This window comes from Pseudomonas sp. P105 (genome assembly GCF_032614175.1).
Taxonomy (GTDB): Bacteria; Pseudomonadota; Gammaproteobacteria; order Pseudomonadales; family Pseudomonadaceae; genus Aquipseudomonas; species Aquipseudomonas rhizophila.
On sequence record NZ_CP126693.1, the window covers coordinates 4,377,765 to 4,831,157 of the forward strand.

The 453,393-nt window shown below is 60.0% G+C and carries 429 protein-coding genes, 15 tRNA genes, 3 rRNA genes, 2 pseudogenes and 2 riboswitches (2 of these 451 running past the window's edge); of the genes and pseudogenes, 171 read left to right on the forward strand and 278 right to left on the reverse strand.

Annotation, left to right across the window (positions count from 1 at the left end; genetic code table 11):
• On the reverse strand, positions 1 to 335 hold the 5' portion of the coding sequence (locus tag QOM08_RS19490; RefSeq protein WP_316912022.1) for an SRPBCC family protein. It extends 124 nt beyond the left edge of the window; 335 of the gene's 459 nt are visible here — the first part of the coding sequence; it begins with the start codon at positions 333 to 335; the stop codon falls past the left edge of the window.
• 123 nt (positions 336 to 458) lie between these two features.
• Between QOM08_RS19490 and QOM08_RS19495 the strand changes: the two genes are divergently transcribed.
• Positions 459 to 860, forward strand: coding sequence for a lysozyme inhibitor LprI family protein (locus tag QOM08_RS19495; RefSeq protein ID WP_316912023.1), 402 nt, complete (start codon positions 459 to 461; stop codon positions 858 to 860).
• A gap of 102 nt (positions 861 to 962) precedes the next feature.
• Here the strand turns inward: QOM08_RS19495 and rrf are convergent.
• The 5 genes from rrf to QOM08_RS19520 all read right to left on the reverse strand — a co-directional run bounded on the left by rrf (position 963) and on the right by QOM08_RS19520 (position 6,150).
• A 5S ribosomal RNA gene (gene rrf / locus QOM08_RS19500) occupies positions 963 to 1,078 on the reverse strand.
• A gap of 150 nt (positions 1,079 to 1,228) precedes the next feature.
• Positions 1,229 to 4,120 (reverse strand): 23S ribosomal RNA (locus tag QOM08_RS19505).
• A gap of 248 nt (positions 4,121 to 4,368) precedes the next feature.
• Positions 4,369 to 4,444 (reverse strand) — tRNA-Ala (locus QOM08_RS19510).
• Between the two features lie 27 nt (positions 4,445 to 4,471).
• Positions 4,472 to 4,548 (reverse strand) — tRNA-Ile (locus QOM08_RS19515).
• A 65-nt stretch (positions 4,549 to 4,613) separates the two neighbouring features.
• Positions 4,614 to 6,150: ribosomal RNA gene (locus QOM08_RS19520) — 16S ribosomal RNA — on the reverse strand.
• The 16S, 23S and 5S rRNA genes sit together here with 2 tRNA genes alongside, the layout of an rRNA operon.
• 672 nt (positions 6,151 to 6,822) lie before the next feature.
• On the opposite strand from QOM08_RS19520, the gene rhtA reads away from it, so the two are divergent.
• Positions 6,823 to 7,710: a threonine/homoserine exporter RhtA gene (gene rhtA, locus QOM08_RS19525; protein WP_139049510.1), complete on the forward strand. Its 888-nt coding sequence runs from the start codon at positions 6,823 to 6,825 to the stop codon at positions 7,708 to 7,710.
• 166 nt (positions 7,711 to 7,876) lie between these two features.
• Positions 7,877 to 8,158, forward strand: a complete 282-nt coding sequence (locus QOM08_RS19530; RefSeq protein WP_047228298.1) for a hypothetical protein — start codon at positions 7,877 to 7,879, stop codon at positions 8,156 to 8,158.
• Between the two features lie 8 nt (positions 8,159 to 8,166).
• On the opposite strand, the gene QOM08_RS19535 is transcribed toward QOM08_RS19530, so the two are convergent.
• The gene (locus QOM08_RS19535; RefSeq protein ID WP_188252071.1) at positions 8,167 to 8,736 is read right to left on the reverse strand and encodes a TetR/AcrR family transcriptional regulator; all 570 of its coding nucleotides are present in this window, start codon (positions 8,734 to 8,736) and stop codon (positions 8,167 to 8,169) included.
• Positions 8,737 to 8,826: 90 nt separating this feature from the next.
• On the opposite strand from QOM08_RS19535, the gene QOM08_RS19540 reads away from it, so the two are divergent.
• Together QOM08_RS19540 and QOM08_RS19545 are read left to right on the forward strand one after the other, a co-directional pair.
• Positions 8,827 to 9,555, forward strand: coding sequence for an SDR family oxidoreductase (locus QOM08_RS19540; RefSeq protein WP_047228296.1), 729 nt, complete (start codon positions 8,827 to 8,829; stop codon positions 9,553 to 9,555).
• A 36-nt stretch (positions 9,556 to 9,591) separates the two neighbouring features.
• On the forward strand, positions 9,592 to 10,182 hold the full coding sequence (locus QOM08_RS19545; protein ID WP_076383870.1) for a 2-hydroxychromene-2-carboxylate isomerase: 591 nt from the start codon (positions 9,592 to 9,594) through the stop codon (positions 10,180 to 10,182).
• A 9-nt stretch (positions 10,183 to 10,191) separates the two neighbouring features.
• On the opposite strand, the gene QOM08_RS19550 is transcribed toward QOM08_RS19545, so the two are convergent.
• The 4 genes from QOM08_RS19550 to QOM08_RS19565 all read right to left on the reverse strand — a co-directional run bounded on the left by QOM08_RS19550 (position 10,192) and on the right by QOM08_RS19565 (position 13,574).
• Positions 10,192 to 12,000 (reverse strand): aminopeptidase P family protein, encoded by a 1,809-nt coding sequence (locus QOM08_RS19550; protein ID WP_139049506.1) that lies wholly within the window; start codon positions 11,998 to 12,000, stop codon positions 10,192 to 10,194.
• 109 nt (positions 12,001 to 12,109) lie between these two features.
• Positions 12,110 to 12,724, reverse strand: a complete 615-nt coding sequence (locus QOM08_RS19555; protein ID WP_047228293.1) for a LysE family translocator — start codon at positions 12,722 to 12,724, stop codon at positions 12,110 to 12,112.
• A gap of 101 nt (positions 12,725 to 12,825) precedes the next feature.
• Complete coding sequence (locus tag QOM08_RS19560; RefSeq protein WP_047228292.1) at positions 12,826 to 13,092, reverse strand: hypothetical protein; 267 nt, start codon at positions 13,090 to 13,092, stop codon at positions 12,826 to 12,828.
• A 116-nt stretch (positions 13,093 to 13,208) separates the two neighbouring features.
• Positions 13,209 to 13,574, reverse strand: coding sequence for an antibiotic biosynthesis monooxygenase (locus QOM08_RS19565; RefSeq protein WP_316912024.1), 366 nt, complete (start codon positions 13,572 to 13,574; stop codon positions 13,209 to 13,211).
• Between the two features lie 96 nt (positions 13,575 to 13,670).
• On the opposite strand from QOM08_RS19565, the gene soxR reads away from it, so the two are divergent.
• The 10 genes from soxR (at position 13,671) to QOM08_RS19615 (ending at position 21,125) form a co-directional block, all read left to right on the forward strand.
• Positions 13,671 to 14,123, forward strand: coding sequence for a redox-sensitive transcriptional activator SoxR (gene soxR / locus QOM08_RS19570; protein WP_139049505.1), 453 nt, complete (start codon positions 13,671 to 13,673; stop codon positions 14,121 to 14,123).
• Between the two features lie 105 nt (positions 14,124 to 14,228).
• On the forward strand, positions 14,229 to 14,690 hold the full coding sequence (locus QOM08_RS19575) for a VOC family protein (protein WP_047228290.1): 462 nt from the start codon (positions 14,229 to 14,231) through the stop codon (positions 14,688 to 14,690).
• Between the two features lie 276 nt (positions 14,691 to 14,966).
• The gene (locus QOM08_RS19580) at positions 14,967 to 16,181 is read left to right on the forward strand and encodes a PepSY-associated TM helix domain-containing protein (protein ID WP_047228289.1); all 1,215 of its coding nucleotides are present in this window, start codon (positions 14,967 to 14,969) and stop codon (positions 16,179 to 16,181) included.
• Complete coding sequence (locus QOM08_RS19585) at positions 16,178 to 16,720, forward strand: thiamine pyrophosphate-binding protein (RefSeq protein ID WP_076383866.1); 543 nt, start codon at positions 16,178 to 16,180, stop codon at positions 16,718 to 16,720. Before QOM08_RS19580 ends, QOM08_RS19585 begins: the two co-directional genes overlap by 4 nt.
• Positions 16,717 to 17,043, forward strand: coding sequence for a hypothetical protein (locus QOM08_RS19590; RefSeq protein WP_139049504.1), 327 nt, complete (start codon positions 16,717 to 16,719; stop codon positions 17,041 to 17,043). Before QOM08_RS19585 ends, QOM08_RS19590 begins: the two co-directional genes overlap by 4 nt.
• Complete coding sequence (locus QOM08_RS19595) at positions 17,040 to 17,615, forward strand: DUF6162 family protein (RefSeq protein WP_139049503.1); 576 nt, start codon at positions 17,040 to 17,042, stop codon at positions 17,613 to 17,615. The genes QOM08_RS19590 and QOM08_RS19595 overlap by 4 nt, the downstream gene beginning before the upstream one ends.
• A 35-nt stretch (positions 17,616 to 17,650) precedes the next feature.
• Complete coding sequence (locus QOM08_RS19600) at positions 17,651 to 18,577, forward strand: metal ABC transporter substrate-binding protein (RefSeq protein WP_047228285.1); 927 nt, start codon at positions 17,651 to 17,653, stop codon at positions 18,575 to 18,577.
• Positions 18,574 to 19,326: a metal ABC transporter ATP-binding protein gene (locus tag QOM08_RS19605; protein WP_316912025.1), complete on the forward strand. Its 753-nt coding sequence runs from the start codon at positions 18,574 to 18,576 to the stop codon at positions 19,324 to 19,326. The genes QOM08_RS19600 and QOM08_RS19605 overlap by 4 nt, the downstream gene beginning before the upstream one ends.
• Positions 19,326 to 20,225 carry a metal ABC transporter permease gene (locus QOM08_RS19610; RefSeq protein WP_047228283.1) on the forward strand — a complete coding sequence of 300 codons (900 nt, stop codon included), beginning with the start codon at positions 19,326 to 19,328 and terminating at the stop codon, positions 20,223 to 20,225. Before QOM08_RS19605 ends, QOM08_RS19610 begins: the two co-directional genes overlap by 1 nt.
• Positions 20,226 to 21,125: a metal ABC transporter solute-binding protein, Zn/Mn family gene (locus tag QOM08_RS19615; RefSeq protein ID WP_173406719.1), complete on the forward strand. Its 900-nt coding sequence runs from the start codon at positions 20,226 to 20,228 to the stop codon at positions 21,123 to 21,125.
• Between the two features lie 305 nt (positions 21,126 to 21,430).
• On the opposite strand, the gene prpF is transcribed toward QOM08_RS19615, so the two are convergent.
• The 5 genes from prpF to QOM08_RS19640 all read right to left on the reverse strand — a co-directional run bounded on the left by prpF (position 21,431) and on the right by QOM08_RS19640 (position 28,221).
• Positions 21,431 to 22,624 (reverse strand): 2-methylaconitate cis-trans isomerase PrpF, encoded by a 1,194-nt coding sequence (gene prpF / locus QOM08_RS19620; protein WP_076383863.1) that lies wholly within the window; start codon positions 22,622 to 22,624, stop codon positions 21,431 to 21,433.
• A 43-nt stretch (positions 22,625 to 22,667) separates the two neighbouring features.
• Positions 22,668 to 25,259, reverse strand: a complete 2,592-nt coding sequence (gene acnD, locus QOM08_RS19625) for a Fe/S-dependent 2-methylisocitrate dehydratase AcnD (protein WP_107322048.1) — start codon at positions 25,257 to 25,259, stop codon at positions 22,668 to 22,670.
• A gap of 196 nt (positions 25,260 to 25,455) precedes the next feature.
• Positions 25,456 to 26,583, reverse strand: coding sequence for a 2-methylcitrate synthase (gene prpC, locus QOM08_RS19630; protein WP_274090943.1), 1,128 nt, complete (start codon positions 26,581 to 26,583; stop codon positions 25,456 to 25,458).
• Between the two features lie 43 nt (positions 26,584 to 26,626).
• Entirely contained in the window at positions 26,627 to 27,511 is an 885-nt protein-coding gene (gene prpB / locus QOM08_RS19635) for a methylisocitrate lyase (RefSeq protein WP_047228278.1), read from the reverse strand.
• Positions 27,508 to 28,221, reverse strand: a complete 714-nt coding sequence (locus QOM08_RS19640) for a GntR family transcriptional regulator (RefSeq protein WP_139049499.1) — start codon at positions 28,219 to 28,221, stop codon at positions 27,508 to 27,510. The genes prpB and QOM08_RS19640 overlap by 4 nt, the downstream gene beginning before the upstream one ends.
• 284 nt (positions 28,222 to 28,505) lie before the next feature.
• On the opposite strand from QOM08_RS19640, the gene QOM08_RS19645 reads away from it, so the two are divergent.
• From QOM08_RS19645 to pabB, 4 genes are all read left to right on the forward strand, one after another.
• Complete coding sequence (locus QOM08_RS19645) at positions 28,506 to 29,042, forward strand: ATP-dependent zinc protease (RefSeq protein ID WP_047228276.1); 537 nt, start codon at positions 28,506 to 28,508, stop codon at positions 29,040 to 29,042.
• 5 nt (positions 29,043 to 29,047) lie between these two features.
• Positions 29,048 to 30,580, forward strand: coding sequence for an inactive transglutaminase family protein (locus QOM08_RS19650; RefSeq protein ID WP_047228275.1), 1,533 nt, complete (start codon positions 29,048 to 29,050; stop codon positions 30,578 to 30,580).
• Positions 30,580 to 31,566, forward strand: a complete 987-nt coding sequence (locus QOM08_RS19655; RefSeq protein ID WP_047228274.1) for an alpha-L-glutamate ligase-like protein — start codon at positions 30,580 to 30,582, stop codon at positions 31,564 to 31,566. The genes QOM08_RS19650 and QOM08_RS19655 overlap by 1 nt, the downstream gene beginning before the upstream one ends.
• A gap of 270 nt (positions 31,567 to 31,836) precedes the next feature.
• Positions 31,837 to 33,180 carry an aminodeoxychorismate synthase component I gene (gene pabB, locus QOM08_RS19660; RefSeq protein WP_047228273.1) on the forward strand — a complete coding sequence of 448 codons (1,344 nt, stop codon included), beginning with the start codon at positions 31,837 to 31,839 and terminating at the stop codon, positions 33,178 to 33,180.
• 138 nt (positions 33,181 to 33,318) lie between these two features.
• Here the strand turns inward: pabB and thrH are convergent, their stop codons facing one another.
• Positions 33,319 to 33,936 carry a bifunctional phosphoserine phosphatase/homoserine phosphotransferase ThrH gene (thrH, locus tag QOM08_RS19665; RefSeq protein WP_047228272.1) on the reverse strand — a complete coding sequence of 206 codons (618 nt, stop codon included), beginning with the start codon at positions 33,934 to 33,936 and terminating at the stop codon, positions 33,319 to 33,321.
• 173 nt (positions 33,937 to 34,109) lie between these two features.
• On the opposite strand from thrH, the gene QOM08_RS19670 reads away from it, so the two are divergent.
• Positions 34,110 to 34,850, forward strand: a complete 741-nt coding sequence (locus tag QOM08_RS19670; RefSeq protein WP_047228271.1) for a phosphoadenylyl-sulfate reductase — start codon at positions 34,110 to 34,112, stop codon at positions 34,848 to 34,850.
• A 142-nt stretch (positions 34,851 to 34,992) separates the two neighbouring features.
• On the forward strand, positions 34,993 to 35,721 hold the full coding sequence (locus QOM08_RS19675; RefSeq protein ID WP_076383859.1) for an aspartate/glutamate racemase family protein: 729 nt from the start codon (positions 34,993 to 34,995) through the stop codon (positions 35,719 to 35,721).
• A 208-nt stretch (positions 35,722 to 35,929) separates the two neighbouring features.
• On the opposite strand, the gene QOM08_RS19680 is transcribed toward QOM08_RS19675, so the two are convergent.
• The 6 genes from QOM08_RS19680 to QOM08_RS19710 form a co-directional block, all read right to left on the reverse strand.
• Complete coding sequence (locus QOM08_RS19680) at positions 35,930 to 36,625, reverse strand: HAD-IA family hydrolase (protein WP_316912026.1); 696 nt, start codon at positions 36,623 to 36,625, stop codon at positions 35,930 to 35,932.
• A 196-nt stretch (positions 36,626 to 36,821) separates the two neighbouring features.
• On the reverse strand, positions 36,822 to 37,181 hold the full coding sequence (locus QOM08_RS19685) for a hypothetical protein (RefSeq protein WP_316912027.1): 360 nt from the start codon (positions 37,179 to 37,181) through the stop codon (positions 36,822 to 36,824).
• Positions 37,182 to 37,271: 90 nt separating this feature from the next.
• On the reverse strand, positions 37,272 to 37,475 hold the full coding sequence (locus QOM08_RS19690) for a hypothetical protein (RefSeq protein WP_076383858.1): 204 nt from the start codon (positions 37,473 to 37,475) through the stop codon (positions 37,272 to 37,274).
• A 69-nt stretch (positions 37,476 to 37,544) separates the two neighbouring features.
• Complete coding sequence (locus QOM08_RS19695; protein ID WP_171061338.1) at positions 37,545 to 37,712, reverse strand: hypothetical protein; 168 nt, start codon at positions 37,710 to 37,712, stop codon at positions 37,545 to 37,547.
• A 193-nt stretch (positions 37,713 to 37,905) separates the two neighbouring features.
• A complete protein-coding gene (locus QOM08_RS19700) occupies positions 37,906 to 38,322 on the reverse strand; it encodes a glycine zipper domain-containing protein (RefSeq protein WP_047228264.1) in 417 nt (138 codons plus the stop codon).
• 681 nt (positions 38,323 to 39,003) lie between these two features.
• Complete coding sequence (locus QOM08_RS19710; protein WP_274090945.1) at positions 39,004 to 41,196, reverse strand: response regulator; 2,193 nt, start codon at positions 41,194 to 41,196, stop codon at positions 39,004 to 39,006.
• A gap of 251 nt (positions 41,197 to 41,447) precedes the next feature.
• On the opposite strand from QOM08_RS19710, the gene QOM08_RS29185 reads away from it, so the two are divergent.
• From QOM08_RS29185 to QOM08_RS19720, 3 genes are all read left to right on the forward strand, one after another.
• Complete coding sequence (locus QOM08_RS29185; protein ID WP_196304608.1) at positions 41,448 to 41,750, forward strand: hypothetical protein; 303 nt, start codon at positions 41,448 to 41,450, stop codon at positions 41,748 to 41,750.
• A 455-nt stretch (positions 41,751 to 42,205) separates the two neighbouring features.
• Positions 42,206 to 42,484, forward strand: a complete 279-nt coding sequence (locus QOM08_RS19715; protein WP_047228260.1) for a hypothetical protein — start codon at positions 42,206 to 42,208, stop codon at positions 42,482 to 42,484.
• Between the two features lie 104 nt (positions 42,485 to 42,588).
• On the forward strand, positions 42,589 to 42,855 hold the full coding sequence (locus tag QOM08_RS19720; protein WP_047228259.1) for a hypothetical protein: 267 nt from the start codon (positions 42,589 to 42,591) through the stop codon (positions 42,853 to 42,855).
• A 128-nt stretch (positions 42,856 to 42,983) separates the two neighbouring features.
• Here QOM08_RS19720 and QOM08_RS19725 read toward each other — a convergent pair whose 3' ends face one another.
• The 9 genes from QOM08_RS19725 to glcD all read right to left on the reverse strand — a co-directional run bounded on the left by QOM08_RS19725 (position 42,984) and on the right by glcD (position 53,421).
• Positions 42,984 to 43,427 carry a DUF4124 domain-containing protein gene (locus tag QOM08_RS19725; protein ID WP_047228258.1) on the reverse strand — a complete coding sequence of 148 codons (444 nt, stop codon included), beginning with the start codon at positions 43,425 to 43,427 and terminating at the stop codon, positions 42,984 to 42,986.
• A gap of 165 nt (positions 43,428 to 43,592) precedes the next feature.
• Positions 43,593 to 44,009 carry a hypothetical protein gene (locus tag QOM08_RS19730; RefSeq protein WP_047228257.1) on the reverse strand — a complete coding sequence of 139 codons (417 nt, stop codon included), beginning with the start codon at positions 44,007 to 44,009 and terminating at the stop codon, positions 43,593 to 43,595.
• A gap of 429 nt (positions 44,010 to 44,438) precedes the next feature.
• Positions 44,439 to 44,927 carry a GNAT family N-acetyltransferase gene (locus tag QOM08_RS19735; RefSeq protein ID WP_047228256.1) on the reverse strand — a complete coding sequence of 163 codons (489 nt, stop codon included), beginning with the start codon at positions 44,925 to 44,927 and terminating at the stop codon, positions 44,439 to 44,441.
• Between the two features lie 92 nt (positions 44,928 to 45,019).
• Entirely contained in the window at positions 45,020 to 46,717 is a 1,698-nt protein-coding gene (locus tag QOM08_RS19740) for an L-lactate permease (RefSeq protein WP_047228255.1), read from the reverse strand.
• A 250-nt stretch (positions 46,718 to 46,967) separates the two neighbouring features.
• Complete coding sequence (locus QOM08_RS19745; RefSeq protein ID WP_316912028.1) at positions 46,968 to 49,145, reverse strand: malate synthase G; 2,178 nt, start codon at positions 49,143 to 49,145, stop codon at positions 46,968 to 46,970.
• A gap of 78 nt (positions 49,146 to 49,223) precedes the next feature.
• Positions 49,224 to 49,625: a heme-binding protein gene (locus tag QOM08_RS19750; RefSeq protein ID WP_047228253.1), complete on the reverse strand. Its 402-nt coding sequence runs from the start codon at positions 49,623 to 49,625 to the stop codon at positions 49,224 to 49,226.
• A gap of 12 nt (positions 49,626 to 49,637) precedes the next feature.
• Positions 49,638 to 50,855: a glycolate oxidase subunit GlcF gene (glcF, locus tag QOM08_RS19755; protein WP_316912029.1), complete on the reverse strand. Its 1,218-nt coding sequence runs from the start codon at positions 50,853 to 50,855 to the stop codon at positions 49,638 to 49,640.
• Between the two features lie 2 nt (positions 50,856 to 50,857).
• Entirely contained in the window at positions 50,858 to 51,916 is a 1,059-nt protein-coding gene (glcE, locus tag QOM08_RS19760) for a glycolate oxidase subunit GlcE (protein ID WP_171061339.1), read from the reverse strand.
• 5 nt (positions 51,917 to 51,921) lie between these two features.
• Positions 51,922 to 53,421, reverse strand: a complete 1,500-nt coding sequence (glcD, locus tag QOM08_RS19765; protein WP_047228251.1) for a glycolate oxidase subunit GlcD — start codon at positions 53,419 to 53,421, stop codon at positions 51,922 to 51,924.
• A 251-nt stretch (positions 53,422 to 53,672) separates the two neighbouring features.
• Between glcD and glcC the strand changes: the two genes are divergently transcribed.
• Both glcC and QOM08_RS19775 read left to right on the forward strand, forming a co-directional pair.
• The gene (gene glcC / locus QOM08_RS19770) at positions 53,673 to 54,446 is read left to right on the forward strand and encodes a transcriptional regulator GlcC (RefSeq protein WP_047228250.1); all 774 of its coding nucleotides are present in this window, start codon (positions 53,673 to 53,675) and stop codon (positions 54,444 to 54,446) included.
• 101 nt (positions 54,447 to 54,547) lie between these two features.
• On the forward strand, positions 54,548 to 54,709 hold the full coding sequence (locus QOM08_RS19775; RefSeq protein WP_076383854.1) for a DUF2986 domain-containing protein: 162 nt from the start codon (positions 54,548 to 54,550) through the stop codon (positions 54,707 to 54,709).
• A gap of 266 nt (positions 54,710 to 54,975) precedes the next feature.
• Here the strand turns inward: QOM08_RS19775 and QOM08_RS19780 are convergent, their stop codons facing one another.
• Both QOM08_RS19780 and QOM08_RS19785 read right to left on the reverse strand, forming a co-directional pair.
• Positions 54,976 to 56,274 carry an SLC13 family permease gene (locus QOM08_RS19780; protein WP_139049486.1) on the reverse strand — a complete coding sequence of 433 codons (1,299 nt, stop codon included), beginning with the start codon at positions 56,272 to 56,274 and terminating at the stop codon, positions 54,976 to 54,978.
• Between the two features lie 34 nt (positions 56,275 to 56,308).
• Positions 56,309 to 57,133, reverse strand: coding sequence for an amidohydrolase family protein (locus QOM08_RS19785; protein WP_316912030.1), 825 nt, complete (start codon positions 57,131 to 57,133; stop codon positions 56,309 to 56,311).
• Positions 57,134 to 57,299: 166 nt separating this feature from the next.
• Between QOM08_RS19785 and QOM08_RS19790 the strand changes: the two genes are divergently transcribed.
• Positions 57,300 to 58,037, forward strand: a complete 738-nt coding sequence (locus QOM08_RS19790) for a GntR family transcriptional regulator (protein WP_316912031.1) — start codon at positions 57,300 to 57,302, stop codon at positions 58,035 to 58,037.
• Here QOM08_RS19790 and dapF read toward each other — a convergent pair.
• Genes dapF through QOM08_RS19805 form a run of 3 tightly spaced genes read right to left on the reverse strand, consistent with a single transcriptional unit; the run spans position 58,019 to position 60,010 of the window.
• Positions 58,019 to 58,840, reverse strand: a complete 822-nt coding sequence (dapF, locus tag QOM08_RS19795) for a diaminopimelate epimerase (protein WP_316912032.1) — start codon at positions 58,838 to 58,840, stop codon at positions 58,019 to 58,021. The genes QOM08_RS19790 and dapF overlap by 19 nt on opposite strands.
• The gene (locus QOM08_RS19800) at positions 58,831 to 59,196 is read right to left on the reverse strand and encodes a VOC family protein (RefSeq protein ID WP_316912033.1); all 366 of its coding nucleotides are present in this window, start codon (positions 59,194 to 59,196) and stop codon (positions 58,831 to 58,833) included. Before QOM08_RS19800 ends, dapF begins: the two co-directional genes overlap by 10 nt.
• Complete coding sequence (locus QOM08_RS19805; RefSeq protein ID WP_316913240.1) at positions 59,180 to 60,010, reverse strand: helix-turn-helix domain-containing protein; 831 nt, start codon at positions 60,008 to 60,010, stop codon at positions 59,180 to 59,182. The genes QOM08_RS19800 and QOM08_RS19805 overlap by 17 nt, the downstream gene beginning before the upstream one ends.
• A 118-nt stretch (positions 60,011 to 60,128) precedes the next feature.
• Here QOM08_RS19805 and QOM08_RS19810 point away from each other — a divergent pair, with 118 nt between their 5' ends.
• Entirely contained in the window at positions 60,129 to 60,455 is a 327-nt protein-coding gene (locus tag QOM08_RS19810) for a DUF2834 domain-containing protein (protein ID WP_316912034.1), read from the forward strand.
• 60 nt (positions 60,456 to 60,515) lie between these two features.
• On the opposite strand, the gene QOM08_RS19815 is transcribed toward QOM08_RS19810, so the two are convergent.
• From QOM08_RS19815 to QOM08_RS19825, 3 genes and pseudogenes are all read right to left on the reverse strand, one after another.
• On the reverse strand, positions 60,516 to 60,917 hold the full coding sequence (locus tag QOM08_RS19815) for a PaaI family thioesterase (RefSeq protein WP_316912035.1): 402 nt from the start codon (positions 60,915 to 60,917) through the stop codon (positions 60,516 to 60,518).
• A 73-nt stretch (positions 60,918 to 60,990) separates the two neighbouring features.
• Positions 60,991 to 61,566 carry a GNAT family N-acetyltransferase gene (locus tag QOM08_RS19820; protein ID WP_316913241.1) on the reverse strand — a complete coding sequence of 192 codons (576 nt, stop codon included), beginning with the start codon at positions 61,564 to 61,566 and terminating at the stop codon, positions 60,991 to 60,993.
• A 48-nt stretch (positions 61,567 to 61,614) separates the two neighbouring features.
• Positions 61,615 to 62,046 (reverse strand): annotated as a pseudogene (locus QOM08_RS19825) (GNAT family N-acetyltransferase); the annotation flags it as partial.
• A 137-nt stretch (positions 62,047 to 62,183) separates the two neighbouring features.
• On the opposite strand from QOM08_RS19825, the gene QOM08_RS19830 reads away from it, so the two are divergent.
• The 3 genes from QOM08_RS19830 (at position 62,184) to QOM08_RS19840 (ending at position 64,362) form a co-directional block, all read left to right on the forward strand.
• Positions 62,184 to 62,534, forward strand: coding sequence for a hypothetical protein (locus QOM08_RS19830; protein ID WP_047228245.1), 351 nt, complete (start codon positions 62,184 to 62,186; stop codon positions 62,532 to 62,534).
• Between the two features lie 104 nt (positions 62,535 to 62,638).
• Entirely contained in the window at positions 62,639 to 63,115 is a 477-nt protein-coding gene (locus QOM08_RS19835) for a GNAT family N-acetyltransferase (protein ID WP_076383851.1), read from the forward strand.
• A 179-nt stretch (positions 63,116 to 63,294) separates the two neighbouring features.
• Entirely contained in the window at positions 63,295 to 64,362 is a 1,068-nt protein-coding gene (locus tag QOM08_RS19840) for an alpha/beta hydrolase (protein ID WP_316912036.1), read from the forward strand.
• A 77-nt stretch (positions 64,363 to 64,439) separates the two neighbouring features.
• Here QOM08_RS19840 and QOM08_RS19845 read toward each other — a convergent pair whose 3' ends face one another.
• Positions 64,440 to 64,940, reverse strand: a complete 501-nt coding sequence (locus QOM08_RS19845; protein WP_274090953.1) for a nuclear transport factor 2 family protein — start codon at positions 64,938 to 64,940, stop codon at positions 64,440 to 64,442.
• Between the two features lie 269 nt (positions 64,941 to 65,209).
• A tRNA-Ser gene (locus QOM08_RS19850) sits at positions 65,210 to 65,299 on the reverse strand.
• 307 nt (positions 65,300 to 65,606) lie between these two features.
• Here QOM08_RS19850 and QOM08_RS19855 point away from each other — a divergent pair.
• The 3 genes from QOM08_RS19855 to QOM08_RS19865 all read left to right on the forward strand — a co-directional run bounded on the left by QOM08_RS19855 (position 65,607) and on the right by QOM08_RS19865 (position 68,419).
• Entirely contained in the window at positions 65,607 to 66,296 is a 690-nt protein-coding gene (locus QOM08_RS19855; RefSeq protein WP_047228241.1) for a crotonase/enoyl-CoA hydratase family protein, read from the forward strand.
• Positions 66,297 to 66,510: 214 nt separating this feature from the next.
• Positions 66,511 to 67,233 carry a lysophospholipid acyltransferase family protein gene (locus tag QOM08_RS19860; protein WP_281459956.1) on the forward strand — a complete coding sequence of 241 codons (723 nt, stop codon included), beginning with the start codon at positions 66,511 to 66,513 and terminating at the stop codon, positions 67,231 to 67,233.
• A 214-nt stretch (positions 67,234 to 67,447) separates the two neighbouring features.
• Complete coding sequence (locus QOM08_RS19865) at positions 67,448 to 68,419, forward strand: magnesium and cobalt transport protein CorA (protein ID WP_047228239.1); 972 nt, start codon at positions 67,448 to 67,450, stop codon at positions 68,417 to 68,419.
• A gap of 99 nt (positions 68,420 to 68,518) precedes the next feature.
• On the opposite strand, the gene QOM08_RS19870 is transcribed toward QOM08_RS19865, so the two are convergent.
• The 3 genes from QOM08_RS19870 to QOM08_RS19880 all read right to left on the reverse strand — a co-directional run bounded on the left by QOM08_RS19870 (position 68,519) and on the right by QOM08_RS19880 (position 72,719).
• A complete protein-coding gene (locus QOM08_RS19870) occupies positions 68,519 to 69,253 on the reverse strand; it encodes an amidotransferase (protein WP_316912037.1) in 735 nt (244 codons plus the stop codon).
• Positions 69,254 to 69,343: 90 nt separating this feature from the next.
• On the reverse strand, positions 69,344 to 71,488 hold the full coding sequence (locus QOM08_RS19875; RefSeq protein WP_316912038.1) for a 3-hydroxyacyl-CoA dehydrogenase NAD-binding domain-containing protein: 2,145 nt from the start codon (positions 71,486 to 71,488) through the stop codon (positions 69,344 to 69,346).
• 25 nt (positions 71,489 to 71,513) lie between these two features.
• A complete protein-coding gene (locus QOM08_RS19880; RefSeq protein ID WP_316912039.1) occupies positions 71,514 to 72,719 on the reverse strand; it encodes an acetyl-CoA C-acetyltransferase in 1,206 nt (401 codons plus the stop codon).
• Between the two features lie 617 nt (positions 72,720 to 73,336).
• Here QOM08_RS19880 and QOM08_RS19885 point away from each other — a divergent pair.
• Positions 73,337 to 74,149, forward strand: coding sequence for a c-type cytochrome (locus QOM08_RS19885; protein ID WP_274090955.1), 813 nt, complete (start codon positions 73,337 to 73,339; stop codon positions 74,147 to 74,149).
• Positions 74,150 to 74,244: 95 nt separating this feature from the next.
• On the opposite strand, the gene QOM08_RS19890 is transcribed toward QOM08_RS19885, so the two are convergent.
• From QOM08_RS19890 to QOM08_RS19940, 11 genes are all read right to left on the reverse strand, one after another.
• Entirely contained in the window at positions 74,245 to 74,586 is a 342-nt protein-coding gene (locus QOM08_RS19890; protein WP_047228234.1) for a ribonuclease E inhibitor RraB, read from the reverse strand.
• Positions 74,587 to 74,787: 201 nt separating this feature from the next.
• Positions 74,788 to 75,024 carry a hypothetical protein gene (locus tag QOM08_RS19895; protein WP_047228233.1) on the reverse strand — a complete coding sequence of 79 codons (237 nt, stop codon included), beginning with the start codon at positions 75,022 to 75,024 and terminating at the stop codon, positions 74,788 to 74,790.
• 138 nt (positions 75,025 to 75,162) lie between these two features.
• Positions 75,163 to 75,771 carry an START domain-containing protein gene (locus QOM08_RS19900; RefSeq protein WP_047228232.1) on the reverse strand — a complete coding sequence of 203 codons (609 nt, stop codon included), beginning with the start codon at positions 75,769 to 75,771 and terminating at the stop codon, positions 75,163 to 75,165.
• A gap of 37 nt (positions 75,772 to 75,808) precedes the next feature.
• Entirely contained in the window at positions 75,809 to 76,063 is a 255-nt protein-coding gene (locus tag QOM08_RS19905) for a YkgJ family cysteine cluster protein (RefSeq protein ID WP_107322029.1), read from the reverse strand.
• Positions 76,064 to 76,200: 137 nt separating this feature from the next.
• Positions 76,201 to 76,677 carry a translation initiation factor 2 gene (locus QOM08_RS19910; RefSeq protein ID WP_076383845.1) on the reverse strand — a complete coding sequence of 159 codons (477 nt, stop codon included), beginning with the start codon at positions 76,675 to 76,677 and terminating at the stop codon, positions 76,201 to 76,203.
• An 89-nt stretch (positions 76,678 to 76,766) separates the two neighbouring features.
• Entirely contained in the window at positions 76,767 to 78,206 is a 1,440-nt protein-coding gene (locus tag QOM08_RS19915; RefSeq protein WP_047228229.1) for a PLP-dependent aminotransferase family protein, read from the reverse strand.
• A 201-nt stretch (positions 78,207 to 78,407) separates the two neighbouring features.
• Positions 78,408 to 79,217 (reverse strand): OmpA family protein, encoded by an 810-nt coding sequence (locus QOM08_RS19920; protein ID WP_076383844.1) that lies wholly within the window; start codon positions 79,215 to 79,217, stop codon positions 78,408 to 78,410.
• A complete protein-coding gene (locus QOM08_RS19925; RefSeq protein ID WP_047228227.1) occupies positions 79,214 to 79,573 on the reverse strand; it encodes a DUF4398 domain-containing protein in 360 nt (119 codons plus the stop codon). The genes QOM08_RS19920 and QOM08_RS19925 overlap by 4 nt, the downstream gene beginning before the upstream one ends.
• Before the next feature lie 9 nt (positions 79,574 to 79,582).
• Entirely contained in the window at positions 79,583 to 80,407 is an 825-nt protein-coding gene (locus QOM08_RS19930; protein WP_076386580.1) for a substrate-binding periplasmic protein, read from the reverse strand.
• A gap of 90 nt (positions 80,408 to 80,497) precedes the next feature.
• On the reverse strand, positions 80,498 to 81,427 hold the full coding sequence (locus QOM08_RS19935) for an electron transfer flavoprotein subunit alpha/FixB family protein (RefSeq protein ID WP_107322026.1): 930 nt from the start codon (positions 81,425 to 81,427) through the stop codon (positions 80,498 to 80,500).
• 1 nt (position 81,428) lies between these two features.
• The gene (locus QOM08_RS19940) at positions 81,429 to 82,178 is read right to left on the reverse strand and encodes an electron transfer flavoprotein subunit beta/FixA family protein (RefSeq protein WP_007908338.1); all 750 of its coding nucleotides are present in this window, start codon (positions 82,176 to 82,178) and stop codon (positions 81,429 to 81,431) included.
• 546 nt (positions 82,179 to 82,724) lie between these two features.
• Between QOM08_RS19940 and QOM08_RS19945 the strand changes: the two genes are divergently transcribed.
• Complete coding sequence (locus tag QOM08_RS19945; RefSeq protein WP_316912040.1) at positions 82,725 to 84,389, forward strand: electron transfer flavoprotein-ubiquinone oxidoreductase; 1,665 nt, start codon at positions 82,725 to 82,727, stop codon at positions 84,387 to 84,389.
• A 183-nt stretch (positions 84,390 to 84,572) separates the two neighbouring features.
• Here QOM08_RS19945 and QOM08_RS19950 read toward each other — a convergent pair whose 3' ends face one another.
• The gene (locus QOM08_RS19950; protein ID WP_047228224.1) at positions 84,573 to 85,463 is read right to left on the reverse strand and encodes an AraC family transcriptional regulator; all 891 of its coding nucleotides are present in this window, start codon (positions 85,461 to 85,463) and stop codon (positions 84,573 to 84,575) included.
• A 179-nt stretch (positions 85,464 to 85,642) separates the two neighbouring features.
• Between QOM08_RS19950 and QOM08_RS19955 the strand changes: the two genes are divergently transcribed.
• Positions 85,643 to 86,695, forward strand: coding sequence for an NAD(P)-dependent alcohol dehydrogenase (locus QOM08_RS19955; protein WP_139049471.1), 1,053 nt, complete (start codon positions 85,643 to 85,645; stop codon positions 86,693 to 86,695).
• A 6-nt stretch (positions 86,696 to 86,701) separates the two neighbouring features.
• On the opposite strand, the gene QOM08_RS19960 is transcribed toward QOM08_RS19955, so the two are convergent.
• The 5 genes from QOM08_RS19960 to QOM08_RS19980 form a co-directional block, all read right to left on the reverse strand.
• Entirely contained in the window at positions 86,702 to 87,505 is an 804-nt protein-coding gene (locus tag QOM08_RS19960) for an IclR family transcriptional regulator (protein ID WP_013693986.1), read from the reverse strand.
• 59 nt (positions 87,506 to 87,564) lie between these two features.
• A complete protein-coding gene (locus QOM08_RS19965) occupies positions 87,565 to 88,875 on the reverse strand; it encodes an MFS transporter (protein ID WP_047228222.1) in 1,311 nt (436 codons plus the stop codon).
• 190 nt (positions 88,876 to 89,065) lie between these two features.
• Entirely contained in the window at positions 89,066 to 90,214 is a 1,149-nt protein-coding gene (dgoD, locus tag QOM08_RS19970) for a galactonate dehydratase (RefSeq protein WP_047228221.1), read from the reverse strand.
• A 49-nt stretch (positions 90,215 to 90,263) separates the two neighbouring features.
• Positions 90,264 to 90,884, reverse strand: a complete 621-nt coding sequence (locus QOM08_RS19975) for a 2-dehydro-3-deoxy-6-phosphogalactonate aldolase (RefSeq protein WP_316912041.1) — start codon at positions 90,882 to 90,884, stop codon at positions 90,264 to 90,266.
• A gap of 17 nt (positions 90,885 to 90,901) precedes the next feature.
• Positions 90,902 to 91,885 (reverse strand): 2-dehydro-3-deoxygalactonokinase, encoded by a 984-nt coding sequence (locus tag QOM08_RS19980; RefSeq protein ID WP_188252050.1) that lies wholly within the window; start codon positions 91,883 to 91,885, stop codon positions 90,902 to 90,904.
• Between the two features lie 187 nt (positions 91,886 to 92,072).
• Between QOM08_RS19980 and QOM08_RS19985 the strand changes: the two genes are divergently transcribed.
• A complete protein-coding gene (locus QOM08_RS19985) occupies positions 92,073 to 92,705 on the forward strand; it encodes a glutathione S-transferase family protein (RefSeq protein WP_076383838.1) in 633 nt (210 codons plus the stop codon).
• Positions 92,706 to 92,710: 5 nt separating this feature from the next.
• On the opposite strand, the gene QOM08_RS19990 is transcribed toward QOM08_RS19985, so the two are convergent.
• Positions 92,711 to 93,193: a GNAT family N-acetyltransferase gene (locus QOM08_RS19990; RefSeq protein ID WP_047228217.1), complete on the reverse strand. Its 483-nt coding sequence runs from the start codon at positions 93,191 to 93,193 to the stop codon at positions 92,711 to 92,713.
• A 179-nt stretch (positions 93,194 to 93,372) separates the two neighbouring features.
• On the opposite strand from QOM08_RS19990, the gene QOM08_RS19995 reads away from it, so the two are divergent.
• Together QOM08_RS19995 and QOM08_RS20000 are read left to right on the forward strand one after the other, a co-directional pair.
• Positions 93,373 to 93,714 carry a hypothetical protein gene (locus QOM08_RS19995; protein ID WP_047228216.1) on the forward strand — a complete coding sequence of 114 codons (342 nt, stop codon included), beginning with the start codon at positions 93,373 to 93,375 and terminating at the stop codon, positions 93,712 to 93,714.
• Positions 93,715 to 93,781: 67 nt separating this feature from the next.
• Positions 93,782 to 94,162, forward strand: a complete 381-nt coding sequence (locus QOM08_RS20000; RefSeq protein WP_107322024.1) for a Rho termination factor N-terminal domain-containing protein — start codon at positions 93,782 to 93,784, stop codon at positions 94,160 to 94,162.
• A 178-nt stretch (positions 94,163 to 94,340) separates the two neighbouring features.
• On the opposite strand, the gene araH is transcribed toward QOM08_RS20000, so the two are convergent.
• The 23 genes from araH to QOM08_RS20115 form a co-directional block, all read right to left on the reverse strand.
• Complete coding sequence (gene araH, locus QOM08_RS20005) at positions 94,341 to 95,309, reverse strand: L-arabinose ABC transporter permease AraH (protein ID WP_076383836.1); 969 nt, start codon at positions 95,307 to 95,309, stop codon at positions 94,341 to 94,343.
• A gap of 9 nt (positions 95,310 to 95,318) precedes the next feature.
• Positions 95,319 to 96,863 carry an L-arabinose ABC transporter ATP-binding protein AraG gene (gene araG / locus QOM08_RS20010; RefSeq protein ID WP_047228213.1) on the reverse strand — a complete coding sequence of 515 codons (1,545 nt, stop codon included), beginning with the start codon at positions 96,861 to 96,863 and terminating at the stop codon, positions 95,319 to 95,321.
• Positions 96,864 to 96,938: 75 nt separating this feature from the next.
• The gene (locus QOM08_RS20015) at positions 96,939 to 97,943 is read right to left on the reverse strand and encodes a substrate-binding domain-containing protein (RefSeq protein ID WP_047228212.1); all 1,005 of its coding nucleotides are present in this window, start codon (positions 97,941 to 97,943) and stop codon (positions 96,939 to 96,941) included.
• Between the two features lie 175 nt (positions 97,944 to 98,118).
• Positions 98,119 to 98,937: an SDR family oxidoreductase gene (locus QOM08_RS20020; RefSeq protein ID WP_047228211.1), complete on the reverse strand. Its 819-nt coding sequence runs from the start codon at positions 98,935 to 98,937 to the stop codon at positions 98,119 to 98,121.
• 226 nt (positions 98,938 to 99,163) lie between these two features.
• On the reverse strand, positions 99,164 to 100,039 hold the full coding sequence (locus QOM08_RS20025; protein WP_316912042.1) for an SMP-30/gluconolactonase/LRE family protein: 876 nt from the start codon (positions 100,037 to 100,039) through the stop codon (positions 99,164 to 99,166).
• Complete coding sequence (locus tag QOM08_RS20030) at positions 100,036 to 100,782, reverse strand: FadR/GntR family transcriptional regulator (protein WP_047228209.1); 747 nt, start codon at positions 100,780 to 100,782, stop codon at positions 100,036 to 100,038. Before QOM08_RS20030 ends, QOM08_RS20025 begins: the two co-directional genes overlap by 4 nt.
• Positions 100,783 to 100,959: 177 nt before the next feature.
• Complete coding sequence (locus QOM08_RS20035; RefSeq protein WP_047228208.1) at positions 100,960 to 101,520, reverse strand: DUF1285 domain-containing protein; 561 nt, start codon at positions 101,518 to 101,520, stop codon at positions 100,960 to 100,962.
• Positions 101,521 to 101,536: 16 nt separating this feature from the next.
• Positions 101,537 to 102,142, reverse strand: coding sequence for a DUF4823 domain-containing protein (locus QOM08_RS20040; RefSeq protein WP_047228207.1), 606 nt, complete (start codon positions 102,140 to 102,142; stop codon positions 101,537 to 101,539).
• Between the two features lie 185 nt (positions 102,143 to 102,327).
• Complete coding sequence (locus QOM08_RS20045) at positions 102,328 to 103,296, reverse strand: GTP 3',8-cyclase MoaA (protein ID WP_047228206.1); 969 nt, start codon at positions 103,294 to 103,296, stop codon at positions 102,328 to 102,330.
• A gap of 138 nt (positions 103,297 to 103,434) precedes the next feature.
• Positions 103,435 to 104,073, reverse strand: coding sequence for a TetR/AcrR family transcriptional regulator (locus QOM08_RS20050; RefSeq protein WP_003204240.1), 639 nt, complete (start codon positions 104,071 to 104,073; stop codon positions 103,435 to 103,437).
• Positions 104,074 to 104,457: 384 nt separating this feature from the next.
• The gene (locus QOM08_RS20055) at positions 104,458 to 105,252 is read right to left on the reverse strand and encodes a TatD family hydrolase (protein WP_281459948.1); all 795 of its coding nucleotides are present in this window, start codon (positions 105,250 to 105,252) and stop codon (positions 104,458 to 104,460) included.
• 11 nt (positions 105,253 to 105,263) lie between these two features.
• Positions 105,264 to 105,620 (reverse strand): PilZ domain-containing protein, encoded by a 357-nt coding sequence (locus QOM08_RS20060; protein ID WP_047228204.1) that lies wholly within the window; start codon positions 105,618 to 105,620, stop codon positions 105,264 to 105,266.
• A gap of 42 nt (positions 105,621 to 105,662) precedes the next feature.
• Complete coding sequence (locus tag QOM08_RS20065; protein WP_092458737.1) at positions 105,663 to 106,649, reverse strand: DNA polymerase III subunit delta'; 987 nt, start codon at positions 106,647 to 106,649, stop codon at positions 105,663 to 105,665.
• The gene (gene tmk / locus QOM08_RS20070) at positions 106,642 to 107,274 is read right to left on the reverse strand and encodes a dTMP kinase (protein WP_047228202.1); all 633 of its coding nucleotides are present in this window, start codon (positions 107,272 to 107,274) and stop codon (positions 106,642 to 106,644) included. Before tmk ends, QOM08_RS20065 begins: the two co-directional genes overlap by 8 nt.
• A gap of 19 nt (positions 107,275 to 107,293) precedes the next feature.
• Complete coding sequence (gene mltG, locus QOM08_RS20075; protein WP_274090959.1) at positions 107,294 to 108,388, reverse strand: endolytic transglycosylase MltG; 1,095 nt, start codon at positions 108,386 to 108,388, stop codon at positions 107,294 to 107,296.
• A gap of 3 nt (positions 108,389 to 108,391) precedes the next feature.
• Entirely contained in the window at positions 108,392 to 109,207 is an 816-nt protein-coding gene (gene pabC / locus QOM08_RS20080; protein ID WP_316912043.1) for an aminodeoxychorismate lyase, read from the reverse strand.
• Positions 109,207 to 110,451 (reverse strand): beta-ketoacyl-ACP synthase II, encoded by a 1,245-nt coding sequence (fabF, locus tag QOM08_RS20085; RefSeq protein WP_047228200.1) that lies wholly within the window; start codon positions 110,449 to 110,451, stop codon positions 109,207 to 109,209. The genes pabC and fabF overlap by 1 nt, the downstream gene beginning before the upstream one ends.
• 109 nt (positions 110,452 to 110,560) lie before the next feature.
• Positions 110,561 to 110,797 carry an acyl carrier protein gene (gene acpP / locus QOM08_RS20090; RefSeq protein ID WP_047228199.1) on the reverse strand — a complete coding sequence of 79 codons (237 nt, stop codon included), beginning with the start codon at positions 110,795 to 110,797 and terminating at the stop codon, positions 110,561 to 110,563.
• A 191-nt stretch (positions 110,798 to 110,988) separates the two neighbouring features.
• Complete coding sequence (gene fabG, locus QOM08_RS20095; protein WP_047228198.1) at positions 110,989 to 111,732, reverse strand: 3-oxoacyl-ACP reductase FabG; 744 nt, start codon at positions 111,730 to 111,732, stop codon at positions 110,989 to 110,991.
• Positions 111,733 to 111,747: 15 nt separating this feature from the next.
• Positions 111,748 to 112,686, reverse strand: a complete 939-nt coding sequence (gene fabD, locus QOM08_RS20100) for an ACP S-malonyltransferase (RefSeq protein WP_107322018.1) — start codon at positions 112,684 to 112,686, stop codon at positions 111,748 to 111,750.
• A gap of 123 nt (positions 112,687 to 112,809) precedes the next feature.
• On the reverse strand, positions 112,810 to 113,820 hold the full coding sequence (gene plsX, locus QOM08_RS20105) for a phosphate acyltransferase PlsX (RefSeq protein WP_316912044.1): 1,011 nt from the start codon (positions 113,818 to 113,820) through the stop codon (positions 112,810 to 112,812).
• Between the two features lie 3 nt (positions 113,821 to 113,823).
• Positions 113,824 to 114,006 carry a 50S ribosomal protein L32 gene (gene rpmF, locus QOM08_RS20110; RefSeq protein ID WP_003179396.1) on the reverse strand — a complete coding sequence of 61 codons (183 nt, stop codon included), beginning with the start codon at positions 114,004 to 114,006 and terminating at the stop codon, positions 113,824 to 113,826.
• 13 nt (positions 114,007 to 114,019) lie between these two features.
• Positions 114,020 to 114,547 (reverse strand): YceD family protein, encoded by a 528-nt coding sequence (locus QOM08_RS20115; RefSeq protein ID WP_003204262.1) that lies wholly within the window; start codon positions 114,545 to 114,547, stop codon positions 114,020 to 114,022.
• 105 nt (positions 114,548 to 114,652) lie between these two features.
• Between QOM08_RS20115 and QOM08_RS20120 the strand changes: the two genes are divergently transcribed.
• Complete coding sequence (locus QOM08_RS20120) at positions 114,653 to 115,231, forward strand: nucleoside triphosphate pyrophosphatase (protein ID WP_316912045.1); 579 nt, start codon at positions 114,653 to 114,655, stop codon at positions 115,229 to 115,231.
• A 157-nt stretch (positions 115,232 to 115,388) separates the two neighbouring features.
• On the opposite strand, the gene QOM08_RS20125 is transcribed toward QOM08_RS20120, so the two are convergent.
• From QOM08_RS20125 to rluC, 3 genes are read right to left on the reverse strand one after another with little or no spacing between them, the layout of a single operon-like run.
• Positions 115,389 to 116,378 carry a S49 family peptidase gene (locus QOM08_RS20125; protein ID WP_316912046.1) on the reverse strand — a complete coding sequence of 330 codons (990 nt, stop codon included), beginning with the start codon at positions 116,376 to 116,378 and terminating at the stop codon, positions 115,389 to 115,391.
• A 21-nt stretch (positions 116,379 to 116,399) separates the two neighbouring features.
• The gene (locus QOM08_RS20130; RefSeq protein ID WP_316912047.1) at positions 116,400 to 117,062 is read right to left on the reverse strand and encodes an HAD-IA family hydrolase; all 663 of its coding nucleotides are present in this window, start codon (positions 117,060 to 117,062) and stop codon (positions 116,400 to 116,402) included.
• Positions 117,052 to 118,008 (reverse strand): 23S rRNA pseudouridine(955/2504/2580) synthase RluC, encoded by a 957-nt coding sequence (gene rluC, locus QOM08_RS20135; protein ID WP_047228192.1) that lies wholly within the window; start codon positions 118,006 to 118,008, stop codon positions 117,052 to 117,054. The genes QOM08_RS20130 and rluC overlap by 11 nt, the downstream gene beginning before the upstream one ends.
• A 699-nt stretch (positions 118,009 to 118,707) precedes the next feature.
• Here rluC and rne point away from each other — a divergent pair.
• Entirely contained in the window at positions 118,708 to 121,902 is a 3,195-nt protein-coding gene (gene rne, locus QOM08_RS20140; RefSeq protein ID WP_316912048.1) for a ribonuclease E, read from the forward strand.
• Positions 121,903 to 122,210: 308 nt separating this feature from the next.
• On the opposite strand, the gene QOM08_RS20145 is transcribed toward rne, so the two are convergent.
• From QOM08_RS20145 to QOM08_RS20200, 12 genes are all read right to left on the reverse strand, one after another.
• Positions 122,211 to 122,801, reverse strand: coding sequence for an NTP transferase domain-containing protein (locus tag QOM08_RS20145; protein WP_047228190.1), 591 nt, complete (start codon positions 122,799 to 122,801; stop codon positions 122,211 to 122,213).
• A gap of 20 nt (positions 122,802 to 122,821) precedes the next feature.
• Complete coding sequence (locus QOM08_RS20150) at positions 122,822 to 123,793, reverse strand: XdhC family protein (RefSeq protein WP_047228189.1); 972 nt, start codon at positions 123,791 to 123,793, stop codon at positions 122,822 to 122,824.
• Complete coding sequence (locus tag QOM08_RS20155) at positions 123,793 to 126,108, reverse strand: xanthine dehydrogenase family protein molybdopterin-binding subunit (RefSeq protein WP_139049460.1); 2,316 nt, start codon at positions 126,106 to 126,108, stop codon at positions 123,793 to 123,795. Before QOM08_RS20155 ends, QOM08_RS20150 begins: the two co-directional genes overlap by 1 nt.
• Positions 126,105 to 126,575: a (2Fe-2S)-binding protein gene (locus QOM08_RS20160; RefSeq protein WP_047228187.1), complete on the reverse strand. Its 471-nt coding sequence runs from the start codon at positions 126,573 to 126,575 to the stop codon at positions 126,105 to 126,107. The genes QOM08_RS20155 and QOM08_RS20160 overlap by 4 nt, the downstream gene beginning before the upstream one ends.
• A 256-nt stretch (positions 126,576 to 126,831) precedes the next feature.
• Entirely contained in the window at positions 126,832 to 127,851 is a 1,020-nt protein-coding gene (gene murB, locus QOM08_RS20165) for a UDP-N-acetylmuramate dehydrogenase (RefSeq protein ID WP_047228186.1), read from the reverse strand.
• Positions 127,848 to 128,312, reverse strand: a complete 465-nt coding sequence (locus tag QOM08_RS20170; protein ID WP_092400061.1) for a low molecular weight protein-tyrosine-phosphatase — start codon at positions 128,310 to 128,312, stop codon at positions 127,848 to 127,850. Before QOM08_RS20170 ends, murB begins: the two co-directional genes overlap by 4 nt.
• Positions 128,312 to 129,076, reverse strand: coding sequence for a 3-deoxy-manno-octulosonate cytidylyltransferase (gene kdsB, locus QOM08_RS20175; RefSeq protein WP_076383826.1), 765 nt, complete (start codon positions 129,074 to 129,076; stop codon positions 128,312 to 128,314). Before kdsB ends, QOM08_RS20170 begins: the two co-directional genes overlap by 1 nt.
• Entirely contained in the window at positions 129,073 to 129,258 is a 186-nt protein-coding gene (locus QOM08_RS20180; protein ID WP_003179363.1) for a Trm112 family protein, read from the reverse strand. Before QOM08_RS20180 ends, kdsB begins: the two co-directional genes overlap by 4 nt.
• 23 nt (positions 129,259 to 129,281) lie before the next feature.
• Positions 129,282 to 130,292, reverse strand: a complete 1,011-nt coding sequence (gene lpxK, locus QOM08_RS20185) for a tetraacyldisaccharide 4'-kinase (protein ID WP_076383825.1) — start codon at positions 130,290 to 130,292, stop codon at positions 129,282 to 129,284.
• Positions 130,292 to 130,720 carry an ExbD/TolR family protein gene (locus QOM08_RS20190; RefSeq protein WP_047228182.1) on the reverse strand — a complete coding sequence of 143 codons (429 nt, stop codon included), beginning with the start codon at positions 130,718 to 130,720 and terminating at the stop codon, positions 130,292 to 130,294. The genes lpxK and QOM08_RS20190 overlap by 1 nt, the downstream gene beginning before the upstream one ends.
• Positions 130,717 to 131,352, reverse strand: coding sequence for a MotA/TolQ/ExbB proton channel family protein (locus tag QOM08_RS20195; protein ID WP_177513903.1), 636 nt, complete (start codon positions 131,350 to 131,352; stop codon positions 130,717 to 130,719). The genes QOM08_RS20190 and QOM08_RS20195 overlap by 4 nt, the downstream gene beginning before the upstream one ends.
• A gap of 102 nt (positions 131,353 to 131,454) precedes the next feature.
• Complete coding sequence (locus QOM08_RS20200; protein ID WP_188252039.1) at positions 131,455 to 133,695, reverse strand: DNA internalization-related competence protein ComEC/Rec2; 2,241 nt, start codon at positions 133,693 to 133,695, stop codon at positions 131,455 to 131,457.
• Positions 133,696 to 133,840: 145 nt separating this feature from the next.
• Between QOM08_RS20200 and QOM08_RS20205 the strand changes: the two genes are divergently transcribed.
• Complete coding sequence (locus tag QOM08_RS20205; protein WP_047228179.1) at positions 133,841 to 134,356, forward strand: DUF2062 domain-containing protein; 516 nt, start codon at positions 133,841 to 133,843, stop codon at positions 134,354 to 134,356.
• A 100-nt stretch (positions 134,357 to 134,456) separates the two neighbouring features.
• Here QOM08_RS20205 and QOM08_RS20210 read toward each other — a convergent pair whose 3' ends face one another.
• The 4 genes from QOM08_RS20210 to QOM08_RS20225 form a co-directional block, all read right to left on the reverse strand.
• Positions 134,457 to 135,236: an ABC transporter permease gene (locus QOM08_RS20210; RefSeq protein WP_047228178.1), complete on the reverse strand. Its 780-nt coding sequence runs from the start codon at positions 135,234 to 135,236 to the stop codon at positions 134,457 to 134,459.
• Positions 135,233 to 136,165, reverse strand: a complete 933-nt coding sequence (locus QOM08_RS20215) for an ABC transporter ATP-binding protein (RefSeq protein ID WP_047228177.1) — start codon at positions 136,163 to 136,165, stop codon at positions 135,233 to 135,235. The genes QOM08_RS20210 and QOM08_RS20215 overlap by 4 nt, the downstream gene beginning before the upstream one ends.
• A gap of 133 nt (positions 136,166 to 136,298) precedes the next feature.
• Positions 136,299 to 136,922 (reverse strand): glutathione S-transferase family protein, encoded by a 624-nt coding sequence (locus tag QOM08_RS20220; protein ID WP_047228176.1) that lies wholly within the window; start codon positions 136,920 to 136,922, stop codon positions 136,299 to 136,301.
• A gap of 45 nt (positions 136,923 to 136,967) precedes the next feature.
• Complete coding sequence (locus tag QOM08_RS20225) at positions 136,968 to 137,627, reverse strand: transglutaminase family protein (RefSeq protein ID WP_316912049.1); 660 nt, start codon at positions 137,625 to 137,627, stop codon at positions 136,968 to 136,970.
• Positions 137,628 to 138,008: 381 nt separating this feature from the next.
• Between QOM08_RS20225 and QOM08_RS20230 the strand changes: the two genes are divergently transcribed.
• Together QOM08_RS20230 and QOM08_RS20235 are read left to right on the forward strand one after the other, a co-directional pair.
• Positions 138,009 to 140,456, forward strand: a complete 2,448-nt coding sequence (locus tag QOM08_RS20230; protein ID WP_160893085.1) for an acyl-CoA dehydrogenase — start codon at positions 138,009 to 138,011, stop codon at positions 140,454 to 140,456.
• Positions 140,457 to 140,544: 88 nt separating this feature from the next.
• On the forward strand, positions 140,545 to 140,952 hold the full coding sequence (locus QOM08_RS20235; RefSeq protein ID WP_047228173.1) for a PA2817 family protein: 408 nt from the start codon (positions 140,545 to 140,547) through the stop codon (positions 140,950 to 140,952).
• A 30-nt stretch (positions 140,953 to 140,982) separates the two neighbouring features.
• Here the strand turns inward: QOM08_RS20235 and QOM08_RS20240 are convergent, their stop codons facing one another.
• Positions 140,983 to 141,939 (reverse strand): LysR family transcriptional regulator, encoded by a 957-nt coding sequence (locus tag QOM08_RS20240; RefSeq protein ID WP_139049453.1) that lies wholly within the window; start codon positions 141,937 to 141,939, stop codon positions 140,983 to 140,985.
• Between the two features lie 163 nt (positions 141,940 to 142,102).
• Between QOM08_RS20240 and QOM08_RS20245 the strand changes: the two genes are divergently transcribed.
• The 4 genes from QOM08_RS20245 (at position 142,103) to QOM08_RS20260 (ending at position 145,432) form a co-directional block, all read left to right on the forward strand.
• A complete protein-coding gene (locus tag QOM08_RS20245) occupies positions 142,103 to 142,741 on the forward strand; it encodes a LysE family translocator (protein WP_047228171.1) in 639 nt (212 codons plus the stop codon).
• 408 nt (positions 142,742 to 143,149) lie between these two features.
• Positions 143,150 to 144,373: a type II and III secretion system protein family protein gene (locus QOM08_RS20250; protein ID WP_047228170.1), complete on the forward strand. Its 1,224-nt coding sequence runs from the start codon at positions 143,150 to 143,152 to the stop codon at positions 144,371 to 144,373.
• Positions 144,374 to 144,429: 56 nt separating this feature from the next.
• A complete protein-coding gene (locus QOM08_RS20255; protein WP_139049451.1) occupies positions 144,430 to 145,140 on the forward strand; it encodes a tetratricopeptide repeat protein in 711 nt (236 codons plus the stop codon).
• Between the two features lie 22 nt (positions 145,141 to 145,162).
• The gene (locus QOM08_RS20260; RefSeq protein ID WP_316912051.1) at positions 145,163 to 145,432 is read left to right on the forward strand and encodes a DUF3613 domain-containing protein; all 270 of its coding nucleotides are present in this window, start codon (positions 145,163 to 145,165) and stop codon (positions 145,430 to 145,432) included.
• A 591-nt stretch (positions 145,433 to 146,023) separates the two neighbouring features.
• Here QOM08_RS20260 and QOM08_RS20265 read toward each other — a convergent pair.
• The 12 genes from QOM08_RS20265 to QOM08_RS20320 all read right to left on the reverse strand — a co-directional run bounded on the left by QOM08_RS20265 (position 146,024) and on the right by QOM08_RS20320 (position 156,308).
• Entirely contained in the window at positions 146,024 to 146,989 is a 966-nt protein-coding gene (locus QOM08_RS20265; RefSeq protein WP_047228167.1) for a type II secretion system F family protein, read from the reverse strand.
• Positions 146,990 to 147,016: 27 nt separating this feature from the next.
• Positions 147,017 to 148,003: a type II secretion system F family protein gene (locus QOM08_RS20270; RefSeq protein ID WP_047228166.1), complete on the reverse strand. Its 987-nt coding sequence runs from the start codon at positions 148,001 to 148,003 to the stop codon at positions 147,017 to 147,019.
• The gene (locus QOM08_RS20275; RefSeq protein ID WP_047228165.1) at positions 148,000 to 149,433 is read right to left on the reverse strand and encodes a CpaF family protein; all 1,434 of its coding nucleotides are present in this window, start codon (positions 149,431 to 149,433) and stop codon (positions 148,000 to 148,002) included. Before QOM08_RS20275 ends, QOM08_RS20270 begins: the two co-directional genes overlap by 4 nt.
• Positions 149,434 to 149,436: 3 nt before the next feature.
• Positions 149,437 to 150,657, reverse strand: a complete 1,221-nt coding sequence (locus QOM08_RS20280) for an AAA family ATPase (RefSeq protein WP_047228164.1) — start codon at positions 150,655 to 150,657, stop codon at positions 149,437 to 149,439.
• A complete protein-coding gene (locus QOM08_RS20285; RefSeq protein ID WP_160893091.1) occupies positions 150,651 to 151,145 on the reverse strand; it encodes a TadE family protein in 495 nt (164 codons plus the stop codon). The genes QOM08_RS20280 and QOM08_RS20285 overlap by 7 nt, the downstream gene beginning before the upstream one ends.
• Positions 151,145 to 151,624 (reverse strand): TadE/TadG family type IV pilus assembly protein, encoded by a 480-nt coding sequence (locus tag QOM08_RS20290; protein WP_047228162.1) that lies wholly within the window; start codon positions 151,622 to 151,624, stop codon positions 151,145 to 151,147. The genes QOM08_RS20285 and QOM08_RS20290 overlap by 1 nt, the downstream gene beginning before the upstream one ends.
• An 8-nt stretch (positions 151,625 to 151,632) precedes the next feature.
• Positions 151,633 to 152,970 carry a TadE/TadG family type IV pilus assembly protein gene (locus tag QOM08_RS20295; RefSeq protein ID WP_370695166.1) on the reverse strand — a complete coding sequence of 446 codons (1,338 nt, stop codon included), beginning with the start codon at positions 152,968 to 152,970 and terminating at the stop codon, positions 151,633 to 151,635.
• A 76-nt stretch (positions 152,971 to 153,046) separates the two neighbouring features.
• A complete protein-coding gene (gene cpaB, locus QOM08_RS20300) occupies positions 153,047 to 153,859 on the reverse strand; it encodes a Flp pilus assembly protein CpaB (protein ID WP_047228161.1) in 813 nt (270 codons plus the stop codon).
• A gap of 15 nt (positions 153,860 to 153,874) precedes the next feature.
• A complete protein-coding gene (locus tag QOM08_RS20305) occupies positions 153,875 to 155,203 on the reverse strand; it encodes an ATPase AAA (protein ID WP_047228160.1) in 1,329 nt (442 codons plus the stop codon).
• A 2-nt stretch (positions 155,204 to 155,205) separates the two neighbouring features.
• Positions 155,206 to 155,736 (reverse strand): prepilin peptidase, encoded by a 531-nt coding sequence (locus QOM08_RS20310; RefSeq protein ID WP_047228159.1) that lies wholly within the window; start codon positions 155,734 to 155,736, stop codon positions 155,206 to 155,208.
• Between the two features lie 26 nt (positions 155,737 to 155,762).
• On the reverse strand, positions 155,763 to 155,957 hold the full coding sequence (locus tag QOM08_RS20315; RefSeq protein WP_256231535.1) for a Flp family type IVb pilin: 195 nt from the start codon (positions 155,955 to 155,957) through the stop codon (positions 155,763 to 155,765).
• Positions 155,958 to 156,113: 156 nt separating this feature from the next.
• Positions 156,114 to 156,308: a Flp family type IVb pilin gene (locus QOM08_RS20320; protein WP_008070254.1), complete on the reverse strand. Its 195-nt coding sequence runs from the start codon at positions 156,306 to 156,308 to the stop codon at positions 156,114 to 156,116.
• A gap of 292 nt (positions 156,309 to 156,600) precedes the next feature.
• On the opposite strand from QOM08_RS20320, the gene QOM08_RS20325 reads away from it, so the two are divergent.
• The gene (locus QOM08_RS20325) at positions 156,601 to 157,470 is read left to right on the forward strand and encodes a DNA-binding response regulator (protein ID WP_139049447.1); all 870 of its coding nucleotides are present in this window, start codon (positions 156,601 to 156,603) and stop codon (positions 157,468 to 157,470) included.
• Positions 157,471 to 157,530: 60 nt separating this feature from the next.
• Here QOM08_RS20325 and QOM08_RS20330 read toward each other — a convergent pair.
• From QOM08_RS20330 to QOM08_RS20345, 4 genes are all read right to left on the reverse strand, one after another.
• A tRNA-Gly gene (locus tag QOM08_RS20330) sits at positions 157,531 to 157,606 on the reverse strand.
• Between the two features lie 3 nt (positions 157,607 to 157,609).
• Positions 157,610 to 157,685 (reverse strand) — tRNA-Glu (locus QOM08_RS20335).
• Positions 157,686 to 157,790: 105 nt separating this feature from the next.
• A tRNA-Gly gene (locus QOM08_RS20340) sits at positions 157,791 to 157,866 on the reverse strand.
• Positions 157,867 to 157,868: 2 nt separating this feature from the next.
• Positions 157,869 to 157,944: transfer RNA gene (locus QOM08_RS20345), tRNA-Glu, on the reverse strand.
• Between the two features lie 371 nt (positions 157,945 to 158,315).
• Between QOM08_RS20345 and QOM08_RS20350 the strand changes: the two genes are divergently transcribed.
• The gene (locus tag QOM08_RS20350) at positions 158,316 to 159,074 is read left to right on the forward strand and encodes a hypothetical protein (protein WP_076383820.1); all 759 of its coding nucleotides are present in this window, start codon (positions 158,316 to 158,318) and stop codon (positions 159,072 to 159,074) included.
• Positions 159,075 to 159,153: 79 nt separating this feature from the next.
• Here QOM08_RS20350 and QOM08_RS29190 read toward each other — a convergent pair whose 3' ends face one another.
• The 4 genes and pseudogenes from QOM08_RS29190 to QOM08_RS20365 form a co-directional block, all read right to left on the reverse strand.
• Complete coding sequence (locus QOM08_RS29190; RefSeq protein WP_370695205.1) at positions 159,154 to 160,035, reverse strand: methyl-accepting chemotaxis protein; 882 nt, start codon at positions 160,033 to 160,035, stop codon at positions 159,154 to 159,156.
• Positions 160,015 to 161,118: pseudogene (locus tag QOM08_RS29195) on the reverse strand (HAMP domain-containing protein); the annotation flags it as partial. The pseudogene QOM08_RS29195 and the gene QOM08_RS29190, both read right to left, overlap by 21 nt.
• Before the next feature lie 110 nt (positions 161,119 to 161,228).
• A complete protein-coding gene (locus tag QOM08_RS20360) occupies positions 161,229 to 162,626 on the reverse strand; it encodes a PLP-dependent aminotransferase family protein (RefSeq protein WP_188252033.1) in 1,398 nt (465 codons plus the stop codon).
• Between the two features lie 206 nt (positions 162,627 to 162,832).
• Complete coding sequence (locus QOM08_RS20365) at positions 162,833 to 163,594, reverse strand: SDR family oxidoreductase (RefSeq protein WP_047230352.1); 762 nt, start codon at positions 163,592 to 163,594, stop codon at positions 162,833 to 162,835.
• Between the two features lie 226 nt (positions 163,595 to 163,820).
• Between QOM08_RS20365 and QOM08_RS20370 the strand changes: the two genes are divergently transcribed.
• Positions 163,821 to 164,825, forward strand: a complete 1,005-nt coding sequence (locus tag QOM08_RS20370) for an NADP-dependent oxidoreductase (protein WP_047230351.1) — start codon at positions 163,821 to 163,823, stop codon at positions 164,823 to 164,825.
• A gap of 121 nt (positions 164,826 to 164,946) precedes the next feature.
• Here the strand turns inward: QOM08_RS20370 and pyrF are convergent, their stop codons facing one another.
• Entirely contained in the window at positions 164,947 to 165,645 is a 699-nt protein-coding gene (gene pyrF / locus QOM08_RS20375; RefSeq protein ID WP_160893102.1) for an orotidine-5'-phosphate decarboxylase, read from the reverse strand.
• A 291-nt stretch (positions 165,646 to 165,936) separates the two neighbouring features.
• Here pyrF and QOM08_RS20380 point away from each other — a divergent pair, with 291 nt between their 5' ends.
• The 3 genes from QOM08_RS20380 to xopAW all read left to right on the forward strand — a co-directional run bounded on the left by QOM08_RS20380 (position 165,937) and on the right by xopAW (position 168,609).
• Positions 165,937 to 166,695: a response regulator gene (locus tag QOM08_RS20380; protein ID WP_047230350.1), complete on the forward strand. Its 759-nt coding sequence runs from the start codon at positions 165,937 to 165,939 to the stop codon at positions 166,693 to 166,695.
• Positions 166,695 to 167,738, forward strand: a complete 1,044-nt coding sequence (locus QOM08_RS20385; protein ID WP_047230349.1) for a sensor histidine kinase — start codon at positions 166,695 to 166,697, stop codon at positions 167,736 to 167,738. Before QOM08_RS20380 ends, QOM08_RS20385 begins: the two co-directional genes overlap by 1 nt.
• Positions 167,739 to 167,883: 145 nt before the next feature.
• Positions 167,884 to 168,609 carry an EF-hand domain-containing protein gene (xopAW, locus tag QOM08_RS20390; RefSeq protein ID WP_076383817.1) on the forward strand — a complete coding sequence of 242 codons (726 nt, stop codon included), beginning with the start codon at positions 167,884 to 167,886 and terminating at the stop codon, positions 168,607 to 168,609.
• A gap of 117 nt (positions 168,610 to 168,726) precedes the next feature.
• On the opposite strand, the gene QOM08_RS20395 is transcribed toward xopAW, so the two are convergent.
• From QOM08_RS20395 to QOM08_RS20430, 8 genes are all read right to left on the reverse strand, one after another.
• The gene (locus QOM08_RS20395; RefSeq protein WP_316912052.1) at positions 168,727 to 169,764 is read right to left on the reverse strand and encodes an AI-2E family transporter; all 1,038 of its coding nucleotides are present in this window, start codon (positions 169,762 to 169,764) and stop codon (positions 168,727 to 168,729) included.
• A 62-nt stretch (positions 169,765 to 169,826) separates the two neighbouring features.
• Positions 169,827 to 170,633: a DUF4892 domain-containing protein gene (locus tag QOM08_RS20400; RefSeq protein WP_047230358.1), complete on the reverse strand. Its 807-nt coding sequence runs from the start codon at positions 170,631 to 170,633 to the stop codon at positions 169,827 to 169,829.
• 143 nt (positions 170,634 to 170,776) lie between these two features.
• Positions 170,777 to 171,628 carry an alpha/beta hydrolase gene (locus tag QOM08_RS20405; protein WP_047230346.1) on the reverse strand — a complete coding sequence of 284 codons (852 nt, stop codon included), beginning with the start codon at positions 171,626 to 171,628 and terminating at the stop codon, positions 170,777 to 170,779.
• Positions 171,625 to 172,419 carry an alpha/beta fold hydrolase gene (locus QOM08_RS20410; protein WP_188252030.1) on the reverse strand — a complete coding sequence of 265 codons (795 nt, stop codon included), beginning with the start codon at positions 172,417 to 172,419 and terminating at the stop codon, positions 171,625 to 171,627. The genes QOM08_RS20405 and QOM08_RS20410 overlap by 4 nt, the downstream gene beginning before the upstream one ends.
• Before the next feature lie 192 nt (positions 172,420 to 172,611).
• The gene (locus QOM08_RS20415) at positions 172,612 to 173,055 is read right to left on the reverse strand and encodes a hotdog fold thioesterase (protein WP_047230344.1); all 444 of its coding nucleotides are present in this window, start codon (positions 173,053 to 173,055) and stop codon (positions 172,612 to 172,614) included.
• A gap of 54 nt (positions 173,056 to 173,109) precedes the next feature.
• On the reverse strand, positions 173,110 to 173,562 hold the full coding sequence (sixA, locus tag QOM08_RS20420) for a phosphohistidine phosphatase SixA (protein ID WP_047230343.1): 453 nt from the start codon (positions 173,560 to 173,562) through the stop codon (positions 173,110 to 173,112).
• Positions 173,559 to 173,906, reverse strand: coding sequence for a DUF4389 domain-containing protein (locus tag QOM08_RS20425; RefSeq protein ID WP_047230342.1), 348 nt, complete (start codon positions 173,904 to 173,906; stop codon positions 173,559 to 173,561). Before QOM08_RS20425 ends, sixA begins: the two co-directional genes overlap by 4 nt.
• Before the next feature lie 30 nt (positions 173,907 to 173,936).
• Positions 173,937 to 174,962, reverse strand: a complete 1,026-nt coding sequence (locus QOM08_RS20430; RefSeq protein ID WP_047230341.1) for an NAD(P)H-dependent glycerol-3-phosphate dehydrogenase — start codon at positions 174,960 to 174,962, stop codon at positions 173,937 to 173,939.
• A gap of 164 nt (positions 174,963 to 175,126) precedes the next feature.
• Between QOM08_RS20430 and QOM08_RS20435 the strand changes: the two genes are divergently transcribed.
• The 5 genes from QOM08_RS20435 (at position 175,127) to fabB (ending at position 182,119) form a co-directional block, all read left to right on the forward strand.
• The gene (locus QOM08_RS20435) at positions 175,127 to 177,286 is read left to right on the forward strand and encodes a TonB-dependent receptor plug domain-containing protein (protein WP_223194528.1); all 2,160 of its coding nucleotides are present in this window, start codon (positions 175,127 to 175,129) and stop codon (positions 177,284 to 177,286) included.
• The gene (locus QOM08_RS20440) at positions 177,287 to 178,219 is read left to right on the forward strand and encodes an ABC transporter substrate-binding protein (protein ID WP_139049440.1); all 933 of its coding nucleotides are present in this window, start codon (positions 177,287 to 177,289) and stop codon (positions 178,217 to 178,219) included. It begins immediately after the preceding gene.
• Complete coding sequence (locus QOM08_RS20445) at positions 178,216 to 180,123, forward strand: ATP-binding protein (protein ID WP_316912053.1); 1,908 nt, start codon at positions 178,216 to 178,218, stop codon at positions 180,121 to 180,123. The genes QOM08_RS20440 and QOM08_RS20445 overlap by 4 nt, the downstream gene beginning before the upstream one ends.
• Before the next feature lie 248 nt (positions 180,124 to 180,371).
• Positions 180,372 to 180,887: a 3-hydroxyacyl-[acyl-carrier-protein] dehydratase FabA gene (fabA, locus tag QOM08_RS20450; protein ID WP_047230338.1), complete on the forward strand. Its 516-nt coding sequence runs from the start codon at positions 180,372 to 180,374 to the stop codon at positions 180,885 to 180,887.
• An 11-nt stretch (positions 180,888 to 180,898) separates the two neighbouring features.
• Positions 180,899 to 182,119, forward strand: coding sequence for a beta-ketoacyl-ACP synthase I (fabB, locus tag QOM08_RS20455; protein WP_047230337.1), 1,221 nt, complete (start codon positions 180,899 to 180,901; stop codon positions 182,117 to 182,119).
• A gap of 188 nt (positions 182,120 to 182,307) precedes the next feature.
• On the opposite strand, the gene QOM08_RS20460 is transcribed toward fabB, so the two are convergent.
• Both QOM08_RS20460 and QOM08_RS20465 read right to left on the reverse strand, forming a co-directional pair.
• The gene (locus QOM08_RS20460; protein WP_047230336.1) at positions 182,308 to 182,772 is read right to left on the reverse strand and encodes a DUF3859 domain-containing protein; all 465 of its coding nucleotides are present in this window, start codon (positions 182,770 to 182,772) and stop codon (positions 182,308 to 182,310) included.
• Positions 182,773 to 182,923: 151 nt separating this feature from the next.
• Complete coding sequence (locus QOM08_RS20465) at positions 182,924 to 183,934, reverse strand: amidohydrolase family protein (protein WP_410479151.1); 1,011 nt, start codon at positions 183,932 to 183,934, stop codon at positions 182,924 to 182,926.
• Between the two features lie 133 nt (positions 183,935 to 184,067).
• On the opposite strand from QOM08_RS20465, the gene QOM08_RS20470 reads away from it, so the two are divergent.
• The gene (locus QOM08_RS20470) at positions 184,068 to 184,928 is read left to right on the forward strand and encodes a pirin family protein (RefSeq protein ID WP_316913242.1); all 861 of its coding nucleotides are present in this window, start codon (positions 184,068 to 184,070) and stop codon (positions 184,926 to 184,928) included.
• A 160-nt stretch (positions 184,929 to 185,088) separates the two neighbouring features.
• Here QOM08_RS20470 and QOM08_RS20475 read toward each other — a convergent pair whose 3' ends face one another.
• The 4 genes from QOM08_RS20475 to QOM08_RS20490 form a co-directional block, all read right to left on the reverse strand.
• On the reverse strand, positions 185,089 to 185,817 hold the full coding sequence (locus QOM08_RS20475) for a dienelactone hydrolase family protein (protein ID WP_047230333.1): 729 nt from the start codon (positions 185,815 to 185,817) through the stop codon (positions 185,089 to 185,091).
• A gap of 70 nt (positions 185,818 to 185,887) precedes the next feature.
• Positions 185,888 to 187,792: a molecular chaperone HtpG gene (gene htpG / locus QOM08_RS20480; RefSeq protein ID WP_316912055.1), complete on the reverse strand. Its 1,905-nt coding sequence runs from the start codon at positions 187,790 to 187,792 to the stop codon at positions 185,888 to 185,890.
• Positions 187,793 to 187,879: 87 nt separating this feature from the next.
• A complete protein-coding gene (locus QOM08_RS20485; RefSeq protein WP_188252025.1) occupies positions 187,880 to 188,341 on the reverse strand; it encodes a PaaI family thioesterase in 462 nt (153 codons plus the stop codon).
• Positions 188,338 to 188,814 carry a PaaI family thioesterase gene (locus QOM08_RS20490; protein ID WP_188252024.1) on the reverse strand — a complete coding sequence of 159 codons (477 nt, stop codon included), beginning with the start codon at positions 188,812 to 188,814 and terminating at the stop codon, positions 188,338 to 188,340. The genes QOM08_RS20485 and QOM08_RS20490 overlap by 4 nt, the downstream gene beginning before the upstream one ends.
• Positions 188,815 to 188,972: 158 nt before the next feature.
• Between QOM08_RS20490 and QOM08_RS20495 the strand changes: the two genes are divergently transcribed.
• Entirely contained in the window at positions 188,973 to 189,236 is a 264-nt protein-coding gene (locus tag QOM08_RS20495; RefSeq protein WP_139049437.1) for a hypothetical protein, read from the forward strand.
• Positions 189,237 to 189,309: 73 nt separating this feature from the next.
• Here QOM08_RS20495 and QOM08_RS20500 read toward each other — a convergent pair whose 3' ends face one another.
• The 12 genes from QOM08_RS20500 to sdhC form a co-directional block, all read right to left on the reverse strand.
• Positions 189,310 to 190,047, reverse strand: a complete 738-nt coding sequence (locus QOM08_RS20500; RefSeq protein ID WP_139049436.1) for a DUF599 domain-containing protein — start codon at positions 190,045 to 190,047, stop codon at positions 189,310 to 189,312.
• Between the two features lie 392 nt (positions 190,048 to 190,439).
• The gene (locus QOM08_RS20505; protein ID WP_047230568.1) at positions 190,440 to 191,465 is read right to left on the reverse strand and encodes an IS110 family transposase; all 1,026 of its coding nucleotides are present in this window, start codon (positions 191,463 to 191,465) and stop codon (positions 190,440 to 190,442) included.
• Positions 191,466 to 191,610: 145 nt separating this feature from the next.
• Positions 191,611 to 192,924, reverse strand: coding sequence for a branched-chain amino acid transport system II carrier protein (brnQ, locus tag QOM08_RS20510; protein ID WP_047230485.1), 1,314 nt, complete (start codon positions 192,922 to 192,924; stop codon positions 191,611 to 191,613).
• A 316-nt stretch (positions 192,925 to 193,240) separates the two neighbouring features.
• A complete protein-coding gene (sucD, locus tag QOM08_RS20515) occupies positions 193,241 to 194,125 on the reverse strand; it encodes a succinate--CoA ligase subunit alpha (RefSeq protein WP_014339581.1) in 885 nt (294 codons plus the stop codon).
• Positions 194,125 to 195,291: an ADP-forming succinate--CoA ligase subunit beta gene (sucC, locus tag QOM08_RS20520; protein WP_003179235.1), complete on the reverse strand. Its 1,167-nt coding sequence runs from the start codon at positions 195,289 to 195,291 to the stop codon at positions 194,125 to 194,127. Before sucC ends, sucD begins: the two co-directional genes overlap by 1 nt.
• Before the next feature lie 196 nt (positions 195,292 to 195,487).
• Positions 195,488 to 196,924, reverse strand: a complete 1,437-nt coding sequence (lpdA, locus tag QOM08_RS20525; protein ID WP_316912056.1) for a dihydrolipoyl dehydrogenase — start codon at positions 196,922 to 196,924, stop codon at positions 195,488 to 195,490.
• Between the two features lie 109 nt (positions 196,925 to 197,033).
• The gene (gene odhB, locus QOM08_RS20530; RefSeq protein ID WP_316912057.1) at positions 197,034 to 198,260 is read right to left on the reverse strand and encodes a 2-oxoglutarate dehydrogenase complex dihydrolipoyllysine-residue succinyltransferase; all 1,227 of its coding nucleotides are present in this window, start codon (positions 198,258 to 198,260) and stop codon (positions 197,034 to 197,036) included.
• 42 nt (positions 198,261 to 198,302) lie between these two features.
• A complete protein-coding gene (locus tag QOM08_RS20535) occupies positions 198,303 to 201,134 on the reverse strand; it encodes a 2-oxoglutarate dehydrogenase E1 component (protein WP_047230488.1) in 2,832 nt (943 codons plus the stop codon).
• A 262-nt stretch (positions 201,135 to 201,396) separates the two neighbouring features.
• Entirely contained in the window at positions 201,397 to 202,101 is a 705-nt protein-coding gene (locus tag QOM08_RS20540) for a succinate dehydrogenase iron-sulfur subunit (protein ID WP_047230491.1), read from the reverse strand.
• Between the two features lie 11 nt (positions 202,102 to 202,112).
• Positions 202,113 to 203,885, reverse strand: coding sequence for a succinate dehydrogenase flavoprotein subunit (gene sdhA, locus QOM08_RS20545; protein WP_047230489.1), 1,773 nt, complete (start codon positions 203,883 to 203,885; stop codon positions 202,113 to 202,115).
• 3 nt (positions 203,886 to 203,888) lie between these two features.
• Positions 203,889 to 204,257 carry a succinate dehydrogenase, hydrophobic membrane anchor protein gene (sdhD, locus tag QOM08_RS20550; RefSeq protein WP_003204438.1) on the reverse strand — a complete coding sequence of 123 codons (369 nt, stop codon included), beginning with the start codon at positions 204,255 to 204,257 and terminating at the stop codon, positions 203,889 to 203,891.
• Positions 204,251 to 204,625, reverse strand: a complete 375-nt coding sequence (gene sdhC / locus QOM08_RS20555; protein ID WP_024780620.1) for a succinate dehydrogenase, cytochrome b556 subunit — start codon at positions 204,623 to 204,625, stop codon at positions 204,251 to 204,253. Before sdhC ends, sdhD begins: the two co-directional genes overlap by 7 nt.
• Before the next feature lie 364 nt (positions 204,626 to 204,989).
• On the opposite strand from sdhC, the gene gltA reads away from it, so the two are divergent.
• A complete protein-coding gene (gltA, locus tag QOM08_RS20560) occupies positions 204,990 to 206,279 on the forward strand; it encodes a citrate synthase (protein WP_003204440.1) in 1,290 nt (429 codons plus the stop codon).
• A 306-nt stretch (positions 206,280 to 206,585) separates the two neighbouring features.
• Here gltA and QOM08_RS20565 read toward each other — a convergent pair whose 3' ends face one another.
• From QOM08_RS20565 to QOM08_RS20575, 3 genes are all read right to left on the reverse strand, one after another.
• On the reverse strand, positions 206,586 to 208,244 hold the full coding sequence (locus QOM08_RS20565) for a cation acetate symporter (RefSeq protein ID WP_047229598.1): 1,659 nt from the start codon (positions 208,242 to 208,244) through the stop codon (positions 206,586 to 206,588).
• Positions 208,241 to 208,552 carry a DUF485 domain-containing protein gene (locus tag QOM08_RS20570; RefSeq protein ID WP_047229599.1) on the reverse strand — a complete coding sequence of 104 codons (312 nt, stop codon included), beginning with the start codon at positions 208,550 to 208,552 and terminating at the stop codon, positions 208,241 to 208,243. Before QOM08_RS20570 ends, QOM08_RS20565 begins: the two co-directional genes overlap by 4 nt.
• 317 nt (positions 208,553 to 208,869) lie before the next feature.
• On the reverse strand, positions 208,870 to 209,721 hold the full coding sequence (locus QOM08_RS20575; protein WP_047229600.1) for a glycine betaine ABC transporter substrate-binding protein: 852 nt from the start codon (positions 209,719 to 209,721) through the stop codon (positions 208,870 to 208,872).
• Between the two features lie 429 nt (positions 209,722 to 210,150).
• Between QOM08_RS20575 and QOM08_RS20580 the strand changes: the two genes are divergently transcribed.
• Complete coding sequence (locus tag QOM08_RS20580; protein WP_160893106.1) at positions 210,151 to 211,449, forward strand: serine/threonine protein kinase; 1,299 nt, start codon at positions 210,151 to 210,153, stop codon at positions 211,447 to 211,449.
• Positions 211,442 to 212,230 carry a VacJ family lipoprotein gene (locus QOM08_RS20585; protein WP_076383809.1) on the forward strand — a complete coding sequence of 263 codons (789 nt, stop codon included), beginning with the start codon at positions 211,442 to 211,444 and terminating at the stop codon, positions 212,228 to 212,230. The genes QOM08_RS20580 and QOM08_RS20585 overlap by 8 nt, the downstream gene beginning before the upstream one ends.
• Before the next feature lie 133 nt (positions 212,231 to 212,363).
• Here QOM08_RS20585 and QOM08_RS20590 read toward each other — a convergent pair whose 3' ends face one another.
• On the reverse strand, positions 212,364 to 213,278 hold the full coding sequence (locus tag QOM08_RS20590; protein ID WP_076383808.1) for a DUF808 domain-containing protein: 915 nt from the start codon (positions 213,276 to 213,278) through the stop codon (positions 212,364 to 212,366).
• A 131-nt stretch (positions 213,279 to 213,409) separates the two neighbouring features.
• Between QOM08_RS20590 and QOM08_RS20595 the strand changes: the two genes are divergently transcribed.
• Entirely contained in the window at positions 213,410 to 214,015 is a 606-nt protein-coding gene (locus QOM08_RS20595; RefSeq protein WP_188252411.1) for a TetR/AcrR family transcriptional regulator, read from the forward strand.
• 130 nt (positions 214,016 to 214,145) lie between these two features.
• Here the strand turns inward: QOM08_RS20595 and QOM08_RS20600 are convergent, their stop codons facing one another.
• Positions 214,146 to 214,604, reverse strand: coding sequence for an REP-associated tyrosine transposase (locus QOM08_RS20600; RefSeq protein ID WP_139049430.1), 459 nt, complete (start codon positions 214,602 to 214,604; stop codon positions 214,146 to 214,148).
• Between the two features lie 211 nt (positions 214,605 to 214,815).
• Positions 214,816 to 215,256: a GlcG/HbpS family heme-binding protein gene (locus tag QOM08_RS20605; RefSeq protein WP_139049429.1), complete on the reverse strand. Its 441-nt coding sequence runs from the start codon at positions 215,254 to 215,256 to the stop codon at positions 214,816 to 214,818.
• Positions 215,257 to 215,522: 266 nt separating this feature from the next.
• Between QOM08_RS20605 and gcl the strand changes: the two genes are divergently transcribed.
• The 9 genes from gcl (at position 215,523) to QOM08_RS20650 (ending at position 226,437) form a co-directional block, all read left to right on the forward strand.
• Positions 215,523 to 217,298: a glyoxylate carboligase gene (gcl, locus tag QOM08_RS20610; protein ID WP_047229606.1), complete on the forward strand. Its 1,776-nt coding sequence runs from the start codon at positions 215,523 to 215,525 to the stop codon at positions 217,296 to 217,298.
• Between the two features lie 137 nt (positions 217,299 to 217,435).
• Positions 217,436 to 218,218 (forward strand): hydroxypyruvate isomerase, encoded by a 783-nt coding sequence (gene hyi, locus QOM08_RS20615; protein WP_316912058.1) that lies wholly within the window; start codon positions 217,436 to 217,438, stop codon positions 218,216 to 218,218.
• Between the two features lie 163 nt (positions 218,219 to 218,381).
• Positions 218,382 to 219,272, forward strand: a complete 891-nt coding sequence (locus tag QOM08_RS20620) for a 2-hydroxy-3-oxopropionate reductase (protein WP_316912059.1) — start codon at positions 218,382 to 218,384, stop codon at positions 219,270 to 219,272.
• A gap of 150 nt (positions 219,273 to 219,422) precedes the next feature.
• Positions 219,423 to 220,703 carry a glycerate kinase gene (locus QOM08_RS20625; RefSeq protein ID WP_316912060.1) on the forward strand — a complete coding sequence of 427 codons (1,281 nt, stop codon included), beginning with the start codon at positions 219,423 to 219,425 and terminating at the stop codon, positions 220,701 to 220,703.
• The gene (gene pyk / locus QOM08_RS20630; protein WP_316912061.1) at positions 220,693 to 222,108 is read left to right on the forward strand and encodes a pyruvate kinase; all 1,416 of its coding nucleotides are present in this window, start codon (positions 220,693 to 220,695) and stop codon (positions 222,106 to 222,108) included. The genes QOM08_RS20625 and pyk overlap by 11 nt, the downstream gene beginning before the upstream one ends.
• A 123-nt stretch (positions 222,109 to 222,231) precedes the next feature.
• Positions 222,232 to 223,134 (forward strand): urea transporter, encoded by a 903-nt coding sequence (locus QOM08_RS20635; RefSeq protein WP_107321772.1) that lies wholly within the window; start codon positions 222,232 to 222,234, stop codon positions 223,132 to 223,134.
• 21 nt (positions 223,135 to 223,155) lie between these two features.
• Positions 223,156 to 223,977 carry an ion transporter gene (locus tag QOM08_RS20640; RefSeq protein WP_047229612.1) on the forward strand — a complete coding sequence of 274 codons (822 nt, stop codon included), beginning with the start codon at positions 223,156 to 223,158 and terminating at the stop codon, positions 223,975 to 223,977.
• A gap of 94 nt (positions 223,978 to 224,071) precedes the next feature.
• Complete coding sequence (locus QOM08_RS20645; protein ID WP_316912062.1) at positions 224,072 to 225,070, forward strand: sulfate ABC transporter substrate-binding protein; 999 nt, start codon at positions 224,072 to 224,074, stop codon at positions 225,068 to 225,070.
• A 161-nt stretch (positions 225,071 to 225,231) separates the two neighbouring features.
• Entirely contained in the window at positions 225,232 to 226,437 is a 1,206-nt protein-coding gene (locus tag QOM08_RS20650; RefSeq protein WP_316912063.1) for an MFS transporter, read from the forward strand.
• 63 nt (positions 226,438 to 226,500) lie between these two features.
• On the opposite strand, the gene QOM08_RS20655 is transcribed toward QOM08_RS20650, so the two are convergent.
• The 4 genes from QOM08_RS20655 to QOM08_RS20670 all read right to left on the reverse strand — a co-directional run bounded on the left by QOM08_RS20655 (position 226,501) and on the right by QOM08_RS20670 (position 229,878).
• Positions 226,501 to 226,692: a PLDc N-terminal domain-containing protein gene (locus QOM08_RS20655; protein ID WP_047229615.1), complete on the reverse strand. Its 192-nt coding sequence runs from the start codon at positions 226,690 to 226,692 to the stop codon at positions 226,501 to 226,503.
• Between the two features lie 71 nt (positions 226,693 to 226,763).
• Positions 226,764 to 227,294, reverse strand: coding sequence for a hypothetical protein (locus QOM08_RS20660; protein ID WP_076383801.1), 531 nt, complete (start codon positions 227,292 to 227,294; stop codon positions 226,764 to 226,766).
• Between the two features lie 144 nt (positions 227,295 to 227,438).
• Positions 227,439 to 227,957, reverse strand: a complete 519-nt coding sequence (locus QOM08_RS20665; RefSeq protein ID WP_047229617.1) for an ankyrin repeat domain-containing protein — start codon at positions 227,955 to 227,957, stop codon at positions 227,439 to 227,441.
• Between the two features lie 94 nt (positions 227,958 to 228,051).
• Entirely contained in the window at positions 228,052 to 229,878 is a 1,827-nt protein-coding gene (locus tag QOM08_RS20670) for a long-chain-acyl-CoA synthetase (RefSeq protein ID WP_316912064.1), read from the reverse strand.
• Between the two features lie 353 nt (positions 229,879 to 230,231).
• On the opposite strand from QOM08_RS20670, the gene QOM08_RS20675 reads away from it, so the two are divergent.
• Positions 230,232 to 230,510 carry a DUF3509 domain-containing protein gene (locus QOM08_RS20675; protein ID WP_042732342.1) on the forward strand — a complete coding sequence of 93 codons (279 nt, stop codon included), beginning with the start codon at positions 230,232 to 230,234 and terminating at the stop codon, positions 230,508 to 230,510.
• A gap of 42 nt (positions 230,511 to 230,552) precedes the next feature.
• On the opposite strand, the gene mtnC is transcribed toward QOM08_RS20675, so the two are convergent.
• From mtnC to aroC, 5 genes are read right to left on the reverse strand one after another with little or no spacing between them, the layout of a single operon-like run.
• Positions 230,553 to 231,236, reverse strand: a complete 684-nt coding sequence (gene mtnC, locus QOM08_RS20680; protein ID WP_316912065.1) for an acireductone synthase — start codon at positions 231,234 to 231,236, stop codon at positions 230,553 to 230,555.
• Positions 231,237 to 231,240: 4 nt separating this feature from the next.
• Positions 231,241 to 231,786, reverse strand: coding sequence for a 1,2-dihydroxy-3-keto-5-methylthiopentene dioxygenase (locus QOM08_RS20685; protein WP_139049419.1), 546 nt, complete (start codon positions 231,784 to 231,786; stop codon positions 231,241 to 231,243).
• A gap of 18 nt (positions 231,787 to 231,804) precedes the next feature.
• Entirely contained in the window at positions 231,805 to 232,425 is a 621-nt protein-coding gene (locus QOM08_RS20690; protein WP_107321768.1) for a methylthioribulose 1-phosphate dehydratase, read from the reverse strand.
• On the reverse strand, positions 232,422 to 233,567 hold the full coding sequence (locus QOM08_RS20695; RefSeq protein WP_047229622.1) for an MFS transporter: 1,146 nt from the start codon (positions 233,565 to 233,567) through the stop codon (positions 232,422 to 232,424). Before QOM08_RS20695 ends, QOM08_RS20690 begins: the two co-directional genes overlap by 4 nt.
• Positions 233,568 to 233,601: 34 nt before the next feature.
• A complete protein-coding gene (gene aroC, locus QOM08_RS20700) occupies positions 233,602 to 234,693 on the reverse strand; it encodes a chorismate synthase (protein ID WP_288913108.1) in 1,092 nt (363 codons plus the stop codon).
• 143 nt (positions 234,694 to 234,836) lie between these two features.
• On the opposite strand from aroC, the gene QOM08_RS20705 reads away from it, so the two are divergent.
• Positions 234,837 to 235,802 carry an alpha/beta hydrolase gene (locus QOM08_RS20705; RefSeq protein WP_047229659.1) on the forward strand — a complete coding sequence of 322 codons (966 nt, stop codon included), beginning with the start codon at positions 234,837 to 234,839 and terminating at the stop codon, positions 235,800 to 235,802.
• A 99-nt stretch (positions 235,803 to 235,901) separates the two neighbouring features.
• Positions 235,902 to 236,690: a hypothetical protein gene (locus QOM08_RS20710; protein ID WP_047229624.1), complete on the forward strand. Its 789-nt coding sequence runs from the start codon at positions 235,902 to 235,904 to the stop codon at positions 236,688 to 236,690.
• A 161-nt stretch (positions 236,691 to 236,851) separates the two neighbouring features.
• Here the strand turns inward: QOM08_RS20710 and prmB are convergent, their stop codons facing one another.
• Positions 236,852 to 237,760, reverse strand: coding sequence for a 50S ribosomal protein L3 N(5)-glutamine methyltransferase (gene prmB / locus QOM08_RS20715; RefSeq protein ID WP_047229625.1), 909 nt, complete (start codon positions 237,758 to 237,760; stop codon positions 236,852 to 236,854).
• A 266-nt stretch (positions 237,761 to 238,026) separates the two neighbouring features.
• Here prmB and QOM08_RS20720 point away from each other — a divergent pair, with 266 nt between their 5' ends.
• From QOM08_RS20720 to QOM08_RS20740, 5 genes are all read left to right on the forward strand, one after another.
• A complete protein-coding gene (locus QOM08_RS20720; RefSeq protein WP_047229626.1) occupies positions 238,027 to 238,617 on the forward strand; it encodes a cysteine hydrolase family protein in 591 nt (196 codons plus the stop codon).
• A gap of 131 nt (positions 238,618 to 238,748) precedes the next feature.
• A complete protein-coding gene (locus QOM08_RS20725) occupies positions 238,749 to 239,069 on the forward strand; it encodes a hypothetical protein (RefSeq protein WP_047229627.1) in 321 nt (106 codons plus the stop codon).
• A gap of 74 nt (positions 239,070 to 239,143) precedes the next feature.
• Complete coding sequence (locus QOM08_RS20730) at positions 239,144 to 239,701, forward strand: Smr/MutS family protein (RefSeq protein WP_025214971.1); 558 nt, start codon at positions 239,144 to 239,146, stop codon at positions 239,699 to 239,701.
• A 77-nt stretch (positions 239,702 to 239,778) separates the two neighbouring features.
• On the forward strand, positions 239,779 to 240,324 hold the full coding sequence (gene folE, locus QOM08_RS20735) for a GTP cyclohydrolase I FolE (protein WP_003204506.1): 546 nt from the start codon (positions 239,779 to 239,781) through the stop codon (positions 240,322 to 240,324).
• Between the two features lie 104 nt (positions 240,325 to 240,428).
• The gene (locus tag QOM08_RS20740; RefSeq protein WP_047229660.1) at positions 240,429 to 240,800 is read left to right on the forward strand and encodes a glutathione S-transferase N-terminal domain-containing protein; all 372 of its coding nucleotides are present in this window, start codon (positions 240,429 to 240,431) and stop codon (positions 240,798 to 240,800) included.
• A 143-nt stretch (positions 240,801 to 240,943) separates the two neighbouring features.
• On the opposite strand, the gene QOM08_RS20745 is transcribed toward QOM08_RS20740, so the two are convergent.
• A complete protein-coding gene (locus QOM08_RS20745) occupies positions 240,944 to 242,110 on the reverse strand; it encodes a PLP-dependent aminotransferase family protein (protein ID WP_316912066.1) in 1,167 nt (388 codons plus the stop codon).
• An 82-nt stretch (positions 242,111 to 242,192) separates the two neighbouring features.
• Here QOM08_RS20745 and QOM08_RS20750 point away from each other — a divergent pair, with 82 nt between their 5' ends.
• The 5 genes from QOM08_RS20750 (at position 242,193) to QOM08_RS20770 (ending at position 250,535) form a co-directional block, all read left to right on the forward strand.
• Positions 242,193 to 242,624, forward strand: coding sequence for a MarR family winged helix-turn-helix transcriptional regulator (locus QOM08_RS20750; RefSeq protein ID WP_274091337.1), 432 nt, complete (start codon positions 242,193 to 242,195; stop codon positions 242,622 to 242,624).
• Positions 242,625 to 242,969: 345 nt separating this feature from the next.
• Complete coding sequence (locus QOM08_RS20755; RefSeq protein WP_076383799.1) at positions 242,970 to 244,319, forward strand: NCS2 family permease; 1,350 nt, start codon at positions 242,970 to 242,972, stop codon at positions 244,317 to 244,319.
• A 61-nt stretch (positions 244,320 to 244,380) separates the two neighbouring features.
• A complete protein-coding gene (locus tag QOM08_RS20760; RefSeq protein ID WP_047229631.1) occupies positions 244,381 to 245,010 on the forward strand; it encodes a LysE family translocator in 630 nt (209 codons plus the stop codon).
• Between the two features lie 138 nt (positions 245,011 to 245,148).
• Positions 245,149 to 248,865, forward strand: coding sequence for a calcium-binding protein (locus QOM08_RS20765; RefSeq protein WP_316912067.1), 3,717 nt, complete (start codon positions 245,149 to 245,151; stop codon positions 248,863 to 248,865).
• 266 nt (positions 248,866 to 249,131) lie between these two features.
• The gene (locus QOM08_RS20770; RefSeq protein ID WP_281459928.1) at positions 249,132 to 250,535 is read left to right on the forward strand and encodes a hypothetical protein; all 1,404 of its coding nucleotides are present in this window, start codon (positions 249,132 to 249,134) and stop codon (positions 250,533 to 250,535) included.
• Between the two features lie 97 nt (positions 250,536 to 250,632).
• Here the strand turns inward: QOM08_RS20770 and uraH are convergent, their stop codons facing one another.
• A complete protein-coding gene (uraH, locus tag QOM08_RS20775) occupies positions 250,633 to 250,986 on the reverse strand; it encodes a hydroxyisourate hydrolase (RefSeq protein WP_256231618.1) in 354 nt (117 codons plus the stop codon).
• Between the two features lie 412 nt (positions 250,987 to 251,398).
• Here uraH and puuE point away from each other — a divergent pair, with 412 nt between their 5' ends.
• The 7 genes from puuE to QOM08_RS20810 all read left to right on the forward strand — a co-directional run bounded on the left by puuE (position 251,399) and on the right by QOM08_RS20810 (position 257,186).
• On the forward strand, positions 251,399 to 252,340 hold the full coding sequence (gene puuE / locus QOM08_RS20780) for an allantoinase PuuE (RefSeq protein ID WP_076383794.1): 942 nt from the start codon (positions 251,399 to 251,401) through the stop codon (positions 252,338 to 252,340).
• Positions 252,337 to 252,852 carry a 2-oxo-4-hydroxy-4-carboxy-5-ureidoimidazoline decarboxylase gene (gene uraD, locus QOM08_RS20785; RefSeq protein ID WP_047229635.1) on the forward strand — a complete coding sequence of 172 codons (516 nt, stop codon included), beginning with the start codon at positions 252,337 to 252,339 and terminating at the stop codon, positions 252,850 to 252,852. The genes puuE and uraD overlap by 4 nt, the downstream gene beginning before the upstream one ends.
• A gap of 67 nt (positions 252,853 to 252,919) precedes the next feature.
• Positions 252,920 to 253,915, forward strand: a complete 996-nt coding sequence (gene alc / locus QOM08_RS20790; protein ID WP_139049413.1) for an allantoicase — start codon at positions 252,920 to 252,922, stop codon at positions 253,913 to 253,915.
• A 121-nt stretch (positions 253,916 to 254,036) separates the two neighbouring features.
• A complete protein-coding gene (locus QOM08_RS20795) occupies positions 254,037 to 254,540 on the forward strand; it encodes an ureidoglycolate lyase (RefSeq protein ID WP_047229637.1) in 504 nt (167 codons plus the stop codon).
• 52 nt (positions 254,541 to 254,592) lie between these two features.
• Positions 254,593 to 255,894: a urate hydroxylase PuuD gene (locus QOM08_RS20800; protein ID WP_107321761.1), complete on the forward strand. Its 1,302-nt coding sequence runs from the start codon at positions 254,593 to 254,595 to the stop codon at positions 255,892 to 255,894.
• 198 nt (positions 255,895 to 256,092) lie between these two features.
• On the forward strand, positions 256,093 to 256,404 hold the full coding sequence (locus tag QOM08_RS20805; RefSeq protein WP_316912068.1) for a hypothetical protein: 312 nt from the start codon (positions 256,093 to 256,095) through the stop codon (positions 256,402 to 256,404).
• On the forward strand, positions 256,401 to 257,186 hold the full coding sequence (locus QOM08_RS20810; RefSeq protein ID WP_316912069.1) for an outer membrane protein OmpK: 786 nt from the start codon (positions 256,401 to 256,403) through the stop codon (positions 257,184 to 257,186). The genes QOM08_RS20805 and QOM08_RS20810 overlap by 4 nt, the downstream gene beginning before the upstream one ends.
• A gap of 74 nt (positions 257,187 to 257,260) precedes the next feature.
• Here the strand turns inward: QOM08_RS20810 and QOM08_RS20815 are convergent, their stop codons facing one another.
• Complete coding sequence (locus QOM08_RS20815; protein ID WP_047229640.1) at positions 257,261 to 258,421, reverse strand: patatin-like phospholipase family protein; 1,161 nt, start codon at positions 258,419 to 258,421, stop codon at positions 257,261 to 257,263.
• A 35-nt stretch (positions 258,422 to 258,456) separates the two neighbouring features.
• Entirely contained in the window at positions 258,457 to 259,389 is a 933-nt protein-coding gene (locus tag QOM08_RS20820; RefSeq protein ID WP_316912070.1) for a lipid A biosynthesis lauroyl acyltransferase, read from the reverse strand.
• A 118-nt stretch (positions 259,390 to 259,507) separates the two neighbouring features.
• Between QOM08_RS20820 and minC the strand changes: the two genes are divergently transcribed.
• The 6 genes from minC to QOM08_RS20850 all read left to right on the forward strand — a co-directional run bounded on the left by minC (position 259,508) and on the right by QOM08_RS20850 (position 264,203).
• A complete protein-coding gene (minC, locus tag QOM08_RS20825) occupies positions 259,508 to 260,245 on the forward strand; it encodes a septum site-determining protein MinC (RefSeq protein WP_139049407.1) in 738 nt (245 codons plus the stop codon).
• Between the two features lie 200 nt (positions 260,246 to 260,445).
• On the forward strand, positions 260,446 to 261,258 hold the full coding sequence (minD, locus tag QOM08_RS20830; RefSeq protein ID WP_042728954.1) for a septum site-determining protein MinD: 813 nt from the start codon (positions 260,446 to 260,448) through the stop codon (positions 261,256 to 261,258).
• Positions 261,258 to 261,512, forward strand: a complete 255-nt coding sequence (gene minE / locus QOM08_RS20835; protein ID WP_003179111.1) for a cell division topological specificity factor MinE — start codon at positions 261,258 to 261,260, stop codon at positions 261,510 to 261,512. Before minD ends, minE begins: the two co-directional genes overlap by 1 nt.
• 105 nt (positions 261,513 to 261,617) lie before the next feature.
• A complete protein-coding gene (locus QOM08_RS20840) occupies positions 261,618 to 262,253 on the forward strand; it encodes an RluA family pseudouridine synthase (protein ID WP_018612476.1) in 636 nt (211 codons plus the stop codon).
• A 245-nt stretch (positions 262,254 to 262,498) separates the two neighbouring features.
• Positions 262,499 to 263,788 carry a M18 family aminopeptidase gene (locus QOM08_RS20845; protein ID WP_047229643.1) on the forward strand — a complete coding sequence of 430 codons (1,290 nt, stop codon included), beginning with the start codon at positions 262,499 to 262,501 and terminating at the stop codon, positions 263,786 to 263,788.
• Between the two features lie 232 nt (positions 263,789 to 264,020).
• Complete coding sequence (locus QOM08_RS20850; protein ID WP_047229644.1) at positions 264,021 to 264,203, forward strand: hypothetical protein; 183 nt, start codon at positions 264,021 to 264,023, stop codon at positions 264,201 to 264,203.
• 7 nt (positions 264,204 to 264,210) lie between these two features.
• Here the strand turns inward: QOM08_RS20850 and QOM08_RS20855 are convergent, their stop codons facing one another.
• Positions 264,211 to 264,942 (reverse strand): UTRA domain-containing protein, encoded by a 732-nt coding sequence (locus tag QOM08_RS20855; RefSeq protein ID WP_316912071.1) that lies wholly within the window; start codon positions 264,940 to 264,942, stop codon positions 264,211 to 264,213.
• 349 nt (positions 264,943 to 265,291) lie between these two features.
• On the opposite strand from QOM08_RS20855, the gene QOM08_RS20860 reads away from it, so the two are divergent.
• From QOM08_RS20860 to QOM08_RS20885, 6 genes are all read left to right on the forward strand, one after another.
• Positions 265,292 to 266,359 carry an ABC transporter substrate-binding protein gene (locus tag QOM08_RS20860; RefSeq protein ID WP_047229646.1) on the forward strand — a complete coding sequence of 356 codons (1,068 nt, stop codon included), beginning with the start codon at positions 265,292 to 265,294 and terminating at the stop codon, positions 266,357 to 266,359.
• A 214-nt stretch (positions 266,360 to 266,573) separates the two neighbouring features.
• Positions 266,574 to 267,380 carry an alkaline phosphatase family protein gene (locus QOM08_RS20865; RefSeq protein WP_316912072.1) on the forward strand — a complete coding sequence of 269 codons (807 nt, stop codon included), beginning with the start codon at positions 266,574 to 266,576 and terminating at the stop codon, positions 267,378 to 267,380.
• A gap of 5 nt (positions 267,381 to 267,385) precedes the next feature.
• Positions 267,386 to 268,222 (forward strand): ABC transporter permease, encoded by an 837-nt coding sequence (locus QOM08_RS20870; RefSeq protein ID WP_160893164.1) that lies wholly within the window; start codon positions 267,386 to 267,388, stop codon positions 268,220 to 268,222.
• Positions 268,209 to 269,009: an ABC transporter permease gene (locus tag QOM08_RS20875; RefSeq protein ID WP_139049405.1), complete on the forward strand. Its 801-nt coding sequence runs from the start codon at positions 268,209 to 268,211 to the stop codon at positions 269,007 to 269,009. The genes QOM08_RS20870 and QOM08_RS20875 overlap by 14 nt, the downstream gene beginning before the upstream one ends.
• Positions 269,006 to 269,995, forward strand: coding sequence for an ABC transporter ATP-binding protein (locus QOM08_RS20880; RefSeq protein ID WP_047229650.1), 990 nt, complete (start codon positions 269,006 to 269,008; stop codon positions 269,993 to 269,995). The genes QOM08_RS20875 and QOM08_RS20880 overlap by 4 nt, the downstream gene beginning before the upstream one ends.
• A 46-nt stretch (positions 269,996 to 270,041) precedes the next feature.
• The gene (locus QOM08_RS20885; RefSeq protein ID WP_107321754.1) at positions 270,042 to 270,695 is read left to right on the forward strand and encodes an HAD family hydrolase; all 654 of its coding nucleotides are present in this window, start codon (positions 270,042 to 270,044) and stop codon (positions 270,693 to 270,695) included.
• 106 nt (positions 270,696 to 270,801) lie between these two features.
• Here QOM08_RS20885 and QOM08_RS20890 read toward each other — a convergent pair whose 3' ends face one another.
• From QOM08_RS20890 to QOM08_RS20905, 4 genes are all read right to left on the reverse strand, one after another.
• Positions 270,802 to 271,590, reverse strand: coding sequence for a DUF2182 domain-containing protein (locus tag QOM08_RS20890; protein ID WP_316912073.1), 789 nt, complete (start codon positions 271,588 to 271,590; stop codon positions 270,802 to 270,804).
• Positions 271,591 to 271,592: 2 nt separating this feature from the next.
• Positions 271,593 to 272,228 carry a DUF1326 domain-containing protein gene (locus QOM08_RS20895; RefSeq protein ID WP_047229653.1) on the reverse strand — a complete coding sequence of 212 codons (636 nt, stop codon included), beginning with the start codon at positions 272,226 to 272,228 and terminating at the stop codon, positions 271,593 to 271,595.
• A 241-nt stretch (positions 272,229 to 272,469) separates the two neighbouring features.
• Positions 272,470 to 273,072, reverse strand: a complete 603-nt coding sequence (locus QOM08_RS20900) for a hypothetical protein (RefSeq protein ID WP_139049402.1) — start codon at positions 273,070 to 273,072, stop codon at positions 272,470 to 272,472.
• Between the two features lie 9 nt (positions 273,073 to 273,081).
• The gene (locus QOM08_RS20905; RefSeq protein WP_171061334.1) at positions 273,082 to 273,222 is read right to left on the reverse strand and encodes a hypothetical protein; all 141 of its coding nucleotides are present in this window, start codon (positions 273,220 to 273,222) and stop codon (positions 273,082 to 273,084) included.
• 233 nt (positions 273,223 to 273,455) lie between these two features.
• On the opposite strand from QOM08_RS20905, the gene QOM08_RS20910 reads away from it, so the two are divergent.
• Positions 273,456 to 275,039 (forward strand): hypothetical protein, encoded by a 1,584-nt coding sequence (locus tag QOM08_RS20910; RefSeq protein WP_316912074.1) that lies wholly within the window; start codon positions 273,456 to 273,458, stop codon positions 275,037 to 275,039.
• Between the two features lie 35 nt (positions 275,040 to 275,074).
• On the forward strand, positions 275,075 to 276,646 hold the full coding sequence (locus QOM08_RS20915) for a hypothetical protein (protein ID WP_316912075.1): 1,572 nt from the start codon (positions 275,075 to 275,077) through the stop codon (positions 276,644 to 276,646).
• A 109-nt stretch (positions 276,647 to 276,755) separates the two neighbouring features.
• On the opposite strand, the gene QOM08_RS20920 is transcribed toward QOM08_RS20915, so the two are convergent.
• The 4 genes from QOM08_RS20920 to QOM08_RS20935 form a co-directional block, all read right to left on the reverse strand.
• Positions 276,756 to 280,670 (reverse strand): hypothetical protein, encoded by a 3,915-nt coding sequence (locus QOM08_RS20920; RefSeq protein ID WP_316912076.1) that lies wholly within the window; start codon positions 280,668 to 280,670, stop codon positions 276,756 to 276,758.
• 328 nt (positions 280,671 to 280,998) lie between these two features.
• Complete coding sequence (locus tag QOM08_RS20925) at positions 280,999 to 281,358, reverse strand: DUF6124 family protein (RefSeq protein WP_316912077.1); 360 nt, start codon at positions 281,356 to 281,358, stop codon at positions 280,999 to 281,001.
• A 432-nt stretch (positions 281,359 to 281,790) separates the two neighbouring features.
• Positions 281,791 to 284,664 (reverse strand): hypothetical protein, encoded by a 2,874-nt coding sequence (locus QOM08_RS20930; RefSeq protein WP_316912078.1) that lies wholly within the window; start codon positions 284,662 to 284,664, stop codon positions 281,791 to 281,793.
• A gap of 258 nt (positions 284,665 to 284,922) precedes the next feature.
• Positions 284,923 to 285,885, reverse strand: a complete 963-nt coding sequence (locus tag QOM08_RS20935; RefSeq protein ID WP_316912079.1) for a zinc-binding dehydrogenase — start codon at positions 285,883 to 285,885, stop codon at positions 284,923 to 284,925.
• Positions 285,886 to 286,024: 139 nt separating this feature from the next.
• On the opposite strand from QOM08_RS20935, the gene QOM08_RS20940 reads away from it, so the two are divergent.
• Together QOM08_RS20940 and QOM08_RS20945 are read left to right on the forward strand one after the other, a co-directional pair.
• The gene (locus tag QOM08_RS20940) at positions 286,025 to 288,103 is read left to right on the forward strand and encodes a carboxy terminal-processing peptidase (RefSeq protein WP_316913244.1); all 2,079 of its coding nucleotides are present in this window, start codon (positions 286,025 to 286,027) and stop codon (positions 288,101 to 288,103) included.
• Between the two features lie 130 nt (positions 288,104 to 288,233).
• A complete protein-coding gene (locus QOM08_RS20945) occupies positions 288,234 to 290,021 on the forward strand; it encodes a bifunctional diguanylate cyclase/phosphodiesterase (RefSeq protein WP_316912080.1) in 1,788 nt (595 codons plus the stop codon).
• 112 nt (positions 290,022 to 290,133) lie between these two features.
• Here the strand turns inward: QOM08_RS20945 and QOM08_RS20950 are convergent, their stop codons facing one another.
• The 7 genes from QOM08_RS20950 to QOM08_RS20980 form a co-directional block, all read right to left on the reverse strand.
• Positions 290,134 to 290,442, reverse strand: coding sequence for a contact-dependent growth inhibition system immunity protein (locus QOM08_RS20950; protein ID WP_316912081.1), 309 nt, complete (start codon positions 290,440 to 290,442; stop codon positions 290,134 to 290,136).
• Entirely contained in the window at positions 290,439 to 295,100 is a 4,662-nt protein-coding gene (locus QOM08_RS20955; protein ID WP_316912082.1) for an RHS repeat protein, read from the reverse strand. The genes QOM08_RS20950 and QOM08_RS20955 overlap by 4 nt, the downstream gene beginning before the upstream one ends.
• Positions 295,101 to 295,312: 212 nt before the next feature.
• Complete coding sequence (locus QOM08_RS20960; RefSeq protein ID WP_047230478.1) at positions 295,313 to 295,714, reverse strand: hypothetical protein; 402 nt, start codon at positions 295,712 to 295,714, stop codon at positions 295,313 to 295,315.
• Complete coding sequence (locus tag QOM08_RS20965; protein WP_003179080.1) at positions 295,715 to 296,086, reverse strand: hypothetical protein; 372 nt, start codon at positions 296,084 to 296,086, stop codon at positions 295,715 to 295,717.
• Positions 296,083 to 296,424, reverse strand: coding sequence for a helix-turn-helix domain-containing protein (locus QOM08_RS20970; protein WP_076386572.1), 342 nt, complete (start codon positions 296,422 to 296,424; stop codon positions 296,083 to 296,085). Before QOM08_RS20970 ends, QOM08_RS20965 begins: the two co-directional genes overlap by 4 nt.
• A gap of 113 nt (positions 296,425 to 296,537) precedes the next feature.
• A complete protein-coding gene (locus tag QOM08_RS20975) occupies positions 296,538 to 296,993 on the reverse strand; it encodes a YkvA family protein (protein WP_076383782.1) in 456 nt (151 codons plus the stop codon).
• Positions 296,994 to 297,285: 292 nt separating this feature from the next.
• Entirely contained in the window at positions 297,286 to 297,999 is a 714-nt protein-coding gene (locus QOM08_RS20980) for an FKBP-type peptidyl-prolyl cis-trans isomerase (protein ID WP_076383781.1), read from the reverse strand.
• Positions 298,000 to 298,270: 271 nt separating this feature from the next.
• On the opposite strand from QOM08_RS20980, the gene QOM08_RS20985 reads away from it, so the two are divergent.
• Positions 298,271 to 300,076, forward strand: a complete 1,806-nt coding sequence (locus QOM08_RS20985) for a di-heme-cytochrome C peroxidase (protein WP_316912083.1) — start codon at positions 298,271 to 298,273, stop codon at positions 300,074 to 300,076.
• Positions 300,077 to 300,107: 31 nt separating this feature from the next.
• Positions 300,108 to 301,244, forward strand: coding sequence for a catalase family protein (locus tag QOM08_RS20990; protein ID WP_047230473.1), 1,137 nt, complete (start codon positions 300,108 to 300,110; stop codon positions 301,242 to 301,244).
• A gap of 91 nt (positions 301,245 to 301,335) precedes the next feature.
• On the opposite strand, the gene QOM08_RS20995 is transcribed toward QOM08_RS20990, so the two are convergent.
• Positions 301,336 to 302,253: a LysR substrate-binding domain-containing protein gene (locus QOM08_RS20995; RefSeq protein ID WP_076383779.1), complete on the reverse strand. Its 918-nt coding sequence runs from the start codon at positions 302,251 to 302,253 to the stop codon at positions 301,336 to 301,338.
• 187 nt (positions 302,254 to 302,440) lie between these two features.
• On the opposite strand from QOM08_RS20995, the gene QOM08_RS21000 reads away from it, so the two are divergent.
• From QOM08_RS21000 to QOM08_RS21035, 8 genes are all read left to right on the forward strand, one after another.
• Entirely contained in the window at positions 302,441 to 303,961 is a 1,521-nt protein-coding gene (locus QOM08_RS21000; RefSeq protein WP_047230471.1) for an ABC transporter substrate-binding protein, read from the forward strand.
• 102 nt (positions 303,962 to 304,063) lie between these two features.
• Positions 304,064 to 304,981: an ABC transporter permease gene (locus tag QOM08_RS21005; protein WP_047230470.1), complete on the forward strand. Its 918-nt coding sequence runs from the start codon at positions 304,064 to 304,066 to the stop codon at positions 304,979 to 304,981.
• Positions 304,982 to 304,990: 9 nt separating this feature from the next.
• Positions 304,991 to 305,893, forward strand: coding sequence for an ABC transporter permease (locus QOM08_RS21010; RefSeq protein WP_316912084.1), 903 nt, complete (start codon positions 304,991 to 304,993; stop codon positions 305,891 to 305,893).
• Positions 305,894 to 305,915: 22 nt separating this feature from the next.
• Entirely contained in the window at positions 305,916 to 306,932 is a 1,017-nt protein-coding gene (locus tag QOM08_RS21015) for an ABC transporter ATP-binding protein (RefSeq protein ID WP_316912085.1), read from the forward strand.
• Positions 306,929 to 307,918 carry an ABC transporter ATP-binding protein gene (locus QOM08_RS21020; protein WP_076383777.1) on the forward strand — a complete coding sequence of 330 codons (990 nt, stop codon included), beginning with the start codon at positions 306,929 to 306,931 and terminating at the stop codon, positions 307,916 to 307,918. The genes QOM08_RS21015 and QOM08_RS21020 overlap by 4 nt, the downstream gene beginning before the upstream one ends.
• A complete protein-coding gene (locus QOM08_RS21025; RefSeq protein WP_139049384.1) occupies positions 307,915 to 309,339 on the forward strand; it encodes a M20 family metallopeptidase in 1,425 nt (474 codons plus the stop codon). Before QOM08_RS21020 ends, QOM08_RS21025 begins: the two co-directional genes overlap by 4 nt.
• A complete protein-coding gene (locus QOM08_RS21030; RefSeq protein ID WP_274091110.1) occupies positions 309,336 to 310,490 on the forward strand; it encodes a M20 family metallopeptidase in 1,155 nt (384 codons plus the stop codon). The genes QOM08_RS21025 and QOM08_RS21030 overlap by 4 nt, the downstream gene beginning before the upstream one ends.
• Positions 310,491 to 310,526: 36 nt before the next feature.
• Positions 310,527 to 310,991: a transketolase gene (locus QOM08_RS21035; protein ID WP_316912086.1), complete on the forward strand. Its 465-nt coding sequence runs from the start codon at positions 310,527 to 310,529 to the stop codon at positions 310,989 to 310,991.
• Positions 310,992 to 311,108: 117 nt separating this feature from the next.
• Here QOM08_RS21035 and QOM08_RS21040 read toward each other — a convergent pair whose 3' ends face one another.
• Complete coding sequence (locus QOM08_RS21040; protein ID WP_047230463.1) at positions 311,109 to 312,125, reverse strand: 1-aminocyclopropane-1-carboxylate deaminase; 1,017 nt, start codon at positions 312,123 to 312,125, stop codon at positions 311,109 to 311,111.
• Positions 312,126 to 312,323: 198 nt separating this feature from the next.
• Between QOM08_RS21040 and QOM08_RS21045 the strand changes: the two genes are divergently transcribed.
• Entirely contained in the window at positions 312,324 to 312,833 is a 510-nt protein-coding gene (locus QOM08_RS21045; protein ID WP_047230462.1) for an Lrp/AsnC family transcriptional regulator, read from the forward strand.
• 159 nt (positions 312,834 to 312,992) lie between these two features.
• Here QOM08_RS21045 and QOM08_RS21050 read toward each other — a convergent pair.
• The 4 genes from QOM08_RS21050 to QOM08_RS21065 all read right to left on the reverse strand — a co-directional run bounded on the left by QOM08_RS21050 (position 312,993) and on the right by QOM08_RS21065 (position 313,509).
• Positions 312,993 to 313,069, reverse strand: a tRNA-Asp gene (locus QOM08_RS21050).
• A 17-nt stretch (positions 313,070 to 313,086) separates the two neighbouring features.
• A tRNA-Val gene (locus tag QOM08_RS21055) sits at positions 313,087 to 313,162 on the reverse strand.
• 174 nt (positions 313,163 to 313,336) lie between these two features.
• Positions 313,337 to 313,413 (reverse strand) — tRNA-Asp (locus tag QOM08_RS21060).
• 20 nt (positions 313,414 to 313,433) lie between these two features.
• Positions 313,434 to 313,509: transfer RNA gene (locus QOM08_RS21065), tRNA-Val, on the reverse strand.
• Between the two features lie 160 nt (positions 313,510 to 313,669).
• Between QOM08_RS21065 and rdgC the strand changes: the two genes are divergently transcribed.
• From rdgC to sugE, 3 genes are all read left to right on the forward strand, one after another.
• Positions 313,670 to 314,590, forward strand: coding sequence for a recombination-associated protein RdgC (gene rdgC / locus QOM08_RS21070; RefSeq protein ID WP_047228694.1), 921 nt, complete (start codon positions 313,670 to 313,672; stop codon positions 314,588 to 314,590).
• A 145-nt stretch (positions 314,591 to 314,735) separates the two neighbouring features.
• Positions 314,736 to 315,701, forward strand: coding sequence for a bile acid:sodium symporter family protein (locus QOM08_RS21075; protein WP_107321747.1), 966 nt, complete (start codon positions 314,736 to 314,738; stop codon positions 315,699 to 315,701).
• 118 nt (positions 315,702 to 315,819) lie between these two features.
• On the forward strand, positions 315,820 to 316,134 hold the full coding sequence (gene sugE / locus QOM08_RS21080; protein ID WP_047228696.1) for a quaternary ammonium compound efflux SMR transporter SugE: 315 nt from the start codon (positions 315,820 to 315,822) through the stop codon (positions 316,132 to 316,134).
• A 145-nt stretch (positions 316,135 to 316,279) separates the two neighbouring features.
• On the opposite strand, the gene QOM08_RS21085 is transcribed toward sugE, so the two are convergent.
• The 4 genes from QOM08_RS21085 to QOM08_RS21100 all read right to left on the reverse strand — a co-directional run bounded on the left by QOM08_RS21085 (position 316,280) and on the right by QOM08_RS21100 (position 321,020).
• On the reverse strand, positions 316,280 to 318,154 hold the full coding sequence (locus QOM08_RS21085; RefSeq protein ID WP_139049381.1) for an MFS transporter: 1,875 nt from the start codon (positions 318,152 to 318,154) through the stop codon (positions 316,280 to 316,282).
• Between the two features lie 80 nt (positions 318,155 to 318,234).
• Entirely contained in the window at positions 318,235 to 319,383 is a 1,149-nt protein-coding gene (locus QOM08_RS21090) for a TDT family transporter (protein ID WP_139049380.1), read from the reverse strand.
• 103 nt (positions 319,384 to 319,486) lie between these two features.
• Entirely contained in the window at positions 319,487 to 319,798 is a 312-nt protein-coding gene (locus QOM08_RS21095; RefSeq protein ID WP_171061328.1) for a cupin domain-containing protein, read from the reverse strand.
• A gap of 37 nt (positions 319,799 to 319,835) precedes the next feature.
• Positions 319,836 to 321,020, reverse strand: a complete 1,185-nt coding sequence (locus QOM08_RS21100; RefSeq protein ID WP_139049379.1) for an MFS transporter — start codon at positions 321,018 to 321,020, stop codon at positions 319,836 to 319,838.
• Between the two features lie 103 nt (positions 321,021 to 321,123).
• Here QOM08_RS21100 and QOM08_RS21105 point away from each other — a divergent pair, with 103 nt between their 5' ends.
• Positions 321,124 to 321,663, forward strand: coding sequence for a TetR/AcrR family transcriptional regulator (locus QOM08_RS21105; protein WP_076383769.1), 540 nt, complete (start codon positions 321,124 to 321,126; stop codon positions 321,661 to 321,663).
• A gap of 252 nt (positions 321,664 to 321,915) precedes the next feature.
• Positions 321,916 to 325,386, forward strand: coding sequence for a PAS domain-containing hybrid sensor histidine kinase/response regulator (locus tag QOM08_RS21110; RefSeq protein WP_047228702.1), 3,471 nt, complete (start codon positions 321,916 to 321,918; stop codon positions 325,384 to 325,386).
• 58 nt (positions 325,387 to 325,444) lie between these two features.
• On the opposite strand, the gene rmuC is transcribed toward QOM08_RS21110, so the two are convergent.
• Both rmuC and QOM08_RS21120 read right to left on the reverse strand, forming a co-directional pair.
• Complete coding sequence (gene rmuC / locus QOM08_RS21115) at positions 325,445 to 326,827, reverse strand: DNA recombination protein RmuC (protein WP_171061333.1); 1,383 nt, start codon at positions 326,825 to 326,827, stop codon at positions 325,445 to 325,447.
• 178 nt (positions 326,828 to 327,005) lie between these two features.
• Entirely contained in the window at positions 327,006 to 327,329 is a 324-nt protein-coding gene (locus tag QOM08_RS21120) for a hypothetical protein (RefSeq protein WP_076383767.1), read from the reverse strand.
• A gap of 966 nt (positions 327,330 to 328,295) precedes the next feature.
• On the opposite strand from QOM08_RS21120, the gene QOM08_RS21125 reads away from it, so the two are divergent.
• From QOM08_RS21125 to QOM08_RS21135, 3 genes are all read left to right on the forward strand, one after another.
• Positions 328,296 to 328,520 (forward strand): hypothetical protein, encoded by a 225-nt coding sequence (locus QOM08_RS21125; protein WP_007898912.1) that lies wholly within the window; start codon positions 328,296 to 328,298, stop codon positions 328,518 to 328,520.
• A gap of 277 nt (positions 328,521 to 328,797) precedes the next feature.
• Positions 328,798 to 329,280, forward strand: coding sequence for a hypothetical protein (locus QOM08_RS21130; protein WP_047228705.1), 483 nt, complete (start codon positions 328,798 to 328,800; stop codon positions 329,278 to 329,280).
• Between the two features lie 144 nt (positions 329,281 to 329,424).
• A complete protein-coding gene (locus tag QOM08_RS21135; RefSeq protein ID WP_047228706.1) occupies positions 329,425 to 330,708 on the forward strand; it encodes an OmpP1/FadL family transporter in 1,284 nt (427 codons plus the stop codon).
• Between the two features lie 89 nt (positions 330,709 to 330,797).
• On the opposite strand, the gene QOM08_RS21140 is transcribed toward QOM08_RS21135, so the two are convergent.
• The 13 genes from QOM08_RS21140 to cobO form a co-directional block, all read right to left on the reverse strand.
• Positions 330,798 to 331,349 (reverse strand): glutathione peroxidase, encoded by a 552-nt coding sequence (locus tag QOM08_RS21140; protein ID WP_076383766.1) that lies wholly within the window; start codon positions 331,347 to 331,349, stop codon positions 330,798 to 330,800.
• Positions 331,350 to 331,532: 183 nt separating this feature from the next.
• On the reverse strand, positions 331,533 to 332,741 hold the full coding sequence (locus QOM08_RS21145; RefSeq protein WP_076383765.1) for an MFS transporter: 1,209 nt from the start codon (positions 332,739 to 332,741) through the stop codon (positions 331,533 to 331,535).
• Between the two features lie 52 nt (positions 332,742 to 332,793).
• Complete coding sequence (locus QOM08_RS21150; RefSeq protein ID WP_047228709.1) at positions 332,794 to 333,198, reverse strand: MarR family winged helix-turn-helix transcriptional regulator; 405 nt, start codon at positions 333,196 to 333,198, stop codon at positions 332,794 to 332,796.
• 85 nt (positions 333,199 to 333,283) lie between these two features.
• Entirely contained in the window at positions 333,284 to 334,021 is a 738-nt protein-coding gene (locus tag QOM08_RS21155; protein WP_139049377.1) for an adenosylcobinamide-GDP ribazoletransferase, read from the reverse strand.
• 2 nt (positions 334,022 to 334,023) lie between these two features.
• Positions 334,024 to 334,599 (reverse strand): alpha-ribazole phosphatase family protein, encoded by a 576-nt coding sequence (gene cobC, locus QOM08_RS21160; protein WP_316912088.1) that lies wholly within the window; start codon positions 334,597 to 334,599, stop codon positions 334,024 to 334,026.
• Positions 334,596 to 335,651, reverse strand: a complete 1,056-nt coding sequence (cobT, locus tag QOM08_RS21165) for a nicotinate-nucleotide--dimethylbenzimidazole phosphoribosyltransferase (RefSeq protein WP_316912089.1) — start codon at positions 335,649 to 335,651, stop codon at positions 334,596 to 334,598. The genes cobC and cobT overlap by 4 nt, the downstream gene beginning before the upstream one ends.
• Entirely contained in the window at positions 335,648 to 336,169 is a 522-nt protein-coding gene (gene cobU / locus QOM08_RS21170; protein ID WP_188252294.1) for a bifunctional adenosylcobinamide kinase/adenosylcobinamide-phosphate guanylyltransferase, read from the reverse strand. Before cobU ends, cobT begins: the two co-directional genes overlap by 4 nt.
• Before the next feature lie 133 nt (positions 336,170 to 336,302).
• Entirely contained in the window at positions 336,303 to 337,754 is a 1,452-nt protein-coding gene (locus QOM08_RS21175; protein ID WP_160894109.1) for a cobyric acid synthase, read from the reverse strand.
• Positions 337,751 to 338,743, reverse strand: coding sequence for a threonine-phosphate decarboxylase CobD (gene cobD, locus QOM08_RS21180; protein ID WP_316912090.1), 993 nt, complete (start codon positions 338,741 to 338,743; stop codon positions 337,751 to 337,753). The genes QOM08_RS21175 and cobD overlap by 4 nt, the downstream gene beginning before the upstream one ends.
• Positions 338,736 to 339,644, reverse strand: coding sequence for an adenosylcobinamide-phosphate synthase CbiB (gene cbiB / locus QOM08_RS21185; RefSeq protein WP_076383759.1), 909 nt, complete (start codon positions 339,642 to 339,644; stop codon positions 338,736 to 338,738). The genes cobD and cbiB overlap by 8 nt, the downstream gene beginning before the upstream one ends.
• Positions 339,641 to 340,291, reverse strand: a complete 651-nt coding sequence (gene bluB, locus QOM08_RS21190; RefSeq protein WP_274091115.1) for a 5,6-dimethylbenzimidazole synthase — start codon at positions 340,289 to 340,291, stop codon at positions 339,641 to 339,643. The genes cbiB and bluB overlap by 4 nt, the downstream gene beginning before the upstream one ends.
• Entirely contained in the window at positions 340,288 to 341,682 is a 1,395-nt protein-coding gene (locus QOM08_RS21195; RefSeq protein WP_188252296.1) for a cobyrinate a,c-diamide synthase, read from the reverse strand. Before QOM08_RS21195 ends, bluB begins: the two co-directional genes overlap by 4 nt.
• On the reverse strand, positions 341,679 to 342,290 hold the full coding sequence (cobO, locus tag QOM08_RS21200) for a cob(I)yrinic acid a,c-diamide adenosyltransferase (protein ID WP_047228719.1): 612 nt from the start codon (positions 342,288 to 342,290) through the stop codon (positions 341,679 to 341,681). Before cobO ends, QOM08_RS21195 begins: the two co-directional genes overlap by 4 nt.
• Before the next feature lie 77 nt (positions 342,291 to 342,367).
• Positions 342,368 to 342,605: riboswitch (cobalamin riboswitch) on the reverse strand.
• A gap of 159 nt (positions 342,606 to 342,764) precedes the next feature.
• On the opposite strand from cobO, the gene QOM08_RS21205 reads away from it, so the two are divergent.
• A complete protein-coding gene (locus QOM08_RS21205) occupies positions 342,765 to 343,349 on the forward strand; it encodes a hypothetical protein (RefSeq protein WP_047228720.1) in 585 nt (194 codons plus the stop codon).
• A gap of 67 nt (positions 343,350 to 343,416) precedes the next feature.
• A complete protein-coding gene (locus QOM08_RS21210) occupies positions 343,417 to 344,727 on the forward strand; it encodes a PQQ-dependent sugar dehydrogenase (protein WP_047228721.1) in 1,311 nt (436 codons plus the stop codon).
• Between the two features lie 100 nt (positions 344,728 to 344,827).
• On the opposite strand, the gene QOM08_RS21215 is transcribed toward QOM08_RS21210, so the two are convergent.
• The 5 genes from QOM08_RS21215 to QOM08_RS21235 form a co-directional block, all read right to left on the reverse strand.
• Positions 344,828 to 345,361 (reverse strand): C40 family peptidase, encoded by a 534-nt coding sequence (locus QOM08_RS21215; RefSeq protein WP_160894105.1) that lies wholly within the window; start codon positions 345,359 to 345,361, stop codon positions 344,828 to 344,830.
• A gap of 165 nt (positions 345,362 to 345,526) precedes the next feature.
• Entirely contained in the window at positions 345,527 to 346,153 is a 627-nt protein-coding gene (locus QOM08_RS21220) for a C40 family peptidase (protein ID WP_047228723.1), read from the reverse strand.
• Between the two features lie 211 nt (positions 346,154 to 346,364).
• On the reverse strand, positions 346,365 to 347,069 hold the full coding sequence (hda, locus tag QOM08_RS21225; protein WP_003178999.1) for a DnaA regulatory inactivator Hda: 705 nt from the start codon (positions 347,067 to 347,069) through the stop codon (positions 346,365 to 346,367).
• Between the two features lie 181 nt (positions 347,070 to 347,250).
• The gene (locus QOM08_RS21230) at positions 347,251 to 348,324 is read right to left on the reverse strand and encodes an AI-2E family transporter (protein WP_047228724.1); all 1,074 of its coding nucleotides are present in this window, start codon (positions 348,322 to 348,324) and stop codon (positions 347,251 to 347,253) included.
• Between the two features lie 31 nt (positions 348,325 to 348,355).
• Positions 348,356 to 349,414 carry a DUF2066 domain-containing protein gene (locus QOM08_RS21235; protein ID WP_316912091.1) on the reverse strand — a complete coding sequence of 353 codons (1,059 nt, stop codon included), beginning with the start codon at positions 349,412 to 349,414 and terminating at the stop codon, positions 348,356 to 348,358.
• Positions 349,415 to 349,779: 365 nt separating this feature from the next.
• Here QOM08_RS21235 and purM point away from each other — a divergent pair, with 365 nt between their 5' ends.
• From purM to QOM08_RS21255, 4 genes are all read left to right on the forward strand, one after another.
• The gene (gene purM, locus QOM08_RS21240) at positions 349,780 to 350,838 is read left to right on the forward strand and encodes a phosphoribosylformylglycinamidine cyclo-ligase (protein WP_092457205.1); all 1,059 of its coding nucleotides are present in this window, start codon (positions 349,780 to 349,782) and stop codon (positions 350,836 to 350,838) included.
• Positions 350,838 to 351,500 carry a phosphoribosylglycinamide formyltransferase gene (purN, locus tag QOM08_RS21245; RefSeq protein ID WP_047228727.1) on the forward strand — a complete coding sequence of 221 codons (663 nt, stop codon included), beginning with the start codon at positions 350,838 to 350,840 and terminating at the stop codon, positions 351,498 to 351,500. The genes purM and purN overlap by 1 nt, the downstream gene beginning before the upstream one ends.
• A gap of 8 nt (positions 351,501 to 351,508) precedes the next feature.
• Positions 351,509 to 352,222, forward strand: coding sequence for a DUF3108 domain-containing protein (locus tag QOM08_RS21250; RefSeq protein WP_047228728.1), 714 nt, complete (start codon positions 351,509 to 351,511; stop codon positions 352,220 to 352,222).
• 413 nt (positions 352,223 to 352,635) lie between these two features.
• Positions 352,636 to 352,830, forward strand: a complete 195-nt coding sequence (locus tag QOM08_RS21255; RefSeq protein ID WP_047228729.1) for a hypothetical protein — start codon at positions 352,636 to 352,638, stop codon at positions 352,828 to 352,830.
• 123 nt (positions 352,831 to 352,953) lie between these two features.
• Here QOM08_RS21255 and QOM08_RS21260 read toward each other — a convergent pair whose 3' ends face one another.
• The 5 genes from QOM08_RS21260 to cysM all read right to left on the reverse strand — a co-directional run bounded on the left by QOM08_RS21260 (position 352,954) and on the right by cysM (position 359,143).
• A complete protein-coding gene (locus QOM08_RS21260) occupies positions 352,954 to 353,493 on the reverse strand; it encodes a DUF2058 domain-containing protein (RefSeq protein ID WP_316912092.1) in 540 nt (179 codons plus the stop codon).
• A gap of 26 nt (positions 353,494 to 353,519) precedes the next feature.
• Complete coding sequence (gene mazG / locus QOM08_RS21265) at positions 353,520 to 354,353, reverse strand: nucleoside triphosphate pyrophosphohydrolase (protein ID WP_316912093.1); 834 nt, start codon at positions 354,351 to 354,353, stop codon at positions 353,520 to 353,522.
• 170 nt (positions 354,354 to 354,523) lie between these two features.
• On the reverse strand, positions 354,524 to 356,770 hold the full coding sequence (relA, locus tag QOM08_RS21270) for a GTP diphosphokinase (protein WP_047228731.1): 2,247 nt from the start codon (positions 356,768 to 356,770) through the stop codon (positions 354,524 to 354,526).
• A 100-nt stretch (positions 356,771 to 356,870) separates the two neighbouring features.
• Positions 356,871 to 358,241, reverse strand: a complete 1,371-nt coding sequence (rlmD, locus tag QOM08_RS21275; RefSeq protein ID WP_316912094.1) for a 23S rRNA (uracil(1939)-C(5))-methyltransferase RlmD — start codon at positions 358,239 to 358,241, stop codon at positions 356,871 to 356,873.
• Entirely contained in the window at positions 358,241 to 359,143 is a 903-nt protein-coding gene (gene cysM / locus QOM08_RS21280; RefSeq protein ID WP_047228733.1) for a cysteine synthase CysM, read from the reverse strand. Before cysM ends, rlmD begins: the two co-directional genes overlap by 1 nt.
• Positions 359,144 to 359,438: 295 nt before the next feature.
• On the opposite strand from cysM, the gene QOM08_RS21285 reads away from it, so the two are divergent.
• From QOM08_RS21285 to QOM08_RS21300, 4 genes are all read left to right on the forward strand, one after another.
• Positions 359,439 to 362,189, forward strand: a complete 2,751-nt coding sequence (locus QOM08_RS21285) for a response regulator (RefSeq protein ID WP_076386570.1) — start codon at positions 359,439 to 359,441, stop codon at positions 362,187 to 362,189.
• Positions 362,190 to 362,268: 79 nt separating this feature from the next.
• Positions 362,269 to 363,258: a 2-hydroxyacid dehydrogenase gene (locus tag QOM08_RS21290; protein ID WP_076383757.1), complete on the forward strand. Its 990-nt coding sequence runs from the start codon at positions 362,269 to 362,271 to the stop codon at positions 363,256 to 363,258.
• Between the two features lie 169 nt (positions 363,259 to 363,427).
• Positions 363,428 to 363,862 (forward strand): hypothetical protein, encoded by a 435-nt coding sequence (locus tag QOM08_RS21295; RefSeq protein ID WP_047228735.1) that lies wholly within the window; start codon positions 363,428 to 363,430, stop codon positions 363,860 to 363,862.
• On the forward strand, positions 363,862 to 364,266 hold the full coding sequence (locus tag QOM08_RS21300; RefSeq protein WP_047228736.1) for an META domain-containing protein: 405 nt from the start codon (positions 363,862 to 363,864) through the stop codon (positions 364,264 to 364,266). The genes QOM08_RS21295 and QOM08_RS21300 overlap by 1 nt, the downstream gene beginning before the upstream one ends.
• Positions 364,267 to 364,464: 198 nt before the next feature.
• On the opposite strand, the gene QOM08_RS21305 is transcribed toward QOM08_RS21300, so the two are convergent.
• Positions 364,465 to 364,932 (reverse strand): TlpA family protein disulfide reductase, encoded by a 468-nt coding sequence (locus tag QOM08_RS21305; RefSeq protein WP_047228737.1) that lies wholly within the window; start codon positions 364,930 to 364,932, stop codon positions 364,465 to 364,467.
• A gap of 127 nt (positions 364,933 to 365,059) precedes the next feature.
• Between QOM08_RS21305 and arsC the strand changes: the two genes are divergently transcribed.
• The 3 genes from arsC to QOM08_RS21320 are packed head-to-tail and all read left to right on the forward strand — an operon-like array spanning position 365,060 to position 366,433.
• The gene (gene arsC / locus QOM08_RS21310; RefSeq protein ID WP_047228738.1) at positions 365,060 to 365,413 is read left to right on the forward strand and encodes an arsenate reductase (glutaredoxin); all 354 of its coding nucleotides are present in this window, start codon (positions 365,060 to 365,062) and stop codon (positions 365,411 to 365,413) included.
• Positions 365,410 to 366,015, forward strand: a complete 606-nt coding sequence (gene wrbA, locus QOM08_RS21315) for an NAD(P)H:quinone oxidoreductase (protein ID WP_316912095.1) — start codon at positions 365,410 to 365,412, stop codon at positions 366,013 to 366,015. Before arsC ends, wrbA begins: the two co-directional genes overlap by 4 nt.
• Positions 366,008 to 366,433 carry a DUF2069 domain-containing protein gene (locus QOM08_RS21320; RefSeq protein ID WP_316912096.1) on the forward strand — a complete coding sequence of 142 codons (426 nt, stop codon included), beginning with the start codon at positions 366,008 to 366,010 and terminating at the stop codon, positions 366,431 to 366,433. The genes wrbA and QOM08_RS21320 overlap by 8 nt, the downstream gene beginning before the upstream one ends.
• A 90-nt stretch (positions 366,434 to 366,523) precedes the next feature.
• Here the strand turns inward: QOM08_RS21320 and QOM08_RS21325 are convergent, their stop codons facing one another.
• Together QOM08_RS21325 and ttcA are read right to left on the reverse strand one after the other, a co-directional pair.
• Entirely contained in the window at positions 366,524 to 367,198 is a 675-nt protein-coding gene (locus QOM08_RS21325; RefSeq protein ID WP_076383753.1) for a DNA-3-methyladenine glycosylase I, read from the reverse strand.
• An 81-nt stretch (positions 367,199 to 367,279) separates the two neighbouring features.
• A complete protein-coding gene (gene ttcA / locus QOM08_RS21330; protein ID WP_047228742.1) occupies positions 367,280 to 368,104 on the reverse strand; it encodes a tRNA 2-thiocytidine(32) synthetase TtcA in 825 nt (274 codons plus the stop codon).
• Between the two features lie 391 nt (positions 368,105 to 368,495).
• On the opposite strand from ttcA, the gene QOM08_RS21335 reads away from it, so the two are divergent.
• Positions 368,496 to 369,098, forward strand: a complete 603-nt coding sequence (locus tag QOM08_RS21335) for a Yip1 family protein (RefSeq protein WP_047228743.1) — start codon at positions 368,496 to 368,498, stop codon at positions 369,096 to 369,098.
• Between the two features lie 174 nt (positions 369,099 to 369,272).
• Positions 369,273 to 369,767 (forward strand): SprT family zinc-dependent metalloprotease, encoded by a 495-nt coding sequence (locus tag QOM08_RS21340; RefSeq protein WP_047228744.1) that lies wholly within the window; start codon positions 369,273 to 369,275, stop codon positions 369,765 to 369,767.
• Positions 369,768 to 369,887: 120 nt separating this feature from the next.
• Here the strand turns inward: QOM08_RS21340 and QOM08_RS21345 are convergent, their stop codons facing one another.
• Positions 369,888 to 371,069 carry a CaiB/BaiF CoA-transferase family protein gene (locus tag QOM08_RS21345; protein ID WP_316912097.1) on the reverse strand — a complete coding sequence of 394 codons (1,182 nt, stop codon included), beginning with the start codon at positions 371,067 to 371,069 and terminating at the stop codon, positions 369,888 to 369,890.
• 169 nt (positions 371,070 to 371,238) lie between these two features.
• Positions 371,239 to 372,573: a dicarboxylate/amino acid:cation symporter gene (locus QOM08_RS21350; protein ID WP_047228746.1), complete on the reverse strand. Its 1,335-nt coding sequence runs from the start codon at positions 372,571 to 372,573 to the stop codon at positions 371,239 to 371,241.
• A 333-nt stretch (positions 372,574 to 372,906) separates the two neighbouring features.
• Here QOM08_RS21350 and QOM08_RS21355 point away from each other — a divergent pair, with 333 nt between their 5' ends.
• Positions 372,907 to 373,905, forward strand: coding sequence for an AraC family transcriptional regulator (locus QOM08_RS21355; protein WP_316912098.1), 999 nt, complete (start codon positions 372,907 to 372,909; stop codon positions 373,903 to 373,905).
• A gap of 154 nt (positions 373,906 to 374,059) precedes the next feature.
• On the opposite strand, the gene QOM08_RS21360 is transcribed toward QOM08_RS21355, so the two are convergent.
• The 3 genes from QOM08_RS21360 to QOM08_RS21370 all read right to left on the reverse strand — a co-directional run bounded on the left by QOM08_RS21360 (position 374,060) and on the right by QOM08_RS21370 (position 376,787).
• Positions 374,060 to 375,406: an ATP-binding protein gene (locus QOM08_RS21360; protein WP_047228748.1), complete on the reverse strand. Its 1,347-nt coding sequence runs from the start codon at positions 375,404 to 375,406 to the stop codon at positions 374,060 to 374,062.
• Complete coding sequence (locus QOM08_RS21365; RefSeq protein WP_047228749.1) at positions 375,403 to 376,080, reverse strand: response regulator; 678 nt, start codon at positions 376,078 to 376,080, stop codon at positions 375,403 to 375,405. Before QOM08_RS21365 ends, QOM08_RS21360 begins: the two co-directional genes overlap by 4 nt.
• 107 nt (positions 376,081 to 376,187) lie before the next feature.
• Positions 376,188 to 376,787 carry a hypothetical protein gene (locus QOM08_RS21370; RefSeq protein ID WP_107321731.1) on the reverse strand — a complete coding sequence of 200 codons (600 nt, stop codon included), beginning with the start codon at positions 376,785 to 376,787 and terminating at the stop codon, positions 376,188 to 376,190.
• Between the two features lie 153 nt (positions 376,788 to 376,940).
• On the opposite strand from QOM08_RS21370, the gene QOM08_RS21375 reads away from it, so the two are divergent.
• Positions 376,941 to 377,732, forward strand: coding sequence for a dienelactone hydrolase family protein (locus tag QOM08_RS21375; protein WP_047228751.1), 792 nt, complete (start codon positions 376,941 to 376,943; stop codon positions 377,730 to 377,732).
• Between the two features lie 128 nt (positions 377,733 to 377,860).
• Positions 377,861 to 378,586 carry a 4'-phosphopantetheinyl transferase gene (locus QOM08_RS21380; RefSeq protein WP_218277734.1) on the forward strand — a complete coding sequence of 242 codons (726 nt, stop codon included), beginning with the start codon at positions 377,861 to 377,863 and terminating at the stop codon, positions 378,584 to 378,586.
• A gap of 113 nt (positions 378,587 to 378,699) precedes the next feature.
• On the opposite strand, the gene QOM08_RS21385 is transcribed toward QOM08_RS21380, so the two are convergent.
• Complete coding sequence (locus QOM08_RS21385) at positions 378,700 to 380,310, reverse strand: ATP-binding protein (RefSeq protein ID WP_047228753.1); 1,611 nt, start codon at positions 380,308 to 380,310, stop codon at positions 378,700 to 378,702.
• Complete coding sequence (locus tag QOM08_RS21390; protein ID WP_047228754.1) at positions 380,307 to 381,029, reverse strand: response regulator; 723 nt, start codon at positions 381,027 to 381,029, stop codon at positions 380,307 to 380,309. The genes QOM08_RS21385 and QOM08_RS21390 overlap by 4 nt, the downstream gene beginning before the upstream one ends.
• A gap of 795 nt (positions 381,030 to 381,824) precedes the next feature.
• Here QOM08_RS21390 and QOM08_RS21395 point away from each other — a divergent pair.
• A complete protein-coding gene (locus tag QOM08_RS21395) occupies positions 381,825 to 384,716 on the forward strand; it encodes a ribonucleoside-diphosphate reductase subunit alpha (protein WP_139049360.1) in 2,892 nt (963 codons plus the stop codon).
• 344 nt (positions 384,717 to 385,060) lie between these two features.
• Here QOM08_RS21395 and flgE read toward each other — a convergent pair whose 3' ends face one another.
• The 6 genes from flgE to QOM08_RS21425 form a co-directional block, all read right to left on the reverse strand.
• Positions 385,061 to 386,386 carry a flagellar hook protein FlgE gene (flgE, locus tag QOM08_RS21400; RefSeq protein WP_139049359.1) on the reverse strand — a complete coding sequence of 442 codons (1,326 nt, stop codon included), beginning with the start codon at positions 386,384 to 386,386 and terminating at the stop codon, positions 385,061 to 385,063.
• A 30-nt stretch (positions 386,387 to 386,416) separates the two neighbouring features.
• Positions 386,417 to 387,139 (reverse strand): flagellar hook assembly protein FlgD, encoded by a 723-nt coding sequence (flgD, locus tag QOM08_RS21405; protein WP_316912099.1) that lies wholly within the window; start codon positions 387,137 to 387,139, stop codon positions 386,417 to 386,419.
• 15 nt (positions 387,140 to 387,154) lie between these two features.
• Entirely contained in the window at positions 387,155 to 387,598 is a 444-nt protein-coding gene (gene flgC / locus QOM08_RS21410) for a flagellar basal body rod protein FlgC (protein WP_014339780.1), read from the reverse strand.
• Positions 387,599 to 387,601: 3 nt separating this feature from the next.
• Positions 387,602 to 388,009 carry a flagellar basal body rod protein FlgB gene (gene flgB, locus QOM08_RS21415; protein ID WP_047228758.1) on the reverse strand — a complete coding sequence of 136 codons (408 nt, stop codon included), beginning with the start codon at positions 388,007 to 388,009 and terminating at the stop codon, positions 387,602 to 387,604.
• 360 nt (positions 388,010 to 388,369) lie between these two features.
• On the reverse strand, positions 388,370 to 389,197 hold the full coding sequence (gene cheR, locus QOM08_RS21420) for a protein-glutamate O-methyltransferase CheR (protein ID WP_139049357.1): 828 nt from the start codon (positions 389,195 to 389,197) through the stop codon (positions 388,370 to 388,372).
• Between the two features lie 53 nt (positions 389,198 to 389,250).
• Positions 389,251 to 390,177: a chemotaxis protein CheV gene (locus QOM08_RS21425; protein WP_047228760.1), complete on the reverse strand. Its 927-nt coding sequence runs from the start codon at positions 390,175 to 390,177 to the stop codon at positions 389,251 to 389,253.
• 78 nt (positions 390,178 to 390,255) lie between these two features.
• Here QOM08_RS21425 and flgA point away from each other — a divergent pair, with 78 nt between their 5' ends.
• The 4 genes from flgA to QOM08_RS21445 all read left to right on the forward strand — a co-directional run bounded on the left by flgA (position 390,256) and on the right by QOM08_RS21445 (position 392,860).
• Positions 390,256 to 391,020, forward strand: a complete 765-nt coding sequence (flgA, locus tag QOM08_RS21430) for a flagellar basal body P-ring formation chaperone FlgA (protein WP_188252301.1) — start codon at positions 390,256 to 390,258, stop codon at positions 391,018 to 391,020.
• 173 nt (positions 391,021 to 391,193) lie between these two features.
• Complete coding sequence (gene flgM, locus QOM08_RS21435; RefSeq protein WP_047228762.1) at positions 391,194 to 391,508, forward strand: flagellar biosynthesis anti-sigma factor FlgM; 315 nt, start codon at positions 391,194 to 391,196, stop codon at positions 391,506 to 391,508.
• A gap of 48 nt (positions 391,509 to 391,556) precedes the next feature.
• Positions 391,557 to 392,024, forward strand: coding sequence for a flagella synthesis protein FlgN (locus QOM08_RS21440; protein WP_047228763.1), 468 nt, complete (start codon positions 391,557 to 391,559; stop codon positions 392,022 to 392,024).
• Positions 392,025 to 392,113: 89 nt separating this feature from the next.
• Complete coding sequence (locus tag QOM08_RS21445) at positions 392,114 to 392,860, forward strand: flagellar brake protein (protein ID WP_316912100.1); 747 nt, start codon at positions 392,114 to 392,116, stop codon at positions 392,858 to 392,860.
• A 61-nt stretch (positions 392,861 to 392,921) separates the two neighbouring features.
• Here the strand turns inward: QOM08_RS21445 and QOM08_RS21450 are convergent, their stop codons facing one another.
• The 5 genes from QOM08_RS21450 to QOM08_RS21470 form a co-directional block, all read right to left on the reverse strand.
• On the reverse strand, positions 392,922 to 394,295 hold the full coding sequence (locus QOM08_RS21450) for an MFS transporter (RefSeq protein ID WP_316912101.1): 1,374 nt from the start codon (positions 394,293 to 394,295) through the stop codon (positions 392,922 to 392,924).
• Positions 394,296 to 394,363: 68 nt separating this feature from the next.
• Entirely contained in the window at positions 394,364 to 395,605 is a 1,242-nt protein-coding gene (locus QOM08_RS21455) for a glutamine synthetase family protein (RefSeq protein WP_188252305.1), read from the reverse strand.
• Positions 395,606 to 395,859: 254 nt separating this feature from the next.
• A complete protein-coding gene (locus tag QOM08_RS21460) occupies positions 395,860 to 396,552 on the reverse strand; it encodes a HAMP domain-containing sensor histidine kinase (protein WP_316912102.1) in 693 nt (230 codons plus the stop codon).
• Positions 396,545 to 398,152: a tetratricopeptide repeat-containing response regulator gene (locus QOM08_RS21465; RefSeq protein ID WP_139049353.1), complete on the reverse strand. Its 1,608-nt coding sequence runs from the start codon at positions 398,150 to 398,152 to the stop codon at positions 396,545 to 396,547. Before QOM08_RS21465 ends, QOM08_RS21460 begins: the two co-directional genes overlap by 8 nt.
• Positions 398,153 to 398,436: 284 nt before the next feature.
• Entirely contained in the window at positions 398,437 to 398,646 is a 210-nt protein-coding gene (locus QOM08_RS21470; protein WP_223194580.1) for a hypothetical protein, read from the reverse strand.
• Positions 398,647 to 399,081: 435 nt separating this feature from the next.
• Here QOM08_RS21470 and QOM08_RS21475 point away from each other — a divergent pair, with 435 nt between their 5' ends.
• Positions 399,082 to 399,519, forward strand: a complete 438-nt coding sequence (locus tag QOM08_RS21475) for a hypothetical protein (RefSeq protein ID WP_047228769.1) — start codon at positions 399,082 to 399,084, stop codon at positions 399,517 to 399,519.
• Between the two features lie 155 nt (positions 399,520 to 399,674).
• On the opposite strand, the gene QOM08_RS21480 is transcribed toward QOM08_RS21475, so the two are convergent.
• The 5 genes from QOM08_RS21480 to QOM08_RS21500 form a co-directional block, all read right to left on the reverse strand.
• Positions 399,675 to 400,313 carry a hypothetical protein gene (locus QOM08_RS21480; RefSeq protein WP_047228770.1) on the reverse strand — a complete coding sequence of 213 codons (639 nt, stop codon included), beginning with the start codon at positions 400,311 to 400,313 and terminating at the stop codon, positions 399,675 to 399,677.
• 8 nt (positions 400,314 to 400,321) lie between these two features.
• Positions 400,322 to 403,498 (reverse strand): DUF637 domain-containing protein, encoded by a 3,177-nt coding sequence (locus QOM08_RS21485; RefSeq protein ID WP_316913245.1) that lies wholly within the window; start codon positions 403,496 to 403,498, stop codon positions 400,322 to 400,324.
• A 37-nt stretch (positions 403,499 to 403,535) separates the two neighbouring features.
• Positions 403,536 to 408,086, reverse strand: a complete 4,551-nt coding sequence (locus tag QOM08_RS21490; RefSeq protein ID WP_316912103.1) for a filamentous hemagglutinin N-terminal domain-containing protein — start codon at positions 408,084 to 408,086, stop codon at positions 403,536 to 403,538.
• A gap of 39 nt (positions 408,087 to 408,125) precedes the next feature.
• Positions 408,126 to 409,832, reverse strand: coding sequence for a ShlB/FhaC/HecB family hemolysin secretion/activation protein (locus tag QOM08_RS21495; protein WP_316912104.1), 1,707 nt, complete (start codon positions 409,830 to 409,832; stop codon positions 408,126 to 408,128).
• Positions 409,833 to 410,188: 356 nt separating this feature from the next.
• A tRNA-Arg gene (locus QOM08_RS21500) sits at positions 410,189 to 410,265 on the reverse strand.
• Between the two features lie 524 nt (positions 410,266 to 410,789).
• Here QOM08_RS21500 and QOM08_RS21505 point away from each other — a divergent pair.
• A complete protein-coding gene (locus QOM08_RS21505) occupies positions 410,790 to 411,116 on the forward strand; it encodes an Arc family DNA-binding protein (RefSeq protein ID WP_047228772.1) in 327 nt (108 codons plus the stop codon).
• A 121-nt stretch (positions 411,117 to 411,237) separates the two neighbouring features.
• On the opposite strand, the gene mgtE is transcribed toward QOM08_RS21505, so the two are convergent.
• Entirely contained in the window at positions 411,238 to 412,680 is a 1,443-nt protein-coding gene (gene mgtE / locus QOM08_RS21510; protein ID WP_047228773.1) for a magnesium transporter, read from the reverse strand.
• 322 nt (positions 412,681 to 413,002) lie between these two features.
• Between mgtE and QOM08_RS21515 the strand changes: the two genes are divergently transcribed.
• Positions 413,003 to 413,527, forward strand: a complete 525-nt coding sequence (locus QOM08_RS21515) for a SmpA/OmlA family outer membrane lipoprotein (RefSeq protein WP_047228774.1) — start codon at positions 413,003 to 413,005, stop codon at positions 413,525 to 413,527.
• A 19-nt stretch (positions 413,528 to 413,546) separates the two neighbouring features.
• Here QOM08_RS21515 and QOM08_RS21520 read toward each other — a convergent pair.
• The 7 genes from QOM08_RS21520 to ltaE form a co-directional block, all read right to left on the reverse strand.
• Positions 413,547 to 413,623 (reverse strand) — tRNA-Arg (locus QOM08_RS21520).
• 72 nt (positions 413,624 to 413,695) lie between these two features.
• A tRNA-Arg gene (locus QOM08_RS21525) sits at positions 413,696 to 413,772 on the reverse strand.
• A gap of 107 nt (positions 413,773 to 413,879) precedes the next feature.
• Positions 413,880 to 413,970, reverse strand: a tRNA-Ser gene (locus tag QOM08_RS21530).
• A gap of 62 nt (positions 413,971 to 414,032) precedes the next feature.
• Positions 414,033 to 414,221: a carbon storage regulator CsrA gene (gene csrA / locus QOM08_RS21535; RefSeq protein ID WP_003178872.1), complete on the reverse strand. Its 189-nt coding sequence runs from the start codon at positions 414,219 to 414,221 to the stop codon at positions 414,033 to 414,035.
• A gap of 182 nt (positions 414,222 to 414,403) precedes the next feature.
• Positions 414,404 to 415,645, reverse strand: a complete 1,242-nt coding sequence (locus tag QOM08_RS21540) for an aspartate kinase (protein WP_047228775.1) — start codon at positions 415,643 to 415,645, stop codon at positions 414,404 to 414,406.
• A gap of 89 nt (positions 415,646 to 415,734) precedes the next feature.
• Positions 415,735 to 418,359, reverse strand: a complete 2,625-nt coding sequence (gene alaS, locus QOM08_RS21545) for an alanine--tRNA ligase (RefSeq protein ID WP_316912106.1) — start codon at positions 418,357 to 418,359, stop codon at positions 415,735 to 415,737.
• Positions 418,360 to 418,505: 146 nt separating this feature from the next.
• Complete coding sequence (gene ltaE, locus QOM08_RS21550) at positions 418,506 to 419,510, reverse strand: low-specificity L-threonine aldolase (protein ID WP_316912107.1); 1,005 nt, start codon at positions 419,508 to 419,510, stop codon at positions 418,506 to 418,508.
• Between the two features lie 263 nt (positions 419,511 to 419,773).
• Positions 419,774 to 419,941: riboswitch (FMN riboswitch) on the forward strand.
• A 100-nt stretch (positions 419,942 to 420,041) separates the two neighbouring features.
• On the opposite strand from ltaE, the gene QOM08_RS21555 reads away from it, so the two are divergent.
• The gene (locus QOM08_RS21555) at positions 420,042 to 420,551 is read left to right on the forward strand and encodes a 6,7-dimethyl-8-ribityllumazine synthase (protein WP_047228778.1); all 510 of its coding nucleotides are present in this window, start codon (positions 420,042 to 420,044) and stop codon (positions 420,549 to 420,551) included.
• Between the two features lie 122 nt (positions 420,552 to 420,673).
• On the opposite strand, the gene astE is transcribed toward QOM08_RS21555, so the two are convergent.
• The 13 genes from astE to acs all read right to left on the reverse strand — a co-directional run bounded on the left by astE (position 420,674) and on the right by acs (position 435,678).
• Positions 420,674 to 421,681, reverse strand: a complete 1,008-nt coding sequence (gene astE, locus QOM08_RS21560) for a succinylglutamate desuccinylase (RefSeq protein ID WP_316912108.1) — start codon at positions 421,679 to 421,681, stop codon at positions 420,674 to 420,676.
• A gap of 11 nt (positions 421,682 to 421,692) precedes the next feature.
• Entirely contained in the window at positions 421,693 to 421,980 is a 288-nt protein-coding gene (locus QOM08_RS21565; RefSeq protein ID WP_047228780.1) for a hypothetical protein, read from the reverse strand.
• Positions 421,981 to 422,050: 70 nt separating this feature from the next.
• Entirely contained in the window at positions 422,051 to 423,397 is a 1,347-nt protein-coding gene (gene astB, locus QOM08_RS21570) for an N-succinylarginine dihydrolase (RefSeq protein ID WP_076383739.1), read from the reverse strand.
• A gap of 132 nt (positions 423,398 to 423,529) precedes the next feature.
• The gene (gene astD / locus QOM08_RS21575; RefSeq protein ID WP_316913246.1) at positions 423,530 to 424,999 is read right to left on the reverse strand and encodes a succinylglutamate-semialdehyde dehydrogenase; all 1,470 of its coding nucleotides are present in this window, start codon (positions 424,997 to 424,999) and stop codon (positions 423,530 to 423,532) included.
• Complete coding sequence (gene astA, locus QOM08_RS21580) at positions 424,996 to 426,021, reverse strand: arginine N-succinyltransferase (RefSeq protein ID WP_076383737.1); 1,026 nt, start codon at positions 426,019 to 426,021, stop codon at positions 424,996 to 424,998. The genes astD and astA overlap by 4 nt, the downstream gene beginning before the upstream one ends.
• A 54-nt stretch (positions 426,022 to 426,075) precedes the next feature.
• Positions 426,076 to 427,095 carry an arginine/ornithine succinyltransferase subunit alpha gene (aruF, locus tag QOM08_RS21585; RefSeq protein WP_047228784.1) on the reverse strand — a complete coding sequence of 340 codons (1,020 nt, stop codon included), beginning with the start codon at positions 427,093 to 427,095 and terminating at the stop codon, positions 426,076 to 426,078.
• Between the two features lie 235 nt (positions 427,096 to 427,330).
• Positions 427,331 to 428,551 carry an aspartate aminotransferase family protein gene (locus QOM08_RS21590; RefSeq protein ID WP_092392986.1) on the reverse strand — a complete coding sequence of 407 codons (1,221 nt, stop codon included), beginning with the start codon at positions 428,549 to 428,551 and terminating at the stop codon, positions 427,331 to 427,333.
• A 297-nt stretch (positions 428,552 to 428,848) separates the two neighbouring features.
• Complete coding sequence (argR, locus tag QOM08_RS21595; RefSeq protein ID WP_047228786.1) at positions 428,849 to 429,829, reverse strand: transcriptional regulator ArgR; 981 nt, start codon at positions 429,827 to 429,829, stop codon at positions 428,849 to 428,851.
• Positions 429,830 to 429,942: 113 nt separating this feature from the next.
• Positions 429,943 to 430,707 carry an ABC transporter ATP-binding protein gene (locus QOM08_RS21600; protein ID WP_047228787.1) on the reverse strand — a complete coding sequence of 255 codons (765 nt, stop codon included), beginning with the start codon at positions 430,705 to 430,707 and terminating at the stop codon, positions 429,943 to 429,945.
• 56 nt (positions 430,708 to 430,763) lie between these two features.
• The gene (locus tag QOM08_RS21605; protein ID WP_047228788.1) at positions 430,764 to 431,462 is read right to left on the reverse strand and encodes an ABC transporter permease; all 699 of its coding nucleotides are present in this window, start codon (positions 431,460 to 431,462) and stop codon (positions 430,764 to 430,766) included.
• Complete coding sequence (locus tag QOM08_RS21610) at positions 431,459 to 432,148, reverse strand: ABC transporter permease (protein ID WP_047228789.1); 690 nt, start codon at positions 432,146 to 432,148, stop codon at positions 431,459 to 431,461. Before QOM08_RS21610 ends, QOM08_RS21605 begins: the two co-directional genes overlap by 4 nt.
• A 90-nt stretch (positions 432,149 to 432,238) precedes the next feature.
• The gene (locus tag QOM08_RS21615; protein ID WP_188251976.1) at positions 432,239 to 433,012 is read right to left on the reverse strand and encodes an ABC transporter substrate-binding protein; all 774 of its coding nucleotides are present in this window, start codon (positions 433,010 to 433,012) and stop codon (positions 432,239 to 432,241) included.
• A 710-nt stretch (positions 433,013 to 433,722) separates the two neighbouring features.
• On the reverse strand, positions 433,723 to 435,678 hold the full coding sequence (gene acs, locus QOM08_RS21620; protein ID WP_047228791.1) for an acetate--CoA ligase: 1,956 nt from the start codon (positions 435,676 to 435,678) through the stop codon (positions 433,723 to 433,725).
• A gap of 562 nt (positions 435,679 to 436,240) precedes the next feature.
• On the opposite strand from acs, the gene QOM08_RS21625 reads away from it, so the two are divergent.
• The 4 genes from QOM08_RS21625 to QOM08_RS21640 all read left to right on the forward strand — a co-directional run bounded on the left by QOM08_RS21625 (position 436,241) and on the right by QOM08_RS21640 (position 439,933).
• Positions 436,241 to 436,504 (forward strand): DUF2790 domain-containing protein, encoded by a 264-nt coding sequence (locus QOM08_RS21625; RefSeq protein ID WP_047228792.1) that lies wholly within the window; start codon positions 436,241 to 436,243, stop codon positions 436,502 to 436,504.
• A 29-nt stretch (positions 436,505 to 436,533) separates the two neighbouring features.
• Positions 436,534 to 436,749 carry a hypothetical protein gene (locus tag QOM08_RS21630; RefSeq protein ID WP_047228793.1) on the forward strand — a complete coding sequence of 72 codons (216 nt, stop codon included), beginning with the start codon at positions 436,534 to 436,536 and terminating at the stop codon, positions 436,747 to 436,749.
• 489 nt (positions 436,750 to 437,238) lie between these two features.
• Positions 437,239 to 438,486, forward strand: coding sequence for a ribonucleotide-diphosphate reductase subunit beta (locus QOM08_RS21635; RefSeq protein ID WP_025215114.1), 1,248 nt, complete (start codon positions 437,239 to 437,241; stop codon positions 438,484 to 438,486).
• Between the two features lie 460 nt (positions 438,487 to 438,946).
• Positions 438,947 to 439,933 carry a hypothetical protein gene (locus QOM08_RS21640; RefSeq protein ID WP_316912109.1) on the forward strand — a complete coding sequence of 329 codons (987 nt, stop codon included), beginning with the start codon at positions 438,947 to 438,949 and terminating at the stop codon, positions 439,931 to 439,933.
• Between the two features lie 5 nt (positions 439,934 to 439,938).
• Here the strand turns inward: QOM08_RS21640 and QOM08_RS21645 are convergent, their stop codons facing one another.
• Positions 439,939 to 440,751, reverse strand: a complete 813-nt coding sequence (locus QOM08_RS21645) for a sulfite exporter TauE/SafE family protein (protein WP_107321998.1) — start codon at positions 440,749 to 440,751, stop codon at positions 439,939 to 439,941.
• Positions 440,752 to 440,864: 113 nt separating this feature from the next.
• Here QOM08_RS21645 and QOM08_RS21650 point away from each other — a divergent pair, with 113 nt between their 5' ends.
• Both QOM08_RS21650 and QOM08_RS21655 read left to right on the forward strand, forming a co-directional pair.
• Positions 440,865 to 441,641, forward strand: coding sequence for a helix-turn-helix transcriptional regulator (locus QOM08_RS21650; protein WP_316912110.1), 777 nt, complete (start codon positions 440,865 to 440,867; stop codon positions 441,639 to 441,641).
• A gap of 83 nt (positions 441,642 to 441,724) precedes the next feature.
• Positions 441,725 to 442,042 (forward strand): helix-turn-helix domain-containing protein, encoded by a 318-nt coding sequence (locus QOM08_RS21655; protein ID WP_047228797.1) that lies wholly within the window; start codon positions 441,725 to 441,727, stop codon positions 442,040 to 442,042.
• Positions 442,043 to 442,065: 23 nt separating this feature from the next.
• Here the strand turns inward: QOM08_RS21655 and QOM08_RS21660 are convergent, their stop codons facing one another.
• Entirely contained in the window at positions 442,066 to 443,121 is a 1,056-nt protein-coding gene (locus QOM08_RS21660) for an MBL fold metallo-hydrolase (protein ID WP_047228798.1), read from the reverse strand.
• A 186-nt stretch (positions 443,122 to 443,307) separates the two neighbouring features.
• Between QOM08_RS21660 and QOM08_RS21665 the strand changes: the two genes are divergently transcribed.
• Complete coding sequence (locus QOM08_RS21665) at positions 443,308 to 443,919, forward strand: TetR/AcrR family transcriptional regulator (RefSeq protein ID WP_047228799.1); 612 nt, start codon at positions 443,308 to 443,310, stop codon at positions 443,917 to 443,919.
• A 25-nt stretch (positions 443,920 to 443,944) separates the two neighbouring features.
• Here QOM08_RS21665 and QOM08_RS21670 read toward each other — a convergent pair whose 3' ends face one another.
• Both QOM08_RS21670 and QOM08_RS21675 read right to left on the reverse strand, forming a co-directional pair.
• Positions 443,945 to 444,478: a DUF1003 domain-containing protein gene (locus QOM08_RS21670; protein WP_047228806.1), complete on the reverse strand. Its 534-nt coding sequence runs from the start codon at positions 444,476 to 444,478 to the stop codon at positions 443,945 to 443,947.
• A gap of 92 nt (positions 444,479 to 444,570) precedes the next feature.
• Complete coding sequence (locus QOM08_RS21675) at positions 444,571 to 445,518, reverse strand: LysR family transcriptional regulator (protein WP_316912111.1); 948 nt, start codon at positions 445,516 to 445,518, stop codon at positions 444,571 to 444,573.
• A 14-nt stretch (positions 445,519 to 445,532) separates the two neighbouring features.
• On the opposite strand from QOM08_RS21675, the gene QOM08_RS21680 reads away from it, so the two are divergent.
• Both QOM08_RS21680 and QOM08_RS21685 read left to right on the forward strand, forming a co-directional pair.
• A complete protein-coding gene (locus tag QOM08_RS21680; protein WP_316912112.1) occupies positions 445,533 to 446,243 on the forward strand; it encodes a CTP synthase in 711 nt (236 codons plus the stop codon).
• On the forward strand, positions 446,240 to 446,554 hold the full coding sequence (locus tag QOM08_RS21685) for an antibiotic biosynthesis monooxygenase (protein WP_316912113.1): 315 nt from the start codon (positions 446,240 to 446,242) through the stop codon (positions 446,552 to 446,554). The genes QOM08_RS21680 and QOM08_RS21685 overlap by 4 nt, the downstream gene beginning before the upstream one ends.
• Before the next feature lie 671 nt (positions 446,555 to 447,225).
• On the opposite strand, the gene QOM08_RS21690 is transcribed toward QOM08_RS21685, so the two are convergent.
• A complete protein-coding gene (locus QOM08_RS21690) occupies positions 447,226 to 447,552 on the reverse strand; it encodes a DUF2025 family protein (protein WP_188251984.1) in 327 nt (108 codons plus the stop codon).
• 244 nt (positions 447,553 to 447,796) lie between these two features.
• Between QOM08_RS21690 and QOM08_RS21695 the strand changes: the two genes are divergently transcribed.
• Complete coding sequence (locus tag QOM08_RS21695; protein WP_316912114.1) at positions 447,797 to 448,924, forward strand: glycerophosphodiester phosphodiesterase; 1,128 nt, start codon at positions 447,797 to 447,799, stop codon at positions 448,922 to 448,924.
• A gap of 81 nt (positions 448,925 to 449,005) precedes the next feature.
• Positions 449,006 to 449,311, forward strand: a complete 306-nt coding sequence (locus QOM08_RS21700) for a PepSY domain-containing protein (RefSeq protein WP_188251986.1) — start codon at positions 449,006 to 449,008, stop codon at positions 449,309 to 449,311.
• A gap of 77 nt (positions 449,312 to 449,388) precedes the next feature.
• On the opposite strand, the gene QOM08_RS21705 is transcribed toward QOM08_RS21700, so the two are convergent.
• Positions 449,389 to 451,014 (reverse strand): methyl-accepting chemotaxis protein, encoded by a 1,626-nt coding sequence (locus tag QOM08_RS21705; protein ID WP_173406640.1) that lies wholly within the window; start codon positions 451,012 to 451,014, stop codon positions 449,389 to 449,391.
• Positions 451,015 to 451,329: 315 nt separating this feature from the next.
• Here QOM08_RS21705 and QOM08_RS21710 point away from each other — a divergent pair, with 315 nt between their 5' ends.
• The 3 genes from QOM08_RS21710 to QOM08_RS21720 all read left to right on the forward strand — a co-directional run bounded on the left by QOM08_RS21710 (position 451,330) and on the right by QOM08_RS21720 (position 453,039).
• Entirely contained in the window at positions 451,330 to 451,473 is a 144-nt protein-coding gene (locus QOM08_RS21710; protein ID WP_171061326.1) for a hypothetical protein, read from the forward strand.
• Between the two features lie 37 nt (positions 451,474 to 451,510).
• Entirely contained in the window at positions 451,511 to 451,756 is a 246-nt protein-coding gene (locus QOM08_RS21715; RefSeq protein ID WP_188251987.1) for a hypothetical protein, read from the forward strand.
• Between the two features lie 83 nt (positions 451,757 to 451,839).
• The gene (locus QOM08_RS21720; protein WP_139049336.1) at positions 451,840 to 453,039 is read left to right on the forward strand and encodes an MFS transporter; all 1,200 of its coding nucleotides are present in this window, start codon (positions 451,840 to 451,842) and stop codon (positions 453,037 to 453,039) included.
• Here the strand turns inward: QOM08_RS21720 and arfB are convergent.
• Positions 453,036 to 453,393, reverse strand: partial view of an alternative ribosome rescue aminoacyl-tRNA hydrolase ArfB gene (gene arfB / locus QOM08_RS21725; protein WP_047226974.1) — the 3' portion only. It continues 56 nt past the right edge of the window; the window shows 358 of its 414 coding nt (coding positions 57–414); its start codon lies beyond the right edge, outside the window; the stop codon is at positions 453,036 to 453,038. The genes QOM08_RS21720 and arfB overlap by 4 nt on opposite strands.

Genomic DNA, 453,393 nt, shown 5'->3' on the forward strand with positions numbered 1-453,393 from the left:
AGCAAGGTGCCGCCATCCATGTCTTCAAGTTCGAACTGAACCCTCGTTTCGGGTTCCTGAGAGTAGTCCACCTGCGGTTCAATGGCGTACGGATGCCAGCGAAACGAAAAAACCCGCTCCGGCTCGACCCGCTCTACCGCAACGTCCCAAATAAGGTGTTCATAACCAGGATAGGTGATCTGCCCCTGGGTACGCTCGCCCGCGACAAATCGTCTGCCCTCAAGCGCGACGCCGAACCATTGACCGAAGGCTTCGGCATTGGCCAAGGCCCGCCAGACCTGAGAGCGCGGCGCCTTGAGCAGAATTTTTCTTTCGATGCGATCAGATGAATGCATGAGTCACCTCCTGTGTTCAACACTAGGCCTGTAAGACCACGAGGCCAACCAGAAAGTTGTATCGACCCAGCGTTTGGGTACACTCCTTCGGCATTTAGAAATCCCATCAAGGAGAGATCGACCATGTTCCCACGCTTGTTTCTGGGCCTGACGCCGCTGCTTTTTATCAGTATTGTCCAAGCCGATGACTGCGCCAATGCTAGCACCCAGGGAGCAATGAACCAGTGCGCAGCCCAAGAGAACAAAGCCGCTGACGACGAGCTGAACAGTCTGTACAAGCAGATCACTGCACGCCTTAAAGATGACCCGCAGGCCAAGCAGCTACTGGTCAAGGCACAGCGGGCCTGGATCAGCTTCCGTGACGCCGAATGCAATTTTTCTGCCTCCGGAGTCGAAGGGGGTAGCGTCTATCCGCTGGTCCACAGCAATTGCACCACAGCCGTAACCAAGGCCCGGGTCGAGACGCTCAAGACCTACCTCAAGTGCGAAGAAGGTGATCTGAGCTGCCCGGTCCCAGGGGCTTAATCATTGATGCAAAAAAAGGATGACCTCTTCAAGTCATCCTTTTTTTTCGGCACAAAAACAAAACCCCTACCTGCATCAGCAGATAGGGGTTTCGGAATTTAATCTTGACGATGACCTACTCTCACATGGGGAAACCCCACACTACCATCGGCGATGCATCGTTTCACTACTGAGTTCGGGATGGGATCAGGTGGTTCCAATGCTCTATGGTCGTCAAGAAATTCGGTAGCCAGCGCGTGCCTTGCGGTCACGTTCCAGCAAATGGGTATGCGATAGATTTGTGTGTTGTGCGAACTTTCGGTTCATAGCGTCTTCACACACCGCAATCTGGTGCCCTGTATCGGGTCAGCAAATTGCTTGGGTGTTATATGGTCAAGCCTCACGGGCAATTAGTATGGGTTAGCTCAACGCCTCACAGCGCTTACACACCCCACCTATCAACGTCGTAGTCTTCGACGGCCCTTCAGGGGACTCAAGGTCCCAGTGAGATCTCATCTTGAGGCAAGTTTCCCGCTTAGATGCTTTCAGCGGTTATCTTTTCCGAACATAGCTACCCGGCAATGCCACTGGCGTGACAACCGGAACACCAGAGGTTCGTCCACTCCGGTCCTCTCGTACTAGGAGCAGCCCCTCTCAAATCTCAAACGTCCACGGCAGATAGGGACCGAACTGTCTCACGACGTTCTAAACCCAGCTCGCGTACCACTTTAAATGGCGAACAGCCATACCCTTGGGACCGGCTTCAGCCCCAGGATGTGATGAGCCGACATCGAGGTGCCAAACACCGCCGTCGATATGAACTCTTGGGCGGTATCAGCCTGTTATCCCCGGAGTACCTTTTATCCGTTGAGCGATGGCCCTTCCATACAGAACCACCGGATCACTAAGACCTACTTTCGTACCTGCTCGACGTGTCTGTCTCGCAGTCAAGCGCGCTTTTGCCTTTATACTCTACGACCGATTTCCGACCGGTCTGAGCGCACCTTCGTACTCCTCCGTTACTCTTTAGGAGGAGACCGCCCCAGTCAAACTACCCACCATACACTGTCCTCGATCCGGATAACGGACCTGAGTTAGAACCTCAAAGTTGCCAGGGTGGTATTTCAAGGATGGCTCCACGCGAACTGGCGTCCACGCTTCAAAGCCTCCCACCTATCCTACACAAGCAAATTCAAAGTCCAGTGCAAAGCTATAGTAAAGGTTCACGGGGTCTTTCCGTCTAGCCGCGGATACACTGCATCTTCACAGCGATTTCAATTTCACTGAGTCTCGGGTGGAGACAGCGCCGCCATCGTTACGCCATTCGTGCAGGTCGGAACTTACCCGACAAGGAATTTCGCTACCTTAGGACCGTTATAGTTACGGCCGCCGTTTACCGGGGCTTCGATCAAGAGCTTCGCGTTAGCTAACCCCATCAATTAACCTTCCGGCACCGGGCAGGCGTCACACCCTATACGTCCACTTTCGTGTTTGCAGAGTGCTGTGTTTTTAATAAACAGTCGCAGCGGCCTGGTATCTTCGACCGGCGTGGGCTTACGCAGCAAGTGCTTCACCCTCACCGGCGCACCTTCTCCCGAAGTTACGGTGCCATTTTGCCTAGTTCCTTCACCCGAGTTCTCTCAAGCGCCTTGGTATTCTCTACCCAACCACCTGTGTCGGTTTGGGGTACGGTTCCTGGTTACCTGAAGCTTAGAAGCTTTTCTTGGAAGCATGGCATCAACCACTTCGTCACCCAAAGGGTAACTCGTCATCAGCTCTCGGCCTTAAGATCCCGGATTTACCTAAGATCTCAGCCTACCACCTTAAACTTGGACAACCAACGCCAAGCTGGCCTAGCCTTCTCCGTCCCTCCATCGCAATAACCAGAAGTACAGGAATATTAACCTGTTTTCCATCGACTACGCTTTTCAGCCTCGCCTTAGGGACCGACTAACCCTGCGTCGATTAACGTTGCGCAGGAAACCTTGGTCTTTCGGCGTGGGTGTTTTTCACACCCATTGTCGTTACTCATGTCAGCATTCGCACTTCTGATACCTCCAGCAAGCTTCTCAACTCACCTTCACAGGCTTACAGAACGCTCCTCTACCGCATCACCTAAGTGATACCCGTAGCTTCGGTGTATGGTTTGAGCCCCGTTACATCTTCCGCGCAGGCCGACTCGACTAGTGAGCTATTACGCTTTCTTTAAAGGGTGGCTGCTTCTAAGCCAACCTCCTAGCTGTCTAAGCCTTCCCACATCGTTTCCCACTTAACCATAACTTTGGGACCTTAGCTGACGGTCTGGGTTGTTTCCCTTTTCACGACGGACGTTAGCACCCGCCGTGTGTCTCCCATGCTCGGCACTTGTAGGTATTCGGAGTTTGCATCGGTTTGGTAAGTCGGGATGACCCCCTAGCCGAAACAGTGCTCTACCCCCTACAGTGATACATGAGGCGCTACCTAAATAGCTTTCGAGGAGAACCAGCTATCTCCGAGCTTGATTAGCCTTTCACTCCGATCCACAGGTCATCCGCTAACTTTTCAACGGTAGTCGGTTCGGTCCTCCAGTCAGTGTTACCTAACCTTCAACCTGCCCATGGATAGATCGCCCGGTTTCGGGTCTATTCCCAGCGACTAGACGCCCTATTAAGACTCGCTTTCGCTACGCCTCCCCTATTCGGTTAAGCTCGCCACTGAAAATAAGTCGCTGACCCATTATACAAAAGGTACGCAGTCACCCAACAAAGTGGGCTCCCACTGCTTGTACGCATACGGTTTCAGGATCTATTTCACTCCCCTCTCCGGGGTTCTTTTCGCCTTTCCCTCACGGTACTAGTTCACTATCGGTCAGTCAGTAGTATTTAGCCTTGGAGGATGGTCCCCCCATATTCAGACAAAGTTTCTCGTGCTCCGTCCTACTCGATTTCATGACTAAGAGATTTTCGCGTACAGGGCTATCACCCACTATGGCCGCACTTTCCAGAGCGTTCCGCTAATCTCAAAGCCACTTAAGGGCTAGTCCCCGTTCGCTCGCCACTACTAAGGGAATCTCGGTTGATTTCTTTTCCTCAGGGTACTTAGATGTTTCAGTTCCCCTGGTTCGCCTCTTGCACCTATGTATTCAGTACAAGATAACCATCTTATGATGGCTGGGTTCCCCCATTCAGACATCTCCGGATCAAAGTCTGTTTGCCGACTCCCCGAAGCTTTTCGCAGGCTACCACGTCTTTCATCGCCTCTGACTGCCAAGGCATCCACCGTATGCGCTTCTTCACTTGACCATATAACCCCAAGCAATCTGGTTATACTGTGAAGACGACATTCGCCGAAAATTCGCATGCTCTAAGAGCAACTCACAAATTTTACCTTAGCCTGATCCGTTACCAGTGAAAGTAACGTTCAGTCTATCTTTCTATCACATACCCAAATTTTTAAAGAACGATCTAATCAAAAGACTAGAAATCAACATTCAGCACCGTCTTGGTGGAATGCTCATTTCTAAGCTTTAAACGTTGGTGCCAATCTGTAATGGTGGAGCCAAGCGGGATCGAACCGCTGACCTCCTGCGTGCAAGGCAGGCGCTCTCCCAGCTGAGCTATGGCCCCGTATTTCTACAGGGAACACCATGAAATTGGTGGGTCTGGGCAGATTCGAACTGCCGACCTCACCCTTATCAGGGGTGCGCTCTAACCAACTGAGCTACAGACCCAATCGTCTTCTTCAATGAATCAAGCAATTCGTGTGGGAGCTCATGAAGCAGCTGCGGTCGTCGATTAAGGAGGTGATCCAGCCGCAGGTTCCCCTACGGCTACCTTGTTACGACTTCACCCCAGTCATGAATCACACCGTGGTAACCGTCCCCCCGAAGGTTAGACTAGCTACTTCTGGTGCAACCCACTCCCATGGTGTGACGGGCGGTGTGTACAAGGCCCGGGAACGTATTCACCGCGACATTCTGATTCGCGATTACTAGCGATTCCGACTTCACGCAGTCGAGTTGCAGACTGCGATCCGGACTACGATCGGTTTTGTGGGATTAGCTCCACCTCGCGGCTTGGCAACCCTCTGTACCGACCATTGTAGCACGTGTGTAGCCCAGGCCGTAAGGGCCATGATGACTTGACGTCATCCCCACCTTCCTCCGGTTTGTCACCGGCAGTCTCCTTAGAGTGCCCACCATGACGTGCTGGTAACTAAGGACAAGGGTTGCGCTCGTTACGGGACTTAACCCAACATCTCACGACACGAGCTGACGACAGCCATGCAGCACCTGTCTCAATGTTCCCGAAGGCACCAATCCATCTCTGGAAAGTTCATTGGATGTCAAGGCCTGGTAAGGTTCTTCGCGTTGCTTCGAATTAAACCACATGCTCCACCGCTTGTGCGGGCCCCCGTCAATTCATTTGAGTTTTAACCTTGCGGCCGTACTCCCCAGGCGGTCAACTTAATGCGTTAGCTGCGCCACTAAGAGCTCAAGGCTCCCAACGGCTAGTTGACATCGTTTACGGCGTGGACTACCAGGGTATCTAATCCTGTTTGCTCCCCACGCTTTCGCACCTCAGTGTCAGTATCAGTCCAGGTGGTCGCCTTCGCCACTGGTGTTCCTTCCTATATCTACGCATTTCACCGCTACACAGGAAATTCCACCACCCTCTACCATACTCTAGCTCGACAGTTTTGAATGCAGTTCCCAGGTTGAGCCCGGGGATTTCACATCCAACTTAACGAACCACCTACGCGCGCTTTACGCCCAGTAATTCCGATTAACGCTTGCACCCTCTGTATTACCGCGGCTGCTGGCACAGAGTTAGCCGGTGCTTATTCTGTCGGTAACGTCAAAACACTAACGTATTAGGTTAATGCCCTTCCTCCCAACTTAAAGTGCTTTACAATCCGAAGACCTTCTTCACACACGCGGCATGGCTGGATCAGGCTTTCGCCCATTGTCCAATATTCCCCACTGCTGCCTCCCGTAGGAGTCTGGACCGTGTCTCAGTTCCAGTGTGACTGATCATCCTCTCAGACCAGTTACGGATCGTCGCCTTGGTGAGCCATTACCTCACCAACTAGCTAATCCGACCTAGGCTCATCTGATAGCGCAAGGCCCGAAGGTCCCCTGCTTTCTCCCGTAGGACGTATGCGGTATTAGCGTCCGTTTCCGAGCGTTATCCCCCACTACCAGGCAGATTCCTAGGCTTTACTCACCCGTCCGCCGCTCTCAAGAGGTGCAAGCACCTCTCTACCGCTCGACTTGCATGTGTTAGGCCTGCCGCCAGCGTTCAATCTGAGCCATGATCAAACTCTTCAGTTCAAACATCTTTGGGTTTTGAGAAAACCCTAAACTTGGCTCAGCAATCGTTGGTTACATCTTTGATTTCTCGCGGAGTAACTTGTGATGCTGATAATCTGTTGACTAGCAGTCTGACTCCACAAGCACCCACACGAATTGCTTGATTCAGTTGTTAAAGAGCGGTGGGTTGAGCCTTTCGTCTCAACCGAGGCGCGCATTCTACAGCGCCCCGTGTATCTGTCAAGCGGTTATTTTAAGAAGTTTTCAAAGTTTCCTCTGCAACTTCAACCACTTGCGCTTCCGATCTCTCGTTAGCGGGAGGCGAATTCTACAGCGTTACTCGCTGCTGTCAACACCTCTTTTTGACCGCTTTCGATCGAGAAGATCGAACCGTTAACGGAGCCAGAAAAACCGCCCCACTAACTGCTTCCCAAGCTTCGATGACCTGAAGCCCTGCGCTGCCGAAAATCGTTTAACTCATTGAAACTCAAGGAGTTTTCCGTTTCGACTGCGCCGGAAGTGGGGCGAATTATAGACTTCCAGAATTTGCCGTCAACCCTTAATTTGATTTTTCTATCCAGCCAGAAGCACCTCGCTGAAATCCTCCTTATATATAGACGGAATCGCTGCGATTGCGCAGTATATTGCGCAAACCAGCCTTCCCCCCGCTTTTATCTTGGACGACGCTTAGCAATGACTCTCCCACATCGCAGCCTGGCAACCACTCTTTACCCGGTCGCCCTTCTATTGATTGCCATGGCATCCATCCAGTCGGGAGCTTCACTTGCCAAAAGCATGTTCCCGGTTGTGGGCGCACAAGGCACCACGACGCTGCGGCTTATCTTTGCCAGCCTCATCATGCTGTTGTTGCTGCGGCCATGGCGCGCCAAACTCTCAGCTCAATCCCTGCGCACCGTGATCGTTTACGGAATGGCGTTGGGCGGCATGAACTTTCTTTTCTATATGTCGCTGCAAACGGTTCCGCTGGGAATTGCCGTGGCACTGGAATTTACCGGCCCTCTGGCGGTTGCCATTTACGCTTCGCGGCGAGCCATCGATTTTCTCTGGATTGCCCTGGCGATCACCGGCCTGCTTCTATTGATACCCACTGGAGCCACCAGCAGCGGTATCGATCTGGTCGGTGCCGGTTATGCCCTGGGTGCGGGATTCTGCTGGGCACTGTACATCCTGTTTGGCCAGAAGGCCGGCGCGGACAACGGCGTGCAAACCGCCGCACTGGGGGTCATGATCGCGGCCCTCTTCGTCGCGCCTATCGGTATCGTCCACGCAGGGACCGCATTACTGACGCCGAGCCTGATTCCGATCGCCATTGGCGTCGCCATTCTGTCCACTGCCCTGCCCTACACGCTGGAGATGATCTCCCTCACACGAATGCCAGCCCGTACTTTCGGCACACTCATGAGCATAGAACCTGCCTTCGGTGCACTGTCAGGACTGGTGTTTCTTCAGGAGTACTTATCCCTGGCTCAGTGGGCCGCCATTGGCTGCATCATCCTGGCGTCAGTCGGAGCAACGCTGACGATGGGTAGCGCCGCGAAGCCCGCCATCGCAGTTGATTGACGCCGGATTTAACGAAGCTCTGGTATTTACCGCACATTTAGGCCATGTTTAGCCCGTAACCTAATGTCAGACATGGAATTTTCATACAGGACGTCACGAACGCTTAAAGCAAAAGCGAACACAATCGCACGCAGACATAAGATCCGCGGCGGTGATAAGGACGGGAATGAAACGAATTTTGATATTGATCGTTGTGCTTGCAATTGCGGGCTGCGCAGCGACAACAAAGACTGAAGTCAAACGCGGTAAAAAGGGTTTGCACATCAACTGCTCCGGCTTGTCCTCGTCCTGGGAACAATGCGCCGCCAGCGCCGCCAATTCCTGCGCCCCCAAAGGTTACAGGGTGATCGCAAAGTCGGGCGACGCCGTCGAGGAGCCGGGGGATTATCCTTTCGGACTCAACCCCGCCGGCTATACCAGTCGCAGCATGATCGTCATCTGTAAATAGGCAGCGGATCAGTCGGGTCGCTGCTGGGCTATTCGACGACTGATCTCATCATGACTGGACTTGAGGACATCACGCTGGACCCCTGGCGTGGCCAGCATGCGGGCGACAACCAACGCGCCCACGCATTGCGACAGAATGGCCCAGGCCAGGCTTTCGCTTCCCAATATCCGCGCCCAGCTTTCATGCAAACGACAGATCCACGTTTGCGCCGCCTCTCTCACCTGCACGTCGGACCGCGCGATCTCAGCGCCCAGCACCGGCAGCGCACACCCCGCCTCCGGCTGTTCGACGTGGCTCATGCTCAGGTACTGCTTGAGACATCGCTCCAGTTTTTGTGAGTCCAGAACATTCTCACCGCTCAAGCGCTCCAGGCTTTGCGCCAACTCTCGCTCGACGATCGCCTTGAAAAGCTCATCCTTGGATGAGAAGTGACTGTAGAACGCCCCGCCGCTCAAACCGATCGCCTTCATCAGGCCATCGACACCGACAGTGGAAAACCCCGATTTCTTGGCGGACATGGCACTGCTGGCGAGCAGTTTCTCTCGGGTCTCCAATTTGTGATTGGCTGAATAACGCATATATCTGGCCTCTGATTGCCCACCTTGACGCTTGCCGGATCTTAGCATAACGTCCGTTTAGCTAACGATCGTTTACCAATGAGGCTAATCATGAATAACAAGAAGGTCGTACTGGTTGTTGGCGCAGGCGATGCCACCGGAGGCGCAATAGCCAAACGTTTTGCGCAGGAAGGTTTCGTGGCCTGTGTTACCCGCCGCAGCGCTGACAAACTCGCGCCATTGGTCGATTCAATTCGGGCTCAGGGCGGTGATGCGCATGGTTTTGCCTGTGACGCGCGCAAGGAAGACGAGGTGGTCGCGCTGATCGAGCAAATCGAAAGCCAGATCGGTCCGATTGAAGCCTTTGTATTCAACATCGGCGCCAACGTGCCCTGCAGCATCCTTGAAGAGACCGCGCGCAAATATTTCAAGATTTGGGAGATGGCCTGTTTTTCCGGTTTCCTCAATGCTCGGGAAGTGGCCAAACGCATGGCCTCGCGCCAGCGCGGGACGATTCTGTTCACCGGCGCCACAGCAGGACTGCGCGGGGCTTCAGGGTTCGCCGCCTTCGCAGGGGCCAAACATGGCATACGCGCATTGGCCCAAAGCATGGCCCGTGAACTGGGGCCGATGAATATTCATGTGGCCCATGTGGTGGTGGATGGCGCCATCGACACCGACTTCATCCGCGATAACTTTCCGGAAAAATATGCAACCAAGGATGCGGACGGCATTCTCAACCCCGAACACATCGCCGACAACTATTGGTATCTGCACGCCCAACCCCGCGACGCCTGGACCTTCGAGCTGGACCTGCGGCCCTGGAGCGAACGCTGGTAAACCGCCCCCCCTCACAATAACAAGAGCGCAGATACCATGAGCAAATCCGTGGAGTTTTTCTTCGACCTCGGCAGCCCGACCACCTACCTGGCCTATACCCAGCTACCGACCCTGTGCGCGCAAACCAACAGTCAGTTGATCTACCGTCCGATGCTGCTTGGTGGCGTCTTCAAAGCGACCGGCAATGCGTCACCGGTTACCGTGCCGGCCAAGGGGCCTTATCTATTCAAGGATTTGAATCGCTTCGCCAACCGCTACGGCGTTGACTTCAAGCTCAATCCGCACTTCCCGATCAATACGCTGTTACTGATGCGCGCCGTGACCGGCATGCAACTGCACCATCCCGAACGATTCGAGGCCTTCATCGATTGCCTGTTTCGCGCCCTGTGGGTGGACGGCCGCAACCTCAACGACCCGGCAACAGTCGCGGAGGTTTTGAACCAAGGCCATTTTGATCCCGATCATGTGCTGGCCCTGACGAGCAACGAGCAGGTCAAGGAAGCACTCAAGATCACCACCGAAGAAGCGATTAAACGGGGCGTGTTCGGCGCCCCGAGCATGTTCGTCGGCGACGAGCTGTTCTTCGGCCAGGATCGGCTGGACTTCGTCCGTGAAGCCCTGGGCTGATGCCTTACGTCAGATCGCCTGCGTCCGGGTGTTCAGCCATTGCAGCGCGTCGCCTTCCAGCAACGGGCTCAATCGACGCTGAACCTCGGCATGGTAGGCGTTGAACCAGTCTTTTTCGTCCTGGGTCAGCAAGGACGGCTCCAGGCAACGCGTGTCGATCGGGCACAGGGTCAGGGTTTCGAACTCGAGGAAGTCGCCGAACTCGCTGCTCCCCGCCTCGCGATTCAACACCAGGTTCTCGATGCGTACCCCCCAACGGCCCGGACGATAAGTGCCCGGTTCGATAGAGGTGATCATGCCCGCCTGCATCGCTGTTTGCGGCGCGGCGGCGGCCTGATAGGCAATCACCTGCGGGCCTTCATGAACGTTGAGAAAGTAACCGACGCCGTGGCCAGTGCCATGACCGTAGTCCACCTGCTCGGCCCAGATCGGCGCGCGAGCGATGGCGTCCAGCAAGGGCGACAGAATGCCCCGTGGAAATTTGGCGCGAGACAAGGCAATCACGCCCTTGAGCACGCGAGTGCAATCCCGCTTCTGCTCCACGGTAGGCGTTCCGACTGGCACCATACGGGTGATATCGGTGGTACCACCCAGGTATTGGCCGCCAGAATCGATCAGCAGCAAGCCATCGCCCTCGATGACCGCGTGGGCTTGCTCCGTGGCGTGGTAATGGGGCATCGCGCCGTTGGCGTTGAACGCGGCAATTGTATTGAAGCTCAGTGAGACAAATTCCGGCCGGCGTGTACGGGCGGCGGTCAGGTGCTCATCGATGGTCAGTTCGGTAATGCGCTCGCGACCCCAGGCGCTTTCCAGCCAGGCAAAGAACTCGCAAAGCGCCGCACCGTCCTGCTCCATGGCCCGACGAATGTGCTCGGCGTCGGCCAGGCTTTTGCGAGACTTGGCCAGCGTCGTAGGGTTGAGTCCCTCGACCAGCTTCACGCCACTGTCCAGATTATCCAGCAAACCGACCGTGACCCGCGCCGGATCGATCTGCAGGCTCGCGCCACTGGGCACTTCCCGCAATGCGGCCGCCGCTTCGCTGTAATCACGCAGGGTCACGCCGTCCTGTTCAAGAACGGCACGCAGCGACGCATCGACCTTATCCAGGGCCACGAACAGCGTTGCCTGTTGCTGGCTGATCAAGGCAAAGGAAACGAATACCGGGTTGAACGACACATCCGCACCGCGCAAGTTGAACAGCCAGGCGATGTCATCCAGCGTGGCGATGAAATGCCACTGGGCACCGCGCTCCTTGAGGGTTTCCCGCAGCTTGGCGAGTTTCTCGACCCGGCTGACGGTCGCCTGCGGCGGCAGATGGGCATAAACCGGTTGGCTCGGCAAGCTTGGGCGGTCGCTCCAGGCCTCCTTGAGCAGATCCATGTCGGTGCGCAACCGCGCCCCGCGGGCCTCAAGCTTGTCGCTCAGGGTCCGGGCCGAGGCCACAGCCATGACCGCGCCATCAACCGCCACCGCTGCGCCTTCAGGCGTCTGTTCGGCCAGCCAATCCAGCGGGCCAGCCTGACCGGGAATGAGCTTGACCAGTTCAATACCGCTGCCTTCAAGCTCCTTGGTGGCCTGCTCCCAATAACGGCTGTCCGCCCAGACGCCCGCGAAGTCCGCCGTGACGATCAGAGTCCCAACCGAGCCATGAAACCCCGACAGCCATTGCCGTCCTTGCCAATAGCCCGGCAGGTATTCCGACAGATGCGGGTCGGCCGATGGCACCAGCAATGCGTGAATGCCTTCGCGATTCATCAATTGGCGGATTCGGGCCAGGCGCTGGGGAACCAGTCCATGGGTCAAAGGCTCGGTACTCATCGTTTCTCCTGCTCGTAAAATAGTGTTGTTCGCTTGCACCAAGGGCTCTGGATATCAACCACAGCGACTGATCAGCGAGCTTAACAGGCATCCGCCTCAAGCTCAGCCCTTAGCCGATGCTTTCGAGCAGCAACGGATACAACGAGGCGACCAACAACAGCGCCATCCCCCAGTTGAACAGGCGCAGCCAGCGACGATCACGCAAAAGATTGCGTAACAGACTGCCGCACACCACCCACAGGCTTACGCTCGGCAGGTTGATCAGGGCAAACACCGCGGCGATAACCACCACATTGAAGAAATAACCTTGAAGCGGCGTGTAGGTGCTGATGGCGCCGATGGCCATGATCCAGGCCTTGGGATTGACCCACTGAAACGCCGCCGCGCCCCAATAGCTGATGGGCGTGCTGTCCCCTGGCCGGTTTTCAGAGACCGGCCCGGAGTGGGCGATTTTCCACGCCAGGTACAACAGGTAGGTCGCACCCACGTAGCGCAGTACGGTGTAGAGCAGAGGGTAGGTCTGGAACACCGCGCCCAGGCCAAGCCCCACCGCCAGCACCAGGGAAAAGAAGCCGCAGGTGATGCCCAGCATGTGAGGAATCGTGCGGTTGAAACCGAAATTGACGCCCGAGGCCAGCAACATGGTGTTGTTGGGACCGGGGGTGATCGAGGTCACCAGGGCAAACAGGGCGAAGCCCAGCAACAGGTCAAGCGAAAGGGTCATGGCAGGCATATCCAATGGGACGGTCAGTCAAGTCATGACCCTACCCCACGTCCTGAGCCAAACCCATGGACAGTTAGGCAAAACTTCGAGCAGTACAGTCCTCAGCTCGGCCGCCCAGACCGCTTCATGGCTCGCTCGGCGCTCATTTGCCCCTGGTCGTCGAATCCCACGTTTTTCTGCGAAGGACCGAGCAACTCGGCTTTTTTCGCGTGATATTCCTCAAACGACAGGCCCCGGCGATTCAAGGCTTCAAGAGCCAGTTCACGGGTTTCTTCGGCGGTGTAGGGGCGCAACTCCGGCGACGAAGAGGCGCAGCCGCTCAACACAGTGGCCGTTAACAGCAGCAAAACAGCAAAAGTCCGATTCATGGCAGGTATCCAATGTTCTGAAGTGGGGCGATGAACAAAGGCTACCCGCCGCCTTCACGCGGCAGAAATCAACCCGTTTGATAGTGGGTATTGCTGGCTCGGATCGTCCGCTGCGCTTAACCGACCAACTGGCAATGCAGGGCGTTGTCGGCACTGAGTTCGATGTTGCGCAACACCTGGAACGAGCCGAATGTCACGGCCTTGGCCCTGTGGGCCTGGATCAGCCGCCAGAAATCCTGCTCACCACGCTCGAAACTCTGAAACGCCGCTTCGCCCGCCTCGCGGTTTTGCCAATGCAAATAGTTGAGAACCCGTCGTCCGTCCTCGCTGACCTGGATACTGGCACTCAGAAATCCTGCATGCCCCCGGGCCAGCCGCTCGGTCTGCTCTGACAGGGCCGTCACCAGCGCCTGTTGCCATTGAGGTTCGATGTCGAACTCCATCAACTGGGTAAAACTCTGATTGTTCCTTGGTGATTGCATGAAAGGTCCTCGCTGTACGTAGGGCGGATCTTGCGGTCCGATGGCGTGCAGGGTAAAACCTCTAGTTAACTCAAGGTCAAGCAGAGAATGCAGGCGATGACACAGATAAACGTCCACAAGGAACTCACCGTCGGCCAAGTGGCCGCCCGCAGTGGCGTGGCCGTGACTGCCCTGCACTTCTATGAATCCAAGGGGCTGATCAAAAGTAATCGTAACCAGGGCAACCAACGCCGCTATCCACGGGAAGTGTTGCGACGTGTGGCGCTGATCAAGGTCGCCCAAGGCCTGGGCATTCCGTTGGCCGAAATCGGCAGCGCCTTGAAAACCTTGCCCGACGACCGCGCCCCAACGGCGAACGACTGGAAGATCCTTTCAGCCCAGTGGAGCCGCGAGCTGGATCAGCGCATCAACCACTTGATGGCGCTGCGCGATCGACTCAACGGCTGCATCGGTTGCGGCTGCCTGTCGATGGAAGGTTGCCCGCTGCGTAACCAGGGCGATGTGTTGGGCAAGCGCGGGCCGGGAGCGCATCTGCTGGACGCGCCGTGAAACGTTCGTCGGGTCATGCGCCGCCCCCAAGTCGCTGTCCTATAGTGGATGGGCGCAAATCGGCGAGGCTCTCTTCGCCTCCCCATAACAACAAGGAGAAACGTCATGGGTGTCAAAGCCATTCCTGAAGGTTTCCATAGCATCACGCCCTACCTGGGCATTCAAAAAGCCGCTGAAGCCATCGAGTTCTACAAAAAAGCCTTCAATGCCACCGAGGTCATGCGCCTGGACATGCCGGACGGGGGCGTCGGTCATGCCGAGCTGCGGATTGGCGATTGCCCGATCATGCTCGGCACGCCTTGTGATCAAGGGCCGTTGCGTAACCCCGAACAATCGGTGCCGGTAGGCCTGCACCTCTATGTCGAAGATGTGGACAAAGCATTCGCCCAAGCGATTGCCGCTGGTGGCACGGTGATTTCCGAGGTCAAGGATCAGTTCTATGGTGATCGCAGCGGCACCTTGAAAGACCCCTTTGGGCATGTGTGGTTTCTGGCTACGCACAAGGAGGATCTGACTCAGGAACAGATTGAACAGCGGGCCAGGGAGATGTTTCAACAGCAGGGCTGACGGCCAACCTGCTCTTGTGGCAAGGGGCCCCATCCCCTTGCCGCAGTTTTTTTACATTTCCGCCCCGCCGATTTGCTGGAGCCAGGATGGGAAATACATCCGGTTCGCAAACGCGAAACATTTTCTTTCATCTTTCGCTTCAGGATTTCCATTGCTCGTTCGTCTTAATTAGATGCAGCAGGTCGCGTCGGCAAAAGCCACGACCGGCTTTTCAGGGTTCAGGGGATTACGAAGCCCGTAATACCGAGCCTTTCATCGAATCAAGACGTTCAAACCATGTCGAAGAAATCCCGCTCCAAACTCTGGTTTCTGGTTCATAGCTGGCTGGCACTGCCCATCTGGTTTTTCGTCCTCATCGTTTGCGTCACCGGCACGCTGGCGGTGGTCAGCCAGGAGATCGTCTGGCTGGTCAATCCCGAGATGCGCGCCAGCAAACCCTCGGACGACGCAGCGCTGCTCAGCTACGACCAGGTCGTCGCCGCCATCAAGCAAGCCCAGCCGCAAACCCAGGTGCAGAGCATCGTACGCCCGGATGAGTCGCATTTTGCCCTGGAGGTCGGCGTGACCTACCCCGACGGGCGCCCCGACAAGATCTACGTCAACCCATACAGCGGCATCGTCCAGGGCTCGGCGCCGACGTTCAATTTCAGAGGCTTTACCCGTGCCCTGCATGGCTGGTGGCTGGTACCGTTCACCAATGGTTACAGCTGGGGATGGTACCTGGTGTCACTCCTCGGCCTGCCGCTGCTGGCATCCCTGGTGACCGGGCTGGTGGTCTACAAGCGTTTCTGGAAGGGGTTTTTCCGTCCGACCCTGCGGATCCGCCACGGCGCACGCATTTTCTGGGGCGATTTCCACAGGCTCAGCGGCATCTGGTCGATCTGGTTCATCGCGGTCATTTCCATTACCGGCACCTGGTTCCTGATCGAGGCGTTGCTGTCGGACAACCAGATTTCCATTTCCAGCGCACCGGTCATTCCGGTGGTATCACGTGAAAGTGTCCCACTGTCAGCCGACGGTACCGCGCCATCACAACTGAACCTGGACCGCGCGATTGAAATCGCCCGCCAGCAAATCCCTGGCCTGGAAACCAGCTTCGTCAGCCTGCCCGGCAACGCTTACAGCCACTTGGAAATCGGTGGACGCGGTTGGTATCCGCTGATGTTCCAGACCGCCACCATCAATCCCTATAACGGTGAGGTCGCCGCCTCGCGACTGCTGTCGGACCGCACAGCGCTGGAATTCGTCACCGAATCCATGCGTCCGTTGCACACCGGGGACTTCGGCGGCCTCTGGATCAAGCTCATCTGGTTCTTCTTCGGTTTGATCATGAGCATGATGGTCCTCAGCGGACTGCTGATCTGGACCAAACGCACCGCCCTGGCTACCGCGAATGCCTTCAAGCGCAGCCAAAAACCTTCCCGGCAAGCTCGAACTGCGCCGTTGTTGCAGCCGTCCATCCACCGTGAATCGCCGGAGGGCAACCTGTGACCCCGTCCACCACCACCGCGCCGCCATCGCGTCTAAGTGTGTTCTGGCAAAAATGGCGCTTTCACCTCAACGTGCTGCTATTGCTGATCCCACTGGGTTTCATGCCCAAGTACTTCTCCGAAGCCGCGTTGTTCCGCGGTGATGCCGGGCTGGGTGAGCGGGAGGTCGGTGAAGTCCAGGTCGGCCCCTGGAGCCTGCGCCTTGCAGAGTTTCGCGACGAAGCGCCACGTCTCGATGGACCGGCAGGCCATATGAAGCACTTCAACGCCGCGCTGTGCCAAAGCTGCATCAGCCAGGTCAAGGCTACTTATCTACGTATCGGCAAACCTCGCAGCCTGCGGGCCGCCGGGGTGATTTTCTTCGGCTCGCCCTATCGCATGGGCGCCTTGTTGCCGGTGCCGCAAAAGACCCGGCTCGACGCCGAACTGTGGATCACCCTTGAAGGCTGGGACGGCTCGATGCACCAGGCTTCCATACCCCTGAGCCAGGCCTCGCCGGCCACCATCGCCTGGCTGAAAACCCAAGGAGCCCAACCATGACTGCCCGCGGCTATCTCAACAGCCTGGCGCTGCTGCTCTGCGCAGGTGCCAGCAGCAACGCCCTGGCCCATAACCCGATGTGTGAATGCAAGGCCATCGACGCTGAGCAGATCCAGTGCACCGGCGGTTTTTCCGACGGCAGTGGCGCGCCCGGCGTGACCCTGGATGTGATCGGCTACGACGAAACCATCCTGGTGCCGGGCAAGCTCGGCGCCGATTCGACGCTGACATTCAAGAAGCCCAACGCCGAGTTCTACGTACTCTTCGACGCTGGCCCCGGCCACGTGGTGGAAATCGACCAAGCCGATATCGAGGCCCCATGAGCAATCCCACCACCCAAGTGATCCGTCCCGCCGGCGCCGGCCATGAAACCCTGTATGTGTTGCTGCTGTGCCTGATCATCATTCTGGTGGCCGGATCGGTGGTGGCCTGGCACGGCGAAACCCATGACGTCAGCGAGGTGCCTGCCCATCAAGTTGACGCCCGCCGCGATCTCAGCGCTGCCGAGCAAGGCATCTATGCCGACCTGCGGGTGACCCTGGATGAGATCCGTCTGCTACGCGAAGAGCAACAGTCCCTGCCCACCCCGCAAATCCTGGCCGAAGAGGGCTTTGCCCCGTTCGCTCAGGATGCCAGTTCCGTCAGCCGAGGCGGACATGTCTGGCAGCAGGTGGAGAACCGGGCCTACTTCGGCGCCAGTGCAAATCCATCCGTCGCCGGTTCATTTCTGATGCGCATCGGCGAAGCATCCGACGCCGTCCCGGACATCTGGCTCAATCGCGGCAACAGCGTCGCCGTCTCCAGCGATCTGGACGACACCGCTTTGTCCGCCGCCGGCTGGAAGCAGATCGTCGCGCAGTTCGACGCCGGCGTAACCCGCCAGCACCGGCACTGACCCCACGTCCTCATTCGAGAGAAGACCGTTTGCCCATGTCTATTGCATTTCAACGCCGCCCTTTGCTGGGCCTGCTGATCGGCCTGCTCGCCTGTCTGTTCACCCCACTGGCCAGCGCCGAAGCGGCCAAGCGCCTGCGTATTGGCATCACCCTGCATCCTTATTACAGCTACGTGGCCAACATCGTCGGCGACAAGGCCGAAGTGGTGCCGCTGATCCCGGCCGGCTTCAACCCCCACGCCTACGAACCTCGTGCCGAGGACATCAAGCGCATCAGTGGGCTCGATGTGATCGTGCTCAACGGTGTGGGTCATGACGATTTCGCCGACCGGATGATCGCCGCCAGCGAAACCCCGAACGTGAACGTGATCGAAGCCAACGAAAACGTACCGCTGCTGGCTGCCACCGGGATCGCCGCTCGGGGCGCCGGCAAGGTCGTGAACCCGCATACCTTCCTGTCCATCAGTGCCTCCATTGCCCAGGTCAATAACATCGCCCGGGAACTGGGCAAGCTTGATCCGGACAACGCCAAGGCATACACCCAGAACGCCCGCGCCTATGGCAAGCGCCTGCGACAAATGCGTGCCGCGGCCCTGGCAAAGCTGACCCAGGCCCCCAATGCCGAGTTGCGGGTCGCCACGGTCCACGCCGCCTACGATTACCTTCTGCGCGAATTCGGCCTGGAGGTCACCGCCGTGGTCGAGCCGGCCCATGGCATCGAGCCAAGCCCGAGCCAGTTGAAGAAGACCATCGACCAACTGCGCGAACTGGACGTGAAAGTGATCTTCTCGGAGATGGACTTTCCGTCCACCTACGTCGACACCATCCAGCGGGAGTCGGGGGTAAAACTGTACCCGCTCTCGCACATTTCCTACGGCGACTACAGCGCCGAGAAGTACGAAAAGGAAATGACCGGCAACCTCGACACCGTGGTCCGGGCCATTCAGGAGTCCGGCGCATGACGGTCCAGGAAACGCTCACCTTGCAACACGTCGGCCCCTTGATCGAGTTCGACGATGTCAGCCTGAACCTGGGCCGCACCGCGATTCTCGATGCGGTGGCCTTCCAGGTGCAGCCGGGCAGCATTCATGCGCTGGTGGGTCCGAACGGCGGAGGCAAGAGTTCGCTGATCAAGACCTTGCTCGGGCAGATGCCCCACCAGGGACGCTTGAGCCTGCAATGGCCGGGTGAGCCCGGTGTCATCGGCTATGTGCCCCAAGCCTTGGAATTCGACCGCGGCCTGCCTATGACCGTGGATGATTTCATGGCAGCGATGTGCCAACGCCGGCCGGCCTTTCTCGGCCTGAGCAAGCATTACGTCGGCGCTATCGGCCAGGCCCTGGAACGGGTCGGCATGCAGGACAAACGCAAGCGTCGCATGGGCGCGCTGTCCGGCGGTGAACGCCAGCGGGTGTTGTTGGCCCAGGGGCTGATTCCTGCGCCGCAACTGCTGGTGCTGGATGAACCGATGTCGGCGCTGGACGAGGCCGGCATCCAGGTGTTTGAACACCTGCTGCGAGACTGGCGCCAGGCCGGCATCACGGTGCTGTGGATCGAACATGACCTGGAAGCCGTCGGGCGCCTGGCTGACCGCGTCACCGGCCTGAACCGCCGCGTGCTGTTCGATGGCCCGCCGCGCCAGACCCTGACGCCGGAGCGCTTGCTGACGCTGTTTTCCACCCATCCACGCCCGAACGGGAGCGCCGCCTGATGAGTTACGAAGCCTTTCGTTTGATGGTCCAGGGTTGGGCGTCGTCCGGCTATCTGCCCGAAGCGCTGGCTTACGGGTTTGTGGTCAATGCGTTGCTGGCCGGGCTGCTGATCGGCCCGGTGCTGGGTGGCCTCGGCACCCTGGTGGTGGTCAAGCGCTTCGCGTTTTTCTCTGAAGCCGTGGGCCACGCGGCGCTGACCGGCGTGGCGGTCGGCATCCTGCTCGGCGAACCCTACACCGGGCCCTACGGCAGCCTGTTCGGCTATTGCCTGCTGTTCGGCATCCTGCTCAATTACCTGCGCAACCGCACCGGCCTGGCACCGGACACGCTGATCGGCGTTTTCCTCTCGGTGTCCCTGGCCCTGGGCGCCAGCCTGCTGCTGATCCTGGCGGGCAAGATCAACGTGCACATTCTGGAAAACGTGCTGTTCGGCTCGGTGCTGACGGTCAATGGCAATGACCTGCTGGTGCTGGCGGTGGTCGGTTCACTGGTGATGGCTTTGGCGTTGCCGCTGTACAACCGCATCATGCTCGCCAGTTTCAATCCGCAACTGGCGGCGGTGCGCGGGGTGGCGGTCAAGACGCTGGATTACCTGTTCGTGGTGTTGGTGACGCTGATCACCGTGGCGGCGGTAAAGGTCATCGGCGCAATTCTGGTGGGGGCCTTGCTGGTGATTCCGGCGGCTGCGGCGCGTCTGCTCAGCCAGTCGTTGAAAGGTTTTTTCTGGTGCTCCGTGCTGATCGCAACCGTCAGCACCCTGTGCGGGATTCTCGCACCGATTGTCTTCGACCTGCCGATCCCGTCCGGTGCCGCGATCATTCTGGTGGCCGGCATCGCATTTGCCCTGGCCGCCATTGCCCGGGGTGTTGTCCCCAGCCTCAAAGGGAATCTTGGATAAATGGTTTTTTCATTGCGACAACTGGCATTGGCCGTAGCCTTGTGCGGTCTGGTAAACAGCCCTTCTTTCGCCGCCGAAGGCACACCGGTGCGCCTGCTTGCTTCGTTGCCGGTCACCTACGGCTTGGGTGAAGCGTTGCTCAAGGGCACCGATGTCAGCCTGGAGCGCGCCGCGCCGGCCAATCTGCCCGGGACGCGCCAGAATGCCTACTTCAGCGGCCGTGGCGCGCCGGCCCTGAGCAAGCTGGCCAGCGATGCCGACGCGGTGATCGGGCTGCGTTCGTTGTGGCCGGATGATCCGCTGTACCCCATGGCCCGCCGCAGCAACATCCGCATCGTCGAAGTCGATGCCGCCCGCCCGGTGGACGGCGCCCTGCCCGGTATCGCCGTGCAATCGGGATCGGCCGATGGCCTGGCGAGCCAACCGTGGATGGCCAGCCATAATCTGGGACGGATGGCCGATGTCATCGCCGCCGACCTGGTGCGCCTGGCACCGACGGCCAAACCGAAGATCGACGCCAACCTGGCGGCGCTCAAGCAGCGCCTGCTCAAGCTCAGCGCCGAGAGTGAAAAGCGCCTGGCCAGTGCCGACAACCTGAGCGTTGTCAGCCTGAGCGAGCATTTCGGCTACTTGATCAGCGGTTTGAATCTGGACGGGATCAGCACCGATGCCCGGCCCGACGCCGAATGGACACCCGAAGCCCTCAAGCAATTGACCGCCACGTTGAAAGACAACGACGTGAAGCGGGTGCTGCATCATCGTCAGCCCGCGGATGCCGTGAAAGCGGCCATCACTGAGGGCGGCAGTCAGTTACTGGTCCTGAGCACCGACGCCGCCGACCCGGTGGCGGAGCTGGAGAGCAATGTGAACCTGGTCGTCACGGCGTTGACAGGGGGCTGACTGCAGGAATGCGCGCCCCTGTGGGAGCGGGCTTGCTCGCGATAGCGGTGTATCAGGCGACATCAATGCTGACTGTGCCGGCCTCATCGCGAGCAGGCTCGCTCCCACAGGTTCAATCGCGGATGTTCGCAGATTCTGTGCTCACCACAAATCCACTGTGGGAGCGAGCCTGCTCGCGATGAGGCCGGCACATCCAACCTCTTTGCGGGCTGTACCATCGCTATCGCGAGCAGGCTCGCTCCCACAGTTTTGATCGCGGATGCTCGCAGACGCCGCGTTCACCACGGGTTTGCCTGGGTCAAGTGTCAGTTCAGAACATCCCCCGGTACCCGCACAAACCCTTCCATCAATACCCGCGCGCTGCGGCTCATGATGGCTTTTTTCACGGTCCATTCGCCATTGACCTGGCTGGCCTCAGCGCCGACGCGCAGGGTGCCGGAGGGATGGCCGAAGCGCACAGCGGTGCGGTCGATGCCGCCGGCCGCCAGGTTCACCAGCGTGCCGCTGATCGCCGCCGCCGTGCCGATGGCGACCGCCGCGGTGCCCATCATCGCGTGGTGCAGTTTGCCCATGGACAGTGCTCGCACCAGCAAGTCGACGTCCCGCGTCGTCACGGCTTTACCGCTGGAGGAGAGGTAGTCCGCCGGCGGTGCGACAAACGCCACCTTCGGCGTGTGCTGGCGCTGGGCGGCTTCGTCCAGATGCTGAATCAGGCCCATGCGCAAGGCGCCGTGGGCACGGATGGTTTCGAACATGGCCAGGGCCTTGGGATCGCCATTGATGGCGCCCTGCAATTCGGTGCCGGTATAACCAACGTCCCGGGCATTGATGAAGATCGTCGGGATGCCGGCGTTGATCAGGGTTGCCTTGAAGGTACCAACACCAGGCACCTCAAGGTCGTCCACCAGGTTGCCGGTGGGAAACATCGAGCCGCCACCGCCCTCCTCCTCGGCCGCCGGGTCCATGAATTCCAGTTGCACTTCAGCCGCCGGAAAGGTCACGCCGTCGAGCTCGAAGTCACCGGTTTCCTGCACCGCGCCGTCGGTGATCGGCACATGGGCGATGATGGTCTTGCTGATATTGGCTTGCCAGATCCGCACCACGGCCACGCCGTTTTGTGGGATGCGACTGGCGTCCACCAAACCACTGCTGATGGCGAATGAACCGACCGCCGCCGACAGGTTGCCGCAGTTGCCGCTCCAGTCCACGAACGGCTTGTCGATGGACACTTGGCCGAACAGGTAATCGACATCGTGATCGGCTCGGGTGCTCTTGGACAGGATCACGGTCTTGCTGGTGCTCGACGTCGCGCCGCCCATCCCATCGATCTGCTTCTCGTATGGATCGGGGCTGCCGATCACCCGCAGCAGCAGAGCATCCCGGACCGAGCCGGGAACGCGGGCCGCTTCGGGCAGGTCCTGCAAGCTGAAGAACACGCCTTTGCTGGTGCCACCGCGCATGTAAGTGGCGGGGATTCTGATTTGCGGTGCGTGAGCCATGATGCTCCTCAAGCGGGCCCGCAAGGGTGCCCGCAGCTGTGATTTAGACGGCAACCGCCGATTCCAGGAAATCCTGGGCAAAGCGCTGCAATACGCCGCCGGCTTCGTAGATCGACACTTCTTCGGCGGTATCGAGACGGCAGGTCACCGGCACTTCGACGCGCTCGCCGTTCTTGCGGGTGATGACCAGGGTCAGCGTCGCACGCGGGGTGCGCTCGCCGATCACGTCATAGACCTCGCTGCCGTCGATGCCCAGGGTCTTGCGATCGGTGCCCGGCTGGAACTCCAGCGGCAACACCCCCATCCCCACCAGATTGGTGCGGTGGATACGCTCGAAACCTTCAGCGGCAATCGCCTCGACACCGGCCAGGCGCACGCCCTTGGCCGCCCAGTCCCGGGACGAACCCTGGCCGTAGTCGGCACCGGCGATGATGATCAGCGGCTGCTTGCGCTCCATGTAGGTTTCGATGGCTTCCCACATGCGCATGACCTGGCCTTCCGGCTCGACCCGGGCCAGCGAACCCTGCTTGACCTTGCCGTTTTCCTGGACCATCTCGTTGAACAGTTTCGGGTTGGCGAAGGTCGCACGCTGGGCGGTCAAATGGTCGCCCCGATGGGTTGCGTAAGAGTTGAAATCTTCTTCCGGCAGGCCCATTTTCGCCAGGTATTCGCCAGCGGCACTGTCGAGCATGATGGCGTTGGACGGCGACAGGTGATCGGTGGTGATGTTGTCCGGCAGCACCGCCAGCGGACGCATGCCCTTGAGCGGCCGCGCACCGGCCAGCGCTCCTTCCCAATACGGCGGGCGACGGATATAGGTGCTTTGCGGGCGCCAGTCATACAGCGGCGTCACTTTTGGCCCGGTGTCCTCCTGGATGGCGAACATCGGGATGTACACCTGACGGAACTGCTCCGGCTTCACCGAGGCCTTGACCACCGCATCGATTTCTTCGTCGCTCGGCCAGATGTCCTTGAGGCGGATCTCGCGACCGTCCACCACGCCCAGCACATCCTTCTCGATGTCGAAGCGGATGGTCCCGGCGATGGCATAAGCCACCACCAGCGGCGGCGAGGCAAGGAACGCCTGTTTGGCGTACGGATGGATGCGCCCATCGAAGTTGCGGTTGCCCGATAACACAGCGGTGGCGTACAAGTCGCGGTCGATGATTTCCTGCTGGATCAGTGGGTCCAGCGCACCGGACATGCCATTGCAGGTGGTGCAGGCGAAGGCCACGACACCAAAACCCAATTGTTCCAGCTCTTTGGTCAGACCGGCTTCATCCAGGTACAGCGCCACGGTTTTCGACCCCGGCGCCAGGGACGACTTGACCCATGGCTTGCGGGTCAGGCCAAGGCGGTTGGCGTTGCGCGCCAGCAGGCCGGCGGCGATCACGTTGCGCGGGTTGCTGGTGTTGGTGCAACTGGTGATAGCCGCGATGATCACTGCGCCGTCGGGCATTTGCCCGGGCACATCGTCCCACTGACCGGAGATACCTTTGGCGGCCAGATCCGACACCGCGACGCGGGCGTGGGGGTTGCTGGGACCAGCCATGTTGCGCACCACCGACGACAGATCAAAGGTCAAGCCACGCTCGTATTGCGCGCCCTTGAGCGTGTCGGCCCATAGGCCTGCCTGCTTGGCGTAGGTCTCGACCAGTTGAACTTGCTGGTCTTCGCGGCCGGTGAGCTTCAGGTAATCGATAGTCTGTTGGTCGATGTAGAACATCGCCGCCGTGGCGCCATATTCCGGGGCCATGTTGGAAATGGTCGCGCGGTCGCCCAAGGTCAGGGCACTGGCGCCTTCACCGAAAAACTCCAGCCAGGCACCGACGACTTTTTGCTTGCGCAGGAATTCGGTCAGCGCCAGCACCATGTCGGTGGCGGTGATGCCCGGTTGCAGCTTGCCGGTCAGCTCGACGCCAATGATTTCCGGCAGGCGCATCCATGAGGCACGTCCCAGCATCACGCTTTCGGCTTCCAGGCCGCCAACGCCGATGGCGATCACACCCAAGGCATCGACGTGGGGGGTGTGGCTGTCAGTGCCCACGCAGGTATCGGGGAACGCCACGCCGTCACGCTGCTGGATCACCGGTGACATTTTTTCCAGGTTGATCTGGTGCATGATCCCGTTGCCCGGCGGAATCACGTCGACGTTCTTGAAGGCTTTCTTGGTCCAGTTGATGAAGTGAAAGCGGTCTTCGTTGCGCCGGTCTTCGATGGCGCGGTTCTTGGCGAACGCCTGGGGATCGGACCCGCCGCTTTCCACCGCCAGGGAGTGGTCGACGATCAGTTGGGTCGGCACCACCGGATTGACCTGCGCCGGATCGCCGCCCTGCAGGGCAATGGCGTCGCGCAGGCCGGCCAGGTCTACCAGGGCGGTCTGGCCGAGGATGTCATGGCACACTACCCGGGCCGGAAACCATGGGAAGTCCAGATCGCGCTTGCGCTCGATCAGTTGCAGCAGCGACTCGCCCAGCGTCGCCGGATCGCAGCGACGCACCAGGTTTTCCGCCAGCACCCTGGAGGTATACGGCAGGCCATCGTAAGCGCCAGGCCGGATGGCATCCACGGCCCCGCGAACGTCGAAATAATCCAGCGAAGTGCCGGGCAGCGGTTTGCGAAATTCTGTGTTCATCGTCAGCACTCGGGTCACGGTGGTTTCAGAAGGTTGGCGCCAGCCTCAAAGCCCCCCCGGCCACTGTGGGAGCGAGCTTGCTCGCGATAGCGGTGTATCCGTCCACATTAATGTTGAATATCAGTACGCAATCGCGAGCAAGCTCGCTCCCACAGGGTTTCGGGGTAATCAGTTCCGGCGGCTAAAACCCTCCAGTTCAGCGTTGTTCGATTGGCACGAACTTGCGCTGTTCGACGCCGGTGTATTCGGCGCTCGGTCGGATGATGCGGTTGTTGGCACGTTGTTCGTAGACGTGGGCGGCCCAGCCCGTCAGGCGCGAGCAAACGAAGATCGGCGTGAACAGCTTGGTCGGGATGCCCATGAAGTGGTACGCCGAGGCATGGTAGAAATCGGCGTTGGGAAACAGTTTTTTCTGCTCCCACATGGTCTTGTCGATGGCCTCGGAAACCGGGAACAACACCGTGTCACCCACCTCGTCGGCGAGTTTTTTCGACCAGCCCTTGATCACCTCGTTGCGCGGGTCGTTGTCCTTATAGATCGCGTGGCCGAAGCCCATGATCTTGTCCTTGCGCTCGAGCATCCCGAGGGTGCCCTTGATCGCCTCCTCCGGCGACTGGAAGCGCTGGATCATTTCCATCGCCGCTTCGTTGGCGCCACCATGCAACGGGCCGCGTAGCGAACCGATGGCGGCGGTGATGCAGGAAAACAGGTCAGACAGGGTCGAGGCACACACCCGCGCCGTGAAGGTCGAGGCGTTGAACTCGTGCTCGGCATACAGAATCAGCGAGACGTTCATCACCTTGACGTGCAGCTCGCTCGGCTTCTTGCCATGCAACAGGTGCAGGAAATGGCCGCCGATGGAGGTCTCGTCGGTCACACACTCGATGCGCTGGCCTTCGTGGCTGAAGCGATACCAGTAGCACATGATCGCCGGGAACGCGGCCAACAGGCGGTCGGTCTTGTCATGTTGTTCGGAGAAATTCTGCTCCGGTTCCAGGTTGCCCAGGAACGAGCAGCCGGTGCGCATCACGTCCATTGGGTGGGCGTCGGCGGGAATGCGCTCCAACACCTCTTTCAAGGCTTGGGGCAAGTCCCGCAATTGGCTCAGTTTGCCTGTGTAGGCGTCCAGTTGCGCCTGGGTCGGCAGCTCGCCGTACAGCAGCAGGTAAGCCACTTCTTCAAATTGCGCGTCAGCCGCCAGCTCGCGGACGTCGTAGCCGCGATAGGTCAGGCCGGCACCTGACTGGCCTACGGTGGACAATGCGGTTTGCCCGGCCACCTGGCCACGGAGCCCGGCGCCACTGAGTACTTTTGCTTCGGCCATTTGCTGTCTCCATTTTTTTAGATTTGTAGAGGCTGCGCTCTGTTCATTTTTTCGCCGCGAACAACGCATCGAGCTTTTGCTCGAAGGTGTGGTAGTCAATGCGATCGTAAAGCTCCATGCGAGTCTGCATGGTGTCGATGACGTTCTGTTGCGTACCGTCGCGGCGGATTGCGGTATAGACGTTCTCGGCCGCTTTGTTCATGGCGCGGAAGGCCGACAGGGGGTACAGCACCAGGGACACGTCGGCGCCCGCCAGTTGTTCGGTGGTGTATAGCGGTGTCGCGCCGAATTCAGTGATGTTGGCCAGGATCGGGGCTTTCACCCGGCTGGCGAAAAGCTTGTACATCTCAAGTTCGGTAATGGCTTCCGGAAAGATCATGTCGGCACCGGCCTCGATGCACGCGGCGGCGCGGTCCAGGGCCGATTCCAAGCCCTCCACGGCCAGGGCGTCGGTACGGGCCATGATCACGAAGCTGTCATCGGTGCGCGCGTCGACGGCGGCTTTGATGCGGTCGACCATTTCCTGTTGCGAGACGATCTCTTTGTTCGGACGGTGGCCGCAACGCTTGGCGCCGACCTGGTCTTCAATATGAATGGCCGCCGCGCCGAACTTGATCATCGACTTGACCGTGCGGGCCACATTGAACGCCGAGGAGCCAAACCCGGTATCCACGTCCACCAGCAACGGCAGGTCGCAGACGTCGGTGATACGGCGCACATCGGTCAGCACGTCATCCAGGCCGGTGATGCCCAGGTCCGGCACGCCAAGGGAGCCGGCCGCCACGCCGCCGCCCGACAGGTAGATCGCCTTGAAACCGGCGCGTTTGGCCAGCAGCGCGTGGTTGGCGTTGATCGTGCCCACCACTTGCAGCGGATGCTCGTTGGCGACCGCATCGCGAAAACGCTGGCCTGGAGTGCTGTTGCTCATGACTCACCTCGTTCAGTGGCGGCGCTGTCCTGGAAATGACGCGCGATGTTGCGTTTGGAAGCGCCGATGTGCCGGCGCATCAATAATTCAGCCAGTTCACCGTCACGGTCGGCGATGGCATCGAGAATCCTGTGGTGCTCGGCAAAGGCCTGGCGCGGACGGTTGGGCGTGGTGGAAAACTGGATGCGGTACATGCGCACCAACTGATACAGCTCGCCGCAGAGCATTTGCGTCAGGGTGCGGTTGCCGCTGCCCTGGATGATCCGGTAATGGAAATCGAAGTCGCCTTCCTGCTGGTAATAGCCGACACCGGCCTGGAACGCCGCGTCGCGCTCATGGGTTTCCAGGACCCGGCGCAGCTCGTCGATTTCTTCCAGGGTCATGCGCTCGGCCGCCAGACGGCAGGCCATGCCTTCCAGGGACTCGCGGATTTCATAGAGTTCCAGCAACTCGGCGTGGCTCAGGGATACCACCCTGGCGCCCACGTGAGGCACCCGCACCAGCAAGCGCTGGCCTTCCAGGCGATGGATGGCCTCGCGCAGCGGGCCGCGGCTGATGCCGTAGGTGCGTGCCAGTTCGGGCTCGGAGATCTTGCTGCCAGGCGCGATATCGCCTCGCACGATTGCGGCCTGGATACGCCGGAAGACGTTCTCGGAAAGGGTTTCCGATTCCTCTTGGGCCAAGACCGGTGATTCGAGCTGATCGAGCATATTGTCGACACCTTATAAATCTATAAGGCAAAAACTAACCAATCACTGCGCTTTCGTCAAAGTAAAATTAGACATTGTCGACAATTGTCTAATAAGGGCCTCCTCCATAACCAAGTGCGTCGGATAAGCGGTTGCGTCCGGGCGGCGGTGGCGTCAGAAAACCACCGTGCTAGAATGCCGCCGCAATTTGCCGCTCTGCATCTATTAAGAGAAGGCAACCCAGGGAGCTTGTGCAGCAATGCCAGGGCCTGAACCGACGAACGGAACACTGTGCATCAGGATTTATGACACTCAAGCCCTTAACTGCTGTCCTTTGTTTCACGTGCCTGCCGGGGCTTGTCCTGGCGGGTGAAAAAACCGTGTACGGCCTCAATGAATACGCCGCCCTGCAGGGCATCGACCTGGAGGTTGCCGCCAAGTTGGACACCGGGGCCAAAACCGCTTCGCTCAGCGCCCGGGACATCAAGCGCTTCAAACGCGATGGCGAATCCTGGGTGCGTTTTTACCTGGCCATCGACGCGGCGCATTCGCACCCTATCGAACGTCCGCTGGCCCGTGTCAGCAAGATCAAACGCCGCGCCGGTGACTATGACCCCGAAGAAGGCAAGAACTACACGGCTCGGCCGGTCATCGAGCTGGACATCTGCATGGGCTCGGCCCTGCGCAGCATCGAAGTGAACCTCACCGACCGCAGCGCTTTCCAATACCCGCTACTGATCGGCTCCGAAGCCCTCAAACGCTTCGACGCGCTGGTCGACCCCAGTCTCAAATACGCTGCCGGCAAACCCGCCTGCGCCAATGCCGCTCAAACCGCAGAGTAATTCCAATGCGCTCTCTTACCCTCCATTTGAAAATGCTGATCGCCATCCTGGTGGTGCTGGGCCTGTCGGTGACGGCCTATCAGATTTTCGTGCTCGGCATTCCGGTGACCGAAGACGCCACCGACGACTTGTGGAACATCGACGCCAAGATCGAGTTCGTCCCCAATGCCAAGGATCCGGTGAAGATCCAGATGTTCGTGCCGCCGCTGAGCATGGACTACGTCAGCCTCAACGAGAGCTTCATCTCCAATAACTACGGTGTGGCGGTGAACCGGGTGGACGGTAACCGCAAGGTCACGTGGTCGGCCCGTCGGGCCAAGGGCAACCAGACCCTGTATTACCGCCTGGTGCTGACCAAGCGCTATACCTCGGAAAAATCCAAGATCAAGGGCCCGACCTTCCGCGACAGCATCGCCGTCGAGGGCCCCGAGAAGCTGGCCGCCGAAGCCCTGCTCGCGCCGATCCGCCAGCACTCGGCCGACGTCGAGACCTTCATCAGTGAAGCGATCAAACGGGTCAACAACCCCAACGACGACAACGTCAAGCTGCTGCTGGCTGGCGATCCGTCCATAGCCAGCAAGGCCAGAGTCGTCGAACTGGTGCTGTCTATCGCCCACGTGCCGGTGGAGAAGGTCCATACCATCCGCCTGGTTGCCGACCAACCGCAGTCGCCTGAACTGTGGCTGCGCAGTTTCAACGGCACCGACTGGCTGTATTTCAACCCGGATACCGCTGAGCGGGGCCTGCCCAGCGACCGTCTGCTGTGGTGGACCGGTGATGAAAACCTGATCACCGTCGATGGCGGCAAAAAAGCCACCGTCACCTTCACCATGAACAACAGCGAAATGAACGCCATTCGCCTGGCCAAGCTGACGGACGAAAACACCGACGCCAACTTCCTCGAATACTCGCTCTACGGCCTGCCGCTGCAAACCCAGCAAACGTTCATGATCATGGTGATGATCCCGATCGGCGTGCTGGTGATTCTGGTGCTGCGCAACCTGATCGGCCTGCAGACCCTGGGCACGTTCACACCGGTGTTGATCGCCCTGGCCTTCCGCGAAACCCAACTGGGCTTCGGCATCATCCTGTTTACAGTCATCACGACGCTGGGCCTGTCCCTGCGCTCCTATCTGGAACATCTCAAGCTGCAAATGCTGCCAAGGCTTTCGGTGGTGCTGACGTTCGTGGTGGTGCTGATCGCCGCCATCAGCCTGTTCAGCCACAAGCTGGGCCTGGAACGCGGGCTGTCGGTCGCGCTGTTCCCGATGGTGATTCTGACCATGACCATCGAACGCCTGTCCATTACCTGGGAAGAACGCGGCGCCAGCCACGCCATGAAGGTGGCCATCGGCACCCTGTTCGCCGCCGCCCTGGCGCACCTGATCATGAGCGTGCCGGAGCTGGTGTACTTCGTGTTCACCTTCCCGGCCATCCTGCTGATTCTGGTAGGTTTCATGCTGGCCATGGGTCGCTACCGCGGCTACCGCCTGACCGAGCTGGTACGGTTCAAGGCCTTCGTCAAGGCTGACTCATAATGTTCGGCCTGTGGAAGACCTGGAAGGCCCTGGAGGCCCGCGGCATCATGGGCATCAATCGGCGTAACGCCGACTATGTGCTCAAATACAACAAGCGCAGCCTGTACCCGATCGTCGATGACAAGATCATCACCAAGGAACGGGCCATCGCTGCCGGCATCCATGTGCCGGAGCTGTATGGGGTGATCTCCACCGAGAAGGAAATCGACAAGCTCGACGAGATCATCGGCGGGCGCACCGACTTCGTGATCAAGCCGGCCCAGGGCGCGGGTGGCGACGGCATCATCGTCATTGCCGACCGCTTCGAGGGCCGCTATCGCACGGTGTCCGGCAAGATCATCAGCCATGAAGAAATCGAACACCATGTGTCCAGCATCCTTACCGGTCTCTACTCCTTGGGTGGGCACCGGGACCGGGCGCTGATCGAATATCGCGTGACCCCGGACCAGATCTTCAAGAGCATCAGCTATGAAGGCGTGCCGGACATTCGCATCATCGTACTGATGGGCTATCCGGTGATGGCCATGCTGCGCTTGCCAACCCGCCAGTCCGGCGGCAAGGCCAACCTGCACCAGGGCGCCATCGGCGTGGGTGTCGACCTTGCCACCGGCCTGACCCTGCGCGGTACCTGGCTGAACAACATCATCACCAAACACCCTGACACCACCAACGCGGTGGACGGCGTGCAACTGCCCTACTGGGACGGCTTCATGAAACTGGCCGCCGGTTGCTATGAACTGTGCGGGCTGGGCTACATCGGCGTGGACATGGTGCTGGACCAGGAAAAAGGTCCGTTGATCCTGGAGCTCAACGCCCGACCGGGTCTGAACATCCAGATCGCCAACGACTGCGGCCTGACTCTGCGCACCCACGCGGTGGAAGCCCGCCTGGAAGAACTCAAGGCCCGTGGCGTGGTTGAAACCGTCGAGGAGCGCGTGGCGTTTGCCCAGGAGTTGTTTGGGCATATTCCGCCGGTTGAGGGTTGAGGGCTGAAACACCCCTGTGGCGAGGGGATTTATCCCCGCTGGGTTGCGAAGCAGCCCCAAACAGGCAGATGCAGTCAGCCTGATACACCGGGGTGGTAAGTTTTAGGGTTGCTGCGCAACCCAGCGGGGATAAATCCCCTCGCCACAAGGTGTTCACAGCCAAATGTTTCGATGGCCCCATACTTACTCATCTCCGACATCCCTCTAGGAGCAAATCCTACAGAGGGATTACAATCGCCACCCCGCCTGAACGGCTGACCCACCCCACCCATGTCAACCTGCTCTGTACACCCGCTGCCTTACCGCGCCAACCCCGCCGAGTATTTCGCGGTGATCCGCCATGCCCCGGGCAGTGTGCTGCTCGACAGCGGCCGGCCGAGTGCCGAACGCGGACGCTATGATTTGCTCAGTGCCTGGCCGCTGGAGCATCTGGCGGTACTGTCAGACGAGACCGGTGCCGATTTCCTGCAACGCTTGCGTATTCATCTGACGCAACTGGGGAGTGCTGTACTGCCGGCCTCGGTGCAATTGCCTTTCGCTGGCGGCCTGATCGGCTACCTGAGCTACGACTTCGGCCGACATCTCGAAACCCTGCCGTCCCACGCCAAAGACGATCTGCACCTGCCCGACGCGCGGTTCGGTGTGTACGACTGGGCGCTGGTCACCGACCATCAGGCCGGGACCAGCCAGTTAGTGTTTCACCCTCACTGCGCCGACAGCGAACGCCAACGCCTGATTGCGCTCTTCAGCCAGCCAACCTCAGCGCCTGTGACCGCCTTCAGCCTCGAAGCGCCCATGGCGCCCGACCTCAATAGCGATGCCTATCGACTGGCCTTCGAACGGATCCAAGCGTATATCCAGGCCGGCGACTGCTACCAGGTCAACTTTGCCCAGCGCTTCCGCGCCCCGTGCCAAGGCGATGCCTGGGCCGCCTATCAGGCGCTGCGGGCGGCTTGCCCGACGCCGTTTTCCGGCTTCCAGAGCTTGCCCGACGGCGGCGCGGTGCTGAGTCTGTCACCCGAGCGTTTCGTCAAAGTCAGCGAAGGTCATGTGGAGACCCGCCCGATCAAGGGCACCCGTCCACGCGGCGCAACCCCTGACGAAGACGCCGCACACGCCGCCGAGTTGCTGGCCAGCCCCAAGGACCGGGCGGAAAACCTGATGATTGTCGATCTGCTGCGCAACGACCTGGGCCGTACCTGCCGTATCGGCTCGGTGCGCGTGCCGGAGTTGTTCAGCCTGGAAAGCTACCCCAACGTCCACCATCTGGTCAGCAGCGTGACCGGCGAGCTGGCCGACGCCAAGGACGCCCTGGACTTGATCGCAGGCAGCTTCCCCGGCGGCTCGATCACCGGCGCACCGAAAATCCGCGCCATGCAGATCATCGACGAACTCGAACCGACCCGGCGCGGGCTGTATTGCGGCTCGTTGCTGTACCTGGACGTACGCGGAGAGATGGACAGTTCCATCGCCATCCGCAGCTTGCTGGTCAAGGATGGACAGGTGTGTTGCTGGGGCGGCGGCGGGATTGTCGCGGATTCGGATTGGCAGGCGGAGTATCAGGAGTCGATTACCAAGGTGCGGGTGTTGCTCGAAACTTTGCAGAACCTCTAAAAGCATCGAGGGCAAGCCCCTGACCAGGCCCAGAACCCTGTGGGAGCGAGCCTGCTCGCGATAGCGGTGTGCCAGTTGGCTCAAATGCTGCTGACCAACGCTATCGCGAGCAGGCTCGCTCCCACAGGGGGATTGGGTTTACAAGCTTAGATTTCGATTCGAAGCCTTGATGAACTCCTGCTTCAACTCAGCAAAACTGTGCACTGCCGGGAACTGCGGGAACTCTTGAATCACATTATCCGGCGCATGGAACAGAATCCCGGCATCGGCTTCACCCAGCATCGTGGTGTCATTGTAGGAATCCCCCGCCGCAATCACCCGGTAGTACAGGCTCTTGAAGGCCAATACCGACTGGCGCTTGGGATCTTTCTGACGCAGTTGGTATCCGGTTACCCGTCCGCTGTCATCGGTAATCAGACGATGGCAGAGCAACGTCGGGAAACCCAGCTGGCGCATCAGGGGTTGGGAGAATTCGTAAAAGGTGTCGGAAAGAATCACCACCTGGAAACGCTCGCGCAGCCAGTCGACGAACTCGATGGCGCCGTCCAGCGGCTTGAGGGTGGCGATGACTTCCTGAATATCGGAGAGCTTGAGGCCATGCTCATCAAGGATGCGCAACCGTTGCTTCATCAACACATCGTAGTCGGGAATGTCCCGCGTGGTCGCCCTGAGGGATTCAATACCGGTTTTTTCAGCGAAGGCGATCCAGATTTCCGGGACCAGCACACCTTCCAGGTCGAGACAGGCAATTTCCACAAGACACTCCCATTTTTTTGATGTTTACCGGTTGAGCGAACAAAAGGACTGCCGACTCTAGCCATTCGCCGATGCCTACGCAACGCACAGGAGCGCGCCAGCCCCGACAGCTTTTGTTACCATCAGCCCCATATAGAGCGCCCAGCGCCACCGACCTGTAGGAAGCCGCCCTGATGAGCCCATCGTTTGACGTCGTGGAACTCGCCACGACCTATGCCAACAAGTCCCCACAGGACATCCTCAAACTGGCCTTCGCCGAATTCGGCGATGACCTGTGGATATCTTTCAGCGGCGCCGAAGACGTGGTGCTGGTGGACATGGCCTGGAAGCTGAATAAGAACGTCAAGGTGTTCAGCCTCGACACCGGTCGCCTGCACCCGGAAACCTATCGGTTCATCGAACAGGTGCGCGAACACTACAAGATCGATATCGAACTGATCTCGCCGGACCCGGCGAAACTCGAGCCTTTCGTGAAGGAAAAAGGCCTGTTCAGCTTCTACAAGGACGGTCATGGTGAGTGCTGCGGCATTCGCAAGATCGAACCGCTGCGGCGCAAGCTGTCCGATGTCCGCGCCTGGGCCACCGGCCAGCGTCGCGATCAGAGCCCCGGCACCCGCAGCCAGGTGGCCGCACTGGAAATCGACACGGCGTTTTCCACTCCGGAACGCACCCTTTACAAATTCAACCCGCTGTCGCAGATGACCAGCGAAGAAGTCTGGGGCTACATCCGCATGCTGGAACTGCCCTACAACAGCCTGCATGAACGCGGCTTCATCAGCATCGGCTGCGAACCCTGCACCCGCCCGGTGCTGCCGAACCAGCACGAACGCGAAGGCCGCTGGTGGTGGGAAGAAGCCACGCAGAAAGAATGCGGGCTGCACGCCGGCAATATCATCAGCAAATCCAAGGCCTGAAAAAAACCACAGCGCCTATAAAAACCATGCGGACCGCAAGAACCTGCCATTTGTCCATTCCTATGGATAACATCTGCCGTTGATTGTAAAAACGGCCCGCCAGACCGGGCCGCCTGTTTGCGCTTATGGAAGAGGACAGCTCATGCGAATTCTTGTGGTCAACGTCAACACCACCGAATCCATCACCCGGGCCATCGCCCAACAAGCCCAGGCCGTGGCCGCGCCGGGCACCGAGATCGTCGGGCTCACGCCGTACTTCGGCGCCGACTCCATCGAAGGCAATTTCGAAAGCTACCTGGCCGCCATCGCGGTGATGGATCGGGTGATGGCCTACGATCAGCCGTTTGATGCGGTGATCCAGGCCGGTTACGGCGAACATGGGCGCGAAGGCTTGCAGGAACTGCTCAATGTACCGGTGGTGGACATCACCGACGCGGGCGCCAGCACCGCGATGTTCCTGGGCCACGCCTATTCGGTGGTCACCACCCTGGACCGCACCGTGCCACTGATCGAGGACCGCCTAAAGCTCTCCGGCCTGTTCGATCGCTGCGCCTCGGTACGTGCCAGTGGCCTGGCAGTGCTGGAGCTTGAGCAAGACCCGCAACGGGCGGTGGAAGCCATCGTGCAGCAGGCAGAACTGGCAGTCAGTCAGGACAAAGCCGAAGTGATCTGCCTGGGTTGCGGCGGCATGGCCGGGCTCGATGAGCAGATCCGCCAGCGCACCGGGGTGCCGGTGGTCGATGGCGTGACGGCGGCGGTGACCATTGCCGAAGCCCTGGTGCGGTTGGGCTTGTCCACCTCGAAAGTGCGCACCTATGCCACGCCTCGGCCCAAGACCATTATTGGCTGGCCGGGGCGGTTTGGGCGGTGAATTCACAGCTCTGAATCACATCGCCCCCATCGCGAGCAGGCTCGCTCCCACAGGGATTTTGGGTGGTCGCAACATGTGCGGTCGCCACAAAACCAATGTGGGAGCGAGCCTGCTCGCGATGGGGGGGGCGGCGCCTGATCCAGGCCATAAAAAAACGCCGTTCATGGGTAATACCATGAACGGCGTTCTGTTGTGCCGCGATGTGTCGTCAGGCCCACTCCAGCTCTGGCAAACCGCACAGGCCTGGCTGGAAGATCTTCAGGGAACGAATGATCGCGTCGGCATGGGCGTATTTTTCGTCGGCCATGGCCGAATCCGGAATGGCAATGGCAGTCATTCCCGCCGCTTTCGCCGCGGTCACCCCGAACGGTGAATCTTCGAATACCAGGCAATCGCGGGGTGCAACGCCCAGGCGTCGGGCGGCAGTGAGGAAGATATCCGGTGCCGGCTTCGCCGCGCCCACCTCTGGGTCATCCGCTGTGACGATGAAATCGAACAACGCGAACCAGTCCCGGTGCAGCGTGGTTTTCAGTGCAAACGACTGGCTCGACGAACTGGTGCCCACCGCAATCGGAACGTCATGGGCCTTCAAATGCCGCACCAGTTCTTCAGCACCGGGCATCGCCAGGGCGTGCGGAAAGCGTTCGCGCATCAAGGGCTCGCGGATCATCAGGAACTCTTCCGGGGTGATCGGCAACTCCAGCGCCTGAACGACATAGCGGGCCAGATCCCCGGCCCCACGTCCGATGATGTTCTGCTTGACGCTCCAATCAAACGTGCGCCCGTAACGCTCGGCGATGATGGAGGTCACCTCGGTGTAAATGCCCTCGGTGTCCAGCAACAGCCCATCCATGTCGAATATCACAGCTTTGATCGGGCCAAGCTCTTGCAGCGGTGCTTTCATCGCATCTGATCCGTTATCACAAGGTTCCAGAGATGGCTCAGGTTTGGCCAGAGCAACGTGTTCACCTTAAAGGATTCAGCAGGATAACGAGAGTGGCTTGGCACAGGCAACGGGAAATCTGTGTGGGCGACTGTTGCAGCGAGGGCACTTGCCCCCTCGCCGCAACAAGGATCAGGTTCAGATGATGAGCAATGCGTTATTGGCTGGAACCACTCGAACCGCCGTCATCGGAGCTACCACCGCTGTCGCTGGTTCCGGCCCCGGTTCCACTGCTGGAGGCATCGCCCCCCATGGAACTGCCGCCGCTCATTGAGCCGCTGCCCGTACCGGGACTGGTGCTGCTGCCACTGGCGTCGCTGCCATTATCGCCCTCCACGGAACCCGGCGGCAAAGCGCCTCCCGTGCCCGATGGCGTGCTGGCTTCCATCTCGGTGGAAGGTGGCATCCCGCCCTTATCTACGGGGGGATTGCCGCCCGAAGACTGGGCGAAAACCGCCATGGAATTGACCGACAGAATCCCGGCCAGGGTCAGCGCGGTCACATTTGATTTCATCATGGTGAGTCTCCCTTTTTAAGGTTACCTACCTGATGTGTGGCAATCGTGACTGGCCGATGGTGCCGATAAATCGACGGGCGGAACCGGCAATCAGCTCGGTTCGCCGGAGGCGTCGTTACCGGCAATGTCCGGATCGTCCGGGCTCGCCTCGATATCCTCATCCTCACTCGGCACCTGCTCTACCCCGGCGTCGTCGTCAGGCGGGCGCTGGTCCCGGCTCAGCGAGTCGGTTGGCGAGGGCAGCGGGTATTCCGGGGTTTCATCGTCGTCAGGGACAGGCGAATCGGCAGTCATGGCAACCTCCTGATGACGGGACAACACGTCATGCAGTTTTGAGAACACGGGCGGTCAGCTTGAGCGACTTCAATCGTAGGACTCGTCCTCGATCTCAGCGTCTTCCACCTCTTCACCCTCGATCAAGGGCACCTGGGCGTCGTCCATCAGCGAGCCGGGGTCTTCATTGCCCGGATCATTGACGAAAGGAACGCCCGACGGGCCTTTTTCTTCCGTACCTTCGGTTTCCGGCGTCATGACGCACCTCGCAATTGCTGATGGATGTATGAATTCGAGGTGCGCAGAGGGGAAACGTTCCGGGTAAATAACCCGGTAAAGAAAACGCCGGACAGCCCTGTGGCCAGACAACCCTGTGAGCAGATAAACCGCAAACCCATGGCGAACAAAAAACCCGGCTCACAGGCCGGGTCTTTCTCATCCAAACATGCGCTTAGCGATGTTTGTTCTTATGTTTGTGCTTGTGCTTCTTACCACCCGAATGACCATCGTTGTCATTGGACAGGTTGCTACCCAATGCACCACCCGCCGCGCCACCAATACCTGCGCCAATGGTGGAGCCCGTCGAGCCGCCCAGGCTGTTACCGACAATCGAACCGCCGGCCGACCCCAAACCACCGCCAATGGCCGCTTCCGTACGGCTGCCCTTACGCGCCCCCACCGCACTGCCGGCTGCACCACCGACACCGGCGCCAATGGCCGCGCCTGTGCTGCCGCCCATCTGTTGGCCGACTACGTTACCCAACGCACCGCCCAGACCACCGCCAACCGCAGCAGTACCGTCACCGGCAGCCATCGCGCCTTGAGCAACCACAAGCCCAAGCACCAAGGTGGATAAAGTCAAACGCATGATAGAAACCTCAAGAATGCCGCATCGGGGAAAGATGGCCGGTACGCGCGGGCGTCAGTCTACGCCAGATAGCGTCGGGCCATGTCACTTGGACAACAAACGGAGGGGTAGTTTTATGACAGGCAAAAAAAAGCCCGCTGGGGAAACGGGCAGGTACTGCGGTTACTGCTTTCTAACGGATGAGCCAAGATTACGCGCCCGCTTGTGAAAGAAACGTGAAAGAAACCGTCGTGAAAAAAAAGATGAAGAATATTTATGCCAGAGGCTGGAATGGTGTCGTGGCGGGGAGCTTGCTCCCTCGCCACGATGACAGGACTGAATTGTAGAGTTGCAACGTTACTTCCTGACCGGGACCCTGGGCAGGAACTTGGCCTTTTCCCCTCGCGGCACTTTGGACACCTTGGTCCTGATGGATTTGATCGGCTCGTCGCCAAAGTCCGCCCTATAGGCCGATTGCCCACACTGCAAACCTTCATTGATCGGATATGCGGCTCCGTTATCCTCGCTGTACGGTGCTCCCATCGCCTTTCCCCTTTTCGTCGAGGCCCACACCGGCAACAACCCGTTGCCTGAAAAATATAGGCCTTCACGACTTTCAGACTAGTCGGTCATCAAAGGACTGATTATTCAGGCAAGCGTCTGGCCGACGAATGGAGCTGCGTGACTTGCCCACGGACCGCTTTATTCAATCCGCCCCGCCATCGCGCGGCTCAAGATCCGGGAAACCTGATCGGCCGAATAGGGCTTGGATAGAAACTCGAAATCTTCATGGCCACGGTGGGCCAGCTCCTCGCTATAACCCGACGTCAGGACCACCGGCAGATCCGGGCGGCGCCGGCGCAGTGCCTTGGCCAGGGCAATGCCGCTGATGCCGGGCATGACGACGTCGGAAAATACCGCGTCGAACGCCATCGCATCCGGGCCAACCATATCCAGAGCCTCCTCGGCGTTGGTCGCCCAGGCCGTTTCGTAGCCCAGATCCTGCAGGATCTGATTGGCAAAACGCCCGACCTCCAGGTTGTCCTCCACGATCAACACCCGACGCTTGCCCTTTTCCAGCAGCAGGGGCGTGGTTTCCTCCCGGTTGGGCTCATCAATCTCTTCGGGCTCGACTTCCGGCAGGTACAAGGTAAACACCGTCCCCTCCCCGACCACGGTCGAAACATCCACGTTGCCGCCAGACTGTTTGGCAAAACCGAACACCTGGGACAACCCCAGCCCGGTGCCCTTGCCCACTTCCTTAGTGGTAAAGAACGGCTCGAAAATATGCTCCAGGACTTCTGCCGCAATGCCGGTGCCGGTGTCCGCCAGGGCAATGGCGGCAAAAGACTGCCCGGCTCCCGCGTGACCTCGGATCGGCGGCATGCCAGCACCGCCAATGAGCCGCAGCGACAACGTGCCTTGCCCATCCATGGCATCCCTGGCATTGAGGGCCATGTTGATCAGCGCCGTTTCAAACTGGCTCAAGTCAGCGCGGATGTAACAAGGCCGGTCGCTCAGCTCGACCTTGACCTGAATCCGCGCCCCCGTGACGGTCTGCAGCATGTCGCCGAGGCTTTGCACCTGCTTGCCCACATCGATGACTTGCGGTTTCAACGGCTGACGCCGGGCGAAGGCGAGCAACTGGCTGGTCAGCTTGGCGGCACGCTCCACCGTCTCGGAAACCGCCGTCATGTAGCGGTTGCGCCGCTCATCGGACAGATTGGGCATGCGCAGAAAGTCGACGGAGGAACGAATGATCGTCAGCAGGTTGTTGAAGTCGTGGGCCACCCCGCCGGTGAGCTGGCCGATGGCTTCAAGTTTCTGCGACTGGCGCAGGGCCGCTTCGGTCTGTTTCAGGCGCGTGGTGCGTTCCTCGACCCGCTCCTCCAGTGTCGCGTTCAGTTCCGCCAGGGCCGCGAGCCCCTCGCGCACGGCGGCGTCCGCGCGGGTCCGCTCGATGTGAGCCCAGGATCGTTCGGTCACTTCCATCAGCAGCGCCAGATCGTTGCTGGACCAGACCCGCGGCGTTTTGTCGTGGATGGCCATCAATGCGGTCAAACGTCCGTTCTTGATCAGCGGCACGCAAATGGTCGCTGCGATACCGATCGCCTGGAACGTCGCCGCTTCCTCGGGCGCCAGCTCCTTGAGGTTATCGTTGACCACCAGGGGTTTGCCAGCCCGCAGGTTGGCAACCGCCAGCCGACCGAAATCCGCCAGTCGGTAATGCCCGACAATACTGGGTGACCCCGCCCGAGCCCAATCACCGCGAATGGTGAAGCCATCCTCGTCCTCATCCATATCCGCATAGGCGCAATTGGACAGGTTCAGGTGCGCCGCCAGAATCCGCGTGGTGGTGGCCATGATGGCCTGTGGGTCGGTGGCATTCGCCACGGCATTGCCAATGGCATCCAGCACCGCCAGGCGCTGGGTCATGAACACCGTGGAAGTGGTCTCGGTGACGGTGTCCAGCATGCCCACGACCTTGCCGAACTGATCACGGATGGGGCTGTAGCAGAACGTGAAATACGCCTGTTCCAGGCCGCCGCCACGCTCGATGATCAGGGGGAAATTCTCGATATAAGTCGCCTGCCCCTCGAAGGCCGCCCGCACAATCGGGCCGATGTCGCTCCAGACTTCCTTCCACACCTCATCGAACCGCCGACCCAGCGCTTGGGGTTTATTGCCGAGGATGGGCACGAAGGCATCGTTGTACAACGTGATCAGTTCCGGCCCCCACACGATGGCCTGGGGGAAATGCGAGGCGAGGCTCAACGCTACGGTGGTCTTCAGCACATCGGGCCACTGTTTCGGCGGCCCGAGCGGGCTGGCGTCCCAATCGTGGCCGCGTACCCGTTCAGCCATCTCTCCATAGCTTTGCAGCCAGTCTGTCATTGCGATCGATCCTTCTCAGCCGCCAATACAATCAGGGGGAAGCGGTTGTGACCCCAAGCCGGGCCGTATTATCCCGCGCCGGAGGGGAATGCGCGATTGGATTGTGGGACGTGTAGGGCTGTAAATGGGGGTGGAATGGCGGAATTGGCTGATTGAGCTACGGAAATGTCCCACATGTCATTGGGAAACCTCCGCGCTATCAATCCCTTGCGTAGTTTTTGCGGGGGTCTCTATAGTCGTGCAGCGCCCAGATGCCGACTGCATCCTCAGCCTTCTCCGTGCCGGAGGTACGAAATGCTTGCTACGACTTCGAACGTAAAACCCTCCACGACGCTACTGGCGGACAGCTTCTGGATGAAGATTTGGCAGAGTGGAGCTTTGAGCATCCAGGAAGCCGAAAGGCGGGCGCTGGGCTCGCAACGTTTAAAAGAGGCCTACTCGTCGGTACCCTTCTACGCCAAGAAGGCCGCTCGAGACTCGCAGTTCTGGAGCAAATTTTACGCGAGCCGCGTGAATTCGTAGAGAACGGTCATCTCACAGGGATTTTCTATTAACAATAATGAAAATCTCGCCCCATTCCTTCCCTGGCTACGCCCGTGGCTACTGCTCCTCTCCTCCATGGCATTTACCCACCAGAAGACGTAAGTGATAGCTCTGGTGAGTTGTAGGACATACAGCTCGAGCGCTGACGACTAAGGCACCGTCCTACATATGATTGGGAATCCCCTTCCCTATCAATCCCTTGCGTATTTTTTGTGGTGGCGCCTATAGTCTGGGCGTCGCCCAAAATGGCGACCGGGTTTGGCGACTCGATTGACACAAGTGCAACGGTGCTTTCTGCTGTGGCAGGAGCACCCTTGTGCCCACAGAACTGCTTTATGGCAGCTGTGCACGGGAGACCTTCGGGTCTGCCGGCTGCTTGTGTCTCCGGTTCGCCAACCTGTGTACAGCTGTCACCCTTCGTTTGGCGACGAAGTGTGACAGTTCACTCATGACACAAGGAATTGATATGAACCAATACATGAGCCTTACCAGCAACGCCGACGACCAACCCCTCTACGTCGATACTTGCGCCCCGCTACACATCCTGCTCGATGCAGCCGCCTACCGAATCCGTGCCGCTACTCAGTTTCTTGAGAATATTGCGATGCGCGATGAGCAGAGCGCTGATCCCGCGACTCTTCAGGATTTGGCACAGCTTTGCTGCATTCCGCTGCGTGACGGTTGCGACGTGATGGATGTGATTGCCAGGCGGCTGGATGCGGCGCCGGCGGGATCCGTTCTATAGGCCACAAAGCCCCTGGTTCTAAACGAATCCGGGGCTTTCATTTACCACCACCTAACGCGATACCGGCACCGCTAGTAATGTAGTAGTAAGTAGAGGAATCTCCATTGACTCAAACAGCGGTTGATAGCGTCGAGGCTAAGGTCCGCAGGCTTGCTAAAGCCCATGATGTCACTGCTGAACTTGACGACATGAGTCGTATGGCCGTGACCATTACCCGTATGGCTGGCGATGTTGTCGAGTTGGACGACATCGAACGGTTGCTCGTCAACCTCAAGAGGAAAGGCGTTCTGAGCAAGTCAGAAATCCTGACGCTTCAGGGCGAGTTCCTTCAGGAGAAGAAGCGCGTCAAGAAACGTTTTGAGATCAAGTGAGTAGATGGTCGGGCCAGTCTGCTGCAGGTCCTATACATGAGAGCTGATCTACGACTATTCAGAAAATTTGAGCCGCGCGAAAGCCTGGTCACGCGAGACTATCAATTCAAACTCGTCATCCAAAAAAATTATTGTTGGTAGTAAAGCTCTCGAGCCTCCTCTCTCAGGCGCATAGCTTTTTCGTGATTGGTTTCGCTACCCTTATTCTTGATCACCGTCACGCCCGGGACTTTCGGTTTCAGGCTGTCAAGGTACTCCTCCTGAGCCCTTAAGCGTCGCTTGATACGACCATCCCTTGTATCTTCATCAGCGGAATCCCGGACTACAATCGGAGAGTTACGAGAGGAATCCCGATCCACGCTTAGTTTTTTTTGCTGCCCAGATGATGGTTTGATGGGCTCCCCCATGTTGTTGATTTTCAGCTCTTGTAGCTCTGCGCTCCCACTTGCGGTTCCGCACCCGAAGTTCGAGAAAATCACGTGGCCATCCGGGGTGATGCATTTGTAAACATCCGCAGCTTGGACGATAGAGCTAAAAAGTGCCGCCGATACCAAGAGCGAAGCCCATTTCATGATATCCCTCCAAGAAAGCTGAACGTCACAGCAAACTGCTGTGACGCGCCCAACATCCGAACCTAATCGTAAAAAGTGCAGTTGCATTGATGATAGCCGAATGATAAAAATTTCTGCCGTGCGCGCGGTAGATTGAGCAAGCAGGGTAATTTTTCGGCCGGCGGCTTAGTTGAACTTGCCGAGGTAAGTGATAGCTACTGTGCTTTCCGGCAAACGCACTACAGGTTCAACTTGAGTGGAACTTGAACGTCGATCGCCCCAGATGGCATCCAGACCGACCATGATGAAGTGGGTGAATTCGGCCGCTTTGGAACTTACCAGCGCTCTCTCTTCTGGGCAGCGAATTTTCGTGATGACATCTTCTAGGCTGCCGGGAAATTCAACGAAATCCGGGTCCATGTGGAACTCCAGTTCCTCGGCCAATCGCCAGGTCGGATTGCGGTCTTCCCATGCGGAATACTCGGCCTCGGTTGCGCTTTCGGGAGGCTCTGACTCCCACTGTTCGAATACATACTGTTGCGCCTCGGCGTCACTGACGAAGGTCGCGCCGAATAGATGAAAGGGCCAGTAACCATCTTGCATGGCAAGGTCTCGGATCTTGAGGGATTGGTAGGGATGATAGCCGGGAAGTGATAAGTGGTCAGTTGATCAGCCAAGATGCCCCATGACGAAAGCAGCACTCGCCCCCAAAGCAGTCTGCGAGATTCCCTCACACCGGGTATGTCTTGAGTTATGAAGCTGCTTTGTCAGAAACGCTCAATCCCTAACGATAAGACGCATTTGCTCCCCCTCTGGTAAACCGTCGTTTTCTCGACAAGGTAGCCTGAAATCCCCACTAGTTGCCGGTCAAGAGTCTCAGACCGGACGCGCCGTAGCGACAATGTCGCAGCTCAAGAACCCTTCGTTCACAAGCACAACAGCTTCATCACCTTGTGAAAGAATCACGAAATAGCAAGTTTCGAAGACGATCTCGACGCCTAACTCTCAGACAAGTCGAAGATCAGTTGAGTACTAGGACCGGCCCGCCCTACCGCAGGACATATGGATAAGCGCCGATCTACGATTATCCAGCGCAGTGCGTTCTTCAATGGCAAAGGGCAAAAAGCCCAGTTTCGGATAAAGCAGCAACCCCGCCGTATTTTCATTGAAACAGGAGATATGCACCTCTGAAGCGTCATAGCGGTCGAAAGCCAGCGCTGTCATTGTCTTCACAATGAAGCTCGCCACGCCTTTACCTCGTGCCTGTTGAGCGACGATGACATTGCCAATACAACAAACCCCACCCATTTCAGCTCGATAGAAGTTGGCAAAACCGACGACGTTATTTCCCCTTTCAAAAATCGTTGAGTCAGATCGTTGGTTAATCGCGTCAGACAGCTGAACCTCAGTCAGAGGGTATTGAGCTTTCGGGAACATATAAAACAGTTCCCGAGCGTCCTGGGGAAAACTGCAGATGGTTTTGATGTCATCAACCATCACTGGCCTGTATCGCAATGTCATCGCACGTCCTTGAGATTCATACGCTTGGTTTTAGCCCTGCTCGACTCGCCTGACCGAAGCTGCCCGCCCCATCAGCGGGCAGCCTGCAGGTTTCAGGACTTCGTCAGCGGATCGCTGATACCCAGCAGATAGAAGCCGATCATGCCGATGATACCGGCCAGGACGATGTAGTACAGCGTCGGCAGCATGGTTTTGCGCAGGGTGATGCCTTCGCGACCCAGCAGGCCGACTGTCGCCGACGCCGCCACCACGTTGTGGATGGCGATCATGTTACCGGCCGCCGCGCCTACCGATTGCAACGCCACCATCAGCGCGCCAGAGATGCCCAACAGTTGCGCGGTATTGAACTGGAACTGCGCCAGCATCAGGTTGGACACGGTGTTGGAGCCGGCGATGAATGCGCCCAGTGCGCCCACCGCCGGGGCGAAGAACGGGTACACGCTGCCGACACTGTCTGCGACCAGACGCGCCATTGCCACCGGCATCGACACCAGGTCCGATCCATTCACCCCTGAGTTGATCAGGATACGCACCATCGGGATGGTGAAGATCAACACGAAACCGGCGCCCAGCAAGGTTTTGCTCGATTCGCTCACGGCCGCTACCAATTCGCTGGCGCGCATGCGGTGCAAGAAGAATGTCATCAGCGCCACCACGCAGAGCAAACCACCTGGCAGGTAGAGCAATTCCAGGCTGGCGGACACGCCCGTCTCACCCAGAATGTCTTTGGCCCCGAAGCTCAGGGACAGCAGCCAGGCCTTGAGCGGTGGAATGTTGCGCGACAGCACCAACAACACGGCCAGCAGCACATAGGGTGCCCAGGCCATGGGGACGGAAATCGCTTTTTTGCCGGCCATGTCGTCGAGCTTCATCTCGATCCTGCCCATCCACTCCGCTGGCCACTCGCTGGCCGGGGCAAAATCCCAGGTGGTCTTGGGCAACAGGAAGCGCGCTTTGGCAGCCGGGATCACAATGCTCAGGCCCACCAGGGCACCAATCATCGAAGGGAATTCCGGACCGAGGAACACCCCAGCGGCGGCGTAAGGGATGACGAAGGCGAGGCCAGTGAAGATCGCAAACGGCGCCATGACCAGGCCTTCGCGCCAGGATTGGTTCTTGCCGAAGAAGCGGGTCATGATGCTGATCATGATCAGCGGCATGAGAATCCCGCAAAGGGCATGGATGATCGCCACCCGCGAGACGATCAAATGGAAGAACACGTCCCAGTTGCTGCCCACAGCAGCCAGTTGCGCGCCAAGACCGGTCTGGTCAAGGCCGCCTGTGACCCCGACCACCATGGGCGTGCCGACGGCACCAAAAGACACCGGCGTGGACTGCACCAGCATGCCGAGTACCACCGCGGCCATGGCCGGGAAGCCCAGCGCGACCATCAACGGCGCGACTACCGCCGCAGGTGTGCCAAAGCCCGAAGCGCCCTCGATGAAGCAGCCGAACAGCCAGGCCACGATCAGCGCCTGGACCCGACGGTCCGGGCTGATATTGGCAAAGCCACGGCGAATGGAGCTGATGCCGCCGGAATGCTTGAGGGTGTTGAGCAACAGAATGGCACCGAAAACAATCCACAGAATCGCCGCCGTCAGGACGAGGCCCTGCAGCGAGGACGCCAGGACCCGATTCAACGTCATGTCCCAGGCCCCGAGGCCGATCAGCGCCGTCAGTACGAAGACCACGGGCATGGCGTATTTGGCTGGCCAGCGAAAGCCGATCAGTAACACGCCCGCCAGTACCAGCGGCACGAAGGCCAGGATGGACAGCAGTGTTTGACTCATGGTTTTGGTTCCTTTTTATTGTTGTGAACCACAGTTTGCCGGGGGTATCCGGCGCCACGCATCCAGAGCACAGGTGCTCCGCGAACCGCGTCGACAGGGGATCACCCATCGCCGCGCTCATGCTCAAGGGCCCCGGCAGCCATGGGCTGTCGGGGCCTGTTGTATTACGCCCCCGCTAAAGCAGGGGCTTTCGGGGTTGCGGTCACGATGTACACCGCAGCACCCTCGACGATTGAAGAGCGTGCCTCCCTCAGGCCTGTTGCTTGAACCGCAGTCGCCAGGCGTGCAGCAGCGGTTCGGTGTAGCCACTGGGTTGCTCGCGGCCCTTGAACACCAGGTCGCAGGCGGCCTGGAACGCCATCGAGGCGGCATAGTCATCGGCCATCGGGCGATACAGCGGATCGCCAGCGTTCTGCTGATCGACCACCTTGGCCATGCGCTCAAGGCTTGCGCGCACCTGAGCTTGGCTAACGACGTTGTGGTGCAGCCAGTTAGCAATGTGTTGGCTGGAAATACGCAGGGTGGCGCGGTCCTCCATCAGGCCGACGTTGTGGATATCCGGCACTTTGGAGCAACCCACGCCCTGCTCGACCCAGCGCACCACATAACCGAGGATGCCCTGGCAGTTGTTGTCCAGCTCTTGCTGGATCTGGCTGGCGTTCCAGTCAGGCTCGGCCACCACCGGCACGCTGAGCAGGCCATTGAGCAGGTCGTCGCGCTGACTGTTGAGGTCGATGGCTTCCAGCTCGCGCTGCACCGCCTGCACATCCACTTGGTGGTAGTGCAAGGCATGCAAGGTGGCGGCGGTCGGCGACGGGACCCAGGCCGTATTGGCGCCGGCCTGGGGATGGGCGATCTTCTGCTCGAGCATGGCGGCCATCAGATCCGGCATGGCCCACATCCCCTTGCCAATCTGCGCCCGACCACGCAGACCGCAGCTCAAGCCAACCAGCACGTTGTTGCGCTCGTAGGCCTGGATCCAGGCGCTGCTCTTCATGTCGCCCTTGCGCAGCATCGCGCCGGCCTCCATGGCGGTGTGCATCTCATCACCGGTGCGGTCGAGGAAGCCGGTGTTGATGAAGGCCACCCGCGCCGCCGCGCTGGCGATACACGCCTTGAGGTTGATACTGGTGCGGCGCTCTTCGTCCATGATCCCCATCTTCAGGGTGTGCCGGGGCAAGTGCAGCAGGTCTTCGATGCGCGTGAACAACTGATCGGCAAAGGCCACTTCAGCCGGGCCGTGCATCTTCGGCTTGACGATATAGATACTGCCTGTACGCGAGTTACCGTGGCGCTGGAGGTCATGCAGGGCGATCAAGCTGGTCATCACGCCGTCGAGGATGCCTTCGGGGATCTCGTGGCCTTCGCCGTCGAGGATCGCCGGGTTGCTCATCAGGTGCCCGACGTTGCGCACAAACAGCAACGAACGGCCGTGCAGCTTCAACGCACCGCCAGCGGCAGCGGTGTACTCGCGGTCCGGGTTGAGACGGCGCACGATAGACTTGCCGCCCTTTTCCAGCGCTTCGCTGAGGTCGCCTTTCATCAGGCCGAGCCAGTTGCGGTAGATCAGCACTTTATCGGCCGCATCGACCGCCGCGACGGAGTCTTCGCAGTCGAGAATGGTCGACAGCGCGGACTCCACCAGCAGATCCTTGACCCCTGCGCCATCGCTGGCGCCGATCGGGCTGCCGGCATCGATCTGGATTTCCACGTGCAGGCCGTTGTTTTTCAGCAGCACCGCTGTCGGCGCTCTGGCCTGGCCCTGATAACCGACGAACTTGTCGGCCTGGGCCAAACCGGTCTGGGTGCCGTCAGCCAGGGTCACCTGCAGTTGCCCCTCACTGACTCGGTAATTGACCGAGTAGGCATGCGAGCCCATGCGTAAAGGCGCGGCCTGATCGAGAAACGCGCGGGCGAAGGCGATGACTTTGTCACCACGCACCTGGTTGTAGCCCGGGCCCTTTTGAGCACCACCGTCTTCAGCGATGGCATCGGTGCCGTACAACGCATCGTACAAAGAACCCCAGCGCGCATTGGCGGCGTTCAACGCGTAGCGGGCATTCATCATCGGCACCACCAGCTGTGGACCGGCCTGGTGGGTGATCTCGCTGTCAACGTTGGCGGTGCTGACCCGCACCGTGTCAGGCTGCGGCAACAGGTAGCCGATGGACTCGAGAAAATCGCGATACGCCGGCATGTCGCTGATCGGGCCTGGGTGCGCGCGGTGCCAGCTGTCCAGCTTCGCCTGCAGCGCATCGCGCTCGGCCAGCAGCGCACGATTGTGCGGCGCCAGGTCATGCACCAGGACGTCGAAGCCGGCCCAGAACGCCTCGCGTTCAATCCCGGTGCCGGGCAGCACTTGCTCGTCGACGAAACGTTGCAGGTTGACGGCCACTTGCAGGCGCTGGCAGTTCACGCGATCAGTCATTTTCACTCTCCAAAAAACAGTAGGTGGCCGGCGTCAGATGTCAGCGCGGCTCACTGAACAAGCGCCTAGCCCTTGTAATCAACCCAGTGCGGCGATACCGGCTTTGGCCACTTGGGCGTCCTGATCGGCCTTGACCCCGGAAACGCCCACCGCGCCAATCACCTGGCCGTCGACAATCACCGGCACGCCACCTTCCAGCGAAGTCAGCAGCGGCGCGGACAGGAACGCGCTACGCCCGCCATTGACCATGTCTTCATAACCTTTGGTTTCACGACGCCCGATGGCGGCGCTGCGGGCCTTCTCGGCGGCGATGTAGGCGGCGATCGGTGAGCAGCCATCCAGGCGTTCCAGGGCCAGCGGATGCCCGCCGTCGTCGACCACGCTGATGCTCACGGCCCAGTGATTTTTCTCCGCTTCACTGCGGGCAGCGGCGAGGATTTTGCTGACTTCGGTCTGGCTCAATACGGCTTTGCTAAGCATGCTGTTCTCCGGTTAATTCAGGGCTTCTTCGACCAGTTCGATCCAATGCCGCACAGGGGTGCGACCGGCGCCGTCGAGGTGGGTCTGGCAGCCGATGTTGGCGGTGACAATCGCCTGCGGCTTACCGCTTTCCAGGGCATTGAGTTTGTTGTCGCGCAACTGCCTGGACAGCTGCGGCTGGGTTAACGAATAGGTCCCGGCGGAGCCGCAACACAGGTGACTGTCGGGCACAGCCGTCAAACCGAACCCGAGGCGAGCGAGCACGCTTTCCACGGCGCCCCCCAGCTTCTGCGCATGCTGCAGAGTGCAGGGGCAATGGAAAGCCACGCGCTTGTCGGCATGCACACCCAGTTGCTCCAGAGGTTCGACGCTGAGCACTTCAACCAGGTCTTTGGCCAGCGTACTGACGCGCCTGGCTTTCTCGGCGTAGGCCGGATCCTGCGCAAACAGATGGCCGTAATCCTTGACGAAGGCGCCGCAGCCGCTGGCGGTCTGCACAATGGCCTCGGCACCCTGCTCAATGGCGGGCCACCAGGCATCGATGTTGCGCCGCGCACGCTGCAAGCCTTGCTCTTGGGCGTCGAGGTGGTAGTCCACTGCGCCGCAGCAACCGGCTTCATTGATCGGCGTGACGCTGATGCCGAGGCGATCGAGCACCCGCGCCGTGGCGGCATTGGTGTTAGGTGCCAGGCCAGGCTGCACACAGCCCTCAAGCATCAGCACACGGCGTGCATGGCGTGGCTCGGGGCGGGGTTTGGCGGCACTGGCAGTACGCGGCAATTTGGCCTTGAGGCTGGCCGGCAACAGCGGACGGAAAACCTGGCCAACCTCAATCAGCCCTTTGAACAGCCGCGCATGAGGCACCACGGCACGCAGGCTTTGACGCAATACGCGCTGAGCCAGCGGGCGCGGAACGGCGGCATCGACTACCGCGCGGCCGATATCCAGCAGATTGTGGTACTGCACGCCCGACGGGCAGGTGGTCTCACAGTTGCGACAGCTCAGACAGCGATCCAGGTGCAGTTGGGTCTTGGCCGTGACTTCGTTGCCTTCCAGCACTTGCTTGATCAGGTAAATGCGCCCGCGCGGGCCGTCCAGCTCATCACCGATAAGCTGGTAGGTCGGGCAGGTGGCGTTGCAAAAGCCGCAATGCACACAGCTGCGCAGGACGCGTTCGGCTTCCTCGGCGCGCGGCAGGTGCTTGGCCTGTTCACTCAGATGGGTCTGCACAACTACACCTCGCGATACATTCGGCCAGGGTTGAAAATGCCCTGGGGGTCAAGCTGGGTTTTGAGCTGTTGGTGGTAGCGCAGCAACGGGGTGGCCAGCGGATGGAATGGACTGTCGCAGTGGCCGGCGGTGAAACAGGTGGCGTGGCCACCGGCTTGGGCGGCGATCTGGCGGATCAGCGCGACATCGGCATCGGACTTGAGCCAGCGTTGGGCGCCTCCCCAGTCGATCAGTTGCTCACCGGGCAGCGCCAACACGTCGGTGTTGGTCGGCACCGACAATCGCCAGAGCGGGCGCGGGTCTGCGAAGAAATCCAGGCGTTGCTCGCGCAGGTCAACCCAGTACGAGCTCTCAAGCAGCTCACCGCCGAGACGCTCGCGGGCCGCTGCGACCGAGCCTTCACCACCTTCCAGGCGCAGGTGCAAAGCCTGACCATCATGGCTGGCGGCGCTCAGCGAAATGGGTTGCTGACCCCACTCGGCCAGTTTGCGCAAAGCCAGCGCGGCGTCCATCTCCAGCCGCAGACTCAGGCACTGGCGCGGCTTGGGCAGCACTTTGAGCGACACCTCGGTAATCACTCCCAGGCAGCCAAAGCTCCCGGCCAGCAGCCGCGACAGGTCGTAGCCGGCGACGTTCTTCATCACCTCGCCGCCAAAGCGCAGGTGCTTGCCCGTTCCGGTGATCAAGCGGGTGCCCAGGACCAGGTCACGAACCGCGCCGGACCAAGGCCGGCGCGGGCCCGAAAGACCTGCCGCAACCATCCCGCCGAGGGTCGCGGCGCCACCAAATTGCGCAGGCTCGCAGGTGAGCATCTGTCCGGCCGCGTCCAGCGCCGCCTCCAGCTCAACCAGCGGCGTGCCGGCGCGGGCGGTGATCACCAACTCGGTCGGGTCGTAGCTGACGATGCCGCGGTGGGCACGGGTATCGAGCACTTCGCCTTCGGCCTTGCGACCGAGAAACGCCTTGCTGTTACCCCCCTGAATGCGCAACGCCGTAGCACTGTTGAGGGCGTGATTGACTTGTTCCAGCAACGCCTCGCTGGCGTCGCAGTCGTGCTGCATCACCATCAGAAGCGCTCCAGTTCAGGAAAGGGCAGTTGGCCGTGGTGCACGTGCATGGCGCCGAATTCGGCGCAGCGGTGCAGAGTCGGAATGTTCTTGCCGGGGTTGAGCAGGCCGCGCGGGTCGAAGGCTGCTTTCACCGCGTGAAACAGGGTCAGTTCGTCACTGTTGAACTGAACGCACATCTGATTGATCTTCTCGCGCCCCACACCATGTTCGCCGGTAATGCTGCCGCCCACCTTGACGCAGAGTTCGAGAATCTTGCCGCCCAGGGACTCGGCCCGCTCCAGCTCGCCGGGTTGGTTGGCATCAAACAGAATCAATGGGTGCATATTGCCGTCACCGGCATGGAACACGTTGGCCACACGCAGGCCGAACGCCTCGGACAGCTCACTGATGCCCTTGAGCACCCCGGGCAGTTCGCGACGTGGAATGGTGCCGTCCATGCAGTAATAGTCCGGCGAGATACGCCCGACGGCCGGGAAGGCGTTCTTGCGCCCGGCCCAAAACTTGACCCGTTCAACCTCATCGCGAGCCATGCGCACTTCGGTGGCGCCGGCCTCGCCCAGCACCGCGCGGACACGCTCGCAGTCGTCGTGCACGTCGGCCTCCACACCGTCCAGTTCGCACAGCAGGATGGCCTCGGCGTCCACCGGATAACCGGCGTGAATAAAGTCCTCGGCGGCGCGAATGGCCAGGTTGTCCATCATCTCCAGGCCGCCGGGGATGATGCCGGCCGCAATGATTTCACCCACCGCGCGCCCGGCTTTCTCCACCGAATCAAAGCTGGCCAGCAACACCTTGGCCACCTGCGGCTTGGGCAGCAGCTTGACCGTGACTTCAGTGATGATCCCCAGCATGCCTTCGGAGCCGGTGAACAAGGCGAGCAGGTCGAAGCCGGGCGAATCCAGGGCCTCGCTGCCCAAGGTCATGCGCTCGCCTTCAACTGTGAGGATTTCCACCTTGAGCAGGTTGTGCACGGTCAGGCCATATTTGAGGCAGTGCACGCCTCCGGCGTTCTCGGCGACGTTACCGCCAATCGAACAGGCGATCTGCGAGGATGGGTCCGGTGCGTAATACAGGTCGTAGGGGGCGGCCGCCTGGGAGATGGCCAGGTTGCGAACGCCCGGCTGAACGCGAGCGAAGCGCCCTTCTGGATTGACTTCAAGGATGTGCTTGAAGCGCGCCATCACCAGCAAAATCCCCTGGACCAATGGCAGTGCACCACCGGACAAGCCCGTCCCTGCCCCGCGTGCCACCACGGGCACACGGCGTTGATAACAGAGTTTGAGCAGGCGTTCGACTTGTTCGATGCGCTCCGGCAATACCACCAGCATCGGCGTGGTGGTGTAGGCAGAGAGCCCGTCGCACTCGTAGGGTTTGAGGTCTTCCTGGGTGTGCAGCACTTCCAGGTCAGGAAGCTGCTGGCGCAGTTCCGCCAGCAGCGCTGACTTGTCCACTTCAGGCAGCGCCCCATCAACGCGCTCGTCGTACAAAATACTCATGGCAGGCTTTCTCGCTTTATTGTTCTTTTGTGCCGCGCCGGTAGCGAGCCGGGCTGCTTGTTATGCGCTATATGTAGAGCCTTGCAGGGTGGTCGTCTATCACCGGATGAACTGGTATGACCAGTTTATTCAAGCCCGCCTCTAACCCGTATTTGCCAAGGGCCTTACTTATAAAGGGGTTAGTGGCTATATTGGGCGCAGCGTAAATGACCATATAAAACTGGTACTACCAGTTAGCCGAGGCCCCTGACATGCTCGAAGAAACATCCGCCGTTCGCCGCCAGGTCAGTGATGTGGTCGCCGAGCGGATCGAACGATTGATCGTCGATGGCGTGCTCAAGGTGGGCCAGGCGCTGCCCTCGGAGCGCCGCCTGTGCGAAAAACTGGGAATATCCCGCTCGGCCCTGCGTGAAGGGCTGAAAGTGCTACGCGGGCGCGGCATTATCGAGACCGCCCAAGGCCGTGACTCACGGGTGGCCACGCTGAATGGGAACCGCGATGCCAGCCCACTGATGCACCTGTTCAATTCGCAGCCGCGCACCCTGTTTGATCTTCTGGAAGTGCGCGCACTGCTGGAAGCCGAATCAGCACGCCTGGCCGCCTTGCGCGGCACCGATGCAGACTTTGTCCTGCTCACCCGGCGCTACGAAGAAATGCTCGCCGCCCACAGCCAACCCGTACCTGCCGAGCCGCGCGAACATGCCCGCCTCGACCACGCCTTCCACCTGGCGATCTGCGAGGCCTCGCACAACCCGGTGTTGCTGCACACCCTGCAGTCGTTGACCGATTTGATGCTCAGTACTGTGTTCGCCTCGGTCAACAACCTCTACCATCGCCCGATGCAAAAACGCCAGATCGACCGCCAGCACACCCGGCTCTATCACGCCGTCATCGAGCGCCTGCCAGAACAAGCTCAGCGCGCTGCGCGCGAACACATCCACAGCATCCGCGACAACCTCAAGGAGATCGAACAGGAAGAGCAACGCCTGGTACGTGCGACCATGCGGCTTGAGGGTTGGGGGTAGGTTTCTGGGCAGTAAGGCCGGCTGGGAAGCGCAAAATCACTGCCAGGCTTCACACCAAACTGTCACCATCATCCAAGACTTTGCAAACCGAGTAGAAAAGTATGAATCGTCGTAAAAAAATAAATCAGTTACTGAAAGCTCACGCAAAAAAGGCGAGTGCCAAACTGGCCCCGCCGAAGAAATCCAAATACATCAGTAAGGCTGACCGGTTAAAACTGGCTGCTGAACCCGCTCCAGAGTCAGTCATAACCCCTGAGAGCTGAGTCTTCGATCTTAAGCGCCAGTCGCATCAGCAATGGCGGTGAAAGTGGGGCTGCTGCGCAGCCCAGCGGGAGCAAGCTCCCTCGCCACAGTGGTTCAGGCAGGTCTTGAGTGAATCGCACCTCGATCGTTCCCACGCTCCTGCGTGGGAATGTCGCCAGGGACGCTCCGCGTTCCGCTTCTGGAAGATGACGCAGAGCGTCACGGGATGCATTCCCACGCAGAGCGTGGGAACGATCAACTTCCCAGACCTGCCAAAACGAACTCTTCAGATAAAAGTCAGCGCAAGGTTAAACAGCATGGCCGCGACGAAGCCGATGGGCGCGGCACGCAGCAGCAATTGGGGAAACAGCCGGGTTCGGCTCTGCTCATCGGCGCAGGAGCTCAGGATCAGGCTGCCGCCGGAGGAGAACGGCGAGATAGAGGTGGCTTGGGCGCCAACCACGATGCTGATGAACAGCACCATGGGGTCGATCGACATGGCGGCGGCCAGCGGCGGCACCATGGGGAACAACGCAGGTGTGACCACCCCCAAAGTGCTGGCGAAAATCGACATCAACGCGGCGACGACACCGAACACCAAGGCTACCAGCACCGGTGGGATATTGCCGCCAATCCACGATGCCAAAGCGTCGATGGCACCGGCCTTGATCGCTACCGAAATCAGCATGCCCACACCACAAATCATGATCAGTGTGCCCCACGGCAGCGAGGCGATGGCTTTGCGCTCGTCGCCCAGCTTGAGCATCAACGCGATCACCGAGAACACGCTGGCGATCAGGCCAATGTCCACCTTCGAGTTAACGAACGTCACCGTCGCATTGTCCGGGAACAGGATATGCGCGATGGGGCCGGCCAACACGATCAGCATCATCAACAAGGTCAGCCACAAGGTAATTTTCTGCTCACGGTTGAGCGGGCTCGGCGTCTCGATCGCGACCGCCGCATTCTTCAGCGCACGGCCGTGGCCAGCGAAGAACACGAACGCGGTGATGACCACCAGCGGAATAACCATGGTGCTGGCAAAGATGGCCAGGCCATTGATGAAGGCTTCACTTTCGGGAACACCCAGGCCGGTCATCAGGCCTCGGAAAATGATGCCGCTCTGGCTGGACACGAAATTGGCACCGCCCAGGGCCCCGTAGTTCACCGCCATGCCACCGAGTATCAGGCTCATGCCCGTGCGCTGGCACAGCAGCAGTGTCAGCGGGGCCATGAAAGCCAGCACCGTGTAGTAACCCGCGCCGAGCCCGGCAATCAGGCAAGCGGTCAGGAACACCGCATAAGGCAACAGGTGCGGCACGTTACGACAGAGATAGAGCAAGTGTTCGGCCAGTTTCTCCAGCGTGCCGTTGACGATGGCGAAGCTGTAGAACAGGCAGACCGAGAAGATGATGAAGAAAATCTTCAGCGGCCACATGGCGATGATTTCGGAAGGACTCAAGCCCATGCCGAAACAGCCCAGTAGATAGGCAAAGGCAATGGCGAACAGGCCGATGTTGATTTTGGTGGTGTATCCCAGCGCGACAGCAAGAACGATCGCGGCGACGACGTACAGGCTCATCATGATGTGTGTTCCGTATTATTTTGTTATGGGGAGTTCAACGCGTCGACGCAGCAAAGCCGAACAGGATCGTGGGGTTATCTACCAACACCTGCCGGCGCTCGAGCGGGTCGGGAAGCAAGGCGTGCAGAAAGGCCAATTGCGCGTCGTAGCCGGTGCGCGTCTCGAACTGGGTATGGGGCCAATCGCTGCCCCAGACAAAACGATCCATACCGCCACACGCCTGGCGCAATTGCGCCAACATGCAAGCCGCGCGGGGCAGGTCTGACTGGCTGCGATAGGCGGCAGACAACTTGACCCACAGCCGGTCCTCGCCGAGCAAGGCCAGGAAGCCCTGATGGGCAGGGTTACTCGGGTCGATACCATTGGAGGGAAGACCAAAGTGGTCCACGACTACCGTGACGCCGCTCGCCAGAACGAACGGCACAACGAGGACCAAAGCGTCGAATCCGCACTGGATCTCAACCTGCCAGCCAAGCCGCGCCAGTCGCTGGTAAAACGTCTGCCAGCGGGCATCGGTGTAGTCCTGCGGCGCCTTGCCGATCAGATTCAAGCGAACCCCTACCACGCCAGCCTTGGCCAAAGCTTGGAGCTGTGCATCCTCGATGTCCGGTTCGACCACCGCGATGCCTCGCAAACGCTGCGGGTAACGTTGCAGGGCCTCGACCATGAAACGGTTGTCGGTTCCCAAAAAGCTCGGCTGGATGAGCACACCCTGGGCAAGTCTGCAGCGATCCAGGTGCCCCAGATAGTGCTCGGCCAAGGCGTCGTAATCAGGGCTGTAGCGACGATCACTCGCCATGGGCAAGTCATGCCGGAATATGTGGGCGTGAGTATCTATGCCTTCGAACGACAGGGACATCAGAAGCTGCCTTTGTTGATTTTTTGTGGGAGCCCGCCAGGTATGTAAGGTGATTACAGACCTGAAATTCATATAGATGACTGGATGACCATATCTATAAACAACCAGCCCTGTCAACGCGACGAGTGAGGTAAAGTGGCGCATTGCTTGGATTCGGATTGACGGTATGGCCCTTACACACCTTGGACATGACGAGCGACTGCCGCTCTATCAACGATTGCGCGAAGAGATGCTGGCGAAAATCGCCGCAGGCGAATGGCTGCCCGGTGAAGCCATTCCTACCGAGGCAGAACTGACCCGCCACTATGGCGTTGCGGTAGGCACGGTACGCAAAGCGGTGGAAACGCTGGTCGGGGAAGGGTTGCTGCTGCGCGTCCAGGGCCGTGGCACGTTCGTGCGCCGGCCCAACTTCGACGGTTCACTGTTTCGTTTCTTTCGACAGGTCGATGCCAGCGGTCAATCCCAAGTGCCGCAAAGCCGCATCCTGAGTCGCACCCAGGAACCCCCGGACGCCCACGTGCGCCAGGCGCTGAATCTGACCGAGCACGACGCCACCATCCGCCTGGAGCGTCTGCGCCTCATCAACGGCCGGCCGCTGTTCCACGAGCAGATCTGGCTACCGGCCGCTCAATTTGGCGCCCTGCTCGACACCGACCTGAACGACTTCGGCACCCTGCTCTACCCCTTCTACGAAGAACGCTGCGGCATGCGCGTCGCATCAGCCCGGGAAACCCTCACCGTCACCTCGGCCGATGAGCCACTGGCCGCCACGCTGGGAGTCACCGCCGGCAGCCCAGTGGTGGTAGTTGAACGGGTGGCCCTGGGCTACGACCGTCAACCGCTGGAATACCGACTGTCGCGCGGCGCAGCTGACACTTTTCGCTATCAGGTGGAGATTTGCTGAAAACTATCGGGAATAACTCCGGAAAACGTTGCCTCTACCGGCCCGATGAGAAACACCGGTCCCCGGCCATCCCATTGAACCGTCACGCTTCCACCATCACATTCAACCTCAACACAGTGATCCAGCAAGCCACGACGAATCCCGTTCACAGCGGCGCCGCAAGAGCAGGAACCTGAGCCCAGTGCGATGCCACCGCCCCGTTCCCATATGCGCAAACGAATGTGCTTTCGATTGATGACCTGAACGAAATGCACGTTGGTCTTGAGCGGGAACAGCGCACTGCTTTCAATTGCCGGTCCGACTGTCGCGATATCAACGTCGGCCAGATCATCCACAAAGTAAGTGCAGTGTGGGTTGCCCATGCTGCACGCTATCGGGCTACCCGCCAGTGGCAGAACAGCGCTGTCCAGGTCCCCAGCCAGGGGAATGTCCGACCAGCCGAAAAGCGGCTGCCCCATGTTGACGGAAATTGCGCCGGTTGAAATTCGTTCGCACGTGAGCAGACCGCGATGGGTGCGCAGCGTTATCGAAGTCAAATTCGATTCGCGCATCAGCCGATCCGCAGCGCCCCGCGTCGCGCTGCCGCAAACGTCCAGCGTGGAGCCATCTGCATTCCAGAACATCAGGCGTGCGTCTGCATCCTCACAATCGAGCATCACCGCGAGTTGATTGAAACCGATGCCTCGGTTGCGATCACCCATCCGCCGGGCCAGGGCACTGGTTATGGGGTTGGCTGAGTTTCGCGCGTCCACGACAATAAAATCATCGCCATTGGCGTGCATTTTATGAAAGCTCAGCGGCATGCAAACGCTCTACTGGAAATAGAGATGGTGTTGCCATCAGGGTCTTTGGCATTGGCGAATGAATAGCCGTCGGCCTTGTGGGTGGCGCCAAACTTCAAGCCTTGGGCCAGGCACTTCTCCTTGAAGCCCTCAACATCCCGGGTATCAAAAACAAGCTTGACTGTGACCTGCCCCGTTTTAACGCCCTTCCCTGCCGAATGAACCATCAGAATCGCGCCTCCGTTTACAGACCTCAATTCCGTGACGCGATCATCGGCATGCTTTTCACTGACAAAGCCGAAATGTTGCTCATAGAAAGCGCAGGTTGCCGGGACGTTCCGTACGTACAGCATGATTCGATTAAATGTCGGTTCCATGTGTGCTTCCTTGCAGCGATCTTTCGTAAGCATCGGTCATAACTTCCCAGGTTTTCGCATCGGCAGGAATCAAGTGCTCAATACGCAATGAACTCATCGTGATGTCCAGCGGCATGCCGAAGGTGGTGAAGGTCGACATGAATTTCAGTTCCCCATGCAACGAGTTGACTCGCGTCAGCAACAGGGGTGGAAGTTCGTCAGACAGCGTTGAAAGGCTGTCCGGCACTGGTAGGCTTTGCAGAATATCGGCCAGTCCGGGATTGTTCAGGGCCTCTCGAGTTGCCCGTTGCCAGGCCACCCATTTTATTTCCTCGGCATTGTTCAAATGATCGCCCAAACCGCCTGGTTGCAGGAGCGTCACTAACAGGTTCAGCCCTTGCGTTGCGTCTTTGGCAAGGCCCACTAGATCAAACAACACACCGGTACTGGCGTTAGCTGCAAGAACTTCCCAGTGGCTACCCAGGACGATCGCCGGGGCAGGGTTGTTGGCGTGAAGCACATGATTGATGGCATCACGCACCACTTCCATTGACGGTGAGGTAAGCGGCGTCGCTTCGTAACGCGGGGCATAGCCGCAGGCGAGAAAGATCTCGTTACACCGCTCCAAAGGAGCGTCCAATGTCGTCAATAAGTTATGTAGGGTGCTAGGACTCGGTTTGGCACGGCCCGTTTCGATACAACTGAGATGGCGCTGAGAAACTCCGCTAATCAATGCGAGGTCCAGCTGACTTAACCCGGCTTGTTGGCGCAACTGACGCAGTTGCACACCCGCTGCGACGGGGGGCGTTGTTCGAGGAAAAGGTTGGCTGCTCATGCGCTGACTCTGGCATTTCGGGTGGGCGGCGTCCATGACCTCAGAGGTCATTGCAGCCAGGGCGGTCATATCACTAGCCTGACTCAACTGACCGATGATCTTGTCCAAGGAGGGCAAAGTGAAAAAACCCTACATAGCACTTGTCACGCTGCTGCTTTTTTTCCTTTATACGGCGAGTACTTTATTCCTCGCTGAGCAATCGCTCCTGGCGTTCGGAGTCGAACTCATGTCTAGCCCAGATACTGCGCAGGTGGTCATCGACCTCTATCTCCTCGGGTTTATGGCATGCCTCTGGATGTACAGAGACTCGCGCTCCAAAGGCAGATCGCTCCTGTCCTTGCTGCCATACTTGTTGATCACAGCGTTCTTCGTATCGATCGGTCCATTGCTGTACATCGTCGTTAACGGATTTACCCGAAAACCGCTGGCGACAGACACTCTGTGATACTTCGCTGATTGCCTTCTGAAATGACCCCGTTACTACGTCCAAAAATGTGCTGACGCTTCAACCAACCACAAGAAAAGACGCACTGGCTCGCACCACGCGCTCCTCTCCAGCGCTTATATAGGTATTGGCGAAAACCAGTCGGCTACCGGATTTTTGAATATCGACAGCCGCCTCCAACCAATCACCGACCTTAGCGGAGCCGGCGAAATCAGTGGTCATTGTGGTCGTCACGAGCTTGAGGGGCGGATCTTTCGAGAAGGCAGCGCTGTAGCCCAAAGCAATGTCAGCCAGCGCCATGAACAACCCTCCGTGAGCGAGTCCACGCGCATTAGTGTGTTTCTCCTCGATCCGAATCCCAACGGTGAATCCTTCGGCGTTTTCCCGATAGTGGAAAGGGCCCAGTAGATCAAGAAAAGGACTGCTCCGAAATAACGGTTTGAAGCCCTGTGGAATATCCATTTCACACTCCTTTACCCTGTAGGCATATTCAGGTCTGGCGACTGTAATTAATGGTCGTCAAAGGCGACCAAGCTCATTGCACCCTGCTCAAAGGCCCCAAAGCCGCTTTTTTCTCAAGCCATGCCTCCCGCGTCATTTCCCAAACTTCCTGTAGCAACGGCCCACAGACAAAATTGCCCTGCCGCGTTGCAATCATGCGCATGCCTTCGTGTTCCGAAACTTTACGCGAAGCATGATTGCCCACCGCCTTGGGGACTTGCATGACGGGACGCCCCAGGTTTTCAAACCAATAGGCGTTGATAACTTCACAGGCTTCGCGCATGTAGCCTTTGCCCTGCCATTGAGGCGCCAGCCAAAAACCTCGGTTGTTGCCCGGTTGATCGTACAGGCTGATGCTACCGATGCAATGTGCCGGATCTTCGCAAGTACGGATCATCCAATGCCACTCGCGCCCGGCCGCAATGGCGGGAAGCGCATGGTCGCGAACGTACGTCAGCGCGCCGTCTTCCGGATAGGGCCATGGCACGCGACTGTCGAGATAACGCACCACTTCCCAATGAGGAAACAGCTGTTGGATAGCTGGTGCATCGGCCAGTTGTAAAGGCGTGAGGATAAGACGGCGGGTCTGAATCGTGGGGGTGGTTTCCATCATGGATTTACGCATGATGATCGTGCGTTCAGCACCGTCAAATTCGTCACGTACCTTCTGAAATCCCAGCTCTGTGTAAAAGCTCTCTGCCGTGATGGAGGATGGCACATGCAAAGTGACCAGACCCATGTCGAGAGCGGCTGAACAAATGACCGACATTAGCCGTCTGCCAAGGCCTGCTCTTTGATACCGCGGCGCTACAAAAACACTTCTGATCACATCTCCATCGAGGCTGGCAGTCGCGACGACACGCTGATCGACAGATGCCACATACATCCGACGCCGCACCATCAATCGCTCAATCGCCAGTGGAGAAAAGTTCTGCTCTACCCGGACGATTACATCGGCCGGATAATCTTTCGTATTGGACTGACGCAGAGCGCTGATCACAACGTTGCTTATTGCTTGCGCGTCCTCGACTGTTGCGAGGCGAATGTAGGCATCCATTTCAAGTTCTCGCTCCGGGTGATCAGTGATCATAGACGCATGACAATGGACAGAAACCACGACAGAAAGATAGTTTCAAGACGTCCAGGCCGAAGGCTGAACCACGGATGCTATTGCCGATTACTCAAACGAACACGCCCAGCCTTGCCATCAACAAAAAGAGTCAAAGCATGAAAACCGCTGACCCCAATCGCCTGAAAATCTGGCAAGCCCTTTCATCACTGTTTCTCGACACCGAGATCGACGAATTAACCTACGACTACATCGCTCGCGTGATCCTTGAAACCGGCTATTCACCTAAGGTAATCCACAGCATCCTATGGAATGAAGTGTTCCCGGTCCTGGAAGCCAACCTCAGGTCCGTCGCAGGCGAATGGGCGGGATGGACGGATGAGTGGCTGCTGGAGCAGCTCACGATAAATGATCAACTCGAGGTCCGAAAACCCAGCGGCAGTATTGCCGTGGAGATCGCCAGATGCTGGAACCATGTGGCGACCCGGCTTCCACCGGGATATGCCTGATCCCGGTTTTTATCCGGCCCCTCGCGCGCCCAGGATGCCGCACTCGGCAGGCAACAATCTCACACTGATCAACGTCTTTCGGCAAAATGATAGAGCACGAAATAATGCCCCTCACACCCCATTCGCTTGTCACCTTGGTCCCCGCTCAAAACAGCGACCTGGACGATCTGGTAGCCGTCAGAATCGAAGCCATGCGCGAAAGTCTTGAGCGTGTCGGGCGATTTGATCCCGTGCGCGCACGCGAGCGATTTCTAGGCGGTTTTAAACCAGACTGCACACGCCACATCGTGGTAACAGGACAGAGGGTGGGGTTCGTAGTCATCAAACGTCACGACAATGAACTCTTGCTTGACCACTTGTACGTGCACCCTGACGCGCAGGGATCAGGAATAGGCTCTGCTGTTCTCAGCCAAATATTCAAAGAGGCGGATGCCGCTGCGCTGCCATTACGAGTGGGCGCTCTCAAAGAAAGCGCGTCGAATCGCTTCTACATTCGTCACGGTTTCCAACTCATCGAAAGCGGTGAGTTCGACAATTATTATCTGCGACAGAACGATCCTGCAGCCGGCCAAAATCGTTAGCCGCCGGCAATCTTGCTGCGATGTATCCTCGTGTATCCCGAGGATACATCGCTACATAACCTTGCACTTTTACCTCCCATTCGACACAGCCCGGATACGTTGCCCCGTTCAAATGCACCCAAGGTTTCAAGGGCATCAACCAGAGCCCCTGACCCATGGCTCGCAATGGAGGCATCACCATGAAAACGGCACTGCAGCACAGCAAAACCGGTAAAACCCATCGCCGCCTGCTCGGCTCATCCATCCTCGCTCTCAGTCTGTTCGGCGCGCTCGGGGTAGCCCACGGGAAATCCACCAGCGCCGCGCAGCCAACCGCGAACAAGTCCGGCATCACGCATACAACGCCCTCCCCGTTCGGTGCGCTGAAGCATATCAAGGCCGGTCTGCTGAACGTGGCGTACGCCGAAACCGGCCCCGCCGATGGGCCGGTGGTGATTCTGCTGCACGGCTGGCCGTACGACATTCATAGCTATGACGAAGTCGCGCCCTTGCTCGCAGCAAAGGGATACCGCGTGCTGATGCCCTATGCCCGGGGCTACGGCGATACGCATTTCCTGTCCGAAAAAACGCTTCGCAACGGTCAACCAGCCGCGTTGGCCAGTGACGTGATCGACTTCATGGATGCACTGAAAATCAAGCAAGCTGTGCTCGGTGGCTACGATTGGGGCGCACGTTCGGCGGACATCGTCGCGGCCCTGTGGCCGGAGCGGGTCAAGGCGCTGGTCGCGGTCAGCGGCTATCTGATCGGCAACCAGGCCGCCGGCCAGAACCCGCTGCCACCCAAGGCCGAGTTGCAGTGGTGGTATCAGTTTTATTTCGCCACCGACCGTGGCCGCGCCGGGTACGAGAAAAATACCCACGACTTCGCCAAGTTGATCTGGCAACTGGCGTCGCCCAAATGGGCATTCGATGACGCCACCTTCGACCGCAGCGCCAAGGCGCTGGAAAACCCCGACCACGTCGAGATCACCGTATTCAACTACCGTTGGCGTCTCGGTTTGGTCCAGGGCGAGACCCGATACGACGCGCTGGAACAGAAACTGGCGACGGCGCCCTCCATCAGCGTGCCGACCATCACCCTTGAAGGCGATGCCAACGGCGCGCCGCACCCAGCTCCCGAGGATTACGCCAAGCGCTTCACCGGCAAGTACGAGTTCCGGTTGATCAGCGGCGGCATCGGCCACAACTTGCCGCAGGAAGATCCGCAAGCGTTTGCCAAGGCTGTGATTGATGCGGATCATCTTTGATAGCCAGCCCCTTGCCTTGATAACACCGGCATAAAAAAACGGCTCGTTTATTCAACGAGCCGTCTTTTTGCGGTCTATTACCGAACAGGATCAACCCGACGCATAAGGTCATTCAACACGTAGGTGTCCAGAAAGGCTGTTACCTCTGTGATCTGGCCATCCTTGAGTGTCATGTGCCACAGGTAAGTGTTGTTGTAGGGCTTGCGGTCAAGGGCCATGGCCTCTCCCTTCCAGAGAACCACTACGACATCGCCCTCAGCCACAATGCTTTGCACGGTAGGGGAAATGGGCGTTGCCAGCCGAGCGGTGATCGGTCGTACGGCTCGTTCGATTAAATCCGTCTTGCTGTTATACACACCAGAAACCGGGCTTGATCCAGATACGGTCCACGTTGCGTCGGGCGCCAGCAGATCGAAAACCGTGCCTTGGCCTTGTTGCCAGTGGGTAAATGCTTGGCGCACCAGGTCGGTATTGATGTTTTGGTCAGCGGCTTGCGACGCTGAAACCGTGTTCGTTGAAAGCACCAAACACAGCGCGACAGCCTGAAGGCGCACAGCCAAACTCATCCATGGGGTCATGATCTTTCTCTCACAACAATACGTTGATAGGAACCTCTTCAAGAGGAACCTTAACGGCATGGGCTCGGAAGCTTTTGCTCGATACTGCTGTGAGGTTGCCCGATGCTGTTTGGTGGAACGGCGTGGGCACCTGAGCCTGGCTCCTATGCGTGGTTGCCGCCAGCACGCGGGAAGTCGCCCGCCGGCCCCATATCGCCTTTTTCCAGACGCCAAAAACCACAAACCCCCGACTTTCTCTAGGAAAATCAGGGGTTTGTGTTTGCAGAATGTGGCGGTGAAGGAGAGATTCGAACTCTCGATACAGTTTCCTGTATACACACTTTCCAGGCGTGCTCCTTAAGCCACTCGGACACTTCACCGTGTCTCGGCAAACTGTTCAGTCTGTCGAGGCGCGCTAATGTAGTCGAAAGCTTTTCCGATGGCAAAGGTTTTTTTCAGAATTTTCATGCGGTTAAGGTGATCGGACATTTCAAACGCGTCCGAGCATGGCAAACCGGCCAATCTTCGGGTTTGTGTGTGCAGTGTTCCATGGAGCAAGGCGCGGGCGATGGGGCGGTCAGGCGGTTTGTCGGGGCTGGGGGCTGACCGGTGAGTCAGTCACAGCGCTTTACCTGGCCTGCGGCGGTGGGTAACGTCTGCGTCACTTCTCTTACAAGGAATAGCGCCATGAGCGACCTGATTGCCTACCATCTCGAAGACGGTATCGCGACCCTGACCTTGAACAACGGCAAGGTCAATGCCATCTCGCCGGATGTGATTGCCGCGTTCAACACTGCGCTGGATCAGGCTGTGACGGATCGGGCGGTGGTGATCATTACCGGGCAACCGGGGATTCTGTCCGGTGGTTATGATTTGAAGGTGATGACCGCCGGTCCCAAGGAAGCGGTGAGTCTGGTCACGGCCGGCTCGACCCTGGCCCGTCGCCTGTTGTCGCACCCCTTCCCCGTCGTTGTCGCGTGCCCAGGGCATGCGGTGGCCAAGGGAGCGTTCCTGCTGCTGTCGGCGGATTATCGCATCGGTGTCGATGGACCGTTCAGCATTGGCCTGAACGAAGTGCAGATCGGCATGACCATGCACCACGCCGGTATCGAGCTGGCCCGCGATCGCCTGCGCAAATCCGCGTTTCATCGCTCGGTGATCAATGGCGAGATGTTCAACCCGCAGAGCGCGGTGGACGCCGGCTTCCTCGACAAGGTGGTGTCGACCGATGAGCTGCAGGGTGCGGCGCTGGAGGCCGCGCGTCAGTTGAAGAAAATCAACATGACCGCCCACAAGAACACCAAGCTGAAAGTGCGCAAGGCCCTGCTGGAGACGCTGGACAGTGCAATTCTGCTGGATCAGGAGCACATGGGTTAACTTGCCTCAGCGCAAAACGAAAAGCCCGACCGCTGTGTCGGGCTTTTTCTTACATGCTCCGTTTAAAAACCGACAACCGCTCTAGCCTGCTTCTGACACGTTAATCGGAAACATGCTCTCAAACATCGCCCATCTCCTACCTCTATAGCGGCAATTGCCGAAAACAGTGCACATCCGTACACTGCGCCACCTTTTGTCCCGACGGGGCCTGTAGATGCTGTTTTTATTGCGTATGTTGTTGATGGGTGTGCATTTTGTGCTGGCGGGTGTGCTCGGGGTGATCCTGGGGTTGTGTCGGCCGTTCAATCCAGACAACAGCCGTTTATGCGCCAGATTGTATGCGTGGCCCGCCATGTGCATTTTGCGTCTGCGGGTGAAGGCCGAGGTCGACACCCTGGTAAACAAGTCCCAGAGCTGCGTGATCATTGCCAACCACCAGTCCAACTATGACCTGTTCATGTTCGGTAACGTGGTGCCCTACCGCACCGTGTGCATCGGTAAGAAGAGCCTGAAGTGGGTGCCGTTGTTCGGGCAATTGTTCTGGCTGGCGGGCAATGTGCTGATTGACCGGGGTAACGCGATCAAGGCGCGCCAGTCGATGTTGACCACCACTCACACGTTGCAGCATGAGGACACATCGATCTGGGTATTCCCGGAAGGCACGCGCAATCTTGGCGAGGATCTGCTGCCCTTCAAGAAAGGCGCGTTCCAGATGGCGATCGCCGCCGGGGTACCGATTGTTCCGGTGTGCGTCAGCAGCTACATCAAGCACATGCGCCTCAATCGCTGGCGAGGCGGCGACATCCTCATACGCTCGCTACCGGCCATTCCCACGGCGGGGTTGAGCCTGGATGACATGCCCCAGCTCATCGCCCAGTGCCGTGAGCAAATGCGCGAGTGCATCGCGGTGATGGACCGGCAGGTGCAGGCTGTTTAACGAGCCTGTTAAACAATAGCCAGCCGGGCACATAACCCTGTGGCGAGGGGGTTTATCCCCTCACCACAAAAACCCGCACGATTCTGATTCCACCTGTAGGGCATTTGACTCTACCGGCGAACTCGGTGGATTTTGCTGACTCTCAAGCAGCAGGGCACACTAAGCTACAGATTGCCTGCCACTGCCATTTTCCAAGAAGAAGTGAACCACCATCATGGGTAGAGTCGTTGCTGCTGCGGTTTACAGCGCCGGTAAGAAAGTCACCAACATCACCCTCGACGAAGGCAGCGCCTGGGCAGCCAAACCGGGCCACTTTGTATGGATCGGCCTGGAAGAGCCCAGTGCCCAGGAACTGACCAACCTGCAACGTCAATTCAACCTGCATGAATTGGCGATTGAAGACGCGATGGAGAAGCACAGTCGCCCCAAGTTGGAGACCTTTGGCGATGCACTGTTTATCGTCACGTATTCGCCGGTGCGCAAGGACGGCAAGCTACAGTTCATCGAGACTCATATCTTCGCCGGCAACGGCTACATCATCACCGCCCGCAATGGCCACTCGGCGTCCTACGCCCACGTGCGACAACGCTGTGAGGCGCGGCCTATTCTGCTGGAGCACGGGGAAGATTTCGTTCTCTATGCCATCCTGGATTTCGTCATTGAAAATTACCAGCCGGTGGGTGAAGCCATTCACGCCGAGATCGATGAACTGGAGCGCAACGTACTGTGCAGCTCCCTGAACGAGCGGGATATTCAGAACTTGCACAGCTTGCGCCGTGACGTATTACGCCTGCGCCGTTATGCAGCACCGATGGTGGAAATCAGCGAAGAACTGCAAAGACTGGACTTTCCCTTCATCGACAAAAACATGAGCCCGTACTTCCGCGATGTGCAGATTCATGTCACGCGGCAGATGGAAGACCTGGCGACTTTGGCGGACATCGCCAGCCAGACCATTGAAGTCGGCGTGCTGCTCGAAGCGTCGCGCCAGAGCGTGGTGCAGCGCAAGTTCGCGGCGTGGGCGGCGATCCTGGCGTTCCCCACGGCGGTAGCCGGAATCTATGGGATGAACTTCGAGAACATGCCGGAGTTGACCTGGCACTACGGGTACTTTCTGGTGCTGGGGTTTATCGCGGTGGGCTGTACCGCGTTGTGGGGGAGCTTCAAGCGCTCGGGGTGGTTGTAAGCAAGCTTGTAGGCGGTTGAGGCTGGCGTGACATTCATCGCGAGCAGGCTCGCTCCCACACTTGATTACCTGTCTATCAAGTGTGGGGGCGATGGTGTTTTAGTCTTGGGCCGCTGCGGTTTCAGGCTTGTGCGCGACGAAACGCATCATCCATTCAGCCACCGTGGTGCCGTGATGCGCCTGTTCAAGACTGGCCATGCCTTGGCGGTAGATCTGCTCGCCAAGGTGTTGCTGGCGGATCTCCAGCAGCGCCCGGGAGTAATCGTGGATGAATTCCGGGTGGCCCTGGAAGCACAGCACCTGATCGTTGATGTGGTAGGCGGCGAACGGGCAAAAATCGCTGGACGCGATCACCGTGGCGTTTTCCGGCAGCTCGGTGACCTGGTCCTGGTGACTGATCAGCAGGGTCAGCTCTTCCATCACCGGGCTCATCCATGGCGCCTTGGCCGCGAGCTTGTAGCGGTGGGTGCCCACGCCCCAGCCTTGAGTGGCGCGCTCGGCCTTGCCGCCCAGCAACAGCGCCAGCAGTTGATGACCGAAGCACACGCCCAGCAACTTGTCGCCTCGCTGGTAGCGATCCAGCAAGAAGGTCTTGAGGGTTTGAATCCAGGGGTCGGTGCCGAAGGAGTCGGCTTTGCTGCCGGTTACCAGGTAAGCGTCGAACGACTCATCACCGTTGGGGTATTGCCCCTGCATCACGTTGTACACAATGAACTCAGCCGCGACGGGCTGTTGTGAAAACAGGCGCTGGAACATCTGCCCGTAACCCTGATATTGGTCGATCAGTTCCGGACGCAGGGTATCGGTTTCCAAAATGCAGATGCGCAGCGACATAAAAAATACCTGACACGATGATGGGAATATTGCACACCCCCTGAGCGTGCCTTGAAATACCGTCCCAAGGCAAGCCCCTTCCCCTGTCAGTCAGAACAGTTCTTGCCTGGCGGCTTTCTCCAGCAACAAGGCCGGTGGTGAAAATCGCTCGCCATACTGCTCGGCCAGATATTGAGCGCGGGCGACAAAATCCCGCAGGCCGTACTGGTTGATGAACTGCAACGCACCGCCGGTCCAGGCGGCGAAACCGATACCGAAAATCGAGCCGACGTTGGCGTCCGCCGTGGAGGTGAGCACGCCCTCCTCTACGCAGCGCACGGTTTCCAGGGCCTGGATGAACAGCAGGCGATCGCGGATGTCCTGTGGCGAGATCTGCCCGTCGGCTTTCTCGAAACGATGCTTGAGCTCCGGCCACAGGTGTTTCTGCCCGTCGGCCGGATACTCGTAGAAACCGGCCCCGGCGGCTTTGCCTGGCCGCTTGTATTCGTTGAGCAGCAGGTCAATCACGGCGAACGCCGGGTGCTCGATCGGCGTTTGCCCTTCCGCTTGCAGGTCTTTGGCGGTTTGCGCGCGGATATGGCTCATCAGGCTGAGGGAAACTTCGTCAGAGATCGCCAGAGGCCCTACCGGCATCCCGGCCTTGCGCGCCTCGGTCTCGATCATCGGCGCACTCACGCCCTCACCCAGCATGGCGATGCCTTCGTTGGTAAAGGTGCCGAATACCCGAGAGGTGAAGAAACCACGACTGTCGTTGACCACGATCGGCGTCTTGTTGATTTGCAGAACGAAATCGAAAGCTCGTGCCAGGGTCTCGCCGCTGGTACGGGCGCCCTTGATGATTTCCACCAGAGGCATTTTCTCCACCGGGCTGAAGAAATGCAGACCGATGAACTTCGTCTGATCCGGTACAGCCGTCGCCAGGCCGGTGATGGGCAGGGTCGAGGTGTTGGAGGCGAGCACCGCGTCCGCCCCAACAACCGCTTGGGCAGCGGCTGTGACGCTGGCTTTCAGGGCGCGATCCTCAAACACCGCCTCAATGACCAGATCGCAACCGGCCAGGTCCGCGTCGCTGTCAGTGGTTTGAATCCGCGCCAGCGTGGCTTCGCACTGCTCGACGGTGAGCTGCCCGCGGGCGACCTTCTTATCCAGCAGCGCCGCCGTACGGGCCTTGCCTTTCTCGGCGGCGGCAAGGCTGACGTCCTTGAGCACCACCGCAATCCCGGCCATGGCGCTGACGTAGGCGATACCAGCCCCCATCATGCCAGCGCCGAGCACCCCGACTTTTTGAGTCAGATAAGGTGCAAAGCCCTGCGGGCGCGAACCGCCGGCCTTGATTTCGTTGAGCTGGAACCAGAAAGTGCCGATCAGGTTCTTGGCCACCTGGCCAGTGGTCAGCTCAGTGAAGTAGCGGGTTTCGATCACGTGGGCGGTGTCGAAATCCACCTGGGCACCTTCCACTGCCGCGCAGAGAATTTTCTCCGGCGCGGGCAGGCAACCCTGGGTTTTGTTGCGCAGGATGGAAGGTGCTATCGCCAGCATTTGCGCGACTTTCGGGTGAGACGGCGTGCCACCCGGGATCTGATAGCCTTTCGCATCCCAAGGTTGGACCACGCTGGGGTTGGCGAGAATCCAGGCCCTGGACTTGCTCAGCAGGTCCTCGCGATCCACCGCCAGCTCATCGATCAGACCGGCCTGCAGTGCCTGTTGCGGGCGCACCTTCTTGCCCTCGAGCAAATACGGCAAGGCTTTCTCCAAGCCAAGCAACCGCACCATCCGCACCACCCCGCCGCCACCTGGCAACAGGCCCAGGGTGACTTCCGGCAAGCCAATCTGCACCGACGGGTGATCCAGCGCCACACGATGATGGCAAGCCAGGCAGATTTCCCAGCCGCCGCCCAGGGCCGCGCCATTGATGGCCGCCACCACCGGTTTTCCCAGGGTTTCCAGGGCACGCAGTTGCGCCTTGAGCCCGAGCACCATTTCATAGAATGCCTTGGCTTGGGGTTTACCGACCTTGACCAGCTCGTTGAGGTCACCGCCAGCGAAGAAGGTCTTCTTGGCCGAGGTAATGATCACCCCGGCAATCGAGTCTTTTTCGGCGGTCAACCGAGCGACGCAGGCAGCCATGGCCTCGCGGTACGTCGCATTTATGGTGTTGGCGCTCTGGCCTGGCATGTCCAGGGTCAGGACGACGATCCGGTCCTGGCCGGTTTCGTAACGGATGGCATCGCTCATGAAAAGTATTCCTTGAAGTCGGGGCTCAGAGACGTTCGATAACGGTGGCAATGCCCATGCCGCCGCCGACACACAGCGTCGCCAGGCCATAGCGCAGGTGACGCGCCTCTAACTCATCGAGCAAGGTGCCGAGAATTGCGCAGCCTGTAGCCCCCAAGGGATGCCCCATGGCGATGGAGCCGCCGTTGACGTTGACCTTGGCGGGGTCGATGGCCATGTCCTTGATGAACTTGAGCACCACTGAGGCGAACGCTTCGTTGACTTCGAACAGGTCGATGTCCTCCACCCGCAGCCCAGCCTTGACCAGAGCCTTGCGGGTAGCCGGCGCCGGGCCGGTGAGCATGATGGTCGGATCGGTGCTGGTGACAGCCGTGGCGACGATCCGCGCCCGCGGTTGCAGCCCCAGCGCCTGCCCCTTGGCTTCGGAACCGATCAGCATCAGCGCCGCCCCATCGACGATGCCGGAACTGTTGCCCGGCGTGTGGACATGATTGATCCGTTCCACATGGCTGTAGACCCGCAGCGCCGTAGCGTCGAAGCCCATCTGGCCCATGGCTGCGAAACTCGGCTTGAGCTTGCCCAGGCCCTCCAGAGTCGAGTCCGCACGGATGAATTCGTCGTGATCCAGCAGCACGATGCCATTCTGGTCCCGCACCGCCACCAGGGATTTGTTGAACGAACCGTCGGCCCGGGCCCGGGCCGCCTTTTGCTGGGAGTGCAGCGCGAAAGCATCGACGTCCTCGCGGCTGAAGCCCTCCAGGGTTGCGATCAGGTCAGCACCGATGCCCTGAGGTGTGAAGTGGCCCTGCAGATTGGATTGAGGATCCAGCGCCCAAGCGCCGCCGTCGCTGCCCATGGGCACGCGAGACATGGATTCGACACCTCCGGCCACCACCAGATCCTCGAACCCGGAGCGCACTTTCATCGCCGCCAGGTTTACCGCTTCCAGGCCCGAGGCGCAGAACCGGTTGAGCTGCACGCCTGCCACGCTGACATCCCAATCGGCGATCAGCGCGGCGGTCTTGGCGATGTCGGCGCCCTGATCACCTATCGGCGTCACGCAACCGAGCACGATATCGTCAACCTGACTGGTGTCCAGGCCCATGCGCTGCTGCAGGGCGGCGAGCAGGCCGCCCACCAGGTTCACCGGCTTGACGCTGTGCAAAGCGCCATCGGCCTTGCCCTTGCCACGGGGGGTGCGTAATGCGTCAAAAATCAAAGCTTCGGTCATGACATCCTCAAACCACTGGGACAATGCAATGGCTCCAACCATAAGCCCAGCGGCCCGAGATTCAATGACCGCAGTGCTCAACCACGTTGACGGCCACGCTCAGACGAACGGTAGCATGCTATCGGGTTAACCGATTCAGGTGAGCAAAGTGTCTAGCAAAAGGGCCTTCACGAAGGTGGCACTAGGCCTCATACCACTTTAAGAGCGGACGGCAGCAAACTAATACGAATTGGATCTAAGCCAAGGCGGCTGCGGCCCCTAATGTAATCCTTGTACAAGATAGTCGTCGGGTTTTGCCGAGGCGCTTGTCAGACAGGAAGTGCAACGCCAGCCGTCAGGAGATATGCAGGCTGGCCTCAGGAAATAACAAAAAAGGCGGGTCAGCCATGTTCAAACATTCGAAAGTTCGCCAAGCCGGACTCATTCTCTTCGCCACGACGCTGCTGTTGATTGTGCCGAATATCACCAAGGTGATCGGCTGAATCCGGCGCGCGGGTGCCTGTACCATCGGCAAGCGGTAGCGCTTGTATCATCAAAAAATGTGACGAGTTCGTTGTTCGAGTCGCGGTGGCTGTGCCAACCTTTGCGGCACTCCCTCGACATGGAAAACGACCCTCGTGAAAGTTCTCATTGTGTTCGGCGCGCTGCTGCTCAGCACGCCCTTGTTTGCCGCGCAGCTGGTGCTGGAGCTGGGCACGACTGCCCGCACCTGGCAGACCGAAGAACTGCTCCAGCATCCTGAAGCCCGAACGATCCAGATCGCTGAAGACGTTTCCTACAAAAAGCCGATGAATTATCGCGCCGTGCCGCTGACAGCGCTGTTGACTGGCGTCGAGCCCGACGACCATCTCCAGGCCGTGGCGCTGGACGGATTTGCCGCCGAATTGCCCGCAGCACCGTTACTCAACACAAACGGCGCGCGAGCCTGGCTGGCGATCGAAGACCCGGCCCACCCCTGGCCCCCAATGGGTGAAGGCAAGGGCAGCGCCGGGCCCTTCTATCTGGTCTGGACCAACCCCCAGGCAGGTCACATCAGCCCCGAACAATGGCCGTACGCGGTGGCGACCATCAAGCGCCTGTCAGCGGTAGCCGAGCGCTTCCCTGCCCTGCTGCCGGCGCCCACGGTGACTCAGGCTGACCCGGTCTATAAGGGCTTTGAACTGTTCCAGAAAAACTGCCTGGCTTGCCATCGGCTCAACGGCGCAGGCGACGCGCAGTTTGGCCCGGACCTGAACATCCCCTTCAATCCTACCGAGTACTTTTCCGGGGATTTCCTCAAGCGCTATATCCGCGACCCACAAAGCCTGCGTCGCTGGCCCCAAGGGAAGATGCCGGCGTTCTCGGCCACGGTGCTGCCGGATGCGGAGCTGGATCTGCTGGTGGGGTATCTCAAGCACATGGCGGGGCGTAAACAGCCGTTGGCCCCATGAAGTCGGTTTTGTGCCTGAGGTGACCCGGTGGGAGCACACCTATGAAAACGGCCGACACATGGGTCAGCCGTTGCTCGGGTTGCGTGAATGAACGGTCAGGCGTGCAGGCGCCGTATTTCCTGTTTGACGCCCCACCCCTCGATGATGCCACCCAAAGGCTCCACCACCGCCTCGAAGTTTTGTTCGAAGTCTCCAATGTCATCGTAGGTGGCGTACATCACCCGGCTCAACTCCAATGACCAGGCGCCGTCATCCCGTGCGCTGATCTGTGCATTCAATGACTCACCCCGAAATTGACCTGCCGCCCTGCGCGCCCGCTCCTCATCCGGGAAAATGGCGTAGAACTCGATGGGATGGAATTGTGAGAAATCGAAACCGCCTTCTTTCATGCGGCGAAGCACACTGGTGCTGATGTCTTCTTGATAGGCTGTGCTCATGAAACGTCCTCCTCAAACCGATGGATAGACTTTCCGTCTTCCCGTGCGGGCAACCCTTGGGTTGCAGCGATACGGCATCAAATTACCGTCGGGACACAAGCATGTAGCTGACAAGACCGGACCTAAGCGATCCTTTCGCTGATCTCAATTGCAGAGTAGCTGCAAGTAGTGGTCACTGCCAAGCGGGGCCAGGCAGTGACTTCATGAAATCGGTGTAATGCTGATGATTTCGATACTGTGCTGGGATTTGAGATTCTTGACCGTAGGGTCTGCCGTGCGGCCCTCCAGGTCATTGAGATCAAGCTTGGCGGGTACGGGGAGCAGCTTTTGGCGAATCAACTGCGCAGCCTGCTCCATCGTGGGCTCCTGTTCATAGTCGAACCGCTCGGCGATGGCTTCGCCGTGATCATCAACGAAAGTGATTTCCCACTTTTGCATCGGTGTCTCCTCGATCAATTCAGGGCCTGGCTTACCTCTATCTCGACATTCAGGGCTGAACAATCGTTCCGCTCAGTCGTTGGACGGCTGCCATAAAAAAAACCGCCTCACGGGCGGTTTTTCATGCAGCGTCGGCGATTATTTCTCGGCACGTGCTTTCAAGGCTTTCAACGTATTGAACGGCGCATCCACCACGAACTTGTTGGCCAGCCAGGAAGGAACATCGCCACCTGGTTCGGTGTGGACCTGATAGATTACTTCGACCTGACCGGCGTCCTTGGGCGTGAATTTCCAGAAGCCTTCAACTTGAGTGACCCGCACAAAACCCTTTTTTTCAGGCCGGTAGGTTGGCACGCCCTTGAGGTTGCGGGTCAGGCTGCCATCGGCACCTTTGACGGTGGTCACTTGCAACACCGAGTCCCGCGGGGTAACCGGCCAGGGCGTGTTGAACTGGGTGTAGGTCCAGCTCTGGTCCCCTTCATGCTTGAGCAGCTCCTGGCTCTTGCATTCGTGAATCCAGGCACAGGCAGCCGAAACGTCTTCCTGAAGCGCTTGCAGCTTGGCCATGGTGGTTTTCATGACGGTCACGCCTTGGTAGGCCTTGTACTTGGAACCGGCCACTTCACTGAGGGAAACCTTGATGCCGTCCTCTTCCTTGGCGACTTTCCAGTCTTCTGCCTGGGCGGTAGCCGTTGCCAGCAGCACGGTCAAACCACACAACACAGCCATACGATGCAGCGAACCCATAGTTTTTTCCTTGTTATCGAAGTTCCGAACTGGCCCATTACGCTGCCGTGATTTGCTCCCACCAACCGATCAGCCGGATGGCGTCTTCAGAGCTGTTGCCGCAGACCTCGATGTCGGCCTCGAACGCCGAGCACACCCTCGGTCGCTCCGGCTGGCCGAAGATCTGGCACAGGTTATCGACTGACAGCTGCACGCAACGTTCGCCCGCCGGCTTGCCGTGGGGCATGCCAGGAATCGGCGAACTGATGGAAGGGGCGATGCAGCAGGCGCCACAGCCTTCGCGGCATTTCATGACGACAACATCCTCACGACAAGTAATGATTGGTAACAGAACACAGAGTAACGGCTAAAACACTCGTTTTAAATTACCGTCCGTGTGTTTTTTCTTGTACGCCAGGATGACCCTACAGTCAGCGACGAGAGGAAGGATTACTGCTTGAATTCGAAATCCAGCGCCGCGCCTTCGACTTCATTGCGCTCTTGATTGCGCAACGGCAGCTGCATTTCATTGCTCAACAAACGGCCATTGAGTTGGAACGGGCCCGGCTTTTCCCCAAACATGGAGGGCAGCAAAGGCTCATGCTTGGGTAACGGCACCGCACCCGGAGGCTGCAGATCCTCGACCATGTCTTGAGGCAGGCTCAAATCCAGCTTGGCCGGCGGTAACCGGGTTTTGGCGACCTCGCGGGCAGATTGACTCTTGGAGGCGACAGGGGCCCGTTTTTTCTTCGCTACCGCAGCTTTTTTAGCCGGCGCTTTTTTAACAACTGCCGGTTTTTTCTTCGAGGCGCTTTTAGTGGCACTGGCGGCCGGTTTCTCCTGCGCCGACGCAGCCACGACACCTTCCGAATGGAAGGCAGTCAACAGGCCGATCAAAACCCAGGCGGCAGGAGCAATGGCTTTCATAGACACTACGGCACTTACGGCAGAGATCCCCATGCTCGCCTGTTACTCAGCCGCTGACAAGCACATCAGGCAGGAGCCGCCAGTTTCTATCAAAAACCGCTGGCGGTCTCCTGGCACAGTTGGGTGGCCAGCAGGCCTAGCGTCATCAAGGCCCGTTCAGCCTCGCGGTTCCAAGGCGTGCCGCAATTGAGGCGGATGCAATGGTTGAACTGTTCGGTGTTACTGAAAATCAGCCCTGGTGCAATGCTGATACCTTGCTGCAACGCCCGTACATGCAACTCCTGAGTGTTGACCCGCCCCGGCAGACTGACCCACAGAATGAAGCCTCCATTAGGCCGGCTCATTTGCGTACCTTCGGGAAAGTATTGCTGCACTGCCAACTGAAAGGCACTGAGGTTTTTGCGGTACTCCTGGCGGATATAACGCAAGTGCCGATCATAGCCGCCATTTTCCAGGTACGCCGCGATGCCCATCTGCGTGACGCTGCATGCCGAATGCGTGCTGAAGGTCTGGAGCCGTTGGATTTCCTGCTGGAATTTGCCGGCAATCATCCAACCAATGCGCACGCCCGGTGACAACGTCTTGGAAAAACTCGAACAGTAAATGACTCGGTCCAACCGGTCATAGGCCTTGAGCGCCTTGGTGCGTCCCTGCTCGAACATCAACTCGCCATAAATATCGTCTTCAACGATCTGGATGTCGAAATCCGAGGCCAGGCGCAACAGTTGCTTTTGCCGCTCCTCGGGCATCGTCCCACCGAGGGGATTGCTCAAGCGCGTGGTCAGCACCAGCGCCTTGATCGACCACTGATTGGCCGCCAGTTGCAGGGCTTCCAGGCTCATGCCGGTGACCGGGTCGCTGGGGATCTCGATGACCTTGAGGCCCAGCAGATCCGCCAGTTGCAGCAAGCCGTAGTAGGTCGGCGACTCGGCGGCGATCAGGTCTCCTGGCCGGGTCAGCACCCGCAAGGACATTTGCAGCGCATCCACGCAACCGTGAGTGATCACCACCTCGGAGGGATCCACCACGACCCCGGCATCGCGCATGCGAATCGCCACTTGGCGGCGCAAGGGTTCGAAGCCCGGGCTGAACATGTAGCTGAACGCCCGCGGGCTGTGGAAGCGCGTGACCTTGGCCAGTTGCTGGTGCAGCGCTCGTACAGGCAGGTAGTCGACGCTCGGCACCGCCGCGCCCAGGGGAAATACCCCTTCGCGGCGCGACTCAACCAACACTTGCTGGATGATGCTGCTGCGCGTGACCAGCCCCGGACGCTCGACCCGCGCGATGTCCGGCGTCGGCGCCGTCAGGGCCGGGGTTTGATGCACGTAGTAACCGGACTGCGGCCGCGCACGGATCAGCCCCTGATCTTCAAGGTTGGCGTAGGCCTGCAGCACCGTCGCATGGCTGACGTTGAGCTGCGAGCTCATCTTGCGCACCGAAGGCACACGTTCGCCGGGCTGATACACACCGCGCCGGATGTCTTCAGCCAGTTGTTGGGCAATACGTTGATAGAGCAAGAGGTTGGTCATGACGCAGCACTCGATTTCACGGGCATTTTATTTTTGTGAGAGATAGTACCGGAACAGTTTAGAAGTGTACTGGGACAGTTGCCAGATTACCCGACCCTAGAGGGCAGTGACAGCCCCCAACTGTACTCATGAATCACTGATTCGCAGGCCCAAAAAAACCCGGCGCCTCTGAAGGGGCCGGGTTTTCCAGCAACGCAGCCCTTAGCGGGCGGCGCCGAGCTGGCCTTTCTCGTCGGAGAACACAATTTCAACCCGACGGTTCTGTGCCCGACCACGCTCGGAAGCGTTGACGTCGACCGGGAACTCATCACCGTAGCCTTCGACCTGAATGCGCTTTTCGTCGATCCCCAGGTCCACCAGCACGTCCGCCACCGCCTGGGCCCGGTTACGGGACAGCTTGAGGTTTTCCTGCTTGCCGCCGGTGCTGTCGGTGTAACCTTCGATACGCACCACACGCTTGGGGTTGAGCTGCAAGAATTGCACGATCTTGAGCACCACCCGGTTTGCCGAGTTCTTCAACTGCGCCTGGCCGGTGTCGAACAGCACGTCACCGAGCGTCATCACCAGGCCGCGATCGGTCTGGGTGGTGGCCATTGCCATGATCTGCTCTTCCAGCCACTTGCCCTGTTGCTGGACACTCAGCAACTTGGACTCGCGCAGGGCCAATTGCAGGCGCTGGCGCTCCAGCTCGAGCTTCGCCGCCCGCTCCTCATTGAGCACCTGATTGCTGTGCTCACGGGCAATCTCACTGTAGCGCTGGCTCAGGTAGGCGTAATGCAGCACATCTTCGCTGCTGCCCCAGTAGCTGGACAAGCGATCGGCCCGGGCCAGGGATTCACCGGCGCGGATGACATCCTTGGGCGCGGCTCGCAATACGTTGGAGTCTTCCTTGACCTTCTGGAAGTCGGCACCTGCCTTTTCCAGCGCCACTTCGCTGCGCTGACCCGCGCAACCGTACAAGCTGGCCAGGCCCGCGAGAATCAGGCCGCCAAATACTTGGGACTGCTTCATTGGGCATCATCTCTCAACTGTTTGCGCAAGCGCTCGATGCGGGTGTTAAGCACGTTCAGGTGTTCCTCGCCCTTGAGGGTCAGCACCTTCGCTTCGGCCAGGCGTGCATCCAGTTCGGCTTGCTCAGCGCGCATGCGGGCCTTCTTGAACGACTCGTCGGCCATGTTGGACTGGGCGCGGGCGAACTTTTCTTCGGCGAGTTTCAACTCGGGCACTTCTTCGGATGTGGCGCCCACGGCGCGGGCTTGCTCCAGCGCCTGTTCAGTCAGGCGAATCTGTTCATTCGGCGCCGGATCGGCTGCGCAACCCGCCAGAGCCAGTACGGCCAGGGCAGCGAAAAGAGGTCGAATAGTCACTAATGTTCCCTACTGTTTTGGGGCACCAACAGGTGGCTGCAACTGTGTTTTCCAACGCTCGATATTGCGCTGCAACACAGCCTCCGTCAGGCCGGACGCGGCCAATTCTGTCATCTTTTGCGCCAGCTGTCCGCGCAACCATGGGTCATTGCAGGCGGAGTTATGGGAAACCGCGAGGAACAGCCCCGGGGTATCCACTGGTTGCGGCGCGGCCTGCAGGTCATTGGCCATGCCCAATGTCTGGGCCATCGCCAGGCCCGAGTAACGCCCTGCCAGGACATACTCCACCTCCCCCAGCAGCAGTTTCTGAAAGGCTTCAGTCAGGTTGGGGGTACGGGTCAGGGACAATTGCTGCTCGGCAAATACGCCAAATGCCTGGGTCATTCGCGCCTTTTGCGACAATGCCCCGGGATGACCATGAAGGTCCTCGGGCTGAGCGATCACCAATGTCGAATCCTTGCGGGTCCACACCAGGTAATCGTTATTCAGCAAGGGCGGATGAACATAGTCCAGGGTTTCAAGCTCGCTGATGGTCAGCGCGGCGTCGACGAGCAGGTCCATGCGTCCGCTGCGCACTTCGTCCAGGGCCTGAGCACGCTTGCCGGCATAGAGCAATTCGATCTTGATCCCCAGCTCCGTCGCCACTTGCGCCAGCAGGTCGGCGCTGGCGCCGATCAGGTGTTTGGGATCCTGGGGGTCTTGCCACAGGTAGGGCGGCGCATCCGGGCTACCGGTGGCGATCAGACGTTCACACTTGCCGGCGGCGACAGACAGACCTGGCACGACGGCCAGCGCCCACAGCAACGACACGCCAGCCAAACGGCGAAGATCCATGGCGATATGCTCCCCTTGCAGTGACAACAACGTGCAGATAATAAAAAACCCGGCCAAAGGGCCGGGCTCTTTATAAGTGAAGACGCCGGATTAGACCAGCTTCTCCAGCTCAGGGATGGCTTCGAACAAGTCCGCTACCAGGCCATAGTCAGCCACCTGGAAGATCGGCGCTTCTTCGTCCTTGTTGATCGCGACGATCACCTTGGAGTCTTTCATGCCGGCCAGATGCTGGATCGCGCCGGAGATACCAACGGCGATGTACAGCTGTGGCGCAACGATCTTGCCGGTCTGGCCGACCTGCATGTCGTTAGGTACAAAACCTGCGTCGACCGCGGCGCGGGAAGCACCGACGGCGGCGCCCAGCTTGTCGGCCAGGGCGTACAGGTGCTTGAAGTTGTCACCGTTCTGCATGCCACGCCCGCCGGAAACGACGATCTTGGCAGCGGTCAGTTCCGGACGATCGGACTTGGCCAGTTCTTCGTTGACGAAGCTGGAGATACCGGCGTCGTGAGCAGCAGCCACCGCTTCAACAGCAGCGGAGCCACCTTCGGCGGCAACCGGGTCGAAACCGGTAGCACGTACGGTGATGACCTTGACCGCAGCATTGGACTGCACGGTAGCAATGGCGTTACCGGCATAGATCGGGCGCTTGAAGGTGTCGGCACTTTCCACCGAGATGATCTCGGAGATCTGGTCGACGTCCAGCGCAGCGGCAACGCGCGGCAGGATGTTTTTGCCGTTGGACGTGGCGGCAGCCAGGATGTGGCTGTAGCCCTTGCCCAGCTCGGCCACCAGCGGTGCAACGTTTTCCGGCAACTGGTGCGCATAGGCAGCGTTGTCGGCCGACAACACTTTTGCCACACCCGCGATTTTCGCAGCGGCTTCAGCCACGGCGCCAACGCCTTGACCGGCCACCAGAACGTGGACATCACCACCGATTTTCGCAGCGGCAGCAACGGTGTTCAGCGTGGCCGGAGCCAGCGCCTTGTTATCGTGTTCGGCGATTACCAAGATAGTCATGTCAGATTACCTTCGCTTCGTTTTTCAGTTTCTCGACCAGTTCAGCCACCGACTTGACCTTGATGCCCGCGCTGCGTGCAGCCGGCGCTTCGACTTTCAGGGTCTTGTTGGTGGAGGCGGTGGAAACGCCCAAAGCGTCCGGAGTCAGCACTTCAAGCGGCTTCTTCTTGGCTTTCATGATGTTTGGCAGGGACGCATAACGCGGCTCGTTCAAACGCAGGTCGGTGGTGACGATGGCCGGCAGTTTCAGGGAAACAGTCTGCGCGCCGCCGTCGATTTCGCGAGTCACGGCAACGCTGTCGCCGGACACTTCAACTTTGGACGCGAACGTGCCCTGACCGTAGCCGCTCAATGCCGCGAGCATCTGGCCAGTCTGGTTGTTGTCGCTGTCGATGGCCTGCTTGCCGAGGATCACCAGCTGTGGCTGTTCCTTGTCGACAACGGCCTTGAGCAGCTTGGCCACGGCCAGGGAAGTCAGGTCTTCGGCGGATTCGACGAGGATGGCGCGATCAGCACCCAGCGCCAGCGCGGTACGCAGTTGCTCCTGGGCAGTGGTCGGGCCGATGGAGACGACGACGATCTCTGTCGCCACGCCTTTTTCTTTCAGGCGTACGGCTTCTTCTACGGCGATTTCGCAGAAAGGGTTCATCGACATCTTGACGTTGGCGAGGTCGACGCCGGAGTTGTCCGCCTTGACGCGAACCTTGACGTTATAGTCGACCACTCGTTTGACAGCTACAAGAACCTTCATGGATTCCTCGTTACTCTCCGGTGAAAAGAAAGTCGCCTAGGCGAACCTGGCGGTTGATGCTCATGGGCGCAAGGGCACCTCTAAAAACGCCGGCATGAACCACACATGACCTTGCTCACGGGAGTGAAGACCGTTCGTCAGTGATGACCGACGAGTCATTCATTATCGCGGCGTGTAAACTGCGCGTCCGAACCACGCAATACGTCACTTTGTGCTGCCTTCGCCCTGTCTTTAGAGGTGCTCTTGGAACCAACAGTCAGCCTACGGCGAGCGCAAAACCGCCCGTATCTTGACCGGAACGCCCATTCCGGTCAATACGGCAAAATGGTCAGTCATAAGCCGTACGTCAGTGATTTATCTGGCCTGCGGCTATTTCAAACAAACGTTTGTATTGGACCCTGAGAGTGGTGTAGATATAATGCGCCGCTTAAGAGAGAACCGCGGGTCATTCATTGCCGCTTTCGTCGATTTCGCGAAGCAGATCGTGGATGCAACGCCAAACCTCCAATTAGAAAAAACTGTTGAGCCTTGAGTAGGAGATAGCCTGTGGAACGCGAATACATGGAATTCGACGTGGTCATCGTCGGTGCCGGCCCCGCTGGCCTGTCTGCCGCTTGCCGACTGAAACAGAAGGCCGCCGAAGCCGGTAAGGAAATCAGCGTCTGCGTGGTCGAAAAAGGCTCCGAAGTCGGTGCGCACATTCTCTCCGGTGCGGTATTCGAATCCCGCGCCCTGAACGAATTGTTCCCGGACTGGAAAGAACTCGGCGCACCGTTGAACACGCCCGTCGTGCGCGATGACATTTTTGTCCTGAGAAACGCCGAGACCGCGAGCAAAATCCCTGACTTCTTTGTGCCCAAGACCATGCACAACGAAGGCAACTATATTATTTCCCTGGGCAACCTGTGCCGCTGGCTGGCCCAGCAGGCCGAGAACCTGGGCGTGGAAATCTACCCGGGCTTCGCCGCCCAGGAAGCGCTGTTCGACGAGAACGGCGTCGTACGCGGGATCATTACCGGCGACCTCGGTGTCGACCGTGAAGGCAAGCCGAAAGAAGGCCTCTACACCCCTGGTATGGAACTGCGTGGCAAATACACGCTGTTCGCCGAAGGCTGCCGTGGTCATATCGGCAAGCAACTGATCAAGCGCTTCAACCTGGACAGCGACGCCGACGCCCAGCACTACGGCATCGGCCTGAAGGAAATCTGGGAAATCGACCCGGCCAAGCATCAACCGGGCCTGGTGGTGCACACCGCCGGCTGGCCGCTGGACATCATGGGCACCGAAAATACCGGGGGCTCTTTCCTTTATCACCTGGAAAACAACCAGGTGGTCGTCGGCCTGATCGTCGATCTGTCCTACAGCAACACTTTCCTGTCGCCGTTCGACGAGTTCCAGCGCCTCAAGCATCACCCGGTGCTCAAGCAGTACCTGGAAGGCGGCAAGCGCGTCAGCTACGGTGCGCGTGCCATCTGCAAGGGCGGCCTGAATTCGCTGCCGAAAATGGTCTTCAAGGGCGGCGCGCTGATCGGTTGCGACCTCGGCACCCTGAACTTCGCCAAGATCAAAGGCAGCCACACCGCCATGAAGTCCGGCATGCTCGCCGCCGAAGCGGTGGCCGATCGCCTGTTCGCCGAATCCGAAGGCGGCGATGAACTGACCGCCTACGTCGACAGTTTCAAGAACAGCTGGCTGTACGAAGAGCTGTTCGCCAGTCGTAACTTCGGCCCAGCGATTCACAAGTACGGCGCTATCATCGGCGGCGGCTTCAACTGGCTCGACCAGAACATCTTCGCCGGCAAGCTGCCGTTCACCCTGCATGACACCAAACCGGACTACGCCTGCCTGAAACTGGCGGCTGACTGCAAAAAGATCGACTACCCGAAACCGGACGGAAAGATCAGCTTCGACAAACTCAGCTCGGTGTTCATCTCCGGTACCAACCATGAAGAAGAACAGCCCTGCCACCTGAAGCTGACCGACCCGAGCATCCCGATCAGCAAGAACCTGCCGCTGTATGACGAACCGGCCCAACGCTATTGCCCGGCCGGGGTGTACGAAGTGGTGACCCAGGAAGACGGCGAGAAGCGCTTCCAGATCAACGCCCAGAACTGCGTTCATTGCAAGACCTGCGACATCAAGGACCCTGCACAGAACATCACCTGGGTTTCGCCGGAAGGCGCCGGCGGGCCGACTTACCCGAATATGTAAGCCGATTCGCTGAACATCAAGGCTCCCGACATGGGGGCCTTTTTGTTGCCTGCGATTCTGTCAACCACACCGAACCCATGTGGGAGCGAGCCTGCTCGCGATAGCGGCGCGTCAGTCGACATTCATCTTGAATGACAAGGCGCTATCGCGAGCAGGCCCGCTCCCACAAGGAATCCTGAGTGATCAAGCGACGCGCTCTTCCCCGGGACTGCGCTCGAAGTAACGCTTGTACTCCCGGCTGAACTGCGACGAACTCTGATACCCCACCTGGTGCGCAACCTGGGCCACGCCCATGCCCTCGATCAGCAGCAACCGCTGAGCCTTGAGCAGACGCAGTCGTTTGAGGTACTGCACCGGCGACAACAGCGTGCTGCGTTTGAAATGTTCATGGAAGGTCGAAGCACTCATGTTCGCGCAACTGGCCAGCGTCTCGACGTTCAACGGCTCGGTGAAATGCGCGTGCAGATGGCTCAGGGCAGCGGCAATCCGGGCAAACTGTCCTTGCTGCTCCACCAGCGCGCGCAGTACGTCGGCCTGGGGCCCGCGCAAGGCGACAAACAGCAGCTCCCGCAGCCGCGCCTGCCCCATGACCTGGCATTCCAACGGATCGTGCAGGCAGTGCAACAAGCGCTCGACACATCCACGCATGGCGTCATCGAGCACCGCACACGTCATCGACTCCGGGGTCTGCGGCGCAAGGCTGCGCCCCGGCACCAGTCCCATGGCCAGCACCAGCTCCCCCAGTATCGCCCGATCGATTGCCACGGAAACCCCCAGCAACGGAGCATTGGGCATGGCGTAGGTTTCGCATTCGAACGGCACCGGCAGCGCCTGGATCAAATAATGCCCCGCACCGTACTCCAGCGTGCGTGGCCCCAGGAACGCCAGTTTGCTGCCCTGGACAATGATCACCAGACTCGGCTCGTAGAGCTGTGGACCACGGGCAACGTCCTGGCTGGCCCTGAGCACCTGTACGCCCGGCAACTGCGTGGGCACGAATCCGTCGCGGGTCGCCAGGGGTTCAATCAGCGAGACCAAAGGGGCATTGGCATCAAGATGACGGGTCAACAACATGGGAAAAACTTCACGAAAAAAGGGATGAAAGCATCATCGCAGGTCTAATGCTTCGTAGGATCAAACCATAGCCAATGTCGGAGGAATAGGCACGACACGCGTAGGAATCGCCATCGCCGCGAAGCGACATGACTCCCACAATGGTCCACCTCACCGTTCACTGCTTAGCGAGGTCCATTATGTACACTGCTATCGGATATGCCGCCCAATCGGCCACCACTCCCCTCGCCCCAATGAAGTTCGAACGCCGCAGCCCGCGAGCCGACGATGTGGCGATCGACATTCTCTACTGTGGCGTATGCCATTCCGACATCCACCAGGCCCGCAATGAATGGGGCATTGCCGTTTACCCGTTGATGCCCGGCCATGAGATCGTCGGAAAAGTCACCGCCGTCGGTGCGAATGTCACCCGCTATAAGATTGGCGACCTGGTGGGCGTTGGCTGCATGGTCGACTCCTGCCGCGAGTGCGAAGCCTGTCGCGCGGACCTGGAACAATACTGCTACCAAGGCATGACGCAGACCTACGCCAGCCCGGACCGTATCAGCGGCGGCCACACCATGGGCGGGTACTCCAACAGCATCGTGGTCAGCGAACACTTTGTGCTGCGCATCCCGGAAACCCTCGACCCGGCCGGCGCCGCACCGATTCTCTGCGCTGGCATCACCACCTACTCGCCCCTCAAGCACTATGGCGTGAAGGCCGGTGACAAGGTCGGCGTGCTGGGCATGGGCGGCCTCGGCCACATGGGCATCAAGTTCGCCAAGGCCATGGGCGCGGAAGTGACGCTGTTCACCCGCTCGGCGAGCAAGGCTGAAGAAGCCCGTCGCCAAGGTGCGGACCACGTGATCGTGTCCACCGACGCCGCGCAGATGGCTGCTGCCGCCGGGCGCTTCAACTTCCTGCTGGACACCATTCCGGTGCAGCACGACCTCAATCCCTACCTCGACACCTTGCGTTTCGACGGCGTGCATATCCTGGTGGGTCTGGTCGAGCCGATCGATCCGCCGGTACACGCGGCCAAACTGATCATGGGCCGTCGGGTCCTGGCCGGCTCGCTGATCGGCGGTGTTGCCGAAACCCAGGAAGTGCTGGATTTCTGCGCCGAACACAACATCAGCTGCGACATTGAAATGCTCGACATCCGCCAGATCAACGAGGCCTACAGCCGCATGATCGCAGGCGACGTGAAGTACCGCTTCGTCATCGACATGGCGACGCTCAAAGCCTGACGTTCGTCAGACCTTCGCGCCTAGTTCCGCCGACAGCCGGGCTGTGACCCCTTTGACCAGGGGAATCAGCTCGGCCATTTTTTCCAGCGGCATATACGGTACGGTGCTGGCGATGCTGATACCGGCGACGATGCGCTTGCCGGCGTCTCGGATCGGCGCCGCCACGCAACGAATCGACGGCTCGTTGTCTTCCAGATCGAAGGCATAACCACCCGCTACATACTCCACCATCCGCTGCTGGAACTGCTCCCAGGATTGCTCCTGATGCTGGGGCCAGAACTGATTCTTCCCTCCCGCCGGCAAGCTGATTTCATACAGCCTTTTCCATTGTTCCTGAGAATCATCGAGCATCAGCGCCTTACCGATCCCGGTACGCGCCAGCGGCATGCGATGGCCCACGCGCGAACGCATTTCCGGGCCATTGCGCCCTGGATTTTTCAGCAGGTACAACACCTCGTCGCCCTCGCGAATCGCCAGGTGAACAGTGTCACCGGTGAGCGCCGACAACTCGTCCAGGTACGGCCCCGCCAGGCTCACCAACGGCAACTCTTCCCGGGCCTGAAAACCCAGCTCGATCAGCTTCGGCCCCAACAGATAACCCACTTGCGGCACCACCCGCAGGTAGCGCTCATCCACCAGGCAACTGGCCAGGCGATGGGTGGTGCTACGGGTGGTGCCGATCAACCGGGCGATTTCCTTCAGGTCACGGGCGCCGCTGGCGACCGCCTGGACCACACCCAGACCACGCAGCAGTGTCTGGGTGCCTGTGGGCGCCGCGTCCTTGGTGATTTTTGGATCGTCTTGCTGCATATCCGGCCTTCAACAGTGAGCGGGGAACGGGCGGCATTATGGTCGCCCGCCCCGTCGGACTACAACTCGATGCGCTCGACCTTCCCTACCAGCAGGATGTAGGACAGCGCGCCAATCAACGCCAGCACGGCGATATAGGTGATGGCCGGGGCAAACGAATCGCCGCTGGCGAGGAAACCGATGACGATGGGCGTGGCGATGGCCGCCAGGTTACCGATGAAATTGAACACCCCGCCCGTCAAGCCAAGCAACCGCGCGGGCGCCAGGGTCGAGACCAGCGACCAGGTGATCGACGCCAGGCCATTGCCGAAGAACGCCAGGGCCAGGAAAGCGATCACCAACGGTGTCGACTCAACGAAGTTGGCGCCGATGATCGCCGTAGAGATCAGCAGCCCGCCGATGATCGGTAGCTTGCGGGCGAACCCCACCGTGGAACCGCGACGGATCAACCAGTCGGAGAAGAACCCGGAACACAACACACCGACAAACGCGGCGAGGAACGGCAATGACGCCAACAGGCCGGACTTGATGAAGTCCATGCCGCGATATTTCACCAGGTAGGTCGGGAACCAGGTCAGAAAAAACCACAGTGTGGAATTCAGGCAGAACTGGCCCAGGTAAATGCCCCACAGCTTGCGCTGGGTCAGGACGATCCCCAGGTCCGCCCAACTGAACTTGGCCTTGGCCTTGGCTGTATCGGCCTGGATATCCACCAACCCGCCGCCTTCGCGGATCAGTTCGATCTCGGCGGCGTTGACCCCTTTGAAATCCCGCGGTTCGCGATACACCGCGTACCAGATCACCGCCCAGATGATGCCCACCGCGCCCGTGGCGACAAATACCATGTGCCAACCGAAGGCGTGTTGCAGCCACGCCAATACCGGCGTCAGGAAGGCCAGCCCGACGAACTGCCCCGAGGTGTAGAAACCAATGGCCGTGGCCCGTTCGCGCTCAGGAAACCAGGTGGTCACCACGCGGCTATTGATCGGGTAGGCCGGTGCCTCCAGGGCGCCAACCGCCATGCGCAGGACGAACAACGCGATGAAGCTGGCGGCAAAACCGAGCATCACCGTGGCCACCGACCACAGCAATAGTGCAACGCTATACAGAATACGCGGGGGCACCCGATCCACCAGCCAGCCGCCGGGGATCTGCATGGCGGCGTAGGTCCAGCCGAACGCCGAGAAAATCAGCCCGACGTGGATCGGATCGATGCCCAGCTCACTGGTCAGCGCGGGGGCGGCGATCGAAAGGTTGCTGCGGTCCAGGTAGTTGATCACCACGGTGATAAACAGCAGGACCATGATGAAAAAACGCTTGCGGCTGGGCGTCACCAACGACGCTTGCGCGCTCAGGGTGTGCGCTTGCATGTGAGGTGCCTCTTTTTATGTTTATTGAGGAAACGGGCGCATCGAAGAAGATCTCCCTGCTTGCGAAGATCAGACTGTGGGAGCGAGCTTGCTCGCGATGACGGTGTGTCAGTTGGCGCATGTGTGACTGATACATTGCCATCGCGAGCAAGCTCGCTCCCACAGGGGAAGCGGGTGGATCAGGCGTGACTCACCACTCAGCAAAACTGCCATCGGCATGGCGCCAGATCGGGTTGCGCCAGCGGTGGCCGATGGCGGCGCGTTCGATGACGTACTCCTCATTGATCTCGATGCCCAGGCCTGGACCGTTAGGGATTTTCACGAAACCCTTGTCATAGTCGAACACCCGCGGATCCTTGATGTAATCCAGCAGGTCGTTGCTCTCGTTGTAATGGATGCCCAGGCTCTGCTCCTGGATGAACGCGTTGTAGCAAACCGCATCCAGTTGCAGGCACGCCGCCAGGGCGATCGGGCCCAGCGGGCAGTGCAGTGCCAGCGCCACGTCGTAGGCCTCGGCCATGTTGGCGATCTTGCGGGTTTCGGTGATGCCACCGGCGTGGGACGCATCCGGCTGGATGATGTCCACGTAGCCTTCGCTGAGCACCCGTTTGAAATCCCAGCGCGAGAACAACCGCTCGCCCAGGGCAATCGGGGTGCTGGTCAGCGGCGCCAATTCCTTCAGGGCTTCGTAGTTCTCACTGAGCACCGGTTCTTCGATGAACATCAGCTTGTACGGATCGAGCTCCTTCATCAGCACCTTGGCCATCGGCTTGTGCACCCGACCGTGGAAGTCCACGCCAATGCCGACGTTCGGCCCGACTGCATCCCGTACCGCCGCGACATTGGCCAGGGCCAGGTCGACCTTTTCAAAGGTGTCGAGAAACTGCAGTTCTTCGGTGCCGTTCATCTTCACCGCCGTGAAACCCCGCGCCACGGCTTCTTTCGCCGCTCGGGCGGTGTCCGCCGGGCGGTCGCCGCCGATCCACGAATACACGCGGATCTTGTCGCGTACCTGCCCGCCAAGCAAATCGCTGACTGACACGCCCAGGGCCTTGCCCTTGATGTCCCACAACGCCTGGTCGATACCGGCCAGGGCGCTCATATGAATCGCGCCGCCGCGGTAGAAGCCGCCGCGATACAGCACGGTCCAGATGTCTTCGATATTGCGTGGGTCTTTGCCGATCAGGTAGTCGGACAATTCCTCAACGGCGGCCGCCACCGTGTGGGCGCGGCCTTCAACCACGGGTTCGCCCCAACCAGTGACGCCTTCGTCGGTTTCGACCTTGAGGAAGCACCAGCGCGGCGGAACGATAAACGTGGTCAGTTTGGTGATTTTCATCTTGTTGTCTCTCTTATCAGATGCAGCGCGCGGGGCGCTGGAAAAGTCGTCAGTTCAAGGCATTCCACGCGGCCACGTAGGCCTTGGCGCGCACCGCCACTTCGTCAGCCGTCAGGCCCGGCTTGAACAACCCGGAACCCAGGCCGAACCCCTTGACGCCGGCCTCGACGAACACCGCCATGTTGTCCGGGGTAATCCCGCCCACCGGCACCAGCACGGTTCCGGCCGGCAATACCGCGAGCCACGCCTTGACCGCCGCCGGCCCCATTTGCTCGGCCGGAAACATCTTCAACACATGGGCACCTTCGGCCAGTGCAGCAAAGGCTTCGGTGGGCGTGGCGACGCCGGGCGAGAGGTACAAGCCCGCGGCTTTCGCCGCCCGCAACACCTTAGGATCGCTATGGGGCATAACGATGACTTGACCGCCGGCGGCTTTCACTTGCTCGACCTGTTCCGGCGTGAGCACCGTGCCGGCCCCGATCAGGCAATCGGCGGGTAAGGTACTGCGCAGGATGCGGATACTTTCGTACGGCTCGGGAGAATTGAGCGGTACTTCGATGACGCGAAATCCGGCGCCATAAAGGACTTCGCCGATAGCGGCGGCCTCTTCCGGCCGCAGACCGCGCAAAATTGCGATCAGCCCGTTGTGCGCCAGTGCTTGTGTGAGCATGTCAGACCTCCAGTCGTTTAACGCGATGCGGTGGAATCGAGCAGCCCGGCCGCCACGGCCAGTTGCCACAAACCACGTTCGGTGGCCTGTTCGGCCAGGGACACCCGGGCAAAACCGCAGGCATCGAGGGCCCGTTGATAACGGACGCAGAGTTGAGAATTGCCGATCAACACCACCGTCGGCAGATGAATGGTGTCGCGCCGTCGGCGTTGCACGGTGGCCAGGGCCGTCAGCTCATGACCGATCAGGAGGCCGGAAAGGTAATCCGCCTGGGCGCTGGCACTGAGTTCGCCAGTCAAGCCCAGACTGCGGGCACTGAACACGGTGGACAACGGGCCGATCTGGCCGTCCACCGACAACGCCACCTGCACGCCGCGATCAAAAGCCAGGCTATCGAACGCCGTGCCACGTTGCTGGGTGCGGCCCAGAATGCTGTGGTCACTGAGCACGGCGAAGATCTCGCCGGTCATGAACGTATCGAAATGCACGATGCAGCCATCGGCCACTTCCACCCATTTCGAATGACTGCCGGGCAAGCCGATCAGTACCGCTTCATCCGGCAGGCTGTGCAAGGCGCCAAGCACTTGGGTTTCTTCGCCGCGCATGACATTGGGTAACCGCGAACGCTGGATCACCCCCGGCACGATGTGCACATCGACACCGCGAAGACTACGAATGATTTGTAGGGAATGTCCGAGATTGGCGACGTTGGCGGGTGTGTCGCAGTAAGGCGCTTCGCGCCAGCCCTGGGCGCTGCCGACCATGCCGCAGGCGATCACGGGCAGGCCTGGCTGGGCGTCGAGCCAATCGCCGCAAGCCTCGTCGAAGGCCAGTTCAAAACCGTCGATGCACACCTGACCGGCCACCGTTCGCGGCCCGGAGGGCAACTGCATGATCCCCGACGACAGCGAACGCTGTTCGAGCACCTCGCCCCCGGCGGCGAGTTTGTAAGCCCGTAATGAGGTGGTCCCCCAATCGAGCGCAATCAATTGCGCCTGCATCCGTTTCACCTGTTTTGTTTTTTGGCAGTGAGTGCACGGACTATAAACCTGGGCGCAACAAAATCTCAATATATAAATATCATTCCCATATATTGGGATTAAATGCATCGACGACAAAGCCAATCGCCATTCGCCCAAGACCCTGCTACGTTTCTGATCGGACGCCAAACAACTCAGGGAAAAAGGGATGGGACAACAGTTGAAAATCCTCGGCCGCACTTCTTCGATCAACGTCAGAAAAGTGTTGTGGACCTGTCAGGAGCTGGAGATCGCCTACGAGCGCGAAGACTGGGGCATCGGCTTTGCCTCGACCCATGACCCCGAGTTTCTGGCGCTCAACCCCAACGCCCAAGTGCCGGTGATCATTGATGAAAACGGTGTGCTGTGGGAGTCCAACACCATTTGTCGCTACCTTGTGGGCAAGCATGGAGGCAACGATCTACTGCCCGTCGAACCGGCCGCGCGCGCCCGAATCGAACAGTGGATGGACTGGCAAGCGACCGAACTCAACCCGTCATGGGGCTATGCGTTTCATGCATTGGTGCGCAAGAACCCGGAGTTTCAGGACCCACAACGCATCGCCGCCGGGGTCAAAGGCTGGAACGAAAAGATGGGGTTGCTGGAGGATCAGTTGAGCCGCACTGGCGCCTACGTGGCCGGTGCGGATTTTTCCCTCGCGGATGTGCTCATCGGTCTGTCGGTGCATCGCTGGCGCCAGACGCCCATGGAACGCCCGGACTACCCGGCCGTGGCCGCATATTGCAAACGACTCGAACCACGACCGGGGTTTGCCGAGTGGGCATCCGACGCCCACTCATGAAGTGCTCAATTGCCGTTAGCGAAATCCCGTAGCACCTTGCCGTCCATCCGGTAGCGCACCCACTCTTCCTGGGGTTGCGCGCCGAGGGACTTGTAGAACTCGATCGCCGGCGTGTTCCAGTCCAGCACGCTCCACTCGAAGCGGCCGCAGTCGTTGTCGCAGGCAATTTTCGCCAGGTGACGCAGCAGCGTCTTCCCTGCCCCGCCGCCGCGCTGGTCAGGCGTGATGTACAGGTCTTCGAGGTACAGGCAGTTGCTGCCCAGCCACGTGGAATAACTGAAGAAAAACACCGCATAACCGATGGGCACGCCATCACGCAGACAGATCAGTCCATGGGCAGTGGAGCCCTCGCTGAACAGGCTGCGCTGAATGTCCGTCACGCTGGCGATGACTTCGTGGCGGGCCTTTTCGTAATCGGCAAGTTCAGTGATGAAGGCAAGGATTTGAGGCGCATCGCTGGGTTGCGCAGGACGAATCTGGATCGACATGAACGGGCCTTGTAGCCAATTGAAAGCGCCATACTAAGCCGCCACGCTGCGCTCGTCACACCTCGAAGACAAATTTTGAGTGACGGTCCCTACGGCACCATTCGTCGCCTGTCAGGCACAAACCCGGATTCAGGACAGCCCAAAATCAGGCAAGCATTCTAAAAAATGGAGGCGACACCATGATCTCATCAAGGCTGACTGCATTCACATTCGCCACGCTGCTATCTTCGGCGGCTTTCGCAGCCACCACCGACGGCACCGGTCCGACCGATCCGGTACAGGCGCCCAATTCCCCCGCAACCGAAGGCATGCCCAAGCTGAACACCGATGGCACCGGTGGCGGCCTGAACAATGGTCAGCCTCCCGCCAACGGCACCGATCCGCGGGTGCAGGGCAATGATGCGGGTCGTCAGGGCGGCATGAATACGCCGGACTCCAATACCCCCGATAACGCCGAAACCGGCACGGGCTCGAAAACCACCACCGGCGGGTCGGGTTCCGAGGGCGGCGCCAGCCAGTAACCCCCCAGGGAGCGAGCGACGCGCTCCTGGCGGGTGGCTCTGCTCACACACTTGAGGAGAGATTCCCATGCCTCGTGGAAGCAAAGACAAATACACAGCCGAGCAAAAGCGCAAAGCCGAACATATTGAAGCAAGTTACGAGAAAAAGGGTTTGTCCGAGGACAAGGCCGAGGCTCGTGCTTGGGCGACGGTCAACAAGCAGTCTGGCGGTGGCGAACGCTCCGGTGGGTCGGGGAAGACAAAACCGGCAGCAGAAAAGAAAACCGACCGCAAGGAATCGGCCCGTCGCGCAGCCAAGACCCGCGAAGGTCAGCCGCGCACCAGCAAGGCCTCCCGCGCGACCCAGACTGTGGATAACCTGATGAAAGAGGCCCGGGCGAAGAACATTCCCGGACGTTCGAAGATGCGTAAGCAGGAATTGGTTGAAGCGCTGCGCAAGGTCGGTTGATCGCGGGCGTCAGGAATGACGCCATCGCGAGCGGGCTCGCTCCCACAGGGTTCTGCGCTGTGCCGGAGTTCGGAACCTCCCACAGGGGGATCTGCGCCGTGCTCGGGTTCGGAATCCGGCACAAATCCTGTGGGAGCGAGCCTGCTCGCGATTGGGTCCAGCCCGGTCGGGGCAGGTTTCAGCGTTGTTTCATTCGGTCGATCACCACCGCCAGCAACAGGATCGAGCCACGGATGACGTACTGGTAGAAGGTGTCGATGTTCTTCAGGTTCATCGCGTTTTCAATAATCGCCAGAATCAGCACCCCGGCGATGACATGGCGAATCATGCCGATACCGCCGCTCAACGACACCCCGCCCAACACGCAAGCCGAGATCACGGTCAGTTCAAAGCCCTGGCCGATCATCGGTTGGCCCGAGGTCATGCGTGAGGCCAGGATCACACCCGCCAAGGCACCGATCACACCATGCACGGCGAAGATGATGATCTTGGTCCGATCAACGTTCACCCCTGCCAACAACGCCGCCTCCTGGTTGCCACCAATGGCCATGGTGTTGCGCCCGTAGGTGGTGTAGTTCAACAACCAGCCGAAAAACAGAAAGCAGACAATGGTGATCAGGATCGGCACCGGCACGCCGAACATCTGGCCGTTACCGAACACGAAGAACGATTCCTGGGACACGCCCACCGCCTTGCCATTGGCAAAGATGTAGGCCAGGCCCCGGACGATCTGCATGGTCGCCAGCGTCGTGATCAACGCATTGACCCGTAGCTTGGCAATGACGATGCCATTGATCAGCCCGACGATCAGCCCCATCACCAGCGCTGCGCTGACGCCGAGGAACACGCTGTTGGTGTCACGCATCACCACCGCCGCGACCACACCGGCACAGGCAATCACCGAGCCCACCGACAAGTCGAAGTGCCCGGAAGCCAGGCAATACAACATGGTGCAGGCCGCGATGCCCGTGGTGGAAATCGCCAGGCCCAGGCCTCGCATGTTCAGGGGTGACAGGAAGTTGTCGATCATCAGGGTGCAGAGCACAAAGATTGCGACAGCCGCCAGCAGCATGACCCAGTCGTCCAGGAAGCGCCGCAGATCCAGGGGTTTGCGTGCCGTTGGCAGTGCATTGTTTTGAATGGTCATGTTTACCTCTCAGTTCGCCGCGTCGGCAACGCGTTGGCGTGGCAGCGCCAGTTGCAGCAGGTTGGATTCGTTGGCCTGGTCACGCGGCAGCTCGCCGCGCATAACCCCTTCGCAGAGCACCAGGATTCGGTCGGATATGCCCATCACTTCCATCAGATCGCTGGACACCACAATCACCGCAATGCCATCGGCCGCCAGGTTGTGGATGATCTGATAAATCTCGGCCTTGGCGCCGATGTCGATACCGCGCGTGGGCTCGTCCAGCAACAGGACTTTCATCGGCATCGACAGCCAGCGACCGAGAATCGCTTTCTGCTGATTGCCGCCAGACAGGTACATGATTTTCTGACCCGCCGATGGCGTCTTCACTTTCAGCGCCTTGATCTGCTTGTCGGCGTTACCCCGTTCCCAGTCGCCCCGTAACAGGCACCCCAGGGTGGAATGGGCGCCGCGAGCGCTGATGTTGATGTTCTCGCCGACGCTGCCCAACGGGATGATGCCTTCCTTCTTGCGATCCTCCGGGCAGAGCAACACGCCCGCGGCAATGGCATCCCGGGGTGAACGCAGTTTCAACTGCTGGTCATGCAGAACCAGGCGCCCGTCAGTTTGGCGTTCCAGCCCACTGAGCAACCGCAGCAACTCGGTACGGCCGGCACCCACCAGCCCAAACAAGCCGAGGATTTCACCTTTATGCACCTGGAAACTCACCGGCTCACGCAGGCCCGGGCCGAGCAGCCCCTCGACCTGCAACGCCACATCGCCGCGCTCGCGGGGACGGTAATCGTAGATGTCCTGGATGTCGCGACCGACCATGCAGGTGACCAACTGATCGTGGGTCAGCTCGCTCATGTTCTCGAAGGTATGCACATAACGGCCGTCCTTGAACACCGTGACCGCGTTACAGATGCGGAACACCTCTTCCATGCGGTGGCTGACATACAGCACCACTTTGCCCTCGTCCCGCAGGCGGGTGATGATCGCCATCAGGCGGTCGATTTCCCGCGCCGAGAGGCTGCTGGTGGGTTCATCGAAGGCAATGACATGGGCGCCACGGGACAAGGCCTTGGCGATTTCCACCAGTTGGCGCTGGCCGAGGGACAGGCGACCGACTTTTTCCTGGGGGTCGATTTCGTCGGCCAGGCCTTTGAGCAACGCCAACGCCTGCTGGCGCAATTGCCCACGATTGACCAGGCCGAAACGGGCCGGCAAATGCCCCAGGAACAGATTTTCGGCAACGGTCATTTCCGGCACCAGGTGCAGCTCCTGGTGGATCACCGCCACGCCGCTGGCAATGCTGTCGGCGGTACCTTTGAAAGCCATCGTCTGCTCGCCGATCTGCAGGTCGCCGCTGCTGGGGATGTAGGCACCGCCGAGGATCTTCAGCAACGTGGACTTGCCCGCGCCGTTCTCGCCCATCAAAGCATGGACCTGTCCCGGATGAGCAACGAAACTGATATTGGCCAGCGCCTGCACGCCGGGAAAGGATTTACCAATCCCGTTGAACCGCAAGCTGCCGCCCATGTTGTGTTGCTGTGTCGCTGTTTGCGCTTGCATAACCACCTCGAACTCACAGAGATCAAGCGACCCCGGCACTCGTCAGGCCAGGGCCGCTTTTGAATCAACCGACCATCAGTTCCACAGGCCGATCTTCTCCAGTTCTTGCTTGAAGTTCTCCCGAGTGATCAGCGTCACCTCGTCCATGGCGGTGTACTTCGGTGGCTCTTTGCCGGTGGTGATCCACTCGTACATCATTTCGGCGGTCTTGTAGCCTTCGATGTGCGGGCTTGGCAGCATCGAACCGAAGAAACCGCTGTTGGGTTTTTTCAGTTCGCCGATGGCGTCGGTGCCGTTGATGCCGATCCCGATCACATTGGCCGCGTTGAACCCGGCGCTTTCGGTGGCGCGCACGCCGCCCAGCACTGTGTTGTCGTTCATGCCGCCGATGATCAGGTTTTTCGCCCCGCTGGGCAGTTTCACCAGGGCCGAGTTGGTGGCGTCCATGCTGCCCGGCACGTCGAGGGTTTTCAGCGCGGTATAAAGGATGTGATCGTCTGGAAAGCCGGCCTTCTTCAGGGCGTCGACCGAACCGTCGGTACGTTTCTTGCCCGTATCCAGCTCGTTGTAGGTGTTGATCACGGCATAGGTGTCTTTCCAGTCCCAACCGCGCTTTTTCGCCTCAGCGGCCATCGCGTCGCCTTGCTTCTGGCCCACTTCGAACGCGGCCATGCCCAGGTACGGCACGTCTTCCATGAACTTGCCATCGGAGCCGACGAAACGGTCATCCACAGCAATCACTTTCATGTCATTGAGTTTGGCCTTGGCCACGATGGCCGGGCCGAGAGCCACGTCCGGTGGGCAGATCACGAAGCCCTTGGCGCCATTAGCGGCGAGGCTGTCGATGGCCGAGAGGGTCTTCTCGCCGTCGGGCACGGCGATCTTGATCACCGTGAAGCCCCGGTCCTTACCAGCCTTTTCGGCGAACGCCCATTCGGTCTGGAACCAGGGTTCTTCGGCCTGCTTGACCAGAAAACCGATCTTCACTTCTTCGGCCGCCAGCAAGGTGCTGCTGAGGCTGACGGCAGTAACCGCCAGGGCGGCACGGCACAGGGAACGGATCCCACGACGATGATTCATAGCTGTCTCCTTGTTTTTTTTATTGAAAGCCAAAACGTCCAGGGCCCTGCTCCAACATCAGTGGAAATGCGCAGGCTGGGCGGTCAAACATGTTGCTGTACAGCATAGGTCCAAATAGTCATATCGTATGATGATTGGATTACAGGCGAAGTTTCCGACTGAAATCCCGAAATATTCAGTCGTGGTACATGACCGAACGTCCGCCATCGATGGTGATGCACGAGGCGTTGATGAAAGGTGCTTCATCGCTGGCCAGGAACACCGCCGTCATTGCCACTTCGATCGGCTGGCCGATTCGGCGTGGCGGGTGCAGATCCAGCGCACGCTGGCGTTCGGCATGTGGATCGGCGAAGCCGTTCCAGTAGTCGATATTCAATTGGGTTTCGATGTAACCCGGCGCAATGGCATTCACCCGCACACCTTTGGGCGCGTATTCGATACCCAATGCGCGGGTCAGGCCGAGCAGTCCGTGCTTGGCCACCGGGTAAGGGAAACAGCCGGGAATGATGTGGGATGAATGAGTCGAGGCGATATTGATGATGCTGCCCCCGCCCTGCTCAAGCATCTGCGGCAACACAGCCTTGCAACCGTACCAGGCGCCATCCAGGTCGATGGCGAAACAACGCCGCCAATCTTGCTCGGTCATTTCCAGCGGGTCACGAAATACGTTCACGCCCGCGCAGTTCACCAGAACGTCGATGCGACCGTGCAGCTCGACGGCACGACGGGCCATGGCATGCAGGTCCTGCTGGTTGGATACATCGGCTTTGAGTGCCTGCACATCCGCCCCGCGTTCACGCCAGAGGGCTGCGACTGTCTCAACCTTCTCGGCCTGGATATCACTGATGACCAAGCGTGCCTGCTGCGAGGCGAACGCGGCGACGATCGCCTCGCCAATGCCTTGGGCAGCCCCGGTCAGCAGCACAACTTTGTTTTTCAGGCGTTCGCCTTTCGGGGGTTCGGGCATCGGTAACAAGGACAGGGTGTGGGCCATGACTCAAGACTCCTGTCCGCAAGCACGACAAAAACCGGACATCCAGAGATGACCGGTCGAAAGGCTTTTGGAATCGCGTACGCCGTCGGGCGGTACGGAGGAAGATCGTTGCATCACTTCACCTGTCTTGTTTTTTTAGTGTGAGTGCGTGTCGCTGATGGGACCGACTATAAACCCGCTCGCCAAATAATCTCAATATATATATTTACATCCCATATTTTGGGATTCAGCCCGCAAACCGCGTACAAGCCACACCGGGTACATCGACTCGCATCGACAACACCGCGCCGTCGAGTGGATGGTTAAGTGGGCTCGCCGCACTGGTGATGTACAGTGTCTTGAGGTCCTCACCACCAAACACACAGCTGGTGGGACGACTGACGGGCAGCTCGATCACCCGATCAACCTGACCTTGCGGGTTCAGTCGCAGCAGGCAGCTACCGTCCCAGCGAGCATTCCAGACATAGCCCCTGGCATCCATTGCCGAGCCGTCGGGGCCGCCACGCGGGTGAGGGCCAAACCAGACCTCGGCGGGGGCCAGGCTGCCGTCGGGATAAATGAAATGTCGGTAAAGCGTGCCGTCGAGACTTTCGCCGAAATACACCGTAGTGCCGTCAGGACTCCATAACAGCGTGTTGGGAATGCCCCGATCGCGCAGCAGCGGCATGACCCGGCCATCGGCGCCAATGCGAAACAGGCCCCCGAATCGTCCTTCAATGGGCAGGTCTTCTGCGTTTTCGCCGATGTTGTTCTGCATGGTGCCGAGCCAGAGCTGGCCCAGGGCATCGCAACGGGCCTCGTTGGCGCGATTCCCTGGCCGGGGATCGGCCATGCACAGCAATTTCAGGCTCGGTTCCAGTCCCGGCGAATCCAGATCCAGTCGATAGACACCGCTGCTCAGGGTCACCAAGGCGTCGCCGCTTTGTGTCGGAATGAAAGCGGACACATGCTCGGGCATCTGCCAGATTTGCACATTCGCGCCGATCAGCCGCAGCGCCTGTTTACCGGCAATGTCGACCCAATACAGTGCTTGGGTCGGCTCGTCCCAGAAGGGGCCCTCTCCCAATATCGCCCGGTGTTCCGTCACAGCCGTCCACATCATTGAACACTCCTGTTTCCCGCTTGCCCGGCGATCTCTGTCCGCCCGGCCATGACGTTAGGGTAAAAACGCTTGATCGCCAGGTCAGCGTTATCGATCAAGGTCATGCAGGCCCAGACGCCCCGCGCCGCGTCACGGGCAGCGATGGCTTCGGCAATGTCCTTGTGGATCGGCAACGTGCGGCGCAGCTCATCCGGGTCGGCGGCGGACACCTCGAACGACACCGCCAGCAGCGCGCCCAGGGCCGGGACCATTTGCTCAATAAATTGATTGTGGCTGGCAGCGAGGATGCACTCATGGAAGAACTGGTCGGCACGGTTGTAATCGGCCCCGCTGTCCACCGCCCGCTCCAGGGCATGGTAGGCCAGGCGGATCGCCTGCACCTGATCAGCCGTCGCTCGCTCACACGCCCAGCGCACCGCCATCGGTTCGATGGTACGCCGCAGGTCCAGCAGGTCATCGACGAAATTTTCCGGCAGCCCACTGCGCGACAGCCAACCGACCACCTGCGGGTCAAACAGATTCCAGCGACGCACCGGCAGCACCCGTGTCCCGACTTTCGGGCCGACTTCCAGCATGCCTTTGGCCACCAGGGTCTTGATCGCTTCGCGGATCACCGTGCGGCTGACGCCCAATTGCTGGCCGAGGTCGGCCTCAACCTTGATGGTCTGCCCAGGCTTGACCTGACCGGCGGCTATCCAGCCCCCCAGCCAATCGACGGTCGATGCGTGAAAACTGCTGGACATGAACACCCCGGGGCCACTTTCTATAGAGGCCCAAACTAATCATCATATGATTGGGTGTCAATTTGAATTTTACGGCTTCACCCGGGTGGGAGCGAGCCTGCTCGCGATAGCGGTGGATCAGTTAAGACAAGGTTGGCCATGCTGCCGTCATCGCGAGCAGGCTCGCCCCCACAGGGATCAGGGTTCCAGGCCTATCGGGAAAAATACCCCACCACTCCATACCCCCAACCACCTCTGCCCGTCGATCTCGCGACTGACCGCCAGCTCCACCAACTGGTAGAACACATTGCGATGGATCAGCGCTTCGAGGTTGCTGCGTACGTGCACGTAGGGCGCGGGTTCCTGGGTTTGCGGATCGATCACCACCCGCATCGGATGTTCGCCGCCGGCCTCAGTGGTTTCCTCGACGTTGGTGGTGAAGCGCAGTCGCTGCTGCTCACCCTGCCCTTCAACCTCCAGGGTCACCGCCACAAACGGTGCATCGTCGACCTTGATGCCAACTTTTTCCACAGGAGTGATCAGGAAGTAATCATCGCCGTCGCGGCGGATGATAGTGGAGAACAGCTTGACCATCGGCTTGCGCCCGATTGGCGTACCCAGGTAATACCAGGTGCCATCACGGGCGATGCGCATGTCGATATCGCCGCAGAAGTCAGGATTCCACAAGTGGACTGGCGGCAAACCTTTGGTCTTGGGGATCTGCCCCAGCAGGTCATTGGCTTTTTGCGGTCCGCTCATGGTGACTCCTTGAATGTTACTGGTCGCTCACTCCCAACAGGCTGCGGGCATACTCGCGCAAAGGGGGAGCGATCAGGTCTTCTGGCTGTTTGTCGTGCAACGTCAGTAAACCGCCACGACTCTTGATGCGTGCAGTATCAATCAAATACTGGGTACTGGTCTCGATCAACATGATTTGAATGACGCTGGTGTCGACACCCAAACGGTCCACGGCCTCTTCATCCAGCCATTCGTCGGTGTTGCCGATACGGTTGTCGGCCTTGGCGAACCGCGTATACAGCAAGTAGTGAGCACCGGCGGCTCGGGCTTCGCCCATGGCTTGGTCCAGGCCCTCGGGAACCCGGGCACGACGCACCATGGGGAAATACTCGATGAAACCGTTGAAGGCCTCTTCGGCGACGACATTGGGCCGCGGGTAGGCACTGCCGGGAGGCGCGAAGGCACCCTGAGCAATGTAGATGAACGAATCCGGCTGGATGCGCAGGTTATTCACACGCCGGCTGTCGCTGTGGTCCAGCAAACCGGCGTCGCTCATGTGGTAGCGAACGCCCTCCCCCATGTCGCTGACATTCATGCAGCCACCGAGCGCCAAAACGGCCAGCAGCAAAACCAGGCTACGCATCCTACCCTCCAAAAACCGGTGACGGAAAACCGGCGAATGGCCATTGGATGCAGCTTTTGCGCCAGCTCATCGAAATGGGGGTGTCAGACACATCCAAGTGAAGGGGAAATTGCTATCGCGGGCAAGCCTTGCTCCCACAGGTACGGTGTTCACCTGGGAGCAAAGCTTGCCCGCGATAGCATTCGTCAACCGCCGATGATTTTCATGATGGTTGCGCCGCCAGAGAACGCCACTTCCTGCTTATCCCCCAACGCCTTGACCAGCAAGCGCTGCAGAGCCGGCAAGGCCTGATGCCGGGGTTTGTCCAGCAGATCGCCGACAAAGTGTCGGTTACTCGACGACAGGCAGCCATGCAGCCAACCCGTGGAGGACAGCCGCAACCGTGAGCAGGTACGACAGAACGGCACGCTTTCGTTAGCGATCACGCCAAAATGCCCTAGGCCCGGAATTTCATAGCGCACTGCGGTGGCATCCACTGGAGCGTCGGCTTGCAGGTACTCGTACTGGTCGCCGATCAGGCTCAGCAACTGCTGAAGGCTGACGAATTGCTGCAGGAACGCGTTGGAGTCGCTGGCCAGGTGCCCCATGCGCATCAGCTCGATGAAGCGCAGCTCATAGCCGCGCTCCAGGCAGTACTCGAGCAGTGGCATCACCTGATCCAGGTTCTGCCCGCGCAACGGCACCATGTTGACCTTGATCTTCATTCCCGCAGCACGGGCCTGATCCATCCCGTCGAGCACGGTTGCCAGATCGCCACCGCGGGCGATACTGCGAAACGCCCCTGGGTCCAGGGTATCGAGGGAAACGTTGATGCGGCGAATGCCGGCATCTACCAGCAAAGGCAACTTTTTGGCCAGTAACTGACCATTGGTGGTCAGGCTGATGTCCTCCAGGCCCATCTGCCCCACCGCCGTCATGAAGCTTTCAAGCTTGGGGCTGACCAGCGGCTCGCCGCCGGTGATGCGCAGCCGCTCGATACCGGCAGCTTCGATCAGGTAGGCCACACCGCGCGCCATGGCCTCGGCCGACAGTTCATCCTGCGCAGCCACCAGCCGCTTGCCGTTGGGCACGCAGTAGGTACAGGCGTAATTGCAGGCTGAAGTCAGGCTGATTCGCAAATTGCGGAAACGCCTGCCTTGACGGTCAACGATCATGGATCACTCCGGCGAAAGAAGAATCGGACTTACGAAACTTGACCCAGAACTCAAGTTTTCGCAAGGCCCAAGCCTGAGTATATTCCTGGGACACTGCGCCATGTAAGCGGACATGGCGCAATCAGGCAGCTGAATGACTTAGCTGCTCGGAACGTCGGTGTCACGCTTGCGCTTGTTGCCCATGCGAACGCCTATGTCCATCAGGAACTGGAAGAAGCCTTCCTGGTCTTCCAGCACGTTGCTCCAGAACGGCGAGTGATACAGCGCCACCGCACCGTGCACCAACGCCCAGGCGGCGCAGTAGTGGAAATAGGGCGGCACGTCTTCGAGCTTACCTTCACTGATCCGGCCTTTGATCAGCAGGGTCAGGCGCTCGAAGTTCGAGGCGCGGATCTTGTGCAGTTCCTCGACCATCTCCGGCACTTGGTTGCCCTTGACCACCTTCTCTTCCAGGCGGTCGAACAAGCGATAACGCTGCGGATCGCGCATGCGGAATTCGAAGTAGGCCCGGGACAGCGCCTCCTTGTCCTTGTCCACATCGGCCGAATGCAGCAGCTCATTCAAATCGCGCTCGTAATCAAGCATCAGGCGCAGGTAGATCTCCGCCTTGGATTTGAAATGTTTATAAATCGTGCCTTTGCCGATACCCACGGCATCCGCAATCATCTCGACGGTGACGCTGTCTTCACCCTGGTCGAGGAACAACTTGAGCGCGGTGTCGAGAATTTCCTGCTCGCGGCGACGAAACTCACGGACCTTACGGGGTTCTTTGTGCATAAGAAAAAGGTCTGAAGGGTCAAAATTCGAAGCCGAGTATTATGCCTAACTTACGCAAAAATGCACGGATCATCCGTTCCCAACCACAGTTCTTCACAAAACCGTGCAGCTCCCGCTTCCTGTCATTCGCTTCGCCGCACCGTAACGACTGGCTTTGACGGCAGTGAGAACTTATCCGAAGCGAGCGTATTCCAAATTTGTTTAAAAACCAGCCCGGCTAAACTGGACGCGTCAGCATACTGATCAATACTTGAACTGTCGGCGCGACATCTCCCCCAAGTGACGCGCCGGTAAAGGTACCAACGGACCGCGTGCCTTTGTTTTACTCCTAATGGTCTTAACCCGGATTCACCCCCCAGAACCCGGGTTTTTTTTGCCTGAAACTCAGGCAGACGCCGCGCGGACATGGGCCAGCGGAAACAGCCGCTTGAAGTTCTCCGTAGTCTGCTCGGCAAATCGCTCGTAGGACTCGCCCCGCAACATCGCCAGGAACTCCGCCACTTCCCGCACGTATTGCGGAAGGTTCGGCTTGCCACGATACGGAATCGGCGCAAGGTACGGTGAGTCGGTTTCCACCAACAGGCGATCTGCCGGCACTTTGCTGGCCACATCCCGCAGCGCGTCGGCATTGCGAAACGTGACAATGCCGGACAAGGAAATGTAATAGCCCATGTCCAGCGCGGTCTTGGCCATGTCCCAGTCTTCGGTGAAACAATGCAGCACCCCCGCCTGTGGCAACGCGGCGTCACGCAACAAGGCCAGGGTATCGGCCCGGGCGCCGCGGGTGTGGATGATCACCGGTTTGCCAGTCTGTTGCGCAGCCTCCAGATGCAGCCGGAACGAAGCCTGCTGAACCTCGGCGGCTTGCGGTTCGTAGTGATAGTCCAGGCCGGTTTCGCCAATGGCGACCACCCGTGGATGGTCGAGCTCGCGCAACAGCCAATCCAGGGCAGGCGTAGCGTCGGGCTGGACGTCCAGAGGATGGATGCCGACTGAACAATCGACATCTGCATAGCGTTCGGCCAGGGCTTTGACGTCGGCGGCATTGTCGGCGCTGACGCCGATGCACAGGAAGTGACCCACACCACGCTGGCGGGCGGCATCCAGTGCAGCATCCAGGGAGCCGTCGTGGGCGGCGAGGTCGAGACGATCAAGGTGACAATGGGAATCTACAAGCATAAAGGGCCGGGCTACATCGTATGGGTGGGACGGTCGGATTTAAGGGTTCCGGCCAGGTGGGTTTCGATCTGATTACGGGCTGAATGGTCGCCATCGTTGAACTGCACACCAACACCGGCAGCCCGGTTACCCTGGGCGCCTTTGGGCGTCATCCAGATCACCTTGCCGGCGACCGGAATCTTCTCCGCTTCGTCCATCAGGCTCAAGAGCATGAACACCTCATCGCCCAAGCGATAATTCTTGTTGGTGGGGATGAACAGGCCGCCGTTCTTGATGAAGGGCATGTAGGCGGCGTAGAGCACCGACTTGTCCTTGATGGTCAGGGACAGGATGCCGTTGCGTGGCCCGGGACTGACAGGTTCGTTCATGCTGATCTCCGCTGCGATTGAGCTGAGTTTAGGCAGTGTCTGTCAGTTTCGACCAGGCAAACTCGCCCATTGCACCAACAGCGCCTCGAGCAACAGCACCCGATTGAGGTTCGCCTTGCTCAGCACCTTCTGACGTTGGGCAAGAATCCAGTCCTGAATGTTCAAGATTTTATCCTGGCTGCTTTTTTGCGCCAGGTACTGAATCACCTTGCGCATGTCCGCCAGTCCCAGCCCGGTTTCGTCCTCGGTGAGCTGGTAGCGCAGGATCAGACTCGACCAGTCACAGAACCAGTCGAACAGCAGAAGCAGCGGGATGGCGTTCCAGCCTTCTGCCAGTTGCGTGGGAGACTGTTGCTGCTTGAGCAGCTTCTTCACCCCATCCACCACCAGCGCCCGTTGTTCACGCACACCCTGGGCCTGAAGGCTGACGGCCGCCAACGGCGAGCCGGCGGCAAGGGTCAGCAACTCGACGCGTTCTTCGTCGCTGCTGTCAGGCAAGGCCTCGGCCAACCACTTCAAGCTCATCGCCTCACTGGGCAACGGACAGGCCTGCTGTACGCAACGGCTTTTGATGGTTGCCAGCAAGCGGCTCGGCTGGTGACTGACCAGCAACAGCACGGTATCGCCGGAAGGCTCTTCAAGGCTCTTGAGCAAGGCGTTGGCGGCATTGATGTTCATCGATTCCACCGGCTCGATCAGCACCACCTTGCGCCCGCCCATCTGCGAGGTCTGGACCACGAAGCTGACCAGATCCCGGACCTGGTCGACCTTGATCGCCTTGTCCGCCTCCTCCGGTTCCAACACGTAATTGTCAGGATGACTGCCAGCCTTGAGCAACAGGCAGGACTTGCACTCACCGCACGCGTTCGAGACACCCGGGCGCTGGCAAAGCAGGCTGGCCATCAGACGCTCGGCCAACGCCCGCTTACCGATACCGACCGGGCCGTGCAGCAGATAGGCATGGGCATGCTGTGCCCTTCCGGCCAGTTGCTGCCAGAGTCCGTCCTGCCAGGGATAGGCTTCAGCCACGGGCACGCTCCAACAAACGCGGCAACAAACCGTCCAGCGCCTGCTGGACTTGCGCCAACGGCTGAGCGGCATCAATCAACAGATAACGCGCCGGATCGGCCTTGGCCCGACTCAAAAAAGCATTGCGCACCGCGTTGAAGAACGCCTGGCCTTCCAGTTCGAAACGATCCAGCCGGCCCCGGGCGCTGGCGCGGGCCAGGCCGATTTCCACCGGTAGATCGAACACCAGGGTCAGGTCCGGCCGCAGGTCACCCTGGACGAAGGTTTCCAGCGCGGCGATGCGCTCCAGGGACAAGCCCCTTCCACCGCCCTGATAGGCATAGGTCGAATCGGTAAAACGATCGCAGAGCACCACCGCGCCACGGGCCAGCGCCGGGCGAATCACTTCGGCCAAGTGTTGTGCCCGGGCGGCGAACACCAGCAACAGCTCGGTGTCAGGGTTCATGACTTCTTCGATCGGCGCCAGCAGCACCTCGCGAATCCGCTCGGCCAGCGGTGTACCTCCGGGCTCGCGGGTCAACACCACCTCGATGCCGGCGGCTCGCAGGCGTTCGGCCAGGTATTCGCGGTTGGTGCTCTTGCCGGCGCCTTCAGGGCCTTCCAGCGTTATAAACAAGCCAGTCACGGGCGATCCTTAAACAAAGTCATTGCGAGCGCGGCGGCTCGCTGGCATTCGGTTCGTCGACAGACTCCTCGTCCGGCACAGTCGGGGCCGGACTGGAGCGATAATCGGCTCGGCGCTTGAGCTGATATTCGCGCACGGCGTTATTGTGCGCATCCAGGTCATCGGAGAACACGTGGCTACCATCACCACGGGCGACGAAGTAAAGGCTGTTGCCGGCAACTGGGTTCAACGCGGCGTGAATCGCCTCGCGCCCCACCATCGCAATCGGTGTCGGCGGCAGGCCAGGAATCAGATAGGTGTTGTAGGGGTTTTCTTCCCGCAAGTGAGCACGGGTGAGTTTGCCGTTGTAGCGCTCGCCCAGCCCGTAGATCACGGTAGGGTCGGTTTGCAACAGCATGCCCAGGCGCATACGGCGCACGAACACACCGGCGATCTGCCCACGCTCCTCAGGCACGCCGGTTTCCTTTTCCACCAGGGATGCCATGATCAGCGCCTGATAGGGCTGGGAGTAAGGTAAATCGGCGGCGCGTTGCGCCCACTCTTTGGCAAGCACGTCTTCGAGCCGGTCGTAGGCAATTTTCAGCAGGTCAGCGTCCGATGTGCCACGCACGAAACGATAGGTGTCCGGGAAGAACCGTCCCTCGGGGAATATCCCGGAATGACCCAGGCGGTCCATCACTTCGCTGTCACTCAGACCGGCGAGGGTCTGCTGGAGTTTTTCATCCTTGGCCAGCGCCGCGCGAACCTGGCGAAAATTCCACCCCTCCACCAGGGTGACGCTGTACTGCACCACTTCCCCGCGCTTCCAGACCTCGATCAGGCTTTCCATTGTCATGCCCGGCACCATCCGGTACTCACCGGAATGCAACGGTTGGCCGGCCAGATTGAAGCGCCAATAGACGCGCAACCAGAAAGCGTCCTTGATCAGGCCGTCCGCTTCGAGGCGCTTGAGGGTTCCGGTGGGGGTGGTCCCGTTGGGGACGTCCAGCAGTTCTTCCTGGGTGATGTTCAGCGGTTGTTGCAACGCCGAATGAATTTTCCAGGCGCAAGTGCCCAACAGCAGCACCGCCAGAACCAGTCCGGTTTCCAGCAGAAGCAAGAATTTACGTCTCACGAATCAAACATCCAATAGCGTGCGGGCAAGGGTCTGCAGTTTACGGGTGAGCGGCCCGGTCGACCAGCGCGCCGAACCGCATGCAAGTACCGGCCATACGCCATAAACGCTGTTGCAGACGAAGACTTCGTCGGCCTGGTGCAGCTGTTCGAGGCGGATGTCGGTGATGTGCGTGGCGATGCCTTGAGACTCGGCTTGATACAATAATTCGGCCCGCATCACGCCGGCCACGCCACAACGGCTCAGGTCCGCCGTGACCAATTCACCCTCGCGCACCAGAAAGAGGTTACTGAAGACGCCTTCGATCACTCGCCCGGACGTGTCCAGCATCAAGCCTTCGGCGTGCTCGGCATCGCGCCATTCGGCGCGGGCCATCACTTGCTCAAGACGATTGAGGTGCTTGAGACCGGCCAGCAAGGGTTGCTCGGACAGGCGGGTGGCACAGGGAAACAGGCGAACGCCCTGCTCGGCATGCACTGGAGGATAGGCGGCCGGCGGACTGCCTTGCAGGATGCGCCGGGACGGCGCCGAGGGATCAGCGCCATAACCGCGAAGACCATCACCGCGGGTCACAATCAACTTAAGTACGCCGTCACCCAGGCATTGCGCGTAGACGCGCAACTCAGCCTCCAACGCCCCCATGTCAACCTGGAGCGTCAACCGCTGACAACCTAGCGCCAGACGCTGCAGGTGACGCTCAGGCAACACCGGTTTGCCATTGCGCACAGCGATGGTTTCAAACAACCCATCGCCGTAAGCCAGGCCGCGGTCCTTGAGCGACAGAACGTCGGCAGGCTGACCGTCGACCCAGCTTTCCATCAACCAGCGAACCGGCGGAACACCAGCGAGCCGTTGGTACCGCCAAAGCCGAAGGAGTTGGACAGCACTACATCGATGTCCATGCCACGCGCCGTGTGTGGCACGAAGTCCAGATCGCAGCCTTCGTCCGGCTCGTCAAGGTTGATGGTCGGTGGCGCGACCTGGCTGTTGATCGCCAGTACGCTGAAGATCGCTTCCACCGCGCCCGCGGCACCCAGCAGGTGGCCGGTCATGGACTTGGTCGAGCTGACCGCCAGTTTGTAGGCGTGCTCACCGAACACGGTCTTGATGGCCTGGGCCTCGGCAAGATCGCCCGCCGGGGTCGAAGTGCCATGGGCATTGATGTACTGCACCTGCTCGGCGTTGACCTTCGCGTCACGCAGTGCGTTGGTGATGCAGCGGGCAGCACCGGCACCGTCGGCGGGTGGCGAGGTCATGTGGTAGGCATCGCCACTGGTGCCAAAGCCAATCAGCTCGGCATAAATGGTCGCGCCGCGCGCCTTGGCATGTTCCAGCTCTTCGAGTACCAGCGCGCCGGAACCGTCGGACAATACAAAGCCGTCTCGGCCCTTGTCCCACGGCCGGCTGGCGCGGCTCGGTTCGTCGTTGCGGGTCGACAGCGCACGGGATGCGCCGAAGCCACCCATGCCCAGCCCGCAGGCCGCCATCTCGGCGCCGCCGGCAATCATCACGTCGGCCTCGTCGTACATGATGTTGCGCGCGGCCATGCCAATGCAGTGGGTGCCCGTGGTACACGCCGTAGCAATAGCGTAGTTAGGCCCCTGCACACCCAGGTGGATGGACAGGAAACCGGAAATCATATTGATGATCGAGCCCGGCACAAAGAACGGAGAAATCCGTCGCGGCCCCGACTCGTGCAGCGTACGGCTGGTTTCTTCGATATTGGTCAAGCCACCAATACCCGACCCCATGGCCACGCCGATACGTTCACGGTTGGCATCGGTGACTTCAAGACCGGCATTACGTACGGCCTGGAATCCGGCTGCCAGGCCGTATTGAATGAACAGGTCGAGCTTGCGGGCCTCTTTGACCGACAGGTACTCCTCGACATTGAAACCCTTTACCGAGCCGCCAAAACGGGTGGAATAGGCAGAAAGGTCGGTGTGTTCGATCAGACCAATGCCACTACGGCCAGCCAGAATGCCCTGCCAACTGCTCGGCACATCCGTGCCCAGTGGCGACAACATACCCATACCGGTGACTACGACGCGTCTACGCGACACAGCACTCTCCTTTATTCTAATGACGACTTTGCATCAGGCCTAAAGAAAAAACCGCACGCCATGATGGCAGTGCGGTTTTTCCATGACAGCTAGCGACGACTAAAAATAATTAAGCCTGATGCTTATTGATGTAGTCGATAGCCAGCTGAACAGTAGTGATTTTTTCAGCTTCTTCGTCAGGGATTTCGGTCTCGAATTCCTCTTCCAGAGCCATCACCAGCTCAACGGTGTCAAGGGAGTCGGCACCCAGGTCTTCAACGAAGGCAGCTTCGTTCTTCACTTCTTCTTCTTTGACGCCCAGTTGCTCGGCAACGATTTTCTTGACGCGCTCTTCGATGGTGCTCATACCTTGTTTTCACTCCTAATGGACAAATTCAGGCAGCTGGCCGGTGGGTAAGTGTATAGAAAGACTTTTCGGTTTTTCAACCGAAAGCTTCACTCCTCAAACCCTGCAGCCCGCCGCCTATAAATAGATTGCAGCTTTATAACGGATTTTAGACAGCTCGTATGACATTTTTTTGAAGCAATCCGTCACATTTAACTCATGTACATCCCGCCGTTTACCGGGATTGTAGCCCCAGTCACGTATGCCGCACCATCCGACGCAAGAAAAGCGACCACGGACGCGATTTCTTGAGCTTGCCCCAGACGACCCAGCGGAATTTGTGTCAACAAGGCTTCACGTTGCGCTTGCGGCAGTTCACGGGTCATGTCGGTATCGATGAAACCCGGGGCTACCGAGTTTACCGTAATCGAACGCGAACCCACTTCACGCGCCAGCGCACGACTGAAACCTTCCAGACCGGCTTTGGCCGCAGCATAGTTTACTTGGCCTGCGTTGCCCATGGCACCCACAACCGAACCGATACTGATAATTCGACCCCAACGGGCCTTGGTCATACCACGCAGAACGCCCTTGGACAGCCGGTACAGGCTGTTCAGGTTGGTATCGATCACGTCGAACCATTCGTCATCTTTCATGCGCATCATCAGGTTATCGCGGGTGATGCCGGCATTATTGACCAGGATTGCCGGCGCACCGAACTGTTCCTGAATGCTTGCCAGCACCGCCGCAACGGATTCATCGCTGGTGACGTTCAGTTCAAGACCGGTGCCTTGGATGTCGTTTTCCTTCAGGGTAGCGGCGATGCGCTCGGCGCCCGAAGCGGAAGTCGCGGTACCAACAACGATGGCGCCTTGACGACCCAGTTCCAGGGCAATGGCCTGGCCGATGCCACGGCTTGCACCGGTCACCAGTGCAACTTTACCTTGCAGACTCATGCAAGCTTCTCCTGTTCAGGCCTGCGCTGCACGGGCGGCAGCGAAAGCATCTGGGGTATTGAGATTGGAAGTCGATACGCCTTCGGCGCAGCGTTTGTTCAGACCGGCCAGCACTTTACCAGGACCGCACTCGACCAGTTCGGTCGCGCCCTTGGCCGCCAAGGTCTGCACCGATTCGACCCAGCGAACCGGTTTGTAGAGTTGCTCCAGCAGATCACGCTTGAGGGTCTCAAGATCCGCAGCCACATCGGCACTGACGTTCTGTACCACTGGAATCTGTGGCGCCTGCCAGTCAATGGCAGCAATAGATTCGGCAAAACGCTCAGCGGCCGGACGCATCAGTTCGCAGTGCGACGGCACGCTGACAGGCAACGGCATGGCACGCTTGGCACCACGGCTCTTGCACCCTTCAATGGCGCGCTCCACAGCAGCCTTGGCACCGGCAATCACCACCTGGCCCGGTGAGTTGAAGTTCACAGCGCTGACCACTTCGCCTTGCGCGGCTTCGGCGCAGGCTGCCAGCACATCGGCATCTTCCAGGCCGAGAATCGCGGCCATGCCGCCCTGCCCGGCCGGAACGGCCTCCTGCATCAACTGGCCACGACGCTCCACGAGCTTCACCGCGTCACCCAGGCTCAGACTGCCAGCAGCCACCAGAGCGCTGTATTCGCCCAGGCTGTGTCCGGCAACGAACGCCGGACGCGCACCGCCCTCGGCCAGCCAGAGGCGCCAGAGTGCGATCGAGGCGGTCAGGATGGCCGGTTGGGTTTTGTCGGTTTGATTGAGTTGCTCTTCCGGCCCTTGCTGGGTCAGTGCCCACAGGTCATAGCCCAGAGCATCGGAAGCTTCTTTGAATGTTTCGAGGATCAACGGGTATTGCGCGCCCAGCTCGGAAAGCATGCCGAGGGACTGCGAACCCTGCCCAGGAAAGACGAATGCGAGAGAAGCAGACATGAAAACAAAGCCCCTAATGATCTTGTCGTCAAAAATTGACGCCCCAGGGGGCGCTAGGAAACTGACAGTTGGATGGCGGCTTGAACCGACCGGTCACATTTAAGCATTGTCAGACGAAAACGCCTAAGTTAACAAATCTTCGAGGCGCCCATGAAGACGCTCCGGCAGGTTTTCCTGGATTTCGATCAGGGCGCGATTGATCGCACTTTGAAACCCCTGCACGCCCGCCGAACCATGACTCTTGATCACAATGCCCTGCAGCCCGAGAAAACTTGCACCGTTATGCCGCGCCGGCGCCAGGTCCGCCTGCAACCGACGCATCAACGGCAACGCCAGGGCGCCGACCATCCGCGAGGCCAGGTTCTGCCTGAACAGCTTCTCGATACGCGCGCCGATCATGGTCGCCAGGCCTTCGCTGGACTTGAGCAAAATATTGCCGACAAAACCGTCACACACCACCACGTCCGCCTCACCCCGGTACAACCCATCGCCCTCAACGAAGCCGATGTAATTGATACCCCGCGCAGCCCGCAACAACGTGGCTGCCAGCTTGACTTGCTGGTTACCCTTGATGTCTTCGGTACCGATGTTCAGCAGCGCTACACGAGGGCGCACGATACCCAGGGTTTCAGCCGCTACCGAGCCCATCACTGCAAATTGCAGTAGATGCTCGGCACTGCAATCGACGTTGGCGCCCAGATCAAGGAGCTGGCAAAAACCACGCTGGGTGGGGATGGCCGCGACCATCGCCGGCCGGTCAATGCCCGGCAAGGTCTTGAGCACGTAACGCGACAGCGCCATCAGTGCACCGGTATTGCCTGCACTGACACACGCCTGGACCTTGCCATCGCGCAGCAGCTCAAGGGCTACACGCATCGAGGCGTCAGGCTTGCCACGCAGGACCTGGGCAGGTTTTTCGTCCATGGTGATGACTTCGGACGCTGGTGCGATCGTCAGGCGCGAACGATCCACAGCCGATTGGCCGTTGAGCATTTCTTCTAGAAGGGAGGGTTGACCGACGAGGGTCAGGTGCAACGAGGGTGTAGCATTCAGACAAGCAAGGCTGGCCTGAACAATGCTGCGGGGACCGAAGTCCCCGCCCATTGCGTCAATCGCGATGACTTGAGCGGACAAGGATTACTCGTCAGCGCCCTTGTCGATCACTTTACGACCACGGTATACGCCTTCTGGCGATACGTGGTGACGCAGGTGAACTTCACCGGTGGTTTTTTCTACAGACAGGGTGCTAGCCTCGAGAGCGTCGTGCGAACGGCGCATGTCACGGGCAGAGCGGGATTTTTTGTTCTGCTGAACAGCCATAATTGATTAACTCCTAAACGTTTGGGTCACGCTTTAACTGCGCCAATACACTGAACGGGTTGGACCGCGTTACCTCGTCCTCGCTCGGTTCGGGCTCATCTGCTCCCGCCGGCTGCTGGCATTCTTCCGGATGATGAGCAGGCACAATGGGCAAGGCGAGCAGAAGCTCCTCCTCGATCAGTGACTGCAGATCCAATGGATCTTCGCCCAGTTCCAGCACGTCATAACCTTTCGGTAACGACTGGGTATTCGCACCCTCCTTCACCACGGCATAACTGCATTCGCTGTGGATCGGCAGGGTGACCAGCTCAAGACAACGCTGGCAAACCATTTTGACTTCAGTGTCGATAAAGCTGTGGATTACCACAGATTTACGTTCATCTCGTTCAAAAACGAATTTGGCCTGGACCGTACCGACATCGTCGGAAAGCGGGTCGCAGAGTCTCTTCAAATCGGCCAGCAGCAGTTCACCTTGAAGGGTGGTGCCACGGTCAGCCAATTTGCGCGGGTCAACGTGAGGTGGAATCGGGTCATTCAACATAGGCGCAGCATTATAGGGATGCCCCCGGCCATGTCAAAGGAAATTCAGCCCTGTCCGTCACTTGCGCGCCTCGCTAGAATTCGCCCCTGCCTTTTGGAGATGCCCATGCTGCCTTTATTACTCGCCTCAAGCTCAGTGTATCGCCGGCAATTGCTTGCCCGTCTGGGGCTACCGTTCGTCTGCAGCTCACCGGACATCGACGAAAGCCGTCGACCTGACGAGCCAGCACTCGACCTGGTAAAACGCCTGGCCCGGGAAAAAGCCCAGGCCCTGGCGGGCAGTCATCCGGCACACCTGATCATCGGTTCGGACCAGGTGGCCGTGCTCGGCGAGCGCATCCTGGGCAAGCCCCATACATTCGAGAACGCCCGTGAACAACTGCTGGCCGCCAGCGGCGCCCGGGTCAGCTTTCTGACCGGCCTGGCGGTACTTAACAGCCAGACCGGCGCCTGCCAGGTCGATTGCGTTCCGTTTACCGTCCACATGCGCACGCTGGACCCTGCACGCATCGAACGCTACCTGCTGGCCGAGCAACCTTATGACTGCGCGGGCAGCTTCAAGGCCGAAGGGCTTGGCGTGAGCCTGTTCCAGAGCACGGAAGGGCCAGACGCCACCAGCCTGGTTGGCCTGCCACTGATTCGCCTTGTGGATATGTTGCTGGTCGAGGGCGTGCAGGTTCCCTAAGCCAACATACGACTTGTAGCGAGGGCATTTATTTGTGGGAGCAAGGCTTGCCCGCGGCGATGCAGGCGCCGATGATGCAGACCAGCCTGGTTATCGCTCATCGCGAGCAAGCTTTGCCCCCACAGCCAAGCCACAGGGGATCGCGCAAACCAACGAACTAGCGCAATGACGGCCCTTGGAACCCCATCCACATCGCCAGATGCTCGGCAATGCTCGCCCCCAGCTTCTTCGAGAAGCGATCAAACGGCGACTCTTCGATGGTGAAATCCACCAGCTCTTTTTCGCCAATCACGTCCCGCGCCACCGAACTGGCGCTGCCCAGGCCATCGATCAAGCCCAGCGGCAAGGCCTGCTCCCCAGACCAGACCAGCCCAGAGAACAGCTCGGGATGCTCCTTGTCCTTGAGGCGCTCACCCCGGCCTTTTTTGACACTGGCAATAAATTGCTTGTGGGTCGTGTCGAGCACGCCCTGCCAAAACGCGGTTTCTTCAGGCTTTTGCGGCTGAAACGGGTCAAGGAACGACTTGTGCTCGCCGGAGGTGTACACCCGGCGCTCCACGCCCAGTTTCTCCATCGTCCCGACAAAACCATAGCCGGCCGCTGTCACGCCAATGGAGCCCACCAGGCTCGCCTTGTCGGCATAGATCTGATCGGCCGCGCTGGCAATATAGTACGCACCGGAAGCCCCCAGATCGGAAATGACCGCGTAGACCTTGGTGTTCGGGTGCAACGCGCGCAACCGGACAATCTCGTCATAGACATAACCCGACTGCACCGGGCTGCCACCCGGACTGTTGATGCGCAAGATCACACCCTTGACCTTGGGATCTTCGAAAGCAGCCCGCAGGCTACCGACGATATTGTCCGCGCTGGCAGGCTCCTTATGGGCAATCATGCCTTCGATGTCGATCAATGCGGTGTACGCAGAACCCCGCACGGCGCTTTTTTCCATGTCGAACAGGGGCGTGAACAGCAATAGCGCGACAAAGAGATAAACGAACGTCAGCAGCTTGAAGAAAATGCCCCAGCGGCGGGAACGACGCTGCTCCTGCACACCGGCCAGCAAGGTCTTCTCCAACAGCTTCCAGCTTTTGTCGTCACCGTTCTCGGCGCTCGCCCTGGCCGGTGCCTTCCATTCGTCGGTCATGCAAGTATCCCCAGCAAAAACTTAATTGGCCCGCCGGCTCAGCCAGGCGTGCAATTCAGGAAAATGGTCGATCGCCAGCCGTGGCTCGAAGGCTTGCAGCGCCGCGATCGTCTGTGCGCCGTAGCTCACCGCAACCGACCCCATACCGGCGTTGCACGCCATCTGCAGGTCGAACGAGGAATCACCCACCATCAACGCCTGCTCCGGCTGCATGCCGCAGTGAGCCAGTATTTGCTCGAGCATCAGCGGATGCGGCTTACTCGCCGTTTCGTCCGCAGCCCGGGTGATATCGAAATAATCGTCCCAGCCATGGGACTTCAGCACTCGATCCAGCCCGCGACGCGCCTTGCCGGTGGCGACAGCCAAGCGATACCCCTCGCCCCTCAAGGTTTCAAGAGTGTCTACCACACCGTCAAACAACGGCGAAGGCTCAGCCTCCAGCGCAATGTAGTGATCAGCGTAATACTGGCGAAAAACCAGCAGCTCAGGGTCACTGATCTCCGGGTACAGACTGCGGATCGCTTCCGGCAAGCCGAGGCCGATGATGCCCTTCACTGCAAAATCATCACACCTGGCAAAACCCGCACGATCAGAGGCGGCATGCATTGCCTCCACGATCCGACCGATGGAGTTCGCCAGAGTGCCATCCCAATCGAAGATCAGCAGCTTGTATTCAGGATGCACTCAACCGCTCCACGGTCTTGGCCCACATTTCATCCACCGGAGCCTGCAATTTCAGCTCACCACCATCGGGCAACGGCACGGTCAACATGTAGGCATGGAGAAACAGGCGTTTGCCACCCAGATCACGGATTTCCCGGGTGAAGTCGTCATCGCCGTACTTGCTGTCCCCAGCGATGCAATGCCCGGCATGTAGCGTATGGACGCGAATCTGGTGGGTACGGCCAGTCACCGGCTTGGCCTCGACCATGGTGGCGAAATCACCGAAGCGGCGCAGGACCTTGAACACTGTCAGGGCCTCCTTGCCTTCTTCGTTGACTTCCACCATGCGCTCGCCGGAACGCAGGTTGCTCTTGAGCAACGGCGCCCGAACTTGCTTGATGGAGGTATCCCAGCGTCCCCGCACCAGCGCCATGTAGCGCTTGTCGACGCCATCGCCGCGCAATTGCTCATGCAAATGCCGCAACATGCTGCGTTTCTTGGCGATCATCAGCAGGCCGGAGGTGTCGCGATCCAGGCGATGGACCAACTCCAGCTCCTTGGCGTCGGGACGCAACTGACGAAAGGCCTCGATCACGCCGAAATTCAGGCCGCTGCCGCCGTGAACCGCAATGCCCGCAGGCTTGTTGAGCACGATCAGCGCCTTGTCTTCGAAGACGATCGAGGCTTCCAGGCGCTGCAACAGGCCTTGGGCCAGGGGCACGGGCTCATCGCGCTCGGGCACGCGAACCGGCGGCACGCGCACGATATCGCCCGCCTGAAGCTTGTATTCGGGCTTGATCCGTCCTTTGTTCACCCGCACTTCACCCTTGCGCAAAATGCGATAGATCAAGGTCTTGGGCACGCCTTTGAGTCGGGCTAGAAGGAAGTTATCGATTCGTTGGCCGGCATATTCCGGCGAGACCTCGAGCAGTTGAACGCCAGGGGTCGAAGGGGCAGTAGTCGTCATGGCGGCGATGATAACAATTTTTTATGGAATTGAAGCACTTAATCATTGCTGCTATAGTCGCGAACGCCGCCAAAAGCGGCCGGACAGCGGACTAACGGTCAAAAACCGGCCCTGACCAACGCAATTCACGAGGACGAGAGGCCGTCCTACGGGGCTTTTGCTAGATAACGGCAGAGTTTGCAGGTGTAACGAGCGCAGGTGACATGAGGCCTGAAATACGCGGCAAAGCAGAGTTTTGACTCGCCTTGCGCGCCACATTCACGGCCAGTTCACAAAGTGCAGTCACCGGTAGACGACCCCGAGCGAGAGCTTCGGAAACAACGCCTAAATTAGCCATGATGCGTGACCTCCCCTTTCGGAGCTCACGGTAAATGCCAACCCGCTGCGGATTCTGCGCGCGGCAGCACCCGATTATCAGGGATACGTGTAGGGTGGAGATGTACAACCGTCGGACTGTGTAGCACTAGGCTTATATTTAGACGCTTCATCTCGTCCACAGGCGCCGGTTGATTCCTCCTCCTGACTGAGTGCTTGAACAGCCAGCAAGCAGGACGCGTCCGTCGCGACTTCGCCATCATTGGGTCGAACTCGCTGGACACTGGAATGGCCCGGCCACTTCCATGACGCACCTGACACCGACCGTGAGAAGTCGTGTGTGCCGAACGCCGTTTCCGGCAGCCCGGAAACCGACGGTACTACATGAAAAGAATGCTGATTAACGCAACTCAACCCGAAGAGTTGCGTGTTGCACTGGTAGACGGCCAGCGCCTCTACGACCTGGATATCGAATCCGGTGCACGCGAGCAGAAGAAGGCCAACATCTATAAAGGCCGGATTACTCGCATCGAACCAAGCCTTGAGGCTGCCTTTGTCGATTTCGGCTCCGAGCGCCACGGCTTCCTGCCCCTCAAAGAAATCTCCCGCGAATACTTCAAGAAGGCCCCTGAAGGCCGCGTCAACATCAAGGACGTCCTGAGCGAAGGCCAGGAAGTCATCGTCCAGGTCGAAAAAGAAGAGCGTGGCAACAAGGGCGCAGCCCTGACCACCTTCATCAGCCTGGCGGGCCGTTACCTGGTCCTGATGCCGAACAACCCTCGCGCCGGTGGTATCTCCCGCCGCATCGAAGGCGAAGAGCGCAATGAACTGCGCGAAGCCCTCAACGGCCTGGTTGCCCCAGCCGACATGGGCCTGATCGTTCGCACCGCCGGCCTTGGCCGCAGCAGCGAAGAAATGCAGTGGGACCTCGACTACCTGCTGCAACTGTGGACCGCCATCAAGGAAGCCTCGCTGGATCGCTCCGCGCCGTTCCTGATCTATCAGGAAAGCAATGTCATCATCCGCGCGATCCGCGATTACCTGCGCCAGGACATCGGCGAAGTGTTGATCGACAGCGTTGAAGCCCAGGACGAAGCCCTGACCTTCATCCGCCAGGTCATGCCGCAGTACGCCAGCAAGATCAAACTCTACGAAGACAGCGTTCCGCTGTTCAACCGTTTCCAGATCGAAAGCCAGATCGAGACCGCGTTCCAGCGCGTCGTCGAACTGCCGTCCGGCGGCTCCATCGTCATCGATCCGACCGAAGCCCTGGTGTCCATCGACATCAACTCGGCGCGCGCCACCAAAGGCAGCGACATCGAAGAAACCGCCCTGCAGACCAACCTTGAAGCCGCCGAAGAAATCGCCCGTCAGTTGCGCCTGCGCGACATCGGCGGCCTGATCGTCATCGACTTCATCGACATGACCCCGGCCAAGAACCAGCGCGCCGTGGAAGAGAAGGTCCGTGAGTGCCTGGAAGCCGACCGCGCCCGCGTACAGGTCGGTCGCATCTCGCGCTTCGGCCTGCTGGAAATGTCCCGTCAGCGCCTGCGTCCTTCTTTGGGCGAGAGCAGCGGCATCGTCTGCCCGCGTTGCAACGGCACCGGCATCATCCGTGACGTCGAGTCGCTGTCCTTGGCGATCCTGCGCCTGATCGAAGAAGAAGCCCTGAAAGACCGCACCGCCGAAGTTCGCGCCCAGGTGCCGATCCCGGTGGCTGCGTTCCTGCTCAACGAAAAACGCAACTCGATCACCAAGATCGAACTGCGCACCCGCGCCCGTATCGTCATCCTGCCGAACGATCACCTCGAGACGCCGCACTTCGAAGTGCAGCGCCTGCGTGATGACAGCCCGGAAGCCCACACCAATCAGTCCAGCTACGAAATCGCTGCTGCCGCTGCCGAAGTGGAAGAAGTGCAGCCGGCTGCTGCCACTCGCACCCTGGTTCGCCAGGAAGCTGCGGTCAAGACGGCTCCAGCCCGCGCCAATGCACCGGTTCCGACCGAAGCAGCCGCGCCGGCACCGGCACCTGCCGCTGCACCTGAACCAAGCCTGTTCAAAGGCCTTGTGAAATCCCTGGTCAGCCTGTTCGCCACCAAGGAAGAGCCGGCTGCGCCGACCGTTGTCGCCAAGCCAGCGGCTACCGAGCGTCCAGCCCGCAACGAAGAACGTCGCAATGGTCGTCAGCAGACCCGCAACCGCAACGGTCGTCGTGACGAGGAGCGCAAACCCCGTGAAGAGCGTGCACCGCGTGAAGAGCGCGCACCACGTGAGCCACGTGAAGAACGCCAGCCTCGCGAAGCCCGCGAGGAAGCGCCAGCCGTAGCCCGCGAAGAACGCGCGCCGCGTCCGCCGCGTGAAGAGCGCCAACCCCGCGCGCCTCGTGAAGATCGCAAGCCACGTGGCGAGCGTGAAGAACGTGTTCGCGAGCTGCGCGAACCGCTGGATGCCGCTCCCGCCGCTGCTGCCGCCACCGCTGAAGAGCGTCCGGCCCGTCAGCCTCGCGAAGAGCGCGCACCGCGTCCGCCACGTGAAGAGCGTCAACCACGCGCCGAGCAGGCTGCCGCTGCCACCGAAGAGGAAGTACTGAACAGCGAAGAGCAACTGCAGGAAGACGGTCAGGACAACGCCGAAGGCGATCGTCCACGCCGCCGCTCCCGTGGGCAGCGTCGCCGCAGCAACCGTCGTGAGCGTCAACGTGACGCCAACGGCAATGTGATCGAAGGTTCGGAAGCCTCCGAATCCGCCGAGAACGCCGAAGCGCCAAGCGCTGCCGACCTGGCCGCCGGCCTGGCCGTCACCGCCGCGGTTGCCAGCAGCTCGATCAGCGCCCCCGCTGAAGCCGAGGCTCACGAACAGGCCGAGCGCGCTACCGCCGTGGTGGAAAACGCACCGGTTGAAGCGCCTGTGGTCGAAACCACTACCCCGGTAGAAACCACCGCTTCGCCAGAAGTGGAACTCGCCCCGGTTCGTGAAGCCGAGCCTCAGGCAGAAGCAGTTTCCGAGCCTGCACCTGTCATCGAGCAACCTGTGGTTGCCGCTGAACCTGTGATCGAAGCTGTGATCGAGGAAAAAGCGCCGGAGCCGGTTCGCGAAGAACAGACCGCGTTCAACTGGCACGCCGAGCCAGCCGTCGTCGAAGCCGAGCCGGCAGCAGAAGCCGTGAAAGCAGCCGAGCCGGTCGTGGTCGAGCCAGCTCCAGCGGTTCAAGCGCCTGTGGTTGCCGAAGCTCCAGCCCCGGTAGAGGTGGAGGCGCCTGCCCCTGCCAGCGCCCTGACCCCCAACGGTCGTGCGCCGAACGATCCGCGTGAAGTACGTCGTCGCAAGCGTGAAGCCGAGCGTCTGCAGAAGGAAGCCGAACAAGCTGCCGCTGCCGCTGCTCAAGCGCCTGCCGCTGAGCCAGCACCCGTGGAGCAAGCAATCGAGGCAGCCCCTGCCCCGGTCGCTGAAACCACCAGCGAAACCGCTCCCGCTGAATCGGCGCCAGTGATCGACGAACCTCAGCACTCCGCTGAAGAAGTCGCACCTCGCCACACTGAAGCCCTGGAAAAAGAGCACGAGCCTAAACCTCACGCCTGATTCCACCGCCCAGTAAAAAGCCCCGCCTGGTTGACGCCAGGCGGGGCTTTTTTATGTCTTCAGACTTAGTTACATGAGTGTTGGAAGCTGGATGGTGTGGAGCGGGCTTGCTGGCGAACATGGCCCGGCGTCCACCCTTGATGCAAGCTGACGCAGCGCTATCGCGAGCAGGCTCGCTCCCACAGGAGATTGGCGGCAGGCATAAATTTCGCGACCATCGAAATTCAATGTGGGAGCGAGCCTGCTCGCGATAGCGCCGGCCCGGCTTGTATCAATGTTGCCTGTCCCACAGGAATCCGCGTCGGCTGTTACTTGAAGATCAGCGCTTCAGGCACGTCCACATCCCAAACCACCCCAGGATCGTCCACTGCCACCTCGACCACCCGCGCCCCGGTAAACAACCCCTTGGCGCCGCGATCAGCGGTCAATGCCATCAATTGCGGGCCAAACGCACGACCAAACCCCACGGGATGCCCATACTCACCCGCCAGGACCGGCACACTGATGCCATCTTCGCTGATCTGCGCCACTACCTGCTCGATGCTTGACGGCAGGATGAACGGCATATCACCGAGCACGATCAACCAGCCATCCAGGTCCGGGCAAGCCTGGACACCCGCAGCGATACTGTCACCCAGGCCAGGCGAGTCCAGTTGTACAAAATCGCACCCGTAAGCCTGGGCCATGCGAATAGCCTGTGGACGGTCCTCACGGGTCACCAGCACGCGTTTTTCCAGAGAAGGCGGCAAGTTCACCAGCACCTGCTCGATGACCGATCGGACGGCGCCGTCACGCCCCGTGCAATCGGCCAGCAGCTTATCTTTGTCCTGGCCTGCAACCTGACGGAAACGGCTGCCCGATCCTGCCGCGAGAATGATCACGCCAATCGATTCAGTCATCCCGTCTCCTCGCCCGCCGATTACAGCGGCTTTTTCTGACGCAACTCGACGCCATTCTTGATCGCCACGATTTCAGCCAGCAAAGACAAGGCAATTTCCGCCGGCGTATGGCTGCCGATGTGCAAACCGATCGGCCCATGCAGCCGTTCGATAGCCTGTGCAGACAAGCCTAGCTGAGCCAGGTTATCCCGGCGCTTCTGGCTGTTCACCCGAGAGCCCAGGGCCCCGACATAAAACGCCTTGGAGTCCAGGGCCGTGAGCAGCGCCATATCGTCCAATCGTGGATCATGGGTCAGGGCGACAATGGCGGTGCGCTCGTCGGTCTGGATGCTCAACACCGCTTCGTCGGGCATGCCGGAAACGAAGCGGCCATGCTGCTCTTCCCAACCGTAGACAAATTCCTTGCGCGGATCGCAGATCAACACCTCGAAATCCAGCAACCGGGCCATTTCTGCCACATAACGCGACAGTTGCCCCGCGCCGATCAACAGCAGCCGCCAGCGCGGGCCGTAGATGGCCCGCAGGACTTGACCGTCGAATACCAGCGCGTCGGTTTTGCTGGCCGGCGTCAGCAGCACTTCGCCTGTGGCGACGGTCAGCTCACGGGCGACAATCTCATGGCCATCGCAGCGCTCCAGCAGTTGCGCGACCCATTGCGGATCGCCGACCCGTTCTTCGGTCAGGCGCAAGGTGCCGCCGCACGGCAGGCCGAAGCGCGCCGCCTCCTCACGAGTCACGCCATAGGTGATGAGCTGCACTGGCGGACCGTCCGCCGGAATACGCCCGTCGTGCAGCCGGGCGATCAGGTCATCCTCGACACAACCGCCCGATACCGAGCCAATCACCACGCCGTCTTCACGCAGGGCCAGCATCGCCCCCGGCGGCCTCGGCGCCGTGCCCCAAGTCTGGACCACGGTGAACAACACCACCCGCTGCCCGGCGCGGCGCCACTCAAGCACGCTGCGCAGGACGTTCAGATCAACGCTGTCCATCAGGTTTTGGCCTGCTGCCAGCCCTGCAACTGATAACGCACGGGCAGCTCGCGGATGCGCTTGCCGGTGGCGGCGAAAATCGCGTTGCACAGCGCCGGCGCAATCGGCGGCACACCCGGTTCACCCACACCGCCCAACGGCACCTCGCCCGGCGGCGTGACCAAGTGCACCGCGACCTCCTTGGGAGCCAAGGACATGCGCGCCACTTCGTACATGTGGAAGTTGTCTTGCTGGACCTTGCCGTCCTTGAAGCTGATCTCCCCCACCACCGCATTGCCCAGGCCCATGACGCAGGCGCCTTCGAACTGGGAACGGATACGCTCGGGGTTGATCTGCGGGCCGCAGTCCACGGCAATATCGGCCTTGTGCACGATCAACGTACCATCGTCCTTGACCTCCACCTCCAGCGCTGCCGCCACATAGGTGACGAAGCTGTAGTGCACCGCCAGCCCCAGGCCACGGCCCTTGGGCAGTTTGCGGCCCCAACCGGCGGCCTTGGCGGCGGTTTCCAGCACGGTGCGGATCCGCGCCGTATCGATGGGATAACGCTCGGGGGATTCGCCGTAGTTCCATTCTTCATTCAAGGTGCGCGGATCGATCTTACGGTCCGGGCCAAGCAATTTGACGTGATACGCCAGTGGATCCTGGCCGGCCTTGTGGGCCAATTCGTCGATGAAACTCTGAATCGCAAAACCGTGGGGAATATTCGACACCGAGCGGTACCAGCCAACCCTCGTATGGGCCACCGCTTCGGGGTTCTCCAGGCGCATGTTGGGAATTGCGTAGGCCATGTTGGTCACGCCCATGCCCACTTCGAACGGCGCTTCGTGGGTCATGCCCGGTGCAAACAGTGCGGTAATGCTCGGGGCTACGGTGCGATGCAGCCAGCCGGACGGCATCCCGTCCTGGTTCAGGCCAGCCTTGAGGTATTCGGCCGATACGGTGTGGAAATACGAATGATGGATGTCATCTTCGCGGGTCCATTGCACCCGCACCGCCTGGCCTGGAAACTCCTTGGCCAACACGGCCGCCTCGAGGACGAAATCGGGCTTGGACTTGCGCCCGAAACCACCGCCCAGCAGCGTGATGTGCACGGTAACCTTGTCGAAAGGGATCCCCAATCGTTCGGCGACGCGTTCACGGGTGACCTGCGGCGCCTGGCTCGGTGCCCAGGCTTCGCACTGGCCATCCTTGAACCGGGCGACGGCGACCATCGGCTCCATCGGCGACTGCGACAGGTGCGGCAGGTAATAGGACGCCTCCAGGGTTGCGTCAGCCTTGGCCAGCGCGTCGTCCAGATCACCAGTGTTGCGCAAGACTTTCCCGGGCTTGAGGGCCGCAGCTTCCAGTTCCTTGCGATAGGCGACGGAGTCATAGCCGGCATTCGGACCGTCATCCCACTCGATTTTCAGCGCCTCGCGGCCCTTGATAGCCGCCCAGGTGTTTTTCGCCACTACCGCCACGCCGCCCAGAGGCTGGAACTCGGAGGGCAACGGACGTCCTTCGATCTGCAGCACCTTGACCACGCCCGGTACTTTCAGCGCCGCGCTGCTGTCCACGCGCTTGACCTTGCCACCATAGACTGGCGGGCGAGCCACGACGGCATAGAGCATGCCATCGAAATGTACATCGGCGCCGAACACGGCACGACCGTTGACGACGTCTTCGCCATCGATGGCCCGGCTCGACTCCTTACCGATGTAGCGAAACTCCGAAGGTTGCTTGAGGCGCAGGCTGTCACGGGCGGGAACTGGCAAGGCACTGGCCGCGGCGGCCAACGCGCCATACCCCAGTTCCCGACCGGAAGGCTGGTGCACGACTTTGTGCAATTGAGCACGACACTCACTCGCCGGGACATTCCACTGGGCAGCGGCGGCCAGCTCCAGCATGGTCCGGGCAGCGGCCCCGCAACGACGCATTGGTTCGTACCAGTGGCGCATACTGCGCGAGCCATCGGTGTCCTGGTTGCCGAAGCGCACCTCATCCGCCGGTGCCTGCCGCACCTTGACCTGCGCCCAGTCAGCGTCCAGTTCATCGGCCACCACCATGGTCAGGCTGGTGCGCACCCCCTGGCCCATTTCCGAACGGTTGCAGATCACCGTCACGCTGCCATCGGTGGCGATGCTCACGTACACCTGCGGGTCGTCGATCACACCATTGGGCATGCCCTCACCGCCGAACTTCTTGTCCTCGGCAAAAGCGTCCGGCAGGCCCCAACTGGCGGCCAGCACCAACACACCCGTGGCGCTCGCGCCTTTGAGGAAACCACGGCGGCTGAGGTTGCTCAGCACAAAATCATTGGGCAAGCGGCTCATGCCTTGGCCTCCTTCAGGTGGGTGGAAGCCTGGCGGATCGCAGTCTTGATCCGGTTATAAGTGCCGCAACGGCAGATGTTGCCGACCATGGCCTCTTCGATCTGCTCATCGCTCGGGTTGGGATTGGTCTTGAGCAAGGCGGTCGCGGACATGATCTGCCCACCCTGACAGTAGCCGCACTGGGCCACGGCGGTATCGAGCCAGGCCTTCTGGACAATTTGCCCGACCGGGTCGACATGAAGGGCATCGATGGTGGTGACGTTCTGGCCTTTCACCGAACCAATCGGGGTGATGCAACTGCGCGCCGGGGCGCCGTCGATGTGAATGGTACAGGCGCCACACAGGCCCATGCCGCAGCCGAACTTGGTGCCGTTGTAACCGGCCACATCCCGGATAGCCCACAGCAGCGGCATGTCCTCGGTCACATCCAGTTGGTGATCTTTTCCATTGAGTTTCAAGGTAATCATGAGCACGCCCGCACGGTGATCGAATTATGGGGTCGAGCAATCTGCCGTTTGGACAACGGTTCGGTTGGCGCAGACTGACTCAGGCTAATCGGGCTCTCTTGTGCAAACACGCAGACGTCTGCACCGGGCCTTCAATGATGCGATGGTCGCATCGTTAGCTCACTAAATTAACCCAGGATTAAGCAAAACGCCCTGCACAATCCTGCACAAATGATCCTTGTGCGAGGTTGTGCAGGGCGCTCGGTGAAAGCCAGGTTCAGTACCGATTGGGCTCCATTTCCAGATTGACCTGAAAACGCTCGGCAATGTCTTTCTGGATACGCAGGGCCAGATCCAGCAATTGTGGACCGGTGGCGCAGCCGTAGTTGACCAGCACCAACGCCTGCAACTTATGCACCCCGGCGTCGCCTTCGCGAAAGCCCTTCCAGCCGGCCCGCTCGATCAACCAACCGGCGGCAATTTTCATCTGCCCTTGGGGTTGTGGATAAGCCACCAGATCCGGGTATTGAAGCTTGAGTTGCGCGACGTGCGAAGCCGGCACCAGCGGGTTCTTGAAGAAACTGCCGGCATTGCCCAGCACGGCCGGGTCAGGGAGCTTTTCACTGCGGATGCTGCAGATGGCCCGGCTGACATCCGAGGGAGTCGCCTGTTCGATGCCCAGTTCGGTCAACCGCTGGCGGACCGGGCCGTACTCCAGGTGCAGATGCGCGGCGCGACTGAGGGCAAAGCGCACCCGCAGGATCAGCCAACGACCCGCTTGCTGCTTGAACAGGCTGTCGCGGTAGGCGAAACGGCATTCTTCGAGGGTGAAATCGTGCAGCTCGCCGGTTTGCCGATCCAGGGCGGTAAGGCCGGCGAACACATCCTTGATCTCCACACCGTAGGCACCGATGTTTTGCATCGGTGCGGCCCCCACCGTACCGGGGATCAGGCTGAGGTTCTCCAGCCCCGACCAGCCTTGCGCCAGCGTGTACTGGACGAAGGGGTGCCACGGTTCGCCTGCTTCGGCTTCGATCAGCACCCGCTCGCCATCATCGCTGAGCAGACGAATCCCTTGGCTGGCCATGCGCAACACCAGCGCGTCGATATCACCGGTCAGCAGCAGGTTGCTGCCGCCACCGATCACCAGCAACGGCACGTCATTGGCGCTGGCATAGGCCAGCGCCTGGCGGACATCGGCGTCGCTGTGGGCTTCGGCGAATAACCGGGCGGTGACGTCCACGCCAAAGCTGTTGAACGGCTTGAGGCTGACGCCGGCCCGCACCTGCAAGGTCATAGCCGCCCCTTCAATTCGATCACCAGGCGGTCCGTGGCACGCTCGATCAGGTCCAGCACTTGCTCGAAACCCTGTTCGCCGTCGTAGTACGGGTCCGGCACGTCATCGAGTTCAGCCTCGTAGCGGCGCAGGAACAGATCCAGTTCGGCCCTGCCATTGCTCGGTTGCAGGGCTTTCAGATTGCGCAGGTTGCTGCCGTCCATCGCCAGGATCAGGTCATAAGTGGCGAAATCGGCCCGGCTGACCTGGCGGGCACGCTGGGCCGACAGGTCATAGCCGCGTCGTAGGGCCGCAGCCTGGCTGCGCTTGTCCGGGGCCTTGCCGACGTGCCAGTCACCGGTGCCGGCGGAGGCGACTTCCACCTGCTCGGCCAGCCCGGCCTCGCGCAGCTTGTGCCGCAGGATGCCTTCGGCGGTGGGTGATCGGCAGATGTTGCCGAGGCAGACAAACAGAACCCGCATCAGGCCTCCAGCAGGCGACGAACGCGCTCGAGGTCTTCCACGGTGTCGACGCCGGTCGGCGGAGCAATCAGCGCATCGGCGACATGGATTCGCACGCCGTGCCACAGGGCACGCAGTTGCTCCAGGGATTCGGTGTTTTCCAGCCAGCACGGGCCCCAGGCGACGAAATCCTGGAGGAAACCGGCGCGGTAAGCGTAGATGCCGATGTGGCGGCGGTACGGCACGCCGTCAGGCATGACGTCCCGACTTTGCGCGAATGCATCACGGGCCCAGGGCAAGGTGGCGCGGCTGAAGGTCAACGCCAGGCCATTGAGATCGCTGACGACCTTGACCACATTGGGGTTGAACAGGGTTTGCACATCCTCGATCGGCTCGGCCAGGGTGGCCATGCGCGCTTCGGGATGGGCTGCCAGATTGTTAGCAACCTGATCGATCACACTGGACGGGATCAACGGTTCATCGCCCTGCACATTGACCACGATGGCGTCGGGTTCCAGGCCCAGCTTGGCGGCGACTTCCGCCAGACGATCGGTTCCGGAGTTGTGATCCTCGCGAGTCAGTACCACTTCGGCGCCAAAGCCCTTGCAGGCCTCCACGATGCGCGCATCGTCGGTCGCCACTACCACGCGCTGGGCGCTGCTTTTGCAGGCCTGCTCCCATACGTGCTGGATCATCGGCTTGCCGGCGATCAACAGCAACGGTTTGCCGGGCAGGCGCGTTGAGGCAAAGCGCGACGGAATGACAACGGTAAAGGCTGCGGTCATTTATCCAGGCGCTCGTCGGTGGTCAGGGTACGGGCCTCGCTTTCGAGCATCACCGGAATGCCATCGCGAATCGGATAGGCCAGGCCGGCGCCTTTGCTGATCAGCTCGGTTTTGTCGGCGCTGAGCTTGAGGGGGCCTTTGCAGACCGGGCAGGCCAGAATGTCGAGCAGTTTGGTGTCCATGAACATTTCCCTGAATGAATGGTTTAAGGCAAAAGCCGATCCGGCAACAGGCGCATCAACTGGGTATCGAACCAGTCCGCAAAGGCTGGCGACGGCGCGGCATCCACCGCCAGGTACCACCAGTGGGGCTCGGCGAAGGCACGGCATTTGACCGCGTCCTTTTCCGTCATGACCACCGGCAACGATGGCGTGAAATTCAATGCCTGGGCGCTGTATTGGGCGTGGTCGGCAAACCCGTGCGGTATAGGTCGCCAGTGTAGCGTTTCGAGGGTGTTGAAGAAACGCCGGGGATTGCCGATCCCGGCCACGGCATGCAGGGCCTGGCCGGGCGGGAAATGGTCCAGTGGACGCCGTTCGCCGCTGGCCAGGTTCACCAGGGCCGTGGGTCGCAGCTCGAAGGCAAAGCCGTCTTCGCGGTCGGCGCTGGCGCCGTTGAATAGCACGGCATCGACCGATTGCAGACGCTCCACGGGTTCACGCAGCGGACCGGCAGGCAGACAACGTCGATTGCCCAGGCCGCGGGCGTTGTCGATCAGCACCAATTCAAGATCCCGAGCCAGGCGGTAATGTTGCATGCCGTCGTCGGACAGGATCAGGTCCAGCGGTTGAGTCTCCAGCAGCGCCTGGACCGCCCGGCTGCGATCCGGATCGATCATCAATGGCACGCCGCTGCGCTGGACAATCAGCAGTGGCTCATCACCGGCGATGTCGGCGCCCTGCCCGGCTTCGACTCGCCAGGGCAAATGGGGTGGTTTGGCGCCATAACCCCGGCTCACCACGCCGACCCGCAGGCCACGGCGCTGGCAATGCTCAATCATCCACAGGATCAATGGGGTCTTGCCGGTGCCGCCAACCGTGATGTTCCCCACGACCACCAGCGGCACGGGCGGTTGGTAAATCTCACCTTCGCCCGCCAGAAAACGCTCGCGTTTGCCCATCACCACCCGACGGTACAACCACTCCAGTGGCCGCAACAGCGTCAGGGCCGGGTGACCTTCGTACCAGGCGGCGAGCAATCGATCAGACATGGCCATCAGGGTGCCGGCGCCGCCTCGACGGTGGTCATGCGCAGATGGCTGAAGCCGAGCTTGCCGGCCGCGTCCATGGCGGTGATGACGGATTGATGTGGGGTCTTGCCGTCGGCGCTGATGGACAGCGGCAAGCTGGTGTCGCCGCCGGACTCCTTCTGCAGCGCATCGATCAGACTCGCCAGGTCGCTCTTGGGCAGCAACTGATTGTTCACCGAAAACGTCCCTTCGGCACTGATCGTGACTTCCAGGTTCTTGAGTTGCTGGTCTTCGGCAGGCGAGCCGCTGACCGCTTCCGGCAGTTCCACCTTGAGCTGGGTTTCCCGGGTGAAGGTGGTGGTCACGACGAAAAACAGCAGCAGGATGAACACCACGTCAATCAGCGACGCAAGGTTGATCTCGACGGTTTCCCGTGGTTTGCGGCGGAATTTCACTTCTTGCCCTCGGCCAGGTCCACGTCACGGTCGCCTTGCACCACCTCGACCAGCTTGATGGCCTCCTGCTCCATGCCCACCACCAATTCATCGATGCGCCGTTGCAGGAAGCGATGGAAAAACACCGAAGGAATCCCCACCATCAACCCGGCGGCCGTGGTGATCAAGGCCTTGGAAATCCCCCCTGCCAGCACCGAGGCGTTGGCGGTCATGCCGGCGCCGGTGAACGAACTGAAAATGTCGATCATGCCCAGCACCGTGCCCAGCAGGCCCAGCAACGGAGCCATGGCGGCAATTGTGCCCAGGGCATTGATGTAGCGTTCCAGCTCATGGATGACCCGGGCGGCGGCTTCTTCGATGCATTCCTTCATGATCTCGCGACCATGCTTGGAATTTGCCAGCCCCGCGGCGAGGATTTCACCCAGCGGTGAACTGGCCCGCAGCTCCTTGAGCCGGTCCTTGTTCAGTTTCTTGTCCTTGATCCAGACCCAGACCTGCCCGAGCAAATGCTCCGGGGTCACGCGGCTGGCCCGCAGGGTCCACAGGCGTTCGGCAACGATTCCCAGCGCCACGATGGAACTCAGAATGATCGGCAACATCATCCAGCCGCCGGATTTGACCAATTCCCACACAGTGACAGCCCCCTCGAAAAAGTGCGCCACTTTATCATACAGACTCGCCTTGCAGGCCCGCCCCGCCGATAACACCGTCGTCGAGGATGACCCGGGTCAAGGTTACGGCCATGGTCCCGCAGACGGCGGGTCGCGCCAGTAGCGCCGTTGGCCGGCCTGAAGGCGCGGTGCTTCGAAAGCCCCCAGTTGCAGACGAATGGCACCCTGTTCGGCACTGTCGTAGATCGCCATGCCCAAGCGGCGATAGCGAGCCAGCACCCGCGGATGAGGATGGCCGAACGCATTGCCCTGGCCGCGGGAGATCAACACCGAATGGGGTTTGAGCCTCGACAACAGCAACATCGAGGATGAACTGCGGCTACCGTGATGGGGCGCCGCCAGCCACTGGACCGGCACTGCCAGGGGCCCGTCGAGCAACGCGCGCTCGGCATGGCTATCGATGTCGCCGGTGAGCAGCAACCGCTCACCGCCGGCCTCGACCAGCAGAACGCAGGATCTCTGATTGCTTTCAAGGGCAGATGACCATTGCCACAGCTCGAACCTGACCCCGTCCCACTCCCAGCGCGCGCCACTGTCGCACGCCTCTGCCTGCAAAGCGGCAGGCAACGCGGCGGGGTCGCCACTGACCACCCGGACCGTTGGCAAGCCATTGCGCACCGCTTGGGCGCCGCCGGCATGATCGGCGTCGGCATGGCTGAGCAGCATCAGGTCCAACCCGGCGACGCCCAGCTTGCGCAGGGTCGGCAGCACCACGCGCTCACCCGCGTCGGCCTCGCCAAAGCGCGGCCCCGCGTCGTAAAGCAAGGCATGATGACGGGTGCGTACCAGCACCGCCAACCCTTGACCCACGTCCAGTTGCCAGATTTCGGCTTGCCCCGGGGGCACATCCTCCCTCGGAGGGAAAACCACCAGCAGCAACATGGGCCATCCCAGTACCCGCAGTGGTAGGCCTTTGGGCAGCAACAGTAACAAAGCCCCCAGAGCGGCCATGCACCATGCCCATACGGGGATAGCCGCAGGCACCCATGCCGGTATTCGTCCCGCCACCAGCGCCAACCCCTTGAAGAGCAGATCGAGCAACCCGCCGGCGATCCAAAGCAGCCCTTCGCCCACGAACGGCACCGGCAACAACGCCGTACCGAGCAGCGCCGGCGGCAACACCAGCAGGCTGACCCAAGGCACCGCCACCAGGTTCACCAGAGGCCCGCTGAGGCTGATCGGCAAACCCAATATCAACAGGATCGGGCACAGTCCGACTGCCACCAGCCATTGGGCACGGGTCCAGGTTTGCCACCAGCGCCAGGGCCCCAAGCGTGCGCCGAAAGTAAACATCAGGATCGCCACCGCGGCGAACGACAGCCAGAACCCTGGCCGCAGGCTGGCCAATGGATCGAACACCAGCACCCCATTGAAAGCCAGCAGCCACGCCCACCAGGGGTCCGGATGCCGGTAACGCAAACGCCACAGCAGCACCAGGCCGATCATCGCGCAAGCGCGCCGCACCGGCACCTCGAAGCCGGCGAGCAAGCCGTAACCCAAGGCTGCGATAAAGGCCAGAGCGCAGGCCCAAGGTAGCCACGGCAGACGCACCGGCCACATGCCATAGCGCGCCGCACCTGCCACCAGCAGGTACACCAGTGCGGCAAGCAGGCCGATGTGCTGCCCGGAGATCACCAGCAGATGGACCGTACCGGTGTCCTGCAGTACCTGCCAGTCATCACGACTCAACCCAGCTCCGTCCCCCAGGACCAATGCCGCCAGCGCCCCGGAGCGGCCCTGGGCGTCGACTTGCGCCAGCGCCTGACGCACGCCGTCGCGCCAGGCACCTTGGGCAGGTTGCTGGAGATGACCGTCCTTGACCGTGCCAGTCGCGCCGATGCCGCGGCTCAACAGCCAGGCCTGGTAATCGAAGCCATTGGGGTTCAGTAGCCCGGTGGGGCGTTTGAGCTTTACCGCCAATCGCCAACGTTCGCCGCTGCTCACAGGCGGTCCACCGAACCAGGCCAGGCGCATCGACGACGGCAGCCGTGTGCGGCGGGAATGGGCATCGGCCAGTTCAAAGCGCACCACACCTTCGTTATATTGCGGTAAACCGACGACGCGCCCTTCGACCCAGCGGGTTTCTCCATCCAGCGCGGCGGGCAACCGATCGTCCAGGGCCAGTTGCGCCGACAGACACGCCCAAGCCAGCCCGATCAGGAAAAAACCCAGCGGATGAGTCCGAAACGGCAAAACCATCAGCGCCAGCACAGGCATGACCGCAATCAGCCACAGCGGCGGCAGCGCCGGGCAAAAAACCGGGGTCAGCAGCCCGAGTGCAAGCGCGACCATCCCTGTGCGCATAAGCCTGTCCTTGAGAGTCTTCTCTTCAGGCATAGTCGGTCTACGGCACGGTGCGCGTTAACAATTGTCACAAAGTCTGAATCAGTCAGCCGTAGAATGCGGACATACTTGCGGCCTCACCGCTTTGAACCGACCGAGAAGCCTTATGCCCCGGCGCCTTTTCAAACGTTACATGCCTGACCCAGCGAGTATTCGGGAACATAAGTCCTTACGTTTTCTCGGTTCCTTGCTGCACGACCCCAACCTTTGGCACCTCAATCGACACTCCGTGGCACGCGCCATGGCCGTTGGTCTGTTCGCTGCCTTTTTGCCGATTCCTTTGCAGATGCTGCTGGCCGCGGCACTGGCCATCACCGTACGCGGCAACATACCGATTGCGGTGAGCCTGGTCTGGCTGACCAACCCCATCACCATGCCCGCCGTGTTTTTCTGCACCTACCAGACCGGAGCCTGGTTGATGGATGTGCCTGCCCGCACGTTACCGGATGAACTGACCTGGGAATGGATCACCACCCAGTTGTCTACCTTGTGGCAGCCGTTTCTGCTGGGGTCGGTGGTGACGGGTCTGGTGCTCGGCGCCCTCGCCTATTTCATGACCATGATCTATTGGCGCTGGTGGGTGGCGCGGCAATGGAAACGGCGCAAGAAAAGCCGGATGTGAAATGCAAAAAGGCCTCCAGTGAATGGAGGCCTTTTGCATTTCGATGTAAGAGCGAGCCTGCTCGCGATAGCGGTATACCAGTCAGCACGCCTGCCGAGTTCTAAGTACGCATCCCTCGCCCACTGACCAACAGCCGTGCACATCCCACATAGAGCACCACGGTTGCCACCAGCATGAAGGTGATCGCGACGCTGATCCGGATGTCCGACACCCCAAGGATGCCGTAGCGGAACGCGTTGACCATGTGCAGCACCGGGTTGGCCAGGGACACGGTCTGCCAGAACGGTGGCAGCAGGGAGATCGAGTAGAACACTCCGCCCAGGTAAGTCAGTGGCGTGAGCACGAACGTCGGGATGATGGAAATGTCATCGAAGTTGCGCGCAAACACGGCATTGATGAACCCCAGCAGCGAAAAGATCGTGGCGGTGAACACCACCACCAATATCGTCACGCCCAAATGGTGCACTTGCAGATCGGTGAAGAACAGTGACAGCAGGGTCACGATCAAGCCCACCGCCAACCCGCGCAATACACCGCCCAGGGTGTAGCCGATCAGGATCGTATGGGGCGAAACCGGCGAGACCATCAGTTCCTCGATCGAGCGCTGGAATTTGCTGCCGAAGAAACTCGAGACCACGTTACCGTAGGAGTTGGTGATCACCGACATCATGATCAGCCCCGGTACGATGTAGTCCATGTACGTGAAGCCCCCCATGTCGCCGATCTGCCGACCGATCAGGTTGCCGAAAATCACGAAGTACAAAACCATGGTGATGGCCGGCGGCAGCAGGGTCTGCGGCCAGATCCGCATGAAGCGTCGGACTTCGCGATAAACGATGGTATTGAGGGCGATGAGGTTGGGTCGCAGTTCGGAACTCATACAGCCACCTTCGCCAGATTTTTCTCCACCAGAGACACGAACAACTCCTCGAGGCGATTGGTTTTGTTGCGCAGGCTCTGCACTTCAATGTTTTGCAGCGCCAGTTGGGAGAACAAGCCGGTAATACCGACGGTTTTATCCACCTGGACTTCCAGCGTGTGGTGGTCCACCAGCCGGGCCGGATAGCCGATCAGTTGCGGCGCGGCCTTCAGATCGTTCTTCAGGTCCAGCAGGAACGTCTCCACATGCAGTTGGCTGAGCAACTGTCGCATGCTGGTGTTCTCGACGATGGTGCCGTGGTCGATGATGCCGATGTTGCGGCACAGCTGCTCGGCCTCTTCCAGGTAATGGGTGGTGAGGATGATGGTGATGCCTTTCTGGTTCAGCTCGGTCAGAAAGGTCCACATCGACCGACGCAACTCGATGTCGACGCCCGCGGTCGGCTCGTCGAGAATCAGCAGGCGCGGCTCATGGACCAGGGCACGGGCAATCATCAGGCGCCGCTTCATGCCGCCGGACAATGAACGGGACGGCACATCACGCTTGTCCCACAAACCCAGTTGAGTCAGATATTTCTCGGCGCGCTCATTGGCGATCTTCGGCGGGATACCGTAGTAACCCGCCTGGGTCACGACGATATCGAAGGTCTTTTCGAACTGGTTGAAATTGAACTCCTGGGGCACCACGCCGATGCAGCGCTTGAGAGCGGCGGGCTCACGGTCCAGATCATGACCGAAGATATTCACCGTACCGCTGGTTTTGTTCACCAGGGTTGAAAGAATGCCGATGGTGGTGGATTTGCCGGCTCCATTGGGGCCGAGCAAGGCGAAAAAATCACCTTCGGCGACGTCCAGATCGATACCACTCAAGGCCTGGAAACCGTTGCCGTAGGTTTTGGTTAGCTGCCGGATGGACAGAGCGGAACTCATATCGGATTACGCACCAAGAAGGGGAAGAAACAATTAGATAAGGGCGCACGGCGAGCAATACAACCACGGCGCACGAAGGCAATGGTGCGTGGCGTCGCCGCACAAGTACAGTCAAGCGTGTCGATAGTAAGTATTAAGTCAACGCGGTCATGACCGCCTTGCGATACGCCGGACGCTGCTGCAGCCGGGCGTACCAGGCCTGTAGATGAGGCAGCGCAGCCCGCTCGATGGGCATCTCGAACCAGGCATAAATGAAACTGCCCAAGGGAATATCGCCCATGCCGATTTCATCCCCGGAGAGGTAGGGTTGCTCGCTCAACGTCTGGTCCGCCATCGCCAACAAACCATCGCAGACCTTGATCGCCGCATGGATGGCCGCCCAGTCCTGCTGCTCGGCGGGAGTGCGCAAGACGCCCCAGAACACGGTGCGAAACGGATCGGCAAACGAGGAGGTGGTCCAGTCCATCCATTTTTCAGCCCTGGCGCGAGCCTGGGGGTCTGCCGGATACCAGGCCGAACCCGGAGCATGGCGAGACGCCAGATAACGCACGATGGTGTTGGACTCCCAGAGCACGAAACCGTCATCTTCGATCATCGGGACACGGCCGTTGGGGTTCTTGGCGCGATACTCGGGCGTGTCCACCACGCCGAACGCCCCCCCTGCGTCGATGGCCTCGTAGGCCAGCCCCAGTTCCTCGGCGCACCACAGCGCCTTGCGCACATTCGATGAGTTTTTCCGACCCCAGATCTTCAGCATCACGGCTTGCTCCGATGGATAAATGCCGCAGCAGCATACGCCGGATCAGCCGCGACTCAAATCGCCCTGCATGTCGCCAAGCAGGGGCGGCAGTTGCTCGCCGAACAGGTGCGGGTAGCATTTTTCCAGGTGCCCGAAGAAGAACGCTTCGGGCACATCGGCGAATTGGCCGTGGTCGGTGACGTACTCCATCAACTTGGCGCCCTGGCGATTGAACGGGTGGAAAACGCTGTCCTGGCGGCCATCGAATTCCAGGGGTGCCACATCGAACAACTCACACAAGCCTTGATTGAAGGCCGGCGTGGCCTTGACCCAGCGCTCGTTCAGATAGAACTCGGTATAACCGTGCATGGCGAACACGTCACTCTTGAGCAACTCCAGCAGGCGTGCAGTGGACAAGTGATTACGCACATCCGCCAGGCCGATGCGCGCCGGGATACCACAATGGCGGGCGCAAGCGGCCAGTAAGGTCGCCTTGGGCACACAATAGCTTTCACCGCAGGCTAGTGCGTAACTGCCACGCAGGGTCTGCGGATCGCGGCTGAAGGTATAGGGGTTGTAGCGCACGGCCTCGCGCACCGCGTAATACAGGCTGATTGCTTGTGCCTGCGGATCGTGATCAGTGCCGCGATGAGTTTCGGCGAACTCAATGACCGCAGGGTGATCGCTGTCGATGAAGCGGCTGGGGTTCAGGTATTGCTGCATGGTCAAGACCTCACGGAAAACGCCTGCGTCCGTAGGAGCTGCCGAGTGCAACGAGGCGGCGATCTTTCCCGGACCATTGAGCCCTGAGAGAAAACAGACAGATCAAAAGATCGTCCGAACGCGGCCTGCTCCTTCGGCAGCGCCTATAGGGCTTGCTTCGAGTCTATCCAAAGCCCACCCTCGGCAATAACGGCGTTTACGCCAAACAATGGCGCTTTCTCACTTTGTTAACGAACGATTTCCCACGGATGTTGCCAACCAGACTGGCGCAATGCATCCAGGGTTTCCCACGAAATCAATCACATCGCGCCGACCGCCGGTTTTGCAGATGCCGTCTAAGCTCTGAGGGTCGGTTTTGCCCTGGTTCACGGAGGATTACATATGCTGTTGTTGTGGATACTGGTTCTGGTTGTCGGGAAAGCCTGGCTGGCGCATCGGCGTACCGCCCCGCTGCCCGCGCTGGGCATCATCGCAGCCTACCTGCTGGCCATGAGCCTGTTCAGCCCCGCTCCCGGTTGGCTGATGCTGATCTTCTGGATCGCGCTCGCCGCCGTCGCGGCTCCACTGCTGCTGCCGGACCTGCGCCGCAAGTATTTCAGCGCGCCGATGTTCAACTGGTTCCAGAAGACCCTGCCTCCCATGTCAGAAACCGAGCGCGACGCCATCGACGCCGGTACGGTGTGGTGGGACGGTGAACTGTTCAGTGGCCGGCCGGACTGGGACACGCTGCTGGCCTATCCCAAGGTGCAACTGACCGAGGAGGAACAGGCTTTCCTCGACGGCCCCACCGAAGAACTCTGCGCCATGGTCAGCGACTGGCAGATCGGTCAGGCCATGGACCTGCCACCCGCCGCCTGGGCACATATCAAGGAGCACGGGTTCTTTGCGCTAATCATTCCCAAGGAATATGGAGGCAAGGGCTTCTCCGCCTATGCCCACTCCCAGGTGGCGATGAAACTGGCCACCCGTAGCGGCGATCTGGCTTCCACCGTGATGGTCCCCAACTCCCTCGGCCCGGCCGAACTGTTGCTGCACTACGGCACCGACGAACAACGCAACCACTACCTGCCACGGCTGGCCCGTGGCGACGATATTCCCTGCTTCGCCCTGACCGGGCCACTGGCGGGCTCCGACGCCGGGGCGATGCCCGACACCGGCATCATCTGCAAGGGCGAATGGGAAGGTCAGGAAACCCTGGGCCTGCGCCTGAACTGGGAAAAGCGCTACATCACCTTGGGACCGGTGGCCACCCTCCTCGGCCTGGCCTTCAAGGCCTATGACCCCGATCACCTGCTGGGGGATGAAGAAGACCTGGGCATCAGCCTCGCCCTGATTCCCACCGACACCCCTGGCGTCAATATCGGCCGTCGTCACCTGCCCCTTGGCGCCGCTTTCATGAACGGACCGAACTGGGGCAAGGACGTGTTCATCCCGCTGGACTTTCTCATCGGCGGCCAGCCCATGCTCGGCAAGGGCTGGATGATGCTGATGAACTGCCTGTCGGTCGGTCGTTCGATTTCCCTGCCGGCTGTGGGCACCGGGGCGGCGAAGTTCACCAGCCTGGTGACCGGCCAGTACACCCAGGTACGCGAGCAGTTCAACGTGCCATTGTCGGCCTTTGAAGGTATTCAGGAGGCCATGGCCCGTATCGGTGGCAACGCCTGGATGATGGACGCCGCCCGTATGCTGACCGCCAACGCGGTGGACCTGGGAGAAAAACCTTCGGTGCTGTCGGCCATCCTCAAATACCACCTGACCGAGCGCGGTCGCGAATGCATCAGCCACGCCATGGACGTACACGGCGGCAAGGGCATCATCATGGGGCCCAACAACTACCTGGGACGCAGTTGGCAAGGTGCACCGATCTTCATCACGGTCGAAGGCGCGAATATCCTGTCACGTAACCTGATGATCTTCGGCCAAGGTGCGATTCGCTGCCATCCGTTCGTGCTCAAGGAAATGGCCTTGGCCACGCGTGAAGACAAAGACCAGGCGCTGATCGAATTCGACGGGTTGCTACTCAAACACATCGGTTTTGCCATCAGCAACGCCGCCAGCACCCTGGTGCTGAACCTGGGCCTGGGGCGTTTCGAAAGAGCCCCCGGCAACGCCTTGAGCCAGGGTTATTTCCGCGCCCTCAACCGGCAGGCGGCGGCATTCGCCCTGCTGGCGGACCTGAGCATGATGCTGCTGGGCGGTGAACTCAAACGTCGCGAACGCTTGTCGGCGCGCCTTGGGGATGTATTGAGCAACCTCTACCTCGCCTCCGCCGCGCTCAAGCGCTACCACGACCTGGACTCGCCGGACCATATGGAACCGCTGTTCACCTGGGCCATGGAAGAAAGCCTGGGCCAGGCGGAGCGGGCCCTGGACGAACTGCTGGACAACTTCCCGAACCGGGTGCTGGGTGGCCTGTTACGCGTGCTGGTATTCCCCTTCGGTCGTCGCCACAAAGGTCCGAGCGACAGGCTGGACGCTGAAGTGGCTGCAGTGATCGGCCGGGTCAAGGGCGACCCGACCCTCGAGGAGCTGCTGCAGGGTTGCTATCGCCCGCAATCGGTCGACGATCCGGTGGGTGCGCTGCAGCATGCTTGCGACCTGCTCGCCGCCGCCCACCCGCTGCACAAGAAACTGCACGGCGCGCTCAAACAGGGTCAGCTCAACCCCGCTCCAGGCGAACAGGTCATCGACGCAGCCCTTGAAGCCGGCGTGCTACAGGCCGGCGAAGCCCAGACCCTGCGCGAGGCCGAAGCGGCCCGACGTAAAGTGATCGACGTGGATGATTTCGACAAGGAGGAACTCACGCTCGCCGAGGACAAGGTCCGCTGATCCTGTCGACCCTGTGCTCTGTGCCATGTAAAAACGGGCGCAAGCGCTTTATACTCCTGCGCCCGTTTTGCTCTTGAGGACTTATCTCGTGTCCAACGTCGTTGCCGATCACCTTGTCTTGCTTGACCACTTGCGCAGCATCCTGGTCGCCGTGGGTGAGGCAGACCAGGTTCCCGAAGAAAGCCATGCCCTGTTTCTGGAGCGCTTCGACGAATTGCGCGCGCAGTTGCCCGTTGATCCGATCGAAAGCCAGTACCTGGGCCAGGACCTGATGTGCCAGGTCATCGTCCGTTATCCACAGATCGCCCACCTGGTGCCTCGTGACCTGTTGTGGTACTTCGCTGGTGACTGCCTGCATTACATGCCCGACGAAGAAATCGCCTTGTACCAGGCTCTGGAAGAACGTCGTTTCGAAGCCGAGCAAAACGACGAACCCTTCGACTGGAACCAGGAAAAGCAATTGCTGGCGATGTCGGATCAGGACAGCAAGCACTGATTGCGATCAGTCATGCAAAGGCCCGCACGGTTAATCCGGCGGGCCTTTTTTGTGGCCCGCCTTGTTCAAAGTGGGCTCCTTCTCCAGGCACTCCACCAGATAATCAATGAACACCCGCAACTTCGGCGGCAGGTAACGGGTGGGCGAATGCAGCAGCCACAAACCACCCTGGTAAGAGGCCAGGAACGTCCAATCCGCCAGCACCTGCACGATCAAGCCTTGCTCCAGCGCATGACGGGCGGTGAAGTACGGCAAGCTGCCGATGCCAATGTGCTGCAAGACAGCTTCCAACCGCACGCCCGTATGATTGGCGGCATAACGTCCGCGCACGCCCACATGGACGGACTTGGTGCCTTTCTTGAATTTCCAGCGAGCGTCGTGTGGGGTTTCTCCCAGGTAGATGCAACTGTGCTCCAGCAGGTCGTGGGGATGCTCGGGGATGCCGTGTTCGGCCAGGTAGCGCGGCGTGGCGCAGAGCAGGTGGTCAATGGTCAACAACTGACGTCCCACCAGCCCGACCGGCGGCTGGTCGGTGATCCGCAGCGCCAGGTCAACGTGATCGTCGATCAGATCGACCTGTCGATCCTCCAGCAGTAACTCCACATCGACCTTGGGGTAACGACGCAAGAACTCGGCTATGTGGGGATGAATGACAAAGCGCCCCACCGCCTTGGGCACGCTGACCCGGATCCGCCCCTCGGCTTCATGGGCGAACTGGCCACTGATTTCCATCACCGATCGGGCGGCGGCGACCATTTCCCGACAACGCTTGAACACTTCTTCCCCGCCATCGCTCAAGCGCAGCTTGCGGGTGGTGCGTTGCAGCAATCGGGTCGCCAAGGCTTTTTCCAGACGCGAGATGCTTCGGCTGACAGCCGACGGTGACACGCCTGATTGCCTGGCCGCTTCGGAGAAACTGCCGGTCTCCACGACCTTGACGAAAATGGCCATTTCGGCGAGCAAGGCCAGTGATTGATTTGTGCTCATGGAGCAAAAGCCCTGTGAAATTTGAACGGATTATCATCAATTTACACACAACTTATAATCCCGCACACATTCCGATGCGGGTATGGAATATCCGCACCTGAGCCTTTTCTCTTTTTAATCGGTTAGCGCCGCGATGCCTCGCCCCTGACCGTTCGGAGTTGAAATGCTATCGAGCTACCTTGGCGAATTCCTGGCCCTGGCCACCGTTCATTTTCTTGCGGTGGTCGCACCCGGCCCTGATTTCGCCGTGACGATCCGCCAAAGCGTCCGTTTTGGCCGCTGGATCGGGATCTGCACAGCGTTGGGCATAGGCGCCGGTATCTCGGTGCATGTGATCTACACCTTGCTCGGGGTGGGTGCGCTGATGCACACCTTCCCCTGGTTGCTGATGGTCGCCAAGGTGGTGGGTGGTGCCTACATTCTTTACCTGGGCGTCAGCCTGCTGCGCAGCAGACCCAAATCCACGCTTGAAGGTGAACACCCCATCGCTCAAAACGCTGCTCGGCAAACGCCATTCAAAGCATTTGTCACCGGGTTTCTGACCAACGCCACCAACCCGAAAGCCACGCTGTTTTTCCTGGCCATCTTCACCACCCTGATCAGCACCACCACGCCGCTGCAGATCCAGGCGTTGTACGGGGTCTGGATGTGCCTGGTGAATGCCCTGTGGTTTGTCGTCGTCGCGTTGTTTTTTTCCAGCGCCCGGGTACGGGAAGTGTTCATGCGCATGGGTCATTGGTTCGAACGGACCATGGGCGTCATCCTGATTCTGTTTGCCGGGCGGTTGATCCTTTCGCTGTAAATACGTCCCGAAATCGCACAAGAGACAAATTATTGACGGCGACTTTGCCGAGAATTCCCCTCCCGTCACTTTTTAGTCGTTTTTTTTGTTTATGGCGTGGCGCTTTGCCATGCATGAACTACCTTCAAAAAGAAGCGGGCACGGCGGTGAATAAATCACCCCCTAGGGCGACCCGATCAACACCGGTCACCCTGCTCGTCACCCCGGTATCGCGGGGCTCAAACAGTTTTTTCGAGAGTTGCCTGCCATTCAGTCAGGCCGGTGGGATGCGCTCGCTCGCTTGTAGCGACGAGGCGGTCACCACCGCCGCTCAATGGTCTGGTGCAATACAAGGGGCAGCCCGGGCCCCTTAAGTGATCCGAGGCATTTGTTAAGCCTAGGGACGGCCTCTCTGTCGAGGATCACTTCATGAGCTATCGTACCCCGCCCGCTTTAAAGCACTTGATCCATGGTCTGTTCTGGATGGGCCTTGGCCTGGAAGCGGCCCAGGCCGCAACGGCAAATTGTGCTCAGTTGGACAATTTGCCGGCGACCTTCGAGGTTGGCCAAGGGCTTCAGAACGAATTGCGTATCCTGGCCCCCGTAACGAAGCTGGCAGTGGGCGACCCGAAAATTGCCGACGTGCAACCCAGCGGCAGCGATGCCTTCATTCTTACGGGCCTGGCGCCCGGCGCCACCAGCCTGATGGTCTGGACGGCCTGCTCAAAAATCCCCCGCCAGAGCATGATCTTCGTCAAAGGCAGAGCCACCTCGGCACTGACCAGCGCCGCGAGCGTACCCTCCGAAGACCCCATGCTGCTTGCCCAGGTGCAGACTGACATCCGTTTCGTCGAAGTCAGTCGGACCAAGCTCAAGGAAGCTTCAACCTCTATTTTCGGCAGCCGTGGCAACTTCCTGTTCGGCGCGCCGAGAACCCTGCCCACCATCGGTGGCGTGGTGCGGCCTTCATTGCCGGTCAACAACGACATGTTCAACCTGTCCTTTGCCACCGGACAAACCCTGCTGATGATCAATGCGCTGGAAGGCAGTGGCTTTGCCTACACCCTGGCGCGGCCGAGCCTGGTGGCCCTGAGCGGGCAGAGCGCGAGCTTCCTGGCCGGCGGCGAAGTGCCGATCCCGGTGCCCAGTGCCGGCAGCGACAACGTGTCCATCGAGTACAAGGAATTCGGTATCCGTCTGACCTTGACGCCCACCGTCGTCGGAACCAACCGCATCATGCTCAAGGTGGCACCGGAAGTCAGTGAACTGGATTTCACCAACGCGGTGAACATCGCCGGCACGCTGGTTCCGGCGCTCACCGTACGCCGTACCGATACCAGTATTGCCCTGGCCGATGGCGAAAGCTTTGTCATCAGCGGCCTGATCAGCACGCGTAATGCCTCTCAGGTGAACAAATTACCGGGGTTGGGCGATGTTCCGATTCTCGGTGCGTTCTTTCGCGATAACTCCATCAATCGCGAAGAACGCGAGCTGCTGATGATCGTCACGCCGCACCTGGTCCAACCGTTGGCCGCCGACGCACAACTGCCGACGTTGCCGGGCGAACAGCTGCGCAATTACGACCCGAACTTCTACCGCATGTACTTCCTTGAAAACGGCGAGTTCGACAACCGTAACGGGCTGTCCCAATGAGCCGGGGCCTGAGGTGCAAGCGTCCACGTGTTCAACCTGATACGAGGGGACATTCAATGAAAGCGGTGATCGCGATAGCCGCAACGGTGCTGCTGGTCGGCTGCGCCAGCAACGGCGTGGCTTCACGTCCGACCAGTTGCATCAAGCCAGGCTCCGATCAGGAACTGGCGCTGAACCTGGCCGATGACATGGCCAATGACGGACGTTTGTATGCCAGCCTGGCGAACCTCGAAGGTCTGCCGGAGGATCTGGTCCAGGTCCGCCTGCGCAAGGCGCGAGTGCTGCGCCTGATGGGACGTAACGAGGCAGAGCCGTTGTACCAGAGCCTGCTCGGCACTTGCCTGGCCGCTGATGGCGAGCATGGCCTCGGCCAGTTGGCTGCCGCCAGACATGATCATGCTGGCGCCACCGAACACCTTGAGCGCGCTGTGAAAATGTCCCCCACCGAAGGAAAAATCCGCAATGACCTGGGAGTTGTCTATCTCAATCAGCGACGGATCCCTGAAGCCCGCTTCGAGTTCATGACCGCCATGGAGCTCAGACAGTCAGACTCGCTGGCCGCCTTCAACATGGTGACGCTGCTGATTTACCAGGACAACTGGAAGCAGGCAGCCGAACTGGCAAACATGGCCAACCTGAGCCCCAAACAAGTGGCAGATGCTCAAGCCCGGGCGGAAAAAATCAGAGGCTCAGCCCCTACCGGTGCGACATCCCCCGCGAACCGCTTGAGCGATGTGGCCGACGCCTCATCCGATGCGGTCAAGTAGCGCCTTACGAGGAGTCCAAAAGATGAAAACCAGACAACTGTTGATCGTGTGCATGACTTGCCTGTCCACCACAGCCTGGGCCATTGAACCCGGCCCCTCTTCGGCTGCGCAACAGGGCACGGAGAGCTGGATGCAGCTGCAGATTCGCGGGGTGGTGGCCTCAACCCACCTGCAAACCGCCTCGGCCGCCGAACGGGAATTGGCCATGCAGCGCTGGCTCAATAGCTTCAATTACCCGATCCCGGAATTCTTCGAACAGGACTCGGGTGGGGAAATCACCAGCAGCAACTGAAACACAGTGGAAAACAAAAGATCGCAGCCTTCGACAATACCTACATCCGATCCGGTGTAGGCCTTTTCGAAGGCTGCGATCTTTTGCTCTGCCTTGCATCACGCCGAACGCGCCTGTTTGTGGCGCGGGGCCCTATCCCCCGCGGGAGTGCGCAGCCCTTCAGGAAACAACCGCCCATGCGAACTGAGTCTTGCGCGGGTCCGGCCAATGGGTGAGACGCCAATCCCCGGTTTCAGGACCGCTAAGCGGCCCAACGGGGATCAACCCTCTCGCCACGGGCGTTGGAGTTCGGTTGGGTATGGACTTCGATCGTTCCCACGCTTCTGCGTGGGAATGTCGCCAGGGACGCTCCGCGTTCCGCTTCTGGAAGGTGACGCAGAGCGTCACGGGATGCATTCCCACGCAGAGCGTGGGAACGATCAAAAACCCTTGTGTGCCTGGCTGAGTGTTGGCTTTCAGACTGTCACTATCGTGGCGAGGGAGCTTGCTCCCGCTGGGCTGCGCAGCAGCCGCAAACCGGGGCTGCAGCGCTGCTCGAGCGGGAGCAGGCTCCCTCGCCACAGGCTTGTACAACCGGGACCGTATGCCCCTCTACATATTTCCAAAGGCCCTGAACACGCCAATCATGGCGGGGCCGATGGCGACCAGGAAGAAGCTTGGCCAGAGGCAGAAGATCAGCGGAAAGATCAGCTTGGTACCGATTTTGGCCCCCATTTCCTCGGCCGCCTGGGTGCGCCGGTCACGAAACTCATCGGCGTAGATACGCAGGGTGTCGGCCACGCTGGTGCCGAAGCGGATGCTCTGGGCCAACAGGCTGACCAGGCCCTGGATATCATCCAGGCCGGTGCGCAGGGCCAGTTGCTTGAGAGCGTCGGTGCTGGTGATACCCGCGCGGATCTGCGCGTTCACCAGGGCCAGCTCTTCGGCCAGCTCAACCTGGCTGACCGACATTTCTTCGGCCACCCGTTCTATGGTGGTGGGCAGAGCCAGGCCTGACTCGACGCACACCACCATCAGGTCCAGCGCATCGGGAAATGCCGCCCGCAGCCGCGCTTGTCGCGCCTGCTTACGCTTGCCGACGTACAGCGCCGGCAGCAACCATCCGATACCCGCCATCAAGGTCGCCACCAGCAAACCGACAATCAAGGACACCTTGATCAGCGGCAGCAGCAGTAACGTAACGCCAAGCAGCAGCAACGGCAGCATCAGGCGCACGGCCCAGTACATCTGCACCGCCGATGCGGAACGGTAGCCGGCGTGTGTGAGCAGGGTCAGGGTGGCGCTGGCCTGGGCCGGGTCAGTCGCTGCGAACCGCTGGCCGACCCGCTCCAGCAAGAGTTGCAGGTTACCTGGCGCCTCCTGCCCTTGCGTGCTGCCGGAATATCCCCGTTTGATCAGCGCCAGACGCCGTTGCACCGGGTCCTGCAGGCCGAGCATCAGCAAGATCATGGCGACGACCGCCAGTACCGTACTGAGACCGATCACGGCGATGAACAACAGCCGTGCCGCCTCCTCGTTTCCCGTAAACCGACTGAACAACCCGAGCAGAAAATCCATGACTGATACCTCTCGCCGCAAGGGCGCTTAAACCTGGATCCGGATGATTTTTCGGATCCAGAGAATCCCCAGCAACATGGCGCCGAACGCGAACATGATCAGCTTGTGGCCTATAGGGTCGTTGATCAGCACCGGCATGTAGCTGGGGCTGGTGAGCACAATGGCGATCGCCAGCACGAAAGGGATCGCCACCAGCACCCAGGCCGACATGCGCCCTTCCGCCGACAAGGTCCGGATCTTGCGCTGGAAGCGGAAGCGCCCGCGGATCAAGCGGCTCAGGCGCTCCAGCACTTCGGTCAGATTGCCGCCGGTTTCGCGGTGGATAAGTATGGAGGTCACCAGCATCATCACCGTCATGCTCGGCATGCGCTCCAACAGCCCGAGCATGGCCCGGCGCACATCGTTGCCATAGTTGATGTCGGCGAAGGTCATGCCGAACTCCTGGGCGACCGGCCCCCTGTGCTCCTCGGCAACCAGGCGCAGGGTTTCGTTGAACGGGTGCCCGGCGCGCAAGGCCCGGCACATGGCGTCCAGCGCATCCGGCAAGCCTTCCTCGAAGGCGGCGAAGCGCTTGCTACGATCACGCATGATCTTCAGCACCGGCAGCCAGGTCACCGCAAAGGCCGCCAGCAGCGCCATCCACCACACCGGCCAGAACATCAACACCACGGCACCGGCCGCTACGCCCAGGGCCAGGCCGAGCGCCATTACCCGATAGGCCCGGTATTCGTGGCCGGCCTGCTCGATCAACTGGGTCAGGTTGGCCATGAACGGCAATTGTTCAAGCCGGGCTTCCAGGGGCGACAAGCGCGTCAGGTACTTCTGCCGCAACACGGTCTGCATGTTGGGCAGATGGTTGGCCTTCTCCAGCACATGCAGGCGCCCACGGATGCGCTTGCGCATTTTGCCGGCCTCGCCGAACACCGGCACCACCACGCCCTGGGACAGGAGGAAGACGGCGATGAACACCATGGCGAGAAAAATCAGGATGAACTCACTGGGGATGTTGTTCATGACGTCCGAGCCTCCATCCACTCAGGGCGGAACAGGGTCAGCGGCAACTCGATGCCGCGCCTGGCCAACACGTCGCGAAAGGCCGGGATCATGCCGCTGGGCCGATAATCCCCCAGCACCTCGCCGTTTTCCCCGATGCCTTGGCGCGTGAAAGAGAAAATTTCGGTCATGGTGATGATCTCCCCTTCCATGCCGTTGATCTCTTGCATGCTCACCACACGACGTTTGCCGTCTTCTTGACGCTCCAGCTGGATCACCACATCGATGGCAGAGGCAATTTGTTGACGCATGGCTTTGATCGGAAAAGTCGCGCCGGTCATCGACACCATGTTCTCGATTCGTCCCAAGGCATCGCGCGCGGTATTGGCGTGGATTGTGGTCAACGAGCCATCGTGGCCGGTGTTCATGGCGGTGAGCATGTCCAGCGCTTCGGCGCCGCGCACTTCGCCGATGACAATGCGGTCCGGACGCATCCGCAGGCTGTTGCGCACCAGTTCCCGCTGGCTGACCTCGCCGCGCCCCTCGATGTTCGAAGGACGGGTTTCCAGGCGCACCACGTGAGGTTGCTGCAGTTGCAGTTCGGCCGAGTCCTCGATGGTAACGATGCGTTCGTTGTGGGGGATGAAACTGGACAGCACGTTGAGCATGGTGGTCTTGCCACTGCCGGTGCCGCCGGAAATCAGCACATTCAAGCGCCCACGGACAATCGCCTTGAGCAACAAGGCAATGGCTGGGGTCATGGTGCCCACCTGGATCAGGCTGTCAGTGTTGAGCAGGTCCACGGCAAAACGACGGATCGACATGCTCGGACCGTCGATGGCCAGTGGCGGGATGATTGCGTTGACCCGCGAGCCGTCCTTGAGCCGGGCGTCCACCAAAGGGGACGACTCGTCGATACGCCGGCCCAGGCTGGAGACGATGCGATCAATGATGTTCAGCAGATGCTGGTCGTCGCGAAAGCGCACGTCGGTTCTTTGCAGCTTGCCGAAGCGCTCGACATAGACCGAGGCAAAACCGTTGACCAGGATGTCGGACACGCTATGGTCGGCCAGCAACGGCTCCAAAGGCCCCAGCCCGAGCACTTCGTCGGTGATCTGCTTGATGATCAACTGACGGCTGGCGGAGCTTACCGGCGCCGAATGCTCATCGAGCAAACGCTGGCAGATATCGCGTATCTGCCTCGCCGCCTCGGCCTGCTCGAGGGAGTCGAGCAAGGACAGGTCCATGACCTTGAGCAGTTGCTGGTAGATTTTTTCCCGCCATTGGGCTTCCACCGGGGTGACCTGACTACGGGTTTCGTAGAGCACGTCGGGGATGGCATGCTCCCAGGCCATCAATTGCTCTGTCGGATCCGGCAGGCTGTCGCCAGCCAGTTCAATGGCGGGTTTACCGGACTGTTTACGCAAGCGGTTGCGGAAGTCGCTGATCATGGGTCATCCCCCGAAAAAACGGTTGAAGGCACGTTTGAGCAGGCCTTTGTCTGCGGCCATCTGGTGACCGACCAGGTCTTCGGTCAAATCGCGCAGGGCAACGGTGATGGCCGCCCTCGGCGCATGCAGCCCCAACGGCACGCCAGTGTTCTGACTCTGGCTGACCAGGTTGAAGTCATTGGGTAATTTCGACAGGTTGGTGCACCGCAGGGCTTCTGCGACATCCTTGAGGCTGACCGCAGCCGCCTTGTCATAGCGGTTGACCACCACCTGCAACTGGTCCCCGCGCACGCCCAGGTCCTCGCGAAGAATCCGCACCAGGGCGCTGGCATCGCGCAGATGGCTGACGCTTTGTTGAACCACCACGTAGACCCGGTCGACCTGCTCCAGCACAGAGCCGGTGAGGTGGTCGATCTGACGCGGCAGGTCCACTACCACCCAGTCATAGCTGGCACGGGCCAATTGCAACAAGGCGTCGAGTTGTTCCGGCTGGGCGTCCTGTGGCAGGCACAACTCGCCGCTACGGCCACCCAGCACGTGCAGGGTCGGACTGAAGTGGCTGCAAAAACCCCGCAGGGCAATACTGTCCAGGTCCTCGACCTGTTGCAGCACTTGCAGATGGCTATGGGATTGGGCCACATCCAGATAGTGGGTCACGCTGCCAAATTGCAGGTCCATATCCAGCAGCAGAGTGGTTCCTGCCTGGGCGCTGAGTTGCTGGGCCAGATTGCAGGCCACCAGCGTTGCACCGGAACCACCCTTGGCGCCGATCACGGCGACCAGCTTGCCCTCGGCGCCGTGGCCGACGCGGACCTCCGCAACCAGACGATTCAGGGCGGCCACCAGTTCCGTCTCGGCGAAAGGCTCGGGCAGCACGTCCCGGGCACCGGCCTGCATTGCCAGCCGCATGCCTTCCTGCTCGCCCATCAGACCGCACACCAGCATCGGTGGACGCTCATGGGCAGGCCGCTGCAGCAACGCCGCCAGCTCTTCGCGCCACAAGTGACTGACCCGCAACAACAGCAGATCGGGCATTCGCTCCAGGCCATAGAGCGGATCGACATGGCCGTTGCTCACCAGGCGCGTGCTCACTTCCAGGCAAGGCATGCGCTGGCAGACGCATTGCAAGTCGCGCAGGGACGAAGCGTCACGGCTGCTGATCAGTAACCGCAGCCCGGCTTTGCCGGTGACGGTCGACAGTGGAGTTTCCCTGGTATTCAGCATGGTGTGATCTCCCCGGAATCGGAATGACGCCCAAGGCTTTCGCGTGGCAAGGTCGCCCTGAATGTGGGCAAGGTAATGGGCACGCCAAACCCAGGAATGAACAGATTGAAAACGAAGTTCTGCACGCTCAACTGGACGTAACGGATAGCGCGGAAGCCGTTGGCGCTGACCGTGTCGGCGGGGTTCGCCACCACCGCGCCGTTCACATCCAGATAGGTCAGCGCCAGGTTCGAGGTGGCGAGGCTGCTGATCAATTGGCTGGTGCCTGCGTCCGTCGCGGCGTTGAAGATGGCCCGGCGCAACACCACCGGATCGTTGATGTTGCACACCGCCGCCAGACGCGCACCGCGCCGCGCGGCCTCATCCAAGGCATTGGCGGTGAAATACAGCCGGCCCATCTCCAGCACGCCAAACAGCAGGATGAACACCAGCAGGCCAACGAAGGCGAACTCCACGATATAGGTGCCTTGCATGTGCTTGTTGTTCATCACAACGCCCTCATGACGGTGGTCGCGACCAGTGGGATACCCAGCGCAATGGCACTGCCGAAAAAACCGGGAATTGTTCCGCCGCAATTGCCCGCTCCAATCACCGGGCAAAAGGTGTAGGTGATGGTGACACGCACATGGTCAGCCCCCACCGCCGCGACCTCCACGTTAGCCGTGGTCAACCCGGCCACCACAGCGGTGCCGGCCTGGCTCGGGGTGCCATACACCGCGACGTTTTTCGTCTGGGTCTGCAGCGTGTTGTTCAGGGCAATGGTGCCCAGGGTGGTATTCCAGGCCTGGCTGGCGACGAATCGATTGGCATCACGGCTGGCCTGTAGCAGCACGTTGTATTGGAAGAGCATGCGGCCGAACTCGCCAAAAGCCAGCAACAGGAGCAACAACAACGGCAGCACCAGGGTGAATTCCACCAGCGCCACGCCTTGCTGGGCCTGCGCGGGTTTGAAATGGGCAAGTCTCATGACGCCTCCTACGAGTCGGTGCTCGGAGTGCCGCTGCCGTTGAGATAGGTTTTGTAGAGCTGAATGACCTGCGGCCCGGTATCGCTGACCGGCGTGGGGCCGGGCACATTATCGCCTTCGCATTCCTGGACGAACTGGCCAAAGATGATGGAGTCCGAACCTCCGCCATTCACCGGTTGCACGACGAAATAGCAGCCAAAACCCAGGACGGGAATCGAGGTAGAACCGCTCAGTTTGCCGGTGCAGTCACCGATCACGATCTTGAGCATCCGCCGTTCGAAAACCCCGTTGCTCTCACAGCCATTGCCAGCTCCGGCCACACAGGCGGCAACTGCTGTTCGCCAGTCGTTGTAGTCCAGTATTGCCTCGCCGCCGGCCGAGAGATCACCGCTGCTCGAAGTAATGGGCTGTCCTTTGTATTGCGCCTGGGAGAGCGAATCGTTATAGGTCATCGCCGGGTTGCTCGAAGTGGTGACCAGGTCGGGTGGATAGTCCGAAGAACTGACCGGACCGTTATAGATACCGAATCGCGTGTTCAAGCCCTGGGAAGTCGGGCCGGCTTTGTTGCCCGGTGCGGTCTGGACGTTGTCCCCGACACTGCGGCAGACCGAACCGCCGCCCGCCAGGTCTTCGCGCACGGCACTGCCGCCGGAGCCGAAATCGAGCAGTTGGAAATTGCCCGGGCCAATGGGCGACGTGTTGCCCGCGGCCGTCTTCAGCACCGTCAGGTCTCCAAAGCGGTAACTCCAGAAATTCCCGGCAGCCGGGTCGTATTGGCTGGTGTCGCCGCAGACCATCAAGGGCGCCAGATCACACGGAGCCGTCGGGCTGGGGCCTGCGGTGGCGATCGCCGCCACGGCCTTGTTGCCCAGGCCGGCAGTACCCATCGTTTGAACGAAACTCCAGAAAAAACCGCTCAACCGATAGCTGGACACAGACACTCGCACGTATTTGGCATCCGCCGGCCCAGGATAGGAGAACGGGCCATAAACGCTGCTGGCCAGCTCCACTGCGGCGAACGCAGCCGGGTTGCCGGCGACAGCGGTTGCCAGTTCAGCGTTGCCCGCAGCGTCGGCATTGCGTGTCAGCGTGTCCAGGGCAGCGGCCCGAGTCGTGCTGGCCATGTTGAGCCCTCCCGTCACCTGGCTCAGGGTCTTGGCGCCGCTCAGGGCCGCGGCATCCACGGCATTTTGCAGACGGGTCTTGTTCAGCAGCATGTGTCCGCCATCCAGGGCCAATGCCGCCATCATGGAAATCGCCATTAACGCGATCACCATCAATACACTCACTGCTCCTTCCTGGCGCCGAGACGTCGCAGTGACAGGCTGCCGGATACTGGGATTCATGATCGAGCCCTCGTTTGCCGACACGTGAGGATCGGCATCGCCATGGCCGAAGGGACCAGGCATTTTTCTACGCGTTTCAGTGAACGTTGACGACGCTGCTTTCAACTCCACGGATCACCGTGATCCCGCTGGCCTGCGCTTTGGGGCTGCGCTGCACCACGGGCTTTGGCACCGCAGCAGTCGCCACCGCCATCACCGGAGCCGGAGGGGGCGCCACGACCACGGTTTTTTTCTCCAGGTTCAGCGGGTTACGCAAGGCCAGTTGCAACTTGCCTTCGGTCTGCGCAGTCACCAGGGCCTCCGCTTCAGTGGCCGACATTTCCAGCGTCACGGCCCTTACCACCACCGGCTGGGTCTTGTCGGTGCCCGCCGTCTGATCCACCGCCAGCACCCGCAGGTTTTCAAGAATGGTCCGGGACACGGCGTTGTTACTGCCGGCGCTGGTGGTCTTGGTTGCCAGCACGTCGACCCGGTTCCCCGGCAACAGGAACCCACCCACACCGACCACATCATCGACCCGTACCGATATGGCGCGTTTGTCAGGATCGATCAGAGACGCCAGGGTGCTGCCACCCAGGTGCTCACTCAGACGCGCGCCCCGCACGATGTCACCGCGCAGAATGTCGAACGTTGCGATCTTGCCCACGGCCTGTTCGCTGGAGTCAAAGGCATCGTCCGGGATCGTATCCATGGGCATGCGCACGGTCGTGACCTGTTGGGCCTCGACCATCTGCCCGAAGGGAATTGGTACGGTGGCGACCACCACACTTCGCAAGTGGTCATCGGGTTTGGCGTTAAGTCGTGCGCTCAGCCAGGAGTCAGCCATCCATGCGGCACCCAGGCCCATTACCAGGGAAACGCCAATCAGCGAAAGCGTACGAGAGCTCATGTCGGTATCTCCGATTCAAAGGAAGTCGAGCTGAACGAAGTAGTTGTGCCAGGCCCATTCCAGCTCTTGCGGCAACAGGGGCCCGGAACCGCCCAGGTAACGCTGGCGGTCGAGCGCCATGTTCAACAGGTCACGGGGATGGCAAGGCACCAGCGGCATGCCCTCGCCGGCATAAAGCTGCTGCAGCACATAGCGCACCAGCAGCGGGTCATGGGGAATGCCCAGACGTTCGCACTCCTGGCGCCAGATGCGCTCGTATTCTTCGGGCTTGAGGTAACCGAACTGCACCTTGTAGCCAATGCGGCGCAGAAAGGCCTCGTCAGCCAGTTCCAGGGGGTTGAGGTTGGTGGAAAACACCAGGACCAGATCGAACGGCAATTCGCAATGGCGACCACCGCCCAGGTTGATGAAGTCGCGCTTCTCTTCCATCGGCACGATCCAGCGGTTGAGCAATTCGGCCGGGGCCATGCGCTGGCGTCCCATGTCATCGATGATGAACAGGCCGTTGCTGGCCTTGAGCTGCAACGCGGCCTGGTACTGGCGAGTAAAAGGGTCATAGCGAACATCCAACTGCTCCATGTTCAACTCGCCGCCCGTGATGACAATCGGGCGTTTGCAGCACAGCAGCCGACGGTCGATGCCTTCATTGAGCATCAGATTGTTCGATTGACTCTTGTCATCCAGGCGCTGATGCACTTGCGGGTCGTAGATCTCGATCACCGACTCGTTGATGACGATGGCATGGGGCACCCAGATGGCCTCGGCGAACAGGCGGATAAGACGACTGCTGACATAGGTCTTGCCAGTGCCCGCCGGGCCGTAAATCATGATCGCCCGCCCTGAATTCAGTGCCACGCCCAACTGATCGAGCATGCCTTGCGACAGCACCATGCCGGCCAGGGCCCGTTGCATGTCGGTGGCGGTGATACGCCCATGGTGAATGGTCTGGATCTTGATCAGGGACCGATAGCTACTCACCGGAAAAGGTGCCGCACCGATATAGCCACTGCGAGACAGGGCATCGCGGGCGGCACTGCGGCCACGTTCGGTCAGGCCGTAACGCAAGGCCTGCACACTTGTTTGCCCGAGCTGGCCGAGCACTTCGACACGACCGTCCTTGCGTAGGAACGCCAGGACTTCTTCCAGTACCGCGCCAGTCAGCGCCAGGCGTTCCACCAGCCGCGGCAGGTCCAACACACCGGCGTCGTGCAGATGCTTGCAGACCAGCTCGCCGAGAAAACTGTCGGTCAGGCCGGTGTCTTGAATCGTGCATGGCTGAGGTGCCAGGCGTTGCACCGCTTCCCGTTCACTGGGGTAGGCATCACTATCGTTGATGACGTGCATGACTAGACTCCCCAGCCATCGGCAATCAGCTGCCAGTAGACGCTGTTCAAGGTGCCGATCAGGATCGCGATCGAATAAGGAAAAGGTTTGCCGGCCACTTCATCCGCGGTAGGTGCCAGGTAAGCCTGGGCCCGCACGATCAGCCAGTAACGCTGGAGGGTCTGGAGCAACTGACCGCGGGCCAGCACGATCAGAAAACCGCACACGCCACCAGCAATCAGACTGAACAGCGCAGCCCACAATGCGTAATGAACCGGCAGGAAACTGCCCACCATGGCCATCAACTTGACGTCTCCGGCGGCCATGCCACCCACCGCATACATGGGCAAAAACAGCGCAAAACAGACCAGCATGCCCAGCAGGCTGTCGCCCGTTCCGCTGATCCCGCCTGTATAAGTCTGACCGGCCAAACCCAAGGCCAGGCCCAACAGGACCAGCGTGTTGGGGATGCGGTGGCGAAGCAAATCGCTCACCACCGCCACACCCAGCAGTCCTAGCAGCAGCACCGTCGACACCAGCAATTCCATGGACATGGCGCGTCTCCCTGTTGCAGTTATCGTTAGCAGGCCACGTTGCCGTTGACGGCCTGGCACAGCGCACGGATCTTGGTGTCCACCGCGCCGCCCAGAAGAACGAAGGCTGCCGCCACCAACACCGTGATCAAACCTCCCGCGACGGCGTATTCCACAATGGTCAGGCCATCTTCATCTTTGGCGAACCGGCTGATCGCAGTTCTTATTGTGTGCAGAGTCATTTTTTTCACCTCACCTTTGAATAAAGGTTGTACCGCCATGAACTGAGTTGTCGGGGACAACGCCAAGTCCATTTGAGTGATTCGTTGTACTCACAGCAAAAGAGTCGCAAGCGAGGCTTCCTTGAAAGCTGCCGTGTCCCCGCGCAGTTATCGCTATCAGCAGGCAACGTTGCCGTTGACGGCCTGGCACAGCGCGCGGATCTTGGTATTCACGGCACCGCCCAGAAGAACGAAGGCGGCGGCCACCAACACCGTAATCAACCCACCGGCCACGGCGTATTCCACAATGGTCAGGCCGTCTTCATCTTTGGCGAACTTCAGCACCGAAGCCTTGATTGTTTGAAGAGTCATTTTGCGCACCTCATCAGGGTTGTTTTCAGAGGCAGTACATTTGCAACTGCCTGATGCAACCCTAGTCAGCGGGTGGGGATAGCCGTTAGGAGGATTTTGCACATCGCTAGGATTATTTTGCGGGGGGAGCCAGGCATGCCTTGCGATTGCAACTCGCAACGATTCGCGCTCTGCCGCTCTGAGCATACGGCGCTTAAAAAACCGGCTTTTTATAAAAAATTATTCGGCGAAGTGATGGCACATTGGCAATACTGCTAGCTTAAGGGCAGTCGCAACGCTGAGTGGTAAGCACATGCCGTCGAATCTGACTAGAAAGCCAAAGCTGTTGTGGTTCGATCTGACTCACGATCGGTCCACCCCGGAACTTGTCAGCCAGTTCGAGGACACTTGCGACTGCACCCAGGCAAAAGATGCCCTGCTGCCCGGCGGGGAACAGGCGGACATGATCTGCATCCATTTCGATCGCCCGGATACGCCGGGCCTGAGGCGGTTGCTGGAGATCAAACGCACCGTCCCTGCCACTCCCATCACCATGTTCACCGTGCAGCACTCCGAAGAACTGGCCGTCTGGGCCATGCGCTCGAGTGTGTGGGAATACATGGTACTGCCCCTGTCAGCCACAGAGAGGAAGCGCTACCTGACTGCCCTGGTGCAATTATGCGAGTTACGCCGCCACACCTGTGGCCCGCGCAAGACTTCGTTGATCGACCACGCGCCAACCCTGCCAGACAGCATCCGCCTGACCTCGGGGCACCAGAAACACCAGGCCCTGAGCCATATCATGCTGTACATCGACCAACATTTTCGCGACAGCATCGATCAGCGGGACCTGGCCAAGCGATGCGGTATGACCACGTTTCGCTTCAGCCGCGTGTTCAAGGAAGCCAACGGGCTTGGCTTCACCGATTACGTACTGAACAAACGCATGAGCTTTGCCAAGGAACTGCTCGACAATAGCCAGATGCCTATCACCAGCATCGGCTATGAGGCCGGGTTCAAGGATCCCTCCTACTTCGCCCGCGCCTTCAAGCAGTACGCCAACTGCACACCCAGTGAATACCGCCTGGCGCGGCAGATGCGAACAGTGATTCCCGCTCCCGATCTGCCGGAAAACGAGCGTGCAGACGCACTTGAGAGCCTGGTGGAGAGCCTCGAAGATTGAAGCGCGCTTTTTCACGGACGAAAAAAAAACGCCGCTCAATGAGCGGCGTTTTTTTGAATTTGGAGCGGGAAACGAGACTCGAACTCGCGACCCCGACCTTGGCAAGGTCGTGCTCTACCAACTGAGCTATTCCCGCAAATGGCGTCCCCTAGGGGACTCGAACCCCTGTTACCGCCGTGAAAGGGCGGTGTCCTAGGCCACTAGACGAAGGGGACACGCTACCCGGAACACATGGTGTGTGTTCCAGTGCCCAGATCCGTACCCGAAGATATCGGTTCTGGTTTCACTCAGCCCTGCCCGAAGGCAACGCTGTTTAAAATTGGAGCGGGAAACGAGACTCGAACTCGCGACCCCGACCTTGGCAAGGTCGTGCTCTACCAACTGAGCTATTCCCGCATTGGCGTCCCCTAGGGGACTCGAACCCCTGTTACCGCCGTGAAAGGGCGGTGTCCTAGGCCACTAGACGAAGGGGACACACGTACAACATTCACTGCTTATCGCGTTTGGCTAAGTGCTTTACGCTGTAAGTGGCGCGCATTCTATGGATGGATTGCTGGGTCGTCAACCCCCAGATATAAATTTATTTAAATCAATGACTTCGCCCGGTTTAGGGGCTGTTCGCACATTTTGCCCGTCCGGTCTCTGGCGCCTATATTCTGTCATCCGCCAAGACGTTATAGTCGTGTCCGACAAATAGTGGCAATGTGCATCCATATTCGCCGCACTTCCATACGCAGCGCCACGCCTGTCTAATCGCATCGCACAGGCCTATGCGCTTAAAAGCCAAGCCACTACACTCTTGATATGCGAACCCCAATAAAGAGGTCTTACCGGTGACACCACTCATGATCACCCTGCTCGTCGTAGCCGGGATCGCACTGTTGATCGCCATTGGCTACATGAACCATGTGGTGGAAAACAACAAGCTGGAAAAGGCCCGTACCAAGATTGAACTCAACGACCGCTTGCGTCGTTGTGGCGAGCTCACTGAAACCTTTCCCGGACAATTGATGACCCCGGCCCTGAAGCTGTTGATCACGCGTCTTGAGATCAACGTCTGCCAGCGCCTGCTGAACCTGGAGAAAACCAATACAGCGGTCAAGGCGCGCCTGGACGAACTGAATGCGCTGGCCGCCCAGGGTGAATCGATTCCGGTGAACAACCCACCGGCACCGATCCAGACCGAAGCCAAGGCCAAGGATGTGCGGTTTCTGCTCGAGGCCCTTCACGGTCAGATTACCCGCGCCGCCCAGGATGGTTTCCTGCCGCCCAACGAAGCCAAGCGCTGGATCCGCGAAGTGCGACACATTCTGGTGCTGTTGCACATCGAGTTCTTCAATAATCTCGGCCAACACGCCTTGCAGCAAGAACAACCGGGGCAGGCCCGCCTGGCGTTCGAACGGGGTGTGCAGTACCTGCGCAAGCAACAGGAACCGCAGGTCTATGCCGAACAACTGGACTACCTGGAAAAACTCCTGGCCCGCGCCAATGCCATGGTTCTGGCCAGCACCCAGCCGGTCGAAGGCGAAGTCAACCAGTTGACCGAAGGGCTGAAGGACGCCGAAGTAAACGACGAGTGGAAGAAGAAGAAGGTTTACGACTGATATTCGGGTTGGGCTCTCAAGCCTGACTCCTGTGTAGCGAGGTGATTTATCCCCTCGCTACACAGGGTCCGTCGACAGCTCACAGCCTGAAATGCCCCACCATCCCCTTGAGCTCAACCCCTAGCTGCGCCAGCTCAATGCTCGACGCGGCATTGCCCTGCATCGCCAGGGAAGATTGATCGGCACTGGCGCGGATGCTGGTGACACTGCGGTTGATCTCTTCAGCCACCGAACTCTGTTGCTCGGCCGCCGCCGCAATTTGCTGATTCATCTGCTGGATCAGCGACACCGCCGCCGCAATGCTCCCCAGGGCGCTTTCGGTTTGCAGGGCATCACTGACCGCCATCTTCACCAGCTCGCCACTGCTCTGGATCTGCTGCACGGAGGTCTGGGCTGCTGAGCGCAAGGCGCTCACCAGGCGTTCGATTTCCTCGGTGGACTGTTGCGTGCGCTTGGCCAAGGCCCGCACTTCATCGGCCACCACCGCAAAGCCCCTGCCCTGCTCACCGGCCCTGGCCGCTTCGATGGCCGCATTGAGCGCCAGCAAGTTGGTCTGCTCAGCCACGCTCTTGATCACGCTCAACACCGTGCCAATGTTCTGGATCTCAGCGCTGAGGCTTTCGATACTGCTGCTGGCTGAAGTGGCCGAGTCGGCCAATTGTTCAATGCGCACCATGCTCTGACGCACCACCTGCTGACCGCTTTCAACCTTATCGTCGGCGGTCTGGGCCGCTTGGGCCGCCTCTTCGGCATTGCGCGCCACGTCGTGCACGGTGGCGGTCATCTGGTTCATGGCCGTGGCGACCTGTTCGGTCTCCTCCTTCTGGCTGCTGACCTCCAGGTTGGTCTGCTCGGTCACGGCCGACAGCGATTGGGCGGAGTTGGCCAACTGTTCGATACCGGCCTGCAAACCGCTGACGATACTGCTCAGGCCCGCCCCCATCTGTTGCATGGCGAGCATCAGTTGACCGATCTCATCCTGGCGCGTCACCTGCACCGTTGCACTCAAGTCGCCCGAGGCAATCTGCTGTGCAACACGGATGACGCTGCGCAACGGCCCGACGATCAACCGGGTAATGACCCAGGCCGCAATCAGTCCCACCAGCAGCGCCAGGGCCGACGAGCCGATGATCAGCAGCGAATTCTTCTTCAGTTCCGTCTGCATGGCACCGTCCTCGGCGGTGTAAGCCTGGTCAACCCGCTCCACTACCTGGGAGGCACGCTCGTGCAGTTGCTGGTAGACGATTTTCTCCTGGGCCAGCAGGCCGGTGTATTCAGCGAGTTTTTCGTTGAAACCAGCGATATGCCCGGCCACTTCGTTAAGCACGGTCTGGTATCCCGGGTCCTTGACGGCGGTCTTGAGCACCTCGGCCTGCTTCATGGCTTGCTCGGCCTGTTCGATAGTGCCCTGGCCGCCCTCTTCAGAGCCTTTGCGGCTTTGATCCAGGCGTACCCGCGCTTCGTTCATGGCCTGCAACATCAACCGAGACACTTCGCTGACCTGATTGGCTTGCTCAATGAACTCGCCGCCCTCCTTGCCTTCGGACTCTTTCAGGGTATAAGCGCCATCATCTGCCAGGCCCGCTTGCAGCACATCCAGGTTATTGGCAACGCTGGACACTGACCAACTGGCCATTTCCAGTGCCAGATCCTTGCTCTGGCTCAACTCAACGAATTCGTCGAACGCCTTGCGATAAGCCGCCAAGGCTTGCTCCACGTCGTTCATCACCGGCACGTTGGCCGCCGATTGCGCCTTGAGCTCGTTGGCCTGGGCAATCAGTCCGTCCACGCCCAGCCGCAAGGCATCGACCGTTTTCGGGTCCGAGCGCAAGGCGTATTCCTGCTCAAGCAGGCGGACCTTGAGCAAGCCGCTATTGAGGGATGACATCTGTTTCAGGCCATCGAAACGATAGCTGATGGTCTGCAGGGACCAGACACCGATGGCCGCCACCACGGCGGTAAGCAGCAGCACCAGGACAAACCCCAGGCCCAGTTTCTTTGCCATACCCAGGTTGGCAAAACGTCTTTGCACGGCCGAAATCATTGCGCCCAGTCCTCTGCCAGTGTGTGTTGATTGCAGATTCGCAACGAGATGCCCTGTAACACAAGATGCTGGCGTCGGAATAATGGCAAAAAGCTACAGCGCCGTCGTTTTCAGGACAATTGAGGTCGATCCAGAGCCGCCGCGCGGAAGAATGCCTGGGCCCTCGAATCGCAGGCGTGGGCCACGTTGATCCGCAGCCAGTCGCTGACAGCACCCGACGGGCTGAACGCTGTACGAGAAGAAAGCACCACACCGAACCGCTTGGCCAAGCGCTGCAATGCAGCGTAGTCGCATAACGGTGGACGCGCCCAAATGAACAGCCCGCCGGCCGGCCTGCCAAACACTTCCCAATCCGCATCCTCTAGCACCTCCAACACCGCTGCCATGTCGGCACTCAAACGCTGGCGCTGACGCTGGACCAGTTTGCGATAGGCGCCGCTGGCCAGAAGATTGGCCAGCACTGACTCACAGAAGCGTGAACTGCCCATGCTGGTAATGCCCTTGACGTCCCTCAAGCGTGCGATGACAGACGATCCGGCCACGACGAAACCGACTCGCAATGAGCTGCTCAGGGTTTTCGAGAAGCTGCCCACGTACACCACGTCGGTATCCAGCGCTGCCAGTCGGGTCCGGGTTGAGTTCTGGAAGTCGGCATAGACATCGTCTTCGACCACCAACATGGCGTGCTTTTTCGCCAGTTGCAGCAGTTGCTGGGCCACGACCGGGGCCAGGCTGCTGCCGGTCGGGTTGTGGCAGGCGCTGTTGACGAACAGAGCGCTGGGCCGATGCGTCGCCAAGAGACATTGGAGTGCATCGACGTCCGGGCCGCGCGGAGTCCTGGGCAGTTCGATCATGTCGATGCCATGAAACCTGAGCAGGTCGAACAGCTTCGAATACCCCGGACTCTCCACCACAACGCAGCATCCAGGCTCAAGCAGTGTGCGCACAATCAGGTCCAGACCGTGGGTCGCGCCCGTGGTGGTCAGGATCAGGTTTTTATCGGCGTGGATATTGAATTGTTTCAGGCGCCTGGACAGTTGCTCCCGCAGAGCGGGCAGCCCCATCGGCGTACTGTAACTGAACAGCCCTGCCATATCGGTGCGGGTGACCTGACGGATCGCGTAGCCCAGATCATCGCTTTCGCGCCAACTCTCGGGCAGCCCGCCACAGCCCAGCGTCAGTTCCCACTGCGAACTATGGGGCACGCTTTCCTGGGTGATCTGCGTGTCTTCCAGCCAGTCTTTGTCAGAGGGCTCGTAGCTGGACGACGGGGGCGGCGCGACAAAAAAACCCGAACCATGGCGCGCCGCCAACACCCCTTGGGCCACCAGGCGTTCACACGCCTCGTTGACACTGGACTGACTGAGCAAATTCTCCCGGGCCAATTGGCGAATGGAGGGCAGTCGGGTTCCCGGTTGCACCGCATCCTGTCGAATCCAGCCGGCCAGCGCGTCGACAATTTGCTGCACGACAGGCACCAGGGCCTGCCGGTCGATTCTCAACTCCATGAGTAACCAAGCTCCTAAGCAACTGTTTTATCTCTGGAAACAGTTAAGCACAGGCCGTCTCTAGACGATGTACGACAACGTCACCAAAACGGTCGATTCTCACCCTTTGAAACACATTCAGGGGCTGACACGGGGCATTTTTAACCCCCAAAGAAAAAGCCCACAACAAGTGCGGGCCTAGTCCTACACGCTAAATACAACGTTCTTCAGAAAGCCGTGACGCCGCCGTCCACCGCCAATGAATGACCGGTGGTGAATGCAGCGCCATCGCTGCACAAATACAGCACCGCGCTGGCGATCTCCTCGACCTTGCCGATGCGTCCTACCGGGTGCATGGCGTTGGCGAACTCACCTTTTTTCGGATCCGCTTCATAGGCACGACGGAACATGTCGGTGTCGATTACCGCCGGGCAAACCGCGTTCACGCGGATTTTCTTCTTGGCGTATTCAATCGCCGCCGATTTGGTCAGACCGATCACCGCGTGCTTGGACGCTGCATAAATGCTCATCTTCGGCGCCGCCCCCAGACCCGCTACCGAGGCGGTATTGACGATGGCACCGCCCCCTTGGGCCAGCAGCAAAGGCAATTGATACTTCATGCACAGCCAGACGCCCTTCACATTGACGCCCATGATGGCGTCGAACTCATCGAGGGTGCCGTCGGCCAGCTTGCCCTTTTCGATTTCGATCCCGGCGTTATTGAAGGCGTAATCAAGCCGGCCATAGGCATTGATCACTTCGCTCATCAGGTTCTGCACGTCGCTTTCCAGCGTTACGTCGCAGCGCACGAACAGCGCTTCACCGCCCGCCTCACGAATCGACTGCACTGTGCCCTCGCCGCCCGCCACGTCCAGGTCGGCCGCCACCACTTTCAGGCCCTCTGCCGCAAATGCCTGGGCGGTCGCACGGCCAATGCCCGCGGCTGCGCCCGTGACCACGGCGACCTGTCCGGAAAACGTCATGCTCATTGTCAAATCCTCGAAGAGTGCGGGAGATGACGCCAGTCTAGTCACAGGTCCGGACGATGCGGCAGCACTATCCAATTGCCGTTTGGGTATTCATGGGCGCCAGTGATAACGGCCCCGGCGCCATTATCACTGGGCTCGATCAAACTGCATTCGCTGCATCAGCAAACCTTGCGACAAACGCTTCGAAGGTCTATCAACAAGGCTTCATTCATCTTGAGTGCCAGCCATGACTGCCCAGACCAATCGCCAGTTCCTGCTCGCCAAACGCCCGGTAGGCGCTGCGACCCGCGAGACTTTCACCTATCAGCAAGTACCGGTCGGCGAGCCGGCAGCCGGCCAGATTCTGGTGAAGAACGAATATCTGTCCCTGGATCCGGCCATGCGCGGCTGGATGAACGAAGGCAAGTCTTACATCCCGCCGGTAGGCATTGGAGAAGTGATGCGCGCCTTGGGCGTAGGCCAGGTAGTCGCCTCGAACAACCCGGCCTTCGCGGTCGGTGACTACGTCAACGGTGCGCTGGGTGTGCAGGATTATTTCCTCGGCGAGCCGCGTGGTTTCTACAAGGTTGATCCGAAACTGGCGCCATTACCGCGCTACTTGTCAGCATTGGGCATGACCGGCATGACCGCCTATTTCGCCCTGCTGGACGTGGGCGCGCCCAAGGCCGGCGAGACAGTAGTGCTCTCGGGTGCCGCCGGTGCGGTGGGCAGCATCGCCGGGCAGATCGCCAAGATCAAAGGTTGCCGCGTGGTGGGCATCGCCGGCGGGGCTGACAAATGCAAATTCCTGATCGATGAACTGGGCTTCGATGGCGCCATCGACTACAAGAATGAAGACGTCCATGCCGGTCTCAAGCGCGAATGCCCCAAAGGCGTGGATGTGTACTTCGATAACGTCGGCGGCGACATCCTCGATGCGGTGCTCAGCCGCTTGAACCTCAAGGCCCGCGTAGTGATCTGCGGTGCCATCAGCCAGTACAACAACAAAGAAGCGGTGAAAGGCCCGGCCAACTACCTGTCGCTGCTGGTCAACCGGGCGCGCATGGAAGGCTTCGTGGTCATGGACTACGCCTCTCAGTTCGCCGCCGCCGGGCAGGAAATGGCCGGCTGGATGGCCAAGGGGCAGCTCAAGAGCAAGGAAGACATCGTTGAAGGACTGGAGACATTCCCCGAGACGCTGACCAAATTGTTCAGTGGGGAGAATTTCGGGAAGTTGGTATTGAAGGTCTAGTCACAAAAACACCTGTGGGGGCGGGCTTGCTCGCGAAGGCGGATCGTCAGGCGCCATTTTTGCCAACTGACACACCGCTTTCGCGAGCAAGCCCGCTCCCACAAGGGATCTTCAGGTCTGATCAGGCCAGTTCGGCGACTACGGCCGCCAGTGCCTTGGCAGGATCAGCCGCCTGGCTTATCGGTCGGCCGATCACCAGGTAGTCGGAACCGGCATCCAGTGCCTGACGCGGGGTCAGGATGCGGCGTTGATCGTCCTGGGCGCTGCCCGCCGGGCGAATCCCCGGGGTCACCAGTTGCAGCGACGGGTGCGCCGCTTTCAGGGCGCTGGCCTCCAGGGCCGAGCAGACCAGACCGTCCAGGCCAGCCTTCTGCGCCAGCGCCGCCAGGCGCAGCACCTGTTCCTGAGGCTCGATATCCAGGCCGATACCGGCCAAGTCCTCGCGCTCCATGCTGGTCAGCACGGTCACGCCGATCAGCAACGGCTTCGGCCCGCTGCGCTGATCCAGCACTTCACGGCAGGCCGCCATCATGCGCAGGCCGCCGGAGCAATGCACGTTGACCATCCACACCCCCATTTCGGCGGCCGCCTTGACGGCCATGGCGGTGGTATTGGGAATATCGTGGAATTTCAAATCCAGGAATACTTCAAAACCCTTGTCACGCAGGGTCCCGACAATTTCCGAAGCGCAACTGGTGAACAGCTCCTTGCCGACTTTGACCCGGCACAGCTTGGGGTCCAACTGGTCGGCCAGCTTCAGGGCGGCGTCACGGGTAGGGAAATCCAAGGCAACGATGATGGGCGTCTGGCAGGCGGACATGAGTGGGCTCTCAGGCAAGTCGAAATCGGCGCGCATTGTAGCGGAACCAGCGCCCGTGCGGGACCCGATGATCGGTAAATCCTCATCGCGTCCGGACAGCATGGACGATGCCGGCCTTTGTGTCGAAGTCGATACACTCATGACACGCGCACAACACGCCGGCACGCTACCGTCTGGCGCCGCAACCCCGTCCTTTCAGCGCTTCACGCCTAGCGGCACGAAGCCTATGCTGAAGCCTCAACCTCGCCGCCTTCTTTGCGGTTGGCAGCTTATCTGGCAGATGATGCATCCATGCAGAACACCCCTGTTGCAAATTCTGACGATCAAAAAGCGCCCGACGATGACAAGCGCTGGAGTACCCGGGCGTTGATCGTCGATGACGATGTGCCGATCCGCGAGCTGCTGATCGACTACCTGGCCCGTTTCAACATACGCGCCAGCGGCGTGAACGATGGCGCGGCCATGCGCCGGGCGATGCAGGCCGAGCATTTCGACGTGGTTGTGCTCGACCTGATGCTGCCGGGCGAAGACGGCTTGCAATTGTGTCGCTGGCTGCGCGCCGAATCAGACATCCCGATCCTGATGCTCACCGCCCGGTGCGAGCCCACCGACCGCATCATCGGCCTGGAACTGGGCGCCGACGATTACATGGCCAAGCCGTTCGAACCCAGGGAACTGGTGGCGCGGATCCAGACGATCCTGCGCCGGGTACGCGACGACCGCACCGAGCAACGGGCCAATATTCGCTTCGATAACTGGCGACTCAACAGCGTACTGCGCCAGTTGATCTCCGCCGATGGGCTGGTGGTGCCGCTGTCCAACGCCGAGTTCCGGCTGTTGTGGGTGTTCATCGAACGACCGCGCCGGGTACTGAGCCGCGAACAGTTGCTGGATGCCGCCCGTGGGCGCTCCATCGAGGCGTTCGACCGCAGCATCGATCTGCTGGTTTCGCGCCTGCGCCAAAAGCTGGGTGACGACCCCAAGGCGCCGCAACTGATCAAGACCGTGCGCGGCGAAGGCTACCTGTTCGACGCCCGGGACATCGGCTGATGCGCTTGCGCCTAGACACCTTGTTCGGCCGCCTGTTTGGCGTGCTGTTACTGGCGATCGTCCTGGCGCACCTGTTGGCCTTTGCCTGGTTTTCTCAATACGACAAACCGCCTTTGGGACCACCCCCCGAATTTTCCCGGCAAGGCCAGCACCCTGGGCCCACGGGGCCCCCACCCAACCGCCCTGCGCGCCCATGGTTCGGTGGGCCGGTGGTACCGCTGACGTTTCAGTTTGTGTGCCTGATCGTCGCCGCCTGGTACGGCGCCAAACTGCTGACCCGGCCAATCCAGCGCCTGAGCGATGCCGCCGAACGCCTGAGCGAAAACCTCGACAGCCCACCGTTGGAAGAAACCGGCCCTCGGGAGGCACGCCAGGCTGCCCATACGTTCAACCTCATGCAACAGCGAATTCGCGAGCAGGTGCAGCAGCGTTCGCGCATGCTCGGTGCGGTATCCCATGACCTGCGCACTCCGCTTTCACGGCTCAAGCTGCGCCTGGAACAGATCGATGACATCAAGCTGCAGGGCCAGATGCGTCAGGACCTGAACGATATGATTGGCATGCTCGACGCCACCCTCACCTACCTGCACGAGCAACGCACCAGCGAAGCGCTGCAATGGATGGACGTGCAGGCGTTGGTGGAATCGCTGAGCGAAAACGCCCAGGACCAGGGTGCCGACGTGCAAGCCAGCGGTGGTTGCGCGCCGTTACAGGTGCAGCCGATGGCGTTGCGCTCGTGTATCAACAACCTCATGGACAATGCCTTGCGCTACGCCGGCCATGCGTTGATTACGCTGCAAGACCAGCGCGACCAGGTAGTGATTCGGGTGATTGACCACGGCCCCGGGATTGCGGCGGATAAACGCGAAGCAGTGTTCGAGCCCTTCTATCGCCTGGAAGGCTCACGCAACCGCAACTCCGGCGGTGTCGGCTTGGGCATGACCATCGCCAGGGAAGCCGCCGAACGCTTGGGCGGGCAATTGAGCCTGGAAGAAACGCCAGGGGGCGGATTGACGGCGGTGATCCGTTTGCCCCGCGCCTGAAACCACCTCAATCCCATGTGGGAGCCGCGTCGGGGGCTGAGTTTGTACACCCGCCGGTACAAACTCCACACACCCACGACAACTGCCCCGCCGACGCTGCATAAGCCGGTGCACCCACCGGCATTCCAGCCCAAGGAGAGCGCCCATGATCGGTAGCGTCAGCAGTTACTCGCCCTATACCAGCACCAGCAGTACCGCGACCAGCAGTGCCCGCAGCCAGCAGTTTCAAAAGGAGCTGCTCAGCAAACTCGACAGCAACGCCGACGGCTCGGTCGATCAGGAAGAATTGAGCACGGCCCTGTCGCAGAAGAGTGACGACGGCATCCTGGTCAGCCTGAGCGACAATTTCAGCGACCTGGACAGCGACAGCAGCGGTGACCTGAGCAGTGATGAGATAGCCGCGATGGCGCCACCGCCTCCGCCGCCACGGGACCAGGCGCCGACGACTGAACTGGCCGATGCGCTGCTCAGCGCCCTGGACGCCGACGGTGATGGCGAGGTCAGTAGCGAGGAGCTGAGCAATGGTCTGGCGAGCGCCGGCAGCGCTGCCGACAGCCAGGAACTGTTCTCGGCTCTGGACGAGAATGAAGACGGTACCGTCAGCCTCGACGAACTCGCCGCCAGCCTCCCCCCGCCACCGCCACAACAGGCCTCCAGTGAGGCGTTGTTCAGCCAGCTCGATGCCGATGGTCAGAGCAACACCGGCACCAGCGAACTGACCAGCGCGGTACAGGCCAACCGCACCAGCGACAGCTCCACCGACCAGACCAATGTCAGTGAAGCGCTGAACAGGATGATCGCCAACCTCAGTCGACAATACTCGCTGGATGATGTCGCCCCCGTGGGGAAATACCTGAACGTGGCGACGTGATTGACCGGCAAGCCTGGTTTTTCAGAGCCAGGCTTGCCTGCTGGATCGAAGCCCATTGGTGGCGAGGGGATCTATCCCCTCACTACAAAAAGGTTGGTGCTGGTCTCAGGAGTGGGGTTATCGCGCCTGGCTCTTGCTCCAGTCCGTCAGCAAGCTGTAGGCCACCGCCAGCAGGGTCGGGCCAATGAACAGTCCGATGAAGCCGAAGGCAATCAAGCCACCGAACACCCCCAGCAATACGATCACCAACGGCAGGTTTCCGCCACGGCTGATCAGGTAGGGTTTGAGCACGTTGTCCACACCGCTGATGATGAAGGTGCCCCAGATCCCCAGGAACACCGCCATCCCGTATTCGCCCTTCCACACCAGCCACGCCGTGGCGGGGATCCAGACCAGGGGCGGCCCCATGGGAATCAGGCTGAGCAGGAAGGTGACGATGCCCAGCACCAATGCCCCCGGTACGCCAGCGATCAGGAAACCAATCAGCGCCAGCACCGCCTGGGCCGCCGCGGTGCCGATCACGCCGTTGACCACACGCTGCACCGTACCGGCCACCAGTTCGATGTAGTAACCGGCACGGTCGCCGATCAGACGCTCCAGCAACCCGTGCACGAACACCGCCAGGCGCGGGCCGTCACGGTAGAAAAAGAACACAAACACAATGCTCAGGGTCAGTTCGAGAATGCCACCGCCGATTTGGGCACTGCGAGCCAGCAGCCAGTTGCCGACCTGACCCAGGTACGGCCTGACGGACACCATCATGGCTGCACCTTGCTGATCGATGCTGTTCCAGATGCCCACCAACCGCCCCCCCACCAGCGGTAAGCCCGCCAGCCATACCGGGGGATCAGGCAGGCCATCGACCTGCACGTTCTTGATAAATGCCGTGGCGTCGCGTACATGATCAGCCAGGTTGAAGCCCAGCCACACCAGCGGCACCGCCACCAGCAACATCCAGCCTACGGTCAGCAAAGCCGCCGCCAGCGACTCACGACCATTGACCCAGCGGGTCAACAGGCGCATCAGCGGCCAACTGGCAAACGCCAGCACCGCGCCCCAGAACAGCGCCGACCAGAACGGAGCCATCACCCAGAAGCTTGCACCGAACAACACCAGGAGCAGGATCTGCACCAACAGCCGATCGTTATTGAGCATGTCAGGTCTCGAAATAAAAACAGGGCCGGGCTGACGGCGTGAAGCACGTCACCCGAAACAGCTTAACGCAGCAGCTCAAGATGCAGGCCCGCCGCATCGCCCCTGGCGGCCTCCATTCGCGCCGCCCGGACCCCCTGATCGATCAATGCTTGCCGCCAGGCCTCGGCCTGGGGTCCGGCGACAGTGACTCGAAGACCCGTGTCCAGGTTCAGCGCCCGGGATAGCAGGCGCAACCAGGTTTCGTCCGGTTCGCCGACCAGACGCGGCAAGTCCAGCACGCCGGTGTCCTTGAGCTGGCGCAACAGCGTGGCCGATGTGGGCAGCAGGTTCCCCAGCGAGGCGTTTGCCTCGAACTGCTCGACATGCAGGTAAGCCTTACGATTGCCGCGAGTAATGCCATACAGCGCAATCAGTGTGTTATCCGCGGGCGGCGCCAGGCGCAGCAGCAGATAAGACTGACCGTTATCGGCACCATAGAGCTTGGCATTGCCGAACACTTCGTTGGCCCACAGGCTGCTTTCGCCGCAATCACGAGCCTGGCACCAGAACAACAGTTGCGCGTCCTGCTTCTGCAAGGCTTCGCGGGCAGCGGTAAAGGCCTGGATGGCGGAGTGTTCCGGCGGAAGTTCGTAAGTCACCGACGTGGTGTTGCCACGGGCATCGACCTGCCCATCGAAGCGCAACTGGCCGCTGATCTTGCGGATCGAACCCAGGGGATAAATCCGCTCCAGGTCAGTGGTTTGCCGGTAATCGACAATTTGCGCGTCGGGCATGCGGGGCACCCGCTCCAGGTCCCGGCTGCCGGGAACATCGGCGGCAAACGATGCCGGGCTGAAGCAGGCCAGCGTAAGCAAGGCGAGTGAATGAATGGATAATTTCATCGGATCGGCATGGCCTGGGTCTCTGGGGTGAGGCCGGTGTCATCGATGCACTGCGAGGCCGCTAAACAGAGATCTGTCATGGTTGTCTCCCTTTTTCAACCCGCCCAGCCTCGACAGTTGCCAGGCGCAAGTCAAGAAACGGTGAAGAACCGATTGAAACAGTCTGCTACAAGCGCGGCGCCAGCCTCGTCGTTCAGGTGCAAATGATGACCGCCGGGCAACCGTTCATGACTGAAGGGTAGACGCTCCAGCAACTCGGGGTGTCGGGCAAGCATGCCGTCAGCAGCCACCACCAGATGCGCGGGGCAAGCGACCCGCGCCACGAAGGCCATGGCCTGCTCATCGGTCAGGCGAAGCGGCGATGGCAAGGTCAGGCGATTGTCGGTGCGCCAGGTATACCCTCCCGGCACCGGCATCAGGCCGCGCTGGGCCAGCAATTCGGCGGCTTCGCGACTGACCGCCACCAGGCCTTTCATGCGGGCCTCAATGGCCCGGTCGAGGGTTTTGTAGACCGGTTTTCGTTTTTGTTGCAAATCCAGCTGCGCCTGCAGGGCCATGCCCATGCGCTCGGCGGCGTTGTCGCCTTTGTCCGTGGGAGGGATCACCCCGTCGATCAGCCCCAGGTGCGTGACCCGGTCGGGCAAGGCTCCGGCGAGCACCAGCGAGACGATGGCGCCCATGGAATGCCCCAGCAGGGCGAAACGCGCCAGGCCCAGTTGTTCGGCGACTTGCAGCACATCATGGGCATAGTCCCACAGGGCATAGCCAGCACCGGGTGGGCGATGCCCGGAGTGACCGTGACCGGCCATGTCCAGTGCAATGACCCGCAGGCCCTCAAGCCGTGGAGCCAGCCGGGCGAAGCTGTTCGCATTGTCCAGCCAACCGTGCAAGGCGATCACCGGCCGGCCATCCTCCGGCCCGAACAGGTGGGCCGCCAGTTCAATGTGGGGCAGGCTCAGACGGACTTCTTCAACCCCACTCATAAGCTGCGCCCTTCCCAGCGCTGAAAGAGATCCTTGAGCAACCTGGCCGTGTCCTGCGGACGTTCCAGGGGAAACATATGGCTGCCGGGCATGCTCAGGGATTCGCCATGGGGCATTCGACCCACCGAACGGGTGTGATGGCGCATCACCACGCGACTCTGCCGGCCGCGCACCACCGCCAACGGCACTTTGAGCATACGGGCCCGGCCGGGACTGGTGTGCGGCACGCCGCGGTAAATGCTGATCTCCGTGGCCGGATCGAAGCGCAGCCGCAAGCGGTCGCCGACTTGCTGCAAGCCATGTTGCAGGTAGGCGTCGAAGCATTCCGGGTCAAACCCGCGGAACAGCGTCTTGGCGGAAAAATACTGCCGGGCCGACTCCAGGTCTGCGAACTCTTCACGCCGGCCCAACGTCCGTCCCGCTGGAGTCAGACGATCGATGAACCCCAGGCGCTTGGCGGCCAGGATCACCCACTGATCGGCGCGGGTCAGCACGGGCGAATCGAGCATTACCACGCCACGATATAACTGTGGACAGCGCAATGCGGCATGCAGATGCAGAACGCCACCCAGGGAATGGCCGACGCCCCACACCGGTTCAGGTTGTTGTTCCAGGTGATGGATGAGCTCGTCCACCAGGTTGTGCCAGTTATCGTCTGCCGGAAAACGCGGGTCATGGCCGTGCAATTCCAGATGCGCGACCTCGTACTGCGGCGCCAGCGCGGCGAACAGCTTGCCGTAAGTGGCCGAGGGAAAACCATTGGCGTGGGCGAAAAACACCTGTTGCGACATGACAGTGGATCCATGGGGAAACTGGAACCGATTGTCCGCACATCCCGGTGGCGCGGCAATGACCGTAACTGACAGCAATGATGACAGTCGGGCTTGGGCTATGGCGTTGTATGAGCGATGTAAACCCGTGGCGAGGGAGCTTGCTCCCTCGCCACAAGAGCGGCCCATCAGTCACAAACATGCATTCGGGTTTCAACGCGCCGGCGGCTGTTCACCCAGCGGCACCACGGCCATGGTCAGGCGCGACACGCAGTTGACTTTGCCTTCGTCGTTGGTCAGGCGGATATCCCAGACCTGGGTGGTGCGGCCCAGATGGACCATCCGGGCCGTGGCCGTCACCCGACCGCTGCGCACAGCACGCAAGTGGTTGGCATTGATCTCCAGGCCCACGCAATAGAACTTGCTGGTGTCCACGCACAGATAGGCCGCCATGGACCCGACCGTTTCAGCCAGCACCACCGATGCACCGCCATGCAACAGGCCGAATGGCTGGTGGGTGCGGTGATCGACCACCATGCTGGCGGTCAGGGACTCGTCGTCGAAAGATTCGAAACGAATGTCCAGCACTTCGCTGATGGTGTTTTTACCGGCGGCGTTCAGTTGCTCGATGTTGGGGGTGGTGCGCCACAGACTCATCGTTGTCCTTCCTTTATGTTTTTTGTTGTGCTCAACCCTGCGACCAGAGACCTCTCAGGGATGCTGAATGCCCTTGAGCTGCATCGCCCCGGCCAGCGGCAGGTCACCCTCCAGCTCGGCCAGGCCAGCCGTTTTAACCTGTTCGGGTTGTTGCAGGTGACCGTGTTGCAGAAAGCCCAGCAGGCTGCCCACCAGCGGGTTATGGCTGACCAGCAGCACGTCGCCCTGATCAACCAGCTGTTCCAGGACTTTTTGCGGGCGGGTTTCCGGCGTGAGCCAATCAACAGTGATCAACTCAGGCGCGAAGCCCAAGGCTTCGCGCACCAGTTGGGCGGTCTGTTGGGCGCGCAGGTACGGGCTGGCATAAATGGCGCTCAGCGGCTGGCCGATCAGCGCGGCGGCACTGCGCAGTGCTTCTTCGCGACCGTGAGCGGTCAGCGCCCGCTCAGGGTCGGGACGGGCACCGTATGGCTCGGCTTCCCCATGACGCAATACCCACAATTTCATAGCTTGGGCTCCTCGTCCCGGACCGGATGCGGAGCCGGCGCCACCACGTGCGGCGCTTCACCTTCCGGCGTGCGCGGGGTGGGCCAGTCAGCGAATGGCCAGGGTTTCTGGTCGCTGTGGAAGGTGCCGAAACGGCCGATCTGCGCCAGGAACTGGCTCAGGCTGTCACCAAAGTTCATCAGGCTGGCACTGGGCGCGCCATAGATCAGCCGGTAGATCAGTTGCACCAATACCACCGCGCCCAGGATGAACTGCGCCACCTGCCAGACCAGCAGATAAATCACCATCCACAACACACGCAGCAGGATGGACTCGTATCGGGCCTGCTCTTTTGGATCGCTCATGGTTTGCTCCCGCTTCTGATCAATAGAGGCTCAGTTGAAGCCACTGGTGGAAATGAAATCGACGTCGGTCTTGGGCTCGCCGCGCATCAACAGTTCGATCACCTGCTCCAGCGTGCGCCCTTCGAACAGAATCGCATGCAGCCCCGCGACCAGTGGCATGTAGACCCCGGACTCCTGAGACTTGGCCTTGAGCACCTTGAGCGTATTCACTCCTTCGGCCACTTCACCCAGGCGCGACACAGCCTCGTCCAGGCTCAACCCCTGACCGAGGGCGAAACCGACCTGGTAGTTGCGGCTTTTAGGCGAGGAACAGGTGACGATCAAATCGCCGACCCCGGCCAACCCCAGGAAGGTCATCGGATTGGCACCCTGGCTGACGGCAAAACGGGTCATTTCCGCCAGCGCCCGGGTAATCAGCATGCTTTTGGTGTTCTCCCCCATGCCCAGCGCCACCGCCATGCCGGCGATGATGGCATAGACGTTCTTCAGCGCCCCGCCCAGTTCCACACCGAAACGGTCGGCACTGGCGTAGACCCGGAAGGTTCGCCCATGCAGCGCGGCCTGGACCCGCTGGCACAGTTCTTCGTCTTCACTGGCGACCACGGTGGCGGTCAGCGCATGCTCGGCGATCTCGCGCGCCAGGTTCGGCCCGGAAATCACACCGATTCGAGCCTTTGGGGCGATTTCTTCGAGAATCTCGCTCATCAGCTTGAAGGTCTGGGCTTCGATCCCCTTGGTCAGGCTCACCAGCAATTTGCCGCTCAAGCGTTCGGCATGGGGCGCCAGGACCGAGCGCAGGGCGCTGGACGGCAAGGCGACGAAAAACAGGTCGCAGTCCTGCAAGGTGGCCTGCAAATCAGTCACCGGTTCAACTTCAGGGCGGATCTTGATGCCCTTGAGGTAACGCGGGTTCTCGCGATTGACCCGGATGGCCTCGGCCTGCTCCGGGTCACGCATCCATTGCCGCACCGGGTGGCCGTTCTCGGCCAGCAGATTGGCCACGGCGGTACCGAAACTCCCGCCCCCCAGGACCGCAATCGGGCGCTGTTCAGTCATATGCAATCCGTTCATCCATACCAAGTGGCAATGCCGGGCATTATACGGAGCGGCCACACCGCGACCAGCCCCGACTACAATTACCGGCAGTTGTAGGAAGCTGACCATCAATTCCTAGGAAAATGCTGTCAACGTGAATGGAAAAGTCGCTCACCTCAGTTAACATGCCGGCCATCCTTTCCCTAATCAAAGGCTGTGCCGTGTTCGTTGGCCCTTCCCGTTCAGGTTCGTCGCTCGTATTGGCGCTGTTCATCAGCCCGCCAGTGCTGGCCGACGACTTGTTCGTCGACAGTCAGCCCCTGCCCCAAGTGTTGACGGCCACGCGCCTGAAACAATCGCCGGCGGCGGTCCCCGGCAGCATGACCGTGCTGGACAGCGAATTGATCAAGGCCAGTGGCGCCCGGGACATCAGCGAACTGCTGCGCCTGGTGCCGGGCATGATGGTCGGCAATATCAGCGGGAACCAGGCCGCCGTGAACTACCACGGCACCAACGCCACCGAAGCGCGGCGCATGCAGGTGCTGATCGATGGCCGTTCGGTGTATCGCGCCGGCCTGGCCACGGTGGACTGGAGCGATATTCCAGTGGCCATGGAAGACATCGAGCGGATCGAAGTTTTCCGCGGCCCCAACACCGTCAGCTACGGCGCCAATGCACTGATGGCGGTGGTCAATATCATCACCCGCGCTCCGGCCGACAGCCACGGCACCCGCCTGAAAATCACCCGAGGCCAGCGTGGCATCAGCGACTGGTACGCCAGCCAGGGCAGCGGTTGGGAGAGCGGTGACCTGCGGCTGTCACTGTCCGGCCAGGAAGACGACGGCTTTGACAGCAACCGCACCGGCGCCGATTACCGCGACAGTCGACGCTTGAACCGTTTCAACCTGTCCGTCAGCCAGACCCTGAACGAACAGCAGAGCATCGACTGGCAACTGAACGCCAAGGACGGGACCAATCAGCGGCCTTATACCTACCGTCCAGTGTTCGCCGGGATTACGGCCGCCGGGGATAACTCCGATGTCGTCGCCAAGGACTACGCCGGTTCGCTGCGCTGGAACCTGGACCTGAACCCCAACCACAGCCTTTATGTACAAGGCTCGCTCCAGCATTGGGATCGCCAGCAGACCTGGCGCGCCTGCGATGCCGAGGTCTCCTTCAGCCCGCAGTTGACCGATCTGTGGTTACTCAACCCTAACTACGCCGAGAAGCTGGCGCGCAATATTCCCAGCTTCACCGGCACCGGTGCGCCGCCCGGCACCCCGCAAGAACAGGCGCTGGCCAATCAGGTGCTCGATCAATGGCGCAACGGCGCCTCGCAAACCTTGTGCGGCGATATCGACCAGAGCGCCCGTGAGTCGCGCTACGACCTGGAAATCCAGGACACCCTGAGCCTCTCCGACAGCCTGCGACTGGTCACCGGGGCAAACTATCGCTACGACCGGGCCGACTCCGAGACGTACTTCAACGGCACGCTGGACGACACCACCTGGCGCCTGTTCGGCCAGCTGGAGTGGCGGGCCAGCGAACATTGGCTGGTACAGGGCGGTGCGATGTTCGAAGACACCCACCTGACCGGCAGCTCGCTGACGCCGCGGGTGGCGGTCAACTACCTGATCACGCCACGCCATGGCCTGCGGGCGGTGTACTCCGAGGCGGTGCGCTCGCCGGACATGTTCGAGAACAATGTCAATTGGAGTTATCAGGTCACCAACCTCAAGCCCACCGCCTTCGGCCAGAGCAGTGCCCGTTATTTTGTCCAGACCCGAGGGCCGGGGAACCTGGACCAGGAGCACATGCGCTCCCGGGAACTGGGCTACAACGGTTATTTCATGAACCTGGGGCTGAGCGTCGATGTGAAGCTGTTCCATGACGAAATCACCGGCATGATCAGCGAACCCCTGCGCAACAATCAGTACATTGCCAGCAACGCCAATGAATCACAGTTTTCCGGGGCCGAAACCCAGTTCGACTGGCGCATCACCAGCGCCGACCGCCTGCGCCTGACCTATGCCTACGTCGATGCGCTGGCCAGCAACGCCCTCGACGAACAGCCCACCGCCCGCAATAGCGGTTCGGCCGGCTGGCTGCGGGACTGGGGCCGAGGCTGGAACAGCGCGGTGTTCTATTATGGCGCCGACGACCTCAACGGCTATCGCTTTGAACGAGTCGACACCCGCCTGGCCAAACGCATTTCTTTGGGCAAGGCCAACCTGGAACTGGCGGGCATCCTGCAACAGCGTCTCGACAACCAGCCCACTACGTTTGTCGACAACCGCTACGACTCCCGTCACGTCCTGTATTTCACTGCGGAGTTGTCGTTCTAGATGTTCCGGGGTCAATCGCGCAAGACGCCCTTTCGTGGCCGCCTGCCGCTGGCGCTGTGCCTGGTGTTTGCAGGCTGGCTGGCAACGATCGAGGCCCGGGCCGCCGAGATTGTACTGACCGGCGTGCGTAACAGTCCTGGCGTGCAGTCTTTCACCCAGGCCCTGAAAGTCCTGCGCCCCGAGGACGACGTCAGGTTTACTCCGCTGGCCAGCCTGCCGGCGCCCGGCAAACTGCCACGCAATGTCCGCCTGATTTTGCTTGACCTGCCCAGCCTCGACTGGCGCCTGCAGGAAACCCACGGGCCCGCCACCCTGGTACTGCGAATCAGCCGCCAACAAGCCAGGGACCGCCTGGGCGAGACAACGCCCGATCACCTGAGCCTGTTGTGGAGCGATCCGCCGCTGACGCGGCAATTGCGTCTGATCCGCGCGATCCTTCCGCAAATGCGCAGGGTCGGCGTGCTGTTCGATGGGCACAGCGAGTTCCTGCTCAAGGAAATCCGCCAGGCAGCAACGCCGTTGGGGCTGGAGATCGTGAGTGAACGCTGGGACGACACCAGTGACAGCCGCCCTCTGCAAAAGCTGTTGGGCCGCAGCGATGTGCTGCTGGGGCTCGACGACCCCGATCTGTACAACCCCAAGACGGTAAAGAATCTGTTGCTCAGCAGCTACGCCCGGCAACGTGCGCTGATCGGGCCCAACGCCGCTTTCGTCAAGGCCGGCAGCCTGGCCAGCACCTACAGCGACCAGGAGGACTGGCTGGCAATTCTCGACGATTTGCTGGACCGACCCGCCGCCACCTGGCCCCGCACCCTGTATCCGGCCCGCTTCAAAGTCCTGAGCAACCAGCAGGTCGCCCGCTCACTGGGGATCGAGCCGATTGACGCCGAATCCGTCGCTGCACAGCTGGCCGAAGGAGAACAACGCCCATGACCTTGCGTCGCCGCTGGGACATCAATACCCGCACCCAGCTTATCGCCCTCGGCCCGGCCTTGCTGCTGACGGTGCTGTTGATCAGCTTCTTTACTTTTGTGCGAATCCAGGACCTGCGCCAGGAACTCAACCACACCGGGCAGTTGATCGCCAACCAACTGGCCCCGGCCACGGAGTATGGGGTGATATCGGGCAATAACGAGGTGCTGGAAAGCCTGCTCACCGCCACCCTGGCCACGCCTCATGTGCGTTTTCTGGAGGTGCAAGACAGCAAGGACCGGGTTGTGGTGTATGTCGAGCAGCCCGCGCAAGGCCGCAAGCATTCCCAGCAGATCGAAGTTTTCCAGGCGCCGGTTCGCCTGCAGCGCATTGCCTTGAACAATGATTTCCTGCAAGGCAACAGCATGACCATTGAGGCGCCCGATGAGGATTACCTGGGCCGGGTGATCGTCGGCATGTCCAGTGACGCCTTCAGCCAGCGGCAGCAGGAAATCCTCCTCAAGGCCGCGATCCTGGCGCTGTTCGCCCTGCTGTTCACCTTCCTGGTGGCGCGTCGCCTGGCGTCCAACCTGTCCCGGCCGATCCGCGACATCGGCAACGCAGTCATGGCGATCCAGCAAGGCGACTACGGCACGCCGCTGCCCATCGTCGACGATGCCGAACTGGGGGCCTTGTCGCGGCATATCAACAATCTGGCCGACGGTCTCGAGCAAGCCAGCCGTGAACAGCACCAGGCCATGGCGCAGTTGATCAAAACCCGGGAAGAGGCGGAAAAGGCCAACAGCGCCAAGTCCGAATTCCTGGCGATGATGAGCCATGAACTGCGCACCCCCATGAACGGTGTACTGGGCATGCTGCAACTGCTGGAAACCACCGAAATGACGGAGGAGCAATTCGAGTACACGGCGCTGGCCAGCGAATCCACCGAGCACCTGCTGAAAGTCATCAACGACATCCTCGACTTCTCGCGCATCGAACGCTCGGCCCTGGAACTGGAACACATCCCGTTCAATCTGGCGGAGCTGGTCGCCAGTTGCGCCCAGTCGTTCCAGCACAGCGCCGCGCAACGCAAGCTGGGCCTGGACCTGCTGATCCCTGATGACATGCAGCCCTTACAGGTGCAAGGCGACCCGACGCGGATCCGGCAGATCCTGGTCAACCTGATCGGCAATGCCCTGAAATTCACCGAACAAGGCCGCGTCACCGTGCAATGCCAGTGGCAGGCACTGGATCACGAACTCCTGTGGTTTACCTGCACGGTGCGCGACAGCGGCATCGGGATCGCGACCGAAAGCCTGGAGCGCATGTTCGATGCCTTCCAGCAAGCCGACAGTTCGATTTCCCGGCGCTACGGTGGCACCGGCCTGGGGCTGCCGATTGCCCGCACCCTGGCTGAGCGCATGGGGGGCACATTGCGCGCCCAGAGCGAAGAAGGCCAGGGGTCGGTGTTTACCCTGGAGATCCCTCTGGCCCTGTCGAAAAAGGCACCGATAGCCCTGGCGCCAAAGCTCCCCAACGGCATCGGCAGCGGTCATGGCGAGGGCCGCAACGTGCTGCTGGTAGAAGACAATCCGGTGAACCAGACCGTGATCGAAGCCATGCTGCGCAGCCTGGGCTTCACCGTCAGCATCGCCGCCGACGGCGCCCAGGCCATCCGCAGTGCCGAAAGTCTGATTTTCGAGGCGATTCTGATGGATTGCCGGTTGCCCATCATCGATGGCTACGAAGCCACGCGACAGATCCGCCAGTTACCCGGCTGCGGCGAGGTGCCCATCATCGCTCTGACGGCCAATGCGCTACAGGGCGATCGCGAAGTCTGTCTCGCGGCGGGCATGAACGATTACCTGGCCAAACCGTTCAAAAGAGCTGACCTGCAGCAAATTCTGCAGCGCTGGGTGCGTTAGTGCAGGCGTTTCGACCATCTGCGACTGGCGTGAAAGGCGAAAGTGCGGCAGTCTTAACCACCCGAACAAGTCCCGATTGGGGCTTGAATAAAAATTTCAGTGCACAGGTGTACATTCATTTCCCGTGTGCTGTGACTTTCACTACAACGCAATAGTCTATGAGTAGGCTGTCGATTCGAGGCATGAACGCTTCGATCGGCCGGGAAGATTTGCCCCACCCTGCCGCATGGGACTATTGAGGAGCTCGCATGACCAAACAAAACGCCTTTACTCGGGAAGACCTGCTGCGCTGCAGTCGCGGTGAGCTGTTCGGCCCAGGTAACGCGCAACTGCCCGCCCCGAACATGCTGATGGTGGATCGCATCACCCATATCAGCGAAGAGGGTGGCAAGTACGGCAAAGGTGAATTGGTCGCCGAGCTGGACATCACTCCTGACCTGTGGTTTTTCGCCTGCCACTTCGAAGGTGATCCGGTGATGCCGGGCTGCCTGGGCCTGGATGCCATGTGGCAATTGGTCGGTTTCTTCCTCGGCTGGCAAGGCCTGCCAGGCCGCGGTCGCGCCCTGGGTTCGGGCGAAGTGAAGTTCTTCGGTCAGGTTCTGCCGAGCGCGAAGAAGATTACCTATAACATTCATATCAAACGCGTCCTCAAGGGCAAGCTGAACATGGCCATTGCCGATGGTTCAGTGGCTGTGGATGGTCGCGAGATCTACACCGCCGAAGGCCTTCGGGTCGGCGTTTTCACCTCCACTGACAACTTCTAAGGGTTATCCGCATGCGCCGCGTCGTTATCACTGGTCTGGGCATCGTTTCGTGCCTGGGCAATGACAAAGAGACCGTCTCCGCTAACCTGCGTGCAAGTCGCCCTGGCATCCGGTTCAATCCGGAATATGCCGAAATGGGTCTGCGTAGCCAGGTTTCCGGCTCCATTGACCTTCCCCTCGAAGAGCTGATCGATCGCAAGATCTACCGTTTCGTCGGCCATGCGGCGGCTTACGCCTACCTGGCCATGAAGGACGCCATCGCTGACTCCGGCCTGACCGAAGAGCAGGTGTCCAACCCGCGCACCGGCCTGATCGCCGGTTCCGGTGGTGCCTCGACCTTGAACCAGATGGAAGCGCTGGACATCCTGCGCGAAAAAGGCGTCAAGCGCGTCGGCCCGTACCGCGTCACTCGGACCATGAGCAGCACCGTTTCCGCCTGCCTGGCCACGCCATTCAAGATCAAGGGCCTGAACTACTCCATCGCCTCTGCCTGCGCCACCAGTGCCCACTGCATCGGCAACGCCATGGAGCAGATCCAGATGGGCAAGCAGGACGTCGTGTTCGCCGGCGGTGGTGAAGAAGAACACTGGAGCCAGTCGTTCCTGTTCGACGCCATGGGCGCCCTGTCCAGCAAGCGCAACGACACCCCGGAAAAAGCTTCCCGCGCCTACGATGCCGACCGTGACGGCTTCGTCATCGCTGGCGGCGGCGGCATGGTGGTGGTCGAGGAGCTGGAACACGCTCTGGCCCGTGGCGCGAAAATCTACGCGGAAATCGTCGGCTACGGCGCCACTTCCGATGGCTATGACATGGTCGCCCCAAGCGGCGAAGGCGCCATCCGCTGCATGCAGATGGCCATGTCCACCGTCGACACGCCCATCGACTACCTGAACACCCACGGCACTTCGACCCCGGTCGGTGACGTTGCGGAAATGAAAGGCGTGCGCGAAGTGTTCGGTGCCAACGCCCCGGCCATCAGCTCCACCAAGAGCCTGTCGGGTCACTCCCTGGGCGCCGCGGGCGTTCACGAAGCGATCTACTGCATGTTGATGATGGAAGGCAACTTCATCGCCGGCTCGGCCAACATCGACGAACTGGACCCAGAAGTGGCCGACCTGCCGATCCTGACCAAGACTCGCGAAGACGCCAAGATCGACACCGTGATGAGCAACAGCTTCGGCTTCGGCGGCACCAACGCCACCCTGGTATTGAAGCGCTGGCAGGGCAAGTAAGCCCCGCCGCAACGCCACACACAAAAACGCCCCGACTGGTTCGGGGCGTTTTTTTTGACTGCTCTGCACACCACATTCCCTGTGGATAATTCCCTTGTGGGAGCGAGCCTGCTCGCGATGAGGCCCTGACATTCAACATCTATGTTGGCTGACAGATTGCTATCGCGAGCAGGCTCGCTCTCACAGATTCAGCGCACGACAAACCGTTGCTGCGCCAGCAATCGATCGCCCTGGAACACCATGAACCGCCACTCCCCCGGCACCACTTCGTGGCTTTCGGTGAACTCGTAGGCCATCACATCCTGCGGTGCACCGGGCACCAGTTTCTGGGTGACTTCGAATTTATCGTGGCGCACGCCATCGGGGGTGCGAATGCCTGGGGTGAAATACAACAGGGTCAATGGCTGGTCGTCAGCCACCTTGTCCGCCAAGCGGTAGCGCAGACCGAACTTGGTGCCCAGCTTGGCCGGTACACTTTCAGTCTGCCGGATCTGCTCGTTGCTGCGGCGCAGAACCCGCTCCCCTGATTGCAGTTCGGCTTGGGGCCCTTCGAAGATACCGTACTCCACCGGGCCTTCGACACGGACTTCCGCCTGGGCCAGGCCGCAGACCGACAACAGCGCGACCAGTGCGCTTGAACGGGTGAGGTGCATAGTGCGCTCCTTGATTGTGATGAGCGCGAGGGTATGACGCGGCGGTGACAGGCTGATGACAAGGCGATGGTCACCTTGTGCACTGAGAGCTTCTGTGGGAGCAAAGCTTGCTCGCGCTGCAGGCGCCCTCAATTGCGAAATTGCAATACCTTCATTGCGGGCAAGCCTTGCTCCCACACAACACCGCCAGGAAATTATCCCGAGCTACGTTCTTCGCCACCTCTTCCGGCAACGCATCCAGGAACGGATCGAAGCTGCGTAATTCCTTACCGACATTGTCGAAACGCCCCACTACATCCGACCCCAACATAAAACGCTCCGGGAAGCGCTCCACCAGCTTGAGCCACGTCTCGCGGGGTTTGCCCGCCTCGTCCAGCAGGTAAGGCGTGAGCACGCTCCAGGACAGGTCGATGTACAGGTTCGGATAGGTCTCCAGCATCCGGGTCAGTGTCGGCAACAGAAAATCCAGCCGCGTCTGGTGACGATGGATCTCCATGCTGGTGCCGGCATGGGCCCAAATGAACCGCGTGTGGGGATGGTTGCGCAACGGCTCTTCAATTTCCGGCAAATACAGCGCATTTTTCTCACGCTTGGAGGTGATGTTGGAGTGCAGCAGCACCGGCAGATCGTTCTCCGCCGCCAGATGATAGATCCGCGTCATGGCCTCGTTGTTGGCCCGCGGGGTGTCCCCCGACGTCAGTGCCGTCAGGTCGTCATGGCGGGTGAACACCTCACCAATGCCTTGCCACAAACCCGGATACAGATCGAGCATGCGCTGGATGTGCATGGCGGAGTTTTTGTCGTTGGGGTTGAAACCGGACAAAAAAGGATGAAAGTGCTGGCGTTGTTCAGCGGTCAACTTGCTCACCGCCGCCGCGACAATTACATCGGTGGCGCTGTACCAATAGGCGTCCGCATCGTCACCGGCGTAGTAACGCGGGCGCTTGGGCTCATCCTCATGCCATTTCTTGGCCACCGGTATGCCTGAAATCATCACATGCTCGATGCGATTGTCGGCCATCGCCTTCAGTAACTCGGGCATGCCGGCGGTTTCCTGAAAGAAATCGACGTAATGCAGGTGTGCATCGCTGTAGGCATATTCGCGGGCCATGACGCCACTGCTCGAAACGGCCAGCAGCCAGGCGAAGATCAGACGGGTCATGGGCACGGGCGGACTCCAGAAAGTTATGAACAGGATAGACCCCGACCGTCGCGTCCGGGTTCACGGCGCATGTGCCGTCAGTTGTCACGGCGGGTTATGCTTTGCCCATCCGTTGCTCAACCTGGAAGACATCATGATCACGCCCCTGACCATTCGCCCACGCGCAGAAGATGTGGAAGGCCAGCCGATTCTTCGCCCGCTGCCGTCCGCCAAGTGTCGCAGCGTCGGACCGTTCGTGTTTTTCGACCACATGCTGCAAACCTCCTACAAAGCCGGTCAAGGCATGAACATTCGTCAGCATCCCCATATCGGGTTGTCGACCCTCACCTATCTGTTCGAAGGGCAGCTCCAGCACAAGGACAGCCTTGGCTCCGATCAAGTGGTGGACGCCGGGGACGTCAGCTGGATGACGTCGGGCAGCGCCATCGCCCATGTCGAGCGCACGCCCGAATCACTGCTGGGCAGCGACTTCGTCATGCACGGCTTGCAAGTCTGGTTGGCCTCGCCCCAATCCCACGAACAGGGGCCTGGACACTACAGCCATCATCCGGCGCACACCCTGCCGGTCAGCGATAACCTGGGGGTAAAGATCCGGATGATCGCCGGGTCGGGTTTTTGCCTGGAATCACCGGTGCCGACGCTGTCCCCGACCCTGTACGCCGAACTGAACCTGCAAACCGCAACGACCCTGCTGATTCCCACCGAGCATGAAGAGCGGGCACTGTATGTGCTCAGCGGCGAGGCGCAGCTGGACGGTGAACCGCTGGAGCCCCACTCGTTGGTGGTGCTCCCGGCCGGGGAACAAATGACACTGTTCGCCGACAGCGACTGCCATGCGGTGCTGTTCGGCGGCGCGCCGCTGGATGGGCCACGTCGGATCAACTGGAATTTCGTCTCCAGCGATCCGGCGCGAATAGACGAAGCCCGCCGGCGTTGGGCGGCCGGGGACTGGCCGACCGTGCCGGGGGAAAGTGAGCGGATCGAATTGCCCTGAATTCAGCGGTGTCTGACAGGCCGCCATCGCGAGCAGGCTCGCTCCCACACTGGATCGTTGCCATTCGCAAATGGCGCGAACACCTCGGTCAAATGTGGGAGCGAGCCTGCTCGCGATAGCAGTCTGGCAGGCGACAGCCTATTCAGCACCAGGCCCAATCTCAACCCCTGAGCACTTCATCCAGCAAATTATGCATCGACCTGAACGCCCGTGCGGCAACCTTGGCGTCGTACATCATCTTGCCCGGGACATTGGCCTGTGGATCGGTGAACGAATGCACCGCACCACCGTAGCTCAGCAGTTGCCAATCCACCCCGGCGGCGTTCATTTCGTCTTCGAAAGCCGGCAGTTGCTCCTTGGGCACCAATGGGTCCGAGGCGCCATGCATGACCAGCACCGCCCCCTTGATGTTCTGCGCATCCGCCGGATTGGGTGTGTCCAGGGTGCCATGGAACGAAATAGCGGCCTTCAACGGTGCGCCTGTGCGTGCTAGCTCCAGGGAGCAGCAGCCGCCGAAGCAGAAACCGAACGTGGCAAGTCTCGACGCATCGACCTGCGCCTCACCCTGACTTTGCAGCTGCTCGAATGCCGCCTGCATGCGCTTGCGCAACAAGGCACGATCATTCTTGAGCGGCATCATCGCAGCCCCGGCTTCATCGGCATTGGTCGGGCGCACGTCCTGGCCGTAAAGATCGGCGATCAACACAACATAGCCGTTGGCCGCCACTGACCTGGCGATTTCCTCGGCCCCCGCCCCTACGCCCATCCAATTGGGCGCCATCAGCAAACCCGGGCGCGAGCCCTGCTGGCTAACGTCGAAGGCCAGGCGGCCCTCATAGGTTCGACCATCGATCTGATACTCCAGCGAACTAACCGTAACCTGACTCATGACGGACTCCTCTTGAAACGGAACACCAGAAATGAAAAAACCCGCCGAAGCGGGTTTTTCCTGCACTTGATTAAGCTGACAGTTCAACCAACAGCTTGTTCAGGCGGCGCACATAGGCCGCCGGGTCCTTCAGACTGTCACCCGCCGCCAGGGCGGCCTGATCGAACAGGATGTGCGACAGGTCGCCGAAACGCTCTTCGCTCTGCTCGTTGTCGAGCTTATCCACCAGCGGGTGAGCCGGGTTGAATTCGAAGATCGGCTTGGAGTCCGGGACTTTCTGGCCGCTGGCTTCAAGGATCTGCCGCATCTGCAGGCCCAGGTCCTGTTCACCGATGGCCAGGATCGCCGGGGAGTCCGTCAGGCGGTGAGAAACCCGCACTTCGCTGACGGCATCGCCCAGGGCAGTCTTGATCCGCTCAACCAGGCCTTCCTTGCTCTTGGCGACTTCTTCGGCGGCTTTCTTGTCTTCTTCCGAATCCAGGTTACCCAGGTCCAGATCACCACGGGCCACGTCGACAAAGCTCTTGCCGTCGAACTCGCTGAGGTAGCTCATCAGCCATTCGTCGATGCGGTCGGTCAGCAGCAGCACTTCGATGCCTTTCTTGCGGAAGACTTCCAGGTGCGGACTGTTCTTGACCTGTGCATAAGTTTCACCGGTCAGGTAGTAGATCTTGTCCTGACCTTCCTTGGCGCGGGCCAGGTAATCGGCCAGGCCAACGATCTGTTCGCCATCATCACCCTGGGTCGAAGCAAAGCGCAGCAGGCCAGCGATTTTTTCTTTGTTCGCGAAGTCCTCGGCAGGGCCTTCCTTCATCACCTGGCCGAAGTTCTTCCAGAAGCTCTTGTACTGCTCGGGCTCGTTTTTCGCCAGTTTTTCCAGCATGTCCAGAACACGCTTGGTCAGCGCCGACTTCATGGAGTCGATGATCGGGTCTTTCTGCAGGATTTCCCGCGAAACGTTCAGGGACAGGTCATTGGAATCGACCACGCCCTTGATGAAACGCAGGTACAGCGGCAGGAACGATTCGGCCTGGTCCATCACGAACACACGCTGCACGTACAGCTTCAGGCCGCGTGGTGCTTCGCGCTGGTACAGGTCGAACGGCGCACGGGCCGGCACGTACAACAGCGAGTTGTACTCCAGCTTGCCTTCGACCTTGTTGTGGCTCCAGCTCAGCGGGTTCTCGTAGTCGTGGGCGACGTGCTTGTAGAACTCCTGGTATTCCTCGTCCTTCACCTCAGTACGCGGACGGGTCCACAGGGCACTGGCGCGGTTGACGGTTTCCCATTCCACTTCGGGCTTTTCTTCGCCTTCGGCAGCGGTGACTTCCTTCGGCAGCTCGATCGGCAGCGCGATATGGTCGGAGTACTTCTTGATGATGTTGCGCAGGCGCCAGCCATCGGCGAACTCGTCTTCACCGGACTTGAGGTGCAGCACAATGCGGGTACCGCGATCAGCCTTGTCGACGGTGGCGACTTCAAACTCGCCCTCGCCCTTGGACGACCAATGCACGCCTTCGCTCGCAGCGAGGCCGGCACGACGGCTGAACACTTCCACCTGATCAGCGACGATAAACGCGGAATAGAAACCGACACCGAACTGGCCAATGAGGTGGGAGTCTTTTTTCTGGTCGCCGGAGAGGTTCTTCATGAAATCGGCGGTGCCGGACTTGGCGATGGTGCCCAGGTGAGTGATCACCTCTTCGCGACTCATGCCGATGCCGTTGTCTTCGAGGGTGACGGTCTTGGCGTCCTTGTCGAAGCTCACGCGGATTTTCAGTTCGGCGCCGCCTTCCAGCAACTCTGGCTTGGACAGGGCTTCGAAACGTAATTTGTCGACAGCGTCAGAGGCGTTCGAAATCAGCTCGCGAAGGAAAATTTCCTTATTCGAATACAGCGAGTGAATCATCAGGTGCAGCAGTTGCTTCACCTCGGTCTGGAAGCCCAGGGTTTCCTTTTGAGTTTCCACGCTCATGGTCATCAAACTCCAAGTGGATGGTGGTGTCCGCCTCGCAGAGATTGGCGGCGGGATGTCCTCAAGGTGGGGGCAACGCTGATGATTTCAAGGGCTATGCGCTTTTGAAGACTCCTGAATCTTGAAATGCGCCCGGGCGGTGGCAATGGGTTCGGCCTCTAGATCCTGCCAGGCGGTGATCGCAACATTGGCTACCCGGCGCCCCTGCCGCCAGACCTGGCATCTGGCATAAGTGTCGCGAAACTGCCCGGCGCGCAGGTAATCCAGGGAGAAATCGATGATTTTCGGCACGCCCGTCGCACGGGTGGCAATCAACAGATACACCGCGGCCGACAACTCCATGAAACCGGCGATGACGCCGCCGTGGATGGCCGGCAATAAAGGGTTACCAATGTTGTCCTGGTTGGCCGGCAGGCGAAACAGCAGCTCCTCGCCCTGACGCGAGCATTCCACGCCGATCAACCGCGCATAAGGAATCGAGGCCAGCAGCAGCGCGTAGTCGCCCCGCTCGCAGGCGTGGCGCAGTTGTTCCTGAGTGATATCGCTCATGGCTTGTCTACGGCAGCCATCGGGCCACCCCTTTTGATTCCCTTGGCGTGCTGGCCCAGGCGCATGAAGGTGCCCACCACATGGGCGATGGGTTGTTCGGGGTCGTCCTGATAGGCAAATCCACGGCTGAAGATCACGTCCTGAGTGACCCGATAGCATTGGGCAAAGCCATAGACGTCCTTGTTCGGCTCAGCGGCGTGCATGTAGTCGATGCGCAGATCCAGGGTCGGACAGACCTCGAACTGCGGCAACACGCACAACGTCGACATGCCACACGCCGTGTCCATCAATGAGGTCAACGCGCCACCATGGATGATGCCCGTAAGGGGGTTGCCGACGATCTGGGGGCTGTAAGGCAGGATCACGGTCAGCCCCTCGGGACTGGCACTGTGCAACTTCAAGCCCAGCACCTGACAATGTCGCAGTGCGGACAGAAAGCGTGTCGCACGCTCAAAAACGGGGTCTTGCGCCATTGGATTTAACGCCTTTATTAATGAGCAGTCGCGGTAACGAGCATGCCCTGTAAAGTTCCGTTCCCATGCAAAGTTATATATCTGTAGCAAAAGAGGAACTTAATCCAAGGGGGGGCGTTCAAAAGGCCAGTAGTTATTTCCATAAGGAGAAACACCCCATGCGTAAGACTTTAGCTATTGCCTTGATGTTGGCCGCCTCCCTCGGTCTCGCTGCCTGCGATAAAAAATCCGAGGACAAAGCTCAAGATGCCGCCGAACACTCTGAGCAAGCTCAGGAAAAAATGAACGAAGCACAGGATAAAGTGAACGACGCAGCGAAAGAAAACGCCGAAGCCGCCAAAGATCAGGCCGAATCGAACGAAGCTGCTACACAGGAACAAGCACCTGCAACAGCGCCCGCCACCGCACCAGCTACCAACTGATACGGTTTGGGCTTAAAAGAAACCCGCCTGGCGCGGGTTTTCTTTTGTCTGCAATTTGGTAGTGACCGTCCTGTCAGGCCGGGTCCTTGCTTATATCAGGCAATGGCGCTTCGGTGGGGGTGTAAACCATGACCTGCAGCACGTCGGAATGAAACTCCCGGCGGTACAGCACCAACACCACGCCTGCACTCATCAACATGAACAACCAGGGGCTGACGAACCACGCCAACATGGTCATGCCGAAATAATAAGCGCGCAGGCCAAAATTGAACTGGTTGGCCGCCATGGAGATCACCCGCGCCGCCCTGAGCGCGAAGGCCTTGCGTTCCTGCGCCGATACATGTCGCTCGCCGATCATTGGCGCCGATCCCACCAGAACCGCCGCGAAGTTGTATTGGCGCATGCACCAGCTGAAGGTGAAGAAGGCATACACAAACACCAGCGCCAGGCACAGCAACTTGGCCTCGGACATGCCTTGGGACGCCTGCTGCACCATCGGCAAGTCGGCCAACAACGACACCGCACGATCGGACGCCCCAAGCACCGTCAGGATGCCCGCCAGGATGATCAGCGTGCTTGAGGCGAAGAAGGACGCGTTGCGCTCCAGGTTGCCGATCACGCTGGCGTCGGCGATACGGTTTTCGCGCAGCAACATGCGGCGCATCCAGTCTTCGCGATACAAGTGCATGACGCTGGCCAGACAGGCCGTATCGCGGGCTTTCAACGACGCATAACGGGTGTAGCCGCCCCAGCAGACGACGAACCAGACCGCGGCCAGAAGATGGATCAGATTGGCTTGGATGAATGACATGTAATTCCTTATCTGACGAAGAACATGGAGCAGCTTGCGATTGACCCTGCTCAGTCCACAGGGCCGGCACAAGCCTTTCAAGACAATGCTTCGACGTTAGTCCAAGGAAAAAGACACTGCACCCGCGCCATAAAAATCTATGGTCACCCCCATTTTTGCAATACTGATTAATGGGTGAAGTGGTTGGCTTGCTTAAATCTATCCGGCGTCGATCCAGGGCATGCCCCGCGCCACGATGAGAGTCGCGCCTGACGATCCTGAAAAATGCCGCGGCTTCTGAAGCCGATTTTTATGTCAGGTTCTTCGTCAGGCCGGTGGGCCGTTCACGTCATCCGTTGTTCAGCTATCGCAAAACCTGAAGGGTGATTCGTGGTACTGCAACAACCGCAGGGTCAGGCGTTCAGCGCGTCTGGCCCTGCTTCATATTGCGTATGGTGAGCCGCTAGCGCCCACGCGATCCGCGCCAGCTTGTTAGCCAGGGCGCAGGCCACCACGTTCGAGTGTCGTCGCCCAAGCAATGAGCGCACCCAGTCGGCCAGAGCCCCTTTCTGGTGTTCTAGCCTCTGCATATAGACCCGAGCACATTGAACCAGCAACTGCCTGAGGTGCTTGTCGCCGCGCTTGCTGATACCCAGCAAATTAGCCCTGCCGCCGGTGCTGTACTGCCTGGGCACCAAGCCCACGGAGGCGGCGAAGTCACGGCTGCATCGGTACTGCCTGCCGTCCCCCATCTCTACAGCCAGCAGGCTGGCGGTGATCGGCCCGACACACGGCAAGCTCAGCAAGCGGCTGCCGAGATCATCGTCGGCCAGTTGGCTTGCCAGCTCTTTATCCAGCGCCTTGATCTGTTCATCCAGATAACAGAAATGCTCATGCAAGCGCTGTAACAGCACTGTCAACCGAACGGGCAACTCATGCTCAGCCAAAATACTCGCCAACCGCTTCATGATCGCCAGGCCCTTGGGCAGGCTGATGCCGAACTCCAGTAGGAAACCATGCATTTGATTGGCGGTTTTGGTGCGATCGCGTACCAGCGACTCGCGCAGGCGATGCAGAACGGAAAGCGTCTGCTGTGCCTCGGTTTTAGGCGAAACGAAGCGCATCGATGGACGCGAAGCCGCCTCGCAAATGGCTTCGGCATCCACGAAGTCATTTTTGTTGCCTTTGACGAAGGGGCGGACGAATTGCGGGGAAATCAGTTTGGCTTCATGCCCCATGGCCATCAGCTGGCGAGCGACGAAATGCGCCCCGGCACAAGCTTCCATCACCACGGTACAGGCCGGCAGATTGCCGAAGAGCGTCATCATCTGTTGACGCGAGAACTTCTTGCGAAACACCTCTCGGCCCAATTTGTCTTGGCCGTGCAGGTGGAAACTGTGTTTACCGAGATCGATCCCGATCAGCGCTGACTCGCTCATAATGATGGCCTCCGAAAACAAAACACCCTGCGAAAGCGTAGCCCTCGCAGGGTGTGGGGGTGACCATCTCATTAATGCCCCGTATCGATGGATACGGGGCATTTGTTTTTTACCGGTGGGCCCGCTCGTGGCAGGCCGCGGCAACTCAGGCCAAGGCTTCGCTGCGCTTGCCCAGCAGACGATCACACACCAACGCAACCGCCAGGGTCATCACCGACGGCACGAGCCAGGCCAGACCCTGCTCGCTCAATGGCAGATGGGCCATTTGCGTCGGCATCCAATCCGCCAGTCCAGCGCCTTTAAGCGCATCGATCAGGCCGAACAGGAACGACACCAGCATGACCGGGCCGACGATGCGCCCCTGCTCATGCCAGAAGTCCTTGCAGAAGCTCAGGGCCACCAAGGCAATGCACGGTGGGTAAATCGCGGTCAGGACCGGGATCGAGAAAGCGATCAGCTTGGTCAGTCCGAGGTTCGACACCAGCAGCGAAAACGCCGCCAGGATGACCACCAATGTTTTGTACGACAGCGGCAAGACACGGCTGAAGTACTCGGCACAGGCGCACGTCAGGCCAACTGCAGTGACCAGGCACGCCAGGGAAATCAGCACCGCCAGGAAACCGCTGCCCAGGCTGCCGAACGTGTGTTGCACATAGGCATGCAGCACAGCCGCGCCGTTTGTCGCGCCCGCGGCCACTTCATGACTGCCAGACCCCAGGCGGAACAGACTGACATAGACCAGCGCCAGCCCGACCCCGGCGATCAGCCCGGCGATGATGGCGTAGCGGGTGATCAAGGCAGGCGATTCAACGCCCCGGGAACGGATCGCATTGACGATGACGATGCCAAACACCAATGCGCCCAGGGTATCCATGGTCAGGTAACCGTTGATGAACCCTTGGGAGAATGGCGCGGCCACGTATTGCGGTGTCGCCACGCCGATATCGCCGGCGGGCAAGGCAAACGCGGCAATGCCCAGCACGGCCAGAGCGATGATTTTCAGCGGGGCAAGGAATCGCCCGACGGTGTCCAGCAAGCGGCCGGGATAGAGCGAGATGAAGAACACCAGCAGGAAATACACCGCACTGTAGAGAAACAGTGCCAGCGGGCTTTCACCGGTCAACGGCGCCAGCCCGACTTCGAAGGAGACGGTGGCGGTGCGTGGAGTCGCGAACAGCGGCCCAACGGCCAGGTAGCACACAGCCGCCAGCAGGCCACCGGCCACCTTGCCGATAGGACTGCTCAAGGCATCCATCGCCCCACCGACCTTGGCCAGCGCAACGACGGTGATGACCGGTAGCCCGACAGCCGTGACCAGAAAGCCCAGCGCCGCCATCCAGACATGGGGCCCGGACTGCAAACCGACAATCGGCGGGAAGATGATGTTGCCAGCCCCGACGAACAGGGCAAAGGTCATGAAACCAAGCGCCAGGATGTCCTGGCCTTTCAACACTTTCATTTTAAGGAAACCACACTGCTGAATCGGAATTTAGAGAGGGACTTCCCTTAAGGATGGAGGGAAATGCTGCCGATCCGTATAAGACCAACCCGTTTAGCGCGCCGCTTCCTTGTGGGTAGCGGTCGCAAAAATGGCGGGTAGCCTAACGAATTAGTGTGAATAACGCACTGTTACAGGGCGAACTATCCGATACACGACATTTCCGTGTCGCGTTTTTGCATCTAAATGGGTTGCTGATTGCAATTCCCTCATCCGAAAACGACAAAGGCCACCCGAAGGTGGCCTTTGTTGCTGGAACAAAAAAGTCAGCCGAAGCTTACTTCTTCATTTCCCAGCCAGTCAGCTCGGCCAGGGCCTTGCCGATGTCTGCCAGCGAACGCACGGTTTTCACGCCTGCGTCTTGCAGAGCGGCGAATTTCTCGTCCGCAGTGCCTTTGCCGCCAGAGATGATTGCGCCAGCATGGCCCATGCGCTTGCCCGGAGGAGCAGTCACACCCGCGATGTAGGAAACAACCGGCTTGGTCACGTTAGCCTTGATGTAGGCAGCCGCTTCTTCTTCAGCCGAACCGCCGATCTCACCGATCATGACGATCGCTTCGGTCTTCGGGTCTTCCTGGAACAGCTTCAGGATGTCGATGAAGTTGGAGCCCGGGATTGGGTCACCGCCGATGCCGACGCAAGTCGACTGACCGAAACCAGCGTCAGTGGTCTGCTTGACGGCTTCGTAAGTCAGGGTGCCGGAACGGGAAACGATACCGACCTTGCCTGGCAAGTGAATGTGACCTGGCATGATGCCGATCTTGCATTCGCCTGGAGTGATCACGCCTGGGCAGTTAGGGCCGATCAGGGTGATACCCAGCTCGTCGCACTTGACCTTGGCTTCCAGCATGTCGATGGTCGGGATGCCTTCGGTGATGCAGACGATCAGCTTGATACCGCCGAACGCTGCTTCAAGGATGGAATCCTTGCAGAAAGGAGCTGGAACGTAGATCACGCTGGCGGTGGCGCCAGTGGCAGCAACAGCGTCCTTGACGGTGTTGAAGACAGGCAGGCCCAGGTGTTCGGTGCCGCCTTTGCCCGGCGTTACGCCACCAACCATCTTGGTGCCGTATTCCAGAGCTTGCTGGGTGTGGAAACTACCTTGCGAACCGGTAATACCCTGGCAGATAACCTTGGTGTCTTTATTGATCAGGACGCTCATTATTTGCCCTCCGCAGCTTTAACGACTTGTTGAGCAGCGTCGGTCAGGCTGGTAGCAGCGATGATGTTCAAACCGCTTTCTGCCAGTACTTTAGCGCCCAGCTCAGCGTTGTTGCCTTCGAGGCGAACAACAACCGGGATTTTCACGCCGACTTCTTTCACGGCGCCGATGATGCCTTCGGCAATCATGTCGCAACGAACGATGCCGCCGAAGATGTTGACCAGTACTGCAGCGACGTTAGTGTCGGACAGGATGATCTTGAACGCTTCGGTTACGCGTTCCTTGGTAGCACCACCGCCCACGTCGAGGAAGTTGGCTGGCTTGCCGCCATGCAGGTTGACGATGTCCATGGTACCCATGGCCAGGCCAGCACCGTTGACCATGCAGCCGATGTTGCCTTCCAGGGCCACGTAGTTCAGTTCGAACTTGGCAGCGTGCGCTTCGCGCGGATCGTCTTGCGACGGATCGTGGAAAGTCTTCAGCTTAGGCTGACGGTACATGGCGTTGGCGTCAATGTTGATCTTGGCATCGAGGCAGTGCAGATCGCCGTCGGCCTTGATCACCAGCGGGTTCACTTCCAGCAGCGCCAGGTCGTGGTCCTGGAACAGCTTGGCCAGGCCTACGAAGATCTTGGCGAACTGAGTGACCTGCTTGCCTTCCAGACCCAGCTGGAATGCCAGCTCGCGACCCTGGAATGGCTGGGCGCCAACCAGTGGATCGATGGTGGCCTTGAGGATTTTCTCAGGGGTATCGTGAGCGATTTTCTCGATGTCCACGCCACCTTCGGTGGAAGCCATGAACACGATACGGCGGCTCGAGCGGTCAACGACAGCGCCCAGGTACAGCTCTTTAGCGATATCAGTGCACGATTCAACCAGGATCTTGGTGACTGGCTGACCGTTGGCGTCAGTCTGGTAGGTCACCAGACGCTTGCCCAGCCACTGCTGTGCGAAGGCTTTGGCGTCTTCTTTGCTGCGAACCAGCTTGACGCCGCCCGCTTTACCGCGACCACCGGCGTGAACCTGGGCTTTGACAACCCATTCGCTGCCGCCGATTTTGTCGCAAGCTTCTGCTGCCGCTTCCGGGGTGTCTACCGCGTAGCCGGTGGATACTGGCAGGCCGTACTCAGCGAACAGCTGCTTACCCTGATACTCGTGAAGATTCATGCTTATTACCGTCTTCGTTAGGTACTGCGCATTCGGTGCTGCACCGTTATGGTGCCGCACCACCTGTGACTGCTGCTTGCGTAGCGTTCCGGTTGACCGGTGCCGCTACGCAAGGCTGCGTCCAGCGGATATTCCGCGGTGAGTCTTGCTCGCAAGGCTCACGACGGGCCATACCGCCGTGGTTTCTTATTGTCTATTAACGCTTTTTGCGGTTGGCCACGTGGATGGCACCGCCATTTACGGCCAGGGCCGCTTCGTGCAAGGCTTCGGACAGGGTCGGATGGGAGAAGACCATCATGCCCAGATCTTCAGCGCTGGTGCCGAATTCCATGCCGATCGCGCCTTGCTGTACCAGCTCGGCAGCGCTTGGGCCAATCACGTGAACGCCCAATACACGATCCGTCTTGGCATCAGCGATGACTTTCACGAAACCACCGGTATCGTTGGCTGCCATGGCACGGCCGGAGGCTGCGAACGGGAAGGTGCCGACGTTAACTTCAACACCTTCGTTTTTCAAGGTTTGCTCGGTCTTGCCAACCCATGCGATTTCCGGGTGGGTGTAGATAACCGACGGGATCAGGTCGTAGTTGATCTGGGCTTTGTGGCCCTTGATGCGCTCGACCACCATGATGCCTTCCTCGGACGCTTTGTGCGCCAGCATCATGCCGCGTACCACGTCACCGATGGCGTAGACACCCGGAACGTCGGTTGCGCATTGCTCGTCAACCGCGATGAAGCCGCGCTCATCGAGGGTCACGCCGCAATCGGCGGACAGCAGGTCAGTGGTCACTGGGCGACGGCCAACCGCAACGATCAGTTTGTCGAAAGTGATGGTCTGTTCGCCGTTGGCGTCGGTGTAGTTCACCACGACTTCTTCGCCGTTGACCTTGGAGCCGGTCACGCGAGCGCCCAGCTTGATGTCCAGGCCTTGCTTGGTCAGGGTTTTCAGCGCTTCCTTGGAAACCGCGGTGTCGGCGGCCATCAGGAAGGTGTCCAGTGCTTCGAGGACGGTTACTTGCGCGCCCAGGCGCGACCAGACCGAACCCAGCTCCAGACCGATAACACCCGCGCCGATCACACCCAGGCGTTTTGGTACGGATTGGAACTCCAGAGCGCCGGTCGAATCGACGATCACGTTCTGGTCCACCGGAGCCGGCGGAATGTCGATCGGACGCGAGCCCGGTGCCAGGATGACGTTCTCGGCTTCGATCACTTCAACCGAGCCGTCTGGCTTGGTCACTTCGACCTTCTTGCCCATCAGCAGCTTGCCGTGGCCCTGGATCGAGGTCACGCCATTGGCCTTGAACAGGGTGGCAACGCCAGAGGTCAGGCCTTTGACGATGTTGGCCTTGCGGCCAACCATGGCAGGCACGTCCATGGTCACGCCAGCGTGGTTGATACCGTGGATCTTGAAGCCATCCTGCGCTTCATGAAACTTCCAGGAGCTGTCCAGCAGCGCCTTGGACGGAATGCAACCGACGTTCAGGCAAGTACCGCCGAGGGCCAGCTTGCCCTCCTTGTCGGTGTATTTCTCGATGCAGGCAGTGGTGAGGCCCAGTTGCGCAGCCTTGATGGCCGCTACGTAGCCGCCAGGGCCCGCACCAATCACTACCACGTCGAATTTCTGAGTCATGAGTCATTCCTTCTCGAATCAAACCGGACGGTCACTTGTGGAGACCGTCGTGGGACGAAACCGGTTATTTCAGCAAGAGGCCGGTCAACCGACCGGCCCTTGCGGCGAATCAGATATCCAGCAGCAGACGAGCCGGATCTTCAAGCAGGTTCTTGATGGTTACCAGGAAAGTCACGGCTTCTTTACCGTCGATCAGGCGGTGATCGTAGGACAGCGCCAGGTACATCATCGGACGAATCACGACCTGACCATTGATCGCCATCGGGCGTTGCAGGATGTTGTGCATGCCCAGGATCGCCGCTTGTGGCGGGTTGACGATCGGGGTCGACATCATCGAACCGAATGTACCACCGTTGGTGATGGTGAACGTACCGCCGGTCATCTCTTCGATGGACAGCTTGCCGTCACGGGCTTTCTTGCCGAAGGTGGCGATGCCGCCTTCGATTTCAGCCAGGCTCATCAGTTCGGCGTTACGCAGGACCGGAACCACCAGGCCACGGTCGCTGGAGACCGCAACACCGATGTCGGCGTAACCGTGGTAAACGATGTCGGAACCGTCGATCGACGCGTTGACGGCCGGGAAGCGCTTGAGTGCTTCAGTGGCAGCCTTGACGAAGAACGACATGAAGCCCAGGCGTACGCCGTTGTGGCTCTTCTCGAACAGGTCCTTGTACTTCGAACGCAGGGCCATGACTTCGGTCATGTCGACTTCGTTGAAGGTGGTCAGCATCGCCATGTTCGACTGGGCTTCAACCAGACGCTCGGCAACCTTGGCACGCAGGCGGGTCATCGGAACGCGTTTTTCAACGCGATCACCGGCAGCGAACACCGGAGCGGCAGCGGCAGGCGCGGCAGCCTTGGCTGGCGCAGCGGCCGGAGCGGCTTTCTTGGCGGCAACCGCGGCAACCACGTCTTCCTTGGTCACACGACCACCCTTGCCGGTGCCGGCAACGGAAGCGATGTTGATGCCATTCTCTTCAGCCAGCTTGCGAGCAGCGGGAGCGGCGACTGGATCGTCTTCGCCGCCAGCGGCAGGAGCAGCAGCCTGAGCGGCGGCCGGTGCGGCAGCAGCAGCAGCCGGAGCAGCGGCAGCAGCGCCGCCCGCTTCGATGGAGCCCAGCACTTCGGCCGACAGTACGGTGTCGCCTTCGTTCTTGACGATGGCGCCCAGGACGCCGTCAGCTTCGGCCAACACTTCCAGGACAACTTTGTCGGTTTCGATGTCGACGATCAGTTCGTCGCGCTTGACCGCGTCGCCCGGTTTTTTGTGCCAGGTGGCAATCGTGCCATCGGCAACCGATTCCGGGAAAGTGGGGGCTTTGATCTCGATAGCCATTATCTGTGGTTCCTTAAATTCGGTTTCAGGTGCGCGAAGGCATTAAACGGTAAAGGCATCTTGCAGCAGTTGTTCCTGCTGCTCGGCGTGCATCGATGCATAACCACAAGCAGGTGCAGCAGAAGCGTCACGGCCGGCGTACTCAAGTACGAGCGACTTGTCGTGAGCGCTGATGATGCGGCGCATGTGATGTTGGCTGCAGTACCACGCACCCTGGTTCATCGGCTCTTCCTGGCACCAGACGATGTGCTTCAGGTTTTTGTACGGAGCCAGGATTTCGACCAGGTCGTCCTCCGGGAACGGGTACAGCTGCTCGAGACGCACGATGGCGATATCGTCACGGCCTTCGGCACGGCGTTTTTCCAGCAAGTCGTAATAGACCTTGCCGCTGCACAGAACCACGCGACCGACGTTGGCCGGATCCTGAGCGTCGATTTCCGGGATAACGGTCTGGAACGAGCCTTCGGCCAGATCTTCCAGAGTCGAGATCGCCAGCTTGTGACGCAGCAATGACTTCGGTGTCAGCACTACAAGCGGCTTGCGCAGCGGGCGAATCACCTGACGGCGCAGCAAGTGGTAGATCTGAGCCGGGGTCGTCGGTACGCACACCTGGATGTTGTGCTCGGCGCACAGCTGCAGGTAACGCTCCAGACGTGCCGAAGAGTGCTCCGGCCCCTGCCCTTCATAACCGTGTGGCAACAGCATGGTCAGACCGCAGAGACGGCCCCACTTGTGCTCGCCGCTGGTGATGAACTGGTCGACAACCACCTGGGCACCGTTGGCGAAGTCGCCGAACTGGGCTTCCCAGATCACCAGCGCATTCGGCTCGGTGGTGGAGTAGCCATATTCGAACGCCAGGACGGCTTCTTCGGACAGCAGCGAGTCGTACAGGTCGAAACGTGGCTGGCCTTTGTACAGGTGTTGCAGCGGGATGTAGGTGCTGGCGTCTTTCTGGTTGTGCAGCGCCGCGTGACGGTGCGAGAAAGTGCCGCGGCCTACGTCCTGGCCGGTGATGCGCACAGGGTGACCTTCGAACGCCAGGGTCGCGTATGCCATGGTTTCGGCATAACCCCAGTTGATCGGCAGGCCGCCGGCTTGCATCTTCTGCCGGTCTTCGTAGATTTTCGCGACCTGACGCTGAACCACGAAGCCTTCCGGAATTTCCAGCAGCTTGGCAGACAGTTCCTGCAAGGTCTTGAGATCAAAACGGGTGTCGTGACGAGCGGTCCAGGCATGGCCCAGGTACGGGCGCCAGTCCACGAACAGCTCTTTGTTCGGCTCTTTGACCAGGCTTTTTACAACATGCAGGCCATTGTCCAGGGCATTGCGATATTCATCGACTTTTTCCTGGACGCGCTCAGCGTCCAGCACACCGCTCTGGGTCAGGCGCTCGGCATACAGCTCACGGGTGGTGCGCTGCTTGGCGATCTGCTGGTACATCAGAGGCTGGGTGCCGCTTGGCTCGTCGGCCTCGTTGTGGCCGCGACGACGGTAGCAGACCAGGTCGATCACCACGTCACGCTTGTACTGCATGCGGTAGTCGATGGCCAACTGGGTCACGAACAGCACGGCTTCCGGGTCATCGCCATTCACATGGAGAATCGGTGCCTGGATCATCTTCGCAACGTCGGTGCAGTACTCGGTGGAACGCGAGTCTTCCGGGTTGCTGATGGTGAAGCCGACCTGGTTGTTGATCACCAGGTGAATGGTACCGCCGGTCTTGAAGCCGCGAGTCTGCGACATCTGGAAGGTTTCCATGACCACGCCCTGACCTGCGAATGCAGCGTCACCGTGGATGGAAATCGGCAGGACTTTTTCGCCAGTCGGGTCGTTGCGACGATCCTGACGGGCACGGACCGAACCCTCGACCACCGGAGAAACGATTTCCAGGTGGGACGGGTTGAAGGCCATCGCCAGGTGAACTTCGCCACCGGTGGTCATCACGTTGGACGAGAAACCCTGGTGATACTTGACGTCACCGGAGCCCAGCTCGACCTTCTTCTTGCCTTCAAACTCGTCGAACAGCTCGCGCGGGTTCTTGCCGAAGGTGTTGACCAGCACGTTCAGACGGCCGCGGTGGGCCATGCCGATGACGACTTCCTTGGTGCCGTAGGAACCGGAGCGCTGGATCAGTTCGTCCAGCAGCGGGATCAGGCTTTCGCCACCTTCCAGGCCGAAACGCTTGGTGCCCGGGTATTTGGTGCCCAGGTACTTTTCCAGGCCTTCGGCGGCAGTGACGCGCTCGAGCAAGTGGCTCTTGACGTCAGCGGAGAAGGTCGGACGGCCACGAACGCTTTCCAGACGCTGCTGGAACCACTGGCGCTGCTCGGAATCGACGATGTGCGTAAATTCGGCACCGATGGTGCGGCAATATGTCTGCTGCAACGCTTCGTGAATTTCGCGTAGGCTCGCTTCCTCTTTGCCGATGAACAGGTCGCCGGCACGGAAGGTCGTATCAAGATCGGCATTGGTCAAGCCGTAATGAGTGATCGACAGGTCTGCAGGTGCAGGACGCTGCCACAGCCCCAGCGGGTCCAGCTGGGCTGCCTGGTGGCCGCGCATCCGGTAGGCCTGGATCAGTCGCAGCACTTCAACTTGCTTCTTCTCGTGCTCACTGCTCACGCTGCCGGCAGACACCGGTTGAGCGCGGCGCTGGTTCTTTGCCAGCAGCACGAAATGATCGCGAATTGTCGAGTGCGAAACATCAGTGGCAGAGTTACCGTCAGCCGGCAACTTCTGAAAGTAGGTGCGCCACTCTTCTGGCACAGCGTTAGGGTCGTGCAGGTAGAGCTCGTAGAGCTCTTCCACATAGGCAGCGTTACCACCGGAGAGGTGGGCACTGTTCCACATGCGCTGCATCACGCTTTCTTGCATGCTTGGTCACCCTCGATTTGGGGAACACCATCGGCGAAAACACCGAGCAAACTTGCAGAAGTCCGAATGCAGCGACCAAAACAAGCCACTTAGGATCACGCTGATAGTCCGGGTACCAGCCCGGATGCCCCTGCTTGTCTCATTTCTTCAAAATAAGAACTGCCGCTTTGTGAGCGGCGGTTCTGGTTATAGCCAGGACGCGGGTTGAAGCCCACGCCCCGACCTGTACGGGTACAGCGGTTCTACGGGTACAGCAGCTGAATCACACGCCGCTTTGCAGCAGCATGTTACGTACGTGACCGATGGCCTTAGTCGGGTTCAGGCCTTTCGGGCAGACGTTGACGCAGTTCATGATCCCGCGGCAGCGGAATACGCTGAACGGGTCATCCAGTGCAGCCAGACGCTCGGACGTCTTGGTGTCGCGGCTGTCTGCCAGGAAGCGATACGCTTGCAGCAGAGCGGCCGGGCCCAGGAATTTGTCCGGGTTCCACCAGAAGGATGGGCACGAGGTCGAGCAGCAGGCGCACAGGATGCACTCGTACAGACCGTCGAGCTTTTCACGCTCTTCCGGGGACTGCAGACGCTCGATGGCCGGAGCCGGCGAATCGTTCTGCAGGAATGGCTTCACCTTCTCGTATTGCTTGTAGAAGATGCTCATATCGACGACCAGGTCACGAATAACCGGCAAACCTGGCAGCGGACGAACGATCAGCTTGTTGCCCTTGACCACGGCGGACAGCGGCGTGATGCACGCCAGGCCGTTCTTGCCGTTGATGTTCATGCCGTCGGAGCCGCAAACGCCCTCGCGGCAGGAACGACGGTAGGAAAAACCTTCGTCCTGCTCTTTGATCAGGGCCAGCACGTCCAGCACCATCAGGTCTTTACCACCGGTATCGACCTGGAAATCCTGCATGAACGGCGCGGCGTCCTGATCAGGGTTGTAGCGATAAACACTGACTTGCAACATGGCGGCCACCCTTAGTAAGTCCGGATCTTGGGTTCAAACGTCGGAACGGTCTTCGGCGAGAAGTTCACCGCACGCTTGGCGACACGTTTTTCACCCGGGAAGAACAAGGTGTGGCACAACCAGTTTTCGTCATCACGGTCTTCAAAGTCTTCGCGGGCATGGGCACCACGGGACTCTTTGCGCACTTCTGCCGCGATGGCGGTGGCTTCGGCCACTTCCAGCAGGTTCTGCAGTTCCAGCGCTTCGATACGTGCAGTGTTAAACGCCTGCGACTTATCGTTGATCTTCACGTTGGCGATTCGTTCACGCAATTGAGCCAGCTGAGCGATACCCTTCTGCATGTACTCGCCGGTACGGAACACACCGAAGTAGTTTTGCATGCAGTTTTGCAGCTCGCGACGCAGGGTCGCCACGTCTTCGCCTTCGGTACGCTCATTCAGAGCGGACAGACGCGCCAGGGCGGCTTCGATGTTGGCGTCGGTGGCATCGTCATACTCGATACCCTCGGTCAGCGCTTTTTCCAGGTGCAGGCCGGCAGCGCGACCGAATACCACCAGGTCGAGCAGCGAGTTGCCGCCCAGACGGTTGGCACCGTGAACCGATACGCAAGCCACTTCACCCACTGCGAACAGGCCAGGGATGATTTCGTCCACGCCTTCGGCGTTCTGGGTGATCGCCTGGCCGTGAATGTTGGTGGCAACGCCGCCCATCATATAGTGGCAGGTTGGAACTACTGGAACCGGCGCAACGACAGGGTCGACGTGAGCGAAGGTCTTCGACAGTTCGCAAATGCCTGGCAGACGGCTGTGCAGCACTTCCTCGCCCAGGTGGTCGAGCTTGAGCATCACGTGGTCGCCATTCGGACCGCAACCGTTGCCGGCGATGATTTCTTTGACCATCGAACGGGCAACTACGTCGCGACCGGCAAGGTCTTTGGCGTTCGGAGCATAACGCTCCATGAAACGCTCGCCGTGCTTGTTGATCAGGTAACCGCCTTCACCGCGGCAACCTTCGGTGACCAGTACACCGGCGCCGGCGATGCCGGTCGGGTGGAACTGCCACATTTCGATGTCTTGTACCGGCACGCCAGCACGCAGCGCCATGCCGACACCGTCACCGGTGTTGATCAGGGCGTTGGTGGTGGACGCGTAGATACGGCCGGCACCGCCAGTCGCCAACACGGTAGCCTTGGCGCGGATGTAGGTGGTTTCGCCGGTTTCGATGCAGATCGCGATCACACCGACGAAAGCGCCATCCTGGTTTTTCACCAGGTCAACGGCGTAGTACTCGTTCAGGAACGTGGTACCGGCTTTCAGGTTGCCCTGATAAAGGGTGTGCAGCAGTGCGTGACCGGTACGGTCGGACGCCGCGCAAGTACGCGCAGCCTGGCCGCCCTTGCCGTAGTCCTTGGACTGACCGCCGAACGGACGCTGGTAGATACGGCCGGTTTCGGTACGCGAGAACGGCAGGCCCATGTGGTCCAGTTCGAAAACCGCGGCCGGACCTTCCTGACACATGTATTCGATAGCGTCCTGGTCACCGATGTAGTCGGAACCCTTGACGGTATCGTACATGTGCCAGCGCCAGTCATCGTTCGGGTCAGCCGAAGCGATGGCACAGGTGATGCCGCCCTGGGCGGAAACAGTGTGCGAACGGGTCGGGAAAACCTTGGTGATCACGGCAGTCTTGTGACCGCCCTGTGCCAGTTGCAGCGCAGCGCGCATGCCGGCACCGCCGCCACCAATAATGATGGCGTCGAAAGAAATCGTAGGAATGTTAGCCATGAATCAGATACCCCAAAGAATCTGCACACCCCAGACGAAGTACGCAAACATCGCGACGCCGCATACTGCCTGGAAGAGGAAACGTACGGCAGTCGCCGACTTGCCGAACGCCATCGGCGTCAGGTAGTCGGTCGCGATGGTCCACATGCCGACCCAGGCGTGAGCGCCCAGTGCGACTAGCGCCAGCAGACTGAAGATACGCATCCAGTTGTTTGCGAACAGTTCGTGCCATTGGGCATAGCCAAGGCCAGGGTTTGCTACGACATATCCGATCAGGAAAATGAAGTAAGCCGCGAGAACGACCGCAGACACACGCTGCGCCATCCAGTCATAGAGGCCCGAACGGGAAAGGTTCGTGACGTTGGTTACCATATCCAGACTCCTGCCAGAACGATTACCACCACGGAAACGGCGATAACGATTTTCGAGCCCAGCTTGCCGCCTTCCAGCGTCTCACCGATGCCCATGTCCATGATCAAGTGGCGCACACCGGCAACCAGGTGATACAGCAAGGCGGACAGGATGCCCCAAATCACTAGCTTGGCTAGCGGACTGGTCAGACACGCTTTCACCTGACCGAAGCCTTCTTCCGAGTCGAGCGACTTGTCCAATGCATAAAGCATGATGGCCAGGCTGACGAAGAGAATGACACCGGAGATACGGTGAAGAATGGACGTGTAAGCAGTGACTGGGAGTTTGATGGTCCTTAGGTCTAGGTTTACAGGTCGTTGGCTTTTCACGGCTTTTTTTCACACTGAAGAGCCCCTAACAATCAGGGCAAAGTTGTTGGGGCGCGCACTGGTCAGGTACTCACCACCCAGGGAGTGACGACCCCCAAGAAAGCAGGCCCAAAAGCCCCTGGCGGTCGGTGGCCGAGTATAGACAGTTAGGCTACTAATGACAACGCGTTCACCTTCCCCTAATAGCGCATTGCACATATGAAGCAAAAGGCGTAAACGGCAGGCAATTTCGCGGAAAAAGTCCGGTTAAAGCCTTCTGGAGCAAGACTTTAGGCAAATTGACATTCGAATTTATCTCACTATAGTGGTGCGGGCCCTGCGTGGGGGGTCTGTCTGATGATTCCAAGCATTAATAGGAGGCCACATGGCTGACAAAAAAGCGCAGTTGATCATCGAGGGCGCAGCCCCCGTCGAGCTGCCCATTTTAACCGGCACCGTTGGTCCCGATGTAATCGACGTACGGGGCCTGACGGCCACGGGCCGTTTCACCTTTGACCCGGGTTTCATGTCGACCGCTTCGTGCGAGTCGAAAATCACCTATATCGACGGCGACAACGGCATCCTGCTGCACCGCGGCTACCCGATCGAACAACTGGCTGAAAAGTCGGACTACCTGGAAACCTGCTACCTGCTGCTCAACGGCGAGCTGCCAACCGCAGAGCAAAAGGCCCAGTTCGTCAGCACCGTGAAGAACCACACCATGGTTCACGAACAGTTGAAGACCTTCTTCAACGGCTTCCGTCGCGATGCCCACCCGATGGCCGTCATGTGCGGCGTTGTCGGCGCCCTCTCGGCCTTCTACCACGACTCCCTGGACATCAATAACCCCCAGCATCGCGAAATCTCCGCGATCCGCCTGGTGGCCAAGATGCCGACCCTGGCAGCCATGGTCTACAAGTACTCCATGGGCCAGCCCATGATGTACCCGCGCAATGACCTGACTTATGCAGAAAACTTCCTGCATATGATGTTCAACACCCCGTGCGAGATCAAACCGATCAGCCCGGTGCTCGCCAAGGCCATGGACCGGATCTTCATCCTCCACGCCGACCACGAGCAGAACGCCTCCACGTCCACCGTGCGCCTGGCCGGCTCCTCGGGTGCCAACCCGTTCGCCTGTATCGCCGCCGGTATCGCCGCACTCTGGGGCCCAGCCCACGGCGGTGCCAACGAAGCGGTATTGACCATGCTCGATGAAATCGGCGATGTCTCGAACATCGACAAGTTCATCGCCAAGGCCAAGGACAAGAACGATCCGTTCAAGCTGATGGGCTTCGGTCACCGGGTCTACAAGAACCGCGACCCGCGCGCCACCGTCATGAAGCAGACCTGCGACGAAGTGCTCAAGGAACTGGGGATCAAGAACGATCCGCAACTCGAACTGGCCATGCGCCTGGAAGAGATCGCCCTGACCGACCCGTACTTCATCGAACGCTCGCTGTACCCGAACGTCGACTTCTACTCGGGGATCATCCTCAAGGCGATCGGCATTCCAACCAGCATGTTCACCGTGATCTTCGCCCTGGCGCGGACCGTGGGCTGGATCTCCCACTGGAAGGAAATGCTCTCCAGCCCGTACAAGATCGGCCGCCCGCGCCAGTTGTACACCGGCTACGAGTCGCGTGACATCACCCAGCTGGAAGACCGCAAGTAAGACCTGCCTTGCAATGAGGTCTTGAGCTGCACCGAAACAGCCCCTGCTTCTTATATAAGAGCAGGGGCTGTTTTGTTTGTGCCTCTTTTCATCTGATCCAGAAGCGGCATTGACCGGTCCGACGTCATCGCGAGCAAGCTCGCTCCCACAGTTGACCTGTTGTGAACACAGAACCTGTACTCACTGAAAATCCCCTGTGGGAGCGAGCTTGCTCGCGATGACGGCAGCCCTGTCATCCTTAAACCCGGCACAAAAAAATACCCCAGCCTCTCGACCGGGGTATTTCTTCAAGCACTTCTCGCTACATCAATGGTTAACCGCCCCACTCGCCCCCAGGCCAGTCTGCGAACGCACAAACTGCGGGAAGAACAGTGCACGCTCGTTCACGCCTTCAGCCGACTTGTCGGTGACGGAGAAGAACCAGATGCCGACGAAGGCAATGGCCATCGAGAACAGCGCAGGGTATTCATACGGGAAGATCGCCTTCTCGTGCCCCAGGATCTGCACCCAGATGGTCGGACCGAGCACCATCAGGCCCACCGCACTGACCAGGCCCAGCCAGCCGCCGATCATGGCGCCACGGGTGGTCAGTTTCTTCCAGTACATCGAGAGCAGCAGTACCGGGAAGTTGCAGCTTGCCGCGATGGAGAACGCCAGGCCCACCATGAACGCGATGTTCTGCTTCTCGAACAGGATGCCCAGGCCGATCGCCAGCACCGCCAGGGCGATGGTGGTGATCTTCGACACGCGGATCTCATCCTTCTCGTTGGCTTTGCCTTTCTTGACGACACTGGCATACAGGTCATGGGACACCGCCGAGGCACCGGCCAGGGTCAGACCCGCCACTACCGCCAGGATGGTGGCAAAGGCTACGGCCGAGATGAAGCCCAGGAAGATGCTGCCACCCACCGCGTCAGCCAGGTGCACCGCCGCCATGTTGTTGCCACCCAGCAAGGCACCTGCCGCGTCCTTGAAGGCCGGGTTGGTGCTGACCAGCAGGATCGCGCCGAAGCCGATGATGAAGGTCAGGATGTAGAAGTAACCGATGAAGCCAGTGGCGTACAGCACGCTCTTGCGAGCTTCCTTGGCGTCACTTACGGTGAAGAAGCGCATCAGAATGTGCGGCAGGCCAGCGGTACCGAACATCAGCGCCAGACCCAGGGAGAACGCCGAGATCGGATCCTTGACCAGGCCACCAGGGCTCATGATCGCTTCACCCTTGGCGTGAACCTTGACCGCCTCGGAGAACAGCATGTTGAAGTCGAAGTTGACGTGCTTCATGACCATCAGCGCCATGAACGAAGCGCCCGACAGCAACAGCACCGCCTTGATGATCTGTACCCAGGTAGTGGCCAGCATGCCGCCGAACAGCACGTAGAGGCACATCAGGATACCGACCAGAATCACCGCAACGTGATAATCCAGGCCAAACAGCAGCTGGATCAGCTTGCCGGCACCCACCATCTGCGCGATCAGGTAGAACGCCACCACGACCAGCGAGCCGCTGGCAGACAAGGTGCGGATCTGGGTTTGCCCCAGGCGGTAGGACGCCACGTCGGCAAAGGTGTATTTACCCAGGTTACGCAGGCGCTCGGCGATCAGGAACAGAATGATCGGCCAGCCGACCAAAAAGCCGATGGAGTAGATCAGACCGTCGTAGCCAGACGTGAACACCAGCGCGGAAATCCCCAGGAAGGACGCCGCCGACATGTAGTCACCGGCAATCGCCAGGCCGTTCTGGAAACCGGTGATCCGCCCGCCCGCCGCATAGTAGTCGGCTGCCGAGTTGTTGCGCTTGGACGCCCAGTAGGTAATGCACAAGGTCGCGCCAACGAAAGCCACGAACATGACAATGGCCGAAACGTTAAGCGGTTGTTTCTGCACGGCACCGGTCAGGGCTTCAGCCGCCCAGGCCCCCGGTGCGAAAGCTGCGATGCTCAACAGAGCCATTAGACGCCGGATCATTGCTGAGCCTCCTTGAGAATCGCATTGTTCAGATCGTCGAACTCACCGTTGGCGCGTCGCACGTAGATACCGGTCAGGATGAAGGCCGAGACGATCAGGCCGACACCTATGGGGATACCCCAGGTAATGGTGGACTCGGGCGAAATCTTGGCCCCGAGCACATGCGGCCCGTAGGCAATCAGAAGAATGAAGCCTGAATACAACCCAAGCATGATCGCCGAGAGAATCCAGGCGAACTTTTCTCTTTTTCTCACCAGCTCCTTGAAGCGCGGGCTGTTTTGAATCGAGAGGTAAATGCTGTCGTTCATTGTTTTTATCCTCGCAGCACAGATTTAATTGGAACAGCTCTACTCTATGCGGCTGAAGGCCAGGTTCCAGACGACCTTAGTATTAGAACGACATGACGGTGCTGCCGGTTTCCCGCACACTTTCACAATTGCCCTCCTGTGGGAGCGAGCTTGCTCGCGATGGAGGCGCTACATTCAACATGGATGCAAGCAGATGTACCGCTATCGCGAGCAAGCTCGCTCCCACAAGGGGATTGTGGGGAATCCAGGAATTTCGGGCACAAAAAAACCGCATGACAGACAGTCATGCGGCTTTCGGAACAGTCAGACCAAGTCGATTACTTGATCCACTCCGCCACGCGATCCGGGTGCTTGGCAACCCAATCCTTGGCAGCGGCGTCCGGCTTGGCGCCTTCCTGAATCGCCAGCATGACCTCGCCGATTTCGTCTTTCGAGTTCCACTGGAACTTCTTCAGGAACGCGACCACTTCCGGCGCCTTGGTGTCCAGCTCCTTGCTGCCGATGCTGTTCACGGTTTCAGCCGCGCCGTAAACGCCTTTCGGGTCTTCCAGGAAGCGCAGTTTCCACTTGGCGAACATCCAGTGCGGCACCCAACCGGTGACGGCGATGGATTCTTTTTTCTTCTCGGCACGGGTCAGCTCGGCAATCATGCCGGCGCCGGAACTGGCCTTGAGTTGATACCCGGTCAGGTCGTAATCCTTGATGGCCTGCTCGGTCTTGATCATGACACCTGAACCGGCGTCGATACCGACAATGCGGTTCTTGAAGCTGTCATCGGTCTTGAGGTCGGCCACGGACTGGGCCTTGACGTACTCCGGCACGATCAGGCCGATTTTTGCATCCTTGAAGTTCGGACCGTAGTCGACCACCTGATCCTTGTTCTTGGTCCAGTAGTCGCCATGGGTCACCGGCAGCCAGGCCGAGAGCATCGCGTCGAGTTTGCCAGTGGCTACGCCTTGCCACATGATCCCGGTCGCAACCGCTTGCAGCTTCACGTCATAGCCCAGTTTCTGCTTGATGACTTCGGCCGCCACATGGGTGGTCGCGACGCTGTCGGACCAGCCATCGACATAGCCGATGCTCAGGGTTTTGGTTTCGGCGCTGGCCAGTGTGGAGCTGATCGCCAGTACCAGTGCGGCACCTGCGCCCAAGAGTCGTCGCATTCTCATCGTTACTTCCCCGAAAGTGCTGCGCCCGACGGATGCCGAGCGGCGTCAACGTATTGTTATGGTGCACAGCGCCCCCATCACGCTCGCCTGCAAAACCGGTTCGAACGTCAGTGGAGTACTGACTCGTTGATCATCAACCTGCGCCGATCTGGAACCTGCTCTGCCTGCGACGTTGAAGCAACGAGAAACGACATCAGAACGCCAGCTACCTGCCTGCGCCATTCGGGCCAACATAAATGCTCTCCTGCCGGTCACGCCCGAATTCGGCAAACCGCCAGATAACTAGCCGCTACCACGCGTGAACGTGTATCTTCGCGCTACTATCCCGCCCCGTTTGTGCCTGTTTTGTGCCAATCATGGCACTTGGCTTCACTTCGGCGGTCATAGCCTGCGAACTTCAATCGGCATCTTCCTTTAAGGGATCCAGTCATGCTCCATTCCTTGCGCTTCGCTGCCCTCGCCGGCGGCCTTATTCTGAGTGCGTCCGCGCTGGCGGTGGACATCGATGCCGCCAGCTATGGCTACCCCTTGACCAACCCGTTCGAGGCGACCATCGCCACTACGCCACCGGACCTGCGCCCGGAACTGCCCCCGATCGAAGATATCGACCAGGCGGACCACAGCCTGACCCTGCGCCCGGAACGCGAGTTCATCCTGCCAGACAATTTCTGGCCGGTGAAAAGCCTCACCTACCGCATGGCGACCCAGGACAAGCCTGCGCCGCTGATCTTCCTGATCGCTGGCACCGGCGCACGATACGACAGCAGCCTCAACGAATACCTCAAGCGCCTCTATTACAAGGCGGGTTACCACGTGGTGCAGCTGTCGTCGCCCACCAGCTTTGACTTCATGAGTGCCGCTTCGCGCTTCGCCACACCCGGCATCACCAAGGAAGACGCCGAAGACATGTACCGGGTGATGCAGGCCGTGCGCGCGCAGAACCCCAAATTGCCCGTGACCGAGTATTACCTCACCGGCTACAGCCTCGGCGCCCTGGACGCGGCCTTCGTCGCCCATCTGGACGAAACCCGACGCAGCTTCAACTTCAAGAAAGTGCTGTTGCTCAACCCGCCGGTCAACCTCTACACCTCGATCACCAACCTGGACAAACTGGTCCAGACCGAGGTCAAGGGCATCAACAACACCACCACTTTTTATGAGTTGGTGCTCAACAAGCTGACTCGTTATTTCCAGCAAAAAGGCTACATCGATCTCAACGATGCCCTGCTCTATGACTTCCAGCAGTCCAAGCAGCACCTGACCAACGAGCAGATGGCGATGCTGATTGGCACTTCGTTCCGCTTCTCGGCGGCCGACATTGCATTCACCTCGGACCTGATCAACCGTCGCGGCCTGATCATCCCGCCCAAATTCCCGATTACCGAAAGCACCAGCCTGACGCCGTTCCTCAAGCGCGCGTTGCAATGCGATTTCGACTGCTATCTCACCGAGCAGGTGATTCCGATGTGGCGCGCGCGCACCGACGGCGGCAGCCTGTTGCAACTGATCGATCAGGTCAGCCTTTATGCGCTCAAGGATTACCTGCACGACAGTCCGAAGATTGCCGTCATGCACAACGCCGACGACGTCATCCTCGGCCCGGGCGATCTGGGCTTCCTGCGCAAGACCTTTGGCGACCGCCTGACGGTTTACCCATTGGGCGGCCACTGCGGCAACCTAAACTACCGCGTCAACAGCGACGCCATGCTGGAGTTCTTCCGTGGCTAAATATCTCCTGCTTATCGCCGCGTTAATGAGTGCTGGCATGGTCCACGCCGATAACAGCAAGGCCAACGCGCCTGTGGTGGTGGACTCCGACGGTTTCAAGGAACCGTTGAGCAAGCTCAAGTTCAACCCCGGGCTGGACCAGCGCGAGTTCGAACGCTCGACCCTCAACGCCCTGAACGTCTATGACCCGCTGGAGTCCTGGAACCGCCGCGTTTACCACTTCAATTATCGATTCGATCAGTGGGTCTTCCTGCCAGTCGTCGATGGTTACCGTTACATCACGCCAGGCTTCCTGCGCACCGGGGTGAGCAACTTCTTCAATAACCTGGGAGACGTGCCGAACCTGATGAACAGCCTGCTGCAATTCAAGGGCAAGCGTTCGATGGAAACCACGGCACGCCTGCTGCTCAACACCACCGTCGGCATCGCCGGCCTGTGGGACCCGGCCACCGCCATGGGCTTGCCGCGCCAGAGCGAAGACTTCGGTCAGACCCTGGGCTTCTATGGCGTGCCCGGCGGCGCGTATTTCGTACTGCCGATCTTCGGCCCTTCGAACCTTCGCGATACCTCGGGATTGCTGGTGGACTACACGGCTGAATCGGCGATCAACTTCCTCAACGTTTCAGAAGTCAGCGGCAACCACCCGGAACTGCTGCTCCTGCGCGCCGTGGACAAGCGCCACCAGACCAGCTTCCGCTATGGCCAACTGAACTCGCCATTCGAATATGAGAAGGTGCGTTACGTGTATACCGAGTCGCGCAAGTTGCAGATTGCCGAGTAACTCCCGGCCACCCCAAAACCCACTGTGGGAGCGAGCCTGCTCGCGATGAGGGCCTGCCATTCAACATGTATGTTGGCTGGTAGACCGCTATCGCGAGCAGGCTCGCTCCCACAGTTGTCATCTGTTGTCAGATTCAGCTTTTCAGCGCTTTCCAGACCTTGCCAACCACCATCACTCCCGCCAACACCAGCGCCCCCGCCACAATCCCGGCCACCGCATTAAGCAGCAACGGCACAATGAACCCGGCGCCGCCAGCACTGGCCGTCACACCTTCGATCCAGTGATGCACCACCGGCACGCCATGGGTCAGGATGCCGCCGCCCACCAGGAACATCGCCGCCGTGCCGATCACCGACAGGCCTTTCATCATGTAGGGCGCGGCGCGCAGGATGGCGCCACCGACGCTCTTGGCCCATTGCCCCGGCTTCTGCGTCAGCCACAACCCCAGGTCATCGAGCTTGACGATCCCGGCCACCAAACCATAGACGCCGACGGTCATGACGATGGCGATACCCGACAGCACGATCACCTGCTGGGTCAGCGGTGCATCAGCGACGGTGCCGAGGGTGATGGCGATGATTTCCGCCGAGAGGATGAAGTCGGTGCGTATCGCACCTTTGATCTTGTCCTTTTCGAAGGCCACCAGATCGACCGCCGGATTGGCCACGGCCTCGACCAGTTGCGCATGCTCGGCCTGGTCTTGCGCCTTGCTGTGAAGGAACTTGTGGGCCAGTTTCTCGAACCCTTCGAAGCACAGGTAGGCGCCCCCCACCATCAGCAGTGGCGTCACCAGCCAGGGCACGAAAGCGCTGATGGCCAACGCCGACGGCACCAGGATCAGTTTGTTGATGAACGACCCCTTGGCCACCGCCCAGACCACCGGTATTTCCCGCTCGGCACGCACGCCTGACACCTGCTGGGCATTGAGCGCCAGGTCATCGCCGAGCACGCCGGCGGTTTTCTTGGCGGCCATCTTGGTCATCAATGCAACATCGTCGAGCACTGTGGCGATATCGTCGATCAGTAACAGCAAACTGCTTCCGGCCATGGAGGAACTCCTTGAACAATAATGCTGCGCAGCATAGCGCGCCCGACGTGGCCGCGGGGCATTCTTGAGCGCTTCGCGAGGCCGGTGCTACCATGCGCAACCGCCAGAACAGGCAAGGAACCCCTGGGTTTATGAGCACTATCCGCGAGCGCAACAAAGAACTGATCCTGCGTGCCGCCAGCGAAGAGTTTGCCGACAAGGGCTTCGCGGCGACCAAAACCAGCGATATCGCGGCCAAGGCGGGCCTGCCAAAACCCAACGTCTACTACTATTTCAAATCCAAGGAAAACCTCTACCGCGAGGTGCTGGAAAGTATCATCGAGCCAATCCTCCAGGCCTCGACCCCGTTCAACGCGGACGGCGTGCCCGGCGAAGTGCTGAGCCACTACATCCGCTCCAAGATCCGCATCTCCCGCGACCTGCCCTTCGCCTCAAAAGTCTTCGCCAGCGAAATCATGCACGGCGCCCCACACCTGAGCGCCGACCTGGTGGAACAACTCAACGCCCAGGCCCGGCACAACATCGACTGCATCCAGACCTGGATCGACCGCGGCCAGATCGCCCCCATCGACCCCAACCACCTGATGTTCAGCATCTGGGCGGCCACCCAGACCTATGCCGATTTCGACTGGCAGATCAGCGCCGTGACCGGCAAGGCGAAGCTGGATGAGGCGGATTACGAAGCGGCGGCGCAGACGATTATTCGGTTGGTGTTGAAGGGGTGTGAGCCAGGCTGATAGATCGAGTTGCCTTTATCGCGAGCAAGCTCGCTCCCACAGGTTTTGTTGTGAATATAGGTTCTGCTAGCAAACCTGAATCCCTTGTGGGAGCGAGCTTGCTCGCGATTGAAGACAGCTCGATTTCAAGTCAAAGCCAAATGGCATCCCACAGCGGATAATCGCCAAGCCGCTTCACGAGACCTGCCCGCAACGGGTTAGCGACGACATAGCGCGCCATTATGATCAACTCTTCTTCCCGCCGCAGTGCGCGGTCATGGTATCCCGGTTGCCAAAGGCGACCTCTCTGCCCTGTGGATATGTTCACCGCCCGAGCACTCAAGGACTTGGTTTTTTGCATCAACTCATTCAACGGGCTTTGCTGCAATTCAATCAACCAATGGAAATGATCAGGCATGACCACCCAAGCCAGTGACTTCGCCCATCCCTCATCCTGGGCACATCGAAACTGTTCAACGACCAACCTGCCTAAAGCGAAATCCTGAAAAATCGGCTTTCGCTCAGCCGTGTTAGAGGTCAATAAATAGATTCGATTCAACTCACCGTAACGGCCAGTACGCAAGCGATGTGAAGCAGGTAAATCAGGCATTCCTTCGCCTCTCCAATGATCAGGTCATCAAAGGCTAGATCAGTGGATTTTGAATACCGGGCAGACTCTTGGCTGGATGTGTCTGGGAGGTCATCATCGCGAGCAAGCTCGCTCCCACACAGGGTTTGCGGTGTTCAGACATTATGTGTCCAACATCAACCCCTGTGGGAGCGAGCTTGCTCGCGATGACGCCAGTCCATTCACCACAAAATCAAGCAACCACCCCGACATCCGCCCTCAACTGCAGCGCCTCCACGGCCCTGATCGCCACCTGCTCATCCACATCCGAAACATCCCCACTGACACCAATCGCCCCCAGCACCCTCCCCTCCTGATCCCTGATCAACACCCCACCCGGGGCCGGTACGACGTTGCCTTGGCCCAACCCATTCAAAGCGGCAAAGAACGCCGGGCGTTGTTGGGCGTCCTGGGCCAGCAGGCGCGAGCCTTTGCCCAGGGCGATGGCGCCCCAGGCCTTGCCGATGGCGATCTGAGGGCGAAGCAGGCTCGCACCGTCTTCGCGTTGCAAGGCAATCAGATGGCCGCCGCTGTCCAGGACCGCAATGGTCAGCGGTGCAGCGCTGATTTCACGGCCTGCGGCAAGGGCTTGCCCCGTCAGGCTGACGGCGACTTTCAAGGTTAAAGCGCTCATGGGTGCTGTCCTTTTTTTGTTGTGGGAAGCGTTCCTGGCATTGCCTTTGGCAAAACCAGACGCAAACAATAGAACACAATGATAATATTTTTTGTATACAATAAATCCAACAACGTAACCTTATCGACGAAAAGCCACAGCATTTACGGCCTTCCGACGAATGAAACAGGTGCTTGAGAAAATGGATTGACCTGCGCCGTCCGCCGTGAATACACTCAACGCAAAGCCACTTGTATACAATTACAAAACGTAAGAGGCACAAAATCATGAGCAAAATGAGAGCAATCGAAGCCGCCGTTCTGGTGATGCGCCGTGAAGGCGTGGACACCGCCTTCGGCATCCCGGGTGCCGCGATCAACCCGCTGTACTCTGCCCTGCAAAAGGTGGGTGGCATCGATCATGTCCTCGCTCGCCACGTTGAAGGCGCCTCCCACATGGCCGAGGGCTACACCCGCACCAAGGCCGGTAACATTGGCGTGTGCATCGGCACCTCGGGGCCGGCGGGGACCGACATGGTGACGGGGCTCTACAGCGCTTCGGCCGACTCGATCCCGATCCTGTGCATCACCGGCCAAGCGCCCCGCGCCCGCCTGCACAAGGAAGATTTCCAGGCTGTGGATATCACCAGCATCGTCAAACCGGTGACCAAGTGGGCCACCACCGTTCTGGAACCGGGCCAGGTGCCGTACGCTTTCCAGAAAGCCTTCTTTGAGATGCGCTCCGGCCGACCGGGCCCGGTGTTGATCGACCTGCCGTTCGACGTGCAGATGGCCGAGATCGAGTTCGACATCGACGCCTACCAACCGCTGCCCCTGGCCAAACCCGCCGCCAACCGCGTGCAGATCGAAAAAGCCCTGGCCATGCTCGATCAGGCCGAGCGCCCCTTGCTGGTGGCCGGCGGCGGGATCATCAACGCCGATGCCAGTGAGCTGCTGGTGGAGTTCGCTGAGCTGACCGGCATCCCAGTCATCCCTACCTTGATGGGCTGGGGCACCATCCCTGACGATCACCCGCTGATGGTCGGCATGGTCGGCCTGCAAACCTCCCACCGCTATGGCAATGCGACGCTGCTCAAATCGGACGTGGTGCTGGGTATCGGCAACCGCTGGGCTAACCGCCATACCGGTTCGGTGGATGTCTACACCGAAGGCCGCACCTTCATTCATGTGGACATCGAGCCGACCCAGATAGGCCGTGTGTTTACCCCCGACCTGGGCATCGTGTCCGACGCCGCTTCGGCACTGACGGCGTTCATCGAAGTCGCCCGCGAATGGCAAGCCGCCGGCAAACTGAAAAACCGCAGCGCCTGGCTGCAGGACTGCCAGCAGCGCAAGGCCAGCCTGCAGCGCAAGACCCACTTCGACAACGTGCCGGTCAAACCCCAGCGTGTGTACGAAGAAATGAACCAGGTGTTCGGCAAGGACACCTGCTACGTCAGCACCATCGGGCTGTCGCAGATCGCCGGGGCGCAGTTCCTGCACGTCTACAAACCGCGCCACTGGATCAACTGCGGCCAGGCCGGCCCGTTGGGCTGGACCATTCCGGCGGCACTGGGGGTGGTCAAGGCCGACCCGAGCCGCAAGGTCGTGGCGCTGTCGGGCGACTATGACTTCCAGTTCATGATCGAAGAGCTGGCGGTAGGCGCGCAGTTCAAGCTGCCGTACATCCACGTGGTGGTGAACAACTCCTACCTGGGGTTGATCCGCCAGGCCCAGCGCGGGTTCGACATGGACTACTGCGTGCAGCTGTCCTTCGACAACCTCAACGCCCCGGAACTCAACGGTTATGGCGTGGACCACGTCGCCGTGGCCGAGGGCCTGGGTTGCAAGGCGTTGCGGGTGTTCGAACCGTCCGGCATCCAGCCGGCGCTGCGCAAGGCCCAGGAGTTGATCGAAGAATTCAAGGTGCCGGTGATCGTCGAGATCATCCTGGAACGGGTAACCAACATTTCCATGGGCACCGAGATCAACGCCGTCAACGAATTCGAAGACCTGGCGCTGGTGGGCAACGATGCGCCCACAGCGATTTCGTTGCTCGATTGAATGCCGACGCACTCCTGTGGGAGCGAGCTTGCTCGCGATGACGGCGCTACATTCAACATGGATGCAAGCAGACACACCGCTATCGCGAGCAAGCTCGCTCCCACAGGGGGCCTGCCAACTATTTATAGGAGACCACCATGCCGCGTTTTGCAGCCAACCTGTCCATGCTGTTCACCGAGCAGGATTTCCTCGCCCGTTTCGAAGCGGCCGCCAAGGCCGGTTTCACCGGTGTCGAATACCTGTTCCCTTATGACTACAGCTCCGCCGAGCTCAAGGCGCTGCTCCAGGCCAATGGCCTGACCCAGGTGCTGTTCAACCTGCCGGCCGGCGACTGGGCCAAGGGCGAGCGCGGCATTGCCTGTCTTCCGGACCGGGTTGAAGAGTTCCGCTCGGGCGTTGACCTGGCGATCGCTTATGCCCAGGTGCTGGGCAACACCCAGGTCAACTGCCTGGCCGGCATTTGTCCGCAGAACTGCGACAAGGCCCTGGTGGAGAAAACCTTCGTCGCCAACCTGAAATACGCTGCCGAGAAGCTGCAGGCCAAAGGCATCAAGCTGGTGATGGAAGCTATCAACACCCGCGACATTCCCGGTTTCTACTTGAACAACACCGCCCAGGCCCTGTCGATCCGCGAGCAGGTGGGCAGCGCCAACCTGTTTCTGCAATACGACATCTACCACATGCAAATCATGGAAGGCGACCTGGCCCGGACCCTGTCGGCGCACCTGGGTCAGATCAACCATGTGCAACTGGCGGACAACCCGGGACGCAACGAGCCGGGAACCGGCGAGATCAACTACCGCTTCCTGTTCGAACACTTGGACCGCATCGGTTACCAGGGCTGGGTCGGCTGCGAATACAAGCCGCTGACCAGCACGGAAGCGGGCCTGGGCTGGCTGAAAAGCCATAACGCGATTTGACCCGATACGGCCTTTGTGGCGAGGGAGCTTGCTCCCGCTCGGCTGCGAAGCAGACGCATGATTTTTCACCCAACATGGATTTCTGGGGCCGCTTCGCGACCCAGCGGGAGCAAGCTCCCTCGCCACAGAGACCCGGGACATCTAAATAAGAGAGGATTTTCTCATGGCTAAAATCGGATTCATCGGCACCGGCATCATGGGCCACCCCATGGCAATGAACCTGCAAAAGGCCGGGCACAGTCTGTTCCTGAGCCAGCACCACGATCCGGCCCCCGCCGATCTGCTGGCCGGCGGCGCGGTGGCGCTGGCCAACCCGAAGGAAGTCGCCCAGGAAGCCGAGTTCATCATCGTCATGGTCCCGGACACCCCGCAGGTCGATGACGTGCTGTTTCGCGCCGATGGCGTCGCGGCGGGCGTGAGCACGGGCAAGGTGGTCATCGACATGAGCTCGATCTCCCCCACCGCCACCAAGGCGTTCGCGGTCAGGATCAATGAAAAAGGCGCGCAATATCTCGATGCCCCGGTGTCCGGTGGTGAAGTCGGCGCCAAGGCCGCCACACTGAGCATCATGGTCGGTGGCGACAGCGGCGCTTTCGAGCGCGCCCTGCCGCTGTTCCAGGCCATGGGCAAGAACATCACCCTGGTGGGTGGCAACGGCGACGGCCAGACCGCGAAAGTGGCGAACCAGATCATCGTCGCGCTGAACATCCAGGCCGTGGCCGAAGCCCTGCTGTTCGCCGCGAAAAACGGCGCCGATCCGGCCAAGGTTCGCGAAGCGTTGATGGGCGGTTTTGCCTCTTCGAAGATCCTGGAAGTACACGGCGAGCGCATGATCAAGGGCACCTTCGATCCGGGCTTCCGCATCAGCCTGCACCAGAAGGACCTGAACCTGGCCCTGCAAGGCGCCAAGGAGCTGAACATCAACCTGCCCAACACCGCCAACGCCCAGCAAGTGTTCAGCACCTGCGCGGCCATCGGCGGCAGCAACTGGGATCACTCGGCGTTGATCAAGGGGTTGGAGCACATGGCGAATTTCTCGATTCGCGACAAGTAAACCTGCACTAACCCCTGTGGGAGCGAGCCTGCTCGCGATAGCGGTCTTACATTCAACACATAAAGTGACTGGATTAACGCCATCGCGAGCAGGCTCGCTCCCACAGGGAATCGAGTCGCTTCATCCAATAATAAAAATCGGGAGCCCGCCATGTCGGTCGATCCGCAACAATTGCTGCGTGAGCTGTTTGCCACAGCCATCGATGCGGCCCATCCGCAGCATGTCCTTGAACAGTATCTGCCCAGCGATCGCAGCGGCCGGGTGATCGTCATCGGCGCCGGCAAGGCCGCCGCGGCGATGGCGCAGGTGGTCGAGCGCTGCTGGCAGGGCAACGTCACCGGTTTGGTGGTGACCCGCTACGGCCATGGCGCGCCTTGCCAGAAGATCGAAGTAGTGGAAGCCGCTCACCCAGTGCCTGATGCGGCGGGCCTGGCGGTGGCCCAACGGGTGCTGGAGCTGGTCAGCAACCTCAACGAAGACGACCGGGTGATTTTCCTGCTGTCCGGCGGCGGCTCGGCGTTGCTGGCGCTGCCGGCAGCTGGCATCACCCTGGCCGACAAGCAATCGATCAACAAGGCTTTGCTCAAGTCCGGTGCCACCATCGGCGAGATGAATTGCGTGCGCAAACATCTCTCGGCAATCAAGGGCGGGCGCCTGGGCAAGGCCTGCTGGCCGGCGACGGTCTACACCTACGCGATTTCCGATGTGCCCGGCGACCTCGCCACGGTCATCGCCTCCGGCCCCACCGTGGCCGACCCCAGTACTTCGGCCGAAGCCTTGGCGATCCTCAAGCGCTACAACATTGAAGTACCGGCCTCGGTGCGCAACTGGTTGCAAAGCCCGGAATCGGAAACCGTCAAACCCGGCGACCCGCGCCTGGCCCGCAGTCACTTCCAATTGATCGCCCGTCCCCAACAATCACTGGAAGCGGCGGCGGTGAAAGCCCGCCAGGCCGGTTTCAGCCCGTTGATCCTCGGCGACCTGGAAGGCGAATCCCGGGAAGTGGCCAAAGTCCACGCCGGTATCGCCCGGCAAATCGCCCTGCACGGCCAGCCTCTGGCGGCGCCATGCGTGATCCTCTCCGGCGGCGAAACCACAGTCACCGTGCACGGCAATGGCCGGGGCGGACGCAACGCAGAATTCCTGCTCAGCCTGACCGACAGCCTCAAGGGCCATCCCGGCATTTACGCACTGGCCGGTGACACGGACGGCATCGACGGTTCCGAAGACAACGCCGGCGCCATCATGACCCCGGACAGCTATCGCCGAGCCGCCGAACTGGGCCTGAGCGCCAGCGACGAGCTGGACAATAACAATGGCTACGGCTACTTCGCCGCGCTGGAGGCGTTGATCGTTACCGAGCCGACGCGCACCAACGTCAACGACTTTCGCGCCATCCTGATTCTTGAGAACCCCAAACATGACGCCTGATAAAAAGGTCAAGATTCTCGCGACCCTTGGCCCCGCAACCCGTGGGATCGATGACATCCGTGAACTGGTGCAAGCCGGCGTGAATATTTTCCGCCTGAACTTCAGCCACGGCGAGCATGTCGACCACGCCCAGCGCTACCAGTGGATTCGTGACGTCGAGCAGCAGCTCAACTACCCACTGGGCATTCTGATGGACTTGCAGGGCCCGAAACTTCGCGTGGGTACATTCGCCGACGGCAAAGTGCTGCTGCAACGCGGCCAGGCCCTGCGCCTGGATCTGGACGCCACGCCCGGCGATGAACAGCGGGTCAACCTGCCCCACCCACAGATCATCGCGGCCCTGGAGCCGGGCATGGACCTGCTGCTGGACGACGGCAAGCTGCGCCTGCGTGTGACCACCAAACACGCCGATGCCATCGACACCCAAGTGCTCAACGGCGGCGAACTGTCAGACCGCAAAGGCGTGAATGTGCCCCAGGCCGTGCTCGACATGAGCCCGCTGACCGCCAAGGACCGTCGCGACTTGAGCTTTGGCCTGGAGCTGGGCGTGGACTGGGTGGCGCTGTCGTTCGTGCAGCGCCCCGAGGACATCCGCGAGGCGCGTGCGTTGATTGGCGACAAGGCATTCCTGATGGCCAAGATCGAGAAACCTTCGGCGGTGACCCAGCTTCGGGAGATCGCCGAACTGAGCGACGCGATCATGGTTGCCCGGGGTGACTTGGGTGTCGAAGTGCCGGCCGAAAGCGTGCCGCAGATCCAGAAGAACATCATCGGCACCTGCCGCGCCCTTGGTAAACCGGTGGTGGTGGCCACGCAGATGCTCGAATCCATGCGTTTTTCTCCCGCGCCCACCCGAGCCGAAGTCACCGACGTGGCCAACGCCGTGGCTGAAGGGGCCGATGCGGTGATGCTGTCGGCGGAAACCGCGTCCGGCGATTACCCCCTCGAAGCCGTGCAGATGATGAGCAAGATCATCCGCCAGGTGGAGAACGGCCCGGATTACCAGGCGCAGTTGGATGTCAGCCGGCCGAAGGCCGAAGCCACGGCGTCGGACGCCATCAGTTGCGCAATCCGGCGTATCAGCAACGTGCTGCCGGTGGCGGTGCTGGTGAACTACAGCGAATCGGGCAGCTCCAGCCTGCGGGCGGCGCGGGAGCGGCCGACGGTGCCGATCCTCAACCTCACGCCCAACCTGCAAGCAGCCCGCCGTCTGACGGTGGCCTGGGGCGTGCATTCGGTGGTCAACGATCGGCTGCGCCAGGTGGACGAAGTGTGTTCCACCGCCTTGGAAATCGCCCAGGCCCAGGGCATGGCCCAGCGTGGCGACACCCTACTGATCACAGCCGGCGTTCCGTTCGGGCAGCCGGGGTCGACCAATTCGCTGCGCATTGAGACGTTGATCTAGCGTTTGTACTGGCCTCATCGCGAGCAAGCTCGCTCCCACAGGGGTTTGTGATCGCCGCAAATCCAGTGTGGGAGCGAGCTTGCTCGCGATAAGGGCAACTCCGTCCCATCAGACATACCCACCATGCCCAACACCCACTGCCCCGACTGGGCCACCGCCCTGCTCAACGGCTTCAGCCAGATTTTCCTCCAGCGTCATCCGCTGTGCGGTCTGCTGTGCCTGCTGGCGATTCTCTTCACCGCACCCGCCTTGTTTGGCGGTGCCTTGCTTGGCGGCGTGGCCGGGTTGCTCACCGCCCAGCGACGCGGTTATGCCAAGGTTGATCGACAGGCCGGACTGTTCAGTTACAACGGCATCCTGCTGGGCTTGCTATTGAGCCTCGCGTTACCCTGGTCAGCCGTGTTGCCGCCATTGATTATTGCCAGCGGCGGCCTCAGCGCGATGTTGACCGAGCAATGGCTCAAGCGCAGCCGTGGCCCTCAGTGCCTGCCCGCCTACACCGCGCCGTTCGTGGCGCTGGGCTGGTTGCTGCTGAGTTTTGCCCCGGCACAGCCATCACCCGTTTCGGTTGAACTGACGATGGCCAATTTGCTGGCCGCTTGTTGGAGCGGACTCGGTCAGGTCATGTTTCTCGACCAGCCATTCGCCGGTGCGCTGATCGCTGTGGGATTGTTGATTGCCAATCCACGCGCCGCCGGGTGGGCGATGCTGGGTTCAGCCGCTGGCCTGGGGTTCTCCCTGCTGCATCACGACACGACCCAAGCCCTGTCGGGGCTCGGCGGTTATAACCCGGCCCTGGTGGCGCTGGCCCTCAGCCAACAACGCCGCCAGCGATGGTTGCCGCTGGCGGGTATTGTGCTGGCGCTCATACTCACACCGGGCTTTCTTGCCCTCGGTCTGGCGCCGCTGACCGCGCCCTTCATCCTGGCCTGCTGGCTGGTTCATGCCACCCACCGAGTGTGGCAACAGGCCAGTCGGGACACTGCGCCTTGCGCTTTGCGGGGCAATCACCCTAGGCTTCGCTGACTATTGGTTCAGGCGAAGGTTATGGATAGCAGCAACTGGCGTGAACGCCTCTACGTGATCATTTTCCAGACCGACACCGTGGCCGGCCGGCGCTTCGACAGCACACTGCTGTTGATCATCCTCGCCAGCCTGGTGATCGTGATGCTCGACAGCATCGACAGCGTGCACCAGAACTACGCCTCCCTGCTGGCCGCCATCGAATGGGGGTTCACCTTCATCTTCATCGTCGAATATGGCCTGCGCCTGTACTGCTCGCCCAAGCCCCTGCGCTATGCGTTCAGCTTCTACGGCCTGGTGGACTTGCTGGCGATCGTGCCCGGGATCCTGGCGCTGTACTACAGCGACGCCCAGTATCTGCTGATCGTTCGCATCATTCGCATGCTGCGGATATTCCGCGTGCTCAAGCTCAGCCCTTACCTCAAGCAAGCCAACTACCTACTGGCGGCGCTGCGGGGGAGCAAGCAGAAAATCATCGTGTTCCTGGTCAGCGTCTCGACCCTGGTGACCGTGTTCGGCACCTTGATGTACGTCATCGAAGGTCCCGAGAACGGTTTCACCAGCATTCCCAAGGGCATCTATTGGGCCATCGTCACGCTGACCACCGTGGGCTTTGGCGACATCGTGCCCAAGACGGCATTGGGCCAGGTGGTTTCGTCCCTGGTGATGATCACCGGTTACTCGATCATCGCCGTGCCGACGGGCATTTTCACCGCTGAACTGGCCACGGCCATGCGCGGTGACCAGCTCAAGCATGATTGTCCGGTCTGCAGCAAAAACAACCACGATCATGGAGCTGCTTTCTGCTCCCGTTGCGGCAATGCGCTGTTTAAGAAATTGGAATAAGCAAAGCACTTTTTAATGCTTGATGGCCTATTGGCTTGCCGCTAGTGTGCCGGCTAATTGCCCGGAACCCCTTTCAAATAAAAAGGAATTCGCAGTGAAGAACTTCTTTGGTGCCTCCCTTCTCGCCGCTGGCCTGACCTTTGGCAGCCTGGCCCACGCCGCCCCGCCCCTGCTCAACGTTTCCTATGACGTGATGCGCGATTTCTACAAGGACTACAACACGGCTTTCCAGAAACACTGGCAGGCCGAGCACAACGAAAACATCATCGTGCAGATGTCTTTCGGCGGTTCCAGCAAGCAGGCACGCTCGGTGATCGACGGGCTGCCAGCTGACGTCATCACCATGAATATGGCCACCGACATCAATGCCCTGGCGGATAACGGCAAACTGGTGCCCGAAAACTGGGTCACCCGCTTGCCGAACAACAGTGCCCCGTTCACCTCGGCCACCGTGTTCATCGTGCGCAAGGGCAACCCGAAAGCGCTGAAGGATTGGCCCGACCTGCTCAAGGACGGCGTGCAGGTGATCGTGCCCAACCCAAAGACCTCCGGCAACGGTCGCTACACCTACCTGTCGGCCTGGGGGTATGTGCTCAAGAATGGCGGTGACGAGAACAAGGCCAAAGCCTTCGTCGGCAAACTGTTCAAGCAGGCGCCGGTACTGGATACCGGTGGCCGTGCCGCGACGACCACTTTCATGACCAACCAGATCGGCGACGTACTGGTGACCTTTGAAAACGAAGCCGAGATGATCGCCCGCGAATTTGGCCGCGACCAGTTCGAGGTGATCTACCCGAGCGTTTCTGCCGAAGCCGAGCCACCGGTGAGCGTGGTCGATAAAGTGGTCGAGAAGAAAAGTTCTCGCGAGGCCGCCGAGGCCTACCTCAAGTACCTGTGGTCGCCCGAAGGCCAGGAAATCGCCGCCGCCAACTACCTGCGTCCGCGGGACCCTGCGGTACTGGCCAAATACACCGACCGTTTCCCGAAAGTGGACTTCCTGTCCGTGGAAAAAACCTTCGGCGACTGGCGCACGGTGCAGAAGACTCACTTCAATGACGGTGGGGTTTTCGACCAGATCTACAGCGGGCAATAACGTCCTATCCACATTTGATCGTTCCCAGGCTCCGCGTGGGAACGATCAGGCCTGTTTCATCATCAATAGCAAGCATGTCCGATATCAGCCACAAAGCCTGTTCCAGAGCCCGCTAACTCTTTAGCCTCACGCCATCCTTTCAAGCTACTGATGAGATTGCCATGAGTGCCCATCCCTCCTCCGTGCCCGCCGGTACAAGCCTGACTCGCGGTATGGTCCTGCTCTTCGCCTTCTGCTGCGGCGCCATTGTCGCCAACATCTACTACGCCCAGCCCATCATCGAACTGATCGCACCCGACGTCGGCCTGAGCAGCACCATGGCCAGCCTGATCGTCTCGCTGACTCAGATCGGTTATGCCCTGGGCCTGTTTTTCCTGGTGCCACTGGGGGACCTGCTGGAAAACCGTCGCCTGATGATCCTCACCACCGTTGTGGCGATTGCCAGTCTGTTGGCGGCAGCGTTCACCGACCAGCCGAACGTGTTCCTGCTGGTCTCGCTGCTGGTGGGGTTCAGTTCGGTGTCGGTGCAAGTCCTGATCCCGCTGGCCGCGCACTTGGCCCCGGAAGAGTCCAGAGGGCGGGTCGTGGGCGGGATCATGGGCGGCCTGCTGCTGGGGATCCTGCTGGCGCGGCCGATCTCAAGCGTGGTGGCCGATCACTTCGGCTGGCGGGCGATGTTCATGATCGCCGCCGCCTTGATGGCGGCGATCAGCATCGTCCTCGCATTGACCGTGCCCAAGCGCCAACCCGACCACAGCGCCTCTTATGGCCAGCTGCTGGGCTCGCTCGGCACCCTGTTGCGCCAGCAGCCATTGTTGCGCCAACGAGCCTTTTACCAGGCCTGCATGTTCGCCACCTTCAGTCTGTTCTGGACCGCCGTGCCGCTGGAACTGTCGCGCAATCATGGTCTGTCGCAAACTGAAATCGCCCTGTTCGCCCTGGTCGGTGCCATTGGCGCCATCGCCGCGCCCATTGCCGGTCGCCTGGCGGATGCCGGTCATACCCGCATCGCTTCGTTGCTGGCAATGCTGTTGGCCAGCCTGAGTTTTCTGCCAGCGTTCATCCATCCGCTCTACAGCGTTATTGGCCTGGCGGTTACGGGCGTGGTGCTGGATTTCTGTGTGCAGATGAACATGGTCCTGGGCCAGCGCACCATCTATGCCCTCGATGCCAAAAGCCGCAGTCGTCTCAATGCGCTGTACATGACCAGCATCTTCGTCGGCGGCGCGTTTGGTTCATCGATTGCCAGCGCGGTGTACGAGCACGGCGGCTGGTTATGGGTGGTGATCATCGGCAGCGGCTTCCCGCTGCTGGCCTTGCTGAGTTTCCTGAAGACCTCGAAAAAACACGCACTGGCGACAGCCTGACACCGTCGCGACAGGGTCGTAATGCCCGGCGGCCGAGGCCTGCCGGGCAACATCAAAAAGCGGTCAGATCCGCACGTTGCCCCGCGGCCCGGCAATCGCCCAGATGATCAGGCCCAGCACTGGCAGCAGAAGGATCAACAGCACCCACAGGACTTTTGCCCCCGTTCCCGCGCCACTCTTGAGCACATTGATGATCGCCCAGATATCGAGCGCCAGGATGATCAGGCCAATCAGGCCGTTGAAGGTGGAACCCATGGTGTCGCTCCCAGATGGTGATATGCCCACTTAGGATAGCGGGGGCCCGGCGAGGGTTCCGTTTTATTGCGTCAGACGTGGATCGCAACCTTCAACGCTTCCAGGGCCGGCGCGGCGGCGATGCCGACTTCGGCGCACAGCTCCAGCACGCGCGGCACGTCGTTGCCATACACCAGAACCATTTGCAGTTCATCGTCGAGCAACTGGCTGAAATTCATCAGCACATAGCCTCCATTTTCCTTGTTCAGGCTGCTCATCTGGATCTGGATGCGATTGAGCGCCGTCAGGGCTTCGGTTTTCGCCAGTTGCTTGGGCTTGAGGTTGAAGGCCACACCGGGGCCGAACGAGGCAACGATCTGTTCGAACAGCTCTACATAAGTGTCGGCCTGGAACAACACAGTGTCCGGCAGGCTCCCGACCACCACCCACTCGCCCAATGGAATCGGGAAGCTGTCGTCGTAGTTGATGTCCGGGTTGGCAGCCAGAAAAGCCGCCGGATCGGCGTAGGCCTGGGCGGCTTCGTCAGCGATTTTCGCAACGTCCGCATCGCCCAGGCAGCCGGAGCTGATTTTGCTGATGAGTTCGACGAGTGCGGCTTTCATGGGGAAAATCCTGTGGCGATTGGGTTTTGAGGGCGCGCAGGATAGCGCATCACATTGATTGAGTCAGAAAGCTGTGACCTGGGAGCTTTTGTGGCGAGGGGATTTATCCCCGCTGGGCTGCAAAGCAGCCCCAAAAGATAGGGATCAACCCAACAACTTCTCCAACTGCGCCGTGGTATCCACCGCGCCCATGGTCCTGGCTGCATCCAGCGCCGAGACGCCGTTGGCATCCTTGGCCTTGGGGTCGGCGCCTTTGCTGATCAGGTAATCGACGATCTCCACACGATTGAACATCGCCGCCATCATCAACGCGGTGCGACCATCGAAGGACGAGCCTTCCACCTGCGCCCCGCCGTCTACCAGCGCGGTGACCACGGCCAGGTCGCCCTTGAACGCCGCACCGGCAATCGGGCTCTGGCCATTGTCATTGCGGATTTCCGGATCGGCCTTGTTTTCCAGCAATACCTTCACCGTCTCCACATGCCCGTGGTAAGCGGCCAGCATCAGCAAGGTGTCACCCTTGTGATTGCGCAGGTTGGGGGGCAAACCTTTGCTCAGCAAGGCGGCCATCATGGCGGCGTCACCCTGGCGTGCGACATTGAACACCTGTTCGGCAAACTCCGCAGCCTCTTCCGGGGTCATCTGGCGGCTTGTATCGGACATGGGAAACTCCACTTAAGTCTTCGCAAAGCGGCTAGTTTCCCGAGGGACTCCAGGCCTGTCATCCCTTTTTTCTCTGCACCGTGCATAGTCAGAATCAATAACGGTACTGTCCCTGCTGAATCTGCGCCGCCAGTTGCCGGTCGACCCGCACATAGGTCGCGGTGCCGGGCAGCCAGGCGTAGACCGGCTCATCGTCCGTGGCGCACGGGTCGAAGGCTTCGCTCTTGAGACGGTTTTTCTGGTACTTGAAGGTGCCGGTGGTGTCCATTTTTACCTTGATGCGCAAGAACAACGGCACCGCATAGGCGGGCAACTTGCACTGCAAAAATTGCAACAGCTCAGCAAAATCCAGGGTAGCCAGGGATTCGGACGGAGTAATCGCCGCCATGCCGGCGCGGCCATTGGTGCCATTGATTTCGACGCCATAAGCCACCGCCTCGGCGATTTGCGCGTGCTGTAGCAATACGTTTTCAACTTCCGTGGTGGAGACGTTCTCGCCCTTCCAGCGATAGGTATCACCGAGGCGATCAACGAACTGCCCATGGCCGAAGCCGATGTTGCGCAGCAGGTCACCGGTATTGAAGTAACGGTCACCAGGAACGAAGACATCCTTGAAGATGGTTTTTTCGGTCTTGGCCGGATCGGTGTAACCGTCCAGCGGCGCCTTGTCGTCAATGCGCGCCATCAGCAGGCCCGGTTCGCCCTTGGGCACTTTCTGCATCCGGCCTTGCAGGTTGCGCAACGGCGCCCCGCTGTCATGGTCGTACTGCACCAGTTCCCAGCCCATCAGGGAAAATCCGACGGTGTTGTCGAAATTCAGCACATTGGTGAAGCCGATATTGCCGTCGCTGGCCGCGTACAGCTCGCAGATATGGTCGACACCAAAACGCGTCTTGAAGGCCGACCATGCCCCGGGGCGCAAGCCGTTGCCGATCATCTTCCGGACCTCGTGCCGCCGGTCCTCGGCACTGGCGGGCTGGTCGACCAGGTAGCGACACAATTCACCGACATAGCCCAGGGTGGTAGCCCGGTAACGGCGAACGTCACTCCAGAACTGGCTGGCGCTGAACTTGCGCCGGATCGCAAACCCCGAGGCGCCGCAGATCGCCGCTCCCCAGCACACGCACAGGCCCGTGGCGTGGTACAGCGGCAGCGTGCAATACAAGACATCCGCGGGCTGCATGTCCAGGGCGATCAGGCCGAAACTGGTGGAAGTGCGCATCCAGCGCCCGTGGCGAAACACCCCGGCCTTGGGCAGCCCGGTAGTGCCCGAGGTGTAGAGATAAAAACATGGGTCGTTGAAAAAAACCTGCTGACTGCTGGCCGGGTTGTCGCCTGGATGGCTGGCGCTGCTGCTTATCAGGTCAAGGTAACCGGAAGGGGCGGCGGCGCCGTCCTGGTCGGCGACCCACCAGGTTCGGTGGCCGGACAGTGAGGTGCGGGCTCGCACGTCGTTGAAGGCCGCGACCCGTTCTGCCCCGACCACCACCGCGACAGGCGTGACCAACGCCAGGCTGTGCACCAGCGCGTCCCCGGTCTGCGAGGTGTTGACCATGGCGCTGACCGCACCGACCTTCGCCACCGCCAGCACCGTCACCAGCATCTCTGGCCGATTCTCGATGAAAATCGCCACGCAGTCGCCCTTGCCGATGCCCTGTGCCAACAGGTAATGAGCGATGCGATTGGCCTGTTCGTTGGCCTGCGCGTAACTCAATACCGTGTCGCCACACAACAACGCCGGCCCTTGGGGATTGCGCTGGGTGGCCTGTTCGAAACACCAGCCCAGGCCGCAAGGCTGGGTCGGGTCCTGGACGTTGGCGAGCTTCATGCCTTTGACGATACGGGGAATGGCCCTGGCAATAGTGGGTAGCTTGCGCAGCATCTTGCCCCAGGTAATGGCGTCGCTGGATGTACGACTCATGGTCACTCCCGTTCGACCTCGTGGGTCTGGGTTCTTGTTGTCGGGCTGGAGCTCAATTGCGCTCGAAATTACGCCAGCGATTCCGGCGCTGTACATGCGGTTTTTGCAATGTTTTGTATCCACCGTTCCGGACAGTCGGAGCATGAGCGCCAGAAATCCATTTGGTTCAACAAAAGATCAGCCGACCACGCAAAATGCAGGATGCACGATGGCCATTCATGCAAGTTGCACGAAAGCAAAAATAGGGGGAATTGTTAACTGATTGTTTTATAAGGATTTTTAATCAAGCCCAACGCTGGCACAGACACTGCAACTACCTCTCCACGGTTTGCCACCACCATGGAGCAGTCAAAATGAACATGATTCAAGAAAAGTTTGCGTCCCTCTTCTCCAACTACGAAGTGACCACTCAGGCCCGCCCGGATGGCGGTATCCTGCTGACCTTGCGCAACAGCGAAGGCAAACTGTTTAAACGCACAATTTCCTACGCCCAGTTGCACGCCGGGGACCAACTGTCCTGGGCAATCAGCGCAATCCGTCGCGACCTGGCGGAACAGGCCAGCGAGTTGCCGCAGATCGCCATGCTACAAAGCCAGCATCGTTTTGCGCTGCCGACCTATCACAGCGCCTGATCGTGTTGTGGGAGCGAGCTTGCTCGCTCCCACAGTCTTCTATCAAAAACGCGCAGGATCGATTCGGGCAAAACTGTCCACCGTGACATGCCCTTGCAGCTCACCGCCCTCGCGCGCCACTCCGCACGTAGCCATGCCGGCATCACGGGCCGCATCCAGCTCCTGAACGATGTCCGACAGAAACAGAATCTCCTCCGGGGCTACGCCCACCGCCGCGCTGATGCGCTGGTAGGACTGGACTTCCCGCTTGGGTCCCGATGTGGTGTCGAAATAACCACTGAACAACGGCGACAGATCGCCAGCCTCGGAACAGCCGAAAATCAGCTTCTGTGCCTGGATCGAGCCCGAGGAATAAACGAACAGCCGTAAACCTTGCTGATGCCAGCGCTGCAGTGCCTGCACCGCGTCCGGGTAAACGTGCCCTTTCAACTGCCCTGCCTGATACCCCTGCTCCCAGACCATGCCCTGCAACGCCTTGAGCGGCGTGGCCTTGCGGTCTTCGGCGATCCACTCCAGCAGGATCGCGATGACGCGCTCGATGTCAGCCCCCGGCTCACCATTGTCCTGACGCACCGCTGCCAATTGCTCGGCCACGTCGGCGCGGTTGGCATGCTGACGAACGAAATCCGGAAGATGCCTGGCGGCATAGGGAAACAACACATCGAACACGAAACTCACCGCACTGGTGGTGCCCTCGATGTCCGTGAGAATGGCTTTGATCGACACAGGCTCAGTCCTCCAGGCGCGGGAAACGGCTGGCGATGTCGTCGCCAGTGAACTTCGCGACCCAACCTTCCGGGTTGTTGAACAGGCGAATGGCAACGAAATGTGGATGCTCGCCCATGTCGAACCAGTGCGGCGTGCCCGCAGGCACCGAGATCAGGTCATTCTTTTCGCACAGTACGGCGTAGACGTAATCGTCGATGTGCAGGGTAAACAGGCCACGACCGGCGACGAAAAATCGTACTTCGTCTTCAGCATGGCGATGTTCATCGAGGAATTTGGCCCGCAGTTCGGCTTTTTGCGGGTGATCGCTGTTGAGGCTGATGACGTCGACCGTGACGTAGCCGCGCTCGGTCATCAACCGGTCGATCTGGGTCTTGTAGGCGGCAATCACTTCGTCCTGGCCGGCGCCTGGCTGGATTTTCGCCGCCGCTTCCCAGCGGTCGAAGCGAACACCTTTATCGGCCAGGGTCGCGGCGATGTCTTCGAAATGGGTCAGCACCTTGTTCGGAATGTCGGGGCTTGAGACGTGATAGACGGACAGGCTGCTCATGGTTAGGGCTCCAGCAAATTAACGGTTCAGGAGTGCGCGGGTCTTGAGCTCACACTCAAACAGGAACTCGAACGCTTCGATCTGGCGCAGGGCATCGTTCATGCTCGGCCCCCAGGTATACAGGCCATGCCCGCGAATCAGGTAGCCGACGCAATCGGGGTGAGCCTCGAGCCACGGCTGCACCTGGCCGGCCAGGCGCGCGATGTCCTGGTCGTTGTCGAAAATCGGCACGCGGACACAGGATTCGTGGGTCGACACACCGCTGAAGGCTTTTTGCAGTTCGTAGTCTTCAAAGTCGATGAAAGCCTGGTGGGTCAGGCGCGACAACACCGTGGCATTCACCGAATGGGTGTGCAGCACCGCGCCGATCTCCGGGCGCCAGCGATACAGCTGGGTGTGCAGCAGGGTTTCGGCGGAGGGTGTCTTGCCGCGCTCCAGGCTGTTGCCGTCCAGGTCGGTGGCGAGCACATCATCCAGGCCCAGTTGCCCCTTGTGCTTGCCGGACACGGTGAGCAAGGCCTGATCAGGGGCAAGCCGGGTCGAATAGTTGCTGCTGGTGGCCGGGGACCAGCCGCGGCCATACAAAAAACGCCCGGCATCGATGATTTCCCGGGCGAGCTGTTCACGGGTAAGGCTCATGGCCTGTCCTCTTGCATACGTGTGGCAATGATAACGGCTGCAGCGAAGGCTGCGAGGCTGGCGATGCTGAAAGTCCAACTGGCACCCAGGGCGTTCCAGCTGTAGCCGGAATACAACGCGCCCAACGCCCCGCCCATGCCAGCCAGGGCGGCGTACAACGCCTGGCCCTGGCCTTGCTGGCGTGGGCCGAAGCTACGTTGCACGAAATGGATGGCAGCTGCGTGAAAACTGCCGAAGGTCGCCGCGTGCAGCACCTGGGCAAACAACAGGACCCAGAGAAATTCGGCCAGTGAGCCCAGCAGCAGCCAACGCAACGCCGCCAGCAGGAAACTCACCAGCAGCACCCGACGCACGGAAAACCGCGCCAGGATCCGGCTCATCAGCAGGAAGATCAAGACTTCCGCGACCACGCCAATGGCCCAGAGCATACCGATCAACCCGCGACTGTAACCCAGGCCTTCCAGGTGCAGCGTCAGAAAGGTGTAATACGGCCCGTGACTGACCTGCATCAGCCCCACACATCCATAAAACGCCAGCACCCCGGGGTTGCGCAGTTGCCGCAGAAAACCTTCCCCCGCGACTCGCGGCCCCTGTGTCGGCTGGGCATTGGGGACCCAGAAGCTGGCGAGCACGATGCCGCCCATGATCAACACCAGCGCCACCGGGTAAATGTCCAGGCTCAACCATTCGAACAGCCGGCCAAGCGCAACCACGGTAATGATGAAGCCGATGGAGCCCCACAGGCGGATCTGGCTGTAGCGCGAAGTTTGCCCGCTCAAGTGGGCCAGGGTAATGACTTCGAACTGCGGCAACACCGCGTGCCAGAAGAACGCGTGCAGCGCCATGACCAGCGCCAGCCAGGCGTAGCTCTGGTCGATGAAGATCAGCGAGAACGTCAGCAGCGTGCAAATGGCGCCAAAACGCACGATCGCCAGGCGCTGACCGGTGTAATCCCCCAGCCAGCCCCAGATATTCGGTGCCACACAGCGCATCAGCATGGGGATCGCCACCAGCTCGCCGATGCGCGCCGCGTTGAACCCCAGGTGATCGAAATACAACGCCAAAAACGGCGCCGTCGAACCGAGCAGCGCGAAATAGAACAGATAGAAACTGGAGAGCCGCCAGTACGGCAGAGCCGCCATGGTCGTCAGGCCACGGCGGTCGGCAGGTCAGCCATCAAAGCTGGCCCAGCACCGGGGTGCTGACTCGAACATCGGCGTTCTGGCCACGATGACGCAGCAGGTGGTCCATCAGCACGATCGCCATCATCGCCTCGGCGATTGGCGTGGCGCGGATGCCGACGCACGGGTCATGACGGCCCTTGGTGATGACGTCCACCGGGTTGCCATGGATGTCGATGGAGCGCCCCGGCGTGGTGATGCTGGAGGTTGGCTTCAATGCCAGGTGCGCCACGATCGGCTGGCCCGAGGAAATGCCACCGAGGATGCCGCCAGCATTGTTGCTGAGGAAACCTTGCGGGGTCAGTTCGTCGCGGTGCTCGGTGCCACGCTGGGCGACACAAGCGAAACCGGCGCCGATTTCCACACCCTTCACCGCGTTGATGCTCATCAGCGCGTGGGCCAGTTCGGCGTCGAGCCGGTCGAAAATCGGCTCGCCCAGGCCCGGCATCACACCTTCGGCCACCACGGTGATCTTCGCGCCGACCGAATCCTGGTCGCGACGCAATTGGTCCATGTAGGCCTCAAGGGCCGGCACCTTGTCCGGGTCGGGGCAGAAGAAGGCATTCTGTTCCACCGACTCCCAGGTCTTGAACGGGATTTCGATGGGACCCAACTGACTCATATAGCCACGAATCACGATGCCCTGGCTGGCCAGGTACTTCTTGGCAATCGCGCCGGCCGCCACACGCATGGCGGTTTCCCGGGCCGAACTGCGGCCGCCGCCACGGTAGTCGCGCTCGCCGTATTTATGGTGGTAGGTGTAGTCGGCGTGGGCCGGGCGGAACAGATCCTTGATGGCCGAGTAGTCCTTGGACTTCTGGTCGGTGTTGCGGATCAGCAGGCCAATGGCGCAGCCGGTGGTGCGTCCTTCGAACACGCCGGAGAGGATTTCGACTTCATCGGCTTCCTGGCGCTGGGTGGTGTGGCGGCTGGTGCCCGGCTTGCGCCGGTCCAGGTCACGCTGCAGATCGTCCAGGGAAATCTCCAGGCCCGGCGGACAGCCGTCGACAATGGCGACCAACGCCGGGCCATGGCTTTCGCCCGCGGTGGTAACGGTGAACAGCTTGCCGTAGGTATTGCCGGACATGCAGGGTGCTCCGTGAAAAACGCTGAGAGACTCAACCTTGGATTCGTAGTGGGCGCCAGTATACGCAGGCTCCCCGACGAGTTCATCCTCGAACCTTATCGATGCCTGTCAGTCCAACCGGCACCTTCGTAACTAATGGCGTGATGATGTTAAAACTGCTTGCCTTGAGCCTTGCGCTGTTGACCGGCCTGCTTTCCAGCCTGGCCCAGGCCACCGTCCTGCAACGACCGATCAGCCTCGACACCGGCAACGGCGAGCTTTTCGGCTCGCTGCTGTTACCCAAATCCGACGCACCGGTGCCGGTTGTCCTGATCATTTCCGGGTCGGGTCCTACCGACCGTGACGGAAACAACCCCGACGGCGGGCGCAACGATAGCCTCAAGCGCCTGGCCTGGGTGCTGGCCAAGCACAACATCGCCAGCGTGCGCTATGACAAACGCGGGGTGGCCGCCAGCCTTGCGGCGACCCCGGACGAACGCAACCTGAGCGTCGAAGCCTACGTGGCCGACGCCGTGGCCTGGAGCCGCAAACTGGCTGCCGATCCGCGAATGGGTCCGTTGATCCTGTTGGGTCATAGCGAAGGCGCGTTGATCGCCAGTCTCGCCGCGCCCCAGGCCAATGCAGCTGCGGTCATCTCGCTGTCCGGCAGTGCCCGGCCGATCGACCAGGTGCTGCGTCAACAACTGAGCAGCCGCCTCCCTCCCCCCCTGATGGTGCGCGCCAATGAGCTGCTGGACAGCCTCAAGGCCGGTCGGCTCGACCCGAACGTGCCGCCGCAACTGCAGGTCATCTTTCGCCCTAGCGTGCAGCCCTACCTGATATCGCTGTTCCGCCAGACGCCGGCCCAGGCTTTCGCGGCGCTGAAGATGCCAGCGTTGATTATCCAGGGCAGCCATGACATTCAAGTCAGCGTCGATGACGCCAGGCAGTTGCAAGCCGCCAAACCCGACGCCGAGCTGGCGCTGATCAAGGGCATGAACCATGTCATGCGCATCGTCCCCAACGACATGGAGCGGCAATTGGCCTCCTACAAAAATCCAAACCTGCCCCTGGCGGCCGAACTGGGTACGCACATTCTGGGTTTTATTAGCTCATTACCCGCTCGATAAGCGGTTTTTCCCCTCCAGTCCTGGCAAAAACGGCCGATAGACCGGTGTCGGACAGCGCCATGGCTGCCGACGGGCCGGCCTGGACAGGATTTTGCCGTTATGACTGACACTCAAACTTCACCCGACACCCCCGCCGAAACGCCCGCCGCTCCAGTGGCGGAGCTGCCTTGGGCGGATGTGCAGGCCGAGCACCATAAAATGCTCCGGCTGGCACCGCTCAAGACCGACCGTGCCACGGGTGCGCGGCCGCTGCGGTTTGTCGAATTCAGCTATGCCGAGCGCCACAGCAAGGAGCGCAGTTTGCTGCGCATGAGCATCCAGTTGCCAGGCCAGCGGGTGCGCAAGGAACAGAATCACCTGGACGTCTGGGCCGACCACGTCGATAAACGCCTGTATTTTTCCCCGGACAGCTTGCAGGTCGAGCCGCTGAACCGTGGCATTGGCCGCTTCCTCGCCGCACAGGGCATTACCTGGGCCAAGAAGCGCTGGTCGAGCTACCGGGTCGATGGCAGCGACCTGAATAACAAGGACGCGCTGAACGAAGACACCCGCCTGCGCCGCGACCACTTCCTGAAAGCCCATGGTTTCGAAGTGGTCTACGCCGACGCCCAGCACCTCAAAGGCAGCGTCAAGCCAGCCCAGGTTGGCAATCTGCTGGGGGACTGGAACACCGAAAAACTGCAGTTCGTGGAAATTCTCGAAGCCGCGCAGATGCTCCAGCAAGCCGAGCAGAACCTAGCGGAGCAGGAAGTCAAACTCAAGCAGCAGGAAGAAAAGGTCGCCAAGTTCAAACGCGAAGACAACGGCCTGCGTTTCACCATCACCTGCCTGGTGGCATTTGCCATGTTCCAGGCCGGGTTGTTGATCTGGATTGCGACGCGTAGCTAAGACTGAACACCGCCTAACCCCTGTGGGAGCGAGCCTGCTCGCGATGGCGTCGTGTCAGCAGTCTTCAAACTGACTGACACCCCCTCATCGCGAGCAGGCTCGCTCCCACAGGTTTGCATCCTCGGTGACAGACCCGGGCTCGCCCGTCAGATCAATTGTCGTCAAACCCGCGAAGCAAACAACGCCTGATGCTGACGGCACTGTTCGGCGCTGAGCATGAACACACCATGCCCGCCGCGTTCGAAGTCCAGCCAGGCAAAATCGACTTCCGGATACAACGCCTCGACGTGGACCTGGCTGTTGCCCACCTCGACAATCAACAAACCCTTCTCGGTCAGATGGTCGGCGGCCTCGGCCAGCATCCGGCGTACCAGGTTCAAGCCATCATCGCCACAGGCCAGGCCCAGCTCCGGCTCGTGCTGATACTCCTGGGGCATGTCGGCGAAATCTTCGGCATCGACATAGGGCGGGTTGGACACGATCAGGTCGAAACGCTGGCCCGGCAAGCCCTCGAAACCATCCCCCTGGACAGTGAACACGCGCTCGTCGACGCCGTGACGCTCGATGTTCTGGTTGGCCACTTCCAACGCTTCGAACGACAGGTCAGCCAGCACCACCTCCGCCTCCGGGAATTCGAAAGCGCACGCGATGCCGATGCAGCCGGAACCGGTGCAGAGGTCGAGAATCCGTGCCGGCTCCTGACCCAGCCAGGGCGCAAAACGGTTTTCGATCAGTTCACCAATGGGCGAGCGTGGAATGAGCACGCGCTCGTCGACGATGAAAGACATTCCGCAGAACCAGGCTTCACCCAGCAGGTAGGCCGCCGGGATGCGTTCGGCGATGCGTCGGCGCAGCAGGCGTTGCACATGGACCAGCTCTTCATCTTCGAGACGGCAGTCCAGGTAGCTATCGGCAATCTCCCACGGCAGATGCAACGCGCCCAACACCAGTTGCCGGGCTTCATCCCACGCATTGTCGGTGCCATGGCCGAAAAACAGATCCTCTCCATGGAAACGACTGACGGCCCAACGTATATGGTCGCGCAGGGTACGGAGGCGGGAAGTGATCACGGCGGCAAACTCCAGAAAAAACGACTGGCGAGTCTACCAGCCAAACACTCCCCTCACCAAAGCACGCCTCAAACACACCTCAAACACGCACGAAAAAGGACGGGGCAGATGTAGGATTTATCCGTTTTTCGCGCTGACTATTGAACAAGACAGACATCTTGACAAGGCTGTAGGCCAGCAACGACGGCCCTTGCGATGGAAGCGATTCACAGAACCGCTCAGCCAGAGGAGAATGTCGCAAAAGCCCCACTCGAAGGAGCCCCAGAATGTCCGTTCCAAAAACGATGTTTCAACTCAGCGGTCGCGGTTACGCGGCGGCCAATCTGAGTCAAGCGACGCTGATCATCATCGATGCCCAGAAAGAATACCTCGCCGGCCCCCTGGCGTTGAGTGGCATGGATGCGGCGGTCGCGAACATCAAGCAATTGCTCGGCGCGGCCCGTGCTGCCGGCCGGCCGATCGTGCATGTGCGTCACCTGGGCACCCATGGCGGGCTGTTCGACCCACAGGGCGAACGCGGGGAGTTCATTAGCGGCCTGGAACCCCAGGGCGACGAAACCGTGGTGGAAAAACTGCTGCCCAGCGCATTTCACGGCACCGAACTGAAAAAGCGCCTGGAGGACCTCGGCCCCCTGGACCTGATCGTTTGCGGTTTCATGAGCCATTCCAGCGTCAGCACCACCGTACGTGCCGCCAAGAACCTGGGCTTTCGTTGCACCTTGGTCGAAGACGCCTGCGCCACTCGCGATCTGCCGCACAAGGGCGGAGTCCTGAGCGCCGAACACGTGCACCAGACCGAAATGGCGATCATGGCGGACAACTTCGCCACCCTGGCCCTGACCCGCGATTTCATCTGACACCCCTTCGATAAGCGGCCCGTTGCGCCGCTTATCCGCAAAAGCCTCTCATTTGCCGCAATTGCCGTAGTGTCAGGAACAACCCGAACATCTTCCGGTCGAAGGGCCGATACCCATTGAGGAAGGTCGGAATGAAGTTATCCGATGGTTTTGACGCACGTCGCTTGCGGCCCAAAGGCCCGAGCAACTGGCGCTTGCGTTTCGGTGCCGCGCTCGCGGCGCTCCTGGCAACGCTCGGTGTACTGCTGTCGATGGCGGGCGCCGCCAGCCTGCTGGGTCGCCCGCCCGCCCTGGGCGAGTTGAACGCAACCCCGCTCGGCTCAACGATCATTCTGGTGATCGGCTTGCTGGTACTGCTGTTGGGCGTGTGGCTGTGGCGTCTTTGCCGCCGTCGGGCCCGCCAATCCCTGGAGCTGGCCATGGCTCCTCACTTGATGAAAAAGCACGACTGACCCGCCGCCCGACGTTTTGTCGCGCCGGATCCCGCAGGAGTTGGGTAAACTGGCCGGCCTTCGCGGAGGCTGACATGCAAGACGACGACTTTTCCCTGTTCAAAAGTGCGATCCAGGGCGTTAAACCGATCAAGCACGACCGTGCCGAAACCGGCAAACCCAAGGCGGATCGCGCACAAATCGCCAAGCTGCGCCAGGCCGCCACGGTGCGCACCGACGCCACCACCGTGGATGGCTTGTCCGACCAGTTCGTGATCGACGTAGGTCCTGAAGACGAGCTGATGTGGGCTCGCGACGGCGTTCAGGAAAGCCAGATGCGCAAGCTGAAGGTTGGCCAGATTCCCTTCGAAGGCAGCCTCGACCTGCACGGCATGACCGTGGAAAAGGCCCGGGAAACCCTCTGGGCCTTCTTGGCCGAAGCCACCAAATTCGAAATCCGCTGCGTGCGCGTCACCCACGGCAAGGCCGTGCGGCTGGACGGCAAGCGGCCGATGATCAAGAGCCACGTCAACACCTGGCTGCGCCAGCACCCGCAAGTGCTGGGCTTCACCTCCTGCCAGGCGAAACACGGTGGCGCCGGGGCGGTGTACGTGATGCTCAAGCGCACCATGATGGAAGGCCGCGACGAGTAGCACCCGATTGCCGAGCTTGCAGCGCCGTGTCCGCCACCGTACCCTTGCCCTTTGCGTAAAATCCCACAGGTAGTTTCATGTCTCTGGAACAGAATTACACCGCGATTCTCGGCCAACTGGGCGAGGACGTTTCCCGCGAGGGCCTGCTCGACACGCCCAAGCGCGCTGCCAAGGCCATGCAGTACCTCTGCCGCGGTTACGAACAGACCCTCGAAGAAGTCACCAACGGTGCCTTGTTCAGCTCCGACAACAGCGAAATGGTGCTGGTCAAGGACATCGAGTTGTACTCGCTGTGCGAGCACCATTTGCTGCCCTTCATCGGCAAGGCCCATGTGGCCTACATTCCGAGTGGCAAGGTGCTGGGGCTTTCGAAAGTCGCACGCATCGTCGACATGTACGCACGTCGCCTGCAGATCCAGGAAAACCTCAGCCGCCAGATCGCCGACGCGGTCCAGCAGGTGACCGGTGCCCTGGGCGTGGCGGTGGTGATCGAAGCCAAGCACATGTGCATGATGATGCGCGGTGTGGAAAAGCAGAACTCCTCGATGATCACCTCGGTGATGCTTGGCGAGTTCCGCGAAAACGCCGCGACCCGCAGCGAGTTCCTCAGCCTGATCAAGTAACCCCCCGCATGAAAAAAACCGGCATTGATCGCCGGTTTTTTTTCGCCCGTGAAAAATCAGGTAAGCTGCGCGCCCTCTTCTTCCCTGTCGTGAGGCTTAATACCGTGATCGTCAAAGCGCTGCGAGTTGGCCTGGGCCAGCTGATTATTTTCATCGACTTCATCACCCGCCCCGGCAAGAAGCAACGTCCGGCCGAAGCCCAGGCGCAAGTCAATCAGGCCGCCCGCAGCCTGACGCTCTATCAGTTCCACGCCTGCCCGTTCTGCGTGAAGACCCGCCGCACCCTGCACCGCCTCAACGTGCCGGTGGCCTTGCGGGATGCAAAAAACAACGAGCAGGATCGCCAGACGCTGCTGGAGCAAGGCGGCAAGATCAAAGTACCGTGCCTGCGCATCGAAGAGAACGGCGAGACCACCTGGATGTATGAGTCCAAGGTGATCATTGATTATCTGGATAAGCGGTTTGCGGCAGTCTGATAGTTTTATGGTGTATTTGCGGGCCCTATCGCAAGCAGGCTCGCTCCCACAATGGAACTGTGGATAACTGGGTTTTGTGATCGACTCTGAACCCTGTGGGAGCGAGCCTGCTCGCGATGGGGCCAGTCCAGTCACCACATAAGTCAGGCTGCTTTTACCGCCAAAGCCTCCCGCACCACCCCCGCCAACCGCTTAAGCCCCTCATCCAGCCGCGCCGGCTCAATGTGGCTGAAGTTCAACCGCAGGTGCCCCGGATGCTTGTCCGGCTCGGGAAAGAACGGCTCTCCCGGCATGAACGCGACGTCGGCAGCCAGCGCGGCGTCGAGCAAGGTGCGGGTGTCCAGCGGTTGCTTGAGGGTCAGCCAGAAAAACAGCCCGCCCTGAGGCACATTCCAATGCGCGATATCGGAAAAATGTGTTTGCAGCGCCGCCTGGAACCGGTCGCGACGATCCCGGTAAAAATCCCTCAACTCGCTCAAATGGCTTTGGTACTGCTCGGTGCCGATCCATTGCAATGCCTGCCACTGACCGATGCGATTGGTGTGCAGGTCCGCCGACTGCTTGAGCCGCAGCAGGTGTGAGAACAGATCCGGGCTGGCGATCAGGTAACCCACACGTAGCCCGGGCAACAGGGTTTTCGACACAGTGCCGGTGTAGATCCAGCTGGCTTTCTTCAAGCGACTGACAATCGGCGTGGCGCTGCCGCCGTCGAAGGTCAGCTCGCGGTAGGGCTCGTCTTCCACCAAGGTCACGCCGAACTCATCCAGCAGCGCCGCCACGGCATCGCGCTTGGCCTCGCTGTAGCGCACCGCCGAAGGGTTCTGGAAGGTGGGAATCAGGTAGATGAACGCGGGGCGATACTGTTCCAGTCGGGCTCGCAACTGTTTCAGATCAGGCCCATCGGCCTCCAGGGGCACCGTGATGCAGTCGGCGCCAAACAGCTGGAAAATCTGCAGCGCGGCCAGGTAGGTCGGCGCTTCCAGCATGACTTGAGTGCCGACATCGATGTGCAGCTTGGCCGCCAGGTCGAGGGTTTGCTGGGAGCCGCTGACCACCAGCACCTGACTGGCTTCACACGCCAGGCCCAATGACCGCGCCTGTGCCGCCAGGGCTTCGCGCAAGGCCGGTTCACCTTCGCTCATGCCGTATTGGCCCATGGACACCGGCATGGCCGCCCATTCGACTTTCGGCAGCATGGCTTCGGCCGGCAGGCCACCGGCGAACGACATCACTTCAGGACGCTGCGCGGCGGCGAGGATTTCTCGAATCAAAGAACTTTTGAGGCGCGAGACACGTTCGGAAAAAGCCATGGGGGTCACCTGTAGCGGGTCACTGGAAAAATGAGTCAAACTGGTTGACCGAAATTACTCCGACCTCTCTGGATACGTCAACATGCTTGACCTTAAAAACCCGGCCTCCCAGCAAATGGCCATGGAAGCGTTCTTCTTCGGTTACCAGGCGTTTACCGCCAAGGCCGATGAAATGCTTGAGCGTCGCGGGCTGAGCCGGGTGCATCAGCGCATCGTTTTTTTTATCGCCCGCTACCCATCCCTGAGCGTGAAGGAATTGCTGACGCTGCTTGGCGTGAGCAAACAGGCGTTGAACATGCCGTTGCGGCAGTTGATGGAAATGCACCTGGTGAACAGCGTCGCCTCCGAGACGGACAAGCGTAAGCGGCTGCTGGAACTGACGGCCGAGGGCGAGCGCTTCGAACAGGCGTTGCGGCGTGAGCAGGTGAAATTGCTCGAGCGGGTGTTTGCCGAGGCTGGGGAGGAAGCGGTGAATGGGTGGTTGGCGGTGAACCTGGCACTGGGCAAGGCCTAGGCTCAGATTGGCTTTGCCTGGACTGGCGCTATCGCGAGCAAGCTCGCTCCCACAGTTGGAGTGTGGTGAGCACATAATTTGTGTTTGCCGGCGTTCCCCTGTGGGAGCGAGCTTGCTCGCGATAGCGCCCGCATGGGCGATATATCCCTATCGCCAGACATTTCGTCGACAACACAGAAAACATTATTTGCTTTATTTGTATACAAAAGCATAATTCGCTTCGTGCGAGTTCTTGACCATAGGGTCAAAAAACCTCGCCAGCCTTACCTGCCTCAAAGCAACGCCGCCACCCTCAGGGGGCGGGCGTGCTGGAAATAACAATAAAACTCTTGAGGAGTACTCGCTGTGGAAAGCCGCAAACCCGAAGCCCGGACGCTGGACCTCTCGCCGCCACTACGCACTGGTTGGCTGGAGCGCATCTTCAAACTCAGCTTGCATGGCACCACGGTGAAGACCGAGCTGATTGCCGGTCTGACGACCTTCATCACCATGGCTTACATCATCTTCGTCAACCCCAACATCATGGCCGACGCCGGCATCGATCACGGCGCCGCATTCGTCGCGACCTGCATCGCCGCCGCCCTGGGTTGCCTGTTGATGGGCCTGTACGCCAACTGGCCGGTGGGCCTGGCACCGGGCATGGGCCTGAACGCGTTTTTCACCTACACCGTGGTCGGCACCATGGGCTACAACTGGGAAACCGCATTGGGCGCGGTGTTTGTTTCCGGGGTGCTATTCATGTTCCTGACCCTGTCGCGGGTGCGTGAGTGGCTGCTCAACAGCATTCCGGTGAGCCTGCGTTATGCCATGGGTGCGGGAGTCGGGTTGTTCCTCGGACTAATCGGCCTGAAGACCGCCGGCATCGTCGTGGACAGCCCCGCTACCCTGATCAAGCTCGGCTCCCTGCACGAGCCCGGCCCGTTACTGGCTGCGGTGTGTTTCCTGATGATCGCCGTGCTCAGCTATCACCGCGTGTTCGGCGCGATCCTGATCAGCATCATCGCCGTGACCCTGGCCGGTTGGGGCCTGGGACTGGTGCAATACAACGGGGTCATGTCGACGCCTCCGAGCCTGGCGCCCACCTGGATGGCGATGGATGTGGTCGGCGTATTCAACGTCAGCATGATCAGCGTAGTGCTGGCCTTCCTGTTCGTGCACATGTTCGACACCGCCGGCACCCTGATGGGCGTTGCCCAGCGTGCCGGGCTGGTCAAACCTGATGGCAAGATCGAGAACCTGTCCAAGGCCTTGAAAGCCGACAGCGCCTCTAGCGTGTTCGGCGCCATGGTCGGCGTGCCGCCGGTGACCAGCTATGTGGAAAGCGCCGCCGGTGTCGCGGCTGGTGGCCGTACAGGGCTTACCGCCGTGACGGTCGGTGTGCTATTTATTGCCGCGATGTTCTTCGCACCCCTGGCCGGGATGATCCCCGCCTACGCTACCGCGGGGGCCTTGATCTATGTCGCCATGCTGATGATGGGGGGCATGGCCCACATCGAATGGGACGAAGCGACCGACAGCATCCCGGCCATCGTCACGGCCATCATGATGCCCCTGACCTTTTCGGTCGCCGACGGTATTGCGCTGGGCTTCATCACCTATGTGGTGCTTAAGGCCGGCACGGGTAAACACAAGGAAATTTCTGTCAGTCTGTGGGTGCTCTGCGCGATCTTCATCGCCAAGTTCATCTTCTTGTAGGCGGGATTATTCATCAGCCTCACCCCGTCGGGTGAGGCGTTCTTGCATCAGGAGCAAAGCAATGAATCTGGAAACCTGGCTGTTGTTCAGCGGCGCCGCTCTGGTGGTGATCCTCATCCCCGGCCCACTGTCGTTGCTGATGATCGGCAACAGCCTGAACTATGGCCTGCGCCGTTCGTATCCGGCGTTTCTGGGTGGCGTGATCGCCTCGATTTGCCTGCTGAGCGCATCGGCGCTGGGCCTCGGCGCACTGTTGTTGGCGTCAGAGCAACTGTTCAGCGCCCTGAAGATGGTCGGCGCGTTGTATCTGTTTTACCTGGCCTGGCAGAGCTGGCAGCAATCGCGCCAGCCGTCCCAGGGTGCCGAAGTGCCCCAAGCCGCCGCCATCCCGCGCTTTCGCGCCCTGTTCGGCCGGGCATTCGTGCTGGGTGCCAGCAATCCCAAGGACATTCTGTTCTTCGCCGCTTTCCTGCCGCAGTTCTTGAGCGCCGAACAACCGTTCCTGCCGCAACTGCTGATCATGATCGCCACCTGGACCGTTCTTGACCTGCTCTGCAAGCTGGCTTACGGCCTCGGCGCCCACGGCGCGGCGCGATATCTGCGAACGGGTAAAGGCCAGAGTTGGTTCAACCGCATCAGCGCAGGACTCTTTGGCGGTGCGGGCGCGGCCTCTTTGATGTCGACTCACTGAGTCCCTGACTTTGCGAAACAGCCTCATCTTTTACTCGAGGCTTTCGCAAAACGTAGAAACAACCCATCGATATACACCCCGCCAGGAAGCATCTTACATATAGGGCCACTCAATCATCGTTGAACAAGGACGTTCACAATGGCCCAGATTTTCCAGCCCGGCCCGGTGCCCGACGACTATGCCGTAGTCATTACCGACTTAGGCGTGCCTACAAATAAGCACACCATCGAAACACTCGATTTCAAGACTGCCGATGGGACGCAGCTGAGTTCGGAGCACAAACATAGACAAGCCCAACTCGAAATCGTCGATAAACTTTACGGCCCGCTGCACATCGGTTCCGTGACTGTCACCCGTTCAGCCCTGGATGCGTTAGGCGCAACCACCGATGGACAGCCGCTGAACGGCGACAATACTTTTTTCCGCAGCCTCAATCGTTTTTTCGTGAACTCGTTACAGTTCAACGCAAACAATATTGAAACCCGGCTCAAACTAACCGCCGACGCAAACGACTATCGGCTGCCCACGTTGCTGTTTGAAATGGCGAGCCAGCGCTCACCCGCCGCGCCCCCATTATTGAGGCAAACGCCTGAAACACAGGCCGAACCCGCCAGCCATCGGAGAACACTGGAAAAACTCCTGAAATCGGCCCAAAGGCTCGCTATACAAGGGCTTAGCCATAGAGCATTCAGTTGGGCAAATACAACCAAGAGCAATATCCTCATCCCTACAGGGCTTGGACTTCAGGCCTTCGGAATCTATAGCGGTCTGCGCGGCCTGCAAGACGCCATCCGTAACAAGGACTCCTACCAGACCATTTTCAATGGGACCAGCGTGGCCGCCGAAGTCGCTTCAATCGGTGTCGAAGCTGCGGTGACCAGACAAGCCTCTCAGATGATCAGGGCCGGCCAACGCTCCCTCGAGGGCTTTGCCAAAACGACCTTTGCCACGCGCCTCGCCCGTGGAAGTGGGCTGATTGCCAGCGTCCTGACACTTCCTTTCGATATCATTGCTGCGGTTGATTCTTTCAAGGCGGCTGCCCACGCCACTGGCAAAGAAGCCACCGACCACTATGTCAGCGCAGCCTTGAGCGTCACCAGCGCCGCGATGACCTTAACCATTGGCATAGCGGCGCTGGCGGGATTTGGTTCAGCCGGTCCAGTGGGCCTTGCCGCCGGACTTATCCTGGTGGTTGGCTCACAAATCTGGGGCGCGGTTCGTCAAGTCGATGACATCGACGACTATATAGAACTCACCGTGCACGAGCGTCTGCGCACCGGTTGGTTGGCCTTCTGGGCAATGGGCCCTGATAAAGATATCCAGGATCGCTACACCATCGCCAAGGCTACCGCCGAACATACAAAGCTGCTGCAGGCCAATGCCTCGCACTTGCTCAAAGGCCCACTGAAAGACAGCACTGAGGCAATCGTAAACGGTACATTCACCGTGGAGCTTGAACCGGTGCCCTACAACACTTGGAACTGGTGGACCGGTGCCAGGTACCGGGCGACAACAGTCCGCCCGAAGATCAAAGACAACGACGACCGGATCGATGCGCGTAAAGGCGTTACGGCTCAGACGCCCGGCGCAGTCATTGAAACGTCGGCCGAACATAAAGCTATCCATTGGTACATCGGCGGCGGCAACGACATCGTTGAAGGCGTCGAAAACAAGCCAAACGTCTTTCACTACGGGGCGGGCGTTAAAAAACTGACCGGGGGCACAAAAGACGACGTGTTTATCTTTGAAGGCTCCACGGAAACCCTCAGTGAAACGTCAGCAAATAACCTGGTGGGTGGCTTGGGCAACGACACCCTGGTGTTGGCGGGCCGTAGCAGCAGTCATCAGGAGCCGCGTCTGGGTTACCAGGTCGACCTGGACGTCGGGCAAGTGTCCATCATCACTCAAAAAAGTCATGACACGCAGAGCAAGCGTCATCGCCACGCGGACCTTGAAAGCATTGAAAACGTAGAAATTCCCGAGGGCGGTGCCAACATCATCAAGGGGACAGCCGGCCCAAACATCATCAAGTCCCGCGGCAACGATTCAATCGACGCCGGCGCGGGAGATGACCGAATTTTCATTCTCAATGGAAATAACCGCAACGCAGACGGCGGACCGGGTGAGGATATCTATGCCATCGCTCATAAAACCGGCCACGTTTCCATCACCGAAGATGGTGTGGACAACAGCGTCATCGCGCTGGACTGGAGAGCTGACCTGATTGAAAGCTGGCGAATTGAAGACGGCCATCTGGTCATTACTTCATGCTTTGATGCAAGCGACCGGGAGTTTCGCAAAGTCACCATCAGGGAAGTCTATGAAGACTCTGCTTTTCCAAGAGCCTTACAAAACAACAGACTGACGTTCATCACCCAGGATGGCTACCATTTGGTGCCCGACCTGCCCGACACGATCGAATCCAGCAGCCCGCTCGACATTGAAACAGTTGTGGTGCAGCCAGGCACACCCCACAACCCGGCTATCCTGCCTGATCGAAGCGAGCAGCCGATCAGCCATGACAAAGACACCAGCTACTATGTTTCACATCTCAATGAACTGACCACACTCAAGGTCAAACAAAAAAGCGAATTTTCCACCACCCTTCATCTGGACTACGCCAACGCCGAGCTGACCCGTATCGAGGCCTACTACAAGGCTCATGTCACTCAGAAAGATGAAGGGGACAGCATCAAATATGGCGAATGCGGCCTGACCTTGCACTTTGGTGTTCGCCAAGTCGTACTGAAAAATCTGGCAAGTTCCGATGAGCGCTATAGCGCGCAAAACGCAAAGACCGGTCGGCGTGCATTTTCCGCCCTCGGTTCGCATCATACTTTTATCCTCACCCTGAACGACGGCTCGTCGTACCGCCTGGTCCAACCCTCGCCCGACTATGGCCTGTTGCTGGACGAAACATTCATAGGTAAAGATCCGGTGGCATGGAAAACAGACGTTCCATTGCCATTGACGCCTACCAAAAAGAAATACGCCTATCTACAACCCTTGGACAAAAAACCTTATTACATGCGCAGTTGGGCAACCTGCGCCCTGCTGACATCGCCCACGGAACAAACGGGTATCGAAGTCCTGATTGGCGAAGGCGCCACCTACCTGGTTCACCTGAGCCCGAACATGACGTTACGCCTGTCCACGCCAGGTGCATTGGCCGGCGCCAATCCTCGGTTACCCCGTGCCTCCCTATGGGAGTTGGATGCCACGCGCCTGGGCCAAGTCGAGATAAAACTGTCCTCCAACCTGCTGCAAATAGGTGGAACCACCATCCATCTTCCCGTCTATGCAGCTGAAGACCTTGTCGACCCGATACGAGTCATCACTGCACAAGGTGTTGTTCATGCTGTCGACAGCCTGTTTGAGCGGGTTTATGTAGAAGCGCTTGATGGCCGGTATTTTGCCCCGCTCACCGACCCCAACATCCCATTGCCCAGCGAACTGTCGAGCCTGACATCCGAAGAACTGAAGGTTCTTCACGTTGCTGTCAAAGATGGGTCTCCCGGCACACTGAGCTACAACCTCAGAACCCGTAAATGGATCCTTGACACCGATAAGTCCCGAGTCATTGAGGCGGCGAACCTGAGAAAAACAGACCTGTGTGACCACGCCCTCAAGATCTATCAGGATCTGGCCCGCGAGGGGCTCAATCAGACGCCGCCCCTGGGTGATGACACACTTCGTCTGTTGCGGGAAAAATGCGTGGAGCTGATAGAAGGCTTCACTTTGGACAACTCAGTGATGTTTGCGCGGGCGTTAGCGCTGAGCGCGGTCTTCGGCATAAGGCTCTCGCAATTGAGCTGGTTCCTCTCATTGGCTGAGGCGTCTCCCGAACCTACCTGACCTTGAGGAACGTCTTCGACGGTTTCTTTCACACGCCATACATATGTAGTGCACCTGTCTGCTGGTTTTCCACGAACATCCTGGAACCCAGGGCCTGTCAGCCTCCGGCTCTACGACAGGCCATTAGCTTGATACCTACTTGAATCATCAATATTCAAACTCAAGAGCAGACATTTTCAATGAGTCCAAGACGAAACACCCGACCCACGCTTACCAAATCGTCCCCTGATACGCCTCACTCCAGTCGCGACACGTCACTGGACACAATGCTCGGCAATCCCCTGAGAGGCGCAGAAACCGATCAGGCGTCCGGCTCGCCAACCGGACGCCAAACTGAAGCGACTGAATCGCAGCGCCCGACCGTTCAGGTATCCGAAATCGCATCCGCGACAGCCATCAGTGATGGCTCCCTGTCGGTATCGCTGGACAATTATTACCTTTCCCCTGAGCTGGTCCCCCTGTTATCGGAGCCAGACGCAACCTCTGGGATCCGCACGTTCAAGACACGCACCTACGTTGAGCTTGCAGAGGGAGGGACGGTGCTGCTTGGTCGCGACTCCGAACAGAACTACAGAGCCCGATCAGGCACTGAACTTGTTGCCTCCGGACCACGCCTGGAACAAGTGGAGGGCAGCCTCCTATGGCGTCGACTTGCACACCGTGAGACGCAGCAGGGTGACTTCAATCTCCCGCCTACACGGGCATTCAGGAAAAACTGGGGGGTTGACCCAAGATTCACGCTGTCCGAATTGATCACCATAAACAATGTTCACTATAAGGTGGTGACACGTTCCGACGCGCGAGAATCCCCGATCACCTACATTCAATCACCCGCTCATCCCATCTATGATTTTGACCTGCTGGAAGCCACCCTCAGGCATATGCCTGACGAGCAACCCCGAGGCGCAATACAAGTTCCGCCGGACAACCATTGGGAAATTGACGCCAGGCTACCCTTTGAAAAAACACTGACGGCCTACGTCAGGGATTTTTTTCCAGAAGTCACGACCGTCACCCTGGAAAATATCGCAAGAAGGCAATTTGAACTCAGCAATGATTCGCCGTTCGCCGACTCTGCGGGTTTGACCGCACTCCGGCAGATTTACAGCAGTTGGGAAAACGCGACCCACTCGCCACATCCGCAATGGTCCGATCCACTGTTGATGCTTCCGATTCTTCCAACCTCTTCGGCGTCCCGAGGCGCTGCCCGCTCGATAGCCTTGCCTAACCCCTCCTCTACAGGAATATTGAATCGGTTGGATTTTGATCCCCTGCGGTTCCAGCGACAGTGGCTTCTTTATCTGACGTCGTACTCGCCAGTGGAATTCAAACGCTTTATGGCCGCCCTTCTGACACGTAATGGCTATACAGTCATTGAGCCCAACTCTTTCAACAGCTTTCCCGCTTTGGTATTTCGCCGCACAGGGCATGACTATGTATTTTTCATGAGCCTGCACCGCACCAGAATTCCGAAGATTTCCCTCCCCATGTATATGGATCCCAAGACAGCCGAGCTGCGCCTGGAAACCCAGGTTGGCGGAGTCGCTGCGAAAGCCGTCAACGATGCCCACAGTGCCAATAAAATCATCTGGCTCAAGGGCGGTACTGAAATCCGTCCCGGCGTTGCAGACACGATTTTTATCATCCGGGATGACAATTCCAGGCTGTAAATACACGGCTCAAAAAAAAGCCCGCAGTGTGAGCGGGCGAAAAACCAAAGAAGCTACATGCGCAGTCGCTTCCAGGACAAGGCAACTGCTTGGGGGATCAGCTGCCTCGATACGTTGAGTAAGCGTAGGGCGAAATCAGCAGGGGCACGTGGTAATGCTCCTGCTCGGCCGAAATGCCGAAGCGCAGCACCACTACATCCAGGAACGCCGGCTCGGACAGCTGGACGCCACGGGCACGGTAGTAATCGCCGGCATGGAATTGAATCTGATAGACGCCGCTACGGTAGTCATCCCCTTGCAACAACGGTGCATCGCAACGGCCGTCGCTGTTGGTCAGCGCGCTGGCGACCAATTGCAGTTGCGCACCTTCGACGCGGTACAGCTCGACCTTGATCGAGCTGCCCGGGCAGCCGTGCGCGGCATCCAAAACGTGAGTAGTCAAACGTCCCATTGATTGTGCGCGCCTCGCTGCAAGCAGTCCGGCCCGACGCCTCCTGAATCAGTTGAAAGACAGGCCGCACCGTTTCGGAGCATGAAACGCTGCGGCGATGAGCGAATTAAGACACTTTAAACAAAAATTGTACACAATAAAAAACAGAAATTTATCCCCTGCCACATTCGAGAAGGGTTCGGACCCGATCAGCAATAAAACCAGCAGACACACAGGATTGTCATGCCTTAGCTGACCAAATGGGCAGGTTTCTTGCAGTGTAGACAAGCCAGAGACGGCAGTGAAAAATGCAAAAAATCAGGCTTACAAAGTGCGCATAAAGTTGTATACAATCAACCCATCGCTGTGACGCCAGCCTGTGATTCATCGCCCAGGCGCCACCTACATGGTTCGAACAAGAAGGAAAACTGCAGTGAGCGCTGACTACCCACGCGACCTGATCGGTTACGGCAGTAACCCTCCCCACCCTCAGTGGCCGGGCAACGCCCGCATCGCCCTGTCCTTCGTGCTCAACTACGAGGAAGGCGGCGAGCGCAACGTGCTGCATGGCGACAAGGAGTCCGAAGCGTTTCTCTCGGAAATGGTTTCGGCGCAACCGCTGCAGGGCGAGCGCAACATGAGCATGGAATCGCTCTACGAATATGGCAGCCGCGCCGGTGTCTGGCGGATCCTCAAGCTGTTCAAGGAATTCGATATTCCGCTGACGATCTTCGCGGTGGCCATGGCTGCCCAGCGCCACCCGGATGTGATCCGTGCCATGGTCGCCGCCGGTCACGAGATCTGCAGCCATGGCTATCGCTGGATCGACTATCAATACATGGATGAAGCCCAGGAACGCGAGCACATGCTCGAAGCGATCCGCATCCTCACCGAAATCACCGGCGAACGTCCGTTGGGCTGGTACACCGGCCGCACAGGCCCCAACACCCGCCGGCTGGTCATGGAAGAAGGCGGTTTTCTCTATGACAGCGACACCTACGACGACGACCTGCCCTACTGGGAACCGAACACCCCCACCGGCAAGCCGCACCTGGTGATTCCGTACACCCTGGACACCAACGACATGCGCTTCACCCAGGTCCAGGGTTTCAACAAGGGCGATGATTTTTTCCAGTACCTCAAGGATGCCTTCGACGTGCTGTATGCCGAAGGCAGCGAGGCGCCGAAGATGCTTTCCATCGGCCTGCACTGCCGCCTGATCGGCCGTCCTGCCCGTCTCGCGGCCCTCAAGCGGTTTCTTGAATACGCCAAGGGCCATGAGCAGGTCTGGTTCAGCCGTCGCGTCGACATCGCCCGCCACTGGCAGCAGACCCACCCGCATCCGGGCGCTTTGAAATCAGGGGCTTCGAAATGACCGCATTCCAGACCCTCAAGCCTTCGACCTTGAGCCGCGAAGCGTTCGTCAAAGCCTTCGCCGACATCTACGAACATTCGCCATGGGTGGCCGAAAAAGCTTTCGACCTGGGCCAGGACCCATCGATCGACCAGATCGAAACCCTGCACCAGCGCATGAGCGACATCCTGCTGTGCGCCGATCACGCCAGCCAACTGGCGCTGATCAACGCACACCCGGACCTGGCCGGTAAAGCCGCCGTCCAGGGCCAACTGACCGAGGCCAGCACCAACGAACAGGCTGGCGCCGGTATTCACCAATGCTCGAGCGATGAGTTCCAACGCTTCACCGAGCTGAACGAGGCCTACAAAGCCAAGTTCAAGTTTCCCTTCATCATGGCGGTAAAAGGCAGCAACCGGCATCAGATCCTCGCGGCGTTCGAAACGCGCATTCACCACTCGGCAGATACCGAGTTCAAATGCGCGCTGGCAGAGATCAACAAGATCGCGTTGTTCCGATTACTGACTCTTTAGCAAGCAGCCCTGAGGCCCAGGCCCCTGCAAGCATCCCCAGCCAACTTATTAAAGGCAGACAAGAAGAATGAAAGCTTACGCCGTACCCTTCGAGAAGTTCGTCAACCTGGCCGACGCCCGCCTGGGCACCAAGATCATTTCGGTCACCGATGACTGGTTCGCCGACGCCAACCGTCTGTTCCAGCCGACTCCGGCCGTATGGAAGGAGGGCGTGTTCGATGACAACGGCAAGTGGATGGACGGCTGGGAGTCGCGCCGCAAGCGCTTCGAAGGCTACGACAGCGCGGTGATCCGCCTGGGCGTGCCGGGTTCGATCAAAGGCGTGGACATCGACACTTCATTCTTCACCGGTAACTACCCGCCGTCGGCGTCCCTCGAAGCCTGCTTCCTGGCCTCCGGCGAGCCAGACGAACATACCCAATGGACTGAAGTGCTGTCGGCCGTGGAACTGCAAGGCAACAGCCACCACTACCATGAAATCAGCAATGACCAGGCCTTCAGCCACCTGCGCTTCAACATCTACCCCGATGGTGGCGTGGCCCGCCTGCGGGTCTACGGCATTCCGTACCGCGACTGGTCGGCCGTGGGCGACAACGAACAGATCGACCTGGCCGCGGCCCTCAATGGCGGTCGCGCCCTGGCCTGTTCCGACGAACACTTCGGTCGCATGAGCAACATCCTCAACCCCGGTCGCGGGGTGAACATGGGCGACGGCTGGGAAACCGCCCGTCGTCGCACCCCGGGCAATGACTGGGTGATTGTCGCCCTGGGCCATGCCGGCGAGGTCGAGAAAGTCATCGTCGACACCCTGCACTTCAAGGGTAACTACCCGGACAGCTGCTCGATCCAGGGCGCATTCGTCAAGGGCGGCACCGACAGCCAGATCGAAACCCAGTCGCTGTTCTGGCGCGAGCTGCTGCCGAGTCAGAAACTGGAGATGCACGCCGAACACACCTTCGCCGAGCAGATCAAGGCGTTGGGGCCGATCACCCACATCCGCCTGAATGTGTTCCCGGACGGTGGCGTGAGTCGCCTGCGGGTGCTTGGCAAGGTGTCGAAATAAGAGTGAACCCGAATCGCGAGCAAGCTCGCTCCCACATTTGAAATGCATTCCCCTGTGGGAGCGAGCTTGCTCGCGATGGCGGCACAACAAACAACACAGAATTCAAGGTAAGAAGACCAGCATGCGGACACTCAAGATCGAACCGTTGACCAAAGAAGCCTTCGCCCCGTTCGGTGACGTGATCGAAACCGACGGCAGCGATCACTTCATGATCAACAATGGTTCGACCATGCGCTTCCATCGCCTGGCGACGGTTGAAACCGCCGAGCCGGACGACAAGGCGATCATCAGCATCTTCCGCGCCGAGGCGCTGGAGATGCCGTTGACCGTACGCATGCTGGAGCGCCATCCGCTGGGCAGCCAGGCTTTCATCGGGCTGCTCGGCAACCCCTTTCTGATCGTGGTCGCGCCACTTGGCGATGTACCTGTATCAGGCTTGGTCCGCGCCTTCGTCACCAACGGCAGGCAGGGCATTAATTACCATCGCGGCGTCTGGCACCACCCGGTGCTGACGATCGAAAAGCGGGATGACTTCCTGGTGGTTGATCGCAGTGGCACAGGCAATAACTGCGATGAGCATTTTTTCAAAGAGGATGAGTTGTTGATCCTCGCCCCCCACCAATAAGAGAAGCGTCCGATCACGCGAAAACAAGCGTGACGGGCGAGAGGTAAAGACTGTGGAAGCACATATGCTGGAATGGCTGAACCTGAGCGTGCGCTGGGTTCATATGATCACTGGCGTGGCCTGGATCGGCGCGTCGTTCTACTTCGTCTGGCTGGAAAACAACCTCAATCGCGTCAACCCCAAAAGCGGTCTGGCCGGTGATTTGTGGGCCATCCACGGTGGCGGCATCTACCACCTGGAAAAATACAAACTCGCGCCGCCGTCCATGCCGGACAACCTGCACTGGTTCAAATGGGAAGCCTACTTCACCTGGATGTCGGGCGTCGCCCTGCTGTGCCTGGTGTTCTATTGGAACCCGACCCTGTACCTGCTGGCACCGGGCAGCAGCCTGAGCGGGCCCGAAGGCGTCGCCCTGGGCATCGGCTCGTTGTTCGTCGGCTGGTTCGTGTATTCCTTTCTCTGCGACTCGGCCCTGGGCAAACGCCCTGCCCTGCTCGGCCTGATCCTGTTCGTGCTGCTGATCGCCGCGGCCTACGGGTTCAGCAAGGTGTTCAGCGGTCGCGGTGCCTACCTGCATGTCGGGGCGGTCATCGGGACGATCATGGTCGGCAACGTGTTCCGCATCATCATGCCGGCCCAACGCGCGCTGGTGGCGGCCATTGCCGAGAACCGCACGCCGGATCCGGCGCTGCCGGCCAAGGGCCTGTTGCGCTCGCGCCACAACAACTACTTCACCCTGCCGGTGCTGTTCATCATGATCAGCAACCATTTCCCGAGCACTTATGGCAGCCAGTACAACTGGTTAATCCTGGCCGGGATTGCCGTGGCGGCGGTGTTGGTGCGGCACTATTTCAATACCCGCCACGACAGCAACAAGTATGCCTGGACGCTGCCGGTCGGCGCTCTGGCGATGATCTGCCTGGCTTATGTCACGGGTCCAAAACCCATGACCACAGCGCCGGAAGTCGCCAAAACCCCTGGTGTGATCGAGTACCAACCGTTGCCGGAAACGGCGGTGGGCGGCGGCGCAAAACCGGCGACGGCAGCGGCCGCACCGGCATCGACGCCGGCCCAGACCGCCAATGCCCAAGGCCCTTCGTTCGAGAAGGTCCACAGCGTGATTCAGGAGCGCTGCTCGGTCTGTCATTCGGCCAAACCCACCAGCCCGTTGTTCAGCGCCGCGCCGGGCGGGGTGATGTTCGATACCCCGCAGCAGATCCAGCAACAAGCCGCGCGCATCCAGGCCCAGGCCGTGGCCACGCAGATCATGCCCCTGGGCAATATCACCCAGATGACCCAACAGGAACGCGACCTGATCGGCGCGTGGATCAGCCAGGGGGCGCGGACCAACTGAGTCCCGCCGACATCAAACCTGACATCACCCGCTACACGTAATACCGCTGACAGGCAGACCGGCACACGACCGGTCGCCCGTCAGCGCCTGCCTGCGCCTCAACAATAAAAACAAGAGGAAAGCGTCAGATGAACCAGCCCCGCCATCACGCCCCAAATTCGCCACGAATGCGCCGTTGCAGGGCACTTGAGCCCATGAATGCAGGGCCGTATCCTGCGCGGCCGTTTGAATCCGGGCCGCGTAAAACCAGCAGATCCTGACCGATACGCCAACTATTGCAGTGTTGGCAGATATCGGTTCCCGCTGAAGACACTTTTTCGATCGCTTCAAACCACTGAACAAGCCATTTTTCCGATTTATCCCGGTCTTGGCTCAGCTCTTGCTGTCAGCGCTTGTCACAAACAAAAAGCTGACCGAACGGATGTTTTTTCCGTAGAAAAAAAGCGCCACACCAGAGCGCTGATCTTAAAAAAATGCAGTACCACTTACCTTTGGGAGCAAACTGAATGAAACGTACGTCTACCCAGCTGATACTTGCAGGCTCTTTGCTGGCCGGGGGCCAGGCGATGGCCGATGACCTGCTGCAGTGGCAGAACAACAGTCTGAGCTACCTGTACGGCAAGGATTTCCAGATCAACCCGCGCATCCAGCAAACCGTGACCTTCGAGCACGCCGATGCCTGGAAATACGGCGACAACTTCTTCTTCCTCGACCGGATCTTCTACAACGGCCAGGACGACAGCAATTCCGGCCCGAACACCTACTACGGTGAGTTCAGCCCACGCCTGTCGTTCGGCAAAATCTTCGACCAGAAGCTGGAACTGGGTCCGATCAAGGATGTGTTGCTGGCCATGACCTACGAGTTCGGCGAGGGCGACAACGAGTCGTACCTGATCGGTCCGGGCTTCGACCTGGCGATTCCCGGTTTCGATTACTTCCAGTTGAATTTCTACAACCGCCAGACCGAAGGTCCGCGCGCTGGCGACAATGTCTGGCAGATCACCCCGGTCTGGGCCTACACCCTCCCGGTGGGCTCATCCGATATCCTGTTCGACGGTTTCATCGACTGGGTCGTGGATAACGACAGCAACGCCAAGGGTACCTACCACGCCAACCTGCACATCGTCCCGCAGATCAAATATGACCTGGGCAAGGCATTGAAGCTGGGCGCCAAGCAATTGTACGTGGGCGTGGAATACGACTACTGGAAGAACAAGTACGCGATCAAAGACAGCGAAGGCTTCAAGACCAATCAGAGCAATACCAGCTTCTTGCTGAAGTATCATTTCTGATCCACATCGATCCTCGATGCTCAGGAAATCTTGTGGGAGCGAGCCTGCTCGCGATGGCGGTGGATGCTACTGCATCACCCCGCCGTCACCCGCAAGAACCGGCTTAACTCCTCGCGCTGAGCCAACGCATCCTGGCGTCCCAGCTCGATCAGTTCACTGCAATAGCCCGCTTCGAACAGCAGATAACTCAGCACCCCGGCGCCGCTGGTCTTGGTCGCGCCCGGCCCGCGCAGGAACATGCGCAGCGCGCGGGGCAATTCCAGGCGATGGCGGGCGGCGATTTCGTCGATCGGCTGGCTCGGCGAAATCACCAACACCTCCACCGGCGCCGCGCCCAGCGCATGAGCCGGCACGTCATCGGGCAGCAGATGACTGAAGCCATTCAGACGCTCCAGCAGCTCAATGTCGCTTTCCAAGCTGTCAATGAACGTGCTGTTGAGCATGTGGCCACCGATCTGCGCCAGGGTCGGTTGCTGGCCGGTGTAACTGCGCTGCAACGGCTCTGGCGAACCAAGGCCGCGCGGATTGCCGCTGACGCCGATGACCAGCACGCGATTGGCCCCCAGGTGCAGGGCCGGGCTGATGGGAGCCGATTGACGCACCGCGCCGTCGCCGAAATATTCCGGGCCGATCCTGACCGGCGCGAATAGCAGGGGGATCGCCGAACTGGCGAGCAGGTGTTCCACCGACAACTGGGTCGGCACGCCGATGCGCCGGTGCCGCAGCCAGGATTCGATGGTGCCGCGGCCCTGGTAGAAGGTCACGGCCTGGCCGGACTCATAACCGAACGCAGTCACCGCCACGGCCCGCAGTTGCTGCTGCGCGATCGCCTGTTCGATGCCCGAGGCGTGGAATTGAGACTGGAGAAGTTCACGCAACGGCGAACTGTCGATCAGCGCCACCGGTAACCGGGCGCCCAGGCCCAGCAGGCTGTGGCTGATAAAACGTGTCGCCTGGGCAATCACGCCCCACCAGTCGCTGCGCATCACCTGATGGCTGCGCACCGCTTGCCAGAAGGCAGTCAGGCGCTCGATGGCCGTTTTGAAGTCCATCGCCCCGCTGGCCAGGCTGACCGCGTTGATTGCCCCGGCCGAGGTGCCGACAATCACCGGGAACGGGTTATCCGCCCCGTCCGGCAACAGTTCGGCAATCGCGGCCAATACCCCCACTTGATACGCTGCCCGAGCCCCGCCGCCGGAAAGAATCAAACCTGTCACCGGTTCAAGTGGGGTCATCGCAACGCTCCGTGTTCATTAAGTGGACTACAGGCTTAACCGCGTTTGTCATACAGCTTCGGCTCGCCCGGCGGACGACTCTTGAAGCGCCGGTGAGCCCAGAGGTATTGCTCGGGGCATCTGCTGACCGACTGCTCCACCCATCGATTGATACGGATGCAATCGGCCTCTTCGGTCTCCCCTGGAAAATCTTCCAGCGGCGCCTGGATCACCAGACGGTAACCACTGCCATCAGCCAGGCGTTCCTGGATGAATGGCACCACCCGTGCCTTGCCCAGGCGAGCAAACTTGCTGGTGGCTGTGACCGTCGCGGCCTGGATGCCGAACAGTGGCACGAAGACGCTTTGCTTGGCGCCGTAGTCCTGGTCCGGCGCATACCAGATCGCCCGCCCCGCCCGTAGCAGCTTGAGCATGCCACGCACGTCGTCGCGTTCCACCGCCAGGGAATCAAGATTGTGCCGCTCACGCCCGCGACGCTGGATGTAGTCAAACAGCGGGTTCTTGTGCTCGCGGTACATGCCGTCGATGGTGTGCTGCTGGCCGAGCAATGCCGCGCCGATTTCCAGCGTGGTGAAGTGCAGCGCCATCAGGATTACTCCTTTGCCCTCGCGCTGGGCCTGCTTGAGATGCTCCAGCCCTTCGACATGGGCCAGCTTCGCCAGGCGCGAGCGCGACCACCACCAGCTCATGGCCATTTCGAAGAAGGCGATACCGGTGGAGGCAAAATTTTCCTTGAGCAGGCGCTTGCGCTCGGCAGCGGACTTTTCAGGAAAACACAGTTCCAGATTGCGCTGGGCAATGCGCCGTCTGTCGCCGGCCACACGATACATCAGCGCACCCAATACACGACCGGCGCGCAGCAGCAGCGGATAGGGCAGCTGAACGATCAGCCACAACAGCCCCAGACCGCACCACAGCAGCCAGAAACGCGGATGAAAAAATGCAGCTCGAAAACGCGGGCGATCCATTACAGCTTCCATAAAGACATGGGCCGCGCATTCTACATCGTTCGACCCGGCTTGCGGCCCGGGGACGATCTCGTTATAAGTCTCGGCACTTTTAGTGACAAGCCGTTGTACGCCGACCATGAGCCAAACCGAACCGCTAGACCAAGATCCCGTGTTCCAGCTGAAGGGCAGCATGCTCGCCATTACGGTGCTGGAGCTGGCCCGCAACGACCTGGAGAGCCTTGACCGGCAGTTGGCGGCAAAAGTCGCCCAGGCCCCGAATTTTTTCAGCAATGCCCCGTTGGTGCTGGCGCTGGACAAACTGCCGGCCGGCGAAGGTGCCGTGGATCTGCCGGGCCTGATGCGGGTTTGTCGCCAGCACGGCCTGCGCACCCTGGCGATCCGGGCCAGCCGTATCGAAGACATCGCCGCCGCCATCGCCGTGGACATTCCGGTGCTGCCGCCCTCGGGCGCCCGGGAACGGGTACTGGAACTGAGCCCGGTCGAGACCAGGAAAAAGCCGGAAAAACCACCAGAACCGACCATCAAGCCGACCCGAGTCATCACCTCTCCGGTACGTGGCGGGCAGCAGATCTATGCCCAGGGTGGTGATCTGGTCGTGGTGTCCTCGGTCAGCCCGGGTGCGGAACTTCTGGCCGATGGCAACATCCATGTATACGGCCCGATGCGTGGCCGTGCCCTGGCCGGTGTCAAGGGCGATACGAAAGCCAGGATTTTCTGTCAGCAGTTGAGCGCTGAACTGGTCTCTATCGCCGGGCAGTACAAGGTTTCCGAGGATCTGCGTCGCGACCCGCTGTGGGGGGCCGGTGTCCAGGTCAGCCTGTCGGGCGACGTGTTGAACATCATTCGGCTTTAACGGATACTGCCGCATTTTCCAAGCATCTCTAAAACGTAGCGAAAACGGCTTAAACGACGTAGGAAAAAGGATAAGGCAGTGTTTACCGGAGGTAGACCCCGTCCCGCATCCGATTCCAGCCAAGCCTGTCCAATTGCAGCAGTTTCAAGAGATGTTTTTCAGGGGCTGAAAAAGTCCTTTTTCCTTAGGGGTGAAACACCTTGGCCAAGATTCTCGTGGTTACATCCGGCAAGGGTGGTGTGGGTAAGACCACCACCAGCGCCGCTATCGGTACCGGTCTCGCTCTGCGCGGCCACAAAACAGTCATCGTCGACTTCGACGTCGGCCTGCGTAACCTGGACCTGATCATGGGTTGCGAGCGTCGCGTGGTCTATGACTTCGTCAACGTGGTCAACGGTGAAGCGAACCTGCAGCAAGCCCTGATCAAGGACAAGCGCCTTGAGAATCTGTACGTGCTGGCCGCCAGCCAGACCCGCGACAAAGACGCGCTGACCCAGGAAGGCGTGGAAAAAGTGCTGATGCAGCTCAAGGAAGACTTTGAGTTCGTGGTGTGCGACTCCCCGGCCGGTATCGAGAAAGGTGCCCACCTGGCGATGTACTTCGCTGACGAAGCGATCGTCGTGACCAACCCGGAAGTCTCGTCGGTACGCGACTCCGATCGCATGCTCGGCCTGCTGGCGAGCAAATCCCGTCGCGCCGAGAACGGCGAAGAGCCGATCAAGGAGCACCTGCTGCTGACCCGCTACAACCCGCAACGTGTCAGCGATGGCGAAATGCTGGGCGTCGAAGACGTCAAGGAAATCCTCGCTGTTACCCTGCTGGGTGTGATTCCTGAATCCCAAGCGGTACTCAAGGCCTCCAACTCGGGTGTGCCGGTGATTCTCGACGACCAGAGCGACGCCGGTCAGGCGTACAGCGATGCGGTCGATCGCCTGCTGGGCAAAACCGTAGAGCATCGATTCCTCGATGTAACGAAGAAAGGTTTCTTCGAGCGCCTGTTTGGAGGTAGGTAATGAATCTTTTTGACTTCTTTCGTGCCAACAAAAAGCCAAGTACCGCCTCGGTCGCGAAAGAGCGTCTACAGATCATCGTGGCGCACGAGCGCGGCCAGCGCAGTACCCCTGATTATCTGCCAGCCTTGCAGAAAGAACTGGTGGAAGTGATCCGCAAGTACGTCAACATCGGGTCCGATGATGTGCATGTGGCGCTGGAAAGCCAGGGCAGTTGCTCGATTCTGGAACTCAATATCACCCTGCCGGATCGCTGATCGATCCTGCAGGTGCCCACGGCGGCTCCGGGTCCCAAAGTCCTTCCCACAGGGTTAGGAAAAAGGGCCCGAGCCGCCGTTGGCGTTTGTTACGAGACTGTTTGAATGCCCCTGTCCAACATCCGCATCATCCATCAGGACGCCGCCGTCCTGGTGGTCGACAAGCCGACCCTGCTGCTGTCCGTGCCCGGCCGGGCCGACGACAACAAAGACTGCCTGATCACCCGCCTGCAGGAAAACGGCTATCCGGAAGCGCGAATCGTGCACCGGCTGGACTGGGAAACCTCTGGCATCATCCTGCTGGCCCGGGATCCGGACACCCATCGCGAACTGTCTCGGCAGTTTCATGACCGGGAAACCGAAAAGGCCTACACAGCATTGTGCTGGGGCCAACCGGAGCTGGACAGCGGCAGCATCGACCTGCCCCTGCGCTACGACCCGCCGACCAAACCGCGCCACGTGGTGGATCATGAGCAGGGCAAGCACGCCCTGACCTTCTGGCGCGTGCTGGAGCGTTGCGGCGACTGGTGCCGGGTCGAACTGACGCCGATCACCGGACGCTCGCACCAGTTGCGCGTGCACATGCTGTCCATTGGTCATCCGCTGCTGGGCGACGGCCTCTACGCCCACCCCCAGGCCCTCGCTGCGTGGCCACGGCTGTGCCTGCACGCCAGCATGCTCAGCTTCACCCACCCGCAAAGCGGCGAACGCCTGCGCTTCGAGTGCCCGGCGCCGTTCTGAGAGACGCCACCGACACTGTGGCGAGGGAGCTTGCTCCCGCTGGGGCGCGAAGCGGCCCTAAAGGCTGACACCTCGGCATGCCTGCTTGATTGGGTTACCACTGTTGGGGCTGCTACGCAGCCCAGCGGGAGCAAGCTCCCTCGCCACGGGTTCAACAACCCAAGTTCCCCATATACCTACCCCTCTCCCCTCCCCATCGCCCCCCAATACGGTAAACTCCCGCGCATTGCTGTCTGGAGTTATTTATGCGCGAAGAGTTGAACCAAGGCCTGATCGACTTTCTCAAGGCCTCCCCCACCCCGTTCCACGCCACCGCCAGCCTTGCCCAACGTCTGGAGGCAGAGGGTTATCAGCGTCTTGACGAACGCGAGACCTGGGCCACCGAGGCCAACGGCCGTTACTACGTCACGCGCAACGACTCTTCAATCATCGCTTTCAAACTGGGGCGCAACTCACCGCTGCACGACGGCATCCGCCTGGTTGGCGCCCACACCGACAGCCCCTGCCTGCGGGTCAAGCCCCAGCCGGAACTGCAACGCCACGGGTTCTGGCAACTGGGCGTGGAAGTTTATGGCGGCGCGCTGCTGGCGCCGTGGTTTGACCGCGACTTGTCCCTGGCCGGGCGCGTGACCTTCCGCCGCGATGGCAAGGTCGAAAGCCAACTGATCGATTTCAAGGCGCCGATCGCCACGATTCCGAACCTGGCCATCCACCTCAATCGCGAAGCCAACCAGGGCTGGGCGATCAACCCACAGAATGAGCTGCCACCGATTCTCGCCCAGTTCGCCGGTGACGAGCGCGTCGACTTCCGCGCCGTGCTCACCGATCAACTGGCCCGCGAACACGGCCTGAATGCGGACGTGGTGCTTGATTACGAGCTGAGTTTCTACGACACCCAAAGCGCCGCGCTCATCGGCCTGCATGGTGATTTCATTGCCGGCGCGCGCCTGGACAATCTGCTGTCGTGCTACGCCGGCCTGCAAGCCTTGTTGAACGCCGACACCGAAGAGACCTGCGTGCTGGTGTGCAACGACCACGAGGAAGTCGGCTCTTGCTCGGCCTGTGGCGCCGATGGTCCGATGCTGGAACAAACCCTGCGTCGTTTGCTGCCTGAAGGTGAAGAGTTCGTACGGACCATCCAGAAATCCCTGCTGGTTTCCGCGGACAACGCCCACGGCGTGCACCCCAACTACGCCGACAAACACGACGCCAACCACGGCCCGAAACTCAATGCAGGGCCCGTGATCAAGGTCAACACCAACCAGCGCTACGCCACCAACAGCGAAACCGCCGGGTTCTTCCGTCACCTGTGCATGGCCGAGGAAGTACCGGTGCAGAGCTTCGTGGTGCGCAGCGACATGGGCTGCGGCTCGACCATCGGCCCGATCACCGCCAGTCAGTTGGGTGTACGCACGGTGGACATCGGTTTGCCGACCTTCGCCATGCACTCGATCCGCGAGCTGTGCGGCAGTCATGACCTGGCGCACCTGGTGAAAGTGTTGAGCGCGTTTTATGCCTGTCGTGAGTTGCCATAGCTGCCGTTGCAGCTAACCCCTGTGGCGAGGGAGCTTGCTCCCGCTGGGCTGCGCAGCAGCCCCCTACCTGCAACTGAATGCAGGTTTGCCAGTGCTGCGCACTGGAGCGGGAGCAAGCTCCCTCGCCACAATGATGTCCGCCTCAAGATTCGAGGTGGCCATGACATACATCATCACACCCCGGCAAAACCCCAACTAGACTGACCTTATCCCCTCCGACAAGGCCGTCGCCATGATTCCGATGTCTGCGTTCAATGCCATGCTGGTGCCCATCATCGCCGGCATGATCCTGCTGGCCATCGGCTTCAACTTCCGAGACAAGAACGTCGGGGTGTTTGCCATGTGGATCGGCATGTTGTTGATCCTCGCCACAGTGGTGTTCAGGATCCTGGCCAAACTCAACGAATCGATCTGACCTCACCTCAGGCAGCCGACGGTTGCTCCGGCACGTCCACCCCCACGTGAATCGCATCGTGACGCCAGAACTCCAGGTCACAATCGATCAACCGCTGATGCTGGTCATAATTGACCCGGGCAATCCGCAAGCCAGGGCTGCCAACCGAGACTTTCAACGCCGCCGCCGCTTCAGGCTGTAGCGAGGTCGGCACAATCTCGAACTTCACCCGGCCGTAGTGCAAGTCGTAATGACGGGCGTACAACTCGGTGATGGACTGATTGAGGTCGAATTCGAGGATGTCCGGGAAGTACTGCGGGTTCAGGTAGTGCTCGACATACAGCACCAGCCGCTCATCGATACGCCGCACGCGGCAGATCTGGATCACACTGGACAGTGCCGGCAATTGCAACCAGGCACACACTGCTGCCGAAGCCGGCTGCAGACGGGCCGAGATCACTTGAGTGGAAGGCACTCGCCCCTGGGCAGTCACCATGGCGTGGAAATGGCTGCGCTGCATCAGGTTATAGGCCAGGCGTGGCGGCGAGACGAACCAGCCACGGCGCTCCTCGCGATAGATCTGCCCCTGGGCTTCGAGCTGCAACAGCGCTTCGCGCACGGTGATGCGTGTAGTGCCGAACAACTCACTGAGCTTGCGCTCGGCCGGCAACTTGCTACCGGGCACCAGCAAGCCATGGTCGAGCTGCTCCTGCAGGACTTGCCCGATGGTTGTCACCGCTTTGGTTGTCTCGATGCGCATCAACGTTACCTATCTGGACTAGACCAGCACTCTTTCGGGGCGAAATCGATGGAACATCCATCCGTTTCTCATGCTTGCAAGCCTAGGCACTGCACATGACTGGTAGATGACAGAACCGCCGAACGGTTCATTGCCATCCCTGCAAGTTAGCGGCCAACTCCTTGCAGATCAGCCGCTTAACCATGGTCTACGCTTAGTTGGCAGCCACTTTGCCCCCGCCTGGCACATGCCGGCATCTCCTGCACCGACATCAAAATGTCACAGGGCTCGCCTACATTGGCTCAGGTATTGCTGACCTAGACCAACACAACCGCAATCGCAGCGTTGAAAACGCCCATAGGAGCTTCGGATGAAACAGTTTTTCCTGGCATCACTGTTAGGCTCGACCATTGCCATGTGCACTGTTGCCATGGCCGCTGACACCGATTTGAAAACACTGGAAGCCGCTGCGAAAGCGGAAGGCACCGTGAACAGCGTCGGCATGCCCGATGACTGGGCGAACTGGAAAGCCACCTGGGATGACCTGGCCAAAATCTATGGCTTGAAACACATCGACACCGACATGAGCTCGGCCCAGGAAATCGCCAAGTTCGCCGCCGAGAAAGACAACGCCAGCGCCGATATCGGTGACGTCGGCGCAGCTTTCGGCCCGATCGCAGTCAAGCAAGGCGTGGTTCAACCCTACAAGCCGAGCACCTGGGAACAGGTTCCAGACTGGGCCAAGGACAAGGACGGCAACTGGGCCCTGGCCTACACCGGCACCATTGCTTTCATCGTCAACAAGAAGCTGTTGCACGGCTCCGAAGTGCCAACCAAATGGGCCGACCTGAAAACCGGCAAATACAAGGTTTCCATTGGTGACGTGAGCACCGCCGCCCAAGCCGCCAACGGTGTGCTGGCAGCGGCCCTGGCCAATGGCGGCAACGAGAAAAACGTTCAACCGGCCTTGTTGATGTTCGCCGAGATCGCCAAGCAAGGGCGTCTGTCCATGGCCAACCCGACCATCGCCACCATGGAAAAAGGTGAAGTCGAAGTCGGCGTGGTCTGGGACTTCAACGGCCTGAGCTACAAGGCCAAGATGGCCAACCCGGATGATTACGTCGTACTGATTCCATCCGACGGCTCGGTCATCTCCGGCTACACCACCATCATCAACAAATACGCCAAGCACCCGAACGCCGCCAAACTGGCTCGCGAATACATCTTCAGCGACGCCGGTCAGATCAACCTGGCCAAGGGCAACGCCCGTCCGATCCGCGCCGAGCACCTGACCTTGCCTGAAGAGGTCAAGGCCAAGTTGCTGCCCAACGAACAGTACAAAGGCGTGACCCCGATCAAGGATGCGGATGCGTGGGAAAAGACCTCCAAGACACTGCCGCAGAAGTGGCAGGAAGAAGTGATCATCAATATGGAGTGAGGCAATAGCTCCCGCTCGGAAATCCACTGGAGATCCAATTGTGGGAGCGAGCACTGTGGGAGCAAAGCTTGCTCGCGATGAACGATGACACGGTCTTGCAGTTGAACCGTGTCGCCTTCATCGCGAGCAAGCTCGGCTCCCACAGAAGCTGGCTTCCACATCAGGTCCCTGGTGAATCCGAGTTTCCTGGTATCTGTCCGGAGTCCCGCTACCCATGAAGCACAACGTCATCCTGGTGGTGCTCGACGGCCTCAACTACGAGGTCGCCCGGCATGCCATGGGGCATTTGCAGGCCTATGTCGGCGCAGGACGCGCGGCGCTCTACACACTGGAATGTGAACTGCCCGCCCTGTCCCGTCCGCTCTATGAATGCATTCTGACCGGCGTCGTGCCCCTCGACAGCGGGATCGTGCACAACAATGTCTCGCGCCTGTCGAACCAGCGCAGCATCTTCCACTACGCCACCGCAGGCGGCTTGAGTACGGCAGCCGCGGCCTATCACTGGGTCAGCGAGCTGTACAACGTGTCACCATTCATCGCCGGCCGGGATCGGCATACCGACAACCCCGAGCTGCCGATCCAGTACGGACATTTCTACTGGAATGACCACTACCCCGACTCTCATCTGTTTGCCGACGCCGAACACCTGCGTCAGCGCTACCTGCCGAATTTTTTGCTGGTGCACCCCATGAACATCGACGATGCCGGCCACAAGCACGGCCTCGACACCCCGCAATACCGCAACAGCGCCCGCTCGGCCGACATCAACCTGGCGGTTTACCTGCAAGCCTGGCTCGACGCCGGATACCAGGTGCTGGTGACATCCGACCACGGCATGAACAACGACCGCTCCCACAACGGCCTGCTGGCTGAAGAACGGGAAGTGCCACTGTTTGTGCTGGGCAACGGCTTCAGCCTCAACCCCAACGCCGCACCCCGGCAGACTGAACTGTGCGGCACCATTTGCCAGTTGCTCGGCGTTGCCCACGACAAACCCTATTGCCAGGAGTTGCTCAAGTGAATGCCATGACGCGCGGCAAATGGCTGGCAGCGTTGTGCCTGGTGCCCTTCGCGATTTTCTTCATCGTGTTCCAGATCGCGCCGCTGCTTTGGGTGCTGGTCAACAGCCTGGAATCGGAAGAGTTCGGCTGGGGCCTGGCCAATTTCAGCAAGATTTTCAGTTCGAAGTTCTACCGCCAAGCGATCCAGCACAGCCTGGAAATCAGTTTCTGGTCCAGCGTGTTCGGCATCATCATCGCCGTGCTCGGCAGCTATTCCCTGCGTCGGGTCGATTCGCGCCTGCGCAACTTCGTCAACGCCTTCGCCAACATGACCAGCAACTTCGCCGGCGTGCCCCTGGCCTTCGCCTTCATCATTTTGCTGGGGTTCAACGGCAGCATCACGATCATGCTCAAACAGGCGGGGATCATTGAAGATTTCAACCTGTACTCGAAAACCGGGCTGATCATCCTCTACACCTACTTCCAGATTCCCCTGGGCGTACTGCTGCTCTACCCGGCCTTCGACGCGCTGCGCGAGGACTGGCGCGAATCCGCTGCGCTGCTGGGCGCCAACGGCTGGCAGTTCTGGCGGCACATCGGCTTGCCGGTGCTGACCCCGGCGCTGCTGGGCACGTTCGTGATCCTGCTGGCCAATGCGCTCGGTGCCTACGCCACGGTGTATGCGCTAACCACCGGTAACTTCAACGTCCTGCCGATTCGCATCGCCGCCATGGTCTCCGGGGACATTTCCCTTGACCCGAACATGGCCAGCGCCCTGGCCGTGGTGCTGGTGGCGCTGATGACCCTGGTGACCGTCGTCCATCAGTTGCTGCTCAAGAGGAGCTACCATGTCTCGCGCTGAATCGAGCTCTACCGGGCTCTATCATCGGCTGGTGGTGTATTTGCTGTTCGCCATCCTGCTGTTGCCCCTGGCCGGCACGCTGATCTACTCCATCGCCAGCAGTTGGTCGGCCACCGTGCTGCCCAGCGGTTTCACCTTCAAGTGGTACGTGCAGCTGTGGAGCGATCCGCGTTTTCTCAACGCCTTCGGCCAATCGCTGATCGTCTGCGTCGGGGCGCTGGTGCTGTCCGTGGTGCTGATCCTGCCCCTGCTGTTTGTGGTGCATTACCACTTTCCAAAGCTCGACGCACTGATGAACATCCTCATCCTGCTACCCTTCGCGGTGCCGCCGGTGGTGTCTTCAGTGGGGCTGTTGCAACTCTACGGTTCCGGGCCGCTGGCGATGGTGGGCACGCCGTGGATCCTGATCGGTTGCTACTTCACCGTTGCCCTGCCATTCATGTATCGGGCGATCACCAACAACCTGCAAGCCATCAACCTGCGCGACCTCATGGACGCCGCCCAACTGCTCGGCGCCAGCACGTTCCAGGCGGCTTTGCTGGTGGTACTGCCGAACTTGCGCAAGGGCTTGATGGTGGCGTTGCTGCTGTCTTTCTCGTTTCTGTTCGGTGAGTTCGTGTTTGCCAACATTCTCGTCGGCACTCGCTATGAAACCCTGCAGGTGTACCTGAACAACATGCGCAACAGCAGCGGTCACTTCACCAGTGCGCTGGTGATTTCCTACTTCTTCTTCGTACTGGTCCTGACCTGGGCGGCCAACATCTTGAACAAGGACAAAAGCCAATGAGCTACGTCAGCGTCCAACACCTGCAAAAAAGCTATGCCGGCACACCGGTGTTCAGCGACATCAATTGCGAAATCCACAAGGGCGAGTTCGTCACCCTCCTCGGCCCTTCCGGCTGCGGCAAGTCCACACTGCTGCGCTGCATTGCCGGCCTGACCGCGGTGGATGCCGGACAGATCCTTTTGGACGGACAGGACATCGTCCCGCTGAGCCCGCAGAAACGCGGGATCGGCATGGTGTTCCAGAGCTACGCCTTGTTTCCCAACATGACCGTGGAACAGAACGTCGCCTTCGGCCTGCGCATGCAAAAGGTTGCGACCGAGGACAGCCGCCAACGGGTACTGGAGATTTTGCGGCTGGTGGAGCTGCACGACTTCGCCGCTCGCTACCCCCATCAACTTTCCGGCGGCCAATGCCAGCGCGTGGCCCTGGCCCGCTCCCTGGTGACCCGCCCGCGCCTGTTGCTGCTGGACGAGCCGCTGTCGGCCCTGGATGCGCGGATTCGCAAACATTTGCGCGAGCAGATCCGACAGATACAACGCGAACTGGGCCTGACCACGATCTTCGTCACACACGATCAGGAAGAAGCGCTGACCATGTCCGACCGGATTTTCCTGATGAACCAGGGAAAGATCGTACAAAGCGGCGATGCCGAAACCCTTTACACTGCGCCGGTCGATGTCTTTGCCGCCGGCTTCATCGGCAACTACAACCTGCTGGACGCCGACAGCGCCAGCAAACTGCTGCAACGGCCAGTGACCGGTCGCATCGCCATTCGCCCGGAAGCCATTGAACTGAGCCGCAGCGGCGAGCCCGATGCACTGATCCGCAGCCACAGCCTGCTGGGCAACGTGATCCGCTACCGGGTCGAAGCCCGCGGCGTAGAGCTGGTGGTCGACGTGCTCAATCGTTCCGCCGCCGATTTGCACCCCGATGGCACACGACTGTCACTTTCCATCGATTCGACGGCGCTGTGTGAGGTAGCCTGATGGCTTTATTGATTTTGAAGTTGATTCTGAAAAGGGAAACGCGCTGATGGCCCTGGCAATTTTTGATCTGGACGAAACCCTGATCCACGGCGATTGCGCCACCCTCTGGAGCGAGCAGATGGGGCGCCTGGGCTGGGTCGATCCAGAGTCGTTCATGCGTCGCAACAATGAGCTGATGGACGCCTACAGCCACGGCAAGCTGCGCATGGAAGAATACATGGACTTCAGCCTGGAACCGATGATCGGCCGCACCCCGGAAGAAATCGAACACCTGGTGACGCCGTGGGTGGAAGACTTCATCGAACCGATCATCTTCAGCGACGCCACCAAAACCATCGCCGAACACCGCAAGGCCGGTGACCGGATCCTGGTGATCTCCGCCTCCGGCACGCACCTGGTCAAGCCGATTGCCGAACGCCTGGGCATCGATGAGATCCTGGCGATTGAGCTTGAGGTGAGTCATGGGGTGTACAGCGGCAAGACCGTCGGCACCCTGACCTATCGCGAAGGCAAGATCGCACGGCTTCTGGACTGGCTGGATGCCGAGGAGGAAAACCTTGAGGGCGCGAGTTTCTATTCCGACTCGCGCAACGACCTGCCGCTGCTACAGCGGGTGGATTATCCCCATGTGGTGAACCCGGATGCGGTGTTGAAGGCCCATGCCGAATCGGCCGGGTGGCCGATTCATACCTGGAAATAAGCCCCCCTGTGGGAGCGAGCCTGCTCGCGATTGTGGTGTGTCAGTTAAATCAATGCCTGCTGATCCATCGCAATCGCGAGCAAGCTCGCTCCCACACAGGTTTAGCCTAGCCCAGCAACAGCCACAGGCTCCAGCCGAGCAACAACACACCGCAGATACGACTGAGCCAGAGTCCCTGCGGCAGGTTCTTCTCCAGCAGGATGAAGGCACCGATCACTGCCACCCAGAGCAGGTTCATCACGCCGACCACGAACAGCAGGCCCATCAGGGCCCAGCAGCAGCCCAGGCAGTAAGCGCCATGGGCCAGTCCCATGCGCCAGCCGCCGAGCACGCCGGGGCGCCAGTAGCCCAGAAGAAAATGCAGTGGCCCGCGACAATGCTCAAGGCAGACCGCCTTGCTTGGCGACCACTGATAGATGCCTGCGACCAGCAGCAGGCCAGCGCCCAGCGCGGTACTGCTGCTGCGCATCCCCGGACTGAGCAAGGCCAGCCGCTCGAGCGCCCATTGCAGCGCCGTGGCGCCCAGGGCGAAACCAACCCAGACCAGGCCATAGGCGCTGCAGAACAGCAGCAGGGCCAGGTGTCGCTGCGGTGCCGGCATACGCTTGCGCAGCATCTGCTGGTAGATCAGCAGCATGGGCAAGGCGCTGGGCAGCATCATGCCGATCATCATCACCGCCCACATGGCGAACATCAGCAGCGCATCGCCCAGGCTCCAGGGCATGAGCATACCGGCCATTGCCGCATCGGCCATGCCGCCCGGCGCACTCATGTCACGGGCCATCTGCAGCAGTACCAGCCAGGCCAATGCGGTCAGTGCGAGCAGGCAGAGCAGGAACAACAACTGCTCGCCTGTCAGTCGCTTGCTCTGCGCCGCCGCCTGGGGTTCTGCCATCTTTACGGCTCTATGCCATGACCGGTGAAATGCACGTGGGCGAGGTGGCTATGGCTGTCCTGGGATTGAAGCTTGAGCGCTGAATGCGTCTGGTAGCTGCCGCTGGCCACTTCAGCCTCAAGGAACTCGAAGCCGTTGGGCAGGGACAGGCGGACTCGATGAGGTGAACCGTCGATCGGGCTGCGGATCGGCTCGCCGCTGGCCTGCAATACGCCGGGAATGTCCAGGTGCGCCAAACGCTGATCGACATCGATGGACAGGGTGATGGGCACGAACTGCGGTTCGAACATTTCACTCATGGTGCTGCTGAACACCTGAAACACGTTGGCCCCGGGGTCGCTCTCCAGACCAGAGAGGATGGTCAGCAGGGCTTGGCGTTGCGCCTCGTCGGCGCGTTCATCGATGAACACCTGACAACTGCCGTTGCCCTCATGGATGGCGCCCGGCCAAGCGAAGGTGGCGGCCCAACACAAGCCTCCCAGTGCCACTTGATTGAAATACCCGCGTTCCACTCGCATCGACGCCACCGCGTGGCAGTGGCCATGGGTCGGTGGCGCATCGAATTGACAGGGACAGCCCCAATTGCAGTTGCAGGCAATGAATTCGACGCCCTGCATGCGCCATTCGGCGATGGTCATGATCAACCTCTTCACCTGGTGGGTGAAATGAAAGCTGCGGTTACCCCCATCCCTCCATTAATTAACGCTAGCAGGGTGCGCGCATCGGCTATGGGCTGCCGACCAAAGGTCGGTTTGCCTGGGTTCGCCGCCAGGTGAATCTTGCTGGTATTGCCGACTCGACCTTTCCCTACCCCTCATCCCTGCCATTGGCCGCACCTGCTCTGTGCTGGTGAGGCTGCGAAACGGCAGTAGGCTAGAGCTAGAGGCCGCAAAACACCTGCATCGCATTCAGGGCCGTATCATCCCCACTGCCCTGATCGGGCTCCACCTTGGTCTGGAATCCCCTCACCTTCTTGGCACCGAGGCCATCGAGGCAACTGTAGAATCCGGTCCATTCTCCCCACGCCGCTGGCGGATCACCTACCAGGGTTTGCGACCCACAACTCATCTTGATATTGCCGGCGGCAGTATCGTCCTTCGACCCCTTTTCCTTGTCCCGCCCCTGAAGCCGCTCCACCTGAATGGCAAACGCGATGACGGGATGCTCACGACAAATATAGTCATCGCCCCAACTGCCCCACTTCCCCTCAAGGCTTCGGATGTAAGTTTTCGTTCCGTTGACCCCACTTTTGCATATAAGCTGAACCGCATTCAGTGCGCTGTCGTCGCCGCTGCCTTGATAGGGTTCACTTTTGAGTCGAAACCCCCAGACATATTGCCCTTGGGGGCAGTATGCCGCCGTCCCCCAATCTCCCCATGGTCCTTGTTCTGATGTGTCTGAAGGCACTTGCCCTCGGGCGGCCTCAACGACGATCAACGAAAGTGCACAAACCAGCACGTGTAGGGCGATTTGATCTGACATGGCAGCGCCCTACTTAAACCTGAAAAAGGTGTTTGCCAGATCCAGAATTACTTTTTCGTCTTGCCTGTCCATATCGCCGTCGCCATCAATGTCGGTTTTGACATTAACGTCAACATCCTCCAGGGTCAGGCGGAGTTCTTTCGTAGCCATCACAACACCTCTTCTGGTAGTGGACACTTATCTATACTCTCGAAATTCACTCTAGGGCGCCTTTAGATGCGGTGTCTACTGTCAGACTTTACAGGTCGCTCAAGCTAACCGACAGATGGCGCTATTTCTTCCTTTGACCTGTTATTTCTAACAGTAGACGCATGGCTGTATCCGCAGGTTAATAACTCCACGTTCTGTTTTGACTCGACAGTCACCCCACGACGGGAGCCCTCATGAGCAAGTACTTTGAACAGTGGAACTTTACCCACGCCAGCATAAAGGCACTCACGGCCCTCGCGCTCGCCGTATTATTTGGTTGCGCCACTCAACTGCCGTCGCCACCGCCCGACATTCAGTCTTCCAGTAGTTATGAGCGTTCCGGTGAGGAAACAGCTCAAAAACTGACCACGGCTTATCACAATACCGCCGCCAACTGCGGCACGCCCACCACGCCAGCCTTTCTCTGCTCAGGGGTAACGCTACGCATCACTAAAACCAGCAATAATTACGATCCATGGGATCATAGCGACTTCTCAAGAAAAACCGACGCAGTCTCATTTTCTTATTTGAGAGCCGATACAAAGTTTGTTCGCACTCCATGGTATGGGCTCAATGGTTTGATTTTTTATCCTTATTTAAATGCCCCTTCCGGAAAAATAAAACCCGAAGTGATCTGCTTCTTCCCTCTCGACGGTGATACGTTTTATCGCGATGCCGCTGGGCAGTATGGATGCAGAGACAGTATCGTGCCTCCGCGAGTATTTGCTGATAGCACGCCTTGTCGAGAGCAAAACATTACCACCGCGGAACAATGGGTGGCTCATTATCGAAAGGTCTCTCAATATAGAACCGCGCACTCCTGCGCCTTTATGGTAACGAGCAGCCTGGATGCAGAGGCGGTCCAAGGCTTCAACCAAGCCATTCGGGTTCGTTCATTGATCCCCACTGAGGCTTTTGCCGATCACAACGAGCTGCGCATCAAAGCCTGGCCTGAAAATCAGCCCGGCGTATTGCCGATTCAGGCCTTCTTTTACATCGATACAGGGCTGGCGAATGCCCGAATCGACCAACAGAAATATTACGACCGCACCGGGGGCATGGTGGTCCCCATCATTCGTTTGACCTTACCCAGCACCGCGTCTGCAGATGCCACGTTTGTCTATAACGCCGCGGACCAGGCTGTCCTTCCCATCACCCCGGGGAAACTCAAACCCAAGGTTCCCAAAGCTTATAACGCAGCGGGCGACCACCTGAAAATGAGCGATATCTATACCGACGCTCATGTGGATGTTGAAATACCTCACTACACCGGTATGCATGGAACCGATACCATCCGGGCGCGCTGGCAGGGTCGGGTCAACTACAACAGTCCAATTATCCCCGTCGGTGATCCCCCCGGAAAAAGACTGATCTCAATTCCTCGTCTGGAAGTTGTCGACAATATCGGTCGCTCTGTCGAGGTCGGCTATTCCGTCAAGGAAAAAGGGGTTGGTGAGACGATAGAGTCAGACAGGCTGACACTGCATATCGATCCGCAAGCAGTTCATCCATTACCCGCCCCCAGTTACTCGGCTTCCAAAGTGACCGTGAACTATGGCGGCCAGACTGGTTATACCGTCAGGGCCCGATGGGTGGGTGTGACAACGCGCGACACTGAAACACAGGATGTGACCACCGGCCAGGCCAATGTATTTAATATCCCCAGTGCCTGGATAAGCGAAAACAGCGGAAAAACGGTGTTGATCAATTACTCGATTGTTCGCAAGAACAGCACGGAGCAACGCATGTTCTCGCACGTGCTAAGAGTCAATTTATAAATAGAACCCATTGACATCACCAATGGAGTGGGAACATGAAAAAATTACTCGTCGCGCTCTTGGCGTCGCTGTTATTCCTGGGTTGTACGGAATTTAGCCCTCATGAGCCAGATATTTACGATCACAACCAGCAATCGCCAAGCGCTGCAGCGTCCCCTGCTCAACCGCTTCAAGGCCCCGAGGTGGCGGCTGAACTGCGCCGCCGCTATCTGGACACCCGAACCGACTGCGGTTCGGCCAATAGACCGGCTTTTTTGTGTTCGGGGATTGTATTGCGTGGCACGAGCCATTCAGAGAACAAGCCTTATGATGCCTGGGACCCCAGCGACACGGCGATACGTGTAGGAGGAACTTCATTTTCTTATCTACGCTCGGACTTCAATATGAAGCGCTTGGCCTTCGACTATGATAAGGGCTATGTTTTTGTGCCCTACATGGACACCCCCGTCAATAAATTAAAGATAGAAGTCCTGTGCTTTTTCCCCATTGACGGTCAGTCAGACTATCGCTCTAACAAAGGTTGCGGTGCCCATAAGGATCAACCCGCAATCAGCGTACCATGCGGCTTACAGAATATTCACACCGCCGAGCAGTGGCGCGATCATTACGTGAGATATCCCCAATCCAAACAACGCTGTGGCTTTGACGTCAGTAAAACCTCTAGCACCCCCACAGCCGCTGCTTTTTATCAAGCTTTGCTGACGGGACCTTTGATCTTTCCTACCGGGTTCGATAAACCCAACGATACTAAATTGGCGACATGGCCCACGGGCATTCCTGATCAGTTACCGATCGAGGCGTTCATCTATACCCTTAATACCGGTATCGTTTCGGTGCAACATGACCAGAAACGCTTTCATGACCTAACAGGCATTGTTTTGCCCATTATCAAACTCACGTTACCTGGTACTTTTCAGGGACAAGCCACCTTCGAGTACCGAGACGCCGATCAAGCCGTTCTTCCAGAGGCACCGAAAAAAATCAAACCCAAAGTACCGAAAACCTATAACGCGGCGGGCGACCACCTGAAAATGAGCGATATCTATACCGACGCTCATGTGGATGTTGAAGTACCGCATTACACGGGTATGCATGCCACCGACACCATCAGGGTCCGCTGGCAAGGTCGAGTCAACTACAACAGCGCAATTATCCCCGTCGGAGATCCCCCCGGAAAAAGACTGATCCCAATACCTCGACTGGAAGTCATCGACAATATCGGTCGCTCTGTCGAGGTCGGCTATTCCGTCAAGGAAAAAGGGGTTGGTGAGACGATAGAGTCAGACAGGCTGACACTGCATATCGATCCGCAAGCAGTTCATCCATTACCCGCCCCCAGTTACTCGGCTTCCAAAGTGACCGTGAACTATGGAGGCCAGACTGGTTATACCGTCAGGGTCCGATGGGTGGGTGTGACAACGCGCGACACTGAAACCCAGGATGTGACCACTGGCCAGGCCAATGTATTTAATATCCCCAGTGCCTGGATAAGCGAAAACAGCGGAAAAACGGTATTGATCAATTACTCGATTGTCCGCAAGAACAGCAGTGAGCAACGGATGTTCTCGCAAGTCCTCAGAGTTAACGTTGCCCGTGCAGGTTTGTAACGTCCGCCACTTAACTGAGCAAGGCCGACAACGGTACACACAGATCCAAGGGTTGCGGTGAACCATTCCTGGCTCACCGCCCACCTCCATCGCCCATCAGCTCAGCCCATCAAAAGGTCAATCTCAGCACCCGCGAGAACATCGTGAGTCCGCTACTGCCTGCCTGCCAGACCGAGTAGTTCACCAATACGGTCTTGCCCTGACTTTGCGTGATCCACGCGGCGGGGACATTGTATTGATAGGCCTGGCCGGTAAATACATCCTCTTCCGGCCCTTCAAGGGCCACCCCATCGATCGTCCATCTCACTCTGATTTTGTAGCCGGTCTTTATATCGGCGTGATCCACGGTGATTCTTCTCGCGGCACTGGAGTACGTCGGGGTATGCAGATTCAGGGCTTGAGGATCGATGTGCAAGGTCAGACGCTGCGACTCCAGCGTCTCGCTGCTGGCGTTTTCCTTGACGCTATAACCCACCGTCACGGAGGAGCCGATATTGTCGATCACTTCCAGTCGGGGAATCCGTAGCCGCCTGGGCCCTGGGTTGGGTCCTACCGGGGTTATCGCACCGTCGTGATAGCCGACCCGACCTTCCCAGCGGACCTTGAGCGAGTGAATAGAATCCATGCCCTTGTAATGCGGCACTTCAACTTCCAGGTACGGGTCATAGTAGATATCGCTCATCCGCAGGCGATCATTCGCCGGCGGGTTGTAGGCCTTGGGTACCAACGGTTTGAGCAGATCGAGTTTTACCGTGAAGTTGCGCGTGGCTGAGGGCGGCAAGCCACTGCCATAAAGCGCCTCGACGCGCAGACGATGGTCCCCGGACAACAATCTGTTCACTGGAAACTCCCAACTGCCGCTACCCGGTACATCGACAGTACCCAACAACGTGCTGCCATCGAATACTCTTATTTTCTCGTTGCCCTGAGCCCTACCGGACATGATCACATTCGGCCATGGCGTCGTCGAATTGTTCGCAATCTCCCGCCCGTCACCGCCCTTCACGCTCTCCAGCGTCGGAGCGACAATTGCCCTGACGGTAAAACGTCGTTCAGAGGATTCCACGCCGCTGCCATAAAGGGCCTTGGCCTTGAGAACATAAAGCTTGTCGGCAAGCCCGCTGAGCGCCACGCTCCAGATGCCAGTCGTGGCATCCGCCAGGGCGGGTGCGCTGATGGGCACGGGGTTACCCGTATCAAAGAGTTGGACCCGCTCGCCCTTGCTCGCCGTACCGGTGACCATGACACTTGTCTCAGCGGTATTGCCCCCCGGAGCAATACTGCCCTTGGAGTCACGGATATCGCTGATGGCCGGCTCATTGAAGGTCAGTCTCAGTACCCGTGAGAACATCGTGAGTTCGCTACTGCCCGTTCGCCTGACCGAGTAGTTCACCAGGACGGTCTTGTCTTGGCCCAGCCCGACCCACTCGGCGGGAACCTCATAGTGATAAGGCTGCCCGGTGTGCAGATCCTCTTCCGGCCCCTCAAGCGCCAGATCATCGATCGTCCATCTCACTCTGATTTTGTAGCCGGTCCTGATATCGGCGTGATCTACGGTAACTCTCCTCGCGGTGCGCGAATACGTAGGGGCCGGCAGATCCAGGGCTTGCGGATCGATGTGCAAGGTCAAGCGTTGCGACTCGAGCGTATCGGTGCCATCGTATTCCTTGACGCTATAACCCACCGTCACGGAACCGCCGATATTGTCGATCACTTCCAGCCTGGGAACCCGTAGCCGCCTGGGCCCCGGGTTGGGTCCTACCGGGATTATCGGGCCGTCGTGATAGCCGACCCGGCCTTCCCAGCGGACCTTGAGCGAATGAATGGAGTCCATGCCCTTGTAGTGCGGGACTTCAACTTCCAGGTACGAGTCGGCGTATATGTCACTCATCCGGATGCGATCATTCGCCGGCGGGTTATAGGCTTTGGGTATCAAGGGTTTGAGCAGGTTGAGCCGGACCGTGAAACGGCGAGTGACGGACGGGGGAAGACCGCTGCCATAAAGCGCCTCGACACGTAGACTATGTGGCCCTGACAACAGTCTATTCAGCGAATATTGCCAGCGGCCATTATCGGGCACATCGACGGTCCCCAACGACGTGCTGCCATCAAACACCTCGACTCGCTCGTTACCCTGTGCCCTGCCGAACACGGTCACGTTCGGCCATTGGGTTATCGTGTTATCTGGTATTTCGACCTGGTCTGCGTCCTTCACATTTTCCAGAGTCGGTGCGGCAGTCGCCCCGATGGTCAGCGAACGCACCCGCGAGTAACGCGGCACTTCTGCGCCGCGCTTGAGGTAATAGTCGACGTCCACCGTGCCGTTCAAGTTGTCGAGCACATAACGGTAAGCCACGGTGAACGGCACCGGGGCTCCCGCCGAGTTGGCATTGAGCGGCCGCTCGTCAACCGGCGCACTGACGCGCGAGCCTCTCCAGCGCAAGCCGATAATGTCACCGGGCACGGTGTCAGTGAAGGGAACAATGACATTGGGCCCCACATCGGGATTCACCTTCTCCGGGTCCAGCACATCGTTGCTGTCGGCCTCGATAACGTTGGGCTTTACCATTTCCGGTTGCCCGCTGCCCACGGACAGTTGCAGCTCCAAGGATTTACGTTGGCGATTGATCCAGTAATAAACCGTGAGCGAGCCGCCATCGAGTTTCTTGATTTCGGCCTTGTCCACATTGCGCAGGACCGGTTGACCATCCGCCTCCGAGCCGACGTAGGCGTTATCGTCGAAACTGGTCGAGCCATTATTGGCATCAAGGCCTTCAAACACGATGTAGAGGTGGTCGCCGGGCTGGCGGCCTGGGTAATAGGGGATTGAGACGGTGTAGAAATTCAGATCCGGGTCCAGGGTACTCCCCGTCACGCCGACAAAACTTGGGGCGGCGGGCCGGAGGATCTCGCCGACAACCGTCACGGAGGCATTGTTCGATGGATGATCCGCTTCGCCGCTCCTGATTCGCAGGTAAGACACCGACGCTCGGCCCTTGGCGATGGCGACCACATCTTCATTGGGGATCGAAAAGTCGTATTGGAACGGCACGTATTCGACGGTTTTGTCGAGGGGCCCGACGATGACTTGGGAATCACCTTGTGCAGGCGTGCCGACCCAGGTCAGGCGCAGGGTATCGCCCACCAAATAGTCGGTTCGGTTGGTGTACACCCGGCAAATGACGTCGGCGCCCGCCAGTTGTTCGAGGTCGATCGTTTGGGTGGGGATCTCGTTGACCAACACTTGCGGTGCATCGAGGCGGTTACCGCCCAAATCGACCACCACAGGGGTAGTGGCAGACCAGGGCGCACGCTCGTCGGGATAGTTGTTGCAGACATCCACCACCTGATAGGCAACGATGACCTCGCCGTCCTCTCCCTCCTCGATCTTCGTTCTGTCGACATGAATCGGGATATCGGTGTCCACCTCACCCGGCAGGACGGTGTGCTCCACCGTCGCCTTGCCCCAGGCCAGGTAAATGCGGTCGTTCTTGCGCATGTTTTCGTAGTGATGGATGGTGACCACCACCCCGGCGTCGGCTTCGATGGGGCCGACCCCGTTGTCGATAATCTCCTGGGGAAGGGTGTAGCGCAGGCCCGAATGCCCGGGTGTGGTCGGGTCAGCGTCATAGCCGCCGGGGCGATTAAGCTTGACCAGATACTTCTTCGGTGGCGAGTCCACGGGGGTTTGCGAGGGGCGGGTCACGCTGTAGAACACCGGGTTGGCATCGCCCTCGATGAGAAGGCCCGCGTTGAGAGGAATCCGCAACCGATCGGGGGGATTGTCATCAATGGTGGCGGTCCAGACCGGGGTTTGTGCGTTGTTCCAGTAGAAGGCAATCGCGTCGCCGTCGCCGTTGGGGAACCAGATATCGACGTAGCATTTCAACCCACCCTCGACCAGCCCGACCCCGATACCGCCGTCGTAGTCTTCGAAGGGAAGCGCTATGTTGGGGATGTACGGCTCATCAAGGTTCAGTGGTTGGTTGTTGTCTGGCTCGGCAGGTTCGGATGACTTTTTCATGAAAATACCCTTGCATCGGGTGCTCCGCCGCAGAGGGGGCGTGGCCTACAACCGGTGGGGTTATTAACGGGCGGATGGGGTGTTGCGTCTACTGTCAGGAATGACAGTAGACGGGGGAGACTGAGGCCGTTTATCGGTTAGTAAAGGCTTTGGTAGCGTTGCGTTGCTGCAAATTGTGGGTGTAAAAACACACCAGCATCTATCAAGAGAGAGCGCCATGAGTACCATCCGCTTCGGATGGTTCTGCCAGCCAGGGCGGTGCGACCGACGAGATCTTTCCCGTGGCGAGGGAGCGAGCCCCCCGCCACAGGGTTATGTGGAGAGTCGGCTAACGCGGATCGACGTTATCCAACGCCCGATTCGCCAGCAACCCTCCCAGCTCGATCAACTGCTGAATACCCAGCGCCACATGCCGACGTGAACCCTCCAGCTCGAACGCCAGATCACTGATCATGGCATCGGCCGAAGCCAGGGTTTCACTCAGGTTGGCGAGCAGGCATTCGGTGTCGATGCCGTTGATCACGGTGAAGAGCTGAGCGGGTGCGGGATCGGCCTCCGGCTTTTCCGGTTTTGGCTTCAGATAGAAGTCGAGGGCGCGCTCGGCGGCTTCGTCGAGTTTTTTAGCGGCGGCGGTTTTGTGCGGGGATGTTGGATCGGTGTCCGGTGGGTTGGGGGTTGCTTTGAACATGATTGAAGCTCCGATGCATTTGAAAAGGAGCCATCACCCATTCGCTACCAAACGGAGGGTGGCGGCCATACGAAGGTTGGTAGACCGGGCATCGGAGCCGGCGCCTCCGAAGAGACCCTGCGCATGGCCACCAGAAAGCAAAGTGCATGACTGCACTTGCAGGAGGTGACGCTATGCACCGACAACCCGGGCTACCAAACCCGATCGCTGATTTGTCAGCGACCTGGAAACGATAAAGTCCGGCCTATAGGCGCACAAGCCGGCGGATTCTGGCGCAGTTGTAGGCAATGGCGCAAGGCGGGGTAGCCTGAGGGTGAAGGATGGGGTGAGGCGCAGTGTAGGCAAACTAAATCCTGTGAAAACGATTTTTTCTCGCTTTCACAGGATTTATTTCTGGTTAATAAATGCGTCCCCTTTATCCCTATTTTTGTATTAAAGCCGATGAATACGAATGTCGTCGATATCAACTTTGCTACTCTCATCCGATACAAGGAAACTTAAATCACCAGGTGATGAGGGGGCTTCGAACGTATAAAGATATGTTTGCCACTGGGGGGAAAGTCGATGGGAGTCGATAGGCCGAAGGCTAGGCAAGAACCAAAGCTCTAACCTTATTCCAGACAGTGTGCTACGCGCTCGCACGCTGACTTCATAGTACTCCCCAGAATTCAGAGGCGATTGCATCAGGATTGCTAGGATCATCTTACAGTAGTCATTACCATCCTCCCTGACTACAGCCCCGGTGCCAATCGTCCAGCCGTTCAAGTCTCCATTTGTGAATGGCGTATAGTGAATCAGCAGAGGGATCATGACGATGGTATATGAGCGCATCGGAAAGGAAACGGACTCGCTCTGGTTGCTGGCGCGATTGAAAGTAACCTCCAGCACAACCTTGAACTCAGAGCCGCTGCGCAGTTTGGAGAGGTCGCTGCGCAACAGCGTTTTGGAGAGGCCAACGGTCACTTGTGAAGGCGTCACCTCCTCAGCAACGGCGAGGGCAATGACGTGATCCGAACCGTCCCTTGCAATACCTTCAACACGCAACCAAACACGCTGCCCCGCCGCGATTAACGGCCACGGCGCGACGGTAACGCGGGCATCACCCGTGAAATTGCCCAGATTCAACTCACTACCGGCACCATTTTGTGCCGCCTGCGGAATCAGCGGCATGCCAAGGCTGGCCTCGGGTATCGCCTGCACCGCCAGATTCAGCAAAGCCGACGGCGGCGATTCACTGCCACGGGTCACGGTGTAGCTGACCGTCACCGGCTTGCCCAGGTTGAAGGCAATCACCGAAACCGGCATCGCAATTTCCCGATCAGGCGGCAGCACCTGCGCTGGAGTAGTGTAGGACCCGCCCCCGGCAGTCCCCGCCCAGGTGACGCTGACCTGATCCCCCGGCTGCACCCCGTAATCCGGTATCACCACGGTCAGCTTGTCCTTGCCCGCCACCGGGTTCAATTGCTGAGTCGGTGCAATGCCCGTGGCCTCCTTGACGCTGGGCGCCGACAGGTTCATGGCTGTGCCAATGGTCAATGTGCGCACCCGCGAGTAACGCGGCACTTCCGCGCCGCGCTTGAGGTAATAGTCGACGTCCACCGTGCCGTTCAAGTTGCCGATCACATAGGAGTAGGGCACGACAAACGGCACCGGGGCTCCCGCTGAATTGGCATTGAGCGGCCGCTCGTCAACCGGCGCACTCACCTGCGAGCCTCTCCAGCGCAACCCGATGATGTCACCGGGCACGGTGCCCGTGTAAGGCGCTGACACATTGGCCCCGACATTGGGATTCACATTGCTGGGATCCAGGACATCATTGCTGTCGGCTTCAATGACATCGGGCTTTTCGAATGACGGCTGGCCATTGCCCACGGACAGTTGCAGCTCCAAGGATTTACGTTGGCGATTGATCCAGTAATAAACCGTGAGCGAGCCGCCATCGAGTTTCTTGATTTCAACCTTGTTCACATTGCGCAGAACCGGATCGCCATCCGCCTCCGAGCCGACGTAGGCGTTATCGTCGAAACTCGTTGGACTGTTGCTGGCGTCGAGGCCTTCAAACAGGATGTAGAGATGGTCGCCGGGCTGGCGACCTGGGTAATAGGGGATTGAGACGGTGTAGAAATTCAGGTCCGGGTCCAGGGCACTGCCCGTCGCCTCGATAATGTCGGGTCTGGCCGGCTGCTGGATGTCGCCGACGACCGTCACGGAAGCATTGTTCGATGGACGATCCGCTTCGCCATTTCTGATCCGAACGTAGGACACCGACGCTCGGCCTTTGGCGATGGCGACCACGTCTTCATTGGGGATCGAAAAGTCGTATGGAAACGGCACGTACTCGACGGTTTTGTCGAGCGGCCCGACGATGACCTGGGAATCACCCTGTGCAGGCGTGCCGACCCAGGTCAGGCGCAAGGTATCGCCCACCAGATAGTCGGTTGGGTGGGTGTACACCCGGCAAATGACATCGGCGCCCGCCAGTTGTTCGAGGTCGATCGTCTGGGTGGGGATACCATTGACCAGCACCTGCGGTGCATCGAGGCGATTACCGTTCAGATCGACCACCACGGTGGTATCGGCAGACCAGGGCGCGCGTTCATCAGGGTAGTTGTTGCAGACATCCACCACCTGATAAGCGATGGTGACCTGCCCCTCACGACCAGCCTCGATCGTCGCTCTGTCGACATGAATGGTGATATCCGTGTCCACCTCGTCCGGCTGGACAAGGTGCTCCACCGTCGCTCGCCCCCAGGCCAGGCGAATACGGTCGTTCTTGCGCATGTGTTCATAGTGAAAGATGGTGATGTCCACCCCGGCGTCGGCTTCGCTGGGGCCGACACCGTTGTCGATAATCTCCTGGGGCACCTCATAGCGCAGCCCGGAATGGCCGGGGATTGACGGTTGATCGTCATAGCCGCCGGGGCGATTAAGCTTGACCAGAAACTTCTGCCGTGGCGAGTCCACGGGAGTTTGCGAGGGACGGGTCACGCTGTAGAACACCGGGTCGACATCGCCTTCCCGGACAAGTCCCCTGTTGAGCTGAATCGGCAGCCGATCAGGGGGATTATCATCGATGGTGTGGTTCCAGACCGGGGTTTGTGCGTTGTTCCAGTAGAAGGCAATCGCGTCGCCGTCACCGTTGGGGAACCAGATATCGACGTAGCATTTCAACCCATCCTCGACCAGCCCGACCCCGATGCCGCCGGCGTAGTCTTCGAACGCAGGGGCCATGTTGGGGATGTGCAGCGGATCAAGGCGCAATAAGTTGTCATTGCCTGATGCGGCAGGGTCAGCAGACTTTTTCATGGAAATACCCTTGCGTCGGGTGCTCGCCGCAGAGGGGGCGTGGCCTACAACCGGTGGGGTTATTAACGGGCGGATGGGGTGTTGCGTCTACTGTCAGGAATGACAGTTTGCAGGGGTAAGCAGAGGCCGTTTATCGGACAATGCAGGTGCAAGCGACAAAGCGCCTACCGGGACTGGGCTGGCGGTGTCCACGCTGAATGCCACACACCGCCATCGCGAGCAGGCTCGCTCCCACTGGTCCGCACCCGGCTCCGGGAGTCAGCTCAGGCTCTCATCGATCACCAACACCAACTTCCCAGACACCTTATTGGTCGCCAGCTCCGCGAACGCCGCTTCGGCATCCTTGATCGCAAAGGTCCTGGCCAGTTGCGGGCTCAGGCGTTTGTCGGTGAACAGCGGCCACACCTGGTGCCCCAGCTCACTGATCAGGTCGGCCTTGAACTGATCGTCACGACTGCGCAAGGTCGAGCCGAGCAATTGGATACGCTTGCCCAGTACCTGCGCCAGATCGAGTTCGGTCGAGCGCCCGCCCATCAGGCCGATCAACACCCAACGGCCGTCAACTGACAAAAGTTTCACGTTCAACGCAGCGTAGTTCGCGCCCACCGGATCGAGGATCACATCGAAGGGGGCGAAGTCGTTCAGGCTCTCGAGGCCATCGGTGCGTATCACACCGCCGTGGGCCCCCAGCGCCTCGCAATAACTCAGACGATCAGCCGAACCGACGCTGACCCAGCACGGGTTGCCAAAGGCCTTGCACAACTGGATCGCGGCCGAACCGACACCGCTGGCCCCGGCGTGCAGCAGCACTTTCTCCCCCGGTTTGAGTGCAGCCAGCTGAAACAGATTGAGCCACGCGGTGCTGTAAACCTCAGGCAGCGCGGCCGCCTCAGCCAGGGATAACCCTTCGGGCACCGGCAGGACATGCCGGCCATCGACCACCACCTCTTCGGCCATCCCGCCGCCGGCCAGCAGGGCGCAAACGCGATCGCCAATCTGCCACGAGGAGCCCGCTCCGACCTCGCTGATCACCCCGGAGCACTCCAGGCCCAGCACCTGACTGGCGCCGGGCGGCGGCGGATAATATCCGGCCTTTTGTAACAAATCGGCTCGATTCAGACCGGCGGCCGCCACACGGATGCGGACTTGCCCTACATCACACGTCGGACTTGGCTCATCTGCCCATACCACTTGGCCTTCAACGCCTTGCAATGCTTTCACGGTGCCTCCATAGTGAGTCTCGACTGGGCCCGCTGCTGTAACGCCGGGCTTTCTTGCATTATGCGCCCGGGCCACATGGAACCGGCGACTTCAAAGACGGCCTAATATGCGTTATCAATTGTCCCTGCGTCGAATCAGCATGAAGCACCTGTTCCCCAGCACCGCCCTCGCGCTTGTCATTGGCCTCGGTCTGTTGCCGCTGTCGAGCGATACGTTCGCAGCCAATAGCTGGGACAAGCTTCAGCCCGATCGCGACGAGGTGATTGCCAGCCTCAACGTCGTTGAATTGCTCAAGCGCCATCATTACAGCAAGCCGCCGCTCGATGACGCGCGCTCGGTCATCATCTACGACAGCTACCTGAAGCTGCTTGATCCCTCGCGCAGCTATTTCCTGGCCAGCGACATCGCTGAATTCGACAAGTGGAAAACCCAGTTCGACGATTTCCTCAAGAGCGGCGACCTGAACGCCGGGTTCATCATCTACAAGCGCTATCTGGATCGCGTGAAGGCGCGTCTGGATTACACCCTTGCCGAGTTGAACAAAGGCGTCGACAAGATCGACTTCAATACCAAGGAAACCTTGCAGGTGGATCGCAAGGACGCCGCCTGGCTCAGAAGCACCGCTGAACTTGACGACCTGTGGCGCAAACGCGTCAAGGACGAAGTGCTGCGCATGAAGATCGCCGGCAAGGACTCCAAGCAGATCCAGGAAACCTTGACCAAACGCTACAAGAACCAACTGGCCCGTCTGGACCAGACTCGCGCCGAAGATATCTTCCAGGCGTACATCAATACCTTCGCCATGTCCTACGACCCGCACACCAATTATCTGTCGCCCGATAATGCGGAAAACTTCGACATCAACATGAGCCTGTCCCTGGAAGGCATCGGCGCGGTGCTGCAGAGCGACAACGATCAAGTGAAGATCGTGCGCCTGGTGCCGGCAGGACCTGCCGACAAGACTAAACAGGTCGGCCCGGCGGACAAGATCATTGGTGTCGCCCAGGGCAACAAGGAAATGGTCGACGTGGTCGGCTGGCGCCTGGACGAAGTGGTCAAGCTGATCCGCGGCCCGAAAGGCTCGGTGGTGCGCCTGGAAGTCATCCCGGCCAGCAATGCGCCGAACGACCAGACCAGCAAAGTCGTGGCCATCACCCGTGAAGCGGTGAAGCTGGAAGAGCAGGCTGCAAAAAAATCCGTCCTCAAACTGAAACAGGATGGCAAGGACTACAAGCTCGGTGTGATCGAGATCCCGGCTTTCTATCTGGACTTCAAGGCCTTCCGCGCCGGTGATCCGAACTACAAGAGCACCACGCGCGATGTGAAGAAGCTGCTGACCGAGTTGCAGAAGGAAAAAGTCGACGGTGTCGTCATCGACTTGCGCAACAACGGCGGCGGCTCCCTCCAGGAAGCTACGGAACTGACCAGCCTGTTCATCGACAAGGGCCCGACCGTGCTCGTGCGTAACGCCGATGGCCGCGTGGATGTGCTTGAGGATGAAAATCCGGGGGCGTTCTACAAGGGCCCGATGGCCTTGCTGGTCAACCGTCTGTCGGCATCGGCCTCGGAGATTTTCGCCGGCGCCATGCAGGACTATCACCGGGCACTGATCATCGGCGGCCAGACCTTCGGCAAAGGCACCGTGCAGACCATCCAGCCGCTCAACCATGGCGAACTGAAGCTGACCCTGGCCAAGTTCTACCGGGTTTCCGGCCAGAGCACCCAGCACCAGGGTGTACTGCCGGACATCGATTACCCGTCGATCATCGACACCAAGGAAATCGGTGAAAGCGCCCTGCCCGAGGCCATGCCGTGGGACACCATCCGGCCTGCGATCAAGCCGGCCGTGGATCCGTTCAAGCCATTCCTGGCGCAACTCAAGTCCGATCATGACGCTCGCACGTCCCAGGACGCAGAGTTTGTATTCATCCGCGACAAGCTGGCTTTGGCGCAGAAGTTGATGCTGGAGAAAACCGTCACCCTCAACGAAGCCGAGCGTCGCGCACAGCATACCGACATCGAAGCCAAGCAACTGACCATGGAAAACCTGCGACGCAAGGCCAAGGGTGAAGAGCCGCTCAAGGAACTGAAGAAAGAGGATGAAGACCTGATCGCCGAGCCGGAAAAAACCAAACCGGAAGACGATGCCTACCTGAGCGAGACCGGTCGTATCCTCATCGATTACCTGAAACTCAACACGGCGATTGCCAAGCACTGACATGATGGCCATTTAATGCTGACGCTCCCCGGAGCGTCATCAAACTGACATCATTCTGTCGTGAAATACAGGACCGGGCGCTCCCTTGAACGGGTGGCGCCCAGTCCTTTTTTTATCGCCAGAGATTGCCATGACCACGACAGAACAGCTGAGTGCCTTGAGTTCAATCCTGGCTCAAAGCGGTTTACACAGCCTGTTCCAACCCATCATTTGCCTTTCCGAACGGCGCATCGTCGGTTATGAAGCCCTGACCCGGGGCCCGTCCAACAGCCCGCTGCACTCGCCCATCGCCCTACTTTCGGTGGCCCGCCAGGCCGGACGCCTCAGTGAGCTGGAACTGGCCTGCCGACGCAGCGCCTGCCAACGTTTCAATGAGCAGAAACTGCCGGGCAAGCTGTTCCTCAACGTCTCGCCCGAATCCCTGCTCGAAGCCGCCCACCAGACCGGACGCACTTTGCAACTGCTGCAAGATTTCGGCATCCCGCCCAGTCAGGTGGTGATCGAACTGACCGAACAAACGCCGATCGACGACTTCCAACTCCTGCAAACCGCCCTGCATCATTATCGGGCCATGGGTTTCTCCATCGCCCTGGACGATCTGGGCGCCGGGTATTCGAGCCTGCGGCTGTGGTCCGAATTGCGCCCCGATTATGTGAAGATCGACCGGCACTTCATCGACGGTATTCACCAGGACGCCCTCAAGCGCGAATTTGTCGGCTCGATCCTGAAAATCGCCCGGGCTTCCCGCGCCCAGGTGATTGCCGAGGGAATCGAACTGCCGGAAGAACTGGCGGTATTGATAGAGATGGGCGTCGACCTGGTTCAGGGTTATCTGCTCGCTCGCCCACAGGAGCAGCCCTCCCGTGACGCCAGGGCGCTGATGCCCCGGCAGGACGCCGGCGCGGTGGCATTGACCGACGAAGTCAACGACCTCGGGGCGCTGCTCAACGAACAACCGGCGGTGGCCCACGACACGCCGACGGCCACCGTGCTGGAGGCGTTTCGACGCCAGGCCAACCTCAACTCCCTGGCGGTACTGGACGATCAGGACCAGCCCTGCGGCATCGTCCATCGTCACTCCCTTTCGGATGCCTTGCTCAAACCCTTCGCCACCGACCTGTTCGCCCGCAAACCCATCAGCCGCCTGATGAGCGATGACTTCCTGGCGGTGGAACTGAACCAATCGTTGCAACAGGTTAGCCGCCTCATCACCAGCCGCGCCCGACAACGCATCGAAGAAGACTTCATCATCACCCTCAACGGCAGTTACCTGGGCTTGGGCCGGGTGATCGACGTGCTCAAGCTCATCACCGAACTGAAAATCCAACAGGCCCGCTACGCCAACCCGCTGACCCTGCTGCCGGGTAACGTGCCGATCCAACAATGCCTGACACGCCTGCTGCAACAACGACAGGAATCAGTGATCTGCTACGTGGACATCGACAGCTTCAAACCCTTCAACGACATCTACGGCTACGGCCGCGGCGATGAAGTCCTGCTGTGCCTGGCCCAATGCCTGAACGAACGCATCGATCCCAGCCGCGACTTCGTCGGTCACATCGGCGGCGACGACTTCCTGCTGGTCCTCGGTCCGGAAGACTGGCGCAAACGCCTGAATCAACTACTGAGCGACTTCCAGACCCACTGCCGCCGCTTCTACCGCCCCGAGCATCTGGAAGCCGGCTGCTTCACCGCGCTGAATCGGCAGGGCGTTCGACAGGAATTTGCCTTGCTGTCGCTGTCGATTGGGGTGGTGCATTTGCGGGCTGAAGCCTGTGGGGAACTGGATGCCAGCCAGTTGGCGGAACTGGCTTCGCAGGCCAAGCATCATGCCAAGGAGATTTTGGGGGGGAGCGTGTACTTGGTTGATGGTTTGGCTGAGCGGGAGGCTGTGGTGGGGTTGGGGTTGTCGGTGTGACGATGGGCTTCCCCGTGGGATTTTGTAGCCACTGGCGAAGCCTGCGACATTTTGATCTTGATCTTGATCTTTCGCTTGAGATTCAACTGTCTGGGGCTTGGCAAGGCCTTTTTTATGAACAAGAGATTTTTAAGTTGAGCCTGTTAACGATATGAAGCAACCATGCTTCACCCGTGTCCCAAGCCTTCCAATAGCTGTAATAACAACTCAACTCTCTCAGTAGATACTCTCTCAACTCCAACTCATTCTTTTTCTTGCTGAGTAGAACATTGAGCTCCTTCTGAACAGCCCTCAGATCCTCAATATCAGACTCTGCTAGAAAAACATCAAGGGCTTGCTCAGCAGTCTCATATTCGACTGTCCAATCTTGGTGAAAATAAGCTCCAAGAAAGTCATGTAGCTCAGGGAAATCTGTATTCATACTTCTGGAAATCCTGTTAGCAAAAAATACCCCATTGGTTTTTGTGGGTCTTTCTTCAAGACCAGTAATACTTTTGATGCTGGCAGATAGTCGGTACGACCATTTAACAAGCTGGTCCCCACTGGCTGGGTGAAAGTATGCCTAATAGTCGTCTTTCCTTTCTTGCCAGCTAAGAATTTTTCGATTCTCTTTTCATTTGCCGCCAATGCCCTCGCTGCTGACAACTCAGCAGTAGGCCGATCAGGGAACGTAGAGGCAGCTGGGATATCTGGCTCTGCCTCCAGTCTCTGGGCTAGCTGGGCATCTGTTCTACCAATATGTTTCTCAATCAAATGTCCGCCTCGAGCCTCATGCGCAGCCAAACCTCCCCCCGGCACAATCTCGCTGAACGGTCCATCAGCTTCGATATCGCCAGGGCACCGACAGGCCAACCCCAACGGATCCACCCACCCCGTCGGGTTCAGGGTGTAGCGATACCCGTTGAGGCCACCCGCCAGTTTGCTCGGGTCAGGTGTCAGGTAGCGGCCGGTTTCCGGATTGTAGTAGCGGTGCCGGTTGTAGTGCAGGCCGCTTTCGGGGTCGAAGTATTGGCCCTGGAAACGCAGCGGTTGTTCCAGCTGTTCGCCGCCGCCGTGGACCAGTTCGGTGGTTTTGCCGTAGCCGCTGTAGCGTGCCGACCAGACGATGGTGCCGCCGTAGTTGGTCAGTTCCTGGGGTGTGCCCAGGTGGTCGAGGTGGTAGTAGAACGGGCAGGCGTTCGGGCCTTTGCCGTCGAGCAGGGCCAGTGGGCGGAAGGTGCCCGGTTCGTAGACGTAGCTGCGGTGGTGGCGCGGGCTGCTTTCGGCGACGACCTGGTCGCCTTGCCAGAAAAATTCCGTGGTCAGGCCGTCCACGGTCTTGCTGATGCGTCGGCCGAAGGCGTCGTAGCGGTAGGACGTTTCGCGCCCGTGCGCCGTGGTGACGCCGATCAGTCGGTGTTGGCTGTCGTAGCGGTATTCGCTGACGAGGCACTGGGCCTTGCCGCGCCGTTCGCGGATCAGGTTGCCGAAGGCGTCGTAGTCGTAGTGCCGGTCGCCCTCCATCAGCAGGCGGTTGCCCTTGAGGTGGGTCGGGCCGGGGCGGTCCTGCATCAGCAGGTTGCCGGCCGGGTCGTGGGCGAAGTGTTCCGGCGGCTCGCTGTGGGAATAGTCGATGCCGATCAGGCGATCCAGCGGGTCGTATTGGTAATGGCGGCGGTTGCGCTTGTCGGAAATGGACTGCAGGTTGCCATTGGCGCTGTAGGCATAATCGCGCCAGAACAGTTGCTGCTGGTTCTGCCACACCGTCTGGGCCTTGAGCCGGCCCTGTTCGTCGTAGTCATACTGGCTGAGCAGCAGGCCTTGGCGGCGCTGGCGTTCGCGCCCGCCGCTGAGCTGGTGTTCGGTGAGGCGCGAGCCGTTCAGGTCGATGGCCGTCAGCGCGCCGCCCCGGGCGTGGTGGTAATCGAGCTGGCTGTTGTCCGGCAGGCGCAGGTGGTTGAGGCGCCCGCAGGCGTCGTAGCGATAACGCAGGGTGCCCCAGCCCTGGTGTTCGCTGATCAGCCGGTCCTGGGCGTCGTATTCGAAGGCCAGCGGGTGATCGGTGCCGTCGTTGACGTGGACCAGCCGGCCCAGCCCGTCGTAGCGGTATTCGATGGCCTGGCCGTCGGGCAAGGTCTTGACCAGCAGCCGCCCGGCCCCGTCGCGCTGGTAGCGGGTGACCCATTGGGCGCCGTCCGCGCCGTGCTCGGTTTTCTCCAGCAGGTGGCCATTGAGGTCGTAGGCGTAGGCGGTGCGTTGGCCGTCAAAGCCGATCTGCTGTCGGATCAATCCGTTCGGCGTGTAGTCCAGCTGATATTTTTCGCCGGATTCGTTTTCGATTTCAGTCAGCAACAGCCGCGCCGAGTCGTAGCGATACTTCAGTTCGCTGCCGTCGGGGTTGAGGCGACGGCTGATCAGGTGCAGGTCGTCGGCGTATTCATAGCGGGTGGTCCGCCCCAGCTCATCGCGCTCGGCGGTGATCTTGCCGTAGGCGTTGTAGTGCCAGGCGCGGGTCGCACCACCCGGCAAGGTGGTTTCGAGCAGGCGGCCCACCGCGTCCCACTGGTAGTGCGTGAGGGCGCCGTGTTCGTCCTGGCGGGTCAGCAAACGCCCCAGGGCGTCGTAGGAAAAACACCGGCGCCCCGTGTCAGGCAGGGTTTCTTCGGTCAGTTGGCCCAGTTGATTGCGGGTAAACCGATGCTCGCTACCGTCGGGGTAACGGATCGCCAGCAATTGTCCTTGGGCGTCGTAGTCATAGCCGGTGCTCTGGCCGTGCGGATCGATGACCTCGATCACATCGCCCTGGGCGTTGCGCCGGTATTGCCACACGGCCTTGCCGCGCGAACGGGCGTGCAGGAAACCGTTGCGGTATTCGTAGGACGTCGGTTCCTCGTCCGGCGGAATCAGCGCCACCAGCCGTCCGGCTTCGTCGTAGCGGTATTCGGTGACGGCGCCCAGCGGGTCCTGTTCGGCGATCAACCGGCCCTGGGGGTCATAGGCCTTGAGGTGCTCGCCGCCATCGGGCTCGACCTTGCGCACCAGCCGTGCCCGCTCGTCGTGGACGTACACTTCCTGACTGCCATCCAGGTGCTGGACCGTGACCTGCCCGTCCTCGCCCCAGGTGTAGCGGCTGTCCATCTGCGCAAACGAGGCCCAGTGCCGCACGCAGCGGGCTGCGCGGCCTGCCCCTTGCCATTCCCAGAAGAAACTCGCGCCGCCGGCCAGTTGCCGTTGCAGGATGACGTGCTGGTCGTCGTAGTCGTAGCGTTCGCTTTCGCCGGCGGCGTTGGTGGCTTCGATCAGTCGCCAGCGGGCGTCGTAGCGGTAAGCCACCAGGGTCTGTTCGGTGCGCCAGGCGTCGTCCAGGGTCAGCGCCGGGTGAAAGCTCTGGTAGTCGATGGCGACCAGATGACGTTGCTCATAACGCAAGCGCAGAGCGCGTCCGGCGCCGTTGTCCAGGTGACTGATGTCGCCGTGGATGTTGCGCTTGATCGTCAGGCGGTTGGCGTAGCGGTCGCTGAGGGCGGTCAGATGGCCGTCGCGAAAGTGTAGGAAAGGCGCGTCTTCGCCCGGCTGGGCGATGATCAGTTCGTCCGGTTCCACTCCGAGGTAAATCGCCGAGCGGGCCAGGCTGTTGTGGATCGCCGGACGTTGCTCGCTGGGCAGCGGAAACGTCGTACGGCGGTTTTCCTGGTCGATCCAGATGACCTGCTCGCCTTCAAGCAACAGGCGATGCGCAAGGGCATGGCTCCAGCCGCGGCCCAGGCCGATGTCCAGGTCCACCGCGCTGGTGCGGTACAAGCGGGTGAAGACAAACGGCAGTCGGCCATCGAGGGTGCCGTCGTCCAGGGTCAGCAGCTCCTCGCCGGTGACCATCGACACCGGGCAGCCGCTGGTCTGGGTCAGGGCCGCGGTGTCGGCGCTGTCACCGTTGGGGTTTTTCGATTGGTTGGGGACGTCGTCGTAGGATTCGTCCTTTTTCAGTGTGGTATTGCGCTGCGCGTCCCAGCGCAGTTGCATCCGGCCCTTCTTCACTCCAGCCGCGATCCCCCGCACCGCCACGGTTTTGTAGCGGTCCACATAGGTGATGAAACCGTTGACCACCGCGAAGATCGCGTTGATGAATCGCTGCGCGGCGCTCAGCAGACGCCCGCCAAACTGGCCTAGACGCATGGCCAGGTAAGCAACACCGGTCCCCGCCCCGGCGAAGGTCAGGACGACGCCGATCAGCAAGTCGATCACCAGTTGCACCACCGCCGTAGCGAGCGCTTCAGCGGTTTCACCGGCAACCTCACTGGGCGGCAGCATCTCCAGCCAGAGGCTGGCGGTGCGCACCAGCAGGCACAACGCCGCTTCGTCGCTGGCCAGCAATTGCAGCCTGGCCATGAGCAACGGCGTTTTTTCCGCCATGGCGCTTAGCTGATCCGCACTTTCGCCCAGCCGGTCTACAAACTCGCCAGGGTTCTTGAGGATGTCCGACAGCAGACTGATGCTGTCCCACACACCCTCAATCGCCGCCCAACTGCCTGCGAGCAAGCCATTGCCCACCGCGGCCGCCGAAGTCGCCAATGATTGCTGCGCCCACTGCGGCTTGAAGCCCTGCCACTGCCCGCGCAGCCACTGCGTCAGATCGTTGTTCAGGCCGTCGTAGGAAGAAAACAGGTCGGCGATTGTCTGGGGGGATACTTTGTCCTGGACGTGAACCCGATAGGACTTACCCGTCGTCCCCTGGAAAGTCCCCAGGCCCTCGGCATTCAGGGTGACGGGCGTGACCTCGCCGCTGTCCACGGCCACCACATCCACCACGATGCCGCCCAGCGGAATGTCGTACACCGACTCCAGTTTGCTCTCGATGGTCATCGGCCCGGCCGAGGGGCACTGGACAACGGTGGAGAGGAAATCATCGTCGCCGATGCTGACAGCGGAGCTGCTGTCACCGAAACGAATCAGCCGCTCCATGCCCATCAGCGAAGGCAGGTCGGCCGCATGGCTGGCGCGGTCCGCCGTCTGGCTGTACCAGCGGTCGAGCTGCTCGCGGTAGAGCGTCAGGGTGTCTTTGAAGCTGTCGAGTTCCTGCTCGATACGGTGCACCTGATCCATCAGGACACGGCTCGATCAGGGGCCGGCAGGGAAAAACGATCGAACATGGGCAGACGTCTCGCAGCACTCAGGGAGCGCGAGACTTTGCCGGGGATACCAGGGGAAATAAGTCAGGTAAAGAGGCGGTGAATGTAGGGCGATTCGCTAAATAGCCCCATACGACAAACGAACGGCCGAAAGGAAAGCGGGTTCAAAAATGCCTGTGGATAAAACTACTGGTCGTAGCCTTCGAGCGCCTTGAGCTTGACCTCCGCCAACGGATGGCCGGCTTTTGCCGCCAAACCCCACCAGCGCGCCGCTTCTATCGGATCCGGCGCCTTGCTGGCGGAACCGGCCAGGCTGATCACACCGACTTGATAGGCAGCCTTGCCATCACCGGCCAGTGCCGCCAGGCGCAACAGGCGAACACCTTCTTCCCGGGCACCCAGGCCCTGGCCGCGGAACGTCAGGATATGCCCATAGAAACTTTGCGCGCCGACGTCCCCCAGGTTCGCCATGCGGGCAAATTGACCTTCCAGCCAGGACCAGCCACGGGGCTGTCGAACAAACCAGGACCAATGAAACAATCGACGCGCCAGCCAGTAACCGGCCCGCGCCTTGATGCGCCAGAGCATTCAGGCCTCCGCTGATTCGGGGTACTCGTATTCGAATACCCGGACCACTTCCGAGGCGTGCCAGGAAGCGGCCGCGACACCATCGGAAGGCCCGGAAAAGCGCCCAAGACGCTCAACGCACTCGAAGAAGCCGGTACGCGGCAACCGGCTTGCCCCCTGGCTGATGACCAACGAACTTCGCAGCGGCTGTTCAGCCCGGGCATCCAGTGCTGCCAAGTGTTCAAGGGCCGCAGTCAAGGTCTGCATGGCCGGGCTGGGAAGCTGCAAACGCTCCAGCAAGGCCCGGTACGTCAACAAATGGCGCTGGCGACGCGCCTGATCCAGTTCACCCAACAACCCATCCCAATGCTGCCGACTGATACGAACACTCACGATTGATCCCTCCAACCCGGCACCGTCAACTCCCAGGCCAAACTGCGCCGAATCGCGGCATCGGGCTGACGCTCGCCACTTTCGATCATGGCCAGATAAGACGGGCTTATACCTACTGTGCGGGCCAACGCCTCAATGGCGATGCCCTTCCCTTCGCGCAAACTGCGTAGTTGATCCAGACCAGGAAGAACCTGGCCGGGTGCCGCCGCATGACGGACTGTGGCTTCCTGCGGCGGAGCTTGATTGATGCCGGCTGCCTTCAATAGCGACTGGTACTGATCCCACGGTAAAACCGCGTATTCGGGCTCTCCGTCGCGTGTGATTATTTGAATATCCATGTCTACCCCGTAGGACAACAACACTTAGCGAGTCAGCTTTTTCCTTGGAAGTGTAATCCTAATAGCGGCTAAGGTCGCGGGGCGATCAATCTCATAAGGCAAACAGAACCGGATCAGTGCTTTTTCTGCCCTTGGAGCTGGAGCTGTTCCGGGGTGTCGGGAAGCCGCTCGACTTGAGCAAGCTTTTCGGGGGATTGCCGATAGCGCCAGGCGCGGAAGGCTTCGAGTTCACTGTCGAGGGTCTTCATGATCCACGCCAGTACGGCGATATCGTCAAACATGCCGAACATGGGCAGGAAATCCGGAATCGCGTCCAGGGGGCTGAGGAAGTACATCAGTCCGGCCACGATCGACAGCAGCGACTTGGCGCTGACGGCCCGATATTCGCCACGCCAGTAGGCCAGGCACAGGGCCTGCAGCAAACGCAGATCCTCCTTGAGCTTGCCTAACCGACCGCCCTCTCGGGCGCCTTTGCTGGCGACGGCAAACAACAACGTCGGCAATCGACCGCGGGCCAGCAGTCGTCCTGCCAGCGGCAGAAAACGCGCAAAATTCCACGGAGCCTTCATGTTTTCTCCCACTGAAATGTTATCCACACAAATTGTGGATAACCTTGTGAACAGAGCTGCATTTACGCGCTGAAGCCCCCGTCAAATAAGGCCCCCAGTCAGATCGGGCGTTTTTTACTCACATAAAAAAACCCAATATTTCATTGACTTGACGGCCCGACTGGGTCTAGCACAGCGTCTGTATTGCCTATGACTATAACCCGCGCCGAGCGTTCGGTTTTTTGCCGTTTACCAACGCCCGGATACGACAACGCCCCGCATAAGCGAGGCGTTGTCGTTATAGCAGCCGCGGTTACTTGGCTGCGTCTTCTTTTGCCGGATCCTTGATCCCCAGCAGTTCCAGGTCAAATACCAGAACCGAATTGGCGGGGATGGCCGGGCTCGGGCTTTGGGCGCCGTAGGCCAGTTCGCTCGGGATGTACAGTTTGTACTTCTCGCCGACATGCATCAGTTGCAGGCCTTCGACCCAACCCGGGATCACACCGCTGACCGGCAGGTCAATCGGGCTGCCACGCTCCACGGAGCTGTCGAACACCTTACCGTCAGTCAACTTACCGGTGTAGTGAACAGTCACGACATCAGTCGGCTTAGGCTGAGGGCCGTCGGCTTTCTTGACCACTTCGTACTGCAGGCCGGAAGCGGTGGTGGTAACACCTTCCTTCTTGCCGTTTTCCTCGAGGAATTTCTTGCCGGCGGCTGCCGACTCTTCGCTCATCTTGGCCATACGCTCTTCGGCACGTTTTTGCAGTGCGGCAAAGGCTTCGACCAGTTCTTCGTCTTTCAGCTTCTGTTCTTTCTTGCCGACGGCATCTTCGATGCCCTGGGCCACTGCTTTGGAGTCCAGGTCATCCATACCTTCCTGAGCCAGGCTTTTGCCCATGTTCAGGCCAATGCCGTAGGAAGCTTTCTGCGCCGGGGTTTTCAGCTCTACGCTGGTCTGCGAGTCACAACCCGCGAGTACCAGGCCAACCAGGGCCACCGCCGCCGCCAACCGATGCTGTTTCATGCTATTTCCTTGTTCATGCGCCAAAAGGGCAATCGAGTAAAGCCGCGAGCTTATCAGGCGGCCACGACCAATGGCTACCGGCATGTGAGCAGCAAAGCACTGATAAGTTCACGGTCCCAAACGCTTTTTAATCCTGGGCGGATGAAGCATCTGTCATCTATTACGTACAGGGACAAATTGCCACTCCCCCGCAGCCCCATCGGTAATGGCCACTTGCCGGCCACGCGGCACTGAGGCATAAGGGCATATCAAAAAAAACAAGGACGTTACTGTGCGCCTGCTATCCCGCCTTCTCTTGTTGCTCCTTGCGCTGCTCGTCATCGCCGTGGCCGTGGTGCTCTATTACGTTGCCAATCCTCGTCTGCCGACCTATACACCGGTGGAACAGGTGCATTATCTGGATCAATGGAGCGCCGCCGAACGCCAGACGTACTATTTCACCCCTCAGGGCACTCAAGTCAAAGGCCTGCGCTACGACTGGTTCACCGCCCTCGAATTGCCGTTCTCGCAACAGCGCTTCGCTTCGCCTGAATACCTGGCTCGATTCGGCTTTCTGGTGGACCCGGCGCAGAAACCCTCGGCGGACAATCCCGGCAATCTGCCCGTAGGTTTCACCCGCCACCAGAATCCGGGCAGCGCCGACCAGTTCCTGGATATCACCTGCGCCGCCTGTCACACCGGTGAGCTGCGCTTCAAGGGCCAGGCGATACGGATCGACGGGGGCTCGGCCCAGCACGTCCTGCCTTCCAGCGTTCCTACATTACGCGGTGGCAGTTTCGGACAAGCATTGGTCGCCAGCCTGGCCTCGACCTACTACAACCCCTGGAAATTCGAACGCTTTGCACGCCAGGTACTGGGGCAGGACTACGACGCCCGCCATGAACAGCTGCGCAAATCATTCAAAGCCTCTCTGGATACGTTCCTGCGTGTGGCCTGGAACGACACTCATCGCGGCCTCTACCCCACCGAAGAAGGACCTGGCCGTACAGATGCCTTCGGACGGATTGCCAATGCCAGCTTCGGCGATGCCATCTCCGACAAGAATTACCGGGTCGCCAACGCACCCGTGGATTACCCGCAATTGTGGGACATATGGACATTCGACTGGGTGCAGTGGAACGGTTCGGCCCAGCAACCGATGGCCCGCAACGTCGGCGAAGCACTGGGTGTCGGCGCCACGTTGAACTTCTTCGACGCCCAGGGCAAACCATTGCAAGGTGATGCGCGATACCCCTCCAGCGTGCGCGTTCGCGATCTGCACAAGATTGAAGAAACCCTGCAGTTGCTCAAGGCCCCGGAGTGGCCTCAGGAACTGCTTGGCCCTATCGATATGCCGTTGGCCGCACAAGGCCGGGCGCTGTTCGTCGAAAACTGTGCCGGCTGCCATGTCCCCAACGTGGTTCAAGGTCCTGACAGGCCCGTCCAGCACCTGAACATGTTGCCGGTGAAGGTGATCGGCACCGATCCGGGTACCGCTAACAACATTGCCGACCACCGTTTCGATCTGACCAGCCTGCAATGGGATCCGGCCGAACTGGCCAAACTGGACGTACAACTGCATCCGACCCCGACGACGCCGCTGGATTTGAGCCAGGTTTCAGTCGCCAAAGGCTTGGCCTACGTTACCGCGTTCGTGGAAGAGCGGGCTTACCGTGACGCGGGCGTCACACCGCTGGAGCGCCCGGCGCTGGACGGTTTTGGCCTGCCCATCGGCGTGCGCGAGCTGCGCGCCTACAAAGCCCGGCCCCTGGCTGGCGTCTGGGCCACGCCGCCCTTCCTGCATAACGGCTCGGTGCCGACGATCTATCAGTTGCTGTCCCCTCAGGACGAACGGGCGATCACCTTCTATAAAGGCAGCTTCGAATACGACCCACGGCACCTGGGCTATCGCACAGAAGCCTTCACGAATGGCTTTTTGTTCGACACCCGGATCACCGGCAACCACAACAGTGGTCATGAGTTTCGCGCTGGTGAGCGGGGTAATGGCGTGATCGGTCGGCTGCTGCTGCCACAGGAACGCTGGGCGTTGCTGGAGTACCTCAAGGTACTGGGCGGGCCGCTGGAGTCGCAACTGTGATGATGAACCCCTCAGGCAAAAGGATTGACCCATGCTGATTACGCTCTGGCTGCGCCTCGGCGCCTTTTTGGGCAAGACGCTCCTGTGGTTGCTGGGCATCGGGCTGCTCGGCTGGGCGCTGGCCACGGCCTGGTTCGCCTGGCAACACAGCGGGCCGGTCTCGGATAAAGAGCAGATTCCACCCGGCGAAGCGGCCATGACCCAGGACATCATCCAGACCGCCATCCGTATCGTCGATCAGCACCGCGAAGGCACGCGCTACCTGCGCGATGCCCATGCCAAAGCCCACGGCTGCGTCATGGCGCAAGTGCAGGTGCCGGACAATCTGCCAGCACCGTTGCGCCAGGGTGTATTTGCCGAGCCGGGGAAGGTCTGGCAAGCGACGATTCGCTTGTCCAACGGCAACGCCTACCCACAGTTCGACAGCCTGCGCGATGCGCGAGGGATGGCGATCAAGCTGCTGGGCGTGCCGGGCAAACAATTGCTGGGGGACCGACAGTCACAAGGTGAACAGGATTTTGTGATGTTCAATCATCCGAACTTCTTCGTCAGCGATGTCGCCGAATATCGTCAGAATGTAGCCGCCCAGGCCGATGGAAAAAAGGCGATGGCGTTCTTTCCGAGCCTGGATCCCCGGAGCTGGCAGATCCGCCACCTGTTCATCGCCCTGGAGACACTTTCACCGGCCCCTGACAGCCCGACCCAGACCACGTATTTTTCGGTATCGCCCTACAAGTTTGGCGAGGCCAACGCGAAATTTCGCGTAGCGCCCGACCCGGATAACTGCCCGAGCTACACCCTGCCCGCACAAAACCAGGCACTGCCGAATTTCTTGCGAAGTGCACTGACGCAACAGTTATCCACAGACCGGATACCGGCGTGTTTTGTCCTGCAGATCCAGCGCCAGGACCCGAGCAAGTTCATGCCGATCGAAGACACCAGTATTGAATGGCGAGAAAGTGACGCACCGTTCGAGACAGTGGCGCGAATCACCGTGCCGGCCCAGGATTTCGATACGCCCAAGCTGAACCTGGCCTGCGACAACCAGTCCTTCAACCCGTGGTTCGGCATTGAGGCCCATCGCCCCATCGGCGGCATCAACCGTTTGCGTAAAGCGGTGTATGAGGCGGTCAGCGATTACCGTCATAGCCGCAATGCCGAGCAGTAAATAACGGAGCGTGGGATTCAATCTTTTTTTTGGGGCTGCTGCGCAGCCCATCGGGGATAAGCGAACAGCCTTGCGCCGTTGCCTCGCCACTTCAACCGTGCTTGGTGTTCACCAGTTCTGCAATCAGAAAATCCTTGAACGCAGAAACCGCCGCCGGCAAATTGCGTCCAGCCATGCTTTGCAGTTCGATGCGCCGTGCCTGCATCCCTTCATCCAGGATTGGCAGGCACTGCAACTGCTTGTCCGCCACCTGTTTGTGCAAGGTCATCTCGCTGGCCAGGCTAATGACGCCTTCCTCGCGGACGAAGCTGTAAAGCGCGGCCACGTAATTAGTGGTCAGTACCGGATCGAACAACAGCCCCTGTACACCACAACAAATGTCGAACAGTTGCCGTATCGTGGTATCAGCCTTGGGCAATGCAATGGGCCAGGGTTGCAACTCGGCGAGGCTGACCGCTTCACGCCCGGCCAAGGGGTGGGAATTGGAAACCACTGCAAAAATCGCCCCGCTCAAGACATGTTCAACCTTGATTTCCTTCTGCGGTGACAGGCTGAAGGTCATCGCCAGATCGGCTTCGCCGGAACGTACTTTTTCAGTCGCTTGCGCAGGCGCGCAAACCTCCAATGTGAAATGGATGCCCTGGTACTCACGCCTGAATGCGCTGATGCTCCTGGGCATGTACTCCAATGCAAAACCTTCCGAGCAGGCGACATGCACATGCCCCCGTTGCAAGCCATGCAGCTCGGTAATTTCCAGCACCACCTGCTCAGCCTCAAGTTGCGACTTGCGCGCATAAGCCGCCAATCGCGTCCCGGCCTCGCTGAGCACCATGCCTCGGGCACGACGCTCAAACAGGCTGGCATCCAGAGCCAACTCAAGCTTGGAAATCTGTCGGCTCACCGCTGACGCCGCAACATTGAGCCGCAGCGAAGCTTCACTGACCGATCCGCACCTGGCTACTTCCAGGAAATAGCGCAATGCCGTGGACTGCACGCCATACAGCTGCATCGGAACCTCCGAGCATTGCCTTTTTGGCAAAGAAAGTATCGAAAGATTGTACTTGTGGCATTGATAGCCTTTCCCTACATTCGTGTCCAGACCAAAAAAAACATCGCCTGAGCTTCTCCTCCTCATTTACCGCATTTGCGATTCGCTGCCCTTTGATTCAACCACTCTCGCCAACGGAGACGACGGCATGGGCATCAAAGGTTTCGCCTGCAGTATCGCGCTGATGGGTTTGATCAACAGCTTTGCGGCTCATGCCGACAAAGCCAACGACACCCTGGTTTACGCTTCCGACAGCGAACCTGAAAACGTCAGCCCCTATCACAACGATCTCCGCGAAGGAGTGATTCTCGGCCGGCTGATCTGGGACAACCTGATCTACCGCGATCCCACCAGCGGCGAATACAAGCCCATGCTGGCCACCGGCTGGAAACAGGTCGACGACACCACCATCGACCTTGAGCTGCGCAAAGGCGTCAAATTTCACAACGGCGACCCCTTCACCGCCGACGACGTGGTGTTCACCCTCAACTACGTGGTGTCGCCCGAAGCGAAAGTCGTGACCGTGCAAAACGTAGACTGGATCAAGAGCGCCGAAAAAACCGGTGACTACAGTGTCCGCCTGTATTTGAAGAAGCCTTTCCCTCCTGCGCTGGAATACCTGTCCAACGCCGTTCCGATGTTCCCCAAGCAATACTTCGAGAAGGTCGGCCTGGCCGAATTCAGTCGCAAGCCAGTGGGCACCGGACCGTATAAAGCCCTGTCGGTGGTGGCCGGCGAAGGCGTGAGCATGGCGATCAACAAGGACTACTTTGCGGACAGCCCACAAGGCAAGCCACATATCGCTCACCTCAAGTTTCGGGTAATCCCGGATGCAGAAACTCGCCTGGCCGAGTTGATGACCGGCGGTGTCGACTGGATCTGGCGCGTCACCTCGGATCAGGCAATCGACCTCAAAGGTATACCGAACCTCACCGTGACCAGCGCCGAAACCATGCGCATCGGTTTCCTGATTCTTGATGCTCGAGGCACCTCCAGCGAAAACTCGCCAATGAAAAACCTCAAGGTGCGTCAAGCGATCAACCATGCAATCAACCGCGAGGCACTGGCGACGCAGTTGGTGGGTGGCGAAGCCAAGCCCTTACAGGTTGCGTGTTATCCACGCCAGTTCGGTTGCGATACCTCTGCGGCCACTGTCTACAACTTTGACCCGGCCAAAGCCCGCGCGCTGCTCGCCGAGGCCGGTTACCCAAATGGCTTCGAGACCGAAATATTCGCTTATCGCGACCGTGATTACGTCGAAGCCATCATCGGTAACCTGCGCGCGGTGGGCATCAACGCCAAGCTGCGCTACTTGAAGTACGCCGCCCTGCGTGATCAGCAACGTGGCGGTAAGGTGCCCATGTCGTTCCAGGCCTGGGGCTCGTTCTCGATCCTCGACACCTCGGCGTCGGCCGGCACCTGGTTCAAGGGCAATCCGGACGACAACATCAAAGACCCGCAAGTCCAAAACTGGTTGCAGAGCGCCGATAACGCCCTCGATCCGCAAGTGCGCAAGGACAACTACCGCAAGGCGTTGCAGCGCATCAGCGAACAGGCGTACTGGGCCCCGCTGTTCAACTACTCGATGAACTACGCCTACACCTCCGAACTGGCATTCACGCCGTATCCGGATGAACTGCCGCGTTTCGTTCAGTCCAGTTGGAAGTAATCCGCAACCGGGCGGATTGAGCGAGCGATTCCGTGGCGCGTGGGCCAGCCCCCCACGGCCACGTCCTCCACCTGTCATCCATTGAACATGAGGAAACTTGCCATGCTTGGGTTCCTTCTACGCCGTCTGGGCATCGCTTTTTGCGTCGCCATTACCGTGTCGGTGATCAGCTTCTCTCTGTTGCATCTGTCCGGCGACCTGGCCACGGCCATTGGCGGGCCGGAAGCCACCAGCGAACAGATCGAACAGATCCGTGTGCAATACGGCTTGAACAAACCGCTTCCCACCCAGTACGTCAACTGGCTGGGCGGTTTGCTGCGGCTGGACCTGGGCAACTCCTTTTTCTTTCAGGAGTCGGTCTATAACCTCGTCGCCAGCCGTTTGCCGATTACTCTCGGATTAGGTGCCATGGCGCTGGGAATCGCCTTGCTGGTGGCGATTCCCCTGGGCGTACTGGCCGCGATCAAACGCGACACCTGGGTTGATCGACTGGCCTTGAGCATCGCGGTACTGGGCCAGGCAATGCCCAGCTTCTGGTTTGCGCTGATGTTGATCGTAGTGTTTGCGGTGACGCTCAAGTGGCTGCCAGTCTCCGGCAACTCAAGCATGCTGCATTTCGTCATGCCGGCCATTGCCTTGGGGTACTACGCAACGCCGGCCATCATGCGCCTGACCCGCGCAGGCATGCTGGATGTGCTCAGTTGCGATTACATCCGCACCGCTCGCGCCAAGGGGCTGCGCCCTGCGCAGGTGTTGTTCAAGCATGCATTGCGCAATGCATTGATTCCGGTCGTCGCACTGGCAGCGGTGGAGTTCGGCTTCATGCTCGGCGGTTCGGTGGTGATCGAAACCGTGTTCTCCCTGCAAGGCATCGGACAACTCGCCTGGGACGCCATCGCCCGTGACGACTTCCCGGTAGTCCAGGCCGTGGTCCTGCTGATTGCGGTGATCTACATCATCCTCACCTTGCTGGCCGATGTGCTCAACGCACTGCTCGACCCGCGCATTCGCGTGCGCTAGGAGCCCTTCATGAGTACCCCCGTTACCCTGGCAATCAACGACTACCTGCCCCCACCAAGCAGCCTGAGCCGGGTGCTTGGCAAAAGCTTTCGCCACCGCGGCTTCGCCATCGGCAGTGCGTTGCTGCTGATCATTTTTGCTGCTGCGCTGTTCGCGCCATGGCTGGCGCCTTATGACCCTTATGCGCAAGACGTGATGTTGCGCATGAAGCCTCCGGTCTGGATGGCTAACGGCACTTGGGAATATGTCTTGGGCACCGACAAGCTGGGCCGCGATTACCTCTCACGGTTGCTCTACGGCGCCCGTATTTCACTGTTTATCGGCGTTGCGGCGGCGCTGATTTCCGGCGTCATCGGTACCGTCATGGGTCTGCTGGCCGGTTACTACGGTGGCAAGGTGGATGCGTTTATCAGCTACCTGATCACCACTCGGCTGGCGCTGCCTGTGGTCATGGTGGCCCTGGCCTCTGCCTCGTTGATGGGCGGCTCGCTGAAGGTGGTGATCATTCTGCTCGGTTGCCTGCTCTGGGACCGCTTCGCCGTGGTGGTTCGGGCCTCGGTGCAACAGATTCGCGATGCCGAATATGTTGCCTCGGCACAAGCCCTGGGCTGTTCGACCCTGCGCATTCTGGTCAGTGAAATCCTGCCCAATCTGGTTGGCGCGCTGATCGTGGTCGCGACCCTGGAAATGGCCCACGCGATCCTGCTGGAGTCAGCGCTGTCGTTCCTCGGGGTGGGTGTACAACCGCCGACGCCGTCCTGGGGACTGATGATCGCAGAGGGCAAACCCTACATGTTCTTTTCCCCGTGGGTCATCGCCATCCCAGGCATCGCCCTGATGATTCTGGTGCTGGGCATCAATCTGGTCGGCGACGGCCTGCGCGATCTGATCCTGCCCGATGGCCGCAACTGAGACTGATAGAGGAGTACCGGACATGGCACTACTCCATGTTGAAAACCTGCGGGTGGACATTCCCATGGGCCATAACCCGACAGCGGATGACATGCTGCATGCGGTGCGCGGCCTGGATTTTCAGGTCGAGCGCGGCGAGATGCTGTGCATTGTCGGAGAGTCCGGCTGCGGCAAATCCCTGACCTCGCTGGCACTCATGGACCTGCTGCCCCGCAAGGCCAAGCGCACCGCCAGCCGACTGACACTGGACGGCATCGACCTGCTCGGCCAGAGCGAGCGAAGCATGTGCGACCTGCGCGGCAACCGCCTGGCGATGATCTTCCAGGAGCCCATGACCGCGCTGAACCCGGCCTACAGCATTGGCGACCAGCTCAGTGAAGTGCTGACCCGGCACCGCAAGGTGTCGCGCAAGGATGCGCTGGCCCGCGCCGCGCAAATGCTGGAAAAGGTCGGCATCAGCAATGCCGGCGAGCGTCTGCGTCAGTACCCGCATCAACTCTCCGGGGGGTTGCGCCAGCGGGTGATTATCGCCATGGCGTTGATGTGCGAGCCCGACCTGATCATCGCTGACGAGCCGACCACCGCACTGGACGTGACCATTCAGGCGCAAATCCTGCGCCTGATCCGCGATATTCAGAAAGAACTGGGGCTGGCGGTGATCTTTATCACCCACGACCTTGGCCTGGTGGCCCGCATCGCCGACCGGGTGGCCGTGATGTATGCCGGGGAAATCGTCGAAAGCGCTCCCGCCCGACAACTCTTCGAGAACCCGCGGCATCCGTACACCCGTGGCCTGCTGGCCAGCATCCCGATTCCAGGGCGGACCAAACCGGGCGAAGCGCTGGGCTCGATTCCCGGTCTGGTGCCGAGCCTTGTGGGTGAACAACACGGGTGTGCCTTTCGCAATCGTTGCGGGCATACCGTCCAGGCGTGTGCCCGGGACGTGCCCGAAGTGCAACAGGACGGACATATGGCGCGCTGCCTGCTGGCGGCTTCTGGGCCGAAACCGATACTGATCAAAGAGAGTGCCCGGTCATGAAAAAAGACATCGCTCTGGAGCTGTGCGATATCCGTCGCGAGTTCCGTATCAGCAAAGGCTTTTTCAAACCTGCCGCCACACTGAAAGCGGTTGATGGCGTATCACTGCGCCTGATGCGCGGTGAAACCCTCGGTCTGGTGGGTGAGTCCGGTTGCGGCAAAAGCACCCTGGCCAAGATCCTGCTCGGCCTGCTACAGCCCACTCAAGGCGACGTGCTGGTCAATGGCAAACATCTGGCAGCGACAGATCGCAAGGAGATGTCCCGGCGTATCCAGCCGATCTTCCAGGATCCGTATTCATCGCTGAACCCCCGCAAGACCCTGCGCGAAATCATCACCCTGCCGTTGATCGTCCACGACATCGGCACGGCCACCGAGCGCCGCAAGAAAACCGAACAAATGCTGGATGTAGTCGGCCTTCCCAAGCGCGTGATCGATAGCTATCCAGCCCAGTTATCCGGCGGCCAGCGCCAGCGCGTGGCGATTGCCAGGGCGCTGGTCATGCGTCCTGATGTGTTGATCTGCGACGAGCCGACTTCGGCGCTGGACGTGTCAGTGCAGGCGCAGATACTCAATCTGTTGCAAGACCTCAAGCGCGAATTCGGCCTGACCTATCTGCTGATCAGCCACAACCTGGCGGTTATCGAGCACCTCGCCGACCGGGTGGCCGTGATGTATCTGGGGCGTATTGTCGAAGAACGCACCCGCCAGTCGCTGTTCGCCGAACCCGGCCATCCGTATACCCGCGCATTGCTCGATTCGGTGCTGACCCCCGATCCGCGCTTGGGCATTCCAGACATCGGCCTGCACGGCGCCTTCCCCAACCCGATGTCCCCGCCAACCGGCTGCACCTTTCACCCGCGCTGCCCGAACTGCATGGACCGTTGCAAAACGGCCTATCCGGCCAACGATCCAATTATCGGCGGCAACGTACGTTGCCACCTGCACGACAGTCCCACCCAAACACTGGAGCTTGTCCACTCATGAGTCGTTCCCAGGCCATCAGCAACACCCTCGAACAGTTCGACAACGGTGCTTTTTTCAACCTGCTCGAACGTAGTGTCGCCCTGCCCACCGAAAGCCAGGCGCAAGACAGCCAACCTGAGTTGTATCGCTACCTCAACGAGTTCATCACTCCGCATGTCGAGGCGCTGGGTTTCAGCGTAAAAATCTACGACAACCCGGTAGCGGAACGCGGACCATTCATGATCGCCACGCGCATTGAACACCCGGGGCTGCCCACCGTACTCAGCTATGGTCATGGTGATGTGGTGCGCGGCTATGCGGCGCAATGGCGTGAAGGCTTGTCACCGTGGCAAGTCACCGTCGAAGGTGATCGCTGGTACGGGCGCGGCACCGCCGACAACAAAGGCCAGCACCTGATCAACATCACCGCGCTGGAGCAGACCCTCAAGGCCCGCGAAGGCAAGCTCGGCTTCAACGTCAAACTGCTGCTGGAAATGGGCGAAGAAGAAGGTTCCCCCGGCCTCAATGCGTTCTGTGCCGCCCACCGCAAGGAGCTGGCGGCGGATATCTTCATCGCCTCGGACGGCCCGCGTCTGGCCGCAACACGGCCTACCATTTTTCTAGGCTCACGCGGGGTGTTCAACTTCGAGCTGGCGGTCAATCTGCGCGAAGGCGCACACCACTCCGGTAATTGGGGCGGGCTGCTGGCCAATCCCGGCATCATCCTGGCCAACGCCATCGCCAGCATGATCGACGAACATGGCCGGGTAAAAGTCGAGGGCTTGCAGCCCAGCGCACTGCCGGATTCGGTGCGACAGGCGCTGGCCGACATCGAAGTCGGTGGCGGGCCGGATGATCCGCAAATCGACGCCAACTGGGGCCACCCGGATCTGTCGCTGAGCGAGAAAGTCTTTGGCTGGAATACCCTCGATGTCATTGCCTTCAAGACTGGCAATCCAGACGCCCCGGTGCATGCAATCCCCGGCAAGGCCAACGCTCACTGCCATATCCGCTTTGTGGTAAACAGCGATTACACGACCTTTATCCCCGCCGTGCGCGCTCACCTGGACGCCCATGGTTTCAACAATGTCGAGGTCACGCAAAGCCGCATCGATGTCATGCACGCCACCCGGCTCGACCCGCAAAGCCCATGGGTCAACTGGGCGCTCGACTCGTTGACGCAAACCACCGGAAAGAAACCGGCGCTGCTGCCCAACCTTGGCGGCTCCTTGCCCAACGACGTGTTTGCCGACGTGCTCGGCCTGCCGACCTTGTGGGTGCCGCATTCGTACCCGGCCTGTTCACAACATGCGCCCAACGAGCACTTGCTGGCACCGGTGGTCAAAGAAAGTCTGCAGATCATGGCCGGGCTGTTCTGGGACCTGGGCAACGATGCGGCACGTCTGAGCGAGGAGCATCGGGCACGGGAGCGTGCGCAATGAGCGAGACCCACCAACAGGCGCTGGACTGGCTCGCCGGCCAGCGCCCCGCCATGGAGTCATTGTTGCAGCGTCTGGTCGATACCGATTCCAACAGCTATGACAAGGCGGGGGTCGATGCCGTGGGCGCATTGCTCGCAGCGGAGCTGGAGGCCGACGGTATCGAGCTCAAGCGTATGCCGGTCGAAGGTTTTGGCGACGTACTGCTTGCCCAAGTGCCCGGCGAGGCTGGCAAGCCGGTGCTGTTGCTGGGCCATCGCGACACGGTATTCCCCAAGGGCACGACCACCACCCGTGGCTTCAGCCGCGATGGCGACCTCGCCTACGGCCCCGGCGTAGCCGACATGAAAGGTGGGTTGGTGCTCAACTGCTTCGCCCTCAAGGCACTCAAGCGCGCCGGTCCTTTGCCCTGCCCGGTGCAGGTGCTCTATACCGGTGACGAAGAAATCGGCTCTGGCAGCGCTCGCAGCCATATCGAAAGCGCCGCCAAATCAGCCCGCGCCGTACTCAATACCGAGCCGGGACGGGCCAGCGGCAATGTGGTCAGCGCCCGTAAAGGCGGGGCCACACTGGTCATCGAAGTCAGTGGCCGCGCTGCGCACTCCGGCGTCAACCATGCCGACGGGGCCAGCGCCATCGAGGCGCTGGCCCGAAAGATCGTCAAACTGCATGCCCTGACCGATTACCCCGCAGGCATCACCACCAATATCGGGCTGATCGCCGGCGGCACCTCCAGCAACACTGTCGCGCCCAACGCCTCGGCCAAGCTGGATGTACGGTTTATCGAGTCGCAACACTGGGAGCAGATATTCGCCGCCATCCAAGGCATCGTCGCTGAAGAGGAACTGCCCGGCACGAGCGCCATCCTCAAGGAAGCGACGACCTTCCTGCCGATGGAAGCACGGCACAGCGAGCAACTGCTGCACATCTATCAACAACAAGCACTGGCGCTAGGCTTCAGTGTCGAGGGCGAATTCACCGGCGGCTGCGCCGATTCCGGGTTCACCGCCAGCTTGGGCATTCCAACCCTGTGTGGCCTCGGGCCGGTGGGTGGCAAAGTCCACACCGATCGTGAATACCTGGAACTGGACACGCTGGTTCCACGCGCCCAGGCCTTGGTGGCAACCATTCTGGCCGTCGGCGAGAACCGTTGAGGCAATTAGCCTCTACCCATCACCGGGAGTACTTTCATGCATACGATTTCGCAATCCGCAGTCTGGATAAAAGCGCCATTAACGGATGTGGGGGTCGTTATTGTCACCAGTGCCGAACTGCCCGAATACCTCATCGACACGTTGCAGGTGGCGATCAAGGACTGGGACCAGGTGGCCTATCTGGTCGTCAAGCAGTCGCATGAGTTCATGCTCGACTGGCTCAGAGCCGGGTCTGAGGCGTCGGAATCGAATCCATCCAGCCTGTGTCATGCCAGCCAGTTGCTGCGCTCAGTATCGAAAGGCTGCTACCTGCTTGATGTCGAAGTCAGCCCGCTGCCTAGCCTGACTTGGCTGGGATCTGTCTGCGGCCACACATTGCGCTTCGTTAAACTGGGTAAGGTCGAGTTAACCGATGCTGCGATGGATAAGCAGGTGGAGGAGATCTTGTCGGTGGCCAGGGACCTGGCAAAAAGTGTCTTGCAAGAGCGCTATAGCGCCTGATGGGGCCGGGTCCCGCGCTGCTCAGCAAGTGCGACATTGAACCTGTGGCAAGGGAGCTTGCTCCCCGCCACAGCTTACTCACCGCTAGCGCTAACGCTTGACGGACTTGAAGCGCAATCATCCGTTGCGGAACAGGAAGCTATAGGCGTTCAGCGCGGGAACCCCGCCCAAATGCGCATAAAGCACTTTCGAGCCTTCAGGGAACTCACCACGACGCACCATATCAATCATCCCGTGCATGGATTTACCTTCATACACCGGGTCTGTCAGTACGCCCTCAAGGCTCGCGCACAGTCGGATAGCTTCCAGCGTGCCGTCGTTGGGCAAGCCATATTCCGGGTAGGCGAAGCGCGTATCGAGGACCACGTCCTCTTCAGTGATCTCCCGACCCAGCTCCACCAGCTCAGCGGTGTGCCGGGCAATGCGCAGAATCTGTGCCTTGGTCTGCTCCGGTTTGGCCGAGGCGTCGATACCGATGACGTTCTTCGAGCGGCCGTCGGCAGCGAAACCGACCACCATGCCGGCCTGGGTACTACCGGTCACCGAGCAGACCACGATGTAGTCAAACTTGAAGCCCAGTTCTTTTTCCTGTTGCCGTACCTCTTCGGCGAAACCCACGAACCCGAGGCCGCCGTAGGGATGCTCGGAACACCCCGCTGGGATCGGGAATGGCTTGCCACCTCGCTCGACCACGTCGCTCATGGCCTTCTCCCAGCTGGGACGAATGCCGATGTCAAACCCGGCGGCGTCCAGACGTACCTCTGCGCCCATGATCCGGGACATCTCGATATTGCCTACCCGGTCATACACCGCATCGGAGTAGTTCACCCAGTTTTCCTGCACCAGTACGCACTTCATGCCCAGGTGAGCAGCGACGGCGGCTACCTGGCGGGTCTGGTTCGACTGGATTCCGCCGATGGAAACCAGGGTATCGCAGCCTTGCTCAAGCGCTTCGGGAATCAGGTATTCAAGCTTGCGGGTTTTGTTCCCGCCGAAAGCCAGGCCACTGTTGCAGTCTTCACGCTTGGCATACAACTGCACCTTGCCGCCCAAATGTTCGCTGAGACGCTTCAAGGGGGTGATGGGAGAGGGACCAAAGGTCAGCGGATAACGTTCGAAACGATTCAGGTTCATGACTCTGCTCCTTGTGTATTGAATATCCAAGCACCAGGCCGAAAGACAAAGGCTGCCTTCCAGGCTATTTCAGGGGGGCTTCGATGAGCTCAATATTAAGAAGAATATGGAAAATATGTGTTGCAAGTTTAAGGCACTTAAAGAACTATTATTTACGCAAACAATTACAGAACATACTTTAGTTGTTCGGGAAGAGAGATGAGCGCAACAAATAATCACAAGAAGCCTGAAGAAACAGCTGCGGCGCCGCAACCGCTTGATCGAACCGACCGAGCGATTCTCAAGACCCTGCAGCGCGATGCCTCCATCTCCAATGTGGCGCTTGCAGAGAAGGTGAAACTGAGCGCGCCGGCTTGCCTCAGGCGCGTCGAACGGCTCAAGCAGGCCGGCCTGATCAAGGGCATCGTCGCATTGCTGGACAGTGAGGCGCTGGACGCGGGAATGGTGGTGTTGATCGGCGTGGTACTGGACCGCTCCACACCGCAATCCTTTGCAGATTTCGAGGCGGCCGCACAAAAGGTATCCGGCTGTATGGAATGCCATGTGGTGACGGGAGAATTCGACTATTTCATGTTGCTGCGAACCAAGGACAGCCACAGCTTCAATCGACTGCATGCCGAACAGTTGCTTTACCTGCCCGGTGTTCGGCAGATCCGCTCGTTCATGGGGTTGCGCCAGGTCTTGTCGACGACCCACATACCCATTTGATGCTCATATCCGCCGAGGGGCAGCACCTGCTATATCACGGCCGTGCCGTTTGCTGGGCTGCTGATGGATTGCGATGAAACGCCATAAACGAAAAAAGCGGCCAAAGGCCGCTTATTCGGTAGCTTCCAGGCGTTCAGTGGGCCTAAGTGGAAGCGAATATGGCGCAGCGGACGGGACTCGAACCCGCGACCCCCGGCGTGACAGGCCGGTATTCTAACCGACTGAACTACCGCTGCGCGTAACATTGAAAGCTTGGTGGGTGATGACGGGATCGAACCGCCGACATTCTGCTTGTAAGGCAGACGCTCTCCCAGCTGAGCTAATCACCCTTCACTTTCGATGCGGGGCGCATTCTCTCACAAATTTTCGTAACGTGCTGATTTAATTAACTATTCAGCAAAAAATGTGATTAACGTGCACCGCAGGAACTGCAAACAGCAAAAAGCCCGCGTTAGCGGGCTTTCTGTGGTGATCTGGCGTTCAGTGTTCCAGATTACCGAATATGGCGCAGCGGACGGGACTCGAACCCGCGACCCCCGGCGTGACAGGCCGGTATTCTAACCGACTGAACTACCGCTGCGCGTAACACTTTGGAGCGAATGGTGGGTGATGACGGGATCGAACCGCCGACATTCTGCTTGTAAGGCAGACGCTCTCCCAGCTGAGCTAATCACCCTTCGCTTTCGGTGTGGCGCGCATTCTACGGAGCGTCCTCAAAGCTGGCAAGCACTTTTTAATTTAATTTTTTCAGGCCTTCCAAAGGCTTAGCGAAGGGTTGGCCTATGGCGCCGCGAAGAGAATAATGCCCCCCTTTGTATAAAGGAGAGACTCACCCCATGTGGTTCAAAAACCTGCTTATCTATCGCCTGACCCAAGATCTGCCTTTTGATGCCGAGGCGTTGGAAACTGCACTGGCCAGCAAACTGGCGCGTCCATGTGCAAGCCAGGAGTTGACCACTTACGGTTTCGTCGCGCCGTTCGGTAAAGGCGAAGACGCACCTCTGGTGCACATCAGCCAGGATTTCCTGCTGATCGCCGCGCGCAAGGAAGAACGCATCCTGCCAGGCAGCGTCGTACGCGATGCCCTGAAAGAAAAGGTCGAAGAGATCGAAGCCGAACAAATGCGCAAGGTCTATAAAAAGGAACGGGACCAGCTCAAGGATGAAATCATCCAGGCGTTTCTGCCTCGCGCGTTCATTCGTCGCTCGTCCACCTTCGCTGCCATCGCACCGAAACAGGGTCTGATCCTGGTCAACTCCGCCAGCCCGAAACGCGCCGAGGACCTGCTCTCCACTCTGCGCGAAGTCCTCGGCTCGCTGCCGGTACGCCCACTGACCGTGAAAACCGCACCCACCGCCATCATGACCGACTGGGTCAAGACCCAGAAAGCCGCCGACGATTTCTTCGTGCTGGATGAATGCGAGCTGCGCGACACTCATGAAGATGGCGGCATTGTGCGTTGCAAGCGTCAGGACCTGACCAGCGACGAAATCCAGTTGCACTTGAACACCGGCAAGGTGGTGACCCAACTGTCGCTGGCCTGGCAGGACAAGCTGTCTTTCGTGCTCGACGACAAAATGGTGGTCAAGCGCCTGAAATTCGAAGACTTGCTGCAGGATCAGGCGGAACAGGACGGCGGCGACGAGGCCCTCGGCCAACTGGACGCCAGCTTCACGCTGATGATGTTGACGTTTGGCGAGTTCCTGCCGGCGCTGGTAGAAGCGTTGGGTGGTGAAGAGATGCCTCAGGGGATCTGACAGCCCAATGATTACCCTTGTGGGAGCGAGCCTGCTCGCGATGGCAGAGTGACAGTTACCGACAGGTTGCCTGATACTCCGCCATCGCGAGCAGGCTCGCTCCCACATTGTTTTTGTGGTGCTACTTAATAATAAGGATCAGGTCATGCGCGCACTGGCTGCATTGAGTCGTTTTGTCGGCAATACCTTCGCTTACTGGGTGCTGTTTTTTGCCGTGCTGGCATTCTTGCTACCGCAATGGTTCGTCGACCTGAAAGTCGCCATCGTCCCCTTGCTGGGGCTGGTGATGTTCGGCATGGGCCTGGCGCTCAAGCTGGAGGACTTTGCCGAAGTGGGCCGTCATCCAGGGCGGGTGGTCCTGGGGGTGATTGCACAATTTGTCATCATGCCTGGCGTGGCGTGGCTGCTCTGCCAAGTATTCAGCCTGCCACCGGAGATTGCCGTCGGGGTGATTCTGGTGGGTTGCTGTCCGAGCGGCACCTCCTCCAATGTCATGACCTGGTTGGCCCGCGGCGACCTGGCTTTGGCCGTGTCGCTTTCGGCCATCACCACCCTGCTCGCGCCTTTGCTGACCCCGGCGCTGATCTGGCTGCTGGCTTCCGCCTGGTTGCCGGTGTCGTTCTCGGCGCTTTTCTGGTCGATCCTGCAGATCGTACTGCTGCCTATCGTGCTAGGCATCGTTGCTCAACGCCTGCTGGGAGAGCGGGTTCGTCACGCGGTGGAAGTGCTGCCGCTGATCTCGGTAGTGAGCATCGTGATCATTGTGGCGGCGGTAGTGGCGGCCAGTCAGGCGAAGATCGCCGAGTCCGGCCTGCTGATCATGGCGATCGTTATGCTGCATAACAGCTTCGGTTACCTGTTGGGTTACTTCACCGCTCGCCTGTTCGGGTTGCCACTGGCCCAGCGCAAGACCTTGTCGCTGGAGGTGGGCATGCAAAACTCCGGTCTGGGCGCAGCCCTGGCCAGTGCGCATTTCTCGCCGCTGGCGGCGGTGCCCAGCGCGCTGTTCAGCGTCTGGCACAATATTTCCGGGGCGCTGCTCTCGACGTATTTCCGCCGTATGAGCGAAAAGCAGGACCGTGAACTGCTCGCCCGCCAAGCGGCGGACTGAAAGACAGACTTGATCGAGTGGTCAATAATGGGCAATCTATATGCCCATCGCGGGGACGACCCCGCCACTCGATCGACCTAAATCCGGGGACGACCCCATCCATCGATGGAGGTGTGTGATGTCCTGGATCATTCTGTTTTTTGCCGGCCTGTTCGAAGTCGGTTGGGCTGTCGGCCTGAAGTACACCGACGGTTTCAGCCGCCCGCTCCCTACCGTATTGACCGTTGCGGCCATGGCTATCAGCCTTGGCCTGCTGGGCCTTGCGATGAAGGAATTGCCTCTGGGCACGGCCTATGCCATCTGGACCGGTGTCGGTGCCGTGGGCACGGTGATTGCCGGAATCATTCTGTTTGGTGAATCCATGGCGCTGGTTCGGCTGGCCAGTGTGGCGTTGATCGTTGCCGGGTTGATCGGACTTAAGGCCAGCGCCTGAGCTCACCTGCAGGAACAATCTCTGTAGACATCTAGGCTTGTAGGGCTAGACCTGTGGGAGCAAGGCTTGCCCGCGAGGCGGTCTCAACGACGCTATCGCGAGCAAGCTTTGCTCTCACATACCAACTTTCACAAGGCGTCTCTCGTTATCTGACAGCCCCGCGCAACTCCCCCACCAACGCCTGCAACTTCGCCGGTTCCGCCACCTCAACGGCGACCGCCGGCCCCGCCACCAACGTCACCCGCGACCACAACCGGCGAAACAGCCCCTTGTTCGGGTCACGACTGAAGAAACTGCCCCACAATCCCTGCAACGCCAGGGGAATCACCGGCACGGGGGTTTCCTGAAGAATGCGCGTCAGTCCGCCCTTGAACTCATTGATCTCACCATCGGCCGTCAATTTTCCTTCGGGGAAGATACACACCAACTCGCCGTTCTGCAGGTATTGAGCGATGCGCGTAAAGGCGCTTTCGTAGATATGAATGTCTTCCTGGCGCCCGGCAATCGGAATCGTCCCGGCGGTGCGAAAGATGAAATTGAGCACTGGCAGGTTGTAGATCTTGTAGTACATCACGAAGCGAATCGGCCGACGCACCGCGCCACCGATCAGCAACGCGTCGACGAAGGACACGTGATTGCAGACCAGCAGCGCGGCGCCTTCATCGGGAATCGCATCCAGGTTGCGATGTTCCACGCGGTACATGGAATGGCTCAGCAGCCAGATCATGAAACGCATGCTGAACTCAGGGACGATTTTGAAGATGTAGGTGTTCACGCCAATGTTCAGCAGTGACACCACCAGGAACAGCTGGGGAATCGACAGTTCCAGCAGGCCCAGCAGGACAATGGAGACAATCGCCGAGACCACCATGAACAGCGCGTTGAGAATGTTGTTGGCGGCGATGACCCGCGCCCGCTCATTCTCGGCGGTGCGCGACTGGATCAGTGCGTACAGCGGCACGATGTAGAAACCACCAAAGACACCGAGCCCGAGGATGTCGATCAGCACCAGCCAGGCGTGGCCGAAACCGAGCACTTCGAGCCAGCCGTAGCCCTCGGCAATGCCAGGAATTCCGCCGGAATGCCACCACAACAGCAGCCCGAATACGGTCAGGCCGAACGAGCCGAAGGGAACCAGGCCGATCTCGACTTTACGCCCGGACAGCTTCTCGCACAGCATCGAACCCACGGCGATCCCCACCGAGAACACCGTCAGGATCAAGGTCACCACGGTTTCATCACCGTGCATCCAGTCCTTGGCGTAGGCCGGGATCTGGGTCAGATAAATCGCCCCGACAAACCAGAACCACGAGTTGCCGACAATGGAGCGGGACACCGCAGGGGTTTGTCCCAGGCCCAGTTTAAGCGTGGCCCAGGACTGGCTGAAAATGTTCCAGTTCAGGCGCATCTGCGGTGAAGCTGCCGCCGCCCGCGGAATGCCGCGACTCGCCAGGTAACCGGCTACGGCGATAACGATAATCGACGTTGCCACGACCGGCGCGTAATGCGCCGAGGACATCATGATCCCAGCGCCGATAGTGCCCAAGAGGATCGCCAGGAATGTGCCCATCTCCACCAGGCCATTGCCGCCGACCAGTTCGTCCTCGCGCAGCGCTTGCGGCAGGATCGAATATTTCACCGGCCCGAACAGCGCCGACTGGGTACCCATGGCGAACAGCGCCGCCAGCATCAACCACAAGTGATCGAACAGGAAACCCACCGCGCCGATCGCCATGATGGCGATTTCGCCGAATTTGATCAGACGAATCAACGCATCCTTGGCGAATTTTTCCCCGAACTGCCCTGCCAGTGCCGAGAACAAGAAGAACGGCAAGATAAACAGCAGCGCACACAGATTGACCCAGATCGAGCGGTCGCCCTCGATGGTCAGCCGATAGAGAATCGCCAGGATCAACGACTGCTTGAACACGTTGTCGTTGAACGCGCCAAGGGACTGTGTGATGAAAAACGGCAGGAAACGCCGCGTGCGGAGCAAGGTGAACTGCGAGGGGTGACTCATCTTCCATGTTCCTGAGTGGCGTGGTCGCTTATTGGAATGAGGTTTTTCGATCCAGGCCACACATTACCTGTCTTTAACGATTATTTCGCCAGCCCCGCAATGCATGGCGACACGAACAGCTCACCGTGCCAGGCGCCGAGCACCGTGCGGCGGCCGACGATCAGCCACATCACCGCCAGCATCGCCACCAGTACACAACCGAACACAGTAAAAAAACCCAGGCTCAGCAAGCTCGCCAGCTTCAGCGTTGCCAGCGCATACACGCCCAAGGGGAAGGTAAAGCCCCACCACCCGAGGTTGAACGGGATGCCAGTGCGCAAATAGCGTGCGGTGATCAGCAGCGCCATCAGCATCCACCAGAACCCGAAGCCCCACAGGGTGATACCGGCCACCACGCCCACGCCGGCGGCGACTTCACCTAAGCCCGGCAAGCCATTGGCGGCAAAAATCAGCGGCGCATCGCCTCCCAGCAACAACATGCCCAGAGCACCGGTCCCGATCGGGCCGAGGGCCAGCCAGCTCGAGGCGGCCATGTTTTCGTGGGGTAGTTTGTGCAGGGCCATGCGCAGCAGCAGAATCGTCAGGATGCTGAACGCTACGGGTAGGGAAAATGCCCAGAGGATGTAGCTGGTGACCAGCATCACCAGTTGCGAATGAGCGTCTGCCAAGTGCGGTGCCAACAACCCGCCACTGGCGGCGGCGACTTCAGCGGCCACCACGGGCAATAGCCACACGGCGGTCATCTGATCGATCCGGTGTTCCTGGCGGGTGAACATCAAAAACGGAATCAGCACGCCGCAGGCCAAGGACATCGCCACGTCGATCCACCACAACGTTTCCGCCAGCGGCACCACGCCCTCGCCCCACCGTGGCAAACCGAATACCAACAAGCCATTGATGAGGGTCGCCAGCCCCATGGGGATGGTGCCGAAGAACATCGAAACCGTTGAATGACCGAAAATCCGCCGGGCCTCGTCGAAGAACAGCACCCAACGGGCGGTGTACAGCCCCGTGAACAACATGAACAACAGGACATTGAACAACCATAACCCTTCGGCCAGGAGGTGCAGGCCTGGGACATCCCCCGGCCATTGCGCCAGGGCCAGGGCCAATACGCCGGTGCCCATGACGACAGCAAACCAGTTAGGCGTGAACTGGCGAATGGCTTCCAATGGCCTGGGCAAATGACTGAGTGGGCGCAAACGGTTGGTTGCAGCACAGCATGGCATGGCGAACTCCTGCTCTGGGACGAGATAGAGCCATGCTAGATTCAAATCGAATATCTATATAACGGGTAATTTCTCTATATATTATCGATTATGCAAATATCGATCAGACGCTGCCCTCGGTCTCGATCACCAGAATTCGCGCTTCTCCCAATGGCTTGGCCAGATGTTCGGTGCCCACCGATGCATAGAAAATATCCCCCGCGCTCAGCAAGGTATCCTTTTCGATACCGTCTTCCCGATAGCACATCTGCACTTGCCCATCGAGCACCACGAAGACTTCCTGACCTTCATTGATGTGCCATTTGTAGGGCTGATCGGTCCAGTGCAGGCGCGTGGTAATGCCGTTCATGTTGGCGATATCCAACGCCGCCCAGGCGCGATCGCCAGTGAAGGATTTACTGCGGATGATGTTCAACTCAGATCGCCCCAAAGAAAACACATAGGCGCCAATGTTAACCCAAACCAGGCGCTGTTCGCGCCTGACGCGACAGCCCCAGCAAGGCAACGATCAACAGCACAATCAACACCGCCCCATAGCCATCGGTGGTCGGGATCAGCCCGTACACACGGGTCAGGCTCCCCGCCAACAGTGACGGCAGGCTGAACGCCAGGTAACTGAGGACATAAAACGCCGACATCAACCCGGCCCGCTCATGGGGCAAGGCCAACGGCATGATGCTGCGCAATGCTCCCAGAAAGCCCGCGCCGAAACCGCTGCCAGTGACCAGCGTGCCGACGAAGAACAATGGCAAGCTAGCAGCGTGCACTGCGAGCAATACCAGCGCCAGACCGACCATCAACAGGCTGGCGGCCAGGCGCAGCATTTTGTCGGCCACCTGGTTGCGCAGCGTGTAGATACTCAACGCTCCGGTGAGCGTCAGCACCGCCACCAGCGCGCCGCCAATCAAATTGGAGGTGGTTCCGGTTGCGACCCGCACCAATGACGGCGCCAGTGACAAGTAGAAGCCGCCCACCGCCCAGGCCACCAGGTTCAAGGGCAGTATCAGCCACAAGGCGCGCCGTGCCTGGATCGGCACATGCAAGGTGGGGCGCAAAGATCGCCAGGCACCCGGTTGCGGGCTGACGCTCTCGGCCAGAAACCAGAGGTAAATGGCCTGGATCAGGAACAATCCCAGCAGAATCCAGTACGTCAGTTGCAGGGGCAACGGCGCGAACTCGGCCAACATGCCACAGCCAAATGCTCCGCAAGCCATGCCCAGCAAGGGCGCGACGCTGGTGATCAGCGGACCTTGCCGACGATCGAAGTCCAGCAAGGCAGCGCCAAGCACACTGGTGGCCATGCCCGTAGCGAAGCCCTGAATCAACCGTGCACCGATCAACCAGGCGATACTGTCGGCGTTGATAAACAGCAGCATTGCCAGCATGTTGAGCAACAGCGCTACGAAAATCACCGGTTTGCGTCCCAGATAATCCGACAACGAACCTACGGTCAGCAAAGCCGCTAACAGACTGAACGCGTACACACCGAAAATCAGCGTCAGGACCCCAGGGGAAAATTGCATCTGTTCCTGGTAGAGGTGATACAGCGGGGTTGGCGCACTGGACGCTGCGAGGAAACCGAGCAGGGTGATCGCCAGGAATATCAAACTGGCACGAGTCGAAGCTGGACGGGACATGGGCACACTCCACAAGGCAATCCACAAAAGCTAATTTTTTGCTTTTGCGGAGTGTGCTATCGACGCGCGCTTAAAGCAAATTCTTTGTGTTAAGGTCCGATCCATGGCTATTAAAGAAGGTTTACGTCCCGGCGGCAGAAGCGCCCGGGTACAAGAGTCGATTCATTCGGCGGTTCGCAGCCTGCTCCAGGAGCAGGACCGCGCCACCCTGACCGTGCCGCAAATCGCGGCCCGCGCAGGCGTAACCCCGTCCACCATTTACCGGCGCTGGGGCGACCTGCCGGCATTGCTGGGCGACGTCGCGATTGCCCGCATGCGCCCGGACTGCGCACCGCTGGACACCGGCAGCCTGCGCGGGGATCTTCGCGCCTGGGCCGAACAGTACCTGGACGAAATGAGCTCCGAGCCCGGTCGCAACATGATGCGCGACATCCAGGCCTGCGCCACGCCGGGCTATTGCGTGGGAATCATCAGCGGCCAGTTGCAGACCATCCTGGATCGCTATCCTGACGAGCCAAACCCCGGGGTCGAGCGACTGATCAATGTGGTGGTCGCGCCGACGGTGTTTCGCATCCTCTTTGCCACCGCGCCGTTGGCGGTTGAGGAGTTGTATCGGTTGGTGGATATCGCGTTGGCCCAGTAATACCGCCATCGCGAGCAGGCTCGCTCCCACATTTGAGCAGTTGTGAATACAAAATCCATATTCGCCGAAGATCCAGTGTGGGAGCGAGCCTGCTCGCGATGAGGCCGACCAGCACACCCCATGCCCCATTGCTGAGCGCAACCGGCGATACCTCGACACGCCTCGACCTTGGTCGACACTGACGAACCCGAGCGGGCATGCGAGACTGTTCTGCCGGGCACTGCCCCCGGGGTCTTTCGTTCAGGAGCTTCCATGTCGTTGTCCAGCGGGCTGATTGCCGTTGTTGCCCTGGCCTATATGGCCATCCTGTTCGCCATCGCCTTCTACGGCGACCGGCGCAGCACACCGTTGCCCCCTCGGGTGCGGGCGTGGGTCTACAGCCTGTCGCTGGCGGTCTATTGCACCAGCTGGACATTTTTTGGCGCGGTGGGCCAGGCTGCCGAACAACTCTGGTCATTCCTGCCGATTTACCTCGGGCCGATCCTGTTGCTGGTGCTGGCCCCGTGGGTCTTGCAGAAAATGGTGATGATCAGCAAGCAGGAAAACATCACCTCCATCGCTGACTTCATCGCCGCCCGCTATGGCAAATCCCAGTCCCTGGCGATTGTGATTGCCCTGATTTGCCTGGTGGGTGTGTTGCCGTACATTGCCTTGCAGCTCAAGGGCATCGTGCTCGGGGTGAACCTGCTCATCGGCGCCGGGGCCGACACCACGGGCACCCGCGCCCAGGACACGGCGCTGATCGTTTCACTGATCCTCGCGCTGTTCACCATCGTGTTCGGCACCCGCAACCTGGACGCCACCGAGCACCACCGAGGCATGGTATTGGCCATTGCCTTTGAATCGCTGGTCAAGCTGTTCGCCTTCCTTGCCGTTGGCGCCTTTGTCACGTACGGGCTCTACGACGGATTCGACGATCTGTTCAACCAGGCGATGCTCGCGCCGCGGCTGGAGCAATACTGGAAAGAAACCATCAACTGGCCGTCCATGGTGGTGCAGACCGGGGTGGCGATGATGGCGATCATCTGCTTGCCGCGGCAGTTTCACGTGACCGTGGTCGAGAACATCGAGCCCCAGGACCTGCGCCTGGCCAAGTGGGTGTTCCCCGCCTACCTGGCCCTGGCGGCGTTGTTCGTGGTGCCCATCGCCCTCGCCGGGCAAATGATGCTGCCCGACTCGGTGCTGCCGGATTCATTCGTCATCAGCCTGCCGTTGGCCCAGGCCCACCCGGCGCTGGCGGTGCTTGCGTTCATTGGCGGCGCCTCGGCGGCCACCGGCATGGTCATCGTGGCGAGTGTCGCGCTCTCCACCATGGTGTCCAACGACATGCTGCTGCCTTGGCTGTTGCGCCGCAACAACGCCGAGCGGCCCTTTGAAGTGTTTCGCCAGTGGATGCTGTCGGTTCGCCGGGTGAGCATTGTGGTGATCCTGCTGCTGGCCTATGTCAGCTACCGCCTGCTGGGGTCGACGGCGAGCCTGGCGACCATCGGCCAGATCGCCTTCGCCGCCGTGACCCAACTGGCGCCTGCCATGCTCGGCGCGCTGTACTGGAAACAGGCCAACCGTCGCGGGGTGTTCGCCGGCCTCGCCATGGGGATTTTCCTGTGGTTCTACACCTTGGTGTTGCCGATCGCGGCCCACAGCCTGGGCTGGTCGCTGAACAGTTTCCCGGGGCTTGCGTGGCTGCATGGCAACCCCTTGAACCTGCCGATTTCACCGCTGACCCAAGGGGTCGTGTTATCCCTGGCCGGTAACTTCACCCTGTTTGCCTGGATCTCCGTGCTGTCGCGCACCCGCGTGTCGGAACACTGGCAGGCCGGACGCTTCATCGGCCAGGAAATCAGCGCCCGCCCCAACCCCCGCTCGATGCTGGCGGTGCACATAGATGACCTGTTGCAACTGGCCGCGCGCTTCGTTGGCGAAGAACGGGCGCGCCAGAGTTTCATTCGCTTTGCCTACCGCCAGGGCAAAGGCTTCAACCCGAACCAGAATGCCGACAGCGAATGGATCGCCCACACCGAACGGCTCCTGGCGGGCGTGCTGGGGGCTTCGTCGACGCGCGCAGTAGTAAAAGCCGCGATTGAAGGTCGGGAGATGCAGTTGGAGGATGTGGTCCGAATCGCGGATGAAGCCTCGGAAGTGCTGCAATTCAACCGTGCACTGCTGCAAGGTGCCATCGAAAACATCACCCAAGGCATCAGCGTGGTCGATCAGTCCCTCAGGCTGGTGGCCTGGAACCGCCGATACCTGGAGCTGTTCAACTATCCGGACGGTTTGATCAGTGTGGGTCGGCCCATCGCCGACATCATCCGCTACAACGCCGAGCGCGGCCTTTGTGGCCCGGGCGAAGCAGAGGTCCATGTCGCTCGACGCCTGCACTGGATGCGCCAGGGCCGTGCACACACCTCTGAACGGCTGTTTCCCAATGGTCGGGTGATCGAGCTGATCGGCAACCCCATGCCCGGCGGCGGTTTTGTCATGAGTTTTACCGACATCACCGCTTTCCGCGAAGCCGAACAGGCCCTGACGGAAGCCAATGAAGGATTGGAGCAACGGGTGGCGGAACGCACCCGGGAACTGTCGCAACTGAACATGGCCCTGACCGAAGCCAAAGGCACCGCCGAGTCGGCCTACCAATCCAAGACACGGTTCCTGGCAGCAGTCAGTCATGACCTGATGCAGCCGCTCAACGCCGCACGCCTGTTCTCCGCAGCGCTGTCCCATCAGCACGACGCCTTGCCGAGCGAGGCACGGCAACTGGTGCACCACCTGGACAGTTCGCTGCGCTCGGCCGAAGACCTGATCACCGACCTGCTGGACATTTCCCGCCTGGAAAACGGCAAGATCAACCCTGACCGCAATCCATTTGCCCTCAACGAACTGTTCGATACCCTGGGCGCCGAGTTCAAGGTACTGGCCCAGGAACAAGGCCTCAAATTCCGGGTGCGGGGCTCACGACTACGGGTCGACAGCGACATCAAGTTGCTACGTCGTGTGTTGCAGAACTTCCTCACCAATGCCTTCCGCTATGCCAAAGGCCCGGTACTGCTGGGCGTTCGCCGTCGCAATGGCGAATTGTGCCTGGAGGTGTGGGATCGCGGCCCGGGCATCGCCGAAGACAAACTGCAGGTCATTTTCGAAGAGTTCAAACGTCTCGACAGCCATCAGACCCGTGCGGAAAAAGGCCTGGGCCTGGGCCTGGCGATCGCCGACGGGCTGTGCCGCGTGCTGGGTCACACCTTGCGGGTGCGTTCCTGGCCGGGGCGCGGCAGTGTCTTCAGCGTCAGCGTACCGCTGGCCCAGGCGCAGACTGCCTTGCCCAAGCCCGCAGCCGAACTCAACGGTCATTTACCAAAAGGCGCCCAGGTGCTGTGTGTCGATAACGAAGACAGCATTCTGATCGGCATGAACAGCCTGCTCACTCGCTGGGGCTGCCAGGTGTGGACGGCGCGCAACCGCCAGGAGTGCGAGCGTTTGCTCAGCGAGGGAGGCCGACCGCAACTGGCCCTGGTGGATTTTCACCTGGACAATGGAGAAACCGGAACCGAGCTGATGGCCTGGTTACGCAGCCGTATGGGTGAACCGATACCAGGCGTGGTGATCAGCGCCGATGGCCGCCCCGAGACGGTGGCGCAGGTGCATGCGGCGGGTCTGGACTACTTGGCCAAACCGGTGAAACCGGCCGCATTGAGGGCGTTGTTGAGTCGGCATTTGCCGTTGTAGAGAATCGATTTCCCACTGTCAGGCACACACTGCCTGGCATCAAGCCCAGGTTTTTACATCAAGCCTGAGGCTTTTCGGTCTCTTCAGGCAGTTCGGGCAGCCCATCGACATCGGTCATTGCCCGTTCGAGCAGTTCGGCTGGCAGGCTTTTGCTGGCCCGGGCGCCGAGCAATTTGAGTTGTTCGCTGCGGCTGATCAGATTGCCACGCCCTTCTGTGAGTTTGTTGCGCGCCGCACTGTAGGCTTTGTCCAGTTGCTGCAAACGGCTGCCTATTTCGTCCAGGTCCTGAATGAACAGTACGAACTTGTCGTACAGCCACCCTGCCCGCTCGGCGATTTCCCGGGCGTTCTGACTCTGGCGCTCCTGTTTCCACAAGCTGTCGATCACCCGCAACGTCGCCAATAGCGTCGTCGGGCTGACGATCACGATGTTGCGGTCGAAGGCTTCCTGGAACAGGTTCGGTTCGGCTTGCAGCGCGGCAGAAAACGCGGCCTCGATCGGTACGAACAACAACACGAAATCCAGGCTGTGCAAACCATCCAGGCGCTTGTAATCCTTGCCGGCCAGACCTTTGACGTGGGCCCGCAAAGAGACCACGTGCTGCTTGAGAGCGAGGTGGCCGATGCTGTCGTCCTCGGCGGCCACATATTGTTGATAGGCCGTAAGACTGACCTTGGAATCCACCACCACCTGCTTGTCGCCGGGCAGGTAAATCAGCACGTCCGGCTGGAACCGTTCGCCGTCCGGGCCCTTGAGGCTGACCTGGGTCTGATACTCGCGGCCCTTCTCCAGGCCGGCGTGTTCAAGCACCCGCTCCAGAATCAGCTCACCCCAGTTACCCTGGGTCTTCTGGCCTTTGAGGGCACGGGTCAGATTGGTCGCTTCATCGCTCAGGCGCAGGTTCAGCTGTTGCAGCCGTTCCAACTCCTTGCCCAGGGAGAAGCGTTCCCGCGCCTCGGCTTGATAGCTTTCCTCGACACGTTTTTCAAAGGATTGGATGCGCTCCTTCAGCGGGTCGAGCAACTGCCCCAACCGCTGCTGACTGGTTTCCGCGAAGCGTTGCTCACGCTCATCGAAGATTTTTCCTGCCAGCTCGGCGAACTGTGCCCGCAACTCGTCTCGCGAACCTTGCAGGTCGTCCAGACGTTGCTGATGACTTTCCTGTTGCTCACGCAGTTCGGCATGCAACGAAGCCGCCTGGGCATCGAGACGCCGCAGTTCCGCTTCTTTTCCGGCACGCTCCAAGTTCCAGGCGTGGGCTGCGTCTCGGGCATTGTCGCGTTCGATCTGCAACAACTCGACTTCGCGACAAGCGGCGGCAAGCTCGGCTTGCCGGGCGGCGTTGGCCTGGCCCAGGTCGCTGATTTCATCGCGGCACGCATCGAGCTGGGCGTTCAAGCCGTCGTGGGCCATGTGGGCGGTGGCCAGACGCTCCTCCATTAACGCGAGTTCGGTTTGCGCGGCGCTGGCCTGGCGTTGCAGGTGCCAGGCCAGGGCGAGCAACGGCACCGCAGCACCCGCCAGGCCAAACAACAGGCTGGTCAAATCCATAGCCATGACAATTCCCGCCGATGAAATAAAGCCCGCAGGTTAACCAAGCGGCCAGGGGATGCCCAGCTCAGTCTTCGATTTCACCCAGCGCCTGGCGCGCACGATGATCCCCGGCCCTGGCAGCCTGACGCAGCAGATCCTGGCCGATACGGCGATCGCGCGCGTTCCCGCATTCACGGCACATCAGCTGACCGAGGCGACTTTGCGCAGCTACCACGCCTTCCCGGGCTGGTTGCTTGAGTAAACGGCCGGCCAAGTGTTTGACACTGGTGTTTTCCCCAAGGCGCGGGCTGTCGAGCAGCCATTCGGCCACGCGCATCGAAATGCGTTTGGGTGGGGTAACACCGGCGGGTGTGGAGGTAACAGGATTTGATACTGAGCGAAACTTCATAAAGCACTGTGGGACAGATCAGGAAGGCGCGCCACTCTACTCCTTTTTTCGCACGGGTAAAGTCGAAAAAATCCGGCACGCCCGTGCTAGAGCAAGCGCTTGGGACAATCCACAGAAGCTGTGGATAACTCAGTGGACAACCCCCCCTGAAGTCGCCGTAAGCCCTGTGGAACGGGGCCTGCGCTCAAACTGACGATTTTTTCACCAGTAAAAAAAAGCGATGTTTTTCATTGACTTAAATTTTGGATACAGGCACCCACCCCAGATTGTTTCCACATGACAATACGGTGACAACCACCGCATCGAGTGTGCACAAGTAACACGTGAAATGGTTATATGGTTGCGCCGTTTTGGCTCATTTGCGCGGTAAAACCTGGGGATAACCTGACGACGTGCGGGCCGTTGTCCGTCGGCTAAGCGCAAAACCATTGATCGGTTCCTGTGCTATGGCCGATCACCTATGGGCAAACAAACGATCAGTCGGCAACCAGGCAGGATCTTTTTTTCCCATCGTCCTTCCCTTCGACCACTCGATCCGTTACTATCCGCGGCGTTAGTACCAAGCTGAAAGTCAATTCCGGGTCGAATACATCTCCACGGTCAGCCTTCTTCAATAGAAGCCTCACCGACAAAAAGAGACCGACCCCCTCGATGGTTTCCAGGTAATTCTTGCGTCAACACTGCCTTTGATCGATTGCAAAGGATGTTGCCAGACTCGTTACTCTGACCGAACCAGCCTGCAAAATTGATCAGGATCTTCACCCCGGGCCCAGAACCTTTGCCCTTGATGTGTTGCCTGCCCTCCTAAGTACCTACCTGCCAGCCCAAGCGCGCACTTTATATAGCGCTCAAACTGGCTGCTTTGTTCCAGTCGGGTTCTTCGTTCGACCAATGGTGGTCGACGTTACTGGAACGTTTTAACGTTGCACGGTTCTTAACCGTGTCATTTGTAGGAACACCCATAACATGTCGACTCAAATCCATACACAGGATGCCATCCGCACCCTAACCAACGCTTTTGCCCCAATGAACTGCCTGATCATGGCCGCTCGCAAAGGCTGCTTCAGCTTCACGCTGGTCAACGAACATGGCATCGCCCGTCATAGCGAACGCCTGTACCCCGATCAGTACTCCAGCGCAGAACCGCTGCAGGCCGTGATCGAGCGTACCCGTCAGGCACTGGTTGCCTGATACGCCGCAAAGGCTGAAACCCTAAGGCCCCGCCCCAAAAGCGGGGTTTTTTATTGCCCAGAATTTCTCGATAAAGCGCAACGGCTTAAGCACCGGGGGATATAACGGTTATAACCGTTCGGCGAAGATGTTTTAAAAACAGTCCTTTACAGCGGGAATATGACACTACACTTCAAGTCAAGCGGCATGATCCGCTTCCGGCGGAGCCTGAACCGAACCATTGCTGCCAAGCCCACACCCATTTCAGGCTCTGCCCCTTTCACGTTTCGAGGGTTTTATGGGTATCGCTGCCAGCGAACTGTGTCGATATGTGATCCGCCCGACGCTCCTGTACCTGGAGCGCCACAGTGCAACGGCGGAATCCTTGTTGCTGGGGATTGCCGCCAGCCAGTCCGCCCTGGGATCAGCCCTGCATGACCGTCGCGGGCACGGCCTGTACCGCATTCCCGAACCCCGCCACCGGGCGCTCTGGGACCATTACCTGGCTCTGGATCCGGAACGAGCCAGCCTGGTTCGGGGCCTGGCCAGCCAGCACGCCTTTCTCAGCGGCCCGCACCTGGAATTGACCGTCAATCTGCGTTACGCCACCGCCATTGCCTGGCTTTTGGTGGAGGAACAGAACCTCGCGCTTCCTGAAGCCGATGACCTGTTAGGCATGGCCCGGATCTGGCGCCAGACATTTCACCCTCAAGGGCGCCTGCGGGATTTCACCTGCGCCTGGCAAAGTTGTGTTTCGCCGCTGAATCAGGTCGCCTGCTAAGGTCAGATCTGGAAAGTTCCTACAACAGCCGCGAATTTGGTCTGATTGTCCTACAAAACCGCTCTAAATCAAGCCATACAGCCTATAGCGCTTAAACGAAAATGTTGGTAATTTTCGCCCCGGTGATCACCTGGAGTTCTAACAATGAAAAAAATGATGCTCAAAACCACCCTTGGCCTTGCCGTTACCTTGGCATCCACGCAGATTTTCGCCAGTGGCTTTGCCTTGAACGAACAAAGCATCAGTGGCATGGGCACCGGTTTCGCTGGGCGTTCTTCCTCTGCCGATGATGCAAGCACTGTGTTTGGCAACCCGGCCGGCATGTCGCGCCTCAAGCGCCAGCAAGTTACGGGCGGTATGGCCGCTATCGACGCGTCCACCGACATCAACGACGCCAGCGGTAGCCAATCGGGCACCAACAAGGGCGACATGGTGCCGTTCACTGCCGTTCCGATGGGCTATTACGTCAAGCCTATCGATGATCAATGGGCTTTCGGCCTGGGTGTATACGCACCGTTCGGCCTGATCACCGATTACGAAAGCAGCTTCCAGGGTCGCAACTTCGGCAGCAAGAGCGAAGTGAAAGTCGTCGCCTTCCAGCCCACCGTCAGCTACGCCTTCAACGACAAGGTGTCGATCGGTTTCGGCCCGACCATCAACCACATTTCCGGCGCACTGGAATCGACCCTGACCACGCCGCTTTCACCGAACGATGGCGAAGTGAAGATCAAGGGCGACGACATTGGCTATGGCTACAATATCGGCGTGCTGGTCCAGGCGACCGACACCACTCGTGTTGGCCTGACCTACCACTCCAAGGTCAAGTACAAGCTTGAAGGCCACACCAAGGTAAGCCCGGGTGCCGGCACTCCCGCCGGGTTCCTGAGCGGGGCGCGTTATGACGCTTCGCTGGACATCACGACACCTGAATCGGTGGACTTTTCGGTCACCCAGCAGCTCAACGATGCCTGGACCCTTTATGCCGGCAGCACCTGGACTCGCTGGAGCCGCTTGAAAGAAATCACCGTGGACAACGAAGGCGTCACGCCTGCAAACGGTGGTGCACTGGCCCCTGCGTTCCTTGGCACCATTACCGAGGAACAGAACTGGCATGACACCTGGGCCTACGCCATCGGTACGTCCTACCAGTTGAACAAACAGTGGGTGCTGCGTACCGGCCTGACTTTCGACCAGTCACCTACCAACAACATCGACCGCTCGCCACGCATCCCTACCGGCGACCGGACCATCTTCAGCCTGGGTGCAGGTTGGAGCCCGACCGAAGACCTGACCATCGACGTGGCGTATTCCTATCTCAAGGAAGAGAAAGTCAGCGTCAATCACAGCAACGCTCTGGGCCAGTCCTACAACGCTGAATACGAAAACAGCGCAAATGGCTTCGGTGTCGGTGCAACCTACCGCTTCTGATGATTCACGGCGAGCCTGAACCCCTCGCCATCTGAAGCGAAAAAAGCCCCGCACTCTGCAAAGAGGCGGGGCTTTTTCGTGACTGGCGATCAGGGGCGAGAGGCGATGGCCGCTTCTACCGCCTGGATGAATTCAGGATCGTCGGGTTTGGTCCGACTGGAGAAACTGGCGACGACTTTACCCTGGCGGTCCACGACATACTTGTAGAAATTCCATTTCGGTGCCCCGGACTGTTCGGCCAGATGCCTGAACAACGGGATGGCGTCCGCGCCGCGTACCGGTTGGGGCTCGGTCATGGTGAAGGTCACGCCATAATTGACGTAGCAGACCTTGGCCGTCTCTTCGCCGTCCTTGGATTCCTGTTTGAAGTCATTGGACGGTACCCCCAGCACTTGCAGACCGTCACCTTTATAGCGCTGGTTGAGTGCCTCCAGACCTTTGAACTGCGGGGCGAAACCGCAGAAGCTGGCAGTGTTGACCACCACCAGCGGCTGGCCGGCGAAACGCTGGCACAGATCGATGTTTTCCTTGGCCCGCAACTTGGGCAGCGAGCCCTCCAGCATGGGTGGGCAGTCAGCGGCCCATACGTGCCCGGTCAAAGCCAGCAGCAGAGCGGGTACAGCAAACCTGCGCATCAGCATGTCGCAATCTCCTTGAAAGCACGTCAGACCCCGACGTTACTCCCCCCTGCCCGGCGCCGTCCACCGCTCAGCAGGTGCCCATACCCAGTTGCATCAACGCCAGCCCGCCCTGATGCCACCCCCACCAGGCGACCACCAGCAGCAGGCCGGCACCGGCAGCAATCAACCACGGGCCTACGCGGCTCATGCCGCACCTGCCTGAACTTGCAGCCGCGCCACCGGACGCTCACGCACCGGCCAGTTCAACGCCGCCGCCAGCAGACTGAGCAGGATCGACACCTGCCAGATCAAGTCATAACTGCCGGTTCGGTCGTATACCACCCCACCCAGCCAGCCCCCCAGGAACGAACCTAACTGGTGGAACAGGAACACGATCCCACCCAACATTGAGAGATTTCGTACACCAAACAACGTCGCTACCGTGCCGTTGGTCAAAGGCACCGTCGACAGCCACAAAAAGCCCATCGCCATCCCGAACAGGTAAGCCGTGGTAGTCGTCACCGGCAACCACAGGAACAAGCCAATCACCACCGCCCGCAACAGGTACAACCCGGTCAGCAAGCGCGGCTTGGACATCCGACCGCCCAACCAGCCTGCGGTGTAGGTGCCGAAGATATTGAACAGGCCGACCAGGGCCAGCACGGTCGTGCCGACGCTGGCCGCCAGGTGCTGGTCCACCAGATAGGCCGGCAAATGCACGCCAATGAATACCACTTGGAACCCACAGACAAAAAAGCCAACCGCCAGCAGCCAGAAGCCGGAGTGGCTGCAGGCCTCGCGCAGCGCTTCGGACAAGGTTTGCTCATGACCGGTCAGCGGTGCAGGGGTGTCCTTGAGCATGCTCACCAGCGGCACGATCAGCGCCACCAGCAGCCCCAGCGCCAACAGCGCGGCAGACCAGCCGAGCCAGCCAATCAGCCCCAGCGTGCCCGGCAACATGGCGAATTGGCCGAAGGAGCCGGCAGCGCTGGCGATCCCCATGCCCATGCTGCGTTTTTCCGGCGGCACAGCACGCCCGACCACGCCGAGGATCACCGAAAACGACGTGCCGGACAGACCGATACCAATCAACAGACCCGCGCTCAATGAAAGCGACCATGGCGAGTCGGCCATGCCCATGAAGACCAGACCGAGGGCATACAGCACGCCACCGATGAGCACGACTTTCGCGGCACCGAAGCGGTCGGCCAGCGCCCCGGTAAAAGGTTGCGCCAAGCCCCAGATCAAGTTCTGCAAGGCAATGGCGAAGGCAAACACCTCACGACCCCAGCCAAACTCGGCACTCATCGGCGCCAGAAACAGCCCGAAGCCATGCCGTACACCCAGGGACAACGCCAGGATCAGCGCGCCGCCCACCAGAACCCAACCACAGGTACGCCACATCGATGTCATTTTTATTCTCCGGTCACGGGTATATACCCGCTTATCATCGAACGAACCGGCTTCACGCCAGTTCATCCAGCAAGGCCAGCAACGTTGCGCGCTTTTCGGCGCCCAGCTTATCGATCAATCGTTGTTGCGCCGCTTCCCAGGCCGGCAACGCCGCCGCCAGCCGGGCATGCCCGGCTTCAGTGAGTTCGACAATGCGATTGCGCAAGTCTTCACCTTCGGCCAGCGCCACCAGCCCCTCACCTTCCAGTACCCGCAGGTTGCGCCCCAGGGTGCTGCGGTCCAGGCCCATGGCCTCGGCCAGGGAAGAGATACTCGGTTGGTCCAGGCGCGCCAGGTTACTCAGCAAGGAATACTGGGCGACGTTGATCCCGAAGCCGTCGAGGGCGCCGTCGTAATACCTGCTGACGCCCCGAGCAGCGCGACGCAGGTTGATGCACAAACATTGGGAGGCAAGCATAGTGCGTGTATATACCCGCGATTAAGTGAATGCAAATTTTAATTCAGGAAATTTCAAACTGAATCCCCAGCCAGACAGGTAGCGCTCAATTCCAGATCAGCACCAGCCCCACCAACACCACCATTTCAAGCAGCTCCAGCAAGGCGCCTGCCGTATCCCCGGTACAACCTCCCAACCTGCGCAACATCATCTGGCGCAACCCGATAAATACCGTTAGAGCGATGACCAGCGCCGATACCCCGACCCAGCCCGCCACCAGCACGCCCCCCAGCGCACAGGCCAGCAATACCTGCCAGCCGCTGTGGCGCGGCAGATGGTCGGCGAGCGCCTGCCCTAACCCGCCGGCACGCACGTATGGGGTGGTCAGGAATAACCCCAGCAACGCGCCACGCCCCAACACCGGCACGATGATCAATGCCAGGGTTTGTCGCTGCTCGATCAGGGCCAGCAATGCGGCGAATTTGAGCAGCAGCACCAACACCAGCGTAATCACCGCAATCGGCCCGCTGCGAGGGTCTTTCATGATCAGCAGCGTACGCTCGCGATCGCCAAAACCGCCGAGCCAGGCATCCGCGCTGTCGGCCAGCCCGTCCAGGTGCAGGCCGCCGCTAAGCAGCACCCAAGCGGTGAGCAACAGGGCTCCATGGAGCAGCAGCGGCGTGCCAAGCAACAGGGCATCAAGCCCCCACAACAAGCCTCCGAACAACAGACCTACCAGCGGATAAAACAGCAACGAACGCCCCAACTGCGCAGGCTCAGGCATGCCCGGCAAGCGAACCGGCAGGCTGCTCAGGAACTGCAAGGCGATCCAGAACGCCAGCATCTTCAGCCCTCTTCCTTCAACACCGAACCAGGCGACACCCGAAGAGAAAACAGCGCGCCATGAGCCACTTCTACATTGAGCAACTGCTCCCGAGGCAGACCGCGGGCTCGCGCCAGCAGCAAGCGCATCACCCCGCCATGGCTGACCAGCAATACGCGCTGCCCTGCATACGCGATCCTCAGGCGTTCAACCGCCGCCAGGACTCGCTTCGAAAACTCCAGCACCGGCTCGCCGTCTGGCGGAGTGAATGCGTAGGGATCGGCCCAAAAGCGGCCCAGCGCCTCGGCGTCGGTGTCCATCAACGCCGCCGCGCTGCAGCCTTCCCAGGCGCCGAAATGCAGCTCCTGCAGATCCTTGTCCAGGTGCACCGGCACATCGAGCTGGACGCCGAGTTGTTCAGTGAAACGGGCGCAACGCTGCAACGGCGAACTCACCAGCCGATCCCAGGGCCCGCCCGCCGCGACCGCCGCGCGCATCTGCTCCCAGCCCCTGTCCGTCAAGGCATCGTCGAGGCTGCCACGCAGCCCGCCGCCCAGTTCGGTCTCGCCGTGGCGCAGCAGGTCCAGGTGCAAAGTCATGCCGGGCGATCCGCCACAGCCGCTTCGGCAAACGTCGCCATCTGCCCGTGAAGATCACACGCCAGGCGCAACAGTGGCACCGCCAACGCCGCACCACTGCCCTCACCCAGGCGCAGGCCCAGGTCAATGAGCGGCTCAGCGCCGAGGTTTTCCAGAACGTGCCGATGCCCCGGCTCGGCACCGCGATGGCCGAACAACAGCCATTGCCTGCATTGAGTATTGAGACGCACCGCCACCAGTGCTGCGACGCTGCAGATGAAACCATCCACCAGCACCGCAACGCCCTGCTGGGCGCAGGCCAGATACGCGCCAGCCAACGCTGCGATTTCAAACCCGCCCAGGTTGAACAGTGTTTGCAGTGGATCGTTACGCTGTGCACCGTGCAACGCCAGGGCGCGCTCGATGACTTGAGCCTTGCGGCTGACACCCGCGGCGTCCAGCCCGGTGCCCGGCCCGACCAGGTGAGTCACCGGGCAGTCAAGCAAGGCACAGGCCAGGGCACTGGCCGCCGTGGTGTTGCCGATGCCCATTTCGCCGCCGATGAACAGCTGCGTTCCGGCGGCGACCGCGCGCAGCACACTGTCACGTCCGGCCAACAATGCCTGCTCGCCTTGGGTCACGGTCATCGCCGGCCCCTGCACGAAATTCGCGGTACCCGGCCCCACGTTCAGATGCCGCACACCGGGTAGCGCCAGCGAAGGCGTCACAGTGCCCAGGTCAACCACTTCCAACGAGGCGCCCAGTTGCCGCGCCAATACACTGATCGCCGCGCCACCACTGACAAAATTGAGGAGCATCTGCCCGGTGACTTCCTGGGGATAGGCCGATACACCTTCGGCCACCACACCATGATCACCTGCGAAAATTGCGATCCAGAGTTGATCCAGGCTCGGCTTGACCTGCCCTTGCAAACCCGCCAGTTGCACCGCCACTGCCTCGAGTCGCCCCAGGGAGCCGGCCGGCTTGGTCAGTTGTTGCTGACGGACCGCAGCCTGCTCCAGGGCCTGGGTGTCGAGGGGCTTGCACGGGTCCAGCCACCAGCGATGATTCATAACGCAGTACCTTTGAGAGTCAGGGGCAGGCCGGCAACGGTCAGTACGACGCGCTGGCAACGTTCGGCCAAAGCTTGATGCAGCCAACCGGCTTCATCGACATAACGGCGAGTCAACTCGCCCAGCGGCACGACACCCATTCCGGTCTCGTTGCTGACAAAAATGATTTCGCCCGGCAGCGCGCCAACGCACTCCAGCAAAGCGTCACGCTCGGCCGTCAACTGCTCGAGGTTGTCGAGCATCAGCAGATTGGTCAGCCACAGGGTCAGGCAATCCACCAACAGGCAGTGCCCTGAACCTGCGTTATCGCGCAGCACCCGCGCCAGGGCCAACGGCTCCTCCACCAGCGCCCATTCGGCCGGACGGCGAGCGCGGTGTTGGGCGACCCGTTCGTTCATCTCGCCGTCCAGGGGTTGGCTGGTGGCGATGTAGGTAACGGGCAATCGGCTGTCTGTGGCGAGCTTTTCGGCCAGGCGACTCTTACCGGAGCGGGCGCCGCCGAGGATCAGTTGCAGCATGTTTTTTACCTTTCAAATTGGCGGTGTTGCTGCCGGCTTCATCGCGAGCAGGCTCGCTCCCACAGTGGTTGTGCGATGCATACAAGTCCCTTGTGGGAGCGAGCCTGCTCGCGATGAGGCCAGTGCAGCCACCCTAGATCCCACACAGCTCACGCAACAGCCCGGTATCCAAATGCCGCTCCACCAGATCCGCCAACCGCTCGATGTCCCGCTCGCGCAACCCGTGGTAGTCCACCGCCTGCACATTCTGCAACCCGGCCCAACGCAACAAGGCGCTGCTGGCCGCCGCAGACTCGAACAGCCCATGCAGATAGGTGCCGAAAATCTGCCCATCCAGACTCTGGGCGCCATCACAGCGACCGTCATCCAACTGCACCGCCGGGTTTTCCAATGCCGGGCCTGAGGTTACACCGGCATGGATTTCATACCCACTGACCTCGGCCTCTTCCAGGGCCAGTCGACCGCGCACATTGCGCAACTGCTTCTCGTGTTCCAGGGTCGTTTCGAAAGCCAGCAAGCCCAGCCCGGTGCTGGAGCCCGCGGCCCCTTCCAGCCCCAGCGGATCGTGGACCTGCTGGCCGAGCATCTGCAAACCGCCGCAGATGCCTAGCAACTTGCCTCCATAACGCAGGTGACGATGGATGGCCGTCTCCCAACCGTTGGCGCGCAGGTAGGCCAAGTCACTGCGCACGCTCTTTGAACCCGGCAGGATGATCAAGTCAGCCGCGGGAATGGGCTGGCCTGGGCCGATGAATTGCAGATCGACCTGCGGATGCAGGCGCAGCGGATCGAAATCGGTGTGGTTGCTGATGCGCGGCAATACCGGCACCACTACCTTGAGCACCTGCTCGGCCTTGTCGGCCTGCCGTTGATCGAGACCGTCCTCGGCTTCCAGATGCAGGTCCATCACGTACGGCAACACGCCAATCACCGGTTTGCCGGTGCGCGCCTCAAGCCAGTCCAGGCCCGGTTGCAGCAGGGCGATGTCGCCGCGAAAACGGTTGATGATGAAGCCCTTGACCCGCGCCTGTTCGCTGGGCGAAAGCAGCTCCAGGGTACCCACAAGGTGGGCGAAGACGCCGCCGCGATTGATATCGGCAATCAGCAGCACCGGACAGTCCACCGCCTCAGCAAAGCCCATGTTGGCAATGTCACCGGCGCGCAGATTGATCTCCGCCGGGGAACCCGCGCCCTCCACCATCACCACCGGATACGCCGCGCTCAAACGTTCGTGGGAGGCCAGCACCGCTTGCATCGCGATGGCTTTGTAATCGTGATAGGCCACGGCATTCATGGTGGTGACGGCGCGGCCATGGATAATGACCTGGGCGCCGGTGTCGCTGTTGGGCTTGAGCAGCACCGGGTTCATGTCGGTATGCGGTTGGAGACCGGCCGCCTGGGCCTGCACGGCCTGGGCACGGCCGATTTCACCGCCATCGGCCGTTACCGCGCTGTTGAGTGCCATGTTCTGTGGTTTGAACGGCACCACGCTCACCCCCTGACGCCTGACCCAGCGGCACAACGCCGTGACGAGAGTGCTTTTGCCGGCATCGGACGTGGTGCCCTGCACCATTACAGTGGTCATTGGATGTCCTTGGCGTAGGCCTCGAAAGCTTGCTCGAGGCGCAGGAATTCACCGTCATCGGCCGGCAACCCGAAGCGCAGGCTGCTGGTATGGGTAAACAAGCGCAGAAGAATGCCGCGCTGGGCCATGAAATCGTAAAGTGCCTGGGCGTGTTCAGCGACCAGCCATTGGAACAACCCACAGCCGCCCTGAGGCTTGAAGCCGTGGCGTTCGAGCGTCAGCGCCAAGCGCTGACTGGTGTCTTCGCAGCGTTGGCGCTGGCGGGCCTGGGCGTCGGTGTCCAGCAGGCACGCCTGGCCCACCACCCGGGTCGGCCCGCTGACGGCCCACGGCCCGACTTGTTCGGCGAGCAACTTGAGCAAGTGGCGCTCGGCCAATACAAATCCCAGGCGAGCCCCGGCCAGGCCAAAAAACTTGCCGAACGAACGCAGCACGATCAATCCGACCTGATGGGCATGGGCGGCCAGGCTCAGTTGTGGCGTGACATCCATGAACGCCTCATCCACCACCAGCCAGCCACCGCGCTGGGCCAATCGGGCATGCCAGTCCAGCAAGCGCTCGGGGCTCAACAGCAAGCCCGTGGGGTTGTTGGGGTTGACCACCACCAGCACGTCAAGGCTGTCGAGGAAGAAGTCCACCTCCGGCTCCAGCACTTCACGCACGATGTAACCACTGCGGCGCCAGGCTTCGGCGTGTTCGGCGTAACAGGGTGAGAGGACGCCGACCTTGCCGGCCCGACGCAGGCGCGGCAAGAGTTGGATGGCCATCTGCGAACCCGCCACCGGCAGCACATGCATGGCGCCGTAATAATCGCAGGCGGCCTGTTCCAACCCGTCATCGGTCTCAGGCAGGCGTGCCCAGGCCCGCGGTGCAATCGCCGGCACGTCGAACGGCCAGGGCGCCAGGCCGCTGGACAGATCCAGCCAGTGCGCCTCGGCAATCGCGTATTGCCGGGCCGCGTTGCGCAGGCGCCCACCGTGCTCAAGCATAAAACTCAGCTCCCAGGCAGAGAATCAGCAACCACAACCATACGCCACGCTGGACCAGTTGCCAGCCGCGATCAATGGCGTCGGCGTTCGCCGGCGCGCCTTCGCCCAAGGGTGGACGTTGATGCAATTGGCCGTGATACACCGCCGCGCCACCCAGTTCGACCCCCAGCGCACCCGCGCCGGCGGCCATCACGGGCCCGGCATTGGGACTGTCCCAGGTCGGGCCCTGAGTGCGCCAGCACTTGAGCGCCAGGCGGGTTTTTCCAAGCACGGCGTAAGTCAGCGCCACCAGGCGCGCCGGAATGTAGTTGAGCCCATCATCGATCTTGGCCGCTGCCCAACCGAAACGCTCAAAGCGCTCGTTGCGATAGCCCCACATGGCGTCGAGGGTATTGCTCAGGCGGTATAACACCACACCAGGCGCGCCCGCGACGGCGAACCAGAACAGCGCGGCGAATACCGCGTCGCTGCCGTTCTCCAGCACCGACTCAGTGGCGGCACGGGCAACGGCAGTCTCATCCAGTTCGGCGGTTTCACGACTGACCAAGTAGCCGACCCGCCGGCGCGCTTCATCCAGATCCCCGCCGCGCAGAGCCCGGGCCACTGGCTCGACATGCTCCCCGAGACTGCGCAGGCCAAGGGCAAGGTACAGCGCCAGGATTTCCACCAGCCAGCCCACCAACGGCGCCCAGGACAGCGCCGTCGCGAGCAGGGTCAACGGCACCACGGCGATGATCCACGCCGTCACGCCATGGCTGCGCCAGCCACGCCCGCCGGAGTTGAAACGCTGTTCGATACGATCGGCAAAGCGACCGAACGCCACCAGCGGATGCCAGCGTCGGGGTTCGCCCAACAGCGCATCCAGCGCCACCGCGGCAGCACTGAGCAACGCCACACTCATGGGCTTACTCCCCAATGGTTTTCGTAGAGCAATTCATCCAGCGCACGCGGCTGCGCCCAGCCTTCCAAGGCAAGCATCGGTGCCGGGTAAAACCCCTCGACCGGCCCCAGGCACAATATTGCCAGCGGTTTGGCGCCGGCGGGCAGGCCCAACAGCTCGGCCAGGGCCTGGGGCTCGAACAGCGAAACCCAGCCCATCCCCAGCCCTTCGGCGCGAGAGGCCAGCCACAGATTCTGGATCGCGCAAGACAGCGAGGCCAGGTCCATTTCCGGCAGGGTTCGTCGACCGAAGACATAGCGCTCGCGATCATCCATCAACGCCGCCACCAGCACTTCGGCGCAGTCGTTGAGACCTTCGACCTTGAGCTTCATGAATTCATCGCTGCGCTCACCCAGGGCCTCGGCGGTGCGGATGCGTTCCTGTTCCACCAGTTGACGGAGTTGCCCACGCAAGGCGCGGTCGCTGATGCGAATGAACCGCCACGGCTGCATCAGACCCACACTGGGGGCTTGATGCGCGGCTTCCAGCAGGCGGCGCAGCAACGCTGGCTCAACGGTGCCGCCGGTGAAGTGGCGCATGTCGCGGCGTTCGGCGATGGCCCGGTAGACGGCATCGCGTTCGGCCTGAGAGAAAGCGGTGTCTGTCATGGCCGCTTCGCGAGCAGGCTCGCTCCCACAGGGGTCAGGTGATCGGAGGTGGGAGCGAGCCTGTTGGCGATAGCGGCCTCAGGATCAGGCGCAAACAGCGCGGCAATCGCCCTTGGATTCGACGGAAAATAGAAGTGCACATAGGAAGCCGTCATCCGACCCTGCCGGAAAACCGCCTCCGCGCCACGCCCGCCATTGGGACTATGACCTCGGGCAATCGGCTCCAGCCCGGTGCTGGTGAGGGAATGATGATAGGTATGCCCGCGCAAAGTGCCCTCCGGCAACTCCACCGATTGCAGCGCCAGGGCCGCCAGACGCTTTTGCATCTGCGCGTCACCGGCCAGCAACCCAAGCAGCTCGGCACGGGTGCCGTCCACATCCGTCAACGAGTCCAACAGATAAAGCATGCCGCCGCATTCAGCCAGCAAGGGTTTGCCTGCTTGATGGTGCGCGCGGATCGCCGCCAGCATCGGGGCGTTTTGCGCCAGCGCCACATGGTGCAATTCCGGATAGCCACCGGGCAGATACAGGCTGTCCGCCGCCGGCAGTTCGCTGTCATGAATAGGTGAAAAGAAGCTCAGTTGCGCGCCCATGGCTCGCAACAAATCAAGGCTGGCGCCATAGGTGAAGGCGAACGCTTCGTCCCGGGCCACGGCGATGTGCACACCTTCCAGCCACGGCTGCGCGGCAATCACCGCTGGCGCGACGAACTCCACAGCCGGCGGCAACGCCACTTCACAACTGCCAGCCAAGGCATCGGCGGCGGCGTCGAGGCGCAGGTCCAGATCATTCAATTCACTGGCCTGGACCAACCCAAGGTGGCGACTTGGCAGCTCGATACCGGTTTCCCGTGACAGGGCGCCGTACCAGCGCAGGCCTTCGGTCAGGCTGCCTTCGAGCAACTGCGCATGACGCAAGGTGCCGACCCGATTGGCCAGTACCCCGGCGAAAGGCAAGTCCGGCTGATACCGCGCCAGGCCCAGGGCCAGGGCACCGAAGGTCTGGGCCATGGCCGTGCCATCGATCACCGCCAGCACCGGCACGCCGAAGTGCCGGGCCAGATCGGCACTCGATGGCGTGCCATCGAACAGCCCCATCACCCCTTCGATCAGAATCAAGTCGGCTTCGGCAGCAGCTTCCCACAACAATCGACGACTCTCCTGCTCGCCGACCATCCACATGTCCAGTTGGTAGACCGGCGCGCCGCTGGCCCGCTCTAGGATCATCGGGTCGAGGAAATCAGGCCCGCACTTGAAGACCCGCACCCTGCGCCCCTGCTTGCGGTGCAAGCGGGCCAGGGCGGCGGTGACCGTGGTTTTGCCCTGCCCGGAAGCAGGAGCGGCGATCAGCACCGCCGGGCAGTGACGACTCGCCAAGGGAACATCGCTCACAGTTCGACGCCCTTCTGCGCCTTGATACCCGCCTGGAACGCGTGCTTGATCATGCCCATTTCGGTGACGGTGTCGGCCAGCTCAATCAATTCCGGCTTGGCGCCGCGACCGGTCACCACCACATGCTGCATCGGCGGACGGGCCTGCAAGTCGCTCAGCACCTGGTCCAGGTCAAGGTAACCGTGCTTGAGGGCAATGTTGAGTTCATCGAGCACCACCAGGCCTATGGACGGGTCGCTCAACAATTGACGCGAAACTGCCCAGGCCGCTTCAGCCGCGGCGATGTCGCGCTGGCGATCCTGGGTTTCCCAAGTGAAGCCTTCGCCCATGACATGAAAGCGCACCTGCTCCGGGAAGCGACGGAAAAACAGCTCTTCACCGGTGCTGTTACGCCCCTTGATGAACTGCACCACGCCGCATTGCATGCCATGGCCCATGGACCGGGCCAGCATGCCGAACGCAGAACTGCTCTTACCCTTGCCGTTGCCGGTCAGCACCAGCAGCAGGCCACATTCGTTTGGCGAGTTGGCGATGCGCTCGTCGATCACGGCTTTCTTGCGCAGCATGCGCGCCAGGTGGCGTTCGTCGCGATCGGGGGTGTGGGTCATGGGAGCTCTCCGTTGGGATTGGATAACGGCGGGCGGGCACAAAAAAGACGGCAACAAGCCTGGCATCGCCCACCGTGATGCCGTTGGATGAATCAGGCCGGTCTCCGGGCTCATGAGCGGCGTGATGCCGGGCTGCGCGCCTTCCCATGTCTACGGACACAGTGGCTGGTGGCCTGTGTAGTGCCAGGCGCAGCGTTGACTCATTTACCGTTGCGGGGGCAGCGCCGGGTTCGTATGCACTCACCGGCTTCCCTGTTTCACTCTGTCGACCCAACGATCGCCCGGTCACAGAGCACCTGAAACAAGCCGCGAAGGTTAGAGGGTTGGGGGTGGAGCGTCAATTAAAGCCGGCACAGGTTCAACAGCGGACATTGGCCCTGATCAATAAAATGACGCCAATCTTGTGCCATGCTGCGGCAAGTGATATCAAATAGGCATCACGACCCGATATCACAATAACAAGAGGGCAAAAGCATGCAAGGCATGATCATCAGCAATCCAAAACTGGAATTCCTGCGCCCGGTGCTGGAACGCTGGTTTGACTGTATCGACCGTTACAACGCCGTGCGCGGCGATAACGACACACCTTACTGGTTCGATGAAAAAGCCAATCTTGGCTTGCTCTCGGCCGCAGCCTGGATGGCCGAGATGGTCACGCTGCAGAACACCCCCACTCGCAAACAGAATGAAGAAGGCGAACGCAACGTCAGCGCCGATCTGTTCATCGCCGGCACCGAGGAGCGCGCTTTCATCCAGGCCACTCAACGCTGGCCGAAGGTCAAGAACCTCAATCTTACCCAGCCGCTGCTCGACATCACCAGCGACGCCAAACGTATCAGCTATTCCAGTGACCTGCGATTGGGCTGCCTGTTCGTCGCACCGCAAAAGGCCCAGCAGAGCGCCACGCCGGAAGAGCTGCAGGACATGATCGATGAACTGCAGAAGGAAAATACCTGCGCCGTGGCCTGGTACTTCCCTTATGCCTATCGCAAGTTGCGCAATGAGGCCGGGCAGTATCATCCGGGCATCGCGGTGCTGTTCAAGCAGGCCCACGGCTGACCGGTTGAACCATCGCGGGTCTAAGCTTCTCTATGAATAACTACCATGCACTCATAGGGAAGCCCGCATGCTCAAGCCACCACACCTTCTGATCGTCGCATTGGCCGCAGGGCTTGTTGCTTGCGGCGAGTCCTCCACACTGCAGGTTTCCGACGGCACTGGCCCCTCGCCAAAACTGCCGGAACCGAACAAGACCCTGATCCCCACCGTCAACATTGCCGAGGCTATCGGCTGGCCGGATGGCGCCAAACCTACCCCAGCCCAGGGCCTGCAAGTGGGCGCATTCGCCGAAGGGCTGGATCATCCACGCTGGCTCTACGTGCTACCCAACGGTGACGTGCTGGTGGCAGAAACCAACGCACCGCCCAAACCGGACGACTCCAAAGGCATTCGTGGCTGGGTCATGGAGAAAGTCATGGGCCGCGCCGGCGCGGGGGTGCCCAGCCCCAATCGCATTACCCTGTTGCGTGATGCCAATCATGACGGCATCGCCGAAACCCGTACGGTCTTTCTGGAAAACCTCAATTCACCGTTCGGCATGACACTGGTGGGCAATGATCTGTACGTGGCCGACACCGACCGACTGATTCGCTTCCCTTATAAAGAGGGCGATACGCAAATCAAGGCGCAGCCGACCAAGGTCGTCGACCTGCCGGGTGGCACGCTCAATCACCACTGGACCAAAAACGTGATCGCCAGCCAGGACGGCAGCAAGCTGTACGTCACTACCGGCTCGAACAGCAATGTCGGGGAAAACGGCATGGAGGCCGAGGAAGGCCGCGCGGCCATCTGGGAAGTGGACCGTGCCAGCGGCAATCACCGCATCTTCGCCTCGGGCCTGCGCAACCCCAACGGCCTGGCCTGGGAGCCGCGCAGTGGCGCGCTATGGACCGCGGTGAATGAGCGCGATGAGATCGGCAGCGACCTGGTGCCGGACTACATCACTTCAGTCAAGGACGGCGCCTTCTATGGCTGGCCCTACAGCTATTACGGGCAGCACGTCGATAAGCGGGTCGAGCCACAAAAACCGGAACTGGTGGCCAAGGCCATCGCCCCGGATTACGCCGTCGGCCCCCACACCGCGTCACTGGGGCTGACGTTCGCCGAAGGCAGCACCTTGCCAGCGCCGTTTACCGAAGGGGCTTTCATCGGGCAGCACGGCTCATGGAACCGTAAACCCCACAGCGGCTATAAAGTGATTTTCGTCCCCTTCAACGCCGGCAAGCCGGTGGGGCAACCGGTGGATGTGCTGACCGGTTTCCTGAATGCAGATGAAAAAGCCCAAGGCCGACCAGTGGGTGTGGTGATCGACAAACAGGGCGGGCTGTTGGTGGCAGATGATGTGGGGAACAAGATTTGGCGGGTTTGGGCTAAATAACCGCTGAAGAAGCTGACCTGAACACTGGAACCTGTGGCGAGGGATTGTTCTCTCGCCACAAGAGCTCTGCTGAGCCGGCGCAAAAAGCGAACTTGAATCGTCAGGGATTACGCGCCAGATGCGCCGGTTGCAGCACACGCTTGGCGCTCAGATAGGCTTTCTGCCAATAAGCCTTGGACAGGCTATCGAGCTTGACCGTACCCCCGGTCGCTGGTGCATGGACGAAACGCCCCTCCCCGACATAGATCCCCGCATGGCTGACCTGAGAGCCACCGTTGGTGGCGAAGAAAATCAAATCACCGGTCTGCAATGCGTCCTTACCGACACTCTGGGCGCGCATGCCAATCATCTCGCGGGTGGAGCGCGGCAGGGAGATACCGGCCGCATCGCGATACACATAGCCGATCAGGCCACTGCAATCAAAGCCTGAATCCGGCGTATTGCCGCCCCACCGATAGGGTGTCCCCACCAACCCCAGCGCCCGGAATAGCACGTCTTCGGCAACCGGGGAAAAGCTTTGCGCGGGAGCGAATACCACCGGAGCCCGCGCTGGCGCAGGTGGCGGAGTACGGCTGGCGCAAGCGCTGAGCAGCGCGGCAAGGAGCATGAGAGCGAGGCGGGCCGACGTCGACATATGCAGAACAATCCTGATCTGGATGCGGCTTTTCTGCCGTGGGCATGAAAACAAAGCCGCCTGCGGAGTACGCAGGCGGATTGCCATCAATCAATGATCATGGATTCTAGCGGCTATGAGGCAAACTTCAAGTAAGACTTTAAGTTTGCCTTACAAACTGTGAGCTTACTTGCGAGCAGTGACCACGGTCGGTGCCATCGCGAGTGCGCGCTTGGCTTCGATGAAGGTCTTGCTCCAGTAGCTGTCGCCCAGGCTGTCGATTCGCACGCCACCGCTGCGACGGCTGCTGGAATGGATGAACTGGTTGTCACCCAGGTAGATACCGGCGTGACTGACGCGACCACGACGACCGTTGGTCGCGAAGAACAGCAGGTCGCCCGGCTCAAGCTCGTTACGAGCAACCAGCGGGGCCTTCACGTTGATCATTTCGCGAGTGGAGCGCGGCAGACTCATGCCAGCCTCTTCGCGAAACAGATACCCGATGAAACCGCTGCAATCGAAGCCGGCCTCGGAGGAACCGCCAAAACGATAGCGGGTACCGATCAAGGACATGCCCCGCTCCAGGATGCTGTCAGCCAGCACCGGAAGCTGATAAGGCTTGCTGCCGGCGAAGTCTGCCAGCTCTTTGTCGGTGGCCATTTCTTCCTCAAGTGCAACAGAGGAAGACTGGGCAGTAACGGAATTTTGAACCTGTGGTTGTTGCGCTTGCTGGGACACTGGAGAGTGGGCAGCACAACCGAACAACAGGGTAACGAGTGCGAGAGGCACCAGGGGTGCGAAGCGACTTAGCATGGGCACGACCGTGGCTGAAGTTGTAAAGATGGCGAGACTATGCCCACTATCAAGCTCATTTGCAAATTCAATCGATGCAAATGTGACTTCTCGGTTTTAGGTTTACATCTAAGCGCCCCAACCGTTTTCAACCCTCTGCAGCCTGCAGCCCAGAAGGGACGCGGGCTGTGCCGTGGTAGAAACAGGCTATAAGCCACTATTGCTGCGACTTCTACCAGCCAAGGGTTTCTTTCAAAAAAGGGATGGTCAGCTTGCGCTGGGCCTGAAGCGACGCCTGGTCGAGTCGTTCGAGCAGTTCGAACAGCGCGCTCATGCTGCGGGTGCCGCGGGTAAGGATGAAGTGCCCGACCTCATCGGTCAGGTGCAGGCCACGCCGGGAAGCGCGCAACTGCAATGCACGGAGCTTGTCTTCATCGGAGAGCGGGCGCATCTGGAAAATCAGCGCCAGGGTGAGACGGGACTTGAGATCGGCCAGCTTCACCGGCAGCTCCCGCGGCGACGTCGATGCAGCAATCAGCAAACGCCGGCCGCTGTCGCGTAACCGGTTGAACAGGTGAAACAGCGCTTCTTCCCAATCAGCCTTGCCGGCCACCGCCTGAAGATCATCCAGGCAGACCAGTTCGTACTGTTCAAGGTTGTCGAGAATCTCCACGCCGCGATCCAGCAACTCGGCCAATGGCAGATACACCGCCGGCTCACCCAATTGCTCGAACCGCAGGCAAGCGGCCTGCAACAGATGCGTGCGCCCCACCCCGTCCTTGCCCCACAGATAAATCAGGCTCTCGGTCCAGCCGGCGTCGGCTTCGCAAAGCCGCTCGACATAGCCGAGTGCAGCGGCATTGGCGCCTGGGTAGTAGTTGATAAAGGTGGCGTCATCACGCAGACGCACACCTAGGGGCAGCTGAATCGGTTTCATGCTGACTGAACAGTTCCAAAAGAACCGTTAGTGGCCTCTGTGTAAAGTGCGCAAAGTTTATACCCGTGACGCGGACCGCACAATGCGCCGGACCACGAGCAAAATCAAAGGTTTGCAGCGACAGAACGATGGAGCGACGGTTTCCCTGACGCTGGGACAACCGCCGCGCCCGCCATTGGCGCTATAGCTCGGGGTCTTCGACGCCACTGTAGATGTCTGAATCCTTGTACAGATCGTGCATATGACGCACCAGCACCATGATCACCGCCGCCACCGGCAGCGCCAGCAGGACCCCGGTAAAACCGAACAACTCACCCCCTGCCAGGATCGCAAAGATCACCGCCACTGGATGCAGGCCGATGCGATCACCCACCAGCAACGGTGTCAGCACCATGCCTTCCAGCGCTTGCCCGACCATGAACACCGCCACGATGCCGACCATCGGGTACAGATCACCGCCAAACTGGAACAAGCCGGCAATCAACGCCGCGCCGATACCGATGACGAAGCCCATATAGGGCACGATGGCCGCAAGCCCGGCGATCAAGCCGATCAATAGCCCCAGCTCCAGGCCCACCAGCATCAATCCCGCCGCATAGATGAAGCCCAGCGCCACCATCACCAACAATTGCCCTCGCACAAACGCCCCCAACACTTCATGGCATTCGCCGGTCAGGGTCATGATGCGTTCTTCACGATGGCGTGGCAGCAGGCTGCGAATCTTGGCCATCATCAAGTCCCAGTCGCGCAGCAGATAAAAAGCCACCACCGGAATCAACACCAGGTTCGCCAGCCAACCGATCAACGCCAGCCCCGAGGCTGTGGCCTGGCTCAACACCACACCGACGATGTCAGAGGTCTGGCCCATATGCTCGCTGATGGCCGCCTTGACCTTGTCGAACTTCCAGAAGCCTTCAGCCAACCCCAGCCTCGACTGCACCCACGGCACGGCAGTGTGCTGTAACCAGTCGAGCATCTGCGGCGCCAGCTCGTACAGGCGCATCAGTTGCTTGGCCAGCATCGGTATCAGCACCAGCATCAGAGCAATGACAATCAAGATGATCAGCCCAAACACCGACACCACGCCCCAGGTCCTGGACAGGCCGAGTTTTTCCAGGCGATCTACCAGTGGGTCGAACAGATAGGCCAGGAGCAACGCAACCAGGAACGGCGTGAGGATCGGATGCAGCAAATAGATGAACACAAACAGCAGGGCGACCCCACCCAACCAGAACCAACGCCGCGTATCGCCCATGAACCACTCCTAGCTATATAAGAAAGAAAAACTACCAGCGAAACCGCAGGTTGGCGGTCGGCGCTGGCGCTGGCGCGGCGGCCGGAATGGAGCCATCAGCGGCTGGCTGGGGTACTGGCACTGGCGCGACGGCTTCGCCGGCAGGAATTTCCTGCAGTTTCGCCAGGGCCAATTGCGCTTTCAACTGTTCGGCGCTGCCCTTGACCCGATAAATGATCCGGTCCCCTTCAACCCGCTGCAACTGCCCACCGAACGGCTCGAGCAAACGCCCAAGCGCCGCATAACGCTCCAGGTTCATGCCCTGCACTTCCAGCAGCTGCTCGGTGGCCACGCCCGGCTTGGTAACGAAACGCGGCGCCAGGCGTTGACTCACCGCCAGCATCACCGCATCAGCCAGGGCGGCAGGGTCGGCGCCCTGGGCATTGCCCTGCTCGCGCTGGTCACCCTGCCACAAGCGCCAGGTCGCCTGCCATTGGCCGCCCTCTTCCTTGGCATGGACCGCCAGCAAGGCGTCTGCACCATAACGCTGCGATGCCTCACGCAGCGGGGCCGGATCACTGCCTTCCAGGTTTGGTGCGGTAGCAACGATCTGCTCGCTCAAATCCGCCAGGGGCAGGTGCAGCGGCAGGCCGCGGTGCTGGGCGGCGCGGCGCAGTGGCTCGGCACTGCCCTGGCCATCGCCTACCAGGTTGGAACCTTCAGCCGAGTCGTTCAGCCACCAGCCCAGGATCGCAGGCCGATTCGCGCCCCACAGCGACAAGCCCGCCGAGCGCAAGGCCCGGTCAGTGCTCGCTGGATCGAAATCCACCTTGAGGCTTTCCGGCGGCCCGGCGTCGTAACCATATTGAAGAATGATCTGCTGGGGATCCTTGCGGATCGCCGCCAGACCGGGATTCTGCGCGGCCTTGGCATCGCCGGTCAGGCGCAGCACCAGCGTGTCGAGGGCGCGCAAAGTCGCCTGGTCACGCTCTTGCGGGGCCTGGCTGCTGACCGGCTCGAGCACCTGATAGAGGCTATTGAGGTTTTCGGCATGGCTCGCCACGCTGATCAACGACAGGCAGCCCACAGACAAGAGTTTGAAAAAACGCATGGAAGATTCCCGGACATAACGGCTGGAACAGGCCGTGTGAAGAAAATTGAGCATGGCTGTGACCACAGCACCTGGCAAAACATTCACACACCCGCTGGAAGTTTCGCACTGTCATAACCATAGCCGGTTACCGCTACACCTTATACAGACGCATCGCGCAGCACCAATAGGAGAAATATCGGTTTTTTTCCAAGGATATGTCCCTGCCCGTCGGCGCGAGGATGGCCGCTGCCCCTCAAGCCTGATAAAATCGCGCGCCTTCGCAGACCGGCAATGGCTGGGCACCCGGAATAATTCGTACAACGGTTATTCAATGGCCCCGGCGGTCGGTCGTTACCCAGAAATCCCCCCTAAAGGCCTGGATCATGAGCAAGCAACCCTCCCTGAGCTACAAGGACGCCGGTGTAGACATCGACGCCGGTGAAGCATTGGTCGAACGCATCAAGAGCGTCGCCAAGCGCACTGCGCGCCCGGAAGTCATGGGCGGCCTGGGCGGTTTCGGCGCCCTCTGCGAGATCCCGGCCGGCTACAAGCAACCGGTGCTGGTTTCGGGCACTGACGGCGTCGGCACCAAGCTGCGTCTGGCCCTGAACCTGAACAAGCACGACAGCATCGGCATCGACCTGGTGGCCATGTGCGTGAACGACCTGGTGGTGTGCGGCGCCGAGCCGCTGTTCTTCCTCGACTACTACGCCACCGGCAAACTGAACGTCGACACCGCCGCCCAGGTGGTAACCGGCATTGGCGCCGGCTGCGAGCTGTCCGGCTGCTCCCTGGTCGGCGGCGAAACCGCTGAAATGCCAGGCATGTACGAAGGCGAAGACTACGACCTGGCCGGCTTCTGCGTCGGTGTCGTGGAAAAATCCGAAATCATCGACGGTTCGAAAGTCGCCACTGGCGATGCCCTGCTCGCCCTGCCATCGTCCGGCCCGCACTCCAACGGTTACTCGCTGATCCGCAAGATCATCGAAGTCTCGGGTGCCGACATCGAGAACACCCAGCTCGACGGCAAGCCACTGGCCGACCTGCTGATGGCCCCGACCCGCATCTACGTCAAGCCGCTGCTCAAGCTGATCAAGGACACCGGCGCCGTCAAGGCCATGGCCCACATCACCGGTGGCGGCCTACTGGACAACATCCCGCGCGTACTGCCAAAAGGCGCCCAGGCGGTGGTTGACGTGGCGAGCTGGACCCGTCCGGCCGTGTTCGACTGGCTGCAAGAGAAAGGCAACGTCGATGAAACCGAAATGCACCGCGTGCTGAACTGCGGCGTAGGCATGGTGATCTGCGTGGCCCAGGAGCACGTTGAAACGGCCCTGAATGTACTGCGTGAAGCCGGCGAGCAACCTTGGGTCATCGGCCAGATCAGTACCGCCGCCGAAGGCGCTGCCCAGGTCGAGCTGAAAAACCTTAAGGCTCACTGATGCAAGAACAGAAGTCTGCAACCTGTGATGTCGTGGTGCTGTTGTCCGGCACCGGCAGCAACTTGCAGGCCCTGATCGACAGCACGCGGACCGGCGATAGCCCGGTCCGCATCCGCGCGGTGATTTCCAACCGCGCCGATGCCTACGGCCTGCAACGCGCCAGGGATGCGGGTATCGACACCCGCGTCCTGGATCACAAAGCGTTCGATGGCCGCGAAGCCTTCGATGCCGCGCTGATCGAACAGATCGACACGTTCAATCCGCAACTGGTGGTCCTGGCCGGCTTCATGCGCATCCTCAGCGCCGGCTTCGTGCGTCACTACCAGGGCCGCCTGTTCAATATCCATCCATCGCTGCTGCCCAAATACAAAGGGTTACACACTCACCAGCGCGCGCTGGAGGCCGGAGACACGGAGCATGGCTGCTCGGTGCACTTCGTCACCGAGGAACTCGATGGCGGACCACTGGTCGTACAGGCAGTAATACCGGTAGAGTTGCACGACACGCCGCAAAGCCTGGCCCAACGGGTTCACGCCCGGGAACACCAGATCTACCCGATGGCCGTGCGTTGGTTTGCCGAAGGCCGGCTGACCCTCGACGATCGCGGTGCCTCACTGGACGGCCAGTTGCTCGCCGCCAGCGGCCATTTGATTCGATACTAGGAGATTTTATGCGTCGCGCCCTGCTCTTCGCTTGCGCTCTGCTTGCCCTGCCCCTGGCACAGGCCGCAGACCTTCAACCGTTCTCCGCCAGCTACACCGCCGACTGGAAACAGCTGCCCATGAGCGGCACCGCCGAGCGCAGCCTGACCAAAGAGGCCAACGGCACCTGGAAGCTGAGCTTCAAGGCTTCGATGATGATCGCCAGCCTGACGGAAGAAAGCACCCTGACCCTGGACAAGGACACACTGCTGCCACAGTCCTACCACTTTGAACGTGGCGGCTTGGGCAAGGCCAAGAAAGCCGATCTGGATTTCGACTGGAACACGAAGATGGTCACCGGCACCGATCGCGGCGATCCGGTCAAACTGCCACTCAACCGTGGCATGGTCGATAAATCCACTTATCAGTTGGCCCTGCAGCACGACGTGGCGGCCGGCAAGAAAAGCATGAGTTATCAGGTTGTCGATGATGGCGAGATCGACACCTACGACTTCCGCGTACTGGGCCCGGAGAAGGTCGACACCAAGGCCGGCCAGATCGACGCGATCAAGGTCGAGCGCGTGCGCGACCCGACAAAAAGCAAACGCATCACGGTGCTCTGGTTCGCCAAGGATTGGGATTACCTGCTGGTACGCCTGCAACAGGTCGAGACCGACGGCAAGGAGTACAACATCATGCTCCAGGACGGTACGGTCAACGGCAAGGCTGTCAAAGGCAGCTGATCCACACCGATATCAAGAGAAGCCCCGCCCAGTGCGGGGCTTTTTTATGCGCGGATTTCCTGAACACTAAAACTGCACCCGCACAAAGTTAACCTGTGGAAGATGAATCGGTGGGAGCGAGCCTGCTCGCGATAGCGCTAGGTCAGCCGGCATCGGTATTGACTGATACACCGTTATCGCGAGCAGGCTCGCTCCCACAAGGTGACTGCCCGACATTCCCCCCCAAAACATGAAAACTTCTTCATGAAAAACACCCTGCGACCGAATGCCGCGCATTGCCTGACCTGCGGGATCGCTGAGTTTTTCATGAAATTTTCTTAACAGGCCCAGGCATTTACTTAGCCGGCTACCCAAATCTATAACAAAGTCCTGCACACGCCTTGCTGCAGATAACAGAGATTGGAGCTTGCAAGATGACTGTGAAAGTAACTGAACGCGATGACGCTCATATGTCCCACGAAGGTATTGCCGCCGGTATCCGCATCTGGGATGTACACCAACAGGACCTGCTGGTGGGGATGTTCCACTCCGAGACGGATGCCCATAACTACAAAGCCGAGCTGGAATGCCAGGAAAGGCAGCGCTCGGCTGAAATGACAGAATCCTGAACGATAAGAATCCCTGTGGGAGCGAGCCTGCTCGCGATAGCGGTGGATCAGCGACATCAATGTTGGCTGACAGACCGCCATCGCGAGCAGGCTCGCTCCCACAGTTTAGTGTTCAGTTCATCCTTACCACATCAAATCATCAGGGATCTGATACGCCGCATACGGATCATCAGCATCCACTTCTTCGGTCTGGGTATTGAGCTGCACGATGCGCTTGGGATCGCGCTCCTGGATCTTCAGGGCCGCTTCGCGCGGGATCACTTCGTAGCCGCCGGCATGATGGACGATCGCCAGCGAGCCGCTGCTCAACTTGTTGCGCATCAGCATGTTGACCGAGATGCGCTTGACCTTCTTGTCGTCGACAAAGTTGTAATAATCCTCAGTGGTCAGCTTCGGCAAACGCGAGACTTCGATCAATTGCTTGATCTGCGCGGCCCGGGCTTTCTGCTCGGCTTTTTCCTGCTGCTGACGGTTGAGCTCCTGATCGCGCTTGACCTTCTCGGCCATGGCCTCTTGGGCGGCGCGCTGCTGGGAGTCATCCAGTTCGATCTGGCCCTTGTGGGCCAGGCGCTGCTGTTTCTGTTTCTCTTTGCCGACCTGCTTGGCCTGCTTTTGGTTGACCAGCCCTGCTTTGAGCAACTGGTCGCGAAGGGAAAGGCTCATGGTGCTTACTCACTTAGGCAACAGCCTCAGCCACAGCTGGGCAAATTCTTTTCCTGACGTTTGGCTTCGCCCCATAAGGCGTCCAACTCTTCGAGGGTGCAATCTTCCATGGGACGGTGGGTGTCGCGCAATGCCTGTTCGATAAATCGGAAACGTCGCTCGAATTTCCCATTGGCGTCACGCAGGGCCGTTTCCGGGTCGATTTTCAGGTGCCGGGCCAGGTTCACTACGCTGAACAGCAGGTCGCCGATCTCATCGCTGATGGCCACCGAATCGTTGTCAGCCATCGCTTCGAGGACTTCGTCCAGCTCCTCCCGGACCTTGTCGAGCACCGGCAACGGGCCTGGCCAATCGAAACCGACCTGAGCCGCACGTTTTTGCAACTTCGCCGAGCGGGACAACGCCGGCAAGGCAACGGGTACATCGTCAAGCAACGACAGCTGCTCCGGTGCCGAGGCCTTCTCGGCCCGCTCCTCGGCCTTGATTTCTTCCCAGCGCTGCTTGACCTGTTCTTCGCTCAGGCGCGGGATGTCCACGGGCGCGTAGAGGTCACCGGTAGGAAATACATGGGGATGGCGGCGGATCAGCTTGCGGGTGATGCTATCGACCACGCCGGCGAATTCGAAGCGGTTTTCCTCCCGCGCCAACTGGCTGTAATACACCACCTGAAACAACAGGTCGCCCAGCTCACCCTGCAAGTGATCGAAGTTGCCACGCTCAATGGCATCGGCCACTTCGTAGGCTTCTTCCAGGGTATGGGGGACGATGGTCGCGTAGGTCTGCTTGATGTCCCACGGGCACCCGTACTGCGGGTCGCGCAGACGGTTCATCAGATGGAGCAGGTCTTCAAGGCTGTACATCAATCCAACTCATCACAAATCACCCTGTGGGAAATAATCCACTGGGAGTATGCCTGTGGGAGCAGCTTGATCGCGATTGAGGTGGTGGCCCCAACGTATGTCGGAACTGATCCACCGCTATCGCGAGCAAGCTTTGCTCCCACAGGCTCGCTCCCACATTTGGACCGCGCTTAACCCGGCGTGCGATTACGCCGGGTCTCGATGATGTTCGGCAGTTGGGAAATCCGCCCCAGCAACCGCCCCAGCGCATCCAATCCCGGAATCTCGATGGTCAGGGACATCAGCGCCGTGTTGTCTTCCTTGTTCGAACGGGTGTTGACTGCCAACACGTTGATCCGCTCGTTCAGCAACACCTGGGACACGTCACGCAGCAGGCCGGAACGGTCGTAGGCGCGAATGATGATGTCCACCGGGTAGGTGAGCACCGGCACCGGGCCCCAACTGACCTGGATGATCCGCTCCGGCTCACGGCCGGCCAGTTGCAGCACCGAAGCACAGTCCTGACGGTGAATGCTCACCCCACGGCCCTGGGTGATGTAGCCGACGATCGCATCCCCAGGCAACGGCTGGCAGCAGCCGGCCATCTGGGTCATCAGGTTGCCAACGCCCTGGATCTGGATGTCGCCGCGCTTGCCGGGCTTGTAGCCGGTGGCCTTGCGCGGGATCAGTTCCAACTGCTCGTTGCCGCGTTCCGGCTCCACCAGTTGCTGGGCCAGGTTGACCAGTTGCGCCAGGCGCAAGTCGCCGGCACCGAGGGCGGCGAACATGTCTTCGGCGGTCTTCATGTTGGCCTTTTCGGCCAGCTTGTCGAAATCCACCTGCGGCAGGCCCAGGCGACTGAGTTCGCGCTCGAGCAAAGTCTTGCCGGCGGCGACGTTCTGGTCGCGGGCCTGCAATTTGAACCAGTGAACGATTTTCGCCCGCGCTCGCGATGTGGTGATATAGCCCAGGTTCGGGTTCAGCCAGTCGCGGCTCGGCGTGCCGTGTTTACTGGTGATGATCTCGACCTGCTCACCGGTTTGCAGGCTGTAGTTGAGCGGCACGATCCGCCCGTTGATCTTGGCGCCACGGCAGTTGTGGCCGATCTCGGTGTGGACGCGATAGGCAAAGTCCAGCGGCGTGGCACCCTTGGGCAGGTCGATGGCGTGGCCGTCGGGAGTAAAGATGTAGACCCGATCCGGCTCGATATCGACCCGCAATTGTTCGGCCAGACCGCCGATGTCACCGAGTTCTTCATGCCACTCGAGCACCTGACGCAGCCAGGAGATTTTCTCTTCGTAGTGGTTGGAGCCCGACTTGACGTCGGTGCCCTTGTATTTCCAATGGGCGCAAACCCCCAGCTCGGCTTCCTCGTGCATGGCGTGGGTGCGAATCTGCACTTCCAGCACCTTGCCCTCCGGGCCGATCACCGCCGTGTGCAGCGAGCGGTAGCCGTTTTCCTTCGGGTTGGCGATGTAGTCGTCGAACTCCTTGGGAATGTGCCGCCACAAGGTGTGCACGATACCCAGCGCGGTGTAGCAGTCGCGCATTTCCGGGACCAGTACGCGAACGGCGCGAACGTCGTAGATCTGGCTGAATTCCAGGCCTTTGCGCTGCATTTTGCGCCAGATCGAATAGATGTGCTTGGCTCGGCCGCTGATGTCGGCCTCCACGCCCGTGGCCTGCAATTCTTCCCTCAGCTGGGTCATCACATCCGTGATGAAGCGCTCGCGATCCAGGCGCCGCTCATGTAGCAACTTGGCGATCTGCTTGTACTGGTCGGGCTCCAGGTAGCGGAAGGACAGGTCCTCCAGCTCCCACTTGATATGGCCGATGCCAAGGCGATGGGCCAGGGGGGCGTAGATGTCGAACACTTCCCGGGCGACGCGGTTGCGCTTTTCGTCGTCGGCGGATTTCACCGCGCGGATCGCGCAGGTGCGTTCGGCCAGTTTGATCAGTGCGACGCGCACGTCGTCGACCATGGCCACCAGCATCTTGCGCAGGTTCTCCACCTGGCCCTGGGTGCCCAGGACCATGGACTGGCGTGGACTGAGACTGGCACTGATCGCCGCCATGCGCAGCACGCCGTCAATCAGCTTGGCGACCACCGTGCCAAAACGCTGGCTGACCACCGGCAATTGGATCTGCCCTTCGCGCACACCGCGGTATAGCACCGCAGCCACCAGGGAGTCCTGGTCGAGCTTGAGGTCGGCAAGGATTTCGGCGATCTCAAGGCCCGTCTGAAAACTCGAGGTGCCTTCGGACCAGAGGTTCTTCGCCGCGTTGTGCTGCTGTTCCGCTTCACGCGCGAACTCGCAGGCTTCTTTCAAGGCTTCGCGATCCAGTGCCGTGTCGATACTGACCGCGTGATCGAGCCAAGCCTCGAGATTGATACTGCCGTCGGTGTTGATCGGCTGGTGTGCTCTCACCTGTACCATCTTTACATACCTTCCCTATGACGCAGATTCAATGCGTCAATAACGCTGACCTTCGTTGCCCGTGTCCCCGCCCAGGGCTGTGGCGGTTGGCACGAACGGGTCAGTCGGACAAGCCATCCTGGCTCGCTTCAAATAACGCCATGGCCTCGACATGTGCCGTCTGAGGAAACATATCGAGAATCCCGGCACGTTTTAACCGGTAGCCCTGCTTGATCAATTCGACCGTGTCCCGGGCCAAAGTTGCCGGGTTGCACGATACATATACCAACCGCCTGGCACCCAGGGATGCCAGTTTGCGCACCACCTCGAAAGCACCGTCGCGGGGTGGGTCCAAGAGTACCGCAGAAAAGCCTTCGCCGACCCACTCGGCACCCGACAACGGCTGGGATAAATCGGCCTGAAAAAAGGCAGTGTTATTCAAATTGTTGCTGACGGCATTGGCCGCCGCGCGGTCAACCATGGCCTGTACACCTTCCACCGCCACCACTTGGCGCACCGCCTTGGCCAGGGGCAAGGCAAAGTTGCCCAGGCCGCAGAACAAGTCCAGCACCCGCTCCTCGGCTCGGGGCGCGAGCCACTCCAGGGCTTGGGCCACCATCGCCTCGTTGACCCCGGCATTGACCTGGATGAAATCCCCCGGCCGGTAAGCCAGCTCCAGGTCCCAGGCCTCAAGGCGATAACCCAGCGTCTGTCCCGGTTCGACCGGTTGCGGCTCGCCCTCACCCTGCAGCCACAACTGGGCTTGGTGGGCGGCGCAGAAATCCTTGAGAATCGTCAGGTCAGGCGCCGACAGTGGCGACACGTGCCGCAGCAACACCGCCAGGGACGAGCCAGCGAACAATTCCACATGCCCCAGCGCCTGGGGCTTGCTCAGGCGACGGAGCATGTCCGGCAAGCGACTCATGATCGGCTGCAAGGGTTGTACCAGTACCGGGCAATCGCCGATGGCCACGATGTCCTGGCTGCCGACGGCACGAAAACCCACTTCGAGTTTTTTTGCCTTCTGATCCCAGCGCACCGCCACGCGGGCACGACGCCGGTAACCCAGTTCCGGCCCGCTCAATGGCGCAGCCCATTCATCCGGCTGCACGCCGGCGACCCGCGACAACTGCTCTGCGAGCATGCGCTGTTTCAGGGCGAGCTGTTCGTTGTGGGGCAAATGCTGGATGCTGCAACCGCCGCAGCGACCGGCATGCACGCACGGCGCCGCACGGCGCAGTTCACTGGACAGGAACACTCGCTCAGTGCGGGACTCGACCACTTTGCCATGGGCCCCCAGCACCCGCGCCTCGACCTCTTCGCCGGCCAGGGCGCCGATCACGAACCAGGTGCGCCCGTCCAGAAAGGCAATGCCCCGGCCATCGTTGGCCAAGCGTTCGATGGTCAAGCGCTGCTTCTTTCCGGTGGGCACCTGCGGGGCCCGGCTTCCGCCGCTGGGCTGGAAGCGCAGACCTCTTTCTTGCTTGGCCATCAGTTGGGCGCGTCGAAAATGCCGGTCGACAAGTAGCGGTCGCCGCGGTCGCAGATGATCGCGACAATGACCGCGTTTTCGACTTCCTGGGACAAGCGCAGCATGCCCGCCACGGCACCGCCCGAAGACACGCCGCAAAAGATGCCTTCTTCACGGGCCAGACGACGGGTGATGTCCTCCGCCTCGCTCTGGGCCATGTCGATAATGCGGTCCACGCGGTCGGCCTGGTAGATTTTCGGCAGATACTCCTCGGGCCAGCGACGGATGCCGGGGATGGCCGAGCCTTCCATCGGTTGCAGGCCGATGATCTGCACGTTCGGGTTCTGTTCTTTCAAATAGCGCGAGGTGCCCATGATGGTGCCGGTGGTGCCCATCGAGCTGACGAAATGGGTGATGGTGCCATCGGTCTGGCGCCAGATCTCAGGGCCTGTGGTGGTGTAGTGGGCTTCGGGATTGTCCCCGTTGGCGAACTGGTCGAGCACCTTGCCGCGTCCCTCGGCCTGCATGCGCTCGGCCAGGTCCCGGGCGCCCTCCATGCCTTCGTCTTTGCTCACCAGGATCAATTCGGCGCCATAGGCGGTCATTGCGGCCTTGCGCTCGGCACTGGAGTTGTCGGGCATGATCAGGATCATCTTGTAGCCCTTGATCGCCGCCGCCATGGCCAGGGCGATGCCGGTGTTACCGGAAGTCGCCTCGATCAGCGTATCGCCGGGGCGGATCTGCCCGCGCAATTCGCCACGGGTGAGCATCGACAGCGCCGGCCGGTCCTTGACCGAACCCGCCGGGTTATTCCCTTCGAGCTTGAGCAAAAGCGTGTTGCTGGTCACGCCAGGCAGGCGCTGCAAACGAACCAGCGGAGTGTTGCCGACGCAATCGGCGATAGTGGGGTACTGCACGGTCATGGCGTATTCGCAATCCGGACTGCGGGGGCGCCTATCATACCGGCAAACCTTGCCAGGCCATATCACGCAAAGTGTGGTGGTTATGGCTTATGGGAATAAGCAACGAAAGTGGGCTGCAAGCTGCAACTCAGAAATCCTGATTGAAGGGATCGCCGAGGCACGGCAACCGGCGAGACCGATGCACGGCGACATGAATTTTACGAAGATTGCCTGCCCGCAAGTCGCTACACTGCGCAGGTATTGCGTGCCGGATGCGCGCGAAGCTCAAACAGACCGCTGGATGCAGGAGAAAAGTGTGCTCAAGAAACTGGGAATCAAAGGCCGCGTGCTGTTGCTGACCCTGTTGCCGACCAGCCTGATGGCGCTGGTCCTGGGCGGCTACTTCACCTGGATGCAGCAATCGGACTTGCATGCCCAGTTGCTGCAGCGTGGCGAGATGATCGCCGAACAGCTGGCGCCGCTGGTCGCCCCGGCCATGAGCCACCAGGACACCGATCTGCTGGAGCGGATCGCCACCCAGTCCCTCGAGCAAGCGGATGTGCGCGCCGTGACCTTCCTGGCCCCTGATCGCACATCGCTGGCCCACGCCGGCCCGACCATGCTCAACCGAGCCCCGGAGGGCAACAGTGCCCAATTGCTGCAACGCACCGGCAACGATGCCACACGTTACCTGCTGCCAGTATTCGGCAAGCACCGCAACCTGGCCGGCGAGCTGATTCCCGAAGAAGCCGATCGGCTGCTGGGTTGGGTCGAACTGGAGTTGTCCCACAGTGGCATGTTGCTGCGCGGCTATCGCAGCCTGTTCGCCAGCCTGCTGTTGATCAGCGCCGGCCTGTGCCTGACCGCACTGCTGGCGTTGCGTATGGGTCGCACGATCAACCGACCCCTGAGCCAGATCAAGCAAGCCGTGGCGCAACTCAAGGACGGTCACCTGGAAACCCGTCTGCCGCCTCTGGGCAGCCAGGAACTGGATGAGCTGGCGTCGGGCATCAATCGCATGGCCAGCACCTTGCAGAATGCCCAGGAAGAGTTGCAGCACAGCATCGACCAGGCCACTGAAGACGTGCGCCAGAATCTGGAAACCATCGAGATCCAGAACATCGAGCTGGACCTGGCCCGCAAGGAAGCCCTGGAAGCGAGCCGGATCAAGTCCGAATTCCTGGCGAACATGAGCCATGAAATCCGTACGCCGCTCAACGGCATCCTCGGCTTCACCCATCTGCTGCAGAAAAGCGAATTGACCCCGCGTCAGCTCGATTACCTGGGCACCATTGAAAAATCCGCCGACAGCCTGCTGGGCATCATCAACGAGATCCTCGACTTCTCGAAGATCGAGGCCGGCAAACTGGTGCTGGACAACATTCCGTTCAACCTGCGGGACTTGTTGCAGGACACCCTGACCATCCTCGCCCCCGCCGCCCACGCCAAACAACTGGAGCTGGTGAGCCTGGTCTACAGGGACACGCCCCTGTCGCTGGTGGGTGATCCGCTGCGCCTCAAGCAGATCCTGACCAACCTGGTGAGCAATGCCATCAAGTTCACCCGCGAAGGCACCATCATCGCCCGCGCCATGATGGAAGACGAACACGAAGACAGCGTGCAACTGCGCATCAGCATTCAGGACACCGGTATCGGCCTGTCGAACCAGGACGTGCGGGCCCTGTTCCAGGCGTTCAGCCAGGCCGACAATTCCTTGTCCCGGCAACCGGGTGGCACCGGCTTGGGCCTGGTGATTTCCAAGCGCCTGGTGGAGCAGATGGGTGGCGAAATCGGCGTGGACAGCACGCCGGGCGAAGGCTCGGAGTTCTGGATCAGCCTGCGCCTGCCCAAGACCCGTGACGACGCCGAAGATTTGCCTGGCCCGCCGCTACTGGGTCGGCGCGTAGCGGTGCTGGAAAACCATGAACTGGCCCGTCAGGCCCTGCAACACCAGCTCGAGGACTGCGGTCTGGTGGTGACACCGTTCAACACCCTGGAAAACCTGACCAACGGTGTGACCGTCGCCCACCAGACCGATCAGGCGATCGACCTGGCGGTGCTGGGCATCACCAGCAACGACATGCCGCCGGAACGCCTCAGCCAACACATCTGGGATCTTGAGCATCTGGGCTGCAAGGTACTGGTGCTGTGCCCCACCACTGAACAGACGCTGTACCACCTCTCCGTGCCCAACCCCCACAGCCAATTGCAGGCCAAGCCGGCCTGCACGCGCAAGTTGCGCCGCTCGCTTTCCGACCTGGTCAACCCGCGTCCGCCCCGCAACGAACCCAACGAACCGGTGGGCAGCCGCGCGCCCAAAGTGCTGTGCGTGGACGACAACCCGGCCAACCTGCTGTTGGTACAAACGCTGCTCGAAGACATGGGCGCCAAGGTGCTAGCGGTGGAAAGCGGTTATGCGGCGGTCAAGGCCGTGCAAAAGGAAACCTTCGACCTGGTGCTGATGGATGTCCAGATGCCCGGCATGGACGGTCGCCAGAGCACCGAGGCGATCCGCCAATGGGAAAGCGAGCGTCATTGCACGCCGCTGCCAATCGTCGCCCTCACCGCCCACGCCATGGCCAACGAAAAACGCGCCCTGCTGCAAAGTGGCATGGATGACTACCTGACCAAGCCCATCAGCGAACGGCAACTGGCCCAGGTGGTGCTTAAATGGACCGGCCTGGCCCTGCGTAACCAGGCGCCGGACCGGAGCACCGACGCTCAGGGCGGCAGCGAACTGCTGGTGCTCGATCATGAGGAAGGCCTGCGCCTGGCCGCCGGCAAGGCCGATCTGGCGGCGGACATGCTGGCGATGTTGCTGGCGTCCCTGGAAGCCGACCGCGAAGCGATTCGCCAGGCCAGCGAGGCCAATGATCACAACGCCCTGATCGAACGGGTCCACCGCCTGCATGGCGCCACTCGCTACTGCGGCGTGCCGCAATTGCGCGCCGCCTGCCAGCGCAGCGAGACCCTGCTCAAGCAACAGGACCCCAAGGCCGAGGCCGCTTTGCAGGAACTGGAACGTGCCATCGACCGCCTGGCTAACGAGGCACGCATCAGCGCCTGATCCAGGGCAATAGCCCAAAACCCGGGATCAAGGAAAATCTAAACGCCTAGAGGCTTATCTTTTGTGCCAGGAGGCCGCCATGCGCGCGATTCTTTTCAGCAGCCAGACCTACGACCGCGACAGTTTCAGCAAAACCCCGGCGCCCGCTGGCCTTGAACTGCAGTATCAGCCGGCACGCCTGAACCTCGACACCGTGGCCCTGGCCGAACACCATGAAGTGGTGTGCGCCTTCATCAACGACGACCTGAGTGCCCCGGTGCTGGAGCGGCTGGCACAGGGCGGCACGCGGCTGATCGCCCTGCGCTCTGCCGGCTATAACCATGTCGACCTGGCCGCTGCCAAACGGCTGGGGTTGAGTATCGTCCGGGTGCCGGCGTATTCGCCCCATGCCGTGGCCGAGCATGCCGTGGCGCTGATCATGGCCCTCAATCGCTGCTTGCATCGCGCTTACAACCGCACCCGGGACGGCAATTTCAGCCTCCATGGGCTGACCGGTTTCGATCTGGTGGGCAAGACGGTCGGCGTGATCGGCACCGGGCAGATCGGCGCGACGTTCGCGCGGATCATGGCCGGCTTCGGCTGCCGGTTATTGGCCTACGATCCGTCCCCCAACCCGCAGGTCCAAGCCCTGGGCGCTCGTTACCTGCCCTTGGCCGATCTGCTGGCGCAAGCACAGATCATCAGCCTGCATTGCCCGCTCAACGAGCAGAGCCGACATTTGATCAACGCCGATTCATTGGCTGCCATGCAACGTGGCGCGATGCTGATCAACACCGGACGCGGCGGCCTGGTGGACACACCCGCCTTGATCGAGGCATTGAAAAGCGGTCAGTTGGGTTATTTGGGGCTGGATGTCTATGAGGAAGAAGCGCAACTGTTCTTCGAGGACCGCTCCGACCTGCCCTTGCAGGATGATGTGCTGGCCCGGTTGCTGACCTTCCCCAACGTGGTGGTCACCGCGCATCAGGCCTTCCTGACCCATGAAGCGTTGGCCGCCATCGCCGCGACGACCCTGGACAACATCGGCGCCTGGGCCGCCGGCACCCCACAAAACCTAGTGGACAGCTGAGCATTACCTTTGTGGGAGCGAGCCTGCTCGCGATTACGATGGGCCTGTCAGCATGGCGTCGACTGACGCCCCGCTATCGCGAGCAGGCTCGCTCCCACAGGGGATTTCGTCGCCTGGATCATCCCAACCCATGGCCCGTGCTAGCATATCGCGCCTATCTGGAGGACCCATGGCCGAACACGATTTCCGCTACACCCTGATGAACCCGCAACACACCCTGACCGAGGTCCGCGCCCTGGCGCCGGGCCGTTATCAGGTCACCGGCAACGGCGGTTCGATTCAGGCCAACGATGTGCTGCTCGTCACCCTCAAAGGCAGCAAGGATTTGTCCATGCGCCTGACCGTGGACACCGTTCGGCACTTGCTCAAGCCCATGGGTCAATGGACCGCCATGACCACCGGCCCGGTGTTCGGGGAGCTGGCGATCCACACCTGGCAGGTCAACTGCGACCGCTGCGCCAAGCAACTGAGCTTTGAATTTGCCGTCGACGCCAAGCTCGGCGTCAAGGCGCAGAAGCCGGCCGCCACCGCGCGCATTGCCGAGCTGGGCTGGACCACCGTCGGTGAAAAACACCTGTGCCCGACCTGCCAGGAAGCCGCCTGATGAAACGCCTGGCCCTGACCGCGCTGATCGGCGCCGGCCTGATGGGTTGCGCCGCCGAGCCGGTGCAATTGCAGCAAAACCGCAGCTACATCCTGGAATGGATTGGCGAACGGCCCTTGATGGACTACAGCAACCTGACCATCACCCTCGGGGACGACGGTCGAGCCTACGGCAACGGCGGCTGTAACCACTGGTTCGCGCCCTACACCCTGGAAGGCCACCGATTGAGCTTCGGCAAGATCGGCAGCACCCGCAAACTCTGCGCCCCGGCGCTGATGGAGCAGGAGACGCGCTTTTTGCAGGCCTTGGAAAAGGTCGAACGCTGGGACATCTCGCCCATCGAGCAAATGCGCTTCTGGCCGGCCCAGGGCAAGCCCCTGCGGTGGTGGCTGGAGGAAGGTTGAGACCCGTTAAAACACGGACATAGGTTGCACCCGTGGCGAGGGAGCTTGCTCCCGCTGGGCTGCGCAGCGGCCCCCTCTGTTCTATCTGAGATTGCGCGGGTGGCAGGTCACTTTTGGGGCTGCTTCGCAGCCCAGCGGGAGCAAGCTCCCTCGCCACAAAAGCCTCCTTGCCTCCTTGCTCATTGCCACAAAGAGGGGTTATTTGAACGCCTGCAACGCCTCAAGCTTGGCCATCACCCCCGCCGCCGTCTGTTCCCCCAGCATCTGCTCGCGCACCTTGCCCTGGTTGTCGATGATGTAAGTCACCGGTAACCCTTCGCTGCGCGGGATATCAAAAAAGTCGGCCGGGTCCCGGGCCAGCACGGTGAAGCCGATGCCCATTTTCTCGCTGGCGCTCTTGAGCTCCTCACCTTGCACCTGATCAAAATTGACCCCGAACACCCCCACGTTACGGCCCTTGAGCTGTTCGGCCAGGGCATTGAACTCGGGGATTTCGGTACGGCACGGTGCGCACCACTCGGCCCAGTAGTTGAGCACCACCCACTGTTTATCCAGCCGTTTTGAGGCGATAGCCTGACCGTTCTGGTCAACTCCGTAGTCATTCCCGCAGCCGGCGAGCAACAAAATCCCCATGAATGCCAGTGCCGTCGTCAATCGCCTTGCCATGTGCCAATCCTTGTATTGAATGTGAACGTCGGCGCGGCCCACCGTTTTCGAACGCGCCCGTCTCAGGTGCCTGGTACCTCGCGACACAGTAGAATAGCCGCCACCTTACGCAAGATGCGACCCGCTCATGACCGATCTGACGCTATATCACAACCCGCGCTGCTCCAAATCCCGCGGTGCGCTGGAACTGTTGGAGGCCCGTGGCCTGACGCCCACCGTGGTCCGCTACCTGGAAACCCCGCTCGACGCAGCGCAGTTGGAACGCCTGTTGGCCAAGCTCGGCATCACTGCCCGGCAACTGCTGCGCACCGGTGAGGACGAATACAAGACCCTGAACCTGGCCGATGAAAACCTGAGCCAGTCCCAACTGATCGCCGCCATCGCCGCTCACCCCAAACTCATGGAACGACCGATTCTGGAAACCGCTGACAAGGCCGTGATCGGGCGCCCGCCAGAGAAGATCCTGGAGATCCTGCCGTGAGCACACCGTACATTCTGGTGTTGTATTACAGCCGCAGTGGCTCGACCAACGAAATGGCCCGGCAGATCGCCCGGGGCATCGAGCAGGCCGGGCTGGAAGCGCGGTTGCGCACGGTGCCGGCAATTTCCGCCGAGTGCGATGCGGTATCGCCGGACATTCCCGAACAAGGCCCGCTGTACGCCAGCCTCGATGACCTGAAAAACTGCGCCGGCCTGGCCCTGGGCAGTCCGACCCGTTTCGGCAACATGGCCGCGCCGCTGAAATACTTTCTCGATGGCACCAGCAACCTGTGGCTGACCGGCGCCCTCGTGGGCAAGCCGGCGGGTGTGTTCACTTCCACCGCGAGCCTGCATGGCGGCCAGGAAACCACTTTGCTGTCGATGATGCTGCCGCTGTTGCACCACGGCATGCTGATCACCGGCCTGCCCTACAGCGAGTCAGCCTTGATCGAAACCGAGGGCGGAGGCACGCCGTACGGCCCGAGCCATCACGCCGGGGCCGACGGTAAAAGCGGCTTGAACGAACATGAAGTGGCGCTGTGCCGGGCACTGGGCTTGCGCCTGGCAAAAACCGCCCTACTGCTGGAGAACGGCCGTGGCTAAGAAGCCGAAAATCCTGCCGCCCATTCAGTGGCTGGAACCGCGGGTACGCATCGCCCGGGTCCTGAGCCTGCTGTGCTTTTTCGGGCTGGCGGGGTTGCTCTGTGTGTATTACCTGCTGATCGCCGACCTGCACGGCGCGCGCCCCTGGGTGATTCTGCTGATCGAGCTGGTGCCGCTGCTGATACTGGCGCCAGGCATGATCAGCGGCAGCCCCCGCGGGCATTCGTGGATGTGCTTTGTGGTAAACCTGTACTTCATCAAAGGCGCGCTGGCGGCCTATGACCCGAACCGACAGGTGTTCGGTTTGCTGGAAATGGCGGCGAGCGTGGCGGTGTTCTGCTCGGCGCTGCTGTATGTGCGCTGGCGGTTTCAGTTGAACCGGCGGTTGGCTGGAGAAGGCGAGATTTCCGTCGCCTGATAGATGGCTATCGCGAGCAGGCTCGCTCCCACATGAGATTTGTGGCGTTCACAGATCCCCTGTGGGAGCGAGCCTGCTCGCGATGCGGCCTCAATGATTGACGGTATACGCCAGCATCATCGAAATCTGGCTCATGGGCCTTCCACCACTCTCTTCATGCCACTGGTTGAAGGCCTGCTGCACCGTCGCCAGATCCCGCAGGCTGGTGGGAACTTTGTCGATGATGTCCTGCGCATTGAGCGCCGCCACCACGTCATAACTGGGCACAAAAGTGTCCTTGCCCATCATCCGCAGGAAACGCGGAGCCGACAGACCGCCCAGTTGATGGCCGTGCTTTTTCAGGTAGGTCCACAGGCCTACGATGTCGGTCACCGGCCAGTCGGCGATCAGCGCGCCAAAGCTGCCTTTTTCATGGGCCACGTCCAGTATCAATTGCGCGTTGCGCGGCACGCTCTTGAGCTTGCCCAAGTGACGGATGATCCGCGCGTCCTGCATCAGCCGCTCCAGGTGCTCGGCGCTCATCAGCACGACTTTTTCCGGGTCGAACTTGAAAAACACTTCCTCGAACGCCGGCCACTTGGCGTCCACCAGGCTGTGCTTGAGCCCGGCGCGAAACACCCGCAGCGCCATGGTCGAAAGGTAGCGGTCGTCGCTGATCTTGCGTAGTTGGGCCGGGGTCTTGGGAACAGGCAGGTGGGCTTCCAGTTCAGCCGCCGAACCGAAGCGGTTCAGACAATACTCGTGCAGCCACTTGTAATCGCGCATGCCCTCTCCTGGGGTCGGAAATGAAAACGGCGCTCTAAGTGGCCTGGCCACGAGCGCCGTGAATAGGAGCCGCTGAGTTCGTCAGAGGTTCACCACGTTGACGAATCGCGGCGTGGCGCTTTCGTCGATGCGCAGGTTGGTGAAGTCGAACAGGTTACGGTCCGCCAGTTGCGACGGAACGACGTTCTGCAAGCCGCGGAAAATGCTCTCGGTACGGCCCGGGGTCTTGCGCTCCCACTCCTGCAGCATCTCCTTGACCACCTGGCGTTGCAGGTTTTCCTGGGAGCCGCACAGGTTGCAAGGGATGATCGGGAACTGCTTGAAGTCTGAATAGGCCTGGATGTCTTTCTCGCTGCAGTAGGCCAGCGGGCGGATCACCACGTTGCGCCCGTCATCGGCGCGCAGCTTGGGCGGCATGGCTTTGAGCGAGCCGTTGTAGAACATGTTGAGGAAAAAGGTCTCGACGATGTCGTCACGGTGGTGCCCCAGGGCCATCTTGGTCGCGCCGATCTGGTCGGCAAAGGTGTAGAGCGTGCCACGACGCAGGCGTGAGCACAGCGAGCAGGTGGTCTTGCCTTCCGGGATCAGTTCCTTGACCACCGAATAGGTGTCCTTCTCGACGATGTGATATTCCACGCCCAGCGATTGAAGGTAGGCCGGTAACACATCCTCGGGGAAACCGGGCTGCTTCTGGTCCATGTTCACCGCGACAATGTCGAACTTGATCGGCGCAACCTTCTGCAAATGCATCAGCACATCGAGCAAGGTGTAGCTGTCCTTGCCGCCGGACAGGCAGACCATGACCTTGTCGCCGTCTTCAATCATATTGAAATCAGCGACCGCCTCACCGGCCTGGCGGCGCAGGCGCTTTTGCAGTTTGTTCTGGTTGACCGTAAGAGTGCCCATGACGCGAAATCCGTGAGGTGTGACGAAAGGCCGGCATTTTACGCAAAAAATCCCGAATATGGCACCGCCCCTGTGGCGAGGGAGCTTGCTCCCGCTGGGTTGCGAAGCAGCCCTCTGGGCTCGTCTGTTGGCGTCTGCTTCGCAGCCGAGCGGGAGCAAGCTCCCTCGCCACAGGAAATCTCTTGGCCATGGGAAGCGCTCACAGATCACGCCGCGATTAGCCTGCTCCTTTACAGCGCGATTTGCTCTAAGCCCCCCATCCCCCTGGCGAGAACTCCTTTCTATACTGCGACATAAGGTCGCACACACTTACAGACCTGTACTTACTCGGCCGTTTGGCCCGTAGGCGCTCCGTTGGGGGGCGATGGCAATAACAAAGGAGTGACTGACTATGATCCATCATGTCGTGGGGCTCTTTACCCACCCTGATCAAGAATGGAAAGAAATCCGTGGCGATCAGGAGGAAAGCATCAGCCACATGTACCTCACCCACACGCTGATCCTGGCGGCCATTCCCGCGGTATCGGCGTTTATCGGCACCACGCAGGTGGGATGGGTCATCGGCAACCGGCCTCCGGTGATGCTCACCCAGGAAAGTGCGCTGTGGATGACCATCATGTCGTACCTCGCCATGTTGGGCGGTGTGGCGGTGATGGGCGCCTTCGTGCACTGGATGGCTCGCACCTATGACGCCAACCCGAGCCTGGCGCGCTGCGTCGCATTCGCCACCTACACCGCGACCCCCTTGTTCATCGGCGGCCTGGCGGCGCTCTATCCGCACATGTGGCTGGGGATGATCGTCGGTACGGCAGCGATCTGCTACACCGTCTACCTGCTGTATGTGGGCCTGCCCACTTTCATGAATATTCCTCAGGACGAGGGTTTTCTGTTTTCCAGTTCGGTGCTTGCCGTGGGTCTGGTGGTGCTGGTGGCTATCATGGCGTTTACGGTGATTGTCTGGGGGCTGGGCGTCGGTCCGGTGTATACCAACTGAAGCGTTCGAACCCGCTCAGGGTTCCCTTCTGAAAACAAAGCAATATCTGCCAATACAGGCCGCCGCAAGGCGGCCTTCCTGTGTTTGGCGCTGGCGAAACGACCACTGGGCGTCTGGGCGATTCGCAACGGCCGGCGCTTGCGGCATACTCAAGCCTCTGGAGACCCGTACAGCATGCTTGAGCAACTCAATACCCGCGTCGAAGAGTGTTACCAACAAGCCGAAACCTTTTTCAAACGTCCTTTCAAACGTCCCGTGGTCAGCTTCAAATTGCGTGGCCAGAAGGCCGGTGTCGCGCACCTGCATGAGAATCTGCTGCGCTTCAATCCACAGTTGTACCGGGAAAACGCCGAAGACTTTCTCAAGCAGACCGTCGCCCACGAGGTTGCGCACCTGATTGCCCATCAGCTATTCGGCGAACGCATTCAGCCTCATGGTGAAGAGTGGCAACTGATCATGCGCGGCGTGTACGAACTGCCGCCCAACCGCTGCCATACCTACGAGATCAAGCGCCGCAGCGTGACCCGCTACATCTACAAATGCCCCTGCGACGGCAGCGACTTCCCCTTCTCGGCCCAGCGTCACAGCCTGGTACGTCAGGGGCGCCGCTATTTGTGCCGCAGTTGCCGCAATACCTTGGTGTTCAGTGGCGAGACTCGGGTGGAGTAGCTGGTTTTTGTGGCGTCTGGGCTGGCCCTTTCGCGAGCAAGCTCGCTCCCACACTGGATCTATAGCGCTCACAGAACCTCTGTGGGAGCGAGCTTGCTCGCGATGAGGCCCGAAAGAACGCTACAAAACCACCCCGGCATCGCGCAGTCGCGCAATCCGCTCAACACTAAACCCCAACTCTCCCAACACCTGATCCGTGTGCGCTCCCAGCCCCGCGCCAATATGCCGAGGCTCGGGCAAGCCCTGCGAGAACTTCAACGGACAGGCCATCTGCGCCTGGCTCGAGCCATCGCCACGAGGCACCAGGGTCACGACGTCCCGGGCCGCTAACTGGGGATGCCTGAGTGTTTCTTCCAGGCTCAGCACCGGTTCGACGCAAGCATCAACCCCCGCAAACAACCGGCACAGCTCAGCGAAATCATGCTTCTGGAATTCAGCCTGCAATTGCTGCTTTAGCTGCCGTTGCTGATCTGGATGGGGCGACAGCCCCTGGGCCGCCAGCTCCGGCCGTCCCAGGGTCTCGCACAACGCCTGCATGAAGACCGGCTCCAGGCTGCCCACCGACATCCAACGGCCATCCCGGGTGCGGTAATAGTCATAGAAGCTGCCACCGTTGAGCATCTGGTTTTCCCACTCAGGTGCCACGCCGCAGGCCAGATAACCGGCACCGGCCAAAGCGTTGAGGCTGAACACACAGTCGGTCATGCTCACGTCCAGATGCTGGCCCTGCCCGGTCTGCTGACGGGCGATCACCGCCGCCAACAGCCCGATCACCCCGTGCAGGGAACCACCGGCGATGTCCGCCGCCTGGATGCCCAGCGGCAATGGCCCGGCGTCGGCACGCCCAGTGTGGCTGGCCAGTCCCGCCAGGGCCAGGTAGTTGATGTCGTGGCCGGCGCGATCCTTGTAGGGACCGGTCTGGCCATAGCCGGTGATGGACACGTAGATCAATCGGGGATTGATCGCCTTCAAGGCTTCGTACCCCAGGCCCAGCCGCTCCATCACACCGGGGCGGAACTGTTCCAGCAGGATGTCGTGGTCGCCCAGCAACTGCTTGATCACCTCCAGCGCCGCCGGCTGCTTGAGGTCCAGGGCCAGGCTGCGCTTGTTGCGGTTGAGGTAGGCATGGCTGGCCGAGACGCCCTGATCATGGGGCGGCAGTATCCGTAACAGATCCGGGCGGGTCGGCGACTCGATGCGCAACACCTCGGCCCCCATGTCCGCCAGCAACAATGAGGCGAACGGGCCGGGCAGCAGGGTCGAGAAGTCCAGAACCTTGAGCGATGCCAGTGGGCCTTGCATGGGCGATCTCCGCGTGGTGATGCCCTCAAGACTAGGCAGGGGTTGGCGGTGGAGCAATTACCGCAGGTGTCAGTCTGGCTGACCATTGCGCTCAGCAACAGCATCCTCGACTGAAAAATCCCTCAAATAAAAAAACCCGCCGAAGCGGGTTTTTTATTGCAGCGAAAGGTTACTTCACAGCAGCAGGGGTTGGGCCTTCGGCCACGCCCAGGTCGTCTTCTTCACGGGTGTCGGAGATGCCGCGACCGCCGGAAGCCAGTTCGCTCTGCAACTGGTCTACGTCCAGTTCCTTGACCCACTTGGCAACCACGATGGTGGCCACAGCATTGCCCACCAGGTTGGTCAGGGCGCGGGCTTCGGACATGAAGCGATCGATACCCAGAATCAGCGCCAAGCCAGCTACCGGCAGATGACCCACAGCCGACAGGGTGGCCGCCAGCACGATGAAGCCGCTACCGGTCACGCCGGCAGCACCTTTGGACGACAGCAGCAGCACCAGCAACAGGGTGATCTGGTGAGTCAGGTCCATCGGCGTGTCAGTGGCCTGGGCGATGAACACCGCAGCCATGGTCAGGTAGATCGAAGTGCCGTCGAGGTTGAACGAGTAGCCGGTCGGGATCACCAGACCCACTACGGATTTCTGCGCGCCCAGACGCTCCATCTTGATCAGCATGCGTGGCAGGGCCGATTCCGACGAGGAAGTACCCAGCACGATCAGCAGTTCTTCACGGATGTAACGGATCAGCTTGACGACACTGAAGCCGTGGGCCCGGCAGATGGCGCCCAGCACCACCAGGACGAACACCACACAGGTGATGTAGAAGCAGATCATCAACTGGCCCAATTGCACCAGCGAACCGACACCGTAGGCGCCGATGGTGAACGCCATGGCACCGAACGCACCGACGGGCGCCAGTTTCATGATCATGTTGATGATGTTGAACATCACGTGGGCGAAGCGATCGATGAAGTCCAGCACCGGCTTGCCGTAGGCACCCAGGCGATGCAGGGCGAAACCGAAGATCACCGAGAACATCAGCACTTGCAGGATATCGCCATTGGCGAACGCGCCGACGATGGTGTTCGGGATCACGTTGAGGATGAAGGCCACGATGCTCTGGTCTTTACCAGCCGAGATGTAACCGGCGATCTTGCTGGTGTCCAGGGTCGTCACATCGATGTGCATGCCGGCGCCCGGTTGCACGACGTTGACCACGACCAGACCGATCAACAGGGCGATCGTGGAGACGATTTCGAAGTACAGCAGCGCGTAGCCACCGGTCTTGCCCACCGACTTCATGTTCTGCATGCCGGCAATACCGCTGACAACGGTACAGAAGATGATGGGGGCGATGACCATTTTGATCAGTTTGATGAATCCGTCACCCAGCGGTTTGAGGGCAACGCCGGTCTGCGGATAGAAGTGGCCGAGCAAAATGCCGATGGCAATGGCTACGATCACCTGGAAATACAGGGATTTGTACAGTGGCTGACGAGTCGTCATGGCAAACCTTCCTCAAGCGTCCCGTGTGACAACATCCACCTGTCGTCCACGAAACCTCAATTGCGAACCCTCCTGCACTGGAGGGATTTGTTTTGGCGGCTGCACGGCGGCAGACCTGCGGATGCCTATCGCAAGGCCCATGCCATTTTCCGGAAAATGCCTACAACCCTTGAACCACAAGGGCTACACGTTGTTAAACAGACCTGAACAGCCAGACGCAGATGGCGGATTCCCGCCCACAGAGCCGTTCCCGCTCCGGGATTTGGCGGATATCCGCCTTGTCGAGCTGAGGGCCCCTGCTACCATCGGCAGCTCAATAAACGGATTCCTGCCATGCGCCAACGCACCATCGCCAGCCACTTCGCCCGCGCCGCCCTGGGTGGTGCGCGCCGGCAAGGTTTCGATTACGTTACCTTGTTGCAACAGCTGGGCATCAGCCCCGAGCTGTTGGACGAGCCGCGAGCACGCATCGCGCCAGCGCAGTTCGCCAGCCTGTTGCAGGCCCTGCGGCTGGCACTGGGGGACGAGTATCTGGGGTTTGGTCTGGCCCCCAGTAAACCCGGGACGTTTGCCATGATGTGTCACGCGTTGATCCACTGCCGGACCCTGGGCAAGGCACTTCAGCGCGGGTTGTTGTTCTACAGCCTGTTCCCCGACGCCCCGAGCCTGACGCTTGAGGCCGAAGGGGAACGGGTGCGCTTGAACCTGGATGAATCGACACTGCGTGACCCCGACCATTTCCTGGCTGAAAGTCTGCTGGTGATCTGGCATCGCCTCGGCAGTTGGCTGATCGGCCAGCGGATCGGTCTGGAACAGGCGACCTTCAGCTATGCCAAGCCCGCCCATGGGGCCGAGTACGATCTGTTGTTCCCCTGTCCGCTGGTGTTCCAGGCGCAACGTTGCAGCCTGTTGTTCCACAGTCGCTACCTGGATATGCCGTTGCTGCAGGACGAACGAACCCTCAAACACTTTCTCGAACACTCCCCCGCCGACCTGCTGTCACGCCCTGACGATGGCAACAGCCTGAGCAGCCAGCTACGCCGCCTGCTCAGCCGCGACGCCGCACGCTGGCCGGATCTGGACACCGTCGCCGCCCATCTGCACATCAGTCCACAGACGTTGCGCCGGCATCTGCGGGAGGAAGGCACCAGCTTCCAGGAACTCAAGGATCAGCTGCGGCGGGATATCGCCATCTACCATCTGGGGCGCGCGGACCTGTCGTTGCAGCAGATTGCCGAACAGCTGGGATTCTCTGAACCGTCGGCGTTTCACCGGGCATTCAAGAAATGGACGGGGGTGACGCCGGGGGCTTATCGGGAGCAGGAGAGTTGATGGAGGGGCTGCTGATTTTCAGTGGACACACAACCCGCGCGCCCCTCAGATCAAAATGTGGGAGCTTGGCTTGCCCGCGATGGCGCCCTTGAGACCGCCATCGCGGGCAAGTCATGCTCCCACAGGTCTGATTCCAGCAGGTATCCGTTAGCAGTCAAAGCACCGGAAAATGAATCCGAAATGCCGCCCCGCCCAACTCTGAATCCCCCAGGGTCAACCGGGCGCCGTAGCTTTCGATGATGTCTTTGACCACCGCCAGCCCAATGCCCTGCCCCGGATGCTGGCGATCCAGCCGCTCGCCACGCTGCAGAATCCGTGCGCGTTGATCCGGCGGCACACCTGGCCCGTCATCCTCGACACACAATTCAATACCGCCGAGGGTCTGATGCACGCTGATGCGCACCTCGCCCAGGCACAGCCGATAGGCGTTTTCCAACAGATTGCCGAGCATTTCCAGCAAGGCGCCCTGCTCGATCGGCACATGGCACTGCTCCGGCAGATCGAAGCTGACGTGGACGCGCTTGTCGCGATAGACCTTGTCCAGCGTATCGCACAGGCTTTGCAGCACCGGGCGCAAGCGCACCTGATGGCGCACCAGGCCACTTTTGCGCAGGCTGGCGCGCTGCAACTGATAGCCGATCTGCTGGCTCATGCGCTCGATCTGGCTTTGCAGCACCCAGGCCTGTCCACGATCTTCGGTGCGCCGGGCCATGTCTTCACTCACGCCTTGCAACACCGCCAGCGGGGTTTTCAGGCTATGGGCCAGGTCATCGAGGGAGTCACGATAGCGGCTGCGCTGCTCCCGCTCGCCATGCAACAGGCGGTTGAGGGAACCGGTCAAGCGCAGCAGCTCCCGGGGGTGCTCGGTGCTGAGACTTTCTCGGCTGCCGCTTTCGATTTCGTCCAGTTCCTGGCTCAGGCGCCTCAACGCGCGAAGTCCCCAGCTCAGGCCAATCCACAACAGGGCCAACAACACTGCCAGCGCAGCACCGAAGCCCAGGTAGAGATTTTCCCGCAGGCCGTCGAGCGTCACTTCGTAATCGCGCACCGGTTGCAGGGTGACGAAACTGAACGCCGCGCTCTGGCCACCGAGCAGTTTGACTTCGACGTCGTAGACGAAAAACTCCTGGCCGTTGTCTTCGCGGATACGCGCGAACTGATTGCCCTGGCCGTCGTAGCGCGGCGTGTAATTGATGTTCTCTTCCCGAGTGGCCTTGGACCGCCACACCAGACGCCCGTCGCGATCATAGATGTAGCCCAGCAGACGGGCGTCGGCGAGGTTAAAGCGCTCATCGGGCAATTGCGCCGGCATCTTCAAGCGGTTGTTTTCCACGCGGGCAGCGGAAATGAGCGTGGTCACGTCCGACGCCAGGCGTTGTTCGATGGACTCCTGCAGGGCCAGGCTGAACGCGCCTTGCATGGCCGGCAGCAGTGCCAGCATGAACAACACCGCCAGGGTCATGGCGGCCAGCATCAACCGCAGCCGTAGCGAACGAATCACTGGCAACGCTCGTTGAACAGGTAACCCAGGCCACGCACGGTTTCGATCGGTTTGAAGCCGGCCGGGGCTTCCAGTTTGCGCCGCAGACGCCCCACTAGCACTTCGATGACATTGGGGTCACGCTCGTCGTCATCCGGGTAAAGCTGCTCCATCAAGCGGTCCTTGGCGACCACCTGCTGATGATGGCGCATCAGGTATTCAAGGATGCGGTATTCATAGGCCGTCAGCGCCAACGCTTCCTCACCCAGGGACGCTTGCTTGCGATTGAGGTCCAACAGCAACGGACCGGCCACGATGGTCGACTGGGTGAAACCACTGGAACGGCGCAACAACGCGTTCAGGCGGGCCTCCAGCTCTTCGAACTGAAACGGCTTGACCACGTAGTCGTCGGCACCGGCGGCCAGACCTTCAACCTTGTCCTGCCAGTTGCCGCGGGCAGTCAGGATCAGGATCGGGAAGGTCTTGTCCTGGGAGCGCAACCGGCGGATCAGCTCCAGCCCGCTGATGCCCGGCAAGCCCAGGTCGATCACCGCCAGGTCGTGATTGAATTGCGCGACCTGATACAAGGCCTCCTCGGCATTGGCCACGGCCTGCACCACATGGCCGCTGTCGGTCAGACGGGTCTGCAGGTGATGGCGCAGCAAGGCTTCGTCTTCGACGACCAGTAATTTCATGGGGCTCTCCCAGGCAAATCGAACAGTCCAGTCATGCACATCGGTTTACGAGAAGCGGCGCCGGATCGTCTTGGGCCGATCCGGCTGACCACGCTCACCTTCCAGCCTTAGAACGTGTAGTTGGCCGAAAGATAAGTCTGGGCACTGCTGGTCAGGTCCAGCGATCCCACCTTGCCACCTGCGTGGGGGCTCATCTCGGTGCTGGCGTTGCTGCGCAGGTAACGGTAACCCAGTTCCAGCGAGGTGTTTTGTGAAACCTTCTGCAGGATGCCGGCCTGCAAGCCCACCGCGTAGCCGATATCGCTGTCACGGCTATAGCCGGGGGAGTCCTGGGTCAGTTTGGTCAGGCCCGCCGTACCGCCGCCGAACAGCTTGGTGCTGCCGGTGACCGGATAGAACATATCGTAACTGCCCAGCAGGTTTTCCTGGCGCAATTTAATGCCATTGTGAGTGCCCGAAACGTTGTCGTACGTGGCGTAGTAGCGACCCTGGTCGTTTTGCCGGCCCAGTCGGACGCCATAGGTGGTGTCCTTGCCGATGATACCGTCGGCGTTCGGGTGATTGAGGTTAGCGTTCAGCGCGTCGGACTTCTTGACCTTGTCGCTGGTCTGGCCGAGGGTCAGGCTGGCGAAGTTGTCATCGGCGTGGGCCATGGCGCTGGCGCCCAGCACCGTGAAAGCCAACAGCAGAGTTTTCATGTGAGTCATGTTCAAGCTCCTGTGCAACGTGGGTGGTTTGTGAAGTCACAGCCACGTTAACCAACCGTCCCTGAATGGCCCTTGAACGTTCTCTGAACCTGCGCTGAATGAATCGGCTAAAGTGTTCTGTCTCACCCCCTGCACTTATCAAGGAGATCCGTCATGCACAGGTTGCTTGCTGTTGTACTTCTGGCCTTTAGCGCCGCGAGCCACGCCGCCATCCAGACCCAGGAGATTCCCTACACCAGTGCCGACGGCACCAAACTGATGGGTTACTACGCTTACGACGACGCGGTCAAAGGCCCGCGCCCGGGCGTGGTGGTGGTACATGAATGGTGGGGGCTGAACGATTATTCCAAGCGCCGCGCCCGTGACCTCGCGGGCCTGGGCTACAGCGCGCTGGCCATCGACATGTACGGCGACGGCAAGAACACCGAGCACCCCAAGGACGCCATGGCGTTCATGCAGGCGGCTCTCAAGGACGGCAAGGCGGCCAGTGCGCGGTTCCAGGCCGGCCTCGACCTGCTGAAGAAACAACCCCATACCGACCCGGACAAAATCGCCGCCATCGGTTACTGCTTCGGCGGCAAAGTGGTGCTGGATGCGGCGCGCCAGGGTGTTCCACTGGCCGGCGTGGTGAGTTTCCACGGCGCGCTGGTCACCAATACCCCGGCAACACCGGGCAGCGTCAAGGCCAAGGTCCTGGTCGAACATGGCGCACTGGACAGCATGGTCACCCCGGACAACGTCACCGCGTTCAAGAGCGAAATGGACAAGGCCGGTGCCGACTACACCTTCGTCAACCTTGAAGGCGCCAAGCACGGCTTCAGCAACCCCGACGCCGACCGCCTGGGTCACGGCGAACATGGCGGGCCGGATATTGGCTACAACAAGCAAGCCGATGAAAAGTCCTGGGCGGACATGCAGAAGTTCTTCAAGAAGATTTTTGGCTGAACCCCATCCTTCAGCTGAAACACCCCCCTGTGGCGAGGGAGCAAGCTCCCTCGCCACAAAAGCCTCACCCGCTCACAATCTTTATGCCCCACTACCCAGCCTCAAGCCAACCCGGCAAAATGCCGGGCATGAACGCTCTCCCCGCCCTGCCCGCCTGCTGCACGCCCCTGGACGATCAATGGCTGTTGCCTCAAGTCCTGCCCGATACCCTGCTGCTGAGCACCCGCTTCGATCCGTTGCTGCTAAGCGCTGATGATTTTCCGAACAGTGCCATCGAGCCGCCCGCGAGCATCCAGCGTTCGGTGGCCAAGCGTCAGGCGGAATTTCTTGCCGGGCGGATCTGCGCCCGAGCGGCCCTTCATCAGTTGGACGGCCAGACGTGCGTGCCGGCCATCGGTGACGACCGCGCCCCGGTATGGCCGGCCCATGTCAGTGGCTCGATCACCCACAGCACCGGCCGGGCCGCGGCCATCGTCGCCAGAAAACACCACTGGCAAGGGCTGGGCATGGACCTGGAAAACCTGCTCGATCCCGAGCGGGCCGAGCGCCTGGCCGGTGAAATCCTCACCCCGCCGGAACTGCTGCGCATGGCCGCGACCGCGCAAGATGACCGAGCATTGCTGGTGACCCTGACCTTTTCCGTGAAGGAAAGCCTGTTCAAGGCGCTGTACCCGATCGTCAGGCAGCGCTTTTATTTCGAACATGCCCAAGTGCTGGAATGGACCCACAGCGGACAGGTTCGGCTGCAGTTGCTCACCGACCTGTCGGCCGAGTGGCGTCATGGCAGTGAACTGTCGGCGCAGTTTGGTGTGAAGGATGGGCAGTTGTTGAGTCTGGTGGGGATCAAGGCCTGAGATTTGTCGCGTTTTTCAGGCCCTCATCGCGAGCAGGCTCGCTCCCACAGGAGACTGCATTTCAATGTGGGAGCGAGCCTGCTCGCGATAAGGCCCGCACAGGCGCCACACCTTCAAGACCTGTCCTGATGCCGCGGCCAGCTCAAGCTGAAGCAGGCCCCACCCAGACTCTTGCTCTTGCCGATCAACGCCCGGCCATCGTGCCAGTGGATGATCCGCCGCACGATCGACAACCCCAACCCATGACCACCTGAAGCACGGGCACGGCTGTCGTCCAGGCGCAGGAAGGGCTTGAAGATCCGCTCCCACGCCGCCTCCGGCACGCCGGGCCCGTCGTCCTCGACGTCCACCCGACAACGCAACTGACCCACCTGGTAACTGACCGTCACCCGGGAGCTGGCGTGACGCATCGCATTGCTCACCAGGTTCTGCAGGGCCCGATGCAGGAAGCGCGGCTCGGCCTCGACCCAGGCACCATCGCAATCAGCGGCAGACAGGCACAGGCCGCGCTCGACCGTAATCCCGGCCCGAAGCGGTCCCAACTCTTCAATGACCTGATTGACCAGCGCATCCAGATCCACGCGCTGGAAGTTCAGGGCCGGCGATCCCTGCTCCAGTCGCGCATAGGTCAGCATCTCGTCCACCAGCCGATCCAGGTCTTCGATGTCGTGATCCATGCCCGCCAGGTATTTGTCCCGGGCCTGGGGCGTGGTAGCGCTGCCGATCATCTCCAGGCCAAAACGCAGGCGCGCCACCGGGGTGCGCAGCTCATGGGACACCGCACGCACCAGCTCCCGCTGAATCGCCAACAACTGCTGCAAGTGTTCGGCCATGCCATTGAACGCGGCGGCCAATCGCCCTACCGAGTCAGCACCGCGAGCCGGCACCCGGGTTTCCAGGCTGCCCTGGGCGATCTGGGTGGCGGCCGATTCCAGACCACGCAGGCGCCGCTCCAACTGGCGCACCAACAGGTAAACGATCAGCCCGATCAGGCTCAACCCCAGCGCCGCGATCAGCACCAGCCACTCAGGCGGATAAGGGTTCATCTGGTACAACGGGCCGATTTCCAGCACCCACGGCGTACCGACCATGCCGGCGAACACCCGGATCGAGTCACCGCCCTTGCCCAGCGCCATGACCGTGTCGCCCTCGGCCACGCGCCGACGCTGGTCTTCGTCCATGTCCGCCTGCGTAATGGGCATCAGCCGCAGGTCAAACCCGAAGCCTTTTTCCTGCTTGAGTTGCGCCAGGCGTTCAGGCTGCTCGGCCACCGGGTAACGCACCAACTCATCGGCCAGCAGGTAGATAGTTGCCCGGGCCAGTTGCTCGCTGATCTGACGGACCTCCCCGACCAGCATCAGTTTTTCAGCGTCGCTGACCAGCCGATAAACTTTCGCCGCATGGGGCCCGGTCTGCTCCACCAGGGCCTGGCCGCGCATGACACGGGTGCGCTGGCCGAGATCCAGATCGGTCTGGGCGTAAGTCTGCAACGCCAGGGGAATGCCCAGCAGGCGTTCCCACACCGCCAGGGCCCGGCGTCGCTCGGTGTCGTTCATGGGCCGCAGATTATCGGCCATCAAGGAAAACGTGCCGTGGGCCAGACGCTCGCGGTACTGCTCACTGCGAGTCTGGTTCAGCAAGTGCAGGGCCAGCACGCCGAGCACCGCCACCAGCACCAGGGCCGCGCACATGCCGCCGTAAATGCGCAGGAAGATCGAGTTCACGACGTCGGGTCTACGCAAGCTTCAGGAACGAACAGATAACCCTTGCTGCGGATGGTCTTGATCAGCCGTGGATGGTCCGGGTCGTCGCCGATCTTGGGACGGATGCGCGAGATGCGCACGTCGATGGAGCGGTCCTGGCCGTCATAACCGATGCCACGCAGGGCGGTGAAGATCTCTTCCCGGGACAGGATGCGCCCGGCGTTGGACACCAGCAGCCACAACAGATCGAACTCGGCACTGGTCAGCTCGATGCCGTGGTCTTGCAGCCAGGCTTCGCGCAAGGCGTTGTCCACTACCAGCGGGCCGAATTGCAAGCGCCGTGGCTTTTGCGACGTGGCCGGTTCCGGTTCGCTGCGTCGCAACAGGGCCTGGACGCGGGCCAAGAGCAAGCGTGGCCGCACCGGCTTGCAGACGTAATCGTCGGCGCCCAGGTCCAGGCCCTGGATCTGATCGGTGTCGTCGGTGCGGGCGGTGAGCATCAGGATCGGCCCGTCGTAATGCTCGCGCACCTTGCGGCAGATGCTCAGGCCGTCCTCGCCGGGCAGCATCAGGTCGAGGATCACCAGGTCCGGCTGCTCGGCAATGATCCGCGCCGCCGCCACCGCACCGTTGCCTTCAATGGCAACGCGCAGGCCGTTGCTTTCCAGGTACTCGCGAGTCAGCTCGGCCAGCCGCTGGTCATCCTCGACGATCAATACCTGCCAGGCTTCTTGTTCCACGGGGGGCCTCGTCTTGTTGTGTATATAGAAGAAAGGATAGGCACCTGACTTGTGGCGAGGGAGCAAGCTCCCTCGCCACAAAACGTCCGCTCCAAATATAGAATCCGGATCCTCCCGTCTTTTTGTCATGTTAAAGGAGGATAAGCATGCCCATGCACGGGCCGATTGTATAAACGCCGGCCCTGCATAAAACAAGCGGACAAATGCGTTCGGTCGCGCGGGACTTGTGTGGTAACGTCCGCGCCCGCAAAAACCATCGGGCTGTTTTCGGATCGTTAAAACGATGAAAAAAGGTCCACTCCAGCAAGGTCGCGGCCTACAGAGCTGTTCCACGTTTCGCACACAAATTACGCACAGGCTTATCCACAGGTAGCACGTTGCATTCATCCCCCAAAACGCATTATCTTGTAGCCCGTCGCGTAAAAAACCCTACATGTAGGGTTTTCGACCAAAAACCAAACACAAGTCGGACAGATAATTCAAGCGCTTTTCTTGCCTTTGTCCGACTGAAACACCGCATTCCCCCAAGACCAGACCGCCCCCTGCGGATGGCCATCGTTTCAAGGTCGAAGATGACCAGAACGGTACGGGTGTTGCAGTCCATTGCAGGCACCTCTGCAATCCGGTTTCGAGCCCAGGCTCGAAGCCCAGAACTTCGGAAGGAAGCGGTATTCAGGCCTGCTTCCTACTGTCCCGAAGTTGTTATACCCGGCGCCAGTCGGTTGTAGTGCTTCAGGACGGAACGGTGGGCACCGTGATGGTGCCCAAACAAACATAGAGAATGTGGAGACACCCATGCACACCGACACAACTCGCGAGAACCCGCAGGGCACCGCGCCGCTGGCCGCTGATTCGAACTCGGATCTGGCCGCTACCGCGCCTGGCCAGCTGCGTGTGATCAAGCGTAACGGCACTGTCGTTCCTTACACCGATGACAAGATCACCGTCGCCATCACCAAAGCGTTTCTCGCAGTTGAGGGCGGCACCGCCGCCGCTTCGTCGCGCATCCACGACACCGTGGCCCGCCTGACCGAGCAAGTCACCGCAACCTTCAAGCGTCGCATGCCGTCGGGTGGCACCATCCACATCGAAGAAATCCAGGATCAGGTCGAACTGGCCCTGATGCGTGCCGGCGAGCAGAAAGTGGCCCGCGACTATGTGATCTATCGTGATTCGCGCGCCAAGGAACGCGCCATCCGCACCCCGGCCGACGCCCCGGTACTGGCTCACCCTTCGATCCGCATCGCACGCGCCGACGGCAGCCTCGCGCCGCTGGACATGGGTCGCCTGAACACCATCGTCACCGAAGCCTGCGAAGGCCTGGAAGAAGTCGACGGCGACCTGATCCAGCGCGAAACCCTGAAAAACCTCTATGACGGCGTCGCACTCAAGGACGTCAACACCGCGCTGGTGATGACCGCGCGGACCCTGGTGGAACGCGAGCCGAACTACTCCTTCGTGACCGCCCGCCTGCTGATGGACACCCTGCGTGCCGAAGGCCTGAGCTTCCTGGAAGTCGCCGAGAGCGCGACCCACCACGAAATGGTCGACCTGTACGCCAAGGCCTTGCCGGCCTACGTCGCCAAGGGTATCGAATTCGAATTGCTGAACCCGGTACTGGCCGAGTTCGACCTGGAAAAGCTCGGCAAGGCGATCAACCACGAGCGCGACCAGCAGTTCACTTACCTGGGCTTGCAAACCCTGTACGACCGTTACTTCATCCACAAGGACGGTATCCGTTTCGAACTGCCGCAGATTTTCTTCATGCGCGTGGCCATGGGCCTGGCGATCGAAGAGAAGCAGCGTGAAGACCGCGCCATCGAGTTCTACAACCTGTTGTCGTCCTTCGACTACATGGCCTCGACCCCGACGCTGTTCAACGCCGGCACCCTGCGTCCACAACTGTCGAGCTGCTACCTGACCACCGTACCGGACGACCTGTCGGGCATCTACGGCGCCATCCACGACAACGCCATGCTGTCCAAATTTGCCGGCGGCCTGGGCAACGACTGGACCCCGGTTCGCGCATTGGGCTCGTACATCAAGGGCACCAACGGCAAATCCCAGGGCGTCGTACCGTTCCTCAAGGTAGTCAACGACACCGCAGTCGCGGTCAACCAGGGTGGCAAGCGCAAAGGCGCGGTGTGTGCCTACCTGGAAACCTGGCACATGGACATCGAAGAGTTCATCGAGCTGCGCAAGAACACCGGTGATGACCGTCGTCGTACCCACGACATGAACACCGCCAACTGGATCCCTGACCTGTTCATGAAGCGCGTCTTCGACGACGGCAAGTGGACCCTGTTCTCGCCATCCGAAGTTCCAGACCTGCATGACCTGACCGGCAAGGCTTTCGAAGAGCGCTACGAGTACTACGAAGCCCTGACCGAGTACAACAAGATCAAGCTGTTCAAAGTCGTCCAGGCCAAAGACCTGTGGCGCAAGATGCTGTCGATGCTGTTCGAAACCGGCCATCCATGGCTGACCTTCAAGGACCCGTGCAACCTGCGCAGCCCGCAGCAGCACGTGGGCGTGGTCCACAGCTCGAACCTGTGCACCGAGATCACCTTGAACACCAACAAGGACGAGATCGCCGTCTGCAACCTGGGCTCGATCAACCTGCCGAACCACATCGTCGATGGCAAGCTGGACACCGCCAAGCTGCAACGCACCGTGAACACCGCCGTGCGCATGCTCGACAACGTGATCGACATCAACTACTACTCGGTGCCGCAGGCGAAGAACTCCAACTTCAAGCACCGTCCGGTCGGCCTGGGCATCATGGGCTTCCAGGACGCCTTGTACCTGCAGCACATCCCGTACGGTTCGGACGCTGCGGTCGAGTTCGCCGACAAGTCCATGGAAGCGGTCAGCTACTACGCGATCCAGGCTTCCTGCGACCTGGCCGACGAGCGCGGCTCGTACGAGACGTTCCAGGGTTCGCTGTGGTCCAAGGGCGTGCTGCCACTGGACTCGCAACAGATCCTGATCGAGCAGCGTGGCCAGAAGTACATCGATGTTGACCTGAACGAATCCCTGGACTGGGCACCGGTTCGCGCCCGTGTACAGAAAGGCATCCGTAACTCCAACATCATGGCCATCGCACCGACCGCCACCATCGCCAACATCACTGGCGTGTCGCAGTCGATCGAACCGACCTACCAGAACCTGTATGTGAAATCGAACCTGTCGGGCGAGTTCACCGTGATCAACCCGTACCTGGTTCGCGACCTCAAGGCCCGCGGCCTGTGGGACTCGGTCATGATCAACGACCTGAAGTACTACGACGGTTCGGTGCAGCAGATCGAGCGCATCCCGCAGGAGCTCAAGGAGCTCTACGCCACCGCGTTCGAAGTGGACACCAAGTGGATCGTCGACGCGGCCAGCCGTCGCCAGAAGTGGATCGACCAGGCTCAGTCGCTGAACCTGTACATCGCTGGCGCCTCGGGCAAGAAGCTGGACGTGACCTACCGCATGGCTTGGTACCGTGGCCTGAAAACCACCTACTACCTCCGTGCCCTGGCCGCCACCAGCACCGAGAAGTCGACCATCAACACCGGCAAGCTGAACGCTGTTTCCAGCGGCGGCAACCACGGTGACGATTCGGTCCTGGCGGCTCCAGCCGGCCCGGCACCCGTGCCAAAAGCCTGTGCGATCGACGAGCCGGATTGCGAAGCTTGCCAATAAGCTGAGTGGGTGAGCGCTGCAAGGCGCTTGCTAAAAGAAAACCCCCGATAGACCGCTGGTTTATCGGGGGTTTTCTTTTGCCTTGAGAAAAGTAGCGACTGGGCGCGCCCCATCGCGAGCAGGCTCGCTCCCACATATGTTCCGGTTCGTTCGCAAGATTTGCGCTCACTGAAAATCCCTGTGGGAGCGGCTTTGGTTCAGCCAGTGACCACATTGGAATGCGTCCACCTGTGGGAGCGAGCCTGCTCGCGATGAGGCCGGGACAGCCCCCCCGAAAACACCCACCCACAAAAAAGCCCCTCTTGCGAGGGGCTTCTTGTGCAGCGTTCAAGCGACCTTCGATATCAAGCCATCTGAATGATGGTCTGCATGATGGTGCTCTGGGTGGAGATGGTCTTGGCGTTCGCTTGGTAGTTGCTTTGGGCCTTGATCAGCTCGACCAGTTCGTTGGTCAGGTTGACGTTGGACTCTTCCAGGGAGTTGGAGACGATCGAACCCAGAGTCCCGGTTTCCGGCGCGTCGTAGCCCGGGATGCCCGACGCGAAGGTTTCTTTCCAGCTGCTGCCGCCTACCGGCTGCAAACCTTGCTCGTTGGTGAAGCTGGCGAGGGCGAGCTGACCGATCGGCTTGGTCTGGTTGTTGCTGAAGTTGGCCAGCAGTACACCACTACCATCGATGGTCAGGTTGGTGATCTGGCCGGTGGCGTAGCCGTTCTGGGCAGGGATTGACCGAGCGGTGTCAGCGTTGAATTGGGTGGTGTTGGCCATGGAGACCGTAATCGTCGACGAACCGGCACCGTTGGCGGTCCACACGCCGTTGGTCACGGTACCCGGCACCCAACCGTCCAGTTCCAAATCGTTACTGATGGTCGGCGCGGTCGGCGGAACTGTGACCGGTCCTGGAGTACTGACCTGAACCAACTTACCACTCGAATCAAAGGTCATCGTCGAAGGAACGGGAGCGTTCGGCGCAACCGGCGCACTGCCATTGAGGTTACGGCCATCGATCAGGGTGTAGACATCCCACGTGTTGGCGCCAGTCTTGACCATGTACTGGTCCATCGAGTGCTGGTTGCCCTGGGTATCGTAGACAGGTGTGGTGAATTGCTTGGTGAACGTGGCGGTATCGGTTGGATCGAATACGTAGGGAGCCGCCTGGGAAATCGGCGTTGCCGTCGAATTCAGGTTAATCGTCGACGAAACCAGGCTGGTCGCTTGCGGCGGCAGGTTGGAAGTGTCGATACGCAGGTCGGTCAGAATACCGTTGAGGATGTTGCCATTGGCATCCACGCCATAACCCTGCAAACGCGCAGTGCCATCGCTGTTGGTGATGAAACCTTCCTTGTCGGTCTTGAACGTACCGGCACGGGTGTAGCTCAGAGAACCGTCGTTGCTCAGGACAAAGAAGCCCGAACCCTGGATGCCCATGTCCAGCACGTTGCCGGTGTTGTTGACGTCACCCTGGCTGAACTGCTGGGAGACGTTGGCCAGGCGCACGCCGTTACCGACGGTCTTGGTGCCGCTGCCCAGCCTGGTGGCCGAGTAGACGTCTTCGAATTCCGCACGGGACGATTTGAAACCGGTGGTCGCCACGTTGGCGATGTTGTTGCCGGTCACGTCCAGGTGCTTGTTGGCTGCATAGAGACCGCTAAGGCCGATGTTGAAAGACATGTTGCACTCCTTTTGCCGGTTTAGTCGGCTCTACATACCAATAGTTTGTACTTTGGACAGGGCGATGCTGCCCAGCCCGGCCAGGTTGAGCATCAGCTCACCGCCCGTCTGGCTGATCGTCACGCTGCTGACGGTCGCCGGCAGGTTGGTGATCAGCGACACGGGCTTATCGTCGATAGTGGTCGAAGCGGTGAAGGTGTAAGTACCCGACTCAAGGGTGGTGCCCGCATCGTTCTTGCCATCCCAGATGAAGGCCGAATTACCGGCATTCTGGCTGCCCAGCTCGATCGTACGGACGGTCTTGCCGTCCTTGTCTGCGATCTTGATCGCGAGCGAAGACACCGAGGCCGGTACCACCACCGTGCCGTTGAGGCTCTTGGAGGTGTCGACCACAGCCTTGTCACCCGGGGCGATGACCGAACGGCCCACCAGTGACGAGGCTTGCAGGGCCTGGGACGAGTTGTAGTTGCCGGCAATACCGCTCACGGTTTCGTTGAGTGTGGTGATGCCTTCCAGGCTGCTGAATTGCGCCAACTGGGCAACGAACTCGCCGTTATCCTGCGGCTCCAGCGGGTTCTGGTTTTTCAGCTGGGTGACCAGCAATTGCAGGAACGCATCCTTGCCCAGCTCCTTGGAACCGGTAGCCGCATTCGTCGCCGAGGCCAGGCCATCGGTGGTGGTGTTGGTCTTGACCGAGGAGTTGGCCAGAATCTCGTTGAGGCTCAAACCACTGGTGGTGTTGGTGACGCTCATGTGACTCGCCCCTTATCACTGACCGAGGGTCAGGACCTTCTGCATCATGGTTTTGGCGGTGTTCATCATTTCGACGTTGGTCTGGAACGAACGACTGGCGGAAATCATGTCGGCCATTTCTTCAACGACGTTCACGTTCGGGTAATAGACGTAGCCCTTGGCGTCGGCGGCCGGGTGGTTCGGCTCGTAGCGTGCGTCGAGGTTGCTCTGGTCTTCGACCACGCCGAGCACCTGCACACCCTGCCCTGCGGCGTCCTGCTCCTGGAACAGCGAGTCGCTGCCGCCGGATTGGCCGCCCTGGAACATGGTGGCGAACACCGGGTGACGGGCACGGTAGGTCTGGTCGATGCTCGACGACACGGTCTCGGCGTTGGCGATGTTACTGGCGACGGTGTTCAGACGCGTGGTCTGGGCACTCATGGCGCTGCCGGCAATGTTGAATACGCTCGCAATCGACATGACTTACTCTCCGCGCAGGGCCGATACCAGCCCTTTGAATTTGCTATTGAGCAGGGTGAAGCTGGCCTGGAAGTTCACGGAGTTTTCCGTGTAGTTGGACTGTTCCAGTTGAGCGTCCACGGTGTTCTGGTCGATCGAAGGCTGCATCGGCGTGCGGTACATCAGCGACTCATCGGCATTGCCCAGGCCTTCGGCTTCGATGTGACGGCTGTTGGTCATGTTCAGGGCGAAGTGGCCGTTCTTGGCCTTCTCGTTCTGCTCGGCGAGCACTTTGGAGAAGTCCAGGTCCCGAGCCTTGAAGTTCGGGGTGTCGGCGTTGGCGATGTTGTTGGCCAGGACTTCGGCACGCTGGGCTCGGAAGCTCAGGGCCTTTTCGTGGATGCCGAGCGCTTTATCGAAACTGATGCTCATGTTGGAAACCTTCGGGTGACCAGAATTTACGTACGATGGACATAGCAAGCGTCGTGCCACTTTCAAAAAGCCCATAAACCGGGGCTTTGCGGGCATCGGCAAAGCGGCAATGCCAGAAAAGCGGCAATCGGTTTCCGCTGGCTGCCGCTTTTCTGCCGCTTTCACCTAGGCAATGGGGATCAAATGTGGGAGCGAGCTTGCTCGCGATAGCGGTGTGTCAGTCAACATTGATGGCGTCTGCAATACCGCTATCGCGAGCAAGCTCGCTCCCACAGGAGGCTGTGGTGCATTGGAAAAAACCGGCAGGCAAAAAAAACGGGAGCCTTTGCGGACTCCCGTTTTTTTCCCAACCCAAGCAAATCACTTCGCCTGATAGATGATCCCAGGACTGCACTGCACCATCTGGTAGTGGTCCGGCAAACCGTTCAATGCCTCGGAGGCGCCGAGGAACAGGTAGCCGCCCGGTTTGAGCGTGCTGTGGATGCGCAGCAGGATGTCTTTTTTCACTTCGGCAGAGAAGTAGATCAGCACGTTGCGGCAGAACACGATGTCGAACTTGCCCAGGCTGGCGTAGCTGTCCAGCAGGTTGAACGAGCGGAATTCCACGCGGTTCTTGATCGGCGCCTTGACCACCCATTTACCCGGCCCTTTGGGGTCGAAGTAGCGTTGCAGGCGATCAGGCGACAGGCCGCGGCCGATGGCCAGGCTGTCGTATTCGCCAGTCTTGCAGTTGTTGAGCATCGTTCCGGACAAATCGGTGGCGACGATTTGCACGCCCATTTTCAGCTGGCCGATATTGGTCCGCTCGAACTCATCGATGGACATCGACAGCGAATAGGGTTCCTGTCCCGACGAACAGGCCGCCGACCAGATCCGCAAGCGTTGCCCCGGACTGGCCTTGATGGCCGCCGGCAGCACCCTGTTCTTCAACACCTCGAACGGATAGGTGTCGCGAAACCACAGGGTTTCGTTGGTGGTCATGGCATCCACCACCATCTCGCGCAACCCACTGCGCGGCTGGGTCTGGATGCGCTGGACCAGTTCGCCCAACGATTTCAGGCCCTGTTGCTCCATCAACTTATTGAGACGGCTCGACACCAGGTATTGCTTGTTTTCACCAAGCAAAATGCCACAGGCTTTTTCCAGGAAGACCCGGAACTGTTCGAAATCCAAATTACCCGTAGACAAAATACCGCCTCTTTCATCGTATTGACTTGCCGGGCGCACAACGCGCCCAACCTTTATTCTGCAGCCTTGATGCGCTCGACTACCCGGGAAGCCAGGTCATCGGGCCGGAACTTGGCCAGAAAATCATCGGCCCCCACCTTCTTGACCATCGCCTGGTTGAAAACACCGGACAACGAGGTGTGCAAGACAATATGCAGCTTTTGCATGCGCGGGTCGTTGCGGATTTCCGACGTCAGGGTGTACCCGTCCATCTCCGGCATTTCAATGTCGGAGATCATCATCAGAAACTCCTCTTCCGGTTTCTTGCCCTCTTCCACCAGCTTGCGCAGGTAATCCAGGGCCTGGCGTCCGTCGTTCAACGCTACCACTTCGACACCGACCGTTTGTAGACAACGGGTCACCTGCTTACGTGCCACCGAAGAATCATCAACCGTCAGGACCCGCAGCGAAATCGCCTTGTGCTGGGTTTCGGCGTCGACCACCCCCACGGAAATCGTTTCCGGGGTCGGCGCCACTTCGGCGAGGATTTTCTCCACGTCGATGATTTCAACCAACTGGTTATCGACCCGGGTCACCGCCGTGAGGTAGTGATCGCGACCGGTACCCTTGGGCGGCGGATGGATCTCTTCCCAGTTCATGTTGACGATGCGCTCCACCGAGCGCACCAGGAAGCCCTGGGTCTTGGTGTTGTACTCGGTGATGATCACGAACGGATTGCTCTGATCCAGAAGCCGTCCCGAACCGGTCGCCATCGCCAGATCGAGAATCGGGATGGTCGCTCCGCGGATATTGGCCACACCGCACACGACGGGGCTGGACTTGGGCATCAGGGTCAGCTTCGGGCACTGGAGCACCTCGCGAACCTTGAATACGTTGATCCCGTACATCTGTTGGCCGTCGAGACGGAACAACAACAGCTCCAGGCGATTCTGACCGACCAGCTGAGTGCGCTGGTTTACCGAATCCATTACTCCCGCCATGCCCTGACTCCTACCTAACGCTAATGTGTCCGACGCGCATTCATCACTAAACGGCACGGGGCTTGCTATTGAACCGGCATGAACGCACAAACGACATTTTTTCGACGCCTGACCACTCACTGCCGCCACTGGCTCGGTGCACTGTTGGCTGCCTGCCTGCTCGCTTTGGGCGGCCCTGCCTTTGGTGCTGTTCCGGTTACCTTGCCTGATCTCCTTATCGGCGTCACTCAGGGCTTTCTTGAATTCACCGTAGAAGACTACCTGGCAACCAGTCAAACCGAAGGTCGCTACGAAATCGAAGTCAACCAGCTCGACCCGCGCCTGCGCATGCCCATGTGTGACAAGGAATTGACTGCGTCTCTGGAGAGCCCGGCCAGACCACTGGGCCGGGTCACGGTGAAGCTGCGGTGCGACAGCGCCGCGCCCTGGACGGTGTTCGTGCCCGCTCAAGTGCGCCTGTTTCGCGAAATCGTCACCACCACCCGTCCGCTCAAGCGGACCGGGATCGTCGAGCCTCAGGACGTGACACTGCGTGAACGGGATGTCAGCCAGATCAACCAGGGTTTCCTCACCTCCGTCGATCAGGCCATCGGTCAGAAACTTGTCCGACCAATGGTCGCCGACCAGGTCATTACCCTGGTCCACCTGGAACAAGCCGAAGTGGTGCGCAAGGGCGATCAGGTGGTCATCACCGCCCGCAGCGGGACCCTGGCCGTGCGGATGCCGGGCGAGGCTTTGTCCAACGGCGGCATGCGAGAACAGATTCGGGTAAAAAACCTTAATTCCCAACGTGTTATCAAGGCGCAGGTAATGGCCCCAGGCCATGTGGAAGTGGCTATGTAGAGATCGGGTGGAAATGGGTAGAGAGCTGGCGCTTGCCCACGGTGTTCCCTAGACTGTGCCTTACGCAAAGGCAAGCGCAGACGTGCGCACGTTCATTGAATAAATGAGCCTAAAGTTTTTTTGGGGATGGCCGAAAACATGGCAAGCGTCCAAATACCCAGAGGTTTTTTACCATGGTCATCGATTTCAATCGTTTAAACAGCTCTTCACCGCTAACAGGCACTACGCGCCCTAACGCCAGCAAGGAAACCGTCGAAACCGACAAATCCGCGCCGGCCGAACAAGCCGCCACTGTCAGCAACGGGGAGTCGGTACACCTCAGCAATGAGGCTCAGCAGTTGCAGAAGGTCACTGACAAGCTGCGCGATCAACCTGTCGTCGACAACGCCCGCGTGGCCGAGTTGAAAGCAGCAATCGCCGATGGCAGCTATAAAGTCGACAGCAACCGTGTAGCCAGCAAACTGCTCAACTTCGAAGCCCAGCGCTAGGCCAACGCCTGCGCCAGGCTTTTGGACGCTTAAGACCTAAGGCCAGCCATGCACGACACTAATTTGTTGCAACTGATCACCGACGACTTTGCCCCGGCGCAACAATTGCTGGAGCTATTGCAGGCCGAGTCCCTGGCATTGCACGGTCGCGACATGCCGTCGCTGGAGAATATCCTGGCGCAGAAACAGGCATTGATCATTCTGCTCGATCAGCATGGCCGCAAGCGCAGCGAGATCCTCGCCAGCCTCAACCTGCCCGCCAATCGCGATGGCCTTGAGCAGCTGGCCAGCCAGTCGTCGGTGGGCGATCAACTGTTGTCCCAAAGTGAAGTCCTCAACGACCTGCTCGCTCAATGCCAGGCCGCCAACATTCGCAACGGACAGTCGATCCAGGTTCAGCAAGCCGCCACCGCCAACCAGTTGCGCATTCTCAACGGCGGTGAAATCCCGACGCTCTATGACGCTCGCGGTTCGACCGCCAAGATGGTCAAGCACCGCCCGCTCAGCCAGGCATGAAACGAACAGTGCCGGCGCTCTATCAACGCGCGACACATGCTGGCAAAATGCTGGCTACTCGTCGTATTTTGCCTGGAGATTGACCCACCGTGTTCAATGCCTCAAACGCGGATGATGCTCCGCAGCCGCCCAAGGTCCTCGCCACGCCCCTGGAAATTTCCGGCAACCTGCGGATGCTGCAAGATAGCCATGACCCGCTGATCATCACCTTCCACGAACGCAGCCAGCGCTTCCAGAGCTATCTGGTCGATGTCGACCGGGAGCGTAACGTCCTCGCCCTGGACGAAATGATCCCCCGGGACGGTGAACGCTTCCTGTTGGCGGGCGAGCCGTTTCGTGTCGAGGGTTTCCATGATGGCGTGCGCATCGCGTGGGAAAGCAACGGCCCTTTGACCATCGATGAGTCCAGCGACGGCCGCTGCTATCGCGGCGCCTTGCCTGATGAAGTGGTTTACCACCAACGCCGCAACGCCTTCCGCGCCGCCCTCAAGCTGGCGCAACTGGTAAGCGTCGAGCTGGGCGGTGACAAACTCAAGTCACCGGTTGACGGCAAGCTGCTGGACATTTCCGCCACAGGCTGCAAGTTGCGTTTCGAAGGTGACATTACCGCACGCCTGCAATTGGGCCAGGTCTATGAGCGCTTTATCGCGGCATTGCCCTTCGGCAACATGACCGCACCGGTCGAACTGCGTTATCTGCATTTCGAAGAAAGGATCAACACCACCTTCGCCGGCGTACGTTTCCACAACATCAGCGGCCTGGTGCAACGGCAGGTTGAGCGCTTCGTATATCAGCTGCAACGCGAAGCCCGTCGTTTCGACAAAGACGACCTCTGATTTTCGACACGTAAAAAAACGGGCAGTCCCTTGCGGTGACTGCCCGTTTTTTATGACTGGCTCAAGGCCTGGCCTGAGTGAAATCGGGGCTCGACGGCTCGTCGCTGGCCTCTTCGGCGACAACCTCCTCCATGACGGGTTCTTCGTCGTCCGGTTCTTCCGTCGGCACAGGATCGACGTGCATCTGCTCCTGCACCACTTGTTCGTCCACCCGGGGATCGAGGCACGCCACCAGAGGCGAACTCGACATGCTGTCCGGCATCGCCACGTGATGCAGCGGTGCGTCGTCGACCTGATGCAGGTTGGTTACCGCCTTCGGCCGGATTCGCCACACCAGCACCAGGGCGAAGAAGGCAAAAAAGGCATAGAGCATCTGGCTGCCGAACATCTTCATCAGCACCCCCGCTACCAGCGGCCCGATACTGGCGCCAACCCCATAGGTCACCAGCAGCATGGCCGTCAGGGATACCCTTCGATCAGCTTCAACGTGGTCGTTGGAAAACGCCACTGCCAACGGATACAGGCAGAACTGCACCAGCGAACAGAAGAACCCCGCGACGAACAGCACCTCCAACGGCACCGTGGGCAATATCGCCAAGGGCAGCGCACAGACTGTCAGCACCAGCGCAAAGCAGCGGATCAGCAGCGCCCGGTCATATCGATCGGAGAGCCAGCCCAGGGGCCACTGAACCAGCAATCCGGCAAAGATGCAGCTACCCATGAACAGACCAACCTGCTCGGTCGACAGCCCCTGCTGAGAAGCGTACAGCGGCGCCAGGCCATAGAACGAACCGACGATCAACCCCGAGCCCAGCACCGTACTCAATGACTGCGGCACTCGCTTGATGAAAAAGCGCGGCTCCATGGGCGCCGGGTGCAGCGCCGCCGGGTGAATCCGCCGGGTGAGTGTCACCGGCACCAGACACAAGGCGAAGCACAGCGCCACCAGCATCAGCAACTCAAGCCCCAAGGCCGGGTGCATGACCAGAATCAACTGACCCAGCACCAGGCCCAGGTAGGAAGCGATCATGTAACCACTGAATACCACGCCACGCTGCTTGGCATCGGCCTGCTCGTTGAGCCAGCTCTCGATCACCATGTACTGGCACATCATGCCCAGGCCGACAATTACCCGCAGCACGATCCAGGCCGGCAGCCAATCCACCAGGCCATGGCCCAGCACCGCCGCACCGACAATCCCGGCGCAGGCCGAATAAGCCCGGATGTGCCCGACGCGGGCGATCAGCCGGTGGCCGATCTTGCCCCCCAGCACCAGGCCGAAATAGTTGGCGGCCATCAGCGCACCGACCCACAGGCTGTCGACATTGTCGGCAGCCAGGCGCAAGGCCAGGTAGGTACTCAGCAGGCCCGAGCCGATCAACATCATCAGCGAGGCGAAATACAGCGCTCGAAAAGGTTTCCAGATTTGGCGCATCGGCGTTCCGAGCGGCTCCTTGAGATGAGTACGGGCTATTTAGAAGATAGCCCGAATGCGACGTTTGGTTATGCCTGGGCCGCTAGAACACGCCGCTCCCAGGGAGTAATTTCATCAAAGAAGCTGGTCAGCTCCATGGTCTTCGAAGCGATGTAGCCTTCGATGAACTCCGTACCGAACAGTTCCTTCGCCAGATGACTACGCTTCAGACGTTCCAGGGCTGCATGCAAGGTACATGGCAGCGAAAGATTGTCCGGCACTTGGAATTCGCCCTGGATCGCGGCGCTCGGCTCCAGGCGATTTTCGATGCCATAAAGCCCCGCAGCCAGACTGGCGGCAATCGCCAGATAGGGGTTGGCATCGGCACCCGGCAGGCGATTCTCGACCCGACGGGCCGCTGGCGAACTGGCGGGAATCCGCAACCCGGCCGAACGATTGTCATGGGACCAACAGGCATTGTTCGGTGACGCAAACGGGTGACACAGGCGCTGGTAGGAATTCACGTTCGGCGCGAACAGCGCAGTGAAATCCGCCATGCCGGCCTGTTGCCCACCGATGAAATGCCGGAACGCCGCCGTCGGCTCGCCCGCTTCATCGCTGAACACATTGCGGCCGCTGTCCAGCTCGACGACGCTCTGATGAATATGCATCGAACTGCCCGGCGTATGGGCCAGGGGCTTGGCCATGCAGACTACGGTCAGGCCGTGTTTGAGGGCAACTTCCTTGAGCAGGTGCTTGAACAGGAACGTCTGGTCGGCCAGCAACAGAGGATCGCCGTGAAGCAGATTGATCTCGAACTGGCTCACGCCCATTTCATGCATGAAGGTATCGCGAGGCAAGCCCAGCGCCGCCATGCATGCATAGACCTCTTTAAAGAACGGTCGCAGGCCATTATTGGAACTGATGCTGAACGCCGAGTGACCGTCTTCACGCCGTCCGTCCAGGCCCACAGGGGGCTGGAACGGCTGGGTCGGGTCCGGGTTGGGGGCGAACACGAAAAATTCCAGCTCGGTCGCCACCACGGGCGCCAGGCCGAGGGCGGCATAACGAGCAATAACCTGTTTGAGCTGACCGCGCGTGGAGAGCCGGGAGCTTTCACCAGTCAGCTCATCAGCGTCGCAAATCGCCAAGGCTCGCGGCTGTTCGCTCCAGGGCAAGCGGTGAATGTGTATCGGGTCGGCCACCAGCGCCAGGTCGCCGTCGTCGCTGCCATAAAAACGCGACGGCGGATAACCGCCCATGATGCATTGCAACAGCACACCCCGCGCCATCTGCAACCGTCGACCCTCGAGGAAGCCCTCGGCAGTCATCACCTTGCCTCGTGGCACGCCATTCAAATCCGGGGTGACACACTCAATCTCATCAATGCCCGTCAGTCGCTGCGCGAGTGAACATTGGCCATCCGTCGTCATGACGCAATCCTTGTTATGTGCGAGCCGCTAACGGCAACCCGTACAAAATAGGCTTCGGGTGTTCGGAATATCAAGCGGCCCAAGACAATAAACAACAAGCCCTGGAATACTGGGTGGGGTTGTGTCGACTGATTTATGAGTGCCGGGCAGGCTCAGGGCAGATAAATCCGGAACACGCCCCCGCCCAACGCGCCGCCATTGGCAATTTCGGTACGCCCGCACAGGCCGCCACGCTGATGCAACCCGGCAATCCGCGCGGCGAAGTACAAGCCCAGTCCGGTGCTGCCGCTGCTGTGATTGATGCCCTGCACATACTCGGCCTGACGCTCGATCATCTCGGCCGGGTAGCCTTCGCCGTCGTCATTGATGGTCAGCACCAGTTGCCCGGCCTCGTCGCTCGCACTGATCAGCAACGCCTGGCGCGCGTGGCGGATGGCATTGTTGATGCTGTTATCGAGCACCGACGCAATCAGCTCACGATCGAAAAAACCCAGGGGGCTCAGCGGGTCGACCTCGTAGGTGACCATGATCCCGCGACTGCGGAACACATCCTGATGACCGGCCAGTTGCGCCTCGATAAAGTCATCCAGCTCGTGATAGGCCGGATGCAGCGGCAACTGGTTGACCCCCAGCTTGTACAACCCCAGCAACTGCACCAGCAGGCCATTGAGGTGGGCGAACTCGAACTCCATGACGCCCTGCTCCGAGGTCTGCCGCTCGGATTCGGGCAAACGCTCAATCCACTGGGTATGAGCCTGCATGAGCAAGGTCAGGGAGTTTTTCATGTCGTGCACGGTAGACGCGATCACCGTGGAAAAATCGAGAGCCTGTTCGCTGTCATTCATCGCCAAATGCCTTGCTTCGCAGTTTCTGATAACGCGCAAAACGCGCATCGGTGTCGGGCATCATGCCCACCAGTTTCAGGCAGGCGCGGCACTCCTGCAGCAGCTCCGACTCCACACTGGTATCGGTGCCATGCAACAGTGACTGCGCCATGTTCAAAGCAATACTGATGTTCTTCGGTTGCATCTTCAGGGCTCGACGGAACAGCTCCCGCGCCTCGGGCAACGCGCCGGTCTTGTAGACGCGCACACCTTCACGGTTCAGCTCGGCGGCGGCATTGCCTTGATTGAGGATATTCGGATCATCGGTCAACTTGGCGATGCCTTGCATCACCGTCGGATCATCGCCATAGATCTCCGCGCAGTTCTTGAGCATCGACTCGCCGGCGCTGGTTTGGCCGAGCATCTGCAACTGCTTGGCTACCAGCAACGCGGCCTCGGCGCTCATGAACTGCTCCATGCCGTCGAGGCGCTGCAAGGCCTGCTCGGTGAGCTTTTCGGCGGTTTCGGCATCGTTGAGCAACAGGCTCGTGGCCTTCATCAACCGCGCACGCACCTGCAACCCAGGATCGTTGAGATTTTCCTTGGCCACGGCGCTGAGGGTGGTGTTGATTTCCAGCCGGGTGCGGGTATCCAGGCCTTTTTCGCTGCCCTTGCTGATCAGTGCATGAGCCAGGCCCAGGTTGCTTTCCGGGTCCTTGAAGCGCGACTGTGCGCCCTGCCCCACCGCTTGGCGATAGGCCTTGGACGCGGTCTCGAAATCTTCGTTGGTCATTGCCAGCTTGCCCAGCAGCGACTGCCGTCGCACCGCCAGTGGCGATAGACGAACCGCCTCTTCCAGCACGTGTTGCGCCTGCTTCGTATCGCCTTCGGCCACCAACACTTCAGCCATGCCGTCATACAACGCCGGCATCATCGGGAATACTTTCAAGGCCTTCTCATAAACATCCTTGGCCTGCCCCACCAGGCCACGCTTGAACAACAACTTCCCCAGCCCCGCATAGGCCCACGGCAAAGGACGGTCAGCCAGGATGGTGTTGTACAGCCGCTCAAGGGCTTCATTCTGATTCAGGTCCCGCAGCGCATCAGCCCGATAACGCAGACACAACGGCCCGTAGCGCGGATCCTGCTTGCACAGGGCGATACAGGCATTGAGCACTTCCATCGGCTTGCCACGATCCAAGGCTTGCAGGATCGGCTTGAGCAGGGTCTTGCGCTGCTCGAGCCGTTCCAGCCGCTGGGCCAGGCCGGAGCGGTTGAACGGTTTGGTCAGGTACGCATCCGGCTCATGCTCCAAGGCACTGAGCACCATCGCCTGGCTGCTTTCAGCCGTCACCATGAGAAACACACTTTCATGGCTGATCAGCTTCTCGACCATCAGGTCTTCCAGCACCTGCTGACCGTTCTTGCGACCGTCGCCCAGGTGATAATCCTGCAAAATAAAGTCATAGCGCTTCTGCGAGCACATGCGCAGCGCCACTTCACCGGTGTCAGCGGTGTCCACGTCCTTGACGCCCAGCTCACGCAACATGGACCGGACGGAACTGCGGAAATCCGAGAAATCATCGACGATCAAAAAACTTTTTTGGTGGTACGCCAGCATCGAGGATGTCCAGGCAAGTAAAAAGATGCACCCAATGGCAAATCAACGAAACGCCGTGTCACCGCCCGGTGTGGCGCGCATTGCTAGCCGTTTTCGCGCGCCGAAACGCGATAGAAAACAGGGCTCGTCAGGGTATCGGCAGGAAATGGCGTTCCGTTAAGAGATTGTGTGAGGTGGTTCCGGGACCCATCGGCTACCTGCCGGGCATGGAACAGGTGGACCGGGGACATGGTTAACCTCTGCCTGGCCGTGACCTTGAACAGCTTGGTTGGGCGGTTCAGCCCTTAACAAAAGGCCAGCTCTTGGGTTAGGGACTGTAGGCTCTCAGCATCAATGCCCTCCACGACAGTGAATAGCTGGTCGGGGGATGGCTTCTTGTCAGGCTGGGCGGGCTTGGGGTTCAGATAGGAATCGATGACACGCTCGGCGTTGGCGTCGGCTGCGATGTCCAGATGCAGCGGGGGAACGGGAGGGTCTGGTATGAGTTTGTCCATGGAATACCCCTAACGTAAGTGGGAGCCGCCACGTCCGCTGCTAAACGAGTGGGTGGCAGCCGTGCGCAGGTTAGCAGACCGGTACGTTAGGAAACCGGCGCACCCGAGGATGCCCTGCGCATAGCTGCCATAAGAATTCGGGCAACAAAAATGCCCGCATTGAAGGCAGTTGCCATGCGCCTAACGTGATTCCGAGCTGCTAAACCCGACCGCTAATTGGCAGCGGTGGACAAAGACTAGGCACCGGAATCAGCAGGCGCAAGGGACTGGAATTTTCTAGGAAATGTCCTACAAGTCAATGGGGAATATTCTTTCCGTCGGTTCCTACGGCGAGCTGGTTTAGTCGTTCCAGGCCGAAAAAATTGCGTATAGTCCCGCCCGCCGCCTTGCCGCAATCCGCTTTGGTAAACCGCCGTTTCTAGAAGGAGCTTGAATTTGTACAAGGGATTTACAGGAGTCGTTTTTCTGTTACTGGGCGGCTGCTCGCTGCATCCATATTCCAAGGATGAGCTGTTGAACACCGGCACAACCAGCCCCGAGTATTGCCTGACGCAAGAGCGGGCGGTGGTGGAAGAACGCGTGCAAGGCTACCTGAACCACTGCTTCCACCCCCAAGTAACCGAGCTCAACACCGGCGCAAGACTCGTCAACACCATTCAATTGAAAGTCGACCGGAACGCCGAAAGAAGTGACATGGTGCTGTGGGCGCCAACAATTTACGGAAGCCAGTTCTATATGAACCTGATCGTCTCGGAAAAGAACCCCGCCTGCAAAACCACCATGACCGCCGTGGCTTCAGGCTGGGGATTCGCGCGAAACTTTCCGAAGATCCTGGAAAGCGCAAACGGGGAAGACCCGTGGTGCCCGCTATAACCTCCACCAATTGATTAATCAACTGGCTCTCGTGGCAAGGGAGCTTGCTCCCGCAGGGCTGCGCAAGCAGTCCTCGCGCCGCTATAGGTATGTCACGCCCCCCTTCGCTTATCAAACAAGCTGCCCCCTCTACTGCCATCAACGCCTCGCTTAAATCAGCTACGTTGCCGCGGCATAAAATCTTCGATGCTCTTGTTTCTCAGTTGCAGCAGAGACATAACGAATTCTGGCTCGACCCCCATCAGAAACTCCATAGCGTCGTAGATTTTCCATTGATGTATTTCGGGGCGATCTATTATCGAGCTGAGGTGCTGTTTAACAAACGGGATGTACTCCGGATACCGCTCACGCTTTAAGAAGGCGAAAGCGTCAGATATTTCAAAGGGTTCCGTTCCTGCCAACTCGATGATAGTAGACAGTGGTAAAAAAACTTGAGCCCTAGCGACTTCCCTTTGTCCCCTGTCGACCATATTTGCGAAGTACATGGTTACAGCCATGAGGATCTGGCGATAAGTATCATCGTATCCATGCAACCTGTGGGGGTAGGTATTTTTGATAAGTTCCGGCTTTTCCATGCTTTCGCTTAATGCAACCAACCCCTCGAAAATCCCCCAGCTAGTCAACAATTTTGCAGCTTCGAAGCGCACAACATCATCATCTGAATTGCGAAGCAAATCCAACACTGCAGTCATTCTTTCCTGCGGTATATCTTCGGCATCCAGCTCACCTGCCTCGGCGGCATAATCAGCATGATCCGGTATGCCGTGGAGTAGGTCGTAGGTTTTCCGATCCACAATGAACCCTATTTCTGAATGAATTTAATATAGCCGGCCGGTACACAACCCTTGATCAAGCACTCACCATCACGCATCACGTTCACCAGGTCTGACTCCGCCCTGCTCAATGAAGTCTCATTTTTTGGGCTGGGGTTGCTTGTGTATTTATTCCGCGCGGCATTTACCCTAGCCTGAAGCTCAGCAACGACCTCACGATTGCTCAAAAACTTTGTGTCTGGTAATACACCAGAATCTATATCCTGCTGCAATCGCTTGACGTCGATTTCTATTTTTTGAGAGCCGTAATCTTTAGGATTGGATGACACTCTCGGGTCGGTCACAGAAATGTACGGAGAATTTTCAGAACCGCCTCCGCGCACATGTGTCTGAATGCTGCCTGTCCCCTCAAGATTAGGGGGTACCAAATCGCCATTCTCTTTAATGTAGGCCTTTGGCTTTCCATTTCCCCCCACAGATAAAGAAAAATCATTGTCGCTGCGCACTACTACAGGGTCGGCTGGAACTTTAGGCACACTGGAACTGCCAGAGTCTTTAGCACCTTGACTCGCACTACCCCGTCCAGATGCCCCAATCCTCGGCACCCCAAGACTCGCCGCATTCATAGCGCCGACCACAATGTTGCCGATGCCATTCCACGTATCACCATCGTAGACCTGGCCCGCACCGTGTCCTGCTTGGAGTGCACCATTCGCCGCAGCTGCGACCCGAATCGTAGTGCCGAGATTTCCGGTCAGGAAATACAGAGCAGGTGACCCCACGTCACTCATCGCCTGCATTTCACGATTGATGCGCAGGTAACCCTCAGCATCGCGGTACAGCATTTCGCTAGCGCTCTGGTCCCTGGACCAAAAGATGTTGGCCACCGACACGCCGTCCCGAGCTCTCAGGTCGTCGGCGTAGGCAATTCGCTCCTGGGTAGTACCGCCCGCATACGGGTAGTCTCGGTATGGATCCGGTCCGTTTTTAAGCAGATTATTGATGCTCGTGCGAGCAGCCTCCACCCCGTATTCCTGGCTTTGCTCGTAGCCGTAGACCTGAAGATAAGCGCCCAGCTCTGTTTTCTCTGCCGGAGAAAGCGACGCGGGATCGGTGTGAAAACGCTCCAACAACGCATCGCTACGCTGGTCCGAGCCTTGGAGCACCATCATCTTTTTGGCGGCGTCCAGGCTCTTGGTTTCTTCATACTCCTTGAGAGCTCTGTCTCGCTCCGCTTGGGAGTGGTCTCCGAGGAAGTTGTAACGCGTGCCGTTTTCCGCCACTTGCGCGGCAACGTCCAGATCTCCATTGGATGCCGCAGCGCCTAGTACGCCGACAACTTTTGAAAGTGCGACCAGATTCTCTTGGGCCCGAGTGTATTCAGGTGTACCGGGCTCCAGATGCGAGGGCAGGAGCGTATCCCCCAGCAAACCGATAAGAACCTCGTTTGCCCCGCCCGCTATTGCTCCTGTACGGAAGTCTCCTCCCATGACTTCCGCCATCAATCCGCCCAAGGCCGAATGAAGCAGAATCGCTTCCAAGCTGCCTTCGGCCAGACCGAAGTCGCCGATTTTTCCGGCGCCATACGCTCCACCAATGCTGGCCGCCGTTCCAGCCAACGAAGTTGCTAAGTTGTCTTGGTAACTGCCTCCGTACACCGCTGTTTTAATCGCAGCATCCGCAGCCACTTTCATAGCGACTGTCTTTACGCTCTCGGCATTGAAGCCAACCGTGCTGGCGTCATAGCCAAGCCCTTGGGCAACCCCTGCCGTAGCTATCGAGACGGCATACCCTTTCAGGCTCTCCTTGGAAGTAACGTCCTTGGCAATCGCGCCGAGGTTTCCTCGGTTGTCGATGGTACTGACCGTCGCCTTGGTCGCGACGCTGATTGCTCCGGCCTGAACCATGGTATTCATGCCAGCCATCATCGGCCCCATAACGGCCGCGAGGGCAATGGCGATGATCAGTTGTGAAGCCGGCCCCAAGCCCGACGTGTTGTATTTGAAGGACTCATGGATCTCCTTTACTTGCCGCCAGTCCACGTCACCGCGCTGCTCGGCTTCCTTGATCCAGGCCAGTTGCGGATCGGCTTTTATCATCGCATCAATGGTCTGGCTGACCGTTTTCTGATCGACATGCTTGATGTCGATCTTCAGACCTTCGACTGCCTTGATGGTGATATTGCCCGCCGCCGCCATCTGCGTCTGGCGCAGGGTTTCGTCAGTATTACCCTTGCCCTTAGCGGAGTTCCAGAACGCATTGTTATTGGTCTTCGTATGGCTTTCGTCGTGCAGATCCTTCACGCCTTCGAAGACGATGGCGCCGCCACTTTCCAGTATCAGGTCCTTCCCGCTTTGCAGCTTGGCGACTTGGTAGCGCTGGTCATCGCCACTCTTGAGCGTCAGGTCGCCTCCCGTCTGGATCTGGCTGCCGATATGGGTGATTTGTGTCACCTCATCGCGCCGCATCTTCAAGCTGCCCCAACCGCCTTTTTTCTTCATGTCATACAGCGAGTAATCACGATTCTGCTCAGCCAACAGACTCAGCTGCTTCCCCGCCACCAAATAGGCCGCGTTACCCGCCGCAATCTTGCTCGCGACCATCAACAGATCATTGTGCGCAGCAACCCTTACATCCCCCCCAGCATCGAGGGTGGTCGCCTGCTGCGAGACATGGTCCTCTTCCTTGTTGATCTTCTTGCCGCTGCGCTTGTAGCGGTATTCGCTGGACTCCTCGTTCGCCGCCGAGATCAGGGCGACATCGTTGCCGCTCAGGTTGATATCGCCTTTGGCTTGGAGATGGCTGGCGACAACAGTGAGGTTGTTGCCGGCGGTGACGTTCAGGTTGCCACCCGCCTTGACCTCACTGGCGTGCTGAACGGTCTGGCTTTGCTCCCAGAAGTGGCGTTTGTCCTGGCGCATCGAGCCGCTTTCTTCGCGAGCCGCGGAGATGACAACGTCGTTGCCCGCGCTCAAGTCCGCGTTGTTGCCCGCGGTAATCGCGCCGCCCACGTTGAGCAAATCGCCCGCTGCACGCATGGTGAGATTGTTACCGGCCTCGATACGCGCAGCATTGTCGACAACGGAGGTTTTCGAACTGAAGCCCTTGCCGCTGTTTTCGATGGTGCTAATGGTCCGGTCGTTGCGGATGTCGCCGGTCAAGGTCGACAGCTCGACGTCCTTGCCCTTGAGGATGCCGCCTTGCATGTTGACCAGGTCTTTGCCCGCGACCAACTTGAGCCGCTCACCAGCCTCGGCCAGGCGCGTGTTGACCAGATTGTTCCCGGCCGCCGCCGAGAGGTTCTCGCTGGCACGCAGCGTCCCGGCGTTCTTCAGGTCGGTGCCTGCAATCAGGGTGAGGTTCTTGCCTTGGATCAACGCGCCATCGGCCATCAGCCGGTTGTTGGCCTGGGCCAGGTAGCACCGGCACCAGCACATGTTGACCATTGACGACCTGATCTTCCATCCAGACGATGTCGTGGGTCAGCGCGGCGACTTGTTGCGACGTCAGGGTCACACCAACGGCCAGGTTCAGTTGCTCCTTGCTGGCGATGGCATTGTTCATCAGGTACTTGAACATACCGTCGTCGGAGGTCTGGCCATCGAGAAAGCGTTGGCCGGTGCGGGCGATCACGGCTTGCTGGATCAGGCGTTGCTCGTACAAGCCATCGCCCAGGCGCTTCCAACTGGTGTCGGGGTCATAACCCAGGTTGCCCAACAGGTAGTCCGAGCTCATGAACTGCTTGAGGTCGGTCAGCGCGGGGTTGGTTTCAATCAGGTATTTCGGGCCGATGATGACCCGGCTGGCGGCCGAACCCTGGACAGTGGCCTGGCTTTGGTCATGACTGTTTTGCGCTGCGGCCGCGCTGTCGACGACACGGAACAAGCCATTTTCGCCCGTCGGCAAGGTGAACCCGGGCATGGTGGTGGGGTTGACTTGTTGTTGGGCCAGGTCAGGCGGCAGCTGCGGGTTGAGCACCACGACCGCTGGCTGTGCGGCGTCGGCAACATCGGTGGCCGCTGACTTGGTCGCGCCAGCCAGCGGCGCCTGGAACTGCACGATGCTGCTGTTCTCCAGCCGCTGCGTAGCCTGGATGCTGATGTCGCCGCCCGATTGAACAACCGCGGGCGCCAGCGATTCCCCTGGCGTCACTGTGGTGATGTCGCCTACCTGACGGAAGGAGTTGAGCGCATCTACCGGCACCTGTTTCGGATTAGCCTGGGCGTTGTAGGGGACAATGTATCTGTCGCGGAAACGCTCGTCGGTTCCATCCGTGACCCTGCCGGTGTTCCAGGTCCGCGTCCTGACGCTGGTCCCGGCGGCGGCGCCAGCGTTGGCGAAGTTGTCTGCGGTGATCAGCAGGTTGCCAGCCGAGGCCATCACGCTGTATTGGTTGGTCACCGCAGAGCCATCAACGGTCAGTTTCGCCCCACTCATCAGGGTGGCACTGGCCGAGTCTTCAAGCACTGCGCTTTGGTAGGTCTCCCGGGCTATATAGTCGACGTTGTGGTGGTCACCACCGCAGTCATAACATTTGACACTGATGGAGCCCGACACCAGCTCATCGGTGGTGGAGAAAACGTCCTTGCGATTGATCAAGGTGTCGCTGCGCAGCGACATGTCCTTGGCCGATTCAAGGGTGCCGGAGATGTTCTCCAGCAACGTGCTGCGAGCGACGCCATCTCGTGCCGCGACATTCAACGCCCCCAGGCTGTAGACGTCCGCACGATAGTTGGTGAAGCGGTTGAAACGCAGGGCCATGTCCGCGCCACTGAAGATCAGACCGCGATCGTTGAGCGCCTCGTTGGCAACCAGTTCGACGGTGTCGGCGCCGCCCAGCGTGCCTGTATTGACCAGGCTCGTGGCGGCCAGGGAGAACTTGCCGCCGCCGGTGATCCGTCCGGCATTGTTCAATGCACCGAGACTGGTGACGGTGGTGGTGCCACCGCCAGCCAGGCGCGCGCCGCTGGAGAGATCGATACTGGCGGCGCTCAGATCGAATTGATCGACACTGCTGAGGCGGCTGTTTTCGGTACCGACATAAGCGCCGGTCAGCTTCAGATCCAAATCAACGTCGCTGCTGATGGTGCCCGCGTTATTCCAGGTGCCGCCCGTGGCCAGCAGGCTTTGCACGGCGATCAACTTGCCGGTGCTGATCTGATTGAGCTGGCCCACCTTCAGGTTCAGGACATTGGCCTGGATATCCGAGCTGTTGTCCCAACGTGCCGCGTCGACGGTCAGGGTGCCTGAGGTCATCAGGCTGCCGCCGATGTTGCTGAACCTGGCCAGGTCCACACCTAACGTGCCGGTGCCCACATGACGAACATTGCCGTCAGCATTCTTGAAGCCTGCCATCTGCAAGGACAGGTCCTGGGTAGCCGCTTCAATGACGCCGCCCTGGTTGTCCAGCAGTTGATCAACCGTTAGCGTCGCGGTCCCCAGCTTGCCCACCGAGCGCAACTTGCCGCCCTGATTATCAATCGATACGGCCGTGATCAGCAGGCCGTTGGAACCTTCGACCAGACCGCGCTGGTTGTTCAGCGCCCCGGTCAAACCAAAATCAACGGTGTTTGCCGCGGCGCGTCCGTCGCTGTTGTCCAGATCCTGGGCACGCACCGTCAGGGCCTGTTTGGCGAGCACTGCACCGTTGCGGTTCTCGAACGTAGCGGTAGTGAGCTCGGCGCTCCCGGACAAGGCCGAGATTTGCCCACCATTGTTGAGCACCGCTTGTTTCGCATCGAGATTGACGGACTGCGCCTGGATCAACCCGGCCTCGCCAGCGGAGGTGAGCGACTCGCCGTTATCCAACACCTTGTTCAACTCAGCTTTCAGCCAACCGCCAACACTGGCAAGAACACCGCCACGGTTATCGAGACTGTTCGCCTCGACATCCACGTTCCCGGCCTGGGTAATGGCGCTGCCATCCCGGTTGACGAAATCCCCGGTGATATCGACCTTCAGGTCACTCTGGCTGAGCAGGCTACCTTTGGTGTTATCGAGACCACCGCCGTTGATCGTCAGCCCCTGTTCGGTGCTGATGATCGCCTCATTGTTATTGAACAGTTGCTGGTGAGCGGTCAGGCTCATGGCCTTGACCGAGGCGATATAGCCATCGTCGCTGTTGTTGATGCGGTCTGCGGTCAGGGTCAGTTTCCCCTGGCTGACCACCTTGCCGTCCTGCTGGTTGAAGCTTTTCAGCGTGGCAACGAGATCACCCTGGCTGGTGATTTGTCCTGCGCTATTTTCAGCGCTACCACCCCCAAGGGTCAGTGCGGCGTCGGACGCAATTTTGCCGCCGCTGTTATCCAGCGTTTGCGCTTCGAGCTTCAGGAAGTTGTTGCTGCTGATAACGCCTGCGCTGTTCTTTAGCGTCCCGGCGATCAGAGTCTGCTCGCCGTCGCTGGCGATGATCCCTTTATCGCGGTTATCCAAGGCTCCAGTGGCCACTGCTTGAATGTTGCCTTGGCTGACCAGCGTGCCGGCGCGGTTGTCGATGTCCTTGCTGTCGAGCGTCAGGCTCTTGCCGGCGGAAAAAGTGCCGCCGCGATTGTCGAGGGTCTGCGTCGTCGTGGCTTTCAAGTCGCGACTGGCGATCACGCTCTGCCCGCGATTGTCGATGTTCGCCGCGGTCAGCACGACATCGCCAATCTGGTTGCGGGTGTTATCGACGTTGACGCCTGCTTCGATGATGCCAAGGTTGTTGAGCTGGCCGTCGGTGGTCAGCGTGACCTTCTCGCGCGCCGCGATAGCGCGCTGGTTGCTGAGAGAGCCCTTGGTTGTCACCTGAACATGGCTGCCGGCATACATCGTCCCTTGGGCGTCCAGGCTTTGAGCCTTGATCTCGACGGCGCCTGCCGCCGTGGTTTGCGCCAAGCTCAAATGACCATTGGCATCAAGCTGGATATCACCGCCACTGGCGACCATCTTGCCGTCGAGCTTGACCCCGACCCCGGCCTCGGTGCCCACCAGTTTGATGGTGCCAGCGTACATGCCACCCAAGGCCGAGGAGTCGATGGCCAGTTGCGGTTTGGCGCTGCCGTCGTCGGCACGGACGGTGGCATTGAGGGTATCGGCGTTGACGTCGTTACGACCGGCAATAATTGTCAGATTCTTTGCCTGGATCTCGGCATTGATCTTCGCGCTGCGGGTGATGATTTCGAAACGGTCGACGTTGTTGGCGTTGAGGCCTGCGCCTTCGATCGCAACGCTGCCCTGGTCGACCTGATAGCGACTCAACTGACCGTTTTCGATAATCGGTTTGCCGGTGGTCAGGGTCGCCTTCGGGGTATTGATAAACCCGCAACCATTACAGGTGATGCCATAAGGGTTGGCGACAATGACATGGGCCGACTGCCCCGCCACTTCGGTGTAGCCACGCAGCTGGCTCGGGTTGCCGCCGTTGACTTCGTTGAGGATGACTTTGGCGGCCGTGCCCTTGAGGTTCGGGTTGCCGAGGATGATCCCGCCCAGTTGCGTGGACTGGGCGGCGTTGGTGGCGTTGTTGAGGATCACGCCGTTGCTGCCGACGTTGTAGTCCTTGAACTGGTTGTGAGACAGGCCACTGCCGTTGGGCTTGGCGATGTTGACCACCGGCACGCCATTGCCGGCCTGGCCGAGGCTGGTGCCCGGGGCGCTGACCACGATGCCGCCCGCCTGGGCCCACATCGGCTGCCAGAACATGACGTTGGCCAACAGGAACGCCAGGCCGCGCTTGGGCATGCCCCAGAAGTGCTCGCGGGTTTGCACGGCAGCAGAAGGCTGGCGGGCCAGGAAGGCGTATTGACGGTCGTCCATGATCAAGTCTCGTTGCAGCAGTTTTTAAAAAGGCTGTATTTAGAAAAAGGAATCCACGCGGAAATAGATCGGCGCTTCGCGCTCGGCCAGGGCATCCGGACGTTCCAAGGAGTGGGCAAAGGTCACGCTGGCCGTCAGGTGCTCACCGCGGGCGAACAACTCCACCGAATTGCTCGACATGCGCCCGTGCTGGTCGCCGTTGTAGCGATTACCGCGAATCACCCCCACGTCATAACCAAGGCTGATGCCGTACTCGGCGAACACCGGGCGCAGCCACTCCAGCGTCACCGGGCGGCTCCAGCGCAGGTCGTTGCGCCAGTAGCCACCACTGTCGCCGGACAGCGTCTGGTCCTTGTAGCCGCGGATCGACGCCAGACCGCCCAGGCTCATGCGCTGCGGACTGAACAGCGCATCTTCACTGCGCTGACCGGTCATCAAGCTGCTGAAACTGAAGGATTCACCGCCCAGCATGAAGGGCTGCAGGTAACTGACGGTGGCGGTGTATTTGCGATAGCGGGCGTCGGCCTGCCCGGGGCCCGGATCGTCGTCGCCCTGGGCATCGAAAGCGCCGATGCCTTGCTGTACACCCAGGTCCAGATTGACGAATGCATTGCCGACCCGTCGTCCATGGTTGATGCCGAACTGCGCCTCGCTGATGCGATTGCTGCTGTTACCGAGCTTGCTGTCGTTGACGAAGTTGTTAGTGCGCAGGTACGCCAAGCCGGTGTTGAGCGAAGTCTTGCTCACCGCGTCGCGATGGACCACCCGCTCCAGGCGCACCTGATGGCTCTGACTGTCGCCACTCTGCTTGAATTTGAAGCCATTGGCCTGGCCCAGGGCGCGGTACTCGCTCTGACTGTAGCTGTAGCTCAGGTTCCACCAACCAAACGGCAGGTTGTAATAGAGCATGGCATTGCGCGAGGTTTTCTGATGATCGCTGACGGCATCGTGGCCGCCGCGCAAGGCCAGTTGATCGGCCAGGCCCAAGGGGCTGTCCCAGTCGAAGGAGGTGCCCCATTGCTGTTCACCGGTGCTCTTCTGGCCATCGTTATGCCGCGCCAGACCAATGCGCCAAGGCTTTTGCGGGGTGTTTTTGACCAGCACATTACTGCCACCGAGATCTTGCCCCGGCGCCAGCTCCATCTGCACGCGATTGGACGGCAAACGGTTCAGTTGATCGACCATCTGTTCGATGTCCCGCAGATTGAGCAAATCGCCCGCCTTGCCGGGAAAGCTCATGGCCAGTTCCCGCTCGGACAGGCCACTGCCCTCGGCCCCCTTCAGCCCTTCCAGCCGGCCCTCAACGACCAGCACTTGCAAGTGACCGCTGGACAGGTCCTGTTGCGGCAAATAGGCACGACTGGTGACCAGGCCTTTTTCCAGGTAGTAATCGGTGATGACCTTGAGCAGCTCGTTAAGCTGTGGCACGCCCAGGCATTGGTTGATATAGGGCTTGAGCAGTTGTTCGCGCTCACTGGCCGAAAGACTGTCGGCGCCCTTGATTTCGATGGTCTTGATGGGGAAGCAACGGGTGTCCACAGGCGCAGTTGGCTGAGTCGGCTTCGCCGCCTTGCCAGGCAATTCCTTGAGTTCTTCCAGGCGTCGACGCTGCTCTTCGAGCAAGCGATCCTGGCGTTCGCGGATCAGGTCCGTGTCGCCGGGTGTTGGCGCAGCGTAGGCAAGTGTTAGCGGAGAAAGGCACAGCAAAGCCAGGCACGACCTCGCCCAATGGGCGGGTGAGAACATGTTCGATCCCTCGATACGGAAATGGCAGCAAACTGGCGAGCAGACAAAGCACCGGATATCGGTCTTCTCATTTCGGGGAACGCCGGAAAGTCCAGGCTGACTCCGAAAATACTCACGCTACTAATGCGCAAAACTACGCGCACACCAGACCCGGCATATCGCCTTCGGTTCAAAGGAGGGGAAACTTTCTGCTCAAAAAAGAGACGTGTCTCACAGGACGCATTAGAAACCACCGACATAAAGCGTCTTGTCGGACCTGTACGGGGTGGATTTTTTCGCGATGAGGGAACCGACGCCCGTACCGACCAAGGGGATTTGGCGCAAGAGAGGCAAACCAGTGGGGGGCTGGAGAATGATGGTGTCCCAGGGCAGGTTCGAACTGCCAACCTTCCCCTTAGGAGGGGGATGCTCTATCCAATTGAGCTACTGAGACACAAGTCGACCACGAGAAACGCGGTGCGTTGGACGGCGTGCATGTTAACGGTCAGCCTGGCGTTTGTCATGTCGTCCATGGCTTTTTAAGTGTAGGCAAATGTACCGTTCGCCAAGTCTCCCATCGAAGAGCCTGGACCGGACCGCCGCTCATCTGGCCCACCCTGCTCATTCTAGTAAATCGGCAAATCGCCACTATCCTATACAATACAAGGACAGCATCGCGCCGCCGCCTGCGTCATGGTTATCCGCCAGACGGTATGGCACATCGACACGATGCAGTGGTCACAAGATGCGGACCTGGAAATTTTTCCAACCAGTCCGCATTTTTGACGAAGGGTACTGGCATAACGCCTTTACGCGGATCAATATTTGTCACAGAATTGGCGCCAATGATCTGGCAATTTTGAGGCATGATGCGGGCCTCTTAACAATTCAGGTTGAACATTTGGCTAAGGGGCTTGTCCTATCGACATCCTGCGGCCAATCCCGAGAACCGCTCCCCTGAACTAACCGGTTAAATATATGCGCCCAATGAAACAGGCAATTTATTCCAGCCGTACGGCTGACAAGTTCGTCGTACGTCTGCCAGACGGAATGCGGGAACGCATTGCCGAGGTGGCTCGCAATCATCACCGCAGCATGAACTCCGAAATCATCGCGCGCCTTGAGCAAAGCCTTATTCAGGAAGGTGCGTTGGGTGAAGAGCTCAGCATGCGACTGGACAGCCCAGAGCTGTCACTGCATGAACGCGAGCTGCTTCAACGATTCCGACAACTCTCTCATCGCCAGCAAAACGCTCTCGTTTCGCTGATTGCTCATGACGTAGAAATGACCGCAGACGCGTCCTGATAGCATCCAAGATATTGAAGCCAGCCTTGTGCTGGCTTTTTTTTGCCTGGAATTTGGTGACTGAGATTTCCGGCGCCCACGAAAAAGCCCGCCAAATTGGCGGGCTTTCTTGAAGCGCGAATCAGAGCAGGAAAATCGTCGCCAATCCCAGGAAAATGAAGAACCCGCCGCTGTCGGTCATGGCGGTAATCATCACGCTGGCCCCCATGGCGGGGTCACGCCCCATTCGAGCCAGGGTCATGGGAATCAATACCCCCATCAAGGCCGCCAACAACAAGTTGAGCGTCATGGCGGCGGTCATCACCACTCCCAGCGACCAACTGCCGTATAGCAGGTACGCCACCACGCCGATCACCCCACCCCAAACCAGACCGTTGATCAAGCCCACGGCCAGTTCCTTGCGCATCAATCGCGATGTATTGCCGGTACTAACCTGGTCCAGCGCCATGGCGCGGACGATCATGGTAATGGTCTGGTTGCCGGAGTTGCCGCCAATCCCTGCAACGATAGGCATCAGCGCCGCAAGGGCCACCAGTTTTTCGATGGAGCCTTCGAACAAGCCGATCACCCGGGACGCGATGAAAGCCGTGATCAAATTGACCGCCAGCCAGGCCCAACGGTTACGCAGGGACTTCCAGACCGAGGCGAAGATGTCTTCCTCTTCGCGCAGACCGGCCATGTTGAGGACTTCGCTTTCGCTCTCCTCACGAATCAGGTCGACCATTTCGTCGATGGTCAGACGGCCGATCAACTTGCCGTTCTTGTCGACAACGGGCGCAGAAATCAAATCGTAACGTTCGAACGCCTGGGCCGCATCGTAGGCATCTTCGTCCGGATGAAAACTCACCGGATCACTGGCCATGACCTCGGCTACCTGCTTTTCCGGATCATTGACGAGCAATCGCTTGATAGGCAGCACGCCCTTAAGCACACCGTCGTAGTCCACCACAAAGAGCTTGTCGGTATGCCCCGGCAACTCCTTGAGACGGCGCAGATAACGCAATACCACTTCAAGACTGACATCCTCACGGATGGTCACCATCTCGAAGTCCATGAGCGCACCGACCTGCTCCTCGTCATAGGACAACGCCGAACGCACGCGCTCGCGCTGTTGGCCATCGAGGGTTTCCATCAGTTCGTGGATAACGTCCCGTGGCAGTTCGGGCGCAAGGTCGGCGAGTTCGTCGGCGTCCATTTCCTTGGCCGCCGCCAGCAGCTCGTGATCATCCATGTCAGCGATCAGGGTTTCACGAACCGAGTCGGACACTTCGAGCAGGATGTCACCGTCACGATCCGCCTGGACCAACTGCCAGACCGTCAGACGCTCTTCCAGCGGCAAGGCTTCAAGGATGTAGGCGACGTCGGCGGAGTGCAGGTCATCGAGCTTGCGTTGCAGCTCGACGAGATTCTGCCGGTGGACCAGGTTCTCGACCAGGTCGTGATGCGGGCCTTCCTGGCGATGCGTCAGGTCTTCGACCACCCGCTGGCGATGCAGCAGCTCAACGACTTGAGCAAGGCGATCCTGAAGGCTTTCCTGCGTTTTCTTTACTTCTATTTCGGTCATAGGCGAACTCCACTCCCAGCAGTGGAGCACGCCGGAAGGATCAATCAGTCAGTTCATGATTGGTAAAACGAGATATTGAGTAACTACTGGGTAAGTCCATGGGATATTCCACAAGCCCCGGCGGGGCTGACGGGCGCAATCATACACCGCTTGACGCTTTAAAACGTTAAAAAATCATGGCAAGAACAAGCGCTTGCGAGACATACCTGAACGCAGATTGAACCTCTATGCCTACGACGACTTATCCTGAAAAGAAAACACACGCCCCGGTAAAAATGTAGCGGCTAACCTTCTTTTCTTCACCGTCAAGGAGGACGTCAGGATGCTCGTCAGTCGCTACCTGTTTTTACTCGCTGCCCTGCCCTGCCTGCCTTTGGGGGCTGCCGGGCAAAGCGTGCATCGCTGCGAAAATACCGCCGGGCACGTGACCTTTACCACCCTGAGTTGCCGACCGGAAGAAACCCTGTCACTTCAGCAGATCCATCCGACCAGCCCGGGCAGGGCCGAGCCAATGACAGAGGCCATGCTGCCCGAAGCAGAGTTTCGGCAAACATTCGGCAACAAAGCCAACCGCAAGGAACCGACTGTTGTCGGCCAACTCGAAGACCGCTGTGGCAACCTGCTCAATGCCAGACAACGCCGCGAAGCGATCATGAACCGGCGAGTCGTCAGTGGCATGAGCCAGCAGGACGTGGAAAGCGCCCTGGGCAGACCCGACTCGGTCAAGATCAGGAATTCGAGCACGCGATATACCTACAAAGCGAAAAAAGGTCGCAGCGCAGAGATCGTGTTCGATGAGAAAGGGTGCGTGAAAGGCAAATCACAGACAGCAAAAAGCCCGCGTTAAACGCGGGCTTTTTGGTGTTTGGTGCACTCGACAGGATTCGAACCTGTGACCGCTCGGTTCGTAGCCGAGTACTCTATCCAGCTGAGCTACGAGTGCAAGTTGTGGTTTTATACCAGATCACAACTGGTTGAAGCCAAGTTATTTGCATCACTGCAAAAAACTCTTAAATGGTGCACTCGACAGGATTCGAACCTGTGACCGCTCGGTTCGTAGCCGAGTACTCTATCCAGCTGAGCTACGAGTGCATTTGTTGCCGCGCATTATAGGTCGGCGAATCTTTTTGTAAAGCGCTTTTTTCAGTAATTTCAATAACTTACCGATAAAGCCAGATTACGTCGCACTAAATAAATAATGGCGGAGAACGGGGGATTCGAACCCCCGACACCCTTTTGAGGTGTACTCCCTTAGCAGGGGAGCGCCTTCGGCCACTCGGCCAGCTCTCCGCAACACGGGGCGTATATTAACCACCTTCATCCCCGTTTGCAAACATAAAAAACGATAAAAATTAATGGCTTGGTTCGTCGTCCTTCTCTTTCTTGATACGCAGGTAAATTTCCTCTCGGTGCACCGCGACCTCTTTCGGGGCGTTGACGCCAATCCGCACTTGGTTTCCTTTGACGCCGAGCACGGTCACGGTGATTTCGCCATCGCCAATAATCAGGCTCTCTGCGCACCGACGAGTCAGAATCAGCATACCTTTCTCCTCACGCAATTCAGTTCAGGGACAACAGTCTGCAAAAAAAGGCGTAGGCCCTACGAACCGAAACGGTCGCAGCCTACAAGCCTAGTATTGACCAGCGCGAGCAAAAGAACAGTTTTGGAGCGCGCCTTTCAGAAAAACAAAGGGCGCGGTAAACCGCGCCCCAAGACAACGCCTTACTCGCCCTGTCGGGCAGCAGCGTCGAGTTCGAAAGCCGTGTGCAGGGCGCGCACGGCCAGCTCCAGGTACTTCTCTTCGATGACCACGGAAACCTTGATTTCCGAAGTAGAGATCATCTGGATGTTGATGCTTTCCTTGGCCAGGGATTCGAACATACGGCTGGCCACACCTGCGTGAGAGCGCATGCCGACACCGACGATCGAGACCTTGGCGATCTTGGTATCACCCACCACTTCCCGGGCACCAATCTCATCAGCAGTCTTTTTCAGCACAGCTTCAGCGGCCTGGTAGTCGTTGCGGTGCACGGTGAAGGTGAAGTCGGTGGTGTTATCGTGCGCGACGTTCTGCACGATCATGTCGACTTCGATGTTCGCGGCACTGATCGGGCCGAGAATCTTGAACGCCACGCCGGGGGTGTCTGGCACGCCACGGATGGTCAGCTTGGCTTCATCGCGGTTGAAAGCGATGCCGGAAATGATCGGCTGTTCCATGGATTCCTCTTCATCAATAGTAATGAGGGTGCCCGGACCCTCTTTGAAGCTGTGCAGAACGCGCAGCGGAACGTTGTACTTGCCGGCGAATTCGACGGCCCGGATCTGCAGCACCTTGGAACCGAGGCTGGCCATTTCCAGCATCTCTTCGAAGGTGATCTTGTCCAGGCGCTGAGCCACAGGCACCACCCGTGGGTCGGTGGTGTAGACACCATCCACATCGGTGTAGATCTGGCATTCGTCAGCCTTGAGTGCCGCCGCCAGCGCCACGCCCGTGGTATCGGAACCGCCACGGCCGAGAGTGGTGATATTGCCGTGCTCGTCCACACCCTGGAAACCGGCGACCACCACGACGCGACCGGCCTTCAGGTCGCCGCGAATTTTCTGATCGTCGATCTGCAGAATACGCGCTTTATTGTGCGCGCTGTCCGTCAGGATACGAACCTGGTTGCCGGTGTAGGACACCGCCGGCACACCCCGCTTGATCAGCGCCATGGCCAGCAAGGCGATGGTCACCTGCTCGCCAGTGGAAACGATCACATCCAGTTCGCGCGGAACCGGCTGTTGGTCGCCGCTGATTTGCTTGGCCAGATCGATCAGACGGTTGGTCTCGCCGCTCATGGCCGACAGCACAACCACCAGGTCATCGCCCGCTTCACGGAATTTCTTAACCTTGTCGGCGACTTGTTCGATTCTCTCGACAGTACCGACCGAGGTGCCTCCAAATTTCTGTACGATCAAAGCCATTTCAAAGCCGCCTCTGCCCATGAAGGGCGCCCAATAATCACTCAACAGCGACCGGAGTCGTCACTAGACAACGACCCCGGAGCACTGCCTTAAATACCCTGCTCTACAAATGCAACGGTTTGGGCCAGTGCTGCGTCCAGCGCGCCGGCGTCGGTGCCGCCGCCTTGCGCCATGTCCGGACGACCACCGCCCTTGCCGCCCACTGCCGCAGCGGCCTGCTTCATCAAATCACCGGCTTTGAGTTGGCCAGTCAGGTCTTTGGTCACGCCTGCGACGAGAACGACCTTTTCCTCATGGACACTGCCGAGCAGGATCACTGCGCGGCCGAGTTTGTTTTTCAGTTGATCGACCAGCGCCAGCAGTGCCTTGCCGTCCTGGCCATCCAGGCGCGCGGCCAGCACTTTCACGCCCTTGACGTCCACGGCCTGGGCCGACAGATCGTCGCCTGCGGCGCTGGCAGCCTTGGCCTGCAACTGCTCGAGTTGCTTTTCCAGCAGACGGTTGCGCTCCAGCACAGCCGAGAGCTTGTCGATCAGGTTGTCACGGCTGCCCTTGATCAGGCTCGCCGCTTCCTTGAGTTGTTCTTCGGCGGTGTTGAGGTACGCCAGGGCCGCCGCGCCGGTGACTGCTTCGATGCGACGCACACCAGAAGCCACACCGCCTTCGCTGATGATCTTCAGCAGGCCGATGTCACCGGTCCGGTTGGCATGGATACCACCGCACAGCTCCACGGAGAAATCGCCGCCCATGCTCAGCACACGCACGCTGTCGCCGTACTTCTCGCCAAACAGCGCCATGGCGCCCTTGCGCTTGGCGGTCTCGATGTCGGTTTCTTCGGTCTCGACCGGCGAATTCTTGCGGATCTCGGCGTTGACGATGTCTTCCAGCGCCTTGAGTTGCTCAGGCTTGATAGCCTCGAAATGGCTGAAGTCAAAGCGCAAGCGCTGACTGTCCACCAAAGAGCCTTTCTGCTGAACATGCTCGCCCAGTACCTGACGCAACGCGGCATGCAGCAAGTGCGTCGCCGAGTGGTTCAGCGAGGTAGCGTGACGAACCTCGGCGTCGACATGCGCGGCTACCGGAGCGGCAATCATCAGGCTGCCCGAGGCCAATACGCCGTGGTGCAGGAATGCGCCGCCGGTCTTGGTGGTGTCACGCACATCGAAACGCGAGTTGCCGGCCTGCAGGTAACCGCTGTCACCGATCTGTCCGCCGGATTCGGCGTAGAACGGCGTCTGGTCCAGCACGATCACGCCTTCCTGGCCTTCGCTCAGGATGTCGACCGACTGCCCGTCCTTATAGATAGCTACGATCTTGGCCGAACCGGTAGTGGCGGCGTAGCCGGTGAATTCGGTGGCCACGTCAACCTTGACCAGGCTGTTGTAGTCCATACCGAAGGAGCTGGCGGAACGCGCGCGCACTCGCTGGGCTTCCATCTCGCGTTCGAAACCTTCCTCGTCGAGGGTCAGGTTGCGTTCGCGGGCGATGTCGCCCGTCAGGTCCATCGGGAAACCGTACGTGTCGTACAACTTGAACACGACATCGCCCGGTACCACGTTGCCCTTGAGCTCGGCCAAATCCTGCTCGAGGATCTTCAACCCCTGCTCCAGGGTTTTGGCGAACTGCTCTTCCTCACCCTTGAGCACGCGCTCGATGTGGGCCTGCTGGGATTTGAGTTCCGGGAAGGCCTCGCCCATTTCGGCCACCAGGGCCGCGACGATCTGATAGAAGAAGCTGCCCTTGGCGCCCAGCTTGTTGCCGTGACGGCAGGCGCGACGAATGATCCGACGCAACACATAGCCGCGGCCTTCGTTGGACGGCAACACACCATCGGCAATCAGGAAGCCGCAGGAACGGATATGGTCGGCCACCACTTTGAGCGAAGCCTGGTTGTCGTTACTGCAACCGATGGCCTTGGCCGAAGCACTCAACAGGCTCTGGAACAGGTCGATTTCGTAGTTGGAGTGAACGTGCTGCAGCACCGCACTGATCCGCTCCAGGCCCATGCCGGTGTCGACCGACGGCGCTGGCAACGGATGCAACACGCCATCGGCGGTGCGGTTGAACTGCATGAAGACGTTGTTCCAGATCTCGATGTAGCGGTCGCCATCTTCTTCCGGCGAGCCGGGTGGGCCGCCCCAGATGTCGGCGCCGTGATCGTAGAAAATCTCGGTGCAAGGGCCGCACGGGCCGGTGTCGCCCATGGTCCAGAAGTTATCGGAAGCGTACGGCGCGCCCTTGTTGTCGCCGATGCGCACCATGCGTTCAGCCGGGACACCGACCTCTTTGGTCCAGATGTCATAAGCCTCGTCATCGGTGGCGTAGACCGTTACCCAGAGCTTCTCCTTGGGCAGGTTCAGCCACTTGTCGGAGGTCAGGAAGGTCCAGGCAAAGGTGATGGCGTCGCGCTTGAAATAATCACCGAAGCTGAAGTTACCCAGCATTTCAAAGAAGGTGTGGTGACGAGCGGTATAGCCGACGTTTTCCAGGTCGTTGTGCTTGCCGCCGGCGCGCACGCATTTCTGGCTGCTGACGGCACGGGTGTAGGCACGTTTTTCCTGGCCCAGGAAGCAGTCCTTGAACTGGTTCATCCCCGCGTTGGTGAACAGCAGGGTCGGGTCGTTGCCCGGAATCAAAGAGCTGGAGGCTACTCGGGTGTGGCCTTGCTCTTCGAAGAAGCGAAGGAAGGCTTCACGGATTTCTGCGCTTTTCATTAGGTTCTTCCACGGAGGCTGCGGCCAAAGGCCTGTGCAAAACGTCAACAGACGAAGCAACGGCAAAGGGCCGCATTATATCGGCCCTTCGCGTGGGGTACAGCGTGTTTATGCGATAGAAACTGTCAATTGGGCCGCTTGGCGGGTCAGTTACGGGAAAAGTCGACGAAAGAGCGGATCACTTCGTCGATTTGCGCGGCGCTGACATCCATGTGGGTCACCATTCGCAGGCGCGGCGCGGCGCTGAGCTTGATGCCACGCTCGGCGGCAAACGCCCTGATGGCCTCGGCCCGCTCGCCCATCTGCACGTAGACCATGTTGGTCTGCACCGGCTCGACCTCGTAACCCGCCCCACGCAAGCCCTCGGCAAGCCGCTGGGCATTGGCGTGGTCATCGGCCAGGCGCTGGACCTGATGATCCAGGGCATACAACCCCGCCGCAGCCAGGATCCCGGCCTGGCGCATGCCCCCGCCCACCATCTTGCGCAGCCGACGCGCCTTGCCGATCAGCTCGACGCTGCCGCAGAGGACCGAGCCAACGGGAGCGCCAAGGCCCTTGGACAGGCACACCGACACCGAATCGAAATGTTGGGTGATCTCCCGGGCATCGACGTTCAACTTGACTGCGGCGTTGTACAGCCGCGCGCCGTCAAGGTGCAACGCCAGGCCGTGCTCGCGCGTGAAACGCCGGGCCCGGGCCAGATACTCCAGCGGCAGGACCTTGCCTTGCATGGTGTTTTCCAGCGCCAGCAGGCGAGTACGGGCAAAGTGGAAGTCATCGGCTTTGATCGCGGCAGCAACTTGCTCCAGGTCCAGAGAGCCGTCCGCTTGCACGTCAAGGGGTTGCGGCTGGATTGAACCCAGTACCGCCGCCCCGCCGCCTTCGTATTTATAGGTGTGAGCCTGCTGGCCAACGATGTATTCATCACCACGCTCGCAATGGGCCATCAGCCCCAGCAAGTTGCTCATGGTGCCGGTGGGTACGAACAGCGCCGCGGCAAAGCCCAGGCGCCCGGCCAGTTCGGCCTCGAGGCGATTGACGGTCGGATCTTCGCCATACACATCGTCGCCGGTCGGCGCGCTGGCCATCGCATCCAGCATGGCGGCGGAAGGTTGGGTGACGGTGTCGCTGCGAAGATCGATAACGCTCATGAATCTGGCCTCGGGTGCGGGTGGGGGGAATTCCCTTTCGAAGGTCAATTACTGCGGTCATGGCGACGATTAATCAAGACCAGTCGAAGGAAAAGATCACCTGCACCTGAAGATCTCTCAGAACACCTGTGGGAGCGAGCTTGCTCGCGATGGCGGCAGCGCATCCAACATCAATGCAATCTGAACCACCGCTATCGCGAGCAAGCTCGCTCCCACAGGGGTTATGTGTTAAAAATCCTGCGCCGCCAAAAACCATGGCGGCGAAACGTTCTCAGGGCGGGGTGCAATTCCCCACCGGCGGTAATTGCACGCAAGGTGCATAGCCCGCGAGCGCTTGGCGATACACGGCTTTTGCGGTGTAGCGTCAAGGTCAGCAGACCCGGTGTGATTCCGGGGCCGACGGTCATAGTCCGGATGAAGAGAGAACGGGATCGGCACCCAAGGGCCGTCTGCGACTGTCTGCGCGCGACGCACCCTCGAATCCCCTTCGATTCATGACGCCCTGTTTTTTACACAAACAGGAACCAGAACATGCAACCCACCGCAATCGACAGCAAAAGCAAACATCATCCGGGCGAGCGCGTCGCGTTCATCCAGGCCTGCTGGCACAAGGAAATCGTCGACCAGAGCCGCAAAGGCTTCGTCGCCGAAATGATCAATCAAGGTTATCAGGAAAGCGATATCGACTTCTTCGAAGTCGGCGGCGCCTTCGAGATCCCGCTGCATGCCAAGCTGCTGGCCAAATCTGGCCGCTACGCCGGCATCGTCGCCGCTGGCCTGGTGGTGGACGGCGGCATCTACCGTCACGAATTCGTCGCCCAATCGGTGATCAGCGGCCTGATGCAGGTTCAGCTGGAAACCGAGGTGCCGGTGTTCTCGGTCGTACTCACTCCCCATCACTTCCACGCTGGGGAAGAACATCAGAAGTTCTTCTTTGAGCATTTCGTGCACAAGGGCCAGGAAGCGGCGAAGACCTGTGCCGATACCCTGCACAAGACCCGGGCGTTGCGGCGTAGCGAACAGCGGGCGGTAGCGGTTTAAAAGCTGCAAAAAAACTGTGGGAGCGAGCTTGCTCGCGATAGCCGAGTGTCAGTCACTTTCAGGATTGACTGAAACACCGCTATCGCGAGCAAGCTCGCTCCCATATTGGTTTTGTGGGGACTTCAGATCAGGTTTTCGTCCGTCGCCGGCACGATCAGGATCCCGGCCCGCAAACCATTCTTCACCTTGGGGTTGGGGAAGATGATCCGGGCGCCCTCTTCTTCGATCACCCAGCGGGTCTGGGCAATGTCTTCGGCCAGCACATAACCTTTTCCAAGTTCCGAGAAGTTCTCGATGTCCGCCGGCAGGTTCAGGCGGAAACTGTCGCTGTGCTTGATGATTTCCCGCGCGACGCTGAACAGTTGCAGGCCGTCCAGACTTTCGTCCGATTCGGGTTCGCTGCCTTCGATGATCTGTTGCAGACGGGTTTCCAGCAGGCTGACGTTGACACCGTCGTTTTCCCCGAACGGCCGGGCCTTGCCCAGTTCCAGGGTGAAAGACTCGGCACCCAACTGGTCATAGGTGTAGGCGCTGAACACAATGGACGGTTTGTTCTGCAGCAGCACCGCTTCCATGCCGGCGGCGCGCAGCCGCGCCAGTTCACGGCGTGAATGCCGGCGACCTTCCTTCCACGGATACAAGGCAAATTGCTCGATCTTCGAACCCCGGATGGCGGTGTGCAGGTCGTAATGCAAGCGACTGCGGTCCGGCACGCTGAAGAAACTGGCGGCCAACCGCTCCAATTCGCAAGCCCGCAACGCCTCGGCGCCGCCGCTCAACTCATGGCGACCATTGAACAACCGATTGACGTCCTGCTCGACAAAACGCTCTCCGCGACGAATGGCCTCGGGATTGCCGAACAGAAACAGAATGCGTGCCCGTGGCTTGAGATCCCCACGGGCGATGTCGTGCAGCAACCGATCAAGCAGTTCGATCGGTGCGGTTTCGTTGCCGTGGATACCGGCTGACAGTAACAGGTCCTGGCCATTGTCCCGGGCCTGGGGCGGCTTGACCTCCAGCGCGCCCTCGCTCAGCCAGCGCATCCGTACGCCCTCGACAGTCAGTTGAGTCTTCTCCGCCGGTTCACGGCCAGCGAGGGTCAGTTCAAGCAATTTGCCGAGGGCGAGCATAGCGCGGCTCCTTAATGGTCGTGGCCGCAATCCGGGCCATGGACATGATCATCGTCGCCCATGTCGGCCGGTTCCATTTCCAGTTGCAGGCTCACCAGGTTGGTCGCCAACGGGCGCAACAACAGGTTGGCGTATTCCTCATCGCCTTCTTCGACATCGACGCCGATCAGCAACTGACCGCGGCCGTCCTGCTGGATCCACAACTCTTTGCCCTGCCACATGACCGCAACGCGGGTGCAGGAGGTTTCCAGTTGGGTGCCGTCGGTGTCTTCAAGGATCAGTTGCAAGGTATCGCTCATGTTTTTACGTTCTCGTCGGGGGGAAAAGGCAACGCGCCCTGCTTTGACTGTAGTCAGGTCGCGCGCGCTTTCAATTGATCTGGAAAGGATAAACCGCGCCAAGTTTAAGGATTTGTGTCAGCTCATCCAGTGCCGCCCGGCATTCGAGCAGCAACTGCGGGTCCGCCAGGTCGTTTTCGGTCATGCGATCGCGGTAGTGACGCTCGACCCATTGGGTCAGCGAATCGTACAACGGCGCGGTCATGATAACCCCTGGGTTGACGGCGGCCAGCTCGGTTTCATTGAGGGCCACGCGCAGCCTCAGGCAAGCCGGGCCACCGCCGTTCTGCATGCTTTGCTTGAGGTCGAAGACCTTCACTTCGCCGATCACCCCGCCAGAGCCCGTCAGGCCTTGCAGGTACTGCCAGACGCGTTCGTTGCCGCGGCACTCCTCCGGCACGATCAACAGCATCGAGCCGTCGGGACGCGACAGCAACTGGCTATTGAACAGGTAGGAACGTACCGCGTCATCGACGGTAACCGCCGAACGCGGCACGCACACCGACTGAAATTTCCCACCGACCTTGGCGAGTTTGCTGCTCAGCTCGGCCAGCATCCGGTCGGTCTCGAGAAACGCATCCTCGTGATAGAACAACACTTCGCCGTTGCCCACCGCGATCACATCATTGTGGAACACGCCCTGGTCGATCACCGATGGGTTCTGTTGGGCGTAGACCACGCCCTCCTCCCTCAGACCATGCAGACGAGCTACTGCCTGAGAAGCTTCCAGGGTCTGGCGCGCCGGGTACTTCTGCGGCGCGGGAAAACGGGTATCGAAGGCGCTGCGGCCGAACACGAAGAATTCAACACCGGCCTCGCCGTAGGTCCGGCAGAAACGCGTGTGGTTGGCCGCGCCTTCGTCGCCGAACTGCGCCACCGCCGGCAGCGCGGCGTGGTGGGCGAAGTGCTGCTGATCGGCAAACATCGCCCCCAGTACGCGACTGGTGGTCGGGTGTTCAATGCTGCGGTGGTATTTGCAGTTCAGGTTGGCGGCGGTGAAATGCACGCGGCCGTCAGCTGTGTCGGCGCTTGGGCTGACAGTGGCGGCGTTGGCCACCCACATGCTGGAGGCCGAGCAACTGGCGACCAGCAGCGGCATCGCTTCTTTGGCAGCCTGCTGGATGACCTGGGCATCGCTGCCGGCAAAACCCAACCGACGCAGGGCCGCCACGTCGGGACGCTCCTGTGGCGCCAGCACACCTTGCTGGAAGCCCATGTCCATCAGCGCTTTCATTTTCGCCAGGCCCTGCAACGCCGCTTCCTTGGGGTTGGAGGACTGTTGGCTATTGCTCTGGGACGCGACGTTGCCGTACGAGAGCCCGCCGTAGTTGTGGGTCGGCCCCACTAGACCGTCAAAGTTGACTTCATAGGATTTCATCAGCGAGGCTCCACGAGAATCTGTTTTTTATAGGCATCAAGTAACAACCGCAGCGCGGCCATCGCGAGCAAACTCGCTCCCACAGGGTTTTGCGCAATCCTTTGTGGGAGCGAGCTTGCTCGCGATTGGGGTTCACACCATGCTCACGCCGGGAGTGAGGGCAGCCGGCATGACAAGGCTTGGGGTTTCCAGAGACGCCACCGGATACGCACAATAGTCGGCTGCGTAATAGGCACTGGCGCGGTGGTTGCCCGAGGCCCCAACACCGCCGAACGGCGCGCTGCTGGCCGCTCCCGTCAGTTGTTTGTTCCAGTTGACGATGCCGGCACGGCTCTGCAGCCAAAACTGCTGGTAGCGCTCCTGGGAATCCGACAGCAGACCCGCAGCCAAGCCATATTGGGTGTTGTTGGCCTCGGTGATTGCCGCGGCGAAGTCCGCGTAGCGAATCACCTGCAACAACGGCCCGAACAGTTCTTCATCAGGACGCTCGGCTACCGTCGTCACATCCAGGATGCCCGGTGTCAGCAACGCAGCCTGGGCTTGCGGTTGGGTCATGGTCAACAGCGGCACGGCGCCCAGGCCCAGCAAATGGTTCTGCGCGTCCATCAGCGCCTTCGCTGCGGCCAGGGAAATCACCGAGCCCATGAACGGCGCCGGTTGCTGATCAAAAGCGCCGACTTCCAGCGTCGAGCTGACCGCCACCAGGCGCGCCAGCAAGGCATCGCCCCACGCCCCTTCGGGCACCAACAGGCGGCGCGCGCAGGTACAGCGCTGCCCGGCAGAAATGAAGGCCGACTGAATGATGGTGTAGACCGCCGCGTCGACGTCCGCCACCTCATCCACCACCAGCGGATTATTACCGCCCATTTCCAGCGCCAGGATCTTGTCCGGGCGCCCGGAAAACTGTTGATGCAACAGGTTGCCGGTGCGGCTGGAGCCGGTGAAAAACAACCCGTCGATGCCCGGATTGGCCGCCAGGGCGATACCAGTTTCCCGCGCGCCTTGCAGCAGGTTCAGCACGCCCGCCGGCAGGCCGGCCTCGACCCAGCACTTGACCGTCAGCTCAGCGACTTTCGGGGTCAGTTCGCTGGGTTTGAACAACACGGTGTTGCCCGCCAACAAGGCCGGGACGATGTGACCGTTGGGCAAATGGCCGGGGAAGTTGTAAGGGCCGAACACTGCCACCACACCGTGGGGCTTGTGCCGCAGCACAGCGATGGCGTCACCCAGGGGGCCGCTTTTTTCGCCGGTCCGCTCACGGTAGCTCTGAATCGAAATGGCGACCTTGTTGACCATGCTGGTGACTTCGGTGGTCGCTTCCCACAACGGCTTGCCGGTTTCTTCACCGATGCAGTGGGCCAGTTCATCGGCGTGGCTCTTCAAGGCAGCGGCAAACGCTTCCAGCACCTGGATACGCTCATCCAGCGAACGGCGGGCCCAGTCCGGGAAGGCCTGACGCGCGGCCTGCACCGCCGACTCCACCTGCGCCGCCGTGGCGCCATTGCCAGACCACAGCACTTGCTGGGTCACCGGGTTCAACGACTCAAAGAGATCACCCTGACCTTCCAGCCAGCTTCCAGCGATGTACAGCGACTTCATTATTTCGACTCCCGAGCAGCGGACAACGCAACGGCGCGCACCTGATCGCCGGCGTTGAGTTGAAGACGTTTGGCAGTCAGCGGATCAACCACCAGGGTGCCCGCGGCTAAGCGCGCCGGTGCAGCAGTGATGCGGCAGTCTTCGCGTTTGCGGTTATGCATGATGAACGGCGTGGCGTCGTCGCCCGGCGTGCCGATGGCCAATACCAGTGCCTGGCTGTCGCGGATCGCGCGGATCTTGCCGGTTTCACATTCAACGGCCGGGCCGGCGTCGAAGATGTCGACGTAACCCTGGTAACTGAAACCTTCGCTCTTGAGCATCGACAGCGCCGGCTCCGTGTCGGGATGAACCTGGCCGATCACCGCCCGGGCATCCTCCGACAGGAAACAGGTGTACAGCGGGAACTTGGGCATCAGCTCAGCGATGAAGGCCTTGTTGCCCACGCCGGTCAGGTAGTCGGCCTGGCTGAACTCCATCTTGAAAAAGTGTCGCCCCAGGCTTTCCCAGAACGGCGAACGGCCTCGGTCATCGGACATGCCACGCATCTCGGCGATGATCTTGTTGCCAAACAGGTTCGGGAATTCGGCGATGAACAGCAGCCGCGCCTTGGCCAACATGCGGCCATTGAGGCCAGTGCGGTAGTCGGCGTGCAGGAACAGCGAACACAGCTCGGAGTTGCCGGTCAGGTCGTTGGCCAAAAACAGCGTCGGGATTTCCCGATAGATGTTCAGCTCCTGGGAGGCACTGACCGTCAGGCCGACCCGGAAGTTGTACCACGGCTCGCGCAGCCCAACGGCCCCGGCGATGGCAGAGATGCCCACCACACGACCGTCGTCGTCTTCGAGCACGAACAGGTAGTCCGCATCGCCACGTCCGGCTTCGCCGCGAAAAGTCTTCTCGGCCCAGCCGACCCGATGAGCCAGGCGCTCCTCGTTGGCCGGCAAGGTGGTCAGGCCGGTGCCGGTGCTGCGGGCCAGGGCAATCAGAGCGGGTAAATCGCTGCTGCGTACGGGACGAACGATCATGCTATCTCCTCAAACGGGCCGCTTGCGCCACCCGCGAAACTTCGCTGTAAGGCGTTAAACCGCCACCAGGCGCACGCTGGCACCCTCACCGACGCCCAAGGCTTCGGCCGCTTCCATATCCAGGGTCACCGGTTTGCCGGGCGCGTAGTCAAGCTCCAACAGAACGGCGCGGTAATCCTGCAACTGGGCGTTGGCCACCAGGTATTGTCGGCCGGCGCCCTTGACGGGCTCGCCGAGCTTGACCGGCACCACGCGGCTCTGGGCAATCGAGCGGATCCCCGAGACACGGGCATGCAGAGTCGGGCCACCGTCAAAGATGTCGATGTAATGATCGGTCTCGAAACCCTCGCGCATGAGGATGTCGAAGGTGATCTGCGCACGCGGATGGACCTGGCCCATGGCTTCCTGGGCGGCGTCCGGCAACAGCGGCACGTAGATCGGGTAATGCGGCATCAGCTCGGCGAGGAAAGTGCGGCTCTTCAGCCCGCACAGGCGCTCGGCGGCAGCGTAGTTGAGGTCGAAGAAGTTACGACCGATGGCGTCCCAGAACGGCGAATCGCCATTTTCATCGCTGTAGCCGACGATCTCGGTCACCACCGAATCGGCAAAGCGCTCCGGATGGCTGGCGACGAACAGCAGGCGCCCACGCGAATTGAGCTCCGACCAGGGCGAACCGACCAATTCCGGCACCACATAGAAGCTGGTCAGCAAGCTGTTGCCGGTCAGGTCGTGGCACTGGGAAAGCACGTGGATCTTGTTGTGGATCTTCAGCTCACGGGAGGCGTGAACGAACGTTTCGTTGCGGAAACTGTAGAACGGCTCGGAATAACCGGCCGAGGCCACGATGGCCGAACAGCCCGCCAGCTTGCCGGTCGCGGTATCTTCAAGGACGAAGAAATAGCTTTCTTCGCCGTTGAAGCTGACTTCGGCGGCAAACGAGGCTTCACTCGCGGCGATCTTGTCGCTCAGGCGTTCCACGTCATCCGGCAAGGAAGTGACACCGATCGGACTGTCCGCAGCCAGACGCTGTACCTCGCCCAGATCCGCCATTTGTGCGGGGCGCATCACCAGCATGGTGTCACTCCTTTACTTGAAATAAATGGTTCGACCGAAGGGTCGATACACAGAAAAATAACTAAACGACACGCTGACCCGCATTGCATCTGCGGCGGTCTTCGATTTTTCAGCCGCTGCAAGACTCCTGTGGGAGCGAGCTTGCTCGCGATAGCGGTGTGTCAGTCAACATCAATGCTGACTGATCCGGCACCTTCGCGAGCAAGCTCGCTCCCACAAGGGGTCCGGTTCAGCCTTAGGCTTGCGTCAGCTTCGCCGCGGCCCGCTCGAAGCGGTCCAGGCCGGCATCGATGTCGGCATCTTCGACCACCAGGCTCGGCGCGAAACGAATCACGTCCGGACCTGCCTGCAGGATCATCAGGCCTTCCTGTTCGGCGGCGTTGAAAATGTCCTTGGCCTTGCCTTTCCAGGCGTCGTTCAGCACACAGCCGATCAGCAGCCCCAACCCACGCACCTGGGTGAACAGGCCGTATTTCTCGCCGATCTGCTCCAGCCGAGCCTTGAACTTGCGGTGCTTGGCTTTGACGCCTTCGAGCACTTCAGGCGTATTGACGGTATCGATCACCGCTTCGGCCACCGCACACGCCAGCGGGTTGCCGCCATAAGTGGTGCCGTGGGTGCCGACCACCAGATGCTTGGCCAACGCTTCGGTGGTGAGCATTGCCGCGATCGGGAAACCACCGCCCAGGCTCTTGGCGCTGGTGAGGATGTCCGGGACCACGCCGTAATGCATGTAGGCGAACAGGTGGCCGCTACGGCCCATGCCGGTCTGCACTTCATCGAATACCAGCAGCGCGTCGTGGGCATCGCACAAATCACGGGCACCTTGCAGGTAACCCAGCTCGGCCGGCAATACGCCGCCCTCGCCCTGGATCGGCTCCAGCACCACGGCGCACGTCTTGTCCGAAATGGCCGCTTTCAAAGCCGCCAGGTCGTTGTAAGGGACGTGGGTAATACCGGTGATTTTAGGACCGAAACCGTCGGAATACTTCGATTGCCCGCCCACGTTCACGGTGAACAGCGTACGGCCGTGGAAGCTGTTGAGCGCGGCAATGATTTCGTACTTCTCGCTCCCGAAACGATCGAACGCGACGCGACGGGCCAGCTTGAAGGCGGCCTCGTTGGCTTCTGCGCCGGAGTTGCAGAAGAAAGCCCGCTCGGCAAAGGTTGCATTGACCAGTTTATGGGCCAGGCGCAGGGCCGGCTCATTGGTAAAGACGTTGGACACATGCCACAGCTTGTTCGCTTGTTCGGTCAGGGCGGCGACCAGTTTCGGATGGGCGTGCCCCAATACGTTGACCGCGATACCGCCGGCGAAGTCGATCAGTTCGCGACCGGACTGGTCCCACACGTGGGAACCGGCGCCACGCACAGGGATGAAAGCAGCAGGCGCATAGTTGGGGACCATAACCTGATCGAAATCGGCGCGTTGTACGGCGGCTTGCTCAACGGACATCGGAGTCTCCTGAAGAGGAACACCCGCCTGGAACTGGCGAGCGATGAGGGGATTGTAAGGACAGTTTTCAGCCCGGCCTTGTCGCCAAGCGACAACTTCTTATAGCGCCAACCCCCGTTTTTAGCGGGTTTATGGCAATGCGACAAATAGCGTCGCAAAGGCGCAGTTTAAACGTTGTCGCGGGATTTTAGGCGTTGGCTTCTACATTTCCCTGGCCATGCAAAACCCTGTGGCGAGGGGATTTATCCCCTCGCCACAGGGTTACATACCCCCGCCCTTACAGAGGAGGCGCCGGCCCTAGCCGCGTTCGGACGGCACCGACGACAATTCGAATGGGCTGCTGCTGCGCCGCTGGTTGCGGTCTTCCCGAGGCGTGGCGCCGAAGAAGTTGCGATAGGCGCTGGAAAAATGCGGCCCCGAGGAGAAGCCGCAGGACAGGCCGATCTGAATGATCGATTTGCTGGTCTGCATCAGCATCTGCCGCGCCTTGTTCAGACGCAGTTCCAGGTAGTACTGGCTCGGCACACGATTGAGGTATTGCTTGAAAATCCGCTCCAACTGGCGACGGGACACGCACACATGCTGGGCAATTTCGTCGGTGGTCAGCGGTTCTTCGATGTTGGCTTCCATCAACAGCACGGCCTGGGTGAGCTTCGGATGGCTGGAGCCCAGACGGTTCTGCAACGGGATACGCTGGCGCTCGCCCCCTTCGCGGATGCGCTCGACCACCAGTTCTTCCGAGACCGCGCCGGCCAGTTCCGCGCCGTGATCGCGCGCCAACACAGCCAGCAGCAGATCGAGCACCGACATGCCACCGCAAGCGGTCAGGCGATCGCGGTCCCAGTCAAACAGATGGCTGGTGGCAATGACCTTGGGGAAACGCTCGGAAAAGTCGTCCTGCCAGCGCCAATGCACGGCGGCGCGGAAACCATCGAGAAGACCCAGTTGGGCCAACGGGTAGACACCGGCGGACAAACCGCCAATCACACAACCGGCACGCACCAGCTGTTTGAGCGCGCTGCTCAGGGGCGGCGCAAGAGCGGTCGGGGGTTCGTCAGCCAGCAGAAACAGCTTCTGGAAACCTTCAAGCTTGCCGGCCCAGGGTTCGCCCGGTAGCTGCCAGGCGCCTTCGGTCTGCGGCTCGGCCTGCAAAAACGACAATTCGTAGACGACATCCGGATGCACCCGCTGAGCAACACGCAAGGCCTCCTCGGCCAGCGCCAGCGTCAAGGCTTTAGTGCTGGGCCAAATCAGGAAACCAATTCGATGGGCAGTCATGGTGGGCAATCCGAAGCGAAAACAGTGTTAAAGCCAAAAGCGGCTGCAACCAAATTAGACCATCTGGCGCGCGATGCGCAGCATGACCTGAATCAGGTGCGTAACGGGAGCGATTACTTGAGGCTGCCCGAAAGAAATTGTTGCAGCCGCTCCGATTGCGGATTGACCAGCACTTCGCGCGGGTTGCCGCTTTCTTCAACGATGCCTTTGTGCAGGAAGATCAGTTGGTTCGACACTTCCCGGGCAAAGCCCATTTCGTGGGTCACCACCACCATGGTCCGGCCTTCCAGCGCCAGGGCCTGCATCACTTTGAGCACATCGCCCACCAGTTCCGGATCAAGGGCCGAAGTCGGCTCGTCGAACAGCATGACTTCCGGTTCCATCGCCAGCGCCCGGGCAATCGCCACGCGCTGCTGTTCGCCGCCGGACATGTGGCCCGGATAGGCGTCCTTGCGATGCGCCACGCCGACCTTGTTCAGGTAGTGCTCGGCCTTTTCGCGCGCCTCGGCCTTGGCTACGCCCAGCACATGCACCGGCGCTTCCATGATGTTTTCCAGCGCGGTCATGTGGGACCACAGGTTGAAATGCTGGAACACCATCGACAGCCGCGAACGCATGCGCTGCAGTTGCTTGGGGTCGGCGGCCTTCAAGGCGCCATCCTTGCCAGCCACCAGTTTCAGCTCTTCGTTGTTGAGCAGAATCTTGCCGGCATGGGGCTGCTCAAGCAGGTTGATGCAACGCAGGAAGGTACTTTTGCCCGAGCCACTGGAGCCGATGATGCTGATCACATCGCCGGCGGCGGCCTTGAGGGACACACCCTTGAGCACCTCGTGACTGCCATAGCGTTTATGCAGGTCTTGGACTTCGAGCTTGTACATGCGGTCGGTTCTCACAAAACGTCAGTCGTTGAGCAGTCGATCGGATCGATGCGTTATCAGTGCTTGCGCGGGGCCAGGTAACCCAGCCAGCGGCGCTCGGCCAGCTTGAACAGGCGCACCAGGATAAAAGTCAGGCACAGGTAGAAAACGCCGGCCGTGATGTAAGCCTCGAACGGCAAGTAGTACTGCGCATTCACCGTGCGCGCGGCACCGGTGATGTCGATCAGGGTCACGATGGAGGCCAGGCTGGTGGTCTGCAACATCATGATCACTTCGTTGCTGTACTGCGGCAGTGCCCGGCGCAGGGCCGATGGCAGCAGGATCCGGCGATACAACTTGTAGCGTGACATGCCCATGGCCTTGGCCGCCTCGATCTCACCGTTAGGCGTGGCGCGCAGGCTGCCGGCGATGATTTCGGCGGTGTAGGCGCTGGTATTGATGGCAAAGGCCAGGCAGGCACAGAAGGTCGCGCTGGACAGCCACGGCCAGAGGAAGCTCTCGCGTACGGCTTCGAACTGCGCCAATCCGTAGTAGATCAAAAACAGCTGCACCAGCATCGGCGTGCCGCGAATCACATAGGTATAGAGCCAGGCGGTCATGTTGATGACCGGCTGCTTGGACACCCGCATCAGCCCCAGGGGCAACGCCGCCAGCAGACCAAAGAACAGCGACAGGGCCAGCAGCTTCAAGGTGGTCAGCAGGCCGCTGAAGTACAGCGGCAAGGCTTCGTAGATGACGTTGTAGTCGAAGATCATAGATCAGCCGCCCTTATGCCTACCGAGTAGCGCTTCTCGAGTTGACGCAATGCCAGCAGCGAGACACTGGTAATCACCAGGTACATTGCCGCCACCGCCAGGAAGAAGGTGAAAGGCTCGCGGGTGGCATCCGCCGCCTGCTTGGCCTTGAACATCATGTCTTGCAGGCCCACCACCGAAATCAGCGCCGTGGCCTTGGTCAACACCAGCCAGTTGTTGGTGAACCCCGGAATCGCCAGGCGAATCATCTGCGGCACCATCACCCGGAAAAACACCTGGAACCCACTCATGCCATACGCCATGCCCGCTTCGGCCTGCCCTTTGGGGATAGCCATGAATGCACCGCGAAAGGTTTCCGACAGGTACGCACCGAAGATGAACCCCAGGGTACCGATGCCGGCCGCCAGCGGGTTCAGGTCGATGTAATCGTCATAACCGAGCATCGGCGCCACGCGATTGAGCAGGTCCTGGCCGCCATAGAAAATCAGCAGGATCAGCACAAGGTCGGGAATGCCGCGAATGACCGTGGAATACAGGTCACCCAGCCACGCCAGCCAGCGCACTGGCGAGAGGCGCAACGCGACGCCGATCAGCCCCAGGACAATGGCCAGGGCCATGGACGACAAGGCGAGCTCAAGCGTCAACCATGCGCCATCGAGGATGACAGCCCCGTAGCCTTTCAACATGATTCAGGTCCTCGAGAGTGGAATGAAAAAATGGCGCAAACCGCAGAGATCCTGTTGCTTGCGCCATTTCGCACGAGTGGCGGGACGTTGTTACTGGCCGTAGATATCGAAGGCGAAGTACTTGTCCTGGATTTGCTTGTATTTGCCGTTCTCGCGAATGGCGGCAATCGCGCCGTTGATCTTGTCCTTGAGGGCATCACCCTTGCGAACCGCGATGCCTACGCCGTCACCGAAGTATTTGACGTCGGTGAAGGCCGGGCCCACGAACGCAAAGCCCTTGCCGGCGTCGGTCTTGAGGAAACCGTCATCCAACAGGGTAGCGTCTGCCACGGTGCCGTCGAGACGGCCGGCGGACAGGTCCAGGTAGATTTCATTCTGCGAACCGTACGGCTTGATCTCGGCACCCAGCGGGGCCAGGACTTCACGGGCGAAGCGCTCGTGGATCGAACCGCGCTGCACGCCGACGTTCTTGCCCTTGAGCTCGGTCAGGCCTTCGCTGACCTGAGTGCCGGCCTTCATCACCAGACGAGCCGGGGTGTTGTAATACTTGTTGGTGAAATCAACAGACTTCTTGCGATCTTCAGTGATCGACATGGAAGACAGGATCGCGTCGATCTTGCGCACCTTGAGCGCCGGGATCAGGCCGTCGAATTCCTGCTCGACCCACACGCACTTGACCTTCATCTCTTCGCACAGTGCATTGCCGATGTCGTAGTCGAAACCGACGATACTGCCGTCCGGGGCCTTCGAGGCGAACGGAGGGTAAGCCGCTTCGATACCGATTTTCAGGGGCTTTTCTGCGGCGAATGTCGACAGGGACAGCACGGACAGTGCCAGGGCGCCAAGCAGCACAAGTTTCTTCATCTTGGGACTCCATCGGGAAAGGGCAAAAACGGCAGAGTGAGCAACAGCCCAATATGCGAATGGGTGGAACGAACTTTAGTGCTGCGTCCTAAGAAAGCGTGCGTCAATTCAACGCAGCTCACGACGAGCGAGTGATCGGCATTCTAACGACAGGCCCGAAGCCGATATTTCTTCAATGCGACAACAAATTACAGAAGCACAGAAAACGCGACCTGAGCGCATTGACAGCCCCGCAAATTCATGCAAGAGCAAAAGAAAGGAAACCGATCTATGCTGCAAATTGCGGGCCCATTATTCGCAAACCCTTCTAATCCGGCAAGCACAGCGTGTCGCCTTGTTTTCCAAGAGGCCTGGAACCGCCCTATAACGGGGCTTCGCGTTTCACATCGCCCCGTTGTGGCGCCTTTGGTTACACATTCCGAAACACCGGTAACGTTCAGCCCCCTCCTACTTTAAACGCCGATATTTATTCATCCATCGAACCCGTGGCGAGGGAGCTTGCTCCCGTTGGCTGCGCAGCAGCCCCAAAGCCAGGCACAGCGGTCGTTCAGTCATACCGCATTGGCCGGTTTACGACTGCTGCGCAGCCGAGCGGGAGCAAGCTCCCTCGCCACAAAGGCACCACACGTCAAACTCTCCTGGCGTTAGCGACCATAAAAAAACCCCGCTCGGCAAAATCGGGCGGGGCTTTTCGGTGTTACGGGCTACCGTCAGGCGACGTTCATGGTCTTGTGCGTCTCGATCAGATGCGCCACCACACCCGGATCAGCCAAGGTAGAGATATCACCCAACCCATCGTATTCCGCCGTGGCGATCTTGCGCAGGATGCGGCGCATGATCTTGCCGGAACGGGTTTTCGGCAGGCCCGGGGCCCACTGGATCACGTCTGGCGAGGCAATCGGACCGATCTCCTTGCGCACCCAGTTCTTCAGTTCCAGACGCAAGGCCTCGCTGGTTTCTTCGCCGGCATTGAGGGTCACGTAGACATAAATGCCCTGTCCCTTGATGTCGTGCGGCACACCCACCACCGCCGCTTCGGCGACTTTCGGGTGGGCAACCATGGCGCTTTCGATTTCGGCCGTGCCCATGCGGTGGCCGGACACGTTGAGCACGTCATCCACCCGACCGGTGATCCAGTAGTAGCCGTCCTCGTCACGACGCGCACCGTCGCCGGTGAAGTACATGCCGCTGAAGGTCTTGAAGTAGGTGTCGACAAAGCGGTCGTGGTCGCCGTACAGCGTGCGCGCCTGGCCTGGCCACGAATCGAGGATCACCAGATTGCCTTCGGCCGCGCCTTCCACCAGGTTGCCAAGGTTATCCACCAGCGCTGGCACCACGCCGAAGAACGGACGCGTGGCCGAACCCGGCTTCAACGCCGTGGCACCCGGCAATGGGCTGATCAGCACGCCACCGGTTTCGGTCTGCCACCAGGTGTCGACGATCGGGCAACGCTCCTTGCCGACATTCTTGTAGTACCAGTCCCAGGCTTCCGGGTTGATCGGCTCACCCACCGAACCCAGCAGGCGCAGGCTGCTGCCATCGGCACCTTCGACGGCGGCGGTGCCCGAGGCCATCATCGCGCGGATGGCGGTCGGCGCGGTGTAGAGAATATTGACCTTGTGCTTGTCGATGACCTGGGCCACCCGGGTGATGTCCGGGTAGTTCGGCACGCCTTCGAACAGCAGCGTGGTCGCGCCATTGGCCAACGGGCCGTAGACGATGTAGCTGTGGCCGGTGACCCAGCCGACGTCGGCGGTGCACCAGTAGACTTCGCCCGGTTTGTAGTCGAACACGCGCTCATGGGTCAGGGCCGCATAGAGCAGGTAACCGGCGGTGGTGTGCTGCACGCCCTTTGGCTTGCCGGTAGAACCTGAGGTGTAGAGGATGAACAGCGCCTCTTCAGCGCCCATTTCCTTCGGCGCACAAACGGTACCGGCCACTTTCATCAGGTCTTCGTACCAGATGTCACGGTGCTGGTTCCACTTGATGTTGCCAGCCGTGCGCTTGCACACGATGACTTTCTGGATGCTGCTGGTTTCCGGGTTGGTCAACGCATCATCGACGTTGGCCTTGAGCGGGATCTTCTTGCCTGCACGAATACCTTCGTCAGCAGTGATCACCACTTTGGATTTGCAGTCGATAATCCGACCGGCCAGTGCTTCCGGCGAGAAACCGCCGAACACTACCGAGTGAATCGCGCCGATCCGGGTGCAGGCCAGCATGGCGACCACGGCTTCGGGGATCATCGGCATGTAGATCGTCACCACGTCGCCGCGATGCACGTCCTGGCCGCGCAGGGCGTTGGCGAACTTGCAGACTTCTTCATGCAGCTCGCGATAGGTGATATTGCGGCTCTCGGCAGGGTCATCGCCCTCCCAGATGATCGCAATCTGATCGCCGCGCTCGGCCAGATGACGGTCGAGGCAGTTGTAGGAAACGTTCAAGGTGCCATCGGCAAACCACTTGATGTCGACATGGTGATCGTCGAAGGACGTCTGCTTCACCGTGGTGAAAGGCTTGATCCAGTCGAGGCGCTTGGCCTGCTCGCGCCAGAAACCATCCGGGTTGACCACCGACTGCTGGTACATGGCCTTGTAGGTCGCCTCGTCAGTCAGCGTGTTAGCCGCTACCTCGGGACGAACGGGATACAGAGAAGCCGCACTCATCTTTCTTACCTCGGTGACATAGTTGTTTTTGTATGTACCCGTTGTAGCCGGGGCGAGCCTATAGAACCATTCGACGATGGTAGTAACAAGTCCCTACAAAATGTCGGTACTAACGTGCAAACCCTGCCAGTTGGCCTTTTCCTGTGGGAGTGAGCCTGCTAGCGATAGCAGTGTGTCAATCAACAGTGCTACTGGCTGATCTGACGCCATCGCGAGCAAGCTCGCTCCCACAGGGATCTCCAATAAAACGAAAATCCCATACACACCACAGACCCATTGTGGGAGCGAGCTTGCTCGCGATGGCGGCGGCAAATCCAACATAGATGCAACAGACAACACCCGCCACCTGCAACGATTATTACCAGATCAACCAACAGTGTTTATCAAAACCCGGTCTTTTTGCGATTACCCCCACCCCCTAAAATCCACCTCGCCAACCGGCAAACACGATTAACGCAACACAGCCCCCACGAAGGCCGTTAATCCAACTCCCAAAACCTGTTCCACACGCAGCCCCAAAAAGGTTGCGTGACCCCACTCGACCTCAAAAAAGGTGAAACAGATGAAAGCTTTATGGGTTCTGGTCCTCGCCGGCCTTAGCGTCACCGCGATGGCAGACGAGGCCCCGACCGACGTTGCACAGCAAAAACCAGCCATTGAGGAGTACACCTACTCCACCCACCTGGACATCGCCAAAGTCATCTCCATGAGCGACATCCCGAACGTCTGCGAAGTGGTCCCGGCCAAGATGGAATACGACGACTCCAAAGGCCAGCGCCACATCCTGCGCTACAGCGTCATGGGCACCGGCTGCTCCAACGGCTGATCAACTTAAACGAACCAGGAGCAACCTCCATGAAAACCAAACTGATCCTTGCCTTGACCCTGTCCGTCCTGGCCGCCCAGACCTTTGCCGCCGACGGTTATGACCGCACCGGCTCCGCTGTCGCTGAAGACGGTTACGACCGAACCGGTTCGGCCACCGTTGCCGAGGATGGCTACGACCGCACCGGCTCCGCTACTGTCGCTGAAGATGGCTATGACCACACCGGTTCGGCACATATCGGTTGATCATAAATGGCATTTTCCATAGCCCGATTTTGATCGGGCTTGGTTGTGTCTGTAACCATCAAAAAGCCCTTGCAAACACAACATGTAGTGCAAAACCTCAAAAAACGCTCGTTTTTTGATCAAAAAATACCGTCACCCGACCCATGCAAAAAAAATCTTCAGCGGCCAAAGCCTTGTAAACCCTTGCTCCCACGCGGATATACCGCCCGCGACCTCCTCCGTGGGCTATTTCGCCGCAGCACGTAGGCAAAAAAGTCCTTATAATGCCGCCTTAAACGGGCCTGCAATATTCCCTTACAGGGAGTCAAACCAGCCTGAAGCCCACGCAGAGGCCCATTGCCTCCTCGCGCTCACAGCCGCTTCAGAACGACCCGTACATTTTTCTGTTTATTGCCTGCGTCAGCTGCTGCAACAAACGATTTTCCAAGATCCACCGCGGCCAGTAGGCCTTCAACGGGCATCTGGCCCTCACGCAGGAGACAACACGTCATGCTGAGCTGGGACGAATTCGACAAAGAAGACGGCGAAGTCGCTGTAAAAGGCGCCAACGCCGGCCACGCTTCTGAAGCCAACATGGACCGCCTCGACAGCGCCGGCGGTGCCGCCGCCCTCGAAGCCCGGGCCGTGACGGCCAGCGACTCGGCCGCGATCATTCGCGCCAAGGCCGCCCTCGACAAACTCGACGTCGCCGAAGGCCTCGCCGAACTCGAAGGCGCCTCCGCCCGTGTCGCCGTCGATGAAAAGCGCATGATCAACTGCCGCGCCGACCTCAACCAGCTCGTGCCATTCAAATACGACTGGGCCTGGCAGAAGTACCTGGACGGCTGCGCAAACCACTGGATGCCGCAAGAAGTCAACATGACCGCCGACATCGCCCTCTGGAAAACCCCGGAAGGCCTGACCGACGACGAGCGCCGCATCGTGATGCGCAACCTGGGCTTCTTCTCCACCGCCGACTCCCTGGTTGCCAACAACCTGGTCTTGGCCGTGTACCGCCTGATCACCAACCCCGAATGCCGCCAGTACATCCTGCGCCAGGCGTTCGAAGAGGCGATCCACACCCACGCCTACCAGTACTGCATCGAATCGCTGGCCATGGATGAAGGCGAAATCTTCAACATGTACCACGAGATCCCATCGGTCGCGAAAAAAGCCGCCTGGGGCCTGAAATACACCCGTTCGATCTCCGATCCGAAGTTCGAAACCGGCACCCCGGACACCGACAAGGAATTGCTGCGCAACCTGATCGCCTACTACTGCGTTCTGGAAGGCATCTTCTTCTACTGCGGCTTCACCCAGATCCTCTCCATGGGCCGCCGCAACAAAATGACCGGCGTCGCCGAGCAGTTCCAATACATCCTGCGCGACGAATCCATGCACCTGAACTTCGGCATCGACGTGATCAACCAGATCAAAATCGAAAACCCGCACTTGTGGGATGCCGAGATGAAGGAAGAAGCGACCCAGATGATCCTGCAAGGGACTCAGTTGGAGATCGAATACGCGCGCGACACCATGCCTCGCGGCGTGCTGGGCATGAACGCGGCGATGATGGAGGACTACCTCAAGTTCATCGCTAACCGTCGCCTGTCGCAGATTGGTCTGAAGGAAGAGTATCCAGGGACGACGAACCCGTTCCCTTGGATGAGCGAGATCATGGACTTGAAGAAAGAGAAGAACTTCTTTGAGACTCGGGTGATTGAGTATCAGACGGGTGGGGCTTTGAGCTGGGATTGATTCGAAAGAAAAATCTTAGGCTGCACGCTTAAATAAAAACCCCGTGAAAACGGGGTTTTTTGTTTTCTATAAGAGCCGATATCGAGTTTAACTCAGGGCAGCCAAGCAACCTTTGCCCTACGAAAAACTCAGAATCGTTGCGCATTGGTGGCGGAAAGCTTCTCGGATTTTGCGAGGGTTTTGAGATTCCATCAGAAGCCGTCGTCCGTTGTCCGTTGTTCAGGCGGCGGTTTTTTGTTGGTGATATGGAATTGGGGCTGCTACGCAGCCAGCGGGAGCAAGCTCCCTCGCCACGGGTTGGTGTCAGGTCACAGGTTATCGGCAGGCTTGATGGCCGGGGAATTTTGGGCATCGCGAGCAGGCTCGCTCCCACAGTTTTTGGTGGTGTGCTGAAACTTTGAGTGCAACCGGCCCTGCCCTTCGCTATTAATACATTTCCCCCTCATGGACCCGAGCCCCGATGAAATTCGACCTCGCCTACTGCCTCAGCCTCGACGACAAGCTGTCGATCTATGACGTGCGCGATTTGAATTTTGACGAGACGGTGGCATTCGATTCCGCGAAGGAACAGTTCCAGTGCCCCAACGATGCCTGTCGGGCGGCGTTTGATGCGGCGAATGTGTTGGGGACGTTCAACGCCAAGAACGTGAATTACGTGCGCACGCCGCACTTTAAGAACATCCCCAGCACGCGGCATATCGAGGGTTGTCCTTATGTCAGCCTGAAGACGCCGGCGTCGGGGCTGGAGACGGAGGGCGGGGAAACGGATGACGGTCCGGAGGAGCATTTTCCGTCGGAATTGTTGCTGACTCGGCGTGAGTATGTGCGCAAGCCATCCGGCCCGACGGTGGTGGCGGACGTTCTGCGCGATGAGCGAGAGCCTTCAGCCGCCAGTCATGTCGAGCACCCGAGCCGTGATTCAGCGCCGGACAAGACCAGCGTCTTCGCCCATCCGGTGGAGTGTTTTGTGTCGAACTTCGCGGACAAGGATCTGCTCAAGCGCATGCCGCTGAAGATTGGCGAGCACACGGCGCCCTATGGATCGTTCTTCAAGAAGATCGAGTACCTGCTGGACAACAAGGGGCTGATTTACTGGGGCAAGATCAAGCAGATCAAGGATTACACCCAGAGCTTTCGCATCGACTTCGAAGCAAAGGTCTGGTTCAAGCAACCGGGCGAGGCGAAGAAGAAGCCTTACTCGGTCAACGTTTACCTGAGCAAGAAGCTGATCGACAACTACCGCAAGCGCAAAGCGTTTCTGGAAGAGATCAAGCACGCCATCGAGAGTGACGCGCCGTTGTATTGCTTCTTTTATGGCGTGACGCCGGAGCTGAAACAGGTGCCGAGCAAGAAAAACCCCGAGCAGACGTTCGGGGTGTTCAGCGCCAATATCGAGAACCTGGATCACTTCATTATTCGGGAAGCACCGGGGTTGGCTGGTCAATAGCTACCCTACCCCAGCCACATCCCAACCATCACAAACATCAACAACCCTACATACACCCGCGCATGCAGCCGATCCGGTATCCGCCCGATCCATGGTGTTGCCAGACGGATGCCCAGTAGCGCGCCGAGTGTGAGCACAACAAAGGCCAGCAAGTCTACGTAACCGACAAACCACGGGCCGAAGTCTGTCCCGGTGAAGCTGGCCAAGGCCATGTAGGTGACGGTGCCGGCCAACGCGACGGGCACGCTCAGTGGATTGGCCATCGACGTGGCCTGGGACATGCTCAGGCCACAACGGCGCAGCAGTGGCACGGTCATGACGCTGCCGCCGACGCCCAGCATTGTGGCGATGATTCCGATGGTTGTACCGCCCAATGCGGTCTCCATTGGCGCCAAAGGGCGTAGGACGGCATCGCTGGGGCGTGTCAGAAAACCTCGCCGCAGCAGGCAGTCCAGGATGGTCAGGCCCAGGTAAGCCATGAAGGCGTAGCGGATAATCTCGCCATTGAGCCAAGTGGCGGCCGCTGCGCCGAAGACCGCCCCCAGCGCAATGAAACCGCCGAACGGCCACAGGTAATGACGAATCAGTTGACCGGCACGCTGGTGTTTTCCGGTGGCGACCAGGGCGTTGACGATCATGACGCAGGTCGAGGTGGCGACGGCAATGTGCATGGCCGATTCACCGATGGCGTCACCCGAGTGATGGGCCATCAGCATGCGATACATCAAAGGCACCACGACGAAACCGCCGCCAAAGCCGAACAACACCGCCGTTACGCCACTCAGGCAGCCGAAGCACGCAAGCAATACATAGAACATCGAGGCGAATCCGTGAAATGGGAGGCGCCCCACGTTAGATAAGCGAAGCTTGGCCCGCTCTAGAAAACAGGCCAATAATGTTTGCGTTTACGCCAATGATGAGTAGCCCCTCGATGCGCAACACTTCGATCGATTTATTGGATGCGATCCCCAGGGCTGTCGTCGCCATTGGCACCGACTACCCCCACGGACATTTACTGCCCTCGCACCATCATCGCCGGGCGCAGTTGCTGTATGGCGCCACTGGTGTGATGCACGTCCGCACCGAAGACGGTAATTGGGTGGTGCCGCCGCAACGGGCGGTATGGATCCCGCCCGGGGTTGCCCATGAGGTGCTGATGCTGGGGGTCAGCACGCGCAGCGTGTACATCGAACCGGCTGCCGTGACGGCCATGGACGCCCGTTGCCAGGTCATCAGCGTGTCGCCCCTGATGCGCCAGTTGCTGCTGGAAGCCGTGGAGCTTGCGCCGGAATACGACGAGGCCGGGCGCGACGGCGCGCTGATCAATCTGTTGCTGCACGAACTGTTGCGCAGCACTCATTTGCCATTGCACCTGCCACTGCCCAAGGACCCACGCCTGCTCGGCCTGTGCCAGGGGTTTCTGAAACACCCCAACGCCCACGTCTCACCCGTGCAATGGGCGGCGCAGTTGCCTGTGAGCTTGCGCTCGTTCAATCGGCTGTTCAGCCGGGAAACCGGGTTGAGTTTCAGCCAATGGCGACAACAAGCCTGTGTGATGTCGGCGCTGTCTCGATTGGTCGTAGGCGATTCGGTAACCCGTATTGCCCTGGATCTGGGCTACGACAGCCCTGCGGCGTTCTCCACCATGTTCCGCCGGGTGCTGGGTCACGCACCGAGTGCCTGGCTGGAAAAGACCACCGGTCATTGATCAAAAAAATGAGATTGATCAGGATTCAAAACAACTGTACAAAAACACAGTATTTTTTGAATCCACAGCTTTGGAGAACTCCCATGGCCTCGCTCGCAATCAAAACCACCCTGGAACGCATCGCTGTCTATCAATTCACCCCTGCCCACAGCGCGCAGGCCCGAGCCATGCTGGGCTGGAGTGTCGAGGAATTGTCACGGCAGTCTGGAGTCTCGACCCAGGCCATCCGGCGCTTCGAAGCGGGGGGCGAGCTACTTGATGTCACCCGCCTGGCCCTGGCCTTTCGGCTGGAAGCCGAAGGCCTGGTGTTCTTCCCGGGCTTTGCGCCTGGGCGCGGCATGAATATCAAAGGCGCCACGCCGGATCCGATGGGGCGGCCAGACTACGCAATGATCGAATGATCGAATGATCGATGCGTCGAGGGTCAGGCCATATCGGGCTGGTCTTGATAAGCCGAGGGTTCCACGTCCAGCCACCAGGCGCGGCCACGTTGCGGTTGCGCGAGGCTGAAGGCTTCACCCATTTGCGGGGTGGCAATGCAGACGTTGCGCTCCCAGGCCAGGGCCAGGATGCGATCGAAGGGTTCGTACCAGGCATGCATCGACAAATCGAACGTGCCGTTGTGGATCGGCAGCAACCAGCGGCCCTTGAGGTCGATATGCGCCTGCAGGGTTTGCTCCGGTTGCATGTGGATGTGCGGCCATTCGACGTTGTAGGCGCCGGTTTCCATCAGCGTCAGGTCGAATGGGCCGTATTGCTGGCCGATGCGTTTGAACCCGTCGAAATAGCCCGTGTCGCCGCTGAAGAAGATTCGGGTGGCGCCATCAATCATCACCCACGAGGCCCATAACGTACTGTTGCCGTCGAACAGCCCGCGACCGGAAAAGTGCTGGGAGGGTGTGGCGATGAATTCAATGCCGTCCACTTCGGTGCTCTGCCACCAGTCCAGCTGACGCACCTTGCTGGCGTCGATGCCCCATTTGATCAGGGTGTCGCCTACCCCGAGAGGGGCCAGGAAATGCCGTGTCTTGGCGGCAAGTTGGAGGATGGCCTGATGATCGAGATGGTCGTAGTGATCATGGGAAAGAATCACCGCTTCAATTGGCGGCAGCTGTTCCAGGCTGATGGGCGGCTGATGGAAGCGCTTGGGGCCAGCCCATTGCAGGGGGGAAGCGCGCTCGGAAAAAACCGGGTCGGTCAGCCAGAACTTGTCTCGCAGCTTGAGCAGCACCGTGGAATGACCGAGGCGGAAAACACTGTTGTTCGGCGCGGCCAGCAGGTCGGCGCGCGTCAGCGGTTGTACCTCGATGGTGCCCGCAGGACGAGTGTTGCGCGGTTTGTGGAAGATCATGTTCCACATGATGCGTAGCATCTGGCCGAGCCCTTGGCGCGGTGTAGGGGCGTGGTTACGGTACTTTCCTTGCTCCTGCTGGGATGAAGGAAGCACCGCAGGGCTGTCAGTCGAAGAAAAAATGGTCATGATGCGAAAACTCCAAGGACGTCGTCGCAATTGCGCTTCGCCGTTGTGGGACGCTAATGGCCGTTGCATGCACGCTCAGCCGCTTGATTGAAAACTACACTACTCGGTGTAGTTTGTAGATTGCAGCAATCCCGAGAGCAAGTAAACTGCCAAGTGTAACTTCCCTTCTCCAGATGATGATTAACCATGACCGTACCGCCGCAGCGCCTCACCGAGCGAAAACGCGAATCCATCCTCCAGGCCGCGATTGCCGAATTCCGTAGCAGCGGTTTCGAGATCACCAGCATGGACAAGATCGCGGCGACGGCGGGTGTGTCAAAGCGCACGGTGTATAACCACTTCCCCAGCAAAGAGGAGTTGTTTGCGGAAATTCTGAATCGATTGTGGAACAGCATTACCGCCGAACAGGACATGGCCTACAGCCCGGAGCAGCCCCTGCGTGAGCAGCTTCGAAAGCTGCTGCAAGCCAAATTGCACATGCTGGCAGACGATAATTTTCTCGATCTGGCGCGCATCGCCATTGCCGCGACGATTCATTCGCCCGAGCGAGCCCAGGATATGGTTGCGCGCATGGGTCAGCGCGAAGAAGGTTTGACCGTGTGGATTCGCCAGGCCCAGGCCGACGGTCGGTTGAAAGCCGTGGAGCCGGCGTTTGCGGCGCAACAGATGCACGGGCTGATCAAGACGTTCGCCTTCTGGCCTCAAATTTCCATGGGCCAGCCGTGCCTGACCCAGGATGAACAGACTCAGGTGGTTGAATCGGCCCTCGACATGTTCCTGGCCCGCTATCAGGTCTGAGTGTCGCTACCACCGCAGAAACGGATTACGGCATCGATGGCTTGCTCACGAATTTCTCGTGCATCTCGGTAGTCAGGCAGTCGATGCGCTCGGTCAATGCCTTGGTCATTTCCGTCAGGCGGGTGTTCTGCTCCAACAACTCGAGCAATTGCGCCGTGTTCTGTGCTGCCTGGGCCTGGCGCTCACTGTTGGCAATGGCCAGTGCTTCGCGATGTTGAGCATCCGCTTCGGCTTGGGCCTTGTCCCGCGCTGCCTGGCGTGTCTGCGCCAGCAGGATCAGCGGGGCGGCGTAGGCCGACTGTAGGCTGAACGCCAGATTCAGCAAGATGAATGGGTAAGCATCGAAATGAACCACACCCAACATGTTCAGGCTTATCCAGATCAACACGATCAAGGTCTGCGCCCCCAGGAACATGGGTGTCCCGAAAAAACGCGCGAATGCCTCCGCGCGTAGCGCAAAGCGGTCATTACCAAAGGTCGGCCCCAAATGCGCGTGGGGACGATGAAAACGCAAGTGATCAACAGGTGCTGTGGAAGTGGGCTGCGACGATTCTGTCATCATGATGTTCTCTGCCTGAGGCTGGGGCTCAAGTCACTATACCGCCGGGAGATCATCCTCGATTGAGCCATCAACGCCCTGTTGGACAAAAGTCAGTGCAAGCGCAGATTGCACCTGAGTTCATCGAACAATGTCACCACTGAGCGCAAGGCGCGACAGTCCGGCCGGGTCAGCAGCCAAAGGGCCGTGTCATACCCCGCCAGCGGTTCGCCAATGGGCGCAAGGCCCTTGTTTTCGCCGATCAGAAAGTCCGGCAACGCCGCCACGCCCAGCCCGGCTCGAACCAACTCGGTGACCGAAAGCATGCTGTTGCAGCGATAGGCCGGCACCACGCCAGGAAGATGCTGACGGCGCCAAGCCACAGTGGGGTGATCGGGGAGAAAGTCATCCGGCGCGATCCAGGTCATGGCGGCCAGATCATCCTGCTCCAGCGATCGCAGATAAGTTGCACTGGCACATACCCGATAGGCCACTGTGCCCAGTTGTCGCCCGACCAGATGTTCCGGCGGCGTACGGGTCAGTCGCAAGGCGATGTCGGCGTCGCGGCGGCTCAGGTTGGCAAAGTCGTTCGAGGTGCTCAGCTCAAGGGACAGCGCCGGGTAAGCAGGCATGAACCGCGCCAGGGCCGGCAGCAACAATGCTTGCAGGACCGAGTCAGTGCAGGTCAGGCGCACCGTGCCGCTGACGACCTCACCGCCCTGCTCCACCCCGATACGCGCCGCCTCCAACGCCTGTTCGGCGCGCTCGGCCTGCTCAGCCAGCGCCTGGGCCAGGCTCGTGGGCAAATACCCTGCACGGCTTTTTTCGAACAAGGGTTGGCCCAGGGCGGCCTCCAGCCGCCGTACCGAGCGGAAGACCGTGGACACATCCACGTGCAGCAAGCGCGCGGCTCGGGCCAGCGAACCGCCACGGACCAGCGCCAGGATCAGGGACAGATCGGGATAGTCCAGACGATAGTGCGTCGGTGCATTGATCACTTGTATAAACGCCAATATTGATTGCGTGAACGCCAATCTATAGTGGCGACCAGGAATCAACAAGCGGCGAGCCTCTCATGGAAAACCAGCGTTCTTTGCACATCGCCCTGGTCGGCGACTATGACCCTCAAATAACGGCCCATCGGGCCATCCCCATCGCACTCGAACTGGTCAGCAAGCAAACCGGTCATCACATTGGTTTTCAATGGCTGGGCACCGACCTCATCACCGAAAGCGTCGTCCTGAATGATTTCGACGGAGTCTGGTGCGTGCCAGGCAGCCCTTACCGAAACGAAAATGGCGCGCTGCAAGCCATTCGTTTTGCCCGCGAACAACGTCGCCCTTTCCTCGGCACCTGCGGCGGTTTTCAGCATGCCGTGCTGGAATACGCGCGCAATGTGATGGGCTGGGCCGACGCAGCCCATGGCGAAACAGCTCCCGAGGCTGAACGGGCACTGCTGACGCCGTTAAGCTGTGCGCTGATCGAAACCATCGACTGTCTTGAGCTTGACGCCGATTCGTTGATTGCCAGGGCCTATGGTCGCCTTAAGGTTTTCGAAGGATATCGGTGCAGCTTTGGGGTCAATCCACAGTTTGAGCGGGATTTGCTGAGTGACCGCTTGCACGCCGTGGCCCGGGATTCGGCTGGCAATTTACGGGCCGTGGAGCTGGCTGATCATCCTTTTTTTGTCGCGACCCTGTTCCAGCCTGAGCGCGCAGCGTTGGAAGGACGTGTGCCGTCGCTGGTCAGTGCGTTTATCGAAGCTTGCCGGAGGACAGCATCATGAGCGCCCCGTATTACGCGGTGATTTTCACCTCCCTGCGCACTGAGGGGGACCAGGGTTACGCCCAAGCCGCTGAGCGCATGCTGACTCTGGTTCAAGAGCAGCCGGGCTTCCTCGGCGTCGAGTCGGCCCGTGGCGAAGACGGCTTGGGCATCACCGTATCCTACTGGAGCTGCGAAGCGGCGATCCTGGCCTGGAAACAGCACCCCGAACACCGCGCAATCCGCGAACGCGGTCGCTCGACCTGGTACGCCCATTGCCACACGCGGGTGTGCAAGGTCGAACGGGACTATGCCTTCCAGCGCCAAACCTGATGCCAGCCTACAAAACCTGCTCGCGAAAGCGCTGGGCCAGCTTGCATCCATGCTGAATGTGCCGCCGCCATCGCGGGCAAGCCTTGCTCCCACAGTGATTTTTCGTGGCTACCCGATTCGGTGTTCACCGCAAATCCCTTGTGGGAGCGAGCCTGCTCGCGATAGCGCTGGGTCAGCTTGCATCAGTGCTGAATGTGCCGCCGCCATCGCGGGCAAGCCTTGCTCCCACAGTGGTTTTTCAGGGCTAACCGATTCGGTGCGCACCGCAAATCCCTTGTGGGAGCGAGCCTGCTCGCGATAGCGGCAGGTCAGCTTGCATCCATGCTGAAGGTGCCGCCGCCATCGCGGGCAAGCCTTGCTCCCACAGTGATTTTTCGTGGCTACCCGATTCGGTGTTCACCACAAATCCCTTGTGGGAGCGAGCTTGCTCGCGAAAGCGCTGGGTCAGCTTGCATCCATGCTGAAGGTGCCGCCGCCATCGCGGGCAAGCCTTGCTCCCACAGTGGTTTTTCAGGGCTACCCAATTCGGTGTTCACCACAAATCCCTTGTGGGAGCGAGCTTGCTCGCGAAAGCGCTGGGTCAGCTTGCATCCATGCTGAAGGTGCCGCCGTCATCGCGGGCAAGTCTTGCTCCCACAGGGTTTTTCAGCCCATTCATAGTCGGCGTGGCTTTAGCCTTCCACCAACTGGCGCACTGCAACAATCTCCGGCAGGTCGCTACGGGCCATGTAAACCCGCAACGGTTCGGTGAGGTTGATCCGGTCGTCGATGTTCTGGTCCAGCAGCAACTGAATGCGCTGGCGACTCAGGGCCATGGTGCCGTCCGCCGCCGGAGTCCAGACAAATTCACAGGTGGGGATGATGCCGTCGTCGGCCACGTCCATGCCAAAGGCATCTTCGCTGAAGCGCACGATGTACTGGCGGGTTTTGCGGTTCAGGCCGACAAAACCCTTGAGCTGGTCGGCGGCCTGGCAGATGAATGTCGAAGTGGTTCGCATGGTAAACCTCATGGATGCGTCCCGCAGGACGTCTGATCGATGGTTTACACGCAGGGCAATTGGATGCTGTCTTCGGGTTTCCCTCTGCCGGGGAAACTGGTGCGGCCAAGCGTACTGCAAAGCGACCTGCAAAAGCGTGGGAAAAATCTGCTTTGCGCATTTTTATGTCGGTATAGCGATAGCGCCAGGAACGTTCAGTTGTTAAAAGATAGGTCTTTGCGAAACCCACGAAAGGATCTCGAGCATGCCTGTCACCTTCACCCGTAGTGCCCTGATGCTGAGCCTGCTGCTTGGCTTCGGCCAGACACAGGCCGGCGAAGCCGCGCCCCCCAAGTCCCTCGCGGCCCTTCAGGGCATTCCTCACCCAGCGGTGATCGCCCACCGCGGCGCCTCGTTTGACGCGCCGGAAACCACCGCCGCGGCCTACAAACTGGCCCGCGACCTGGGCGCCGACTACTTGGAACTGGACCTGCAACGCAGCAAGGACGGCGTACTGTTCGTGCTGCACGACGACAGCCTGCTGCGCACCACCGATGTCGCGACCAAATTCCCCGAGCGCAAGGACAGCACCGCCAACGAATTCACCATGGCGGAACTCAAAACCCTCGATGCCGGCAGTTGGTTCAACACCGCCTACCCGGACCGCGCCCGCCCATCGTTCGTGGGCCTGAAAATCCTCACCCTCGATGAAGTCATCAACATCGCCGAAGGCAACCCGCTGCACAAACCGGGGCTGTACATCGAAACCAAGGAGCCGAAGCTGTTCCCCGGCATCGAGCGCGACCTGAAGGATAAATTGCAGGACCGCGGCTGGTTGAGCCCGTCGGGCTCCAAGCTCGCCAAACGCGCCACCGGTGTAGGTCAGGGCAAAGGTAAAGTGGTGTTGCAAACCTTCGAAAAGAGCAGCCTCGAACTGCTGCAAAAAGAAATGCCGAACGTGCCAAAAGTCCTGCTGTTGTGGGTGGGCGATGGCTACATCGAGGCCAAGTCGAAGGTGACGTTTGCCGAGTCCGGCGAAACGGACAAGGCGGCCTATTACGCCAAACAGCAGCCCAAGGACAACGCCGAGTTTGAACAATGGGTCCAATTTGCCAAGGCACAAGGCGCTATCGGCACCGGGCCGTCCGCCGCGTTGACTCAAGGCGGCAGCCAGAGTTATTCGGACTTGGTGCAGCCGTGGATGAACCAATACACCCATGACCAGGGTTTGTTGGTGCACGTTTATACGGTGGATGAAGCGGTGGACTTCAAAAAAGTGCTGGAGGCCGGAGTGGATGGCATCTTTACCAACCGCGCCAGCGAACTGCTCAAATACTTGAAGCGTCCCGAAACAGGCAGCGTGGCGCAGGTACTGGAGAACAACGGTTACTGAATTAAGGGTGAATTAAGTTGCCAAAGTTAATCTGAAGCCACTTAAACGACACACCCCTTAATCACAGCAAGGAAAGAACACATGAAAACTTTGACTGCCCTGTTCACCGCCGCAGCCCTGACCCTCACCGCTGGCCTGGCCCAGGCTGATGTTCGAGTCGACCAGATTCCTGAGTTGGTCAAGAACGAAAAAATCAAGCCGCTGGAAGAGATGAACCAAGCAGCCCTGAAGTTGCACCCAGGCGCAACCATCACCGACACCGACCTGGACAACCACTTCAACGGTTACGAATATGAAGTTGAACTGAAAACCGCCGATGGCAAAGAGTTTGATGTTGACTTCGACGCCACTACCGGCAAAGTTCTGTCCAACAAACAGGACACTTGATTGAACAACAAAAAAGCCGCGCAACCTTAAGGTTGCGCGGCTTTTTTACGTCTTCGAACAACTGACTCTCACAGTGATCAGGCACTCAACCGCGCCGTCACTTCATTCAACTGCCCCGACAAACCGTGCAGGTTCCGACTCGCGGCTTCGGTGCGCTGTACATTGTCCAGGTTAGTGCTGGCGATGCAGGTGATTTCGGTCAGGTTGCGCGAGATGTCTTCAGCCACCGAGGTCTGCTCTTCTGCGGCAGTGGCGATCTGACGATTCATGTCGCGAATCGCTTCCACGGCCTGGGTAATGCGTTCGAGCATCACACCGGCCTGAGTCACCTGCTCCACGCTCTCTTCACTGCGCGACTGACCGCTCTCGATGGCCTGGGCTGCGTCCACCGCACCGGTTTGCACGGTCTGGATAATCTGGTTGATCTCGATGATGGACGAGGCGGTGCGCTGGGCCAGACTGCGCACCTCATCGGCAACCACCGCGAAACCGCGTCCAGCCTCGCCAGCCCGCGCCGCTTCGATGGCAGCGTTGAGGGCCAACAGATTGGTCTGCTCGGCGATACCGCGGATGACTTCCAGCACCTTGCCAATGCGCCCGCTATCGGTTTCCAACTGGCGGATGACTGTGGCCGTGTTGGCGATTTCACCGCGCATGCGGGTGATGGTATGAATGGTCCCTTGCATGACCTTCTCGCCCTGCTGCGCCGAGTGATCGGCGTCATCGGCGGCCTGTGCCGCGTCGGCGGCATGGCGAGCGACTTCCTGGGCGGTGGCGGACATTTCGTTCATCGCCGTCGCCACCTGGTCGGTGCGTTCGAATTGCTCGCTGGTGCCTTGGCTCATCAGGCTGGCGATGGCATTAAGCTCGCCGCTGGCACTGTCCAGTTCCGTGGCACTGCGCTGCAGACGCGAGAAGGTTTCGGCGAGAAAGTCGCGCAGGGTATTGGCGGCCAGCGCCAGGTCACCCAATTCGTCCTGCCGGTTGCTGACTACCCGCTCGGCGAAACGGCCGCGACTCAGTTGGGTCACGTATTCGATCAGGTTGCGGATCGGCTGCACCAGGTTGCGATTGACCAGCCACAGGCTGAACAGCCCGATCAGCAGGCCGGAAACCAGCATGATCACAGTGCCCAGCATAATCGTGCGATCGGCACCGGCACTGATCTGCGCCGATTGTTCGCTGGCAAGCTTGCGCAACTCCACCACCAGCGCACTCATTTGCTCGCTGGCCGCGCGGTCCACACCTTTGACCGCCGCATCACCCGCCGCCGCATCGCCGCCCGCCGTCACAAACGCATCACGGCCCTTCTGGTAGGCCGCACCCAATTGACGGTGTTCGTCTCGCAGACCCTCGATCCGAGTCTTGATGGGTGTCGCAACCCCTTCAAGGGCGATCAACTGGCCAAGAATGCCCTGGACATCATGCTGGCGATCTTCGAACTGCTTCCAGTATTTAGCCAGGTCTGCCGGCTGCTTGCCGCGCAGTAGAACGTTCTTCCATTCCTGGACCTGCACCTTGAATTGCAGGTTGGCCTCATCGATCAACTGCGACGCACGCAACGGGCCATCGATCAGGTTGCGATAGTTCTGGACGCCGTTGGAGAGGAAATGGAAAGACGCCAGGGCAATCAGCAACATCGCCAGCAGGCTGCCACTGAGCAAGGCGAGAATCTGCGCTCTCAGGGATTTTTGTAGAAACATGGAGGGAAATCTCTTGAAAAGAAGAAAGAGCCAAGCTCACGGACGACACGTCCCGACCTCCATGTTCGTGGTTTGCAGTGTCGCAACCGAATGCGGGATATGTACAAGCCATCGACCCGCGGGGCGTATTCTTGAGCCTTCGCGACGACCGGTAGCAGGTGTTTGATGATTGGACATGTCCTGTCCAGACAAGCCCTTTTGTCGCCGCAACGGAACTTAAAAGTCTTTTTGTCATTTCTTCTGCTGTATCCTGCCCAAGCTTTGTAAAAGCGCGGATCTACCAGATCTACCAACAGACTTTGCGAGGAGCGCGATATGCACGAGATTCCTAATCTCCCCTTCCCTAGCCTGCACGAAACTGAGCAGACGACCCCGCTACAAGCCGGAGGGCAACCAGACGCCCAGCAACCCGAGCCCAAAGAAGCCACTGAACGCCGCCAGGCCGACAGCGAAGACTGATTCACCCGCACGACCAGACCGTGTGGAAAGCGCTAAGATGCGCTTTCCACACTGCCTGAATCCTGAGCCCCCCATGACCGATGACCCTACCTTCAGCGAAGCCCAAGCCAGCATCCTGATCGGCACCGCCGAAAAGATGGTCGATATCTGGACGCGCCTTTCCCCGGAGAAACAAGCCGCCCTGCTGGCACGTTTCGGCACGGAGGAAAACGCCCTTGCTGCATTGGTCACCACACACCTGGTGACTGGACAAGACGACACCCCAGCGCCAACCGGCAAATAGTTTTACTTTTCCACGCTTCACGGTCGCAGGCACCGCTATCATAAGCAGCCTATCTATCCTGCTGCTCCGTGGACTCTTTACCCATGCCAGATACCCAGCGCCCCTTGGCGGTCACGCTGCAAGTCGTTTCCATCGTTCTGTTCACCTTCATTGGCTACCTGAATATCGGCATTCCCCTCGCCGTGTTGCCCGGGTTCGTCCACGGCGAACTGGGTTTTGGCGCGGTGATCGCCGGGTTGGTAATCAGCGTCCAGTACCTGGCCACCCTCCTCAGTCGTCCTTATGCCGGACGGATCATCGACAACCTGGGGAGCAAGCGCGCGGTCATGTTCGGCCTCGCCGGTTGCGGGCTGAGCGGTGTGTTCATGCTGGCGTCTGCCTGGACGTCAAACCTACCGACGCTGAGCCTGATCAGCCTGCTGATTGGCCGCCTGGTGCTGGGCAGCGCCGAAAGCCTGGTAGGCTCGGGATCGATTGGCTGGGGCATCGGCCGGGTCGGCGCGGCGAATACCGCCAAGGTGATTTCCTGGAACGGTATCGCCAGCTACGGCGCGCTGGCGATTGGCGCGCCGTTGGGGGTGTGGCTGGTGAAATCCCTGGGGCTGTGGAGCATGGGCGTCAGCATTATTTTGCTGGCGTTGCTGGGGCTGGCGCTGGCCTGGCCGAAAACGGCGGCGCCCATTGTCACCGGCGAACGGCTGCCTTTCATGCATGTTCTCGGACGCGTCCTGCCCCATGGCTGCGGCCTGGCCCTGGGCTCCATCGGTTTTGGCACCATCGCCACGTTCATCACCCTGTATTACGCCACACAGCAGTGGGACAACGCAGTGCTGTGCCTGAGCCTGTTCGGCGCCAGCTTCATCGGCGCGCGCTTACTGTTCGGTAATTTGATCAACCGCCTGGGCGGCTTCCGGGTGGCGATTGCCTGCCTGTCGGTGGAAACCCTGGGTTTGTTGTTGCTCTGGCTGGCGCCTGATGCGCACTGGGCCTTGGCCGGCGCGGCATTGAGCGGCTTCGGTTTTTCCCTGGTGTTCCCGGCGCTGGGGGTGGAAGCGGTCAACCTGGTACCCGCCTCCAGCCGTGGCGCGGCGGTGGGCGCCTACTCGTTGTTCATTGACTTGTCCCTGGGGATTACCGGGCCGTTGGCCGGTGCGATTGCCGCAGGTTTCGGTTTTGCTTCGATCTTTTTGTTCGCCGCGCTGGCGGCCTTGGGCGGGTTGTTGCTGAGTCTCTACCTGTACCGCCAGGCGCCGAAGCATCGTCAGGAGCGGGAGAAAAACTAGAAGTCCACCTTGCCGCGCCCGGCCTTGATCGAACCGCGCTTGGTCTTGGATTCCAGGCGACGTTTCTTCGAGCCCAGGGTCGGTTTGGTCGGACGGCGCTTCTTTTCGACCTTGGTGGCGTTGAGGATCAGTTCGGTCAGGCGTTCCAGGGCATCGGCCCGGTTCTGTTCCTGGGTGCGGTATTGCTGGGCCTTGATGATCAACACGCCGTCGCTGGTGATGCGACTGTCGCGCAGCGCCAGCAACCGCTCCTTGTAGAAATCGGGCAAGGACGAGGCCGCAATGTCGAAGCGCAAGTGCACGGCGCTGGACACCTTGTTGACGTTCTGCCCGCCGGCGCCTTGGGCACGGATG

What these genes read in the sequence shown, in the direction of transcription:
- QOM08_RS19980 (WP_188252050.1), bottom strand. Translation starts at nt 91,885, where the DNA reads ATGCAGGCGCAATTGATTGCGCTCGATTGGGGGACCACCTCATTACGG.
- cobT (WP_316912089.1), bottom strand. Translation starts at nt 335,651, where the DNA reads ATGAATCATCGCTGGTGGCTGGACCCGTGCAAGCCCCTCGACACCCAG.
- QOM08_RS21470 (WP_223194580.1), bottom strand. Translation starts at nt 398,646, where the DNA reads ATGGACAAACTCATACCAGACCCTCCCGTTCCCCCGCTGCATCTGGAC.
- QOM08_RS19695 (WP_171061338.1), bottom strand. Translation starts at nt 37,712, where the DNA reads ATGACGCCGGAAACCGAAGGTACGGAAGAAAAAGGCCCGTCGGGCGTT.
- QOM08_RS21635 (WP_025215114.1), top strand. Translation starts at nt 437,239, where the DNA reads ATGCTGAGCTGGGACGAATTCGACAAAGAAGACGGCGAAGTCGCTGTA.
- QOM08_RS21230 (WP_047228724.1), bottom strand. Translation starts at nt 348,324, where the DNA reads ATGGGCGATACGCGGCGTTGGTTCTGGTTGGGTGGGGTCGCCCTGCTG.
- fabA (WP_047230338.1), top strand. Translation starts at nt 180,372, where the DNA reads ATGACCAAACAAAACGCCTTTACTCGGGAAGACCTGCTGCGCTGCAGT.
- QOM08_RS19815 (WP_316912035.1), bottom strand. Translation starts at nt 60,917, where the DNA reads ATGGATATTCCACAGGGCTTCAAACCGTTATTTCGGAGCAGTCCTTTT.
- QOM08_RS19875 (WP_316912038.1), bottom strand. Translation starts at nt 71,488, where the DNA reads ATGAGCGATGCCATCCGTTACGAAACCGGCCAGGACCGGATCGTCGTC.
- QOM08_RS20820 (WP_316912070.1), bottom strand. Translation starts at nt 259,389, where the DNA reads ATGGATCGCCCGCGTTTTCGAGCTGCATTTTTTCATCCGCGTTTCTGG.
- QOM08_RS21220 (WP_047228723.1), bottom strand. Translation starts at nt 346,153, where the DNA reads ATGCTAAGTCGCTTCGCACCCCTGGTGCCTCTCGCACTCGTTACCCTG.
- QOM08_RS20685 (WP_139049419.1), bottom strand. Translation starts at nt 231,786, where the DNA reads ATGAGCAGCCTGTCCGTCTATCACGTCTCAAGCCCCGACATTCCGAAC.
- cobD (WP_316912090.1), bottom strand. Translation starts at nt 338,743, where the DNA reads ATGCTTGAGCACGGTGGGCGCCTGCGCAACGCGGCCCGGCAATACGCG.
- rlmD (WP_316912094.1), bottom strand. Translation starts at nt 358,241, where the DNA reads ATGGCCAAGCAAGAAAGAGGTCTGCGCTTCCAGCCCAGCGGCGGAAGC.
- kdsB (WP_076383826.1), bottom strand. Translation starts at nt 129,076, where the DNA reads ATGACCGCAGCCTTTACCGTTGTCATTCCGTCGCGCTTTGCCTCAACG.
- dapF (WP_316912032.1), bottom strand. Translation starts at nt 58,840, where the DNA reads ATGCCGCTGAGCTTTCATAAAATGCACGCCAATGGCGATGATTTTATT.
- QOM08_RS19965 (WP_047228222.1), bottom strand. Translation starts at nt 88,875, where the DNA reads ATGCAAGCGCACACCCTGAGCGCGCAAGCGTCGTTGGTGACGCCCAGC.
- QOM08_RS19650 (WP_047228275.1), top strand. Translation starts at nt 29,048, where the DNA reads ATGCGCTCTCTTACCCTCCATTTGAAAATGCTGATCGCCATCCTGGTG.
- QOM08_RS21015 (WP_316912085.1), top strand. Translation starts at nt 305,916, where the DNA reads ATGGCACTACTCCATGTTGAAAACCTGCGGGTGGACATTCCCATGGGC.
- QOM08_RS20120 (WP_316912045.1), top strand. Translation starts at nt 114,653, where the DNA reads ATGCTGCCTTTATTACTCGCCTCAAGCTCAGTGTATCGCCGGCAATTG.
- QOM08_RS20410 (WP_188252030.1), bottom strand. Translation starts at nt 172,419, where the DNA reads ATGTCGCAACAGGTGTTTTTCGCCCACGCCAATGGTTTTCCCTCGGCC.
- QOM08_RS19745 (WP_316912028.1), bottom strand. Translation starts at nt 49,145, where the DNA reads ATGACTGATCGCGTGAACTGCCAGCGCCTGCAAGTGGCCGTCAACCTG.
- cobO (WP_047228719.1), bottom strand. Translation starts at nt 342,290, where the DNA reads ATGACCCACACCCCCGATCGCGACGAACGCCACCTGGCGCGCATGCTG.
- QOM08_RS20905 (WP_171061334.1), bottom strand. Translation starts at nt 273,222, where the DNA reads ATGGCTACGAAAGAACTCCGCCTGACCCTGGAGGATGTTGACGTTAAT.
- QOM08_RS21155 (WP_139049377.1), bottom strand. Translation starts at nt 334,021, where the DNA reads ATGCTGGCGTTCTGGATCGCCTTGCAGTTCCTGAGCAGCCTGCCGGTT.
- QOM08_RS21090 (WP_139049380.1), bottom strand. Translation starts at nt 319,383, where the DNA reads ATGCCATGCTGTGCTGCAACCAACCGTTTGCGCCCACTCAGTCATTTG.
- rhtA (WP_139049510.1), top strand. Translation starts at nt 6,823, where the DNA reads ATGACTCTCCCACATCGCAGCCTGGCAACCACTCTTTACCCGGTCGCC.
- QOM08_RS20125 (WP_316912046.1), bottom strand. Translation starts at nt 116,378, where the DNA reads ATGACCGACGAATGGAAGGCACCGGCCAGGGCGAGCGCCGAGAACGGT.
- araH (WP_076383836.1), bottom strand. Translation starts at nt 95,309, where the DNA reads ATGACCATTCAAAACAATGCACTGCCAACGGCACGCAAACCCCTGGAT.
- QOM08_RS21305 (WP_047228737.1), bottom strand. Translation starts at nt 364,932, where the DNA reads ATGGCAAGGCGATTGACGACGGCACTGGCATTCATGGGGATTTTGTTG.
- QOM08_RS20440 (WP_139049440.1), top strand. Translation starts at nt 177,287, where the DNA reads ATGTTCCGGGGTCAATCGCGCAAGACGCCCTTTCGTGGCCGCCTGCCG.
- QOM08_RS20030 (WP_047228209.1), bottom strand. Translation starts at nt 100,782, where the DNA reads ATGTCCAGCAGTTTTCACGCATCGACCGTCGATTGGCTGGGGGGCTGG.
- QOM08_RS19890 (WP_047228234.1), bottom strand. Translation starts at nt 74,586, where the DNA reads ATGAGCACAGCCTATCAAGAAGACATCAGCACCAGTGTGCTTCGCCGC.
- QOM08_RS20570 (WP_047229599.1), bottom strand. Translation starts at nt 208,552, where the DNA reads ATGAACGACAGCATTTACCTCTCGATTCAAAACAGCCCGCGCTTCAAG.
- QOM08_RS20760 (WP_047229631.1), top strand. Translation starts at nt 244,381, where the DNA reads ATGAATCTGGAAACCTGGCTGTTGTTCAGCGGCGCCGCTCTGGTGGTG.
- QOM08_RS19995 (WP_047228216.1), top strand. Translation starts at nt 93,373, where the DNA reads ATGATCTCATCAAGGCTGACTGCATTCACATTCGCCACGCTGCTATCT.
- QOM08_RS20150 (WP_047228189.1), bottom strand. Translation starts at nt 123,793, where the DNA reads ATGGACAGCGTTGATCTGAACGTCCTGCGCAGCGTGCTTGAGTGGCGC.
- QOM08_RS19845 (WP_274090953.1), bottom strand. Translation starts at nt 64,940, where the DNA reads ATGACCCCATGGATGAGTTTGGCTGTGCGCCTTCAGGCTGTCGCGCTG.
- QOM08_RS21540 (WP_047228775.1), bottom strand. Translation starts at nt 415,645, where the DNA reads ATGGCTTTGATCGTACAGAAATTTGGAGGCACCTCGGTCGGTACTGTC.
- QOM08_RS20865 (WP_316912072.1), top strand. Translation starts at nt 266,574, where the DNA reads ATGAAGCACAACGTCATCCTGGTGGTGCTCGACGGCCTCAACTACGAG.
- QOM08_RS20960 (WP_047230478.1), bottom strand. Translation starts at nt 295,714, where the DNA reads ATGCTCTGGCGCATCAAGGCGCGGGCCGGTTACTGGCTGGCGCGTCGA.
- QOM08_RS20435 (WP_223194528.1), top strand. Translation starts at nt 175,127, where the DNA reads ATGCCGGCCATCCTTTCCCTAATCAAAGGCTGTGCCGTGTTCGTTGGC.
- htpG (WP_316912055.1), bottom strand. Translation starts at nt 187,792, where the DNA reads ATGAGCGTGGAAACTCAAAAGGAAACCCTGGGCTTCCAGACCGAGGTG.
- minC (WP_139049407.1), top strand. Translation starts at nt 259,508, where the DNA reads ATGAGCCAAACCGAACCGCTAGACCAAGATCCCGTGTTCCAGCTGAAG.
- QOM08_RS20940 (WP_316913244.1), top strand. Translation starts at nt 286,025, where the DNA reads ATGAAGCACCTGTTCCCCAGCACCGCCCTCGCGCTTGTCATTGGCCTC.
- cobU (WP_188252294.1), bottom strand. Translation starts at nt 336,169, where the DNA reads ATGCTGCAACTGATCCTCGGCGGCGCCCGCTCCGGTAAGAGTCGCCTG.
- flgC (WP_014339780.1), bottom strand. Translation starts at nt 387,598, where the DNA reads ATGTCGATTGCGAGCGTATTCAACATTGCCGGCAGCGCCATGAGTGCC.
- QOM08_RS19655 (WP_047228274.1), top strand. Translation starts at nt 30,580, where the DNA reads ATGTTCGGCCTGTGGAAGACCTGGAAGGCCCTGGAGGCCCGCGGCATC.
- QOM08_RS19780 (WP_139049486.1), bottom strand. Translation starts at nt 56,274, where the DNA reads ATGATGAGCCTGTACGTCGTCGCCGCGATCGTTCTTGCTGTCGCGCTG.
- QOM08_RS20215 (WP_047228177.1), bottom strand. Translation starts at nt 136,165, where the DNA reads ATGAGTTCCGCTCTGTCCATCCGGCAGCTAACCAAAACCTACGGCAAC.
- QOM08_RS20850 (WP_047229644.1), top strand. Translation starts at nt 264,021, where the DNA reads ATGATTCCGATGTCTGCGTTCAATGCCATGCTGGTGCCCATCATCGCC.
- lpdA (WP_316912056.1), bottom strand. Translation starts at nt 196,924, where the DNA reads ATGACTCAGAAATTCGACGTGGTAGTGATTGGTGCGGGCCCTGGCGGC.
- QOM08_RS21025 (WP_139049384.1), top strand. Translation starts at nt 307,915, where the DNA reads ATGAGTCGTTCCCAGGCCATCAGCAACACCCTCGAACAGTTCGACAAC.
- QOM08_RS21205 (WP_047228720.1), top strand. Translation starts at nt 342,765, where the DNA reads ATGCAAGGCATGATCATCAGCAATCCAAAACTGGAATTCCTGCGCCCG.
- QOM08_RS20025 (WP_316912042.1), bottom strand. Translation starts at nt 100,039, where the DNA reads ATGATGTGGACGGCTGTGACGGAACACCGGGCGATATTGGGAGAGGGC.
- QOM08_RS20810 (WP_316912069.1), top strand. Translation starts at nt 256,401, where the DNA reads ATGAAACGTACGTCTACCCAGCTGATACTTGCAGGCTCTTTGCTGGCC.
- QOM08_RS20655 (WP_047229615.1), bottom strand. Translation starts at nt 226,692, where the DNA reads ATGGGTTCCACCTTCAACGGCCTGATTGGCCTGATCATCCTGGCGCTC.
- QOM08_RS20675 (WP_042732342.1), top strand. Translation starts at nt 230,232, where the DNA reads ATGAACATGATTCAAGAAAAGTTTGCGTCCCTCTTCTCCAACTACGAA.
- QOM08_RS20020 (WP_047228211.1), bottom strand. Translation starts at nt 98,937, where the DNA reads ATGGCCCACACCCTGTCCTTGTTACCGATGCCCGAACCCCCGAAAGGC.
- QOM08_RS19790 (WP_316912031.1), top strand. Translation starts at nt 57,300, where the DNA reads ATGGCCCTTACACACCTTGGACATGACGAGCGACTGCCGCTCTATCAA.
- QOM08_RS19495 (WP_316912023.1), top strand. Translation starts at nt 459, where the DNA reads ATGTTCCCACGCTTGTTTCTGGGCCTGACGCCGCTGCTTTTTATCAGT.
- QOM08_RS20305 (WP_047228160.1), bottom strand. Translation starts at nt 155,203, where the DNA reads ATGCACGTCATCAACGATAGTGATGCCTACCCCAGTGAACGGGAAGCG.
- QOM08_RS20050 (WP_003204240.1), bottom strand. Translation starts at nt 104,073, where the DNA reads ATGCACAAAGAACCCCGTAAGGTCCGTGAGTTTCGTCGCCGCGAGCAG.
- QOM08_RS21235 (WP_316912091.1), bottom strand. Translation starts at nt 349,414, where the DNA reads ATGCGTTTTTTCAAACTCTTGTCTGTGGGCTGCCTGTCGTTGATCAGC.
- QOM08_RS20285 (WP_160893091.1), bottom strand. Translation starts at nt 151,145, where the DNA reads ATGAACAACAAGCACATGCAAGGCACCTATATCGTGGAGTTCGCCTTC.
- QOM08_RS21030 (WP_274091110.1), top strand. Translation starts at nt 309,336, where the DNA reads ATGAGCGAGACCCACCAACAGGCGCTGGACTGGCTCGCCGGCCAGCGC.
- QOM08_RS19715 (WP_047228260.1), top strand. Translation starts at nt 42,206, where the DNA reads ATGAACCAATACATGAGCCTTACCAGCAACGCCGACGACCAACCCCTC.
- QOM08_RS21150 (WP_047228709.1), bottom strand. Translation starts at nt 333,198, where the DNA reads ATGCTTGCCTCCCAATGTTTGTGCATCAACCTGCGTCGCGCTGCTCGG.
- rne (WP_316912048.1), top strand. Translation starts at nt 118,708, where the DNA reads ATGAAAAGAATGCTGATTAACGCAACTCAACCCGAAGAGTTGCGTGTT.
- QOM08_RS21040 (WP_047230463.1), bottom strand. Translation starts at nt 312,125, where the DNA reads ATGAACCTGAATCGTTTCGAACGTTATCCGCTGACCTTTGGTCCCTCT.
- QOM08_RS20370 (WP_047230351.1), top strand. Translation starts at nt 163,821, where the DNA reads ATGACTGCCCAGACCAATCGCCAGTTCCTGCTCGCCAAACGCCCGGTA.
- QOM08_RS21615 (WP_188251976.1), bottom strand. Translation starts at nt 433,012, where the DNA reads ATGAAGAAACTTGTGCTGCTTGGCGCCCTGGCACTGTCCGTGCTGTCC.
- pabB (WP_047228273.1), top strand. Translation starts at nt 31,837, where the DNA reads ATGTCAACCTGCTCTGTACACCCGCTGCCTTACCGCGCCAACCCCGCC.
- QOM08_RS19675 (WP_076383859.1), top strand. Translation starts at nt 34,993, where the DNA reads ATGCGAATTCTTGTGGTCAACGTCAACACCACCGAATCCATCACCCGG.
- QOM08_RS19645 (WP_047228276.1), top strand. Translation starts at nt 28,506, where the DNA reads ATGACACTCAAGCCCTTAACTGCTGTCCTTTGTTTCACGTGCCTGCCG.
- QOM08_RS19960 (WP_013693986.1), bottom strand. Translation starts at nt 87,505, where the DNA reads ATGCAGCAAGACGATCCAAAAATCACCAAGGACGCGGCGCCCACAGGC.
- QOM08_RS19785 (WP_316912030.1), bottom strand. Translation starts at nt 57,133, where the DNA reads ATGTCCCTGTCGTTCGAAGGCATAGATACTCACGCCCACATATTCCGG.
- QOM08_RS21440 (WP_047228763.1), top strand. Translation starts at nt 391,557, where the DNA reads ATGCACGACACTAATTTGTTGCAACTGATCACCGACGACTTTGCCCCG.
- QOM08_RS20650 (WP_316912063.1), top strand. Translation starts at nt 225,232, where the DNA reads ATGAGTGCCCATCCCTCCTCCGTGCCCGCCGGTACAAGCCTGACTCGC.
- QOM08_RS20240 (WP_139049453.1), bottom strand. Translation starts at nt 141,939, where the DNA reads ATGAGCACAAATCAATCACTGGCCTTGCTCGCCGAAATGGCCATTTTC.
- arsC (WP_047228738.1), top strand. Translation starts at nt 365,060, where the DNA reads ATGACCGATCTGACGCTATATCACAACCCGCGCTGCTCCAAATCCCGC.
- QOM08_RS21350 (WP_047228746.1), bottom strand. Translation starts at nt 372,573, where the DNA reads ATGACGACTCGTCAGCCACTGTACAAATCCCTGTATTTCCAGGTGATC.
- QOM08_RS21505 (WP_047228772.1), top strand. Translation starts at nt 410,790, where the DNA reads ATGCGCCCAATGAAACAGGCAATTTATTCCAGCCGTACGGCTGACAAG.
- QOM08_RS21210 (WP_047228721.1), top strand. Translation starts at nt 343,417, where the DNA reads ATGCTCAAGCCACCACACCTTCTGATCGTCGCATTGGCCGCAGGGCTT.
- fabD (WP_107322018.1), bottom strand. Translation starts at nt 112,686, where the DNA reads ATGTCTGCTTCTCTCGCATTCGTCTTTCCTGGGCAGGGTTCGCAGTCC.
- QOM08_RS21715 (WP_188251987.1), top strand. Translation starts at nt 451,511, where the DNA reads ATGCGCTTTCCACACTGCCTGAATCCTGAGCCCCCCATGACCGATGAC.
- ltaE (WP_316912107.1), bottom strand. Translation starts at nt 419,510, where the DNA reads ATGAGCGTTATCGATCTTCGCAGCGACACCGTCACCCAACCTTCCGCC.
- prpF (WP_076383863.1), bottom strand. Translation starts at nt 22,624, where the DNA reads ATGGCTCACGCACCGCAAATCAGAATCCCCGCCACTTACATGCGCGGT.
- QOM08_RS20425 (WP_047230342.1), bottom strand. Translation starts at nt 173,906, where the DNA reads ATGAGCGATCCAAAAGAGCAGGCCCGATACGAGTCCATCCTGCTGCGT.
- QOM08_RS21555 (WP_047228778.1), top strand. Translation starts at nt 420,042, where the DNA reads ATGCAACCCACCGCAATCGACAGCAAAAGCAAACATCATCCGGGCGAG.
- QOM08_RS21260 (WP_316912092.1), bottom strand. Translation starts at nt 353,493, where the DNA reads ATGAGCCTTTCCCTTCGCGACCAGTTGCTCAAAGCAGGGCTGGTCAAC.
- QOM08_RS19935 (WP_107322026.1), bottom strand. Translation starts at nt 81,427, where the DNA reads ATGACTATCTTGGTAATCGCCGAACACGATAACAAGGCGCTGGCTCCG.
- QOM08_RS20230 (WP_160893085.1), top strand. Translation starts at nt 138,009, where the DNA reads ATGCTGTTGTTGTGGATACTGGTTCTGGTTGTCGGGAAAGCCTGGCTG.
- QOM08_RS19575 (WP_047228290.1), top strand. Translation starts at nt 14,229, where the DNA reads ATGGGTGTCAAAGCCATTCCTGAAGGTTTCCATAGCATCACGCCCTAC.
- acpP (WP_047228199.1), bottom strand. Translation starts at nt 110,797, where the DNA reads ATGAGCACCATCGAAGAGCGCGTCAAGAAAATCGTTGCCGAGCAACTG.
- QOM08_RS19895 (WP_047228233.1), bottom strand. Translation starts at nt 75,024, where the DNA reads ATGCAAAAGTGGGAAATCACTTTCGTTGATGATCACGGCGAAGCCATC.
- QOM08_RS20160 (WP_047228187.1), bottom strand. Translation starts at nt 126,575, where the DNA reads ATGATTACCTTGAAACTCAATGGAAAAGATCACCAACTGGATGTGACC.
- QOM08_RS21335 (WP_047228743.1), top strand. Translation starts at nt 368,496, where the DNA reads ATGATCCATCATGTCGTGGGGCTCTTTACCCACCCTGATCAAGAATGG.
- QOM08_RS20210 (WP_047228178.1), bottom strand. Translation starts at nt 135,236, where the DNA reads ATGAGTTCCGAACTGCGACCCAACCTCATCGCCCTCAATACCATCGTT.
- QOM08_RS19610 (WP_047228283.1), top strand. Translation starts at nt 19,326, where the DNA reads ATGAGTTACGAAGCCTTTCGTTTGATGGTCCAGGGTTGGGCGTCGTCC.
- prpC (WP_274090943.1), bottom strand. Translation starts at nt 26,583, where the DNA reads ATGGCCGAAGCAAAAGTACTCAGTGGCGCCGGGCTCCGTGGCCAGGTG.
- QOM08_RS20445 (WP_316912053.1), top strand. Translation starts at nt 178,216, where the DNA reads ATGACCTTGCGTCGCCGCTGGGACATCAATACCCGCACCCAGCTTATC.
- QOM08_RS21145 (WP_076383765.1), bottom strand. Translation starts at nt 332,741, where the DNA reads ATGACATCGATGTGGCGTACCTGTGGTTGGGTTCTGGTGGGCGGCGCG.
- mazG (WP_316912093.1), bottom strand. Translation starts at nt 354,353, where the DNA reads ATGTACAGCCTTGAAGACCTGCTCCATCTGATGAACCGTCTGCGCGAC.
- QOM08_RS20250 (WP_047228170.1), top strand. Translation starts at nt 143,150, where the DNA reads ATGAGCTATCGTACCCCGCCCGCTTTAAAGCACTTGATCCATGGTCTG.
- QOM08_RS21690 (WP_188251984.1), bottom strand. Translation starts at nt 447,552, where the DNA reads ATGCGAACCACTTCGACATTCATCTGCCAGGCCGCCGACCAGCTCAAG.
- QOM08_RS21605 (WP_047228788.1), bottom strand. Translation starts at nt 431,462, where the DNA reads ATGATCTTCGACTACAACGTCATCTACGAAGCCTTGCCGCTGTACTTC.
- QOM08_RS20840 (WP_018612476.1), top strand. Translation starts at nt 261,618, where the DNA reads ATGCCCCTGTCCAACATCCGCATCATCCATCAGGACGCCGCCGTCCTG.
- QOM08_RS20255 (WP_139049451.1), top strand. Translation starts at nt 144,430, where the DNA reads ATGAAAGCGGTGATCGCGATAGCCGCAACGGTGCTGCTGGTCGGCTGC.
- QOM08_RS19900 (WP_047228232.1), bottom strand. Translation starts at nt 75,771, where the DNA reads ATGGGTTCGCTGCATCGTATGGCTGTGTTGTGTGGTTTGACCGTGCTG.
- QOM08_RS20155 (WP_139049460.1), bottom strand. Translation starts at nt 126,108, where the DNA reads ATGAGCCGCTTGCCCAATGATTTTGTGCTGAGCAACCTCAGCCGCCGT.
- QOM08_RS20950 (WP_316912081.1), bottom strand. Translation starts at nt 290,442, where the DNA reads ATGAATACAGATTTCCCTGAGCTACATGACTTTCTTGGAGCTTATTTT.
- QOM08_RS21140 (WP_076383766.1), bottom strand. Translation starts at nt 331,349, where the DNA reads ATGCTGATGCGCAGGTTTGCTGTACCCGCTCTGCTGCTGGCTTTGACC.
- QOM08_RS19530 (WP_047228298.1), top strand. Translation starts at nt 7,877, where the DNA reads ATGAAACGAATTTTGATATTGATCGTTGTGCTTGCAATTGCGGGCTGC.
- QOM08_RS20385 (WP_047230349.1), top strand. Translation starts at nt 166,695, where the DNA reads ATGCGCTTGCGCCTAGACACCTTGTTCGGCCGCCTGTTTGGCGTGCTG.
- purM (WP_092457205.1), top strand. Translation starts at nt 349,780, where the DNA reads ATGAGCAAGCAACCCTCCCTGAGCTACAAGGACGCCGGTGTAGACATC.
- QOM08_RS21655 (WP_047228797.1), top strand. Translation starts at nt 441,725, where the DNA reads ATGGCCTCGCTCGCAATCAAAACCACCCTGGAACGCATCGCTGTCTAT.
- QOM08_RS20315 (WP_256231535.1), bottom strand. Translation starts at nt 155,957, where the DNA reads ATGACTCTGCACACAATAAGAACTGCGATCAGCCGGTTCGCCAAAGAT.
- QOM08_RS21640 (WP_316912109.1), top strand. Translation starts at nt 438,947, where the DNA reads ATGAAATTCGACCTCGCCTACTGCCTCAGCCTCGACGACAAGCTGTCG.
- QOM08_RS20910 (WP_316912074.1), top strand. Translation starts at nt 273,456, where the DNA reads ATGAGCAAGTACTTTGAACAGTGGAACTTTACCCACGCCAGCATAAAG.
- QOM08_RS20970 (WP_076386572.1), bottom strand. Translation starts at nt 296,424, where the DNA reads ATGGATATTCAAATAATCACACGCGACGGAGAGCCCGAATACGCGGTT.
- QOM08_RS21300 (WP_047228736.1), top strand. Translation starts at nt 363,862, where the DNA reads ATGAAACGCCTGGCCCTGACCGCGCTGATCGGCGCCGGCCTGATGGGT.
- QOM08_RS21490 (WP_316912103.1), bottom strand. Translation starts at nt 408,086, where the DNA reads ATGGACGACCGTCAATACGCCTTCCTGGCCCGCCAGCCTTCTGCTGCC.
- QOM08_RS21660 (WP_047228798.1), bottom strand. Translation starts at nt 443,121, where the DNA reads ATGACCATTTTTTCTTCGACTGACAGCCCTGCGGTGCTTCCTTCATCC.
- QOM08_RS19805 (WP_316913240.1), bottom strand. Translation starts at nt 60,010, where the DNA reads ATGAGCAGCCAACCTTTTCCTCGAACAACGCCCCCCGTCGCAGCGGGT.
- QOM08_RS20465 (WP_410479151.1), bottom strand. Translation starts at nt 183,934, where the DNA reads ATGACCCGTCTGATCTTCGCCTGGCTGCTGGCCGTTTCGAGCAGTGGC.
- cysM (WP_047228733.1), bottom strand. Translation starts at nt 359,143, where the DNA reads ATGACCGTGCAGTACCCCACTATCGCCGATTGCGTCGGCAACACTCCG.
- QOM08_RS21130 (WP_047228705.1), top strand. Translation starts at nt 328,798, where the DNA reads ATGGGTATCGCTGCCAGCGAACTGTGTCGATATGTGATCCGCCCGACG.
- QOM08_RS21135 (WP_047228706.1), top strand. Translation starts at nt 329,425, where the DNA reads ATGAAAAAAATGATGCTCAAAACCACCCTTGGCCTTGCCGTTACCTTG.
- QOM08_RS21700 (WP_188251986.1), top strand. Translation starts at nt 449,006, where the DNA reads ATGAAAACTTTGACTGCCCTGTTCACCGCCGCAGCCCTGACCCTCACC.
- rmuC (WP_171061333.1), bottom strand. Translation starts at nt 326,827, where the DNA reads ATGGAGGAGCGTCTGGCCACCGCCCACATGGCCCACGACGGCTTGAAC.
- QOM08_RS21680 (WP_316912112.1), top strand. Translation starts at nt 445,533, where the DNA reads ATGGAAAACCAGCGTTCTTTGCACATCGCCCTGGTCGGCGACTATGAC.
- QOM08_RS19910 (WP_076383845.1), bottom strand. Translation starts at nt 76,677, where the DNA reads ATGAAAGCCATTGCTCCTGCCGCCTGGGTTTTGATCGGCCTGTTGACT.
- QOM08_RS21685 (WP_316912113.1), top strand. Translation starts at nt 446,240, where the DNA reads ATGAGCGCCCCGTATTACGCGGTGATTTTCACCTCCCTGCGCACTGAG.
- QOM08_RS19560 (WP_047228292.1), bottom strand. Translation starts at nt 13,092, where the DNA reads ATGAATCGGACTTTTGCTGTTTTGCTGCTGTTAACGGCCACTGTGTTG.
- QOM08_RS19600 (WP_047228285.1), top strand. Translation starts at nt 17,651, where the DNA reads ATGTCTATTGCATTTCAACGCCGCCCTTTGCTGGGCCTGCTGATCGGC.
- soxR (WP_139049505.1), top strand. Translation starts at nt 13,671, where the DNA reads ATGACACAGATAAACGTCCACAAGGAACTCACCGTCGGCCAAGTGGCC.
- QOM08_RS20945 (WP_316912080.1), top strand. Translation starts at nt 288,234, where the DNA reads ATGACCACGACAGAACAGCTGAGTGCCTTGAGTTCAATCCTGGCTCAA.
- QOM08_RS21325 (WP_076383753.1), bottom strand. Translation starts at nt 367,198, where the DNA reads ATGCGCGATTACAAGTGGCTGCACGAGTATTGTCTGAACCGCTTCGGT.
- hda (WP_003178999.1), bottom strand. Translation starts at nt 347,069, where the DNA reads ATGAAACCGATTCAGCTGCCCCTAGGTGTGCGTCTGCGTGATGACGCC.
- QOM08_RS20705 (WP_047229659.1), top strand. Translation starts at nt 234,837, where the DNA reads ATGATGTTAAAACTGCTTGCCTTGAGCCTTGCGCTGTTGACCGGCCTG.
- QOM08_RS19605 (WP_316912025.1), top strand. Translation starts at nt 18,574, where the DNA reads ATGACGGTCCAGGAAACGCTCACCTTGCAACACGTCGGCCCCTTGATC.
- QOM08_RS20770 (WP_281459928.1), top strand. Translation starts at nt 249,132, where the DNA reads ATGCTCGGCAATCCCCTGAGAGGCGCAGAAACCGATCAGGCGTCCGGC.
- QOM08_RS19555 (WP_047228293.1), bottom strand. Translation starts at nt 12,724, where the DNA reads ATGACCCTTTCGCTTGACCTGTTGCTGGGCTTCGCCCTGTTTGCCCTG.
- QOM08_RS21460 (WP_316912102.1), bottom strand. Translation starts at nt 396,552, where the DNA reads ATGAATGACAGCGAACAGGCTCTCGATTTTTCCACGGTGATCGCGTCT.
- QOM08_RS20620 (WP_316912059.1), top strand. Translation starts at nt 218,382, where the DNA reads ATGGCTAAAATCGGATTCATCGGCACCGGCATCATGGGCCACCCCATG.
- QOM08_RS21455 (WP_188252305.1), bottom strand. Translation starts at nt 395,605, where the DNA reads ATGACTGCCGAGGGCTTCCTCGAGGGTCGACGGTTGCAGATGGCGCGG.
- QOM08_RS20200 (WP_188252039.1), bottom strand. Translation starts at nt 133,695, where the DNA reads ATGCGCACAGGGATGGTCGCGCTTGCACTCGGGCTGCTGACCCCGGTT.
- QOM08_RS20795 (WP_047229637.1), top strand. Translation starts at nt 254,037, where the DNA reads ATGCGGACACTCAAGATCGAACCGTTGACCAAAGAAGCCTTCGCCCCG.
- QOM08_RS21250 (WP_047228728.1), top strand. Translation starts at nt 351,509, where the DNA reads ATGCGTCGCGCCCTGCTCTTCGCTTGCGCTCTGCTTGCCCTGCCCCTG.
- QOM08_RS21340 (WP_047228744.1), top strand. Translation starts at nt 369,273, where the DNA reads ATGCTTGAGCAACTCAATACCCGCGTCGAAGAGTGTTACCAACAAGCC.
- QOM08_RS20245 (WP_047228171.1), top strand. Translation starts at nt 142,103, where the DNA reads ATGCTATCGAGCTACCTTGGCGAATTCCTGGCCCTGGCCACCGTTCAT.
- flgB (WP_047228758.1), bottom strand. Translation starts at nt 388,009, where the DNA reads ATGAGCATCAGTTTCGATAAAGCGCTCGGCATCCACGAAAAGGCCCTG.
- astB (WP_076383739.1), bottom strand. Translation starts at nt 423,397, where the DNA reads ATGAAATCCTATGAAGTCAACTTTGACGGTCTAGTGGGGCCGACCCAC.
- fabG (WP_047228198.1), bottom strand. Translation starts at nt 111,732, where the DNA reads ATGAGTCTGCAAGGTAAAGTTGCACTGGTGACCGGTGCAAGCCGTGGC.
- QOM08_RS19840 (WP_316912036.1), top strand. Translation starts at nt 63,295, where the DNA reads ATGAAAACGGCACTGCAGCACAGCAAAACCGGTAAAACCCATCGCCGC.
- ttcA (WP_047228742.1), bottom strand. Translation starts at nt 368,104, where the DNA reads ATGGGCACTCTTACGGTCAACCAGAACAAACTGCAAAAGCGCCTGCGC.
- QOM08_RS21375 (WP_047228751.1), top strand. Translation starts at nt 376,941, where the DNA reads ATGCACAGGTTGCTTGCTGTTGTACTTCTGGCCTTTAGCGCCGCGAGC.
- QOM08_RS20765 (WP_316912067.1), top strand. Translation starts at nt 245,149, where the DNA reads ATGGCCCAGATTTTCCAGCCCGGCCCGGTGCCCGACGACTATGCCGTA.
- acnD (WP_107322048.1), bottom strand. Translation starts at nt 25,259, where the DNA reads ATGAACACAGAATTTCGCAAACCGCTGCCCGGCACTTCGCTGGATTAT.
- mgtE (WP_047228773.1), bottom strand. Translation starts at nt 412,680, where the DNA reads ATGACCGAAATAGAAGTAAAGAAAACGCAGGAAAGCCTTCAGGATCGC.
- QOM08_RS21625 (WP_047228792.1), top strand. Translation starts at nt 436,241, where the DNA reads ATGAAAGCTTTATGGGTTCTGGTCCTCGCCGGCCTTAGCGTCACCGCG.
- astE (WP_316912108.1), bottom strand. Translation starts at nt 421,681, where the DNA reads ATGCTCGCCCTCGGCAAATTGCTTGAACTGACCCTCGCTGGCCGTGAA.
- QOM08_RS19540 (WP_047228296.1), top strand. Translation starts at nt 8,827, where the DNA reads ATGAATAACAAGAAGGTCGTACTGGTTGTTGGCGCAGGCGATGCCACC.
- QOM08_RS20220 (WP_047228176.1), bottom strand. Translation starts at nt 136,922, where the DNA reads ATGCTGAAGATCTGGGGTCGGAAAAACTCATCGAATGTGCGCAAGGCG.
- QOM08_RS21710 (WP_171061326.1), top strand. Translation starts at nt 451,330, where the DNA reads ATGCACGAGATTCCTAATCTCCCCTTCCCTAGCCTGCACGAAACTGAG.
- QOM08_RS21565 (WP_047228780.1), bottom strand. Translation starts at nt 421,980, where the DNA reads ATGAGCGATACCTTGCAACTGATCCTTGAAGACACCGACGGCACCCAA.
- QOM08_RS19800 (WP_316912033.1), bottom strand. Translation starts at nt 59,196, where the DNA reads ATGGAACCGACATTTAATCGAATCATGCTGTACGTACGGAACGTCCCG.
- QOM08_RS21465 (WP_139049353.1), bottom strand. Translation starts at nt 398,152, where the DNA reads ATGCTGGCGTACCACCAAAAAAGTTTTTTGATCGTCGATGATTTCTCG.
- QOM08_RS21290 (WP_076383757.1), top strand. Translation starts at nt 362,269, where the DNA reads ATGCGCGCGATTCTTTTCAGCAGCCAGACCTACGACCGCGACAGTTTC.
- QOM08_RS19880 (WP_316912039.1), bottom strand. Translation starts at nt 72,719, where the DNA reads ATGACCGAAGCTTTGATTTTTGACGCATTACGCACCCCCCGTGGCAAG.
- alaS (WP_316912106.1), bottom strand. Translation starts at nt 418,359, where the DNA reads ATGAAAAGCGCAGAAATCCGTGAAGCCTTCCTTCGCTTCTTCGAAGAG.
- QOM08_RS19685 (WP_316912027.1), bottom strand. Translation starts at nt 37,181, where the DNA reads ATGATGAAATCAAATGTGACCGCGCTGACCCTGGCCGGGATTCTGTCG.
- QOM08_RS20625 (WP_316912060.1), top strand. Translation starts at nt 219,423, where the DNA reads ATGTCGGTCGATCCGCAACAATTGCTGCGTGAGCTGTTTGCCACAGCC.
- QOM08_RS20955 (WP_316912082.1), bottom strand. Translation starts at nt 295,100, where the DNA reads ATGGATCAGGTGCACCGTATCGAGCAGGAACTCGACAGCTTCAAAGAC.
- QOM08_RS20565 (WP_047229598.1), bottom strand. Translation starts at nt 208,244, where the DNA reads ATGATCCGGCGTCTAATGGCTCTGTTGAGCATCGCAGCTTTCGCACCG.
- QOM08_RS20360 (WP_188252033.1), bottom strand. Translation starts at nt 162,626, where the DNA reads ATGGAGTTGAGAATCGACCGGCAGGCCCTGGTGCCTGTCGTGCAGCAA.
- QOM08_RS20880 (WP_047229650.1), top strand. Translation starts at nt 269,006, where the DNA reads ATGAGCTACGTCAGCGTCCAACACCTGCAAAAAAGCTATGCCGGCACA.
- QOM08_RS20995 (WP_076383779.1), bottom strand. Translation starts at nt 302,253, where the DNA reads ATGCAGCTGTATGGCGTGCAGTCCACGGCATTGCGCTATTTCCTGGAA.
- QOM08_RS20600 (WP_139049430.1), bottom strand. Translation starts at nt 214,604, where the DNA reads ATGCCTGATTTACCTGCTTCACATCGCTTGCGTACTGGCCGTTACGGT.
- QOM08_RS20895 (WP_047229653.1), bottom strand. Translation starts at nt 272,228, where the DNA reads ATGACCATCGCCGAATGGCGCATGCAGGGCGTCGAATTCATTGCCTGC.
- QOM08_RS19835 (WP_076383851.1), top strand. Translation starts at nt 62,639, where the DNA reads ATGCCCCTCACACCCCATTCGCTTGTCACCTTGGTCCCCGCTCAAAAC.
- QOM08_RS20040 (WP_047228207.1), bottom strand. Translation starts at nt 102,142, where the DNA reads ATGCGTAGCCTGGTTTTGCTGCTGGCCGTTTTGGCGCTCGGTGGCTGC.
- QOM08_RS21600 (WP_047228787.1), bottom strand. Translation starts at nt 430,707, where the DNA reads ATGTACAAGCTCGAAGTCCAAGACCTGCATAAACGCTATGGCAGTCAC.
- QOM08_RS21485 (WP_316913245.1), bottom strand. Translation starts at nt 403,498, where the DNA reads ATGCAAGGCGGCATCCTCAAGGGCAAGGACGTCGAGCTGTCGACCTTG.
- QOM08_RS20915 (WP_316912075.1), top strand. Translation starts at nt 275,075, where the DNA reads ATGAAAAAATTACTCGTCGCGCTCTTGGCGTCGCTGTTATTCCTGGGT.
- QOM08_RS20890 (WP_316912073.1), bottom strand. Translation starts at nt 271,590, where the DNA reads ATGGCAGAACCCCAGGCGGCGGCGCAGAGCAAGCGACTGACAGGCGAG.
- QOM08_RS20695 (WP_047229622.1), bottom strand. Translation starts at nt 233,567, where the DNA reads ATGGCGGCTCTGCCGTACTGGCGGCTCTCCAGTTTCTATCTGTTCTAT.
- QOM08_RS21020 (WP_076383777.1), top strand. Translation starts at nt 306,929, where the DNA reads ATGAAAAAAGACATCGCTCTGGAGCTGTGCGATATCCGTCGCGAGTTC.
- QOM08_RS21495 (WP_316912104.1), bottom strand. Translation starts at nt 409,832, where the DNA reads ATGTTCTCACCCGCCCATTGGGCGAGGTCGTGCCTGGCTTTGCTGTGC.
- sucD (WP_014339581.1), bottom strand. Translation starts at nt 194,125, where the DNA reads ATGAGCGTCCTGATCAATAAAGACACCAAGGTTATCTGCCAGGGTATT.
- QOM08_RS19915 (WP_047228229.1), bottom strand. Translation starts at nt 78,206, where the DNA reads ATGACCAACCTCTTGCTCTATCAACGTATTGCCCAACAACTGGCTGAA.
- QOM08_RS19975 (WP_316912041.1), bottom strand. Translation starts at nt 90,884, where the DNA reads ATGCTCACACAAGCACTGGCGCACAACGGGCTGATCGCAATTTTGCGC.
- QOM08_RS19950 (WP_047228224.1), bottom strand. Translation starts at nt 85,463, where the DNA reads ATGTTGTTGACCCGTCATCTTGATGCCAATGCCCCTTTGGTCTCGCTG.
- QOM08_RS20405 (WP_047230346.1), bottom strand. Translation starts at nt 171,628, where the DNA reads ATGAGTGGGGTTGAAGAAGTCCGTCTGAGCCTGCCCCACATTGAACTG.
- QOM08_RS20265 (WP_047228167.1), bottom strand. Translation starts at nt 146,989, where the DNA reads ATGGATTTTCTGCTCGGGTTGTTCAGTCGGTTTACGGGAAACGAGGAG.
- QOM08_RS21125 (WP_007898912.1), top strand. Translation starts at nt 328,296, where the DNA reads ATGTCGACTCAAATCCATACACAGGATGCCATCCGCACCCTAACCAAC.
- QOM08_RS29185 (WP_196304608.1), top strand. Translation starts at nt 41,448, where the DNA reads ATGCCGACTGCATCCTCAGCCTTCTCCGTGCCGGAGGTACGAAATGCT.
- glcE (WP_171061339.1), bottom strand. Translation starts at nt 51,916, where the DNA reads ATGCAGCACGACTGCGACGCCAGCGAGGCGTTGCTGGAACAAGTCAAT.
- QOM08_RS20640 (WP_047229612.1), top strand. Translation starts at nt 223,156, where the DNA reads ATGGATAGCAGCAACTGGCGTGAACGCCTCTACGTGATCATTTTCCAG.
- relA (WP_047228731.1), bottom strand. Translation starts at nt 356,770, where the DNA reads ATGGTACAGGTGAGAGCACACCAGCCGATCAACACCGACGGCAGTATC.
- QOM08_RS20745 (WP_316912066.1), bottom strand. Translation starts at nt 242,110, where the DNA reads ATGGCTTTTTCCGAACGTGTCTCGCGCCTCAAAAGTTCTTTGATTCGA.
- QOM08_RS21010 (WP_316912084.1), top strand. Translation starts at nt 304,991, where the DNA reads ATGAGTACCCCCGTTACCCTGGCAATCAACGACTACCTGCCCCCACCA.
- QOM08_RS20920 (WP_316912076.1), bottom strand. Translation starts at nt 280,670, where the DNA reads ATGAAAAAGTCATCCGAACCTGCCGAGCCAGACAACAACCAACCACTG.
- QOM08_RS20725 (WP_047229627.1), top strand. Translation starts at nt 238,749, where the DNA reads ATGAAGTTATCCGATGGTTTTGACGCACGTCGCTTGCGGCCCAAAGGC.
- QOM08_RS21630 (WP_047228793.1), top strand. Translation starts at nt 436,534, where the DNA reads ATGAAAACCAAACTGATCCTTGCCTTGACCCTGTCCGTCCTGGCCGCC.
- rpmF (WP_003179396.1), bottom strand. Translation starts at nt 114,006, where the DNA reads ATGGCTGTTCAGCAGAACAAAAAATCCCGCTCTGCCCGTGACATGCGC.
- pabC (WP_316912043.1), bottom strand. Translation starts at nt 109,207, where the DNA reads ATGGAAAGCTGGGTCGACGGTCAGCCTGCCGACGTTCTGTCGCTCAAG.
- QOM08_RS21450 (WP_316912101.1), bottom strand. Translation starts at nt 394,295, where the DNA reads ATGCGCCAAATCTGGAAACCTTTTCGAGCGCTGTATTTCGCCTCGCTG.
- QOM08_RS21345 (WP_316912097.1), bottom strand. Translation starts at nt 371,069, where the DNA reads ATGCAAGGCCCACTGGCATCGCTCAAGGTTCTGGACTTCTCGACCCTG.
- QOM08_RS20275 (WP_047228165.1), bottom strand. Translation starts at nt 149,433, where the DNA reads ATGATCAGCGACTTCCGCAACCGCTTGCGTAAACAGTCCGGTAAACCC.
- QOM08_RS20325 (WP_139049447.1), top strand. Translation starts at nt 156,601, where the DNA reads ATGCCGTCGAATCTGACTAGAAAGCCAAAGCTGTTGTGGTTCGATCTG.
- QOM08_RS19775 (WP_076383854.1), top strand. Translation starts at nt 54,548, where the DNA reads ATGAATCGTCGTAAAAAAATAAATCAGTTACTGAAAGCTCACGCAAAA.
- QOM08_RS21085 (WP_139049381.1), bottom strand. Translation starts at nt 318,154, where the DNA reads ATGAGTCACCCCTCGCAGTTCACCTTGCTCCGCACGCGGCGTTTCCTG.
- prpB (WP_047228278.1), bottom strand. Translation starts at nt 27,511, where the DNA reads ATGAGCAACAGCACTCCAGGCCAGCGTTTTCGCGATGCGGTCGCCAAC.
- xopAW (WP_076383817.1), top strand. Translation starts at nt 167,884, where the DNA reads ATGATCGGTAGCGTCAGCAGTTACTCGCCCTATACCAGCACCAGCAGT.
- purN (WP_047228727.1), top strand. Translation starts at nt 350,838, where the DNA reads ATGCAAGAACAGAAGTCTGCAACCTGTGATGTCGTGGTGCTGTTGTCC.
- QOM08_RS21175 (WP_160894109.1), bottom strand. Translation starts at nt 337,754, where the DNA reads ATGACCACTGTAATGGTGCAGGGCACCACGTCCGATGCCGGCAAAAGC.
- QOM08_RS21590 (WP_092392986.1), bottom strand. Translation starts at nt 428,551, where the DNA reads ATGTCCGTTGAGCAAGCCGCCGTACAACGCGCCGATTTCGATCAGGTT.
- QOM08_RS19690 (WP_076383858.1), bottom strand. Translation starts at nt 37,475, where the DNA reads ATGACTGCCGATTCGCCTGTCCCTGACGACGATGAAACCCCGGAATAC.
- QOM08_RS20060 (WP_047228204.1), bottom strand. Translation starts at nt 105,620, where the DNA reads ATGAACGAACCTGTCAGTCCCGGGCCACGCAACGGCATCCTGTCCCTG.
- QOM08_RS19580 (WP_047228289.1), top strand. Translation starts at nt 14,967, where the DNA reads ATGTCGAAGAAATCCCGCTCCAAACTCTGGTTTCTGGTTCATAGCTGG.
- QOM08_RS19730 (WP_047228257.1), bottom strand. Translation starts at nt 44,009, where the DNA reads ATGCAAGATGGTTACTGGCCCTTTCATCTATTCGGCGCGACCTTCGTC.
- QOM08_RS20975 (WP_076383782.1), bottom strand. Translation starts at nt 296,993, where the DNA reads ATGAAGGCTCCGTGGAATTTTGCGCGTTTTCTGCCGCTGGCAGGACGA.
- bluB (WP_274091115.1), bottom strand. Translation starts at nt 340,291, where the DNA reads ATGACAGACACCGCTTTCTCTCAGGCCGAACGCGATGCCGTCTACCGG.
- QOM08_RS19710 (WP_274090945.1), bottom strand. Translation starts at nt 41,196, where the DNA reads ATGACAGACTGGCTGCAAAGCTATGGAGAGATGGCTGAACGGGTACGC.
- QOM08_RS21515 (WP_047228774.1), top strand. Translation starts at nt 413,003, where the DNA reads ATGCTCGTCAGTCGCTACCTGTTTTTACTCGCTGCCCTGCCCTGCCTG.
- QOM08_RS21645 (WP_107321998.1), bottom strand. Translation starts at nt 440,751, where the DNA reads ATGTTCTATGTATTGCTTGCGTGCTTCGGCTGCCTGAGTGGCGTAACG.
- cbiB (WP_076383759.1), bottom strand. Translation starts at nt 339,644, where the DNA reads ATGAGTGTGGCGTTGCTCAGTGCTGCCGCGGTGGCGCTGGATGCGCTG.
- QOM08_RS20990 (WP_047230473.1), top strand. Translation starts at nt 300,108, where the DNA reads ATGCTGATTACGCTCTGGCTGCGCCTCGGCGCCTTTTTGGGCAAGACG.
- QOM08_RS19735 (WP_047228256.1), bottom strand. Translation starts at nt 44,927, where the DNA reads ATGACATTGCGATACAGGCCAGTGATGGTTGATGACATCAAAACCATC.
- QOM08_RS19920 (WP_076383844.1), bottom strand. Translation starts at nt 79,217, where the DNA reads ATGAAGCAGTCCCAAGTATTTGGCGGCCTGATTCTCGCGGGCCTGGCC.
- QOM08_RS21695 (WP_316912114.1), top strand. Translation starts at nt 447,797, where the DNA reads ATGCCTGTCACCTTCACCCGTAGTGCCCTGATGCTGAGCCTGCTGCTT.
- hyi (WP_316912058.1), top strand. Translation starts at nt 217,436, where the DNA reads ATGCCGCGTTTTGCAGCCAACCTGTCCATGCTGTTCACCGAGCAGGAT.
- aroC (WP_288913108.1), bottom strand. Translation starts at nt 234,693, where the DNA reads ATGTCCGGCAATACCTACGGCAAGCTGTTCACCGTTACCACCGCGGGC.
- QOM08_RS20690 (WP_107321768.1), bottom strand. Translation starts at nt 232,425, where the DNA reads ATGAGCCTTACCCGTGAACAGCTCGCCCGGGAAATCATCGATGCCGGG.
- minE (WP_003179111.1), top strand. Translation starts at nt 261,258, where the DNA reads ATGAATCTTTTTGACTTCTTTCGTGCCAACAAAAAGCCAAGTACCGCC.
- QOM08_RS21105 (WP_076383769.1), top strand. Translation starts at nt 321,124, where the DNA reads ATGGCTATTAAAGAAGGTTTACGTCCCGGCGGCAGAAGCGCCCGGGTA.
- QOM08_RS20380 (WP_047230350.1), top strand. Translation starts at nt 165,937, where the DNA reads ATGCAGAACACCCCTGTTGCAAATTCTGACGATCAAAAAGCGCCCGAC.
- QOM08_RS19700 (WP_047228264.1), bottom strand. Translation starts at nt 38,322, where the DNA reads ATGCGTTTGACTTTATCCACCTTGGTGCTTGGGCTTGTGGTTGCTCAA.
- QOM08_RS21705 (WP_173406640.1), bottom strand. Translation starts at nt 451,014, where the DNA reads ATGTTTCTACAAAAATCCCTGAGAGCGCAGATTCTCGCCTTGCTCAGT.
- QOM08_RS21100 (WP_139049379.1), bottom strand. Translation starts at nt 321,020, where the DNA reads ATGTCCCGTCCAGCTTCGACTCGTGCCAGTTTGATATTCCTGGCGATC.
- QOM08_RS21610 (WP_047228789.1), bottom strand. Translation starts at nt 432,148, where the DNA reads ATGTTGAAAGGCTACGGGGCTGTCATCCTCGATGGCGCATGGTTGACG.
- sixA (WP_047230343.1), bottom strand. Translation starts at nt 173,562, where the DNA reads ATGAAATTGTGGGTATTGCGTCATGGGGAAGCCGAGCCATACGGTGCC.
- QOM08_RS20660 (WP_076383801.1), bottom strand. Translation starts at nt 227,294, where the DNA reads ATGAAAGCCGCACTCGTCGAACTCATCAGCAAAATCAGCTCCGGCTGC.
- QOM08_RS20595 (WP_188252411.1), top strand. Translation starts at nt 213,410, where the DNA reads ATGAGCACTATCCGCGAGCGCAACAAAGAACTGATCCTGCGTGCCGCC.
- QOM08_RS19985 (WP_076383838.1), top strand. Translation starts at nt 92,073, where the DNA reads ATGGGACAACAGTTGAAAATCCTCGGCCGCACTTCTTCGATCAACGTC.
- QOM08_RS20045 (WP_047228206.1), bottom strand. Translation starts at nt 103,296, where the DNA reads ATGATCGTTGACCGTCAAGGCAGGCGTTTCCGCAATTTGCGAATCAGC.
- QOM08_RS19860 (WP_281459956.1), top strand. Translation starts at nt 66,511, where the DNA reads ATGCTGTTTTTATTGCGTATGTTGTTGATGGGTGTGCATTTTGTGCTG.
- pyrF (WP_160893102.1), bottom strand. Translation starts at nt 165,645, where the DNA reads ATGTCCGCCTGCCAGACGCCCATCATCGTTGCCTTGGATTTCCCTACC.
- QOM08_RS20860 (WP_047229646.1), top strand. Translation starts at nt 265,292, where the DNA reads ATGAAACAGTTTTTCCTGGCATCACTGTTAGGCTCGACCATTGCCATG.
- QOM08_RS20980 (WP_076383781.1), bottom strand. Translation starts at nt 297,999, where the DNA reads ATGAAACAGCATCGGTTGGCGGCGGCGGTGGCCCTGGTTGGCCTGGTA.
- QOM08_RS20280 (WP_047228164.1), bottom strand. Translation starts at nt 150,657, where the DNA reads ATGCTGAATACCAGGGAAACTCCACTGTCGACCGTCACCGGCAAAGCC.
- lpxK (WP_076383825.1), bottom strand. Translation starts at nt 130,292, where the DNA reads ATGGCCATGTCTGATCGATTGCTCGCCGCCTGGTACGAAGGTCACCCG.
- QOM08_RS20485 (WP_188252025.1), bottom strand. Translation starts at nt 188,341, where the DNA reads ATGAGCGATATCACTCAGGAACAACTGCGCCACGCCTGCGAGCGGGGC.
- cpaB (WP_047228161.1), bottom strand. Translation starts at nt 153,859, where the DNA reads ATGAGCTCTCGTACGCTTTCGCTGATTGGCGTTTCCCTGGTAATGGGC.
- cobC (WP_316912088.1), bottom strand. Translation starts at nt 334,599, where the DNA reads ATGACTTTGCACCTGGACCTGCTGCGCCACGGCGAGACCGAACTGGGC.
- QOM08_RS20575 (WP_047229600.1), bottom strand. Translation starts at nt 209,721, where the DNA reads ATGAGAATGCGACGACTCTTGGGCGCAGGTGCCGCACTGGTACTGGCG.
- flgE (WP_139049359.1), bottom strand. Translation starts at nt 386,386, where the DNA reads ATGTCTTTCAACATCGGCCTTAGCGGTCTCTATGCAGCCAACAAGCAC.
- odhB (WP_316912057.1), bottom strand. Translation starts at nt 198,260, where the DNA reads ATGGCTATCGAGATCAAAGCCCCCACTTTCCCGGAATCGGTTGCCGAT.
- QOM08_RS21005 (WP_047230470.1), top strand. Translation starts at nt 304,064, where the DNA reads ATGCTTGGGTTCCTTCTACGCCGTCTGGGCATCGCTTTTTGCGTCGCC.
- QOM08_RS20475 (WP_047230333.1), bottom strand. Translation starts at nt 185,817, where the DNA reads ATGAGTCAGGTTACGGTTAGTTCGCTGGAGTATCAGATCGATGGTCGA.
- QOM08_RS19940 (WP_007908338.1), bottom strand. Translation starts at nt 82,178, where the DNA reads ATGAAGGTTCTTGTAGCTGTCAAACGAGTGGTCGACTATAACGTCAAG.
- QOM08_RS21295 (WP_047228735.1), top strand. Translation starts at nt 363,428, where the DNA reads ATGGCCGAACACGATTTCCGCTACACCCTGATGAACCCGCAACACACC.
- acs (WP_047228791.1), bottom strand. Translation starts at nt 435,678, where the DNA reads ATGAGTGCGGCTTCTCTGTATCCCGTTCGTCCCGAGGTAGCGGCTAAC.
- glcD (WP_047228251.1), bottom strand. Translation starts at nt 53,421, where the DNA reads ATGAGTATTTTGTACGACGAGCGCGTTGATGGGGCGCTGCCTGAAGTG.
- csrA (WP_003178872.1), bottom strand. Translation starts at nt 414,221, where the DNA reads ATGCTGATTCTGACTCGTCGGTGCGCAGAGAGCCTGATTATTGGCGAT.
- QOM08_RS20365 (WP_047230352.1), bottom strand. Translation starts at nt 163,594, where the DNA reads ATGAGCATGACGTTTTCCGGACAGGTCGCCGTGGTCACGGGCGCAGCC.
- QOM08_RS19750 (WP_047228253.1), bottom strand. Translation starts at nt 49,625, where the DNA reads ATGCTTAGCAAAGCCGTATTGAGCCAGACCGAAGTCAGCAAAATCCTC.
- QOM08_RS19640 (WP_139049499.1), bottom strand. Translation starts at nt 28,221, where the DNA reads ATGCTCGATCAGCTCGAATCACCGGTCTTGGCCCAAGAGGAATCGGAA.
- QOM08_RS20460 (WP_047230336.1), bottom strand. Translation starts at nt 182,772, where the DNA reads ATGCACCTCACCCGTTCAAGCGCACTGGTCGCGCTGTTGTCGGTCTGC.
- QOM08_RS20925 (WP_316912077.1), bottom strand. Translation starts at nt 281,358, where the DNA reads ATGTTCAAAGCAACCCCCAACCCACCGGACACCGATCCAACATCCCCG.
- QOM08_RS20260 (WP_316912051.1), top strand. Translation starts at nt 145,163, where the DNA reads ATGAAAACCAGACAACTGTTGATCGTGTGCATGACTTGCCTGTCCACC.
- QOM08_RS19990 (WP_047228217.1), bottom strand. Translation starts at nt 93,193, where the DNA reads ATGTCGATCCAGATTCGTCCTGCGCAACCCAGCGATGCGCCTCAAATC.
- gltA (WP_003204440.1), top strand. Translation starts at nt 204,990, where the DNA reads ATGGCTGACAAAAAAGCGCAGTTGATCATCGAGGGCGCAGCCCCCGTC.
- flgD (WP_316912099.1), bottom strand. Translation starts at nt 387,139, where the DNA reads ATGAGCGTCACCAACACCACCAGTGGTTTGAGCCTCAACGAGATTCTG.
- QOM08_RS21365 (WP_047228749.1), bottom strand. Translation starts at nt 376,080, where the DNA reads ATGAAATTACTGGTCGTCGAAGACGAAGCCTTGCTGCGCCATCACCTG.
- QOM08_RS20170 (WP_092400061.1), bottom strand. Translation starts at nt 128,312, where the DNA reads ATGCGGGTTCTGTTTGTCTGCCTCGGCAACATCTGCCGATCACCCACC.
- QOM08_RS19565 (WP_316912024.1), bottom strand. Translation starts at nt 13,574, where the DNA reads ATGCAATCACCAAGGAACAATCAGAGTTTTACCCAGTTGATGGAGTTC.
- QOM08_RS19930 (WP_076386580.1), bottom strand. Translation starts at nt 80,407, where the DNA reads ATGGATCTTCGCCGTTTGGCTGGCGTGTCGTTGCTGTGGGCGCTGGCC.
- QOM08_RS19670 (WP_047228271.1), top strand. Translation starts at nt 34,110, where the DNA reads ATGAGCCCATCGTTTGACGTCGTGGAACTCGCCACGACCTATGCCAAC.
- QOM08_RS20115 (WP_003204262.1), bottom strand. Translation starts at nt 114,547, where the DNA reads ATGTTGAATGACCCGATTCCACCTCACGTTGACCCGCGCAAATTGGCT.
- QOM08_RS20505 (WP_047230568.1), bottom strand. Translation starts at nt 191,465, where the DNA reads ATGAGCGAGTCAGCGCTGATCGGGATCGATCTCGGTAAACACAGTTTC.
- QOM08_RS21425 (WP_047228760.1), bottom strand. Translation starts at nt 390,177, where the DNA reads ATGGCGGGAGTAATGGATTCGGTAAACCAGCGCACTCAGCTGGTCGGT.
- QOM08_RS19830 (WP_047228245.1), top strand. Translation starts at nt 62,184, where the DNA reads ATGAAAACCGCTGACCCCAATCGCCTGAAAATCTGGCAAGCCCTTTCA.
- QOM08_RS21120 (WP_076383767.1), bottom strand. Translation starts at nt 327,329, where the DNA reads ATGAAGTTTCGCTCAGTATCAAATCCTGTTACCTCCACACCCGCCGGT.
- QOM08_RS20875 (WP_139049405.1), top strand. Translation starts at nt 268,209, where the DNA reads ATGTCTCGCGCTGAATCGAGCTCTACCGGGCTCTATCATCGGCTGGTG.
- argR (WP_047228786.1), bottom strand. Translation starts at nt 429,829, where the DNA reads ATGACTGCCCATCGAATTGGTTTCCTGATTTGGCCCAGCACTAAAGCC.
- QOM08_RS21355 (WP_316912098.1), top strand. Translation starts at nt 372,907, where the DNA reads ATGCGCCAACGCACCATCGCCAGCCACTTCGCCCGCGCCGCCCTGGGT.
- sdhA (WP_047230489.1), bottom strand. Translation starts at nt 203,885, where the DNA reads ATGGCTAACATTCCTACGATTTCTTTCGACGCCATCATTATTGGTGGC.
- QOM08_RS20805 (WP_316912068.1), top strand. Translation starts at nt 256,093, where the DNA reads ATGCAGGGCCGTATCCTGCGCGGCCGTTTGAATCCGGGCCGCGTAAAA.
- QOM08_RS20295 (WP_370695166.1), bottom strand. Translation starts at nt 152,970, where the DNA reads ATGAATCCCAGTATCCGGCAGCCTGTCACTGCGACGTCTCGGCGCCAG.
- QOM08_RS19820 (WP_316913241.1), bottom strand. Translation starts at nt 61,566, where the DNA reads ATGGAAACCACCCCCACGATTCAGACCCGCCGTCTTATCCTCACGCCT.
- QOM08_RS19615 (WP_173406719.1), top strand. Translation starts at nt 20,226, where the DNA reads ATGGTTTTTTCATTGCGACAACTGGCATTGGCCGTAGCCTTGTGCGGT.
- QOM08_RS20580 (WP_160893106.1), top strand. Translation starts at nt 210,151, where the DNA reads ATGCTCCATTCCTTGCGCTTCGCTGCCCTCGCCGGCGGCCTTATTCTG.
- QOM08_RS19550 (WP_139049506.1), bottom strand. Translation starts at nt 12,000, where the DNA reads ATGAGTACCGAGCCTTTGACCCATGGACTGGTTCCCCAGCGCCTGGCC.
- QOM08_RS21665 (WP_047228799.1), top strand. Translation starts at nt 443,308, where the DNA reads ATGACCGTACCGCCGCAGCGCCTCACCGAGCGAAAACGCGAATCCATC.
- QOM08_RS20035 (WP_047228208.1), bottom strand. Translation starts at nt 101,520, where the DNA reads ATGAGCGGACCGCAAAAAGCCAATGACCTGCTGGGGCAGATCCCCAAG.
- QOM08_RS20665 (WP_047229617.1), bottom strand. Translation starts at nt 227,957, where the DNA reads ATGTCCGATACAAGCCGCCAGATGACCCCGGAAGAGGCTGCGGAGTTT.
- QOM08_RS21110 (WP_047228702.1), top strand. Translation starts at nt 321,916, where the DNA reads ATGTCGTTGTCCAGCGGGCTGATTGCCGTTGTTGCCCTGGCCTATATG.
- QOM08_RS20605 (WP_139049429.1), bottom strand. Translation starts at nt 215,256, where the DNA reads ATGAGCGCTTTAACCTTGAAAGTCGCCGTCAGCCTGACGGGGCAAGCC.
- QOM08_RS20225 (WP_316912049.1), bottom strand. Translation starts at nt 137,627, where the DNA reads ATGCAGCAATACCTGAACCCCAGCCGCTTCATCGACAGCGATCACCCT.
- QOM08_RS21215 (WP_160894105.1), bottom strand. Translation starts at nt 345,361, where the DNA reads ATGTCGACGTCGGCCCGCCTCGCTCTCATGCTCCTTGCCGCGCTGCTC.
- QOM08_RS20590 (WP_076383808.1), bottom strand. Translation starts at nt 213,278, where the DNA reads ATGGCCGGAAGCAGTTTGCTGTTACTGATCGACGATATCGCCACAGTG.
- brnQ (WP_047230485.1), bottom strand. Translation starts at nt 192,924, where the DNA reads ATGAAAGTGTTGAAAGGCCAGGACATCCTGGCGCTTGGTTTCATGACC.
- QOM08_RS19905 (WP_107322029.1), bottom strand. Translation starts at nt 76,063, where the DNA reads ATGAAATGCCGCGAAGGCTGTGGCGCCTGCTGCATCGCCCCTTCCATC.
- QOM08_RS20145 (WP_047228190.1), bottom strand. Translation starts at nt 122,801, where the DNA reads ATGACTGAATCGATTGGCGTGATCATTCTCGCGGCAGGATCGGGCAGC.
- QOM08_RS20710 (WP_047229624.1), top strand. Translation starts at nt 235,902, where the DNA reads ATGACTGACACTCAAACTTCACCCGACACCCCCGCCGAAACGCCCGCC.
- QOM08_RS19865 (WP_047228239.1), top strand. Translation starts at nt 67,448, where the DNA reads ATGGGTAGAGTCGTTGCTGCTGCGGTTTACAGCGCCGGTAAGAAAGTC.
- QOM08_RS21255 (WP_047228729.1), top strand. Translation starts at nt 352,636, where the DNA reads ATGACTGTGAAAGTAACTGAACGCGATGACGCTCATATGTCCCACGAA.
- QOM08_RS19855 (WP_047228241.1), top strand. Translation starts at nt 65,607, where the DNA reads ATGAGCGACCTGATTGCCTACCATCTCGAAGACGGTATCGCGACCCTG.
- QOM08_RS19870 (WP_316912037.1), bottom strand. Translation starts at nt 69,253, where the DNA reads ATGTCGCTGCGCATCTGCATTTTGGAAACCGATACCCTGCGTCCGGAA.
- QOM08_RS20870 (WP_160893164.1), top strand. Translation starts at nt 267,386, where the DNA reads ATGACGCGCGGCAAATGGCTGGCAGCGTTGTGCCTGGTGCCCTTCGCG.
- QOM08_RS20430 (WP_047230341.1), bottom strand. Translation starts at nt 174,962, where the DNA reads ATGACTGAACAGCGCCCGATTGCGGTCCTGGGGGGCGGGAGTTTCGGT.
- murB (WP_047228186.1), bottom strand. Translation starts at nt 127,851, where the DNA reads ATGACCTTGCAGGTGCGGGCCGGCGTCAGCCTCAAGCCGTTCAACAGC.
- QOM08_RS20670 (WP_316912064.1), bottom strand. Translation starts at nt 229,878, where the DNA reads ATGAGTCGTACATCCAGCGACGCCATTACCTGGGGCAAGATGCTGCGC.
- QOM08_RS21075 (WP_107321747.1), top strand. Translation starts at nt 314,736, where the DNA reads ATGCGCGCACTGGCTGCATTGAGTCGTTTTGTCGGCAATACCTTCGCT.
- QOM08_RS20635 (WP_107321772.1), top strand. Translation starts at nt 222,232, where the DNA reads ATGCCCAACACCCACTGCCCCGACTGGGCCACCGCCCTGCTCAACGGC.
- QOM08_RS19535 (WP_188252071.1), bottom strand. Translation starts at nt 8,736, where the DNA reads ATGCGTTATTCAGCCAATCACAAATTGGAGACCCGAGAGAAACTGCTC.
- QOM08_RS20885 (WP_107321754.1), top strand. Translation starts at nt 270,042, where the DNA reads ATGGCCCTGGCAATTTTTGATCTGGACGAAACCCTGATCCACGGCGAT.
- QOM08_RS19545 (WP_076383870.1), top strand. Translation starts at nt 9,592, where the DNA reads ATGAGCAAATCCGTGGAGTTTTTCTTCGACCTCGGCAGCCCGACCACC.
- QOM08_RS21035 (WP_316912086.1), top strand. Translation starts at nt 310,527, where the DNA reads ATGCATACGATTTCGCAATCCGCAGTCTGGATAAAAGCGCCATTAACG.
- aruF (WP_047228784.1), bottom strand. Translation starts at nt 427,095, where the DNA reads ATGCTGGTGATGCGCCCCGCACAAATGGCGGATCTGGGCGAGGTACAG.
- QOM08_RS20395 (WP_316912052.1), bottom strand. Translation starts at nt 169,764, where the DNA reads ATGCTCAATAACGATCGGCTGTTGGTGCAGATCCTGCTCCTGGTGTTG.
- sucC (WP_003179235.1), bottom strand. Translation starts at nt 195,291, where the DNA reads ATGAATCTTCACGAGTATCAGGGTAAGCAGCTGTTCGCTGAGTACGGC.
- flgA (WP_188252301.1), top strand. Translation starts at nt 390,256, where the DNA reads ATGAACGCACAAACGACATTTTTTCGACGCCTGACCACTCACTGCCGC.
- QOM08_RS19725 (WP_047228258.1), bottom strand. Translation starts at nt 43,427, where the DNA reads ATGAAATGGGCTTCGCTCTTGGTATCGGCGGCACTTTTTAGCTCTATC.
- QOM08_RS20350 (WP_076383820.1), top strand. Translation starts at nt 158,316, where the DNA reads ATGATCACCCTGCTCGTCGTAGCCGGGATCGCACTGTTGATCGCCATT.
- fabB (WP_047230337.1), top strand. Translation starts at nt 180,899, where the DNA reads ATGCGCCGCGTCGTTATCACTGGTCTGGGCATCGTTTCGTGCCTGGGC.
- QOM08_RS20900 (WP_139049402.1), bottom strand. Translation starts at nt 273,072, where the DNA reads ATGTCAGATCAAATCGCCCTACACGTGCTGGTTTGTGCACTTTCGTTG.
- uraD (WP_047229635.1), top strand. Translation starts at nt 252,337, where the DNA reads ATGACCGCATTCCAGACCCTCAAGCCTTCGACCTTGAGCCGCGAAGCG.
- QOM08_RS21395 (WP_139049360.1), top strand. Translation starts at nt 381,825, where the DNA reads ATGCACACCGACACAACTCGCGAGAACCCGCAGGGCACCGCGCCGCTG.
- QOM08_RS19740 (WP_047228255.1), bottom strand. Translation starts at nt 46,717, where the DNA reads ATGAGTCAAACACTGCTGTCCATCCTGGCCTTCGTGCCGCTGGTACTG.
- QOM08_RS19680 (WP_316912026.1), bottom strand. Translation starts at nt 36,625, where the DNA reads ATGAAAGCACCGCTGCAAGAGCTTGGCCCGATCAAAGCTGTGATATTC.
- QOM08_RS20310 (WP_047228159.1), bottom strand. Translation starts at nt 155,736, where the DNA reads ATGTCCATGGAATTGCTGGTGTCGACGGTGCTGCTGCTAGGACTGCTG.
- QOM08_RS21380 (WP_218277734.1), top strand. Translation starts at nt 377,861, where the DNA reads ATGAACGCTCTCCCCGCCCTGCCCGCCTGCTGCACGCCCCTGGACGAT.
- glcC (WP_047228250.1), top strand. Translation starts at nt 53,673, where the DNA reads ATGCTCGAAGAAACATCCGCCGTTCGCCGCCAGGTCAGTGATGTGGTC.
- QOM08_RS19955 (WP_139049471.1), top strand. Translation starts at nt 85,643, where the DNA reads ATGTACACTGCTATCGGATATGCCGCCCAATCGGCCACCACTCCCCTC.
- QOM08_RS20270 (WP_047228166.1), bottom strand. Translation starts at nt 148,003, where the DNA reads ATGAACAACATCCCCAGTGAGTTCATCCTGATTTTTCTCGCCATGGTG.
- sugE (WP_047228696.1), top strand. Translation starts at nt 315,820, where the DNA reads ATGTCCTGGATCATTCTGTTTTTTGCCGGCCTGTTCGAAGTCGGTTGG.
- astA (WP_076383737.1), bottom strand. Translation starts at nt 426,021, where the DNA reads ATGATCGTTCGTCCCGTACGCAGCAGCGATTTACCCGCTCTGATTGCC.
- QOM08_RS21720 (WP_139049336.1), top strand. Translation starts at nt 451,840, where the DNA reads ATGCCAGATACCCAGCGCCCCTTGGCGGTCACGCTGCAAGTCGTTTCC.
- uraH (WP_256231618.1), bottom strand. Translation starts at nt 250,986, where the DNA reads ATGGGACGTTTGACTACTCACGTTTTGGATGCCGCGCACGGCTGCCCG.
- QOM08_RS21670 (WP_047228806.1), bottom strand. Translation starts at nt 444,478, where the DNA reads ATGACAGAATCGTCGCAGCCCACTTCCACAGCACCTGTTGATCACTTG.
- QOM08_RS19590 (WP_139049504.1), top strand. Translation starts at nt 16,717, where the DNA reads ATGACTGCCCGCGGCTATCTCAACAGCCTGGCGCTGCTGCTCTGCGCA.
- QOM08_RS20855 (WP_316912071.1), bottom strand. Translation starts at nt 264,942, where the DNA reads ATGCGCATCGAGACAACCAAAGCGGTGACAACCATCGGGCAAGTCCTG.
- QOM08_RS29190 (WP_370695205.1), bottom strand. Translation starts at nt 160,035, where the DNA reads ATGCTCGCCATGCAACAGATGGGGGCGGGCCTGAGCAGTATCGTCAGC.
- QOM08_RS20500 (WP_139049436.1), bottom strand. Translation starts at nt 190,047, where the DNA reads ATGTCATTCATCCAAGCCAATCTGATCCATCTTCTGGCCGCGGTCTGG.
- QOM08_RS20415 (WP_047230344.1), bottom strand. Translation starts at nt 173,055, where the DNA reads ATGAGTCTGTGGCGCACCACCCCCAACATCGAGCAACTGAACGCCGCC.
- QOM08_RS20495 (WP_139049437.1), top strand. Translation starts at nt 188,973, where the DNA reads ATGCGTAAGACTTTAGCTATTGCCTTGATGTTGGCCGCCTCCCTCGGT.
- QOM08_RS20205 (WP_047228179.1), top strand. Translation starts at nt 133,841, where the DNA reads ATGCCCCGGCGCCTTTTCAAACGTTACATGCCTGACCCAGCGAGTATT.
- QOM08_RS21000 (WP_047230471.1), top strand. Translation starts at nt 302,441, where the DNA reads ATGGGCATCAAAGGTTTCGCCTGCAGTATCGCGCTGATGGGTTTGATC.
- QOM08_RS20055 (WP_281459948.1), bottom strand. Translation starts at nt 105,252, where the DNA reads ATGCTTGTAGATTCCCATTGTCACCTTGATCGTCTCGACCTCGCCGCC.
- araG (WP_047228213.1), bottom strand. Translation starts at nt 96,863, where the DNA reads ATGCAAGCGCAAACAGCGACACAGCAACACAACATGGGCGGCAGCTTG.
- QOM08_RS20730 (WP_025214971.1), top strand. Translation starts at nt 239,144, where the DNA reads ATGCAAGACGACGACTTTTCCCTGTTCAAAAGTGCGATCCAGGGCGTT.
- QOM08_RS20015 (WP_047228212.1), bottom strand. Translation starts at nt 97,943, where the DNA reads ATGAATCATCGTCGTGGGATCCGTTCCCTGTGCCGTGCCGCCCTGGCG.
- QOM08_RS21045 (WP_047230462.1), top strand. Translation starts at nt 312,324, where the DNA reads ATGAGCGCAACAAATAATCACAAGAAGCCTGAAGAAACAGCTGCGGCG.
- QOM08_RS20290 (WP_047228162.1), bottom strand. Translation starts at nt 151,624, where the DNA reads ATGAGACTTGCCCATTTCAAACCCGCGCAGGCCCAGCAAGGCGTGGCG.
- rluC (WP_047228192.1), bottom strand. Translation starts at nt 118,008, where the DNA reads ATGACGACTACTGCCCCTTCGACCCCTGGCGTTCAACTGCTCGAGGTC.
- QOM08_RS20470 (WP_316913242.1), top strand. Translation starts at nt 184,068, where the DNA reads ATGATCACGCCCCTGACCATTCGCCCACGCGCAGAAGATGTGGAAGGC.
- QOM08_RS20845 (WP_047229643.1), top strand. Translation starts at nt 262,499, where the DNA reads ATGCGCGAAGAGTTGAACCAAGGCCTGATCGACTTTCTCAAGGCCTCC.
- QOM08_RS20750 (WP_274091337.1), top strand. Translation starts at nt 242,193, where the DNA reads ATGCTTGACCTTAAAAACCCGGCCTCCCAGCAAATGGCCATGGAAGCG.
- dgoD (WP_047228221.1), bottom strand. Translation starts at nt 90,214, where the DNA reads ATGAAAATCACCAAACTGACCACGTTTATCGTTCCGCCGCGCTGGTGC.
- QOM08_RS21650 (WP_316912110.1), top strand. Translation starts at nt 440,865, where the DNA reads ATGCGCAACACTTCGATCGATTTATTGGATGCGATCCCCAGGGCTGTC.
- gcl (WP_047229606.1), top strand. Translation starts at nt 215,523, where the DNA reads ATGAGCAAAATGAGAGCAATCGAAGCCGCCGTTCTGGTGATGCGCCGT.
- QOM08_RS20490 (WP_188252024.1), bottom strand. Translation starts at nt 188,814, where the DNA reads ATGGCGCAAGACCCCGTTTTTGAGCGTGCGACACGCTTTCTGTCCGCA.
- QOM08_RS20930 (WP_316912078.1), bottom strand. Translation starts at nt 284,664, where the DNA reads ATGAAAAAGTCTGCTGACCCTGCCGCATCAGGCAATGACAACTTATTG.
- QOM08_RS20000 (WP_107322024.1), top strand. Translation starts at nt 93,782, where the DNA reads ATGCCTCGTGGAAGCAAAGACAAATACACAGCCGAGCAAAAGCGCAAA.
- QOM08_RS20535 (WP_047230488.1), bottom strand. Translation starts at nt 201,134, where the DNA reads ATGCAAGAAAGCGTGATGCAGCGCATGTGGAACAGTGCCCACCTCTCC.
- alc (WP_139049413.1), top strand. Translation starts at nt 252,920, where the DNA reads ATGAAAGCTTACGCCGTACCCTTCGAGAAGTTCGTCAACCTGGCCGAC.
- QOM08_RS20180 (WP_003179363.1), bottom strand. Translation starts at nt 129,258, where the DNA reads ATGGACACCAAACTGCTCGACATTCTGGCCTGCCCGGTCTGCAAAGGC.
- QOM08_RS20320 (WP_008070254.1), bottom strand. Translation starts at nt 156,308, where the DNA reads ATGACTCTTCAAACAATCAAGGCTTCGGTGCTGAAGTTCGCCAAAGAT.
- QOM08_RS19595 (WP_139049503.1), top strand. Translation starts at nt 17,040, where the DNA reads ATGAGCAATCCCACCACCCAAGTGATCCGTCCCGCCGGCGCCGGCCAT.
- sdhD (WP_003204438.1), bottom strand. Translation starts at nt 204,257, where the DNA reads ATGGTAACCAACGTCACGAACCTTTCCCGTTCGGGCCTCTATGACTGG.
- QOM08_RS20540 (WP_047230491.1), bottom strand. Translation starts at nt 202,101, where the DNA reads ATGTTGCAAGTCAGTGTTTATCGCTACAACCCTGATCAGGACGCCGCG.
- pyk (WP_316912061.1), top strand. Translation starts at nt 220,693, where the DNA reads ATGACGCCTGATAAAAAGGTCAAGATTCTCGCGACCCTTGGCCCCGCA.
- QOM08_RS21370 (WP_107321731.1), bottom strand. Translation starts at nt 376,787, where the DNA reads ATGACTCACATGAAAACTCTGCTGTTGGCTTTCACGGTGCTGGGCGCC.
- QOM08_RS20815 (WP_047229640.1), bottom strand. Translation starts at nt 258,421, where the DNA reads ATGACCCCACTTGAACCGGTGACAGGTTTGATTCTTTCCGGCGGCGGG.
- rdgC (WP_047228694.1), top strand. Translation starts at nt 313,670, where the DNA reads ATGTGGTTCAAAAACCTGCTTATCTATCGCCTGACCCAAGATCTGCCT.
- folE (WP_003204506.1), top strand. Translation starts at nt 239,779, where the DNA reads ATGTCTCTGGAACAGAATTACACCGCGATTCTCGGCCAACTGGGCGAG.
- QOM08_RS20720 (WP_047229626.1), top strand. Translation starts at nt 238,027, where the DNA reads ATGTCCGTTCCAAAAACGATGTTTCAACTCAGCGGTCGCGGTTACGCG.
- flgM (WP_047228762.1), top strand. Translation starts at nt 391,194, where the DNA reads ATGGTCATCGATTTCAATCGTTTAAACAGCTCTTCACCGCTAACAGGC.